At 61.3% G+C, this 453,419-nt stretch carries 419 protein-coding genes, 1 other RNA gene and 4 pseudogenes (2 of these 424 cut by a window edge); 192 read left to right on the top strand and 232 right to left on the bottom strand.

What is annotated here, in order from left to right; translation table 11 throughout:
• The 7 genes and pseudogenes from FQ668_RS24715 to pilM all read right to left on the bottom strand — a co-directional run.
• Window positions 1–1,298, bottom strand: partial view of an SPOR domain-containing protein gene (locus FQ668_RS24715; RefSeq protein WP_019439128.1) — the 5' portion only. The gene continues 292 nt to the left of window position 1, outside the view; 1,298 of the gene's 1,590 nt are visible here — the first part of the coding sequence; it begins with the start codon at window positions 1,296–1,298; the stop codon falls past the left edge of the window.
• A 15-nt stretch (window positions 1,299–1,313) separates the two neighbouring features.
• Window positions 1,314–2,411, bottom strand: coding sequence for a 3-dehydroquinate synthase (gene aroB / locus FQ668_RS24720; RefSeq protein ID WP_041166613.1), 1,098 nt, complete (start codon window positions 2,409–2,411; stop codon window positions 1,314–1,316).
• 96 nt (window positions 2,412–2,507) lie between these two features.
• Complete coding sequence (aroK, locus tag FQ668_RS24725) at window positions 2,508–3,026, bottom strand: shikimate kinase AroK (protein WP_010955625.1); 519 nt, start codon at window positions 3,024–3,026, stop codon at window positions 2,508–2,510.
• A 4-nt stretch (window positions 3,027–3,030) separates the two neighbouring features.
• A complete protein-coding gene (locus tag FQ668_RS24730) occupies window positions 3,031–4,293 on the bottom strand; it encodes a type IV pilus secretin PilQ (RefSeq protein ID WP_080999542.1) in 1,263 nt (420 codons plus the stop codon).
• Window positions 4,217–5,218: a pilus assembly protein PilP gene (locus FQ668_RS24735; RefSeq protein WP_053867804.1), complete on the bottom strand. Its 1,002-nt coding sequence runs from the start codon at window positions 5,216–5,218 to the stop codon at window positions 4,217–4,219. Before FQ668_RS24735 ends, FQ668_RS24730 begins: the two co-directional genes overlap by 77 nt.
• Before the next feature lie 11 nt (window positions 5,219–5,229).
• Window positions 5,230–5,766 carry a PilN domain-containing protein gene (locus tag FQ668_RS24740; protein WP_010955628.1) on the bottom strand — a complete coding sequence of 179 codons (537 nt, stop codon included), beginning with the start codon at window positions 5,764–5,766 and terminating at the stop codon, window positions 5,230–5,232.
• Window positions 5,763–6,644 (bottom strand): annotated as a pseudogene (gene pilM / locus FQ668_RS24745) (type IV pilus biogenesis protein PilM). The gene FQ668_RS24740 and the pseudogene pilM overlap by 4 nt, the downstream one beginning before the upstream one ends.
• Before the next feature lie 203 nt (window positions 6,645–6,847).
• Between pilM and FQ668_RS24750 the strand changes: the two are divergent.
• A complete protein-coding gene (locus tag FQ668_RS24750; protein ID WP_019439132.1) occupies window positions 6,848–9,301 on the top strand; it encodes a penicillin-binding protein 1A in 2,454 nt (817 codons plus the stop codon).
• Window positions 9,302–9,481: 180 nt separating this feature from the next.
• Here FQ668_RS24750 and FQ668_RS24755 read toward each other — a convergent pair whose 3' ends face one another.
• From FQ668_RS24755 to rpmE, 3 genes are all read right to left on the bottom strand, one after another.
• On the bottom strand, window positions 9,482–10,750 hold the full coding sequence (locus tag FQ668_RS24755) for a malic enzyme-like NAD(P)-binding protein (RefSeq protein WP_003249133.1): 1,269 nt from the start codon (window positions 10,748–10,750) through the stop codon (window positions 9,482–9,484).
• 177 nt (window positions 10,751–10,927) lie between these two features.
• Window positions 10,928–11,749 (bottom strand): thermonuclease family protein, encoded by an 822-nt coding sequence (locus FQ668_RS24760; RefSeq protein WP_014592714.1) that lies wholly within the window; start codon window positions 11,747–11,749, stop codon window positions 10,928–10,930.
• Window positions 11,750–11,751: 2 nt separating this feature from the next.
• Window positions 11,752–11,967: a 50S ribosomal protein L31 gene (gene rpmE / locus FQ668_RS24765; RefSeq protein ID WP_003249127.1), complete on the bottom strand. Its 216-nt coding sequence runs from the start codon at window positions 11,965–11,967 to the stop codon at window positions 11,752–11,754.
• 167 nt (window positions 11,968–12,134) lie between these two features.
• On the opposite strand from rpmE, the gene FQ668_RS24770 reads away from it, so the two are divergent.
• The 3 genes from FQ668_RS24770 (at window position 12,135) to FQ668_RS24780 (ending at window position 16,978) form a co-directional block, all read left to right on the top strand.
• Window positions 12,135–14,354 carry a primosomal protein N' gene (locus tag FQ668_RS24770; RefSeq protein WP_014592715.1) on the top strand — a complete coding sequence of 740 codons (2,220 nt, stop codon included), beginning with the start codon at window positions 12,135–12,137 and terminating at the stop codon, window positions 14,352–14,354.
• Between the two features lie 187 nt (window positions 14,355–14,541).
• On the top strand, window positions 14,542–16,278 hold the full coding sequence (gene argS, locus FQ668_RS24775; RefSeq protein ID WP_019439134.1) for an arginine--tRNA ligase: 1,737 nt from the start codon (window positions 14,542–14,544) through the stop codon (window positions 16,276–16,278).
• Window position 16,279: 1 nt separating this feature from the next.
• Window positions 16,280–16,978 carry an SPOR domain-containing protein gene (locus FQ668_RS24780; RefSeq protein ID WP_014592717.1) on the top strand — a complete coding sequence of 233 codons (699 nt, stop codon included), beginning with the start codon at window positions 16,280–16,282 and terminating at the stop codon, window positions 16,976–16,978.
• Window positions 16,979–17,068: 90 nt separating this feature from the next.
• Here FQ668_RS24780 and FQ668_RS24785 read toward each other — a convergent pair whose 3' ends face one another.
• Complete coding sequence (locus FQ668_RS24785; RefSeq protein ID WP_014592718.1) at window positions 17,069–17,488, bottom strand: TM2 domain-containing protein; 420 nt, start codon at window positions 17,486–17,488, stop codon at window positions 17,069–17,071.
• Window positions 17,489–17,654: 166 nt separating this feature from the next.
• Between FQ668_RS24785 and FQ668_RS24790 the strand changes: the two genes are divergently transcribed.
• Entirely contained in the window at window positions 17,655–18,278 is a 624-nt protein-coding gene (locus tag FQ668_RS24790) for a C40 family peptidase (protein ID WP_053867807.1), read from the top strand.
• A 116-nt stretch (window positions 18,279–18,394) separates the two neighbouring features.
• Here FQ668_RS24790 and FQ668_RS24795 read toward each other — a convergent pair whose 3' ends face one another.
• A complete protein-coding gene (locus FQ668_RS24795; RefSeq protein ID WP_014592720.1) occupies window positions 18,395–19,393 on the bottom strand; it encodes a type IV pilus twitching motility protein PilT in 999 nt (332 codons plus the stop codon).
• A gap of 65 nt (window positions 19,394–19,458) precedes the next feature.
• On the opposite strand from FQ668_RS24795, the gene FQ668_RS24800 reads away from it, so the two are divergent.
• From FQ668_RS24800 to FQ668_RS24840, 9 genes are all read left to right on the top strand, one after another.
• Window positions 19,459–20,145, top strand: coding sequence for a YggS family pyridoxal phosphate-dependent enzyme (locus FQ668_RS24800; RefSeq protein WP_019439137.1), 687 nt, complete (start codon window positions 19,459–19,461; stop codon window positions 20,143–20,145).
• A 38-nt stretch (window positions 20,146–20,183) separates the two neighbouring features.
• Window positions 20,184–21,002: a pyrroline-5-carboxylate reductase gene (gene proC / locus FQ668_RS24805; protein ID WP_019439138.1), complete on the top strand. Its 819-nt coding sequence runs from the start codon at window positions 20,184–20,186 to the stop codon at window positions 21,000–21,002.
• 10 nt (window positions 21,003–21,012) lie between these two features.
• Window positions 21,013–21,603, top strand: a complete 591-nt coding sequence (locus FQ668_RS24810; protein ID WP_003249110.1) for a YggT family protein — start codon at window positions 21,013–21,015, stop codon at window positions 21,601–21,603.
• Between the two features lie 99 nt (window positions 21,604–21,702).
• On the top strand, window positions 21,703–22,842 hold the full coding sequence (locus FQ668_RS24815; protein ID WP_053867808.1) for a homoserine O-acetyltransferase: 1,140 nt from the start codon (window positions 21,703–21,705) through the stop codon (window positions 22,840–22,842).
• A gap of 7 nt (window positions 22,843–22,849) precedes the next feature.
• The gene (gene metW, locus FQ668_RS24820; protein ID WP_003249106.1) at window positions 22,850–23,470 is read left to right on the top strand and encodes a methionine biosynthesis protein MetW; all 621 of its coding nucleotides are present in this window, start codon (window positions 22,850–22,852) and stop codon (window positions 23,468–23,470) included.
• A gap of 22 nt (window positions 23,471–23,492) precedes the next feature.
• Complete coding sequence (locus tag FQ668_RS24825) at window positions 23,493–23,927, top strand: DUF4426 domain-containing protein (RefSeq protein WP_019439139.1); 435 nt, start codon at window positions 23,493–23,495, stop codon at window positions 23,925–23,927.
• The gene (gene rdgB, locus FQ668_RS24830; protein ID WP_010955642.1) at window positions 23,924–24,520 is read left to right on the top strand and encodes an RdgB/HAM1 family non-canonical purine NTP pyrophosphatase; all 597 of its coding nucleotides are present in this window, start codon (window positions 23,924–23,926) and stop codon (window positions 24,518–24,520) included. Before FQ668_RS24825 ends, rdgB begins: the two co-directional genes overlap by 4 nt.
• Window positions 24,517–25,692, top strand: a complete 1,176-nt coding sequence (hemW, locus tag FQ668_RS24835; RefSeq protein ID WP_019439140.1) for a radical SAM family heme chaperone HemW — start codon at window positions 24,517–24,519, stop codon at window positions 25,690–25,692. Before rdgB ends, hemW begins: the two co-directional genes overlap by 4 nt.
• Window positions 25,693–25,701: 9 nt before the next feature.
• Window positions 25,702–26,028, top strand: coding sequence for a DUF3392 domain-containing protein (locus tag FQ668_RS24840; RefSeq protein ID WP_003249095.1), 327 nt, complete (start codon window positions 25,702–25,704; stop codon window positions 26,026–26,028).
• 908 nt (window positions 26,029–26,936) lie between these two features.
• Here the strand turns inward: FQ668_RS24840 and trmB are convergent.
• The 4 genes from trmB to FQ668_RS24875 form a co-directional block, all read right to left on the bottom strand.
• The gene (gene trmB, locus FQ668_RS24860) at window positions 26,937–27,659 is read right to left on the bottom strand and encodes a tRNA (guanosine(46)-N7)-methyltransferase TrmB (protein WP_014592727.1); all 723 of its coding nucleotides are present in this window, start codon (window positions 27,657–27,659) and stop codon (window positions 26,937–26,939) included.
• Between the two features lie 9 nt (window positions 27,660–27,668).
• Window positions 27,669–28,481 carry a thiazole synthase gene (locus FQ668_RS24865; protein ID WP_003249091.1) on the bottom strand — a complete coding sequence of 271 codons (813 nt, stop codon included), beginning with the start codon at window positions 28,479–28,481 and terminating at the stop codon, window positions 27,669–27,671.
• Window positions 28,482–28,535: 54 nt separating this feature from the next.
• A complete protein-coding gene (gene thiS, locus FQ668_RS24870) occupies window positions 28,536–28,736 on the bottom strand; it encodes a sulfur carrier protein ThiS (RefSeq protein ID WP_003249090.1) in 201 nt (66 codons plus the stop codon).
• A gap of 102 nt (window positions 28,737–28,838) precedes the next feature.
• On the bottom strand, window positions 28,839–29,210 hold the full coding sequence (locus tag FQ668_RS24875) for a DUF423 domain-containing protein (protein WP_014592729.1): 372 nt from the start codon (window positions 29,208–29,210) through the stop codon (window positions 28,839–28,841).
• A gap of 29 nt (window positions 29,211–29,239) precedes the next feature.
• Between FQ668_RS24875 and mtgA the strand changes: the two are divergent.
• Window positions 29,240–29,985, top strand: a pseudogene (gene mtgA, locus FQ668_RS24880) (monofunctional biosynthetic peptidoglycan transglycosylase).
• Between the two features lie 249 nt (window positions 29,986–30,234).
• Here the strand turns inward: mtgA and rpoH are convergent.
• The 4 genes from rpoH to ftsY form a co-directional block, all read right to left on the bottom strand.
• A complete protein-coding gene (rpoH, locus tag FQ668_RS24885; protein ID WP_009684917.1) occupies window positions 30,235–31,089 on the bottom strand; it encodes an RNA polymerase sigma factor RpoH in 855 nt (284 codons plus the stop codon).
• A gap of 111 nt (window positions 31,090–31,200) precedes the next feature.
• The gene (ftsX, locus tag FQ668_RS24890) at window positions 31,201–32,226 is read right to left on the bottom strand and encodes a permease-like cell division protein FtsX (protein WP_014592730.1); all 1,026 of its coding nucleotides are present in this window, start codon (window positions 32,224–32,226) and stop codon (window positions 31,201–31,203) included.
• Complete coding sequence (ftsE, locus tag FQ668_RS24895; protein WP_003249079.1) at window positions 32,223–32,894, bottom strand: cell division ATP-binding protein FtsE; 672 nt, start codon at window positions 32,892–32,894, stop codon at window positions 32,223–32,225. The genes ftsX and ftsE overlap by 4 nt, the downstream gene beginning before the upstream one ends.
• A gap of 2 nt (window positions 32,895–32,896) precedes the next feature.
• Complete coding sequence (gene ftsY, locus FQ668_RS24900; RefSeq protein WP_135199437.1) at window positions 32,897–34,390, bottom strand: signal recognition particle-docking protein FtsY; 1,494 nt, start codon at window positions 34,388–34,390, stop codon at window positions 32,897–32,899.
• A 231-nt stretch (window positions 34,391–34,621) separates the two neighbouring features.
• Between ftsY and FQ668_RS24910 the strand changes: the two genes are divergently transcribed.
• The 6 genes from FQ668_RS24910 (at window position 34,622) to FQ668_RS24935 (ending at window position 41,877) form a co-directional block, all read left to right on the top strand.
• Window positions 34,622–35,977 carry a pitrilysin family protein gene (locus FQ668_RS24910; RefSeq protein WP_004575476.1) on the top strand — a complete coding sequence of 452 codons (1,356 nt, stop codon included), beginning with the start codon at window positions 34,622–34,624 and terminating at the stop codon, window positions 35,975–35,977.
• Window positions 35,970–37,460, top strand: a complete 1,491-nt coding sequence (locus FQ668_RS24915; RefSeq protein ID WP_110159570.1) for a pitrilysin family protein — start codon at window positions 35,970–35,972, stop codon at window positions 37,458–37,460. Before FQ668_RS24910 ends, FQ668_RS24915 begins: the two co-directional genes overlap by 8 nt.
• A complete protein-coding gene (gene rsmD / locus FQ668_RS24920) occupies window positions 37,460–38,062 on the top strand; it encodes a 16S rRNA (guanine(966)-N(2))-methyltransferase RsmD (RefSeq protein ID WP_014592733.1) in 603 nt (200 codons plus the stop codon). Before FQ668_RS24915 ends, rsmD begins: the two co-directional genes overlap by 1 nt.
• A gap of 94 nt (window positions 38,063–38,156) precedes the next feature.
• Entirely contained in the window at window positions 38,157–39,458 is a 1,302-nt protein-coding gene (locus tag FQ668_RS24925) for a pitrilysin family protein (RefSeq protein ID WP_144180709.1), read from the top strand.
• Entirely contained in the window at window positions 39,451–40,824 is a 1,374-nt protein-coding gene (locus tag FQ668_RS24930; RefSeq protein ID WP_014592735.1) for a pitrilysin family protein, read from the top strand. The genes FQ668_RS24925 and FQ668_RS24930 overlap by 8 nt, the downstream gene beginning before the upstream one ends.
• Before the next feature lie 60 nt (window positions 40,825–40,884).
• Window positions 40,885–41,877 carry a hydrolase gene (locus FQ668_RS24935; RefSeq protein WP_014592736.1) on the top strand — a complete coding sequence of 331 codons (993 nt, stop codon included), beginning with the start codon at window positions 40,885–40,887 and terminating at the stop codon, window positions 41,875–41,877.
• 12 nt (window positions 41,878–41,889) lie between these two features.
• Here FQ668_RS24935 and FQ668_RS24940 read toward each other — a convergent pair whose 3' ends face one another.
• Both FQ668_RS24940 and FQ668_RS24945 read right to left on the bottom strand, forming a co-directional pair.
• Entirely contained in the window at window positions 41,890–42,744 is an 855-nt protein-coding gene (locus FQ668_RS24940; protein WP_070384446.1) for a sulfurtransferase, read from the bottom strand.
• Window positions 42,745–42,779: 35 nt separating this feature from the next.
• Window positions 42,780–43,445: a TetR/AcrR family transcriptional regulator gene (locus FQ668_RS24945; RefSeq protein WP_003249070.1), complete on the bottom strand. Its 666-nt coding sequence runs from the start codon at window positions 43,443–43,445 to the stop codon at window positions 42,780–42,782.
• 151 nt (window positions 43,446–43,596) lie between these two features.
• On the opposite strand from FQ668_RS24945, the gene FQ668_RS24950 reads away from it, so the two are divergent.
• The 5 genes from FQ668_RS24950 to FQ668_RS24970 all read left to right on the top strand — a co-directional run bounded on the left by FQ668_RS24950 (window position 43,597) and on the right by FQ668_RS24970 (window position 48,093).
• Window positions 43,597–45,027 (top strand): coniferyl aldehyde dehydrogenase, encoded by a 1,431-nt coding sequence (locus tag FQ668_RS24950; protein ID WP_019436577.1) that lies wholly within the window; start codon window positions 43,597–43,599, stop codon window positions 45,025–45,027.
• A 10-nt stretch (window positions 45,028–45,037) separates the two neighbouring features.
• On the top strand, window positions 45,038–45,523 hold the full coding sequence (locus tag FQ668_RS24955; RefSeq protein ID WP_014592739.1) for a hypothetical protein: 486 nt from the start codon (window positions 45,038–45,040) through the stop codon (window positions 45,521–45,523).
• Between the two features lie 20 nt (window positions 45,524–45,543).
• The gene (locus FQ668_RS24960; protein ID WP_144180712.1) at window positions 45,544–47,142 is read left to right on the top strand and encodes a GMC family oxidoreductase; all 1,599 of its coding nucleotides are present in this window, start codon (window positions 45,544–45,546) and stop codon (window positions 47,140–47,142) included.
• 112 nt (window positions 47,143–47,254) lie between these two features.
• Complete coding sequence (coaD, locus tag FQ668_RS24965; protein ID WP_010955660.1) at window positions 47,255–47,740, top strand: pantetheine-phosphate adenylyltransferase; 486 nt, start codon at window positions 47,255–47,257, stop codon at window positions 47,738–47,740.
• 101 nt (window positions 47,741–47,841) lie between these two features.
• The gene (locus FQ668_RS24970) at window positions 47,842–48,093 is read left to right on the top strand and encodes a YfhL family 4Fe-4S dicluster ferredoxin (RefSeq protein ID WP_003249063.1); all 252 of its coding nucleotides are present in this window, start codon (window positions 47,842–47,844) and stop codon (window positions 48,091–48,093) included.
• Between the two features lie 161 nt (window positions 48,094–48,254).
• Here FQ668_RS24970 and mutM read toward each other — a convergent pair whose 3' ends face one another.
• Window positions 48,255–49,067 carry a bifunctional DNA-formamidopyrimidine glycosylase/DNA-(apurinic or apyrimidinic site) lyase gene (gene mutM / locus FQ668_RS24980; RefSeq protein ID WP_010955661.1) on the bottom strand — a complete coding sequence of 271 codons (813 nt, stop codon included), beginning with the start codon at window positions 49,065–49,067 and terminating at the stop codon, window positions 48,255–48,257.
• A 3-nt stretch (window positions 49,068–49,070) separates the two neighbouring features.
• Window positions 49,071–49,889, bottom strand: a complete 819-nt coding sequence (locus tag FQ668_RS24985) for an HDOD domain-containing protein (RefSeq protein ID WP_178095734.1) — start codon at window positions 49,887–49,889, stop codon at window positions 49,071–49,073.
• Window positions 49,890–50,064: 175 nt separating this feature from the next.
• On the opposite strand from FQ668_RS24985, the gene FQ668_RS24990 reads away from it, so the two are divergent.
• Together FQ668_RS24990 and ilvD are read left to right on the top strand one after the other, a co-directional pair.
• Window positions 50,065–51,261: a class I SAM-dependent rRNA methyltransferase gene (locus tag FQ668_RS24990; RefSeq protein WP_004575470.1), complete on the top strand. Its 1,197-nt coding sequence runs from the start codon at window positions 50,065–50,067 to the stop codon at window positions 51,259–51,261.
• 270 nt (window positions 51,262–51,531) lie between these two features.
• Window positions 51,532–53,373 carry a dihydroxy-acid dehydratase gene (gene ilvD, locus FQ668_RS24995; RefSeq protein WP_003249056.1) on the top strand — a complete coding sequence of 614 codons (1,842 nt, stop codon included), beginning with the start codon at window positions 51,532–51,534 and terminating at the stop codon, window positions 53,371–53,373.
• 70 nt (window positions 53,374–53,443) lie between these two features.
• Here ilvD and FQ668_RS25000 read toward each other — a convergent pair whose 3' ends face one another.
• On the bottom strand, window positions 53,444–54,334 hold the full coding sequence (locus FQ668_RS25000) for a LysR family transcriptional regulator (RefSeq protein WP_019436573.1): 891 nt from the start codon (window positions 54,332–54,334) through the stop codon (window positions 53,444–53,446).
• Between the two features lie 102 nt (window positions 54,335–54,436).
• Between FQ668_RS25000 and FQ668_RS25005 the strand changes: the two genes are divergently transcribed.
• Window positions 54,437–55,105, top strand: coding sequence for an FMN-dependent NADH-azoreductase (locus FQ668_RS25005; RefSeq protein WP_144180714.1), 669 nt, complete (start codon window positions 54,437–54,439; stop codon window positions 55,103–55,105).
• An 8-nt stretch (window positions 55,106–55,113) separates the two neighbouring features.
• On the opposite strand, the gene FQ668_RS25010 is transcribed toward FQ668_RS25005, so the two are convergent.
• The gene (locus FQ668_RS25010) at window positions 55,114–56,169 is read right to left on the bottom strand and encodes a phosphorylcholine phosphatase (protein ID WP_014592742.1); all 1,056 of its coding nucleotides are present in this window, start codon (window positions 56,167–56,169) and stop codon (window positions 55,114–55,116) included.
• A gap of 244 nt (window positions 56,170–56,413) precedes the next feature.
• Here FQ668_RS25010 and FQ668_RS25015 point away from each other — a divergent pair, with 244 nt between their 5' ends.
• Window positions 56,414–57,805 (top strand): L-cystine transporter, encoded by a 1,392-nt coding sequence (locus tag FQ668_RS25015; RefSeq protein WP_014592743.1) that lies wholly within the window; start codon window positions 56,414–56,416, stop codon window positions 57,803–57,805.
• 199 nt (window positions 57,806–58,004) lie between these two features.
• Here the strand turns inward: FQ668_RS25015 and FQ668_RS25020 are convergent, their stop codons facing one another.
• A complete protein-coding gene (locus FQ668_RS25020; RefSeq protein ID WP_019436571.1) occupies window positions 58,005–58,520 on the bottom strand; it encodes a dihydrofolate reductase in 516 nt (171 codons plus the stop codon).
• 54 nt (window positions 58,521–58,574) lie between these two features.
• Between FQ668_RS25020 and FQ668_RS25025 the strand changes: the two genes are divergently transcribed.
• On the top strand, window positions 58,575–59,966 hold the full coding sequence (locus FQ668_RS25025) for a DUF2868 domain-containing protein (protein ID WP_019436570.1): 1,392 nt from the start codon (window positions 58,575–58,577) through the stop codon (window positions 59,964–59,966).
• Window positions 59,959–61,323, top strand: a complete 1,365-nt coding sequence (locus FQ668_RS25030; protein ID WP_014592746.1) for a GTPase/DUF3482 domain-containing protein — start codon at window positions 59,959–59,961, stop codon at window positions 61,321–61,323. Before FQ668_RS25025 ends, FQ668_RS25030 begins: the two co-directional genes overlap by 8 nt.
• 410 nt (window positions 61,324–61,733) lie before the next feature.
• Here the strand turns inward: FQ668_RS25030 and FQ668_RS25035 are convergent, their stop codons facing one another.
• The 5 genes from FQ668_RS25035 to FQ668_RS25060 all read right to left on the bottom strand — a co-directional run bounded on the left by FQ668_RS25035 (window position 61,734) and on the right by FQ668_RS25060 (window position 68,931).
• Window positions 61,734–62,759: a putative 2-aminoethylphosphonate ABC transporter substrate-binding protein gene (locus FQ668_RS25035; RefSeq protein WP_014592747.1), complete on the bottom strand. Its 1,026-nt coding sequence runs from the start codon at window positions 62,757–62,759 to the stop codon at window positions 61,734–61,736.
• An 18-nt stretch (window positions 62,760–62,777) separates the two neighbouring features.
• Window positions 62,778–64,502: a putative 2-aminoethylphosphonate ABC transporter permease subunit gene (locus tag FQ668_RS25040; RefSeq protein ID WP_019439125.1), complete on the bottom strand. Its 1,725-nt coding sequence runs from the start codon at window positions 64,500–64,502 to the stop codon at window positions 62,778–62,780.
• 1 nt (window position 64,503) lies between these two features.
• Window positions 64,504–65,562 (bottom strand): putative 2-aminoethylphosphonate ABC transporter ATP-binding protein, encoded by a 1,059-nt coding sequence (locus FQ668_RS25045; RefSeq protein WP_014592749.1) that lies wholly within the window; start codon window positions 65,560–65,562, stop codon window positions 64,504–64,506.
• Between the two features lie 231 nt (window positions 65,563–65,793).
• The gene (locus FQ668_RS25055) at window positions 65,794–66,663 is read right to left on the bottom strand and encodes a LysR family transcriptional regulator (protein WP_019439124.1); all 870 of its coding nucleotides are present in this window, start codon (window positions 66,661–66,663) and stop codon (window positions 65,794–65,796) included.
• Window positions 66,664–66,672: 9 nt separating this feature from the next.
• Window positions 66,673–68,931, bottom strand: a complete 2,259-nt coding sequence (locus FQ668_RS25060) for a heavy metal translocating P-type ATPase (RefSeq protein WP_144180716.1) — start codon at window positions 68,929–68,931, stop codon at window positions 66,673–66,675.
• 83 nt (window positions 68,932–69,014) lie between these two features.
• On the opposite strand from FQ668_RS25060, the gene cadR reads away from it, so the two are divergent.
• Window positions 69,015–69,458: a cadmium resistance transcriptional regulator CadR gene (gene cadR, locus FQ668_RS25065; protein WP_019439122.1), complete on the top strand. Its 444-nt coding sequence runs from the start codon at window positions 69,015–69,017 to the stop codon at window positions 69,456–69,458.
• A 118-nt stretch (window positions 69,459–69,576) separates the two neighbouring features.
• On the opposite strand, the gene FQ668_RS25070 is transcribed toward cadR, so the two are convergent.
• From FQ668_RS25070 to FQ668_RS25080, 3 genes are read right to left on the bottom strand one after another with little or no spacing between them, the layout of a single operon-like run.
• On the bottom strand, window positions 69,577–70,548 hold the full coding sequence (locus FQ668_RS25070; protein WP_003249029.1) for a thymidylate synthase: 972 nt from the start codon (window positions 70,546–70,548) through the stop codon (window positions 69,577–69,579).
• A 51-nt stretch (window positions 70,549–70,599) separates the two neighbouring features.
• The gene (gene lgt / locus FQ668_RS25075) at window positions 70,600–71,406 is read right to left on the bottom strand and encodes a prolipoprotein diacylglyceryl transferase (protein ID WP_014592753.1); all 807 of its coding nucleotides are present in this window, start codon (window positions 71,404–71,406) and stop codon (window positions 70,600–70,602) included.
• A gap of 16 nt (window positions 71,407–71,422) precedes the next feature.
• The gene (locus FQ668_RS25080) at window positions 71,423–72,205 is read right to left on the bottom strand and encodes a sulfite exporter TauE/SafE family protein (protein WP_014592754.1); all 783 of its coding nucleotides are present in this window, start codon (window positions 72,203–72,205) and stop codon (window positions 71,423–71,425) included.
• 129 nt (window positions 72,206–72,334) lie between these two features.
• Here FQ668_RS25080 and FQ668_RS25085 point away from each other — a divergent pair, with 129 nt between their 5' ends.
• On the top strand, window positions 72,335–73,081 hold the full coding sequence (locus FQ668_RS25085; RefSeq protein WP_019439121.1) for an NRDE family protein: 747 nt from the start codon (window positions 72,335–72,337) through the stop codon (window positions 73,079–73,081).
• A 178-nt stretch (window positions 73,082–73,259) separates the two neighbouring features.
• Here FQ668_RS25085 and ptsP read toward each other — a convergent pair whose 3' ends face one another.
• Window positions 73,260–75,539, bottom strand: coding sequence for a phosphoenolpyruvate--protein phosphotransferase (gene ptsP, locus FQ668_RS25090; protein ID WP_014592756.1), 2,280 nt, complete (start codon window positions 75,537–75,539; stop codon window positions 73,260–73,262).
• A 22-nt stretch (window positions 75,540–75,561) separates the two neighbouring features.
• Window positions 75,562–76,041: an RNA pyrophosphohydrolase gene (locus FQ668_RS25095; RefSeq protein ID WP_003249017.1), complete on the bottom strand. Its 480-nt coding sequence runs from the start codon at window positions 76,039–76,041 to the stop codon at window positions 75,562–75,564.
• A 141-nt stretch (window positions 76,042–76,182) separates the two neighbouring features.
• Between FQ668_RS25095 and FQ668_RS25100 the strand changes: the two genes are divergently transcribed.
• Window positions 76,183–76,839: an HAD family phosphatase gene (locus FQ668_RS25100; protein ID WP_012054017.1), complete on the top strand. Its 657-nt coding sequence runs from the start codon at window positions 76,183–76,185 to the stop codon at window positions 76,837–76,839.
• A gap of 100 nt (window positions 76,840–76,939) precedes the next feature.
• On the opposite strand, the gene FQ668_RS25105 is transcribed toward FQ668_RS25100, so the two are convergent.
• Entirely contained in the window at window positions 76,940–77,365 is a 426-nt protein-coding gene (locus tag FQ668_RS25105; protein ID WP_019439119.1) for a DUF2269 domain-containing protein, read from the bottom strand.
• 147 nt (window positions 77,366–77,512) lie between these two features.
• A complete protein-coding gene (ilvA, locus tag FQ668_RS25110; RefSeq protein WP_144180718.1) occupies window positions 77,513–79,027 on the bottom strand; it encodes a threonine ammonia-lyase, biosynthetic in 1,515 nt (504 codons plus the stop codon).
• 133 nt (window positions 79,028–79,160) lie between these two features.
• Here ilvA and rpiA point away from each other — a divergent pair, with 133 nt between their 5' ends.
• The gene (gene rpiA, locus FQ668_RS25115) at window positions 79,161–79,835 is read left to right on the top strand and encodes a ribose-5-phosphate isomerase RpiA (protein WP_003249004.1); all 675 of its coding nucleotides are present in this window, start codon (window positions 79,161–79,163) and stop codon (window positions 79,833–79,835) included.
• 104 nt (window positions 79,836–79,939) lie between these two features.
• On the opposite strand, the gene FQ668_RS25120 is transcribed toward rpiA, so the two are convergent.
• The 4 genes from FQ668_RS25120 to FQ668_RS25135 all read right to left on the bottom strand — a co-directional run bounded on the left by FQ668_RS25120 (window position 79,940) and on the right by FQ668_RS25135 (window position 84,124).
• Window positions 79,940–80,842, bottom strand: coding sequence for an SdiA-regulated domain-containing protein (locus FQ668_RS25120; RefSeq protein WP_019439117.1), 903 nt, complete (start codon window positions 80,840–80,842; stop codon window positions 79,940–79,942).
• Between the two features lie 90 nt (window positions 80,843–80,932).
• Complete coding sequence (locus FQ668_RS25125; protein WP_014592759.1) at window positions 80,933–81,853, bottom strand: SdiA-regulated domain-containing protein; 921 nt, start codon at window positions 81,851–81,853, stop codon at window positions 80,933–80,935.
• 181 nt (window positions 81,854–82,034) lie between these two features.
• Entirely contained in the window at window positions 82,035–82,700 is a 666-nt protein-coding gene (locus FQ668_RS25130; RefSeq protein WP_010955685.1) for a fumarylacetoacetate hydrolase family protein, read from the bottom strand.
• Window positions 82,701–82,726: 26 nt separating this feature from the next.
• The gene (locus FQ668_RS25135; RefSeq protein ID WP_019439116.1) at window positions 82,727–84,124 is read right to left on the bottom strand and encodes an FAD-binding oxidoreductase; all 1,398 of its coding nucleotides are present in this window, start codon (window positions 84,122–84,124) and stop codon (window positions 82,727–82,729) included.
• A gap of 171 nt (window positions 84,125–84,295) precedes the next feature.
• Between FQ668_RS25135 and serA the strand changes: the two genes are divergently transcribed.
• Complete coding sequence (gene serA / locus FQ668_RS25140; protein WP_014592761.1) at window positions 84,296–85,525, top strand: phosphoglycerate dehydrogenase; 1,230 nt, start codon at window positions 84,296–84,298, stop codon at window positions 85,523–85,525.
• A gap of 46 nt (window positions 85,526–85,571) precedes the next feature.
• On the opposite strand, the gene FQ668_RS25145 is transcribed toward serA, so the two are convergent.
• Window positions 85,572–86,048: a DUF4399 domain-containing protein gene (locus FQ668_RS25145; protein ID WP_014592762.1), complete on the bottom strand. Its 477-nt coding sequence runs from the start codon at window positions 86,046–86,048 to the stop codon at window positions 85,572–85,574.
• Between the two features lie 223 nt (window positions 86,049–86,271).
• On the opposite strand from FQ668_RS25145, the gene FQ668_RS25150 reads away from it, so the two are divergent.
• A complete protein-coding gene (locus tag FQ668_RS25150) occupies window positions 86,272–86,757 on the top strand; it encodes a transporter substrate-binding domain-containing protein (protein ID WP_014592763.1) in 486 nt (161 codons plus the stop codon).
• A 114-nt stretch (window positions 86,758–86,871) separates the two neighbouring features.
• Here FQ668_RS25150 and FQ668_RS25160 read toward each other — a convergent pair whose 3' ends face one another.
• The gene (locus tag FQ668_RS25160) at window positions 86,872–87,375 is read right to left on the bottom strand and encodes a DUF523 domain-containing protein (RefSeq protein ID WP_019439115.1); all 504 of its coding nucleotides are present in this window, start codon (window positions 87,373–87,375) and stop codon (window positions 86,872–86,874) included.
• Window positions 87,362–87,994, bottom strand: coding sequence for a 2OG-Fe(II) oxygenase (locus tag FQ668_RS25165; RefSeq protein WP_014592765.1), 633 nt, complete (start codon window positions 87,992–87,994; stop codon window positions 87,362–87,364). The genes FQ668_RS25160 and FQ668_RS25165 overlap by 14 nt, the downstream gene beginning before the upstream one ends.
• Window positions 87,995–88,107: 113 nt before the next feature.
• Between FQ668_RS25165 and FQ668_RS25170 the strand changes: the two genes are divergently transcribed.
• Window positions 88,108–88,860: a DUF2059 domain-containing protein gene (locus FQ668_RS25170; RefSeq protein ID WP_014592766.1), complete on the top strand. Its 753-nt coding sequence runs from the start codon at window positions 88,108–88,110 to the stop codon at window positions 88,858–88,860.
• Here the strand turns inward: FQ668_RS25170 and FQ668_RS25175 are convergent, their stop codons facing one another.
• Window positions 88,861–89,787 carry an alpha/beta hydrolase gene (locus tag FQ668_RS25175; protein WP_014592767.1) on the bottom strand — a complete coding sequence of 309 codons (927 nt, stop codon included), beginning with the start codon at window positions 89,785–89,787 and terminating at the stop codon, window positions 88,861–88,863.
• A gap of 279 nt (window positions 89,788–90,066) precedes the next feature.
• On the opposite strand from FQ668_RS25175, the gene FQ668_RS25180 reads away from it, so the two are divergent.
• The 4 genes from FQ668_RS25180 to FQ668_RS25190 all read left to right on the top strand — a co-directional run bounded on the left by FQ668_RS25180 (window position 90,067) and on the right by FQ668_RS25190 (window position 93,191).
• Window positions 90,067–90,630 (top strand): DUF6436 domain-containing protein, encoded by a 564-nt coding sequence (locus FQ668_RS25180; protein WP_014592768.1) that lies wholly within the window; start codon window positions 90,067–90,069, stop codon window positions 90,628–90,630.
• A gap of 85 nt (window positions 90,631–90,715) precedes the next feature.
• Complete coding sequence (locus tag FQ668_RS29085) at window positions 90,716–91,555, top strand: hypothetical protein (RefSeq protein ID WP_019439113.1); 840 nt, start codon at window positions 90,716–90,718, stop codon at window positions 91,553–91,555.
• A 74-nt stretch (window positions 91,556–91,629) separates the two neighbouring features.
• On the top strand, window positions 91,630–92,919 hold the full coding sequence (locus FQ668_RS29090) for an S-type pyocin domain-containing protein (protein ID WP_230678097.1): 1,290 nt from the start codon (window positions 91,630–91,632) through the stop codon (window positions 92,917–92,919).
• Window positions 92,916–93,191, top strand: a complete 276-nt coding sequence (locus FQ668_RS25190) for a bacteriocin immunity protein (RefSeq protein WP_014592770.1) — start codon at window positions 92,916–92,918, stop codon at window positions 93,189–93,191. Before FQ668_RS29090 ends, FQ668_RS25190 begins: the two co-directional genes overlap by 4 nt.
• Window positions 93,192–93,228: 37 nt before the next feature.
• Here FQ668_RS25190 and FQ668_RS25195 read toward each other — a convergent pair whose 3' ends face one another.
• The gene (locus FQ668_RS25195; protein WP_019439110.1) at window positions 93,229–93,780 is read right to left on the bottom strand and encodes a sugar O-acetyltransferase; all 552 of its coding nucleotides are present in this window, start codon (window positions 93,778–93,780) and stop codon (window positions 93,229–93,231) included.
• A gap of 86 nt (window positions 93,781–93,866) precedes the next feature.
• Between FQ668_RS25195 and FQ668_RS25200 the strand changes: the two genes are divergently transcribed.
• Entirely contained in the window at window positions 93,867–96,233 is a 2,367-nt protein-coding gene (locus FQ668_RS25200) for a penicillin acylase family protein (RefSeq protein ID WP_019439109.1), read from the top strand.
• A 209-nt stretch (window positions 96,234–96,442) separates the two neighbouring features.
• Here FQ668_RS25200 and FQ668_RS25205 read toward each other — a convergent pair whose 3' ends face one another.
• The 11 genes from FQ668_RS25205 to FQ668_RS25260 all read right to left on the bottom strand — a co-directional run bounded on the left by FQ668_RS25205 (window position 96,443) and on the right by FQ668_RS25260 (window position 108,653).
• Window positions 96,443–97,228, bottom strand: a complete 786-nt coding sequence (locus FQ668_RS25205) for a MetQ/NlpA family ABC transporter substrate-binding protein (protein WP_019439108.1) — start codon at window positions 97,226–97,228, stop codon at window positions 96,443–96,445.
• Window positions 97,229–97,403: 175 nt separating this feature from the next.
• Window positions 97,404–98,234 carry a sigma 54-interacting transcriptional regulator gene (locus tag FQ668_RS25210; protein ID WP_010955696.1) on the bottom strand — a complete coding sequence of 277 codons (831 nt, stop codon included), beginning with the start codon at window positions 98,232–98,234 and terminating at the stop codon, window positions 97,404–97,406.
• Window positions 98,235–98,298: 64 nt separating this feature from the next.
• On the bottom strand, window positions 98,299–98,880 hold the full coding sequence (locus FQ668_RS25215) for an alpha/beta hydrolase (RefSeq protein WP_014592774.1): 582 nt from the start codon (window positions 98,878–98,880) through the stop codon (window positions 98,299–98,301).
• Window positions 98,881–99,090: 210 nt separating this feature from the next.
• Window positions 99,091–100,080: a sulfate/molybdate ABC transporter ATP-binding protein gene (locus FQ668_RS25220; RefSeq protein ID WP_003248965.1), complete on the bottom strand. Its 990-nt coding sequence runs from the start codon at window positions 100,078–100,080 to the stop codon at window positions 99,091–99,093.
• A gap of 3 nt (window positions 100,081–100,083) precedes the next feature.
• A complete protein-coding gene (gene cysW, locus FQ668_RS25225) occupies window positions 100,084–100,956 on the bottom strand; it encodes a sulfate ABC transporter permease subunit CysW (RefSeq protein WP_010955698.1) in 873 nt (290 codons plus the stop codon).
• A gap of 11 nt (window positions 100,957–100,967) precedes the next feature.
• Window positions 100,968–101,786: a sulfate ABC transporter permease subunit CysT gene (gene cysT / locus FQ668_RS25230; protein WP_003248961.1), complete on the bottom strand. Its 819-nt coding sequence runs from the start codon at window positions 101,784–101,786 to the stop codon at window positions 100,968–100,970.
• A 185-nt stretch (window positions 101,787–101,971) separates the two neighbouring features.
• Window positions 101,972–102,979: a sulfate ABC transporter substrate-binding protein gene (locus tag FQ668_RS25240; protein ID WP_019439107.1), complete on the bottom strand. Its 1,008-nt coding sequence runs from the start codon at window positions 102,977–102,979 to the stop codon at window positions 101,972–101,974.
• Window positions 102,980–103,030: 51 nt separating this feature from the next.
• Window positions 103,031–103,213, bottom strand: coding sequence for a sulfur starvation response protein OscA (gene oscA, locus FQ668_RS25245; RefSeq protein ID WP_003248957.1), 183 nt, complete (start codon window positions 103,211–103,213; stop codon window positions 103,031–103,033).
• A gap of 237 nt (window positions 103,214–103,450) precedes the next feature.
• The gene (locus tag FQ668_RS25250) at window positions 103,451–106,504 is read right to left on the bottom strand and encodes an efflux RND transporter permease subunit (RefSeq protein ID WP_019437286.1); all 3,054 of its coding nucleotides are present in this window, start codon (window positions 106,502–106,504) and stop codon (window positions 103,451–103,453) included.
• Complete coding sequence (locus FQ668_RS25255) at window positions 106,501–107,568, bottom strand: efflux RND transporter periplasmic adaptor subunit (RefSeq protein ID WP_019437287.1); 1,068 nt, start codon at window positions 107,566–107,568, stop codon at window positions 106,501–106,503. Before FQ668_RS25255 ends, FQ668_RS25250 begins: the two co-directional genes overlap by 4 nt.
• Window positions 107,565–108,653 (bottom strand): efflux RND transporter periplasmic adaptor subunit, encoded by a 1,089-nt coding sequence (locus FQ668_RS25260; protein WP_019437288.1) that lies wholly within the window; start codon window positions 108,651–108,653, stop codon window positions 107,565–107,567. The genes FQ668_RS25255 and FQ668_RS25260 overlap by 4 nt, the downstream gene beginning before the upstream one ends.
• Before the next feature lie 317 nt (window positions 108,654–108,970).
• Between FQ668_RS25260 and FQ668_RS25265 the strand changes: the two genes are divergently transcribed.
• The gene (locus tag FQ668_RS25265) at window positions 108,971–109,735 is read left to right on the top strand and encodes an RHS repeat-associated core domain-containing protein (protein WP_080590213.1); all 765 of its coding nucleotides are present in this window, start codon (window positions 108,971–108,973) and stop codon (window positions 109,733–109,735) included.
• A gap of 303 nt (window positions 109,736–110,038) precedes the next feature.
• Window positions 110,039–110,494, top strand: a complete 456-nt coding sequence (locus tag FQ668_RS25270) for a transposase (protein WP_019437290.1) — start codon at window positions 110,039–110,041, stop codon at window positions 110,492–110,494.
• A gap of 235 nt (window positions 110,495–110,729) precedes the next feature.
• Here the strand turns inward: FQ668_RS25270 and FQ668_RS25275 are convergent, their stop codons facing one another.
• The 7 genes from FQ668_RS25275 to FQ668_RS25305 form a co-directional block, all read right to left on the bottom strand.
• The gene (locus tag FQ668_RS25275; protein ID WP_014592779.1) at window positions 110,730–111,623 is read right to left on the bottom strand and encodes an ABC transporter permease subunit; all 894 of its coding nucleotides are present in this window, start codon (window positions 111,621–111,623) and stop codon (window positions 110,730–110,732) included.
• Window positions 111,620–112,540 carry an ABC transporter permease subunit gene (locus FQ668_RS25280; RefSeq protein ID WP_003253736.1) on the bottom strand — a complete coding sequence of 307 codons (921 nt, stop codon included), beginning with the start codon at window positions 112,538–112,540 and terminating at the stop codon, window positions 111,620–111,622. The genes FQ668_RS25275 and FQ668_RS25280 overlap by 4 nt, the downstream gene beginning before the upstream one ends.
• On the bottom strand, window positions 112,537–113,679 hold the full coding sequence (potA, locus tag FQ668_RS25285; protein WP_010955706.1) for a polyamine ABC transporter ATP-binding protein: 1,143 nt from the start codon (window positions 113,677–113,679) through the stop codon (window positions 112,537–112,539). Before potA ends, FQ668_RS25280 begins: the two co-directional genes overlap by 4 nt.
• 70 nt (window positions 113,680–113,749) lie before the next feature.
• Window positions 113,750–114,844 (bottom strand): polyamine ABC transporter substrate-binding protein, encoded by a 1,095-nt coding sequence (locus FQ668_RS25290; protein WP_010955707.1) that lies wholly within the window; start codon window positions 114,842–114,844, stop codon window positions 113,750–113,752.
• Between the two features lie 156 nt (window positions 114,845–115,000).
• Complete coding sequence (locus FQ668_RS25295; RefSeq protein ID WP_014592782.1) at window positions 115,001–116,098, bottom strand: polyamine ABC transporter substrate-binding protein; 1,098 nt, start codon at window positions 116,096–116,098, stop codon at window positions 115,001–115,003.
• Window positions 116,099–116,266: 168 nt separating this feature from the next.
• Complete coding sequence (locus FQ668_RS25300) at window positions 116,267–117,628, bottom strand: aspartate aminotransferase family protein (RefSeq protein WP_019437291.1); 1,362 nt, start codon at window positions 117,626–117,628, stop codon at window positions 116,267–116,269.
• A gap of 48 nt (window positions 117,629–117,676) precedes the next feature.
• Window positions 117,677–119,035, bottom strand: coding sequence for a glutamine synthetase family protein (locus tag FQ668_RS25305; protein WP_003253727.1), 1,359 nt, complete (start codon window positions 119,033–119,035; stop codon window positions 117,677–117,679).
• 574 nt (window positions 119,036–119,609) lie between these two features.
• Here FQ668_RS25305 and FQ668_RS25315 point away from each other — a divergent pair.
• On the top strand, window positions 119,610–120,986 hold the full coding sequence (locus tag FQ668_RS25315; RefSeq protein ID WP_014592784.1) for a glutamine synthetase family protein: 1,377 nt from the start codon (window positions 119,610–119,612) through the stop codon (window positions 120,984–120,986).
• A gap of 152 nt (window positions 120,987–121,138) precedes the next feature.
• Here FQ668_RS25315 and argA read toward each other — a convergent pair whose 3' ends face one another.
• Together argA and argE are read right to left on the bottom strand one after the other, a co-directional pair.
• A complete protein-coding gene (gene argA, locus FQ668_RS25320; RefSeq protein ID WP_003253723.1) occupies window positions 121,139–122,437 on the bottom strand; it encodes an amino-acid N-acetyltransferase in 1,299 nt (432 codons plus the stop codon).
• Window positions 122,438–122,561: 124 nt separating this feature from the next.
• Window positions 122,562–123,704, bottom strand: coding sequence for an acetylornithine deacetylase (gene argE, locus FQ668_RS25325; RefSeq protein ID WP_014592785.1), 1,143 nt, complete (start codon window positions 123,702–123,704; stop codon window positions 122,562–122,564).
• A 116-nt stretch (window positions 123,705–123,820) separates the two neighbouring features.
• On the opposite strand from argE, the gene FQ668_RS25330 reads away from it, so the two are divergent.
• Complete coding sequence (locus FQ668_RS25330) at window positions 123,821–125,188, top strand: inorganic triphosphatase (protein WP_003253720.1); 1,368 nt, start codon at window positions 123,821–123,823, stop codon at window positions 125,186–125,188.
• A 130-nt stretch (window positions 125,189–125,318) separates the two neighbouring features.
• On the opposite strand, the gene FQ668_RS25335 is transcribed toward FQ668_RS25330, so the two are convergent.
• Window positions 125,319–125,789, bottom strand: a complete 471-nt coding sequence (locus FQ668_RS25335; protein WP_014592787.1) for an Lrp/AsnC family transcriptional regulator — start codon at window positions 125,787–125,789, stop codon at window positions 125,319–125,321.
• Between the two features lie 126 nt (window positions 125,790–125,915).
• Between FQ668_RS25335 and FQ668_RS25340 the strand changes: the two genes are divergently transcribed.
• The 3 genes from FQ668_RS25340 (at window position 125,916) to FQ668_RS25350 (ending at window position 128,483) form a co-directional block, all read left to right on the top strand.
• Window positions 125,916–126,221, top strand: coding sequence for a hypothetical protein (locus tag FQ668_RS25340; RefSeq protein WP_003253715.1), 306 nt, complete (start codon window positions 125,916–125,918; stop codon window positions 126,219–126,221).
• A gap of 185 nt (window positions 126,222–126,406) precedes the next feature.
• Window positions 126,407–128,080: a GspE/PulE family protein gene (locus tag FQ668_RS25345; RefSeq protein WP_019437292.1), complete on the top strand. Its 1,674-nt coding sequence runs from the start codon at window positions 126,407–126,409 to the stop codon at window positions 128,078–128,080.
• An 88-nt stretch (window positions 128,081–128,168) separates the two neighbouring features.
• A complete protein-coding gene (locus tag FQ668_RS25350; protein ID WP_004575834.1) occupies window positions 128,169–128,483 on the top strand; it encodes a DUF2388 domain-containing protein in 315 nt (104 codons plus the stop codon).
• 64 nt (window positions 128,484–128,547) lie between these two features.
• Here the strand turns inward: FQ668_RS25350 and gcvP are convergent, their stop codons facing one another.
• The 10 genes from gcvP to FQ668_RS25400 form a co-directional block, all read right to left on the bottom strand.
• A complete protein-coding gene (gene gcvP / locus FQ668_RS25355) occupies window positions 128,548–131,421 on the bottom strand; it encodes an aminomethyl-transferring glycine dehydrogenase (protein ID WP_019437293.1) in 2,874 nt (957 codons plus the stop codon).
• A 196-nt stretch (window positions 131,422–131,617) separates the two neighbouring features.
• Window positions 131,618–132,001 (bottom strand): glycine cleavage system protein GcvH, encoded by a 384-nt coding sequence (gene gcvH, locus FQ668_RS25360; RefSeq protein ID WP_014592791.1) that lies wholly within the window; start codon window positions 131,999–132,001, stop codon window positions 131,618–131,620.
• Between the two features lie 51 nt (window positions 132,002–132,052).
• Entirely contained in the window at window positions 132,053–133,135 is a 1,083-nt protein-coding gene (gene gcvT, locus FQ668_RS25365) for a glycine cleavage system aminomethyltransferase GcvT (RefSeq protein ID WP_019437294.1), read from the bottom strand.
• A gap of 127 nt (window positions 133,136–133,262) precedes the next feature.
• Window positions 133,263–134,885, bottom strand: coding sequence for an iron ABC transporter permease (locus FQ668_RS25370; RefSeq protein ID WP_019437295.1), 1,623 nt, complete (start codon window positions 134,883–134,885; stop codon window positions 133,263–133,265).
• 162 nt (window positions 134,886–135,047) lie between these two features.
• Window positions 135,048–136,049 carry an extracellular solute-binding protein gene (locus tag FQ668_RS25375; RefSeq protein ID WP_019437296.1) on the bottom strand — a complete coding sequence of 334 codons (1,002 nt, stop codon included), beginning with the start codon at window positions 136,047–136,049 and terminating at the stop codon, window positions 135,048–135,050.
• Between the two features lie 189 nt (window positions 136,050–136,238).
• The gene (locus tag FQ668_RS25380; RefSeq protein ID WP_162912022.1) at window positions 136,239–137,456 is read right to left on the bottom strand and encodes a 2-octaprenyl-3-methyl-6-methoxy-1,4-benzoquinol hydroxylase; all 1,218 of its coding nucleotides are present in this window, start codon (window positions 137,454–137,456) and stop codon (window positions 136,239–136,241) included.
• Window positions 137,457–137,465: 9 nt separating this feature from the next.
• Window positions 137,466–137,948, bottom strand: coding sequence for a DUF4442 domain-containing protein (locus tag FQ668_RS25385; RefSeq protein WP_010955722.1), 483 nt, complete (start codon window positions 137,946–137,948; stop codon window positions 137,466–137,468).
• On the bottom strand, window positions 137,945–139,144 hold the full coding sequence (ubiH, locus tag FQ668_RS25390; protein ID WP_014592796.1) for a 2-octaprenyl-6-methoxyphenyl hydroxylase: 1,200 nt from the start codon (window positions 139,142–139,144) through the stop codon (window positions 137,945–137,947). Before ubiH ends, FQ668_RS25385 begins: the two co-directional genes overlap by 4 nt.
• A complete protein-coding gene (gene pepP / locus FQ668_RS25395) occupies window positions 139,141–140,475 on the bottom strand; it encodes a Xaa-Pro aminopeptidase (RefSeq protein WP_003253692.1) in 1,335 nt (444 codons plus the stop codon). Before pepP ends, ubiH begins: the two co-directional genes overlap by 4 nt.
• 21 nt (window positions 140,476–140,496) lie before the next feature.
• Entirely contained in the window at window positions 140,497–141,051 is a 555-nt protein-coding gene (locus FQ668_RS25400; RefSeq protein WP_014592797.1) for a YecA family protein, read from the bottom strand.
• A gap of 181 nt (window positions 141,052–141,232) precedes the next feature.
• Between FQ668_RS25400 and FQ668_RS25405 the strand changes: the two genes are divergently transcribed.
• The 4 genes from FQ668_RS25405 (at window position 141,233) to FQ668_RS25420 (ending at window position 142,661) form a co-directional block, all read left to right on the top strand.
• Window positions 141,233–141,415: a TIGR02449 family protein gene (locus FQ668_RS25405; RefSeq protein WP_029886233.1), complete on the top strand. Its 183-nt coding sequence runs from the start codon at window positions 141,233–141,235 to the stop codon at window positions 141,413–141,415.
• A complete protein-coding gene (locus FQ668_RS25410; protein WP_010955726.1) occupies window positions 141,412–141,732 on the top strand; it encodes a cell division protein ZapA in 321 nt (106 codons plus the stop codon). Before FQ668_RS25405 ends, FQ668_RS25410 begins: the two co-directional genes overlap by 4 nt.
• Window positions 141,733–141,749: 17 nt before the next feature.
• Window positions 141,750–141,929, top strand: a non-coding RNA gene (gene ssrS / locus FQ668_RS25415) — 6S RNA.
• 123 nt (window positions 141,930–142,052) lie between these two features.
• Window positions 142,053–142,661: a 5-formyltetrahydrofolate cyclo-ligase gene (locus FQ668_RS25420; protein WP_010955727.1), complete on the top strand. Its 609-nt coding sequence runs from the start codon at window positions 142,053–142,055 to the stop codon at window positions 142,659–142,661.
• Window positions 142,662–142,684: 23 nt separating this feature from the next.
• Here the strand turns inward: FQ668_RS25420 and FQ668_RS28635 are convergent, their stop codons facing one another.
• The gene (locus FQ668_RS28635) at window positions 142,685–142,837 is read right to left on the bottom strand and encodes a hypothetical protein (protein WP_003253683.1); all 153 of its coding nucleotides are present in this window, start codon (window positions 142,835–142,837) and stop codon (window positions 142,685–142,687) included.
• A 178-nt stretch (window positions 142,838–143,015) separates the two neighbouring features.
• Between FQ668_RS28635 and FQ668_RS25425 the strand changes: the two genes are divergently transcribed.
• From FQ668_RS25425 to FQ668_RS25440, 4 genes are all read left to right on the top strand, one after another.
• On the top strand, window positions 143,016–143,465 hold the full coding sequence (locus FQ668_RS25425; RefSeq protein WP_010955729.1) for an EVE domain-containing protein: 450 nt from the start codon (window positions 143,016–143,018) through the stop codon (window positions 143,463–143,465).
• A gap of 95 nt (window positions 143,466–143,560) precedes the next feature.
• Window positions 143,561–144,520, top strand: coding sequence for an HlyD family secretion protein (locus FQ668_RS25430; RefSeq protein ID WP_019436789.1), 960 nt, complete (start codon window positions 143,561–143,563; stop codon window positions 144,518–144,520).
• Window positions 144,517–147,237, top strand: coding sequence for a ribosome-associated ATPase/putative transporter RbbA (gene rbbA, locus FQ668_RS25435; RefSeq protein WP_014592800.1), 2,721 nt, complete (start codon window positions 144,517–144,519; stop codon window positions 147,235–147,237). The genes FQ668_RS25430 and rbbA overlap by 4 nt, the downstream gene beginning before the upstream one ends.
• 1 nt (window position 147,238) lies before the next feature.
• Window positions 147,239–148,351: an ABC transporter permease gene (locus FQ668_RS25440; RefSeq protein ID WP_053867777.1), complete on the top strand. Its 1,113-nt coding sequence runs from the start codon at window positions 147,239–147,241 to the stop codon at window positions 148,349–148,351.
• A gap of 483 nt (window positions 148,352–148,834) precedes the next feature.
• Here the strand turns inward: FQ668_RS25440 and FQ668_RS25450 are convergent, their stop codons facing one another.
• The gene (locus tag FQ668_RS25450; protein WP_014592802.1) at window positions 148,835–149,239 is read right to left on the bottom strand and encodes a flagellar basal body-associated protein FliL; all 405 of its coding nucleotides are present in this window, start codon (window positions 149,237–149,239) and stop codon (window positions 148,835–148,837) included.
• Between the two features lie 157 nt (window positions 149,240–149,396).
• Between FQ668_RS25450 and FQ668_RS25455 the strand changes: the two genes are divergently transcribed.
• Complete coding sequence (locus FQ668_RS25455) at window positions 149,397–150,374, top strand: NADPH:quinone oxidoreductase family protein (RefSeq protein ID WP_053867776.1); 978 nt, start codon at window positions 149,397–149,399, stop codon at window positions 150,372–150,374.
• Between the two features lie 165 nt (window positions 150,375–150,539).
• Here the strand turns inward: FQ668_RS25455 and FQ668_RS25460 are convergent, their stop codons facing one another.
• From FQ668_RS25460 to trxA, 5 genes are all read right to left on the bottom strand, one after another.
• Window positions 150,540–151,190 carry a gamma-glutamylcyclotransferase gene (locus FQ668_RS25460; RefSeq protein ID WP_012054059.1) on the bottom strand — a complete coding sequence of 217 codons (651 nt, stop codon included), beginning with the start codon at window positions 151,188–151,190 and terminating at the stop codon, window positions 150,540–150,542.
• A gap of 246 nt (window positions 151,191–151,436) precedes the next feature.
• A complete protein-coding gene (locus FQ668_RS25465; RefSeq protein WP_014592804.1) occupies window positions 151,437–152,405 on the bottom strand; it encodes a CDP-6-deoxy-delta-3,4-glucoseen reductase in 969 nt (322 codons plus the stop codon).
• Window positions 152,405–153,871: a 4-hydroxy-3-polyprenylbenzoate decarboxylase gene (ubiD, locus tag FQ668_RS25470; RefSeq protein WP_053867775.1), complete on the bottom strand. Its 1,467-nt coding sequence runs from the start codon at window positions 153,869–153,871 to the stop codon at window positions 152,405–152,407. Before ubiD ends, FQ668_RS25465 begins: the two co-directional genes overlap by 1 nt.
• Window positions 153,872–154,078: 207 nt before the next feature.
• Window positions 154,079–155,338: a transcription termination factor Rho gene (gene rho, locus FQ668_RS25475; protein ID WP_003253661.1), complete on the bottom strand. Its 1,260-nt coding sequence runs from the start codon at window positions 155,336–155,338 to the stop codon at window positions 154,079–154,081.
• Between the two features lie 227 nt (window positions 155,339–155,565).
• The gene (gene trxA, locus FQ668_RS25480; protein ID WP_003253660.1) at window positions 155,566–155,895 is read right to left on the bottom strand and encodes a thioredoxin TrxA; all 330 of its coding nucleotides are present in this window, start codon (window positions 155,893–155,895) and stop codon (window positions 155,566–155,568) included.
• A gap of 253 nt (window positions 155,896–156,148) precedes the next feature.
• Here trxA and ppx point away from each other — a divergent pair, with 253 nt between their 5' ends.
• Complete coding sequence (gene ppx, locus FQ668_RS25485; RefSeq protein ID WP_019437344.1) at window positions 156,149–157,651, top strand: exopolyphosphatase; 1,503 nt, start codon at window positions 156,149–156,151, stop codon at window positions 157,649–157,651.
• Here ppx and ppk1 read toward each other — a convergent pair.
• Entirely contained in the window at window positions 157,638–159,881 is a 2,244-nt protein-coding gene (gene ppk1 / locus FQ668_RS25490) for a polyphosphate kinase 1 (protein WP_053867774.1), read from the bottom strand. The genes ppx and ppk1 overlap by 14 nt on opposite strands.
• Before the next feature lie 213 nt (window positions 159,882–160,094).
• On the opposite strand from ppk1, the gene FQ668_RS25495 reads away from it, so the two are divergent.
• A complete protein-coding gene (locus tag FQ668_RS25495; RefSeq protein ID WP_178095729.1) occupies window positions 160,095–160,739 on the top strand; it encodes a DedA family protein in 645 nt (214 codons plus the stop codon).
• Between the two features lie 501 nt (window positions 160,740–161,240).
• Here FQ668_RS25495 and FQ668_RS29095 read toward each other — a convergent pair.
• Window positions 161,241–161,867, bottom strand: a pseudogene (locus FQ668_RS29095) (sterol desaturase family protein); the annotation flags it as partial.
• A gap of 112 nt (window positions 161,868–161,979) precedes the next feature.
• On the opposite strand from FQ668_RS29095, the gene elbB reads away from it, so the two are divergent.
• Window positions 161,980–162,639, top strand: a complete 660-nt coding sequence (elbB, locus tag FQ668_RS25505; RefSeq protein ID WP_017148021.1) for an isoprenoid biosynthesis glyoxalase ElbB — start codon at window positions 161,980–161,982, stop codon at window positions 162,637–162,639.
• Between the two features lie 204 nt (window positions 162,640–162,843).
• On the opposite strand, the gene FQ668_RS25510 is transcribed toward elbB, so the two are convergent.
• Window positions 162,844–163,296 carry a YaiI/YqxD family protein gene (locus tag FQ668_RS25510; protein WP_014592810.1) on the bottom strand — a complete coding sequence of 151 codons (453 nt, stop codon included), beginning with the start codon at window positions 163,294–163,296 and terminating at the stop codon, window positions 162,844–162,846.
• Window positions 163,297–163,462: 166 nt separating this feature from the next.
• Here FQ668_RS25510 and FQ668_RS25515 point away from each other — a divergent pair, with 166 nt between their 5' ends.
• A complete protein-coding gene (locus FQ668_RS25515) occupies window positions 163,463–166,318 on the top strand; it encodes a class I adenylate cyclase (protein ID WP_019437348.1) in 2,856 nt (951 codons plus the stop codon).
• Between the two features lie 69 nt (window positions 166,319–166,387).
• On the opposite strand, the gene rnk is transcribed toward FQ668_RS25515, so the two are convergent.
• The 3 genes from rnk to cyaY form a co-directional block, all read right to left on the bottom strand.
• A complete protein-coding gene (rnk, locus tag FQ668_RS25520) occupies window positions 166,388–166,798 on the bottom strand; it encodes a nucleoside diphosphate kinase regulator (RefSeq protein WP_003253652.1) in 411 nt (136 codons plus the stop codon).
• Window positions 166,799–166,944: 146 nt separating this feature from the next.
• Entirely contained in the window at window positions 166,945–167,169 is a 225-nt protein-coding gene (locus FQ668_RS25525; protein ID WP_003253651.1) for a DUF1289 domain-containing protein, read from the bottom strand.
• A 1-nt stretch (window position 167,170) separates the two neighbouring features.
• Window positions 167,171–167,503: an iron donor protein CyaY gene (gene cyaY, locus FQ668_RS25530; protein ID WP_014592812.1), complete on the bottom strand. Its 333-nt coding sequence runs from the start codon at window positions 167,501–167,503 to the stop codon at window positions 167,171–167,173.
• A gap of 239 nt (window positions 167,504–167,742) precedes the next feature.
• On the opposite strand from cyaY, the gene FQ668_RS25535 reads away from it, so the two are divergent.
• From FQ668_RS25535 to FQ668_RS25560, 6 genes are read left to right on the top strand one after another with little or no spacing between them, the layout of a single operon-like run.
• Complete coding sequence (locus FQ668_RS25535; RefSeq protein ID WP_014592813.1) at window positions 167,743–167,961, top strand: lipoprotein; 219 nt, start codon at window positions 167,743–167,745, stop codon at window positions 167,959–167,961.
• A 9-nt stretch (window positions 167,962–167,970) separates the two neighbouring features.
• Window positions 167,971–169,218, top strand: coding sequence for a diaminopimelate decarboxylase (gene lysA / locus FQ668_RS25540; protein WP_003253648.1), 1,248 nt, complete (start codon window positions 167,971–167,973; stop codon window positions 169,216–169,218).
• A gap of 4 nt (window positions 169,219–169,222) precedes the next feature.
• The gene (gene dapF, locus FQ668_RS25545) at window positions 169,223–170,053 is read left to right on the top strand and encodes a diaminopimelate epimerase (protein WP_014592814.1); all 831 of its coding nucleotides are present in this window, start codon (window positions 169,223–169,225) and stop codon (window positions 170,051–170,053) included.
• A 13-nt stretch (window positions 170,054–170,066) separates the two neighbouring features.
• On the top strand, window positions 170,067–170,777 hold the full coding sequence (locus FQ668_RS25550; protein ID WP_014592815.1) for a DUF484 family protein: 711 nt from the start codon (window positions 170,067–170,069) through the stop codon (window positions 170,775–170,777).
• Window positions 170,777–171,676 (top strand): tyrosine recombinase XerC, encoded by a 900-nt coding sequence (gene xerC / locus FQ668_RS25555; protein WP_014592816.1) that lies wholly within the window; start codon window positions 170,777–170,779, stop codon window positions 171,674–171,676. Before FQ668_RS25550 ends, xerC begins: the two co-directional genes overlap by 1 nt.
• The gene (locus FQ668_RS25560) at window positions 171,673–172,368 is read left to right on the top strand and encodes an HAD family hydrolase (protein ID WP_003253644.1); all 696 of its coding nucleotides are present in this window, start codon (window positions 171,673–171,675) and stop codon (window positions 172,366–172,368) included. The genes xerC and FQ668_RS25560 overlap by 4 nt, the downstream gene beginning before the upstream one ends.
• Window positions 172,369–172,536: 168 nt before the next feature.
• Here the strand turns inward: FQ668_RS25560 and sutA are convergent, their stop codons facing one another.
• The 3 genes from sutA to glnK form a co-directional block, all read right to left on the bottom strand.
• Entirely contained in the window at window positions 172,537–172,866 is a 330-nt protein-coding gene (gene sutA, locus FQ668_RS25565) for a transcriptional regulator SutA (protein ID WP_003253643.1), read from the bottom strand.
• A gap of 429 nt (window positions 172,867–173,295) precedes the next feature.
• Window positions 173,296–174,627: an ammonium transporter gene (locus tag FQ668_RS25570; protein ID WP_010955751.1), complete on the bottom strand. Its 1,332-nt coding sequence runs from the start codon at window positions 174,625–174,627 to the stop codon at window positions 173,296–173,298.
• A gap of 47 nt (window positions 174,628–174,674) precedes the next feature.
• Window positions 174,675–175,013 (bottom strand): P-II family nitrogen regulator, encoded by a 339-nt coding sequence (glnK, locus tag FQ668_RS25575; protein WP_002555808.1) that lies wholly within the window; start codon window positions 175,011–175,013, stop codon window positions 174,675–174,677.
• Window positions 175,014–175,548: 535 nt separating this feature from the next.
• On the opposite strand from glnK, the gene FQ668_RS25585 reads away from it, so the two are divergent.
• Both FQ668_RS25585 and FQ668_RS25590 read left to right on the top strand, forming a co-directional pair.
• A complete protein-coding gene (locus tag FQ668_RS25585) occupies window positions 175,549–175,815 on the top strand; it encodes an accessory factor UbiK family protein (RefSeq protein ID WP_026031854.1) in 267 nt (88 codons plus the stop codon).
• Window positions 175,816–176,169, top strand: coding sequence for a gamma-glutamylcyclotransferase family protein (locus tag FQ668_RS25590; protein ID WP_019437349.1), 354 nt, complete (start codon window positions 175,816–175,818; stop codon window positions 176,167–176,169).
• On the opposite strand, the gene FQ668_RS25595 is transcribed toward FQ668_RS25590, so the two are convergent.
• Window positions 176,123–178,192 (bottom strand): DUF4034 domain-containing protein, encoded by a 2,070-nt coding sequence (locus tag FQ668_RS25595; protein WP_080999536.1) that lies wholly within the window; start codon window positions 178,190–178,192, stop codon window positions 176,123–176,125. The genes FQ668_RS25590 and FQ668_RS25595 overlap by 47 nt on opposite strands.
• Window positions 178,193–178,454: 262 nt before the next feature.
• Between FQ668_RS25595 and FQ668_RS25600 the strand changes: the two genes are divergently transcribed.
• Entirely contained in the window at window positions 178,455–179,945 is a 1,491-nt protein-coding gene (locus FQ668_RS25600) for a YifB family Mg chelatase-like AAA ATPase (protein ID WP_026031856.1), read from the top strand.
• A gap of 68 nt (window positions 179,946–180,013) precedes the next feature.
• Here FQ668_RS25600 and FQ668_RS25605 read toward each other — a convergent pair whose 3' ends face one another.
• Entirely contained in the window at window positions 180,014–180,382 is a 369-nt protein-coding gene (locus FQ668_RS25605; protein WP_031307593.1) for a response regulator transcription factor, read from the bottom strand.
• Window positions 180,379–181,371: a response regulator gene (locus FQ668_RS25610; protein ID WP_053867759.1), complete on the bottom strand. Its 993-nt coding sequence runs from the start codon at window positions 181,369–181,371 to the stop codon at window positions 180,379–180,381. Before FQ668_RS25610 ends, FQ668_RS25605 begins: the two co-directional genes overlap by 4 nt.
• 239 nt (window positions 181,372–181,610) lie before the next feature.
• Between FQ668_RS25610 and FQ668_RS25615 the strand changes: the two genes are divergently transcribed.
• Window positions 181,611–186,659, top strand: coding sequence for an ATP-binding sensor histidine kinase (locus FQ668_RS25615; RefSeq protein ID WP_144180720.1), 5,049 nt, complete (start codon window positions 181,611–181,613; stop codon window positions 186,657–186,659).
• A gap of 54 nt (window positions 186,660–186,713) precedes the next feature.
• On the opposite strand, the gene ycaC (FQ668_RS25620) is transcribed toward FQ668_RS25615, so the two are convergent.
• Complete coding sequence (gene ycaC, locus FQ668_RS25620; protein WP_003253573.1) at window positions 186,714–187,340, bottom strand: isochorismate family cysteine hydrolase YcaC; 627 nt, start codon at window positions 187,338–187,340, stop codon at window positions 186,714–186,716.
• Between the two features lie 72 nt (window positions 187,341–187,412).
• Entirely contained in the window at window positions 187,413–187,775 is a 363-nt protein-coding gene (locus FQ668_RS25625; protein ID WP_012054076.1) for an AraC family transcriptional regulator, read from the bottom strand.
• 180 nt (window positions 187,776–187,955) lie between these two features.
• On the opposite strand from FQ668_RS25625, the gene FQ668_RS25630 reads away from it, so the two are divergent.
• The 3 genes from FQ668_RS25630 to FQ668_RS25650 all read left to right on the top strand — a co-directional run bounded on the left by FQ668_RS25630 (window position 187,956) and on the right by FQ668_RS25650 (window position 191,914).
• Window positions 187,956–188,942, top strand: a complete 987-nt coding sequence (locus tag FQ668_RS25630; protein WP_014592824.1) for a GlxA family transcriptional regulator — start codon at window positions 187,956–187,958, stop codon at window positions 188,940–188,942.
• A gap of 198 nt (window positions 188,943–189,140) precedes the next feature.
• Entirely contained in the window at window positions 189,141–190,928 is a 1,788-nt protein-coding gene (locus FQ668_RS25635; RefSeq protein ID WP_014592825.1) for a monovalent cation:proton antiporter-2 (CPA2) family protein, read from the top strand.
• Between the two features lie 692 nt (window positions 190,929–191,620).
• Window positions 191,621–191,914: a hypothetical protein gene (locus tag FQ668_RS25650; protein WP_019437354.1), complete on the top strand. Its 294-nt coding sequence runs from the start codon at window positions 191,621–191,623 to the stop codon at window positions 191,912–191,914.
• A gap of 348 nt (window positions 191,915–192,262) precedes the next feature.
• Here the strand turns inward: FQ668_RS25650 and ycaC (FQ668_RS25655) are convergent, their stop codons facing one another.
• Window positions 192,263–192,892, bottom strand: a complete 630-nt coding sequence (gene ycaC / locus FQ668_RS25655; RefSeq protein WP_014592827.1) for an isochorismate family cysteine hydrolase YcaC — start codon at window positions 192,890–192,892, stop codon at window positions 192,263–192,265.
• A 230-nt stretch (window positions 192,893–193,122) separates the two neighbouring features.
• On the opposite strand from ycaC (FQ668_RS25655), the gene FQ668_RS25660 reads away from it, so the two are divergent.
• The 3 genes from FQ668_RS25660 (at window position 193,123) to FQ668_RS25670 (ending at window position 197,104) form a co-directional block, all read left to right on the top strand.
• Window positions 193,123–194,034 (top strand): LysR substrate-binding domain-containing protein, encoded by a 912-nt coding sequence (locus FQ668_RS25660; RefSeq protein WP_010955764.1) that lies wholly within the window; start codon window positions 193,123–193,125, stop codon window positions 194,032–194,034.
• A 207-nt stretch (window positions 194,035–194,241) separates the two neighbouring features.
• Window positions 194,242–195,504: an OprD family porin gene (locus FQ668_RS25665; RefSeq protein WP_053867757.1), complete on the top strand. Its 1,263-nt coding sequence runs from the start codon at window positions 194,242–194,244 to the stop codon at window positions 195,502–195,504.
• Between the two features lies 1 nt (window position 195,505).
• Window positions 195,506–197,104, top strand: coding sequence for an MFS transporter (locus FQ668_RS25670; protein WP_014592829.1), 1,599 nt, complete (start codon window positions 195,506–195,508; stop codon window positions 197,102–197,104).
• Window positions 197,105–197,272: 168 nt separating this feature from the next.
• Here FQ668_RS25670 and FQ668_RS25675 read toward each other — a convergent pair whose 3' ends face one another.
• From FQ668_RS25675 to ycaC (FQ668_RS25690), 4 genes are all read right to left on the bottom strand, one after another.
• The gene (locus tag FQ668_RS25675; protein WP_041167113.1) at window positions 197,273–199,114 is read right to left on the bottom strand and encodes an amidohydrolase; all 1,842 of its coding nucleotides are present in this window, start codon (window positions 199,112–199,114) and stop codon (window positions 197,273–197,275) included.
• 340 nt (window positions 199,115–199,454) lie between these two features.
• The gene (locus FQ668_RS25680; protein WP_053867756.1) at window positions 199,455–200,273 is read right to left on the bottom strand and encodes an alpha/beta fold hydrolase; all 819 of its coding nucleotides are present in this window, start codon (window positions 200,271–200,273) and stop codon (window positions 199,455–199,457) included.
• A 40-nt stretch (window positions 200,274–200,313) separates the two neighbouring features.
• Window positions 200,314–200,622: a hypothetical protein gene (locus FQ668_RS25685; protein WP_014592831.1), complete on the bottom strand. Its 309-nt coding sequence runs from the start codon at window positions 200,620–200,622 to the stop codon at window positions 200,314–200,316.
• Between the two features lie 117 nt (window positions 200,623–200,739).
• Window positions 200,740–201,369, bottom strand: coding sequence for an isochorismate family cysteine hydrolase YcaC (gene ycaC, locus FQ668_RS25690; RefSeq protein WP_014592832.1), 630 nt, complete (start codon window positions 201,367–201,369; stop codon window positions 200,740–200,742).
• Window positions 201,370–201,690: 321 nt separating this feature from the next.
• Between ycaC (FQ668_RS25690) and FQ668_RS25695 the strand changes: the two genes are divergently transcribed.
• Window positions 201,691–203,118, top strand: coding sequence for a mechanosensitive ion channel family protein (locus FQ668_RS25695; protein WP_019437041.1), 1,428 nt, complete (start codon window positions 201,691–201,693; stop codon window positions 203,116–203,118).
• 108 nt (window positions 203,119–203,226) lie between these two features.
• On the opposite strand, the gene FQ668_RS25700 is transcribed toward FQ668_RS25695, so the two are convergent.
• Window positions 203,227–204,513, bottom strand: a complete 1,287-nt coding sequence (locus tag FQ668_RS25700; protein ID WP_019437042.1) for an FAD-binding oxidoreductase — start codon at window positions 204,511–204,513, stop codon at window positions 203,227–203,229.
• A 157-nt stretch (window positions 204,514–204,670) separates the two neighbouring features.
• Complete coding sequence (locus tag FQ668_RS25705) at window positions 204,671–206,161, bottom strand: aldehyde dehydrogenase family protein (RefSeq protein ID WP_003253547.1); 1,491 nt, start codon at window positions 206,159–206,161, stop codon at window positions 204,671–204,673.
• Window positions 206,162–206,296: 135 nt separating this feature from the next.
• On the opposite strand from FQ668_RS25705, the gene FQ668_RS25710 reads away from it, so the two are divergent.
• Window positions 206,297–207,187, top strand: a complete 891-nt coding sequence (locus FQ668_RS25710; RefSeq protein ID WP_019436537.1) for a LysR family transcriptional regulator — start codon at window positions 206,297–206,299, stop codon at window positions 207,185–207,187.
• A gap of 203 nt (window positions 207,188–207,390) precedes the next feature.
• Window positions 207,391–208,785: a VOC family protein gene (locus FQ668_RS25715; RefSeq protein ID WP_019436536.1), complete on the top strand. Its 1,395-nt coding sequence runs from the start codon at window positions 207,391–207,393 to the stop codon at window positions 208,783–208,785.
• A 52-nt stretch (window positions 208,786–208,837) separates the two neighbouring features.
• Here the strand turns inward: FQ668_RS25715 and FQ668_RS25720 are convergent, their stop codons facing one another.
• Window positions 208,838–209,764 (bottom strand): LysR substrate-binding domain-containing protein, encoded by a 927-nt coding sequence (locus FQ668_RS25720; RefSeq protein ID WP_019436535.1) that lies wholly within the window; start codon window positions 209,762–209,764, stop codon window positions 208,838–208,840.
• Between the two features lie 157 nt (window positions 209,765–209,921).
• Here FQ668_RS25720 and FQ668_RS25725 point away from each other — a divergent pair, with 157 nt between their 5' ends.
• Window positions 209,922–211,310 carry a NorM family multidrug efflux MATE transporter gene (locus FQ668_RS25725; protein WP_014592837.1) on the top strand — a complete coding sequence of 463 codons (1,389 nt, stop codon included), beginning with the start codon at window positions 209,922–209,924 and terminating at the stop codon, window positions 211,308–211,310.
• Between the two features lie 184 nt (window positions 211,311–211,494).
• Here FQ668_RS25725 and FQ668_RS25730 read toward each other — a convergent pair whose 3' ends face one another.
• Window positions 211,495–213,162 carry a bifunctional diguanylate cyclase/phosphodiesterase gene (locus FQ668_RS25730; protein ID WP_014592838.1) on the bottom strand — a complete coding sequence of 556 codons (1,668 nt, stop codon included), beginning with the start codon at window positions 213,160–213,162 and terminating at the stop codon, window positions 211,495–211,497.
• A gap of 295 nt (window positions 213,163–213,457) precedes the next feature.
• Between FQ668_RS25730 and rep the strand changes: the two genes are divergently transcribed.
• Both rep and FQ668_RS25740 read left to right on the top strand, forming a co-directional pair.
• Window positions 213,458–215,467, top strand: coding sequence for a DNA helicase Rep (gene rep, locus FQ668_RS25735; protein ID WP_003253537.1), 2,010 nt, complete (start codon window positions 213,458–213,460; stop codon window positions 215,465–215,467).
• 111 nt (window positions 215,468–215,578) lie between these two features.
• Entirely contained in the window at window positions 215,579–216,151 is a 573-nt protein-coding gene (locus FQ668_RS25740) for a xanthine phosphoribosyltransferase (protein WP_003253535.1), read from the top strand.
• Between the two features lie 109 nt (window positions 216,152–216,260).
• On the opposite strand, the gene FQ668_RS25745 is transcribed toward FQ668_RS25740, so the two are convergent.
• From FQ668_RS25745 to dadA, 5 genes are all read right to left on the bottom strand, one after another.
• Window positions 216,261–218,120 (bottom strand): acetyl-CoA hydrolase/transferase C-terminal domain-containing protein, encoded by a 1,860-nt coding sequence (locus FQ668_RS25745; protein ID WP_019436935.1) that lies wholly within the window; start codon window positions 218,118–218,120, stop codon window positions 216,261–216,263.
• A gap of 225 nt (window positions 218,121–218,345) precedes the next feature.
• The gene (locus tag FQ668_RS25750) at window positions 218,346–218,750 is read right to left on the bottom strand and encodes a cytochrome c5 family protein (RefSeq protein ID WP_033724653.1); all 405 of its coding nucleotides are present in this window, start codon (window positions 218,748–218,750) and stop codon (window positions 218,346–218,348) included.
• 154 nt (window positions 218,751–218,904) lie between these two features.
• The gene (locus FQ668_RS25755; protein ID WP_003253526.1) at window positions 218,905–219,453 is read right to left on the bottom strand and encodes a cupin domain-containing protein; all 549 of its coding nucleotides are present in this window, start codon (window positions 219,451–219,453) and stop codon (window positions 218,905–218,907) included.
• Window positions 219,454–219,560: 107 nt separating this feature from the next.
• Window positions 219,561–220,634 (bottom strand): alanine racemase, encoded by a 1,074-nt coding sequence (gene alr, locus FQ668_RS25760; protein WP_019436933.1) that lies wholly within the window; start codon window positions 220,632–220,634, stop codon window positions 219,561–219,563.
• A gap of 127 nt (window positions 220,635–220,761) precedes the next feature.
• Entirely contained in the window at window positions 220,762–222,066 is a 1,305-nt protein-coding gene (gene dadA / locus FQ668_RS25765; protein ID WP_014592842.1) for a D-amino acid dehydrogenase, read from the bottom strand.
• Window positions 222,067–222,222: 156 nt separating this feature from the next.
• On the opposite strand from dadA, the gene FQ668_RS25770 reads away from it, so the two are divergent.
• Complete coding sequence (locus FQ668_RS25770; protein ID WP_003253520.1) at window positions 222,223–222,711, top strand: Lrp/AsnC ligand binding domain-containing protein; 489 nt, start codon at window positions 222,223–222,225, stop codon at window positions 222,709–222,711.
• A 2-nt stretch (window positions 222,712–222,713) separates the two neighbouring features.
• Here FQ668_RS25770 and FQ668_RS25775 read toward each other — a convergent pair whose 3' ends face one another.
• On the bottom strand, window positions 222,714–223,067 hold the full coding sequence (locus FQ668_RS25775) for a YkgJ family cysteine cluster protein (RefSeq protein ID WP_012054091.1): 354 nt from the start codon (window positions 223,065–223,067) through the stop codon (window positions 222,714–222,716).
• 143 nt (window positions 223,068–223,210) lie between these two features.
• On the opposite strand from FQ668_RS25775, the gene FQ668_RS25780 reads away from it, so the two are divergent.
• Entirely contained in the window at window positions 223,211–224,503 is a 1,293-nt protein-coding gene (locus FQ668_RS25780; protein WP_019436932.1) for an FAD-binding oxidoreductase, read from the top strand.
• Between the two features lie 200 nt (window positions 224,504–224,703).
• Here the strand turns inward: FQ668_RS25780 and FQ668_RS25785 are convergent, their stop codons facing one another.
• Window positions 224,704–224,934 (bottom strand): DUF1127 domain-containing protein, encoded by a 231-nt coding sequence (locus tag FQ668_RS25785; protein WP_003253515.1) that lies wholly within the window; start codon window positions 224,932–224,934, stop codon window positions 224,704–224,706.
• A gap of 178 nt (window positions 224,935–225,112) precedes the next feature.
• On the opposite strand from FQ668_RS25785, the gene FQ668_RS25790 reads away from it, so the two are divergent.
• On the top strand, window positions 225,113–226,543 hold the full coding sequence (locus FQ668_RS25790; protein ID WP_162470263.1) for a PLP-dependent aminotransferase family protein: 1,431 nt from the start codon (window positions 225,113–225,115) through the stop codon (window positions 226,541–226,543).
• A 60-nt stretch (window positions 226,544–226,603) separates the two neighbouring features.
• Window positions 226,604–228,157 (top strand): phospholipase D family protein, encoded by a 1,554-nt coding sequence (locus FQ668_RS25795; RefSeq protein ID WP_014592845.1) that lies wholly within the window; start codon window positions 226,604–226,606, stop codon window positions 228,155–228,157.
• Window positions 228,158–228,191: 34 nt separating this feature from the next.
• On the opposite strand, the gene FQ668_RS25800 is transcribed toward FQ668_RS25795, so the two are convergent.
• Window positions 228,192–229,331: an MFS transporter gene (locus tag FQ668_RS25800; protein WP_003253511.1), complete on the bottom strand. Its 1,140-nt coding sequence runs from the start codon at window positions 229,329–229,331 to the stop codon at window positions 228,192–228,194.
• A gap of 110 nt (window positions 229,332–229,441) precedes the next feature.
• Entirely contained in the window at window positions 229,442–230,935 is a 1,494-nt protein-coding gene (locus tag FQ668_RS25805) for an aldehyde dehydrogenase (protein ID WP_010955785.1), read from the bottom strand.
• A gap of 196 nt (window positions 230,936–231,131) precedes the next feature.
• Between FQ668_RS25805 and FQ668_RS25810 the strand changes: the two genes are divergently transcribed.
• Window positions 231,132–231,491, top strand: coding sequence for a cupin domain-containing protein (locus tag FQ668_RS25810; protein ID WP_003258971.1), 360 nt, complete (start codon window positions 231,132–231,134; stop codon window positions 231,489–231,491).
• Window positions 231,492–231,574: 83 nt separating this feature from the next.
• On the top strand, window positions 231,575–231,778 hold the full coding sequence (locus FQ668_RS25815) for a hypothetical protein (protein ID WP_003253508.1): 204 nt from the start codon (window positions 231,575–231,577) through the stop codon (window positions 231,776–231,778).
• A 67-nt stretch (window positions 231,779–231,845) separates the two neighbouring features.
• Here FQ668_RS25815 and rpmG read toward each other — a convergent pair whose 3' ends face one another.
• Both rpmG and rpmB read right to left on the bottom strand, forming a co-directional pair.
• Complete coding sequence (gene rpmG / locus FQ668_RS25820) at window positions 231,846–232,001, bottom strand: 50S ribosomal protein L33 (RefSeq protein WP_003253507.1); 156 nt, start codon at window positions 231,999–232,001, stop codon at window positions 231,846–231,848.
• Between the two features lie 11 nt (window positions 232,002–232,012).
• Window positions 232,013–232,249 carry a 50S ribosomal protein L28 gene (gene rpmB / locus FQ668_RS25825; RefSeq protein WP_003253504.1) on the bottom strand — a complete coding sequence of 79 codons (237 nt, stop codon included), beginning with the start codon at window positions 232,247–232,249 and terminating at the stop codon, window positions 232,013–232,015.
• 361 nt (window positions 232,250–232,610) lie between these two features.
• Between rpmB and FQ668_RS25830 the strand changes: the two genes are divergently transcribed.
• Window positions 232,611–234,200: an ABC transporter substrate-binding protein gene (locus FQ668_RS25830; RefSeq protein ID WP_019436931.1), complete on the top strand. Its 1,590-nt coding sequence runs from the start codon at window positions 232,611–232,613 to the stop codon at window positions 234,198–234,200.
• 133 nt (window positions 234,201–234,333) lie between these two features.
• On the opposite strand, the gene radC is transcribed toward FQ668_RS25830, so the two are convergent.
• Window positions 234,334–235,014 carry a DNA repair protein RadC gene (gene radC / locus FQ668_RS25835; protein WP_010955789.1) on the bottom strand — a complete coding sequence of 227 codons (681 nt, stop codon included), beginning with the start codon at window positions 235,012–235,014 and terminating at the stop codon, window positions 234,334–234,336.
• Between the two features lie 126 nt (window positions 235,015–235,140).
• Between radC and coaBC the strand changes: the two genes are divergently transcribed.
• The 4 genes from coaBC (at window position 235,141) to argB (ending at window position 239,261) form a co-directional block, all read left to right on the top strand.
• Complete coding sequence (coaBC, locus tag FQ668_RS25840; RefSeq protein WP_003253409.1) at window positions 235,141–236,352, top strand: bifunctional phosphopantothenoylcysteine decarboxylase/phosphopantothenate--cysteine ligase CoaBC; 1,212 nt, start codon at window positions 235,141–235,143, stop codon at window positions 236,350–236,352.
• A 5-nt stretch (window positions 236,353–236,357) separates the two neighbouring features.
• Window positions 236,358–236,813, top strand: a complete 456-nt coding sequence (gene dut / locus FQ668_RS25845; RefSeq protein ID WP_019436930.1) for a dUTP diphosphatase — start codon at window positions 236,358–236,360, stop codon at window positions 236,811–236,813.
• Window positions 236,814–236,924: 111 nt separating this feature from the next.
• Window positions 236,925–238,325, top strand: coding sequence for a phosphomannomutase/phosphoglucomutase (locus FQ668_RS25850; protein ID WP_014592851.1), 1,401 nt, complete (start codon window positions 236,925–236,927; stop codon window positions 238,323–238,325).
• A 30-nt stretch (window positions 238,326–238,355) separates the two neighbouring features.
• Window positions 238,356–239,261: an acetylglutamate kinase gene (gene argB, locus FQ668_RS25855; protein ID WP_004575216.1), complete on the top strand. Its 906-nt coding sequence runs from the start codon at window positions 238,356–238,358 to the stop codon at window positions 239,259–239,261.
• Window positions 239,262–239,443: 182 nt separating this feature from the next.
• Here the strand turns inward: argB and pyrE are convergent, their stop codons facing one another.
• Entirely contained in the window at window positions 239,444–240,085 is a 642-nt protein-coding gene (gene pyrE, locus FQ668_RS25860; protein ID WP_003253405.1) for an orotate phosphoribosyltransferase, read from the bottom strand.
• 80 nt (window positions 240,086–240,165) lie between these two features.
• Between pyrE and FQ668_RS25865 the strand changes: the two genes are divergently transcribed.
• The gene (locus FQ668_RS25865) at window positions 240,166–240,945 is read left to right on the top strand and encodes an exodeoxyribonuclease III (protein ID WP_003253401.1); all 780 of its coding nucleotides are present in this window, start codon (window positions 240,166–240,168) and stop codon (window positions 240,943–240,945) included.
• A gap of 33 nt (window positions 240,946–240,978) precedes the next feature.
• Here FQ668_RS25865 and FQ668_RS25870 read toward each other — a convergent pair whose 3' ends face one another.
• Together FQ668_RS25870 and rph are read right to left on the bottom strand one after the other, a co-directional pair.
• Window positions 240,979–241,347, bottom strand: a complete 369-nt coding sequence (locus FQ668_RS25870; protein WP_003253399.1) for a DUF4870 domain-containing protein — start codon at window positions 241,345–241,347, stop codon at window positions 240,979–240,981.
• 23 nt (window positions 241,348–241,370) lie between these two features.
• Window positions 241,371–242,093 (bottom strand): ribonuclease PH, encoded by a 723-nt coding sequence (gene rph, locus FQ668_RS25875; RefSeq protein WP_014592853.1) that lies wholly within the window; start codon window positions 242,091–242,093, stop codon window positions 241,371–241,373.
• Between the two features lie 226 nt (window positions 242,094–242,319).
• Between rph and FQ668_RS25880 the strand changes: the two genes are divergently transcribed.
• Both FQ668_RS25880 and gmk read left to right on the top strand, forming a co-directional pair.
• A complete protein-coding gene (locus FQ668_RS25880; RefSeq protein WP_010955794.1) occupies window positions 242,320–243,183 on the top strand; it encodes a YicC/YloC family endoribonuclease in 864 nt (287 codons plus the stop codon).
• A 13-nt stretch (window positions 243,184–243,196) separates the two neighbouring features.
• Window positions 243,197–243,817: a guanylate kinase gene (gene gmk, locus FQ668_RS25885; RefSeq protein WP_010955795.1), complete on the top strand. Its 621-nt coding sequence runs from the start codon at window positions 243,197–243,199 to the stop codon at window positions 243,815–243,817.
• Between the two features lie 130 nt (window positions 243,818–243,947).
• Here gmk and FQ668_RS25890 read toward each other — a convergent pair whose 3' ends face one another.
• From FQ668_RS25890 to FQ668_RS25900, 3 genes are all read right to left on the bottom strand, one after another.
• Window positions 243,948–245,489, bottom strand: coding sequence for an APC family permease (locus FQ668_RS25890; RefSeq protein WP_014592854.1), 1,542 nt, complete (start codon window positions 245,487–245,489; stop codon window positions 243,948–243,950).
• Window positions 245,490–245,608: 119 nt separating this feature from the next.
• Window positions 245,609–246,376: a gamma-glutamyl-gamma-aminobutyrate hydrolase family protein gene (locus tag FQ668_RS25895; protein WP_012054103.1), complete on the bottom strand. Its 768-nt coding sequence runs from the start codon at window positions 246,374–246,376 to the stop codon at window positions 245,609–245,611.
• Between the two features lie 4 nt (window positions 246,377–246,380).
• Window positions 246,381–247,763, bottom strand: coding sequence for a glutamine synthetase family protein (locus FQ668_RS25900; protein ID WP_003253387.1), 1,383 nt, complete (start codon window positions 247,761–247,763; stop codon window positions 246,381–246,383).
• Window positions 247,764–247,968: 205 nt separating this feature from the next.
• Between FQ668_RS25900 and FQ668_RS25905 the strand changes: the two genes are divergently transcribed.
• From FQ668_RS25905 to FQ668_RS25925, 5 genes are all read left to right on the top strand, one after another.
• The gene (locus tag FQ668_RS25905) at window positions 247,969–248,841 is read left to right on the top strand and encodes a LysR family transcriptional regulator (protein WP_003253385.1); all 873 of its coding nucleotides are present in this window, start codon (window positions 247,969–247,971) and stop codon (window positions 248,839–248,841) included.
• A 240-nt stretch (window positions 248,842–249,081) separates the two neighbouring features.
• Entirely contained in the window at window positions 249,082–249,345 is a 264-nt protein-coding gene (rpoZ, locus tag FQ668_RS25910) for a DNA-directed RNA polymerase subunit omega (RefSeq protein WP_003253383.1), read from the top strand.
• Window positions 249,346–249,404: 59 nt separating this feature from the next.
• Entirely contained in the window at window positions 249,405–251,513 is a 2,109-nt protein-coding gene (gene spoT, locus FQ668_RS25915; protein ID WP_019439069.1) for a bifunctional GTP diphosphokinase/guanosine-3',5'-bis pyrophosphate 3'-pyrophosphohydrolase, read from the top strand.
• A 23-nt stretch (window positions 251,514–251,536) separates the two neighbouring features.
• Entirely contained in the window at window positions 251,537–251,917 is a 381-nt protein-coding gene (locus tag FQ668_RS25920; RefSeq protein ID WP_009684531.1) for a RidA family protein, read from the top strand.
• 56 nt (window positions 251,918–251,973) lie between these two features.
• Window positions 251,974–252,705 carry a hypothetical protein gene (locus tag FQ668_RS25925; protein ID WP_014592858.1) on the top strand — a complete coding sequence of 244 codons (732 nt, stop codon included), beginning with the start codon at window positions 251,974–251,976 and terminating at the stop codon, window positions 252,703–252,705.
• A 169-nt stretch (window positions 252,706–252,874) separates the two neighbouring features.
• Here FQ668_RS25925 and FQ668_RS25935 read toward each other — a convergent pair whose 3' ends face one another.
• Complete coding sequence (locus FQ668_RS25935; RefSeq protein WP_019439068.1) at window positions 252,875–253,732, bottom strand: SDR family oxidoreductase; 858 nt, start codon at window positions 253,730–253,732, stop codon at window positions 252,875–252,877.
• 190 nt (window positions 253,733–253,922) lie between these two features.
• Here FQ668_RS25935 and exbB point away from each other — a divergent pair, with 190 nt between their 5' ends.
• The 6 genes from exbB to FQ668_RS25965 all read left to right on the top strand — a co-directional run bounded on the left by exbB (window position 253,923) and on the right by FQ668_RS25965 (window position 260,641).
• The gene (gene exbB, locus FQ668_RS25940) at window positions 253,923–254,897 is read left to right on the top strand and encodes a tonB-system energizer ExbB (protein ID WP_014592860.1); all 975 of its coding nucleotides are present in this window, start codon (window positions 253,923–253,925) and stop codon (window positions 254,895–254,897) included.
• A 3-nt stretch (window positions 254,898–254,900) separates the two neighbouring features.
• Complete coding sequence (gene exbD, locus FQ668_RS25945; RefSeq protein WP_003253367.1) at window positions 254,901–255,329, top strand: TonB system transport protein ExbD; 429 nt, start codon at window positions 254,901–254,903, stop codon at window positions 255,327–255,329.
• Window positions 255,326–256,057, top strand: coding sequence for an energy transducer TonB (locus tag FQ668_RS25950; protein ID WP_010955804.1), 732 nt, complete (start codon window positions 255,326–255,328; stop codon window positions 256,055–256,057). The genes exbD and FQ668_RS25950 overlap by 4 nt, the downstream gene beginning before the upstream one ends.
• Window positions 256,058–256,151: 94 nt before the next feature.
• The gene (locus tag FQ668_RS25955; RefSeq protein ID WP_003253362.1) at window positions 256,152–257,078 is read left to right on the top strand and encodes a hydrogen peroxide-inducible genes activator; all 927 of its coding nucleotides are present in this window, start codon (window positions 256,152–256,154) and stop codon (window positions 257,076–257,078) included.
• A gap of 3 nt (window positions 257,079–257,081) precedes the next feature.
• The gene (gene recG, locus FQ668_RS25960) at window positions 257,082–259,160 is read left to right on the top strand and encodes an ATP-dependent DNA helicase RecG (RefSeq protein WP_014592862.1); all 2,079 of its coding nucleotides are present in this window, start codon (window positions 257,082–257,084) and stop codon (window positions 259,158–259,160) included.
• A 77-nt stretch (window positions 259,161–259,237) separates the two neighbouring features.
• Window positions 259,238–260,641 (top strand): aminoacyl-tRNA deacylase and HDOD domain-containing protein, encoded by a 1,404-nt coding sequence (locus FQ668_RS25965; RefSeq protein ID WP_014592863.1) that lies wholly within the window; start codon window positions 259,238–259,240, stop codon window positions 260,639–260,641.
• 129 nt (window positions 260,642–260,770) lie between these two features.
• Here the strand turns inward: FQ668_RS25965 and FQ668_RS25970 are convergent, their stop codons facing one another.
• The 4 genes from FQ668_RS25970 to FQ668_RS25985 form a co-directional block, all read right to left on the bottom strand.
• On the bottom strand, window positions 260,771–261,145 hold the full coding sequence (locus tag FQ668_RS25970) for a helicase (RefSeq protein ID WP_010955807.1): 375 nt from the start codon (window positions 261,143–261,145) through the stop codon (window positions 260,771–260,773).
• A 148-nt stretch (window positions 261,146–261,293) separates the two neighbouring features.
• Window positions 261,294–261,593: an HU family DNA-binding protein gene (locus FQ668_RS25975; RefSeq protein ID WP_003253355.1), complete on the bottom strand. Its 300-nt coding sequence runs from the start codon at window positions 261,591–261,593 to the stop codon at window positions 261,294–261,296.
• A gap of 187 nt (window positions 261,594–261,780) precedes the next feature.
• Window positions 261,781–262,929, bottom strand: coding sequence for an NAD(P)/FAD-dependent oxidoreductase (locus FQ668_RS25980; RefSeq protein ID WP_019439067.1), 1,149 nt, complete (start codon window positions 262,927–262,929; stop codon window positions 261,781–261,783).
• Window positions 262,930–262,945: 16 nt separating this feature from the next.
• On the bottom strand, window positions 262,946–263,113 hold the full coding sequence (locus FQ668_RS25985) for a rubredoxin (RefSeq protein WP_003253349.1): 168 nt from the start codon (window positions 263,111–263,113) through the stop codon (window positions 262,946–262,948).
• Window positions 263,114–263,338: 225 nt separating this feature from the next.
• Between FQ668_RS25985 and FQ668_RS25990 the strand changes: the two genes are divergently transcribed.
• Complete coding sequence (locus tag FQ668_RS25990; protein WP_012054112.1) at window positions 263,339–263,896, top strand: chorismate lyase; 558 nt, start codon at window positions 263,339–263,341, stop codon at window positions 263,894–263,896.
• Window positions 263,896–264,786, top strand: a complete 891-nt coding sequence (gene ubiA, locus FQ668_RS25995; RefSeq protein ID WP_014592865.1) for a 4-hydroxybenzoate octaprenyltransferase — start codon at window positions 263,896–263,898, stop codon at window positions 264,784–264,786. The genes FQ668_RS25990 and ubiA overlap by 1 nt, the downstream gene beginning before the upstream one ends.
• Window positions 264,787–264,819: 33 nt before the next feature.
• On the opposite strand, the gene FQ668_RS26000 is transcribed toward ubiA, so the two are convergent.
• Window positions 264,820–265,191 carry a hypothetical protein gene (locus FQ668_RS26000; RefSeq protein WP_019439066.1) on the bottom strand — a complete coding sequence of 124 codons (372 nt, stop codon included), beginning with the start codon at window positions 265,189–265,191 and terminating at the stop codon, window positions 264,820–264,822.
• A 173-nt stretch (window positions 265,192–265,364) separates the two neighbouring features.
• Here FQ668_RS26000 and phoB point away from each other — a divergent pair, with 173 nt between their 5' ends.
• The 3 genes from phoB to FQ668_RS26015 all read left to right on the top strand — a co-directional run bounded on the left by phoB (window position 265,365) and on the right by FQ668_RS26015 (window position 268,924).
• The gene (gene phoB / locus FQ668_RS26005; RefSeq protein WP_003253341.1) at window positions 265,365–266,054 is read left to right on the top strand and encodes a phosphate regulon transcriptional regulator PhoB; all 690 of its coding nucleotides are present in this window, start codon (window positions 265,365–265,367) and stop codon (window positions 266,052–266,054) included.
• A 48-nt stretch (window positions 266,055–266,102) separates the two neighbouring features.
• Window positions 266,103–267,410 carry a phosphate regulon sensor histidine kinase PhoR gene (gene phoR / locus FQ668_RS26010; protein ID WP_014592867.1) on the top strand — a complete coding sequence of 436 codons (1,308 nt, stop codon included), beginning with the start codon at window positions 266,103–266,105 and terminating at the stop codon, window positions 267,408–267,410.
• Window positions 267,411–267,583: 173 nt separating this feature from the next.
• Window positions 267,584–268,924 (top strand): hemolysin family protein, encoded by a 1,341-nt coding sequence (locus FQ668_RS26015; protein ID WP_014592868.1) that lies wholly within the window; start codon window positions 267,584–267,586, stop codon window positions 268,922–268,924.
• A 12-nt stretch (window positions 268,925–268,936) separates the two neighbouring features.
• Here FQ668_RS26015 and FQ668_RS26020 read toward each other — a convergent pair whose 3' ends face one another.
• The 8 genes from FQ668_RS26020 to FQ668_RS26055 form a co-directional block, all read right to left on the bottom strand.
• Window positions 268,937–269,833, bottom strand: a complete 897-nt coding sequence (locus tag FQ668_RS26020) for a peptidoglycan DD-metalloendopeptidase family protein (RefSeq protein ID WP_014592869.1) — start codon at window positions 269,831–269,833, stop codon at window positions 268,937–268,939.
• 146 nt (window positions 269,834–269,979) lie between these two features.
• Window positions 269,980–270,870, bottom strand: a complete 891-nt coding sequence (locus FQ668_RS26025) for a response regulator (protein WP_014592870.1) — start codon at window positions 270,868–270,870, stop codon at window positions 269,980–269,982.
• Window positions 270,871–271,033: 163 nt separating this feature from the next.
• Window positions 271,034–271,804: a phosphate signaling complex protein PhoU gene (gene phoU, locus FQ668_RS26030; RefSeq protein ID WP_003253329.1), complete on the bottom strand. Its 771-nt coding sequence runs from the start codon at window positions 271,802–271,804 to the stop codon at window positions 271,034–271,036.
• A gap of 101 nt (window positions 271,805–271,905) precedes the next feature.
• Entirely contained in the window at window positions 271,906–272,739 is an 834-nt protein-coding gene (gene pstB / locus FQ668_RS26035) for a phosphate ABC transporter ATP-binding protein PstB (RefSeq protein ID WP_014592871.1), read from the bottom strand.
• A gap of 72 nt (window positions 272,740–272,811) precedes the next feature.
• Window positions 272,812–274,428: a phosphate ABC transporter permease PstA gene (pstA, locus tag FQ668_RS26040; protein WP_172833553.1), complete on the bottom strand. Its 1,617-nt coding sequence runs from the start codon at window positions 274,426–274,428 to the stop codon at window positions 272,812–272,814.
• 71 nt (window positions 274,429–274,499) lie between these two features.
• On the bottom strand, window positions 274,500–276,788 hold the full coding sequence (locus FQ668_RS26045; protein ID WP_019439064.1) for an ABC transporter permease subunit: 2,289 nt from the start codon (window positions 276,786–276,788) through the stop codon (window positions 274,500–274,502).
• A 134-nt stretch (window positions 276,789–276,922) separates the two neighbouring features.
• On the bottom strand, window positions 276,923–277,924 hold the full coding sequence (locus FQ668_RS26050) for a phosphate ABC transporter substrate-binding protein PstS (protein WP_019439063.1): 1,002 nt from the start codon (window positions 277,922–277,924) through the stop codon (window positions 276,923–276,925).
• A 237-nt stretch (window positions 277,925–278,161) separates the two neighbouring features.
• The gene (locus tag FQ668_RS26055; RefSeq protein WP_014592874.1) at window positions 278,162–279,451 is read right to left on the bottom strand and encodes an MFS transporter; all 1,290 of its coding nucleotides are present in this window, start codon (window positions 279,449–279,451) and stop codon (window positions 278,162–278,164) included.
• Between the two features lie 361 nt (window positions 279,452–279,812).
• Between FQ668_RS26055 and FQ668_RS26060 the strand changes: the two genes are divergently transcribed.
• Both FQ668_RS26060 and FQ668_RS26065 read left to right on the top strand, forming a co-directional pair.
• Window positions 279,813–280,211, top strand: coding sequence for an acyl-CoA thioesterase (locus FQ668_RS26060; protein WP_019439062.1), 399 nt, complete (start codon window positions 279,813–279,815; stop codon window positions 280,209–280,211).
• 71 nt (window positions 280,212–280,282) lie between these two features.
• Window positions 280,283–281,179: a D-hexose-6-phosphate mutarotase gene (locus tag FQ668_RS26065; RefSeq protein ID WP_014592875.1), complete on the top strand. Its 897-nt coding sequence runs from the start codon at window positions 280,283–280,285 to the stop codon at window positions 281,177–281,179.
• Window positions 281,180–281,302: 123 nt separating this feature from the next.
• Here FQ668_RS26065 and FQ668_RS26070 read toward each other — a convergent pair whose 3' ends face one another.
• The 4 genes from FQ668_RS26070 to purE all read right to left on the bottom strand — a co-directional run bounded on the left by FQ668_RS26070 (window position 281,303) and on the right by purE (window position 283,823).
• Window positions 281,303–281,872 (bottom strand): DUF3299 domain-containing protein, encoded by a 570-nt coding sequence (locus tag FQ668_RS26070; RefSeq protein ID WP_019437621.1) that lies wholly within the window; start codon window positions 281,870–281,872, stop codon window positions 281,303–281,305.
• Window positions 281,873–281,884: 12 nt separating this feature from the next.
• The gene (locus FQ668_RS26075) at window positions 281,885–282,130 is read right to left on the bottom strand and encodes a GlsB/YeaQ/YmgE family stress response membrane protein (protein WP_012054121.1); all 246 of its coding nucleotides are present in this window, start codon (window positions 282,128–282,130) and stop codon (window positions 281,885–281,887) included.
• Window positions 282,131–282,238: 108 nt separating this feature from the next.
• Window positions 282,239–283,321 carry a 5-(carboxyamino)imidazole ribonucleotide synthase gene (locus FQ668_RS26080; RefSeq protein WP_014589158.1) on the bottom strand — a complete coding sequence of 361 codons (1,083 nt, stop codon included), beginning with the start codon at window positions 283,319–283,321 and terminating at the stop codon, window positions 282,239–282,241.
• Window positions 283,322–283,331: 10 nt separating this feature from the next.
• On the bottom strand, window positions 283,332–283,823 hold the full coding sequence (purE, locus tag FQ668_RS26085; protein WP_003253304.1) for a 5-(carboxyamino)imidazole ribonucleotide mutase: 492 nt from the start codon (window positions 283,821–283,823) through the stop codon (window positions 283,332–283,334).
• Window positions 283,824–284,092: 269 nt separating this feature from the next.
• On the opposite strand from purE, the gene FQ668_RS26090 reads away from it, so the two are divergent.
• Window positions 284,093–284,719, top strand: a complete 627-nt coding sequence (locus tag FQ668_RS26090; protein ID WP_019437622.1) for a hypothetical protein — start codon at window positions 284,093–284,095, stop codon at window positions 284,717–284,719.
• Here the strand turns inward: FQ668_RS26090 and FQ668_RS26095 are convergent.
• Entirely contained in the window at window positions 284,711–285,628 is a 918-nt protein-coding gene (locus tag FQ668_RS26095; RefSeq protein WP_167665908.1) for a LysR substrate-binding domain-containing protein, read from the bottom strand. The genes FQ668_RS26090 and FQ668_RS26095 overlap by 9 nt on opposite strands.
• A 182-nt stretch (window positions 285,629–285,810) precedes the next feature.
• Here FQ668_RS26095 and aspA point away from each other — a divergent pair, with 182 nt between their 5' ends.
• The 4 genes from aspA (at window position 285,811) to FQ668_RS26115 (ending at window position 290,901) form a co-directional block, all read left to right on the top strand.
• Window positions 285,811–287,235 (top strand): aspartate ammonia-lyase, encoded by a 1,425-nt coding sequence (gene aspA, locus FQ668_RS26100; protein WP_003253297.1) that lies wholly within the window; start codon window positions 285,811–285,813, stop codon window positions 287,233–287,235.
• 230 nt (window positions 287,236–287,465) lie between these two features.
• Window positions 287,466–288,458: an AraC family transcriptional regulator gene (locus tag FQ668_RS26105; RefSeq protein ID WP_019437624.1), complete on the top strand. Its 993-nt coding sequence runs from the start codon at window positions 287,466–287,468 to the stop codon at window positions 288,456–288,458.
• A gap of 296 nt (window positions 288,459–288,754) precedes the next feature.
• Window positions 288,755–289,795 (top strand): histone deacetylase family protein, encoded by a 1,041-nt coding sequence (locus FQ668_RS26110; RefSeq protein WP_019437625.1) that lies wholly within the window; start codon window positions 288,755–288,757, stop codon window positions 289,793–289,795.
• 2 nt (window positions 289,796–289,797) lie between these two features.
• Entirely contained in the window at window positions 289,798–290,901 is a 1,104-nt protein-coding gene (locus FQ668_RS26115) for a polyamine ABC transporter substrate-binding protein (RefSeq protein ID WP_019437626.1), read from the top strand.
• A gap of 31 nt (window positions 290,902–290,932) precedes the next feature.
• Here the strand turns inward: FQ668_RS26115 and FQ668_RS26120 are convergent, their stop codons facing one another.
• Window positions 290,933–292,462 carry a PLP-dependent aminotransferase family protein gene (locus FQ668_RS26120; protein WP_014589163.1) on the bottom strand — a complete coding sequence of 510 codons (1,530 nt, stop codon included), beginning with the start codon at window positions 292,460–292,462 and terminating at the stop codon, window positions 290,933–290,935.
• 89 nt (window positions 292,463–292,551) lie between these two features.
• Between FQ668_RS26120 and FQ668_RS26125 the strand changes: the two genes are divergently transcribed.
• From FQ668_RS26125 to FQ668_RS26135, 3 genes are read left to right on the top strand one after another with little or no spacing between them, the layout of a single operon-like run.
• The gene (locus tag FQ668_RS26125; protein WP_014589164.1) at window positions 292,552–293,181 is read left to right on the top strand and encodes an FMN-binding negative transcriptional regulator; all 630 of its coding nucleotides are present in this window, start codon (window positions 292,552–292,554) and stop codon (window positions 293,179–293,181) included.
• An 11-nt stretch (window positions 293,182–293,192) separates the two neighbouring features.
• Window positions 293,193–293,639 carry a GNAT family N-acetyltransferase gene (locus FQ668_RS26130; protein ID WP_003253286.1) on the top strand — a complete coding sequence of 149 codons (447 nt, stop codon included), beginning with the start codon at window positions 293,193–293,195 and terminating at the stop codon, window positions 293,637–293,639.
• Between the two features lie 7 nt (window positions 293,640–293,646).
• Entirely contained in the window at window positions 293,647–294,318 is a 672-nt protein-coding gene (locus tag FQ668_RS26135; protein ID WP_014589165.1) for a GNAT family N-acetyltransferase, read from the top strand.
• Between the two features lie 120 nt (window positions 294,319–294,438).
• On the opposite strand, the gene oadA is transcribed toward FQ668_RS26135, so the two are convergent.
• Window positions 294,439–296,247 (bottom strand): sodium-extruding oxaloacetate decarboxylase subunit alpha, encoded by a 1,809-nt coding sequence (gene oadA, locus FQ668_RS26140; protein WP_003253282.1) that lies wholly within the window; start codon window positions 296,245–296,247, stop codon window positions 294,439–294,441.
• 11 nt (window positions 296,248–296,258) lie between these two features.
• Window positions 296,259–297,674: an acetyl-CoA carboxylase biotin carboxylase subunit gene (locus FQ668_RS26145; protein ID WP_003253279.1), complete on the bottom strand. Its 1,416-nt coding sequence runs from the start codon at window positions 297,672–297,674 to the stop codon at window positions 296,259–296,261.
• Window positions 297,675–297,863: 189 nt separating this feature from the next.
• Between FQ668_RS26145 and FQ668_RS26150 the strand changes: the two genes are divergently transcribed.
• On the top strand, window positions 297,864–298,826 hold the full coding sequence (locus FQ668_RS26150; protein ID WP_010955834.1) for a LysR family transcriptional regulator: 963 nt from the start codon (window positions 297,864–297,866) through the stop codon (window positions 298,824–298,826).
• Here the strand turns inward: FQ668_RS26150 and FQ668_RS26155 are convergent.
• Both FQ668_RS26155 and hexR read right to left on the bottom strand, forming a co-directional pair.
• On the bottom strand, window positions 298,768–298,986 hold the full coding sequence (locus FQ668_RS26155; RefSeq protein WP_061405728.1) for a PA3496 family putative envelope integrity protein: 219 nt from the start codon (window positions 298,984–298,986) through the stop codon (window positions 298,768–298,770). The two genes, FQ668_RS26150 and FQ668_RS26155, sit on opposite strands and share 59 nt — an antisense overlap.
• 209 nt (window positions 298,987–299,195) lie before the next feature.
• Window positions 299,196–300,062: a transcriptional regulator HexR gene (hexR, locus tag FQ668_RS26160; RefSeq protein ID WP_003253273.1), complete on the bottom strand. Its 867-nt coding sequence runs from the start codon at window positions 300,060–300,062 to the stop codon at window positions 299,196–299,198.
• A 103-nt stretch (window positions 300,063–300,165) separates the two neighbouring features.
• Here hexR and zwf point away from each other — a divergent pair, with 103 nt between their 5' ends.
• The 4 genes from zwf to FQ668_RS26180 all read left to right on the top strand — a co-directional run bounded on the left by zwf (window position 300,166) and on the right by FQ668_RS26180 (window position 305,516).
• Window positions 300,166–301,608, top strand: a complete 1,443-nt coding sequence (gene zwf / locus FQ668_RS26165; RefSeq protein ID WP_003253271.1) for a glucose-6-phosphate dehydrogenase — start codon at window positions 300,166–300,168, stop codon at window positions 301,606–301,608.
• A gap of 214 nt (window positions 301,609–301,822) precedes the next feature.
• A complete protein-coding gene (uvrD, locus tag FQ668_RS26170; RefSeq protein WP_004575197.1) occupies window positions 301,823–304,009 on the top strand; it encodes a DNA helicase II in 2,187 nt (728 codons plus the stop codon).
• A 131-nt stretch (window positions 304,010–304,140) separates the two neighbouring features.
• On the top strand, window positions 304,141–304,995 hold the full coding sequence (locus tag FQ668_RS26175) for a Tim44 domain-containing protein (protein ID WP_014589167.1): 855 nt from the start codon (window positions 304,141–304,143) through the stop codon (window positions 304,993–304,995).
• 113 nt (window positions 304,996–305,108) lie between these two features.
• Complete coding sequence (locus tag FQ668_RS26180) at window positions 305,109–305,516, top strand: SMI1/KNR4 family protein (RefSeq protein WP_003253266.1); 408 nt, start codon at window positions 305,109–305,111, stop codon at window positions 305,514–305,516.
• Window positions 305,517–305,673: 157 nt separating this feature from the next.
• On the opposite strand, the gene FQ668_RS26185 is transcribed toward FQ668_RS26180, so the two are convergent.
• Window positions 305,674–307,434 (bottom strand): cation:proton antiporter, encoded by a 1,761-nt coding sequence (locus tag FQ668_RS26185; RefSeq protein WP_014589168.1) that lies wholly within the window; start codon window positions 307,432–307,434, stop codon window positions 305,674–305,676.
• Window positions 307,435–307,773: 339 nt separating this feature from the next.
• On the opposite strand from FQ668_RS26185, the gene FQ668_RS26190 reads away from it, so the two are divergent.
• On the top strand, window positions 307,774–308,259 hold the full coding sequence (locus tag FQ668_RS26190; protein WP_003253263.1) for an acyl-CoA thioesterase: 486 nt from the start codon (window positions 307,774–307,776) through the stop codon (window positions 308,257–308,259).
• On the opposite strand, the gene pdxY is transcribed toward FQ668_RS26190, so the two are convergent.
• Entirely contained in the window at window positions 308,256–309,128 is an 873-nt protein-coding gene (gene pdxY / locus FQ668_RS26195; RefSeq protein WP_019437628.1) for a pyridoxal kinase PdxY, read from the bottom strand. The two genes, FQ668_RS26190 and pdxY, sit on opposite strands and share 4 nt — an antisense overlap.
• Before the next feature lie 120 nt (window positions 309,129–309,248).
• Here pdxY and FQ668_RS26200 point away from each other — a divergent pair, with 120 nt between their 5' ends.
• Window positions 309,249–309,641, top strand: coding sequence for a DUF3301 domain-containing protein (locus tag FQ668_RS26200; RefSeq protein ID WP_003253259.1), 393 nt, complete (start codon window positions 309,249–309,251; stop codon window positions 309,639–309,641).
• Here FQ668_RS26200 and FQ668_RS26205 read toward each other — a convergent pair whose 3' ends face one another.
• Genes FQ668_RS26205 through zigA form a run of 3 tightly spaced genes read right to left on the bottom strand, consistent with a single transcriptional unit; the run spans window position 309,642 to window position 312,485 of the window.
• Window positions 309,642–310,613: a GTP-binding protein gene (locus FQ668_RS26205; RefSeq protein ID WP_019437629.1), complete on the bottom strand. Its 972-nt coding sequence runs from the start codon at window positions 310,611–310,613 to the stop codon at window positions 309,642–309,644.
• 40 nt (window positions 310,614–310,653) lie between these two features.
• A complete protein-coding gene (locus FQ668_RS26210) occupies window positions 310,654–311,280 on the bottom strand; it encodes a DUF1826 domain-containing protein (RefSeq protein ID WP_014589171.1) in 627 nt (208 codons plus the stop codon).
• Entirely contained in the window at window positions 311,277–312,485 is a 1,209-nt protein-coding gene (zigA, locus tag FQ668_RS26215; RefSeq protein WP_076402387.1) for a zinc metallochaperone GTPase ZigA, read from the bottom strand. The genes FQ668_RS26210 and zigA overlap by 4 nt, the downstream gene beginning before the upstream one ends.
• Window positions 312,486–312,598: 113 nt before the next feature.
• On the opposite strand from zigA, the gene FQ668_RS26220 reads away from it, so the two are divergent.
• A complete protein-coding gene (locus tag FQ668_RS26220) occupies window positions 312,599–312,979 on the top strand; it encodes a hypothetical protein (RefSeq protein WP_019437631.1) in 381 nt (126 codons plus the stop codon).
• 268 nt (window positions 312,980–313,247) lie between these two features.
• Here FQ668_RS26220 and FQ668_RS26225 read toward each other — a convergent pair whose 3' ends face one another.
• Window positions 313,248–313,775 (bottom strand): DUF3617 domain-containing protein, encoded by a 528-nt coding sequence (locus FQ668_RS26225; RefSeq protein ID WP_003253248.1) that lies wholly within the window; start codon window positions 313,773–313,775, stop codon window positions 313,248–313,250.
• 132 nt (window positions 313,776–313,907) lie between these two features.
• Here FQ668_RS26225 and cls point away from each other — a divergent pair, with 132 nt between their 5' ends.
• Window positions 313,908–315,347 (top strand): cardiolipin synthase, encoded by a 1,440-nt coding sequence (gene cls, locus FQ668_RS26230; protein ID WP_019437632.1) that lies wholly within the window; start codon window positions 313,908–313,910, stop codon window positions 315,345–315,347.
• A gap of 82 nt (window positions 315,348–315,429) precedes the next feature.
• Here the strand turns inward: cls and cfaB are convergent, their stop codons facing one another.
• Window positions 315,430–316,614 (bottom strand): C17 cyclopropane fatty acid synthase CfaB, encoded by a 1,185-nt coding sequence (gene cfaB, locus FQ668_RS26235; RefSeq protein ID WP_014589176.1) that lies wholly within the window; start codon window positions 316,612–316,614, stop codon window positions 315,430–315,432.
• A gap of 207 nt (window positions 316,615–316,821) precedes the next feature.
• Between cfaB and lpdA the strand changes: the two genes are divergently transcribed.
• Window positions 316,822–318,222, top strand: coding sequence for a dihydrolipoyl dehydrogenase (gene lpdA, locus FQ668_RS26240; RefSeq protein ID WP_019437633.1), 1,401 nt, complete (start codon window positions 316,822–316,824; stop codon window positions 318,220–318,222).
• Window positions 318,223–318,292: 70 nt separating this feature from the next.
• Here the strand turns inward: lpdA and FQ668_RS26245 are convergent, their stop codons facing one another.
• From FQ668_RS26245 to FQ668_RS26260, 4 genes are all read right to left on the bottom strand, one after another.
• Window positions 318,293–319,300 (bottom strand): transketolase family protein, encoded by a 1,008-nt coding sequence (locus FQ668_RS26245; protein ID WP_019437634.1) that lies wholly within the window; start codon window positions 319,298–319,300, stop codon window positions 318,293–318,295.
• Window positions 319,297–320,145: a transketolase gene (locus FQ668_RS26250; RefSeq protein ID WP_014589179.1), complete on the bottom strand. Its 849-nt coding sequence runs from the start codon at window positions 320,143–320,145 to the stop codon at window positions 319,297–319,299. Before FQ668_RS26250 ends, FQ668_RS26245 begins: the two co-directional genes overlap by 4 nt.
• Window positions 320,146–320,163: 18 nt before the next feature.
• On the bottom strand, window positions 320,164–321,465 hold the full coding sequence (locus tag FQ668_RS26255) for an MFS transporter (RefSeq protein ID WP_014589180.1): 1,302 nt from the start codon (window positions 321,463–321,465) through the stop codon (window positions 320,164–320,166).
• A gap of 67 nt (window positions 321,466–321,532) precedes the next feature.
• Window positions 321,533–322,282 carry an SDR family NAD(P)-dependent oxidoreductase gene (locus tag FQ668_RS26260; protein ID WP_019437635.1) on the bottom strand — a complete coding sequence of 250 codons (750 nt, stop codon included), beginning with the start codon at window positions 322,280–322,282 and terminating at the stop codon, window positions 321,533–321,535.
• 195 nt (window positions 322,283–322,477) lie between these two features.
• Here FQ668_RS26260 and FQ668_RS26265 point away from each other — a divergent pair, with 195 nt between their 5' ends.
• Window positions 322,478–323,395: a LysR substrate-binding domain-containing protein gene (locus tag FQ668_RS26265; RefSeq protein WP_019437636.1), complete on the top strand. Its 918-nt coding sequence runs from the start codon at window positions 322,478–322,480 to the stop codon at window positions 323,393–323,395.
• A gap of 193 nt (window positions 323,396–323,588) precedes the next feature.
• On the opposite strand, the gene glmS is transcribed toward FQ668_RS26265, so the two are convergent.
• The 21 genes from glmS to rpmH form a co-directional block, all read right to left on the bottom strand.
• Window positions 323,589–325,424 carry a glutamine--fructose-6-phosphate transaminase (isomerizing) gene (glmS, locus tag FQ668_RS26270; protein ID WP_053867753.1) on the bottom strand — a complete coding sequence of 612 codons (1,836 nt, stop codon included), beginning with the start codon at window positions 325,422–325,424 and terminating at the stop codon, window positions 323,589–323,591.
• A 3-nt stretch (window positions 325,425–325,427) separates the two neighbouring features.
• Window positions 325,428–326,204: a DeoR/GlpR family DNA-binding transcription regulator gene (locus FQ668_RS26275; RefSeq protein ID WP_019436529.1), complete on the bottom strand. Its 777-nt coding sequence runs from the start codon at window positions 326,202–326,204 to the stop codon at window positions 325,428–325,430.
• Window positions 326,205–326,400: 196 nt separating this feature from the next.
• A complete protein-coding gene (glmU, locus tag FQ668_RS26280; RefSeq protein ID WP_119713164.1) occupies window positions 326,401–327,768 on the bottom strand; it encodes a bifunctional UDP-N-acetylglucosamine diphosphorylase/glucosamine-1-phosphate N-acetyltransferase GlmU in 1,368 nt (455 codons plus the stop codon).
• A 118-nt stretch (window positions 327,769–327,886) separates the two neighbouring features.
• Window positions 327,887–328,306 (bottom strand): F0F1 ATP synthase subunit epsilon, encoded by a 420-nt coding sequence (locus FQ668_RS26285; protein ID WP_016489909.1) that lies wholly within the window; start codon window positions 328,304–328,306, stop codon window positions 327,887–327,889.
• Window positions 328,307–328,349: 43 nt separating this feature from the next.
• Window positions 328,350–329,726 carry a F0F1 ATP synthase subunit beta gene (gene atpD, locus FQ668_RS26290; protein WP_003253197.1) on the bottom strand — a complete coding sequence of 459 codons (1,377 nt, stop codon included), beginning with the start codon at window positions 329,724–329,726 and terminating at the stop codon, window positions 328,350–328,352.
• A 27-nt stretch (window positions 329,727–329,753) separates the two neighbouring features.
• Window positions 329,754–330,614: a F0F1 ATP synthase subunit gamma gene (gene atpG / locus FQ668_RS26295; protein ID WP_003253195.1), complete on the bottom strand. Its 861-nt coding sequence runs from the start codon at window positions 330,612–330,614 to the stop codon at window positions 329,754–329,756.
• 48 nt (window positions 330,615–330,662) lie between these two features.
• Entirely contained in the window at window positions 330,663–332,207 is a 1,545-nt protein-coding gene (gene atpA, locus FQ668_RS26300; RefSeq protein WP_144180722.1) for a F0F1 ATP synthase subunit alpha, read from the bottom strand.
• Between the two features lie 21 nt (window positions 332,208–332,228).
• Window positions 332,229–332,765, bottom strand: coding sequence for a F0F1 ATP synthase subunit delta (locus FQ668_RS26305; protein ID WP_003253191.1), 537 nt, complete (start codon window positions 332,763–332,765; stop codon window positions 332,229–332,231).
• A 12-nt stretch (window positions 332,766–332,777) separates the two neighbouring features.
• A complete protein-coding gene (locus FQ668_RS26310) occupies window positions 332,778–333,248 on the bottom strand; it encodes a F0F1 ATP synthase subunit B (RefSeq protein WP_010955888.1) in 471 nt (156 codons plus the stop codon).
• A gap of 56 nt (window positions 333,249–333,304) precedes the next feature.
• On the bottom strand, window positions 333,305–333,562 hold the full coding sequence (gene atpE / locus FQ668_RS26315) for a F0F1 ATP synthase subunit C (RefSeq protein WP_003097235.1): 258 nt from the start codon (window positions 333,560–333,562) through the stop codon (window positions 333,305–333,307).
• Window positions 333,563–333,706: 144 nt separating this feature from the next.
• Window positions 333,707–334,576, bottom strand: coding sequence for a F0F1 ATP synthase subunit A (gene atpB / locus FQ668_RS26320; protein WP_010955889.1), 870 nt, complete (start codon window positions 334,574–334,576; stop codon window positions 333,707–333,709).
• Window positions 334,577–334,592: 16 nt separating this feature from the next.
• Window positions 334,593–335,000 (bottom strand): F0F1 ATP synthase subunit I, encoded by a 408-nt coding sequence (locus FQ668_RS26325; RefSeq protein ID WP_010955890.1) that lies wholly within the window; start codon window positions 334,998–335,000, stop codon window positions 334,593–334,595.
• A 149-nt stretch (window positions 335,001–335,149) separates the two neighbouring features.
• Complete coding sequence (locus tag FQ668_RS26330) at window positions 335,150–336,022, bottom strand: ParB/RepB/Spo0J family partition protein (protein WP_003253185.1); 873 nt, start codon at window positions 336,020–336,022, stop codon at window positions 335,150–335,152.
• Window positions 336,023–336,031: 9 nt separating this feature from the next.
• Complete coding sequence (locus FQ668_RS26335; RefSeq protein ID WP_003253182.1) at window positions 336,032–336,823, bottom strand: ParA family protein; 792 nt, start codon at window positions 336,821–336,823, stop codon at window positions 336,032–336,034.
• Window positions 336,824–336,841: 18 nt separating this feature from the next.
• On the bottom strand, window positions 336,842–337,492 hold the full coding sequence (gene rsmG, locus FQ668_RS26340; RefSeq protein ID WP_020192710.1) for a 16S rRNA (guanine(527)-N(7))-methyltransferase RsmG: 651 nt from the start codon (window positions 337,490–337,492) through the stop codon (window positions 336,842–336,844).
• Window positions 337,489–339,381 (bottom strand): tRNA uridine-5-carboxymethylaminomethyl(34) synthesis enzyme MnmG, encoded by a 1,893-nt coding sequence (mnmG, locus tag FQ668_RS26345; RefSeq protein ID WP_014589199.1) that lies wholly within the window; start codon window positions 339,379–339,381, stop codon window positions 337,489–337,491. The genes rsmG and mnmG overlap by 4 nt, the downstream gene beginning before the upstream one ends.
• 631 nt (window positions 339,382–340,012) lie before the next feature.
• A complete protein-coding gene (mnmE, locus tag FQ668_RS26350; RefSeq protein WP_010951424.1) occupies window positions 340,013–341,383 on the bottom strand; it encodes a tRNA uridine-5-carboxymethylaminomethyl(34) synthesis GTPase MnmE in 1,371 nt (456 codons plus the stop codon).
• Window positions 341,384–341,471: 88 nt separating this feature from the next.
• Window positions 341,472–343,154 carry a membrane protein insertase YidC gene (gene yidC, locus FQ668_RS26355; RefSeq protein ID WP_053867751.1) on the bottom strand — a complete coding sequence of 561 codons (1,683 nt, stop codon included), beginning with the start codon at window positions 343,152–343,154 and terminating at the stop codon, window positions 341,472–341,474.
• Between the two features lie 2 nt (window positions 343,155–343,156).
• Window positions 343,157–343,402 carry a membrane protein insertion efficiency factor YidD gene (gene yidD, locus FQ668_RS26360; RefSeq protein ID WP_003253169.1) on the bottom strand — a complete coding sequence of 82 codons (246 nt, stop codon included), beginning with the start codon at window positions 343,400–343,402 and terminating at the stop codon, window positions 343,157–343,159.
• A complete protein-coding gene (gene rnpA, locus FQ668_RS26365; protein ID WP_003253166.1) occupies window positions 343,395–343,799 on the bottom strand; it encodes a ribonuclease P protein component in 405 nt (134 codons plus the stop codon). The genes yidD and rnpA overlap by 8 nt, the downstream gene beginning before the upstream one ends.
• 13 nt (window positions 343,800–343,812) lie before the next feature.
• Entirely contained in the window at window positions 343,813–343,947 is a 135-nt protein-coding gene (gene rpmH, locus FQ668_RS26370) for a 50S ribosomal protein L34 (RefSeq protein WP_003253163.1), read from the bottom strand.
• A gap of 595 nt (window positions 343,948–344,542) precedes the next feature.
• On the opposite strand from rpmH, the gene dnaA reads away from it, so the two are divergent.
• The 10 genes from dnaA (at window position 344,543) to FQ668_RS26420 (ending at window position 358,233) form a co-directional block, all read left to right on the top strand.
• Window positions 344,543–346,063, top strand: coding sequence for a chromosomal replication initiator protein DnaA (gene dnaA, locus FQ668_RS26375; protein ID WP_010951427.1), 1,521 nt, complete (start codon window positions 344,543–344,545; stop codon window positions 346,061–346,063).
• 40 nt (window positions 346,064–346,103) lie between these two features.
• Entirely contained in the window at window positions 346,104–347,207 is a 1,104-nt protein-coding gene (gene dnaN / locus FQ668_RS26380) for a DNA polymerase III subunit beta (protein WP_003253156.1), read from the top strand.
• Between the two features lie 15 nt (window positions 347,208–347,222).
• On the top strand, window positions 347,223–348,326 hold the full coding sequence (gene recF, locus FQ668_RS26385; RefSeq protein ID WP_014589201.1) for a DNA replication/repair protein RecF: 1,104 nt from the start codon (window positions 347,223–347,225) through the stop codon (window positions 348,324–348,326).
• A gap of 4 nt (window positions 348,327–348,330) precedes the next feature.
• Window positions 348,331–350,751: a DNA topoisomerase (ATP-hydrolyzing) subunit B gene (gene gyrB, locus FQ668_RS26390; RefSeq protein ID WP_003253152.1), complete on the top strand. Its 2,421-nt coding sequence runs from the start codon at window positions 348,331–348,333 to the stop codon at window positions 350,749–350,751.
• Between the two features lie 836 nt (window positions 350,752–351,587).
• On the top strand, window positions 351,588–352,226 hold the full coding sequence (locus FQ668_RS26395; RefSeq protein ID WP_011953077.1) for a TnsA endonuclease N-terminal domain-containing protein: 639 nt from the start codon (window positions 351,588–351,590) through the stop codon (window positions 352,224–352,226).
• Window positions 352,207–354,165, top strand: a complete 1,959-nt coding sequence (locus tag FQ668_RS26400; RefSeq protein WP_011953078.1) for a DDE-type integrase/transposase/recombinase — start codon at window positions 352,207–352,209, stop codon at window positions 354,163–354,165. Before FQ668_RS26395 ends, FQ668_RS26400 begins: the two co-directional genes overlap by 20 nt.
• Entirely contained in the window at window positions 354,162–355,121 is a 960-nt protein-coding gene (locus FQ668_RS26405) for a TniB family NTP-binding protein (protein ID WP_010951429.1), read from the top strand. Before FQ668_RS26400 ends, FQ668_RS26405 begins: the two co-directional genes overlap by 4 nt.
• Before the next feature lie 75 nt (window positions 355,122–355,196).
• The gene (locus tag FQ668_RS26410) at window positions 355,197–357,113 is read left to right on the top strand and encodes a TniQ family protein (RefSeq protein WP_010951430.1); all 1,917 of its coding nucleotides are present in this window, start codon (window positions 355,197–355,199) and stop codon (window positions 357,111–357,113) included.
• Between the two features lie 56 nt (window positions 357,114–357,169).
• Window positions 357,170–357,529, top strand: a complete 360-nt coding sequence (locus tag FQ668_RS26415; protein ID WP_010951431.1) for a histone-like nucleoid-structuring protein, MvaT/MvaU family — start codon at window positions 357,170–357,172, stop codon at window positions 357,527–357,529.
• Between the two features lie 371 nt (window positions 357,530–357,900).
• Complete coding sequence (locus tag FQ668_RS26420) at window positions 357,901–358,233, top strand: DUF2790 domain-containing protein (RefSeq protein ID WP_011953079.1); 333 nt, start codon at window positions 357,901–357,903, stop codon at window positions 358,231–358,233.
• 97 nt (window positions 358,234–358,330) lie between these two features.
• Here FQ668_RS26420 and FQ668_RS26425 read toward each other — a convergent pair whose 3' ends face one another.
• The 6 genes from FQ668_RS26425 to FQ668_RS26450 form a co-directional block, all read right to left on the bottom strand.
• Window positions 358,331–358,786, bottom strand: a complete 456-nt coding sequence (locus tag FQ668_RS26425; RefSeq protein ID WP_011953080.1) for a DUF411 domain-containing protein — start codon at window positions 358,784–358,786, stop codon at window positions 358,331–358,333.
• A complete protein-coding gene (locus FQ668_RS26430; protein WP_011953081.1) occupies window positions 358,776–359,555 on the bottom strand; it encodes a cytochrome c in 780 nt (259 codons plus the stop codon). The genes FQ668_RS26425 and FQ668_RS26430 overlap by 11 nt, the downstream gene beginning before the upstream one ends.
• Before the next feature lie 9 nt (window positions 359,556–359,564).
• On the bottom strand, window positions 359,565–360,680 hold the full coding sequence (locus FQ668_RS26435) for a copper resistance protein B (protein WP_011953082.1): 1,116 nt from the start codon (window positions 360,678–360,680) through the stop codon (window positions 359,565–359,567).
• Window positions 360,670–360,993: a hypothetical protein gene (locus FQ668_RS26440; protein WP_012269845.1), complete on the bottom strand. Its 324-nt coding sequence runs from the start codon at window positions 360,991–360,993 to the stop codon at window positions 360,670–360,672. Before FQ668_RS26440 ends, FQ668_RS26435 begins: the two co-directional genes overlap by 11 nt.
• A gap of 14 nt (window positions 360,994–361,007) precedes the next feature.
• Window positions 361,008–363,062: a copper resistance system multicopper oxidase gene (locus tag FQ668_RS26445; RefSeq protein WP_144180737.1), complete on the bottom strand. Its 2,055-nt coding sequence runs from the start codon at window positions 363,060–363,062 to the stop codon at window positions 361,008–361,010.
• A 182-nt stretch (window positions 363,063–363,244) separates the two neighbouring features.
• Window positions 363,245–363,451, bottom strand: a complete 207-nt coding sequence (locus FQ668_RS26450; protein WP_011953085.1) for a co-regulatory protein PtrA N-terminal domain-containing protein — start codon at window positions 363,449–363,451, stop codon at window positions 363,245–363,247.
• Window positions 363,452–363,617: 166 nt separating this feature from the next.
• Between FQ668_RS26450 and FQ668_RS26455 the strand changes: the two genes are divergently transcribed.
• From FQ668_RS26455 to FQ668_RS26470, 3 genes and pseudogenes are all read left to right on the top strand, one after another.
• Window positions 363,618–364,295: a heavy metal response regulator transcription factor gene (locus tag FQ668_RS26455; protein ID WP_011953086.1), complete on the top strand. Its 678-nt coding sequence runs from the start codon at window positions 363,618–363,620 to the stop codon at window positions 364,293–364,295.
• Entirely contained in the window at window positions 364,295–365,701 is a 1,407-nt protein-coding gene (locus FQ668_RS26460) for a heavy metal sensor histidine kinase (protein WP_011953087.1), read from the top strand. The genes FQ668_RS26455 and FQ668_RS26460 overlap by 1 nt, the downstream gene beginning before the upstream one ends.
• A gap of 470 nt (window positions 365,702–366,171) precedes the next feature.
• Window positions 366,172–366,921, top strand: a pseudogene (locus FQ668_RS26470) (TolC family protein); the annotation flags it as partial.
• Between the two features lie 194 nt (window positions 366,922–367,115).
• On the opposite strand, the gene istB reads toward FQ668_RS26470, so the two are convergent.
• On the bottom strand, window positions 367,116–367,919 hold the full coding sequence (istB, locus tag FQ668_RS26475) for an IS21-like element ISPst3 family helper ATPase IstB (RefSeq protein WP_029309271.1): 804 nt from the start codon (window positions 367,917–367,919) through the stop codon (window positions 367,116–367,118).
• Window positions 367,912–369,411, bottom strand: coding sequence for an IS21 family transposase (gene istA, locus FQ668_RS26480; protein ID WP_144180739.1), 1,500 nt, complete (start codon window positions 369,409–369,411; stop codon window positions 367,912–367,914). Before istA ends, istB begins: the two co-directional genes overlap by 8 nt.
• Window positions 369,412–369,709: 298 nt before the next feature.
• Between istA and FQ668_RS26490 the strand changes: the two genes are divergently transcribed.
• Together FQ668_RS26490 and FQ668_RS26495 are read left to right on the top strand one after the other, a co-directional pair.
• Entirely contained in the window at window positions 369,710–369,919 is a 210-nt protein-coding gene (locus FQ668_RS26490; RefSeq protein WP_015268418.1) for a hypothetical protein, read from the top strand.
• A gap of 14 nt (window positions 369,920–369,933) precedes the next feature.
• The gene (locus FQ668_RS26495) at window positions 369,934–370,140 is read left to right on the top strand and encodes a hypothetical protein (protein WP_011953104.1); all 207 of its coding nucleotides are present in this window, start codon (window positions 369,934–369,936) and stop codon (window positions 370,138–370,140) included.
• A gap of 143 nt (window positions 370,141–370,283) precedes the next feature.
• On the opposite strand, the gene FQ668_RS29105 is transcribed toward FQ668_RS26495, so the two are convergent.
• Together FQ668_RS29105 and FQ668_RS26500 are read right to left on the bottom strand one after the other, a co-directional pair.
• A complete protein-coding gene (locus FQ668_RS29105; protein ID WP_003253468.1) occupies window positions 370,284–370,412 on the bottom strand; it encodes a hypothetical protein in 129 nt (42 codons plus the stop codon).
• Window positions 370,413–370,534: 122 nt separating this feature from the next.
• Window positions 370,535–372,232 (bottom strand): phosphoethanolamine transferase, encoded by a 1,698-nt coding sequence (locus tag FQ668_RS26500; RefSeq protein ID WP_003298414.1) that lies wholly within the window; start codon window positions 372,230–372,232, stop codon window positions 370,535–370,537.
• A 490-nt stretch (window positions 372,233–372,722) separates the two neighbouring features.
• Here FQ668_RS26500 and FQ668_RS26505 point away from each other — a divergent pair, with 490 nt between their 5' ends.
• The 3 genes from FQ668_RS26505 (at window position 372,723) to FQ668_RS26515 (ending at window position 374,529) form a co-directional block, all read left to right on the top strand.
• Window positions 372,723–373,061 (top strand): zinc ribbon domain-containing protein, encoded by a 339-nt coding sequence (locus FQ668_RS26505; RefSeq protein ID WP_071890582.1) that lies wholly within the window; start codon window positions 372,723–372,725, stop codon window positions 373,059–373,061.
• A gap of 54 nt (window positions 373,062–373,115) precedes the next feature.
• Window positions 373,116–374,021 (top strand): cation diffusion facilitator family transporter, encoded by a 906-nt coding sequence (locus FQ668_RS26510; RefSeq protein WP_010951438.1) that lies wholly within the window; start codon window positions 373,116–373,118, stop codon window positions 374,019–374,021.
• A gap of 157 nt (window positions 374,022–374,178) precedes the next feature.
• Entirely contained in the window at window positions 374,179–374,529 is a 351-nt protein-coding gene (locus FQ668_RS26515) for a DUF3147 family protein (RefSeq protein WP_011953105.1), read from the top strand.
• Between the two features lie 32 nt (window positions 374,530–374,561).
• Here the strand turns inward: FQ668_RS26515 and FQ668_RS26520 are convergent, their stop codons facing one another.
• The gene (locus FQ668_RS26520) at window positions 374,562–374,888 is read right to left on the bottom strand and encodes a DUF2790 domain-containing protein (RefSeq protein WP_023049367.1); all 327 of its coding nucleotides are present in this window, start codon (window positions 374,886–374,888) and stop codon (window positions 374,562–374,564) included.
• A 689-nt stretch (window positions 374,889–375,577) separates the two neighbouring features.
• On the opposite strand from FQ668_RS26520, the gene FQ668_RS26525 reads away from it, so the two are divergent.
• Both FQ668_RS26525 and FQ668_RS26530 read left to right on the top strand, forming a co-directional pair.
• Window positions 375,578–376,252, top strand: a complete 675-nt coding sequence (locus FQ668_RS26525) for a heavy metal response regulator transcription factor (RefSeq protein WP_003253457.1) — start codon at window positions 375,578–375,580, stop codon at window positions 376,250–376,252.
• On the top strand, window positions 376,249–377,667 hold the full coding sequence (locus tag FQ668_RS26530) for a heavy metal sensor histidine kinase (protein WP_011953107.1): 1,419 nt from the start codon (window positions 376,249–376,251) through the stop codon (window positions 377,665–377,667). The genes FQ668_RS26525 and FQ668_RS26530 overlap by 4 nt, the downstream gene beginning before the upstream one ends.
• Window positions 377,668–377,724: 57 nt before the next feature.
• Here FQ668_RS26530 and FQ668_RS26535 read toward each other — a convergent pair whose 3' ends face one another.
• Window positions 377,725–378,312: a hypothetical protein gene (locus FQ668_RS26535; protein WP_010951442.1), complete on the bottom strand. Its 588-nt coding sequence runs from the start codon at window positions 378,310–378,312 to the stop codon at window positions 377,725–377,727.
• A gap of 266 nt (window positions 378,313–378,578) precedes the next feature.
• Here FQ668_RS26535 and FQ668_RS26540 point away from each other — a divergent pair, with 266 nt between their 5' ends.
• Window positions 378,579–378,800 carry a hypothetical protein gene (locus FQ668_RS26540; RefSeq protein ID WP_010951443.1) on the top strand — a complete coding sequence of 74 codons (222 nt, stop codon included), beginning with the start codon at window positions 378,579–378,581 and terminating at the stop codon, window positions 378,798–378,800.
• 82 nt (window positions 378,801–378,882) lie between these two features.
• Here the strand turns inward: FQ668_RS26540 and FQ668_RS26545 are convergent, their stop codons facing one another.
• From FQ668_RS26545 to FQ668_RS26555, 3 genes are read right to left on the bottom strand one after another with little or no spacing between them, the layout of a single operon-like run.
• Window positions 378,883–380,337: a phospholipid carrier-dependent glycosyltransferase gene (locus FQ668_RS26545; protein ID WP_010951444.1), complete on the bottom strand. Its 1,455-nt coding sequence runs from the start codon at window positions 380,335–380,337 to the stop codon at window positions 378,883–378,885.
• The gene (locus FQ668_RS26550; RefSeq protein WP_010951445.1) at window positions 380,331–381,314 is read right to left on the bottom strand and encodes a glycosyltransferase family 2 protein; all 984 of its coding nucleotides are present in this window, start codon (window positions 381,312–381,314) and stop codon (window positions 380,331–380,333) included. The genes FQ668_RS26545 and FQ668_RS26550 overlap by 7 nt, the downstream gene beginning before the upstream one ends.
• Window positions 381,280–381,699 carry a GtrA family protein gene (locus FQ668_RS26555; protein ID WP_010951446.1) on the bottom strand — a complete coding sequence of 140 codons (420 nt, stop codon included), beginning with the start codon at window positions 381,697–381,699 and terminating at the stop codon, window positions 381,280–381,282. Before FQ668_RS26555 ends, FQ668_RS26550 begins: the two co-directional genes overlap by 35 nt.
• A gap of 257 nt (window positions 381,700–381,956) precedes the next feature.
• Between FQ668_RS26555 and FQ668_RS26560 the strand changes: the two genes are divergently transcribed.
• The 4 genes from FQ668_RS26560 (at window position 381,957) to FQ668_RS26575 (ending at window position 386,119) form a co-directional block, all read left to right on the top strand.
• Window positions 381,957–382,925, top strand: a complete 969-nt coding sequence (locus FQ668_RS26560; RefSeq protein ID WP_011953108.1) for a LysR family transcriptional regulator — start codon at window positions 381,957–381,959, stop codon at window positions 382,923–382,925.
• A gap of 210 nt (window positions 382,926–383,135) precedes the next feature.
• Entirely contained in the window at window positions 383,136–384,443 is a 1,308-nt protein-coding gene (locus FQ668_RS26565) for an OprO/OprP family phosphate-selective porin (RefSeq protein WP_009395904.1), read from the top strand.
• A gap of 298 nt (window positions 384,444–384,741) precedes the next feature.
• The gene (locus FQ668_RS26570; RefSeq protein ID WP_011953109.1) at window positions 384,742–385,767 is read left to right on the top strand and encodes a hypothetical protein; all 1,026 of its coding nucleotides are present in this window, start codon (window positions 384,742–384,744) and stop codon (window positions 385,765–385,767) included.
• Window positions 385,768–385,894: 127 nt separating this feature from the next.
• Window positions 385,895–386,119 (top strand): hypothetical protein, encoded by a 225-nt coding sequence (locus tag FQ668_RS26575; RefSeq protein ID WP_010951451.1) that lies wholly within the window; start codon window positions 385,895–385,897, stop codon window positions 386,117–386,119.
• Between the two features lie 92 nt (window positions 386,120–386,211).
• Here the strand turns inward: FQ668_RS26575 and FQ668_RS26580 are convergent, their stop codons facing one another.
• From FQ668_RS26580 to FQ668_RS26600, 5 genes are all read right to left on the bottom strand, one after another.
• Complete coding sequence (locus FQ668_RS26580; protein ID WP_010951452.1) at window positions 386,212–388,209, bottom strand: heavy metal translocating P-type ATPase; 1,998 nt, start codon at window positions 388,207–388,209, stop codon at window positions 386,212–386,214.
• Between the two features lie 202 nt (window positions 388,210–388,411).
• Window positions 388,412–388,735 (bottom strand): DUF2790 domain-containing protein, encoded by a 324-nt coding sequence (locus FQ668_RS26585; RefSeq protein ID WP_003253432.1) that lies wholly within the window; start codon window positions 388,733–388,735, stop codon window positions 388,412–388,414.
• A gap of 162 nt (window positions 388,736–388,897) precedes the next feature.
• Window positions 388,898–392,059, bottom strand: a complete 3,162-nt coding sequence (locus FQ668_RS26590; protein WP_010951454.1) for a CusA/CzcA family heavy metal efflux RND transporter — start codon at window positions 392,057–392,059, stop codon at window positions 388,898–388,900.
• Between the two features lie 24 nt (window positions 392,060–392,083).
• Window positions 392,084–393,334, bottom strand: a complete 1,251-nt coding sequence (locus FQ668_RS26595) for an efflux RND transporter periplasmic adaptor subunit (RefSeq protein ID WP_010951455.1) — start codon at window positions 393,332–393,334, stop codon at window positions 392,084–392,086.
• Window positions 393,335–393,402: 68 nt separating this feature from the next.
• Window positions 393,403–394,674 carry a TolC family protein gene (locus FQ668_RS26600; protein WP_010951456.1) on the bottom strand — a complete coding sequence of 424 codons (1,272 nt, stop codon included), beginning with the start codon at window positions 394,672–394,674 and terminating at the stop codon, window positions 393,403–393,405.
• 403 nt (window positions 394,675–395,077) lie between these two features.
• On the opposite strand from FQ668_RS26600, the gene FQ668_RS26605 reads away from it, so the two are divergent.
• The 3 genes from FQ668_RS26605 to FQ668_RS26615 all read left to right on the top strand — a co-directional run bounded on the left by FQ668_RS26605 (window position 395,078) and on the right by FQ668_RS26615 (window position 398,025).
• Entirely contained in the window at window positions 395,078–396,421 is a 1,344-nt protein-coding gene (locus FQ668_RS26605) for an OprD family porin (RefSeq protein WP_003253422.1), read from the top strand.
• 488 nt (window positions 396,422–396,909) lie between these two features.
• A complete protein-coding gene (locus tag FQ668_RS26610; RefSeq protein ID WP_003253420.1) occupies window positions 396,910–397,584 on the top strand; it encodes a heavy metal response regulator transcription factor in 675 nt (224 codons plus the stop codon).
• A 117-nt stretch (window positions 397,585–397,701) separates the two neighbouring features.
• Window positions 397,702–398,025 (top strand): hypothetical protein, encoded by a 324-nt coding sequence (locus tag FQ668_RS26615; protein WP_010951457.1) that lies wholly within the window; start codon window positions 397,702–397,704, stop codon window positions 398,023–398,025.
• Between the two features lie 101 nt (window positions 398,026–398,126).
• Here the strand turns inward: FQ668_RS26615 and FQ668_RS26620 are convergent, their stop codons facing one another.
• The 5 genes from FQ668_RS26620 to FQ668_RS26640 form a co-directional block, all read right to left on the bottom strand.
• The gene (locus tag FQ668_RS26620; protein WP_012269855.1) at window positions 398,127–398,654 is read right to left on the bottom strand and encodes a hypothetical protein; all 528 of its coding nucleotides are present in this window, start codon (window positions 398,652–398,654) and stop codon (window positions 398,127–398,129) included.
• 189 nt (window positions 398,655–398,843) lie between these two features.
• Entirely contained in the window at window positions 398,844–400,241 is a 1,398-nt protein-coding gene (locus tag FQ668_RS26625) for a hypothetical protein (protein WP_230491487.1), read from the bottom strand.
• Between the two features lie 81 nt (window positions 400,242–400,322).
• A complete protein-coding gene (locus FQ668_RS26630; RefSeq protein WP_012269857.1) occupies window positions 400,323–400,724 on the bottom strand; it encodes a hypothetical protein in 402 nt (133 codons plus the stop codon).
• A gap of 738 nt (window positions 400,725–401,462) precedes the next feature.
• Window positions 401,463–401,870: an RcnB family protein gene (locus tag FQ668_RS26635; protein WP_144180724.1), complete on the bottom strand. Its 408-nt coding sequence runs from the start codon at window positions 401,868–401,870 to the stop codon at window positions 401,463–401,465.
• A 130-nt stretch (window positions 401,871–402,000) separates the two neighbouring features.
• Window positions 402,001–403,293, bottom strand: a complete 1,293-nt coding sequence (locus tag FQ668_RS26640; RefSeq protein ID WP_053867750.1) for a sigma-54-dependent Fis family transcriptional regulator — start codon at window positions 403,291–403,293, stop codon at window positions 402,001–402,003.
• A 222-nt stretch (window positions 403,294–403,515) separates the two neighbouring features.
• Between FQ668_RS26640 and FQ668_RS26645 the strand changes: the two genes are divergently transcribed.
• Genes FQ668_RS26645 through FQ668_RS26655 form a run of 3 tightly spaced genes read left to right on the top strand, consistent with a single transcriptional unit; the run spans window position 403,516 to window position 406,524 of the window.
• Complete coding sequence (locus FQ668_RS26645; protein WP_010951461.1) at window positions 403,516–404,400, top strand: MBL fold metallo-hydrolase; 885 nt, start codon at window positions 403,516–403,518, stop codon at window positions 404,398–404,400.
• Between the two features lie 40 nt (window positions 404,401–404,440).
• Window positions 404,441–405,709 carry an FAD/NAD(P)-binding oxidoreductase gene (locus tag FQ668_RS26650; protein WP_014589205.1) on the top strand — a complete coding sequence of 423 codons (1,269 nt, stop codon included), beginning with the start codon at window positions 404,441–404,443 and terminating at the stop codon, window positions 405,707–405,709.
• Window positions 405,706–406,524: a sulfite exporter TauE/SafE family protein gene (locus tag FQ668_RS26655; protein ID WP_014589206.1), complete on the top strand. Its 819-nt coding sequence runs from the start codon at window positions 405,706–405,708 to the stop codon at window positions 406,522–406,524. The genes FQ668_RS26650 and FQ668_RS26655 overlap by 4 nt, the downstream gene beginning before the upstream one ends.
• On the opposite strand, the gene FQ668_RS26660 is transcribed toward FQ668_RS26655, so the two are convergent.
• Window positions 406,513–407,400 (bottom strand): LysR family transcriptional regulator, encoded by an 888-nt coding sequence (locus FQ668_RS26660; protein ID WP_053867749.1) that lies wholly within the window; start codon window positions 407,398–407,400, stop codon window positions 406,513–406,515. The two genes, FQ668_RS26655 and FQ668_RS26660, sit on opposite strands and share 12 nt — an antisense overlap.
• Before the next feature lie 234 nt (window positions 407,401–407,634).
• Between FQ668_RS26660 and FQ668_RS26665 the strand changes: the two genes are divergently transcribed.
• Both FQ668_RS26665 and FQ668_RS26670 read left to right on the top strand, forming a co-directional pair.
• The gene (locus FQ668_RS26665) at window positions 407,635–409,281 is read left to right on the top strand and encodes a GMC family oxidoreductase (protein WP_053867748.1); all 1,647 of its coding nucleotides are present in this window, start codon (window positions 407,635–407,637) and stop codon (window positions 409,279–409,281) included.
• A gap of 97 nt (window positions 409,282–409,378) precedes the next feature.
• Window positions 409,379–410,998 (top strand): MFS transporter, encoded by a 1,620-nt coding sequence (locus FQ668_RS26670; protein WP_053867747.1) that lies wholly within the window; start codon window positions 409,379–409,381, stop codon window positions 410,996–410,998.
• A gap of 174 nt (window positions 410,999–411,172) precedes the next feature.
• On the opposite strand, the gene FQ668_RS26675 is transcribed toward FQ668_RS26670, so the two are convergent.
• Genes FQ668_RS26675 through glyQ form a run of 4 tightly spaced genes read right to left on the bottom strand, consistent with a single transcriptional unit; the run spans window position 411,173 to window position 415,534 of the window.
• Window positions 411,173–411,958, bottom strand: a complete 786-nt coding sequence (locus tag FQ668_RS26675; protein ID WP_019438060.1) for a 1-acyl-sn-glycerol-3-phosphate acyltransferase — start codon at window positions 411,956–411,958, stop codon at window positions 411,173–411,175.
• A 46-nt stretch (window positions 411,959–412,004) separates the two neighbouring features.
• Window positions 412,005–412,532: a D-glycero-beta-D-manno-heptose 1,7-bisphosphate 7-phosphatase gene (gene gmhB, locus FQ668_RS26680; RefSeq protein ID WP_003253129.1), complete on the bottom strand. Its 528-nt coding sequence runs from the start codon at window positions 412,530–412,532 to the stop codon at window positions 412,005–412,007.
• A 3-nt stretch (window positions 412,533–412,535) separates the two neighbouring features.
• Window positions 412,536–414,590 (bottom strand): glycine--tRNA ligase subunit beta, encoded by a 2,055-nt coding sequence (gene glyS / locus FQ668_RS26685; RefSeq protein WP_014589212.1) that lies wholly within the window; start codon window positions 414,588–414,590, stop codon window positions 412,536–412,538.
• Window positions 414,587–415,534, bottom strand: a complete 948-nt coding sequence (gene glyQ, locus FQ668_RS26690) for a glycine--tRNA ligase subunit alpha (protein ID WP_003253126.1) — start codon at window positions 415,532–415,534, stop codon at window positions 414,587–414,589. Before glyQ ends, glyS begins: the two co-directional genes overlap by 4 nt.
• Before the next feature lie 83 nt (window positions 415,535–415,617).
• Here glyQ and FQ668_RS26695 point away from each other — a divergent pair, with 83 nt between their 5' ends.
• Together FQ668_RS26695 and FQ668_RS26700 are read left to right on the top strand one after the other, a co-directional pair.
• Entirely contained in the window at window positions 415,618–416,169 is a 552-nt protein-coding gene (locus FQ668_RS26695) for a DNA-3-methyladenine glycosylase I (protein WP_019438059.1), read from the top strand.
• 41 nt (window positions 416,170–416,210) lie between these two features.
• Window positions 416,211–417,098 (top strand): lysophospholipid acyltransferase, encoded by an 888-nt coding sequence (locus tag FQ668_RS26700; RefSeq protein WP_003253121.1) that lies wholly within the window; start codon window positions 416,211–416,213, stop codon window positions 417,096–417,098.
• Window positions 417,099–417,196: 98 nt separating this feature from the next.
• Here FQ668_RS26700 and FQ668_RS26705 read toward each other — a convergent pair whose 3' ends face one another.
• The 5 genes from FQ668_RS26705 to def are packed head-to-tail and all read right to left on the bottom strand — an operon-like array spanning window position 417,197 to window position 421,726.
• Window positions 417,197–417,511, bottom strand: a complete 315-nt coding sequence (locus FQ668_RS26705) for a tetratricopeptide repeat protein (protein ID WP_014589214.1) — start codon at window positions 417,509–417,511, stop codon at window positions 417,197–417,199.
• 11 nt (window positions 417,512–417,522) lie between these two features.
• Window positions 417,523–418,896 (bottom strand): Trk system potassium transporter TrkA, encoded by a 1,374-nt coding sequence (gene trkA / locus FQ668_RS26710; protein WP_003253117.1) that lies wholly within the window; start codon window positions 418,894–418,896, stop codon window positions 417,523–417,525.
• Window positions 418,897–418,919: 23 nt separating this feature from the next.
• A complete protein-coding gene (gene rsmB / locus FQ668_RS26715) occupies window positions 418,920–420,230 on the bottom strand; it encodes a 16S rRNA (cytosine(967)-C(5))-methyltransferase RsmB (protein WP_003253115.1) in 1,311 nt (436 codons plus the stop codon).
• Window positions 420,227–421,159: a methionyl-tRNA formyltransferase gene (gene fmt, locus FQ668_RS26720; protein ID WP_014589216.1), complete on the bottom strand. Its 933-nt coding sequence runs from the start codon at window positions 421,157–421,159 to the stop codon at window positions 420,227–420,229. The genes rsmB and fmt overlap by 4 nt, the downstream gene beginning before the upstream one ends.
• Window positions 421,160–421,219: 60 nt before the next feature.
• Window positions 421,220–421,726 carry a peptide deformylase gene (gene def, locus FQ668_RS26725; RefSeq protein ID WP_003253111.1) on the bottom strand — a complete coding sequence of 169 codons (507 nt, stop codon included), beginning with the start codon at window positions 421,724–421,726 and terminating at the stop codon, window positions 421,220–421,222.
• A gap of 206 nt (window positions 421,727–421,932) precedes the next feature.
• On the opposite strand from def, the gene dprA reads away from it, so the two are divergent.
• The 3 genes from dprA (at window position 421,933) to FQ668_RS26745 (ending at window position 424,395) form a co-directional block, all read left to right on the top strand.
• Window positions 421,933–423,030 (top strand): DNA-processing protein DprA, encoded by a 1,098-nt coding sequence (gene dprA / locus FQ668_RS26730; RefSeq protein ID WP_053867746.1) that lies wholly within the window; start codon window positions 421,933–421,935, stop codon window positions 423,028–423,030.
• Window positions 423,031–423,072: 42 nt separating this feature from the next.
• Window positions 423,073–423,630: an L-threonylcarbamoyladenylate synthase gene (locus tag FQ668_RS26735; RefSeq protein WP_014589218.1), complete on the top strand. Its 558-nt coding sequence runs from the start codon at window positions 423,073–423,075 to the stop codon at window positions 423,628–423,630.
• A 447-nt stretch (window positions 423,631–424,077) separates the two neighbouring features.
• Entirely contained in the window at window positions 424,078–424,395 is a 318-nt protein-coding gene (locus FQ668_RS26745; protein WP_014589219.1) for a hypothetical protein, read from the top strand.
• Between the two features lie 127 nt (window positions 424,396–424,522).
• Here the strand turns inward: FQ668_RS26745 and FQ668_RS26750 are convergent, their stop codons facing one another.
• On the bottom strand, window positions 424,523–425,500 hold the full coding sequence (locus FQ668_RS26750) for an NADPH:quinone reductase (protein ID WP_014589220.1): 978 nt from the start codon (window positions 425,498–425,500) through the stop codon (window positions 424,523–424,525).
• Window positions 425,501–425,634: 134 nt separating this feature from the next.
• On the opposite strand from FQ668_RS26750, the gene hemF reads away from it, so the two are divergent.
• Together hemF and aroE are read left to right on the top strand one after the other, a co-directional pair.
• Window positions 425,635–426,546: an oxygen-dependent coproporphyrinogen oxidase gene (hemF, locus tag FQ668_RS26755; RefSeq protein ID WP_014589221.1), complete on the top strand. Its 912-nt coding sequence runs from the start codon at window positions 425,635–425,637 to the stop codon at window positions 426,544–426,546.
• Between the two features lie 24 nt (window positions 426,547–426,570).
• The gene (aroE, locus tag FQ668_RS26760; protein ID WP_014589222.1) at window positions 426,571–427,395 is read left to right on the top strand and encodes a shikimate dehydrogenase; all 825 of its coding nucleotides are present in this window, start codon (window positions 426,571–426,573) and stop codon (window positions 427,393–427,395) included.
• A gap of 38 nt (window positions 427,396–427,433) precedes the next feature.
• On the opposite strand, the gene FQ668_RS26765 is transcribed toward aroE, so the two are convergent.
• The 3 genes from FQ668_RS26765 to betC all read right to left on the bottom strand — a co-directional run bounded on the left by FQ668_RS26765 (window position 427,434) and on the right by betC (window position 431,599).
• Window positions 427,434–428,999: a SulP family inorganic anion transporter gene (locus FQ668_RS26765; protein WP_014589223.1), complete on the bottom strand. Its 1,566-nt coding sequence runs from the start codon at window positions 428,997–428,999 to the stop codon at window positions 427,434–427,436.
• Between the two features lie 144 nt (window positions 429,000–429,143).
• Window positions 429,144–430,067 carry a choline ABC transporter substrate-binding protein gene (gene choX, locus FQ668_RS26775; protein ID WP_019436835.1) on the bottom strand — a complete coding sequence of 308 codons (924 nt, stop codon included), beginning with the start codon at window positions 430,065–430,067 and terminating at the stop codon, window positions 429,144–429,146.
• Between the two features lie 14 nt (window positions 430,068–430,081).
• The gene (betC, locus tag FQ668_RS26780; protein WP_019436836.1) at window positions 430,082–431,599 is read right to left on the bottom strand and encodes a choline-sulfatase; all 1,518 of its coding nucleotides are present in this window, start codon (window positions 431,597–431,599) and stop codon (window positions 430,082–430,084) included.
• Window positions 431,600–431,707: 108 nt separating this feature from the next.
• On the opposite strand from betC, the gene FQ668_RS26785 reads away from it, so the two are divergent.
• Entirely contained in the window at window positions 431,708–432,607 is a 900-nt protein-coding gene (locus tag FQ668_RS26785) for a LysR family transcriptional regulator (protein ID WP_014589226.1), read from the top strand.
• Between the two features lie 111 nt (window positions 432,608–432,718).
• On the opposite strand, the gene FQ668_RS26790 is transcribed toward FQ668_RS26785, so the two are convergent.
• On the bottom strand, window positions 432,719–433,336 hold the full coding sequence (locus tag FQ668_RS26790) for an NAD(P)-dependent oxidoreductase (RefSeq protein ID WP_014589227.1): 618 nt from the start codon (window positions 433,334–433,336) through the stop codon (window positions 432,719–432,721).
• Window positions 433,337–433,388: 52 nt separating this feature from the next.
• On the opposite strand from FQ668_RS26790, the gene FQ668_RS26795 reads away from it, so the two are divergent.
• The gene (locus tag FQ668_RS26795; protein ID WP_014589228.1) at window positions 433,389–433,721 is read left to right on the top strand and encodes a DOPA 4,5-dioxygenase family protein; all 333 of its coding nucleotides are present in this window, start codon (window positions 433,389–433,391) and stop codon (window positions 433,719–433,721) included.
• 119 nt (window positions 433,722–433,840) lie between these two features.
• Here FQ668_RS26795 and trpA read toward each other — a convergent pair whose 3' ends face one another.
• A complete protein-coding gene (trpA, locus tag FQ668_RS26800) occupies window positions 433,841–434,650 on the bottom strand; it encodes a tryptophan synthase subunit alpha (protein WP_144180726.1) in 810 nt (269 codons plus the stop codon).
• Window positions 434,647–435,864: a tryptophan synthase subunit beta gene (gene trpB, locus FQ668_RS26805; RefSeq protein ID WP_004575268.1), complete on the bottom strand. Its 1,218-nt coding sequence runs from the start codon at window positions 435,862–435,864 to the stop codon at window positions 434,647–434,649. The genes trpA and trpB overlap by 4 nt, the downstream gene beginning before the upstream one ends.
• 110 nt (window positions 435,865–435,974) lie before the next feature.
• On the opposite strand from trpB, the gene FQ668_RS26810 reads away from it, so the two are divergent.
• Complete coding sequence (locus FQ668_RS26810; protein WP_014589230.1) at window positions 435,975–436,871, top strand: LysR family transcriptional regulator; 897 nt, start codon at window positions 435,975–435,977, stop codon at window positions 436,869–436,871.
• On the opposite strand, the gene FQ668_RS26815 is transcribed toward FQ668_RS26810, so the two are convergent.
• A complete protein-coding gene (locus tag FQ668_RS26815) occupies window positions 436,868–437,191 on the bottom strand; it encodes a YqjD family protein (RefSeq protein ID WP_014589231.1) in 324 nt (107 codons plus the stop codon). The two genes, FQ668_RS26810 and FQ668_RS26815, sit on opposite strands and share 4 nt — an antisense overlap.
• Window positions 437,192–437,341: 150 nt before the next feature.
• Here FQ668_RS26815 and FQ668_RS26820 point away from each other — a divergent pair, with 150 nt between their 5' ends.
• Both FQ668_RS26820 and FQ668_RS26825 read left to right on the top strand, forming a co-directional pair.
• Window positions 437,342–437,557, top strand: coding sequence for a dodecin (locus FQ668_RS26820; RefSeq protein ID WP_003253076.1), 216 nt, complete (start codon window positions 437,342–437,344; stop codon window positions 437,555–437,557).
• Window positions 437,558–437,657: 100 nt separating this feature from the next.
• The gene (locus FQ668_RS26825) at window positions 437,658–437,879 is read left to right on the top strand and encodes a DUF1161 domain-containing protein (protein ID WP_144180728.1); all 222 of its coding nucleotides are present in this window, start codon (window positions 437,658–437,660) and stop codon (window positions 437,877–437,879) included.
• A gap of 72 nt (window positions 437,880–437,951) precedes the next feature.
• Here FQ668_RS26825 and FQ668_RS26830 read toward each other — a convergent pair whose 3' ends face one another.
• Window positions 437,952–438,956 carry an LLM class flavin-dependent oxidoreductase gene (locus tag FQ668_RS26830; protein ID WP_014589232.1) on the bottom strand — a complete coding sequence of 335 codons (1,005 nt, stop codon included), beginning with the start codon at window positions 438,954–438,956 and terminating at the stop codon, window positions 437,952–437,954.
• 152 nt (window positions 438,957–439,108) lie between these two features.
• On the opposite strand from FQ668_RS26830, the gene FQ668_RS26835 reads away from it, so the two are divergent.
• Together FQ668_RS26835 and FQ668_RS26840 are read left to right on the top strand one after the other, a co-directional pair.
• A complete protein-coding gene (locus tag FQ668_RS26835; protein WP_003253070.1) occupies window positions 439,109–439,534 on the top strand; it encodes an OsmC family protein in 426 nt (141 codons plus the stop codon).
• A 75-nt stretch (window positions 439,535–439,609) separates the two neighbouring features.
• Entirely contained in the window at window positions 439,610–439,843 is a 234-nt protein-coding gene (locus tag FQ668_RS26840; RefSeq protein WP_003253067.1) for a DUF1161 domain-containing protein, read from the top strand.
• Window positions 439,844–439,878: 35 nt separating this feature from the next.
• Here FQ668_RS26840 and FQ668_RS26845 read toward each other — a convergent pair whose 3' ends face one another.
• Both FQ668_RS26845 and FQ668_RS26850 read right to left on the bottom strand, forming a co-directional pair.
• The gene (locus FQ668_RS26845; RefSeq protein WP_010951495.1) at window positions 439,879–440,292 is read right to left on the bottom strand and encodes a lipoprotein; all 414 of its coding nucleotides are present in this window, start codon (window positions 440,290–440,292) and stop codon (window positions 439,879–439,881) included.
• A 55-nt stretch (window positions 440,293–440,347) separates the two neighbouring features.
• Complete coding sequence (locus tag FQ668_RS26850) at window positions 440,348–440,761, bottom strand: hypothetical protein (RefSeq protein WP_003253063.1); 414 nt, start codon at window positions 440,759–440,761, stop codon at window positions 440,348–440,350.
• 85 nt (window positions 440,762–440,846) lie between these two features.
• Here FQ668_RS26850 and FQ668_RS26855 point away from each other — a divergent pair, with 85 nt between their 5' ends.
• Window positions 440,847–441,920, top strand: coding sequence for an aminopeptidase (locus tag FQ668_RS26855; RefSeq protein WP_019436838.1), 1,074 nt, complete (start codon window positions 440,847–440,849; stop codon window positions 441,918–441,920).
• Between the two features lie 109 nt (window positions 441,921–442,029).
• Here the strand turns inward: FQ668_RS26855 and FQ668_RS26860 are convergent, their stop codons facing one another.
• Complete coding sequence (locus tag FQ668_RS26860) at window positions 442,030–442,680, bottom strand: HAD family hydrolase (protein ID WP_014589235.1); 651 nt, start codon at window positions 442,678–442,680, stop codon at window positions 442,030–442,032.
• Window positions 442,681–442,800: 120 nt separating this feature from the next.
• Window positions 442,801–443,349, bottom strand: coding sequence for a gamma carbonic anhydrase family protein (locus FQ668_RS26865; protein ID WP_014589236.1), 549 nt, complete (start codon window positions 443,347–443,349; stop codon window positions 442,801–442,803).
• Between the two features lie 66 nt (window positions 443,350–443,415).
• Between FQ668_RS26865 and prlC the strand changes: the two genes are divergently transcribed.
• The 6 genes from prlC (at window position 443,416) to FQ668_RS26895 (ending at window position 451,776) form a co-directional block, all read left to right on the top strand.
• Complete coding sequence (gene prlC / locus FQ668_RS26870) at window positions 443,416–445,503, top strand: oligopeptidase A (RefSeq protein ID WP_019436839.1); 2,088 nt, start codon at window positions 443,416–443,418, stop codon at window positions 445,501–445,503.
• The gene (locus FQ668_RS26875; protein ID WP_010951500.1) at window positions 445,500–445,781 is read left to right on the top strand and encodes a YheV family putative zinc ribbon protein; all 282 of its coding nucleotides are present in this window, start codon (window positions 445,500–445,502) and stop codon (window positions 445,779–445,781) included. The genes prlC and FQ668_RS26875 overlap by 4 nt, the downstream gene beginning before the upstream one ends.
• Window positions 445,782–445,904: 123 nt before the next feature.
• Window positions 445,905–447,899 carry a M3 family metallopeptidase gene (locus FQ668_RS26880; protein ID WP_019436840.1) on the top strand — a complete coding sequence of 665 codons (1,995 nt, stop codon included), beginning with the start codon at window positions 445,905–445,907 and terminating at the stop codon, window positions 447,897–447,899.
• Between the two features lie 70 nt (window positions 447,900–447,969).
• A complete protein-coding gene (locus FQ668_RS26885; protein WP_019436841.1) occupies window positions 447,970–449,028 on the top strand; it encodes a PA0069 family radical SAM protein in 1,059 nt (352 codons plus the stop codon).
• Between the two features lie 303 nt (window positions 449,029–449,331).
• Window positions 449,332–450,051 (top strand): carbonic anhydrase, encoded by a 720-nt coding sequence (locus FQ668_RS26890; RefSeq protein WP_003253046.1) that lies wholly within the window; start codon window positions 449,332–449,334, stop codon window positions 450,049–450,051.
• A 192-nt stretch (window positions 450,052–450,243) separates the two neighbouring features.
• On the top strand, window positions 450,244–451,776 hold the full coding sequence (locus FQ668_RS26895) for a SulP family inorganic anion transporter (protein ID WP_014589240.1): 1,533 nt from the start codon (window positions 450,244–450,246) through the stop codon (window positions 451,774–451,776).
• Between the two features lie 283 nt (window positions 451,777–452,059).
• On the opposite strand, the gene FQ668_RS26900 is transcribed toward FQ668_RS26895, so the two are convergent.
• Window positions 452,060–452,701 (bottom strand): hypothetical protein, encoded by a 642-nt coding sequence (locus FQ668_RS26900; protein ID WP_003253042.1) that lies wholly within the window; start codon window positions 452,699–452,701, stop codon window positions 452,060–452,062.
• 369 nt (window positions 452,702–453,070) lie between these two features.
• On the opposite strand from FQ668_RS26900, the gene coxB reads away from it, so the two are divergent.
• Window positions 453,071–453,419 carry the beginning of a cytochrome c oxidase subunit II gene (gene coxB, locus FQ668_RS26905; RefSeq protein WP_019436842.1) on the top strand. 779 nt of this gene lie beyond the right edge of the window, so only the first 349 of its 1,128 coding nucleotides appear in the window; the start codon lies at window positions 453,071–453,073; the stop codon falls past the right edge of the window.

Raw genomic sequence — 453,419 nt, forward strand, 5'->3', positions numbered from 1 at the left:
GCGCCAGCGGCGGCTGGTTTTTCGGCAGCTTTGGCAGCCGGCTTGGCCACGGCGACCTGGGTCGGCGCCGGTGCTGGCTTGGCCGGCGCAACCGGCTTGGCGGGCTGGGTTGCAACAGGCTTCGGTGCAGGCGCAACCGACTGCACGGGCTGGGCAGGCGCAGGCGCCGGGCCAGCCGGCACACCTTGGGGCGGCGCGATGGTAGTTACGGTCGGTGGCGGGTTGCCAGGCTGCAGCGCGGTGTCGACAGCCGGGCCTCCCTCTTCACCCTCGCCCATGCCTGCGGCCTGGGCCAGCGGCTCGCGCATCACCGGCTGCGACTGGCCAACCAATGGCAGCGGCATTGGCTGGGACGAGCCAGAGAACTCGATGGCAGCACCCTGCTTGCCGTCACCCAGCGGCAACTGGGCCTGGGCGGCCGGCGCTTCGGCAGGGGCCTTGTCGCCTTTCTTGGGCATCAATACCGCGGCCGCAACGGCAACCACGACCACAGCGGACAGCGCGAGCACATGTTTTTTAGGCATCTTGAACCCCATGGTTGGTCGCTTGGCCGTCGAGCGGCTGGCGATCATGGCTTCGATCAAAGTGTCACGGGCGACCTGATTGATGTTGCCAGGCCAGCCGTCGGAGTTTTCATGGATATCGGCGATCTGTTCACGGCTGAACACCTCGATGCCCCGACCAGCCCCTTCCAGGCGCTGTTCCAGGTACTCGCGGGTTTCTTCTTCACTGTAGGGGGCAAGCTCGATGATGTGGAAACGTTCTTCCTCGACATTGAGCTCATCCAGCCCGGCAATCAGCGATGGCTCACCGAACAGAAACACGTGCGGACGCCCTTCAGGTACTCCCGCCGCCAATTCCAGCAACGCTTGGAGTGCCGACTCGTCGAGTTGTTCCGCATCGTCCACCAGCAAATACACTTCCTGCCCGGTCAGTGCCAGCTGCACCACTTTCGACAGGATCGCCTGCACCTCGGGCTGGGCCACACCCAGCTCCTGCGCAACCTGCGCGAGCATACTGGAGGCATCGCTGGCGCTGCGGGCCGACACCACCACACTTTGCACAGTCTGCTTGTTGGTGCTGGCCACCAGGGCCTGGCGCAGTAGCGACTTGCCGCTGCCCAACGGGCCGCTGACCACCAGCATCAACTGGCTATAGCGCGCCAGGTGGTGCAGTTGGCCAAGCACCGGTTTGCGCTGGGCCGGGAAGAACTTGAAGCCAGGTACGCGGGGCGCGAACGGATCATGGCTCAACTGGTAATGGTCGAGAAAGGCCTCATCGGCATGCAAACTTGTCATTGCGCTGTCACAACCTCAAAGCTGGGCCACGATCGCGCGGTAATCCGCCGACAGCGTGGCCTGAAGAATCTCTTTCGAATAGTCGTCGGTCACCACGGCCTCGCCCATCTGGCGCAGCAGCACCAGACGCAAACGACCGTCGAGCACCTTCTTGTCGACCGCCATGTGCTCCATGAAATGCGCCGGGGTCATTTCCTGTGGTGGCACCACCGGCAAACCTGCGTCCTGCAACAGGCGGATTCCACGATCACGCTCAGCCTGGTCGATCCAGCCAAGGCGCATGGACATTTCCAGGGCCATCACTGTGCCCGCCGCGACAGCCTCGCCGTGCAGCCACACGCCATAGCCCATATGGGTTTCGATAGCATGCCCGAAGGTATGCCCCAGGTTCAGCGTGGCCCGTACGCCCGACTCGCGCTCGTCAGCACCCACCACTGCGGCCTTGGCCGCGCAAGAGCGGCGGATGGCCTCGGTCAGTGCTGCCGAATCGAGGGCACGCAGTGCCTGCATATTGTCTTCGAGCCAGGCGAGGAACGGCTTGTCGCAAATCAGGCCGTACTTGATCACTTCGGCCAGGCCTGCAGACAGCTCTCGCGCTGGCAGGGTCTTGAGGCTGGTGGTATCGATCAGCACCGCATTGGGCTGATAGAACGCACCGACCATGTTCTTGCCCAGCGGATGATTGATGCCGGTCTTGCCCCCCACGGAAGAGTCGACCTGGGACAACAGGGTAGTCGGCACCTGGATGAAGTCGACGCCGCGCTGGTAGCAGGCAGCTGCGAAACCAGCCATGTCACCAATCACGCCACCACCCAGAGCGACCACAGTAGTACGACGATCATGGCGGGCTGTCAGCAGGCCATCGAAGATCAGCTGCAATGTTTCCCAGTTCTTGTGGGCTTCACCATCGGGCAACACCACTGGCAGTACCGAGTAGGCACCGAGGGTCTTGCTCAGGCGTTCGAGATACAGCGGCGCTACGGTCTCGTTGGAAACGATGGCAACCTGCCGACCCGCAATGTGCGGCGCCAGCAGCTCAGGCTGGTCCAGCAGGCCTTCGCCAATGTAGATCGGGTAGCTACGCTCGCCCAGGTCGACCTTTAGTGTCTGCATGTATCCCCACAATGTACTTGGGCGCGGCGCCATCCGGCGACCTGCGCGGTAACGTTGAGCCTCGCCTCGGCGCTGGAGGCCGAGAATAGTCCCGGGTTAACGGGGCGGCAACTGCTGCAAGCGCTCGAGAATATCGATCACCACCATGCGTGGTGGCCGCTCGTCGGTTTCAACAACCAGGTCGGCGATCTCGCGGTAGAGCGGGTCGCGGGTTTCCAGCAAGGTGCGCAAGGTCGCCTCGGGATTGGCCGTGCGCAGCAGCGGGCGATTGCGGTCGCGCGCGGTGCGACCGACTTGCTGCTCGACCGAAGCATGCAGGTAGATCACCCGGCCACCCTGATGCAACGCCTGTCGGTTGGCTTCGCGCATCACCGCGCCACCGCCGGTAGCCAGGACCACACCGTCGAGCGCGCACAGCTCGGCGATCATCGCTTGCTCGCGATCACGGAAACCCGGCTCGCCTTCCTTGTCGAAAATCCACGGGATGTTTGCGCCGCATCGCAGTTCGATTTCCTTGTCGGAATCCTTGAACAGCAGGCGCAGCTCTTTGGCCAACAGGCGTCCGATGGTGCTTTTACCAGCGCCCATGGGCCCCACAAGTATCAAATTTCGCACAGAATCAACGACTCACAGCAATCGCCTGGTCACTCATGATACGCGGAGTCAGGAAGACCAGCAGCTCGGATTTTTTCTCTTGTAATGCATCGCGTCGAAACAGCCGCCCAACATACGGCAGATCGCCGAAAAATGGCACCTTGTCGACCACATTGTTTTGCGAAGTCGAGTAGACGCCACCGATCACGATCGTTTCGCCGTCAGCCACGCGCACCTTGGCATTGACCTCGTTCTTGCGGATCGGCGGTACGTTGTTCAAGGCATTGACGTAATCCGGCTCGTCCTTGGTCACCCTGACGGTCATGATCACCTTGTTGTCCGGGGTGATCTGTGGCGTTACTTCCAGCGACAGCGAGGCTTCGCGAAACGATACCGAGGTAGCGCCGCTTTGGCTCGTTTCCTGGTAAGGCACCTCGGTACCCTTGAGTATCCTCGCCGTTTCCTTGTCGGCCGTGACCACCTTGGGCTGCGAAATGATCTCGCCGTTGCCGCTTTTTTCCATGGCACTGAGCTCCAGGTCCAGCAACACGTCACCGCGCAACAAACCCAGGCCGATACTGCTGCCGGCACGCTCCAGACCGAGGTCGACGAACAGCTCCTTGCCGGGCCGCAGTTTCTCGCCGTACAGCGGCCCACCCCAGCGTACCCCCAGGCTTTTCTCATAATCGACGTTGGCTTCGACGATACGCGCCTCGATCGCTACCTGACGCACCGGCACATCCAACTGCGCCACCAGCTGGCGCATCTCGGCCAGGCGGTCAGCGGGCAGATACACCACCAACGTATTGGTGCGCTCATCGACACTCAAGCTAGCCGGAGGGATGCCGTCACCCTCCAGGCCCGCCAGCAGCAACTGCGCAAGATCGGCGGCCTTGGCGTGGTGAATGGGCAGCAGCTCTCGACGCAATGGCTGCAGGTGCGCCTCCAGCGCCTGACTCACCCGGGCGTCTGCCGATTGCGCGGCAAACTCGGCTGCAGGTGCCACCAACAGCACATTGCCCTCCTGGCGCCGGGACAGGCCCTTGCTGCGCAGCACCAGGTCAAGCGCCTGATCCCACGGCACGTCCTGCAAACGCAAAGTGACACTGCCTTTTACTGCATCACTGGCGACCAGGTTGACGCCAGCGTAGTCAGCCAGCACCTGCAGCACCGCACGCACCTCAACATCCTGGAAGTTCAGCGACAGGGGTTCACCCTGGTAAGGCGTCGCCGAAGCCAGCGGTATCGACAGCAGGGTTGCCAACAGGTAGTTCATCCACGTTTTCATTCGGGTCCGAGGCCTCCTTGCCCAGGCGCTTGGTGAGGGTGATGAACGCCGTGCGCTCGTGCCATACCCCCGCCATGAACAGCCGTTCACGCACTTCGACCTGATGTTGGTCTACATGCATCACTACCCCCTGATCACGCCCTACCCGGTCGCCCGGGCGTACGCGATAGAGCTTGCCAGCCGCCATCAGCAGTGCCTCGTGTGCCGCCCCGCGCGCCAGGCTGCCGACCATTTCCAGCTGCGCCAACGGCACGCCGACCAGCCCGGCGCTGGCTGCTCGCGCCGCAGCGGGCGCAAACGGGTCCACTTCAGGCGCAGCCATTGCGGCCCTTGCCGGCAGGTGCGCCAGTATTGCAGGTGCCTTCATGGGCGTAGCCGCGTGATAGGCATCAACCCGCAACTGCAGGCGCAACAGTCCAGGCTGGCGATCAACGTTTGCCAGGCTCATGTCACCGCTGCGCAGAATCCGCGCCTGCCCTAACCAGTCGTCCAGCCACAGCCGCAAGGCCGGATAACGCCCCACCACTTGCACCACCAGCGGTACCTTGCTGAATCCGGCCTGTTGCTCACCCTCCTCTACATCGAGGCGTTCGACAAGCAAGCCATGTGCATGCCCCGACACTGCCAGCCGTTCAAGCAGGTCGCTCATGCTCTCCCCGGCGGCCAGATACCAGTGCGCCTCTTGCAACCGCTGCTCGGCAATCAACACTAAAGCCTTCAGCCGCTCCAGTTCGGCCAACTGCACTGCATTGGCTGCCTGCAGCTGGTTCAACTCGACATGCCTGGCATCCTCCCGCGCCTGCTGTTGTAACAGGGCAGGCAGGCGCATCGCGCAGCCCAGGCTAAACAGCACCACAGCTACCAGCGCTGGCGCCAACCGTCGGAAGCGGCCTGAGCCCTCGACCATCGCCAGCCAAGCGAGCATCTGCGCTGTACTCACGACCAGAACGCCGCAACGCGAGCGGTGAGCAGAAACTCATCGCCGTCCGGCAGGCTCTTGATGCGCTTGAGCTCCAGATCGAGCAAAACGTTCGAGCGGTTCAAGTCGCGCATGAACTGCGCCACCACAGCACCGGAGGCAGCCAACCCTGTCACCTGCAAGCGGCCACTATCAAGGCTCAGGCCGATTAGCTGCACACCTTCAGGCAGCGCTCCTTCAAGGTCGGCGAAGACACCGGCCAATACACCCTGATGGGCGCGCAGGCCCTCCAGGGCCACCGCACGGGCAAGTAGGGCTTCATGCTGTGCACGCACTTCGGCCAGTGGCTGCAACTGCTCATCCTGTATATCAAGGGTCGCTTGGCGCTGGGTATTGGCCAGCACCTGCTGCTGCCCGCGTTGGCGGGCCAGCTGATCGACCAGCATCACGGCGCACAAAGCCAATAGTGCGCCAGCAATCAACTGGCCTCGAAAACGCCGCAGCGCCGCCTGACGCTGCCGTTCGCGCCAGGGCAGAAGGTTCAGCCGCATCATGGGCGCAGCCCTCCCAAGGCCAAGGCGCAGGCCAGGAGCATCGCCCCATCAACATGTTCCAGCCCTGCCAGCCCAGGCAGGTAGGTACACGGCACATTCAGCCGGCTGCCAAGGGCTTGTAGCCAGCCCGAATTGATCGATAAGCTGCTGGCAACCCACAACCCCGCAGGCAGGCTCTGCCCGACCAGTAAAGCCTAGAGACGCTCTGGCCATTGTCCGTTCATGTCCGGGCCAGTCGACTGCAGCTCACAGCGCTGGTAAGCCCTGCCCGGCTGCCAGTCATGAAGGGTTACGCTGCGGGTTTCGACACGCAGCAGTGCTGCTCCCTCAAGGCCACCCTGTGGCAACATGCGGCGCAAGGCAATGTTGTCGACCTCGACGGCTTCCAACTGCAAGCCTGCCTCCTCGACGACGGCTTCGAGTGACGCCAGCGCACTCTGCCGACAGGCAGCAACCATTACCTCGGAGCAACCCGGCTGGTCATGGGAAGCCCCCATGACCTGAAAATCCAAGGCCAGGTCTTCCAGCGGAAACGGAAACAGCCGCTCTGCATCGGCAAGCAGCTGTGCCTCCAACTGCGCCCCACCCTGCTCCACCGGCATATGGCACAACTTGCAGATAACCTGACTGGCCGGCAGTGCCAGCGCTACCCGGCGTTGCCTGAGGCCGCTGCGCCGGTAAGCCCGCTGCAGCGCAGCCACCACCACCCCAGGCGCCTCAGCCCAGTCATCGGCCAGCGGCGCCTGAAACAGCTCTTGTGCCGACCCCATCACACGACAGCGTCGATTGCGCTGCTGCAGTTGCATTATCCGAACGGCGTCGGGCGTAATTTCCACCCCCACGAGTGAACCGGCATCCTTGCCGAAGCGTCCAAACATCGCGACTCCTTTGCTGTCTGTTGCAGCTGCCAAGCGCAGCCACCTGTCGCAACCCCGCGGCAACACTGGGCCAGGGCTACCCATCGAGTCGACGAGTAGCCTGGCCGGTCACCCGGAAAGGCGAAAAATGCTTATAATGCCCAGCGTTTTTTGGTCCACCGGACCTGCGTGCAATCCACTCCCAACCTGGACACCGAAAAGCCTTGATACGTCTGCTGAAGTTCTTCTGGTGGTCTTCCGTCGCAGTCATCTGCGCGCTCGTACTCGGTGTGAGCGGTGCGTTTCTGTATCTTAGTCCCAGCCTGCCCTCGGTCGAGTCCCTCAGAAGCATCCAGTTGCAGATCCCCCTCAGGGTGTACAGCAGCGATGGCAAGCTGATTGCCGAATTCGGCGAAATGCGCCGCTCGCCGATCCGCTTCGCGGAAATTCCCCCACAATTCATTCAGGCGCTGCTGTCAGCAGAGGACGACAATTTCCTCAACCACTACGGTGTCGACCCCAGCAGCCTGATGCGCGCAGCAACCCAGCTGGTGAAAACCGGTCATATCCAGACCGGCGGCAGCACCATCACCATGCAGGTGGCGAAGAACTTCTTTCTCACCAGCGAGCGCAGCTTCTCACGCAAGACCAACGAGATCCTGCTGGCCCTGCAGATCGAGCGTGAGCTGACCAAGGACGAAATCCTCGAGCTGTACGTGAACAAGATCTACCTGGGCAACCGGGCCTACGGTATCGATGCAGCTGCGCAGGTGTACTACGGCAAGTCCATCCGTGACGTGAGCCTGGCGCAGATGGCGATGATCGCCGGCCTGCCCAAGGCACCGTCGCGCTTCAACCCGCTGGCCAACCCGGTGCGCGCCAAAGAGCGCCGCGACTGGATCCTCGGGCGCATGTACAAGCTGGGCAAGATCGACCAGGCCAGCTACGAGGCCGCTCTGGCCGAGCCGCTCAACGCCAGCTATCACGTGCCGACGCCTGAGGTGAATGCCCCGTACATTGCCGAAATGGCCCGCGCGGAAATGGTCGGCCGCTACGGCAGCGACGCCTACACCGAAGGCTTCCGCGTCACGACCACCGTGCCTAGCGACATGCAGGAAATGGCCAACAAGGCCGTCCTCAAGGGCCTCTCCGATTACGATGAGCGCCACGGCTACCGTGGCCCTGAAGCACGCTTCCCGGGCCGCACCCAGGCAGCGTGGCTGCAGGAGCTGGGCAAGCAACGCACCCTTGGCGGCCTGGAGCCAGCCATTGTCACCCAGGTGGAACACACCGGCCTCAAGGTGCTGACCCGTGACGGCCAAGAGGCGCAGGTTGCCTGGGACACCATGAAATGGGCGCGCCCGTTCATCAACAACAACGCCCAGGGCCGTTCGCCGCAGTCGCCGGCCGACGTGGCCCAGGTCGGTGACCTGGTGCGCCTGCAACGCCTTGACGATGGCACATTGAAGTTCAGCCAGGTGCCCGTTGCGCAGAGCGCCCTGGTCACCCTCGACCCGAACAGCGGCGCCATCCGCGCCCTGGTCGGCGGTTTCTCGTTCGAGCAGAGCAACTACAACCGCGCCGTGCAGGCCAAGCGCCAACCGGGCTCAAGTTTCAAACCATTCATCTACAGCGCCGCGCTGGACAGCGGCTACACCGCTTCCAGCCTGGTCAACGATGCGCCGATCGTGTTCGTTGACGAGTCAGTGGATAAAGTGTGGCGACCGAAGAACGATACCAACACCTTCCTCGGCCCTATCCGCATGCGTGAGGCGCTGTACAAGTCACGTAACCTGGTGTCGATCCGCCTGCTGCAAGCCATGGGCGTGGACCGCACCATCGACTACATCGCCAAGTTCGGCTTCAACAAACAGGACCTGCCGCGCAACCTGTCGCTGGCCCTGGGCACCGCCACCCTGACCCCGATGGAAATCGCCACCGGCTGGAGCACCTTTGCCAACGGTGGGTACAAGATCACCCCGTACCTGATCGACCGCATCGAGAGCCGCAGCGGCGAGACACTGTTCACCGCCAACCCGGCCCGCGTACCGCAAGGTGCCGAAGACCAGGCGGGCCTGGCCGCACCCGAGCAGCCAATCAGCACTGCGGCCATGCCAGGCGAGGCACCTTCTGCCTTCAGCCAGGTGGCCGCGGCATCGCAAGCGCCGGCAGTGGCTGAACAAATCATCGACGGGCGTACCACCTACATTCTCACCAGCATGCTGCAGGACGTGATCAAGCGCGGCACCGGCCGCCGGGCGCTGGCCTTGGGCCGCACCGACCTGGCGGGCAAGACGGGTACGACCAACGAATCCAAGGACGCCTGGTTCTCCGGTTACAACGCCGATTACGTAACGACCGTTTGGGTCGGCTTCGATCAGCCGGAAACCCTCGGCCGCCGCGAATATGGTGGGACCGCGGCACTGCCGATCTGGATAAGTTTCATGGGCGCAGCGCTCAAGGACAAGCCTGCGCATGCCCCGGCAGAGCCGGAAGGCATTCTCAGCTTGCGCGTCGACCCGGTCAGTGGGCGCGCAGCATCGCCGAGCACACCAAATGCCTACTTCGAGCTGTTCAAAGCCGAAGACTCGCCGCCGTCGGTGAACGAACTGGGCAATGGCGCGGTACCGGGCAGCCCGCTGCCAGCCGATGAAGCGACACCGATGGACCTGTTTTAAGGCAGGGCGCCTGACTCAGGTTTTGCGTGGGCGCGTGAATCGAGCGCCGCGCGGGCGGCGCTCGATCTGATAGGCGCCACAAGCGCCCTGACGAACACCTTGCAGCCCTGACACATTCCCAAGCCCCAACAAAAAGCCCCGGCTCATGCGAGCCGGGGCTTTTTATGTCGCTTGTGGCAATCAGCCGTTGAACACTTCATCCACGCTGGTCAGCGGGTAGTGCTTCGGATAAGGCAGGGTAGCCACGCCGGATTCGATGGCAGCCTTGGCCACAGCATCGGAAACGACGGTGATCAAGCGTGCATCCAGCGGCTTCGGAATGATGTACTCACGGCCGAACTCCAGGCCTTCAACACCATAGGCTTCGCAAACTTCCTTAGGCACTGGCAGCTTGGCCAGGTCTTTCAGGGCGATAGCGGCAGCGATCTTCATTTCTTCGTTGATACGCTTGGCGCGAACGTCCAGAGCACCACGGAAGATGAACGGGAAGCCCAGTACGTTGTTGACCTGGTTCGGGTAGTCGGAACGACCAGTAGCCATGATCACGTCGTTGCGAGTGGCATGCGCCAGCTCTGGCGAGATTTCCGGGTCCGGGTTCGAGCAAGCGAACACGATCGGGTTGGCAGCCATCGACTTCAGGCCTTCCGGGCTCAGCAGGTTCGGGCCAGACAGACCTACGAATACGTCGGCACCGTCAAGGGCGTCGGCCAGGGTGCGCTTGTCGGTCGCGTGGGCGAACTGCGCCTTGTACTGGTTCAGGTCGTCACGGCCAGCGTGGATCACGCCACTACGGTCGATCATGAAGATGTTCTCGACCTTCGCACCCATGCTTACCAGCAGCTTCATGCAGGAAATGGCAGCAGCGCCGGCGCCCAGGCAGACGATCTTGGCGTCTTCCAGTTTCTTGCCAGCGATTTCCAGGGCGTTGATCATGCCGGCGGCAGTCACGATGGCAGTACCGTGCTGGTCATCGTGGAACACCGGGATGTCGCACTGTTCGATCAGGGTACGTTCGATCTCAAAGCACTCAGGAGCCTTGATGTCTTCAAGGTTGATGCCACCGAAGGTGATCGAAATGCGGCGAACGGTGTCGATGAACGCTTGCGGGCTTTCCGATTCGACTTCGATGTCGAACACATCGATACCGGCGAAACGCTTGAACAGAACACCCTTGCCTTCCATGACCGGCTTGGAAGCCAGTGGGCCGAGGTCACCCAGACCGAGGATGGCAGTGCCATCGGAAATCACCGCAACCAGGTTGCCTTTGCCGGTGTATTTGTAAGCCAGCTCTGGATCACGGCCAATTTCGCGCACCGGCTCTGCAACACCTGGGCTGTAGGCCAGGGCGAGGTCACGGGCGGTGGCAGTGGGCTTGGAGAGTTCAACGCTCAGTTTCCCCGGACGAGGTTGAGCGTGATATTCGAGAGCGGCGGTTTTCAGGTCTGACATGGTGGGCATTCCGCTATTTACTGTTCTGACGGACCGCCGAGGATACGCAAAGAGCCGAGGAGCCACAAGACTGGCCGGTCACTTGTGTCAAGGCCTTTAGCCTACGACTTTACGCTACAACCCACGGGGCATACGAGCAACAGTGTGTACAATCTAGTAGCGAAATGTCTACATCTTTTAGCCTGAAATGCGCTCCAACATGCTCGGGTCGGTCAATGGCAACACCCAGCGTCGCTGCCCGGGCTTGAGGCCACCCCTGCGGGAACGATCCAGCACCCAGCCGCGCGCTTCGACTTGGCGTCCCTTGAGGTTATCGAAGAAGCTGGCGGGGAAGTTGCGCTGCAGACGAGCGGGAACCTGCAGCACCAGGGTACTGCCCAGTGGCAGCCAGACCCCACCACGATTTCGCTCGATACCTTCGATACGACCACGCACAACAGCGAAACCTGACTGCCTGACATTGCCTGCAGCCACTACGGGCGAATGCCGCCACAGGCCAACGCCAGCCTGGCGCGCAGCTTGTTCGGCACGCTGCTGGCAACCGCTGAGACGTACATTAGGGGCAATAGCCACGCGGTAGCCCAAGCCCTCGCTAAGCAATTGCGCTTCCAGATTGTCGCCATTGCGGCTGTAGATGTGCGCCAGTGTGCGACCGTACTTGTCTTTACCTTCAATACCAGGCACCAGCCCGACGCGATCATCATTGGCCTTGACCAAGGCCTGCAATCGCCGCCTGGCAGCTTCGGCATAGGGCTCACTGGTACGTCCCTTGCGACCCATTTCCGGGGCATTGATACCGATCAGCCGCACACTGCGGCCATCGACCAGACGCAAAGTGTCGCCATCAACCACCTGTCGTACCGCTACCCATTGGGGCTTATCCGGCAGTGGGCAGAACGCCAGGACCGGGAAATGCCAGATAACGCCCACAAAAAAGGCGCCCACAAGGGACGCCTTCTTCAGCAACAATGCGAAACCCGAAGGATTCGCCATGCGCATGATTACTTCTTGGCACCGAACATGCCGAAGCGATCGGCGAACTTCTGTACGCGACCACCGGTGTCCAGAACTTTCTGCTTACCGGTGTAGAACGGGTGGCACAGGTTGCAAACGTCGATCGACAGGACGTTGCCCAGGGTCGAACGAGTTTCGAACTTGTTACCGCAGCTGCAGGTGACTGCAACTACTTCGTAGTTCGGGTGGATACCTTCTTTCATGGTCACTTCCTCGAGCTGCGTGCCGCCACCCAACACCAATTGTTGAATACCGCACGTAATTAGGCGGCGAATAATACCAGAGCACACCGTCAGCGCAAGATGTCGCTTGCACCGACCGTCGTCTGCTAGGCTCGCCAGTCCTTGTAACGCCCTCCGAGACTTTCCGCGTGTCCGACGTCATCCTGCGCCTTGCCCTGCCCTCTCCGCTGCGGCGCCTGTTCGACTACAAGGCGCCGGCGAGCATGGCGCGCCTGACCTTGACCCCTGGCATGCGCATCCGCGTGCCCTTTGGCCGCCGCGAAATGATCGGCGTGCTGATAGAAGTGTGCACGCAGAGCGAAGTGCCCGCCGACAAACTGAAGCCTGCCAGCGCCCTGCTCGACCCGGTGTCCCCCATCCCCGCATCGCTGTTCAAGCTGTGCCTGTGGACCGCCCAGTACTACCAGCACAGCCTGGGCGATACCCTGAGCTGGGCGCTGCCCACGCTACTGCGCCAGGGCGAAGCCGCCGAAATGCGCCAGGAACGCTTCTGGCACATAGCCCCTGGCGCCCGCCTGGAAGACCCGCGCATCGCCCGCGCGCCGCGCCAGCGCGACGCACTCAAGACCCTGGCTCAGCACCCGCACGGCGTGGCCCACAGCCTGCTGGCCAAACTCAACCTGAACAAGGACAGCCTCGACCTGCTGCTGGCCAAGGACCTGGTACAGATCGAGACGCGCCGCCACTTGCCGGCACTACGTCATGAGCACTGGCTGGCACAGCCGGAACTGCCGCTCAACGAAGAGCAACGCGAAGCCTTCGACGCCGTGTGCGAGGGTTTTGGCGGTTTCGGCGCGTTCTTGCTGGCCGGCGTCACCGGCAGTGGCAAGACCGAGGTCTACCTGCAACTGATCCGCGAAACCCTGGAAGCCGGCAAGCAGGCGCTGGTGCTGATCCCGGAGATCAACCTCGGCCCGCAAACCCTGGCCCGCTTCGAGCAACGCTTCAACGCGCGCATTGCCTTGCTGCACTCTGCGGTGAACGACCGCGAACGCCTGGATGCCTGGCTGGCGGCACGGGACGGCGAGGCCGATATCATCATCGGCACCCGCTCGGCATTGTTCACGCCGATGAAAAACCCCGGCCTGATCATCATCGACGAAGAGCACGACGGCTCCTATAAACAGCAGGAAGGCCTGCGGTACCACGCCCGCGACCTGGCGCTGGTCCGCGCTCACCAGGAGAACATCCCGATCCTGCTCGGCTCCGCCACACCGTCGCTGGAAACCCTGCATAACGCCCTGACCGGCCGCTACCGCCTGCTGCGTATGAACCAACGCGCCGGAGGGGCACGCCCGCCGCGCATGCTGCGCCTTGATGTGAAGAGCCTGCCACTGGACAGCGGCATCAGCGGCCCGCTGCAGCAGGCTATCCGACAGACCCTGGAGGCTGGCCAACAAGTGCTGGTGTTCCTCAACCGCCGCGGCTTTGCCCCAACCTTGCTGTGCCACGATTGCGGCTGGTTGTCCGAATGCCCACGCTGCGATGCGCGCATGACCGTGCACCAGCGCTCCGGCGTGCTGCGCTGCCACCACTGTGGCTATGACGAACGCCTGCCGCACCAGTGCCCGCAATGCAACCACGTCGACCTGCGCCCGGTCGGTGCCGGTACCGAGCGCGCCGAAGAGCGCCTGAAGGTGCTGTTCCCGGATTACCCGATCCTGCGCGTGGACCGCGACAGCACGGCGCGCAAGGACGCCATGCACAACCTGTTCAGCACTATCCAGCGCGGCCAGCCGAGCATCCTCGTCGGCACCCAGATGCTCGCCAAGGGCCACCACTTCCCGCGGGTGACCCTGGTGGCCATCCTTGATGCCGATGGCGGGCTGTTTTCCGGCGACTTCCGCGCCAGCGAACGCATGGCACAACTTATCGTACAGGTGGCCGGGCGGGCCGGGCGGGCCGAAGAGCCCGGCAAGGTCATCATTCAGACCCATCTGGCCGACCACCCACTGCTGGTCCAGCTAACCGAGCAAGGCTACTTCGCCTTCGCCGAACAGGCCCTGGACGAACGCCGAGCCGCCGGGCTGCCGCCCTACTCGCATCTGGCCTTGCTGCGTGCCGAAGCACACAAGCCGGGGCAGGCCGAAGGTTTCCTCGACGAAGCCTGTGCCGCCGCCGAGCGCCTGGTGGCCGAACAGCACCTGCCGGGCATCGAACTGCTGGGCCCGGTACCGGCGCCCATGGAGCGCCGCGCCGGACGATTCCGCGCACAATTGTTGATACAGGCCAATACCCGGGCGCCGTTGCATCGACTGATCAGCGCCTGGTTGCTAGTGTTGGAACAGTTGCCGAGCGGGCGCCAGGTGCGCTGGTCGCTGGATGTCGACCCGGTAGACCTGTATTGATCTACAAGCTGCGAGTGACCAGCCGTAAGCAAGCGCCGGGCGGGTGCGATGCCGCTTTTTCTTGCCGCTTGTGGCCCCCAGCTTGCCGCCCAAAGGTTGGCAACCTGCTCCCGGCAACGGATAATGCCCAGTTTTTCCACCTGCGCATCCAGGCGCTCACCGCGCTTGCGGTCGAAAAGAGATCCCCATGAAAGACACCATTCGCCAGCTGATCCAGCAAGCCCTCACCCAACTCGTCACCGACGGTGTGCTGCCTGAAGGGCTGTCGCCGGCGATCCAGGTGGAAAACGCCCGGGACAAGACCCACGGCGACTTCGCCAGCAACATCGCCATGATGCTGGCCAAGCCGGCCGGCATGAAGCCGCGCGACCTCGCCGAAAAACTGATCAACGCCCTGCCGGCCAGCGCCGACATCAGCAAGGTGGAGATTGCAGGCCCCGGCTTCCTTAACTTCTTCCAGAACACCGACGCCCTGGCCAACCGCCTGGATGCCGCCCTGGCCGACGCCCACCTGGGTGCACGCAAAGCCGGCCCGGCGCAAAAGGTGGTGATCGACATGTCGGCACCCAACCTGGCCAAGGAAATGCACGTCGGCCACCTGCGCTCGACCATCATCGGCGACAGCGTTGCGCGCGTGCTGGAGTTCCTGGGCGACAACGTCATCCGCCAGAACCACGTCGGCGACTGGGGTACCCAGTTCGGCATGCTGATGGCCTACCTGCAGGAAAACCCGATCACCAGCGACGAGCTGTCGGACCTGGAAAACTTCTACCGCGCGGCGAAGAAACGCTTCGATGAATCGGAGGAGTTCGCCACTCGCGCCCGCGGCCTGGTGGTCAAGCTGCAAGCCGGTGACCCCGAGTGCCTGGCCCTTTGGACACGCTTCAAGGACATCTCGCTGTCACACTGCCAGAAGACCTACGAGCTGCTCAACGTCAAGCTGACCATGGCCGACGTGATGGGCGAAAGTGCCTACAACGACGACTTGGCCAACGTGGTGGCCGACCTCAAGGCCAAGGGCCTGCTGGTCGAAGACCAGGGCGCCCAATGCGTGTTCCTCGACGAGTTCAAGAACAGCGAAGGCGACCCCCTGCCGGTAATCGTGCAGAAGGCTGACGGCGGCTATCTGTACGCCACCACCGACCTGGCTGCCGTGCGTTACCGCAGCAACGTGTTGAAGGCTGACCGCGCTCTTTACTTTGTCGACCAGCGCCAGGCCCTGCACTTCAATCAGGTGTTCGAAGTGGCCCGCCGCGCTGGCTTCGTCGGCCACCCGATGCAAATGGAGCACATGGGCTTCGGCACCATGAACGGCGCCGACGGCCGCCCGTTCAAGACCCGTGACGGCGGCACCGTGAAGCTGATCGACCTGCTCACCGAGGCCAAGGAGCGCGCCTACGCGCTGGTCAAGGAAAAGAACCCGAGCCTGGCAGACGACGAACTGCGCCACATCGGCGAGGTGGTGGGCATTGGCGCGGTGAAATACGCCGACCTGTCCAAGCACCGCACCAGCGACTACAGCTTCAACTTCGAGCTGATGCTCAACTTCGAAGGCAACACCGCGCCTTACCTGCTGTACGCTTACACCCGCGTAGCCGGCGTGTTCCGCAAGCTGGGCAAAGGCTTTGACGAAGTCGACGGCAAAATCGTGCTGCAAGCTGCCCACGAGCAGGACTTGGCCGCGCGCCTGGCGCAGTTTGGCGAAATCCTCAACAACGTCGCCGAAAAAGGCACGCCGCACGTGCTGTGCAGCTACCTGTACGACTTGGCCGGCCTGTTCTCCAGCTTCTACGAGAACTGCCCGATCCTCGCCGCCGAAACCCCTTCGCAGCAGCAGAGCCGGCTGCGCCTGGCCGCCCTGACTGGCCGCACCCTCAAACAAGGTCTGGAACTGCTCGGCCTGGAAACCCTGGAGCGCATGTAAGTTGGCTGCCAAGAAAAAACCTGCCCCGAAACGCGGCGCCAGCCGCCAGACGGCACCGGCCAAACAGCCGATCCCCGGCTGGGTATGGCTGGCGGTCGGCCTGACCGTAGGCGCGTTCATCGTGTTCCTGATGAAGCTCGAACCCGGTGGCGATGACATCAAGCGCACCAAGCCCGAGCAGGAGAAGCCGGCGAAAGCGGCCGAAGCCGGCAAGCCCGCGCAAGCTACTGCGCAACAGCCGGTGAAGCCGAAGTATGACTTCTACACCCTGCTGCCGGAGTCTGAGGTGATCGTGCCGCCGGAAGCCGTACCGGAGAAAACCCCACCGGTGCCGGCCCAGCCGGTAACCCCGGTGACACCAGCAGAAGCGGCGAAAATCGACACGGCAAGGGCCCAGGCAGCGTTGCTCGGCCAGACCCCGCCACCGCCACCACCCGTGATCAAGCCGGCGGCGACCACGCAGTACTTCCTTCAGGCCGGCTCGTTCCGCAAGCAGGCCGATGCCGACAAGGTACGGGCACAGATCATCCTGCTGGGTCAGTCTGTGAAAGTGGAGTCAGGCACGGTCAAGGAAGAAACCTGGTACCGCGTGCTGGTCGGGCCGTTCAGCAACCGCGAGCAGTTGACCGGGGCACAGAAGCAGCTGGCTGGGGCCGGGTTCAGCAACCTGTTGCTGCAACAGCGGCAGACCCGTCAGTAACGAAGAAGGCCTTGCCGCAGCGGTGCGACAAGGCCTTCTTTACATGGACAGCATTACCCGTTAAGGGGCTGTAAAGCAGCCCCACTACCGTCAACCCCGCCCCGCATTCCTTTCGGACACCTGGCTGTTCAGCGTCCAGAAGTCATACAGCACCCCCACCAGGAACAATCCGCCGGTAAAGAAGTAGATGATCGCGGTGATCCACTTGCCCTGATACAGCCGGTGCAGGCCAAACACCCCCAGGAAGGTCAGCAGAATCCAGGCGATGTTGTAGTCGATACGCCCCGATTGAAACCTCAGGTCGGCTTCACGGTCCATGGACGGGATCAGGAACAGGTCGATCAACCAACCAATGCCCAGCAAGCCCAAGGTGAAGAACCAGATGGTCCCGGTAATCGGCCTGCCGTAATAGAAACGATGGGAACCGGTGAAGCCGAAAATCCACAGCAGGTAGCCAATGGTTTTGCTGTGGGTGTCGTGAAAGGGCGCCCCCTGTTGATAACTGTTCATTCATAGCCCCTGTGGGTTATCCGAAAATTTTCTAAGAAAAAATGTGACTTTCTCGTCGCAAGCCGACATACGGCACCTGGGCAATCGACCAACGGATCAATAACTGATCAAAAAGCTGTTATAAAGTTGCGCGCCCAACACATAACTATTCATAAGAGCTTCATCTATGCCGCCTTTGATCAAGACATGGCTGACCCTCTGCCTATTATTGCCCCTGGCCGCCCACGCCACCAATCGTGAGCAACGTCTTCCCAATGGTTTCACCGGCTACACGACCAACGCCTCGGTGAAACGCGCACCAGTCAAACAGACTGCGCTACGCGCCCGCCCAAGCAATACCGCCATCAGCCGCGGTGCGAATGTCGCCGCCATGTCGCCAAAGCAAAGCAGCGATGTGCTCAGCCGTGCGGTAAATGTGCTCGGTACTCCTTATGTTTGGGGCGGCAGCAGCCCGAAAAAAGGCTTTGACTGCAGCGGGCTGGTCAAATACGCCTTCAACGACGTCGCCGACGTCGACCTGCCGCGCACCTCCAATGCCATGGCCCAGGGCCACGGAGTGAAGGTGGCCAAGGGTGACCTGAAGCCTGGCGACCTGATCTTCTTCAACATCAAGAGCCGTCGGGTCAATCACGTAGCCATCTACCTGGGTAACGACCGCTTCATCCACGCTCCACGCCGTGGCAAGCGGGTGAGTATCGACACCTTGAGCAAGCCTTACTGGCAGAAGCACTACGTGGTGGCCAAGCGGGTGCTGCCGAAAGAGCAGCAGCTGAGTCTGGCCAAGCGTTAATCTGATCGGCGCTATCCGGTACCGGCCCCTTCGCGCACGCCCGCTCCCACAGGTACCGCGTCGCTCTCGCGGGCAGCGTGGCAGCGGGCGCGCCCGCGAAAGGGCCTTTGCAGGTACTACAAGCCTTTGATCAGCCCTCGCTCCCTCAGCCTCCGCAACGCCCCCTCCATCGTCCGCATCCCCTCCGCTGCCCCGCCCTGCATCACCGAAGACAACTGCGCCAACCGCCCCTCCCGAACCAGGTTACGCACCGCCGGCGTCGCCACCAGCACTTCCCGCGCAGCCACCCGCCCACCCCCCACGCGCCTGACCAGCACCTGCGTGACCACCAGGCGCAGCGACTCGGCCAGCATCGCCCGCACCAACGGCTTTTCCTCGGCAGCAAAAACCTCCACCAACCTGTCGATGCAGCTGGTCGCCGAACGCGCGTGCACGGTTGCCAGCACCAGGTGCCCGGTTTCGGCCGCGCGCAGGGCCAGGCGAATGGTTTCCAGGTCGCGCAACTCGCCGATCATGATCACGTCCGGGTCCTGGCGCAGCGCACTGCGCAGCCCCTGAGCAAAGCCGCGACTATGGCGCCCCATCTCACGCTGGTTGACCAGGCTGCGCTGGCTGGCATGGATGACTTCGACAGGGTCCTCCAGGGTAATGATGTGCAGTGCCCGCTCGCGGTTCAGCTGGTCGAGCAGCGTTGCCAGGGTACTGGACTTGCCACTGCCGGTCGGCCCGCCCACGAGGATCAAACCATCTCGGCATTGCGCAACAGATTGAAACACATCCACAAGGTCCAGCTCACTCACCGTCGCAATGCGCCCCGGAATCAACCGAAAGGTAACCGACGGGCCATTCAACTGGCGAAACAGGTTCAGCCGAAAGCGCCCAAGCGCCGGCAATTCCAGCGCAAGGTCCATTTCATCGTCTTGGGCCCACTGCCGGCGCTGGTCGTCATCCAGCACGCTCGCCATGCCCTCGATCAAGGCCCCCTGGCTCAAGGGCGGCAAGCCCATACGCTGCAACTCGCCATCCAGGCGCAGCATCGGAATCTGGCCCGTCGCCAGGTGCAGGTCTGAAGCCCCCGCATCCACAGCTCGGGCCAACAGGTCGGTCACATCCATGAGACTCCCCAAAGGCCTTCAAGCAGGTAGAATGCCGCAGACCCTACAGCTGCCGGCATCGATCCATGTCCACCCTAGCAGACAACCTTTCCGCGATTTCCGCCCGTATCGCCAGTGCTGCCCAGGCAGTCGGGCGTGATCCGGCCAGCGTCCAGTTGCTGGCCGTGAGCAAGACCAAGCCCGCCAGCGCTATCCGCGAGATCCATGCCGCCGGTGTGCACGACTTCGGGGAGAATTACCTACAGGAAGCACTGACAAAGCAGCAGGCCCTCAGCGACTTGCCCTTGATCTGGCACTTCATCGGCCCCATTCAGTCGAACAAGACCAAAGCCATCGCCGAGCATTTCGACTGGGTGCATTCCGTGGACCGCCTGAAAATTGCCCAACGTCTGTCGGAACAACGCCCTGCCGGGCTGGCGCCGCTGAACATCTGCCTGCAGGTGAACGTCAGCGGCGAAGACAGTAAATCCGGCTGCACCCCGGCCGACCTACCCGCGTTGGCCAAAGCCGTAGCCGCACTGCCCAACCTGCGCCTGCGCGGGCTGATGGCAATCCCGGAACCCACCGAAGACCGCGCCACCCAGGAGGCCGCCTTCGCCAGCCTGCGCAAGTTGCAGGAAGGCCTGGGGTTTGGCCTGGACACCCTGTCCATGGGCATGAGCCACGACCTGGAAGCGGCCATCGCCCAGGGCGCGACGTGGGTACGAATTGGCACGGCCCTGTTCGGAGCCCGCGACTACGGCAACACCTGATTCCATGCTTCACTCACTCTTTTCCACAAGGACCTGACATGAGCAAGACACGTATTGCCTTTATCGGCGCCGGCAACATGGCCGCCAGCCTGATCGGTGGTCTGCGTGCCCAGGGCCTGGACGCCTCGCAGATCCGCGCCAGCGACCCGGGCGCCGAGACCCGCAGTCGCATCCAGGCCGAGCACGGCATTGAAGCCTTCGAGGACAACGCCCAGGCCATCGATGGCGCTGACGTCATCGTGCTGGCGGTCAAGCCACAAGTCATGAAAACCGTATGTCAGGCACTGCAACCCAACCTGCAGGATGGCCAACTGATCGTTTCAATCGCCGCCGGCATCACGTGCGCCAGCCTGCAAAGCTGGGTGGGCGCTCGCCCGGTGGTGCGCTGCATGCCCAACACCCCGGCATTGCTGCGCCAAGGCGTAAGCGGCCTGTACGCCACCGCTGAAGTGTCCGGCGAACAGCGTCAGCAGGCCGAACAACTGCTGTCGGCCGTGGGCACCGCCCTGTGGCTGGAGCAGGAACAGCAATTGGACGCCGTGACAGCTGTGTCCGGCAGTGGCCCGGCGTACTTCTTCCTGCTGATCGAGGCCATGACCGCAGCAGGCGAAAAACTCGGCCTGCCACGTGAAACGGCCTCCCAACTGACCTTGCAGACGGCCCTGGGCGCCGCACACATGGCAGTTGCAAGCGATGTCGATGCCGCCGAACTGCGCCGCCGCGTCACTTCGCCCGCCGGCACCACGGAAGCGGCGATCAAGTCGTTCCAGGCCAGCGGCTTCGAAGCCATCGTCGAGCAGGCGCTGCAGGCTGCAGCCACGCGCTCTGCCGAGCTGGCCGAACAACTGGGCAAATAAGGAGCCTTAGATGAATGCACTGTCAGGCGCCGCGATTTTCGTGGTGCAAACCCTGGTCAGCCTTTACCTGGTAATCGTCCTGCTGCGCTTCGTGCTGCAACTGGTCAAGGCCAACTTCTACAACCCGCTGTGCCAGTTCGCCGTTCGTGCCACCCAACCGCTGCTCAAGCCGATCCGCCGGATCATCCCTAGCGTTGGCGGGCTGGATACCTCGTCGCTACTGCTGGCGGTGGTCATCCAGGCCTTGCTGATGGGCTTCGTGCTGATGGTCACCTACGGTACCTTCGGCGACGTCCTGCACCTGCTGATGTGGGCGATCATCGGCATCACCTCGCTGTTCCTGAAGATTTTCTGGGTGGCGATGATCGTCATGGTGATCGTTTCCTGGGTTGCACCCAACAGCCACAACCCGGCGGCCGAACTGGCCTACCAGATCAGCGAGCCAGTGCTGGCGCCGTTCCGCCGCCTGGTGCCAAATCTCGGTGGCATGGACATCTCGCCGATCTTCGCCTTCCTTGCGATCCAGGTGGTCCAGTCGTTTGTCATGCCCCCGCTGGCCGCCTACGCTGGCATGCCTCAAGAGCTGTGGCGAATGATCTGAGGCTCGCCAGAGCCAGCGTACCCCCAGTCGCAAGCCTTTGCTTGCCGCTGGGGGTAGCGCTCTTTAGACTTACGCCTCCGTCAAGCGTGAGCAGGGTCGATGTCAACTGTCTTTCCCGAAGATTCCGTCGGTCTGGTAGTACCGCAAACCGCCCGGTTCGATGAACCGCTGGCACTGGCCTGTGGCCGTTCACTGGCCAGTTACGAACTGGTCTACGAGACCTATGGCACCCTGAACGCCAGCGCGAGCAACGCCGTGCTGATCTGCCATGCCCTGTCCGGCCACCACCATGCCGCTGGCTACCATGCCGCCACCGACCGCAAGCCGGGCTGGTGGGACAGCTGCATCGGCCCCGGCAAGCCGATCGATACCAACCGCTTCTTCGTGGTCAGCCTGAACAACCTCGGCGGCTGCAACGGCAGCACCGGCCCCAGCAGCGTCAACCCTGCCACCGGCAAACCGTATGGCGCCGACTTCCCTGTACTGACCGTAGAGGACTGGGTACACAGCCAGGTGCGCCTGGGCGAGCGCCTGGGCATCCAGCAATGGGCCGCTGTCGTCGGCGGCAGCCTTGGCGGCATGCAGGCACTGCAATGGACCATCAGCTACCCCGAGCGTGTGCGTCATTGCGTCGACATTGCCTCGGCGCCCAAGCTGTCGGCGCAGAACATCGCCTTCAACGAGGTGGCGCGCCAGGCCATTCTCACCGACCCTGAGTTCCATGGCGGCTCGTTCCAGGACCAGGGCGTGATCCCCAAGCGCGGCCTGATGCTGGCACGCATGGTCGGCCACATTACCTATCTGTCCGATGATTCGATGGGTGAAAAATTCGGCCGAGAGCTGAAAAGCGACAAGCTCAACTACGACTTCCACAGCGTCGAGTTCCAGGTCGAAAGCTACCTGCGCTATCAGGGCGAGGAGTTTTCCGGCCGTTTCGACGCCAACACCTACCTGCTGATGACCAAGGCACTGGACTATTTCGACCCGGCCGCCACGCACGGTGGTGATCTGGCCGCCACCCTGGCCCACGTCAAGGCAGACTACTGCATCATGTCGTTCACCACCGACTGGCGCTTCTCTCCGGCCCGTTCGCGCGAGATCGTCGATGCGCTGATGGCCGCGCGCAAGAACGTCTGCTACCTGGAGATCGATTCGCCCTACGGGCACGATGCCTTCCTGATCCCCACACCTCGCTACATGCAGAGTTTCTCGAACTACATGAACCGCATTGCCATCTGAGGACAGCATGAGAGCCGATCTGGAAATCATCCACGACTGGATCCCCGCCGGCAGCCGGGTACTCGACCTGGGCTGCGGTAGCGGCGAACTGCTGGCCTCGCTGCGTGACCGCAAACAGGTCACCGGCTATGGCCTGGAAATCGACGCCGACAATATCGCCGCCTGCGTGGCCAAGGGCGTCAACGTCATCGAACAAGACCTGGACAAAGGCCTGGGCAACTTCGCCAGCAACAGCTTCGACGTGGTGATCATGACCCAAGCCCTGCAGGCCGTGGAATACCCCGACCGCATCCTCGACGAAATGCTGCGAGTGGGCCGTCAGTGCATCATCACCTTCCCCAACTTCGGCCACTGGCGCTGCCGCTGGTACCTGGCGACCAAAGGCCGCATGCCGGTATCGGACTTCATGCCGTATACCTGGTACAACACGCCGAACATCCACTTCTGCACCTTCGCCGACTTCGAAGAACTTGTGCATGAACGCCGAGCCAAGGTACTCGACCGCCTGGCGGTCGACCACTTGCACCGCAACGGGTGGGGTGGCCGGCTATGGCCTAATCTTCTAGGTGAGATCGGCATCTACCGCGTCAGCAGTCCGGGCCTGCAAGAGCACCAGCTCGCGGTCTGACGCCCACCGGAGGAATCGCCCCATGCGTCGCCTAGCCCTGTTCCTGATCAGCCTGTGCCTGGCCCTGCCAGTACTGGCTGCCGATGCCGCACGCCCCGAGCGCAAGGAGGTATTTGGCGACGTGACGGTGCACTACAGCGCATTCACCTCGAGCATGCTCACACCCGAGGTGGCCGCGGCCACCGGCCTGGTTCGCAGCAAGAACCAGGGCGTGCTCAACATTACCGTCCTCAAGGCCAGCAAACCTGCCACGGCGGTGATCAGCGGCACGATCAAGGACCTGACCGGGCGCAGCAGCCCGCTGTCGTTCAAGCAGATTACCGAACAGGGCGCGGTGTACTACATCGCCCAGTTCAAGATCGACCAGCCAGAAACCGTCACCTTCGACCTCAACATCGAAACCGGCGGCATCAGCAACTCTCTCCGCTTCAACCAGGAAGTGTTCCCAGGCGAATGATGAATTTCCAGCAACTCGTATTGGCCAGCCACAACGCCGGCAAACTCAAGGAACTCCAGGCCATGCTCGGCCATTCCGTGCAGCTGCACTCGATTGGTGAGTTCAGCCAGGTGGAGCCGGAAGAAACCGGCCTGTCGTTCGTCGAGAACGCCATCCTCAAGGCGCGCAATGCCGCCCGCATTTCCGGCCTGCCGGCCTTGGCCGATGACTCTGGCCTGGCGGTGGACTTCCTCGGCGGCGCGCCGGGCATCTACTCGGCGCGCTATGCCGATGGCAAAGGTGACGCGGCAAACAACGCCAAGCTGCTCGAGGCCTTGAAAGACGTGCCTGAAGCTGAGCGCAGTGCACAGTTCGTCTGCGTTCTGGCGCTGGTGCGCCACGCCGACGACCCGTTGCCGATCCTGTGCGAAGGCCTGTGGCACGGGCGCATCCTGTTCGAGGCCAGCGGCGACCAGGGCTTTGGCTACGACCCGCTGTTCTGGGTACCGGAGCGCAACTGCTCCAGCGCCGATCTAGCCCCAGCAGACAAGAACCAGCTCAGCCACCGCGCCCGTGCCATGGCCCTGCTGCGCAAACGTCTGGGCCTGGCATGATCGAAATGCTGTCGCCCCCCGGCGCGGCAGGCTTTAGCAGCCTGCCGCCGCTGGCGCTGTACATCCACATTCCGTGGTGCGTACGCAAATGCCCTTATTGCGACTTCAACTCCCACGCTGCCGGGCCTGAGCTACCGGAAGATGCCTACGTCACAGCCCTGCTCGACGACCTCGACCAGGAACTGGCTGCCGTACAAGGCCGCCCGATCAGCTCGATCTTCTTCGGTGGCGGTACGCCAAGCCTGTTCAGTGCCAGCGCCCTTGGCCGTCTACTGCGTGGCGTAGAGCAACGTATTCCGTTTGCGCCAGACATCGAAATTACCCTGGAAGCCAACCCGGGCACCTTCGAGCAGGACAAGTTCAAGGCCTACCGGCAGACCGGCATCAATCGTCTTTCTATCGGTGTGCAGAGCTTCCAGCCAGCCAAGCTGGAGGCACTGGGGCGCATCCACAATGGCGACGAAGCGGTTCGAGCCGCCGGCATGGCGCGCGCGGCCGGTTTCGACAATTTCAACATGGACCTGATGCACGGCCTGCCCGACCAGTCGCTGGACGACGCGCTGGGTGACCTGCGCCAGGCCATCGATCTGGGGCCGACCCACCTGTCGTGGTATCAGCTGACCGTGGAACCGAACACGGTGTTCTGGAACCAGCCGCCAGAGCTGCCCGAAGACGACATCCTCTGGGATATTCAGGAAGCCGGCCAAGCGCTGATGGCCGAGCACGGCTACCGCCAGTACGAGGTATCGGCCTACGCCCAGGCAGGCCGCGCCGCCCAGCACAACCTCAACTACTGGCGCTTCGGCGACTTCATCGGCATTGGTGCCGGCGCCCACGGCAAGCTCACCTTCGCCGACGGGCGCATTCTGCGTACCTGGAAGACCCGCCTGCCCAAGGACTACCTGAACCTGGCCAAGCCGTTCAGGGCCGGCGAGAAGCTGCTGCCAGTCGATGAACTGCCGTTCGAGTTCCTGATGAACGCCCTGCGCCTGACCGATGGCGTGGAAGCCGAACTGTTCACCCAGCGCACCGGCTTACCACTGTCACAGCTGCAGGAAGCACGCCGTGCCGCCGAACAAAAAGGCCTTTTGCAGGTCGAACCGGATCGACTGGTGGCCACCCCAAGGGGCCAGTTGTTCCTCAATGACCTGCTGCAGTATTTCTTGACCTAAGGATGACCCATGGATCTGGTACTTGATCTGCTCGCGACGGTTTCCCGCTGGAGCCGCAGCAACCTGTCGGAGATTTCACTGGCCTTGGTAGGCTGCCTGCTGGTGCTGTTCGGCACCGATGTCAAAGCCTGGGCCGAGCAACGCCTGGGCGGCCTCGCCGGCGCCCTGCGCGTGCCGTTCATGGCGCTGATGGTGATGATCGGCAGCGGTGCTGCGCTGATCTATGCCACGCCATGGGTGGTGAAAGGCCTGAGCCAGTTCAACAACTATGCGCTGGCACCTGTGTTGCTGGTGGTGCTGGTGTTGATTGGCGTGGTGGCGGATCGCCGCGGCTGAGCTAATGGCCCCTGGGTCAACTGTCTTGCTCAACATTTGAAAGACCTGCGCAGCCGCCTGTAGGAGCGGGTTTACCCGCGAAGAGGCCGGCCCTGCTGGCCAATTTCCACCCGCCCTTCACCGTTGCCGCCGCCACCGTATTCGCGGGTAAACCCGCTCCTACACAGATTGGTGATGGACACACATCGGTGGTTGGACACAGCCCNGAAAGACCTGCGCAGCCGCCTGTAGGAGCGGGTTTACCCGCGAAGAGGCCGGCCCTGCTGGCCAATTTCCACCCGCCCTTCACCGTTGCCGCCGCCACCGTATTCGCGGGTAAACCCGCTCCTACACAGATTGGTGATGGACACACATCGGTGGTTGGACACAGCCCACTGTAGGAGCGGGTTTACCCGCGAAAGGGCCGGCCCTGCTGGCCAATTTCCACCAGCCATTCACTGTTGCTGCCGCCACCGTATTCGCGGGTAAACCCGCTCCTACACAGATTGGTGGTGGACACACATCGGTGGTTGGACACAGCCCACTGTAGGAGCGGGTTTACCCGCGAAAGGGCCGGCCCTGCTGGCCAGTTTCCACCCGCCATGCACTGTTGCTGCCGCCACCGTATTCGCGGGTAAACCCGCTCCTACACAGATTGGTGGTGGACACATCTCGGGGGTTGGACACAGACCGCTGTAGGAGCGGGTTCACCCGCGAATGGGCCGGCCCTGATGGCCAATCTCCACCCGCCGCTCACCATCGCAGCCGCCCGCGAACACCGGCAAAGCCGGTGCCATCCACCGCGTTGGTTTCTTCGCGGGCATGCCCTAGGTGTTGTGTATTACCGAAAAAAAACCGCCCTTCTCAAGGCGGTTATTTTCGCCTGCATTCCTGCAGGCATCAGCACATCGAAAAGCCGTATCAGCCGCTCAATCCGTCTTCTCGAACTTCAGGTCCCACACCCCATGTCCCAGCCGCTCACCGCGGCGTTCGAACTTGGTGATCGGGCGCTCTTCGGGGCGCGGCACATAGGTGCCGTCTGCCGCACGGTTGCGATAGCCAGGAGCTGCGCTCATCACTTCCAGCATGTACTCGGCATACGGCTCCCAATCGGTGGCCATGTGGAACACACCACCGGGCTTGAGCTTGCGACGTACCAGCTCGGCGAACTCCAGCTGGACAATGCGGCGCTTGTGATGACGCGCCTTGTGCCAAGGGTCTGGGAAGAACAGCATCAACCGATCGAGACTGTTATCCGCCACGCAGCGGTTCAGCACTTCGATGGCATCGCAGTCATACACCCGCAGGTTTTTCAGCCCCTGGGTCAGCACGCCATTGAGCAGCGCGCCAACACCCGGGCGGTGCACTTCCACACCGATGAAGTCCTGCTCAGGGGCGGCGGCCGCCATTTCCAACAGGGAATGGCCCATGCCGAAACCGATCTCCAAGGTGCGCGGGGCCGAACGGCCGAACACCTGGTCGTAGTCCACCGGGCTGTCAGCCAGTGGCAGGATGTACAGCGGGCCGCCTTGATCCAGGCCGCGTTGCTGGCCTTCGGTCATGCGCCCGGCACGCATCACGAAGCTCTTGATGCGGCGGTGTGGGCGGGCTTCGCCGTCGGGGGTGATCGGCGTATCGTGCGATTCAGTCATCAGTTGCTCTTACTTGATCAGACCATCCAGCGGCGAGGAGGCGCTGGCATAGAGTTTCTTCGGCATACGACCGGCCAGGTAGGCCATGCGACCCGCAACAATGGCGTGCTTCATGGCCTCAGCCATCAGCACCGGCTGCTGGGCGTGGGCGATGGCCGAGTTCATCAGCACTGCCTCACAGCCCATTTCCATGGCGATGGTGGCGTCGGATGCGGTACCCACGCCAGCATCGACCAGCACCGGCACCTTGGATTCTTCCAGGATGATCTGCAGGTTGTAGGGGTTGCAGATACCCAGGCCGGTACCAATCAGGCCAGCCAGCGGCATGACCGCGATGCAGCCGACTTCGGCCAGCTGACGGGCGATGATCGGGTCGTCGCTGGTGTAGACCATGACGTCGAAACCTTCCTTGACCAGCACTTCGGCTGCCTTGAGGGTTTCGATCACGTTGGGGAACAGGGTTTTCTGGTCGGCCAGCACTTCCAGCTTCACCAGCGTCCGGGACTCGTGCGATTTGCGCCCATCGAGCAGTTCGCGGGCCAGACGGCAAGTGCGTACCGCTTCCACCGCGTCAAAGCAGCCTGCAGTGTTCGGCAGGATGGTGTACTTGTCGGGCGACAGTACGTCGAGCAGGTTCGGCTCGCCCGCATTCTGGCCAAGGTTGGTGCGGCGCACAGCGACAGTGACGATTTCGGCACCCGAGGCCTCGGTGGCCAGGCGGGTTTCTTCCATGTCACGGTACTTGCCGGTACCGACCAGCAGGCGCGACTGGAAAGTACGCCCGGCCAGGGTGAAGGGCTTGTCGCTACGAACGTTGCTCATCGTTGTTCCTCGGGAAAAGGTTGCAGGGCTTGCTTGTGAACCGCCGGGCTGCTGTCAGCCGCCACCGATGGCGTGGACCACTTCGACCTGGTCGCCGTCATTCAGCAGCGTGCTGTCGTGCTGGCTGCGCGGCACGATATCCAGGTTCAGTTCCACTGCAACACGGCGCCCGGTCAGTTCCAGGCGCGCCAGCAGGGCTGCAACGCTTTCGCCGGCAGGCAGTTCGTAAGGTTCACCGTTCAATTTAATGCGCATGCGCACGGCCACCATTGTTCTTTGGGGCCAGCATTCTAGCGCCGAACCGCCCTGCAACCCAAGGGCGGTGCGCGCCATTAGTCGTGATTGTGGACCACTCGGTCAGCCCAGCCGCCAGGCTGCCAGGCCCAGGCACAGCCAGCCGACAAGGAAGCACAAGCCGCCAATCGGGGTGATGATGCCAAGCTTGCCAAGGCCACTGAGGGTCAGCAGGTACAGGCTGCCGGAGAACAGCACGATGCCCAACGCAAACAGGCCGCCAGCCCACCCGACCAGGCGCCCGGGCAGGTGCGCCGAGAGCACCGCAACGCCGAGAATGGCCAAGGCATGGACCAGTTGGTAAGTCACGCCGGTGTGGAAGATCGCCAGGTAGTCAGCCGTCAGCCGGTTTTTCAGGCCATGAGCGGCGAAGGCGCCCAGGGCGACACCGGTAAAGCCGAAAAAGGCGGCAAGCATCAGGAAGCTGCGAAGCATGGGACGACTCCTTGTATCGGGTCTGTATAATGGCCCCTTCCACCCTTAGGGCCAAGCCATCGACATGCTGTCAACGCTTATCCGTCGCCTCTCCCGCGCCCTGCTCTGGTTCGTTGCCGGCAGCATCGTGCTGGTGCTGGTGTTCCGCTGGGTACCACCGCCCGGCACGGCGCTGATGGTCGAGCGCACGGTACAGTCTTGGGTGAATGGTGAACCGATCGACCTGCAGCGCGACTGGGAGCCATGGGAGAACATCTCCGATGAGCTCAAGGTTGCAGTCATTGCTGGCGAGGACCAGAAGTTCGCCAACCACTGGGGCTTCGACCTCCCGGCCATTCAGGCGGCGCTGGCCCACAACGAGCGCGGTGGCAACATTCGCGGCGCCAGCACCCTGACCCAACAAGTGGCCAAGAACCTGTTTCTGTGGTCAGGCCGCAGCTGGTTTCGCAAGGGGCTGGAGGCCTGGTTCACCGCACTGATTGAGCTGTTTTGGTCGAAAGAGCGGATTCTCGAGGTCTATTTGAACAGCGCCGAGTGGGGCAAGGGCGTGTTTGGTGCCCAGGCAGCGGCGCGTTATCACTTTGGTGTCGACGCCAGCAGGCTCAGCCGCCAGCAGGCGGCGCAGCTGGCTGCGGTGCTGCCTAGCCCCATCAAATGGAGTGCCAGCCGACCGAGTGCCTACGTGGCCAGCCGGGCCGGCTGGATTCGCCGGCAGATGAGCCAGTTGGGTGGGCCCAGCTACCTGATGCAGCTGGACTCCTCCAGAAAGCTTTGAATGCAGGCCCGGCCCTTTCGCGGGTAAACCCGCTCCTACGGGCAACCGCGTGCCCGGCCTCCTCGCGGGCAAACCCGCGCCTACGGGCAACCGCATCCCCGGCCTCCTCGCGGGCAAACCCGCGCCTACGGGCAACCGCATCCCCTGTAGGAGCGGGTTTACCCGCGAATTGGCCGGCAAAGCCAGCACAAATAAAAAAGCCGCTCACCCCATCAGGGCCAGCGGCTTTTCCTTACAACCCAGACTCGATCAGGCAGCGATCAGTGCCTTGACCTTGTTCATCGCATTCTTCTCCAGCTGGCGAATACGCTCAGCCGATACGCTGTACTTGTCTGCCAGTTCATGCAGCGTGGCCTTCTCCTCCGCCAGCCAACGCTGGTAGAGAATGTCGCGGCTACGCTCGTCCAGGCCCTGCAGCGCTTCGTGCAGGTTGCTGGTGGAGTTGTCACTCCAGTCGGCATCCTCCAGTTGCACCGCCGGATCGTAACGGTGGTCTTCCAGGTAATGCGCAGGCGACTGGAAGGCGCTGTCGTCGTCAGCTTCCGCTGCCGGGTCGAAGGCCATGTCCTGGCCGCTGAGGCGGCTTTCCATCTCGCGCACTTCGCGCGGCTCGACGCCAAGGCTTTCCGCCACGCGATGCACTTCGTCGTTGTTCAGCCACGCCAGGCGCTTCTTCTGACTACGCAGGTTGAAGAACAGCTTGCGCTGAGCCTTGGTGGTAGCCACTTTGACGATGCGCCAGTTGCGCAGAATGAACTCGTGGATCTCTGCCTTGATCCAGTGCACGGCGAACGACACCAGGCGCACACCCATTTCAGGGTTGAAGCGCTTGACGGCCTTCATCAGGCCGACATTGCCTTCCTGGATCAGGTCAGCCTGGGCCAACCCGTAGCCGGCATAACTACGGGCGATATGTACAACGAAACGCAGGTGGGCCATCACCATCTGACGAGCGGCCTCGACATCCTGCTGATAATAGAGACGCTCGCCCAGATCACGCTCCTGCTCGACCGTCAGCAGCGGGATGCTGTTGACCGTGTGCACATAGGCTTCCAGGTTTGCACCGGGTACCAGGGCATAGGCAGGTTGCAACGATGTGGTCATTCAAGAACCTCCGACTTACAAAACTCGCACCTTGTGGGCGCTGCCAACATTGACCTGGAACGACGGTACAAGTTCCGCAGTGAAGAAAATGTCAATGCTGGCACGTAAAAACTATCGCGGCGCCAGCTCGTTCAAGTGGCGGGCGACTGCAATCCATGCACCGATATACCCCAACAACACTGCTCCGATCAAGAGCGACAGACCATCGGAAGCCGGAACGCCGCCCAGGGCGAAGTCACTGCCATACAGCCCGGAAAGCCCTACCACCGCCTCGTTCAGCCAGTTCAGGCCAAACGCCAGGATGCCCCACGCCAGCAGGCCTGCACCCAGGCCATACAGGGCGCCCATGTACAGGAACGGCCGGCGCACGTAGGCGTCGGTGCCGCCGACCAGCTTGATCACTTCGATCTCGATACGACGGTTTTCAATGTGTAGACGAATTGTGTTACCGATTACTAACAGCAGGGCAGAAATCAGCATCACGGCCAGGCCGAAGACGAAGCGGTCACCCAGCTTGAGGATGGCTGCCAGGCGCTCGACCCAGACCAGGTCCAGTTGCGCCACGTCCACCCGCGGCAACTCCGCCAGGCGCTGACGCAAGGCGTCCAGGGCCGGCTTGTCGACCTCGGTCGGGGTTACCACCACCACACCCGGCAGTGGGTTGTCTGGCAGTTCGCGCAAGGCCTCGCCCAGGCCGGACTGCTGCTGGAACTCCTCCAGGGCCTGCTCGCGGCTGACATACTGGGCGTCCGCCACGCCAGGCATGCCCTTGATCTCGTCGCGCAGCGCTTCGCCATCGCGGCTGCCGGCATCAAGCTTGAGGTACAGCGAAATCTGCGCAGCGCGCTGCCACGAACCGCCAAGCTGCTCGACGTTCTTCAGCAACAAGGACAGGCCCATCGGCATGCTCAGCGCCACGGCCATGACCAGGCAAGTGAAGAAGCTGCCGATCGGCTGCTTGCCCAGGCGGCGCAGGCTGTCGGCCAAGCTGGCACGGTGGCTTTCCAGCCAGGCATGCAGCAGGGTGCTGAAGTCCGGGCCATCATCGTCTTCACCGCGTTTTTTCTTCGCAGGTTGCGGATCGGCCGGTTTCGGTGCAACCCGCTCGGAAACCTTCGGCGTACGTGTTGTGTTCATTGCCCGGCCTCCCCATCGCCGATCAAGCGGCCGCGTTGCAAGGTCAGCATGCGATGGCGCATGCGCGCGATCAGCGCCAGGTCGTGGCTGGCGATCAATACCGTCGTGCCCAGGCGGTTGATGTCCTCGAACACACCCATGATCTCTGCAGCCAGGCGCGGGTCGAGGTTACCGGTGGGCTCGTCAGCCAGCAGCAGAGCCGGCTGGTGAACGATGGCGCGGGCGATACCCACCCGCTGCTGCTGCCCGGTGGACAGGTCAGCCGGGAACAGCTCGCCTTTGTCGGACAGCGATACACGCTCCAAGGCCGAGTCCACGCGCTTGGCGATCTCGACCTTGGACAGGCCGAGAATCTGCAGCGGCAAAGCAATGTTGTTGAACACCGTGCGGTCGAACAACAGCTGGTGGTTCTGGAACACCACGCCGATCTGCCGGCGCAGGAACGGGATTTGCGCATTGCTGATCTGGCCCAGGTCCTGCCCTGCCAGCATCAGCTTGCCGCTGGTCGGGCGCTCCATGGCCAGCAACAGGCGCAGCAAGGTGCTCTTGCCAGCGCCCGAGTGGCCGGTGACGAACAGGAATTCGCCCCGGCGCGCCCGGAAACTCAGCTCATGCAAACCCACATGACCGTTGGGATAGCGCTTGGCAACCTGCTCGAATCGGATCATGGTCAATCTCGCTCGGCGAACAGAGCCTTGACGAACGGCTCGGCTTCGAAGGTACGCAGGTCGTCGATGCCTTCACCGACGCCGATGAAACGGATCGGGATGTTGAACTGCTTGGCCAGGGCGAAGATCACCCCGCCCTTGGCAGTGCCGTCCAGCTTGGTCAGGGCCAGGCCGGTCAGCTCGACGCTCTGGTTGAAGTACTTGGCCTGACTGATGGCGTTCTGGCCGGTGCCGGCGTCAAGCACCAGCAGCACCTCGTGCGGCGCCTCAGCGTCGAGCTTGCCGATGACCCGGCGGACCTTCTTCAGCTCTTCCATCAGGTTGTCTTTGGTGTGCAGGCGGCCGGCAGTGTCGGCGATCAGCACGTCGACGCCACGGGCCTTGGCGGCCTGCACGGCATCGAAGATTACCGAAGCAGAGTCGGCACCCGTGTGCTGGGCGATCACCGGAATCTGGTTACGCTCACCCCACACCTGCAACTGCTCGACCGCGGCTGCGCGGAAGGTATCACCGGCAGCCAGCATGACCTTCTTGCCTTCCAGTTGCAGCTTTTTCGCCAGCTTGCCAATGGTGGTGGTCTTGCCGGCGCCGTTCACGCCAACCACAAGGATCACATAGGGTTTGTTCTGGGCCTGTACGTTCAGCGGCTGCTCGACCGGGCGCAGCAGCGCAGCCAGTTCTTCCTGCAACGATTTGTACAGGGCATCGGCATCGGCCAACTGCTTGCGCGCGACCTTCTGGGTCAGGTTCTGGACAATGGCCGAGGTAGCTTCCACACCCACGTCGGCAGTCAGCAGGCGCGTCTCGATTTCGTCGAGCAGGTCGTCGTCGATGACCTTCTTGCCGAGGAACAGGCTGGCCATGCCCTCGCCGATGCTGGCACTGGTCTTGGACAGGCCTTGCTTGAGGCGCGCGAAGAAGCCGGGCTTGGCCTGTTCGACGGGTGCCGCAACAGGCGCCGCCGGGGCTGGTACCGCGCGTTCCGGGATTGCGGGCGGTGCTTTCGGCTCCAGGTCCGGCACCAGGGCCACGGGCTCTTCGGCAACCGGCAGCACCAGGTTGCTGACCGGCGTGGCGGCCTCTACAGGGGCAGACTCGACAGGGGCCGCCTGCAAGGGCATGGACGCAACCGGCTGCGGTGCAGGTGCCACCAGCGGCTGGGATGCGACCGGCTCTGGCTCAGGAGCCTGCAACGGCTGGGACGCAACCGGCTCAGGAACGGGGGCCTCGACTACCGCGGGCCGGGGGGGTGCGGCGACCGGCTGCGGCTCAGCCAGCTGTGGGGCCGCAGGGGCCTGAACGGGTTCGGGGGCCTGTGGCGCTTCGGCGGCAGACCCCTCGACCGGAGCGGCTGCAGACTGCTCGACAGCGGGGGGTTCATGCGCTGGCACGCCCGCTCCCGCAGGTGGCTGCGGCTTCTTGCGAAACCAGCTGAACAGGCCTTTCTTCTCACCAGCCTCGGCCGGCGCTTTTTTGTCGTCGTTGGAACCAAACATGGAAGACGGCTATCTCAGGGTAGCGATAGGCCAGCTATGGCCAATCGGGAATTCTCTCTACGCAGAACAGACTATCTTGAAGCCGGCTGGTTCATGCGCAACGTTTTGACTTAGTGTCCTGTGGGCCAGAACGGCGACAGGCATGGTCGCCAGGCAACCGGATCAGTATCCTAGCACCTCCTGGCCCGCCGACGCTAAACCCAGCGGGCCGCCGAACAGGTTAAACACCGTATGAACGCTCTAGCCCGCCGCGCCGCTGGCCTGTTGCTCGGCACGCTCTGCCTGCCGCTCGCGGCCTTTGCCGCCGATGTGCAACCCACCCACGAATTCATCCTCGACAATGGCCTGAAGGTCGTTGTCCGCGAAGACCATCGCGCCCCGGTGGTGGTCTCGCAGATCTGGTACAAGGTCGGCTCCAGCTACGAGACCCCGGGCCAGACCGGCTTGTCCCATGCGCTGGAACACATGATGTTCAAGGGCAGCGCCAAGGTCGGCCCCGGCGAGGCCTCGCGCATTCTGCGTGACCTCGGCGCCGATGAAAACGCCTTCACCAGCGACGACTACACCGCCTATTACCAAGTGCTGGCCCGCGACCGCCTGCCGGTAGCCCTGGAACTGGAGGCCGACCGCCTTGCCAGCCTGCGCCTGCCTGCCGACGAGTTCAGCCGCGAAATCGAGGTCATCAAGGAAGAACGCCGCCTGCGCACCGACGACCAGCCCAATGCCAAGGCATTCGAGCTGTTCCGCGCCATGGCCTACCCGGCCAGCGGCTACCACACGCCGACCATTGGCTGGATGGCCGACCTGGAGCGCATGAAGGTCGAGGAACTGCGCCATTGGTACGAGTCCTGGTACGCCCCCAACAACGCCACTCTGGTGGTGGTCGGTGATGTCACCGCCGACGAGGTCAAGGGCCTGGCGCAGAAGTATTTCGGTAATATACCCAAACGCGCCGTACCGCCAGCCAAGCTGCCTCTGGAACTGGCCGAACCAGGTTGGCGCCAGTTGACCCTGCACGTACGAACCCAGCTGCCAAGCCTGATCTACGGCTTCAACGTGCCCGGCCTGCCCACCGCCAAGGACCCTCGGACGGTGCACGCCCTGCGCCTGATTTCGGCACTGCTCGACGGCGGCTACAGCGCCCGCATGCCGGCCCGCCTGGAGCGTGGCCAGGAACTGGTGGCCGGCGCGTCGTCCAGCTACAACGCCTTCACCCGCGGCGACAGCCTGTTCCTGATCTCGGCGACACCGAATGTGCAGAAGCAGAAAACCCTCGCCGACGTCGAGAAGGGCATCTGGCAGCTGCTTGAAGAACTCAAGAGCACACCGCCCAGCGCCGAAGAGCTGGAACGCGTACGCGCCCAGGTCATCGCCGGCCTGGTCTACGACCGCGACTCCATCAGCAGCCAGGCCACTACCATCGGCCAGCTGGAAACCGTCGGCCTGTCATGGAAGCTGATCGACAGCGAACTGGACGAGCTCAAGCGCGTCACCCCGCAGGACATCCAGAACGCCGCGCGCACCTACTTCACCCGCGAACGCCTGAGCGTTGCCCATGTACTGCCCGAGGAGTCCGCCCATGAGTGATCGCCGCGCACCACGCCCAACCCTGCTGGCCACGGGCATTCGTGCCCTGGCGCTGGCGGCAGTGCTGGCCGCTCCGGCCATGGCCGATAACGCTGCCAAGGCCGACAGCAGCGCGGCCCGCCCGGCCAACACCTTGCAGTCGCTGGCCGAACTGAATGGCAAGGCCCCCAGCCGGCGTCAGTTGAACATTCAGCACTGGAACACCGCCGAAGGTGCCCGGGTGCTGTTCGTCGAGGCCCGCGAACTGCCCATGTTCGACCTGCGTGTCACCTTCGCCGCCGGCAGCAGCCAGGACGGCGGCACGCCAGGCCTGGCCGCTCTGACCAACGCCATGCTCAACGAGGGCGTGGCCGGCAAGGACGTCACCGCCATCGCCGAAGGCTTCGAAGGCCTGGGCGCAGACTTTGGCAACGGTTCCTACCGCGACATGGCCGTCGCATCGCTGCGCAGCCTCAGTACCAAGGACAAGCGCGAACCGGCCCTCAAACTGTTTACAGAGGTGGCGGGCAAGCCTACATTCCCCGAGGATGCCCTCAAGCGCATCAAGAACCAGATGCTGGCTGGCTTCGAATATGAGAAGCAAAACCCCGGCAAGATCGCCGGCAAGGCCCTTTTCGGCAAGCTCTATGGCGACCACCCCTACGCCCACCCAAGCGACGGCACCGCAGAGAGCATTTCGGGCATTAGCCTCGCCCAACTGCGCGCGTTCCACGCGAAGGCCTATACCGGCGGCAATGCGGTAATCGCCCTGGTCGGCGACCTCAGCCGTTCAGAGGCCGAAGCCATCGCCGCACAGGTGTCTGCCGGCCTGCCCAAGGGCCCTGCGCTGGCCGCACCGGCCCAACCCGCAGACGCCAAGGCCGGCCTGACCCACATCGACTTCCCGTCCAAGCAGACCCACCTGATGCTGGCCGAACTGGGGATCGACCGCCAGGACCCGGACTGGCCAGCCCTGTCGCTGGGCAACCAGATCCTTGGTGGTGGCGCCTTCGGTACCCGGCTGATGAGCGAGGTGCGAGAGAAGCGTGGCCTGACCTACGGCGTTTACTCGGTATTCAGCCCGATGCAGGTACGCGGCCCGTTCATGATCAACCTGCAAACCCGTGCCGAGCTCAGCGAAGGTACGCTCAAGCTGGTGCAAGGCATTCTCGCCGACTACCTGAAGACGGGCCCTACCCAACAGGAACTGGACGATGCCAAGCGCGAGCTGGCCGGCAGCTTCCCGCTGTCCAATGCCAGTAATGCCAGCATCGTCGGCCAACTGGGCGCAATCGGCTTCTACAACTTGCCGCTGACCTGGCTAGAGGACTTCATGCAACAGTCCCAGGCCCTTACCGTCGAACAGGTCAAGGCAGCCATGAACAAACACCTGTCAGCCGATAAACTGGTGATCGTCACCGTTGGCCCGAAAGTGCCACAAAAACCGCTGCCAGCACCCACTGACAAGCCCTCCGAGCAACCGCTCGGGGTACCGGAGCACTAATGCCAAGATCCACCCCTCCCGCCCGCCCGCAGGCGGGCCCAAGCAAGGGCCAGGGCCACCTGCGCATCATCGCCGGCGAGTGGCGCAGCCGCCGCCTGGCGGTGCCGGAAGGCGAAGGCCTGCGGCCAACGCCTGACCGCGTACGGGAAACCGTATTCAACTGGCTGGCACCCTACATCGAGGGCGCCCGCGTGCTGGACGCCTTCACCGGCAGCGGTGCCTTGGTGCTCGAAGCCCTGTCCCGTGGGGCCGAGGATGCCGTGGCGCTGGACAGCAACCCTGCGGCCATCGCCAACCTGAAGAACAACCTCGAAATCCTGCGCTGTCCTCGCGGGCAAATTCTGCAAACCGACGCCCTGCGCTACTTGCAAGCCCCGGCCAAGCAGCAGTTCGATGTCGTGTTCCTCGACCCGCCGTTCCACCAGGACCTGCTGGCCAACACCTGCAACATGCTGGAGCAGCATCAGTGGTTGAGCGAGCAGGCATGGGTCTACACAGAAAGCGAAGCGGCACCCTCGACCTTGCAGCTGCCAGGCAACTGGCGCCTGCACCGTGAAAAAAAGACTGGCCAGGTGCACTACGCACTTTGGCAGCGGGCCTGACCACATAACCCGGGGCTGGCGTATTTAGTTACCGCCAACCGGCCTGGGGCATGGCTGAAGCTTCTCCTTCTATTCTTGCAGGAGCGCGTCAACCATGCCCCGAAACCCTTCCCCGCCTGCGCCCACCAGCGCAGTAAGCGCTTTTACACTGGCCAATGGCTTGCGTGTGTACCTTCGTGAAGACAGGCGCGCGCCACTGGTCAGTGCGCAACTGTGGTATCACGTCGGCTCCAGCTACGAGCCTGAAGGCCACACCGGCCTTTCTCACGCACTGGAGCATCTGCTGTTCGAAGGCAGCAGCAAGTTGGCCGGCGGCCAGTACTCCGCGCTCATGGCCCGCCTTGGTGGCAATCCGAATGCATTCACTGCCCAAGAAGCCACGGTCTTCCCGCTTACATTACCCAGCAATCGCCTGGAGATCGCGTTGGAAGCCATGGCCGACGTGATGGCAAGCGCTACCCTCGACAGCGCACCCTTCGCTCGCGAACTGGCAGTGGTCATGGCCGAGCGACGTGAGAATATCGATAACACCCCTCTCGCGCTGGCCCTGGAGCATCACCAGCTACTGGCCTATGGCAACAGCCGCTACGGCACGCCAGTGATCGGTCACAAAGCGGACCTTGGCCACATGACGCTGGCTGCAGCACGTACCTGGTACCAAAGCTGGTATCACCCTAACAACGCCACGCTTGCGGTAGCCGGCGACATTGCCTTGCCACAACTGCAAACCCTGGTAACCCGGCACTTTTCAGCGATCCCCGCCAATCGCCTGCCGCTGCGACAAACCCACAAAGCCCCGCCAGGTCTTTTACGGCGCTACCAGACCCTGCGCTTGCAAGGCCTGTACACGGGCGTGATCCTCAGTTTCAACCTCCCCAGCCAATGTACCGCCAAGTCTGATGAGCAAGCTTATGCACTGAGGCTGCTACCCGACATCCTGGCCGACGGCCAAGCCAGCACCTTGCAACGCAGGTTGGTGTTGGAGGAACCGCTACTGCGGGGGATCCGGTCAGATTATGAGCCTTGGCAACGGGGCGACAGCCTGCTGACCCTCTACACGTTCTGCAGCCCACACGTTACGCCAGAAGAAGCAGCCGAAAGGCTGATGCTGGAAATCAATGCGTTCCGCCACTCCGCCCCCTCCAAAGAAGGCCTTCAACGCGCCAAAGCGCGGCTGCTGGCCAGGCGACTGTTCGAAATGGACGATATCGGCAAACAGGCAGAAACCATTGGCAAGCAGGCCAGCTGCGGCCTGGACCCCGTGACGCTGGACGATGAACGGCAGGCCATCAACGCCGTGACAGCCGAACAAGTTGGCCAGGCTGCCCTGGACTTCCTCACCGAAGACCGAGCCGCTATCACTTTCATGCACACCAAGGAGAGCGCTGATGAGTGACACTATTGCGCAGCCCCAGCATACGGCCGATGGCGATAATATTTTTGGCGGCCTGATCTCGGCCCAGGGGCTGGACCTGAACCAGCTCACGCCCCATCAGACACATGTGCAAGCCTGGACAACAGCAACAGGCGCAGGTGTGAAGTTCGTCGAAGCACGTGGGTTACCTATCGTCGATGTGGTATTGCGGTTCAAGGCCGGCACAAGCCAAGCCCCCCTGCAATCCGGCCTGGCAGCCCTGACGCTGCATATGCTCGACGAAGGCAGCCAGCTTTACACCGCCGCCCAGCAAGCCGAGCGCATGGAGCGACTGGGCGTGATCATGGACAAACAGGTCCGCCTGGAGCACGCGACATTGAGCCTGCGCAGCCTGAGCAGCAAGGCTTTGCTTGATCCTGCCTTGGCGCTTTTCATCGATCTTGCCGCACGCCCTGCCTTTCCAGCCCTTGCATTGGAGACGGTAAAGCGCCAGCTGTTGCAGTCCAATGCATCACGAGAACGGCGCCCCGACATCAGGGCCCGGAGCGAAGTTTTCCGCCATTTGTTCAAGGGGCACCCCTACGGCAACCCTTGGGGTAGCACAGCCGAGGGTATGGCAACTGTCACCCCTGAGGACTTGCGGGCATTCCACCAGCGTGCTTATTCCGCCAGCAACCTGGAAATGGTGTTGGTCGGGGACCTCTCCCTTGCTGATGCACAAGACATTGCCCAGCAAATAAGCCAGGCCCTGCCCCAAGGCTGGTCCGCCGTAAAGCTGCCTGCCGTGCCGGCAGCAGCCAGTGCAACTGTGAACATCGAGCAGGATGGTGCCAGCAGTGCATTGGTGTTGGCAGTGCCCATGAACGTACCCGCCAATGACCCGGAGTATCCAGCGCTGGTGTTGGCTAGCGAGGTATTGGGGGCAGACCTCGAATCCCGCCTGATGGTGGAAATGCGCCAACGCCGTGGGCTGACCTACGGTATCTACAGTCGAGTGTCGCCCATGAGTGCCGGTGGCCTGTTGACCATCTCGTGGGAAATCGCCCCTGCGTACGTGCAAGGCTCGCAGGCTTTGGTAGAGGAGCTGCTGCGCGACTTCATCGACCAAGGCCCGACCCAGGCCGAGCTGGACCTGGCGCGCAATCGTCTGGCCGGGCAACAGCTACGCGGGATAGCGCAAAACAAGAGCCTGGCAGCGTTGCTCGCGCAGATCACCCATCAAAACCAGCCCGCGGACTATTTGAACACCTACATCGAGCGCATCGGCAGGCTGACCCCAGCGGACCTTCGCGCTGTCATGCAGCGCCGGCTCGACCTGGACCAGAAGGTGCTGGTCAGTGTCGGCCCTCAAGCCGAGCAGCAAGCGTTGCCGGCCCTCTACCAATAGCGCAGGTACTGTGGCGCTGTTTCATGGCACTCTAGGCAGGCACAACATGAGTCGCCCAGCATGCCCACTACCAGCGCCACGTTCCACCCAGCCTTCGGCCTGTCCAACCCCCATCTGCAAACGCTGTGGGGGCCATTGTGGCGCAAGCTGCCGGACCTGCCACGTAGCCGCGAACGCTTGTGGCTGGCCGACGGTGACTTCATCGACCTGGACTGGCACGGCCCGCACCAGCCGAATGTGCCATTGGTGCTGGTGCTGCACGGGCTGACCGGTTCGTCCCATTCGCCGTACGTCAAAGGCCTGCAGCAAAGTTTGCACGCACGCGGTTGGGCCAGTGTGGCAGCGAACTGGCGCGGCTGCTCGGGCGAGCCCAATCTCCTGCCCCGCAGCTACCATTCCGGCGCCAGCGAGGACCTGGCCGAAATTGTCAGCCACCTGCGCGCCCAGCGCCCACTGGCGCCGCTGTACGCGGTGGGTTACTCGCTGGGGGGGAACGTTCTGCTGAAATACCTGGGCGAGAGCGGGGTCGCCAGCCAGCTGGAGGCGGCGGTCGCAGTATCGGTGCCGTTTCGCCTGGACCACTGTGCCGACCGTATTGGCCGAGGTTTCTCCAAGGTTTACCAAGCGCACTTCATGCGCGAAATGCTGGCGTATGTACAGCTCAAGCAGCAGCACTTTCACGCCAACGGCCAACATGACCGGCTGGCGACGCTGCAGCGCTTGGGGCCACTGACCAAGTTGCGCACATTCTGGGACTTCGACGGTAGGGTTACCGCCCCCCTGAACGGGTTTCGCGACGTGCACGACTACTATCGTCGCTCATCGAGCCATTTCTTCTTGGGCCAGAATCGCACGCCGACGCTGATCATCCATTCCAGCGATGACCCGTTCGTGTCCTGCCACAGCTTGCCCACAGCCCGTGAACTGGCATCGCAAACCCGCTTCGAACTGCATAGCCGTGGCGGGCATGTGGGCTTTGTGGACGGCAGTCTGCGCAATCCGGGGTATTACCTGGAGCGCCGGATTCCGCAGTGGCTGGTCGAGGGTACCTAGCCCGAGCTGGATCTATTCGCCCGTAGCCACGCCGTGCGCGGGATTGTTGATCCACTCACTCCACGACCCGGCATACAGCTTGCCTAGCGGGTAGCCTGCCAGCGCCAAGGCAAACAGGTTATGGCAAGCCGTCACCCCGGATCCGCAGTAAGACACCAACTGCTCCGGCGCCCGCCCGGCAAGCATTTCGGCAAAGCGCTGCCTGAGTTGGTCCGAAGGCAAGAAGCGCCCATCAGCGCCTAAGTTGTCGGTAAACGCTGCGCACTGGGCACCGGGAATATGCCCCGCCACCGGGTCGATCGGCTCCACTTCACCGCGAAAACGTGGCAAGGCACGCGCATCGATCAAAGTCAGGTCTGTGCTACCAAGGCGCTTGCCCAGATGGTCGGCATCGATCAGCAGCTTCGCGTCAGGTTCACCACTGAAAGTGCCCTCACGTTTGGGCGGTGGGTCCAGGCTCAACGGCAGGTGCGCCGCGTGCCAAGCCTTCAGGCCACCGTCGAGAATCGCCACACCGCTGCGCTTGCCCAGCCAGACCAGTAGCCACCAGGCGCGGGCGGCAAAGGCGCCGGGGCCGTCGTCGTACAGCACCACCTCGCTGTCGTTGTTCAGGCCCCACTCTCGCAGGCGCTCGACCAGCTGCTGCGGATCGGGCAATGGGTGGCGCCCGGTGCGCCCCTTGCTCACCGGCCCGCTGAGATCCCGGTCCAGGTCGGCAAAATGCGCCCCCTCAATATGCCCCTGGGCATAGCTGCGCTGGCCATAGTCCACATCCTCGAGGGCAAAGCGGCAGTCGAGGATCACCAACTTGGGCGAGCCCAGACGCTCGGCCAACTGCTGCGGGGTGATCAATTGCGCAAGGGACATGACAATCTCCTGATCTATGGCACAAGAGCCCTGGGCTAGTGCTCCAGAGCCTGGTTGAACGGTACATGGAATTCCTGACACAGCGCGTCCACGGCAGGACGGGCATTGTCGGTGACGAAACCGAGCTCCAGCACCAGCACCTGATAGACGCCGCGCTTGAAGGCTTCTTCACCCAAGTGCGCGGAATGTTCACGCGTGGTGCTAAGAAAACGTACCCATGATGTCAGCACGATCCAGGCATTGATGGTCAGCGATTCGATCTGCGCCGGCACCATGGCCAGGATCCCTGCCTCGACGAAGCCGCGGTAGATCGCCTGGCCCTGGCGCAGGCAGCGTTCGGAAAAACGCCGGTAACGGGCGGCCAGTTCGGCGTCGCTGTCCAGCAGATGCTCCAGGTCACGGTGCAGGAAGCGGTAGTTCCACATAGCCGCCAGCAAGGCCTTGAGGTAGAAGCGTTTGTCTTCCACGGTTGCCGCGCGGCCCTGCGGCGGGCGCAGAAAGCTGTCCACCAGCGCTTCGTACTGGCTGAACAACAGGGCAATGATCGCCTGCTTGTTGGGGAAGTGGTAATACAGGTTGCCGGGCGAGATTTCCATGTGCGCGGCAATGTGGTTGGTACTGACGCTGCGTTCGCCCTGCTGGTTGAACAGCTCCAGGCTGTTCTGCACGATGCGCTCTCGGGTCTTCATGCGCGGGGCCATGCTCAGCTCCCAGTCTGCAGGCTTTCATCAAAGGTTTATCTTACGGCGTATTACAGATGGAATGCACCGTTGAGCGGCATGGAAAAATTCGCACCATGGTACAAATTAGAGTATAGGCTCTAGGCAACCCCGGCCCGGACTCGACACCACCATGAACTCGCCCAGTGCCTTGCCCCCTGTGCAATTCGACCTCGACCTCGCGACGACGTTCGCGGCCCAGCGCCTGGCCTTTGCCGGTAACCCGCTGCCACCAGCGGCGCAGCGGCGGCAGTGGCTGAAAAGCCTGCGTGAAGCCTTGCTGAGCAGCCAGGCAGAACTGATCGAAGCCATCAGCCAGGATTTTACCGGGCGCAGCGCGGACGAGACCTTGCTGGCCGAACTGCTACCGTCGGTGCAAGGCCTGCGCCACGCCGAAAAGCACTTGCAACGCTGGATGCGCACACGCCGACGCCGCGTCGGCCTGGCGTTCCAGCCGGCCAGCGCACAGGTGCGCTATCAACCCTTGGGCGTGGTCGGCATCATCGTGCCGTGGAACTACCCGTTGTTCCTCGCCATCGGCCCGTTGACCTGCGCCCTGGCCGCCGGCAACCGGGTCATGCTCAAGCTTAGCGAGGCCACGCCCGCGACTGGCCTGGCCCTGCAGCAACTGCTCGAGCGTGTGTTCCCCACAGACCTGGTCAACGTTGTGCTCGGTGAGGTCGAGGTGGGCCAGGCCTTCGCCCGCCTGCCCTTCGACCACCTGCTGTTCACCGGTGCCACCAGCGTGGGCCGCCAGGTGATGCAGGCTGCCGCACACAACCTGACCCCGGTCACCCTGGAGCTGGGTGGCAAATCCCCCGCTATTGTTTCTGACGACGTGCCGCTGGACAGCGCCGCCGAGCGCATCGCCTTCGGCAAGACCCTCAACGCCGGCCAGACCTGCGTCGCCCCCGACTACGTACTGGTGCCACGCGAACGGCTGCCCGCCTTCAGCGACGCCTACCAGCGCGCCGTGCACCGACTGTACCCGCGCATCGCCCACAACCCCGACTACACCGCCATCATCAACCCGCGCCAGTTGCAGCGCTTGCAGCACCTGCTGGATGATGCCCGCGCCAAAGGCGCGCAAGTACTCGACTTGTACCCAGGCGAAGCCCCTCAGGGCCGGCGCCTGCCGCCACACTTGCTGCTGGACGTAAACGACAGCATGCAGGTGATGCAAGACGAAATCTTCGGCCCACTATTGCCGTTAGTGCCTTATGACAGCCTCGACCAGGCCTTGGCCTACATCAATCAGCGCCCACGCCCACTGGCGCTGTACTTCTTTGGCTATGACCGCCACACCCAGGAGCATGTGCTGCGTCACACCCACTCCGGCGGTGTGTGCCTGAACGACACCTTGCTGCATGTTGCCCAGGATGATCTGCCCTTCGGCGGCATCGGGCCTTCAGGCATGGGCCACTACCATGGTCATGACGGTTTCCTCACCTTCAGCAAGGCCAAGGCGGTACTTGCCAAGCAACGCTTCAACGCCGCACGGCTGATCTACCCGCCTTATGGCAAAGCCTTGCAACGCCTGGTCTACAAATTATTCATCCGCTGAGGGCCGCGCCATGCACCGCCGCGACCTGCTGCGCTTCAGCCTCGGCGCCAGTGCTTTTCTGGCGGGTGCCAGCCTGGTGGGGTGCAGCGTGCAAACCGCCGCAACCGGCTATCAGGTACTTCGTGACGACGACCTGCCCCTGCTGCGTGCGCTGATCCCGGTGGTCCTGGCCGGTACACAGGCCACCGATGCGCCGGTGTTGCGCAGCCTCGACAACAAGCTGGCGGCGTTGTCGCCGGAAATGCTCAAGCTCACCCGGCAATTGTTCGACGTGCTCAGCCTGCCGCTGACTCGCGGCCCGCTGACCGGCGTCTGGGGCAGCTGGGGCCAAGCTGGCGCCACGCAGGTCACGGCGTTCCTGCAACGCTGGCAGGACAGCTCGCTGAACCTGCTACGCATGGGGCACGCCTCGTTGCTGCAACTGCTGCAAATGGCCTGGTACGAACGCCCCGAATCCTGGGCAGACTGCGGTTACCCGGGCCCACCGAAAATCTGAAAACAACAAGAGCATCGCCAATGCCTGTCCCCGACCCGTTTCGCCAAGGCCTCGAACGCGGCTGGATCACCCACGACGCCTCTCGCCTGGAGCACGACCTGTTTCTGGAGGCCGACATTGCCGTGATCGGCAGTGGTGCCGGCGGCGCCACCAGTGCGCAGATGCTCAGCGCTGCCGGTTTCAAGGTACTGCTGATCGAAGAAGGCCCCCTGAAGACCAGCAGCGATTTCCACCTGCTGGAGAGCGAAGCCTACGCCAGCCTTTACCAGGAAGGGCTGGGGCGCATGAGCAAGGATGGCGCCATTACCATCCTGCAGGGCCGCGCCGTGGGCGGCACCACGCTGGTGAACTGGACCTCGAGCTTTCGTACTCCACCGCAAACCCTGGCGCACTGGGCCTCGGTCCATGGCGTGAACGGTTTGGGCGAGGATGAACTGCGCCCCTGGTTCGAGCGCATGGAGCAGGAACTGGGCATCAGCCCTTGGGCCTTGCCGCCGAATGCCAACAACGATGTGCTGCGCCGGGGCTGCGAACAGCTGGGTTACCGCTGGGGGGTGATCCCGCGCAATGTGCGCGGCTGCTGGAACCTGGGCTACTGCGGCATGGGCTGCCCTGTGAATGCCAAGCAATCGATGCTGGTGACCCGTATACCTGCCACCCTCGAGCAAGGCGGCGAACTGCTGTACCTGGCGCGGGCCGAGCGCTTCACCCACAACGGCGAACGCATTCAGAGCCTGACATGCCAGGCCCTGGACGCCCAGGGCATACACCCTACCGGCAGGCAGGTCGGCGTGCGGGCACGCCATTACCTCCTGGCCGGTGGCGGTATCAACAGCCCGGCCCTGCTGCTGCGCTCTGCCGCGCCCGACCCGTATGGTCGCTTGGGCAAGCGAACCTTCCTGCACCTGGTCAACTTCAGTGCGGCACGCTTCAGCGAGCGTATCGACCCCTACCATGGCGCCCCGCAATCGATCTACAGCGATCACTTTCAGTGGCAAGGCGGCGTAGACGGCCCGGCTGGCTACAAGCTGGAAGTACCGCCGCTGCATCCGGCCCTGGCCAGCACCCTGCTGGGCGGGCTCGGCCACGAAAGTGCCCAGCGCATGGCCGAGCTGCCCCATACCCATGTGATGCTGGCACTGCTACGCGATGGTTTTCACCCCGAAAGCCAGGGCGGGACCGTGGAACTGCGCGGCGATGGTTCACCCGTGCTCGATTACCCGGTCACCGACTACCTGCGGGATGGCCTGCGGCGCGCCTACCGCAGCATGGCGCAAATACAGTTCGCTGCTGGCGCCACCCAGGTAACCCCGGTGCACAGCGACGCCAGCGCCGCCTCTAGCCTGGAACAGGCCCTGACCATGATCGACAAACTGCGTCTGGAGCCCTTCCGCACGCGCTTGGGCAGCGCCCATGTAATGGGCGGCTGTGCCCTCGGCGAAGACCCGCGCCACGCGGTGTGCGACAGCCTGGGCCGCCATCACCAGCTGGAAAACCTGTCGATTCACGACGGTTCACTGTTCCCCACCAGCATCGGCGCCAACCCGCAATTGTCGGTGTATGCCATCAGCGCCAGGCTCAGCGAAGCACTGGTCAGCCGCCTGGCACACAGCGCATGACAACGAACATGGCCCCTGTCTATAGTGCCATCAGTCGGCCGCATGACTTGGCCGGGGCGCCGTCGCTGCGCTACCATCCGACTCCCCAACGCACTCCAGCCAGGATGACGCGATGAACCGAGTGTTGTACCCGGGTACTTTCGACCCCATTACCAAAGGCCATGGCGATCTGGTCGAGCGCGCTTCGCGGCTATTCGACCACGTGATCATCGCGGTGGCGGCCAGCCCCAAGAAAAACCCTTTGTTCCCCCTGGAACAACGGGTTGAGCTCGCCCGTGAGGTCACCAAGCACCTGCCCAATGTCGAAGTCATCGGCTTCTCTTCCCTGTTGGCGCATTTCGCCAAGGAACAGGGCGCCAACGTCTTCCTGCGTGGCCTGCGTGCGGTGTCCGACTTCGAGTACGAGTTCCAGCTGGCGAACATGAACCGGCAACTGGCCCCCGATGTCGAGAGCCTGTTCCTGACGCCGTCGGAGCGTTATTCGTTCATTTCCTCGACCCTGGTCCGGGAGATTGCTGCGCTGGGCGGTGATATCAGCAAGTTCGTCCACCCGGTGGTGGCCGACGCACTGACTGAACGCTTCAAGAAGCAAGCCTGACGCCTGATTGTCGCGCCCGCGTGCACTGCGGGCGCGAATGCGGCACAATTGTGCCCATTGCGTTGAACATGCCCGGGCTGTGAGCCCCGGCCGGAGTCCCCATGTCCCTGATCATCACCGACGATTGCATCAATTGCGACGTCTGCGAACCCGAGTGCCCGAACGAGGCTATCTCCCAAGGCGAAGAGATCTACGTGATCGACCCTAACCTGTGCACCCAGTGCGTAGGCCATTACGACGAGCCGCAGTGCCAGCAGGTGTGCCCGGTCGACTGCATCCCGCTGGATGAAGCGCACCCGGAAACCGAAGAACAGCTGATGGCCAAGTATCGCCGGATCACTGGCAAGGGCTGATCACTGCCCTTCGCTGCACGCTCCCTGTGGGAGCGGGCATGCCCGCGAACACCGGCGCAGCCGGTGCCATTCATCGCGTCGCCTGCTTCGCGGGCTTGCCCGCTCCCACAGTTACCGCGCCAACGTTCAGGTTTTGCTTCAACAGGTTTGCAGCGAACGTTTTATCGTTGGCAGCGCGGGCAGTACACGCTCGCCCTCTGCCCCAGCTTCACTTCGCGCAACTCAGTGCCGCATACCTTGCACGGCTGCCCGCCACGCCCGTACACAAACAGTTCCTGCTGGAAGTACCCTGGCTGCCCATCGCCACCGATGAAGTCACGCAAGGTGGTACCACCCTGCTCGATCGCCGCCGCCAGCACCCGTTTGATCTCGATCGCCAGTTTCAAGTAGCGCGCCCGGGAAATCCCGCCCGCCTCCCGGCGTGGGTCGATACCGGCGGCAAACAGCGCCTCGGTGGCGTAGATGTTGCCCACCCCTACCACCACCGCGTTGTCCATGATGAACGGCTTGACCGCCATCGACCGCCCGCGGGACAGCTGGAACAGCCGTTCACCATCGAACAGGTCGGTCAGCGGCTCAGGCCCCAGGCGCAGCAGTAGCTCATGGTTCAGAGGATCCAGGCTCCACAGCATGGCACCAAAGCGGCGTGGGTCGGTGTAGCGCAGCATCAGCCCGGACTCCAGCTCGATGTCGACATGCTCATGCTTGGCCGCCGGCAAGCCCAGCTCGACCAGCCGCAGGTTGCCCGACATGCCCAAATGGCTGATCAGCGTCCCCACTTCGGCATTGATCAACAGGTACTTGGCGCGTCGCTCCACGCTGACGATGCGCTGCCCTGACAGGCGCACATCAAGGTCTTCCGGAATCGGCCAGCGCAGGCGTCGGTCGCGTACCACTACACGGCTGACGCGCTGGCCTTCCAGGTGTGGCGCAATACCGCGCCGGGTGGTTTCTACTTCTGGCAATTCCGGCATGTGTCAGTGTCCGCCCAACTCGCGAATATTCTGCTTGAGGTTTTCGAAATCGTATTCCGACAAGCCAATGTAATCGAGCACCAAAGGGCCGACCGCATTCCATTCGTGGTCCACCGACTGGTTGCCCAGCACCCGGTAGGACGCGCAGATATGCTCGGCCATCTTCAGCACCGCCAGCAGGTTTTTCAGCTGGCTCTGGGTATTGCGCGAGGTATCGTCGCGGAACACGGCCAAGGCATTGTGGTGGTTGGCGATGGCCGCAGTGAGGTGCTCGGGCAAGCGCCAGGATTTGGCTGTGAAGTAGCCGACCACTGAATGGTTGGTGTTGAACGTGCGGTTTTCGGTATCGACCACGCGTGTTTCTTCGTCGGCCTTGGCGTATGCCTCTTCCAGCACGTCCATGTAATCGGGGAAGCGCTTGAGCATCAACGGCACGCCACAGTCATGGAAGAGGCCAAGGGTATAGGCCTCGTCCGCCGCCTGTATGCCGGTACGCTTGGCCAGTGTCAGGCAGGTCATCGCGACGTCCTGGGCGGTATCCCAGAAGCGGTTGAGGGTAACGATGGTCTCGTCACTCATCTCGCCCTTGATCGACTGGGCGTTGATCAGGTTGATGATCGAACGGCTCCCCAGCAGGTTCACCGCACGCTGGATCGAACCGATCTTGTTCGACAAGCCGAAGTGCGGAGAGTTGACCAGCTTGAGCAAGGCACCAGAGAGGCCCGGGTCCTGGGAAATCAGCTTGGCGATGGTTTCCAGGTCTGGGTCAGGCATGTACTGCTCGAACTGCAGATCGACCATGATCTGCGGTTGAGGCGGGATGGTGATGCCTTGCAAGGCTTGCTGGATCTGTTCGGCGCTGAGTTCTTGGGACATACGTGCACACTCGTTTAGGACGCGGCATTTTAACCCTCTAAGCGCTCCCAGTTACCACACCTCTAAAGGCGAAAGCACAGCAGACACGCTATAATCCCGCTCTTTTTCCCGGAGCGACGTCATGTCCCTGCCCAGCCTTCGCCTCAAAGCCAATGCCGACCGCCGCCTGCGCGCCGGCCACCTGTGGGTCTACAGCAACGAAGTCGATGTCAGCGCGACCCCTTTGCAAGGCTTCCAGGCGGGTCAGCAGGCCATTCTCGAGGCAGCCAACGGCAAGCCGCTGGGCATCGTCGCACTGAGCCCGAACAACCTGATCTGCGCCCGCCTGCTGTCACGCGACATCAAGCTGCCGCTGGACAAGTCGCTGCTGGTACACCGCCTGAACGTCGCCCTGTCGCTGCGCGAGCGCCTGTTCGACCAGCCGTGCTACCGCCTGGTCTACGGTGACTCCGACCTGCTCCCTGGCCTGGTGGTCGACCGCTTCTTCGATATCCTCGTGGTGCAGCTGGCCTCGGCCACCATGGAAGCGCACAAGGATGATGTGATCGCCGCACTGGTGCAGGTGCTCAAGCCCAGCGGCATCCTGTTCAAGAACGATTCGGCCGCGCGCGACGCCGAAGGCCTGCAGCGCTATGTCGAGACCGTCTACGGCGAAGTGCCGGACTGGGTGCCGCTGGAAGAGAACGGCGTCAAGTTCGAAGCCCCGGTGCGCGAAGGCCAGAAGACGGGCTGGTTCTACGACCACCGCATGAACCGCGCCCGCCTGGCACCGTACGTGAAGGGCAAGCGTGTACTCGACCTGTTCAGCTACATCGGTGGCTGGGGCGTGCAGGCCGGTGCCTTCGGCGCCAGCGAAGTGTTTTGCGTCGATGCCTCGGGCTTTGCCCTGGACGGCGTGGAGCGTAACGCTGCACTGAACGGCATCAGCGAGAAGCTGACCTGCATCGAAGGCGACGTGTTCGAAGCCCTGCGCGAGCTCAAGGCGGCCGAAGAACGCTTCGACGTGATCATTGCCGACCCACCTGCCTTCATCAAGCGCAAGAAGGACCTGAAAAACGGCGAAGCGGCCTACCGCCGCCTGAACGAACAGGCCATGCGCATGTTGAACAAAGACGGCATCCTCGTCAGCGCCTCGTGCTCGATGCACCTGCCCGAGGACGACCTGAACAACATCCTGCTGACCAGTGCCCGCCACCTGGACCGCAACATGCAGCTGCTTGAGCGAGGCGGTCAGGGCCCGGATCACCCGGTACACCCGGCCATCGCCGAAACCCGCTACATCAAAAGCATCACCTGCCGGTTACTGCCAAACAGCTGATATCTGCCAAAAAGGGCCGCCCAGCGGCCCTTTCCTGCCGCAATCCCCCCGCCAACCATCCACATCTGCATTCCCTCACCGCGCCAGCGGTGTAGAATCGGCCTATTCATCGCCAGTCATCCCCGGCGGGTTTATGAGCTCTGGTCAAGCACGCGGCGATCCCGCGCAGTCTTGGCCCCATCCGTGCCAGTGGCAACCGGCCTGCGGCGCAAAGGACAAGAGAAGCTCACTCCCCTATTTGTGACCTGATTAAGCCGCCAGGAGTGTTTCATGCCTGATTATCGTTCCAAGACTTCCACCCAAGGCCGCAACATGGCCGGCGCCCGTGCCCTGTGGCGCGCCACCGGGATGAAGGACGAAGACTTCAAGAAACCGATCATCGCCATCGCCAACTCGTTCACCCAGTTCGTCCCGGGCCATGTGCACCTGAAGGACCTGGGCCAGCTGGTGGCCCGCGAAATCGAACGCGCCGGTGGCGTGGCCAAGGAATTCAACACCATCGCGGTCGATGACGGCATCGCCATGGGCCACGACGGCATGCTGTACTCGCTGCCAAGCCGCGAAATCATTGCCGACGCCGTGGAATACATGGTCAATGCGCACTGCGCCGACGCTATCGTCTGTATCTCCAACTGCGACAAGATCACCCCCGGCATGCTGATGGCCGCCCTGCGCCTGAACATCCCGGTGATCTTCGTTTCCGGCGGCCCGATGGAAGCCGGCAAGACCAAGCTGGCCAGCCACGGCCTGGACCTGGTCGATGCCATGGTCATCGCGGCCGACTCCACGGCCTCCGACGAGAAAGTCGCCGAATACGAGCGCAGCGCCTGCCCGACCTGCGGTTCGTGCTCCGGCATGTTCACCGCCAACTCGATGAACTGCCTGACCGAAGCCCTGGGCCTGGCCCTGCCGGGCAACGGTTCGACCCTGGCCACCCACTCCGACCGCGAGCAGCTGTTCCTCACGGCCGGCCGCACCATCGTCGAGCTATGCAAGCGCTACTACGGCGAGAATGACGAGTCGGTACTGCCTCGCAGCATCGCCAACTTCAAAGCGTTCGAAAACGCCATGATGCTGGACATCGCCATGGGCGGTTCGACCAACACCATCCTGCACCTGCTGGCCGCAGCACAGGAAGGCGAAGTGGCGTTCGACCTGCGCGACATCGACCGCCTGTCACGCAAAGTGCCGCAGCTGTGCAAAGTGGCGCCGAACATCCAGAAGTACCACATGGAAGACGTCCACCGCGCCGGCGGCATCTTCAGCATCCTCGGTTCGCTGGCCCGTGGCGGCCTGCTGCACACCGACCTGCCGACCGTGCACAGCCGCAGCATGGAAGAAGCCATCGCCAAATGGGACATCACCCAGACCGATGACGAAGCCGTGCACACCTTCTTCAAGGCTGGCCCTGCCGGTATCCCGACCCAGACCGCATTCAGCCAGTCGACCCGTTGGGAAACCCTCGACGACGACCGTGAAAACGGCTGTATCCGCAGCTTTGAACACGCCTACTCGCAAGAGGGCGGCCTGGCCGTGCTGTACGGCAACATCGCACTGGATGGCTGCGTGGTCAAAACCGCCGGTGTCGACGAATCGATCCACGTGTTCGAGGGCACCGCGAAGATCTTCGAAAGCCAGGACAGCGCCGTGCGCGGCATCCTCGCCGACGAGGTGAAAGCCGGCGACATCGTGATCATCCGCTACGAAGGCCCGAAAGGCGGCCCGGGCATGCAAGAAATGCTCTACCCGACCTCGTACCTCAAGTCCAAAGGCCTGGGCAAGGCCTGCGCCCTGCTCACCGACGGTCGCTTCTCGGGCGGTACCTCGGGCCTGTCGATCGGCCACGCCTCGCCAGAGGCCGCGGCGGGCGGCGCCATAGGCCTGGTGCGCGACGGCGACAAGGTACTGATCGACATCCCTAACCGCTCGATCAACCTGCTGGTCAGCGATGAAGAGCTGGCGGAACGCCGTGTCGAGCAGGACAAGAAGGGCTGGAAGCCAGCCGAGGTCCGTCCACGCAAGGTGACCACGGCGCTCAAGGCCTATGCCCTGCTGGCCACCAGTGCCGACAAGGGTGCGGTGCGTAACAAGGCAATGCTCGAAGGGCTGTAAGGGCTTTTCTGGCATTGGCACAACCGGCGTCTCGTACGCCGGTTTTTTTTGCCTGTGGATAAAGGCCGGATCAAAGCTCTCCCTTCGCGACACATTGGCGTAATTGCGCCAGCAGCAGGGCAGCCGAGCGCTTCGGTGTCGCCGCCGACGTCAGCACGAACTGCGCTTGAGGCAAGGCTGGCAACGTCGACACCTCCACCAGGCCGGCAGCCAGAGCAGACGATCGCGTGACAGGCGTTACCCCAAGCCCGCCACTTACGGCGGTCATCAGCCCGCCGACACTTGGGCTCTGGCAAACGATGCGCCATTGCCGCCCGGCGCGTACCAAGGCCTCGATAGCTGCGGCCCGATAAGGGCATTGATCAGAAAATACCGCCAAGGGCACAGGCGTGGTGACCTCATCGCTGCCCAGCGCAATCGGCCCTCTCGCCCACACCAATGGCTCGGACCAAAGCACCTCGCCCCGTTCTTCATCGCTGCAGCGGCTGCCCAATACGATATCCAGCCCACCCGAGTGGACGAGCGAGAGCAACTCCCCAGTCAGGCCGACGGTCAGGGACACCTCTGCATCGGGATGTGCCACCGAAAAACGACGCATGCAGTCGATGATCGGGGCTTTCACCATTTCCTCGCTCAACCCCACGTACACCGTGCCTGACACCCGCCGCCCTGCTCCAAGGCTTGCGCGGGCATCATCGTGCAACGCCAGGATGGTGCGGGCATAGCCTGCCAACCGAGCGCCTGCGGGTGTCAGGCTGACCGAACGGGTCGTACGCTCCAGCAATTTTTGTCCAGCTTCGCGTTCAAGCCGCCGAATATGAGCGCTGATCGCCGACTGCGTAAGGTGCAGCCTGTGCGCAGCGCGGGTGAAACCACCGGTGTCGGCAACGGCAATCAAGCTCCGCAAAAGCACAGTATCGAACACAGACTCATCACCTATCTCACTCAATCTCCCGAGCATACGTCATTTCTATAATGAATCGCCCTGAATCAGACTGTGCGCCGAACGCCTGGGCGGTGAAGCGTCAGGCAAGGCTCATCAACACTACCTGGGAGAAGCCCCGTGGTTGAACGTATCTTGTATGTCTGCGCCTCACCCAGAGGAGAGCGGTCCGTTTCCGCTCAGATTACCGACGCATTCCTGGCGGCATTGGCCGAGCGCAAAGCGGTGGAAATCGACCACCTGAATCCTTGGGAATGCGACCTGCCTGAAGTAGATGGCGCCTTGCTCGCGGCGAAGTACGCAGGGCTTGGCGATGCCCCGCTGTCAACCGCACAGGCCGCTGCATGGGATCGGATCAAGACCCTCGCTCAACGGTTCCACCGGGCGGATACCTTGGTGTTCAGCGTACCGCTGTGGAATTTCGGCATTCCGTACAAGCTCAAGCACCTGATCGACGCAATTTCGCACAAAGACGTGCTGTTCACCTTCGATGAACACGGGTTGAACGGCATGCTTGGCGGGCGTCGAGCGGTTGCCATCTACACCCGTGGTTTGGGGTACGGGCCCACCTCACAGACACCCGACCAGTTTTTTGGCCTGGAAAAAACCTTCATCGACACATGGTTTCGCTTCGTTGGGATTAACCAGGCGCACAGTGTAGTGGTCGAACAGACCCTAGGCCCTGAGGGCGCCAGGATCCGTGAACGTGCCATTGAACAAGTGACCCTGTTGGCGCAAAACATTGACCAGAAAGCCGCCCAGCCCCTCATTGTGGGCCGCGATGGTTGATATTCCCGTTACTGAATCTGCTCCGGCGTGACAATCACCCAGTTCTTGTCCGCCGTCACCGGCAACCCTTCCTTGGCCTGCGCCGCCGCATTTTTGGCAATCATCCCGTTGAGCTGGTCCATGTACTTGGCCTTGCGGTTTATCCACAGGTGGATACCGCCTTTGCCCACATCCACCCCGTGGAACTGCATGTAGCCATCGCTGGTCGGCGTGTCGCCGCCCACCAGCACCGGTTTCTTCCATTCGTCGATGTAGGTAAGGATCGCCGCCTGCTTGCCCGCCATCCAGGTGGCCGGGGTCCACAGGTAAGGGGTCAGCTCCAGGCCCTCGTTAGCCTTGGCATCGTAGTGCCCGGCGCTGATCTGCTTGCGCGCAGTGGTCAGCTGTCCGCTGGCGCGGTCCTTGAGCAGCAGGCTCACGCCAATCACGTTCTGGGGCTTCACGTTGTAACCATACTTGGGGTCCGAGGCGACCATGCGTACCAGCTCTTCGGAGGCCGCCGAAATCACATAGACGTCGATGCCGTTCTCCATCAGCTTGTTGTACAGCTCGGCCTGGCCCTTGAAGACCTTGGGCGGCTGAACCTCGATGGCCTTGACCTGGTCGCCTTCGTAATAGGTGCTGGGGATCGGCTTGGTCGAAGCCATCAGCTCATCCACCTGCACCTTCAGCTCCTGCAAGGTAAAGCCGGAGAACACCTGGGCTACCCACGGGTAGCAGACCATGTCATCGATCTCACACAGCCGGTAGTAGTAACTGAACAGGCTTTCCTTGTGCTCGGCAGTGTCCTTGAACGGCATCAGCTTCAACGAAGGGTCGAGCTTGTCGCGGCTTAGCAGGCCCTTGTTTTCCATGAACGGAAGCAAGGCTTCTTCCAGGTCATAGCGGTAACTGGTGTTGTCCATGTCGAACACCGCGTAGTTACCCTTGTTGGCATTGGCGGCGATCATGCTGTCGAGCTGTTTGGCCGCGTCAGCAGGCCAGTGTTTGAGCTCCGTGGCGAAGGTTTCGATACTGAACAGCAGGGACAGGCCAATGGCGGCGGCTTTCGCAGCGACTTTCATGTACGAATCTCCTGAAATGACCCAGAAACGCTAGTGCAACAATTCCTACTGCAAGCCCCCGATAACGACCTCCAGGCAGCCGAAAACGCCTTGTTCATTGCAATCTGCGACATCCCGTTATTCCATAAACGACTATGTAAATTCCATTTGGGTATAAATTCGTTTGTTTTCAGGCTGTTAGCATTTCCGTTCGCAATCGCTCACAGAGGCGATGCCACTTATGCTTTTTTCTGCTGGAGCTTCAATGAACCTGCCGCTGTCACTCAACCTGCTGGCGTTCCTGGCCCTGTTGCTGGGTCTGGCACAAACCCGCCGCACCGACTGGAGCCTGGCCAAGAAGGTACTGCTTGGCCTGGTGCTGGGCGTGGTCTTCGGCCTTGTGCTGCACACGATCTATGGCGCTGGCCACCCCGTGCTCAAGGCAACCATCGCCTGGCTCGATCTGGTCGGCAACGGCTATGTCGGCCTGCTGCAGATGATCGTCATGCCGCTGATCTTCGCCTCGATTCTCAGTGCCGTGGCACGTTTGCACACTGCCTCTTCGCTGGGCCGCATCAGCGTGCTGAGCATTGGCACCCTGCTGCTGACCACGGCCATTGCCGCCCTGATCGGCATTGTGTTGACCAACCTGTTCGGCCTCAGCGCCGAGGGCCTGGTGGCCGGCGTCCAGGAAAGCGCACGCATGCAGGTTATCCACAGTGACTACGCGGGCAAGGTTGCCGACCTCAACATCCCGCAACTGCTGCTGTCGTTCATCCCCAGCAACCCGGTAGGCGACCTGGCGCGGGCCAAGCCGACCTCAATCATCAGCGTGGTGATCTTTGCGGTGTTCCTCGGTCTGGCCGCGCTGCAGCTGATCAAGGACGACGCCGAGAAGGGCGAGCGCGCCCTGTCCGCCATCGATACCCTGCAGGCCTGGGTGATGCGCCTGGTGCGGGTCGTGATGAAGCTGACCCCCTATGGCGTGCTGGCGTTGATGACAAAAGTAGTGGCCAGCTCCAACACGGAGGACATCCTCAAGCTGGGCAGCTTCGTGGTGGTGTCGTACCTGGGCCTGGGGTTGATGTTCGTGGTGCATGGCATCATCCTCGCCGCCACCGGTGTGAGCCCGCTGCGCTTCTTCCGCAAGGTGTGGCCGGTGCTGACCTTCGCCTTCACCAGCCGTTCCAGCGCCGCCAGCATTCCGCTGAACATCGAGGCACAAACCCGACGTCTGGGCGTGCCGCAATCGATCGCCAGCTTCAGCGCATCGTTCGGCACCACCATTGGCCAGAACGGCTGCGCCGGGCTCTATCCTGCCATGCTGGCGGTGATGGTCGCGCCAGCGGTAGGCATCGACACCTTCGACCCGCTGTGGATCGCCACCCTGGTGGCCATCGTCACGCTGAGCTCTGCAGGGGTTGCCGGCGTGGGCGGCGGTGCCACCTTTGCCGCGCTGATCGTGCTGCCAGCCATGGGCTTGCCGGTGGAACTGGTGGCGTTGCTGATTTCGGTGGAGCCGCTGATCGACATGGGCCGTACGGCGTTGAACGTGAACGGTTCGATGACGGCGGGCGTTGTCACCAGCCAGCTGTTGAAAGAGACTGACAAGGAAGTGCTGGCCGGTGATGAACATGCCGAGCTGAGCCACACCTGACAGATCGCCGGGGCGCATTGCGCCCCTTTCGCGACAAGGCCGCTCGTGTCTTGCTCAAAACCTAAACCCCCTGCGGTCCCGTGTAGGAGCGGGTTCACCCGCGAAGGGCTGCAAAGCAGCCCCAACAATCTCTGCCCCCCTGCGGCCCCCGTAGGAGCGGGTTCACCCGCGAAGGGCTGCAGAGCAGCCCCCAACAATCTCAACCCTTATCCCAAACCTCGAAGTGATACACCGGCTTACCTTCCTCAGCCTGTACCTCGCTAGAAGTCAGCCTCCACTGCCCTTCATCAAACGCCGGGAACCACGCATCCCCCTCTGGCGCCAACTCAACCCGCGTCAGGTACATGCGACTGACCAGCCCCTTCTCCAGCGCCTGCCCATACAGCTGCGCGCCACCAATCAGCATCAGCTCACCGACGCCCTGCCCGCGCGCCCACTGCTCGGCCCGCACCAACGCCTCTTCAAGCGAGGCGAACACCTCGGCACCCGCCAGTTCAAGCCCCGGCTGGCGGCTGACCACGATGTTCAGCCGCCCAGGCAGCGGCCGCCCCAGCGAGTCCCAGGTCTTGCGCCCCATGATGATCGGCTTGCCCAGGGTGGTGGCCTTGAAGTATTTGAAGTCCCCCGGCAAATGCCAGGGCATGGAGTTGTCGATGCCGATCACGCGGTTCTCGGCATAAGCCGCGATCAGGCTGAGGGGGAGTGATGTATTCATGCCGGCGAGGATAGCACCGGGCGTGTGGGTTATGCTTCTGCCTTGACCTGTGCAATGGAAGACCTTGTGACTGCACCCACGCCACTGGACAAGCGCTGGCTCACCGAAGCGGTACGCCTGCGCGAAGAACATGCCGGCCCGCTGGAAGACCAGGAAGCGAACCGCCACGCCCGCCAGCTAGGTGGCGACCTGGCCACGCGCATCGAAACACGTGCGCTGTTCCTGGCCGAGCGCGATGACATGACCGGCGCCCTGCGCCATTGGAAGCAGGGCGCGCGTCTGGCGCTGCTCGCCCTGCTGCTGCTGGCCGTGCTCAGTGGCGCAGGCCTGGGGCTGGCCGCCCTCGGTGACGGGCAGCGCCCGGTGAATGTGTTCTGGGCGCTGGGCAGCCTGCTCGGGCTGAACCTGCTGATGCTGCTGGGCTGGGCCATGGGTTTTGCCCTGAGCGGCGAGCATGGCGCAGGGTTGGGCCGCTTGTGGCTATGGCTAAGCGAACGCTTTGCCCGCGATGCCAAGGCCGCGCACCTGGCGCCAGCGCTGCTGGTGCTGCTGCAACGTCAACGCCTCAACCGGTGGCTGCTCGGCCTGTTGGTACACGGTCTGTGGCTGCTGGCGATGTTCACCGCGCTGGGCATGCTGCTGGCCTTGCTGGCGACCCGACGCTATGGCTTTGTCTGGGAAACCACCTTGCTCGCCGCCGAGCCGTTCATTCACCTGACCCAAGCACTGGGCGCCCTGCCCTCGTTGCTAGGCTTCGCCGTGCCCGACGAAGCCATGATCCGCGCCAGCGGCGACAGCCTGCCGGCCCTGGACATGGCACGCCAGGCCTGGGCCAGCTGGCTGCTCGGCGTGGTACTGGTATACGGCCTGCTGCCCCGCCTGCTGCTGGCCGGGCTATGCCTGTGGCGCTGGCGCCAGGGCCGTGAACGCCTGACGCTGGACCTGGGCCTGCCCGGCTACGCGCAACTGCGCGAGGCACTGATGCCGCGCAGCGAGCGCATCGGCGTGCAGGATGCTGCCCCGCAAGCCTTGCCACAGTTTGCCGCCGGGCAGCTGGAAAGCGGCAGCAGCGGTGCCCTGCTGGTCGGCCTGGAGCTGGACGACCAGCGCCCCTGGCCACCCGCCCTGCCCAAAAGCGTGACCGATGCCGGCGTACTCGACAGCCGCGAATCACGCAACCGGCTGTTGGAGCAGCTCAGCCGCTTCCCGCCGGCACGCCTGGCCATCGCCTGCGACCCACGCCGTTCGCCTGACCGCGGCAGCCTGGCGCTGCTCGCCGAACTGGCGCGCAATGCCGGCGCAACCCGTATCTGGCTGCTGCAGGCTGCACCGGGCCAGCCCCTCGATGCCGAGCGCCTGGGCGATTGGCACGAAGCTCTTGACCGCCTTGGCCTGCAACATGCCGACACCTCACCGCTGACCTGGCTGGAGCATGGCCATGACTGAGCCACTGAAACTGGCCGTGGTCGGCCATACCAATGTTGGCAAAACCTCGCTACTGCGCACCCTGACCCGCGACGTCGGTTTTGGCGAAGTGTCCCACCGCCCCAGCACCACCCGCCATGTGGAAGGTGCGCGGCTGTCTGTGGACGGTGAACCCTTGCTGGAGCTGTACGACACGCCCGGCCTGGAAGATGCCATCGCCCTGCTCGACTACCTTGAACGTCTGGAACGCCCGGGCGAGCGCCTGGACGGCCCGGCCCGCCTGGAGCGCTTTCTGCAGGGCAGCGAAGCGCGCCAACGCTTCGAACAGGAGGCCAAGGTATTGCGCCAACTGCTGGCCAGTAATGCCGGGCTGTATGTGATCGATGCGCGCGAGCCGGTGCTTGCCAAGTACCGCGACGAACTGGAAGTACTGGCCAACTGCGGCAAGCCGTTGCTGCCGGTGCTCAACTTCGTCGCCAGCAGCCAGCACCGCGAGCCTGAATGGCGTGAAGCCCTTGCCCGGCTTGGGCTTCACGCATTGGTGCGGTTCGACAGCGTGGCCCCGCCAGAGGATGGCGAGCGCCGTTTGTACGAAAGCCTGGCGCTGCTGCTGGAAAACGCCCGCCCGGCGCTGCAACGGCTGATCGACGACCAGCAGGCACAGCGTTTGGCACGCCGGCACAGCGGCAAGCGCCTGATTGCCGAGCTGCTGCTCGATTGCGCTGCATGCCGGCGCAGTGTCGAGGCCGAACCAGCGGCAGAAGCTCGGGCCATTGAGGCGCTGCGCCAGGACATACGCCAACGAGAACAACGCTGCGTCGAAGCCCTGCTCAAGCTGTATGCCTTCCGCCGTGAGGACGCCCACGCCAGCGACCTGCCATTGCTGGACGGCCGCTGGGGCGATGATTTGTTCAATCCAGAGACGTTGAAACTGTTGGGCGTGCGCCTGGGCAGCGGCGTGGCGGCGGGGGCGGCAGCGGGGGCCGGGGTCGATTTGCTGGTTGGTGGCCTTACCCTCGGCGCGGCGGCGCTGGCCGGGGCGATTGCCGGCGGTGCGCTGCAGACGGCGCGCAACTATGGCTCACGGTTGATGGGCAAGCTCAAGGGCAAGCGCGAGCTGACCGTGGACGACACGGTATTGCGTCTGCTGGCCTTGCGTCAGCAGCAGTTGATGGTGGCGCTGGATAACCGCGGGCATGCGGCGCAGGACAGCATCAGGCTGGGTGAGCTGGATGAAAAGGCCTGGCGCGAGGGCAAGTTGCCGGAGGCGCTGGTCAAGGCGCGGGCGCACCCGCAATGGTCCACCCTGAATCCCGGGGCGAAGCTGAATCAGGCTGAGCGGCAGGAACAGCTGGAGGCGCTGGTTTCACAGATTTGAGCCAGCAGGCCCGGCCCTTTCGCGGGTGAACCCGCTCCTACAACGGCCTGTGCCCCCCCCGATGTGTGTCCACCACCGTGGTAGGAACGGGTTTACCCGCGAATACGGTGGCGGCGGCAACGGTGAACGGCTGGTGGAGATTGGCCAGCAGGGCCGGCCTCTTCGCGGGTAAACCCGCTCCTACACGGCGGCCTGTGTCCAGCCCCCGATGTGTGTCCACCACCAATCTGTGTAGGAGCGGGTTTACCCGCGAATACGGTGGCGGCGGCAACGGTGAACGGCGGGTGGAGATTGGCCAGCAGGACCGGCCCTTTCGCGGGTGAACCCGCTCCTACGACGGGCTGTATTCCACTGTCCCCGTGTAGGAGCGGGTTTACCCGCGAAGAGGCCAGCCCTGCAACAGTGAAGCGTTACTGCTGGGCCACCTTCTCCGACTTGCCGTCATAGCGCTTGCGCCATTCGGCCAGAATCTGGTCGCGGTTTTTCGAGGCCCAGGCAAAGTCGTTCTTGATCAACCGCTGCTCATAATCCGCCGGTAGCTCGGTCTGCGGCTTGGCGATGCCCGGCGCGGCCAGTACGGCGAAGTTTTCCTTGTACAGTTCCATGGCCGCCGGGCTGGCGGAGAAATCGGCCAGGCGCTTGGCTGCATCCGCCTTGGGCGAGCCTTTGATCACTGCGGTTGCCTCGATCTCCCAGCCCAAGCCCTCCTTTGGCAGCACGATGTCCAGCGGCGCGCCTTGGCGCTTGAGCTGAACGGCCGGGTATTCGAACGAAATACCGATCGGAAACTCGCCCGCCGCCGCCAGCTTGCACGGTTTGGAGCCGGAATGAACGTACTGGCCGATGTTCTGGTGCAGCGCATCCATGTAGGCCCAGCCCTGCGGCTCGCCAAAGGTCTGCAACCAGGCACTGACATCCAGGAAGCCGGTGCCGGACGAGGCCGGGTTGGGCATGACGATCTTGCCTTTGTACTCAGGCTTGGTCAGGTCCTGCCAGCTCACCGGTTTGCTCAGGCCCTGTTTCTCGGCCTCGATGGTGTTGAAGCAAATGGTGGCGGCCCACACGTCCATGCCGACCCAGGCTGGCGGGTTGGCGGCGTCGCGATAATTGCCGGAGATCTTGCCCAGGTCCTTTGGCGCATAGGCTTCGAGCATGCCGTTCTGGTCGAGGATGGCCAGACTCGATGCCGCCAGCCCCCACACAGCGTCGGCTTGCGGGCGCTCTTTCTCCGCCAGCAGCTTGGCGGTGATGATACCGGTGGAATCACGCACCCACTTGATCTCGATATCCGGGTTGGCTTTCTCGAAGGCCTGCTTGTAGGTTTTCAGTTGCTCGGCTTCCAGGGCGGTGTAGACCGTCAGTTGGGTATCGGCGGCCGAAGCCTGCAGGCTGAACACGGCGGAAACGGCAACGGCAAGTGCAAGGTGCTTGTGCATGGGTAGGTTCCTTACAGGTCAGACGGTCGCGGCGCGTTGGCGCCAGGCTTGGGAGCGGCGCAGCAGGCCGCGCGAGGCTGCAGCCAGCAACAGTGAAGCGCCGGCACTGGTCAGCAGGATCAAGGTGGACATGGCGGCGGCACCGCCAACGTTGCCGGCGTCGTCCATGTTCAGCACGGCAACGGCAGCCAGGATGGTGTCGGGGCTGTACAGAAAGATCGCTGCCGACACGGTGGTCATCGCCGATACGAACAGGTAGCGGATGATGTCCAGCAGTGCCGGCAGGCAGATCGGCACGGTCACCCGCACGAAGTGCCTGTACAACGGCGCCTTCAGCGACAGCGCGGCGGCCTCGAACTCGCCGTCGAGTTGGCGCAGGGCAGTGGTCGCGGTCATCTGCGCGGTGGTCAGGTAATGGGCAATGGTGCACACCACCAGCAACCCCATGCCGCCGTACAGCACATGCAGCGGGTTGCCGTTCAGGTTGAAGAAGAATACGTAGCCCAGGCCCAGTACCAGGCCCGGCACGGCCATGGGGATGAAGCTGAGCAGGCGCAGCGCATGGTTGAGCAGACGTTGGCCTTGGGTCTTCTCCATAAGGTAAGCACCGGTGAAGATCACGATGCTGCCGATCAGCGCGGTGCCAATGGCCATGGTCACGCTATTGCGGTAGGCCAGCCAGCCGCCACCGGCAGTGTCTTCGAACATGTAGTGGCGCAGCGACAACGACAGGTTGTAGGGCCAGAAAGTGACCAGCGAGGAGTACACCGCCATACCGATCACCACCAGCAACGCCGCGCACACCAGCAGCACAATGGTCAGGAAGCAGGCATCGCGGCCGCGTGACGGCTTGGGTTCGAACACCTGGGCACGGCCGCCCATGGCCTCGCCCTGGCGTCTACGCAGCCAGGCGTCGACGGTAAAGCTGAACAGGGCCGGCAACAGCAGCACCATGCCGATCAGCGCGCCACGGCCGAACTGTTGCTGGCCCACCACCGCCTTGTAGGCTTCCAGCGCCAGCACTTGATAGTCGCCCCCCACCACGACCGGTACACCGAAGTCTGTGATAGTCAGCGTAAATACCAGGCAAAACGCCGCGAACACCGCCTGGCGCGAGGCCGGCCAGGTGATGCTGGTGAACGCACGCCACGAGCCTGCCCCCATACTGTGGGCCGCATCGAAGAGGCGAGCATCGGCCAGTGACAGTGCCGACAGCAGAATCATCAGCGCATGCGGGAAGGTATAGATGGCCTCGCCCAGCACGATGCCCCAGAAACCGTAGATATTGTCGCTGAACAACCCGCGCAGCAGGCCCTGGTTGCCAAACAGGTAGACCAGGGCGATGGCCGGCAGCATCGACGGCGCCAGTAACGGCAGCAGCGAAATCCCCCGCCACAGGCCCTTGACCGGGATCAGCGTGCGTTGCAGGGCATAAGCGAACAGATAGGCCAGTGGTACCACAATGGCCGCGACGGTGAAGGCCACCGACAGACTGTTGCCCAGCAACCAGTGGAAGTTGTCGCTGGCGAACAGCTCACGGGCCGCCAGCAGGCCACCACCCTGGCCCGCTTCACCGCTGAAACCACGCCAGAAGATCGCCAGCAACGGCATCAGCACGGCCAGCACCAACAGGATCAGCAGCAGGCTCTTGCCACCGACGACGAACAGCCGGTCACCCAGGGCGAAGCCAGCACGCGGCGCGGCCTTGGCCTGGCTCAATGGCAGGGACATTGGCGCGGCCATCTCAGGCAAACACCTGCAGGCTCTGCGGCGGCAACGCCACCCAGATGTCCTGCGAACCCAGGCGCGGCATGGCCTCGGGGGCCAGCTCGGCCAGCAGGGCATGGCCTGGCAGGGCCTTGAGTTCAAAGCTCATGCGGCAGCGGTTACCGAGGAAGGTGATTTCGCGGACCATGGCCGGGAACAGGTTTTCTTCGTGTACCACCGGGTTGACCGTGATCGCCTCCGGGCGGCAGAACAGCCGGCCACTGCTGGCCTGGGCTGAACCCGGCGCCAGGCGCATGTTCATGTCGCCGACCTGGGCATGGCTGTCGCTGCTGCGCTGGAACGGCAGCCAGTTGCCCTGGCCGACGAACTCGGCCACGAACGGCGTGGCCGGGTGGTCGTATATTTCCTGCGGGGTGGCGTACTGCTCGACTTGGCCGTTGTTCATCACCGCGATGCGGTCGGCCATCAACATGGCCTCGTCCTGGTTGTGGGTAACCATCAACGTGGTGATGCCCAGTTGGCGCTGCAGCTGACGCAGTTCGGTGCACAAGTGCTCGCGCACCCGGGCGTCCAGCGCCGACATCGGTTCATCGAGCAGCAGCAGCGATGGCGACGGTGCCAGCGCGCGGGCCAGGGCCACACGTTGCTGCTGGCCACCGGAGAGCTGGCCTGGGTACTTCTTCTCGCTACCCGACAGGCCTACCAGTTCGAGCATTTCGGCCACCCGCTGGCGGGCCTGCTCCCGACCACTGCCCGACAGGCCATAGGCGATATTGGCTTCGACGGTAAGGTTGGGAAACAGCGCGTAGGACTGGAACAGGATGCCGTAGTCCCGCGCCTGGGGGGATAGATCGGAGATATCGCGTTCGCCGATGTACAGCGTACCGCGATCCTGGCGCTCCAGGCCGGCAATGCAACGCAGCAGCGTGGTCTTGCCACAGCCGGATGGGCCGAGCAGGCACACCAGTTCGCCCGCAGCGATGTCCAGCGAGACATCGTTGAGCGCCGTAAAGGCACCGAAGCACTTGTGGATGTTGCGCACTTTAATCTGTGCGCCGGGGGTGGTGTGGTTCATGGCATGGCCTCATCGAAGAGATGGGGCCATGCTAGGCAGGCTGTGCGAAGGTTCTGTGGCTTAAAGGCAAAAGCCGATGATAGTGGTATAGGTAGATTTAGTAGTGGCCTGTACCGGCCTCTTCGCGGGTAAACCCGTTCCTACAACGGCATGCATGTTCGCGGAAAATACAGGCACGCGGGTACGCTGAAATGTAGGAGCGGGTTTACCCGCGAAGAAGCCAGCAGAAATCTAGAACTGCGAACCGGCCACTTCCTGCGCCACCCCCAGGAATGCCGCCGGCAACCTGGCCTGGCGCCGTTCCTTCAGGCAATACAGGTACTCGTGCATCACCGGCGCATTTTCCAGCGCCAGCACCCGGAGTTCGGGATTGTGCGGCACCTCATGGCGGGCAATCACGCTGATGCCGATATTGCGCAGCACCGCTTCGCGGATCGACTCGCGGCTACCGATTTCCATCATGGCGCTGGCCTTGACCCCGGCCTCCTGCATCATCTGCTCGGTCAGCTTGCGTGTGGTCGAGCCCTTCTCGCGCATCAGCAGGCAATGCCCCGACACCACCTCGATCGACACCGTCTGGCGATGGGCCAGCGGGTGGTTGCGGTGCACCGCCACCACCAAAGGATCAGTACCCAGTATCCGCCGCACCAACCGTGCGTCCTCCACCCATTGCGACGACGCGGCAATGTCCACCCGGTAATCCTCGAGCATTTCCAGCACTTGCTGCGAGTTGCCGATCTCCACCGCCACTTCAACCCGCGGCAAACGTTCGCGATAGATCTTGACCAGGTCGAGAATGTAGTAAGGCGCAGTGGCCGCAATGCGCAGGCTGCCCTGGGCCTGACCACTGTTGCGCAGCTCGAACTCGATGTCGGCTTCCTGCTGCAGCAGCGCCTTGACCATCGGCAGCAGGCGTAAGCCCTCCTCGCTCAACACCAGGCGCCGCCCGCCGCGGTAGAACAGCTCCACGGCGTACTGGCCTTCCAGGCTGCGGATCTGCGTGGTCACCGTGGGCTGGCTGAGGCCAAGCTTCTTCGCCGCCTGGGTAATGCTGCCCAGACGGGCCACCATGTAGAAGGCCTTCAGCTCGGAACTCAGCATGTACGTCCTCTATTTGCGCAAAAGGCGCAAGCCGTTGAACACCACCAGCAAGCTCACGCCCATGTCAGCGAACACCGCCATCCACATCGTGGCCATGCCGGCGAAGGTGATCGCCAGAAATATCGCCTTGATGCCCAACGCCAGCACGATGTTCTGCATAAGGATCGCCGCACTTTGGCGCGACAGCCTGACGAAGGCCGGGATTTTGCGCAAGTCATCATCCATCAGCGCCACATCGGCCGTCTCGATGGCGGTGTCGGTGCCGGCAGCAGCCATGGCAAAACCGATTTCGGCGCGGGCCAGCGCCGGGGCGTCGTTGATGCCGTCACCGACCATGCCCACCCGATGGCCTTGGGCGTACAACGTCTCAATGGTTCTCAGCTTGTCGGCCGGCAACAGGTTGCCCTCGGCGCGGTCGATCCCCACCACGGCGGCAATGGCCTGCGCAGTATGCGGATTGTCACCGGTCAGCATGACAGTCTTGATACCCAGCTGATGCAATTCGGCAATCGCCTGACGGCTGCTGTCCTTGACCGTGTCGGCCACAGCGAACAGTGCCAGTGGCCCGGAGCGGTCAAGCAGCAGGACCACGGTCTTGCCCTGGCGCTCCAGCGCATCCAGTTGGGCCTCCAGCGCTGGTGAACACAGCCCCAGCTCCTCGACCAGGCGATGGTTGCCCAAGTGGTAGACCTCACCGGCGATGACACCACGCACGCCACGCCCGGCCAGCGCAACGAAGTCACTGACCTCGCTCAAGGCCAGGCCTTGCTGCTTGCCGAACTCGGCAATAGCGCGGGACACCGGGTGGTCCGAACGCTCGCCCAGGCTGGCCGCCAAGGCTTGTGCGCGGTCTTCGAACAGCGGCGTCAGCACCTTGGCGTCGGTCTGCACCGGCTTGCCATGGGTGATGGTGCCGGTCTTGTCCAGGGCCAGGAAATCCAGGTGGCGGCCACCCTCCAGATACACGCCACCCTTGATCAGGATGCCTTTGCGCGCAGCGGCGGCCAGGCCACTGACGATGGTCACCGGGGTCGAGATCACCAGCGCGCATGGGCAGGCCACCACCAGCAGCACCAAGGCGCGGTAAATCCAATCGAACCAGGCGCCAGCCATGAACAGCGGTGGTATCAGCGCCACGGCCAGGGCAATGGCGAACACCACCGGGGTGTAGATACGTGAGAAACGGTCGACGAAGCGTTGGGTAGGCGCCCGCGCGCCCTGCGCTTCCTCCACGGCCTTGATGATCCGCGCCAGGGTCGACTGCCCGGCAGCGGCGGTGACGCGAAACTCCAGCGCCCCCGCCTGGTTGATGGTGCCAGCGAACAGCTTGTCGCCCACCCCCTTCTCCACAGGCAGGCTTTCGCCGGTAATCGGTGCCTGATCGACGCTGGATTGCCCGCTGGTCACTTCACCGTCCAGGCCGATACGCTCACCGGGGCGCACCCGCACCAGTGCGCCGACGGCCACCTCACGCACGTCCAGCTCGCGCCACTGGCCATCGGCCTGCTGTACGGTGGCCATGTCCGGGGTCAGTTGCATCAACCCGCCAATGGCATTGCGCGCACGGTCCAGCGAACGCGCTTCGATCAGTTCGGCAACGGTGAACAGCACCATCACCATAGCCGCTTCCGGCCACTGGCCGATCAGTACCGCACCCGTCACAGCGATACTCATCAGCGCATTGATGTTGAGGTTACGGTTTTTCAGGGCAATCCAGCCCTTCTTGTAGGTACCCAGGCCGCAACCGAGGATCGCTGCCAGTGCCAGGCCCGCCACCATCCATTCCGGGGCGAGTGCAGCAAAGTGCACGATTTCGGCGGCGATTGCGGCAACACCCGACAATGCCAGTGGCCACCAGCGGGCCTTGGCCGGTTGTGGCACGCTGACGCTGCCGTCGTCCTGGGCGGCAATCGGCTCGGCCTTCATGCCCAGGCTGTCGATAGCCCGCTCGATATCGGCGGTGCCGTCCAAGGTGTGGCGCACGCCAAGTACGCGGTTGATCAGGTTGAATTCCAGCTGTTCGATACCGGCCAGCTTGCTCAGTTTGTCCTGAATCAGGGTCTGCTCGGTGGGGCAGTCCATGGCATCGATGCGGAAACGACTGAGTTGTGCCTGGGCACTGGCCGTTTCGCTCAGTTGCACCAGCGGCGGCACGGCTTTGGCGCCGCAGCAGGTGTGAGCGTGGGCAGCATGGCCATGGTCGTCATCGCCATGATCGTGATCGTGATCGTGCGGATGCTTGTGTTCGTGGCTGACAGGCTGGTTCATGGGGTCATCCTTAAATTGAGCCTGTTGCCAAGTGAACACCCTGTAGCCACTATAGGGTCAAGCCACTTGCTGGAGATTTCGTGATGAAGATCGGAGAACTGGCCAAAGCCACCGACTGCGCGGTGGAAACCATCCGCTACTACGAGCGTGAAAACCTGCTGCCAGAGCCGGCGCGCAGCGAGGGCAACTACCGGCTGTACACCCAGGCCCATGTGGAGCGGCTGACCTTCATCCGCAACTGCCGCACGCTGGACATGACCCTGGACGAAATTCGCAGCCTGCTACGCCTGCGCGACAGCCCCGCCGACGCGTGCGGCAGCGTCAATGCGCTGATCGACGAGCATATCGAGCATGTTCAGGCGCGGATCGATGGCTTGGTGGCATTGCAGGAGCAACTGGTGGAGCTGCGGCGGCGCTGCAACGCGCAGGGGAGTGAATGCGCGATCTTGCAGCAACTGGAGACAAACGGGGCGGTATCGGTGCCGGATACCGAGCATTCGCATGTGGGGAGAAGTCACGGGCATTGAGCCAAAAGCTTCGCGGGTGAACCCGCTCCCACAGGGACCGCGCACGACTTAGGCCTGTGCAGTACCCTGTAGGAGCGGGTTCACCCGCGAAGAGGCCAGTTCAAACAATGAAGATCTATCAGACCGCCATCGGCGCTGTCATCGGCGCATGGTGCTCATAGCCCTCCAGCCAGAAATCACTCGGCTCGATCTTCTCCAGCCACTCCGGCTCGTATTTGCCAGTCTCGGCAAACGACGGCACACGGTCGCTGATGACCAGCTTCGGCGCCTCCAGCGGCTCGCGCTTGAGCTGCTCGTTGAGCATGTCCAGGTGATTTTCATACACATGGGCATCACCGATGAAGTAGGTGAACCAGCGCGGTGTATAGCCGGTCAGGCGGCCGAACAGCGACAGCAGCGCCGCGCCTTCGGTCAGGTTGAACGGCGTGCCCAGCCCCAGGTCGTTGGAGCGGATGTAGAGGGTCAGGGAAATTTCCCTGGTCTCGACATTCGGGTGGAACTGGTACAGCAAGTGACACGGTGGCAGTGCCATTTCGTCCAGTTGCGCGCAGTTCCAGCCGTGGAACAGGATGCGGCGGCTACCCGGGTCGTTGGCGATGGTGTCCAGGCACTGACGCACCTGGTCGATCGCCTTGTACAGGATGACGAACGCGACGCCGTCCTCTTCGTCCTGGGCTATACGGCGGAAGCCGGCTTGCTCGGCCATTTCGATGGCCGCCGGGTTGCTCAGCGGGATGCGCTTGTAGCCCGGCCACTGGCGCCATTGCACGCCATAGATCTCGCCCAGGTCGTCATGGCCCTGACGGAACGGGTTGGCCAGCCACTGGGCGTTTTCGTTGGCGTTCTGGTCCCAGACCTTGCAGCCAAGCTCACGGAACTCACCGGCGTTCTTCACGCCACGCAGGAAACCAACCATTTCACCGATCGCCGACTTGAACGCCAGCTTGCGCGTGGTAATGGCCGGAAAGCCCTTCTGCAGGTCGAAACGCAGCATTGCGCCCGGCAGGCTGATGGTGCGGATGCCGGTGCGGTTTCCCTGCAACGTGCCGTTATCAATGACGTCGCGGACCAGGTCCAGATACTGTTTCATGGCTTACCTGTAGCAAAAACGGCAGGGGGATCGCCCCTGCCGTGGGATTAATCAGGCGGGTTTCGCCGTGGGCTTGCGATTATAAGCCCACCAGATCAGACCGAGGCCAGCCAGGATCATCGGCACACAGAGAATCTGACCCATGGTCAGCCAGCCCCAGGCGATGTAACCCAGCTGGGCATCCGGCACCCGCACGAATTCGACGATGAAGCGGAAGATACCGTAGAACAGCGCGAACATGCCTGACACCGCCATGGTCGGCCGTGGCTTGCGCGAGAACAGCCACAGGATGACGAACAGCGCCACGCCCTCAAGGGCGAACTGGTAGAGCTGCGACGGGTGGCGCGGCAACTGGGCCGGGTCGCTGAACGGCGGGAAGATCATCGCCCATGGCACGTCGGTGGGTTTGCCCCACAGCTCGGCGTTGATGAAGTTGCCGATACGCCCGGCACCCAGGCCGATCGGGACCAGTGGGGCGACGAAGTCCATCAGCTCGAAGAACGACTTGTTGTTGCGCTTGCCGAACCACAAGGCCGCCAGCATCACGCCGATGAAGCCGCCGTGGAACGACATACCGCCCTTCCAAACCTCGAAGATCAGCGTCGGGTTGGCCAGGTAGGCGTGCAGGTCGTAGAACAGCACATAGCCCAGGCGACCGCCGACAATCACCCCCATCGACAGCCAGAACACCAGGTCGGAAAGTTTCTCGCGGTTCCAGGTGGGGTCGAAACGGTTCAGACGGCGCGAGGCCAGCAGCCAGGCACCGCCGATGCCGATCAGGTACATCAGGCCGTACCAATGGATTTTCAGCGGCCCGATGGCCAGGGCCACGGGGTCTATCTGCGGGTAAGGCAGCATGGAACTTCCTCTCGATTCAAATCAAAAAGCTGAGGCCAACACAGAACAGCAGGGCTGCGAACAGGCGTTTCAACAAACGGGGCGACAGCTTGTGCGCCAGGCGCGCGCCGAAGCGGGCGAAGAACATGCTGGTCACGGCAATGCCGACCAACGCGGGCAGGTACACGTAACCCAGGCTGTGGGGCGGCAGGTGCGCCTCGTGCCAACCCAGCAGCATGAAGCTAAGGGCACTGGCTACAGCAATCGGCAGGCCACAGGCCGATGACGTGGCCACTGCCTGCTGCATGGGCAGGCTACGCCAGGTGAGGAACGGCACCGTCAGTGAACCACCGCCAATGCCGAAAATGGCCGAGGCCCAGCCAATCACGCCACCTGCACCGATCAGCCCAGGTTTGCCGGGGACGCCACGGCTGGCCTTGGGTTTGAGGTCAAGGGCCATCTGCGCGGCGATGACCAGGGCGAACACACCGATGATCTTTTGCAGCAGTGGGCCCTGGATCAGAGAAGCGGTCTTGGCACCGACACCGGCCCCCAGGAGGATGCCGAAGGTCATCCAGACGAAGATCGGCCATTGCACCGCGCGCTTGCGGTGGTGCTCCCGCACGGCGTTGATCGAGGTGAAGACGATGGTGGCCAGTGACGTGCCTACGGCCAGGTGGGTCAGGACCGAAGCGTCAAAACCCTGCAGGGTAAAGCTGAACACCAGCACCGGCACGATGATGATGCCGCCGCCCACGCCGAACAGCCCGGCCAGCACACCGGCACAGGCGCCCAACAACAGATAGAGCACGAATTCCATTCGGCATCCCCTAGAAATCAATCCGGCATGGTAACGGAAGCCGGGCTCGGGGCTCTAGTGAACTCTGTGTCAGGATGGATCCGCATCGTTCCTGTGGGTACAGTGACCAAAAAACACAGAGGCCAACCTATGTGCCTGATCGTATTTGCCTGGCGGCCGGGGCACGCCCTGCCGCTGATCGTGGCGGCCAACCGCGACGAATTCTATGCCCGCCCCACGCAGCCCCTGGCGGCCTGGGAGGATGCACCTGGGGTGCATGCCGGGCGCGACCTGGAGGCAGGCGGTACCTGGCTGGGCGTAGGCCCACAGGGGCGCTTTGCCGCGTTGACCAACATCCGCGACCCGGGCCAGGCGCCGGGGCCTCGCTCGCGGGGTGAGCTGGTGGCGGCGTTTCTGCAAGGCGAGCTAGGGGTCGAGGCTTACCTGGACCAGGTGGCCAGCCGTAGCGGGCAGTACTCGGGGTTCAACTTGCTGGTGGGTGATGGGCAGCGACTGGGTTATCTGCATGCCCGTGAGGCCGCGCCGCGTCTGCTGAAGGCTGGGGTTTACGGGCTTTCGAACGCCGGGCTGGATACACCGTGGCCGAAGCTGGTGAAGGCACGTGACGGGCTGGAAAACCTGCTGGACACGCCGGAGCCGCACAGGCTGCTGGCTTTACTCGCGGATAACGAACCCGCGGCTGATGGTGATCTACCAGAGACAGGCGTGGGGTTAGCGACCGAAAAGTTGCTGTCGAGCGTATTCATCGCCAGCCAGAATTACGGGACCCGGGCGAGCACAGTGCTGATTGTGGATGATCAGGGGCGAAGGCGGCTGGTTGAGCGCAGTTTCGGACCTTTTGGCGGGCATTTGGGGGAAATTGAGTTGTTGGTCTGAGCATTTGGTGTTGTCTGTTCGGGCCTCTTCGCGGGTAAACCCGCTCCTACACCGATCCATGTACACCGATCCATTTACACCGATCCATGTACACCGATCCATTTACACCGATCCACGTACGCCGATCCATGTAGGAGCGGGTTCACCCGCGAAGAGGCCGGCACAGGCAGCATCACCCTCACAGGGTTTTATTAGCCCCAGGCCCAATCATCCGCGCCAACCCAAGGTTCTTCAGGGCCAGTTGCAGCGAGCTGTGGATAACCTGCGGGTTGTCATGACTCAAGGCCTCGGCCAGCAGTTCCTTGGCCTTGCCCATATTGATCTGGCGCAGCATCCACTTCACCTTCGGCAGGTTGGTGGCGTTCATCGACAGGCTGTCGAAGCCCATAGCCATCAACAGGACCGCCGCCGCCGGGTCACCGGCCATCTCGCCGCAGATGCTCACCGGCTTGCCTTCGCCATGGGCGTCGCGCACCACCGTGTTCAACGCCTGCAATACCGCCGGGTGCAGGTAATCGTACAGGTCGGCGACCCGCGGGTTGTTGCGGTCCACCGCCAGCAGGTACTGGGTCAGGTCGTTGGAGCCTACCGACAGGAAGTCCACCTGCCGCGCCAGCTCCTTGGTCTGGTACACCGCCGCCGGAATTTCCACCATCACACCCACTGGCGGCATCGGTACGTCGGTACCTTCGTCACGCACTTCACCCCAGGCGCGGTGGATCAGGTGCAGCGCCTCTTCCAGTTCGTGAATGCCGGAAATCATCGGCAGCAGGATGCGCAGGTTGTTCAGTCCCTCGCTGGCCTTGAGCATGGCGCGGGTCTGTACCAGGAAGATTTCCGGGTGGTCGAGGGTGACGCGGATGCCGCGCCAGCCGAGGAACGGGTTTTCTTCCTTGATGGGGAAGTACGACAGTGACTTGTCACCACCGATGTCGAGGGTACGCATGGTTACCGGCAGCGGGTGGAAGGCCGCCAGCTGCTCACGGTAGATGGCCAGCTGCTCTTTCTCACTGGGGAAGCGCTGGTTGATCATGAACGGCACTTCAGTGCGGTACAGGCCTACCCCTTCGGCACCGCGCTGCTGGGCACGGGCCACGTCAGCGAGCAGGCCGGTGTTGACCCACAGGGGCATGCGATGACCGTCGGGGGTGACGCACGGAAGTTCGCGCAGTGCATCCAGCCCTTGGGCCAGCTGGCGTTCCTCCTCGACCACTTCGCTGTACTGCTTGCGCAGCACTTCACTGGGGTTGGTGAACACCTCGCCCTTGTAGCCGTCGACGATCAGTTCAATACCGTCGACCTTGGAGTATGGCAGGTCGACCAGGCCCATCACCGTGGGGATACCCATGGCCCGCGCGAGAATGGCGACGTGGGAGTTGCCCGAGCCGAGTACCGAGACCAGGCCGACCAGCTTGCCTTCCGGCACTTCACCGAGCATGGCCGGTGTCAGTTCCTCACTGACCAGGATGGTGTTGTCGGCATACACCAGCGACTGCGAGCGCGCTTCCTGCAGGTAGGCCAAAAGGCGGCGCCCCAGGTCCTTGACGTCGGAGGCACGCTCACGCAGGTAGTCGTCGTCCATCAGCTCGAAGCGGTTGACGTGCTCACCAACCACCTGGCGCAGGGCGCCCTGGGCCCACTGGCCGGTCTTGATGACCTCGGTCACCTCACCGCCCAGGGCTGCGTCTTCAAGCATCATCAGATAGACATCGAACAGCGCACGCTCTTCCGGGCGCAGCTGGGTGGCCAGTTTGGCCGACAGCTTGCGCATGTCGTCGCGCACACCTTCCAGGGCGTTCTGGAACAACTTGAGTTCGGCGTCGATGTCATCGACGGTCTTGTCCGGGACCACTTCCAGGTCGGCCGGCGGCAACATCACCACCGCACGCCCCACCGCGGCACCAGGCGAACCTGGCACACCCACGAAGCGCGCTTCCTGAATACCTTTGCCCTGACGGCCCAGGCCACGGATCGAGCCGGTAGCCTCGGCGTGGGCGATAACCCCGGCAAGCTGGGCGCTCATGGTGACCAGGAAGGCTTCCTCGCCCTCGTCGAACTGGCGGCGCTCCTTTTGCTGGATGACCAGTACCCCGACCACACGGCGGTGGTGGATGATCGGCGCACCCAGGAAGGAGGCGAATTTCTCTTCGCCGGTTTCGGCAAAGTAGCGGTAACGCGGGTGGTCGGCGGCGTTTTCCAGGTTCAGCGGCTCTTCCCGGGTACCGACCAGGCCAACCAGGCCTTCGTTGGGGGCCATGCTGACCTTGCCGATGGAGCGCTTGTTCAGGCCTTCGGTAGCCATCAGCACGAAGCGGTTGGTTTCCGGGTCGAGCAGGTAGACCGAGCAGACCTGGCTGCCCATGGCTTCCTTGACGCGCAAGACAATGATCCCCAACGCCGACTTGAGATCTTTGGCGGAGTTTACTTCCTGGACGATCTTGCGCAGCGTATTGAGCATGGCTCGGGGTCGAACTCCGTCGTCAGTCGCGCGTCAACAGACGCGGTGCTAGCTCTTTCAGGGCGCGCCGGTACACCTCGCGCTTGAATGTCACAACCTGGCCCAGCGGATACCAATAGCTCACCCAGCGCCAGCCGTCGAATTCCGGCTTGCCGGTCAGGTCCATCCGCACCCGTTGTTCGTTGCTCACCAGGCGCAGCAGGAACCACTTCTGCTTCTGGCCGATGCACAGCGGCTGGCTGTGGGTACGTACCAATCGCTGGGGTAAACGATAACGCAACCAGCCACGGGTGCAGGCAAGAATTTCCACATCGTCGCGTTCAAGGCCAACTTCTTCGTTCAGCTCGCGGTACAGGGCATCTTCCGGCGTCTCGTCAGGGTTGATACCACCCTGGGGGAATTGCCAGGCATCCTGGTTGATCCGTCGAGCCCATAGCACCTGCCCGGCATCATTCGTGAGAATGATCCCGACATTGGGGCGAAAACCATCCGGGTCGATCACGGCAGCAACCTCGCAAACGCATGTCAACGCATTGTTCCACAAAGCTTGCGAGCGCAGCAACGCGCCCGCCAAGCTTATGTGCAGCTGCGTGAAAACTACGTATTCTGCGGGCCTACCCTGTGGCTGATGCGAGTGACCGCGATGCGCCTGGCTTTATTCGACCTGGACAATACCCTCCTCGGTGGCGACAGCGACCATGCCTGGGGTGACTATCTTTGCGAGCGCGGCATTCTCGACCCGGTCGCCTACAAGCAACGCAACGACAGCTTCTACCAGGATTACCTCAACGGCACCCTGGACCTGCAGGCCTACCTGGCCTTTTCCATGGAAATCCTGGCGGCAACACCCATGCCCCAGCTCGACGAATGGCACCGCGACTTCATGCGCGACTGCATCGAGCCCATCGTCCTGCCCAAGGCCCTCGCCTTGCTGCAGCAGCACCGCGAGGCGGGTGACCAACTGGTGATCATCACCGCCACCAACCGCTTCGTCACCGCACCGATCGCTCGGCGCCTGGGGGTGCGGGTGTTGCTGGCAACCGAATGCGAGGTGCGCGACGGCCGCTACACCGGGCGTAGTACTGATATACCGTGTTTCCGTGAAGGCAAAGTGACGCGGCTGGAGCGCTGGATGCTGGAGAACGGCTTTGATCTTGAGGACAGCTACTTCTATAGCGACTCGATGAATGACCTGCCGTTGTTGCAGCGGGTGACGCATGCAGTGGCAGTGGACCCGGCCCCGGACCTGCGGGCCGAGGCGGATAAGCGTGGGTGGCCGGTGATCTCGCTGCGGGATTGAAGCTTCCTGTGCCGCCTTTTCGCGCCCCTACAAGGACCGCGCCGCCCGTTGTAGGAGCGGGTTCACCCGCGAATAGGCCGGCACAATCAGCACAAGGCTGTCAGACCGGCTTGGCCCCCATCAGCCCGGCAATGGACAGGAAGCAAACCCCACTGAATACCGCCAGCGCCAGGGTAAACCGCAACCCTACCACCTCGGCCTTGCGCAGCCGGTTCAGCCGCACCAGCAGCCACCACACGGCAAACGCGCCAAATGTATAGATGACACTGGATGCCAACACCCAGGTCTGCCCCAGTGGCCAGCCCACCAGGTGTACCAGCCACCAGCCGGTGAGCGGCATGCTCACCAGGCACAGCCCCATCACCAGCCAGACGAACACCAACGGCCGGCGCAGCAGCTTGGCGTAGGCTTCGGCATCGCCCTGACGGCGGGCGCGCCAGGTCCAGATCGCCAGGCCCAGGGCGCCCAGAAGCAGCAGCGCGGTGGCGATGATGTGCAGGGTCTTGAGCGTGGTCAGGTGTTCCATGTCTCGGTCGTCCTTAAACGGGCATTTTGCGGTCGCTTCTTCGCGGGCTTACCCGCTCCTGCCAAGGTATCTCAGGCCTTTAGGCCTGCGCAGTACCTGTGGGAGCGGGCAAGCCCGCGAAAGGGCCATCAGCCCTAGCTTAGCCGCTCAGCCCAGGAACAGTTTGTAGGCCGGGTTTTCGGTCTCGTCCCAGTACGGGTAACCGATCTTGGCCAGCGCTGCCGGCACCAGGTGACGTTCGTCCTCTGGCACCTGCAGCCCCGCCACCACGCGCCCGTCAGCCGCGCCATGGTTGCGGTAGTGGAACATCGAGATGTTCCAGCGCCCGCCCAGCTTGTTGAGGAAGTTGAACAGCGCCCCTGGCCGCTCGGGGAATTCGAAGCGCAGCACCATTTCATCGCTGGCACCGGCCGAGTGGCCGCCGACCATATGACGAATATGCAGCTTGGCCAGTTCGTTGTCGGTCAGATCGGTAACCGGGAAGCCCTGCTCGGTCAGTTGCTGCACCAGCGCAGCGCGCGGGTCGTTTTCCGGGTGGGTCTGCACCCCAACGAAGATATGCGCTTCGTCAGAGGTGTGCTTGCGGTAGTTGAACTCGGTGATCTGACGTTTGCCGATAGCCTCGCAGAAGGCCTTGAAGCTACCCGGGCGCTCAGGGATGGTCACGGCGATGATCGCTTCGCGCTTCTCACCCAGCTCGGCACGCTCGGCCACATGGCGCAGGCGATCGAAATTGACGTTGGCACCGGAGTCGATGGCCACCAGGGTCTGGCCGCTGACGCCGTATAGCTCGACGTACTTCTTGATGCCCGCCACCCGCAGAGCGCCAGCAGGCTCGGTGATCGAGCGGGTATCGTCGTAGATATCCTTGATTGCTGCGCAGATTTCATCGGTACTGACAGTGACGACTTCGTCCACATGGTGGCGGCAGATATCGAAGGTGTGCTGGCCAATCTGCGCCACCGCCACGCCATCGGCGAACAGCCCGACCTGCGGCAGCACCACACGCTCACCGGCAGCCATGGCCGCCTGCAGGCAGTTGGAATCGTCCGGCTCGACACCGATCACCTTGATTTCCGGGCGCAGGTACTTCACGTAGGCAGCAATGCCGGCGATCAGGCCGCCACCGCCCACCGGCACGAAGATCGCATCCAGCCGGCCAGGGTGTTGGCGCAGGATTTCCATGGCGACGGTGCCCTGCCCGGCGATGGTGTGCGGATCGTCGTAAGGGTGAACGTAGACGAGGCCCTTTTCCTCGACCAGTTTCAGCGAATAGGCCAGTGCCTCAGGGAACGAGTCGCCATGCAGCACCACCTTGCCGCCGCGCGAGCGCACGCCTTCGACCTTGATCTCCGGGGTGGTCTTGGGCATCACGATGGTGGCCTTGATGCCCATTTCACGCGCGGCCAGGGCCAGGCCTTGGGCGTGGTTGCCGGCAGAGGCGGTCACCACCCCGCGGGCCAGTTCTTCCGGGCTCAGCTGGGCCAGCTTGTTATACGCGCCGCGGATCTTGAACGAGAATACTGGCTGCAGGTCTTCGCGCTTGAGCAGAATTTGGTTGCCCAGGCGCTTGCTCAGCTGCCCGGCGCTCTGCAACGGGGTTTCGACGGCAACGTCATAGACGCGCGAGGTGAGGATCTTCTTGACGTACTGTTCGAGCATCGGGAAAGCATCACTGGGCCGCGGGACGAGGGCTGGGAGTCTACCCCAGCGCTACGTCGGGCGACCACAGCAAAGCCGTGCGAGCCGTTATACTAGGCATCTTTGAAACCGCCCTGCCCCTTCCGGAGCCCGCATGACCCAGGACCAACTCAAACAGGCCGTCGCCCAGGCCGCTGTCGACTTCATTCTGCCCAAGCTGGATGAAAAGAGCGTCGTAGGCGTCGGTACCGGTTCGACCGCCAACTTCTTCATCGATGCCCTGGCTCAACACAAGACCGCGTTCGACGGCGCAGTCGCCAGCTCCGAAGCTACCGCCCAGCGCCTGAAGGGCCATGGCATCCCGGTCTACGAACTGAACAGCGTCAGCGAGCTTGAGTTTTACGTGGACGGTGCTGACGAGAGCGACGCACACCTGCACCTGATCAAGGGCGGCGGCGCAGCCCTGACCCGCGAAAAAATCGTCGCGGCCGTGGCCAAGACCTTCATCTGCATCGCCGACGGCAGCAAGCTGGTGCCGGTACTGGGGGCCTTCCCGCTGCCGGTCGAAGTGATCCCCATGGCCCGCAGCCACGTGGCGCGTCAGCTGGTGAAGCTGGGTGGCGACCCGGTGTACCGAGAAGGCGTGGTCACCGACAACGGCAACGTGATCCTGGATGTGTACAACCTGCAGATCACCAACCCGGTGGAGCTGGAAGCGCAGATCAACGCCATCGTCGGCGTGGTGACCAACGGCCTGTTCGCGGCGCGGCCGGCGGATCTGCTGCTGCTGGGTACCGCTGAAGGCGTTAAGAGCCTCAAGGCCGAGTAAAACCCTTCGCGGGTAAACCCGCTCCTACAAGGTACCCCACCGGCCTGGAACCGTGGCGATCCCTGTAGGAGCGGGTTTACCCGCGAATAGGCCCTGACAGGCGATCAATCAACCGGCTGCTTGAACACATAGAACAGGTTCGGCTCACTGACCAGGTAAATGGTCCCCGCGTCATCCATCGCAATCCCCTCCGCCTGCGGCACCGTCGCCTGCAACCCCTGGAAGCCCTTGCGCAACGACAAGGTACTCAGCGGCTGGCCCTGTACATCCAGCTCCAGCACCAACCGCGACTCGTCCGACAACGCCAGCAAATGCCCACTGCGTTCATCGAACTGCAAGCTCGACAAATCCCGCACAAACAACCGTGAATCGCGCTTGCGGTCCTGTACCACATGCACGGCGTAGGGCTTTTCCGGATTGTCATGCGGGAAGCCATGCACCTCATAGATAAGCATCGGGTCACGCTCTTTCGCCACGAACAGGCGCTTGCCCGCCGAATCGTAGGCCAAGCCCTCGAAGCCTTTGTTGCCATTGAGACCAATACCCAATGTCAGCTGTTCGGCATCACCGGCATCAAGAAACATCGTGTCGTTTTCCAGCCGTACGCGAATCAGCCGTTGCTGACGCTCGTCGGTGATCACATAGCTGTTTGGCCCAACGTACTCCACAGCCTCCGGGTCGCCGAAGCCAGTCAGCGGCACACGGCGCAGGATACGGCCATCCAGCGACAGCTCGATCAGCTCCGAACGGGCGTTGGTGACCGTGAAGAGGCTTTTGCGGTCGGGGTCGTAGGTCAGCGCCGAGATGTCATCATCCAGCCCTTCGATCGGTTGCGCCTCCAGCACCACCCGGTAGCGATCCAGGCCAATGCTGCGCTCAACAGGCTGCCACCAGGTCTTGAGATTGAACCAGCCACGCTCGAACAGGCGAAACTCCTGCCCGGCCCAGCCAAGCAGGAGCAGACCAAGGGCAGCCAGAACAAGGAACAGGCGAACAAAACGACGCATAGGGACAGACTCGACACAAGGATGGCGAATCTAATCATGAATGGCTGAAGCAAAGCTTAATGCAAGCGTCAGGCAATTCTGATGATGCTGTCAGTTCTTTTTGAATCGATAGAAAAGCGCCGGCTCGCTGACCATGTACAAGGTGCCCTTGTCGTCCATGGCCACCCCTTCAGCCCGCGGAATGGTGCCTTCAAGCCCGTTGAAGCCGCCCAGCAGCGTCATGAAGCTGACTTGCTGGCCCTGCTCGTCCAGCTCCAGCAGCATGTTGGAGTCGGCCGAAAGCACCAGCAAGTGGCCAGTACGCGGGTCGACACCCAGCGCAGACAGGTTGCGCAAGTCGAGTTCATCGCTAGGCAACGGCTGCTTCTCACCCTTGAGCGGGCTGCGGCCATCGGTGTTCCAGGTGTACAGCTTGGGCGGGCGCTCCTCGCCAATGATCAGGCGCTGGCGCAGCGGGTCCCAGGCGATGGCCTCGAAGCCCTTGTTGCTCTTGGCCGAAGGGCCCAGGTCGTGGCTCGGGAAGTCGTCGTGATTCAGTGCAGTGGTCTGCGCGTCCACCTTGACCACGGTCAGATCGTGCAGGCGCTCGTCGGTGATGGCCAGGTTGCCGTCTTCGAGCACCGCGACGCCTTCGGGGTTGTTCCAGCCGTTGAGCGGGATCTTGCGCAGTACATCGCCCTCCAGGCTCAGCTCGACCAGGAACGGGTTCTTGCCCATGACCGCGAACAGGGTGCGGGTTTGCGGGTTGAAGGCCACATCCGAGGCTTCATCATCGTCCATGCCCGGCAGCGGCTTGGCGTCGATGTCCACCTGGTAATCCGGCAGCCACACGCTATCGCTGCGCGCGGTGGTGCTTTCGAAGCTTTCTTTTACCCACAGTGCACCGCGGTCATCCCAGTGCATGGCCACGGCCACGCCATAGCCGATCACCGCCGCCACTGCCAGGCCGAAGGGCCAGCGCAGGTAGAAGCGACGCTTGGGGGTTACCGGGGCGCTGGAGGGGAATGGCATGCGGTGATCCTGGGGAAATGGGCGTAGGTGCGCGCATTATCCGGATTAGGTGTGAAAAATCGGTAAACAGGGCCGGCCTCTTCGCCGGTAAACCCGCGCCCAAGGTGCTGCACAGTATTCAAGGCCTGTGCAATCCCTGCAGGAACGCGTCTACCCGCAAAGAAGGCGACGCGGTTTCGAGTTAAAGCACCCGGCTTTCGAAGCGGCTCACACCCGGCAGTTCCAGCACCAGTTCGTCACCGACATTGAACGGCCCAACACCCGCCGGGGTACCGGTGAGGATCACATCCCCCGCTTGTAGCGAGAAATGCGCTGCCATGTACTGAATCATCGGCACGATCGGGTTCAGCATCATCGCGCTGTTACCATCCTGGCGCACTTCGCCGTTCACGGTCAGGCGCACCGGGATGTCTGTCACGTCCTCGAAGCTGGCGGCCGAGACGAACGGTGGCAGCACGCAAGCGCCGTCAAAGCACTTGGCCAGCTCCCAGGGCAGGCCCTTTTCCTTCAGTTTGGCCTGCACGTCGCGCAGGGTCAGGTCCAGCGCCGGTGCGTAACCGGAAATGGCGTCCAGCACCTCTTCCTCGCTCGGGTGGGTCGACAGCGGCTTGCCCAGCAGCACGGCAATTTCAACCTCATAGTGCACCGACCCACGCTCGGCCGGGATCTTGAAGCCACCTTCGGCCGGCACCACGCAGCTGCCTGGCTTGATGAACAGCAGCGGCTCGGTGGGGATCGGGTTGTCCAGTTCCTTGGCATGCTCGGCATAGTTACGGCCGATGCACACCACCTTGCCCAAGGGGAAGTGAATGCGCGTGCCGTCTACGTACTGGTGCTGGTAACTCATGGCCGACTCCTTCTGGATACTGCTTTTTATTCAGGTGCGAAGATCTTACCCGGATTCATGATGCCGTTAGGGTCGAACACGGCCTTTATTGCCTTCATGCAGGCGATTTCTTCGGGGGAGCGGCTGTAGCCCAGGTAGTCACGCTTGGTCATGCCCACGCCATGCTCGGCAGAAATCGACCCGTTGTAACGCTCGACGATCTCGAACACCCACTTGTTGACCTTGGCACACGAAGCGAAGAAGTCGTCCTTGCTCATATGCTCAGGCTTGAGGATGTTCAGGTGCAGGTTGCCGTCACCAATATGGCCGTACCACACCACTTCATAGTCCGGGTAATGCGCTGAGACGATGGCGTCGATGTCGCGCAGGAACGCAGGCACTTTCGAGACGGTGACGGAAATGTCGTTCTTGTACGGTGTCCAGTGCGAGATGGTTTCCGACAGGTACTCGCGCAGCTTCCACAGGTTTTTCAGCTGGGTTTCGCTCTGGCTCATCACCCCATCCAGCACCCAACCCTGCTCGACGCAATGCTCGAAGGTAGCCAATGCTTCGTTGGCCACGTCTTCAGTGCTGGCCTCGAACTCCAGCAGCGCATAGAACGGGCAATCCGTCGCGAAGGGCGCAGGCACATCGCCGCGGGCGAGGATCTTGGCCAACCCCTTGTCGGAGAAGAACTCGAAAGCGGTCAGGTCCAGTTTGCCCTGGAAGGCGTGCAGCACCGGCATGATCGAGTCGAAGTCCGGTGTGCCCAGCACCATGGCGGTGAGGTTGCGCGGTGCGCGGTCCAGGCGCATGGTGGCCTCGACAACGAAGCCCAACGTGCCCTCGGCACCGATGAACAGCTGGCGCAGGTCGTAGCCGGTGGCGTTCTTGATCAGGTCTTTGTTCAGCTCCAGCAACTCGCCCTTGCCGGTGATCACTTTCAGTCCGGCCACCCAATTGCGGGTCATACCGTAACGAATCACCTTGATCCCGCCGGCATTGGTACCGATATTGCCGCCAATCTGGCTGGAACCGCTGGAAGCGAAGTCCACCGGGTAATAAAGGCCTTGCTCTTCGGCGTAGGTTTGCAGCTGGCGGGTGACGACCCCTGGCTGGCAAACCACAGTACGGTCGAAAGCATTGAAGCCAAGGATCTGGTTCATGTAGTCGAAGGCGACGACAACCTCGCCATTGGCCGCCACGGCGCCGGCAGAAAGCCCGGTGCGCCCGCCAGAGGGCACCAGCGCCACCTTGTGCGCATTGGCCCAGTGCACAATGGCTTGCACCTGTTCTACCGTTTTGGGAAAGACGATGGCGCTGGGCGCAGGCGGGTAATGCTTGGTCCAGTCCTTGCCATACGCTTCGAGGGAAACCGGGTCAGTCAGGACCTTGCCAGGGTCGACAAGGGTCATCAGTTCTTCAATAACAGCGGGATGGGTCATCGCTGGAACTCTCGACTTATTCATGGTCACCCTGAGCACTCTTCACCTGTCGGGATAAGCTCAGATTGTGTCGCGTATGCTAGCATAGCCCTCCCGCTGTTCATGCTAAGGCTGCCCTCGCGCCTGGCATCACCCCTCGCCAATTTATCTCCGGGATACAGGTTTACGCAGATGAGCAAGACTTCTCTCGACAAGAGCAAGATCCGGTTCCTTCTTCTTGAAGGTGTGCACCAGAACGCGGTCGATACCCTCAAGGCCGCCGGCTACACCAACATCGAATACCTCACTGGTTCGTTGCCGGAAGCCGAGCTGAAGGAAAAGATCGCCGATGCCCACTTCATCGGCATCCGTTCGCGTACCCAGCTCACCGAAGAGATCTTCGACTGCGCCAAGAAACTGGTCGCTGTTGGCTGCTTCTGCATCGGTACCAACCAGGTTGACCTGGAAGCTGCCCGCGAGCGCGGTATCGCCGTGTTCAACGCGCCATACTCCAACACCCGCTCGGTCGCCGAGCTGGTACTGGCCGAAGCCATCCTGCTGCTGCGCGGCATCCCTGAGAAGAACGCCTCCTGCCACCGTGGCGGCTGGATCAAGAGCGCGGCCAACTCGTTCGAAATCCGCGGCAAGAAACTGGGCATCGTCGGCTACGGCTCGATTGGTACCCAGCTTTCGGTACTGGCTGAGAACATGGGCATGCAGGTGTACTTCTTCGACCCGCTGACCAAGCTGCCACTGGGCAACGCCGTGCAGGTCACCAGCCTGAACGAGCTGCTGGGCCTGGCTGACATCGTCTCGCTGCACGTGCCTGAGCTGCCATCCACCCAGTGGATGATCGGCGAGAAGGAAATCCGCTCGATGAAGAAGGGCGCGATCCTGATCAACGCCGCCCGTGGCACCGTGGTCGAGCTGGACCACCTGGCCGCTGCCATCAAGGACAAGCACCTGATCGGCGCCGCCATCGACGTGTTCCCGGTCGAGCCACGCTCCAACGACGAAGAGTTCGAAAGCCCGCTGCGCGGCCTCGACAACGTGATCCTGACGCCGCACATTGGTGGTTCCACCGCCGAAGCCCAGGCCAACATCGGCCTGGAAGTGGCCGAGAAACTGGTCAAGTACAGCGACAACGGTACTTCGGTGTCCTCGGTCAACTTCCCGGAAGTGGCCCTGCCAGCACACCCAGGCAAACACCGTCTGCTGCACATTCACGAAAACATCCCGGGCGTGCTCAGCGAGATCAACAAGGTCTTCGCTGAGAACGGTATCAACATCTCCGGTCAGTTCCTGCAGACCAACGAGAAAGTCGGTTACGTGGTAATCGACGTTGACGCCGAGTACTCGGACCTGGCGCAGGAAAAACTGCAACAGGTCAAAGGCACCATCCGTTCGCGCGTCCTGTTCTAAGGTCGCTGGCGGTATGAAAAAGGGAGGCCCTGGTGGCCTCCCTTTTTTATTTCACTTCAACCGTGATCTTCTTCGACTCGACGCTAGGCTTGAACGGCACATGATACTGGTCACCCAGAATCAGTTGCAGGGTGTGCTTGCCCGGGGTCAGGGTAATGCTGGTTTCGGTCTGTGCCTTGCCGAAGTGCAGTACTTGCGGCCCCGCCGGCAGTGCGACGCCGGCCTCTGGCATCAGGCTGGTAGGCAGCGGCATGTCAGCAACCGGCTCTTTGTCGACATCCACCAGCAGGTGGTGGTGCCCGGTGTGAGGGGTTTGATCGCCCGCAGGCTTGAGGCCCATACCCTCGATACCGAACTTGACGGTGAAGGTCTTGTCGACCGTGGCACCATCGGCGGGGGAAACGATGAAGACCTTCGCCTCCTTGGGCGGCTCCTGGCTCTTCAGGGCGTCTGCAGCACTGGCGAACACCGACGCCCCCATCAGCAGACCGGCAACGGCAGCACGCGAAAATAGGCTGTTCATTCACTTCTCCTGTGGTTCACTTATTGACCGCAGCCTGTCATCCAAAAGCGGCGGTAGTTCACCTTAGTTGAAATAACCGCCAAGGTGTTCACATTGCCTGACAGAAATATTTCCGTCAGGGTTAAACAATGCCGAGGCTTGAAGGTCATAGGCTGCGCTCGATCACGGCGAGGAAGAAAGCCGTGGCGATCGATTTCAAACTGCTAAAAGAAAAGGGGCATACATGCGTTCGACCATAGGGGTACTGCTGGCAGTACTGATCAGTCCATTGGCTCAGGCGGAGCTGATCGACGAAATCGCCGACCGGGGCGAACTGCGCATTGCCGTACAGGCCGAGAACTCGCCATACGCCTTCAAACAAGACGACCACCTGACAGGTTTCGACATCGAATTTGGCCAGGCCCTGGCCAAGGAACTGGACTTGCGCGCCGAGTTCGTCGAGGCCCCGGCGACCGAAGTGCTGGCGGGTGTCGAGAGTGGCAAGTACGACATCGCATTCGCTCCGTCGAGTGAATCGCTCACAGGCGACGGCCCGCTCGATGTGAGCCTGCCGATTGGCGAGAAGAAGCTGGTGATCCCGTTTCAGAAGGACAACCCGGCTTTTGAAAGTGCCGTAAACAATGCGTTGCAGCGTTTGAAAGACAGTGGCCGGACTGCCGAGCTTGAGCAGAAGTGGTTCAAGGGTGTGCAGGAGACTGCTGCGCAGTGAGGTCTTCTTTGCAACCTGTACCGGCCTCTTCGCGGGTAAACCCGCTCCTACAGGCCTTGGGTACAGTGCGGTCCCTGTAGGAGCGGGTTCACCCGCGAAAGGGCCGGTACAGGTTCAAACAGATATATCAGCCAAAGCCCGCTGCGCCTGGTCCAGTTCCAGCTCGCTGAACACCTGCACCCCCGCCCGCCGCAGCAGCGCCGTGGTTACCCCTTCCCCCGCCACTTTCACACCACTGAAGGTGCCGTCATAGGTCAACCGGTTGCCACACGAAGGGCTGCCAGACTTCAGCACCGCCACGCGGATGCCATGCCGGCGCACCAGCTCCAGCGCCAGCCGCGCCCCGGCCAGAAACTCGGCACTGACATCTTCGCCCGTCACTGTCAGCACCTGCGTGTCGCCATCGAGCACTGCGCTACCCTGCCCGCCCGGTATCTCCGCTGGCGGCCGCGGTGTCGGCAAGCCGCCTGCTACCTCGGGGCACAACGGCACCACGCGCCCTTCGGCCTGCCACTGCTGCAACAAATCGGGATGGCCGCTGGCCCGGCCGTCATAGCGAACTGGCTGCCCCAACAGGCAGGCGCTCACCAGCACCTTGGGCCTATCAGAACGGGTCATTGCCACGCCGCCTGAACCAGCCGGTCAATGACAGCCGCTCACGCCCGGCCGGCAGTACTTCGTGAGGCACTTCGCCCGACAGGAATACCACCAGGCAACCGGCCACTGGCTCGACATCGTGCTCGACACCGTTGGCCAGGAACATGCGCAACTGGCCACCGTCATGCGGTTGCCAGCCTTCATTGAGGTAAAGCACCGCCGAGACCATGCGCCGGTCATCGTCGCGGAAGCGGTCCAGGTGCCGGCGATAGAACGCCCCCGATGGATACAGGGCAAAGTGGCATTCAAAGTCTTCCAGGCCCAGGAAAAGGCCTTGGTTGATTGCCAGGCGCAGCTGATCCATGGCCGCCAGGTACTGGTCGCAGGCCTCGGCCTGCCCCGGGTCGACCCACTGGATCTGGTCACCGCGAATGGTTTCGCGCACCTCCTGGGCAGCTCCCCGCCCAACCCCTGCGGGGTTGAGTTCGCCTTCGGCATCACGGCGCCGGCACTCGGCTGCAAGTGCGCGCACCAGGTCGGCAGGCAGAAATTGCGCCTGCTGGGACCAGCCATGGGTGGCCAGATCGTCGACGACGGCCGCAAGCATCGGGTGTTCAGGGGATATGTGCATGGCGCGCATCATATCCATTCGCCCTGTCGCCGCACAGCGCCACTTGGCCGAGAAACACGCGGATATCTCGACAAACCGGCGCCGGGCCAAGGACAATAGCCACCTGCCGACAGGAGTCCTGAATGCGCCGTCTGTTTTCCCTGATTCTGCTGATGATCTGCACCATGCCTGTCTGGGCAGACAACCTGAATCAACTGTACAAGGCTGCCGGCTGGCCCGACCAGCGCGCCCACTTCAACGATGCCCTGACCGCTGCCCAGGAGCGCTACCGCAACAGTTTGCCACCCGCCGTGTACCAGGCGCTGGTCAACAACAGCAACCAGCGCTTCCAGGCCCAGGCGGTGGACCGTCGCGCCCAGGCAAAGCTGCGCGCCACCCTGGCCGACCCGGCACCAGCCCTGGCCTTCTTCCAGTCGCCGCTGGGGCGCAAAGTGGTGGCGGCCGAGCTCAAGGCCACCCGCAAGGACGAACTGGCCAAGAACGCCAAAGGCCTGCCCAAGATCCAGGCCAGCGACGATCGTCTGCTGATCATCGGCCACCTGGCCCAAGCCCTGCCTGCGCGGGAAGCCGGCGCCGAAGTCAGCCTTGCCATTGCCGGTGTAGCCGCCGACAGCCTCAGCTCGATGATCCCCGGCCTGTTCAGCGGCGGCCAGGCCCAGAGCCTGCTGGATGGCCAGCGCCAGCGGTTGATGGGGCAGATTGGCGAAGACCTGAACAACACCCTGTTGTACGTCTACCGCGACCTGTCCGATGCCGAGCTGGAAGCGTTCGCCACCTTTGCCGAGTCGCCCGAGGGCAAGGCTTACTACCAGGCGGCCCTGGCCGCTGTACGTGCCGGCCTGGCGGTTGGCCAGAGCACCAACGACCTGAAGTGATCAGCCCAGGCGCTGGTCGATGAAGTCGAAGTAGCGCTGGCGGATGCCCGGCAACTCGTTGGCCAGGTGGTGACGGGCTTCGGGCAGCATCAGGATCTGTGGCTCGGCAAACTTGGCCTTGAGCACTTCGAGGTTGTGGGGCCAGTCCACCGTGCCATCCGCCTCCCCCTGCACGATCAATGGCCGACGCGCACTACGCGGCGCAGCCTCGATGCGTTTGACCCAGGCAATCAGTGCGCCCACCCAGGCCGTTGGCAGGCGACGCGGTTGCAGCGGGTCGGCCTCCAGGAACGGCAGGAAGGCCGGGTCGTTGGTGTTCTCACTGAAGCGCCGTTCGATGCCATTGACGAAGTGGCGCAGCACGCAATAACTGAACTTCGACCAACGCCAGGAACTTGGCCGCACCAGCGGGGCCAGCAGGATGACCTGGCCATCGACGGGGCTGCGTGCGCCCTGGTGCAGCAGATGGTCCACGGCAATCGCCCCCCCCGTGCTCTGCCCACAAAGATGCCACGGGTGCGGCAGTTGCAGCGTGTGCGCCTGTTCGAACAAGGCCTCCAGCACCTGCTGGTACACCGCAAAGTCATTGATGCTGGCCCGCTCGCCGCTGGACAGGCCGTGGCCGGGCAGGTCGCAACTGATCACCGCAAAACCTTGCTTGAGTGCCCACGCAATCACATGCTGGTAGAGGCCCATGTGGTCGTAATAGCCGTGCAGCAGGAACAACGTCGCGCTGGGCTGGTCGGGTAGCCAGGCCTGCCCGACCAGGTCGAACCCCGCCGCCTGGAAGCCGCCCAGCCAGCTGTGTGCCGGCAGGTCCAGGCCATAGAAGCGCTGGTAGTCCTGCGCTTGTGCCGACAGTGGCTGGCGAGTGGTGAACGGCGCCAGGCTTGTGCGCAGGCGGTCGGGGTGAAAGGCAGGGGGCATCGGGTACATCCACATTGATGCAAGTATTGATCTGGAATCTTCAGCTCTGGCCGGCGCCATGGCAAGCTTGCTCACCTCGAACAACCAGCATCGAACTAATTGTGGGAGCGGCCTTGTGTCGCGAAAGGGCCGCAAAGCGGCCCCAGCGATCTATGCATGATGCCGAGACCTGGGGCCGCTGCGCGGCCCTTTCGCGACGCAAGGCCGCTCCCACGGGGATCGCGCCAGCTTTTAGAAATTGAGCAAGACAGTTGCTTCCACAAGGGCCACCGACTCTTCATGAATAGCCGAATCATCAAACCGCTGTGCACGGTCATCGCCTTGTTGGTCGGCGCCGTAATCCTCTGGCAGGCCTACAGCGCCTTTCAGGCTCGCTACCTGCGCCCGTTCGACAACCAGGCCACGCTGTTCGACGGCAGCCAGTTACAGCTACCTGCCGAGCTGGCCGGTACTGGCCCGATCCGCGTGGTGCATTTCTGGGACCCGGCCTGCCCATGCAACGTCGGCAACCAACAGCACCTGGGCGACCTTATCAGCCAGTTTGCAGGCCACGACGTTACCTTCCACGTGCTGCAAAAGCCCGGCAGCCACGGCCAGCTACCGGCCAATATCGGCAGCTTGCAACCCATCACCCACCTGCCCGGCAGCGAGCACCTGCCTGCCTCTCCGGCCGTGGCCATCTGGGACCGGCAAGGCAACCTGGCCTACTTCGGCCCCTACAGCGAAGGTGCGGTGTGCAACGCCAGCAACAGTTTCGTGGAGCCTATCATCAAGGCCTTGCTTGAAGGCCGTCCGGTGCAGGCAACCAATACCTTGGCAATAGGGTGCTACTGCCCTTGGTAGATAGTGGGTACCCCATAGATATCTACAGCTTCGACCCATGGGAGGATTTTTACCGTAGCGACATACAGATCAATGGAGAAACTGTATGTCACCACAAGGCTTCACCGAGCTGCCCGATAGCCATGTCCACGGCACGCGCCCGATCTTCGTCCCTGGCGTTTTCTGGGGCCACAACCGCATACCTTATCAGCTGGTATCCAGCTTCCGTCCAGGCAGCCTCGTCATCGATCTGATTCCACAGATCGAAAACGACAAGCGGCAGGTCAAGCAAGCCCATGAGCAGCGCCAGGCCGCACTTGACCAGGATCTCGACCAGGCCATTCTCGCTCAAGCCGGCTCGCTGGCCGGCCTGAGCGAAGTCCAGGCAATCGAGCGAAGAATCGCGGCGATCAGCCAGCTTCAGACGCAGCTTGGGCCACGCCTGGAAGCTGCCCGCCAACAAGCCAACAGCTTCTATGGCAAAGCCCCGGAGCATCGCTCCTTTCAGGAGTTCCTGGCTGTCACCCGCGCCCCCAACGGGCCAGCAGATCCACGCACCGCGTGGCTCGCATCCTACCGGGCCGCGTTCGAGGCCAAGTTGCTAGAGCAGCAAAGCAGCGAGTTGATACAGCGCCAGCATCGACTTCGAAGTGCGTTGTCCGCAGCCAGATTAAAAGAAAGTAACAACCGGAAGATCGATCAAACGCTCTATCAGACCGAGCAAGCACTGGTCCGCATCCTTGCTGCCAGCCATGAGTTCCAAATAGCGCGCAGTGCACTGCAGGACTTGCTCACTGCCTTCACCCGCCACCTGCATGAGGACATTGCCGAGGAAGCGGCACTGGAGCACAGCCGCGAACTGGTACAGAAACCTCCGGCCTGCTCAGGGCGCGAGCGCGGCTGGTGCAGGCCTACTCTACCTGGGGCAGGCTTCATAGCCTGTTAGAGGTCGAAGCTCACCGCATCGATTTCGCCCTGCGAGTCATAGCAGTTGGCACCTCTGCAGATCGACGGCCAGAGTTGCTCGCCCTGCAAGCTCAGGTGCAAGCTCAAGCAGCCGAGCATGCAAGTACGTCATCTACCGATGCAACGACTGCCAGGCAGCTGCGAGACCAGGCGGACATCGCCCTGCAAGCGGCTTTCGACGAGCAGGCAGTACTCGCGGCGCTCTCGGGTCACACACCCAGCAATACCCCGATTACCTTCAACGCCTGGACTGCAAGCACTCGCCACCCGGTGATATTGAGTTCCTCGCGCGGTGGCACGGCCGAATTCGAACTGATCTGGGAGAGCCTCGCCGAGTCAATTGGCAAGACTGCACAGCGCCTGCTGACGGGCGCTGCACTGACGGCCATTCGGTATGCGTCACTGATGCTCTACGCCACGCGCCTGGGCGATGGCGAGCGCATGGGCGTCACCGTCCCGCTGGCCATGATGACGCCCGGTGCGGACCTGACCCTGGAGGCAAACCGCAAGGTCGGCCAGAACCTTGAGCTGCCGCTGCGGATGAACGCCGTCCCGCAAGGCAACCAGACCGAGCTGTACCTGGCAGCCACTGATGGCAGCGGCGTGCTGCGTGACGTACGTGTGCGCCAGGCTCAGTGGGATGCCACTCACGGCGCCTATCGCTTTACCGCGGAAGGCCCGGGTGGTGCCACGCTGCTTTGGCACCCCGCAACGCCGCCCTCGACCTTGGGCCAGTACGACGACGAGAGGGGCACCTACATCCCGGGCGCGACCATTGTCGAGGACCTGCAGACGCACCTGCCGGGCAACATCATCGCTCCTCCGGAACCGGATATCCGCACATTCCCCGGGTTGCCCGACCTGCACATTGATGACTACGTCATCGTCTTCCCGGCAGACTCGGGACTGGCGCCGATCTATGTGATGCTGCGCAACCCACGGAATTTGCCGGGGGTTGCCAGTGGAAACGGTCAACTCACACAGGACAAATTCCTGGAGGATGCATTCTCACAGCATGGGGCGGCGCCTATTCCTTCGCGCATTGCGCAGAGACTCACAGGACGGCGATTTACCAGCTTTGATAAGCTTCGGGAGGCATTGTGGATTGAAGTAGCCGCAGACCCGGAGCTTAGGCAGTACTTCACATTAAGTAACCGGCTCAGAATGGCCGAAGGTATCGCGCCCCGTGTTCCCGCCCAAGAGCGCGTGGGAAAACGAGCGACATTCGAGCTGCACCATGTTGAAGAGATAGCCAAAGGCGGCGCTGTCTATGACTTGGACAATATTGTTGTAATGACACCCCGCCGACATATCGACCACCACAACAAGAGGGGAAGCGAATGATCAGCAAGAATCATATCGAAGACTTCACAGAGAGCGAGTTTCTGGCCTTTGTAGGCGAATTTTTTGAAAATCGCTCAGGCTTGAAGGGGGCAGCCCTTGGACAACACTTGGACGACTTGGCACTCAAATTTGAAGAAATCATCGAGAATCCCCTAGGATCTGATCTCATTTACTATCCAGGTGATGATGCCGATGACTCTCCCCAAGGCGTCGTCAACCGCGTAAAAGCCTGGCGCGCCGCCAACGGCAAACCCGGCTTCAAACCCGCCTGACCTAAGCCCTGCGGCCAACACCGCAGGGCTTTTCATATCACCCTCGCACCCGCGCCGGGTTACCCACCACCGTCGCGCCCGCGGGCACATCCCGGGTCACCACACTGCCGGCGCCGACGATGGCATTATCACCGATGGTCACCCCCGGCAGGATAATCGCCGCGCCACCAATCCACACGTTGTTGCCGATGGTCACCGGCCGCCCGCTCTCCAGCCCGCTGCGCCGCACTTCAGGATCGAGCGGATGGTCGGCGGTATAGATCTGCACGTTGGGACCGATCTGGCAGTCGTCGCCGATACGCACCGGCACCACGTCGAGGATCACGCAGTTGAAGTTCATAAAAGTATTACGACCAACGCTGATGTTGTAGCCGTAGTCGCAATAGAACGGCGGGCGAATCACCGCGCCTTCGCCAACCTGGCCAAAGTGCTCCACAAGCAGCCCGTGGCGTGCGTCGTTGAGCAGTTCGACACTGTTGTTGTAGCGGTGCATCCAGTGCTTGTTGGCGATCTGCTCGGCCTGCAGTTCAGGGCAGCCAGCGTGGTAGAGCTGGCCAGTGAGCATTTTGTGTTTTTCGCTGAGGGACATGGAAACTCCTTCCTGGGGCTATGCTCTGTTCGCGAATCCGCCGATGATCGGACCACATTTTTCGTTTGAATGCACAAGGAGTCTGAATGAAGCGCAGCCTGACCCTGCTGGCGGTGGTAGTCACCGTGGCCGCTGGCGCCTCCGGGTACTGGTACGTTCAGGGCAAGCTGCCGCAGCGCGAGGGCGAAGTCGCCGTTACCGGCCTGCAAGCGCCGGTCAGCGTGCGCTACGACGCACGCGGCGTGCCTCACCTGCAGGCACAGAGCGAGCCGGACCTTTACCGCGCACTGGGCTACGTGCATGCCCAGGACCGATTGTTCCAGATGGAGATCATGCGCCGCCTGGCCCGTGGCGAGCTGGCCGAAGTGCTCGGCGACAAGCTGCTGCCCACCGACACCCTGTTCCGTAGCCTGCGCATACGCGAGCAGGCCGCGCTGATGGCCAAGCGGCAGGATCCGCAGGCGCCGGCATGGCAGGCCCTGCAAGCCTACCTCGACGGGGTCAACAGTTGGCAGGCCAGCCACCCCAAGCCCACGGAATTCGACCTGCTCGGCATCACCCCGCGACCGTTCACCGCCGAGGACACGCTGAGCATCGCCGGCTACCTGGCCTACAGTTTTGCCGCCGCGTTCCGCACCGAGCCTGCTCTGACCTACATCCGCGACCAGCTAGGGCCTGACTACCTGAAAATATTCGACCTTGGCTGGCAACCCGAGGGCGCTCTGGGCACGCCACTGGCCGCTGCCGACTGGCAAAGCCTGGAAACACTTGCGCGCTTAAGCGATGAGGCGCTGGGCGATGCCGGCATCCCGCAGTTCGAAGGCAGCAACGCCTGGGCGGTCGCGGGTAGCCGCACCCGCAGCGGCAAACCCTTGCTGGCCGGCGACCCGCACATCAGTTTTGCCGTACCCGCCGTCTGGTACGAGGCCGAACTTTCGGCGCCCGGCTTCAACCTGTATGGCTACTTCCAGGCGCTGAACCCGTTCGCAATGCTGGGGCACAACCGTGACTTCGGCTGGAGCCTGACCATGTTCCAGAACGACGACGTCGACCTGATCGCAGAAAAGACCAACCCTGCCAACGCTGACCAGGTCATGGTCGATGGCCAGTGGCGCACACTGGAAAAGACCGAGCAGCAGATTGCAATCAAAGGCGAGCAACCGGTCACCATCAACCTGCGCCGCTCACCCCACGGGCCAATCGTCAACGAAGTCCTCGGCGCCACGGCAGGGGCCACACCGATTGCCATGTGGTGGGCGTTCCTCGAAACCGAGAACCCGATCCTCGAAGGCTTCTACCAGCTCAATCGCGCCGACACCCTGGGCAAGATGCGCGAAGCGGCTGCCAAGGTGCAGGCGCCGGGGCTGAACTTCGTCTGGGCCAATGCCCGTGGCGATATCGGCTGGTGGGCGGCGGCGAAACTGCCGATTCGCCCGGACGGTGTGAACCCGGCGTTCATCCTCGACGGCGCCAGCAGCCAGGCCGACAAACCCGGCTTTTACCCCTTCAGCGTCAACCCGCAACAGGAGAATCCGGCCAGCGGTTATATCGTCTCGGCCAACTACCAGCCACCCGCAGTGGTGCCGATACCCGGCTACTACAACCTCGCCGACCGCGGCCGCCAGCTTGATCGCCAGCTGGCCAACCCGGAGGTGAAATGGGACATGCAGAACAGCCAGGCACTGCAACTCGATACGGCCAGCGATTACGGCCCGCGCACCTTGGCACCGCTGCTAGCGACGTTGCGTCAGATCGCCCAGGGTGACGAGGAAAAGGAACTGGTCGAGCAGCTGGCTGCCTGGCGCGGCGACTATCCACTGGACTCAACCAGCGCCACGCTGTTCAACCAGTTCCTTTACGAGCTGGCCTATGCCGCGTTGCATGACGAATTGGGCGATACCTGGTTCCCGGTGCTGATCAGCACCCGTGCCATCGATGCCGCGCTGCCGCGCCTTGCCGCCGATGCCGAGTCGCCCTGGTGGAACACCCGCGGCGCCAACCAGCGCACTGACCGCAGCTCGATCGTGCGCGAAGCCTGGCAGAAGAGCCTTGGCCACTTGCGCGACACCCTCGGCAAGGACCCAGCCAGCTGGCAATGGGGCAAGGCCCATACCCTGACCCACAACCATCCGCTTGGGGTGAAAAAGCCGCTGAACCTGCTGTTCAACGTTGGGCCGTTTGCCGCACCGGGTACTCATGAAGTACCGAACAACCTTTCGGCGAAGATCGGCCCGGCGCCATGGCCGGTGACGTACGGGCCGTCGACGCGGCGGCTGATCGACTTTGTCGATGCCGGGCAGGCGCTGACCAGCAACCCGGTTGGGCAGAGTGGCGTGCCGTATGACCGCCATTACGCGGACCAGGCCCAAGGGTATGTGCAGGGGCAGTATCAGAAGGCACAGATGGGGGTAATACCGGCGCAGAGTACCTTGCGATTGGTGCCAGGGCCGTAAGGGGCTGCCTTGCTCAAAACCCAAAAGTTTGCGCGAGCACTGTGGGGCTTTAGCCGCGAACACCGGCGCAGCCGGTGCCATGCACCGCGTTGGATTCTTCGCGGGTAAACCCGCTCCCACAGGGATCGCGCCAGCTTTCAGAGATCCCAGCAATGAAAACGCCGACACAAAGGTGTCGGCGTTGGGTCATGCAAGGTGAAGCAAGCGCATCAGAACGCCGGCAGCACCGCACCCTGGTACTTCTTGGCAATGAATTCCTTCACTTCAGGGCTGGTCAGGGCCTTGGCCAGTTTCTGGATGGCCTCACTGTCCTTGTTGTCCGGGCGGGCCACCAGGAAGTTCACGTAGGGCGAGTCGGCACCTTCGATCACCAGTGCATCTTTAGCCGGGTTCAGGCCAGCTTCCAGGGCATAGTTGGTGTTGATCATGTCCAGGTCGACCTGGTCCAGCACACGGGGCAGCATGGCCGACTCAAGCTCGCGGAACTTAAGCTTCTTCGGGTTCTCGGCGATGTCCTTGGGGGTGGCCAGGGCATTCTTTGGGTCTTTCAGGGTAATCAGGCCGGCCTTCTGCAGCAGCAGCAGCGCGCGGCCGCTGTTGCTGCCCTCGTTAGGGATGGCAACGGTTGCGCCTTCTTTCAGCTCGCTCAGGGCCTTGACCTTCTTCGAGTAGCCACCGAAGGGCTCTACGTGCACACCCACCACGGTTTCCAGGTGGGTGCCCTTACCTTCGTTGAAGTTCTGCAGGTACGGCAGGGTCTGGAAGTAGTTGGCGTCCAGACGCTTCTGGTCCACCTGCACGTTCGGCTGCACGTAATCGGTGAAGACCTTGATCTGAAGGTCCACGCCTTCTTTTGCCAGGGTCGGCTTGATCAATTCGAGAATTTCGGCGTGCGGTACCGGGGTAGCGGCAACCACCAGTTTCTCGGCAGCAGCGGCCAGGCCGGAGAACGACAGGGCAGCAGCCAGGGCAGTGGTCAGCAGGGTCTTCTTCATGGTGGTCCTTGTTCTGAATCTGGGCCATCGACGATGGCGAATCGGGTGCCCAACCGGTTCATCAGTGGGCGTGAGGCGGACGATACCCAGATTTTTTATTCCGCAACAATATCTTTTACTTAGTTGCTTATTCCAAAAACAGAATGGCATCAGCCTCTTTACCCAAGAGCGATGTCTAACGCGCGGGGTCAGGCAGGTCGAGGTCTTCTGGCAGGATCTCTTCGCCGTCATTGACCAGCAAGGCAAAGTGGATGACGTTCTCCAGTTCGCGGGTATTGCCGGGCCAGAAATGCCCCTCCAGAACCCGCTGCGCCGCCTCGCTCACCAAGGGCACAGGCCGCTGCAGGCGCACGCTGTAGATGCCCGCGAAGTACTCGGCCAGCGGCAGGATATCGCCCGGCCGCTCGCGCAGCGGCGGCAGCTCCAGCGCCCCCTCGCGCAAATACTGGTACAGGCGCTCGTTGAAGCGCCCTGCACGCACCACACGGGCCAGGTCGATGCTGGTGGCGGCTACCAGACGCACATCCACCGGCTGGGGCTGCTGCGCGCCCACCCGAGTGACCTCGCGGTTTTCCAGGGCCGCCAGCAGCTTGCCCTGGATCGCCAGTGGCAAGTCGGCAATCTCGTCCAGGTACAAGGTGCCGCCGCTGGCCGAACCGAACCAGCCGGCGCGGCTGCTGGCCGTACCGCCATGGCTGCCGGCGCTATAGCCAAACAGCTCGGCATCGGCGTAGGTGGGGCTGATGGCCGCGCAGTTGACGGACACGAACAACCCTCCACGGTCGCTGGTACGGTGGATCTGCCGGGCCAGCAGCTCCTTGCCGGTGCCGGTTTCGCCACGGATCAGCACCGGCAAAGGTTGTGGCGCCAGGCGCTCAAGGTCCTCGCGCAGCTGCTGCGAGCGCGGGTCGATGAACACCAGCGCCTTGGCACGAATGCTAAGCGGGCTCTTGTCCAGCTCGGGGAAGGTCAGCAGCGGCTGGCCGAACGGGTTTTGAAACGTCATGACGAACTCCCGCCCCAGGCCCGTAATGGCCAGGCGTCAGGCAAAGGGTGAACAGTAAGGGCGATCAGGCGCGGCGCAGTGCGCGCTGCTCGATCCGGCTCTGCAAGCGATACAGGTAGGCGAAGCCTTGTTCCCAGCGCTCATGCCCGGACTTGACGTTGATGTGCCCGGCATTGCTCAGCAAACCCGCTTCGGCGCCCCATGCCTGGGCCAGGTACAGCGCCCGTGGCACGTTCACGGCCGGGTCGTTGTCCGAGCTGACGACCTGGCTAGGGAATGGCAGCACCTCGGTAGGGATCGGCGCAAAGTTGCGCAGCACGGGTGCGCAAGTGGGCCGTTCGACATCTGCCGGCGCCACCAGCAGTGCACCACGCACCTGCCGCAGCAAGGCCGGGCTAGCCTGCGCTGCCCAATGGGCGACAGTGATGCAACCGAGGCTGTGGGCAATCAGGATCACCGGCGAGCGCTCGGCGGCAATCGCCTGCTCCAGCGCGTGCACCCAGTCCTGCCGCTGCGGGGTGAGCCAGTCTCGCTGTTCGACCCGTGCACTGTTGGGCAGGGTGCGCTGCCAGTGACTCTGCCAATGGTTGTCTGGCGATCCTTGCCAACCCGGCACAATCAGGTAGCGAATCGACTCATTGCGCATGGGGACGCCTCCAGTAAGTTTGCGTGCTTGGAGACAAGTATAGGGAGGGCGAAATATTCGTAAAGGAATAAGAAGATATTTATTAATATCCATAGGGAATAACAAGTACGCTACCGCCACACGCTTGTAAAAGGCTGTAAAGCTGCCCTGTCAAACGTTCAGGCAAGAAAAACCCGGGACCATGCCCGGGCTCTCTTTTCCTTGTGCGACTCAGATATCCGCCACCTTCTGCCAAACCTTCGGTCGGAAGAACAACGTCTCTCCCCGCGCCAACCCGGTCAGGCTGTCATGGTCTTTCACCACCTCGGCCTCGATCAGCTCGCTCTGCCCTTCCACCTTCAAGGTCACCCGCGTGGTCGCGCCCAACGGCCGAATGTCGCGCACCTCGGCCGCATGGTGCCCTTCGGTCTCGTGCCGCGACAGCGACACCTCGTGCGGGCGAAACAGCACGTGATGCCCTTCGCTCAAGGCCAGGCGGTTGGAGTCACCAAGGAAGTGGTAGACGAAATCGTTGGCCGGCTGATCGTACACCTCACCCGGCGAGCCGATCTGCTCGATCACGCCCTTGTTCATCACCACGATGCGGTCGGCTACTTCCATGGCTTCTTCCTGGTCGTGGGTAACGAACACCGACGTCAGGTTGATATCCTCGTGCAGCCGCGCCAGCCAGCGACGCAGCTCCTTGCGCACCTTGGCATCCAGCGCACCGAATGGCTCGTCCAGCAGCAGCACCTTCGGCTCCACCGCCAGGGCGCGGGCCAGGGCGATACGCTGACGCTGGCCACCGGAAAGCTGCTCTGGGTAGCGGTCGGACAGCCAGTCCAGTTGCACCATGTTCAGCAGCTCATGCACCTTCTCGGCAATCTTGCTCTCGCTCGGGCGCTCGCCCTTGGGCTTCATGCGCAGGCCGAAGGCAACGTTGTCGAACACGCTCATGTGGCGGAATAGCGCGTAGTGCTGGAACACGAACCCGACATTACGGTCACGCACATCATGGCCGGAAACGTCCTCGCCATGGAACACGATGTTGCCCTGGTCCGGGGTTTCCAGGCCGGCAATGATGCGCAGCAGGGTGGTCTTGCCGCAGCCGGACGGGCCGAGCAAAGCCACCAGCTCGCCGCTGTTGATGTCCAGGTTGATAGCGTTCAGGGCCTGGAAGCTGTTGAAGCGCTTGCTGACGTTACGAACTTCGATCGACATGAATCATTCCTCCGCGGCGCTGTGGCGCAGGCGGTTAATACGGTTCTCGCTCCACTGCTTGAGCAGCAGGATGAAGAGCGCCAGGATCAGCAACAGGCTGGCCACGCTGAAGGCCGCGACGTGGTTGTACTCGTTGTAGAGGATCTCCACATGCAGCGGCAAGGTGTTGGTCACGCCACGGATGTGGCCCGACACCACCGACACCGCGCCGAACTCGCCCATGGCCCGCGCGGTACACAGCACCACGCCGTAAATCAGGCCCCATTTGATGTTCGGCAGGGTCACGTGCCAGAACATCTGCCAGCCGTTGGCACCGAGCAGCCGTGCAGCCTCCTCCTCTTGCGTGCCTTGCTCCTGCATCAGCGGGATCAGCTCACGGGCCACGAACGGCACGGTAACGAAAATGGTCGCCAGGACAATGCCCGGCAGGGCGAACACGATCTGGATATCGTGGTCCTGCAGCCACGGCCCGAGCAGGCCTTGCGCGCCAAACATCAGCACGTAGACCAGGCCGGCGATCACGGGGGACACCGAGAACGGCAGGTCGATCAGGGTGACCAGGATGCTCTTGCCACGGAAGGTGTACTTGCTGACGCACCAGGCGGCGCTTACGCCAAATACCAGGTTGAGCGGCACCGAGATAACCACGGCGAGCAGGGTCAGCTTCAGCGCCGACAACGCATCGGGTTCGAATATCGCCTCGAAGAAGGTGCCAAAACCGTTCTTCAGCGCCTGCGATACCACGATCACCAGCGGCAGCAGCAGGAACAGGGCGAACACCAGCCAGCCAAGGCCGATCAGGATACGCCGTGACGTGGCGCTGCCACGGCGGGCGGCGTTGGCTGCGGCACTTGCACTCAGGGATGAACTGGACATGCCGGCCTCCTTCAAGGGGTTTCGATGCGGCGCTGCAGCAGGTTGATCAGCAGCAGCAGGATGAAGGAAACCACCAGCATCAACACGCCGATGGCGGTCGCGCCGGTGTAGTCGTACTGGTCGAGCTTGACCATGATCAGCAGCGGCAGGATCTCGGTCTTCATCGGCATGTTGCCGGCAATGAAGATCACCGAACCATACTCGCCCACGCCACGGGCGAAGGCCAGGGCAAAGCCGGTGAGCCATGCCGGCAGCAGGGCCGGCGCCAGGATGTGGCGGAACACCTGCAGTGGCTTGGCGCCCAGGCAGGCTGCGGCCTCCTCCACTTCGCGCGGGATGTCGGCCAGTACCGGCTGCACCGTGCGCACCACGAACGGCAGGGTCACGAAGGTCAGTGCCAGGGTGATGCCCAGCGGGGTGTAGGCGATCTTGAAGCCCAGGTCGGTGGCGAACTGGCCGACCCAGCCCTGCGGCGCGTACAGGGCAGTCAGGGCGATACCGGCAACCGCGGTGGGCAAGGCGAACGGCAGGTCGATCATCGCATCGATGATCTTGCGCCCGGGGAAGGTGTAACGCACCAGCACCCAGGCCAGCAGGGTACCGATCACACCGTTGATGATGGCGGCGAACAGGGCGGTGCCGAAGCTCAGCTTGAGCGCAGCGATCACCCGCGGCGCACTGATGATGGTCCAGAACTGCTCGAAGGTCAGCTGCGAGGCATGGATGAACATGGCCGCCAGCGGTATCAGCACGATCAGGCTGAGGTACACCAAGGTGTAGCCCAGCGTCAGCCCGAAGCCGGGTATGACGGGGGAGATACGACGCGACATAAATATCCCTGGTTGAACGCACTCAGCCCGGAAACAATCCCGGGCCGGTGCAAGCTTTTGAATCCTGGGGCTGCTTGGCAGCCCATTCGCGACACAAGGCCGCTCCCACAGGGGATCATGGTTCCTTGTGGGAGCGGCCTTGTGCCGCGAATGGCCCGCAACGCGGCCCCGATTTCCTTTGGCCCTTACTGTGCCTGATAGATCTGGTCGAACACACCGCCATCATTGAAGAATTTCGGTTGTGCAGTCTTCCACCCACCAAAGTCCTTGTCGATGGTCACCAGGTCCAGTTTCGGGAACTGCTTGCCAAACTCCGCAGCGACTTTCTCGTCACGCGGGCGGTAGAAGTTCTCGGCGGCAATCTTCTGCCCGGCCGGGCTGTACAGGTGCTTGAGGTATTCGGTGGCAATCTCGGTATTGCCCTTCTTCTCGGCGTTCTTGTCGACCACGGCCACTGGCGGCTCGGCCAGGATCGACAGCGACGGCACGACGATGTCGAACTTGTCGGCACCACCGTCTTCCTTCAGGGCCAGGAAGGCTTCGTTTTCCCAGGCCAGCAACACGTCGCCCTGGCCATTGTTGACGAAGGTGATGGTCGAACCACGGGCGCCGGTATCCAGCACCGGTACATGCTTGAACAGCTCCTGCACATAGGCCTTGGCCTTCTCTTCGCTACCGCCGGCCTTCAGGCCGTACGCCCACGCTGCGAGGAAGTTCCAGCGTGCACCGCCGGAGGTTTTCGGGTTCGGAGTGATGACCGACACGTCCTTCTTGATCAGGTCGCCCCAGTCCTTGATGCCTTTCGGGTTGCCCTTGCGCACCAGGAACACGATGGTCGAGGTGTACGGGGTGCTGGCGTCAGGCAGGCGGGTCTGCCAGTTCTCGGGCAGGTTCTTGCCAAGCTTGGCCACTTCGTCGATGTCACCGGCCAGGGCCAGGGTCACCACGTCGGCGCGCAGGCCGTCGATCACCGCACGGGCCTGCTTGCCCGACCCCCCATGGGATTGCTGGATTTTCACCTTGTCACCCGGGTGGGCCTGTTGCCAGTGTTTGATGAACTCGGCGTTGTACTGCTGGTACAGCTCACGGGTCGGGTCGTAGGACACGTTGAGCAGTTCGTAGTCCTTGGCGATGGCGGAACCGGCAAAAACAGCACTGGCCAGGGCGGCGAGCGCATAACGGCGGATGGACATGGTGAAGCTCCCGATTGGCATTTTTTCTAGTTTTGGATGTTGTGGCGCCGATCAGCCGGGCTTGTTGCCGGGCTGTTGCAGGCGGAACTTCTCCTTGCGCTCGATCTGTACCACCTGAGCGTTGTGCACGGTGATCTCCACCGCACCGAACCGCAGGTCGCGCAAGGCGCTCTGGATTTCACGCAAGATGGTGGCTTCGTCCTGACCGTCGATGCTACGCAGAGATGCACTCATGCTCGTTCTCCTTGGAGTGAGGGCGCCGGGCAGAGGTTTGAAGGGGGTTTGCGCCTGGCTTGAGGGCAATAGTAGTGAGGCGGGATTATTCTTAAAAATACTGTTTAAGAATTTTTATATAACCTTTTTTTAAAAGCACACGCCCCCTTGTAGGAGCGGGTTTACCCGCGAATACGGTGGTCGATGCACCATCGCACTCGCGGGTAAACCCGCTCCTACAAGGGGCCATACAGGCCTTCAGGAGTGTTTCTGCGGCTCGCGGATCTTGTACCAGGCCACGTACAGCGCCGGCAGGAACAGCAGCGTCAGCAAGGTCGCCACGATGATCCCGCCAATCATGGCGTAGGCCATGGGGCCCCAGAACACCTCGCGTGCAATCGGGATCATGCCCAGGCTCGCCGCCGCCGCAGTCAGCAGGATCGGCCGGCGCCGGTGGTTGGTAGCCTCCACCACCGCATCCCACGGCGACAAGCCCTGGGCTTCGAACTCGTCTATCTGGGTCACCAGAATCACCGAGTTACGAATGATGATGCCCGCCAGCGCGAGGATGCCGAGGATCGCCACGAAGCCCATCGGCGTACCCGTAGGCACCAGCGCCAGCACCACGCCGATCAGCCCCAGCGGCGCCACGCTGACCACCAGAAACAGCTTCTGCACGCTGTGCAGCTGGATCATCAGGAAGGTCGCCATCAGGAACAGCATCAGCGGGATAACCTTGCGGATCGGCCCTTGTGCCTTGGCACTCTCCTCCACCGTACCGCCGGTAGCCACTTCGAAGCCTACCGGCAACTTGCTGGCGAATTCGTCGATATTCGGCTTCAGCTGGGCCACCAGGTCCGTGGGCTGGATCTCGCCATTGACCGAGGCCTTGATGGTGATGGTCGGCTTGCGGTCGCGGCGCCACACCAGCGGCTGTTCCAGTTCGTAGCGCACGGTGGCGAACGACAGCAGTGGGATCGACGTGCCGTTAGGGGTAAGAATTTGCAGGTTCTGCAGGGTATCAGGTGAGCCACGCTCGCTGTCTTCGGCGCGCGCGACCACATCGACCAGATAGATGTTGTCGTTGACCTGGGTGATCTGCACGCCACTGACGATGCTGTTCATCACATTGGCAACATCTTCGGACGACAGCCCCAGCTGGCGTGCCTTGTCCTGGGCAATTTCCACGCGCAGCACCTTACCCGGCTCGTTCCAGTCGTAGATCATCTCGCCGATGTTCTCGTTCTGGTCGAGCAAGGTGGCCAGCTCGATGGCGTGTTTGCGTACCTCGTCGATGTTGGCACCGCTGACCCGATACTGAATCGGCCGGCCCACAGGCGGGCCCATCTCCAGCGATTGCACGTTGGTGCCGACGCCGACGAACTCTTCGTGCAGGATCTTCTGCAGGCGGTCCATCATGGCCTGACGCTCTTCGAAGCCCTTGCTGACAATCACCAACTGCGCGTAGTAAGGGTTCTGCAACTGCTGATCGAGAGGCAGGTAGAAGCGGATCGCGCCCTGGCCGATGTAGGTACTCCAGTGCACCAGGTCCGGATCGTCCTTGATCCGTGCCTCGAAGCGGTCGACCACCTTGCGCGTCTCCTCGATCGAGGCGTTCTGCGGCAGGTTGAGGTCGACGAGAATTTCCGGGCGGTCCGAGGACGGGAAAAACTGGTTCTGCACAAAACGCATGCAGAAGATCGACAGGGCAAACAGCACCACGGTGCCGATGATGGTCAACCAGCGGTTGCGCATGCACCACAGCAACCCGCCTTCAAATGCCCGCCCGACCCGGCCAGGCTCAGCCTCGTGAGCCTTGAGCTTGTCGCCTTTGAGAATATGCACGCCAAGCACCGGCGCGAAGAACACAGCCACCACCCACGACACGATCAGGGCCACGGCAATCACCGCGAACAGGGTGAAGGTGTATTCACCCGCAGAGCTGGCGTTGAGGCCGATAGGCACGAACCCGGCCACGGTCACCAAGGTGCCGGTAAGCATGGGGAAGGCTGTGGAGGTGTAGGCGAACGTCGCCGCCTGCTCCTTGCTTTCACCCATTTCCAGCCGCGTGACCATCACCTCCACGGTAATCATCGCATCGTCCACCAGCAGGCCAAGTGCAATGATCAGCGCACCCAGCGAAATCCGCTGCATGGTGATGCCGCTGTACTCCATGAACACGAACACCATGGCCAGCACCAGCGGGATCGAGCAGGCCACCACCAGTCCGGCGCGCACGCCAAGACTGACGAAACTCACGGCCAGCACGATCACCACCGCCTCGAACAACGCGCTGGTGAAACCGCCGACCGCCTCCTTGACCACCACCGCCTGGTCGGAAACGGTGTGTACTCCGACACCTACCGGTAAGTCCTGGACCACCTGGTCCATGCGCTTTTTCAACGCCGCACCGAACACCTGGATATTGCCGCCGGCCTTCATGCCGATGGCGAGGCCAATGGCTGTCTGGCCGTTGTAACGGAACATTGGCGAAGGCGGGTCGACGTAGCCGCGCTCGATGTCGGCGATATCGGCCAGGCGGAAGAAGCGGTCGTTGATCCTCAAGTTGACGGTTTGCAGGTCTTTTTCCGAGGCAAACTGCCCGGACGTACGCACCGAGATGCGCTCCGGGCCGGCCTCGATCATGCCGGCCGGCGTCACCGCGTTCTGCGCTTGAAGTGCCTGCATCACCTGGCGCTGGTCAATGCCCAGGGCAGCCAGCTTGCGGGTGGAGAAGTTCAGGTACAGCACTTCGTCCTGGGTGCCGACCAGCTCGATCTTGCCGATGTTGGGTACATCGCGGACCTCGGCCCGTGCCTGTTCCACGTAGTCCCGCAGTTGGCGCAGCGTCAGGCCGTCGGCGGTAAAGGCATAGATCGAGCCGAATACATCACCGAATTCGTCGTTGAAGCCCGGCCCCTGGATACCGGCGGGAAATTCGCCACGAATGTCCTGGATCTTCTTGCGCACCTGGTACCAGATATCCGGGATGTCCTTGGCCTTGGTGGTGTCGCGCAGGTACACGTAGACCGTGGATTCACCGGGGCGGGTATAGCTTTTGGTGTAGTCGAGGGAGTCGAGTTCTTCGAGCTTCTTCTCGATGCGGTCGGTAACCTGGTACAGGGTTTCGTCCTGGGTCGCACCGGGCCAGCGGGTTTGGATGACCATGGTCTTGATGGTGAACGACGGGTCTTCCTCGCGGCCCAGGTTGAAGTAGGAAAAAATCCCCATCAACAGGCTAACGAACATCAGGTACCAGACGAACGATTGATGCTTGAGTGCCCAGTCGGACAGGTTGAAGCTTCCTTTCATTGCGCATCCTCGTCGAAGGTGACCTTCTGGCCAGGCTTGAGGCTGTTGACGCCGGCGGTGACCACGCGCTCACCGGGCTGCACACCAGAGCTCAGCACGATGCTGTCAGCGGTGCGGTCGATCAGCGCCACGTCACGGGTGGCCACGGTCTTGTTCTGCGTATCGATCACCCACACCTGGGTCTTGCCGTCGCGCTCGAGCAAGGCACTCAAGGGCAGTTCGCTGCGCGGGGACACTGCCGAGCTAAGGGTCACACTGATTGCGGTGCCGAGATGGAAGGCCGCCGGTGTGCTGGCCAGGGTCAGGCGAGCGCGGCGGGTACGGGTGGTGGCATCGGCCTGGGGCTCCAGCTCGCGCAGGCTGGCCGTGGTGTTGATGGTCGGGTCCAGTTGCGAGGCAACGGTGAAGGTCAGGCCTTTGCTCAACTGCTCGGCCAGGCCGATCGGCAGGTCGATTACCGCTTCCTTCACGTCCGGCCGGGCCAGGGTCACCACGGCTTGCCCGGCGGTAACGGTTTGCCCGGCTTCGGCCTGCCACGCGGTAATCACGGCAGCGTGGTCGGTACGCAGGGTGCTGTAGTCGAGCTGGTCACGGGCCTGGCTGACGGCAGAGCGCGCCTGCTCCAGTGCCGCGCTGGTGGTTTTCAGGTTGGTCTGGGCGATATCCAGCTGTGCCTGAGCGCCTACCCCACGGTCATACAACTGCTGCTGGCGACGGGCATCGGCCTGGGCGTTGATCCACTGTGCCTGCACCTTGGCCAGATCGCCTTCGGCGGCGCGCAGCTGGTTCTGCTGGTCGGTCGGGTCCAGGGTGGCCAAGGTGTCGCCCGGTTTGACCTGGGCGCCCACGTCCAGCCAGCGCCGGGCAATGCGCCCGGAAACCCGAAAGCCCAAGGTGCTCTCGAAGCGCGCCTGGATACTGCCGGCGAAGCGGCCCAGCTGCGACTGCACCTGAGGTTCGACCTTGACCGACAGCACTGGCCGGATCGGCTCTGGTGCCTCTTCCTCGCTACTGCAACCGACCAGCAGCACACCGGCCGACAGCATCAGCAGCAGACGCTTCATAGCTCACCCCCTGGGGCCTTGGCGTCGACCTTCTGCACCTGCATGCCGGGGTGCAGCAACTGGCCACCGTTGACCACCACGGTCTCGCCGCCTTTCAGGCCGCTGGCGACCACGATCTTGCCGGTGAGGTAACGGCGGATTTCGACTTTGCGCAGTTCCACCTTGTCGCCCTCGCCCACCACCCATACAGCAGGCTCATGCAAGGCCTTGGTCAGCGCCGACCATGGCAGCTCGACACTGGGCCGGCCCTGGGCGTTGGTGGTGGCAGTAACCGGTGCCCCCAATTGCATCCCGGGCGGCACGTCCTTGAGCCCCACCTTGACCTGCACGGTGCCGCTTTGCGCCGACACGGTGGGGGTGATTTCACGTACGAAGCCATGGGCCTGGACCTTGGGATCGTCCAGCAGGCTCACGACTACCCCGGCATCGCTGGGCGGTGCCACCAGCAGCGACTCGTAGACGTTGAACACGGCATCGCGGTCGCCATCGACGGCCAGGCTGAAGATCGGCATGGTCGCCTGAACCACCTGGCCAACCTCGGCCTGGCGCTCGGTGACTACCCCGGCGGCCTCGGAGACCAGTGCGGTGTAGCTGAGTTGCTCGCTGGCATTGGCCAGTTGCGCCTGGGCGGCCTTGAGTGCGCTCTGGTTGCTGCGCAGCGCGGCTTCGGCAGCATCGTATTCGCTCTGGCTGGTGTAGCCCTTGGGCAGCAGTTTTTGCTGGCGCACGAAGGCCGCGCTGGTCTGGGTGACCCGCGCCTGCGCGGCAAATACCTCGGCCTTGGCCGAGTCGACATTGTTCTGCAGGTCTTTCGGGTCGAGCCGGGCGAGCACCTGGTTGGCCTTGACGTGATCACCCACGTCGACGCTACGCGAAATGATCTTGCCGCCGACGCGGAATGACAAATCGGTCTGCACCCGCGCCTGCACGTCACCGGTCAAAGTGACCCTGGCAGCGAAATCGGTGGGTTGTACCTGCTGCACACCCACCCGAGGCAGTGTCTCGGGGACCTCTTCCTTGCTACAGCCGGTGAGCATGTACAACAGCCCCAGGCAGACGACCGACAGCGGACGCATCAACGCCATGCTGGCTCCTTGCTTGTGCACAAATGATTTGTGGGATGCGACTGTGAGCGTAGTTCAGGGTTCGATAAACATCACTGGCGGGGATCATCCCGACATTTTCACAGCCGGTGCGAACCTCGCACAAATGAATCGTGGGATGCGAGGGAAAGCGTAGATCAGTGTTCATTGAACGTCATTGACCTGCATGCTTTTAGCTGCATCCAAGCAGCAGGAAAAGCGCAGCTAACTCACAAAAGCACTCGCTGAGACCTGATATTTCTAATAGTTGCCAAACGGCCAGAAAAGTAGATAGTCAACCTGGAAAGGAGGACCTAAAAATGGCGAAGCTAAGCAACACCAATCGAAACCATACATTTACCCCCTACGGGCACTCAAAGACGCCCTGTAACCCTACCAACTCTTTACAGTTTCACGGCGAACTTCTACACAGCACAGTGGGCTTATACTTTCTTGGTCTTGGCGCCCGAACATACAACCCCAGAATTTTTCGTTTCCACTCCAGCGATAGCTTGAGTCCTTTTTCGCTTGGCGGTATAAACTCATATACCTATTGCTTTAATGACCCCATAAACCTATCCGACCCAACAGGCCGCTCACCCCTACTACCCCGCTCCAAGACAATAACAATCGATACAAACTGGACATTGAAATCCAGGCCTGATTATGTACAAAAACAGTTTCGCTGGGGAAACTCGAGCGCTAAAATTTTCAATTCAGATGAGAGCCCTGCTACGCTATCAGCTACGCCAGCATCCAAACAACAACTCCATGAATCTTCAGATAGCATACCACCCTCACGACGAGCTCCCGAATTCATTAACGTAGCCCCTCAAGCAATCGCTAGGCTTCCTGACAGCACTCGCATTTATTTAAAAAGTTATATTCGCACTGCAAATCAGCACAATGACTTCAAAGCTCAGAACGTTCGGCACCTTCCTCCAGATTCGCCAATAGTGAAGGATTTCATTCAAAATTTCGGTGAAGCCAGGCGCCTACGCACTGCCTTGAAAGAAATCGTCCATTCCACTCTCGATGAATTTGAACATGAATTGCTGTCTGCCGTTCTTCGCGTCAGGCTGTGAAGCGTACTCAAAGATAGCCCTGCGGCTAAAGGAAAGTAGTATCTCGTCGCCAGTACTCGCAACGCAGCGACGTGAGTTCATGAAAGTCGTACACCTTCAGGGCCTCTTCGCGGGCACGCCCGCTCCCACAGAGAGAGCGCACTATTTGAGACTTGCGCGGTACCTGTGTGAGCGGGCGAGTCCACGAAGAGGCCTCCACAGCCATGTATCAGTATCTGCCATATCCAGAAACCATCAGTCATCTGCCATCCCCGCTCCAACCGCTACCTTTCACAGGGAGGTTCACATTCAAGGAAGATCAAAATGCCGTTAGCCGAATCCCACCGACTGCGCCGTGGGCGCTTCTCCGAGCCCGGCAGGCTCTACATGCTGACCACCATCACGCATCAACGCAAACCACTGTTCCGCGACTTCCACCATGCCCGTCTGGTGGTCAAACACCTTCGGCTCTCAGATGACATTCAGGACTGCCAATCGTTGGCCTGGGTAGTGATGCCGGACCATCTGCATTGGCTAATTGAGCTGAAAGAAGTGACATTGGGAACGTTGATGCGCAAGTTCAAATCACGCACAGCGATTGCCTTGCGCAAGGCCGGTGTCGGGCACAAGCCGATATGGCAATCGGGTTACCAGGACCATGCGCTGCGGCGGGAAGAGTGTGTGGTTCATGTAGCCCGGTACATTGTTGCCAATCCCTTGAGGGCCGGATTGGTCAGAAGTATCAGGGACTATCCACATTGGGATGCGGTATGGCTTTGAATCGGTGCAGGAGCCTTCGCGGGCATGCCCGCTCCCACAGGGCTCACCACAACCCTGAAAGCTATGACACCCCTACCCCACACGGCTCACCACAACCCTGAAAGCTCTGATACCCCTACCCCACAGAGCTCAGCACAACCCTGAAGATCGTGATGCACCTACCCCACAGGGCTCAGCACAACCCTGAAGGCTGTGAGGTCCCTGTGGGAGCGGGCGTGCCCGCGAAAGGGCCCGGTCAGGCCGACGCAGCCACCTGCGACGGGCGCTTGACCTGCGGCTGCGAAGCGTTGGCTGCAGCACCCTCTTCGATCGCCTGCTGAATCGCCTTGCGACGACGCTCTTCGGCCTGGCGGCTGAAGTACCAGACGAAGAAGGTCACCAGCGATACCGACAGCAAGATCAGGCTGGCCACGGCGTTGATCTCAGGCTTCACGCCCAGACGAACCGCCGAGAACACTTCCATCGGCAAGGTGGTCGAGCCAGGCCCGGAGACGAAGCTGGCCAATACCAGGTCGTCCAGCGACAGGGCGAACGACATCATGCCGCCCGCCGCCAGCGATGGCGCGATCATCGGGATGGTGATCAGGAAGAACACCTTCCACGGCTTGGCACCCAGGTCCATCGCCGCTTCCTCGATCGACAGGTCCAGCTCACGCAGGCGTGCCGACACCACCACCGCCACATACGCCGCACAGAACGTTGTATGGGCGATCCAGATGGTGACGATACCCCGCTCCTGCGGCCAGCCGATCATCTGCGCCATGGCCACGAACAGCAGCAACAGCGACAGACCGGTGATCACTTCGGGCATCACCAGCGGCGCTGTGACCAGGCCACCAAACAGCGTGCGGCCCTTGAAGCGGGTGACGCGGGTCAGCACGAAGGCCGCCAGGGTACCCAGCGCCACCGCTGCCACCGCCGTGTAGCAAGCGATTTCCAGCGAGCGCATCACCGACCCCATCAGCTGGGAGTTGTCGAGCAGGCCGACGTACCATTTGATCGACCAGCCGCCCCACACCGTCACCAGCTTGGAGGCGTTGAACGAGTAGATCACCAGGATCAGCATCGGCAGGTAGATGAACAGCAAGCCGAGCACCAGCATCAGCTTGGAGAAACTGAAGCGTTTCATGCGCGGCCCTCCATCTCTTTGGCCTGGCTACGGTTGAACAGCAGGATCGGCACGATCAGGATCGCCAGCATCACCACCGCCAGGGCGGATGCCACCGGCCAGTCACGGTTGTTGAAGAACTCCTGCCACAGCACTTTACCGATCATCAGGGTTTCCGGGCCGCCGAGCAGTTCCGGGATCACGAACTCGCCCACCACGGGGATGAACACCAGCATGCAGCCGGCGATGATGCCGTTTTTCGACAACGGTACCGTGATCTTCCAGAAGCTGTTGAAGGTGCTCGAACCCAGGTCGGAGGCAGCTTCGAGCAGGCTCGGATCATGCTTCACCAGGTTGGCGAACAGCGGCAGGATCATGAACGGCAGGTACGAATAGACCACGCCGATATACACCGCCAGGTTGGTGTTGAGGATCTGCAACGGCTGGTCGATCAACCCGGTCCACAGGAGGAAACCGTTGAGCAGGCCGTTGTTGCTGAGGATACCCATCCAGGCATAGACGCGGATCAGGATCGCGGTCCAGGTTGGCATCATGATCAGCAACAGCAGGACCGTCTGGGTCTCCTTCTTGGCGTTGGCAATGGCGTAGGCCATCGGGAAGCCGATCAGCAGGCACAGCAGGGTGCTGAAGAACGCCATCTTCAACGAACCCAGGTAGGCCGAGAGGTACAGCTCATCCTCGGTCAACAGCCCGTAGTTGGCCAGGTTGAGGACCAGCTGGATCTTGTCTTCGACGTAGGTGTAGATCTCGGTATACGGCGGGATTGCCACGTCAGCTTCGGCAAAACTGATCTTCAGGACGATGAAGAACGGCAGCATGAAGAACAGGAACAGCCAGATGAACGGCACGCCGATCACCAGGTGCCGCCCCTCCGGGACCAGACGCTGGAAGGCTCGCTTGAGCTTGCGCAGTTTCATGACCGCAGTACCACGCCGCTGTCGTCTTCCCACCATACGTACACTTCATCGCCCCAGGTAGGACGGGTACCTTGGCGCTCGGCGTTGGCGACGAACGACTGGACGACCTTGCCGCTCGGCAGCTCCACATAGAACACCGAGTGGCCGCCCAGGTAGGCGATGTCGTGGATCTTGCCGCGCGACCAGTTGTGCTCGCAGGTTGGCTGCTGGGTGGTGACCAGCATCTTTTCCGGGCGCAGGGCGTAGGTGATGTGCTTGTCTTCCACCGAGGTGGTGATGCCGTGGCCCACGTAGATCTTGCGCTCCAGCTCCGGGCTGGCAATGATCGCGTAGCCTTCGGCGTCGTCGACCACGTCACCTTCGAACAGGTTGACGTTACCGATGAACTCGCACACCAGGCGGCTGGTAGGTGTCTCGTAGATGTCCACTGGCGAGCCGATCTGGGCGATCCAGCCCAGGTGCATGATGGCGATGCGCTGGGCCATGGTCATGGCCTCTTCCTGGTCGTGGGTCACCATCACGCAGGTTACACCCACGCGCTCGATGATCTCGACCAGCTCCAACTGCATCTGCGAACGCAGTTTCTTGTCCAGTGCACCCATCGGCTCGTCGAGCAGCAGCAGTTTGGGGCGCTTGGCCAGCGAGCGGGCCAACGCCACACGCTGACGCTGGCCGCCCGACAACTGGTGCGGCTTGCGCTTGGCGTACTGGGTCATGTGCACCAGCTTGAGCATCTCGGCCACGCGGGCATCGATCTCTGCCTTGGGCATCTTGTCCTGCTGCAGGCCGAAGGCGATGTTCTGCGCCACGGTCATGTGCGGGAACAGTGCGTAGGACTGGAACATCATGTTGATCGGCCGCTCGTAGGGCGGCATGTCGGTGATGTCGACGCCATCAAGGAAGATCCGCCCTTCGGACGGGCGCTCGAAGCCGGCCAGCATGCGCAGCAAGGTGGACTTGCCAGAACCGGAGCCGCCCAGCAGGGCGAAGATCTCGCCCTTGCGGATTTCCAGGGACACATCGTCCACGGCTACCGTTTCGTCGAACTTTTTCGTGACCCGGTCGATCTTGACCAGCACCTGCTTGGGTTGCTGGCCACCCTCGAGGGCTTTTTTATAGGCACCGGAGGCAACTGCCATGAGTGAAACTCCCAACAAGATTTTTGTGCCCGCGTGGCCTGTTCTACTGTGCCGTCGCGGGTCTGGATTTTTACTTGCCCGACTTGACCTTGGTCCAGCTGCGGGTCATCAGCCGTTGCACCTTGGGTGGCAACTCTGAGTTCACGAACATCTTGTCCAGCACTTCCTGCGGTGGGTAAACCGCGGCGTCAGTCCTTACGGCCTGGTCCATCAGGGCGCCAGCCTTGGGGTTCGGGTTGGCGTAACCGACGTAATCACTGACCTGGGCGATAACCTCAGGTTTCAGCAAATAGTTGATGAAGGCATGCGCCTCTTTGACGTTCTTGGCGTCCTTGGGGATCGCCAGCACGTCGAACCAGAGGTTGCCGCCTTCCTTGGGAATGGCGTAGGCCAGGTTCACACCCTTCTTCGCTTCTTCAGCGCGGGCCTTGGCCTGGAACACATCACCCGAGAAACCTGCCGCGACGCAGATGTCGCCATTGGCCAGGTCGGTGATGTACTTGGACGAGTGGAAGTAGGTCACGTACGGGCGCACCGCCAGCAGCTTCTGCTCGGCCTTGGCGTAATCCTTGGGGTCGGTGCTGTTGGGGTTGAGGCCCATGTAGTTGAGCACCGCTGGCAGCATTTCGTCCGCCGAGTCGAGGAAAGCCACACCGCACTTGGAGAGCTTCTTCATGTTTTCGGGTTCGAACAGCACGGCCCAGGAGTCGATGGTGTCCACGCCCAGCGCGGCCTTGACCTTGTCGACGTTGTAACCGATGCCGTTGGTACCCCACAGGTAAGGCACCGCGTACTGGTTGCCCGGGTCGTTCTTTTCCAGGCGCTTCATCAACGCCGGGTCGAGGTTGGAATAGTTGGGCAGCAGGTTCTTGTCGAGCTTCTGGAAGGCGCCCGCCTTGATCTGCTTGCCGAGGAAATGGTTGGACGGCACCACCACGTCATAGCCGGTGTTGCCGGCCAGTAGCTTGCCTTCCAGGGTTTCGTTGGAGTCGAACACGTCTTGCACAGGCTTGATGCCCGTAGCTTTCTCGAAATCCGCGAGTGTGGTCGGGCCGATGTAGTCGGACCAGTTATAGAAGTGCACCGTCGGCGCCGCTTGGACGCTGCATGCCAGCGTCAGGCCCGCGCCGGCCATCAAGGCCTTGCGGAATACAGAAATAGACAAGTGGGGGTCCTCACAATCAGTGCCTGGGTAGCGACAATGCTGCCGCACACGCAAAACCGGCGCGCAACTTAACTTCGCAGCTTCGATGCCGCAATCATCAATTACCTTTCAATGGCTCTGGGCCGAAAAACGCGGCCCAGAGCTGTCGCATCGGGCTTACTTGCCCGACTTGATCTTCGTCCAGCTGCGGGTGATCACTCGCTGCACAGAAGCGTCAGGCGCAGCGATCGCGTACAGCTGCTTCTTCACTTCGGCAGGCGGGTAGATGCTTGGGTCGCTGGTGATGTCTTTGTCCACGAACGGGGTGGCAGCAGCGTTACCGTTCGGGAAGCGCACGGCGTTGGTGATTTCAGCCATGATTTCCGGCTGCATCAGGAAGTTCATGAACTGGTAGGCAGCGTCTTTATGTTCGGCATCTTTCGGGATGGCGACCATGTCGTAGAAAGTACCGGCACCTTCCTTCGGAATGACGTAGTCCACTTTGACCTTGTCGCCCGCTTCATGGGCACGGGCCTTGGACTGCTCCAGGTCACCCGAGTAACCGACGGCTACACAGATGTTGCCGTTGGCCATGTCGCCAATGTACTTGGACGAGTGGAAGTAGGTGATCGAAGGACGGATCTTGAGGAACAGGTCCTCGGCGGCCTTCAGGTCTTCTTTCTTGGTGCTGTCGGTCGGCTTGCCGAGGTAGTGCAGCGCAGCCGGGAGCATTTCGGTCGGGGCGTCGAGGAAGCTCACGCCGCAGCTCTTGAGCTTGGCGATGTTCTCAGGCTTGAACACCACGTCCCACGAATCGATCTTGTCCACGCCCAGCGCAGCCTTGACCTTCTCCGGGTTGTAGCCAATGCCGATCGAGCCCCACATATAAGGGAAGGCATGCTTGTTGTCCTTGTCGCTGGCATCGCCAACGGCCTTGAGCAGGTCGGGGTCGAGGTTCTTCCAGTTTGGCAGCTTGGAACGGTCCAGCTCTTCGTACACGCCCGCCTTGATCTGCTTGGCCAGGAAATTGTTCGAAGGCACGACGATGTCATAGCCCGACTTGCCTGCCAGCAGCTTGGCTTCCAGGGTTTCGTTGCTGTCGAAGACGTCGTACTTGACCTTGATCCCCGTCTGCTTTTCGAACTTGGCGATGGTGTCCGGAGCGATGTAGTCCGACCAGTTATAGACGTTCAACACTTTGTCTTCAGCCTGAACAGCGGAGGCCATGGCACCCATCAGGGCGGCGGCCAGCAACGTCTTGCCCATTTTATTCATGCGTAATGCTCCAGAATTTTTATTTAGCAACTGTCCAGCAGCCAGAACCCACGGTGCAGAGCGCGCGGCGACTGAAACAGTCGCTAGTCTGGCAAGTTACAAGGCCCTGTATCAAGGAAAGCAGGGCCATGTAACGACTTAATGTCACAACGCTAGCCTAGCAAACGCTTATCGAATCGCCTCAAGGGTCAGGTCCAGGCACTTGCGCGCCTTTTCCACCAGTTCGTCGATCTCCGCATGGCTGATTACCAGCGGCGGCGCGATGATCATGGTGTCACCCACCGCACGCATGATCAGGCCGTTCTCGAAGCAGAAGGTGCGACAGATCATGCCAACGCCCTTGCCCTCGTAACGGCTGCGGGTGGCCTTGTCCTTGACCAGCTCGATCGCACCCAGCATGCCCAGGCCGCGCACTTCACCCACCAGTGGATGGTCTTGCAGCTCGCGCAAACGCTTTTGCAAATACGGTGCCGCTTCCGTGCGCGCCTTCTCGACAATTTTCTCGTCACGCAGAATGCGCAGGTTTTCCAGGCCCACCGCGGCCGCCACCGGGTGGCCGGAGTAGGTGAAACCGTGGTTGAAGTCGCCGCCTTCGCTGATCACCTTGGCCACGGTGTCACGCACGATCACACCGCCCATGGGGATGTAACCGGAGGTCAGGCCTTTCGCGATGGTCATCAGGTCGGGCTTGAGGTCGTAGTAATCAGAGCCAAACCACTCGCCGGTACGGCCGAAGCCGCAGATCACCTCGTCGGCGACGAACAGAATGTCGTACCTGGCGAGGATCTCCTTCACCTTCGGCCAGTAGGTTTCCGGCGGGATGATCACACCGCCAGCGCCCTGGATCGGCTCGGCGATGAAGGCAGCGACGTTGTCCTCGCCGACTTCAAGGATCTTCTTCTCCAACTGCTCGGCGGCCCAGACACCGAATTCGTCAGGGGTCATGTCGCCACCCTCGCCGAACCAGTACGGCTGAGGGATGTGGACGATGCCCGGGATCGGCAGGCCACCCTGCTCGTGCATGCCGCTCATGCCGCCCAGGCATGCACCGGCGAAGGTGGAGCCGTGGTAACCGTTGATGCGGCCGATGATGGTCTGCTTGTGCGGTTTTCCCTTCAGCGCCCAGTAGTGACGCACCATGCGCAGTACAGTGTCGTTGCCTTCGGAGCCGGAGCCGGTGAAGAACACATGGGTCATACCTTTCGGCGCCACGTCGGTGATCGCCTTGGCCAGCTCGAGCGCAGGCGGGTGAGCGGTCTGGAAGAACAGGTTGTAGTACGGCAGCTCACGCATCTGTTTCTCTGCCGCCTGCACCAGCTCCTCACGGCCGTAGCCGACCGCCACGCACCACAGACCGGCCATGCCGTCGAGGATCTTGTGCCCCTCGCTATCCCACAAATGCACACCCTGGGCCTTGGTGATGATGCGCGGCCCCTTCTCCTTCAGCTGCTTGTAGTCACTGAAAGGTGCGAGGTGATGCTCCCCGCTCAGGGTTTGCCATTCACGGGTTTGCGGGTTGTTGACGCTCATGTGCTTCTCCGTTATTGGACCGCCGCGCTTCTGCGGCACCAGGGTTGATCAGACAGCGAACAGCAGGAACTCACGCTCCCAGGAACTGATGACGCGCTTGAAGTTTTCATGCTCGGCGCGCTTGGTAGCGACATACCCGGTGATGAATTTCTTGCCCAGGTACTGCACCAGCGCACGGCTGTTTTCCATGCGCTCCAAGGCGTCTTCGATGGTCAGGGGCAGGCGCAGGTTGCGGCGTTCGTAACCACGGCCCTGCACTGGCGCGCTGGCCTCAATGCCTTCGACCATGCCGATGTAGCCACACAGCAGGCTGGCGGCGATGGCCAGGTATGGGTTGGCGTCGGCGCCCGGCAGGCGGTTTTCGACGCGCCGGCTTTGTGGGCCGGCATCCGGTACACGCAGGCCGACGGTGCGGTTTTCTTCGCCCCACTCCACGTTTACCGGCGCCGAGGTGTCGGGCAGGAAGCGGCGGAACGAGTTGACGTTGGGCGCGAACAGCGGCAGCGCCTCGGGGATGAACTTCTGCAGGCCGCCAATGTGGTTGAGGAACAGCTCACTCATGCTGCCGTCTTCATTGCTGAAGATGTTCTTGCCGGTGGCCACGTCGACCACACTCTGGTGCAGGTGCATGGCACTGCCCGGCTCGCCGGTCATCGGTTTGGCCATGAAGGTGGCAGCCACGTTGTGTTTGAGCGCCGCCTCGCGCATGGTGCGCTTGAACACCAGGATCTGGTCGGCCAGGTGCAGGGCGTCGCCGTGACGGAAGTTGATTTCCATCTGCGCCGTGCCGTCTTCGTGGATCAGCGTGTCGAGGTCCAGTTGCTGCAGCTCGCACCAGTCGTAGACGTCTTCGAAAAGCGGGTCGAATTCGTTGGCAGCTTCGATCGAGAACGACTGACGGCCGGTTTCCGGGCGACCGGAACGGCCTACCGGGGGCTGCAGCGGGAAGTCCGGGTCTTCGCTGCGCTTGGTCAGGTAGAACTCCATCTCCGGTGCGACGATCGGCTGCCAGCCCTTGTCAGCATATAGCTTGAGCACTTTCTTCAGCACGTTGCGCGGCGACAGTTCGACCGGGTTGCCCTTCTTGTCGTAGGTGTCGTGGATGACTTGTGCGGTCGGCTCGATGGCCCACGGCACGAGGAACACGGCGTTCTCGTCAGGGCGGCAGATCATGTCGATGTCTGCAGGGTCGAGCAGTTCGTAATAGATGTCGTCGTCGACGTAATCGCCGGTCACGGTCTGCAGCAGCACGCTCTCGGGCAGCCGCATGCCTTTTTCAGCGATGAATTTGTTGGTTGGCGAAATCTTGCCGCGCGTGATGCCGGTCAGGTCGCTGATCATGCATTCGACTTCGGTGATCTTGTGCTCTTTCAACCAATCGGTGAGCTGGTCGAGGTTGTTACTCATAAATACCTCAGGAGGTAAGGTGGTCCGCGACTTGATTCTGGATGGAGTCGATTGCTAAAGCAAAAACCCACGCGCAGAGCCACAGTGGATACACTGAAATCAGCTGTGTCCGTAATGAGTTCAAAAGGCAGGAAGGCGAAGCGAAAGGCGGCAAGCCGCTGCGAGGACCGGTCCGGGAACGCGAAACGTCAATTATTGCGGCCAGGGCGACCACGCCATAGACGAAGCTTGCAAAAACGACGGATGTACCCGATGGCACTGCGCAGGCAATGCTTTCAGGTCGCGGCAAGCGGACCATGTGACCCTCGTATTATTGTGTTCTGGGTTGAAACCGAGCTTAGCCTTGTTCATTTTTTTACACAACACCTCCGTAAAAAATAAAACACGGCGCACCGGAGATAGCCCTTTACGCGGGAAATAGCGGATAATGGATTGCCCCGATATGCAGCAAATCTGCCGTAGATGTGCCATTTCAGGGCATCATGGGGTTGGCTTGACATCAGTATCTCTTTTCGATTGACTGGTCTTGCAAGCCCCCCTTGATTGATATTTTTAACAACAAAGGTGTTGCATCATGTCGGTACCCCCGCGTGCCGTTCAGCTTAACGAAGCGAACGCGTTCCTTAAGGAACATCCTGAGGTTCTCTACGTTGACCTTCTGATTGCAGATATGAATGGTGTGGTGCGTGGCAAGCGCATAGAGCGCACCAGCCTCCACAAGGTTTACGAGAAAGGCATCAACCTGCCGGCCTCCCTCTTTGCCCTGGACATCAACGGTTCCACCGTCGAAAGCACCGGGCTGGGCCTGGACATCGGCGATGCTGACCGCATCTGCTATCCAATCCCCGACACGCTCTGTAATGAGCCGTGGCAAAAACGCCCTACCGCCCAGCTGCTGATGACCATGCACGAGCTGGAAGGCGAGCCGTTCTTCGCCGACCCGCGTGAAGTGCTGCGCCAAGTGGTGAGCAAGTTCACCGATATGGGCCTGACCATCTGCGCCGCATTCGAGCTGGAGTTCTACCTGATCGATCAGGAGAACGTGAATGGCCGCCCGCAGCCGCCGCGCTCGCCAATTTCGGGCAAACGCCCACAGTCAACCCAGGTGTACCTGATCGACGACCTCGACGAGTATGCCGACTGCCTGCAGGACATCCTCGAAGGCGCGAAAGAACAAGGCATCCCGGCCGACGCCATCGTCAAGGAAAGCGCCCCGGCGCAATTCGAAGTCAACCTGCACCACGTGGCGGACCCGCTCAAGGCCTGCGACTACGCGGTACTGCTCAAGCGGTTGATCAAGAACATCGCCTACGACCATGAAATGGACACCACCTTCATGGCCAAGCCCTACCCGGGCCAGGCAGGCAACGGCCTGCACGTGCACATTTCCGTGCTGGACAAAGATGGCAACAACATCTTCACCAGCGAGGATCCCGAGCAGAACGCCGCGCTACGTCACGCTGTCGGCGGTGTGCTCGAGACCCTGCCCGCGTCCATGGCATTCCTTTGCCCGAACGTCAACTCTTACCGCCGCTTTGGCGCGCAGTTCTACGTGCCGAACGCGCCAAGCTGGGGCCTGGACAACCGCACCGTAGCGCTGCGCGTACCGACCGGCTCGGCCGATGCAGTGCGCATCGAGCACCGCGTCGCCGGTGCCGACGCCAACCCGTACCTGATGATGGCTGCTGTACTGGCTGGCGTGCACCATGGCCTGACCAACAAGATCGAGCCAGGCGCGCCGATCGAAGGCAACTCGTACGAGCAGCTGGAGCAGAGCCTGCCGAACAACCTGCGCGATGCCCTGCGCGAGCTGGACGACAGCGAGATCCTCAACAAGTACATCGATCCGAAGTACATCGACATCTTTGTCGCGTGCAAGGAAAGCGAGCTGGAAGAGTTCGAGCACTCGATCTCCGACCTCGAGTACAACTGGTACCTGCATACCGTGTAAACGAAAACGCCGCCCCTCAAGGGCGGCGTTTTTGTTTAAGACCGGTGTCGCCCTCTTCGCGGGCTCGCCCGCTCCCACAGGGTAATTTCGAGGGCTGAAGCCTGTGGCTTACCTGTGGGAGCGGGCGTGCCCGCGAAGAGGGCGGCCCAGGCTTACAGGGGCTTCTCGAAAATCTTCGAATTGCGCTGGTAGTTGTACAGCGAAGCCCGCGCCGCCGGCAGGCGCTCCACACCACTCGGCGCAAAGCCGCGCTCGCGGAACCAGTGCGCAGTGCGCGTAGTCAGCACGAACAAAGTACTCAAGCCCATCTGCCGTGCCCGACTCTCGATGCGTTCCAGCAGCTCATCGCCACGCCCGCCATGGCGGTACTCCGGGTTCACCGCCAGGCAAGCCAGCTCCCCGGCTTCGGAATCGGCAATCGGGTACAGCGCCGCACAGGCGATGATCATGCCCTCGCGCTCGACCACGCTGAACTGCTCGATCTCTCGCTCCAGCACTTCGCGCGAACGGCGCACCAGGATGCCCTGCTCTTCCAGCGGGCTGATCAACTCCAGCAGGCCACCGACGTCCTCAATGGTCGCCTCGCGCACCACTTCGAACTGCTCCTGCGACACCAGCGTACCGCCACCGCCCCGGGTGAACAGCTCGGTGAGCAGCGCGCCGTCCTCGGCATAGCTGACGATATGGCTGCGCGCCACACCGCCTTTGCAAGCCTCGGCCGCAGCATCCAGCAGTTCGCCTTGGTAATCGCTGCCTAGACGCTGCAAATGCGGAGCAACCTGCTGCGGGCGCAGTTCACGCACCAGCCTACCGTCAGCGTCCAACAGGCCCGGCTCGGCGCCGAACAGCAGCAACTTGTCGGCGCCCAGTTCGATGGCCGCACGGGTAGCCACGTCTTCGCAGGCCAGGTTGAAGATTTCCCCGGTAGGCGAGTAGCCCAAGGGCGACAACAGCACGATGGAGCGCTCGTCGAGGAGGCGGCTGATGCCCTTGCGGTCGACCCGCCGCACTTCGCCAGTGTGGTGGTAGTCCACGCCTTCGAGCACGCCGATCGGCCGCGCGGTGACCAGGTTGCCGGAGGCCACGCGCAGGCGCGAGCCCTGCATCGGCGAAGCGGCGATGTCCATCGACAGCCGCGCTTCAATGGCCAGGCGCAGGGCGCCGACGGCATCGATCACGCAATCCAGGGTAGCCGCATCAGTAATACGCATGCCCCGGTGATAGTGCGGGGTCAGGCCGCGATCGGCCAGCCGGCTTTCGATCTGCGGGCGCGAGCCATGCACCAGCACCAGCCGCACGCCCAGACTGTGCAGCAGCACCAGGTCGTGGACGATGTTGCCGAAATTAGGGTGTTCCACCCCATCGCCAGGGAGCATGACCACGAAGGTGCAGTCGCGATGGGCATTGATATAGGGGGATGCATGACGCAGCCAGTTGACGTAATCGGGCATGACAGGGCCTGTGGATAAGTGGACGGAGAACGGCGATGCAGGGGGCGTTCAGGATCATCGTCGGAACAGGCTTGCGGTCACGCGCGGTCTCCTCTAGGCAGGAACGAATCAGTTCGATTGACGTTTAGTGCAGGCAATAGTGCCGGATCAGGTCACGCAATAGACGCACGGTAGGCTCGATTCGTGACATTTCAAGGTATTCGCCGGGCTGGTGGGCGCAGGCGATGTCGCCAGGGCCCAGCACGATGGTCTGGCAGCCCAGTTGCTGAAGATAAGGTGCTTCGGTGCCGAACGCCACCGCTTCAGCGCGATGGCCGGTCAGGCGCTCCGCGACCTGTACCAGTTCGACATCGGCAGCCTGCTCGAACGGCGGCACCTCCGGGAACAGCGGCGCATAGTCGATGCGCACCTCATGGCGCTCGGCCACGGGTACCAGCTTTTCGCGAATGGCCGCGCGCAGCTGGTCCACGTCCATGCCCGGCAGCGGCCGCAGGTCGAACTCCAGGGCGCACTGGCCGCAGATACGGTTGGGGTTGTCGCCGCCATGGATGCAGCCGAAGTTCATGGTCGGGGTCGGCACGGTGAATTGCGGGTTGCTATAGGTTTGTTGCCACTGCTGGCGCAGGCCCATCAGCTCGCCCATGACCGCATGCATGGCCTCCATGGCGCTGCGGCCCAGGCTTGGGTCCGACGAATGGCCGCTGCGACCGAGGATGTCGATACGGTCCATGAGGATGCCCTTGTGCATGCGGATCGGCCGCAGCCCGGTAGGCTCACCGATTATCGCTGCACGGCCCAGTGGCTGGCCGGCCTCGGCCAGGGCACGGGCGCCGGACATGGAGCTTTCCTCGTCGCAGGTGGCAAGGATCAGCAGCGGCTCCTTGAAGTCGTGCTCCAGCAGGGGGATGACCGCTTCGATGACCAGGGCAAAGAAGCCCTTCATGTCGCAGCTGCCCAGGCCGACCCAACGGCCATCGGTCTCGGTCAGCTTCAGCGGGTCGCTGGCCCACAGTTGCTCGTCATAGGGCACGGTATCGCTGTGCCCGGCCAGCACCAGCCCTCCCGGGCCGGTGCCACGACTGGCCAGCAGGTTGAACTTGCCGGGAGTGACCTGCTGGATATCGCACTTGAAACCCAGGTCGCTCAGCCAACCGGCCAGCAGGTCGATAACCTGGCGGTTGGACTGGTCCAGCGCAGGTTGGGTACAGCTGACCGAAGGCGCGGCGATCAAGGCGGCAAACTGGTCTTTCAGCGTCGGCAACGGCATGCCCGTACTCCTCGGAAACGTTGCCCATCATAGGACTATCCGCTGTCTGGAATAAACCGTTGAGGGCTGACTGCTGTAGACTCTCTGCCAACCACGCCCCCTCTTTCGAGTCTGTGATGCACAAAGAAACCGAACTGAAGCTCCGCGCCAGCCGCGAGACCCTTGCCGCACTGCGCGAGCACCCTCTGCTGAAAAAGCGCAACAAGTCCGGCTGGCAGACCCGTGAACTGCTCAACCAGTACTTCGACACCCCCGAGCGTGAGCTGTCCGCCGCCCGTGTCGCCCTGCGCCTGCGCCGCGATGGCGACGCTGTCATCCAAACCCTCAAGTGCCGCGGCCAGAGCGTGGCTGGCCTGTCCGAGCGCAACGAGTACGAATGGAACCTGGACAAGGTCAAGCTCGACCTGAAGAAGCTGGACGCCACCTGCTGGCCCGAGCAACTGGCCAACCTGGACAAGAAAACCATCAAGCCGCTGTTCACCACCGACTTCAGCCGTGAATACGCTGAAATCGCCTGGGGCCGTGGCAAGAGCAAGGTGGTGATCGAGGCCGCGCTGGACCAAGGCTTCGTGATCGCCGGCAAGCGCAAGGAAGAGATCTGCGAGCTGGAACTGGAACTGCGTGAAGGTGAACCGCAAGCCCTGCTGGAACTGGCCGCAGAACTGGCCGCCAGCCTGCCACTGATGCCGTGCGACATCAGCAAGGCTGAGCGCGGTTACCGCCTGCTGGAACCGGACAGCTACGAGCTGGACCTGCCGCATACCGCGCTGGAAGCCGAAATGGCCTTGGACGACGCCTATGCCGCCCTCGCCTGGCAACTGCTGGGCAGCAGCCAGCGCCTGGCCGAGCAGTACCGCCACAACGGCCACTGGCGCCTGCTCCAGGACTGGGTCGAGTGCCTGAGCGAGCTGCGCGCACTCACCGCCAGCCTGGGCCAGGCGGCACCGCGCGCCACCACCCGCGACCTGCGCGCCAGCCTTGATGCCTTGCTTGAAGACTGGCGCCCGCTGGTTCAGGCCGGCAACGATGACGAAGACATCCGTCGCGCCGCGCCCGAGCAGTTTGCCGAAGAACTGGAAGACGTACGCTGGGGCCAGTTCTCGCTGGAAACCTCACGCTGGCTGATGGCCCGGACCTGGACCGCAGAGCGCAAGGGCCGCGGCGAACGCCAGGGCAAGGCGCAACTGGCCAGCTGGCTGGGGCACCTGCTGGGCGAGGAAGGCCGCGCGCTGAAGCTGCCGCTGTACACCCAGCGCCCGGAAGACCTGGCCGAGCAGCTGCCACGTATCGAGCAGCTTCTGGCCTGGCTGCACCACGCCCGCCAGGTGCTGGAAGCGCCGCAGATGGACCGCTTGTACGGCGACCTGAAAAAGCTGCACGAGCTGGCCGAGCAGCCCATCAGCGATGAAGTGCTGGAAGCGCGTATCGAACAGGCTCGAGCGGTGGACCAGAGCCGCGGCTGGAAGCACCTGCTCAAGGCGTGATACCGCGTCGCCTGCTTCGCGGGTAAACCCGCTCCTACAAAGGTTCGCGTCAGGCGTGAGGCCGGTGTAGGCGCGGGTTTACCCGCGAATGGCCTCACCGGTGTAGGAGCGGGTTTACCCGCGAATATCCTTAACGCGATAGCGGCAGGCTAGTGGTGGACTTGATCTCGGAAAGCGCCACAATCGAGTTCACCTCCTGAATCCCCGGCACGTTCGACAATTTTTCGAAGAAGAACCGCTCGTAGGCCTCGATGTCCGACGTGACGATTCGCAGCAGAAAGTCCACGGCCCCCATCAGCACATAACACTCCAGCACCTCAGGGAACCCGCGGATCGCCTCGGTGAACTCGGTAAAGTTGGAGCGCCCATGGGCGTTCAGTTTCACTTCGGCGAAAATCTGCGTGTTCAGGCCGACCTTCTTGCGGTCCAGCAAGGTCACCTGCCCACGAATCACCCCCTCTTCCTTCAAGCGCTGAATGCGCCGCCAGCACGGCGATTGCGACAGCCCGACGCGCTCGGCGATCTGTGCACTGGACAGCGAAGCGTCCTCCTGCAGCAGCTCGAGGATGCGACGGTCGTAGGTGTCCAGCTCGCTGTGCATTATTTATGCTCCATCTTAGATATTTTTGGATAAAAGAATTCACAAATAGGGCGAAATCCCCCAATCATAGCGAAAAAATACCGCCAGCAACGTGCAAGAATTTCTCCCTCATTTGCGGAGACCAGCATGAACGCACAGCCCCGTACCGACGCCTGGGCCGCCACCAACGCCCACAGCACCGTGCACTATCGCCTGCAGGCCGAGGCCGAGCCCGATAGCCTGTGCCGGGTGCTCAACCTGTTCGCCTTGCAGTTCCTGACCCCGCATAGCGTGCAGGTCAGCCAGCAGGATGACTGGCTGGATATCGAAATTGGCATTGGCGGGTTGAGCTGGCACCGGGCCGAGGTCATTGCACAGAAGCTGCGTAACCTGGTGTGTGTGGGTGAGGTGAGCCTGACCAACTTGCAGCGAGTGGCGTTGGCAGTGGTCTGAACCACCCTCTCTGCCGGGCCGGTACCGCATGGCACTCAAGGCCCGTGCGATCCCTGTAGGAGCGGGTTCACCCGCGAAGCGTCCGGGACAGGCGCAGCAAAATCCCGAAACCTTTCACCTCCGATAGCCACCCGCCGCCCGGCTAGCCTTGATCAACACTACCCGATCAGGCACGGACGCCAACCATGCACACCCCCGACAACCTGGCACTCGACCTCAAGCGCGTGCTCCAGGCCCTGCTCGCTGACCAGCACCTGCACGCCAGCGATACCCTGCAAGTACTCGAACACGCCGCCGCCCACCCCGCTAGCCACCCGCTGGAACACATCGCCGCCTGCAGCCTGGAAAGCCGCCAGCACCCCGGCCAGCCCCTGGACCTGGAGCACCTTTGCCAGTGGCTGGCCGACAAGGTCGGCCAACCCTACCTGCGCATCGACCCCATGCAACTCGACCTGCCCCAGGTCACCGGCCTGATCTCCCCAGCCTTCGCCCAGCGCCACGGCATCCTCATCGTCGCGGCTGATGCCTGCAGCGTCACCGTCGCCAGCGCCCAGCCTTTCCAGGATGACTGGCAGGCCGACCTGGCCCGCAGCCTCGGCCGGTCGATCCGTCGCGTACTGGCCAGCCCGCAGCAGATCCGTCAGTCAGCGCAGTCGTTCCACCGCCTGGCCCAGTCGGTAAAAGGCGCGCAATACCAGCAGTCGGCCAGCCTGGGGGAACTTGAGCAATTGCTTGAGCTGGGCAAACGCCAGGCCGAGGCCAGCGCAGACGACGCGCATATCGTGCATATCGTCGACTGGCTGTTGCAGTACGCCATCGAGCAACGCGCCAGTGATATCCACCTGGAACCACGCCGCGAACAGGGCCAGCTGCGCTACCGTATCGATGGCCTGCTGCACACCGTCTATGCCTTCCCCGCCGGGGTCACCCTGGCCCTCGTCAGCCGCCTGAAACACCTGGGCCGCATGGACGTTGCCGAGAAGCGCCGGCCGCAGGACGGCCGGCTGCAAAGCCGCCTACCCGGGGGTGGCGAAGTGGAGCTGCGGCTTTCGACCCTGCCCACCCCGTTTGGCGAGAAACTGGTGCTGCGCCTGTTCGACCCGCAACAGTTGCAAGAGGGCTTCGACCGCCTTGGCCTGCACGGCCAGCAACTGGCCCAATGGCAGCGCCTGCTTCGTCAGCGCCAAGGCATCATCCTGGTCACCGGCCCCACCGGCTCCGGTAAAACCAGCACGCTGTACACCAGCCTCAAACTGCTGGCCACCCCACAGGTCAACCTGTGCACCATCGAAGACCCGATCGAGCGCCTGGAGCCAGCCTTCAACCAGCTGCAGGTACAGCCCACGCTGGACCTGGGGTTTGCCAACGCGGTCAGGGCCATGCTGCGCCAAGATCCCGATATCATCATGATCGGCGAAATCCGCGACCGCGAAACCGCTCTGGTGGCGGTGCAGGCAGCGCTGACCGGGCACCTGGTGCTATCGACCCTGCATACCAACGACGCCTGCGCAGCAATCACCCGTTTGCAAGAGCTGGGTGTGGCCGACTACCTGATCAAGGCGACGCTTATCGGGGTGATGGCCCAGCGCCTGGTGCGAACCGTCTGCACCGACTGCCAGGCAGGTTCATCAGCCACCTGCCGAGCCTGCCGCGGCACCGGTTTTCAGGGGCGCACGGGATTATTCGAACTGCTCGAGCCCAGCGATACCTTGCGCGCATTGATCGGCCCTGATGCCGACCTGACCTGTTTGCGGCGCCAGGCGCTGGCCGATGGCCTGGTTGACCTGCGCCATTGCGGCGAGGCCAAAGTAGCCGCTGGGCAGACCCGTGCCGAGGAAGTGCTGCGCGTCTGCAACTGACGAAAAGTCCTTTGTATTCAAGGAACTTGCCTTGTCCGAAAAGATCCAAGCGCGCATCTTCAACCATCACCCTTCGAGGTGTTTCAACATGCGTCTCAAAACCGCCATTGCCGCCGCTACCTTGCTTTCGCTGCCTATTGGCTCGGCCATGGCCGATACCTTCTGGCGTAACGTGATGACTTCCGGTGCTACCACGGCATCGAGCTACCTGACCTCGCGGGATCACAAGCTGGTAGTGGCCGCGCAGGATGACGCCAGCAGCTTCGTCGCCAGCGAAGGCGCGATCCGCGGGCCGTTCCTGGAAGCGGCCATGCGCGAGGCACGGGCAGAGAACCCAGGGATGCAGGCTTCCGACATGGAGTTGGCCAATGCCATCCTGGCCAAAAATGCAGTAGCCGAGTAACCGCGTCGCCTGCTTCGCGGGTAAACCCGCTCTACAGGCACCCGCGAAGCATCCAACACCAACCTTAGCGATAAGCCTCCACCGGCACACACGCACAGAACAGGTTCCTGTCCCCATACACGTTGTCTACCCGGTTCACCGCCGGCCAGTATTTGTGCTGGCGCACGTGAGCACTGGGGGCCACCGCCTGCTCCAGGCTATACGGCCTGTCCCATACCCCCAACACATCAGCCAAGGTATGCGGTGCATGTTTCAGCGGGTTGTTCTCCGCTGGCCAGTTGTCCTGCTGTACTTCGTCAATTTCCGCCCGTATCGCCAGCATCGCCTCGACGAACCGGTCCAGCTCGGCCTTCGATTCACTCTCGGTCGGCTCCACCATCAACGTACCCGGCACCGGGAACGACATGGTCGGTGCGTGGAAGCCATAGTCCATCAGGCGCTTGGCCACGTCCTCTTCGCTGATGCCTGTCAGTGCCTTCAACGGCCGCAGGTCGAGGATGCATTCATGCGCCACGCGCTGGTTGCGCCCACGGTAGAGCACCGGGAACGCCGCGCCCAACTGGCTGGCCAGGTAGTTGGCCGAAAGGATAGCCACCTCGCTGGCGTCGGCCAGCTGCGGGCCCATCATGGCGATGTACATCCAGCTGATCGGCAAGATGCTTGCGCTGCCCCAGGGCGCGGCGCTGACCGCGCTGTTGTTCGGGTCCAACCCAGGCACCGGCACTACCGGATGGCTGGCGACGAACGGCTTGAGGTGCGCGCGGATACCGATCGGCCCCATACCCGGGCCGCCACCGCCGTGGGGAATGCAGAATGTCTTGTGCAGGTTCATGTGTGAAACATCGGCCCCAATGTCTGCGGGGCGCGCCAGGCCCACCTGGGCATTGAGGTTGGCACCGTCCATGTAAACCTGGCCGCCGTGCTGGTGCACCACATCGCAGATTTCGCGTATCCCCTCCTCGTACACACCGTGGGTCGAGGGGTAGGTAATCATCAGGCACGACAGACGCTCCCCGGCCGCGCGTGCCTTGGCTTTGAGGTCAGCCAGGTCGACGTTGCCATCGTTGTCGCAATCAACGATCACCACTTCCATGCCGGCCATCTGTGCCGATGCCGGGTTGGTGCCGTGGGCCGACGACGGGATCAGGCACAACGTGCGCATCGGCTGGTGGCGGCTGCAGTGATAGCGCGTAATGGCCATCAGGCCGGCGTATTCACCCTGAGCACCGGAGTTGGGCTGCATGCAGATCGCATCGAAGCCGGTGATCGCGCACAGCCAGCTTTCCAGTTCGTCGATCATCGCCTTGTAGCCTGCCGCCTGGGCCGCCGGGGCGAACGGGTGCAGCTGGGCAAAACCGGGCCAGGTGATGGGGATCATCTCACTGGTGGCGTTGAGTTTCATGGTGCACGAGCCCAGCGGGATCATCGACTGATTCAGCGCCAGGTCCTTGTTCTCTAGCTGCTTGAGGTAGCGCAGCATCTCTGTTTCGCTGTGATGCAGGTTGAACACCGGGTGGCCGAGGAATGACGTGCGTCGCACCAGGCTGGCGGGTATGCCTTCAGGCAGGGCCAACTGGTCGAGGGCGGTGATTTCCAGGCCATGATCCACCCCCAGGAAGATGTCGAGCAGGCGCAGCACCGTCTGTTCGTTGCAGGTTTCGTCCAGGCTCACGCCCAGGTGCCCGCGACCGAGGATGCGCAAATTGATGTGCGCGGCCTCGGCGCTTTCAATGATGGCCGCCTGGGCACCGCCAACATTCAGGGTAAGGGTGTCGAAGAAGTGCTGATTGAGGCGTTTGATGCCTTTGGCCTCAAGGCCGGCAGCCAGGATGAAGGTCAGCCGGTGCACACGCTGAGCGATGCGTTGCAGGCCTTCCGGGCCGTGGTACACCGCGTAGAAGCCAGCAATGTTGGCCAGCAGCACCTGGGCCGTGCAGATGTTGGAGTTGGCCTTTTCGCGGCGAATATGCTGCTCGCGGGTCTGCAGGGCCATCCGTAACGCGGTGTTGCCACGGGCATCGCGCGACACGCCGATGATGCGCCCCGGCATGGCCCGCTTGTAGTCGTCGCGACAGGCGAAATAGGCCGCGTGAGGCCCGCCGTAGCCCATCGGCACACCAAAGCGCTGGGTCGAGCCCAGCACCACATCGGCGCCCAGCTCTCCGGGCGGTGCCAGCACCACCAGGCTCAGCAGGTCAGCGGCTACGCAGGCCAAGGCCTGCTGGCTGTGCAACTGGTCAATCAGCGGGCGCAAATCGCGCACTTCGCCGTGGGTGTCGGGGTACTGCAGCAAAGCGCCGAACACCGAGTGTTTGGCAAGGTTATCCACAGAATCGACGATCAGCTCGAAGCCGAAGCCTTCGGCGCGGGTCTTGAGTACCGATAGGGTCTGCGGATGGCAGTGCTCGTCGGCAAAGAAGGCGTTGCTCTTGTTGCGTGCCACCCGCTTGGCCAGGGCCATGGCTTCGGCGGCAGCGGTGGCTTCATCGAGCAGCGAGGCATTGGCCAGAGGCAGGCCGGTGAGGTCGATGACCATTTGCTGGAAGTTCAGCAGCGCCTCCAGCCGGCCTTGGGCAATTTCGGGTTGATAGGGCGTGTAGGCGGTATACCAACCGGGGTTTTCCAGCACGTTGCGCAGGATGACCGTGGGGGTGATGGTGCCGTGGTAGCCCATGCCGATGAGACTGGTCCAAACCTGGTTCTGTTCGGCATAACCGGCGAGCTTGGCCAGGGCGGCTTGCTCGTCCAGTGCCGCTGGGAGGTCGAGGGGGCGATTGAGGCGGATGTCTGGCGGAACGGTCTGCTCGATCAGCTCCTTGCGGCTGGCGATACCCAGCGCGTTGAGCATGGCCTGCTGCTCTGTGGCATCGGGGCCCAGGTGGCGACGCAGAAATGGGTTGAGCTCTTGCAGTTGATGCAGGGATGGCGACTGGGACATGACGACGCTCTCTTCCTAGACCAGGTCTCATGGAGACTTACAAGTCTAGGAAGGGATTGCCGATTGTGCGGGGAAACTTGTTTGCAGGCCCGGCCTCTTCGCGGCTAAAGCCGCTCCTACAGGGGCTGCACCCGTCTCGAGTGCAGCGCTGCACCTGTGTAGGAGCGGCTTTAGCCGCGAAGCAAGCGACGCGGTCTTACTCGCCAATCAGCGCCTGGTAACCAGCCGCATCCAGCAAGTTGTCCAGCTCGGCCGGGTTGCTTGGCTTCAATTTGAAGATCCACGAATCGTAAGGCTCTTCGTTGAGCAGTTCCGGGTTCTCAGCCAACTCTTCGTTGACCGCAATCACTTCGCCACCGACCGGGGCGTAGATGTCCGAAGCGGCCTTGACCGACTCAACTACACCCGCAGGGTCGCCAGCGCCAAACACTTTGCCGACTTCCGCCAGTTCGACGAACACCACATCACCCAAGGCTTGCTGGGCGTGATCGCTGATACCCACGGTCACACTGCCGTCGGCTTCCAGGCGAGCCCACTCATGGCTTTCGGCAAAACGCAGTTCGGCGGGGATATTGCTCATGTCTTGAATTCCTCGATTGGCTCAGCGGTACGCCCGCCGGTTATAAATTGTTCAGATCAGGATCTTGCCGTGGCGCACGAAGGTCGGTTTGACCACCCGCACCGGGTACCACTTGCCGCGAATTTCCACCTCGGCCCGATCACCGGTAGCCATAGGCACGCGCGCCAACGCAATGGACTTGCTCAGCGTAGGCGAGAAACTACCACTGGTGATCTCCCCTTCGCCAATGCCGGCTACACGCACGACCTGATGGGCGCGCAGTACACCACGCTCTTCCAGCACCAGACCCACCAGTTTTTCCTGCACGCCGTGCTCGATTTCCGCAAGCAGGCCGACACGGCCGATGAAGTTGCGCTCGGCCGGTTCCCAGGCGATGCTCCAGCCCAGGTTGGAGGTGAGCGGGGTGTGGTTTTCGTCGATGTCCTGGCCGTACAGGTTCATGCCGGCTTCCAGGCGCAGGGTATCGCGGGCGCCCAGGCCGCTTGGGGCGATACCGGCGCCGACCAGGTCATTGAAGAAGGCCACCGCCTGATCGCCCGGGAAAATGATCTCCAGGCCGTCCTCGCCGGTATAACCGGTGCGGGCAATGAACCAGTCGCCATCGGCAACGCCCTCGAACGGGCGTAGTTCGCGGATGAGTGCAGCGCGCGCGGGGCTGAGCAGGGCCGCGACCTTTTCGCGGGCCCGCGGCCCCTGGATGGCAAGGATGGCCAAATCAGGGCGAACCTGGAAGTCCACGGAAAAACCGGCACGCTGCGATTGCAGCCAATCGAGCACCTTGGCACGGGTGGCGGCGTTGGTGACCAGGCGATATCCGGTTTCAGTGCGGTAGACGATCAGATCATCGATCACCCCGCCCTGTTCGTTCAGCAGTGGGCTATACAGCGCCTTGCCGGTGTCGTCGAGGCGGGCCACGTCGTTGGCCAGCAAGTGCTGCAGCCAAACAGTGGCATCATTGCCGCCAACATCGATCACGGTCATATGGGAGACATCGAAGACGCCGCAATCGCTGCGCACCTGGTGGTGCTCCTCGACCTGCGAGCCATAGTGCAGGGGCATGTCCCAGCCACCGAAATCGACCGTCTTGGCGCCTAACGCCAGGTGCAGGTCATACAAAAGCGTGCGCTGTCCCATGGGTTTCTCCTTCCGGGCGTGGCGAAGCGGCGGCGGTCGATGACGTTGGGTCGTCAGCTTTTCTTGTTACTCACACCCGCCGCGCGAATGCCGCGCATTGTAGCCGCAAGGTCGCAAACTGACATCCTCAGTGACTGTGACCGGGTCGACGTGCCGAACGGCGAATCAGGCCGATGACCGGCAGCAGCCCCACCAATACCAAGGTCAGTGCCGGCAGCGAGGCTCGCGCCCACTCGCCTTCGCTGGTCATCTCAAACACCCGCACGGCGAGGGTGTCCCAGCCGAACGGCCGCATCAGCAAGGTGGCGGGCATTTCCTTGAGCACATCGACGAATACCAGCAGCGCGGCGCTAAGTGCCCCCGGCACCAGCAGCGGTAGATACACCGTGAAAAACAATCTTGTGCCGCCAACACCCAGGCTGCGCGAGGCTTCAGGGAGTGACGGGCGGATGCGCTCCAGGCTGCTCTCCAGCGGCCCGTAGGCCACCGCGATGAAGCGCACCAGGTAGGCCAGCAGCAACGCCGAGAGGCTACCTAGCAGCAGCGGCTTGCCGGCGCCACCCAGCCAGCTGGACAACGGGATGACCAGGTGGTTGTCGAGGTAACTGAAGGCCAGCATGATCGATACCGCCAACACCGAACCGGGCAGGGCATACCCCAGATTGGCCAGGCCAACCCCGGCGCGGATACCGCCCGTCGGTGCCTGGCGCCGGGCAAAGGCCAGCAGCAGCGCCACACATACCGTGACCAGCGCCGCCATGCTGCCCAGGTACAGGGTGTGCAGCACCAGGCCGACATAACGCTCATCCAGGTCATGCCGACCGCGTTGCCAGAACCACACCAGCAACTGCAACAGCGGGATGACGAAAGCGCAGGCGAACACCAGCAGGCACCAGCCACTGGCCAACAGTGCCTTGAGACCACGCAGGTGATAAAGCGCCTGCGCGCGCGGCCGTTCGTTGCCGCTCCGACTGGCACCGCGGGCGCGGCGCTCGCCGTACAGCACCAGCATCACCGCCAGCAGCAGCAGGCTGGCCAGCTGGGCCGCACTGGACAAGCTGAAAAAGCCGTACCAGGTCTTGTAGATGGCTGTGGTGAAGGTGTCGAAGTTGAATACGGCCACTGCACCGAAGTCAGCCAGGGTTTCCATCAGCGCCAGGGCGATACCGGCACCGATCGCCGGCCGAGCCATGGGTAAGGCCACCCGCCAGAAAGCCTGCAGGGGCGATAACCCAAGTACCCGCGCCGCCTCCATCAGGCCCTTGCCCTGAGCCAGGAAAGCCGTGCGCGCCAACAAGTAGACATAGGGATAGAAGACCAGCACCAGGACGGTGATTACCCCACCGGTGGAACGCACCCGAGGCAGGCGCATTGGCCCAAACACCTCGCGCAGGGCGCTTTGCACCGGGCCGGCAAAGTCCAGCAGGCCGACGAAGACAAACGCCAGCACGTAGGCCGGGATGGCGAACGGTAACATCAGCGCCCAGTCCAGCCAGCGTCGACCGGGGAAGTCGCAGAGGCTGGTAAGCCAGGCCAGGCTGACGCCCAGCACGGTCACACCAATGCCCACGCCCACCACCAGGGTCAGGGTATTGCCGAGCAGGCGCCCCATCTGGGTGTCGAGCAGGTGGGACCAGATCTGCAGGTCGATGGATTGCCAGGACAACAGCAGCACGCTCAGGGGCAGCAGCACCAAGGCGGCGATCAGGGAGACCGGGAGGTACCAGCGGCGTTGGGGGGTGTGGGGCAAATTGAATGTCTCTGTGGCTGATTTGCGACCGCTTTGCGGTCGTTCGCGGGTAAACCCGCTCCTACAGGGACCGCGCAGCCTTCAAAGGCAGTGCAGATCCTGTAGGAGCGGGTTTACCCGCGAAAGGGCCCTAACGGGCCCAAAGAGGATAAAGCCTGGCGCTTAGTTGTAGCCAGCCCGATCCATCAGGCGAATGGCTTCAGCCTGGCGCTTGCCGGCAATTTCCACCGGAATGCTATCGGCCTTGAAGCTGCCCCACGCCGCCACTTCCTCCGATGGTTTCACCTTCGGGTTGGCCGGGAACTCCTGGTTGATATCAGCAAAAAGCTTTTGCGCTTCTTCGCCGGTCATCCATTCCACCAGTTTCTTCGCGGCTTCCGGGTGTGGCGCATGCTTGGTCAGGCCGATGCCCGACAGGTTCACGTGCACGCCACGGTCACCCTGATTGGGCCAGAAGATCTTCACCGGCAGGTTCGGGTTCTGCTTGTGCAGACGGCCGTAGTAGTAGGTGTTGACCACGCCCACATCACACTGCCCGGCCTCGATGGCCTGGATCACCGCGTTGTCGTCGGAGAACACATCGGTGGACAGGTTGTTGACCCACCCTTTGACGATTTTCTCGGTCTTGGCCTCACCGTGGGTTTCGATCAGGGTGGCGGTCAGCGACTGGTTGTACACCTTCTTGGCCGTGCGCAGGCACAGACGGCCTTCCCACTGTTTGTCAGCCAGGGCTTCGTAGGTGCTCAACTCCTCGGGTTTGACCCGCTCGGTGGAGTAGATGATGGTGCGGGCGCGCAGGCTCAGGCCGGTCCAGTCATGGGACGAGGCGCGGTACTGCGCCGGGATGTTCTGGTCGATGACGTCGGACTCGATCGGCTGCAGAATGCCCATCTGCTCGGCCTGCCACAGGTTGCCTGCATCGACGGTCAGCAGCAGGTCGGCCACACCATTGTCGCCCTCGGCCTTGATGCGCTGCATCAGCGGGGCTTCCTTGTCGGTGATGAACTTGATCTTGACCCCGGTCTTGGCGGTATAGGCATCGAACACCGGCTTGATCAGCTCGTCGATGCGCGAGGAGTACACCACCACTTCGTCCGCTGCCTGGGCAGTGCCGCCGAACAGGGTCAGGGCCAAGGCGGCCAGTAGGGGCTTGCGTGGCAACATTTTAAGCACTCCTCGATCATATGAGAGGTGCGAATGGTAGTGAATCCCATTTTCTGGCTCACCTATCTAGGCGTTACCGGATGTTGCAAAGGACTGCTACGCAGCCGATCACGACACAAGGCCACAGGTTGGTTGCGCTGTGGGAGCGGCCTTGTGTCGCGAAAGGGCCGCAGAGCGGCCCCGCCACTCTCAAGCCTTGGCCAGATCTGGCAGGTCACCACTCAAACCCAACGCCTGGCGCACAAATAGCGCCTTGGCCTCCGGCATTTGCTCAACCAGTTTCAACCCGCTGTTGCGCAACCAGCGCAACGGCAGCGGATCAGCCTGGAACAATCTCTCGAAGCCCTCCATCGCCGCCATCAACGCCAGGTTGTGTGGCATGCGCCGGCGCTCGTAACGGCTCAGCACCTTCACATCGGCCAGTCTCTCGCCGCGCTCGCAAGCATTGACCAGCACCTCAGCCAGCACCGCCGCGTCGAGAAAGCCCAGGTTCACACCCTGCCCGGCCAGCGGGTGAATGGTGTGTGCAGCATCACCGATCAAGGCCAGGCCTTCATCTACGTAGCGCTTGGCGTGACGCTGGCGCAGCGGCACGCACACCCGTGGGTCGGCCTGCAGCACCTCCCCCAGACGCCCTTCGAAGGCCCGCTCCAGGGCCTGCAGGAAGGCCGCTTCATCCATCGCCATCAGCTGCTCGGCATGCTCCGGGGTGGTCGACCAGACGATCGAGCACCAGTCCTGCTGACCATCGCGGGTCAACGGCAGGAACGCCAGCGGACCTTCGTCAGTGAAGCGCTGCCAGGCCGTGGCCTGGTGCCCGGCGCTGCAACGCACGCTGGTGACAATGGCATGGTGCAGGTAATCCCATTCGCGGGTTTCGCAGCCGGCCAGACGCCGCACCGCCGAATTGGCACCGTCGGCAGCGATCACCAACGGTGCCCGCAGTTGCCGGCCATCCGCCAGGGTCAGCAGCCACTCATCGCCGGAGCGACGTAATTGCTCCAGCCGCGCATTGGCCAGCAGGCCGATGTCGCTGTCGTGCAGGCGCTCCAGCAGGCCGTCCTGCACCACCCGGTTCTCGACGATATGGCCGAGCACCTGGGCATGCACACTGGCCGCCGAGAAGTGAATCTGACCGGTGCCGCTGCCATCCCACACATGCATGTCGGAATACGGCGTGGCGCGCCGCTGGGCAATGCCGTCCCAGGCGCCGAGGCGCTCGAGGATGCGCTGGCTGGCCGCCGATAGCGCGCTGACACGCGGTTCGAACGGAGCCTGGGCATCGAAGGGTACGACCGTCAGCGGGCCACCATCGAGCAACAGAATTTGCAGGCCACTGTGGCGCAACGCCAAGGCCAGGGCGCTGCCGACCATACCGGCACCGACAATCAACAGATCTGCGCGCATTTCCATGCCTTACGCCTGCCTCGCTTGCGGCTTGAGCCGCACGTATAGGGTTTTATCGACCCGCGCCACCAACTCGCCGGCGCCATCGCGGATATCGACCTGCAAACGCGGCAGGCATTTCTTGCCGGTGGCGGCCTGCTGGCGGATTTCGTCCAGCAGCGCATCATCGACGTGGAATTCGGCATAAACCGGGCCTTTGCCCGGCGAGATGAAATCGATGCTGGCGGCCTTGTCCCAGACGATGTAGTCGCGCCCCAGCTGCTCGATCAGCAACAGCATGTAGAACGGGTCGACCATGGCATACAGGCTGCCACCGAACTGGGTACCGACGTAATTGCGGTTCCAGCGAGTCAGTTTCATCGCCACCTTGACACTACGCAGGTCCGGGCTGATGTGCTGCACACGGATACCGGCACCCAGGTACGGTGGGTAGAGGTTCAGCATCCAGCGCAGCATGCGCGCCCGACGCGCCAGTTTACGCGGGTTGCTCATGCCTGGCCCCGCGGATCAGGGCGGGTGCCCAGGCCCATCGCCTGGCGTGCGAACCAGCTTTTTGCCGGTGGCAACAGGTCGAGCCCGAGCAGGCCAAGGTTGCGCCCGGCCGTCAGCAACGGCTGATTGCTGCCGAAGAGGCGGGTGACCTGGTCGGAGAAGCCGATGGTCATCGCCTGGTCCAGGCGCTGGCGCTGGTGATAGGCCTGCAACGTGGTCAGATCGCCAGGCTGCTGTGGCCCCGCCAGCAGCGCTTCGGCCAGGGCCTGCACATCACGCAACGACAGATTGAAACCCTGGCCCGCGATGGGGTGCAGGCTGTGTGCTGCGTTGCCCAGCACCACCAGGTGCGGCCGCACCTGCTCCTGGGCCTCGATCAAGGACAGCGGGTAGAGGTGCCGTGCGCCCACCTGGCGCAGCGCGCCCAGGCGGTATCCGAACACACCCTGCAGTTCGCGCAGGAAGCTGCGCTCGTCGATGTCGGCCAGACGCCGCGCATCCATGCCCTGGCGGGTCCACACCAGTGCGCAGCGGTTTTCCGGCAACGGCAGCAAGGCCATGGGGCCCTCTTCGGTGAAGCGCTCGAAAGCCTGGCCGCCGTGGGCCTCACCCGGGGTAATGTTGGCGATCAACGCGCTCTGCTGGTACGGCGTGTGGCGCACATGGATACCCAACTGCTCACGCAGGCCAGAGCGGCCACCATCGGCCAGTACCGCCAGGTCACATTCCAGCTGGGTGTCATCGTTCAGCCGCAGGCGATAACCGCGCTCGATGGCCTGCATCGAGGTCACTTCGGCCGGGCAGCGCCAGCTCACCACCTCGCTGTCCAGCCCTTGCCACAGGCACTGGCCGAGCCAGGCGTTTTCCACCACGTAACCCAGCGCCGGTACGCCCTCTTCCAGGGCATCCAGGCGGGTGGCGCCAAAGCGACCACGGTCGGACACGTGAATCTGGCGAATAGGCTCGGCGCGGCGACCGATGGCCTGCCACAGGCCCAGTTGCTGATAAATCTGCTGGGTGCCGAAGGACAATGCCGACGAGCGCGCATCGTAGCTGGGCTGGTAGCTGTCGCCGGGGGCGAACGGCTCGATCAGCAGGATCTTCCAGCCGCGCGCCTTGGCGCCGGCCTGCAGGGCCAAAGCCAGGCTTGCGCCAACCAGGCCACCGCCGATGATCGCCAGGTTTACCCGGCTCATGCCACGGCCTTGCGGGCAGCCTGCATCAGCGCCTCGATCTCGGCGACCGTACGCGGCACGCCCGAAGTCAGGATTTCACAACCTTGCCTGGTCACTACCACGTCGTCCTCGATCCTTACCCCAATGCCGCGCCACTTTTTGGCCACAGCCTGATTGTCGGCGCCAATGTAGATACCCGGCTCCACGGTCAGCGCCATGCCAGGTTCCAGTACCCGCCACTCGCCGCCCACCTTGTACTCGCCCACGTCGTGCACATCCATGCCCAGCCAGTGCCCGGCGCGGTGCATGTAGAAGGCGCGATACGCTTCGCTGTCGATCAGCGCCTGCACATCACCTTCGAGCAAGCCCAGCTCCACCAGGCCCGCGGTGATGACCCGCACGGTCGCCTCATGGGCGTGGTTCCAGTGCTTGCCGGGGGCTATTTCGGCAAACGCCGCCGCCTGAGCCTTGAGCACCAGCTCGTAGATGGCCTTCTGCTCTGGCGAAAACCGCCCACTGACCGGGAAGGTGCGGGTGATGTCGCTGGCATAGCAGTCGATTTCGCAGCCGGCGTCGATCAGCACCAGGTCGCCATCCTTGAGCGGCGCATCGTTCTGTTGATAGTGCAGGATGCAGCCATTGCGCCCGGCCGCAACGATCGAGCCGTAGGCCGGCATCTTCGCCCCGCCCTTGCGGAATTCGTAGTCCAGCTCGGCTTCCAGGCTGTACTCGTGCAGCCCGGCGCGGCAGGCCTGCATGGCCCGCACATGGGCCCGCGCAGAAATGTCTGCAGCAGCACGCATCACCTTCACTTCCGCCGCCGATTTATACAGGCGCATATCGTGCAGCAGATGATCCAGCGCAACGAACTCGTTCGGTGGCTGGGCGCCCAGGCGTGCCTTGGAGCGGATCACGTTGATCCAGTCCATCAGACGGCGGTCGAACTCCGGGTTGCTGCCCATGGCGCTGTAGACCCGCTCGCGGCCTTCGATCAGGCCAGGCAGGATCTCGTCGATATCCGTGATGGGGAAGGCATCGTCAGCGCCGAAATCGCGCACCGCCCCTTCCTGGCCGGCCCGCAGGCCGTCCCACAGCTCGCGCTCGGGGTTGCGTTCACGGCAGAACAGCACGTACTCGCCATGCTCACGCCCTGGAATCAAAGCAATCACCGCCTCGGGCTCCGGGAAGCCGCTGAGGTACTGGAAGTCGCTGTCCTGGCGGTACACGTGCTCGACGTCGCGGTTGCGGATGGCAACCGCAGCGGCGGGCAGAATGGCGATGCTGTTGGGGACCATCTGCGCCATCAGCGCCTTGCGCCGACGGGCATACTCGGCCTTGGGAATGTGGCTCATGGGCAGACTACCCTTGGTTGATCAGTGCAGCGAGGGCTTGGGCGCGGGTGCGGCCGGCTTGGCCAGCTCGGAGAACAGCAGCAGGGGCGCCACGCGCAGGTATTCCATGACTTCCATGTAGTCGCTCTCACCGTCCTCGGACTCTTCGAGCGCTTCCTGGACCTGCGAAATGGCCACCAGGTCCTGCAGCACTTCCTTGGCCTCGTCGGACAAGTCCTTACCGCCAGCGTTCAGGCCGAAACCGGTCACGAAGCCTTGGCACCACTGGCCCAGCGCGGTGGCGCGGTCGCTCAGTGCAGCATCATCGGAAGGCAGCAGCAGGACAATCGCCATGTCGTCGCTGGTCAGCTCACCCTTGACCATTTCCTGCAAGCCGACCAAGGCATTGCGGACACTGTCACCAGGCTCGATTTCCAGCAGTTGGGCGGCATCGGCCAACCAGGCATCGGCATCGAAGCCGGCGCCGGCGCAGCTGCGGCCAATCAGCAGGCCGTGCAGTTCGGCCGGGGTGACAGGATGGCCATTGCTCGAGAGCAGCATGGCGAAAGCGTTGTAGGGCGATTGAGTATTGGGCATGGGCAGCTAGGCGCCAGACGGCGCAATGTCTAGAATGAAGACCTTGTATCCTAGCACCGGCAGGCGCGCCAAGACCATCGGCACTGGCCGTTGCCGCCCAGGGAGAGGCATCATCGCCAGGTGAGTCAACGACGGAGCGAATCGAGTGCAACCCACGCAAGAGAACGACCTGCAGGCACTGATGAGCCGATTCGAGTTGCTGATCGAACGCGTCGAGCAACTAAAACGGCAAAATGCACTCCTAGTAGCTCAGGAAAAATCCTGGCGCGAAGAGCGCGCCCACCTCATCGAAAAGAACGAGATCGCCAAGCGCAAAGTCGAGTCGATGATTTTACGCCTCAAGGCTCTGGAGCAAGACTCATGAGTTCAAGCAATAGCGTCACCGTGCAGATCCTCGACAAGGAATACTCGATCATCTGCCCGCCGGAAGAGCGCAACAACCTGGTCAGCGCTGCGCGCTACCTGGACGGCAAGATGCGCGAAATTCGCAGCAGCGGCAAGGTGATCGGTGCCGACCGCATCGCGGTCATGGCAGCGTTGAACATTACCCACGAAATGCTGCACCGCCAGGAAGACCGCAACGACGCGCCAGTCACCGGCACGAACCGCGAACAGGTGCGCGACCTGCTGGATCGGGTAGATAAGGCTTTGTCCGACGACACGGATACCAAAATCGGCTGAGATTGGTATACTGGCGCCACTCCCTGGGGGATGCGCCAGTCGGTTATGTCCCTGAGCCGATACGCACAACCACGGGGGTTGCACGCTGGGGCCGGTGTGCATGTCCGCCCGACGGAAAGCCTTAACGCCCCCTGCAATCTCCACCTTGAACTTTCGGGTTCAAGGGCTACACCGATAGCGGTCTTATCGGGGAGCCTGAATTTTCTTGCCCGCCCACCGGCGGGCAATTCGTTTTGGTCGACTTTATTCAAGCTTTGTACGACGATTCACCCGCAGGCACTGTTCGTACTAAAGCCAGCACATCTGGGATCGCCCGTGCCATGACCGAAAACGTGCCGCTCACCCGCCCCCAGCTACGTCGCCTGCTTCGCAATGCCCGCCGCGCCCTTACCCCTGCCCAGCAACGCCAGGCCACCCTCGGCCTGTACCGCCAGCTGGCGCAACACCCCTTGTTCCGCCGCGCCCGCCACATTGCCCTGTACCTCCCCAACGACGGTGAAATCGACCCTCGCCTGCTGATGCGCGAAGCCCAGCGTCGCGGCAAGTGCATCTACCTGCCGGTACTGCACGCCTGGCCGCGCACGCGCATGGTGTTCCAGCGTTTTGAGCAGGGTGAGAAGCTCAAGCCCAACCGCTTTCGTATTCCAGAGCCGATTATCGATCGCAAACGCCAGCGGCCGATCTGGGCGCTGGACCTGATTCTGCTACCGCTGGTCGGGTTTGACGAAGTGGGCGGCCGCTTGGGTATGGGCGGTGGCTTCTATGATCGCAGCCTGGCCTACCAGGCGCGTCGGCAAACCTGGAAAAAACCATTGCTGCTGGGGCTGGCGCATGAATGCCAGAAGGTCGAGCGGCTGGCGCAGGCCAGTTGGGATGTTCCGCTGCAGGGCACGGTCTCGGACCGTGGCTGGTACCTGGCGCCACGTTGAGCGGCGCCAGCGGGGGGGGGGTATCAACGTTGTGGCTGGCTGGCGTCGACCGGCATCTGATAGGCGTTGTCCAGCTTGCGCTCCCAGAAGCCTTGCGCATAACCGGTAGTGACCACACCCAGGCCAAAAATGAACACCAGGATCCACAGCAGATCCGGCTTTTTACGTTGATTCATCGAAGATTGCCCCCCAGGCAAACTGTTCAGTACTCGGCGATATTCTGGGTACCGCCGGCGCACGCGCTTTAAACGGGGCGCATTTTCCGACAACATGCGTCCGCACGCAAACCTTGACGCCAACCGGCTGTCGGTTTCGTGCAACAGGTTATTTCAAACCTTTTCAGGAGCAGCATTCATGGCTTACTGGCTGATGAAATCCGAGCCCGACGAGCTCTCCATCGAAGCCCTTGCACGCTTGGGTGAAGCGCGCTGGGACGGCGTGCGCAACTATCAGGCGCGTAATTTTCTGCGGGCCATGAGCGTGGGTGACGAATTCTTCTTCTACCACTCCAGCTGCCCGCAACCCGGCATCGCCGGCATTGCCAGAATCACCCGCGCAGCCTACCCCGACCCGACCGCGCTGGACCCTGAAAGCCATTATCACGACGCCAAGGCCACGACCGACAAGAACCCGTGGAGCGCGGTGGATGTGGCCCACGTACAAACTTTCCCAAGGGTGCTGGAACTGGGGCGACTGAAACAGCAGGCCGGTCTGGTCGAGTTGCCGCTGGTGCAGAAAGGCAGCCGCCTGTCGGTCATGCCGGTAACGCCCGAGCAATGGGCGGTGATTGTCGCATTGCGCTGAATAGGCAGCTAAGGTCAAGGGCTTGACCGATATCAACACGCCACACATGGCCGCCAGGCATGATGTACCGTGCATGACCGCAAGGATGCTGAACGATGAACCGATATGCCCCTAGAATCTTCGCCACTGCACTGATCGCACTGCTCGCTGCAGCCGGCGGGCTGGGGTACTGGAAGTCGCTCCACGACCAGTTGCCCGAAGGCCTGAGCATGGGCAACGGCCGCCTTGAAGCCACCGAAGTGCAGATCGCCAGCAAGATCCCCGGTCGCCTGGCCGAAGTACTGGTCGATGAAGGCGACAACGTGACCCGTGGCCAGCTACTGGCGCGCATCGACACCCGCACCATGGAAGCCCAGCGCAGCCAGGCCGAAGCCGAAGTGCTGCGCGCCCGGGAAAACTACGCCGCCGCCCAGGCCAGCGTGCAACTGCGCCAGAGTGAACTGCTGTTGGCCAGCCAGGAGCTCAAGCGCGTACGCGAAATCTTCCAGCGCAAGTTCGCCAGCCAGCAGTTGCTCGACCAACAGCAGGCGCGCTTTGACACGGCAAACGCAGCAGTAGTGGCTGCCCGCGCCCAACTGGCAGCGATCAAGGCCGCCATTGGCGCCGCCGAAGCTCAAGTGGCGCAGCTCACCAGTGAAATCGACGACAGCAGCCTGCGTGCGCCCATCAACGGCATCATCCAGCTGCGCCTGGCCGAACCCGGTGAAGTGCTGGGTGCCGGCGGTCGTGTGCTGATGCTGATCGACCCCAGCGACCAGTACATGAACCTGTACCTGCCGGCGTCCACCAGCGGCCGACTGACCGTAGGCGACCAGGCGCGCATCGTGCTCGACGCCCTGCCCGAGCGCGCGCTGCCGGCCAAGGTGGCCTTTGTCGCAGCCAAGGCCCAGTTCACCCCTAAACAGGTGGAAACCCGCGACGAACGGCAAAAGCTGGTGTTCCGGGTCAAACTGCGCCTGAGCGACCCGGGCGCCGTGCCGCAAGCCAAACCAGGCATGCCAGGCGCCGGCTATGTACGCACGGCTGAGGTGGACTGGCCGGCCAACCTGCAATGAACGCCCCGGCACTGCTGGCCGAAGGCATCAGCCACCGTTACGGCGATCTGATAGCCCTCCACCCACTAGGCTTCAGCCTCCCTGTGGGTACCCGCTGCGCGCTGATCGGCCCTGACGGGGCTGGCAAATCGACCCTGCTGGGGCTGATCGCCGGCGTGAAACGCCTACAGCAGGGAGAGCTGCAGGTGCTGGGCGGCTCGATCCGCCAACGCCGCCATCGCACGGCGCTCTACCCCAAAGTGGCGTTCATGCCGCAGGGGCTGGGCAACAACCTGTACCCGGAACTGTCGATCAGCGAGAACATCCGCTTTTTCGCCACCCTGTTCGGGCTGGGCCGCCGCGAGAGTGAGCAGCGCATGGCCAATCTGTTGCAGGCCACCGACCTGCAGCGCTTTGCCCAGCGCCCGGCCGGCAAGCTGTCGGGTGGCATGAAGCAGAAGCTGGGCCTTTGCTGCGCGCTGATCCACGAGCCAGACCTGCTTATCCTGGACGAGCCGACCACCGGCGTCGACCCACTGTCGCGGCGGCGCTTCTGGGAGCTGGTTGAACAGGTTCGCGCACAACGCCCGCAACTGACCCTGCTGGTGGCTACCGCCTACATGGAAGAAGCCGAACAGTTCGAGCATTGCCTGATGCTCGATGGCGGCCGGCTGCTGGCCGCCGGCCCTAGCCACGAACTGGCTGCAGTCACCCCGAGCGGCAAACTGGATGACGCCTTTACCCATTACCAGGGCGCGGGCAAGGCGCAGCATCAACCACTGGCAATCCCGCCGCGCCAAGCCACGGACGGCCCGGTCGCCATCGAGGCACACGACCTGACCCTGCGTTTTGGCGACTTCACAGCGGTGAACAAGGTCAGTTTCGCCATTGGTCGCGGGGAGATCTTCGGCTTCCTGGGGTCCAACGGTTGCGGCAAGACCACCACCATGAAAGTGCTTACCGGCCTGATGCCGGCCAGCGAGGGCAGCGCCAGCCTGCTGGGTCGCCCGGTGGACGCCAGCGACCTGGCCACACGCAAGCGGGTCGGCTTCATGTCGCAGAGTTTCTCTCTGTATGGCGAGCTCAGCACCCGGCAGAACCTGGCCCTGCATGCCCGCCTGTTCGACTTGCCCAAAGCCGAGAGCGCCCAGCGCATCGATGAGCTGATCGAGCGCTTCGACCTTGCAGCTATCGCCGACCAACCGTCTGGCGCCCTGCCCCTTGGTTTGCGCCAGCGCCTGTCGCTGGCAGTGGCGGTTCTACATCGTCCGGAAGTGTTGATCCTCGACGAACCGACCTCCGGCGTCGACCCGGCCGCCCGCGACGACTTCTGGCGCCTGCTGGTAGAGCTGTCCCGCGAGCAGGGCGTGACCATTTTCCTCTCCACCCACTTCATGAACGAAGCCCAGCGCTGCGATCGTATTTCCCTGATGCACGCCGGGCGGGTGCTGGCCTGCGACACGCCCGATGCCCTGCAGCACCAGTACCAGGGCGACACACTGGAGGACGCGTTCGTCCGCTGCCTGGAACAGGCCCAGGAACTGGCGCCAACCGCCACCGACAGCAGTGTGCTGGAACAGGCGTCCACCCCCACCCTACCGCTACGCCAGGGCTTCAGCCTGCGCCGCCTGCTGGCAGTGGCCGGCCGTGAGGGCAAGGAGCTGCTGCGCGACAAGGTGCGCCTGGCCTTCGCCTTACTGGGTGCAGTGTTCATGATGGTGATCTTCGGCTACGGCATTTCACTGGATGTGGAAAACCTCGCCTTTGCCGTGCACGATCAGGACCAGAGCCCGCAAAGTCGTGCCTACCTCGAAGCCTTCCGTGGCTCACGCTACTTTGCCGAACAGGCGCCGATCCGCGACAGCAGCGAGCTGCACCAGCGCCTGCAACGCTCGGAAATCAAACTGGCACTGGAGATTCCGCCCGGCTTTGGCCGCGACCTGTACGCAGGGCGCCAGCCGGTGGTGGCTGCCTGGCTCGACGGTGGCATGCCGTTCCGCGCAGAAACCAGCCGCAACTACGTGGAAGCCGTGCACCAGGCCAACCTGGAGCAACTGGCAAAGGTCAGCCCACAACCGCAGCCACGCCAGGACCCGGTGCGCCTGGAAACGCGTTTCCGCTACAACCAGGATGTGGTCAGCGTGAACGCCATCGGACCGGGCGTGATGGCACTGATACTGGCCTTCATTCCGGCCATGCTCACGGCACTGGGCATCGTGCGCGAGAAGGAGCTCGGCTCCATCACCAACTTCTACGCCACCCCCCTCACCCGCCTGGAATTCCTGCTTGGCAAGCAGATGCCTTACCTGGCTGTGAGCCTGGTCAACCTGGCGCTGCTGGTGGCGATGAACCGCTGGCTGTTCGCCGTACCGCTCAAGGGCAGCGTACTGGCTTTGGCATGTGGCGGTGTGGCCTACCTGCTGGCAACCACCAGCCTGGGCCTGCTGATTTCGGCATTCACCCGCACCCAGATCGCCGCCATTCTCGGCACCATGATCATTACCAGCCTGCCGACCATCCAGTTTTCCGGGCTGATCGTGCCACGCTCGTCGCTGGACGGCGCAGCAGCGGTGATGGGCCAGTTGTTCCCGGCGGGCTACTTCCTCGACATCGCAGTCGGCACCTTCACCAAGGCGTTAGGCCTGCGCGAATTGTGGCCGCAGTGCCTGATTCTGCTGAGCTTCTTTGCCGCGTTCACCGGCCTGAGCCTGGCAATGCTGAAAAAGCAGGAGGCCTGACATGTCGCGCCTGAACCACACCCTGCGCGTGGGCCTGAAAGAACTGACCAGCCTGCGCCATGACAGCGTCCTGCTGCTGTTCCTGCTATATGCCTTCAGCGTGGCGATCTACATGCCGGCAGCCGGCTCGGTGATCGGCGTACACAACGCCAGCGTGGCGGTGGTGGATGAAGACCATAGCCTGCTCTCGCGCAAGCTCAGCGAAGCCCTGCAACCGCCCGAGTTCCAGCCAGCCGTGCCGCTGCCCCCGGACCGCCTGGACCAGGCCATGGACAGCGGCCAGTACACCTTCGTCATCAACGTACCGGTGAACTTCCAGAGCGACCTGCTGGCCGGGCGCTCGCCGGAGCTGCAGATCAACGTCGATGCCACGGCCATGAGCCAAGCGTTCATGGGCGCCGGCTACATCGGCCGCATCTTCGAGCGTGAGCTGCTCGACTACAGCCAACGTGGCAACGTGCAAAGCCCGGTGCTGATCAACCCCAAGGCGCTGTTCAACCCCAACCTGGAGGGGGGCTGGTTTCTGGCTGTGATCCAGATCGTCAACAACATCACCATCCTGGCGATCATCCTCACTGGCACCGCGCTGCTGCGTGAGCGTGAGCACGGCACCCTCGACCACCTGTTGGTGCTGCCGCTGACCGCGCTGGAGATCATGCTGGCCAAGATCGGCAGCAACGCGCTGGTGGTGGTGATCTGCACCTGGATTTCGTTGGTGGTAGTCGTCAAAGGTGCACTGGGCGTGCCGCTGTCTGGCTCGATGGGGCTGTTCCTGGCCGTGACCGCGCTGTACCTGTTCGCCAGTACATCGCTGGGTATTTTCCTCGCCACCCTGGCGCGCTCGACGCCGCAGTTCGGCCTGCTGGCGATCCCGGTGATCATCCCGATGCTGTTGCTGTCCGGCGGCAGCACACCTCTGGACAGTATGCCGCAGTGGCTGCAGTGGGTGATGCAAGGGTCACCCTCAACGCACTTTGTCAGCCTGAGTGCCGCAATCCTGTTCCGGGATGCCGGGTGGGCGGTGGTATGGCCGGATATCCTGGCGCTGGGCCTGATCGGCCTGGTGTTCTTCAGCGTGGCGCTGGTACGGTTTCGTCGGAGCCTGGCGTCTTGAAGGCATGCGCGAGCGTCCGCCGAAAATTGGAAAACTGGCACAAAGACAAAGGGCGCCTTTCGGCGCCCTACTCACAGACAGGTCGACTTGTCATCGCCATATACCTGCCCGGCTCTGTAATTGCTGGTCGAACCAGGATCCTCAGAGTCTTACAAGCCCCTTGCGGGAACAGGCTGATTATCACGCATCGAGCGTAACATTGACAACAGACCGCTCTGTTGCTGGATGTGTGAAACCCAGCGTAAAGCCAACTGCAGCCCTCACGGCGGCGAAATGCTCTGGCCGCATTTTAAAGGTCATGTATTCCCGACCACTTCCTTGCCGCGATTTGACCCGACATCTGTCCAATCTGGAGGTAGCCACCGTGTAGATCATGTCGCACTTGGCCCAGCATGGCTTACAGGAAAGACAGAAGGGTCCTACACACGGGGTAAGCCTGGATTCAATCCGACTTACCAGTGATGGACCTCACACTGTTTCAGGTCACTGCACAATCAGGTTGTTGAACAGCAAGTCTTCAACGATCGGCTTGCCCTCTTCCGCCTCCAGCACCTGCTGCACCTGTTTCAGCGCCTCTTGGCGAAGATGCTCCTTGGCCTCGACGTTGCTCATGCTGTCCACCGTCTGCTGGGTGAACAGTGCCACCAGCTGGTTACGGATCAGCGGTTCGTGGTGCTTCACCGTCTTGGCCGCTTCGTCGCCCGTCACGCGCAGGGCCACGTCAGCCTTGTACACGCGCAGCCGCGGGCTGCCGTCGAGCGCATAGTTGCCAACGAAGGGCGGGCTCAGACTGATGTAGGCGACCTTGGGCACCCCTTCCTTGGCTTCCTCGGCCATGGCCGCAGCCGGCAGCAGCAGCGCCAGCACCATCATGATCCACGCTTTCACGAATTCGCTCCTCAATACAGTTGGCGCCAGCTTACCCAGCACACCGCTCAAACCCAAGCCCGGGCTTATGCCGGCCCATCAGGGCGGGCCATGCTCGTTGACCTGCCAAGCGGCCCTCCTACACTTATCGGCCACTACCCGCAAAGGAATAGCCCCGATGAAAGCTGTGTTGTGCAAAACCCTGGGTCCGGCGCGTAACCTGGTGCTGGAAGAAGTGGCCAGCCCACTGCCGAAGAAGAACGAGATCCTGCTGGACGTGCAGGCTGCCGGGGTCAACTTTCCCGACACCTTGATCATCGAAGGCAAGTACCAGTTCCAGCCACCGCTGCCGTTCTCTCCAGGTGGCGAGGCAGCGGGCGTGGTGGCCGCCGTCGGCGAAAAGGCCGGCGCGTTCAAGGTAGGTGACCGGGTCATGGCGCTCACCGGCTGGGGTGCGTTCGCCGAGCAAGTGGCGGTGCCGTTCTATAACGTTCTGCCGATCCCGGTAAGCATGGACTTCACCACCGCTGCGGCCTTCGGCATGACCTACGGTACCTCGATGCACGCCCTGCGCCAGCGTGGCCAGTTGCAAGCCGGCGAGACCCTGCTGGTACTGGGCGCTTCCGGCGGGGTGGGCCTGGCGGCGGTGGAGATCGGCAAGGCCATGGGCGCGCGGGTGATCGCGGCGGCCAGCAGTGCCGAGAAACTGGCCGTGGCCAAGGCTGCCGGGGCGGATGAGCTGATCGACTACAGCCAGGCCAACCTGCGCGAAGAAATCAAACGCCTGACCGGCGGCCAGGGCGTGGACGTGATCTATGACCCGGTCGGTGGCGAGCTGTTCGAACAAGCGGTGCGCGGGCTGGCCTGGAATGGCAGGCTCTTGGTGGTGGGTTTTGCCAGCGGCAGCATTCCACAACTGGCGGCCAACCTGGTGCTGCTCAAGGGCGCGGCGGTACTGGGCGTGTTCTGGGGGGCATTTGCCCAGCGCCAGCCGGAGGACAACGCAGCCAACTTCCACCAGCTGTTTGCCTGGCATGCCGAGGGCAAGTTGAAGCCGCTGGTGTCGCAGACTTATCCACTGGCAGAAGCCGGGGCTGCTATCGAGAAGCTGGGGCAACGGCAGGCTGTGGGTAAGTTGGTGGTGCTGGCCAGGTAAGGCAGTACGGGCCTCTGCGCGGTCGCCTGTAGGAGCGGGTTTACCCGCGAAAGGGGCGGGCCTGCCGGCCAATTCCACCCGCCGTTCACCGTTGTCGCCAACACCGTATTCGCGGGTAAACCCGCTCCTACAGGGTTTACCCGCGAAGAGGCCGGAACAGGTTGCTCAGACTTCGCGCAGATTGTGGCAACGCCTGAATCGCGCTTCCAGGTTGCGATCGGGCATCTGGTGACTGCGCAGTGCATTCAAGGTCTGCTCGACATAGTCCCGCGTGGTGCCATAACGCCCCTTGGCACTGGCCAGGATCTGGCTGAGCAAGGTATCCGGCAAGTTGCCGGCATAGCACGGCAGATGCCGCTCCAGTACAAAGCCCAAGGCCTGCACCTTGCTACCATCGCCCAGGCGGCAGTTGAGCCAGTGCGGCCGGTAGGCCGGATAGGGCATCTCGCGTTGCCACAAGGCCATCAGTGAGTCGTCAAGGTTGCGTTCATCCAGCCGGTAGGCAAAGCCGCTGCAGGAACCACCGCGGTCCAGGCCAAACACCAGGCCGGGCGTTTCCGGGGTACCGCGATGTTCATGCGACCACAGGTACAAGCCACGGTGATAGCCATGTACCCGCGCGCGCTGGCGCTCCACCGAATTGCACTCCGGGCGCCAGATCAACGAGCCATAGGCAAACAGCCACACCGGCCCGCCCTGGTGCCTGGACATGGTTGTTTTCATGGAGCTGAACAACTGTTCGCGAGTATGTTGCTGACCGAAATCGAGTGCCGGAGGGTATGAAACTTCCCAAGACATACTTTCAAGTGCCGACATAAGCTGCCGCCATTATTCCTGTGAACTACGGATGTAGCGAGATTCGATTACGCTGCGGCCCCAGGCCGCTGTACCAAGGGCGCTTGCAGTAACCATAGGCCAGAATTGCAGGAATACTCAAGCCTTTGAGCACGCGTTTCATACGCGGCTCCGACGATTGGGAAGTACTGTTTCAGCAGCGGTGAAAGTTATTGGCCAAGGCGGTAACAATTACCGCCTTATACCGACACTTTCAAACTTCGGTTATTAACCGCGCGGCGCGTAGGCAAACACATCGGCACGCATGCGGTGCGCATCCATACCGGCTTCGACCAGGGCGTCGAGCGTGGCATAGATCATGTTCGGTGAGCCGCTGGCATACACATGCACGCTATTGAGGTCGGCAATGTCTTCGCAGACCGCTTCATGCAGCATGCCGCAGCGACCTTCCCAGCCGCACAGGTCGCTGACCACTTGATGCAGGAACAGGTTAGGCAGGCGCTGCCATTCGTCCCAGTGTTCGATCTGATAGAAATCCTCCGGCCGGCGCACCCCCCAGTACAGGTGTACCGGGTGCTTGAAGCCCTGAGCCCGGCAGTGCTCGACCAGGCTGTGCATCTGGCCCATGCCGGTGCCAGCGGCAATCAGCACCAGCGGCCCGTCAGGCAGCTCGGCCAGATGGGTGTCGCCAAACGGCATTTCGATGCGCGCCAGGCCATTTCGCCTGAGCTGGTCGATCAGTTGCACCGCACTGGGCTCACGCGCCAGCACATGCAGCTCCAGTTCACGCCCGGCATGTGGCGCGGACGCCAGCGAGAAGGCTGCCTGCTTGCCGCCCTCACGTTCGATCATCAGGTATTGCCCCGCGTGGTAGCGCAGAGGCTTGCCGGCAGGCGCACGCAGGCGCACCCGCCAGACGTCGCCGCCGACGTCGACGCACTCACTGACGCTGCACGCCAGCTTGCGCACTGGCAGTTCGCCCAAGGCAAGCACACCGTCCCAGAGCAACACGCAGTCCTCCAGCGGTTCGGCAATGCAGGTGAACAACTCGCCATGGTCGCGGACTTCGCCATCCTGGCGAACCCGCCCTTCAACCAACAACGCGGCGCAAACATGGCAATTGCCATTGCGGCAGCTGTTTGGGCAGTCATAGCCCAGCCGCCGTGCTCCATCCAGGATCCTTTCCCCGGGTTCAAGCGCCAGCACCGCCCCGGACGGCTGCAACGTTACCTGCATCAATCTATTCCCAACTGATCCCACAGCTCATCGATACGGCGGGTGACGGCCTCATCCTTGACGATGACCCGGCCCCATTCGCGTGTAGTCTCGCCCGGCCACTTGTGAGTAGCGTCCAGGCCCATCTTCGAACCCAGCCCCGACACCGGTGACGCAAAGTCCAGGTAGTCGATCGGAGTGTTGTCAATCATTACCGTATCACGCTTGGGGTCCATGCGCGTGGTAATGGCCCAGATCACATCGTTCCAGTCACGAGCGTTGATATCGTCATCGGTGACAATAACGAACTTGGTGTACATGAACTGTCGCAGGAACGACCACACACCCAGCATTACGCGCTTGGCGTGGCCGGGGTACTGTTTCTTCATGGTCACCACCGCCATGCGGTACGAGCAGCCTTCCGGCGGCAGGTAGAAGTCGGTGATTTCCGGGAACTGCTTCTGCAGGATCGGCACGAAGACTTCGTTCAGCGCCACGCCGAGAATGGCCGGCTCATCTGGCGGCCGGCCGGTGTAGGTGCTGTGGTAGATCGGTTTTTGCCGGTGGGTGATGCGCTCGACAGTGAACACCGGGAAACTGTCCACTTCGTTGTAGTAGCCCGTGTGATCGCCGTACGGGCCTTCCGGGGCCATTTCGCCCGGGTGGATCACCCCTTCCAGAATGATCTCGGCGGTTGCCGGTACCTGCAGGTTGCTGCCACGGCACTTGACCAGCTCGGTGCGATTGCCCCGCAGCAGGCCGGCGAAGGCGTACTCGGAGAGGGTGTCCGGGACCGGGGTCACGGCGCCGAGAATGGTCGCCGGGTCAGCGCCCAGGGCCACGGCGACCGGAAACGGCTGGCCGGGGTTCTTCTCGCACCACTCTCGGTAGTCGAGGGCGCCGCCACGGTGGCTGAGCCAGCGCATGATCACCTTGTTGCGGCCGATCACCTGCTGGCGGTAGATGCCCAGGTTCTGGCGGTCCTTGTTCGGGCCCCGGGTCACTGTGAGGCCCCAGGTAATCAGCGGCGCCACGTCGCCAGGCCAGCAGTGCTGAATCGGCAGCGTGCCAAGGTCGACATCGTCACCCTCGACCAACACTTCCTGGCACACCGCGTCCTTGACCACTTTTGGCGCCATCGACACGACCTTCTTGAAGATCGGCAGCTTCGACCAGGCGTCCTTCAGGCCCTTGGGCGGCTCGGGCTCCTTGAGGAAGGCCAGTAGCTTGCCGATTTCCCGTAGTTCGCTGACCGACTCGGCGCCCATGCCCATGGCCACCCGCTCCGGGGTACCGAACAGGTTGCCCAGCACGGGGATATCGAAGCCGGTGGGCTTTTCGAACAGCAATGCCGGGCCCTTGGCGCGCAGGGTGCGGTCGCAGACCTCGGTCATTTCCAGGACGGGGGAGATCGGTACCTGGATGCGCTTGAGCTCGCCGCGCTGTTCCAGGCCACGGATGAAGTCGCGCAAGTCGCGATACTGCATGCAGGAGCCTCGTGTTGGCCGTATCGGTCGGGGTGCAGAGTGTAGCGCCGTTCGGGCCTTGTTTGGGGGTGAAAATGCATTGGGGCCGCTATGCATCCCTTCGCGGGCAAGCCCGCTCCTACAAGGGCCGCAATGACCTGTGCAGGAGCGGGCTTGCCCGCGAAGGGCCGCAAGGCGGCCCCAATCAATCCAGCCTGAAACGCTCGCTTACTTGCGCTTCATCGACAGGAAGAACTCATCGTTGGTCTTGGTCTGCTTGAGCTTGTCGACCAGGAACTCGATGGCAGCGATTTCGTCCATCGGGTGCAGCAGCTTGCGCAGAATCCACATACGCTGCAGCTCGTCGTCAGCGGTCAGCAACTCTTCGCGGCGGGTGCCGGAGCGGTTGATGTTGATGGCCGGGAACACACGCTTCTCAGCAATGCGGCGGTCCAACGGCAGCTCCATGTTGCCGGTGCCCTTGAACTCTTCGTAGATCACTTCGTCCATCTTCGAGCCGGTTTCAACCAGCGCAGTGGCGATAATGGTCAGCGAACCGCCTTCCTCGATGTTACGCGCAGCACCGAAGAAGCGCTTGGGCTTCTCGAGGGCGTGGGCGTCGACACCACCGGTCAGCACCTTGCCGGAGCTCGGGATCACGGTGTTGTAGGCACGTGCCAGTCGAGTGATCGAGTCCAGCAGGATAACCACATCTTTCTTGTGCTCGACCAGGCGCTTGGCCTTCTCGATCACCATCTCGGCAACCTGCACGTGGCGGGTTGGCGGCTCGTCGAAGGTGGAAGCAACCACTTCGCCACGCACGGTGCGCTGCATTTCGGTCACTTCTTCCGGGCGCTCGTCGATCAGCAGGACGATCAGGTGGCACTCGGGGTTGTTGCGGGTAATATTGGCCGCAATGTTCTGCAGCATGATCGTCTTACCGGCTTTCGGCGGGGCAACGATCAGGCCGCGCTGGCCTTTGCCGATCGGGGCGCAAAGGTCGATGACGCGACCGGTCAAGTCTTCGGTGGAGCCGTTACCGGCCTCCATCTTCAGGCGCTTGTTCGGGAACAGCGGCGTCAGGTTTTCGAACAGGATCTTGTTCTTCGCGTTTTCCGGGCGGTCGAAGTTGATGGTATCGACCTTCAGCAGGGCGAAGTAACGCTCCCCTTCCTTCGGTGGGCGGATCTTGCCGACGATGGTGTCGCCGGTACGCAGGTTGAAACGGCGGATCTGGCTGGGCGAGACATAGATGTCGTCTGGGCCGGCCAGGTAGGACGCATCAGCCGAACGCAGGAAACCGAAACCATCCTGGAGAATCTCCAGCACGCCGTCACCCGAGATCTCTTCGCCGCTTTTCGCATGCTTCTTCAGCAGGGCGAAAATCACGTCCTGTTTGCGCGAACGGGCCATGTTTTCGATGCCCATCTGTTCGGCCATTTCCAAAAGATCGGTAATCGGCTTTTGCTTGAGTTCAGTCAGGTTCATAAGGGGAATGACGTAATCATGTAAGAAGGGAGAATTAAGCTTCTGGCTTAATGAGGCCGCGCCGCTGGATGGCGACAGGATCGCGTACTGATTCGAATTAGGGATGCTTCGGCGACGGCATGTAGAGGGCACTGGAAAAGCAGTGCGAGGCCGAATGTAACACTTGCTTTTTTCTGCGTCTAGTGCTCTGAAAAAGAAAAGCCCCGCATTTGCGGGGCCTATTCACATCACAGGTGGGCGTCGAGGAATGCGGCCAGCTGCGATTTGGACAGTGCACCAACCTTGGTGGCTTCGACGTTGCCGTTCTTGAACAGCATCAGCGTCGGGATACCACGCACACCGTGCTTGGCCGGGGTTTCCTGGTTCTCGTCGATGTTCAGCTTGGCGACGGTCAGTTTGCCCTCGTAGGTGGAAGCGATGTCGTCCAGAACCGGAGCGATCATCTTGCATGGACCGCACCATTCAGCCCAGTAGTCGACCAGTACCGCGCCTTCGGCCTTCAGGACATCGGCTTCGAAGGAGGCGTCGGTGACATGTTTGATCAGATCGCTGCTCATGGATATCTCCAGGGTCGTAAGCAAAAAACGTGGCCCATGATAGCCGCACCTACGCCGGACAGGAAGCCACGGACGATTGAGTGTAACTATAGTTGCGCAAGACGCCGCGAATCGAAACTGTCATATGGCCGTCATAGAATCGAATGGCACATTGCCTTGCATCAAGGCCAGTACAACGGCTGAGTGTCACGCGTTGGCGATAGCCTGCTATCGTGGCACGATTGCCAGGTTAACGACCGAGAACAACCAGATCATGCCGCATACCATCGCGAAGAACCTGTCCCTGATCGCCGCCATCGACCTTGGCTCCAACAGTTTTCACATGGTCGTGGCCAAGGCCCACCATACCGAAATCCGCATCCTTGAGCGGCTCGGCGAGAAGGTTCAACTGGCCGCAGGCATCGACGAAGAGCGCATGCTCAGTGAAGAGGCAATGGAAAGAGGCCTGGATTGCCTCAAGCGCTTTTCCCAGCTGATCAACGGCATGCCGGCAGGCTCCGTGCGCATCGTCGGCACCAACGCCTTGCGCGAAGCGCGCAACCGTAACGAATTCATCCAGCGCGCCGAAGCCATCCTCGGCCACCCGGTGGAGGTCATCTCCGGCCGTGAAGAGGCGCGCCTGATCTACCTGGGCGTGTCGCACACCCTGGCCGACACACCCGGCAAGCGCCTGGTGGCCGACATCGGCGGCGGCAGTACCGAATTCATCATTGGCCAGCGCTTCGAGCCGCTGCTGCGCGAAAGCCTGCAGATGGGTTGCGTGAGCTTTACCCAGCGCTATTTCCGCGACGGCAAGATCACCCCGGCCCGCTATGCCCAGGCCTACACTGCCGCGCGCCTGGAACTGATGAGCATCGAAAATGCCCTGCACCGCCTGACCTGGGATGAGGCCATCGGCTCATCCGGCACCATTCGCGCCATCGGCGCGGCCATCAAGGCCGGCGGCCTGGGCAATGGCGAGGTCAACGCCGAAGGCCTGGCCTGGGTCAAACGCAAGCTGTTCAAGCTGGGCGAAGTCGACAAGATCGACTTCGACGGCGTCAAGCCGGACCGCCGCACTATCTTCCCGGCGGGCTTGGCGATTCTCGAAGCCATCTTCGATGCCCTTGAATTGCACCGTATGGATCACTGCGACGGCGCCCTGCGCGAAGGTGTGCTGTTCGATCTGCTCGGCCGTCACCACCACGAAGATGTGCGCGAACGCACCCTGAACTCGCTGATGGAGCGCTATCACGTGGACCAGGGCCAGGCTGCGCGCGTCGAGCGCAAGGCGTTGCACGCATTCGACCAGGTGGCCGATGCCTGGGACCTGAAAGACGGAAACTGGCGCGATCTACTGGGCTGGGCCGCTAAAGTTCACGAAATCGGGCTGGACATTGCCCATTATCACTACCACAAGCACGGCGCCTATCTGATCGAGCACTCGGACCTGGCAGGCTTTTCCCGGGAAGATCAGCAGATGATGGCCCTGCTGGTGCGTGGCCACCGCCGCAACATTCCCAAGGACCGTTACGCCGAACTGGGTGATGAAGGGGTCAAGCTGCTGCGCCTGTGCGTGTTGCTGCGCTTCGCCATCCTGTTCCACCACATCCGCGGCACCCAGCAGATGCCAACGGTAGAACTGCACGGCGGGGACAACAGCCTGGATGTAGCCTTCCCTGAAGGTTGGCTGGAGCAGAATCAGCTGACCCAGGCTGACTTCGCCAACGAGGCGGAGTGGCTGGCCCGGGTCGGCTTCGTCCTCAGCGTACGTTGAGGACCGGGTTGCTCAGGCGCTCCAGCAGGGTCGCCTGAACGCTGCGCGGGTTCTGGTTGCCGGTCGGGGTGCTGCGCACGTAGCGCCCGTCGGGCTGCAAGGTCCAGGCGTGGGTATTGTCGGTCAGGTAGCCTTCCAGCTCCTTCTTCACCCGCAGCAACAGTTTCTTGCCTTCCACCGGGAAGCAGGTCTCGACACGCTTGTCGAGGTTGCGCTCCATCCAGTCGGCGCTAGACAGGTAGATCTGCTCTTCGCCGCCATTGAGGAAGTAGAACACCCGCGTGTGCTCGAGGAAGCGGCCAATGATCGAGCGCACCTGGATGTTGTGCGAAACCCCCGGAATGCCCGGGCGCAGGCAGCACATGCCACGCACCACCAAGTCGATTTTCACGCCCGACTGGCTGGCCTTGTACAGCGCCTTGATGACTTTGGCGTCGGTCAGCGAGTTGAACTTGGCGATGATGTGCGCCGGCTTGCCTTCGAGGGCAAACTGGGTTTCCCGCGCGATCATGTCGAGCATGCCCTTTTTCAGGGTGAACGGCGCATGCAGCAGCTTCTTCATGCGCAGGGTCTTGCCCATGCCGATCAGCTGGCTGAACAGCTTGCCGACGTCTTCGGTGAGCGCATCGTCAGAAGTCAGCAGGCTGTAGTCGGTGTACAGGCGGGCGTTGCCGGCGTGGTAGTTACCGGTACCCAGGTGCGCGTAACGCACGATCTCGCCCTGCTCGCGGCGCAGAATCAGCATCATCTTGGCGTGGGTCTTGAAGCCAACCACACCGTAGATCACTACCGCACCAGCCGCTTGCAGGCGGCTGGCCATCTGCAGGTTGGACTCTTCGTCAAAACGCGCACGCAACTCGATCACCGCAGTGACCTCCTTGCCGTTACGCGCCGCGTCCACCAGGGCGTCGACGATTTCCGAGTTAGCCCCCGAGCGGTACAGGGTCTGGCGCACGGCGAGCACGTGCGGGTCCTTGGCGGCCTGGCGCAACAGGTCGACCACTGGCGTGAAAGACTCGAACGGGTGCATCAGCAGGATGTCCTGCTTGCTGATCACACTGAAAATGTTGTCAGCGTTCGCCAGCAGCTTGGGGATCGCCGGGGTGAACGGCGTGTATTGCAGTTCCGGGTGGCTGTCCAGGCCGGTGATGCTGAACAGGCGGGTGAGGTTGACCGGGCCATTGACCTGGTACAGCTCGCTTTCGCTGAGGCTGAACTGCTTCAACAGGTAGTCCGACAGGTGTTTCGGGCAGGTGTCGGCCACCTCCAGGCGCACGGCGTCACCGTAGCGGCGCGAGAACAGCTCGCCGCGCAGCGCGCGGGCCAGGTCGTCGACCTCTTCAGAGTCCAGCGCCAGGTCGGCGTTGCGCGTCAGACGGAACTGATAGCAGCCCTTCACCTTCATGCCCTGGAACAGGTCGTCGGCATGCGCGTGGATCATCGACGACAGGAACACGTAGTTTGCACCCGGGCCGCCCACCTCTTCCGGCACGCGAATAACCCGCGGCAACAGGCGTGGTGCCGGGATGATCGCCAGACCCGAGTCGCGACCGAAGGCGTCCACCCCCTCGAGCTCGACTATGAAGTTGAGGCTCTTGTTCACCAGCAGCGGGAACGGGTGAGTCGGGTCGAGGCCAATCGGGGTAATGATCGGGGCAATTTCGTCGCGGAAGTAGCGGCGTACCCAGGTCTTGAGCTTGGGTGTCCAGTAGCGGCGGCGGATGAAGCGGATCTGGTGCTTTTCCAGCTCAGGCAGCAGCACGTCGTTGAGGATCGCATACTGACGATCCACCTCGATGTGCACCAGTTCGCTGATGCGCGCCAGCGCCTGGTGCGGCTGCAGGCCATCGGCGCCGGCCTGTTCACGGGCGAAGTTGATCTGCTTCTTCAGGCCGGCGACGCGAATCTCAAAGAACTCGTCGAGGTTGCTGGAGAAGATCAACAGGAACTTGAGGCGTTCCAGCAGCGGGTAGTTCTCGTCCAGTGCCTGCTCCAGCACCCGGATATTGAACTGCAGTTGCGAGAGTTCGCGATGAATGTACAGGCTGCTGTCGTCCAGGCCAGGGACGGCGATGGCCGGGGACGGCGCGGGCACCGGAGCCACAGGTTCGACCACCTGTTCCGCTACAGGCTCGGCCACCGGAGGCAGGTCTGGCGGGGTCTGTAGCATCTCTTCTGGAAGCTCCTGAGCATCCTTGATCGCGACAGGGCTTAGCACTTCATTATTCATCTGGCGTTCCTGAGGACGTTAACGCCCTATCATCTATTGAGCGGCAAGATAAGCGCTCATTATGACGCCCGTGTTACACACATCGGCAAGCCGTGGCAAGTGGCCTCTGGCATTGTCTGCGCTGGAAATGTTCACGTCGAGACACATTTGGACACTTTCACGAACGCGCGCGAAGGGGTAGGCTGCGCGTTCATTTCGCCAGCACCTCAGAAAATGCTTCAACAATTCCTGCAGGATTTCGGCTACTTCGCCCTTTTTCTAGGCACCTTCTTTGAAGGCGAGACCATTCTGGTGCTTGCGGGATTCCTTGCGTTCCGCGGTTACATGGATATCAATCTGGTATGCCTGGTGGCCTTCTTCGGTAGCTACGCGGGCGACCAGTTGTGGTACTTCATGGGCCGACGCCACGGGCGCAGGATCCTGGCGCGCAAGCCGCGCTGGCAGGCAATGGGTGACCGGGCGCTGGACCACATCCGCCGCCACCCCGATATCTGGGTGCTGAGCTTCCGCTTTGTCTATGGTTTGCGCACGGTCATGCCGGTGGCCATCGGCCTGTCGGGTTACCCGCCACGCCGTTACCTGCTGTTGAACGGGATAGGCGCGGGCGTCTGGGCAGTGGCCCTGGGCGCCGCCGCCTACCACTTCGGCGCCATCCTCGAAGGCTTGCTGGGCAACGTCAAGCGTTACGAGCTATGGGTGCTTGGCGGCCTGGTGGCGCTGGGCGGCCTGCTGTGGCTGCGCCGGCGCTTCCGTACTCTGCGCGCAGAGCGCAGGGCGGCGAGCCAGGCCCAGCCCCCAAAGGCTGAGCAGGCTGTAGGCCACGAGCAGAAGCCAGGCCAGCGGCGCGACCACCGCTAAGCCCAAGGCGCCGGCCAGGTATAATGCCGGCGCATTCAGACACAACCGCGCCAACTCCAGGCGTGCAGACCAGGGCCGGTTCTCCAGCAACGCGCCCAGCACGAACAAACCAAACGCCATCAGTGACCAGCCGAGCACCAGCGCGGCGACCGACACGCGGTCGGCCACGTCCATCAGGTAGCTGCCCAAGGCCACATAAACCACGAACTGCGCCGCCACATAGGCTTGTTGCCCGCGCCCCAGGGCAATCTCGAACTTGCGAAACAGCGCCAGGTCCTGCTTGGCCTGTGGGTAGCGTGCGGCCACATCGGCCGGGCGCCAGCCGGTAGGCATGAACCAGATACGCAGCTTGTCCCACAGGCTGGTGGTGCGCCGGGCGTCATGCCAGAGCTGGGCATAGAACTGCAGGTTGGCCCATAGCGGGTTCCAGCTGGCCAGCGGTGTGGTCACCCCGAACACCACCGGTTCGGCCGGGTCCTCCTCCTTGAAAGTGCCGAACAGACGGTCCCAGAGAATGAACACACCACCGTAATTGCGATCCAAGTAAGCAGGGTTTTGCGCATGGTGGACGCGATGATTGGACGGCGTGATCAACACCCACTCCAGCCAGCCAAGCTTGGGAATATGCCGGGTATGTACCCAGAACTGATACAGCAGGTTGAGCGAGGCCACGGTAATGAACACCAGTGGCGGCACGCCCAGCAGCGCCAGCGGCAGGTAGAACAGCCACGAGAAGATGAACCCGCTACTGGTCTGGCGCAGCGCCGTGGTGAGGTTGTACTCCTCGCTCTGGTGATGCACCGAGTGCGCAGCCCACAGCACGTTGCGCTCATGCCCCAGGCGGTGCAGCCAGTAGTAACAGAAGTCGTACAGGACGAAGGCCAGCAACCAGACCCACCCTGCCTGCGCCGGCAATTGCAGCAGCGCCAGGTGCTCGAAGACCAGGGCATAGGTGACCAGCCCTACGCCTTTGGTCAGCAGGCCGGTACTGGTCGACAGTGCGCCGGTACTCAGGCTGTTGATCGAGTCGGCCAGGGTGAAATTGCGCTGGCCGCGCACGCGGTCGGCGACCAGCTCTACGGCTATCAGCACAAAAAAGAACGGTACGGCCAGCAGTATCAGGTCCATGGGCGCGACCTCAGGCGTTATCCACCAAGATTAGGCCGCCCCCACAGGAATCCCTATGGCGACATCTGCCAAACTAGAGGACATTTAGCGCCTCGACACTGGAGTAATGAGCATGACAAAAAAAGTAGCGGTGATTCTTTCCGGCTGTGGCGTGTATGACGGCGCCGAAATCCACGAAAGCGTGATCACGCTGCTGCGCCTCGACCAGCGCGGTGCGCAGGTGCAGTGCTTCGCGCCGAACATCGCACAGATGCATGTAATCAACCATCTGACCGGCGAAGAAATGCCCGAATCGCGCAATGTGCTGGTGGAGTCGGCGCGCATCGCCCGCGGCGAGGTCAAGGATATCCGTGAGGCCAAGGCCGAAGACTTCGATGCGCTGATCGTGCCGGGTGGTTTCGGGGCAGCAAAAAACCTCTCCAACTTTGCCGTGGAAGGCGCCAATTGCAGCGTGAACCCAGACGTGCTGGCTTTGGCCGAAGCCTTCGCCGACGCCTGCAAACCCGTTGGCCTGATCTGCATCTCGCCGGCGCTGGCGGCGAAGATCTATGGGCCGGGCGTGGTCTGCACCATCGGGAGCGATGCCGGCACTGCGGCGGCTGTCGAAAAGATGGGTGGCACCCATGAAGAATGCGATGTACACGACATTGTCGAAGACACCCAGCGCAAGCTCGTGACTACCCCGGCGTACATGGAGGCCAAGTCGATCAGCGAGGCGGCGGGCGGGATCTACAAGCTGGTGGACCGAGTGCTGGAGCTGACGCACGAGTAAGTTACTGCGTTAGCTTCTTCGCGGGCATGCCCGCTCCCACAGGTCCAGCGCAGGCTTCAAGGCCACGCGGTACCTGTGGGGCAACTGTCTTGCTCAAATCTGAAAAGCCTGCGCGATCACCTGTAGGAGCGGGTTTACCCGCGAACACCGGCAGAGCCGGTGCCATCCACCGCGCCAGGCTGGGCTGTCGCCTACAGGAATCTGTCAGCCTTTCGAGAGCCGGGCAATGATCCGGTCCAGTGCATTGGCAAACGCCTGTTTCTCACGTTCGCCATAGGCCGCCTGCCCGCCCCCCACCTGGCCCTGCTCACGCAGCTCGGTGAACAGGTTGCGCGCCGCCAGGCGGTCGCCCATGTTGCGCTCGTCGAACTCACGCCCACGCGGGTCCAGCGCGGCCACGCCCTTTTTCACCAGGCGGTCGGCCAGCGGCACGTCACTGCAGATCACCAGCTCGCCCGGCACGGCGTGCTCCACAATGTAATCGTCGGCCGCATCCATGCCGCTCGGCACCACGATCAGGCGCACGATCGCGAACGCTGGCTTGGCCACCGCCTGCCCCGCCACCATCACCACCTCAAACTTGCGCTTGAGGGCGAACTTGACGATCAGATCCTTGGCTGCCTTGGGGCAGGCGTCGGCATCGATCCATACACGCATTGGACACTCTCTACATGAACTCACTGCGCCCATCATGCCTGAAGCGCAGCGAAAGCTGGAGCAGCCGAGCGCTGGAAAAATGGCGCCAAAATTTCAATTACCGCTTATCCGACCCCGCCACTCAGGCTAAACTCGCCACAGCTTCAATGGCCTGCCCGAGCGCGCAATGAACCACCCTCACGAAATCCGCCCTGACCTGGACGAAGGCATCGACCGCAAGGTCCTGGCGACATTGCGTGCGCGCTTCCTGCATCTGAACCAGGGCCGACTGCAGCGGGCAAAGGAAGGCCTGTCAACGCGCCAGCAACAGGTACTGTCATTGCTACCGCTGCTGTTTCACGTGAACCACCCGCTATTGCCGGGTTACGTCTCCGGCAGCACCCCCGCGGGCGTATCGGCTTACGAGCCAAGCGCCGAACTGGTGGCAGATGCCCAACGCCTGGCCCGCTCGTTCACTTACAAGGCCCAGCTTGGCAACCCGCCACGCCCGATCCACGGCCTGTTCCTGATGGGCAGCCTGGGCTCGCTGGCGCAGGCCGAGCACAGCGACATGGACCTGTGGGTGTGCCATGCACCCGGCTTGCCCGAACAGCTGCTGGGTGAGCTGCGCCGCAAGTGCCAGCTGCTGGAGGCCTGGGCGGCAAGCCTGGGCGCCGAAGCACACTTTTTCCTGATCGACACACAGGGCTTCGCCCAGGGTCAGCGCGATGGCCAGCTGGGCTCCGACGACTGCGGCACCACCCAGCATTACCTGCTGCTTGACGAGTTCTACCGCACCACCCTGTGGCTGGCCGGGCGCACGCCGCTGTGGTGGCTGGTACCGGTGTACGAGGAGCACAACTATTACAGCTACACCCAGACCTTGCTGTCCAAGCGCTTCATCCGCAGCCAGGAAGCCCTTGACCTCGGCAACCTGGCGCACATTCCGCCCGGTGAGTTCGTCGGCGCGGGCCTGTGGCAATTGTTCAAAGGCATCGACTCGCCCTACAAATCGCTGCTCAAACTGCTGCTGACCGAAGCCTACGCCAGCGAACACCCTGCGGTGCGCTGCCTGAGCCTGGACTACAAGCAGGCAGTGTTTGCCAACCAGCTCGACCTCGACGAGCTGGACCCCTACGTGATGGTCTACCGGCGCATCGAACGTTACCTGCTGCAACGCGGCGAAACCGCGCGCCTGGAGCTGGTAAGACGCAGCCTGTACCTGAAGGTGAACAAGAAGCTCAGCGACCAGGGCCGCAGCCATGGCTGGCAACGCCGGCTGCTGCAGCGCCTGGCCGACGAGTGGGGCTGGGACCAGCGCCAGTTGGCCCTGCTGGACAGCCGCAGCCAATGGAAAGTGCAGCAGGTCGCCGTCGAGCGGCGTGAGCTGGTGGCCGAGCTTAACCTCAGTTATCGCTTCCTCAGCCAGTTCGCCCGCACCCAGAACGCCAGCAGCCGCGCCGACCAGCGCGATCTCAATGTGCTGGGCCGGCGCCTGTACGCCGCCTTCGAGCGCCGCGCCGGCAAGGTCGAAGTGATTAACCCCGGCATCGCCCCTGACCTCGCCGAAGACACCCTGACGCTGGTCCAGGCACCCAACCGCAAGGAGCCGGGCAGCTACCACTGGGAGCTGTACAGCGGCAACCTGAGCACCCATGAGGTAGAGCACTTCAGCCCGATGAAGCGCTGCCGTGAGCTACTCGAACTGCTGACCTGGGCCCATCGCAACGGGGTGATCGACAGCAGTACCCGCATGGCACTGCATCCAGGGGCCAGCGACCTCGGGGAGTTCGAGCTGTTCAACCTGCTGGGCTGTCTGCGGCAAAGTATCCCCCTGCCCTTGCCGACCGTCAGCGAAGTGCGCCTTTTGCAGCCCAGCGTTGCCGATGAAGTGTTGTTGCTGGTCAACGTCGGCGTCGACCCGCTGCGCCACCACCGCGACCTGAACGTGCTGATGACCACAGAGCGCACCGACGCGTTGAGCTACGCTGGCGTGCGCGAAAACCTGGTGCTGACCCTGGACCAGGTCACCGTCAACAGCTGGAACGAGGTGCTGGTCCAGCGCTATGACGGCGAACACGCGCTGGTGCGCTGCCTGCGCGACTTCCTCAACAGCCCGGCGCAGCGCGGCCACCGGCCACGGGTGCGGGTACGCTGCTTCTGCCAAAGCCGCGCCCAGCCTATCGGCCAGCGCGTAGAGGAAATTTTCGACACAGTGCAGCTGCTGCGGGACCAAGGGCTCCACCACCGCTACCTGCTACAAGTGGCCCAACACACCCATGTGCTGGAGCTTTTGCCCGAGCATGTCAGCCTGACGACCCTGGCCGAGCATGAGGCGCTACTGGCCTACCTGGGCGAAGAACGCAGCGCCTACAGCCCGCTGTACCTGGATGCCAATGCCCTGCAGGATCACGACCTGCGCCTGGTGCTGGAGCAAGGCCGGCCAGCCTGTATTCAGGTGTTCTACCGCCTGCAGGGCGGCTGGGCCGACGTGTATGTGCTGGATGAATACAACGCATTGTGGCAACAACGCCTGCCGCTGCATGACGAAGCGCATCTGCTGTTGCCACTGCAACGCTTTCTGCGCTCGGTGGTGATGCGCCGCGATGCACGCCTGCCCCTCGATAGCCTGCGGCCCGCCTCGCTGGATATCCACTTCGCGCAACTGTTGCCCACCGGCCCAGGCAAGGCACGCAGCATCGAGGCGCGCCTGGCCCCGGCCGAGGGCAGTGACCAGCCTTACTATGAGGTACAGGCGATTATCCAGGCCGGTGTGGCGGGTGTGGCGCATGTGACGCTGTACTGCGACCAGCAGGAGTTTTCCGAACTGGAACATGGTGAGCAGCTGTATGCGGTGGTGGCCCGGCAGATTATCGGTCAGCGCCGTGGCGCAGAGCAGTACCGGTGCTATATCACCGACCTGGATTTGTCCGAGCTGTTGGATGACCGGCTTGGGGCAACGCAGATCTACCTGAGCTACAAGCGGGTGCTGGAGCAGGCTTTGAATGAGGGGCTGGAACAGGTTTTGGCGCAGGGCGCCTGAACTCGCAGCACAAGACCACTGTGGAACAGCCTTGTGCTGCAATCGTGCCGCGAAGCGGCCCCCTGGCCCTTACAGGTCGTAATCGCCCGCTGCTTCCGGCTGGTACTCCACTTCCAGCAGCTTCAGCTTGAGGGTCTTGCCCCCCGGTGCCGGCCAGTCGATCTGCTCGCCCACCGACAGCCCCAGCAAGGCGCAGCCAATCGGCGCCAGGATCGAGACCTTGCCTTCCGGCCCGGCATCCTTGGGGTACACCAGTGTCAGGTGGTAGTCCTTGCCGCTGGCTTCCTCACGGCAGTGCACCCGCGAGTTCATGGTCACCACGCCTGCCGGCACTTCCTCGTGACCGACCACCTGCTCGGCGCGGTCAAGCTCGTCCTGCAGGGCGAGCACACCCGGCGTACTCTCGTCGAGGCTGTCGATCAGACGCTCCAGACGTTGTACGTCCAATCGGGTGAGGATGAGGGAAGGCTTGGTGCTCATGATCCAGTCAGACTCCTTTGAACAGGCAGTTTTCAATGTGCAAATAAAGCAAAACCCCGCCCAAGGGCGGGGTTTGAGAAGGCTTTGGCGTCACCGACGCAGAACCCGACACTACCACAGCCGGGCAAATACTCAAGCCCCTGCGCTCAGTGTGCCTTAGCCTGCTCGCGCAAGACCTGGGCCTCGCGGCAGATCTGCCGGCGCCGTTCGTCATCGGCCGAGCGCCATTCGCGAATGTGCTCGACATGCCGATGGCAACCGGTGCACACCCGCTGTTCGTCCAGCCGGCATACGCTGATGCACGGTGACGGCACTGCAGGGCTGACGTTGCTGTAAAGCGGCTTGGGCGGCCGGGCCTGGGCGCTACTCATGTCAGATTTCGTCGAAGTCCAGCTTCTCGCCGGCCCGCTCCCAGACGATACGCTCGAGCATTTCACCCAGCAACTCTTCGCTCTTTTCGCACACCCACTTGCCACTGTCTTCATCGTAATCGAAGTGGAAACCACCGGAGCGGTCGGCAAGCCACAGCTGGCGCAGTGGCTCCTGACGGCTGAAGATCAGCTGGGCGCCACCCTCGAACTTGACGGTCAGGACACCGCCGGAGTTCTCCATGTCCAGGTCCAGGCCGCTCTCGTCGAACAGATCTTCCAGGGCCTGTTGGGTCGCGTCGACCAGATCATGGAAACGCGCTTCACTCAAACTCATTGCAGGAACCTCGAAATTGGCTGCGTTACAGGCAAGCCGGGCAAGATACGGGCGCTTGCCGCCGAATGCAAAGGTTTAGCCGGTGCGTTCACCGGCCTCTTCGCCGGCAAGCCCGCTCCTACGGGGGGCTGCGCAGAGGCTAAGCATAGCCCGCCCGGCGGACCGGTCCTTGCATAGGCAAGCCGCCGGTCGCTCGGTATACTCGGGCGCAATACTGCATTTTTCTAAGGATTTCACCCATGAAGCGCCTGATTTCCTCCTTCGCGGCGCTGGTCGCTGTTGCCTGCCTCGTTTCGGCCTGTGGCCAGAAAGGCCCGCTGTATCTGCCTGAAGATGGCGATAACGGCAAAGCGCACACGTCGCACCAGCACCAGCAAAAAGCCAAGCCGGCCCCGGCACAAGAACAGCAGCCCGAGCTGCAGTCCGAGTCCGAGCCCGAGCAGTCGCCAGCGCAGTAAGGAAACCAGATGAACGCTTTCAACTACCGCGACGGTGAGCTGTTCGCGGAAGGCGTGGCCCTGTCGGCCATTGCTGAACGTTACGGCACCCCCACCTATGTGTACTCGCGCGCCCACATCGAGGCCCAGTACCGTAGCTACGCAGACGCCCTGCAAGGCACCGAGCACCTGGTGTGCTTCGCGGTCAAGGCCAACTCCAACCTTGGCGTGCTGAACGTGCTGGCGCGCCTGGGCGCAGGCTTCGACATTGTTTCCGGTGGTGAACTGGAGCGTGTGCTGGCCGCTGGCGGGCGTGCCGACCGCGTGGTGTTCTCCGGCGTCGGCAAAACCCGTGAAGACATGCGCCGCGCCCTGGAAGTTGGCGTGCACTGCTTCAACGTCGAATCCACCGACGAGCTGGAGCGCCTGCAAGTGGTCGCCGCCGAAATGGGCAAGGTTGCCCCGGTGTCGCTGCGGGTCAACCCGGACGTCGATGCCGGTACCCACCCGTACATCTCCACCGGCCTTAAAGAAAACAAGTTCGGCATCGCCATTGCCGATGCCGAGGCCATCTACGTACGCGCCGCACAGCTACCGAACCTGGAAGTGGTCGGTGTCGACTGCCACATCGGCTCGCAGCTGACCACCGTCGAGCCATTCCTCGACGCCCTCGACCGCCTGCTGGTGCTGGTCGACCGCCTGGCCGAGTGCGGCATACACCTGCGCCACCTGGACCTGGGTGGCGGTGTCGGCGTGCGCTACCGCGACGAACAGCCACCACAGGTGGCCGACTACATCAAGGCCATCCGCGAGCGCGTGGGCGAGCGCGACCTGGCCCTGGTGTTCGAACCAGGTCGCTACATCGTCGCCAACGCTGGCGTGCTGCTGACCCGCGTGGAATACCTCAAGCACACCGAACACAAGGACTTCGCCATCATCGATGCAGCGATGAACGACCTGATCCGCCCGGCCCTGTACCAGGCCTGGATGGGTGTCAGTGCGGTCAAGCCACGTGCAGGCGAAGGCCGTGCCTATGACCTGGTCGGCCCTATCTGCGAGACTGGCGACTTCCTCGGCAAGGACCGCGTCCTCAACCTGGCCGAAGGTGACCTGCTGGCCGTAGAGTCCGCGGGCGCCTATGGTTTTGTCATGAGTTCCAACTACAACACCCGTGGCCGTTGCGCTGAAATCCTGGTCGACGGCGACCAGGCGTTCGAAGTACGCCGCCGCGAGACCGTCGCCGAACTGTATGCTGGCGAAAGCCTGCTGCCGGAGTAAGCCCATGCTGCTGCGTTTTACCAAGATGCATGGGCTGGGCAACGACTTCATGGTCCTGGACCTGGTCAGTCAGCACGCGCACATCCAGCCCAAGCACGCCAAGCAATGGGGTGACCGCCATACCGGTGTCGGCTTCGACCAGTTGCTGATCGTCGAGGCGCCGAACAACCCGGAAGTGGACTTCCGCTACCGCATCTTCAACGCCGACGGCTCCGAGGTCGAGCAATGCGGCAACGGTGCGCGCTGCTTTGCCCGCTTCGTGCTGGACAAGCGCCTGACCGCGAAAAAGCGCATCCGCGTGGAAACCAAGAGCGGCATCATCGTGCTGGACGTGCAGAACGACGGCCAGGTGAGTGTCGACATGGGCCCACCCCGCTTCATCCCTGCCGAAATCCCCTTCGTTGCTGACGCGCAGGCGCTGAGCTACCCACTGGAGGTCGACGGCCAGCTGCATTCCATAGCCGCCGTGTCCATGGGTAACCCGCACGCCGTGCTGCGTGTCGACGACGTGCATACTGCCCCCGTGCACGAGCTGGGCCCGAAGATCGAAAACCACCCACGCTTCCCACAGCGGGTGAATGCCGGCTTCATTCAAGTCATCGACCGCCACCGCGCCAACCTGCGCGTGTGGGAACGCGGCGCCGGCGAAACCCAGGCTTGCGGCACCGGCGCCTGCGCCGCGGCCGTGGCGGCGATCAGCCAGGGCTGGATGGACTCCCCGGTGTCCCTCGACCTGCCCGGTGGCCGCCTGCACATCGAATGGGCCGGCCCCGGCAAGCCCGTGATGATGACTGGCCCGGCCGTACGCGTCTATGAAGGACAGGTTCGTCTCTAAACGAGTAACCGCCATGACCGATCAGCCCAAGGTTGTACCCAAGCAGTCCGCCGAGCTCGATGCCGAAGCGGTGGTCGCCTACCTGCGCGCCCACCCCACCTTCTTCGCCGAGCACGACGAGCTGCTGATCGAACAGCACATCCCGCACCAGCGAGGAGACAGCGTGTCGCTGGTGGAACGCCAGCTCAAGCTGCTGCGTGACCGCAATATCGAAATGCGCCATCGCCTGTCGCAACTGATGGACGTGGCCCGCGACAATGACCGGCTGTTCGACAAGACTCGCCGGCTGATCCTTGACCTGCTCGATGCCGGCAGCCTGGAAGAAGTGGTAATGGCGGTTGAAGACAGCCTGCGCCAAGAGTTCCAGGTGCCCTTCGTCAGCCTGATCCTGTTCGGCGACAACGTCGCGCCGGTCGGGCGCTGGGTCAGCAATGCCGAGGCGCAGCAAGCCATCGGTGCCCTGCTGGGCGGTGGCAAGACCGTCAGTGGCAACCTGCGCGAGCACGAGCTGGCGTTCCTGTTCGGTGAAGAACAGCGCCGGGAAGTAGGCTCCAGCGCCGTGGCAGCTCTTGAGTACCAAGGGCTGCATGGGGTTCTGGCCATTGGCAGCCGCGACCCGCAACACTACAAGAGCAGCGTCGGCACCCTTTTCCTCGGTTATATCGCCGAGGTACTCGGCCGCGTTGTGCCACGCGTTACCCAGACCCTGCGCCCGGTACGCTGATGAAACGCCAGCTGGAGGCTTATTGCGCACACCTGCGCAATGAGCGCCAGGTGTCGGAGCACACCTCGCAGGGCTACCGTCGCGACCTGGAAAAAGTCATCGCATACTGCGAAGAACACGGCATTGCCGATTGGCAGGCGCTGCAAATCCAGCAGCTGCGCCAGCTGATCGCCCGCTTGCACCACCATGGCCAGTCTCCGCGCAGCCTGGCACGCCTGCTGTCGGCAGTGCGCGGCCTGTACCGCTATCTCAACCGCGAAGGCCTGTGCCAGCACGATCCGGCCACCGGCCTGAGCGCGCCCAAAGGTGAGCGGCGGCTGCCCAAAGTACTGGATACCGACCGCGCACTGCAGCTGCTCGATGGTGGCGTCGACGACGACTTCATCGCCCGGCGTGACCAGGCGATCCTCGAACTGTTCTATTCCTCGGGCCTACGCCTATCGGAACTGACCAACCTCGATCTTGATCACCTCGACCTCGCCGCCGGCCTGGTGCAGGTACTGGGCAAGGGTGGAAAAGCCCGCGTACTGCCGGTGGGTCGCAAGGCTCGCGAGGCGTTGCAGGCCTGGTACCGTTTGCGCGGCATCGGCAACCCACGCGACCGTGCAGTGTTCATTACCCGCCAGGGCAATCGCATCAGCCCCCGGGCAGTGAGGCTGCGGGTAAAGGTTGCCGGTGAGCGTGAGCTGGGCCAACACCTGCACCCGCACATGCTTCGCCATTCCTTCGCCAGCCATGTGCTGGAATCATCCCAGGACCTGCGCGCGGTGCAGGAGATGCTCGGCCACGCCGACATCAGCACGACGCAAATCTACACCCACCTGGACTTCCAGCACCTGGCCGCGGTGTACGACAGCGCCCACCCTCGGGCCAAACGCAGCAAAGGCACAGACTCATGAGCATCAAGCTGATCACCTTCGACCTCGACGATACCCTGTGGGACACCGCGCCGGTGATTGCCACCGCGGAAGTCGTGCTGCGCGACTGGCTCGAAGCCAACGCACCAACCCTCGGCAGCGTGCCGGTGGAACACCTGTTCGCCATCCGCGAGCGTCTGGTGCAAGCAGAGCCCGGCCTCAAGCACCGCATCAGCGCCCTGCGCAGGCGCGTGCTGTTCCATGCCCTGGAAGAGGTAGGCTACAGCGAGCAGCACGCACAGGCGCTGGCCAACGAAGGCTTCGAAGTGTTCCTGCATGCGCGCCACCAGGTGGAGATCTTCCCAGAGGTACAACCGGTGCTTGAGATCTTGCGCCATCAATACATCCTGGGCGTGGTCACCAACGGCAATGCCGACGTCAGCCGGCTGGGGCTGGCCGATTACTTCCGTTTTGCCCTGTGCGCCGAGGACCTGGGCATTGGCAAGCCAGACCCGGCGCCGTTCCTCGAAGCGCTACGCCGTGGCGAGGTGGACGCGGGTGCGGCGGTGCACATCGGCGATCACCCTGGCGATGACATTGCCGGTGCTCAGCGCGCCGGTTTGCGCGCGGTGTGGTTCAACCCGCAGGGCAAGGCCTGGGCTGGCGATCAGGCGCCGGACGCCGAGATCCAGCGCCTGTCGCAACTGCCCGACGTGCTTGCGCGCTGGCGCTGACGAGGGCCGCTTTGCGGCCCATTCGCGGGCACGCCCCCGCGCAGGCCCTGGCCCCTGTGGTGAACCTGTGGAAGCGGGCATGCCCGCGAAGAGGCCGGCGCAGGCAACACAAAACCCACAGGCATAAAAAAGCCCGCAGCGACGGCGGGCTTTTTTGCGATCAGCCACTCAGATAGGGCGGCTGCCGTACTTGTTGTCCGGCTTCTTGGGCGGGTCAGCGACCACGTTGGCCTCGACTTCCTGCACCTTGCCACCACGAGAAAGGAATTCTTCCATCGCCTTGGCCAGTGCATCACGCTCTTTCTGCTTGGCTTCCATGCTAGGCATCTCGTCTACCGAGACTGCTGCCTTGGATTTGCCCTTGGCAACGGGTGCCGGGCTGCTGTCGTCATCGCCAGCGTCTTCCACGCCGTCGTCAGCCGCCCCTTCAAGGACCTCATCACCCTCGTCTTCGTCGCCTACTTCGAGGTCATCATTTTCCAGATCGTCGTCGCTCATGTTCTACCTCATGACTTGCGAAAAGCAGGTTGGTTATAGACCAGTGCAGCCGTAGACCGGCAACCACCAGTGAAAATTCAACTGGCCGTGGGTTAGGCCACTGCCCTTGGGTCGGCACTCGTGATGGGAGGCGGCACCCAGCAGGCCCTGCTCCTGGCAGGACCTGACAAATCCATTAGCCCCTGCTGGCCACACGCTATTGGCAAGCCTAGCAAAGGCTGGCGAAGTGTGTGGACTACTCGTCAAACACCCTTCGGCGCGCATTCTAGCGCGCCCGTGGAAAAAGCAAAGCACCATAAACGCCCTGTGGCTTGTAAGTTTTTTACCTACGTCACGAACGTGTCGAATAAACCGTTTGCCGTGCGGGAAATGCTGAAAAACTGGCAAAAAAATGCCCGGCAAGCCGGGCAAATTTTTACCGCGCCGCAGTTACAGGTTGTAGCCGCGTTCGTTGTGCTGAGCCAGGTCGAGGCCGACCGACTCTTCTTCTTCGTTGACCCGCAGGCCCATCACCACATCCAACACCTTGAGAATCACGTAGGTGACGATGGCGGTGTAGACCACGGTGAAAATCACACCTTTGGCCTGGATCCAGACTTGCATGCCGATGTCGGTGACGGTACCGAAGCCGCCCAGCGCCGGGGCCGCGAATACACCCGTCAGGATGGCGCCGATGATGCCGCCAACACCGTGCACGCCGAAGGCATCCAGCGAATCGTCATAGCCGAGTTTGCGCTTGAGCGTGGTGGCGCAGAAGTAGCAGAGCACACCCGAAACCAGGCCGATGATCAGCGCGCCAATCGGCCCGACGGTGCCCGCAGCCGGGGTGATGGCGACCAGGCCAGCAACCACGCCCGAAGCGATGCCCAGAGCACTTGGCTTACCGTGACCGACCCACTCGGCGAACATCCAGCCCAGGGCGGCGGCGGCGGTAGCGATCTGAGTGACCAGCATGGCCATGCCGGCAGTACCGTTGGCGGCAGCAGCAGAGCCTGCGTTGAAACCGAACCAGCCGATCCACAGCATCGCTGCACCCATCAGGGTATAGCCGAGGTTGTGCGGGGCCATCGGCGTGGTCGGGTAGCCCTTGCGCTTGCCCAGTACCAGGCAGCAGACCAGGCCTGCGATACCGGCGTTGATGTGCACCACGGTGCCGCCAGCGAAGTCCAGTACGCCCCAGTCCCACATCAGGGCACCGTCACCGCTCCACACCATGTGGGCGATCGGCGCATATACCAGGGTGAACCAGATACCCATGAATACGAGCATCGCCGAGAACTTCATGCGCTCGGCAAAGGCACCGACGATCAACGCCGGGGTGATGATGGCGAACGTCATCTGGAAGGTGATGAACACCGCTTCAGGGAACAGCGCGGTGGCCGAGGTCAGGCTGTCAGGCGTGACACCGCTGAGGAAGGCCTTGGAGAAGCCGCCAACGAAGGAGTTGAAGTTGAGCACGCCCTTTTCCATACCGGCAGTATCGAAGGCCATGCTGTAGCCGTAGACGACCCAGAGAATGCTCATCAGCCCGGTGATTGCAAAGCATTGCATCATCACCGACAGCACGTTCTTGGATCGCACCATGCCGCCATAGAACAGGGCCAGGCCCGGAATGGTCATGAACAGCACCAGCGCCGTTGCGGTCAGCATCCAGGCGGTGTCGCCGGAATTAAGCGCTGGGGCAGCTTCCTCTGCCAGGGCAAGCCCAGGCATTACGAGGGACAATAGGGCTCCTAGCCCTGCGATCTTACGCAGAGTCATGTTGTTTTCTCCTGGGGCGTTGGGTTTGGTGAGGCTTTTTTTGCTGCTTAGATCGCGTCGGTATCGGTTTCGCCGGTACGGATGCGGATCGCCTGCTCCAGATTCACCACGAAAATCTTGCCGTCACCGATCTTGCCGGTGTTGGCTGCCTTGGTGATGGCTTCGATTACCCGATCAAGGTCTTTGTCATCGATGGCGACATCGATCTTCACCTTGGGCAGGAAATCGACCACATATTCAGCACCGCGATACAGCTCGGTGTGGCCCTTCTGCCGACCGAAACCTTTGACTTCGGTGACGGTGATGCCCTGCACGCCGATTTCCGACAACGACTCGCGCACGTCGTCCAGCTTGAACGGCTTGATGATGGCTGTGACTAGCTTCATGAAACTCTCTCCCGATTTGGTGGACTTGCCCCAGGAAAACAAACCCGTCTCAAGTCTAAGCGCAGCGGTTGGCTTTGTAACGCGTCGTCGGCATCCGGCTCCGCGTGCGCACTGCCTGGTCACAAGGAACTGCTTCAGTGCATGGCTCGTACAGGTCTTTGCAGAAACCTTGCCAGTTCCGACAAAGCGCCGAAAAACAGAGCGTTATGTGATTTGGTCGGGATTGGCCAGTCGCCAGCATGGAAAACATGCACAATTTCGGTGCGCAGCAGCGGGGCAGGTTGCGCGAAAAATGTGCAACGGATTACAAACCGCAGATCATTCTTTTGGGAGCAACTGTCTTGCTCAATTTCTAAAAGTTGGCGCGATCGCTGTGGGAGCGGGCTTGCCCGCGAACACGGGCGAAGCCCGTGGCATCCACCGCGGTGTCTTCTTCGCGGGTAAACCCGCTCCTACGAAGGCCAATGTGCACTCAGGCGCCAGGTTTGCGCGTGCTACACTGGCGGCCATTTTCTCAGTTTCAGTGGACAGCCCCATGCTCCCGCCCAAAGCCCTTCTCGATGCCCTGAGCGAACAGGCCTCGCGCCTGTTCAGCAGCGATGCCGCCCAGCCCCGTGCGGAACTGGAAAGCCAGTTCAAAGTGTTGATGCAAGGCACCTTCAGCAAGCTGGACCTGGTCAGCCGCGATGAATTCGACAGCCAGATGGTCGTACTGGCGCGCACCCGCGCACGCCTCGAAGCCTTGGAAAAACAGGTAGCCGAGCTGGAAGCCCGGCTGAACCCAACTTCACAGGATGAATGAATGCAGCCCTCCAGCGCATACCCGGTACTGTTGTTTTCCTACGGCACCTTGCAGGATAAAGCCGTGCAACTGGCCAACTTTGGCCGTGAGCTGAACGGCCAGGCCGACCGTATGCCGGGCTACCGCATGGACTGGGTCGAGATCACCGACCCAGGCGTACTGGCGACCAGCGGCAAGTCCCATCACCCCATCGTTTCCCCCAGCAGCCAGGCCAACGACAGCGTCGCCGGCATGGTCTTTCAGATCAGCGAAGACGAACTGGCAGCGGCGGACCTCTATGAAGTTGCCGACTACAAGCGCGTCGCTGTCACCCTTGCATCGGGCCTGACAGCCTGGGTTTACGTGCGCGCCTGAGCCCGTCCGCTGCAGGTTGAACTTGCAACGACTCGGCGTGGGTAAAGGTCTGTTTCGGTGGTAGCTCACTCGCATGCAGTGTGCCGCGGAACAACGCCGCCCCGCACTGAGTAAACAGCGTCTTCACCCGGTTGTGCGAATTGAGGACCTGGGCCTGGATATCACCAATGGCCGTATCCCTCGGCTGCAAGCTGGCCGCTCGGTTGACCCATTGGATGGCGGCAAAGCGGCTTTGCTTGCGGGTGCCACGCCCCTGCATCCAGGCCAGCCCCAGTTCGGCGCTGGCACGCCCTGCAAGCCACGGGTCCGGGTGCTCGACCAGGCTCAGCAGGTAAGCAACCGCCTCACTTCGCTCCTGCGCCTCACCAAACCGGCGTAACAAAATCCCCAGGTGCAACCGCGCACACGCATTGGTCTGCCCGTTGCCCAGCGCGTCGACAAGCAGGCGCCTGACCGCCAGCATGGCACTGCGCTCGTTCAAATCCTCATCGCCGTCCATGCGCAGGCAGGCCAGGTTGTATTTGGCCTGCCTGCTGCCCGCCTCCACCGCACGCTGCAGCCAGTACCCGGCTGCCTCGTCATCCAGGTAATGCGCCGGGGTGTTGGCCAGGCCGCCATGGTGCAGCTCGTACAAGGCCAGGGCAGCACCCGGCAGGTTCAGTTCGGCGCAGCGTTCATACAGGTAGCAGGCCACTTCATGCCGGTTGGCTGCCCACAGCAGCCGTGCCACTTCAAGCACTTCGAACCCCGGTGCCTGGCCCGCGCACTGGCGATTCACCGCCCGTTGCAACCATAGCCTTGCCTGCTCGGCCGAGCGTGGCAGCGCCCACAGCCCGAAACGGTGCCCGGCCGCGCGTAATGCACAGGCAGCAGCATGTGAACGGCCGTCACACAGGCGCTCAATGGCGCTGTGTAACAGTTGCCTCTCATCTGCCATGCCATCGCGCAGTACCAGCTCGACCAAACAGCGAAACGGCACGCCCATGGCGCGGATGGCGCCAAGATCGGCATTGCACGCCAAGCTCGCGGCAAAATCGCGCATAGCGCCAGCATGGTCGCCCAATGCCCTGCTGTGCAGCGCCCCCCGCCATGCCAGAACGACAGCACGTTCCCTGGGCCTCAACGGGCGTTGTGACCAGTCTTCGAACACGTGCTGCCAGTCGGCGACAGCCTGCACCTTGTCAGCCTGTGGCAGCATCAGCCGGCCTTCGACGGCCATCCAGTGCAGCGCATTACGCAAGCGCTCGTCCCAGGTTGCGCACAACGGGCCATTGACCAACAGCTCGAACGCATCGAGGCTGCCGCCCCAGCGGGGCAGCAGGTACACAGCAAGGGCCTGGATCGCTTCGAAGCAACCGGAGCGGGCGATCAGCGCATGGCGCAGCCAGTAATAGCGAGGGTCCTCGTTTTCATGGTCGACCCGCTTGCCCAGGTAGCGCGGCAGCGACTGTGGCAGCTCGGCCAAGGGCAACAGACCATGCCTCACCAGCAACGGCGCTGCAGCTTCCTGTACCTCTACATCGGCATGGGCACTGGGCCTGAAGCGTGCAGGCTCCCCCTGAAACAGTTGCAGCAACCAACCAGGCTCATGGAACTGCGCACTGATGCGCAGCATGCCAATGGCCGCTGCCACGGGGTGCGCAGAGCGGTCCATCGCACGCAACAGGTGCGCGGTGGCGGATTCACAAATTTGCGCGACAGCCAGCAAGCGTGCAGCGTTGCGTTGGCCATCAACCTGCACCTGGCAGGCCCGGTGGAAGCAGTGCATACCCATTACCACCTGTGGGTGGTAAGCCCTGGGGCACGCGTCGATCCAGGCTCTGAGCACTTGGCTCAGGGCCCTGTCACTCTGGTTTTCCTGGTCGAGCAGCATGTGCCCTTCAATGGCCGCCAGGTAGGCCGGGAACTCGCCGGGCGGGGCCTGACGCCACTGAGCCTCGAGCCTGTCGAAAAAGCGGTTGAGTTCAACGAATGCACTGGCCTGCACCAGTTCGCGCATTACCTGGTGCGTGCGGGTGAGCATTTGCACGGTGCAATACCTCAAGTCCATTTGAAAGAAGACGCAGTGCCATCCCATGGCAACTGCGGTTGCCCAACAACACTAAGTCATACCTGACGACTGCGCAAAACCTATTGGATCCATTTTTGCCGAAGCGCATGAAAACGCAGGGAAAACCCCTGCCCTGAAAAACCACGACGCACACTTGTTGCGCCTGCCATGGCAGCACTGGCTATTCTTTGCCCAGCCGCAGGAAGCGGCATTTTCCAGCAACAACGGAGTGTTCATGTCCCTAGCCCTCGTCCACAGCCGCGCCCAGGTAGGCGTGCAGGCACCGGCGGTCAGCGTCGAAACGCACCTGGCCAACGGCCTGCCTCATCTCACCCTGGTCGGCCTGCCGGAAACCACGGTCAAGGAAAGCAAGGACCGGGTGCGCAGCGCCATCGTCAACTCCGGGCTGAAGTACCCGCAGCGGCGCATTACCCAGAACCTCGCCCCCGCCGACCTGCCCAAGGATGGCGGCCGATATGACCTGGCCATCGCCCTGGGCATCCTCGCCGCCGACGGCCAGGTGCCGATTGCCACCCTGACCGATATGGAATGCCTGGGCGAACTGGCGCTGTCGGGGAAATTGCGCCCGGTGCAGGGCGTGCTGCCTGCGGCACTGGCGGCACGCGAAGCAGGCCGGGCGCTGGTGGTACCACGGGAAAATGCCGAGGAAGCCAGCCTGGCCGGCGGGTTGGTGGTGTATGCGGTGGGCCACCTGCTGGAGTTGGTCGCCCACCTGAACGGCCAGGTGCCGCTGCCGCCCTACGCAGCCAACGGCCTGATCCTGCAGCAACGCCCCTACCCGGACCTGAGCGAGGTGCAGGGCCAACTGGCAGCCAAACGAGCCTTGCTGCTGGCTGCTGCCGGGGCGCACAACCTGCTGTTCACCGGGCCGCCCGGCACCGGCAAGACCTTGCTCGCCAGCCGCCTGCCCGGGCTGCTGCCACCGCTGGACGAGCACGAGGCGCTGGAAGTGGCGGCAATCCAGTCGGTCAGCGGGAAAGCGCCGCTGAACAGCTGGCCACAGCGACCCTTTCGCCACCCCCATCACTCTGCGTCCGGCCCGGCGCTGGTCGGTGGCAGCAGCCGGCCGCAACCTGGTGAAATCACACTCGCCCATCACGGCGTGTTGTTTCTCGACGAGCTTCCGGAGTTTGAGCGGCGCGTACTGGAAGTGCTTCGCGAGCCACTGGAGTCAGGTGAAATCGTGATTGCCCGTGCCCGCGACAAAGTGCGTTTCCCCGCGCGCTTCCAGCTGGTGGCAGCGATGAACCCCTGCCCTTGCGGCTACCTGGGCGACCCCACTGGCCGCTGCCGCTGCAGCACCGAGCAGATCGCGCGCTATCGCAACAAGCTGTCCGGGCCACTGCTGGACCGCATCGACCTGCACCTGACCGTGGCTCGCGAGAGCACTACATTGAACAACCAGCCTTGCGGTGAAAGCAGTGCCGATGTCGCCGTCAGGGTGGCTGAAGCGCGGGAGCTGCAGCACAGGCGACAAGGCTGTGCGAATGCATTTCTCGACCTTGAAGGTTTAAGGCATCACTGTGGGTTGTTAGCGGCGGACCAAGTCTGGCTGGAAGGGGCCTGCGAGCGGCTGACCTTGTCGCTACGGGCGGCGCACCGGTTGTTGAAGGTGGCACGGACACTGGCGGACCTGGAGGGATGCGAGACGATTGGCCGGGCGCACCTGGCCGAGGCCCTGCAGTACCGACCGGGGAGCAGTTAGATTGCCAGGGTTGTGATGCCCCCCTGTAGGAGCGGGTTCACCCGCGAAGAGGCCAGCACAGCCATACCTCACAGACCGCCAGCCAAAGCCTCTTCAACCACCCTCAGCAGCACCTCTTCAGAAAACGGCTTGCCCAGGCAGGCCAGTGCCCCAAGGCCCATCGCTGCCCGTACCGAGCCATCATCCCAATGTGCCGACATGCAGATCACCGGCAAGCGCCACCCCCGCTGTGCCAGCTCACGCTGTACCTCCAGCCCGCTCATCCCCGGCATTTTCAGGTCCAGCAACACACAGCCCGCCTCGCCCGCCAGTGGCGAGGCCAGGAATGCGTGCCCGGCGGAAAACGACAAGGTCTCGAACCCCGCCGAGCGCAGCAGGTTGGCCAGGCTTTTGCGCACCGAGGCATCGTCGTCGACGATGCACACCCCTCTGCTCATGCGCCGCCCAGGCTCGCAGACCGCGCTCCGAGGAGGTTGTGCATGGCCGCAAGCTCCAGCAGCGAGCGGGACTGCATCTTGTTCATGATGTTCTTCTTGTGCACCTTGGTCGTCACCTCGCTGGTGCCGATCTGCCTGGCGATCTGCTTGTGCGACAAGCCGCCTGCCACCAGCGAGAAGACCTGGCGCTCACGCTGAGTCAGGCGCTGGTACTTCTCCTCGACCTGCCGCGCCTGCAGCCACTTGCGGCCTTCGGCCACGGCCCGGGCGCGCACTGTCTGCAGCAGGGTCAGCAACTGGTCTTCATCGAACGGCTTGGTCAGAAACTCCACCGCGCCGGCGCGCATGGCCTGGACGGTCATCGGGATGGTGCCGAAACCAGTCATGAACACGATCGGCCAGGGCAGCGCCAGCCGGCACAGCGCATCCTGTACCTCCAGGCCACTTGTGCCAGGCAAGTGCATGTCCAGCAGCAGGCAGGCACAGGGGGTTTCCAGGCGGGCCTCGAACAGCGCCTCGGCACTGGCAAACAAGTGGTGCGGAATGTCCTGCGAGCGCAACAACCGGCCCAACGCGGTGCGCACCGACGGGTCGTCATCCACCACCAGCACCGGCACATTCACGCGCTCATCGAGCGGCTCGACAGTCTCGGCCAGGCAGCGCAGCAACGACCTGCCCAATGCCTCACCAGGCTCCTCGAGGCTGATCTGCGCGGCCAGGCGATAGCCCCGGCGCGGCACGGTCTGGATCAGGCCACGGTCGCCAAAGGCCTTGCGCAGCAAGGACACCTGCACCTGCAAGTTATTGTCCTCGACCACCGTGCCGGACCACACCTGGCTGAACAACTCGTCCTTGCCGACCACGCGGCCCTTGGCCCTGATCAGCGTGGCCAGCACGTCGAAAGCACGCCCACCCAACAGGATCGGCTTGCCATCGACAAAGACTTCGCGCCGCTCCAGCGACACCTGGGCATTGCCTATTCGGATCATGGCTTCCTCGCGCGGGGACGGGCGTTTTCGCTGCCCTGGGCAGCCTAGGCCAGCGTGGGCGTTCAGACAATTATCCCGAGGGATAGGTTGGCCAAAGGACTATACAAAAGCCCGCCAGCCCCAAGGGGACGATAACGGACAACAGCGTGCCCGTTCCTGCCAAGCAGGCTGTAACCCGCAGCCATGCTGGGCCCGCTGCGTATACTCGCGCCTCAGGATGTCGCTAGCGGGGGTGCTTTATGCTCGATGAACGCCTTGCCCACAGGCCCATCGATTACGACCAGTCAATCGACGAGGGCTGGCTGAAGCGGTGCGAGATCAGCGCGCTGGGCCCGGAAGGTGAACTCAGCTATTTCCGCCTGCGCGACCCAGCCACAAATCAGGCCTGGATCGCCGTGCGCGCGCCGCTCGAGGCCCCTTCCGCCTGTCAGCGCCTGGAACGTGACTACCGCCTGCAACTGGACCCACAGTGGGCGGTGATCCCCTCGGCGTTTGTGCGCTCGGCCGAAGGCCCGTTGCTGGTGTACCCGGCCGGGCGCTCAGTCGCCGACCTGATCGCTGAAGGCCCTGCGGCGCTGGAGCCGTTTCTCGACATCGCGGTGAACGCTGCCCATGCGTTGGCGCAAGCGCACGAACACAATGTGCTGCACGGTACATTGCAGCCCGAGCATGTGTACCTGCGCGCCCACCAGCGGGTGCGCCTGGGCTTCTTTCGCGCCGACCCGGCAGAGCGGATCAGCGAACAGGGCACCCCGCTCGGCAACTGGGCCTACCTGGCGCCGGAGCAGGTTTGCCCACACGGAAGCAGCAGCGATCGACGCAGTGACATCTATGCCCTGGGTGCAATCCTCTACCAGTTACTGGTAGGCGAACTGCCGCTGGCCGGGCGCGACACCCAGCACTGGCGACAGCTGCATGCGGGTGTGCAGCCGCGGGCGGCCAGCGAAGTGGACAGCAAGGTGCCGCCCCCCCTCAGCCTGGTCCTGGCAAAGGCCTTGGCCAAAGAGCCGGACGCCCGCTACCAGAGCGCGCGCGCCCTTGCAGTGGACTTGGCTCACTGCCAGCGGCAGTGGGCCGCCCACAAATCCATGGCACCCCTCACCCCAGGCTGCGCCGACTCGGTAGCGCACGGCCACGCGCGCCTGTTTGGCCGCAGCGCCGAGCAAAAGGCTATCACCCTGCTGCTCAAGGCCCTGCATCGCGACAGCAAACCACAAGCTCTGATCATCAACGGCGCTGCTGGCATGGGCAAATCGAGCCTGGTCGAAGCGGCTCTCAAGGACAACGCCGAAGGTTACTGGGCCGTCGGCAAGTGCAACAGCCACACCCAAGCAGTGCCCTACACGCCCTGGATCGAAGTACTCGGTGCCCTGACTACCCAGTTGCTGGCCAAGAACAGTCAGGACCTCGTCACCCTGCGCCGCGAAATCCAGCGCCGTATCAAAGGTCATGGTCGTCTGCTCGGCAAGCTGGCCCCGGACCTGCAACTTATTCTCGGCCCTCTGCCCCAATTACCCGCCAAGCCCACGCGCCTTGTGTTGCAGAAGGAACTGCACGCGATCATTGAATTCCTGCAGGTTTTCAGCCGACCTGGCCAACCGCTGGTGCTGTTCTTCGACGACCTGCAATGGGCCGACGACGCCACCCGGCACCTGTTGGCCCAACTGCTGGCTGAAGCGCCGGCCAACCTGCTGCTGATTTTCACCCGGTGCAACGATACGCCCACCACCAGCGCACCGCTGGCCATACCCGCAGCGGTGCGCAGCACCACGCTGAACCTGCGGCCGCTGGCCGTTGGAGCGGTGGCCGAGCTGATTGGCGAGCGCTTCCATGTTGCCCCCGAGGCCGCATTTCAACTGGCCGAACGGGTGCATGGCAAGACGGCGGGCAACCCGTTTTTCATCAACCAGATCCTCAGGGCCATGGTCGAAGACCAGCTGTTCATCTTCGACACCCAGGCCATGCGCTGGTCATGGTGCCTGCAGGCCGTGGCCCGGCACTGCTACTCCGACAATGTCGCCGACCTGATGGTCCACCGCCTGGAGCGCCTGCCGGCACCGCAACGCGACCTTTTGCGGGTAGTCAGCGCGGCGGGCAGCCACTGCGATGAACACCTGCTTCGGCTAGTGCTCGCCCAACCGCCAGGCGAACCCTTGAAAGCCTTGATTGGCGCCGGCTTCCTGCAACCGGGCCAGAACGGCCTGGGCTTTACTCATGACCGGGTGATGGAGGCCGCTTATGCACTCACGCCCGAGCACCAGCGCGCCTCGCTGCATGCACGTATCGCCCTGGCCATGCGCCGGGCTTGGCCAGGCCACATGCACGAGGTGCTGTTCGAGCTCGCCAGCCAGCTACAACGCGCCACCCCATGCGGGTTTGCAGCGGATGACTGCGAAGCGTTCCTGCGGCTTTTACGCGAAGCCGCATCACGCGCACGCGACGCCGGCACCTTCGAGCAGGCCGCTGGCTACCTGCACACCGCCGAGCAGTTGCTGCAGCACAGCGCCACGCTGGGAAGCCGCGCCACGCATGGCTTTGCCATCGCCTGCATGGCGACGGAGTGCGACATGCAACTGTCACGAACGCTCGCGGCCGAGGCCCGCCTCACTGAATGCCGCCAGCGTGCTCGCTCGGTGTTGGACCAGGCACGGGCGTGCCGGCTGCAGGCACTGCTGTACACCTTGCGCGGTGACTATCAGGCGGCCATCGACAGCGCCCTGGCCGGCCTGGACTTACTGGGTATCAGCCCGGTGCGGGGCCTCGACTGGCAACAGGTCAAGGCCAGTCATGCCCATGTGCAGGCGTTGATCGAACAGAAGGACCGGCATTGCCTGGAGTCACTGCCGCGCACCGACTCGGAGGAAGTGACGGTTGCCATCAGCCTGCTGGCCACTCTGTCATCATCATTCTTCGTGAAGGACGACATCAGCTTCCTGCACCTGGCCAAGCTCATGGAGTTGTCGCTACTGCACGGCGTTGCCCCTGGCAGCACCTACGGCATGGCCTGGTACGGCGTGATGATTGCCGAGCGTTTTGGCGCTTACCATGATGGCCATGCCTGTTGCCTGGCCGCGCTCAAGCTGATCGAACGGCACGGTTTCGACGCTGATCTGACCAGCGCGCTGCTGGCCCTGGACCAGGTCAGCGCCTGGACCTCGCCCATGGAATTCGCCCGACGTACCGCGCTGGACGCGGTCGACTCGGCGCGCCTGAGCGGTGACCTGGCGATGAGCTGCTATGCCTGCAACCACCTGGTTTCAGATTCGCTGTTCATGGGCCGCTACCTGCCGGACGTGGTCGAGGAAGTGGCGCAAGGCCTGGCCACTGTGCGTCGCCACGGCTACGGCGATATCGAGCAGATCCTGCTGGCCCAGCAAGCGTTCGTCGCCAACCTGAGCGGCACGCCCTGCCCCGCCCCGGCCACCGCCTCGAAGTCGCCCACCACGCGGTTCTTCCAACACCTGTTCGCCGCCATGTGCGCCTTCTACATGGGCAATATCCCGAAGGCCATGCGCGACCTGGCATTGGCCGGCGACAATACCTGGGCCGCACCCGCGCACATCAACCTGGCCGACTATCACCTGTTCCGCGGCCTGGCCCTGGGCAGCCCCGAGGCCCACGGCAGCCTTGCCGACAAGCTGCGCGAGCTGCAGGCCCTGTGCGAGCGCTTCAGCCGCTGGGCCGGCTTCAACCCGGCCACCTTCCGCAGCAAGCAGTTGCTGATCGAGGGCGTCATCGCCAAGCTCGAAGGCGACGGCCTGGCCGCGATCCGCTGCTTCGACCAGGCGCAAATCGCCGCCACCGCTGCCGGCTTCATCCACGAGCAGGCGCTGGCCCATGAACAGCTGGCTGAGGTGTGCATCCCCAGCGGCCTGATCTCGGGCGCCAACCTGCACCTACGCATTGCCCGCGACTGCTTCCACATCTGGGGCGCGACCGGCAAGGTGCACCAGCTAGAGACGTTGCATCCGTTTTTGCGCACCCAGCCGATTCAGGAGACCTATCGCGCCACCCACCAGGCCAGGCTGGACCTCGAAGCCGGCATCGAAGCCGCGCGGGCGCTGTCCGAGGAAGTGCTGCTCGAAGGCCTGATCGAAACCCTGATGGGCCACCTGACCCAGCACTCCGGTGCCGACCATGGCGCGCTGCTAATTGTGAGCGGCGCCGAATTCCAGATGGCCGCCCTGGCCTACATCGACGATGCCGGGCTGCACGTGAGCATGGACAACTGCCAGAAGTTCATGACCCAGGCACCGTTGTCGGTCATCAACACCACCATGCGCACCCGCAAACCGCTGGTGCTCAACGATGCCCTCAGTGAGTGCCCGGAGGCCTTCCGCCAACAGCTGCAGGCGCGCAACGCCCGCTCGGTGCTGTGCCTGCCGCTGGTTATCCAGGGCGTGCTGATCGGCCTGGTGTACCTGGAAAACCGCCTCGTGCCGAACCTGTTCGGCAGTCAGCGCCTGGCCATGCTGGAAATCCTCGCCTCGCAGGCAGCCGTGTCGCTACAAACGGCCAAGTTCTACACGCGCCTGGCCGAGGAAAACCAGATCCGCACCCAGATGGAGGCTGAGTTGCGCCGCTCGCGTGCGGAACTGGCGCGCAGTGCGCACTTGCAGGCGATGAATGAGCTGTCAGCGTCCATCGCCCACGAGATCAGCCAGCCGCTCCTGGGCATCGCCTCCAATGCCGCGGCCAGCCTGCGCTGGCTGAAACGCGCCAAACCCGACCTGGAAGAAGCGATTGCCGGCCTGGAAGACATCCGCAACGACAGCGAACGGGCCGGCAACATCGTGCGGGCGCTGCGGTCCCTGGCCAAGCAGTCACCCATGCAACTCAAGGCGGTGAAGCTGGACGAGTTGATCCGCGAGGTGGTGCGCCTGACCTCGGCCGACGCCGCCAAGGGCAAGGTGGATGTGCAGACACGGTTGAAGGCCGGGGTGTGCGTGACAGCCGACCCGGTGCAGTTGCAGCAGTTGGTGTTCAACCTGATTACCAATGCCCTGGAAGCGTTGGCGGGGTATCGCTGTGACGGGGTGCTGAAGATTACGTCGGCGGTAGTCGAGGACGAGGTGGAGATCTGCGTGGACGACAACGGGCCGGGGATCGCGGCGGACGAGCGTGAGCGCGTATTCGATGCGTTTCATTCCACCAAGACCGGTGGCATGGGGATGGGCTTGGCGATCTGCAGTTCGGTCGCTCAGGCCCACGGCGGGCAGCTGCAGGCGCTGGTGTCGCAGTTGGGTGGATGCCGGATTCGTTTCAGTCTGCCTGTGAGTCACGCATAGCCTGTGCCGGCCTCTTCGCGGTTTTACCCGCGAAGAGGCCTATTCAGGTTTACATCAACGGGAGGCCAGCGCTGCGTAGCTGTTCATCAGGTTGCGATAGTTGGGGATACGCTGCGACAGCAGGTTACCCAGCCCTTCGATGTCGTTGCGCCAGTCGCGGTGCAGTTCGCAGGCCACCGAGAACCAGTTCATCATCTGTGCACCCGCCTGGGTCATGCGTACCCAAGCTGCTTGCTGCACGGTTTCGTTGAAGGTGCCCGAGGCATCGGTCACCACGAACACTTCAAAACCTTCCGCCAGCGCCGACAGGGTCGGGAAGGCCACGCACACATCGGTCACCACACCGGCGATGATCAGTTGCTTGCGGCCCGTGGCCTTGATTGCCTTGACGAAGTCTTCGTTGTCCCAGGCGTTGATCTGGCCGGGACGGGCAATGTACGGCGCATCCGGGAACATCTCTTTCAGCTCAGGCACCAGCGGGCCATTCGGGCCTTGCTCGAAGCTGGTGGTGAGGATGGTCGGCAGGCCAAAGAACTTGGCCAGGTCGCCCAGGGCCAGCACGTTGTTCTTGAATTCGTTGGGCGAAAAATCCTGCACCAGCGAGATCAGACCGGTCTGGTGGTCGACCAGCAGCACCACGGCGTCGTCTTTGTTCAGGCGCTTGTAATCGGGTTGGCTCATGGGGTGACTCCTTGGGTTGGGATAACGGGCCGGCACTGTCCGCAGGGGGTTATACCGGTGGATAGCTTCGGCTTAAGAAAGTACCTGCGCCTGCCGCCAGGCCTTGGGTGGCTGGCCGACCAGGCGGCTGAAAGCGCGGGTGAAATGGGCCTGGTCACAAAAGCCGCATTCCAGGCTCACGTGGGTGATAGGCGCCTCGGTGGCAAGCAAGCGCTTGGCCTTTTCCATGCGCGCCAGCAGGCGCCAGGCCTGCGGCGAAAGGCCGGTGTTGACTTTGAAGGCGCGGGAAAAATGGCTGCGGGTAAGGTTGCATACCGCGGCGATCTCGATGATCGACAACGGGCTATGCAACATCAGCTCCTTGGCCCGGCGCAGCCGCGCGGGCGTGAGTGCGCCGGGGGTTTGCAGCGGCGCTTCGGGCGTCCCAGGGTACATGGCGACTCTCCTGTTCAATACGGAAAGTCTCGCCCCCGGCACATGACGAAGTCCTGAGCCAAACCTGAATTGTTGTTAATTGTGTGCTGCTGGCCCTGGGCGTTTTGCCGATACCTTAAGATGCGTTTCGTATTCAGCTTCTGGCCGCTACCCGCGGCCGGCATTCAAGGCGAAAGAGGTATGCAGGAAAAACCCGCCCACCGCACCGTGGCCATGGTGCTGTTCAATGATGTGCTACTGCTGGATGTCACCGGTCCCATGGATGCATTCGCCATCGCCAACCGGTTCTTGCCTGCAGCACGGCAATATCGGCTGCTGACCTTGGCCGAGGGGCAAGCAGTGGTACGCGGCTCATGCGGCCTGAAGGTAGTGGCCGACCGGCGCCTGGAAGACTTGCCGGAGGCCGTCGACCTGTTGCTGGTGCCGGGCGGCCCTGGGGCCTATGACATCGCCCTGCCAGGGATCGAGCGCTGGCTGCCCAAGGCCGTGCGCCAGGCAAAGCGCTTCGGTGCCATCTGCACCGGGGTGTTCCTGCTGGGGCGGGCCGGGTTACTGAATGGCTATCGCTGCACCACCCACTGGAACTACGTGGAGCGCCTGGCACAGGCGTTTCCCGAAGCCAAGGTGGAGACCGAGCAGATTTACGTGATGGACCGCTGCCTGATCACCTCGGGCGGTATCACTGCAGGGATCGACCTGGCACTGGCGGTGGTCGCCGAGGACCATGGCAAGGCGCTGGCCCTGGAAGTAGCCAAGGTACTGCTGGTTGCCCGCCACCGTCAGGGCGGGCAGACACCCTACGGGCCGCTGCTGGCTGCGGTACCGCGCGATGACTCGCCGATTGCCCGGGTGCAAGCTTATATCGTCGATCACATCGAGCAGGCGTTCACCGTGCAGAAAATGGCCGAACTGGTGGCCATGAGCGGGCGTAACTTTGCCCGGACGTTTCTGCGCGAGGTGGGCATTACGCCGCTGCAGTACCTGCAGAATGCGCGCATCGATCGTGCACGCAAGCTGCTCGAATGCGGTGACCTGCCGATGAAGGTGGTGGCGGCGCAGTGCGGGTTTGGCAGTGACCGACACATGCGCAAGGTATTCTTTGAGCGAATTGGCATGACGCCGGCGCAGTATCGGGCACAGTTTGGTGGCGGTGAACAGTCGGATTAGCGCTGCCTTCTTCGCGGGCGCGCCCGCACCCACAGAGATAGCACAGGCCTTGAGCCCAGGTAAGCGCCGGCACCGATTGTCACCCTGAACAGGACAATGTTTCTTCCCGTGAGATGATTGTCTGACGCCACCCTACCCCTCAGAATTGGCCGTCAAACTGTTCGAACGCTGCCCCGGCAGCTCATGGAGTAAGAGCCAATGCCACACGAAGGCAGCCTTCTACAAACCGCGGTGATCTTCCTGCTTGCCGCCGTCCTCGCCGTCCCCCTGGCCAAGCGCCTGCAACTGGGTGCCGTGCTCGGCTACCTGCTCGCCGGTGTGGTCATCGGCCCGCAAGCACTTGGCCTGATCCGCGACACAGAAAGCGTGGCGCACATTTCCGAACTGGGCGTGGTCTTGCTGCTGTTCATCATCGGGCTGGAACTGTCGCCCAAACGCTTGTGGCTGATGCGCAAGTCGGTGTTTGGTGTCGGCACTGCCCAAGTGGTGCTGACCGGCGCAGTAATCGGCGCCATCGCCCTGTTCGGCTTCAGCCAGACGCTACCAGCAGCCATCGTGCTCGGTCTGGGCCTGGCGCTTTCGTCCACCGCCCTTGGCCTGCAGAGCCTGGCCGAGAGCAAGCAGCTCAATGCACCGCACGGCCGTCTGGCGTTCGCCATCCTGTTGTTCCAGGATATCGCCGCGATTCCGCTGATCGCCTTGGTACCGCTGCTGGCCGCCACTGGCCCGGACACCAGCCAAGGCGACAGCCTGCAACACGGCCTGAAGGTATTCGCCAGCATCGCCGTGGTGATCATCGGCGGTCGCTACCTGTTGCGCCCGGTGTTCCGCACCGTGGCTCGCACCGGCCTGCCGGAAGTGTCTACTGCCACCGCACTGCTGGTGGTGATCGGCACCGCCTGGCTGATGGAAGAAGCGGGTATCTCCATGGCCCTTGGCGCTTTCCTCGCCGGCCTGCTGCTGGCCGACTCGGAATACCGTCACGAGCTTGAGTCGCAGATCGAACCCTTCAAGGGCTTGCTGTTGGGGCTGTTCTTCATCAGCGTGGGCATGGGCGCCAACCTGCACCTGTTACTGGAAATGCCGCTGGTGGTGCTGGGCCTGACCCTGTTGCTGGTGGCCGTGAAACTGCTGTTGCTGATAGGCGTCGGCCGTTTGGTAGGTGGCCTGAACAGCGCCAGCGCCCTGCGCCTGGGCATGGTGTTGGCGGCCGGTGGCGAATTCGCCTTCGTGGTGTTCAAGCTGGGCAAGGACCAAGGCCTGTTCGATACCCAGACCTACGACCTGCTGCTGATGACCATTACCCTGTCGATGGCCATCACCCCGCTGCTGATGCTGGGTTGCGCCCGCGCCCTCAAACGCCCGCAACCGGCGCGTGAAGTGCCCGAGCAATACAAACAGATCCAGACGGATACACCGCGGGTGGTGATCGTCGGCATGGGCCGCATGGGCCAGATCGTCGCGCGCATCCTGCGGGCGCAGAAGATCCCGTTCGTTGCCCTGGAAACCTCGGTGGACACCATCGAGATGACCCGCATGTTCGAACAGGTACCAGTGTTCTACGGCGACCCGCTGCGCCCGGAGGTGTTGCACGCCGCCAAGGTGGGTGAAGCGGAGTATTTCATCATCACCATTGATGACCCTGAAGCCGCCATTCATACCGCCGCACGGGTGAAGCGCCTGTACCCACACCTGAAGGTGCTGGCCCGGGCGCGCAACCGCCAGCATGTGCACAAACTGGCGGATGTGGGCGCGGAGCCGATTCGCGAGACGTTCTACTCCAGCCTGGAAATGACCCGCCGGGCACTGGTGGGGTTGGGCCTGAGCGATGAACAGGCGGCGGACCGCATTGCACGGTTTACCCAGCATGACGAAGAGGTGCTGGAGGCCCAGGGGCAAGTGCGTGATGACCGGGCCAAGGTGATGCAGACGGCCAAGGAGGCGCGGGTGGAGCTGGAGCGGTTGTTTGATTCGGATGCGGACTGAGGCCTTTTGGCGCATGCCTTGAGGGTTGTAGTGCCTGTGAGATCGGGCGCCGCCCGCGCGGCGCTTCGCGGGTAAACCCGCTCCTACGTTTGTTTCGGGCCAGTTATTCCTGTGGGACGCGCACGCGAGCCCCCCTGGCGCACGCCTCGATATCGCGTCGTACAAACAAGGCAGTCGCGCGCGCCTGGCACAGGAGGGACTGGCCAGAAACAAACGTAGGAGCGGGTTTACCCGCGAAGCGCCGCGCGGGCGGCGCTCGATCTCATGGGCGCCCAAAAACTATCGCCAGGCACCTGGAAGCCATCCTGCAATTTCCTGACGTTCACCTCGCCGCCATTACGCGAACACACAAAAGCCATCACAAAATCGTCTAATTCTCAGCTGGGTCCTACTTCCCCGCGAACCATTTCCTACGTTCACGCCAATCCCAAGGAATTATCCTACACACCGTGTCGACGCCCGTCTGATTGTCCAGGGAAGGCCTGCTCTCTAGGCTGACCGGGTCGCTGTCGGTTCAGCGATCGGGTGTGGAAACCCGGCAGGTAATCGGAATGGCAGTTGTCATGGCAGCTGCACGCGGGAGGCCGAATGGCCTGCCGGGGTTCCGATAGCCCGGCTTTCCACCCCGCGTGCAGCCGCCACCCTTCGCGTGGAAACGGATGGTGCCGGCCAACCTCTATCGGAGTTTGGCTATGAAAAAGATTGTCCCCGATCCACCCCTCCCCAACACCACACAACGCTCTTTCAGCCGCTGCGATGCCGGCCATCCCCCATTGTTCACCGTAAACCCCGGCGTTTCCGCCCACGATGCCCTGGTGCATGTCGCCCAATACCTGCGCGGTGCCTACGACTGTGGCTACAAAGCCTTGGAGCATCTGGATGACACAGGCAAGAGCCTGTTCTGGAGCAACCTGAACGCACTCGAAATGGCAGAAGGGTTGGTTGAGGCATTGCTGGATGGGATTGAGTCACAGCCCATGAACTGAGTCGCCTGTATCGGCCTCTTCGCGGGTGAACCCGCTCCCACAGAGTCCTCGTCGACACGGGTGTCAGTACCAACCACAGAAAAGGGCCACTGTTTCCAGTGGCCCATCAGATGCTCGATATTCATATGCACACCTCAAGCCGGGGTGTGGAGGTCTCACCCTACACTGATGATTCAGCCATCGATGGGGTTCCTGATCCAGTTACTGCCGCTGAATGACAACTGGCTTCGCGCTCGGGTGAAACGCTAACAATGCCGCCAATACAGGTCAACGACTGGAACAAAGCGCAACAAAAAAACCGGCTCCCTACAGAGAGAGCCGGCCTTTGTGCGCGTTGCTGATGGTTGATTACTTACCCGCAGTCAGCGCGTTATAGCTGGTCATCAGATTGCGATAATCCGGAATGTGGTTGGAGCAAAGTGCAGCCAGCCCTTCGACATCGTTGCGCCAGTCGCGGTGCAGCTCGCAGGCCACGCCGAACCAGGTCATCAGTTGGGCACCCGCCTGGCTCATGCGGTCATGCGCGGCATCACGGGTCATCTCATTGAAGGTGCCGGAAGCATCGGTCACCACGAACACCTCAAATTCTTCCTCCAAGGCCGCCAGCGCCGGGAACGCCACGCAAACCTCGGTCACAACACCTGCAATGATCAGCTGCTTCTTGCCGGTCGCCTTCACCGCCTTGACGAAGTCCTCGTTGTCCCAGGCGTTGATCTGGCCAGGGCGGGCAATGTACGGCGCGTCCGGGAACAGGGCTTTCAGTTCCGGCACCAGCGGGCCGTTGGGGCCTTGCTCGAAGCTGGTGGTGAGAATGGTCGGCAGGTTGAAGAACTTGGCCAGGTCAGCCAGCGCCAGCACGTTGTTCTTGAACTTGTCCGGCTCGATATCGCGCACCAGCGACAGCAGGCCAGCCTGGTGGTCGACCAGCAGTACGGCAGCGTCGTCTTTGTTCAGGCGGTTGTAGGTGAATTTGCTCATGGTCTGTGCTCCTAAGGGTTATGAATTTTTCAGCAATCCGGGGTGTTTCGCGTTGATGGGCACAGATTAAAATCATCACCTTTGCGGCGGTAGTTATCAGAATCTGGCTTTAGCGTTCTGATTTATGAACGATGGATTTGTAGGGGGCTGTGCCGGCCCTCTTCGCGGCTAAAGCCGCTCCTACAAGCGAAGAGGCCGGTACAGGCAACCAAATACCCGGAGACCGATCATTGGAAGACCTCAACTCCCTCTACTACTTCACCCAGGTCGTCGAACATGGCGGCTTCGCCCCGGCCGGGCGGGCGCTGGACATGCCCAAGTCGAAGCTCAGCCGGCGAATCGCCGACCTTGAAGACCGCCTGGGTGTGCGGCTGTTGAACCGCACAAGCCGTCACTGCTCGCTGACCGAAATCGGCCAGGCCTATTACAACCGCTGCCTGGCCATGCGCGTGGAGGCCGAGGGCGCGGCGGAAATCATCGAGCGCAACCGCAGCGAACCGCGCGGCCTGGTGCGCATCAGTTGCCCGACCACCCTGCTCAACTCCTGGGTCGGGCCGATGCTGACCCGCTACATGCTCAAGTACCCGCAGGTGGAGCTGTTCATCGAAAGTACCAACCGCCGTGTCGACCTGTTGCACGAGGGCTTCGACATCGCCCTGCGGGTGCGCTTTCCGCCACTGGAGAACACTGACATGGTGATGAAGGTGCTGAGCAACAGCACCCAGTGCCTGGTCGGCCAGCCTCAATACCTGGCGCAACTGCCCAAAGGGTTTGACCCACAGCTGCTGGGCACACTACCCAGCGTGCATTGGGGCAGTGCCCAGCGCGAGTACCAGTGGGAACTGTTCCAGGGTGAAGACAACAGCCGCAGCATCGTCATCCCGCATACACCACGCATGGTGACTGATGACCTGTTTGCCTTGCGCCACTTCGTGGTAGCCGGAGTGGGGATCGCACACTTGCCGCGGGTGGCGGTGCGTGAGGACCTGGCGGCGGGACGTCTGGTTGAGCTGATTCCGGACTGGCACCCGCGTTGCGGCATCGTGCATGCGATCTTCCCATCGCGACGTGGGTTGCTGCCTTCGGTGCGAGCGCTGATCGATCATCTGGCTGAGGAGTTCGCCATCAGCGACATGGCGTGAGTGCCCGGCTGGCTGAGCCGGCCTCTTCGCGGGCATGCCCGCTCCCGCAGGTATTGCACAAGGCTCGGGGCCGGTGGTGGCCCTGTAGGAGCGGCTTTAGCCGCGAAAGGGCCAGTACAGGTAATGCAAATACCCACCCAGCACACCCTTACAAGACCTTCGGTCTACTCTTCTTCCACACTCCCGGATCATCCCCCGGAGCCCCTCATGATCCGCGCCACACACGGACCAGGCCGCGTCCTGCTCGCCACCCTCGCCCTCTGGCCGGCGCTGAGCCACGCCGAAGCGCCCGGCTGGTCGCTGCTCAGCCGCAACTATTTTCTGCACAGTGACTTCCGCTCGCCCTCCGGCAGTGGCCAGAACTACCGCCAGGAATGGGCCCAAGGCTTCATCGGCGAGGTGCGTTCCGGCTTCACCGAAGGCACTGTCGGCGTCGGCATCGATGCACATGGCTTTCTTGGCCTCAAGCTCGATGGCGGCCGCGGCCATAGCGGCACCGGCCTGCTGCCACGCGACAGCGATGGCCGCGCCGAGTCCGAGTACTCCAGCGCCGGTGCCGCGCTCAAAATGCAGTTAGGCAACACCCAACTGCGCTATGGCGAGATGATGGTGGAAACACCGGTGTTCGACACCGGAGACAAACGCCTGCACCCGGAATACGCCACCGGCTGGTGGGTGGAAAACACCGACCAGCCCGACTGGCGCCTGCAGGCCGGGCGTTTTACTGCCTTCAACAACCAGGACAACAGCTCCACCCACGACGATTTCAGCGGCTACGGCGCGACCACCCACAACCGGGCCATCAGCCTGGCCGGTGCCACCTTCGCGCCCAACGGGCCGTTCGGCGCCGCACTGTATGCCGGACAGCTGGAAAACACCTGGCGCCAGACCTATCTCAACCTGAACCTGGCCGAGGGCAACTGGCGCCTGGACGGCAACCTGTACAAAACCCACGACACCGGCAACGCCAGCGCCGGGGCGATCGACACCCTCGCCTATAGCCTGCTGGCCAAGTACAGCTTCGGCGCCCAGGCGCTGAGCCTGGCCTACCAGAAGGTCGAGGGCGACACCCCGTTCGACTTCGTCGGCGGCGACTCCATCTACCTGGCCAACGCGATCAAGTACGCCGACTTCAACGGCCCTGGCGAGCACTCGTGGCAACTGCGCTATGACCTGAACTTCGCCACCCTCGGCGCACCTGGCCTGAGCCTGATGGGCCGCTATGTCAGCGGCCGCGGCATCGACGGCAGCCATGCGCCTGCGGGCGGCGCCTATGTGAACCAGTACGGCGACGGCGGCAAGCACTGGGAGCGCGACATCGACCTGAAATACGTGGTGCAGTCGGGGGCTGCCAGGGACCTGAGCCTGTCGCTCTCCCACGTCAGTCACCGCGCCAACCAGGCCCAGGCGGGCGATGATATCGACCGCATCTACCTGATCATCGAATACCCACTCAAAGGCAGCTTCTGACATGAGCACATCCCCTTCAGGTGCCTGGAGCCCGTTGCGTAACACCACCTTCCGCATGCTGTGGATCGCCACCATCGCCTCCAACATCGGCACCTGGATGCACGAGGTAGGCGCCGGCTGGCTGATGACCACGCTGTCGGCCAGCCCGCTGCACGTGGCGTTGATCCAGGTAGCCGGCTCGCTGCCGATGTTCTTCCTGGCCCTGCCGGCCGGCGCAGCGGCGGACATCGTCGACAAACGCCGCTACCTGTTGCTGGTGCAACTGTGGATGTCTTGCGTAGCGGTTGTGCTGGCGGCCCTGACCTTGCTCGGGATGATGAACGTCACCTTGTTGCTGGTGCTGACCCTGGCACTGGGCATTGGTACAGCGCTGATGATGCCGGCGTGGAGCGCACTGACACCGGAACTGGTGGGCAAGGAGGACCTGGCCAACGCGGTGGCGCTTTCCAGTGTCGGCATCAACGTGTCACGGGCCATCGGCCCGGCACTGGCGGGGGTGGTGGTGAGCATGGTCGGCCCGTGGCTGACCTTTGCTCTGAATGCCATCTCGTTCGCGGGTGTGATCCTGGTGTTGTACCTGTGGAAGCGTGAGGTGAAGGAACCACTGCTGCCGGCCGAACGCTTCGTTGGCGCCATGCGCACTGGGCTGCGCTTTGCCCGCAGCGCCAAGCCTTTGCAGGCCGTGATGCTGCGCGCGTTGGCGTTCTTTTTCTGCGCCAGCGCCGGCACTTCGCTGCTGCCACTGATCGTGCGTGGCGAGATGCACGGCACTGCAGCTGACTTCGGCCTGCTGCTGGCGGCCATCGGTATTGGCGCAGTGGCGGGTGCCACCTTGCTGCCGCGTCTGCGTGAGCGCATCAGCCGTGACCGCCTGGTGTTACTGGCCAGCCTGCTGTATGCCCTGTTCCTGCTGGCCCTGGCGCTGGTGCGCAACTTTTATGCGCTGCTGCCCGCGATGCTGCTCAGCGGCGCGGCGTGGATCGCGGTGCTGTCCAACCTGCAAGTGGCTGCGCAGACTTCGGTGCCAGCCTGGGTAAGGGCGCGGGCTTTGTCGGTATACATTCTGATTTTCTTCGGTGCCATGGCCTGTGGCGGCCTGCTGTGGGGCACGCTGGCCAGCCATGCAACGCTCACCTTCAGCCTGCTGGTGGCCGCAGGCGGCCTGGCGCTGGGTACCTTGCTGACCTGCAAGGTGGCGCTGCCGGAAACCGAGGCAGAGGAGCTGACGCCGTCGCTGCATTGGCCGGTGCCGGTATTGAGCGATGACATGGACAAGGAAGTCGGACCGGTGATGGTCACCGTCGAGTACCACATCGCCCCCACCAAGGCCGAGGCCTTCCAGCAAGCGGCACGGGAGCTGGAAGCGATGCGCAAGCGCAATGGCGCATTGTCGTGGGGGTTGATGCGGGACAGTGCTGATCCGGCGTTGTGGCTGGAGTTCTTCTTCGAGGAATCGTGGCTGGAGCATCTGCGGCATCACCACCGGGTGACCCGTGGTGAACTGAAGATCGAGGCGCGGGTCAGGATGCTGCAGACTGATGGGGTTGAAGTGCGGATTCGGCATTTGTTGGCTGGCGGGGAGCATAAGGCTCACCATTGATGCTGGCCTTTGCGGCCCTTTCGCGGGTAAACCCGCCCGTAGGAGCGGGTTTACCCGCGAAAGGACCACAAAGCCCCCCGTAGGAGCGGGTTTACCCGCGAAAGGGCCGGCACTGAAAACACAAAAAAGGGGCCAGTTATTGGCCCCCGTTCTTCACATCAGCTCACCTTAGAAAGCGAAGCACGAACAGCCCAGCGCACCCCAGAAGCCCTGGAAGTCATTGACCGGAACACTCGACTTACGCGCCTTGTCGTGGCTGTGTGCATGCACCCCGCACGGCCCCGAGCACTGGTGCACAGCGGCTGCCAACGATGGCGTACCAACGCGCCAGTGCCCAGGCACCTTGGTCACCGGCGACCACTCTGGCAACACCGGCACCTGCGGAGGGCCAAGCTTGTCGAACTCGCCAGCACCGTACACCACCTTGCCATCAACGATGGTCAGCACCGACTCGATACCCTTGATCGCCTCTTCATCGACACTGAAGAAGTCGAGCGACAACGCTGCCAGGTCAGCCAGCTGGCCCACCTTGATCTGGCCCTTCTTGCCTTGCTCGCTGGAGAACCAGGCGCTGCCCTGGGTGAACAGTTGCAGCGCGGTGTCACGGCTCAGGCCTTCCGGGTACAGCTCCATGCCACCGACCGTCTTGCCGCTGACCAGCCAGTACAGTGAGGTCCATGGGTTGTAGCTGGACACCCGAGTGGCATCGGTACCCGCGCCCACCGGCACGCCCATCTCGAGCATGCGTTTGATCGGCGGGGTCTGCTCGGCGGCCTTGGCGCCGTAGCGGTCGACGAAGTACTCACCCTGGAAGGCCATGCGGTCCTGGATGGCAATACCACCGCCCAGCGCACGCACGCGTTCGATATTCTGCGGGGTGATGGTTTCGGCGTGGTCGAAGAACCAGGGCAGGCCGTTGAATGGGATGTCGCGGTTGACCTTCTCGAACACGTCGAGCATGCGCGTGATCGATTCGTTATAGGTGGCGTGCAGGCGGAATGGCCAGCGCTGCTCGACCAGGTGGCGCACCACCGGCTCCAATTCTTCTTCCATGGTCTGCGGCAGGTCCGGGCGCGGCTCGAGGAAGTCCTCGAAGTCGGCGGCAGAGAACACCAGCATTTCGCCAGCGCCATTGTGGCGCAAGAAGTCGGTACCGCTGTGCAGCTTGACGCTGGAGGTCCACTTCTTGAAGTCGTCCAGTTCTTCCTTGGGCTTCTGGGTGAACAGGTTGTAGGCGATGCGTACGGTCAGCTGATTGTTGTCGGCCAGCTCCTGAATCACGGAGTAGTCGTCAGGGAAGTTCTGGTAGCCGCCACCGGCGTCGATGGCGCTGGTCAGGCCCAGCCGGTTGAGCTCACGCATGAACTGGCGAGTGGAGTTGACCTGATACTCCAGCGGCAACTTAGGCCCCTTGGCCAGCGTGGCGTAGAGGATCATCGCGTTCGGGCGGGCGATCAGCATGCCGGTCGGGTTACCGAACTTGTCGCGCTGGATCTCGCCACCCGGCGGGTTCGGCGTGTCCTTGGTGTAGCCGACGGCCTTGAGCGCAGCGCGGTTGAGCAGCGCGCGGTCGTACAGGTGCAGCAGGAACACCGGGGTGTCGGGTGCGGCCTGGTTGATTTCTTCAAGGGTGGGCATGCGCTTTTCGGCGAACTGGAACTCGTTCCAGCCACCGACCACGCGCACCCACTGCGGGGTAGGCGTGCGCGCAGCCTGGTCCTTGAGCATGCGCAGGGCATCGGCCACTGACGGCACCCCTTCCCAACGCAGCTCGAGGTTGTAGTTCAGACCGCCACGGATCAGGTGCAGGTGCGAGTCATTGAGGCCCGGGATCACCGTGCGCTGCTTGAGGTCGATGATCTGCGAGACGGCACCCTTGTGGGCCATGGCCTCGGCGTCACTGCCCACGGCGATGAAGCGGCCGTCCTTGATGGCGACGGCGGTCGCGGTGGGCTTCTCGCGGTCAACGGTGTGCAGTTTGCCGTTGAACAGAATCAGGTCGGCGGTCATGGAACCTCCTTGCGTGGATGCGTGAGCGGAACCGGCATGGCCGGTAAAAGGTAATGCGGACCAGAGCGCGCCAGCGGCACCGAGCACAGTGCTGGTGGCGAGGAACTGGCGACGGGTCTTGTCGTTGCGATCCTGGGACATGGGCTTCTCCGACTAGGGGCCGGCAGGGGGACTGCGAAGCATGCCGGTTGATGCAAGGCCTGGGCTTGGATGGATGTGCGGTGGGTTGAAGAAGGTTAGCCCTGGTTAAGCTTTTTGCTGCCTGGGCCGGCCTCTTCGCGGGTAAACCCGCTCCTACAACGTCTGTAGGAGCGGGTTCACCCGCGAATGTTTCCCACAATTACCGCTGAAGGAACGCCAGCAAGTCCTCATTCAGCTGCTGCGCATGAGTCACTGCAAACCCGTGCGGCGCCCCGGCATACACCTTCAGCTCGGCGCCGCGAATCAGCTCCGCGGCCTGCTTGCCGGTGGTCTCGAACGGTACGATCTGGTCGTCATCGCCATGGATCACCAATGTCGGCACATCGACCTTGGCCATGTCGGGACGGAAATCGGTCTCCGAGAAGGCCGTTACACAATCCAGGGTGCCCTTGATCGACGCCATCAGCGCAATGTTCAAAGTCTGCGTCTGCACACCCTGGGACACCTGCTGCCCATGGTTCAGGCCGTAGAACGGCGTGGCGAAATCGGCGATGAACTGCGCGCGGTCGGCACGCAGGCCGGCCCGGATGCCCTCGAACACCGACAGGTCGACACCGTCAGGATTATCGTCCCGCTTGCCGAACACTGGCGTCACCGCGCCCAGCAACACCAGCCCGGCCACCCGCTCGCTGCCGTGGCGGGCGATGTAGCGGCTGACATCACCGCCCCCCATCGAGAAGCCCACCAGGGTGACGTCGCGCAGGTCGAGGTGCTCGATCAGCTGGGCAATGTCATCGGCGAAGGTGTTGTAGTCGTAACCGTTCCACGGCTGGCTCGAGCGGCCGAAACCCCGGCGATCGAAGGCGATGGCGCGGTAACCGCGGCTGGCCAGGAACTCCATCTGCGAATCCCACATGTCGGCATCCAGCGGCCAGCCGTGGCTGAACAGCACGGGCTTGCCGCTGCCCCAGTCCTTGAAATAGATCGAAGTGCCATCGCGGGTAACGAACGTGCTCATAGCGGTATCTCCTTGAAAGTGTCGAGATGAAGGCGTCGGCTCAGCCGCGCAGCCAGTTGGCGCAGCGGTGGGTTACCCAAGGCATGATGTAGAACACCACGGGCAGGATGACGAACAGGTTGACGATCAGGTTGCCGGTGATCACGCCGCCCAGCTGCGGAAAGCGCGCAAACAGCGGCGCCAGCAGTTGCGGGATGACCATGGTCATCGGGCAGATCACCAGGTAGGTCAGCAGTGCCTGCTTCCAGCGCGGCGGTTGCGCTGCCGGGGTGCCCGGCGAGCCATCAAGCACCTTGTGTTGCAGGCATACGGTCACCACTTCGCGGTTGTCATGGAGTGCGGTGTTCATCGGCGTTCCTTGGGATGAGCTTGCCCGCATCCACTGTGCAACGGCGGACGGGCGCTGGATTGGATAGGTGTGCTGCCCTGGGCGGGCACCGATTGGCGGTGCCCGCGGCGATTGGGCTTACTTGTTGGCGTTGAAGGCGTTGTAGCTGGTCATCAGGTTGCGGTAGTCCGGGATGTGGTTGGAGCACAGCGCGGCCAGGCCTTCGATGTCGTTGCGCCAGTCGCGGTGCAGCTCGCAGGCCACGCCGAACCAGGTCATCAATTGCGCACCCGCCTGGCTCATGCGGTCGTGGGCGGCGTCGCGGGTCATGGCGTTGAAGGTACCGGAGGCATCAGTGACCACGAACACGTCGAACTCTTCTTCCAAGGCAGACAGGGCCGGGAAAGCTACGCACACTTCAGTCACAACGCCGGCGATGATCAGTTGCTTCTTGCCAGTGGCCTTCACGGCCTTGACGAAGTCTTCGTTGTCCCAGGCGTTGATCTGGCCAGGGCGGGCAATGTACGGGGCGTCCGGGAACAGGGCTTTCAGTTCTGGCACCAGTGGGCCGTTGGGGCCTTGCTCGAAGCTGGTGGTGAGGATGGTCGGCAGGTTGAAGAACTTGGCCAGGTCGGCCAGGGCCAGCACGTTGTTCTTGAACGCGTCCGGCTCGATGTCGCGGACCAGGGACAGCAGGCCAGCCTGGTGATCGACCAGCAGTACGGCGGCGTCGTCTTTGTTCAGGCGGTTGTATTTGAAGTTGGTCATGGGGGTAGCTCCTAAGGGTTTTGATGTTCAGTAAGTTGGGTGTTTCGCGTTGATGGGAGAAGATTAAAACCATCACCTTTGGAGCGGTAGATAGCGGTTTTTGGCTTTAGCGTTCTGTTTTAGGAACGATAGGTTGGCGTTGGTTTTGCTGGCCTCTTCGCGGACTCGCCCGCTCTCACAGGGATCGCACAAGATTCAAAATCAGCGCTTTACCTGTGGGAGCGGGCAAGCCCGCGAAGGGGCCAGCACAGGCTTGCATTGCCTGCCCGGCAAACCTGCTCTATTACTACCCACAGCCCTCCCCTCACCCCCGAGACCACCATGCTGGCGTTCATCCAGTCGTCCCCGTTGTTGCTCGGTTGCGCCCTGATCCTGCTCGACCTCGTGCTTTGGCAACTGATCCCCATTCAGCGTCATGCCTGGCGCATCAGCGCGCGCCTGGTGATCTTCCTGCTGTTCAGCTCAGTGCTGATGGCCGCCGGCATGAGCCCGCTGCAACCACCGCCGTGGCCCGACGATGTCTCGCGCAACCTGATGGCCACGGTATTGGCCATCGGCTGGTGGCTGTTCGGTGCGCGCACGGTAACCGTGGTATTCGGCCTGTTGCTGGTGGCCCGTGGCAGCCATGGCGGGCGCTTGCTGCAGGATGTGCTGGGGGCGTTGATCTTCCTCGCCGCCGTGGTCGCGGCCGCAGGTTATGTGCTGCAACTGCCGGTGAAGGGCCTGCTGGCCACCTCCGGGGTAATGGCCATCGTCATCGGCCTGGCGCTGCAGAGCACACTGGCTGATGTCTTCAGCGGCATCGTGCTGAACACCACGCGGCCCTATCAGATTGGCGACTCAATCTCCATCGACGGCACCGAAGGCAAGGTCCTTGATATCGACTGGCGCGCCACGCGCCTGCTGACCGGTACCGGCAGCCTGGCGGTGATCCCCAACTCGGTAGCGGCCAAGGCGCGGCTGCTCAACCACAGTCGCCCGGCCGATGTGCACGGGGTATCGATCAGCGTGGTGGTCCCGGCCAAGGTGCGACCCAAGCGCGTGTTCGATGCGCTGGAAAAAGCCTTGCAGGGCGTCAGTGCCATCCTTGCAACCCCGAAGCCGAAGGTGACGGTAAAGGCCTCGACACTGGAGTCGGTGGAGTACGAGGCCAGCGGCTTCGTGGCCGATGCGGGCGTCAAGGGCGATGCACGCAACCAGCTGTTCGACCTGGCGCACCGGCACCTGGAGGCCAGCGGGGTGATGTGGAACGTCGACCTGGCCGTACCGCCGCGCAGCCGCCAGCGCGAGGTGCTGGATGAGGTTCGAGTGTTCCGCTCGCTAAGTGACGAAGAGCGCGATGCGTTGAGCCAGCGCATGACTGCAGTCGAGTACCTGGCGGACCAGGTGATCCTGGGGGTGGGCGAGCATTCCGATCATCTGCTGGTGATTGGCAGCGGTGTGGTATCGGCCTCGGTGCGCGACGGAGACAAACTGTTGGAAGCCGGGCGCATGGGGCCGGGTGAGGTGCTGGGGATCGAGGGGATCATCGACGACGAAGATTCGCTGGCCGAATTCCGCACGCTGACCAGTTGCGTGCTGTACCGGATCGACAAGGAACAGGTGAAGAGCTGTTTGCAGCAGCGTGGCGAAGTGCAGACGGCGTTGAGCAAATTGCAGCGGTTCCGGCGGCAGAGCCGGGAGTCGTTGTTGTTGCAGAAGCCGGCCCTGATCAAGAAAGGTGGCTTCCTCAGCTGGCTGCACAAGTAAGCCTGTGCTGGCCTCTTCGCGGGTAAACCCGCTCCTACAGGTTCACCACAGCCCTCTCAGGCGGTGAACAATTTGTAGGAGCGGGTTTACCCGCGAAGAGGCCAGTACTTACAACACAACCCTCAGGCACTGCCCCGCGTGGTACAGCGAGAACCCGGACTCATAGAACGCCGTCCGCAGCGAAGGCGCGCTCACACCGCTCATCGGCGAAAACGGAATCGGCAGGCTGTCCGCCTCGCCCTTGAGCAGGAACTCGGCAAACGCACGCCCGATCACGGTGCCGGTGGTATTACCGCGCCCGTTGTACCCGGTCACCGCCACCAACCCAGGCGCCGGCTCGAACAGGCGCATCAGGTGGTCAGGCGTGAAGTCGATGCAGCCAGTCCAGTGCATTTCCCACTCGACCTTGCCCAGCTCCGGGTAATAGTGGCTCTGGATGCGATCGGCCCAGCTGCGCACGAACCAGGCTGGCTTGTTGTCGACCCGGCCCAGGCTGCCGAGCAGCAGGCGGCCCTGATCATCACGGCGGATGCTGCTGAGCACGGTGCGGGTGTCCCACGAACCTTGTCCATGTGGCAGCACCTTGTCGGCTGCGGTGCCCTGCAGCGGCTTGGAGGCTACCTGATAGTAATAGCCGCGGAAGAACTGCTTCTGCAGGTTGCTCCAGTCGCCTTCGGTGTAGGCGCCGGTGGAAATCACCACTTTTTCGGCGCGCACAGCGCCACGCGCAGTCTTCACCCGCCAGCCATCACCTTCACGCTCCAGGCCTTCGACCGAAGACTGCTGGAAAATCTTGCCGCCCAGGCGCGCCACGGCAGCCGCCAGGCCCTGGGTGTAGCCCATGGGGTTGATGGTGCCGGCACGGCGATCAAGCAGCGCAGCGGAAATCTTGTCGGTACCGCAGTATTCCTGGCACTGGGCACCGGTCAGCAGCTCGACGTCGGCACCTCGGCGGCGCCATTGTTCGTGACGCGCTTCGAGGTCGGCGATACCGGTGGCGTTGTGCGCCATGTGCAGCGTGCCTTTGTGCTGGGCCTGGCAGTCGATGCCAAGGCGCTCGATCATGGCGAACACTTCAGCCGGGGCTTCGCCAAGCACCTTGTTCAGGCGGCTGCCTTGCTTCTGGCCAAGGGTGGCCTCGACGTCGTCGGGGCGGATCCAGGTACCGGCGTTAACCAGGCCGACGTTGCGCCCGGAGCCACCGTGGCCGATCTTCCAGGCCTCCAGCACGATCACCGACTTGCCCTGTTCGAGCAGGTGGATGGCCGCCGACAGGCCGGTAATGCCGCCGCCGATCACACAGACATCGGCCTTGTGCTCACCGGCCAGGGCCTGGGCGGCGACGGTCGGTTTGCTGACGTGTTCCCACAAGCATTGTTGACGCAGTTCGGACATGGCCGGCTCCAGCAATTTGTTCTTGTTGGGGCCGCAGGGCGGCCCTTTCGCGGGTAGACCCGCTCCTACAGGGGTCGGTGTCGCTTGGACGAACCCTGTAGGAGCGGGTCTACCCGCGAACCGGGGGCCAGGCCCCCGGCCATGCAGCATCAATACATCAGTCGAACACGATACCCTGCGCCAGCGGCAGCTCGCGCGAGTAGTTCACGGTGTTGGTCTGGCGACGCATGTAGCCTTTCCAGGCATCCGAGCCCGACTCACGGCCACCGCCGGTTTCCTTCTCGCCGCCAAACGCACCGCCAATCTCGGCGCCGCTGGTACCGATGTTGACGTTGGCGATGCCGCAGTCGCTGCCCGAGGCGCTCTGGAAGCGCTCGGCTTCACGGATGTCGGTGGTGAAAATGCACGACGACAGGCCTTGTGGCACTTCGTTGTTCAGGCGCAGGGCCTCCTCGAAGTCGTCGTAGGCCAGCACGTACAGGATCGGTGCGAAGGTTTCGTGGCGCACCACGTCACTTTGAGCCGGCATTTCAGCAATGGCTGGCGAAACGTAGTAGGCGTTCGGGTACTGGTCGGCCAGCTGACGCTCGCCACCAAATACCTGACCACCTTCGTCGCGGGCCTTGGCCAGTGCACCCTGCATGGCGTCGAACGACTGCTTGTCGATCAGCGGGCCGACCAGGTTGTCTTTACGTGGGTCGCCGATACGCACTTTGCCGTAGGCGGCTTTGACGCGGGCAACCACTTCGTCCTTGATCGAACGATGCACGATCAGGCGGCGCAGGGTGGTGCAACGCTGGCCGGCAGTGCCGACAGCCGAGAACAGGATGCCGCGCACGGCCAGGTCCAGGTCGGCGCTCGGGGCCAGGATCATGGCGTTGTTGCCGCCCAGTTCCAGGATGCTGCGGCCGAAGCGGGCAGCAACGCGTGGGCCGACTTCGCGACCCATGCGGGTGCTGCCGGTGGCGCTGACCAGCGGTACGCGCGGGTCGTCGACCATGGCTTCGCCAGCTTCACGGCCGCCGATCACCAGTTGTGCCAAGCCAGCCGGAGCATCGCCGAAGGCTTTCAGGGCTTTTTCGAACAGCGCCTGGCAGGCCAGGGCGGTCAGCGGAGTCTTCTCGGACGGTTTCCATACCACCGAGTTGCCGGCCACCAGGGCCAGGGCGGTGTTCCAGGCCCACACGGCAACCGGGAAGTTGAAGGCGCTGATCACGCCGACCACACCCAGCGGGTGCCAGGTTTCACGCATGTGGTGGCCCGGGCGCTCGGAAGCGATGGTCAGGCCGTACAGCTGGCGCGACAGGCCAACGGCGAAGTCGCAGATATCGATCATTTCCTGCACTTCACCCAGGCCTTCCTGGGTGATCTTGCCGGCCTCGATCGAGACCAGCTCGCCGAGGTCGGCCTTGTGCTCACGCAGCACTTCGCCGAACAGGCGCACCAGTTCGCCACGGCGCGGAGCCGGCACACTGCGCCAGGCTTCGAAGGCGCTCTGGGCCTGATCGATGCGGGCGATGGTCTCGGCCTTGCCGAGCAGTTTCACCGAGGCGATCTGGCTGCCGTCGATCGGCGTGTGAACAGGGTAGTCGCCCTGGGTGTAAGCCTCGGCGGCAACGCCAAGGCGCTCGAGCAATCCAGCAACCATTTGTGCATCTCCTACATCGGTGATGGGGTGGAAAAATGATGTGGATCAGTATTAATCCGATCACATAGGTACAACAAACGACCTTTATTCCGCATATCATTCCGTCAGGTAATGATTTGAGCCGCAGAGACCGCTATGTCAAAACGCCTGGTACCCTCCATGACCGCCCTGCAGTGCTTTGAAGCTGCAGCCCGCCATCTGAGTTTTACCCGTGCCGCCGAAGAACTGCACCTGACCCAGAGCGCGGTCAGCAAGCAGGTGGCGCAGCTGGAAGACATGCTGCGCCACCACCTGTTCCTGCGCATCCGCCGGCGCTTGCAGCTGACCCCGGCCGGCAGCCTGTACCTGGCGGAGGTCAACAAGATCCTCACCCAGGTGGATATGTCCAGCCGCTATGTGCTCACCTACGGCGAACAGACCGAGATACTGAAAGTAGCCACTCAACCGAGTTTTGGCGTGCGCTGGTTGATCCCGCATCTGAAAGGTTTTGGCAAACGGCACGGCAATATCCACCTGGACATTCGCAACGAGATGGAGCCGTTCGCCCTGCTGCAAGGCTCGGCTGATGTGGTGTTCTTCTATGGCCAGGGCACTTGGCCGGGGGCCACTTGCGTGGAGTTGTTCCGCGAAGAGGTGGTGCCGGTGTGTGCGCCAGAGCTGCTGGCCGGGCGCAAGCTGGCCGGTGCCGAGGAGCTGGCCGAACTGGTGCTGCTGCAAAGCACCTCGCGGCCGGAGGCCTGGCATGAGTGGTTCCTGGAGCAGGACCTGCAGAGCGTCAGCGCCTACCACGGGCCGCGCTTCGATACGTTCTATATGGCGTTGAGCGCAGCACAGGCCGGGTGCGGGGTAGCGCTGGTGCCGCGCTACCTGGCGGCGAAGGAACTGGCCGACGGTAGCCTGGTGGTGCCGTGGAACCATGCGATGCGCAGTGCCGGGGCGCATTACCTGGCGTATGCCGAGCATGCGGCGGAGGTGCCCAAGGTGCGGGCGCTGGTGGAGTGGATCCACGAACAGCTCCAGGCTTGAGGGCCTCTTCGCGGCTAAAGCCGCTCCTACGGGGCCCTGCGCAAGCCCCCAACCTTGCACGGTCCCTGTAGGAGCGGCTTTAGCTGCGAAAGGGCCGTCGAGGTCGATCAAAAAAGGAATGACACACTCACTTTTTTTCGCTTGTGAGCAAAGTGCATTCCCAGCTTTCATGTAAGCGTCCGAACCCAACCAGGAAGCTAGCGATGCCCGCCAACGATTTCGTCAGCCCAGACAGCATCCGCGCGCAGTTCTCTGCCGCCATGTCGCTCATGTACAAACAGGAAGTGCCGCTGTACGGCACGCTGCTGGAGCTGGTGAGCGAAATCAACCAGCAGGTGATGGCCCAGCAACCCGAAGTGGCCGAGGCCCTGCGCTGGACCGGCGAAATCGAGCGCCTGGACCAGGAACGTCACGGCGCCATCCGCGTCGGCACCGCCGAAGAACTGGCCACCATCGCCCGCCTGTTCGCCGTCATGGGCATGCAGCCGGTCGGCTACTATGACCTCAGCTCCGCTGGCGTACCGGTGCATTCCACTGCCTTCCGCGCGGTGCACGAGCAATCGCTGCATGTCAGCCCGTTCCGTGTGTTCACCTCGCTGCTGCGCCTGGAGCTGATCGACAACCCGCAGTTGCGCGAGCTGGCACAGGGCATCCTGGCCAAGCGCCAGATCTTCACATCCCGTGCCCTCGAACTGATCGCCCAGTGTGAGCGCGAGGGTGGCCTTGACGCCGCGGATGCAGAGACGTTCGTGCAGGAAGCGCTGCACACCTTCCGCTGGCACCAGGACGCTACCGTCACGGCCGAGCAATACCAGCAGCTGCACGACCAACACCGCCTGATCGCCGATGTGGTGGCCTTCAAGGGCCCGCACATCAACCACCTGACCCCGCGTACTCTGGATATCGATGCAATCCAGCTCGGCATGCCTGCCAAGGGCATTCCGCCGAAGGCCGTGGTTGAAGGCCCACCCACACGGCGCCACCCGATCCTGCTGCGCCAGACCAGCTTCAAGGCCCTGCAGGAAACGGTCGCCTTCCGCGACCAGCAAGGCCGCGAAGGCAGCCACACCGCGCGCTTTGGCGAAATCGAGCAACGTGGCGCGGCGCTGACGCCGAAAGGTCGCCAGCTTTACGACAAGTTGCTCGACGCTACCCGCGCTGCGCTGGGCGGCGCTCCGGCCGAAGCCAATGCCGAGCGTTACATGGCGCTGCTGCAGGCAAACTTTGCCGAATTCCCGGATGACCTGGCGCAGATGCGCGAACAAGGCCTTGCATATTTCCGCTACTTCGCCACCGAGAAAGGCCTGGCCGCACGCGATCAGGAAGGCCGCCCGACCACTCTGCAAGGCTTGATCGACGCGGGCCACGTGCACTTCGAGGCGCTGGTGTACGAGGACTTCCTGCCAGTGAGTGCGGCGGGGATCTTCCAGTCCAACCTGGGTGACGATGCGCAGGCCGAATACGGCAGCAACGCCAACCGCGAAGCGTTCGAAGCGGCGTTGGGGTTGCAGGTACAGGATGAGCTGGCGCTGTATGCGCAAAGCGAGCGCCGGTCGCTGCAGGCCTGTGCACAGGCATTGAACCTGGGCTCGATGTAAATCTGTACCAGCCTCTTCGCGGGCGAGCCCGCGAAGAGGCTGGTACAGGTGATCAAAGACGCGGCAGGACTTCCACATCCGGCAAATCCATCGCCGCCACCTCGTCTTCCAGAAACGCACTCAAGCGCCGCAAACGCTCGCCACTCGGGCGAGTGCGCGGCCATACCAGATAGTAATCCATGCCGCTGGGCACCGCCGTCGGCCATGGCAGGCTCAAGCGCTTCTGCGCCACATCTTCGGCCACCATCAGCAGGTCGCCCATGGATATCCCGTAGCCCCGCGCCGCGGCAATCATGCCCAGCTCCAGGGTATCGAACACCTGGCCGCCCTTGAGCGACACCTGGTCGCCAAGCCCCATACGCTCCAGCCATTCCCGCCAGTCACGCTTGTCCACCGTGGGGTGCAGCAGTTCGACAGAGGCCAGCCTGCACACATCCCAGGGCTCCTCGTCGAGCAGGTCCGGCGCGCCGACCGGGATCAACAGCTCAGGGAACAGCTTGCGCACCTCCCACTCCGGCGGGAATACCCCGTCGCTGAGCAACACAGCGCAATCGAACGGCTCCTGGTTGAAATCCACATGGTCGACATCCATCCAGGCGCTGGTCAGCTGCACCTCATTGCCCGGCTGCAGATGCCGAAAGCGGCTAAGGCACGCCAGCAACCAGCGCATGGTCAGGGTCGAGGGGGCTTTCATACGCAGTATGTCGTCTTCACCACACAAGGTTTCACAGGCCCGCTCAAACGCCGCGAAACCCTCGCGCACGCCCGGCAGCAGTACCCGCCCCGCTTCGGTAAGTTGCAGGCTGCGGCCACTGCGCACGAACAGGCGGCAAGCAAAATGCTCCTCCAGCGTACGGATATGCCGGCTAATGGCGCTTTGGGTGATAGAAAGCTCTTCGCCTGCACGGGTGAAGGAACTTAGCCGCGCGGCAGCTTCGAATGCGCGCAAGGCATACAGCGGTGGTAGCTGGCGTGGCATGAGACACCTGCAATATGGGCGTGTTAGGCAAATCTCCGAGAACCCTATATACATGAGTTCAACTCATGCCAACTATCGCATTTATCCTTTTGTGCAAAGTTGACCGAAGCCTCAGAATCGCCCTTCGTTGATCACCCCAGAATGAAGGACTGCCCCCATGCACGTCGCGCCCACCACAGAACTCAAGGCTTTGCTGCGCCTGGCCGGGCCGCTGATTGCCTCGCAGTTGGCGCACATGCTGATGGTGCTGACTGACACCCTGATGATGGCCCGCATCAGCCCTCAGGCTTTGGCGGGTGGTGGCCTGGGGGCAGCCAGCTATTCGTTCGTATCGATCTTCTGCCTGGGCGTGATTGCCGCAGTCGGCACGCTGGTGGCCATTCGCAAGGGTGCCAACGACATCGAAGGAGCCACCCGACTGGCGCAGAACGGCCTATGGCTGGCCTGGGCCTTGGCGCTGTTCGCCGCGCTGGTGCTGTGGAATCTTGAACCTGTGCTGCTGCTTTTCGGGCAGAAGCCCGAGAACGTGGCCTCGGCCGCCGAATTTCTCACCCTGCTGCCACTGGCCCTGCCCGGCTATCTGACCTTCATGGCCTTGCGTGGCTTCACCAGCGCGCTGGGCCGCTCGACCCCGGTGATGGTCATCAGTTTGTTCGGCACGGTGCTCAACTACCTGTTCAACGTGGCACTGATCGAAGGCATGTTCGGTTTGCCCAAGCTGGGCCTGATGGGTATCGGCCTGGTCACTGCAGTGGTGTCGATGGGCATGGCCATTGCCTTGGCGTTGTATATCCGCTGGCATCCGGCCTATACCGCCTACCCGCTGCGCAAGGGCCTGTCACGCCCATCACTGGCGGCCCTGCGCGAGCTGTGGCGGCTGGGCCTGCCGATTGGCGGTACCTACATGGTGGAAGTGGGCCTGTTCGCCTTCGCCGCGCTGTGCATGGGCGTGCTGGGCAGCACCGAGCTGGCGGCGCACCAGATTGCCCTGCAGATCGTGTCCACGGCATTCATGGTGCCGACGGGCTTGTCCTATGCGGTGACCATGCGCGTCGGCCTGTACTACGGCGCTGGCAACCTGCTGGCGGCGCGCAGCGCCGGCCGGGTGGGCATCGGGTTCGGGGCCATGATCATGTTTGCCTTCGCCGCCCTGTTCCTGCTGCTGCCCGAAGCGCTGGTAGGGCTGTTCATCGACCGTAATGACCCGGCCTTTGCCGCGATCTTCCAGGTGGCCGTGCAGTTATTGATGGTGGCGGCATGGTTCGAACTGTTCGACGGCATGCAGACGATTGCCATGGGCTCGATCCGTGGCCTGAAAGATGCCAAGACCACCTTCCTGATCGGGTTGGTGTGCTACTGGCTGGTGGGGGCGCCGAGCGCCTGGTTGTTCACCTTTACCCTGGGCGGTGGTGCAGTAGGGATCTGGTGGGGGCTGGCACTGGGGCTGGCGTGTGCGGCGGTGGCGCTGACCTTTGGCTTTGAGTGGCGGATGAAGCGGCTGTTGGGGAAGGCTTGGGCTGCCGGGAAGGCGACGGCTTCAGCCTGACGTGGGGCCTCTTCGCGGGCAAACCCGCTCCTACAGCGGCCTGTGTCCAACCCCCGGTGTGTGTGTCCACCGCAGATCAGTGTGTAGGAGCGGGCTTGCCCGCGAATACGGTGGCGGCGGCAACGGTGAACGTCTGGTGGAGATTGGCCAGCAGGCCCGGCCCCATTCGCGGGTAAACCCGCTCCTACAGGACAGCCTCCAACTGGCGTCCGGGCGCCTGCAGCAAATACGCCATCAATTCCCCTATCGGTAGCGGTTTGCTGACCAGGAAACCCTGCACCTGGTCGCAGCCAAACCCGCGCAGCAACGCCAGTTGCTCTTCACTCTCCACACCCTCGGCCACCACCTCGAGGTTGAGGTTGTGCGCCAGGTTGATCATGGCGTGTACCAGCTTGCGGTTCTCTTCACGCATTTCCATTTCCGCAACAAAGCTGCGGTCCACCTTGAGCAAGGTGATCGGCAGGCTGTTGAGGTGCACGAACGAAGAAAACCCGGTGCCGAAATCATCAAGCGAGAAGCGCACGCCCAGGCGGCCCAGCGCGTCCATGGTCTGGCGCACCACCTCGTTGCGGCGCATCACCGCCGTCTCGGTCAGCTCGAACTCAAGCCAGCGGGCATCCACGCCGTGCTCGAGGATCAGGCGACTCAACGTGGCCAGTAGCTGGCTGTCCTGGAACTGGCGGAAACTCAGGTTGACCGCCATGTGCAGCGGTTCCAGGCCGCGTTCGCACAACGCCTGCATGTCACGCAGGGCACGGGAAATAACCCAATAACCCAAGGGCACGATCAGGCCGCTCTGCTCGGCCAGTGGCACGAACTCGCTGGGCGGCAGCAGCCCGCGCTCGGCATGGCGCCAGCGCACCAGCGCCTCCAGGCCAACAATGCGCCCGTCAGCCAGGTTCAGGCGGGGCTGATAGTGCAGTTCCAGCTCGTCGCGGCGCAGGGCGCGGCGCAACTCGCTTTCCAGGTCGGCAAGGCTGCGGGCATTGCGGTTGATGCGTTCGTTGAACACATGAAAGGTGCAGCCTTGGCTGCCCTTGGCCTGACGCATGGCGATGTGCGCGTGCCACATCAGCGGATCGGCGCCGCTCTGCGCGCGAGCATGTGCAAGGCCCAGGCTGCAGCCCAGCAGCAGGCTTTCGCCGTCGATCCAGTAGGGCTCGGCCAAGGCCTCGACGATGCGTTCGGCAATCCATTCGGCGCGATTGGCATCGCGACGGGTGTCGATAAGCAGGGCGAACTCATCGCTACCCAGACGTGCCAGCTGGTCGCCCGCCTCCAGCTGATGCTTCAGCCGTGCCACCACCTGCAGGATCAACCGGTCACCGCTCTGGTGGCCCAGGGCGTCGTTGACGTGGCGGAAGTTGTCCAGGTCCAGGTGGCCAAGCGCGACACCACGGCCTTCGTTTTCGGCCAGGCGTGCATTAAGCAAAGCCTGGAAGCCCTGGCGGTTGGCGATGCCGGTCAGCGGGTCCTGCTCGGCAAGGCGCTGCAAGGTGGCGACCAGCACCCCGCGCTCTCGCACATGGCGCAGTGAGCGGCGAAGGGTATCGGCGTTGAGCTGGTCGCGCACCAGCCAGTCGCTGACAGCGCTGGGCGCGGCCTCAGGCTCGTGGTCAAGCAGCAGGATGGTCGGCAGCTCGCATCGCCCGGGGGCAGGCTGCAAGCCTGGCGTTGCCAGCACGACGGCCTGGCGATCATGGCTGAACAGACTGTCGACCGCCTCCCAGTTTGGCGCAGTCAATAGCACGGCGCTGCCACCCAGTGCAGGCATGCACGCGTGCAACGAGGCAGCCCATTCCGGCTCATCGGCCAACAGCAGCAAACGCAGAGGTTCGACAGGCGTGGACAAGCGGGCTCCTTAGGGCTTGACGGTGCAACGAGATCTGGCGGGCATGCTACTGCATTCAATGAAAATGATTTTCACTTTTATGCATGTTTTTCGATCGTAGCATTCCGACGTATTTTGTCGTGCATCCTGCGCGAAACGAATCAAACCGGCAAATATGATTTTTTCAGCTACTAGCATTAGTGACACTAATAATTAGACGGACAAAAGTCTGACTCAGACGTCAGACGGTCGCGCCACAACGGCCCCATGCCTGTTAGAATGCGCGGCTATTTTCTGGCGACCCCCGGTTTCTAGCATGTCCCGACTCAATCCCCGGCAGCAGGAAGCCCGTGACTATGTCGGCGGCCCTCTTTTGGTGCTCGCCGGTGCAGGTTCGGGCAAGACCAGCGTGATCACGCGCAAGATTGCCCACCTCATCCAGAACTGCGGCATCCGCGCCCAGTACATCGTGGCGATGACCTTCACCAACAAGGCCGCGCGCGAGATGAAGGAGCGGGTCGCCACCTTGCTGCGCCCGGGGGAAGGCCGTGGCCTCACCGTGTGTACGTTCCACAACCTGGGCCTGAACATCATCCGCAAGGAACACGAGCGCCTGGGCTACAAGCCGGGTTTCTCGATCTTCGACGAGTCCGACATCAAGGCGTTGCTGTCGGACATCATGCAGAAGGAATACTCCGGCGACGACGGCATCGACGAGATCAAGAACATGATCGGTGCCTGGAAGAACGACCTCGTTCTGCCACCAGAGGCCCTGGAAAAGGCGCGCAACCCACGCGAGCAGACCGCCGCCATCGTCTACACCCACTATCAGCGCACGCTCAAGGCGTTCAACGCGGTGGACTTCGACGACCTGATCCTGCAGCCGGTCAAACTGTTCCAGGAGCACCCCGAGGTGCTGGAGCGCTGGCAGAATCGCGTGCGTTATCTGCTGGTGGACGAATACCAGGACACCAACGCCAGCCAGTACCTGCTGGTGAAAATGCTGATCGGCATGCGCAACCAGTTCACCGTGGTGGGCGACGACGACCAGTCGATCTACGCCTGGCGCGGTGCTCGCCCTGAGAACCTGATGCTGCTCAAGGAGGACTACCCCTCCCTGAAGATCGTCATGCTCGAGCAGAACTACCGGTCCACCAGCCGCATCCTGCGCTGCGCCAACGTGTTGATCGCCAACAATCCGCATGCGTTCGAAAAGCAGCTGTGGAGCGAGATGGGCGTGGGCGACGAGATCCGCGTGATCCGCTGCAAGAACGAGGAAGCCGAGGCCGAACGCGTGGCCATGGAAATCCTCACCTTGCACCTGCGCACCAACCGACCGTACAGCGACTTTGCCATCCTTTACCGCGGCAACTACCAGGCCAAGCTGATCGAACTGAAGCTGCAGCACCACCAGGTGCCGTATCGCCTGTCGGGCGGCAACAGTTTCTTCGGCCGCCAGGAGGTCAAGGACCTGATGGCCTACCTGCGCTTGCTGGTGAACCCGGACGACGACAACGCCTATCTGCGGGTAATCAACGTACCGCGCCGGGAAATCGGCTCCACCACCCTGGAAAAGCTCGGCAACTACGCCACCGAGCGCGGCATTTCGATGTACGCCGCCAGCGAGGAACTGGGCCTGGGCGAGCACTTGGACGCCCGCTACACCGAGCGTTTGCAGCGCTTCAAGCATTGGCTGGATGGGGTGCGCCACAAGGTTGCCCTGGAAGACCCGATTGCCGCGCTGCACGAGATGATCCGCGACATCGACTACGAAAACTGGATCCGCCAGCAGACTGCCAGCGACAAGGCTGCAGAGTTCCGGATCAGCAACGTCTGGTTCCTGGTGGAAGCGCTGAAAAACACCCTCGAGAAGGACGAAGAGGGTGACATGACCATCGAAGACGCCATCGGCAAGTTGGTGCTGCGCGACATGCTCGAGCGCCAGCAGGAAGAAGAAGAAAACGCCGAAGGTGTGCAGATGATGACCCTGCATGCCTCCAAGGGCTTGGAATTCCCCTACGTGTTCATCATGGGCATGGAAGAGGAAATCCTCCCGCACCGCTCCAGCATCGAGGCCGACACCATCGAAGAGGAACGCCGTCTGGCCTACGTGGGCATCACCCGCGCGCGCCAGACCCTGGCCTTCACCTTCGCCGCCAAGCGCAAGCAGTACGGTGAAATCATCGATTGCACGCCCAGCCGGTTCCTCGACGAACTGCCTCCGGACGACCTGGCCTGGGAGGGCCTGGACGACGCGCCGGTCGAGGTGAAGGCCGCTCGCGGCAACAACGCCCTGGCCGATATCCGGGCAATGCTCAAACGCTGATCAACCATTACTCTTTAACTTTGCCGCTTTTAGCGGCCACGGTGGTTTGTATGGCCGATTTGAACTCACAGATCGGCCATACGGACCACTATCTACATCGAGGAAATCACAGTGGAAGCACTGCATCAGAAGATTCGCGAAGAAGGCATCGTGCTTTCCGATCAGGTTCTCAAAGTCGACGCGTTTCTCAACCACCAGATCGATCCCGCGCTGATGCAGCTGATCGGTGACGAGTTCGCTCGCCTGTTCGCCGACGCCGGCGTGACCAAGATCGTTACCATCGAAGCCTCGGGCATTGCCCCGGCGGTGATGACCGGTCTGAAACTGGGTGTGCCGGTCATCTTCGCTCGCAAGCACCAGTCGCTGACACTGACCGAGAACCTGCTGACCGCCTCGGTATATTCCTTCACCAAGCAGACCGAGAACACCGTGGCCATCTCGCCGCGTCACCTCAACAGCAGCGACCGCGTGCTGGTGATCGACGACTTCCTGGCCAACGGCAAAGCCTCGCAGGCGCTGATCTCGATCATCAAGCAGGCAGGCGCCACCGTGGCGGGCCTGGGTATCGTGATCGAGAAGTCGTTCCAGGGCGGCCGTGCCGAGCTGGACAGCCAGGGCTACCGCGTTGAATCGCTGGCCCGGGTGAAGTCGCTGGAAGGTGGTGTGGTCAGCTTCATCGAATAAGGCCTCACCGCCCCGGCGTAGGAGCGGGTTTACCCGCGAATGCGATGGCAGATTCAATATCGCATTCGCGGGTAAACCCGCTCCTACAGGCGACAGTGTGCGCAAGCGATTAACTTGTAGCCTGTAAGCCTGCCAGCAGTAGCCGCTGATAAAGCTCCTCTTTAAACCCTTGCGGAACCTCCAGCCCCATCCGCGCCAGATGCCGCTCATACCCTTCCGGCCCCGGTGCATCCAACGCTGCCTTGCCCAGCTCCAACACCTCGCTCAGCTTGAACTTGCTCTTCAACCAGTTCAGCGCCCGCAACAGATCCTGCTCCTCGGCCGTAAAGTCCGTGCCCATCGGATACGCCGGGAACAGCCGCGCATGCTGTGCACTGATCGCCTCCAGGCGTTGCAGGGTATTGTCGGTAAAGCGCGCCTCCAGCTGAAAGTCGTCGGCAAGCTTGCCAGCTTCTTTGGCCTGCTTGATCAGGCCCGGCTGGAACCGCGAATCGCTCACCGCCAACAACCGCGCTATCACTTCGCTGTCAGTCTGCCCACGCAAGTCCGCAATGCCGTACTCGGTCACCACGATATCGCGCAGGTGCCGGGGAATGGTGCAGTGGCCATAAGTCCAGAACAGGTTCGAGGTCACCTCTCCGCCTGCCTCGCGCCAACTGCGCAATAGCAAGATCGAACGCCCGCCCTCCAGCGCATGGCCCTGGGCAACGAAGTTGTACTGCCCGCCCACGCCACTGAGCACGCGGCCGTCTTCAAGCTGGTCGGCCACCCCGGCGCCGAGCAGGGTCATGCCGAACGCGGTGTTGATGAAGCGCGCATCACGACGTTGTCGGCGCTTGAGTGCCTCCTGCCCATATAGCTCGTTGATGAAGCTGATACGGGTCATGGCAAACTGCGCGCGCTGCTCCAGCGGCATCTCGCGCAAGCGCTGGTAGAACGCTTGCGGGCCGAGGAAAAAGCCGCCATGCAGTATTGCGCCCTGCTCGTCCGCCGGGCGTCGTAGCAGCCCTGCTTCAGCCAGCACCAGCAGGCCGTTGACGAACATCTCGCTGCAGCCGTACAAGCCGTGGGCAAAGGTGTCCAGGCCCCCTTCTCGCTCGATCAATGTCTGCCACGGTCCGACATCCAGCGCCTTGAGCACCGCACGGTAACCGGCGTTGTCGCCCTGACGTGCCAGCAATGCCGCAGCAACCGCATCGCCCATGGCACCAATGCCGATCTGCAGCGTACCGCCATCGCGTACCAGGCTGCTGGCGTGCAGGCCGATGCAGTGGTCCTGAATGCCGACCGGCATGTTTGGCGTGGAAAACAGCCGACGTTGCTCGGCTTCGTCGAGCAGCAGGTCGAACGCATCGATAGGCAGCTCGGCATCGCCTGGCATATAGGGCAGTTCGGCATGCACCTGGCCCAGCATGAGGATGGTTTCGCCTGCAGCGCGGCGCTTGGCAATCATCGGCAGCAGGTCGAGGGTGATGTCTGGGTTGCAGGCCAGGCTCAGGTGCACGGGCTTTTCGGGGGTGGCTGCCACCAACTGGGCGATCAGGTTCAGGCCTTTGGCGTTGATATCCCGTGCGGCATGGCTGTAGTTGCTGCTGACGTAGTCCTGTTGGGCCGATTCGCTGTGCAGCAGGCTACCGGGCTGCATGAAGAACTGTTCGACTCGGATGTTCGGCGGCAGGCTGTCGTTGCGCAGGTCTGCGAGGTAACTGAGCTCTTCGTAGTCAGCGAACACTCGCTCGACGAAGGGTTCGAGAAAACGCCGTTGCAGGCCATCGCCCAATGGCGGGCGGCCAAGGGAAAGTGCGGTATAGATGGTCAAGCGCCGTTCGGGCAGCTCGCGTACGCGGGCGTAAAGCGCGTTGACGAAGGCATTGGGTTTCCCCAGACCCAAAGGCAGGCCCATATGGATATGGGTTGGCAGCCGGGACAAGACCTGCTCGACAGCCTGGTCGATGGAGCAGAGGTGCATGGGGCCTCCTGAAACATCCGTGGGTTCAGGGGTTGGACATAGGGCTGAAGTAATTGGTTGCCTGTACCGGCCCTTTCGCGGGCACGCCCGCTTCCACAGGATTAACACAACCTTCAGGTCCTGTGGGTACCTGTGGGAGCGGGCTTGCCCGCGAAGAGGCCGACCCAGGCGACAAAAAAACAAAGCCCGCCATCAACGGCGGGCCTCATGCAGTTCAGCTGTAAATCACAGCCCGGACATTTTCTTGATCGCCTCTTTCAGGTCTTCATCCGAGCAGTCTGCACAGGTGCCCTTTGGCGGCATGGCGTTGATGCCAGTAATGGCCTTGGCCAGAATGCCATCCAGGCCGCCTTGGTGGTCGGCGCGTTCTTTCCACGCGGCGGTGTCACCAATTTTAGGCGCGCCGAGCAAGCCGCTGCCATGGCAGGCATTGCAGTGCTTGGCGATGATTTCATCCGGCGTCTTGGCTCCCCCGCCACCTGCTGCAGCGGCCACTTCCATGCCTTTGCACTCCTGGCCCTGGACGCACACCTGGCCAACCGGCTCCAGGCGTTTGGCAATGTCGTCATTGGTCGCAGCGGTTGCGCTCATTGCCCAGAGGGCGAATACGGCTGCTGGTACGGCCAGCATCTTCTTGATTTGATTCACGCGAACACCCTCATGGTGGCTAATCACGCTCGCGGCCACGGATCGGCGAGCGTTGAAAAGTATAGCGGGAACCCAGAGGCCGTGAAACGACCCCACACAGGAAAGGGGTATTGCCGAATCAATGCACTGCGCTGGATCAAAAGTTTGAAGGCGTCGCCGCACTGATCAGCCGCGCCGGCTGGTCGAAGGGGTTGCGGAAGCGGTGCGGGCGGGTGCTTTCGAAGTAGTAGCTGTCGCCTTCTTCGAGAACGAAAATCTCGTTGCCGACCACCAGCTCCAGGCGGCCTTCAAGCAGGATACCGGTCTCCTCGCCGTCGTGGGTGAGCATCTCGGCACCGGTGTCCGCACCTGGCGGGTACACCTCGGTCAGAAAAGCGATGGCACGGTTGGGGTGCGACTTGCCCACCAGCTTCATGGTCACAGCACCGTCCGAGATATCGATCAGCTCATGGGCCTTGTAGACGATCTGAGTGGGGCTTTGGGGCTCCAGCTCGACCGAAAAGAATTCGACCATGGACATGGGAATGCCGCTCAGCACTTTGCGCAGCGAGCTGATAGAGGGGCTTACGCTGTTCTTCTCGATCATCGAGATGGTGCTGTTGGTCACGCCAGCACGCTTGGCGAGTTCGCGCTGCGACAGGCCCTTGAGCTTGCGGATGGCTTGCAGTCGTTCGCCGACGTCCAAAGCTGGAGCCTCCTGAAACGGTGAAAGGGGGGTGGATGTGAACGATATCATGGCAATGCCGTTCAGTATTTACAACACACCGCCCCCAACCTGTCCGCTTCAGCGTCTCATTCGCCGATGTAGTCCCGTGGTACCCGCTTCAGGTTACAGAAGATCTGGTAGGGAATAGTGCCCGCATGCGCGGCCACTTCACTGGCCAGCACCTGCTTGCCCCAGAATTCGACCGGGCTGCCGACAGTGGCTTGCGGTACGTCGGTGAGGTCGATGCTGAGCATGTCCATCGACACCCGGCCGATCAGCTGGGTGCGCTTGCCAGCGACCAGCACCGGGGTGCCGTTGGGCGCCTGGCGCGGGTAGCCATCGGCATAGCCCATGGCGACCACACCCACGCGGGTCGGCCGAGGGCTGACGAACTTGGCACCATAGCCAACCGGCTCGCCGGCAGGCAGCTCGCGCACGCTGATCACCCGCGATTGCAGGGTCATCACCGGTTGCAGGCGTGCGGCCTCGGCCTGCGCCACTTCGAACGGCGTGGCGCCGTATAGCATCAGGCCTGGGCGCACCCAGTCGCTGGGCGCTTGCGGCCAGCCCAGCACGCCGGGCGAGTTACGCAGGCTGCATTCGGCGGCCAGGCCCAGTCGGGCAGCTTCGAACACAGCGATTTGCTGGGAGGTAGCGTCAGCGTCCAGTTCGTCGGCGCGAGCGAAGTGGCTCATCAACACGATGCGCGAAACCTTGCCGCTGGCCAGCAGTCGCTGGTAGGCATCGTGGTAGTCCTTGGGGTGCAGGCCAACGCGGTGCATGCCACTGTCCAGCTTCAGCCAGACGTTGAGCGGTTTGTGCAGCGGGGTTTTCTCGATGGCTTCCAGTTGCCACAGCGAGTGCACCACGCACCACAGGTCGTGCTCGGCGATCAGCGCCAGTTCGCTGGCTTCGAAAAAACCTTCCAGCAGCAGTACCGGGGCTTTGATACCGGCGGCGCGCAGTTCCAGCGCCTCTTCGATGCAGGCCACGGCAAAGCCGTCGGCTTCGGCCTCCAGGGCCAGGGCGCAGCGCACGGCGCCGTGGCCGTAGGCATCGGCCTTGATCACGGCGAGGGCTTTGGCACCCGTCAGTTCACGGGCCAGACGGTAGTTGTGGCGCAGGGCCTGGAGGTCGATCAGGGCGCGGGCGGGACGCATGGCGGCTGCCTTATGGTGGTTCGGGTTGAAATCGGTGGTGGATTCTTCGCGGGCTTGCCCGCTCCCACAGGTAGTGCACAGCGTTCAAAAGCTGTGGTGTACCTGTGGAATGGGCCGGCACAGGCTATTACTGCTGGTGAACCGGCGCGCTTTGCCCGTGCTTGGCCACTTCCCGGCTGTTGCCATAACGGGAGATATCCAGGCCTTCGGCACTGATCTGCGGCTTCTTGCGCGCAATCAGGTCGGCCAGCAGGCGGCCGGAACCGCACGCCATGGTCCAGCCCAAGGTACCGTGACCGGTGTTCAGGAACAGGTTGCGGAACGCCGTGGCCCCCACGATCGGTGTGCCGTCCGGGGTCGCCGGGCGCAAGCCGGTCCAGAAGCTGGCCTGGCTCAGGTCACCGCCGCGAGGATAAAGGTCGTTGACAATCATCTCCAGCGTTTCGCGCCGACGCGGGTTCAGCGACAGGTCAAAACCAGCGATTTCAGCCATGCCACCAACGCGGATGCGGTTGTCGAAACGGGTGATGGCAACCTTGTAGGTCTCGTCGAGAATGGTCGAAGTCGGGGCCATGTCGCTGTTGGTGATCGGCACGGTCAGCGAATAGCCTTTCAGCGGATACACCGGAGCCTTGATGCCCAGCGGCTTGAGCATCTGTGGCGAGTAGCTGCCCAGCGCCAGCACGTAGCGGTCTGCCGTCTCCAGCTTGCCGTCGATCCACACGCCATTGATGCGGTCACCGGCGAAGTCCAAGCGCTGGATGTCCTGGCCGAAGCGGAACTCCACGCCCAACTTCAACGCCATGTCGGCAAGCTTGGTGGTAAACAGCTGGCAGTCGCCAGTCTGGTCGTTCGGCAGGCGCAGGGCGCCGGCCAGGATATCTTTCACGCCGGCCAGGGCGGGTTCGACGCGGGCAATGCCGTCGCGGTCGAGCAGCTCGTAGGGCACACCGGACTGTTCGAGTACGGCAATGTCCTTGGCCGCAGCATCGACCTGGGCCTGGGTGCGGAACAGCTGGGTGGTGCCCAGGCTGCGGTTTTCGTAGTTGATGCCGGTTTCGGCGCGCAGCTCGTCGAGGCAGTCACGGCTGTACTCGGACAGGCGCACCATGCGCTCCTTGTTCACCGCGTAGCGGCTGGCAGTGCAGTTGCGCAGCATCTGTGCCATCCACAGGTACTGGTCGACATCGCCCGTGAGCTTGATGGCCAGAGGGGCGTGACGCTCCAGCAGCCACTTGATGGCTTTGAGCGGTACACCAGGGGCAGCCCAGGGCGAGGCATAGCCGGGCGAGATCTGGCCGGCGTTGGCAAAGCTGGTTTCCATGGCCACCGCCGGCTGGCGGTCGACCACCGTGACTTCGAAACCTTGCCGGGCCAGGTAATAGGCACTGGCGGTTCCGATTACACCGCTACCAAGTACCAGAACTCGCATCGTTTTATCCCTCACACGCGGCGCGCCGCACACTTTTATTGAAATGGCATGAATGGGCGCAGTATAGGAATTTGAGACCAGTGCAATTCACTATATAAAAGCCTATTATTGGCGAGAATTCTCGGCAAAATCGCCTTTCACGGAGGGGCATCCCCTATGAGAACCCAGCACCAGACCAAGCGTGAACTGGACAAGATCGACCGCAACATCCTGCGTATCCTGCAGAATGACGGGCGTATTTCCTTCACCGAACTGGGCGAGAAAGTTGGGCTGTCCACCACCCCTTGTACCGAGCGGGTTCGCCGCCTGGAGCGCGAGGGCATCATCATGGGCTACAACGCCCGCCTGAACCCGCAACACCTCAAGGGCAGCCTGCTGGTGTTCGTGGAAATCAGCCTGGACTACAAGTCGGGCGATACCTTCGAGGAGTTCCGCCGCGCGGTCTTGAAGTTGCCCCATGTGCTGGAATGCCACCTGGTGTCGGGCGACTTCGACTACCTGGTGAAGGCGCGTATTTCGGAAATGGCCTCGTACCGCAAGCTGCTCGGCGACATCCTGCTGAAACTGCCGCACGTGCGCGAATCGAAGAGCTACATCGTGATGGAAGAGGTGAAGGAGAGCCTCTGCCTGCCGATCCCGGACTGAGGCTACACCAGCACCTGGCGGGTGGTGGCAATGAACTGGTGGACCAACTGTTCAGCGGCGGGGTCGATCATCGGTTCAGGGCCACGACCACGCGGGCAGGCCATGCGCGGGGTGGTACCGAACAGCCGGCAGATCATCGGCCGCTCTTCATACACCGTGCAGCCGTGGGGGCCCAAGTGCACGCAGTCCAGACGCTCCAGAGCAGCGTCCTGCTCGGCTTGGGACTTGCGCGGCAGGCGGGCCATTTCTTCCGCCGAGGTGGTGACCGGGCCGCAGCAGTCGTGGCAGCCGGGCTCGCACTCGAAAGAGGGGATGAGTTCGCGCAGGAAGTGGATCTTGTGGCGGTTGCAGGACATGACGGGATACAAGCTGACAAAGTGATTGGATTATAGGCTTATTTGCGGGTTCACCCGCGAACGAGTATGAAGCCCTCGCTGGTTGCCCGGCCGCGATGGCACAGCTTATCCTCGTCCCCCCTCCATTTTTAAGGGCCGCCCCAATGATCCACAGCGCGCAGCACGCCGCCTCCTATTACGCCGCCAGCAGCGCGCCACACCCCGACCACGCCTTCCTGCAAGGCGAACACAACGCCGACGTGTGCATCATCGGCGGCGGCTACTCGGGCCTGAACACCGCCATCGAGCTGGCAGAGCGTGGTTTCTCGGTCATCCTGCTGGAAGCGCGCAAACTTGGCTGGGGTGCCAGTGGGCGCAATGGCGGTCAACTGATCCGAGGGGTCGGCCATGGTCTGGAGCAGTTCCTCCCGGTCATCGGCGAAGAAGGCGTGCGCACCATGAAACTGATGGGCCTGGAGGCCGTACAGATCGTGCGCGAGCGGGTAGAAAAGCATGCCATCGCCTGCGACCTGGCCTGGGGCTACTGCGACCTGGCCAACAAACCCGCCGAGCTGCTGGGCTTTGCCCAAGACGCCGAGGAGCTGCGCAGCCTGGGCTATGCACATGAGTTGCGGCTGGTCGGCAAGGACGATATCCACAGCGTGGTGGGTGCCGACTGCTATGTGGGGGGGCTGGTCGACATGGGCTCCGGGCATCTGCATCCGCTCAATCTGGCATTGGGTGAAGCCGCCGCAGCCGCCCGCCTGGGCGTGAAATTGTTCGAGCAATCCGAAGTCACCCGCATCGACTACGGCACTGAAGTGCAGGTGCATACTGCCCAAGGCCGGGTACGCGCCAAGACCCTGGTACTGTGCTGCAACGCCTACCACAACGACCTCAATCGCGAGCTGGGCGGCAAGGTGCTGCCGGCCGGCAGCTACATCATCGCCACCGAGCCGCTGGGCGAAGAACGCGCACGCGCCTTGCTGCCGCAGAATATGGCGGTGTGTGACCAGCGCGTGGCGCTGGACTACTACCGCCTGTCCGCCGACCACCGCCTGCTGTTTGGCGGTGCCTGCCACTATTCTGGCCGCGACCCGAAGGACATCGCCGCCTATATGCGGCCGAAGATGCTCAAGGTGTTCCCGCAGCTTGCCGACGTGCGCATCGACTACCAGTGGGGCGGCATGATCGGCATTGGTGCCAATCGCCTGCCGCAGGTTGGCCGCCTGGCCAGCCAGCCGAACGTGTATTACGCCCAGGCCTACTCGGGCCATGGGCTCAACGCCACCCACCTGGCCGCGCGCCTGCTGGGTGAAGCCATCAGTGGCCAGGAAAGCGGGCGCTTCGACCTTTTCAACAAGGTGCCGCACATCACCTTCCCTGGCGGCAAGCACCTGCGCTCGCCACTGCTGGCGCTGGGGATGCTGTGGCATCGCCTCAAAGAGCTGGCCTGAAAGTCCCCATCCTTGTGGCAGCAACTGTCTTGCTTAAAATCTAAAAGCTGACTAGCCCCCTGTGGGAGCGGGCGTGCCCGCGAACACGGGCGAAGCCCGTGCCATCCTCTGCGACGCCTGCTTCGCGGGCATGCCCGCTCCCACAGGGTCGGTGCAAGTTTCAAGTCTGGGGCACAACAGGCCCTCCAGCGACCACCGTGTCAGTCCTTCCAGAAGGGTTTCCGCCCTTCGATCCGGGCCTGCTCCCAGCTCAGCCCGACATCGCGCAACTCGTCATCGGTCAGCTGCAGCAACGCCCTGCGGGTATGCCAGCGATGCAGCATCAGCCCCCAACGCCCCAAACCCTCTGGCGCGTTGAACACCTTGGCCTGCTGCCCGGCTTCCAGTTCCTTGGCCAACAGTTGCAAGCGCACATCGCTCATGCCACCCATCACCGCATCCTCCCGTCCAGTTGTTACCGTGGAGAAAGCATGCGCGTCGGCACCCTCGACAATACAGATCCAATACAGCCTTATTATTCCCATACAGAATTGGCCGCTGGCCGACTGAATGCTGTATTTTCAGCCCAACTGTACCGGTCGCTATGCCAATGCAGCGCAGGAGTATGCCTTGACCCTCTACCTGAATCTCGCCGAAATACTCGGCGCCCGCATCGAGCAGGGCCTCTATCGCCCTGGCCAGCGCCTGCCATCTGTGCGCGCACTGAGTGAGGAACACGGGGTCAGCCTGAGCACCGTGCAGCAGGCCTATCGCATGCTCGAAGACAGCGGCATGGTCTCGCCGCGGCCCAAGTCCGGCTACTTCGTCAGCGACCAACGGCAGTTGCCGGCACTGCCCGCAGTCAGCCGCCCGGCCCAGCGCCCGGTGGACATCTCGCAGTGGGAACAGGTGCTGGAGCTGGTGCGCAGTACGCCGCGCCAGGATGTGGTGCAACTCGGCCGCGGCATGCCCGACATCGACAGCCCTACCCTGAAGCCGCTGCTGCGTAGCCTTGCCCAGTTGAGCCGGCGCCAGGACATGCCTGGCCTGTACTACGACAACATCCACGGTAACCTGGCCCTGCGCGAACAGGTGGCCCGGCTGATGCTCGACTCCGGCTGCCGCCTGGGGCCGGCCGACCTGGTGATCACCACCGGCTGCCATGAGGCGCTGTCATGCAGCATCCGCGCGGTCTGCGAGCCAGGCGACATCGTCGCGGTCGACTCGCCCAGCTTCCACGGCGCCATGCAAACCCTCAAAGGCTTGGGCATGAAAGCGCTGGAAATCCCCACCGACCCAGTCACCGGCATCAGCCTGGAGGCGCTGGAGATGGCCCTGGAGCAGTGGCCGATCAAGCTCATCCAGATCACCCCCAGCTGCAACAACCCGCTGGGCTACATCATGCCCGAGGCACGCAAGAAGGCCTTGCTGAGCCTCGCCCAACGCTATGACGTGGCGATTCTGGAAGACGATGTGTACGGCGACCTGGCCTATACCTACCCACGCCCACGCACCTTGAAGTCGTTCGACGACGATGGCCGCGTGCTGCTCTGCAGTTCGTTCTCCAAAACCCTCGCGCCCGGCCTGCGGATCGGCTGGGTGGCGCCCGGACGCTACCTGGAGCGCGTGCTGCACATGAAATACATCAGCACCGGCAGCACCGCCAGCCAGCCTCAGCTGGCCATCGCTGACTTCATCGCCGCCGGGCACTACCAGCCCCATGTACGGCGCATGCGCAGCCAGTACCAGCGTGGCCGCGACCTGATGGGCGACTGGGTGACCCGCTACTTCCCGGCGGGCACCCGGGTCAGCCGGCCCCAGGGCGGCTTCATGCTGTGGGTGGAATTACCTGAACATCTCGATACGCTTCGGCTGAACCGCGCTTTACTGGAGCAGGGCGTGCAGATTGCCGTAGGCAGCATCTTTTCGGCCTCGGGCAAGTTTCGCCACTGCCTGCGCATGAATTTCGCCGCCAGGCCAACGCCGCAAATCGAAGCCTCCGTGCGCAAGGTTGGTGAAACCGCCCTTCGTCTACTGGATGACGAAAGCGCCGACGCGTAACTTTGCGCCGCCCGTCACGGTCAAACCCCTAAAGCCCTTGCTGCACAGGACGGTCCACCCTTGAGACTCCAGCGAGCCTTGCCTCTGCTGCTGGTGTTGTTGCTCGGCCTTGCCGGTTGCACAAGCATCAGCGCACCCCGCGAAACCAGTCAGGCGTTGCCTGCCCACGAATCGGCCTTTGGCCGCTCGGTGCTGCGCCAGGCCGCGCCCTATGGCGGCCGCTCGGGCTTTCGCCTGCTGCCCAACAGCAACGAGGCATTTCGCGCCCGCGCCGAACTGATACGCAACGCCCAGGCGAGCATCGACCTGCAGTACTACATCGTCCACGACGGCCTCAGTACCCGCGCCCTTGTGCATGAACTGCTGCGCGCCGCCGACCGTGGCGTGCGCGTGCGTATCCTGCTCGACGACACTACCAGCGACGGTCTGGACACCGTCATGGGCACCCTCGATGCCCACCCGAACATCCACATTCGCGTGTTCAACCCACTGCATCTGGGGCGCAGTACCGGCGTTACGCGCGCCGTGGGCCGGCTGTTCAACTTGTCGCGCCAGCACCGACGCATGCACAACAAGCTGTTCCTGGTAGACAACAGCATGGCCATCGTCGGTGGCCGCAACTTGGGCGACGAGTATTTCGATGCCGAGCCCAACCTCAACTTCACCGACATCGACCTGTTGGGCGTGGGCCCGGTAGCGGAGCAGTTGGGGCACAGCTTCGACCAGTACTGGAACAGCGCCCTCAGCCGGCCGATCACCGACTTCCTCTGGCATGACCCGGATGCCAACGACCTGCGGGCCAGCCGCCAGCGCCTGGAAGTGTCGCTGGCCAAAGCCAGGACCCAGCGCAAGGCCCTGTACGACCGCTTGATGGCCTACCAGTCGCAACCGCGCCTGGATGTGTGGCGCAACGAGCTGATCTGGGCTCACGCCCAGGCGCTATGGGATGCGCCCAGCAAGGTGTTGGCCGAAGACGAACCGGACCCGCAATTACTGCTGAGCCAGCAACTGGCACCGGACCTGGCTAACGTGCACCGCGAGTTGGTCCTGGCATCGGCCTACTTTGTACCGGGCGAACCGGGGCTGCTGTACCTGACCGGCCGCGCCGACGCTGGCGTTTCGGTGAAGCTGCTGACCAACTCGCTGGAAGCCACCGACGTGCCAGCAGTGCATGGAGGCTATGCCCCCTATCGTCGTGCCTTGCTTGAGCACGGGGTGCAGCTTTACGAGCTTCGCCGCCAGCCAGGCGACCCCAGCGCGGGGCGATTGAGTTTCCGTGGCAGCTCGGATTCGAGCCTGCACACCAAGGCGATCGTGTTCGACCGGCGCAAGACCTTCATCGGCTCGTTCAACTTCGACCCGCGCTCAGTATTGTGGAACACCGAGGTCGGGGTACTGGTGGACAGCCCGGAGCTGGCCGAATACACCCGCGAGCTGGCCCAGCAGGGTATGGCGCCTGCGCTGAGCTATCAGGTGAAACTGATAGGTAACAAGCTGGTGTGGGCGACCGAGGACAATGGCCAACGGCACGTGCTGACGTCTGAGCCGGGCGGGATCTGGCGGCGCTTCAATGCCTGGATCAGCAAGGCGGTTGGCTTGGAGAAGATGCTATAGCGGCGATTCCGGGGCCTTGCGGCCCCCAAAATCATCAGGCAGAAACCGGCTCAAAGGCTCCGCGCCGCCGGGTCAATACCACCAACCCCGCAGCCCCGGCCGCCATCAGGAACAGCAACGCATGCCCGCTGATCCACTGGCTCCCCGCCCCCGCCAACAACGGCCCGAGCAAACAGCCAATGCCCCACAGCTGGGCCACGTGGGCATTGGCCCGTACCAACTCATCATCGCGGTAGCGCTCACCGATCAGCACCAGCGACAAGGTGAACAAGCCGCCGGCACTGGCGCCGAACAACACCCACAACGGCCAGATAACCGGGGTGTGCAACAGCAGCGGGATCGCCAGGCTGGACACCAGCAGGGTCACCGCACAGCCAGTGAACAGGGTACGTCGCGACATATGGTCGGCCAGCGCGCCGATGGGCAATTGCAGCACCGCATCACCCACCACCACGGTACTAACCATGAACAAGGCGATTTCGGTGCTGAAGCCCTGCTGCAGGCAATACACCGGCAGCAAGGTGAGGATCATCGCCTCGAACGAGGCGAACAGGGCAATGGCCCAGGCAATTACCGGCAAGCGTCGGCAGAAGGCGAACAGGTCGCCAAAGGTGACACTGCAGGCTTCCGTGCTCGGCGCCCCACCACGCCCCAGCAGAACCAGCGGCGCGGCCAGCAGCAGGCCGGTCGCAGCCCAGAAGCCGAAGTCGTCATCAGAGCCGAGGAAACCCAGCACCAACGGCCCGGCCAACTGGCTCAGGGCGTAGCTGCTGCCATACAGCGCCACCAACCGGCCACGCCACTGTTCGACCACCAGTTGGTTGATCCAGCTTTCGCCGAGGATGAACACCACGGTCAGGGACATGCCGATCATCAGCCGCAGCAGCAGCCATAACGGGTAACTAGGCAGCAGCGCGAGCAAGCCAATCGACAGCGCCCCGCCCCACAGGCACAGGCGCATCGCCGAAGGTACGCCAACCCAACCTGCCAGGCGGCTGGCCAGGCTGGCGCCGGCCAGTACGCCCAACGCCGGCATTGCCGCCATCACGCCGATGGCGAAGCTGCCGTAGCCCCAGGCCTCCAGGCGCAGGGATACCAGCGGCATGCTCACGCCAAGCGCCAGCCCGACACTGAGCACCGATGCCAGTACGGCGAAGTAGGTACCCCAACGCATTACAGCCTCCCAGCCAATATTTCCAGGGGCCCATTTGCGGGCAAGCCCGCTCCTGCAACGGTCACTAAGACCTGCAGGAGCGGGCTTGCCCGCGAAAAGGACCTACCGGGTTACAGCTTGATCCAGGTCGCCTTCAGCTCGGTGTACTTCTCCAGTGCGTGCAGCGACTTGTCACGGCCGTTGCCCGACTGTTTGAAGCCACCGAACGGCGCGGTCATGTCGCCACCATCGTACTGGTTGACCCAGACGCTGCCTGCACGCACGGCACGGGCGGTCTTGTGGGCCTTGGAAATGTCCGAGGTCCAGATACCCGCTGCCAGGCCATACGGGGTGTCGTTGGCAATGGCCACGGCTTCTTCGGCGGTATCGAAGGCAATCACCGACAACACCGGGCCGAAGATTTCTTCCTGGGCAATGCGCATGGCGTTAGTCACGCCGTCGAAGATGGTCGGCTCGACGTAGGTGCCGCCGGTCTCTTCCAGGGTGCGCTTGCCGCCGGCCAGCAGCTTGGCGCCGTCCTTGTGGCCAGCCTCGATGTACGACAGCACGGTGTTCATCTGCTGGGTATCGACCAAGGCACCGACAGTGGTCTGCGGGTCCAGCGGGTTGCCTGGTTTCCAGCCCTTCAGGGCCTCTACCACCATCGGCAGGAACTTGTCCTTGATCGAACGCTCGACCAGCAGGCGGGAACCTGCAGTGCACACTTCGCCCTGGTTGAAGGCGATGGCGCTGGCGGCGGCCTCGGCGGCAGCTTGCAGGTCCGGGGCATCGGCAAAGACGATGTTCGGGCTCTTGCCACCGGCTTCCAGCCAGATGCGTTTCATGTTCGATTCGCCCGCGTAAACCATCAGCTGCTTGGCGATCTTGGTCGAACCGGTGAACACCAGGGTGTCCACGTCCATGTGCAGGGCCAGTGCCTTGCCCACGGTGTGGCCATAGCCTGGCAGAACGTTCAGCACGCCAGCCGGGATACCGGCTTCGATCGCCAGTTGGGCGATGCGAATGGCAGTCAGCGGCGATTTTTCGGACGGCTTGAGTACGACCGAGTTACCGGTGGCCAGTGCAGGGCCGAGCTTCCAGCAAGCCATCAGCAGCGGGAAGTTCCAAGGTACGATGGCACCGACCACACCTACCGGCTCGCGGGTAACCAGGCCAAGCTGGTCATGCGGGGTCGGGGCGACTTCGTCGTAGACCTTGTCGATGGCTTCAGCAGTCCAGTGAATGGCTTGGGCCGCACCTGGGATGTCGATGCTGGAGGAGTCGCCGATCGGCTTGCCCATGTCCAGCGTTTCCAACAGCGCCAGCTCTTCAACGTTCTTGCGCAGCAGGTCGGCGAAGCGGATCAACTTGGCCTTGCGCTTGGCAGGGGCCAGCTGCGACCACACGCCGGAGTTGAAGGTGGCACGGGCATTTTCAACAGCGCGGTTGGCATCGGCCAGGTCGCAGCTGGCAACCTTGGCCAGGAAGCGTCCGTCGACCGGGCTCAGGCACTCGAAGGTTTCACCGGATACGGCATCGGTGTATTCGCCGTTGATGAAGGCACGGCCTTCGATCTTCAGTTGCTGGGCACGTTGTTCCCAGTCCGCACGGGTCAGGGTGGTCATACGAAACTCCTCCTCTTGTTTAGGTGCAACGCCGCACTGAGGACTCACAGGCGTTGTCAGAATTCTGGCCGGGCGCCACGCGCACACTGGCAAGCGATACCCTAAACCAGCCGGTGTAAACTATCAATATATTTGACACGAGAGGCTCAAAAGCCTACTGATGTTCATTTTATTAAACAACAACAGGAGCCGAACCATGAGTATTGATAGCATCATCGACTTCGCGCAGGTCATCACCGAAGCCGAACGCTACCGCCCGGCTGCAGAGAAAATTCTCAAGGGCGAGCCGGACCAGGCGGTCTACAACCATTATTCCAGCCCGTGCGGGCAGTTTGCCGCTGGCGTATGGGAAGGTGAGGTGGGCCAGTGGACAGTGAACTACACGGAGCACGAATACTGCGAGATCGTCCAGGGCGTTTCGGTGCTGCGCGACCAGGACGGTGGGGCGAAAACCCTGCGTGCCGGCGATCGGTTCGTCATCCCCGCCGGCTTCAAAGGCACTTGGGAGGTGCTGGAGCCGTGCCGTAAGATCTATGTGATGTTCGAGCAGAAATAACTATGTAGCGCAGGGAGTTTGCAGGCATGCGTGAGGATGACCCTGCCCGTTTCGGGCCATTCAGCCTCACAAGGAAAATCAGCATGACCAACGAAGAAGTTCTGCAAACCCTCGCCCACCTGGTCGGCACCCGCTACGTGCCGGAGCTGAAAGGCACCATCTGCGCCCTCACCGGGCGCACTCGCGTGGTTGGCCCCAACGAGATGTCCACCCGCGACTACGACGCCGAGCGCATCCAGATCAAGGCCGACGCCGACCTGATGATCCAGAGTTTCGCCTTCAACTGACCCTGCTGCAGCCCAAAAAAAACCCGCGTCCTTTCGGATGCGGGTTTTTTTTCAGGTCGCCGATCAATTACTTGATCTTGGCTTCCTTGTACACCACGTGCTTGCGAACAACCGGATCATATTTCTTGATCTCGATTTTGTCCGGGGTGGTGCGCTTGTTCTTGTCGGTGGTGTAGAAGTGGCCGGTACCGGCACTCGAAACCAGACGGATCAATTCACGCATGATGCTCTCCCTTAAACCTTGGCGCCAGCTTTACGGATGTCAACCAGAACGGCGTCGATGCCGCGCTTGTCGATGATACGCATGCCTTTGGCGGAAACGCGCAGACGCACGAAACGCTTCTCGGATTCAACCCAGAAACGGTGGTGCTGCAGGTTCGGCAGGAAACGACGACGGGTTTTGTTGTTTGCGTGGGAAATGTTGTTCCCGGTTACTGGACCCTTACCAGTAACTTGACAGACTCTCGACATGACTCAGCCCTCTAAAACCACATGCCCAACCCGGCATGGGTTGGCCGCTTAATCTCTCAGTCTTTGGCGCCTGGGCGCCGTGATTCTGGAGGCCTTATCGACCGGATCCGCTTATGCGACAGGCCGAGCCCCTAGAAAAGAGCGCTGCTTTATACCAGAAAGACTTGGCTGCAACAACAGTAGATGCACATTACCGCTAGCCAGAACGCGCCGGGCCAGCATAGCGGCAGGCCCCGCCAGTCGTCGACCGCTCGTCGCAAGATTTGCAAAAAAGGGTGTGGTCATTTGCCGGCGGGCGCACTAGGGTAGGCCTTTTACAGACTGCACTGGCAGATGGGCCACTGACAGCCAAGGAGCCACCATGCGTGCCGCCGCACTTTCCTTATTGTTCACCTCCCTGTTCGCCGCCGGCGTTGCCCAGGCCGCTCCGCTGAGCGTTTGCAGCGAGGCCAGCCCCGAAGGCTTCGACGTGGTGCAGTACAATTCGCTCACCACCACCAACGCCACCGCCGACGTGCTGATGAACCGCCTGGTGGAGTTCGATGCGGCGCAAGGCAAGGTGGTGCCGAGCCTGGCGACCAGCTGGACGGTATCGGCCGACGGCCTGGTGTATGACTTCACCCTGCGCGATGACGTCAAGTTTCATAGCACCCCCTACTTCAAGCCAAGCCGCAAGCTGAATGCCGACGACGTGCTGTTCAGCTTCCAGCGCATGCTCTACCCGGCCCATGCCTGGCACAAGACTGCGCCGGGCGGCTACCCGCATGCCCAATCGCTGCAGCTGGGCAGCCTGATCAAGGCGATCGAGGCACCGTCGCCGAACACCGTGCGCTTCACCCTCAGCCACCCGGACGCCACCTTCCTGGCCACCCTGAGCATGGGCTTCGCCTCGATCTACTCCGCCGAATACGCCGACAAGCTGCTCAAGGCCGGCACACCGGAAAAGCTCAACAACCAACCGATCGGCACCGGGCCGTTCGTGTTCCAGCGTTTCCAGAAAGACGCCGTGGTGCGCTACCGCGCCAACCCGGACTACTTCGCCGGCAAGCCGGCGGTCGACCCGCTGATCTTCGCCATCACCACCGATGCCAACGTGCGCCTGCAGAAGCTCAAGCGTGGCGAGTGCCAGGTTGCCCTTTCGCCCAAGCCGTTGGACATTGTCGAAGCGGGCCAGGACGGTAACCTCAAGGCGGCCACCACCCCGGCATTCATGACAGCCTTCGTCGCCATCAACACCCAGCACCCGCCGCTGGACAAAGCGGAAGTGCGCCAGGCGATCAACCTGGCCTTCGACAGGCAAGCCTACCTCAAGGCCGTGTTCGAAGACTCTGCTGTGGCGGCCAACGGCCCCTACCCGCCCAACACCTGGAGCTACGCCAAGGACCTGCCCGGCTACCCGCTGGACCTGAAGAAAGCCAAGGCCCTGCTGGCCAAGGCCGGGCTGGCCGAAGGCTTCAGTACCACCATCTGGACCCGTCCCTCGGGAAGCCTGCTCAATCCCAACCCCAGCCTTGGCGCGCAGATGCTGCAAGCCGACCTGGCGAAGATTGGCGTGAAAGCGGAGATCCGCGTGATCGAGTGGGGCGAACTGATACGCCGCGCCAAGGCCGGCGAGCATGACTTGCTGTTCATGGGCTGGGCGGGCGACAACGGCGACCCGGACAACTTCCTCAGCCCGCAGTTTTCCTGTGCGGCGGTCGAGTCAGGGACCAACTTCGCACGCTTCTGCGACAGCCGCCTCGACCAGCTGATCAGCGCCGGCCGCACCACTAACGACCAGAGCGTGCGCAGCCGGCTGTACCAGCAGGCGCAGACACTGATCCAGCAGCAGGCGCTGTGGGTGCCACTGGCGCACCCGACGGCGGCGACCTTGCTGCGCCAAGGCGTCGAGGGGTACCAGGTGAGCCCGTTCGGGCGGCTGGATTTCAGCAAGGTGACAGTGATCAAGTAAGCCTGTACCGGCCTCTTCGCGGGTAAACCCGCTCCTACAGTGACAGCGCCAGTCTGGCAGTTGACGCTACCCTGTAGGAGCGGGTTCACCCGCGAAAGGGCCGACACTGGCGGCACAAGTTCCATAGGCTTCTTCAGACCACAATCCACCCATGCTCGACCATCGACAACGGCTCCCCATCACCAATGATGATGTGATCCAGCACCCGCACATCGATCAACGCCAACCCCCGCTTCAACGACAGGGTCAAATGCACATCGTCCTGACTCGGTTCACTGATCCCTGAAGGATGGTTGTGGCACAGGATCAATGCCGCAGCGTTGTGCACCAACGCCCGCCGCACCACCTCTCGCGGATAGACACTCGCCCGATCTATCGTGCCCCTGAACAGGATCTCAAATGCCAGTGGCCGGTGCTTGGTATCGAGAAACAGACACCCGAACACCTCGCTGGCCTCATGCCTGAGCATGGCTTTCAAGTAGCGTCGCACCGCTGCCGGGCTGTCCATGGCAGACTCCCGCTCAATCGACGTTGCAAGGTGCCTGCGGCCAATCTCAAGCAGTGCCTGCAGCTGGCTGTACCTTACCGGGCCCAACCCAAGCTCGCCGACGAAGGCCTCGCGGTCGGCCTCCAGCAACCGGCGCAAGCTGCCGAACTTCACCAACAAGCCTCGCGAAAGCTCCACGACATTACACCCACGTACGCCTGAGCCGAGAAAAACGGCCAGCAGCTCCGTATCTGTCAGGCTCCCTGCCCCTCGCTGCAACAACTTCTCCCTAGGCCGTTCTTCCGCCGGCCACTCCCTGATGTTCATTCCACCCCTGCCTTTGCTGCGGCCCATTTCGGCCCTGTGTTAATCTATTTCGCCTCGTACATGCGACGTTCCGCCGCAGGCATTTTCAAACGTCGCCGCCCGCTCTCACTGGAAAAAGGCAAGCCTATGCAGCGGCTGTATCGCAAGCGCATCGTTCTCGGCGTGGGTGGCGGCATTGCCGCCTACAAAAGCGCCGAGCTGATTCGCCGTCTCCTCGAGCACGGCGCGCAGGTGCGCGTCGTCATGACCCGGGGTGGTGCCGAATTCATCACCCCGCTGACCCTGCAGGCGCTGTCGGGCCACCCGGTGCACATGGACCTGCTCGACCCGGCCGCAGAAGCAGCCATGGGCCATATCGAACTGGCCAAGTGGGCGGACCTGGTGTTGATCGCCCCAGCCACCGCCGACCTCATGGCACGCATGGCCCAAGGCATGGCAGACGACCTGCTGACCACGCTGGTGCTGGCCACTGACGCCACCGTCGCCGTGGCGCCGGCGATGAACCAGGCCATGTGGCGTGACCCGGCCACCCAAGCCAACCTCGAGCTGCTCAAGAGCCGTGGCATTCAGGTGTTCGGCCCGGCATCCGGCAGCCAGGCCTGTGGCGACGTCGGTCTGGGGCGCATGCTCGAAGCCACCGACCTGGCCTGGTGCGCCGCGGAAAGCTTCAAGCGCCAGGCACTGACCGGCAAGCACGTGCTGATCACCGCCGGGCCGACCCAGGAAAACATCGACCCGGTGCGCTACATCACCAATCATAGCTCCGGCAAGATGGGCTTCGCCCTGGCCGAAGCGGCCGCCGAAGCAGGGGCTCGGGTGACCCTCGTCACGGGCCCTGTGCACTTGCCAACCCCTGACCGGGTCAGCCGCATCGACGTCGTCAGCGCGCGGGACATGCTCGCGGCCTGTGAAGCGGCCATGCCGTGCGACCTGTTCATTGCCTCGGCAGCGGTTGCGGACTACCGCCCCGAAGTGGTTGCCACACAAAAACTGAAGAAAGATCCTACGACCGGCGACGGCATGCTGCTGCAGATGGTGCGTAATCCCGATATCCTTGCCACCATTGCTGGCCGCGCCGACCGCCCGTTCAGCGTCGGCTTTGCCGCCGAAACCGAGCACCTGCTCGATTACGCCACGCGCAAGCTCAAGGACAAGAACCTCGACCTGATCGTCGCCAATGATGTGGCCAACCCCAGCATCGGCTTCAACAGCGAAGAAAACGCCTTGACCGTGATCGACCGCCAGCAGCACCAGACCCTCTTCGCGCAGACCAGCAAGGGCAAGATCGCCCGGCAACTGGTCGCCTTCATCGCCGAACGGCTCAACCAGGTTCAGTAAGTTACATGCACGCTCTTCAAGCCAAGATCCTCGACCCACGCCTGGGCAGCGAATTCCCGCTACCCGCATACGCCACCCCCGGCTCCGCCGGCCTCGACCTGCGCGCCCTGCTCAAGGAAGACACCATCCTCGAACCGGGCCAGACCGTTCTGATTCCTACCGGCCTGTCGATCTACATCGGCGACCCGAGCCTGGCGGCAGTCATCCTGCCGCGCTCGGGCCTGGGCCATAAGCACGGCATCGTGCTGGGCAACCTGGTCGGCCTGATCGATTCGGACTACCAGGGCGAACTGATGGTGTCGTGCTGGAACCGCGGCAACACACCGTTCACCATCGCGGTTGGCGAGCGCATCGCCCAGCTGGTGCTGGTACCGGTGGTGCAGGCTCACTTCGACATCGTCGAAGCGTTCGACGAAAGCCAGCGTGGCGCTGGCGGCTTTGGTCACTCCGGCAGCCACTGAGCCAGCAAATGACCGTTCAGGCCAAGGATGGCGAACTCTCTGGCGAAACCACCGTCCAAGCGTTCAGTTTGCGCCTGCCCAGAAAGCCTTTGACTAATGGAGCTTCCAGAGATGAACGACATGGCCCACCTGGTCCCCGCCGCATTGCCCGACAGCATTTTCCGCGCATATGACATACGCGGCGTGGTCGGCAAGACCCTTCACGCCGAAACCGCCTACTGGATCGGCCGCGCCATCGGCGCGCAAAGCCTGGCCCAGGGCGAACCGCAGGTTTCGGTAGGGCGCGATGGCCGCCTGTCGGGCCCGATGCTGGTGGAACAGCTGATCAAAGGCCTGGTCGATTCGGGCTGCCACGTCAGCGACGTCGGCCTGGTGCCTACCCCGGCGCTGTATTACGCAGCCAACGTGCTGGCCGGCAAGTCCGGTGTGATGCTGACCGGCAGCCACAACCCGTCGGACTACAACGGCTTCAAGATCGTCATCGCCGGCGACACCTTGGCCAACGAACAGATCCAGGCCCTGCTGACCCGCCTGAAAACCAACGACCTGACCCTGGCCCAAGGCCGCGTGGAAAAGGTCGATATCCTCGGCCGCTACTTCCAGCAGATCGTCGGCGACGTGAAGCTGGCGAAAAAACTCAAGGTGGTGGTGGACTGCGGCAACGGCGCCGCTGGCGTGGTTGCACCGCAACTGATCGAAGCCCTGGGCTGCGAAGTGATCCCGCTGTTCTGCGAGGTCGACGGCAACTTCCCCAACCACCACCCGGACCCGGGCAAGCCGGAAAACCTCGAGGACCTGATCGCCAAGGTCAAGGAAACCGGTGCCGATATCGGCCTGGCCTTCGACGGTGACGGCGACCGCGTCGGCGTAGTGACCAACACCGGCAGCATCGTCTACCCCGACCGCCTGCTGATGCTGTTTGCCCAGGACGTGCTGTCGCGCAACCCGGGCGCCGAGATCATCTTCGACGTCAAATGCACCCGCCGCCTGACCCCATTGATCGAACAGCACGGTGGCCGCGCCTTGATGTGGAAAACCGGCCATTCGCTGATCAAGAAAAAGATGAAGCAGACCGGTTCGCTGCTGGCAGGCGAGATGAGCGGTCACATCTTCATCAAGGAACGCTGGTACGGTTTTGACGACGGCATCTATAGCGCCGCGCGCCTGCTGGAGATCCTCAGCAAGACCGAGCAGAGCGCCGAAAACCTGTTTGCCGCCTTCCCGAACGATATTTCCACGCCGGAAATCAATATTGATGTGACCGACGAGGGTAAATTCAGCATCATTGATGCACTGCAACGCGACGCCGACTGGGGCGAAGCCAACCTGACCACCATCGACGGTGTGCGGGTCGACTACGCCAACGGCTGGGGCCTGGTACGCGCCTCCAACACCACCCCGGTGCTGGTGCTGCGTTTCGAGGCCGACAGCGACGCCGAATTGCAACGTATCAAGGATGTTTTCCGCACCCAGTTGCTGCGGGTAGAGCCTGAGCTGCAACTGCCGTTCTGACCGACTATCTGTTCCTTACAGGAGCCCTGCATGACCCTCGATCGCGATGCCGCTTCCCATGTAGCCGAGGTTTTGTCCGAAGCACTGCCTTACATCCGCCGCTTTGTCGGCAAGACCCTGGTGATCAAGTACGGCGGCAACGCGATGGAGAGCGAGGAGCTCAAGACGGGCTTCGCCCGTGACATCGTGCTGATGAAGGCTGTGGGCATCAACCCGGTGGTAGTCCACGGCGGTGGCCCGCAGATCGGTGACCTGCTCAAGCGCCTGTCGATCGAAAGCCACTTCATCGACGGCATGCGCGTCACCGATTCGGCGACCATGGACGTTGTGGAGATGGTGCTGGGCGGCCAGGTCAACAAGGACATCGTCAACCTGATCAACCGCCACGGCGGCAGCGCCATCGGCCTGACCGGCAAGGACGCGGAGCTGATTCGCGCCCGCAAGCTGACTGTCAGCCGCCAGACGCCTGAGATGACCACTCCGGAAATCATCGACATCGGTCACGTTGGTGAAGTGGTGAGCGTGAACACCGACCTGTTGAACATGCTGGTGAAGGGCGACTTCATCCCGGTCATCGCGCCAATCGGCGTGGGCGCCAACGGTGAGTCGTACAACATCAACGCCGACCTGGTGGCGGGCAAGGTGGCCGAGGCGCTGAAGGCCGAGAAGCTGATGCTGCTGACCAACATCGCCGGCCTGATGGACAAGCAGGGCCAGGTCCTGACCGGCCTGACCACCGAGCAGGTCAACGAACTGATCGCTGACGGCACTATTTATGGTGGCATGCTGCCGAAGATCAAGTGCGCGCTGGATGCGGTGCAGGGCGGTGTCAACAGCTCGCACATCATCGATGGCCGCGTGCCGAATGCAGTGCTGCTGGAGATCTTCACCGACAGCGGCGTGGGCACCCTCATTACCAACCGCAAGCCGCGCTGATTGATCGGTTAGCCTGCACTGGCCTCTTCGCGGGTAAACCCGCTCCTACAAAGGGAATCGCCGACCTCGAGTCTGGCGCTGCTCCATGTAGGAGCGGGTTTACCCGCGAAAGGGCCAGATCAGGCGGCACAAAAAAAGGCGACCTTCTGAAGAAGGTCGCCTTTTTCATTCCTGGGCCAGGATCAGATCCCGTACTGCGCCCGGTAGGCCTCGACGGCCGGCAGATGCTGCTTCAGCTGCGGATCATCGGCCAGGAACTCCAGCACCTGGGTCAGCGAAACAATGCTGACCACCGGGATACCGAAGTCGCGTTCCACTTCCTGGATCGCCGACAGTTCGCCATTGCCGCGCTCTTCACGGTTCAGCGCGATCAGTACACCAGCGGCCTTGGCCTGCTGGGCGTTGATGATCTGCATGACCTCACGAATGGCGGTACCGGCAGTAATCACGTCGTCGATGATCAGCACGTCACCGGCCAGCGGCGCGCCGACCAGGCTGCCACCTTCACCATGGTCCTTGGCTTCCTTGCGGTTGAAGCACCATGGCACGTCCAGCTGATGCTGGTCGGCAAGGGCCACGGCGGTAGTCGCCGCCAAAGGGATACCCTTGTAGGCCGGGCCGAACAGCACATCGAACGGGATCTTGCTGTCGACGATGGCGGCGGCGTAGCAACGCCCTAGCTCAGCCAGTGCGGAGCCGGTGTTGAACAAGCCGGCATTGAAGAAATACGGGCTGGTACGCCCCGATTTCAGGGTGAATTCACCGAAACGCAGTACCCCGCGATCGATGGCAAAACGGATAAAGTCGCGCTGATACGGCTGCATGAATAGTCCCGGACACCACGGATTTAGCTAAATGGGTTGAGCTCGGGTATCATACACGCACGAGATTTATGGGGCCATTTATGCGGATCATCAGTGTGAACGTAAATGGCATTCAGGCTGCGGCCGAGCGTGGTTTGCTCAGCTGGCTGCAAGCCCAGAATGCCGACGTCATCTGCCTTCAGGATACCCGCGCCTCGGCCTTTGAACTCGACGACCCAGCTTTCCAGCTCGATGGCTATTTCCTTTATGCCTGCGACGCGGAGGTGCCTGCCCAAGGTGGTGTGGCCCTTTACTCGCGCATGCAGCCCAAGGCAGTCATCACCGGCCTGGGCTTCGAGACAGCCGACCGCTACGGGCGTTACCTGCAAGCAGATTTCGACAAAGTCAGTATTGCCAGCCTGCTGCTGCCTTCGGGCATGAACGGCGACGAAGACTTGAACCAGAAATTCAAGTTGATGGACGACTTCGCCAAGTACCTGGACAAGCAGCGCCGCAAGCGTCGCGAATACATCTATTGCGGCTCGTTCTACGTGGCGCAGCAGAAGCTCGACATCAAGAATTGGCGTGACAGCCAGCAGTCGCCGGGCTTCCTGGCGCCAGAACGCGCCTGGATGGATGCGATCACTGGTGAGATGGGGTATGTCGATGCCTTGCGCGAAGTCAGCCGTGAAGGCGACCAGTACAGCTGGTGGCCGGACAATGAGCAGGCCGAGATGCTCAACCTGGGGTACCGGTTCGACTACCAGATCCTGACCCCGGGCCTGCGCCGCTTCGTGCGCAACGCTCGCCTGCCGCGTCAGCCACGCTTCTCCCAGCATGCGCCGCTGATCGTCGACTACGACTGGACGCTGACCATCTAAAAGGCCATTGGGGCTGCGTTGCAGCCCTAATGGTTATTTGATCGGCCGCCAGATCATCGGGTAGCGATAAGGCTTGCCCTCATTCGCCCGCACCGCCGCAATGATGATCAATATCATCACTGCCACCGTGAGCATGGCAAACAGCACCAGCCCGATAAACACGAACATCAGCAGGAAGCAGATGAACCCGGCAATGGTCACGCTGATTTGAAAGTTCAGCGCCTCTTTGCCCTGGGCGTCGATAAAAGGGTCTTGCTCGCGCTTGAGGTGCCAGAGCACCAGCGGGCCCAGCAGGTGCCCGAGCGGCACTACCAAGCCCAACAGCGCGGAGAGGTGGCAGAACATCGCCCATTGCCGGATTTCGGCATTGGGCGGGGTGATCGACAGGTTCGAATCGCTCATGCCCCGCACCTCCTAGGCTGGCTTCAGTCAGCCAGTGCTGCCTGCTGCAGCTCGAAAATCTCGTTAATGCCCTTCTGCGCCAAAGCGAGCATGGCGTTGAAATCTTCCGGCTGGAACGGTGCGCCTTCGGCAGTACCCTGCACTTCGATGAAACCACCAGCGCTGGTCATGACCACATTCAGGTCGGTTTCGGCTGCGGAGTCTTCCAGGTAGTCCAGGTCGAGCACCGCTTCGCCCTGGTACATGCCTACCGACACGGCAGCGATCATGTGCTTGAGCGGGTTGCCGCCCTTGAGGCCGCCGCGCTTCTTGATGACTGCCAAAGCGTCGCACAAGGCAACCATGGCGCCGGTGATGGACGCGGTACGGGTACCGCCATCGGCCTGGATCACGTCGCAATCGACGTACAGGGTGATGTCACCGAGCTTGCTCATGTCCAGCGCGGCGCGCAGCGAACGGCCGATCAGGCGCTGGATTTCCAGAGTGCGGCCACCCTGCTTGCCACGGCTGGCTTCGCGCTGGTTACGTTCGCCGGTGGAGCGCGGCAGCATGCCATACTCGGCGGTCAGCCAGCCTTGGCCCTGGCCTTTGAGGAAGCGCGGTACACCGTTTTCAACGCTGACCGTGCAGATGACTTTGGTGTCACCGAACTCGACCAGTACCGACCCTTCGGCGTGCTTGGTGTAGTTGCGGGTGATGCGGATCGAGCGGAGCTGATCGGCAACGCGACCACTTGGACGTTTCATCTGGGATACCTGTACTGGGACTTTGAATCTGCCGAGCATTATAGAGCCCGCAGCCCGGGGAAGACATGCCTATTGTCGCGCCCGGCACAGCCCGTCGCCTTTTCCTACCGCAGTACCCCCCGTCGGTAACATAGACGGATTGGGCGCCACGGCGACACTGCGCTACAATCCTGCGCCTTGCAGCCGAGAGGCTCCCACCGTTCATTCATTACGCGAGGTACTCCCCATGGTGCACAGCATGACCGCTTTTGCTCGTGTCGAGCGCGCCGGTAGCCAAGGCACCCTGGTCTGGGAACTGCGTTCGGTCAACCACCGTTACCTGGAGCCGCACCTGCGCCTGCCCGAGGCCCTGCGCGACCTCGAAGGCGGCGTACGTGAAGGCCTGCGCCAGGGCCTGTCACGCGGCAAGGTGGAATGCACCTTGCGCCTCAACGAAGACAGCAATGGCAAACCGCTGAAAGTGGACCATGAGCGCGCCGCGCAACTGGTTGCCGCCGCCGAGGAAGTGGCTGGCCTGATCAAGCAGCCGGCCCCCCTGAACCCGCTGGAAGTGCTGTCATGGCCAGGCGTGCTGGTGGCCGACACCAGCGACCCCCAGGCACTGAACGCCGAAGCCATGGCGCTGTTCGACGAAGCGCTGGCCGAACTCAAGGCCGGGCGCCAGCGCGAAGGCCAGGAACTGGCCCGGCTGATCAACGAACGCCTGGACAACATGGCCAGCGAAGTCACTACCCTGCGCGCCCTGGTGCCGCAGATGCTGGCGGCGCAGCGGCAGAAGATTCTCGACCGCTTCGGCGACATGCAAGCCGAACTGGACCCACAGCGCCTGGAGCAGGAGATGGTACTGCTGGCCCAGAAAAGCGACGTGGCAGAGGAACTCGACCGCCTCAGCACTCACGTCACCGAAGTGCGCCGCGTGCTCAAGGGTGGCGGCGCCGCTGGCCGGCGCCTGGACTTCCTGATGCAGGAACTCAACCGCGAGGCCAACACCCTCGGCTCCAAGGCCTTCGACCCACGCAGCACGCAAGCGGCGGTCAACCTGAAGGTATTGATCGAACAGATGCGTGAACAAGTACAGAACATCGAGTAAGGCCACCCCGACCATGAACCACAGCAGCGGCACCCTCTACATCGTTTCGGCCCCCTCGGGTGCCGGCAAGACCAGCCTGGTCACCGCCCTGACCAAAGACGACCAGCAGATCCGCGTCTCGGTCTCGCACACCACCCGCGCCATGCGCCCGGGCGAACAGCATGGGGTGAACTATCACTTCGTCGTCCACGAGGAATTCAAGGCGCTGATCGCGCAAGGTGACTTTCTGGAGCATGCCGAAGTGTTCGGCAACTTCTACGGCACTTCACGCAGCGCGCTGCAGCAGACCCTGGACCAGGGCTACGACCTGATTCTGGAAATCGACTGGCAAGGTGCCCAGCAAGTGCGCAAGCTGATGCCACAGGCGCTGTCGGTGTTCATCCTGCCTCCAAGCCAGGAGGCGCTTCGCCACCGCCTGGACGGACGCGGGCAGGACAGCGAAGAGATCATTGCCGGGCGCATGAAGGAAGCGGTCAGCGAGATGGTGCACTACGACGAGTATGACTACGTAATCATCAATGATGATTTCGACACGGCGCTGGCAGACTTGAAAGCAGTGTTCCGCTCGAATCGGCTGCTGCTGAAGAAGCAGCAGCAGCGTCATGCGGCATTGCTCAAGCAAATGATCGGCTGAAGATCGATGGGGCTGCATTGCAGCCCTTCGCGGGCACGCCCGCTCCCCGGGTTAATCACTGCCTTGAGGCTTGTGCCGCACCTGTGGGAGCGGGCGTGCCCGCGAAGGGCCGCAGGGCGGCCCCAATGGTTTAGTCCTGCAGCGGCAAGGTAGCCTGCTGACGCAGGGTAGCCCCGAGGAAGTACGCCGGCGCACGCATGCGCGACAGCATCATCAGGCCGATGCCAAGCACCGAAATGATCGCAGCAATCACGAACACCAGCCCCAGCCCGCCCACATGCGAGCCGCTGCCGAAGTCCGGCGAAGCACTGTCGATGGCGGTGCGCACGAAGATCACCGACAAGATGACACCCCCCACCAGCGGGCACAGGCCGCGCATGATGAAGTGGCGCAGGCTGTCGAACAGGCTGCCGCGGAAATACCAGACGCAGGCAAACGCGGTCAGCGAATAGTAGAAGCAGATCATCATGCCCAATGCCGTGATGGTATCTGCCAGCACGTTCTCGCTCAGCGTACGCATGGTCACGTAGAACAGGCCTGCGGCCAGGCCGGCGCAAATGGTGGCGTAGCGCGGCGTTTGCGAGCGCGGGCAGACGCTGGCGAATTTCTGCGGTACCGCACCGTAATAACCCATGGCCAACAGGGTGCGCGCCGGCGCCACGAAGGTGGACTGCAGCGAGGCCGCCGTACTGGCCAGCACGGCGATGGACATCAGGATCGCCAGCGGCCCCATGACCGGGCCGGCCAGGTGGGCAAAGACGTTCTCCTGGATGCGCGGGTTGTTCAGGCCCAGACCCGTTTCGCTGATACCGGCAAACTGCAGGGTGGCGATGGCGGTGAACAGGTACAGGCCCAGGATCAACATCACGGTCCATGTAGCGGCCTTGCCCGGCACCTCTTCGCTGCCCACCGACTCTTCACTGACGGTCAGGCATGTGTCCCAGCCCCAAAAGATGAAGATCGACAATGACAGGCCAGCGGCAAAGGCCGAGAACGACTCGACACCGAACGGGTTGAACCAGGCGAAATCGAACGCCAGCGGCGGCGGCGCGGTGGTGCCGCCGAAAGCGGCGAAAGCAAAGCCGATCAACACCAGCAACTGCAGGGCCACCAAGCCGTACTGCACAGTCATTGTGGTGGCGATACCCCTACAGCAGATCCACACTGCCAAGCCAATGAACACGCAACAGGTAACGATGTTGATCAACAGGTTGTCGGCCAACGCTGCCAGCTCATGCTTGCCGGTGATCTGGCCAAGGAACAGGTAGAAGAAGTCCACCGCCACACCTGCCAGGTTCGACAGCACGATCGTGGTGGCAACCACCAGTCCCCAGCCGCCGATCCAGCCGATCATCGGGCCGAATGCACGCGCCGACCAGGTAAACGAAGTACCGCTGTCCGGCTCCGCCGAGTTCAGCTCGCGATAGCCCAGGGCCACCAGCAGCATCGGCAAGAAGCCCACGATGAACACGGCCGGCAGGTGGGCGCCCACCTCACGCACGGTAGGGCCAAGGGCCCCGGTCAGGGTATAGACCGGGGCGATGGTGGAAATGCCCAGCACCACGCTGGCCAGCAGCCCCAATCGGCCCTTGGCCAGGCCTTTGCTGCGCTGAGTGTTGCCCGCGTCGGCCGCCACATCGGGTGGGCGGCCGGCTTCTGTGTAATTGCTCATGAGTATTTGCCGTAAATTTTGGAATTGTTTTAACAAGCCTTGGGTACAAGGCTCGCTTTCACTCATTGAAAGCTTGCTATCGGGGACGAGTCATCCGAGACCTTCGGCTGACGTCAGAATCATTCCTGCCGTGAGCCCTCCCGTGCTGCGTAGGCATTGCAGGCCTCGCGAAACGCCTGAAACAGACGCAGCGAGACCGGGTTTTCGTTGAAGCGCCACTCCGGGTGCCACTGCACCCCAAGCACAAAGCCCGGCGCCGCAGGCATGGACACCGCCTCGATCAGGCCATCCGGGGCCCGTGCCTCGACGCGCAGGCCCGGGGCCAGACGGTCGATGCCCTGGCTGTGCAACGAATTGACCTCGAACTGCGCCGCCAGGCCCAGGCGCTCGAACAACCCGCCAGGCTCGATACTGACCGAGTGGCGAGGGCTGTATTGCACCTCCAGGGGGGCATCCTCGGGTTCGCGGTGGTCAAGGTAGCCAGGCAGCTCCTGCACACGCTGGTGCAGGCTGCCGCCAAGGGCCACGTTCAGCTCCTGGTAGCCTCGGCAGATGCAGAATACGGGCACACCGACGGCAATGGCTGCCTGCAGCAGCGGCAGGGTCAGGCGATCACGCGCCAGATCATGCCGGGTACCCGCCACACTGGGGGCGCCATTGTAATGATGCGGCTCGATATTTGAAGGCGAGCCGGTAAAAACAATGCCGTGCAGGCGTGCCAGCAGCGCTTGCGTGTCGCTGCCGCCATCACGGGCCGGCAAGATCAGTGGCAAGCCGGCAAAGCCGGCTGCCTCGACATACTTGTCGCCGACCGTGTGCGAGGAGTTCTTCCCTACCTGCTGACGGCAGGCGCTGACACCGATCAAAGGGACCGCATTTGCGCTCATGGGCTTACACCGTGTGCAGGTACCAGTTGTACTCGAGGTCGGAAATCGACACTTCGAACTCGGCCAGTTCGCTTTCCTTGCAGGCCACGAAGATATCGATGTAGTCCGGGCTGATGTATTGGTTGAGGACTTCGCTGTCATCCAGCGCGCGCAGGGCATCGCGCAGGTTGTTCGGCAGGCTTTGCTCCAGCTGCTCGTAGGAGTTGCCTTCGATCGGCGCCTCGGGCTCGACCTTGTTGGTCAGGCCATGGTGAACGCCGGCAAGGATCGCCGCGAGCATCAGGTACGGGTTGGCATCGGCGCCGGCTACACGGTGCTCAAGGCGCACATTGTCGCTGCTGTCGGTGGGCACGCGTACGGCCACGGTGCGGTTGTCCAGGCCCCAGCTCGGCGCATTGGGCACGTAGAACTGCGCACCGAAGCGGCGGTAGGAGTTGATGTTGGGGCACAGGAAGGCCATCGACGCCGGCATGGTTTCCAGCACGCCACCGATGGCGTGGCGCAGCGTGTCGCTCTGCAGCGGATCGTCACTGGCGAAGATGTTCTTGCCGGTTTTCTTGTCCAGCAATGAAATGTGCACATGCAGGCCGTTGCCTGCCTGGCCCGGGTAGGGCTTGGCCATGAAGGTGGTGTCCATTTCATGGTCGTAGGCGACGTTCTTGATCAGGCGCTTGAGCAGGATCGCATAGTCGCAGGCCTTCAGCGGATCCGCCACGTGGTGCAAGTTGACCTCGAACTGCGCCGGGGCGCTTTCCTTGACGATGGCGTCGGCAGGCAGGCCCTGTTCCTTGGCTGCTTCGAGCATGTCCTGCAAGCAGTCGGCGTACTCGTCGAGGTCGTCGATCAGGTACACCTGGGTCGACTGCGGGCGCTTGCCGGAGATCGGCGAGCGCGGCGGCTGCGGGCGGCCGTTGAGGTTGTCCTGATCGATCAGGTAGAACTCCAGTTCGAACGCGGCGCAAATATCCAGGCCCAGGTCGTCGAACTTGCTCACCACCTGGCGCAGCACTTCACGCGGGTCGGCGAAGAACGGCTGGCCATCCAGCTCGTGCATGGTCATCAGCAGCTGGGCGGTGGGGCGCTTTTGCCACGGCTCGTCCGACAGCGTGCCGGGGATCGGGAAACAGATGCGGTCGGCGTCGCCGATGTCCAGGCCAAGGCCGGTGCTTTCGACAGTGGAACCGTTGATATCAAGGGCGAACAGCGATGCGGGCAGGTTGATGCCCTTCTCGTACACCTTGTGCAGGCTGGCCCGCTCGATGCGCTTGCCACGTACCACGCCATTCATGTCGGAGATCAGCAGGTCTACGTACTGCGTGTCCGGATGGGCCTGGAGGAAGTCATTCATCTCGCTGGAAGAACTGGCGCACGGGGTTACCGACGTCATGGTGTACATCCTTTGATGTGCTGCGGCGATGTGGGGATACGGCTGGCGCCTCACGGGCGACGATGGTTGCAGCTGTTGTTGTTTTCACTTTCCCATCGTGGGGACTGGTTACCCGACCGGGCGCATTGATTCCGGGGGGCCGTTTCACTATAAAATGGCCCAGACGCAACAGACATTGGCAATTTGGCAAGCAGAGCGTGCATCAATGCAATATCAGATAACCCACGCAGACCTCTCTCTGGTCCTGGCACTGGAACGTGGCCGCTCGCTGGCCAAAGCCGCCGAACTGCTCAAAGTCGACGTTTCGACCGTGTTCCGCTCGATCCGCCGATTGGAGTCGGCGCTGGGCACCGCCTTGTTCGTCAAGAGCCGAAAGGGCTATCTGCCGACTGACACCGCCCAGGCCTTGGCCGAGCAGGCCGAACGCGCCGAGCAGGCGCTGGAAGCGGCGCGCATTGCCATGACCAGCGGCGAGCAAGTGGTCAGCGGCACGGTGCGCCTGACCTGCACAGAGGCGGTGATGCACAGCCTGTTGCTGCCGGCGCTGGCCGAGTTCATGTCCAACTACCCGGCTTTGTCGCTGGAGATGGGCACCTCCAATACCTTCGCCAACCTCAGCCGGCGCGACGCCGACATCGCCCTGCGCCTGACCAACACACCTCCGGAGCACCTGGTGGGCCGCAACCTGGGTTCGACCTCCTATGTGGTCTGCGGCCAGCCACAGTGGCGAGAGCGCCTGAGCGAGTCCCCCGCCAGCGTGCCGTGGATCGCACCAGACGACTCGATGCAGGACCACCCTACGGTGGTCTGGCGCAACCAGCAACACCCGGGCCTGAGCCCGCGCTACCAGTGCAGCAGCATGTCGACCATCGCCCAGTTGGTAATGGCCGGCCTGGGCGTGGCAGCGCTCCCGGACTATATGGTGCATGCGCTGCCCGGGGTGGATGCACTCAGCGGCCCCCTGCCCGGCTGCGACACTCAGCTGTGGTTGCTGACCCGGCCGGATTGCCGGGCGTTGCGCTCGGTGCAGACCTTGTTCGAAGAGCTGACCCCGCGGTTGCGTGACGCGATGCTCTGAGGTTATCGTCAGGCTCATGCACTGAGGGTGTCTGTTCCGGCCCTTTCGCGGGTAAACCCGCCGCTACAAGCTACGCGACCCCTGTAGGAGCGGGTTCACCCGCGAAGAAGGCATCGCAGGGTTTGCAGCTACCGCCCGGCAAAACAGCGCTTCCCTATTGGCTGGTGAATTTTTATACTATCGAGTCCGCCTGCCCATTAATGGGCTGCACGCCCACCGCAATTGCTACTGAGGAAGACCATGGCCCGCGTAACTGTTGAAGACTGCCTGGAACACGTGGATAACCGCTTTGAGCTGGTCATGCTCTCGACCAAGCGCGCTCGCCAGCTGGCGACCGGCGGCAAAGAGCCACGCGTTGCGTGGGAAAACGACAAGCCAACCGTTGTTGCCCTGCGTGAAATTGCCGAAGGCATCGTCACCAACGAGTTCATCGCCGCTGAAGAGATCGTCACCGAGGATCCGGTGTTCGCCGCGTTCGAGGACGAGAACAACGAGGCTGTCTGATTGATGCCAGGTCGACGTCGTACGGCGCAAGGCCCTCTTCCTCGGCAGGAGGTGAACCCATGCCGGGTATAGAAGCCTTGGCCGAACGGCTTTCGACCTATCTTGGCCCCGAACAGGTCAACCTGGTCCGGCGCGCCTATTTCTACGCCGAACAGGCCCACGATGGGCAACGCCGCCGCAGCGGCGAGCCCTACGTGACCCACCCGCTGGCCGTGGCCAGCATCCTCGCCGACATGCACATGGACCATCAAAGCCTGATGGCGGCCATGCTGCACGATGTGATCGAAGACACCGGCATCGCCAAGGAAGCCCTCAGCCAGCAGTTTGGCGAGACCGTGGCCGAACTGGTCGATGGGGTCAGCAAGCTGACCCAGATGAATTTCGAGACCAAGGCCGAGGCGCAGGCGGAAAACTTCCAGAAGATGGCCATGGCCATGGCCCGCGATATCCGCGTGATCCTGGTCAAGCTGGCCGACCGCCTGCACAACATGCGCACCCTGGAAGTGCTGTCTGGCGAAAAACGCCGGCGCATCGCCAAGGAAACCCTCGAAATCTACGCCCCCATCGCCAACCGCCTGGGGATGCACACCGTGCGCGTGGAGTTCGAAGACCTTGGTTTCAAGGCCATGCACCCGATGCGCTCGTCGCTGATTCATCGTGCAGTGAAGAGCGCGCGCGGCAACCGCAAAGAGATCGTCGCCAAGATCGAGCACTCGCTGGCCAACTGCCTGGCCGCCGACGGCATCGAGGGCGAGGTCAGCGGTCGGCAGAAACACCTCTATGGCATCTACAAGAAGATGCGCGGCAAGCGCCGTGCCTTCAACGAGATCATGGACGTGTATGCCTTCCGCATCATCGTCGACAAGGTTGACACCTGTTACCGCGTGCTCGGCGCCGTACACAACCTGTACAAGCCGCTGCCCGGACGCTTCAAGGATTACATCGCGATCCCCAAGGCCAACGGCTACCAGTCGCTGCACACTACCCTGTTCGGCATGCACGGCGTGCCCATCGAAATCCAGATCCGCACCCGCGAAATGGAAGAGATGGCCAACAACGGCATCGCCGCGCACTGGCTATACAAGTCAAACGACGACGAGCAGCCCAAGGGCAGCCACGCGCGTGCCCGCCAGTGGGTCAAGGGTATCCTCGAACTGCAGCAACGTGCCGGCAACTCCCTGGAATTCATCGAGAGCGTGAAGATCGACCTGTTCCCGGACGAGGTCTACGTGTTCACGCCCAAAGGCCGGATCATGGAGTTGCCCAAAGGCTCCACGGCCGTCGACTTCGCCTACGCGGTGCACACCGACGTCGGCAACAGTTGCATCGCGTGCCGCATCAACCGCCGCCTGGCGCCGCTGTCCGAACCGCTACAAAGCGGCTCGACAGTGGAAATCGTCAGCGCCCCGGGCGCTCGGCCAAACCCGGCCTGGCTCAACTTTGTGGTCTCGGGCAAGGCACGCACGAATATCCGCCATGCGCTCAAGCAACAGCGCCGCTCGGAGTCCATCAGCCTGGGCGAGCGCCTGCTGAACAAGGTACTCACTGGCTTCGACAGCAGCCTGGAGAAAATCCCCCAGGACCGCATCCAGTCTATTCTCGCCGAGTACCGCCTGGAGCTGATAGAAGACCTGCTCGAAGACATCGGCCTGGGCAACCGCATGGCCTACGTGGTCGCGCGCCGCCTGCTGTCGGCCGAAGGCGAACAGCTGCCGGCGCCAGAAGGCCCGCTGGCGATCCGCGGCACCGAAGGCCTGGTGCTCAGCTACGCCAAGTGCTGCACGCCGATCCCGGGTGACCCGATTGTCGGCCACCTGTCGGCCGGCAAGGGCATGGTCGTGCACCTGGAGAACTGCCGCAACATCAGTGAAATCCGCCACAACCCCGAAAAGTGCGTGCAACTCTCCTGGGCCAAGGACATCACTGGCGAGTTCAATGTCGAACTGCGTGTCGAACTGGAACACCAGCGCGGGCTGATCGCCCTGCTGGCCAGCAGCGTCAACGCCGCCGACGGCAACATTGAGAAGATCAGCATGGACGAACGCGACGGCCGTATCAGCGTGGTCCAACTGGTGGTCAGCGTGCACGACCGCGTGCACCTGGCGCGTGTGATCAAGAAGCTGCGTACCCTGACCGGTGTGGTCCGCATCACCCGCATGCGTACGTAGTCCGCCAACCGCAAGGAGTCATCATGAGCAAAACCGTCATCAACAGCGACAAGGCCCCTGCCGCCATCGGCACCTACTCGCAGGCGATCAAGGCCGGCAACACCGTGTACATGTCGGGCCAGATCCCTCTGGACCCGAAGACCATGGAACTGGTCGAAGGCTTCGAAGCCCAGACCGTGCAGGTGTTCGAGAACCTCAAGGCCGTGGCTGAAGCTGCTGGCGGTTCGTTCAAGGACATCGTGAAACTGAACATCTTCCTCACCGACCTGAGCCACTTCGCCAAGGTAAACGAGGTGATGGGCCGCTACTTCGAACAGCCCTACCCGGCCCGCGCCGCCATCGGCGTTGCCGCACTGCCGAAAGGCGCCCAGGTCGAAATGGACGCCATCCTGGTCATCGAATGATGCCCTGGTGACGGGCCCTGCCCGTCACCCTCCTTCCTCTGCAAGGTTACCCCGTCATGCGTCAAGCACTGCCCTTCGCGCTGGCAGCCCTGCTACTGGGCGGCTGCACCAGCCACAAACCCGAAGATTTCAACGGTATCTGGATCAACCAGGAAGCCATCACTGCGGCGGTCAAAGCCGGCAGCCTGCGCCAGGCGCTTAATGAGCACGGCCCAGTGTTCGAGTGGAAACTCGACGTGGCCAATCAGCAAGCTAGCTACAGCAATGGTTTTGAGGCCGCCGACGGCCAGCTGAGCGCCAATGAAAAGCAATGGCAGGCCCGTTTCCAAGGCGGCCAGACCGAGCAGCTTTCGCTCGATGGCGACGAGCTGCTGGCCGTCGACCAGAACGGCACCAAGCAAACCTTCGTGCGCGCCAAGACACCGGCGGCAGCCAATGCACCACTGGGCAGCAGCTTCGAGAAGGCGCTTTACCAGGCCTACCTGGGTGGTAACTGGAAGATCGTCGACGGCCAAGGCAAAGGTGCCAGTGTACGCTTCAGCGATACCGGCAACGTCACCGGCCTACCGGGGCCGGACCGCTTCGCCCTGTGTCTGGCAGGTGATTGCGCGACCATGGGTGGCAACAATGACAGCCTGTGGCTGGAGCGCAACCAGCGTGGTGCACCGTTCATCATCAAGCGCGATGGTGACAAGCTGGAGATTTTCCAGGCAGTGAACCGTGCACAGCCGGATGAAATGCCGGAGCTGGCAGCGGGCAAACGTCAGTGGGCGCTGGAGCGCAGCTGAGATGATGCGCGGTCCATGTAGGAGCGGGTTTACCCGCGAAGAAGACACCGCGGTGGATGGCACGGGCTTCGCCCGTCTTCGCGGGTAAGCCCGCTCCCACAGGGATTGCGCCAGCTTTTAGAAATTGAGCAAGACAGTTGCTCCTACAAGGCATCGCGCCAGTTGCCAGCTAGGCTTTTCCTGCCAGGATCGCGGCGTAGCCTTCCTTGTAGCTCGGATACTCAGGCGCCCAGCCCAGCGCCCGCGCACGGGCATTGCTGCAACGCTTGCTGCCAGTACGCCGCACCCGCTGCTCATCGGACCATTCGGTAACCCCCATGTACGCCCGTAGCCAGGCCACTACATCGGCCAGCGGCGCCGGGTCGTCATCGACGCCAATGTAGCAGTCGTCCAGAGCCTTGCCATCAGCATCGGCCTGCAGCAGAAACGCCAGCAGGCTGGCGGCATCTTCGGCATGAATGCGGTTGCCATACAGCGGTGGCTCCTCGGCAACGCGGTAACCTTGACGCACCTGGCTCAGTAACCACTCGCGCCCTGGGCCATAGATACCGGTTAGGCGGACCACGCTCGCCGGGATGCCGCTGGCCAGTGCCAACCGTTCAGCCTCCAGCATCACCCGTCCGGAATAGCCTTCGGGCTCGGTGGCAGCGCCCTCAGCTATCCACTCGCCGTCCTTCTGCGCATACACGCTGCTGCTGGAGACGAACAACAGCCGGCGCGGGCGTTGGCCACGCTCGGCCAACCAGGCCAACACATGGCGCAAACCATCGACATAGGCTGCCTCATAACCCGCCTCATCGTGTTGGCTGGCTGCCACGCAGTACACCAGGTAATCCAGCGCGCCCTGTGGCCAGGCCTGCGGCATCGACGGTTCGGCCAAGTCTGCGGCAACCGGCTGAACCCCAGCGGGCAGCTGATCGACAGAACGGCGCAGGCCGCTCACCTGCCAGCCTTTAGCCAACATCTGCTTGGCCAGGCGCCCACCCACATCACCACAACCCACCACCATCACGGAAAGGTCTGACATCTCTAAACTCCCTAGACCAATTGATCAGCCTGGCCACGCTACACGATGGGCGGCTAGACCATAGGCGAAAAAAGCTACAATATTACTTTTGTTAACAAGAATTACTTGCAATAATGACCGCCAAATTGTTCTCGGCCTACATCGAGGCCTTGGAGAACGCTCACTTTTTTCTTCATCAGGTCCGGCCAGCATGACACGTACTCAACCTTCCGCTTCGCCAACCCCGTCGCGCGCCTGGCGCGCCATCGCCGCGCTGACACTCAGCCTGGTGCTGGCCCCGGTGGCCATGGCCGATGAGCCAACCACCAACGCCGCCACACCTGCCGCTGCTACTGCCCCGGCCGCACCCGCTGCTGCCCCGGTCGATGCGCCGGCGCCTGGTGCCACTGCCACCAACTCGGCAGATACACCGGCCGCAGCAGACCCAAGCGTTCAAGCCCTGGTCGAAGACACCTCGCTGGGCATGGCCCATGACCTGTCACCATGGGGCATGTACAAGAACGCCGACATCGTGGTGAAGATCGTCATGATCGGCCTGGCCATCGCCTCCATCATCACTTGGACCATCTGGATTGCCAAAGGCTTCGAGCTGATGGGCGCCAAGCGTCGCCTGCGGGGTGAAATCGCCCAGCTGAAGAAGTCCACCACCCTGAAAGAAGCCAGCGAGGTTTCCAACAAGGAAGGCACCCTGGCCCATACCCTGGTCCACGATGCCCTCGAAGAAATGCGTCTTTCGGCTAACGCTCGCGAAAAAGAAGGCATCAAGGAGCGCGTCAGCTTCCGTCTGGAGCGCCTGGTGCATGCCAGCGGCCGTACCATGAGCAGCGGCACCGGCGTGCTCGCAACCATCGGCTCCACTGCGCCGTTCGTTGGCCTGTTCGGTACCGTATGGGGCATCATGAACAGCTTCATCGGCATCGCCAAGACCCAGACCACCAACCTGGCCGTCGTTGCCCCAGGTATCGCCGAAGCGCTGCTGGCCACTGCCCTGGGCCTGGTCGCGGCAATCCCGGCCGTGGTCATCTATAACGTCTTCGCCCGCTCCATTGCCGGTTACAAGGCGCAGGTGTCCGACGCCTCCGCCCAGGTACTGCTGCTGGTCAGCCGTGATCTGGACCACCAGGGTAGCGAGCGCGCCGCCCCGCACATGGTGAAAGTGGGGTAAGCCATGGGCCTGCATCTCAACGAAGGTGGCGACGACCTCGCCGAAAACCACGAAATCAACGTTACGCCGTTCATCGACGTGATGCTGGTGCTGCTGATCATCTTCATGGTCGCCGCCCCCTTGGCCACGGTCGACATCAAGGTCGACCTGCCGGCCTCAACCGCCAAACCGGCGCCAAGGCCAGAGAAACCGGTGTTCGTCAGCGTCAAGGCCGACCAGAAGCTGTATGTCGGCGACGATCAGGTTGCTGCACCCGACCAGCTTGGCCCGATGCTCGACGCCAAGACCAAGGGTGACAAGGAAACCACCATCTTCTTCCAGGCTGACAAAGGCGTGGATTACGGCGACCTGATGGAAGTGATGAACAACATGCGCGCGGCCGGCTACCTGAAAGTCGGTCTGGTAGGTCTCGAGACGGCAGCCAAGAAATGATGAAAACGCGCTCTAACATGGCGCGCTACGGTGGCAGCCTGGCGATCGTGCTGGGCGTGCACGTGGTCGCCGTGCTGCTGACGCTCAACTGGTCGGTGCCACAGGCCATCGAACTGCCCCCGGCAGCGATGATGGTCGAACTGGCACCGTTGCCGGAGCCTGCGCCACCACCACCCCCAAAGGCAGCTCCGCAGCCACCGGCCCCGGTCGAGGAACCACCGTTGCCGAAGCTGGCAGAAGCGCCCAAGCCCAAGATCGCCATCCCCAAGCCGCCCAAGCCGAAGGCCAAGCCCCAGCCGCCCAAGCCCGAGAAAAAGCCTGAGCCGCCGAAGGAAGCACCGCCCACCGAGCAAACGGTGGACGCACCGCCCAGCAACTCGCCACCGCAGAAGTCTGCGGCACCGGCACCGAGCATTGCGTCCAACAGCAACGCCTTGCCAACCTGGCAGAGCGACCTGCTGCGCCACCTTGCCAAGTACAAGCGTTACCCGGAAGACGCGCGCCGTCGCGGCCTGCAAGGCATGAACCGCTTGCGCTTCGTGGTCGACGCCGAAGGCAAGGTCGTGTCGTACTCCATGGCCGGCGGCTCAGGCAGTGCCGCACTGGACCGGGCGACCCTGGAAATGATCCGTCGGGCCGGCACGGTACCCAAGCCGCCACCCGAGTTGCTGAACAATGGCACGATTGAAGTCGTGGCACCGTTCGTCTACTCACTGGACCGCCGTTAAGACTTTTGTTTCTGTCACAATTCGGCAAGTCTGATAACGTGCGTCTATCGATTGCAGCCGCTATGCTGGGCCCGCAACTTCATGGACGCACGTTATGACCCTTACAGAATTACGCTACATCGTCACACTCGCCCAGGAACAGCACTTCGGCCATGCCGCCGAGCGCTGTCACGTGAGCCAACCCACCCTGTCGGTCGGTGTGAAGAAGCTCGAGGACGAGCTTGGCGTTCTGATCTTCGAGCGCAGCAAAAGCGCAGTACGCCTGACCCCGGTCGGCGAAAACATTGTCGCCCAAGCGCAGAAGGTACTGGAGCAGGCCCAGGGCATTCGCGAGCTGGCCCAGGCCGGCAAGAATCAGCTGACCGCTCCGCTCAAGGTCGGCGCTATCTACACCGTCGGCCCTTACCTGTTCCCGCACCTGATCCCGCAGCTGCACCGCGTGGCGCCGCAAATGCCGCTGTACATCGAAGAAAACTTCACCCACGTACTGCGCGAAAAGCTGCGCAACGGCGAACTGGACGCGGTGATCATCGCCCTGCCGTTCAACGAAGCCGACGTGCTGACGCTACCGCTATACGACGAACCGTTCTGCGCCCTGATGCCTGCCGACCACCCATGGACGGCGAAAAAGACCATCGACACCGCCATGCTCAATGACAAGAGCCTGTTGCTGCTTGGTGAGGGCCACTGCTTCCGTGACCAGGTACTGGAAGCCTGCCCTACCCTGAACAAGGGGGGTGAAGGCTCAAGGCACACCACGGTCGAGTCCAGCTCGCTGGAAACCATCCGTCACATGGTGGCTTCCGGCCTTGGCGTATCGATCCTGCCGCTGTCGGCAGTGCACAGCCATCACTATGCCCCCGGCGTCATCGAAGTGCGCCCGTTGACGGCACCGGCACCGTTCCGCACGGTAGCCATCGCCTGGCGCGCCAGCTTCCCGCGGCCAAAGGCCATCGAGATCCTCGCCGATTCGATCCGCCTGTGCTCGGTCGCCAAGAACCCTGCGGAACAACCGGCCTGAGTCATGAGTGAGCTGTCGAAGGTCCCGGTCACAGTACTGAAAGGTGTGGGCGAGGCGATGGCGGAGAAACTCGCCAAGGTCGGGCTGGAAAACCTGCAGGACATGTTGTTCCACCTGCCCCTGCGCTACCAGGACCGTACGCGCGTGGTGCCAATCGGCCAGCTGCGTCCCGGCCAGGATGCGGTTATCGAGGGCGTGGTCAGTGGTGCCGATGTGACCATGGGCAAGCGCCGCAGCCTGGTGGTGCGCCTGGGCGACGGCAGCGGTGTGCTGACATTGCGCTTCTACCACTTCAGCAACGCGCAGAAGGAGGGCCTGAAGCGGGGCACCCACCTGCGCTGCTACGGAGAAGCCCGCCCCGGCGCTTCGGGCCTGGAAATCTACCACCCGGAGTACCGTGCGCTGAACGGCAACGAGCCACCACCGCCGGTGGAGCAGACCCTGACGCCAATTTATCCGTCCACCGAGGGCCTTACCCAGCAACGCCTGCGCCTGTTGTGCCAGCAGAGCCTTGCGCTGCTTGGCCCGCGTAGCCTGCCCGACTGGCTGCCTGACGAACTTGCCCGGGACTACCAGCTGGCACCCTTGGACGAAGCCATCCGCTACCTGCACAACCCGCCGGCCGACGCTGACCTCGACGAGCTCGCCGAAGGCCAGCACTGGGCTCAACACCGCCTGGCCTTCGAAGAGTTGCTGACCCATCAGCTGTCGCAGCAACGCCTGCGCGAAAGCCTGCGCAGCCTGCGTGCGCCGGTACTGCCCAGGGCCACGCGCCTGCAGGCGCAATACCTGGCTAACCTGGGCTTCCAGCCGACCGGCGCGCAGCAGCGGGTAGCCAACGAAATTGCCTACGACCTTAGCCAGCACGAACCGATGATGCGCCTGGTGCAGGGCGACGTGGGTGCCGGCAAGACCGTGGTCGCTGCACTGGCGGCTTTGCAGGCGCTGGAGGCGGGCTACCAAGTGGCATTGATGGCACCCACCGAGATCCTCGCCGAGCAGCACTACATTACCTTCAAGCGCTGGCTGGAACCGCTGGGCATTGAAGTCGCCTGGCTAGCCGGCAAACTCAAGGGCAAGGCCCGGGCCGCCTCCCTGGAGCAGATCGCCAACGGCGCACCTATGGTGGTCGGCACCCACGCGCTGTTCCAGGAAGAGGTAAGGTTCAAGCACCTGGCCCTTGCGATCATCGACGAACAGCACAGGTTCGGCGTGCAGCAGCGCCTGGCCCTGCGCAAGAAGGGCGTGGCCGGCGAGCTGTGCCCGCACCAGCTGATCATGACCGCCACGCCTATTCCACGCACCCTGGCCATGAGCGCCTACGCCGACCTGGACACCTCGGTGCTCGACGAATTGCCGCCAGGGCGTACGCCGGTGAACACCGTGCTGGTGGCCGACAGCCGCCGCTTCGAAGTGGTCGAGCGGGTACGCGCCGCCTGCGCCGAGGGGCGCCAGGCCTATTGGGTATGCACGCTGATCGAAGAGTCCGAAGAACTCACCTGCCAGGCCGCCGAAAGCACCTATGAGGAGCTTGGCAGTGCGCTGGGTGAACTGAAGGTGGGGTTGATCCATGGGCGCATGAAACCGGCAGAAAAAGCCGAGATCATGGCCGAGTTCAAGGCTGGCAACCTGCAGCTTCTGGTCGCCACCACGGTCATCGAGGTGGGCGTGGACGTGCCCAACGCCAGCCTGATGATCATCGAGAACCCCGAGCGCCTGGGCCTTGCACAGTTGCACCAGCTGCGCGGCAGGGTTGGCCGGGGCAGCGCCGTGAGCCATTGCGTGCTGCTGTACCACCCGCCGCTGTCGCAGATCGGCCGCGAGCGCTTGGGGATCATGCGCGAGACCAACGACGGCTTCATCATCGCCGAGAAAGACCTTGAACTGCGTGGCCCGGGCGAGATGCTCGGCACCCGCCAGACCGGCCTACTGCAATTCAAGGTCGCCGACCTGATGCGCGACGCCGACCTGCTGCCGGCCGTGCGCGACGCGGCCCAGGCCCTGGTATCACGCTGGCCGGAACACGTCAGCCCGCTGCTGGACCGCTGGCTGCGGCACGGCCAACAATATGGCCAAGTGTGACGCCAGTCCCAGAATGGATCCAGATTTGCTCGCAGGCTGGTTATACTTCGCGTTTAAAGAAACAGTGGATACGGACCATGACTGAAGTTGCCCTGGACACCGCAACCCCACACGCCCCCTCCGTCATCAGGCTGCTGCTCGACAAGCTCGGCGTGCCCTACCGCCAGGTGGTCGAACACTCGCACCTGCCTGCGGCTTCGCGGGTGCAGGCTGTCCTTCTCGACGACGAGGTCGGCGCCCTCATGGTGCTGTTCCCGCAGAACCACCTGCTGGACCTCAACCGCCTGGCCGAGCTGACCGGGCGCAAGCTGACCGCCGTGTCGGTGCCGCGCCTGAAGCAGATGCTCGACAAGCACCACCTCAAGGCCCTGCCGGGCATCCCGGCGCTGACCAGCTCGCCATGTCAGTACGAAAAGAGCCTGCTCGACGCTGAAACTGTCTTTATCCAGTCAGGCGAAGCCGGCCTGTTGCTGGAAATCGAACGCGCGCACTTCAAGCGCATGCTGGCCAAGGCCAGCGCCAGCAGCTTCGGCCAGCAAGTCGAAGCGATCAGCCCCAATCTCGACCGCCCCGATGACGACACCCGGGAAATCACCGATGCGGTCCAGGCCTTCACTGCCCGACGCATTCAGAAACGCCTGGAAGAAACCATCGAAATTCCACCGCTCGCCGACACCGCGCAGAAGATCATCAAGCTGCGGGTAGATCCCAACGCCAGCATCGACGACATCACCGGCGTGGTCGAAACCGACCCGGCGCTGGCGGCACAGGTGGTGAGCTGGGCTGCATCGCCCTACTATGGTTCGCCGGGCAAGATCCGCTCGGTGGAAGACGCCATCGTGCGTGTGCTGGGTTTCGACCTGGTGATCAACCTGGCCCTGGGCCTGGCACTGGGCAAGACCTTGAGCCTACCCAAAGACCAACCGCAGCAGGCCACGCCCTACTGGCAACAATCGATCTACACCGCCGCGATCATCGAAGGCCTGACCCGCGCCATGCCTCGTGCAGAACGCCCCGAGGCCGGGCTGACCTACCTGGCCGGGCTACTGCACAACTTCGGCTACCTGCTGCTCGCGCACGTGTTCCCGCCGCATTTCTCGCTGATTTGCCGCCACCTTGAGGTCAACCCGCATTTGAACCACACCTATGTGGAGCAACACTTGCTGGGCATCAGCCGCGAACAGATCGGTGCCTGGCTGATGAAGCTGTGGGACATGCCAGAAGAGCTGTCGACTGCCTTGCGCTTTCAGCACGATCCGGCCTACGACGGCGAATATTTCGCGTTCCCCAACTTGGTGTGCCTGGCCACCCGCCTGCTGCGCTCGCGAGGTATAGGCTCAGGGCCACAGGAAGAGATTCCTGACGAGCTGTTGGAACGCCTGAGCATTACCCGGGACAAGGCTGAGGATGTGGTGAACAAGGTGCTCGAAGCCGAGAACCTGTTGCGTGAGCTGGCTTCGCAGTTCCACGCACCGCATTAAGCATTAACACATAGCCTGTGGGAGCGGGCATGCCCGCGAACACCGGCTAAGCCGGTGCCATGCACCGCGTCGCTTGTCTCGCGGGCACGCCCGATCCCACAGGTAAAGCATCGGCATCCCCGTTGGGCTTCAGCCTTTCTTCTTCGGTTTCAGGTATTTCATCAACCCCTGGAACCACATCACCAGCGCCGGGTTGCCCTTGATCTGGATGTGCTTGTCCTGAATCCCTTGCATGAACGCCAGCTGCTTGTTACCCGCCTGCATGGTGGCGAAGCCATAGGCGGCGTCCTTGAAGGCAATGGCGAATGCCGGCTGTGGGTGCGCGCCGCCCTTGCTGCTGATGCGTTCGTTGTTGACGATGAAGTGCCGGGCAACCTTGCCGTCCAGGGTCTGCATCTGGAACACCAGGTCCTTGCCCTTGAGCTGCTGCTGGAATGCGGGGTTATTACGGCTGGCCCTGGCCATCAACAGCCCCATGGCCCAGAGAAGAAAGCGGAACTTCATCAACGCGCCTCGAATGAAAAGTGACTAAGGCGCGCAGTTTATCCTTTTCCAGAACTATTTATGCAAGTTCGAAACATTTTACCTGCAGAAAGCACAACGGGCGCCTTGGGGCGCCCGCTTGGCCGACACTGGGGTTGTCAGGGAGCGATCACTTGCCTTTCTTGGCTGGCTTGGCGGGGGCGTTAACGCTGTCACGCAGGTTCTTGCCAGGCTTGAAGGCTACGGTATTGCTGGCCTTGATCTTGACCGGTTCCCCAGTTTGCGGGTTCTTGCCGGTACGCGCGCCGCGATGACGTTTTTCGAAGGTGCCGAAACCGACCAGGGTCACGGTGTCCTTGTCCAGGGCACCGGTGATGCTGTCGAGAATCGCGTTCAAAACCTGATTGGCCTTTTCCTTGGTCAGATCAGCCTTATCGGCGATGACGGCGGCGAGTTCTGGTTTGCGCATAGTGAAGCCTCTTTGACGGAATTCTTGTTGTTATGCCGTGCTGCCTCTGGGAGCAGCGCTCAAGGCACCGCAGGCTCTAATCTGCGGCAGACGGGAGTGAGAATGGCACGAGCTCAGGGGCCGCGCCAGTATCTGGGCGGCCATTGTGCAGGCAACAACAGGATAAATCCGACAGAACGCGCGCTATTTACGCCATAACCGGTGGCAACTGACGATTCAGCGCCAGCTTCTCCATCACCGCCGCTCCGGTCAGGGCGTAGCCCAGCAGCTTGCCGTCGGCATCAAGGCAGAGCACCTTGAGGTCAGAGCCCTGCCCCTCTACCTGCCAGATGCCTTCGCAACCCTGTGGCGCTGGCGAAACCACCACCGGACAGGCCGGGGTTTTCACGGTGATAGGCATCGGTCCGTAGGAAACTGCCGTCGGCTTACCGGCCAGGGTTTGCGCCAGCGCCCGGGCACAGCTCATCAGCGGCATCACGTACAGCAGGTTGATGCCATCGACTTCGGCACAGTCGCCAAGGGCGAAGATGTTGGCGTGTGAAGTACGTAGCTCGCGGTCTACGCTTACGCCGCGGTTGGTCTGCAGGCCGGCCGCGGCAGCCAGGTCGGTACGTGGGCGCAGGCCGATGGCCGAAACCACCAGGTCGCAGGCGATCACGCTGCCGTCCGACAGGTGCGCCTCCAGGCCTTGGGTCACCTGCTGCAGGCGGGTCAGCACCGGCCCCAAGTGAAAGCGTACTCCCAGCCCCTCCAGCCCACCCTGTACAGCCGCCGCAGCGGCCGGGTGCAGCAGGGTCGGCATGACCTGTTCGCACGGCGCCACAACGTCGACCTTGAAACCGCCCAGGCTCATGTCATTTGCGAATTCGCAGCCGATCAGGCCGGCGCCGAGGATCAGGACACGCTGCTTGCCCGCGGCGGCAGCACGGAAGCGCGCGTAGTCCTCCAGATCGTTGATCGGGAATACCAGATGGCTGCCATCACCCTCGATCGGCACTTGCACGGTCTGCGCCCCCCAGGCCAGCACCAGGTCGCGGTATTCCACGGCTTCTTCGCCGATCCACAGCCGCTTGTGGCCCGGGTCGATGCCGCTGATGCGGGTATGGGTACGGATCTCGGCGTTCAACTGCTCTGCCATGGCGCCCGGCTCTGCCATGCACAGGCCGTCGGCGTCCTTCTGCTTCGCAAAGCCCATGGAAAGCATCGGCTTGGAGTACGAACGACCATCGTCGGCGGTGATCAGCAACAGCGGCGCCTGCGCATCGAGCTTGCGAAATTCACGAGCCAGGTTGTAGCCCGCAAGGCCGGTACCGATGATTACCACAGGAGACGTCATGTCGTGCTTTCCTCGATTAACCGATGGAGATCATTTCAAAATCGCTTTTGCCGACACCGCAGTCGGGGCACAGCCAGTCTTCAGGCACATCCTCCCAACGGGTGCCGGGGGCGATGCCGTCGTCGGGCCAGCCTTCGGCTTCGTCGTAGATCAGGCCACAGACAATACATTGCCACTTTTTCATCAGGTCTATTTCCTCGGTTCAGGCTGGGGCTTGTGTTGCTGCTGATGGCCTCTTCGCGGGCAAGCCCGCTCCTACAGTGACCGCGCAGGCCTGGCGGGCTTGCCCGCGAACAGGGCCAGCTTGCAATGCGTGGAGGCTTTGTAGCGGCCCTGCCGGCAGTATGCAAGCAGTTGGGGCAATCATGCTAAGCTCGCCGCCTCTCTGGCTGTAACAAAGCATACCGACGTGTCGTACGAATCCCCGCAAGCAGCCGCTGTCGCGTGGCTGCCGTATTCACAGCTGGCGACCGACATCGACCAGCCCACCCTTGACTGGCTGTTCGACGAGGGCTCGCTGACCCGCCGCCTGACCCGTCTGTCCATCGATCACTTTTCCGTCACCCCGTTGTTCGAGGGCTGGCAGCCGTTGCGCGATGACGAATGCCAAGCGCTGGGCATCGCTGCTGGCGCCGAAGGCTGGGTGCGCGAAGTGTACCTGCGCGGCCATGGCCAACCTTGGGTGTTCGCCCGCAGCGTGGCCAGCCGCAGCGCCCTGGAACGTGGCGGTCTGGACCTGGAATCCTTGGGCAGCCGCTCGCTGGGCGAGCTGCTGTTCTGCGACCAGGCGTTCATCCGTCATCCGCTCGAAGTGTGTACTTACCCACAGGCTTGGCTGCCGTCCGAAGCTGCACATGCGGCGCTTTGGGGCCGCCGCTCGCGCTTCGAGCGCAACGGCCTGGACCTGCTGGTGGCAGAAGTGTTTCTGCCGGCATTGTGGCAAGCGGCCAAGGAGGAAAACCGCTGATGTACCTGCAACTGCTCAAGTCGCTCAACCGCCTGCATCCACGGGCCTGGGACTTCGTCCAGCTCAGCCGCATGGACCGGCCGATAGGCATCTACCTGCTGTTGTGGCCGACCCTGTCGGCAGTGTGGATTGCTGGCAATGGGTCACCCACCCTGGCCAACGTGCTCATCTTCGGCCTTGGTGTGGTGCTGATGCGCGCGGCCGGCTGCTGCATCAACGACTTTGCCGACCGCAAGGTTGACGGCCACGTCAAGCGGACCGCAGACCGCCCCTTGGCCAGCGGCCGGGTGAAGCCACGCGAGGCGCTGACACTGTTCGCGATTCTGGTCGGCGTGAGTTTCCTGCTGGTGCTGTGCACCAACAGCCGCACCGTCTGGCTGTCGTTCGGGGCGGTGGCCTTGGCGTTCTGCTACCCGTTCATGAAGCGCTACACCTACTACCCGCAGGTGGTGCTGGGGGCGGCGTATTCGTGGGGCATTCCCATGGCTTTCACAGCCGCTGGCGGTGAATTGCCGGCCGGCGCCTGGCTGCTGTACATCGCCAACCTGCTGTGGACGGTAGGCTACGACACCTACTACGCCATGGTCGACCGCGATGACGACCTGAAGATTGGCGTGAAGTCCACAGCGATCCTGTTCGGCGACGCTGATCGCAGCATCATCCTGACCCTGCAGTTGCTGTCGCTGGGCTGCCTGTTGCTGGCCGGTAGCCGCTTCGACCTGGGTGGCTGGTTCCACCTTGGGTTGCTGGGTGCGGCGGCTTGCTTTGCCTGGGAATACTGGTCAACGCGCAAGCTGGACCGGGAATCGTGCTTCAAGGCATTTCTGCACAACCACTGGGCAGGGATGCTGGTATTTATCGGAGTTGTGCTGGATTACGCGTTGCGCTGAGTAGTTTGGGGCCGCACAGCGGCCCCGGCTACCTCAAGGCTTGGCAACGTGCCAGACGTCTTTCATGCCGTCACCGGTCATGTCACCGGCCTTCTTGTCCTTGATGAAGGTATACAGCGGCTTGCCGTCGTAAGCCCACTGCATCGAACCGTCGTCACGCGTTACATGGGTCCATTTATCCTTCGGTGCTTCGTCTTCCTTCTTGACCATCAACGGTGGCCAGTTCTTGGCGCACTCGCCATTGCACATCGACTTGCCAACCGCATCCTTGTCAAAGGTGTACAGGGTCATGCCGGCATGATCGACCCACATGCCATCCTTCTCCATGGCATGGTGGGCCAACGCCACCCCCGGGAGCGCCAACGCAGTGAAAAGGGCCATCCAGCTCAGCGTATGTCGTGTCATTGGATTCACCATTGTTGCGGGGGGAAATGAGTTCGGGTTGCCATCAAAGCGGCCCTCTGTAGCCTAGTTCAGTCACGGAATGTCGCCAGAACGGCCAACACCCTGTCACACAGCTGCAATAATTCCGTTATCTAATGCGGGCCAAGACACCGAATCCAGGAGAGGTTTTGAGCATGGTAGGCAGGAACATTCTGATCGTCGACGACGAAGCGCCCATTCGCGAGATGATCGCCGTTGCCCTGGAAATGGCCGGCTATGACTGCCTGGAAGCGGAAAACTCCCAACAGGCCCACGCGATCATCGTCGACCGCAAACCGGACCTGATCCTGCTCGACTGGATGCTGCCGGGCACCTCCGGCATCGAGCTGGCCCGCCGCCTGAAGCGCGACGAGCTGACCGGTGATATTCCGATCATCATGCTCACCGCCAAGGGTGAAGAAGACAACAAGATCCAGGGCCTGGAAGTGGGCGCCGACGACTACATCACCAAACCGTTCTCGCCGCGTGAACTGGTAGCGCGACTGAAAGCCGTGCTGCGCCGCACTGGCCCGAGCGACAGCGAGGCGCCAATCGAGGTCGGCGGCCTGCTGCTCGACCCGATCAGCCACCGTGTGACCATCGACGGCAAGCCGGCCGAGATGGGCCCTACCGAATACCGCCTGCTGCAGTTTTTCATGACCCACCAGGAGCGCGCCTATACCCGCGGCCAACTGCTGGATCAGGTGTGGGGCGGCAACGTCTATGTCGAGGAACGTACCGTCGACGTGCACATCCGTCGCCTGCGCAAGGCGCTGGGTGAAGCTTACGAGAATCTGGTACAAACCGTCCGGGGCACTGGCTACCGTTTCTCGACCAAGAGCTGATCGAGTTCCCGAGCGCCAAGCTGCACGTCGTTGTACAAGGACCGTCAATTGAACCAGAACTGGCACGCAACCCTGATTCGCCATCTGCTGTTGCTGCTTACCGTCTGCCTGATCGGCGGGCTGGTCAGCGGCTACTACGGCTGGAGCCTGGCCATTGGCCTGGCGCTCTATCTGGGCTGGACCCTCAAGCAACTGCTGCGCTTGCACGACTGGCTGCGCAATCACCAACCCGACGAAGCACCGCCCGATGGCTACGGCCTGTGGGGCGAGGTATTCGATAGCATCTACCACCTGCAACGCCGCGACCAGCGCGTACGGGGCCGCCTGCAGGCAGTGATCGACCGGGTGCAGGAGTCCACCGCTGCTCTGCGTGACGCGGTGATCATGCTCGACAGCGACGGCAACCTGGAATGGTGGAACCGCGCCGCCGAGACCCTGCTGGGCTTCAAGACCCCACAGGACGGCGGCCAGCAAGTGACGAATCTGGTGCGCCACCCGCTCTTCAAAGAGTACTTCGAGGCAGAAAACTACCTCGAGCCGCTGGAAATCCCTTCGCCGATCAATGACCGCATGCGTGTGCAGTTGCACATCACCCGCTACGGCAATAATGAACACCTGATGCTAGTGCGCGATGTCACTCGCATTCACCAGCTGGAACAGATGCGCAAGGACTTCGTCGCCAACGTGTCCCACGAGCTGCGCACGCCGCTGACGGTAATCACCGGCTACCTGGAAACCCTGCTGGACAACGTCGAGGACGTGAACCCCCGGTGGAGCCGCGCCCTGCAGCAGATGAGCCAGCAAGGCTCGCGCATGCAAACCCTGCTCAACGATTTGTTGCTGCTGGCCAAACTGGAAGCCACCGATTACCCATCGGACAACCAGCCGGTGGCAGTCGATGCCCTGCTCGCCGCCATCAAGAACGACGCCCAGGCCCTTTCCGGGCCGCGCAACCAGCGCATCAGCCTGGAAGCTGCGCCTGGCGTCAAGCTGAAGGGCAGCGAGTCAGAACTGCGCAGTGCCTTTTCCAATCTGGTGTTCAATGCGGTCAAGTACACCCAGGACGAAGGCAACATCCGCATCCGCTGGTGGGCCGATGCCCAGGGCGCACACCTGTCGGTGCAGGACTCGGGGGTGGGCATCGATGCCAAGCACTTGCCACGCCTGACCGAGCGGTTCTACCGGGTAGACTCCAGCCGTGCATCGAATACCGGCGGTACCGGGCTGGGGCTGGCAATCGTCAAGCATGTGCTGATGCGCCACCGCGGCAAGCTGGAAATCAGCAGTGTACCGGGGCATGGCAGCACCTTTACCTGTCACTTTCCGCCAGCACAATTGGCCAACGAAAAGGCTTGAGATTGGGGCTGCGGCGCAGCCCTTCGCGGGCATGCCGGCTGCCACTGGGCCCGCAATGAGTCGCCTGCCCTTTGCTTTTACAGCCCCAGCCGCTACATTGGATCCCCTGTGCCAGCAAAAGCTGGCACTTTTTTTCTCCCTATCTCAAAGACGGACCCCGTAAAAACTCCATCATGGACCCTTCCTCTGGTATTAGCCTCACCTCGCTATTCGCCGACTTCGGCATGATCATCTTTGCCTTACTGCTGGTGCTGCTCAACGGCTTCTTCGTTGCCGCAGAGTTCGCCATGGTCAAACTGCGCGCCACCCGCGTAGAGGCCATCGCCGAAAAGCACGGCTGGCGTGGCAACATCCTGCGCAAGGTTCACAACCAGCTCGACGCCTACCTGTCGGCCTGCCAGTTGGGCATCACCCTCGCCTCGCTGGGCCTGGGCTGGGTGGGTGAGCCCGCCTTCGCCCACCTGCTGGAACCATTGCTGGCCTATTTCGGTGTGGACAGCGCCGAGCTGGTCAAGGCGATCTCGTTCTTCGTCGCCTTCTTCGTCATCTCGTACCTGCACATCGTGGTCGGCGAGCTGGCCCCCAAGTCCTGGGCTATCCGCAAGCCAGAGCTGCTGTCGCTATGGACCGCCGTGCCGCTTTACCTGTTCTACTGGGCGATGTACCCGGCCATCTACCTGCTCAATGCCAGCGCCAATACCATCCTGCGCATTGCCGGCCAGGGCGAGCCTGGCCCGCACCATGAGCACCACTACAGCCGCGAAGAACTCAAGCTGATCCTGCACTCCAGCCGTGGTCAGGACCCAAGCGACCAAGGCATGCGCGTGCTGGCATCGGCCGTGGAAATGGGCGAGCTGGAAGTGGTCGACTGGGCCAACTCGCGTGAGGACATGATCAGCATCGACGCCCATGCGCCTCTGAAGCAGATCCTGGCCCTGGTGCGCCGCCACAAGTTCAGCCGCTACCCGGTGTACGACGCCGAGCGCGAAGAATTCACCGGCCTGCTGCACATCAAGGACCTGCTGCTGGAGCTGGCTGAGCTGGAGCACTTGCCAGAGACCATTGACCTGGAGGACCTTGCCCGGCCACTCGAACGCGTGTCGCGGCACATGCCGCTGGCCCAGTTGCTGGAGCAGTTCCGTAAGGGCGGCGCGCACTTCGTGCTGGTAGAGGAAGCCGATGGCAAGGTGATCGGCTACCTGACCATGGAAGACGTGCTGGAAGTGCTGGTGGGCGACATCCAGGACGAGCACCGCAAGACCGAGCGTGGCATTCTCGCCTACCAGCCGGGCAAGTTGCTGGTGCGCGGCGACACCCCACTGTTCAAGGTCGAACGCCTGCTGGGTATAGACCTTGACCACATCGAGGCCGAAACCCTGGCGGGGTTGATCTACGAGACGCTCAAGCGCGTGCCGGAAGAGGAGGAAGTGCTGGAGGTCGAAGGGTTGCGAATCATCATCAAGAAGATGAAAGGGCCCAAGATCGTACTGGCCAAGGTGCTGAAGCTGGATTGATGGCCCAATCGGTCAGGGGTTGCCGGCAGTGAAGTCCGGCATCCCGCTGATCGGCCTGTCGAAGCGGTAAGGTATCGATTCCAGCGCCAACCCCACATTGCGCTGCACCACAAAATGCAGGTGCGGCCCAGTGCTGTTGCCGGTATTGCCCGACTTGGCCAGCATCTGGCCCTGCCGTACCCGTTGCCCCTCCGCCACCACCACCGAACCACGCATCAGGTGAAGGTATACGCCCATGGTGCCATCCGGGTGCAAAAGCCTGACAAAGTTACCCGAGGGGTCGGGGCCGCGCCCGCTCTGGCTGTTCTGCGTCTTCACCACCACCCCTTCCCGCGCGGCGATGATGGGCGTGCCCTCGGGCATGGCGATATCCATGGCATAGCGCCCTTTGGGTCCAAAATGGCTGACGCGGCCATTGGGGCCCTGAGTGACGCGGAACGGCCCGCCAATCCACGGGAACGCATAGCGGAAGCCCTGGGGCCGTTTGCCCGGGTCACCCATGGCCTGCAGCAGGGTCGAACGGTAGTTCAGCAGCAGCCCGGGCCGCCCCCTGAGCACACTGAGCATCTGCGTGGTGCGCGGCGGCAGCAGCCGGCGCACGATACGCGGGGCATCGCCGCCTTGTGCGTTGACCAGGTTGTCCAGCCGCAACTCTACCTCTACCGGCACATGCAGCTCGTTTCGTGCCGAAAAGCTCACGCCACCGTCGAAGGTTTTCGCGTTCAGCAGTACCTGGCCTTCGAGCGTTTCGACCATGGGCTCGAGCAACCCCAAGGGCTTGGCGCCGGGGCCAGGGCGATCGGAATAGGAGATGACACCGGAATCGTCGGTGATCTTGTAGAGTGTCACGCCCTGGCTCGACGCTGAGGCCATGAGCAATGCACAGAACAGCAGCAGGCGCGCGGGCATGATAGTGGCTTTTTGACAGTGATGATCTGTCGAAGCCTAGCAGCGGGTTTTACGGTAGGTATTGCAGTTGGTCGGATGGGGCAACTCGGGCTTGGGCAGAAGCAGCCTTGTGCTGCTCCTGCCCAAAGCATGGCGCGGGGCCGGGGTCAGGCACCGGGGGTGAAGTGCTTCTGCGCTGTGCCGCGGGCAATCAACCGAGACAAGTAGTCGAGCTTCTGGGCATCCTGGTCGACAAACTTGAACGTCAACTGCAACCAGTCACTGTCAGGTTTTGGCTCCAGCGCCGCGACAGCATGCAGGTAGCCGTTCAGGCGAGCGACTTCGGCACTTTCGCCCTGCTCCAGGTCCAGCACCGCACCTTCCAGCACCTGTGGTAGCGCTTCGTTGCGGCGTACCACCAGCAGTGCCTCTTTCAGGCTCAACGCCTTGATCACGCATGGCTGCATGCCACTGGCCAGGCGCAGCTGGCCTTGGCCACGGCCGCTCGGCGCGGGGGCGGCAGGTGCGGGCGCCGCGACCAAAGGCTTGACCGGTGCCGGTGTCGGCGCCGCCACCTTGACCGCTTCAGGCTTGCCCGCAGTCAGCGCGTTCAACGAATCGTTGGCAAACGCCGGGTTGGCTCGCGCCGGGCCGATGGCCATCAGGCTGTCGAGCTTACCGATCTTGGTCAGGGCTTTTTTTACCTTGGTCAGCAGTTGCTCGTTGGTGAACGGCTTGCCTACAAAATCGGAAACACCCGCCTGGATCGCCTGAATGACATTTTCCTTGTCGCCACGGCTGGTCACCATGATGAACTGCAGGTTCTTCAGTGCAGGCTGCTGACGGCACCAGGTCAGCAATTCCAAGCCAGACATTTCCGGCATTTCCCAGTCGCACAGGACCAGGTCGAACGCTTCTTTGCCGAGCATGGCCATGGCCTTGCGACCGTTGATCGCGTCGTCGATGGCCATACCCGGGAAGGCATTACGCAGACACTTGCGGACCAGATCACGGATAAACGGGGCGTCATCCACGACCAGCACATTCACTTTACTCATCGATACTCCTTATGAATCCCGACTAGCCTACTGCCAAATGATGGCCATTTGCTACAACCTGGTCACGCCGGGACTTCTTCACATCGTTCGCGGGTGCCTGCCGGCTCTCGACCGCAAACGAAAACGCCCGGCCAAGGCCGGGCGTCGATGCTCGGGAGCAACCTTACTTATCGTCAGATTCACCCGGAACATTAGCCTTTTCGCCGTTGGCGACAGCAGTACCCTGCACTTCTGCCGTCATGCGCTTGAGGCCCATGTGGCGCACGTCGGTGCCGCGCACCAGGTAGATCACCAGTTCGGAGATGTTGCGCGCATGGTCGCCAATACGCTCCAGCGAGCGCAGCACCCAGATCACGCTCAGCACCCGCGAGATAGAGCGCGGGTCTTCCATCATGTAGGTCACCAGCTCACGCAGCGCGGTCTTGTATTCGCGGTCGATGGTCTTGTCGTACTGGGCCACCGACAGCGCCAGGTCGGCGTCGAAGCGGGCAAAGGCGTCCAGCGCATCCCGGACCATGTTGCGCACCTGGTCGCCAATGTGGCGCACCTCGACATAACCACGCGGCGACTCGCCCTCTTCGCACAGCTGGATGGCGCGGCGGGCGATCTTGGTCGACTCGTCACCGATGCGTTCCAGGTCGATCACCGACTTGGAAATGCTGATGATCAGGCGCAGGTCCGAGGCCGCTGGCTGGCGGCGGGCGAGGATGCGCAAGCACTCCTCGTCGATATTGCGCTCCATCTGGTTGATCTGCTCGTCAACCTCGCGCACCTGCTGGGCCAGACCAGAGTCGGCTTCGATCAGCGCGGTAACCGCGTCGTTGACCTGCTTTTCCACCAACCCGCCCATGGCCAGCAGGTGGCTGCGCACCTCTTCGAGCTCGGCGTTGAACTGCTGGGAAATGTGATGGGTAAGGCTTTCTTTGTTGATCATCGTTTTGTCCTTTGGTAGCGCGGCCCTGTAGGAGCGGGTTCACCCGCGAACACCGGCAACGCCGGTGCCAGACACCGAGGTGCCTGTTTCGCGAGCGGCGCTTAGCCGTAGCGACCGGTGATGTAGTCTTCCGTCTGCTTCTTCGCCGGGTTGGTGAACAGGGTATCGGTATCACCGAATTCGACCAGTTTGCCCATGTACATGAACGCGGTGTAATCCGAAACACGCGCCGCTTGCTGCATGTTGTGGGTCACGATGACGATGGTGTACTTGGATTTCAATTCATAGATCAGTTCTTCGACCTTCAAGGTCGAGATCGGGTCCAGCGCCGAGCACGGTTCGTCAAGCAGCAGCACCTCCGGCTCCACGGCAATGGTGCGGGCGATGACCAGACGCTGCTGCTGGCCACCGGACAGGCCCAGCGCCGACTCGTGCAGGCGGTCCTTTACCTCTTCCCACAAGGCCGCGCCCTTCAACGCCCACTCGACGGCTTCATCAAGCACGCGCTTCTTGTTGATGCCCTGGATGCGCAGGCCGTAGACCACGTTCTCGTAGATGGTCTTGGGGAACGGGTTCGGCTTCTGGAACACCATGCCCACACGCCGGCGCAGTTCGGCAACGTCTTCGCCCTTGCGGTAGATGTTGTTGCCGTACAGGTTGATGGCACCTTCCACACGGCAACCGTCAACCAGGTCGTTCATCCGGTTGAAAGTGCGCAGCAGGGTCGACTTGCCGCAGCCGGATGGGCCGATGAAGGCGGTCACACGCTGCTTCGGGATGTTCATCTGCACGTCGAACAGCGCTTGCTTGTCGCCATAGAACAGGCTCAGGCCCGGCACTTCGATGGCCACGGTTTCTTCAGCCATCCGCAGGCTCTGCTTGTTGCGGCCCAGGGCAGACATGTCGATGCCATGGGTGTGGGAATCTTGCTGCATGGTCAACTCCATACGCTATCAAGTCGTTTCAAAGGGCCGCCCGGCTTACGGGCGGCACGCTTGCAATCAGGGTCAGCCGTCCAGCGCCTTGTACTTCTCGCGCAGGTGGTTGCGAATCCACACGGCAGAGAGGTTGAGGGTCGCGATCACCAGCACCAGCAGCAGCGCAGTGGCATAAACCAGCGGCCGCGCAGCTTCGACGTTCGGGCTCTGGAAGCCGACGTCATAGATGTGGAAGCCCAGGTGCATGATCTTCTGGTCCAGGTGCAGGTACGGGTAGTTTCCATCCACCGGCAGCGACGGCGCCAGCTTCACCACACCTACCAGCATCAGCGGCGCCACTTCGCCGGCGGCACGAGCCACGGCGAGGATCATGCCGGTCATCATGGCCGGGCTGGCCATGGGCAGGACGATTTTCCACAGGGTCTCGGCCTTGGTTGCACCCAACGCCAGCGAGCCTTCACGCACGGTGCGCGGGATTCGCGCCAGGCCTTCTTCGGTGGCCACGATCACCACCGGTACCGCCAGCAATGCCAGGGTCAGCGATGCCCACAGCAGGCCCGGGGTACCCAGGGTCGGTGCCGGCAGCGCTTCGGGGAAGAACAGGCGGTCGATCGAGCCGCCCAGCACATAGACGAAGAAGCCCAGACCGAACACACCGTAGACGATCGCAGGAACACCGGCCAGGTTGTTCACCGCAATACGGATAAGCCGGGTGACCGGGCCCTGCCTGGCGTATTCACGCAAGTACACGGCAGCCAGCACGCCAAACGGGGTAACGATCACGGCCATGATCAGGGTCATCATCACGGTACCGAAGATGGCCGGGAAGATACCGCCCTCGGTGTTGGCTTCACGCGGGTCGTCGCTGAGGAACTCCCAGACCTTGCCGAAGTAGGTGCCCAACTTGGTGAACGCCGACATGCCGTTCGGCTGAACGGCATGCACCACCTTGCTCAGGTTGATTTCCACTTCACGGCCGTTGCCATCCCGGGCCACCAGGCTGTCGCGGGAGAAAGCCTGGTGCAGGCCTGTCAGGCGGTCTTCGATAGCCTTGTAGCGGCTGTTCAGTTCGGCACGGTCGGCGTCCATGTCGGCTTGGGCGGCGGCGTCCAGCTTGCCGTCCAGCTCCAGCTTGCGCGCTTGCAGGCGCAGGCGCTCAAGGCCATGGTTGATGGCACCGATGTCCTTTTTCTCCAGCTGCTGCAGCTCGCTGTTGAGCTGGTTGGCACGCTTGAGGCGGGCCTGCAGTTCGTTCCAGGCAGCGGGGCCTTCGGCAACCACGCGGCCTTGTTCCTTGACGCTGACCAGGTAGCCATAGAAGTTGCCCCACTCGCGGCGCTCGAGGGCCATCAGGTCAGCCGGGCGCTGTTCGTCGACCAGCCAGTCGCCGACCACCCAGGTAAAGTCGCTGCCATTGAGGTCGCGGTTACCCACCTTGATCAGCTCGCGGGTCATGAACTCCGGGCCTTGGTCAGGCACTGGCAGGCCAGCCCCCTTCAGACGAGCACGGGGTACTTCCTCCTTCTGCACCACTTCGCCAATGACGACGTGATGGGCCTGGCCTGGCACCTTGTAGGTGGCCTGGACAAGATCGGCTGGCCAGAAGTGGCCCAGGCCGCGCACGGCGATCACCGCCAGCAGGCCGACGGTCATGATCACGGCCATGGCCACCGCACCGCCGCTCATCCAGACGCCTGGGGCGCCGCTCTTGAACCAGCCTTTGAGGGAATCCTTTTTCACGGATCGCTACCTTTCTATCAAAGCGACGAGTATTTCTTGCGCAGACGCTGGCGAATCAGCTCGGCCAAGGTATTCATGATGAAGGTGAACATCAGCAGCACCAGGGCGGCCAGAAACAGCACGCGATAGTGGCTGCCACCGACTTCCGATTCCGGCATTTCCACAGCCACGTTGGCTGCCAGGGTGCGCATGCCCTCGAACAGGTTCATCTCCATCACCGGCGTGTTGCCGGTAGCCATCAGCACGATCATGGTCTCGCCTACCGCACGGCCCATGCCGATCATCAACGCCGAGAAGATGCCCGGGCTGGCGGTGAGGATGACCACGCGGGTCAGGGTCTGCCAAGGTGTCGCCCCCAGTGCCAGCGAGCCCAGGGTCAGACTGCGCGGCACACTGAACACGGCATCTTCGGCAATCGAGTAGATGTTCGGGATGACCGCGAAGCCCATGGCGATACCGACTACCAGGGCGTTGCGCTGGTCGTAGGTGATACCTAAATCGTTGGTGATCCACAGGCGCATGTCGCCGTCGAAGAACCAGCTTTCCAGGTGCGGGCTCATGGTCAGGGCGAACCAGCCGGTGAACAGGATGACCGGAATCAGGATCGCCGCTTCCCAACCATCCGGTACACGCAGGCGGATCGACTCCGGCAGCCGGCTCCAGAAGAAGCCGGCCAGCAGGATACCGATCGGCATCAGCAGGAACAGGCTGAACACACCGGGCAGGTGGCCCTCCAGGTACGGGGCCAGGAACAGGCCGGCGAAGAAGCCGAGGATCACCGTCGGCATCGCTTCCATCAGCTCGATCACCGGCTTGACCTTGCGGCGCATGCGCGGGGCCATGAAGTAGGCGGTGTAGATGGCTGCGGCAATGGCCAGCGGGGCGGCCAGGATCATGGCGTAGAACGCGGCCTTCAGGGTTCCGAAGGTCAGCGGCGACAGGCTCAGTTTGGGCTCGAAGTCAGTGTTCGACGCGGTCGATTGCCAGACGTATTTCGGCTCGTCGTAGTTCTCGTACCACACCTTGCCCCACAGCGCGCTGAACGAAATTTCCGGGTGCGGGTTGCGCAGGCTCAACGGCAACAACTTGCCGCCTTCTTCGATGATGATGCGGTTGGCGCGTGGAGACAGGGCCAGCGTGCCAGGGCCTTCGGCAGCCGGCTCTACCAGCAGGGTTCGGTGTGCAGTGCTGTGGAATACGCCCAGTTTGCCTTCGGCGTCCAGGGCGATGAAGCCCTTGCGGCGCTCTTCGGCGTCGATCTGCACGATCGGCGCATTGCCCATCTGGAAGGTACGAATTTGCTTGAAGCGCGATTCGCCATCCGGGTCACGGGCCATGAACCACTGGGCCAGCCCACCCTTGGAATCACCGATGATCAGCGAAATGCCGCCAACCAGCTGGGCCGTGGCAGTAATTTCGGTGTCGGCGCTATCAGACAACTTGTAACGGCCGTTGAGGCTCTTGTCGCGCAGGCTGAACACGTCGGCCGTGGCGCGGCCGTTGATCACGTACAGCCAATGCTGGCGCGGGTCGATGAAGATATTCTTCACCGTCTCGGTCATTTGCGGCAGTTCGATGCGGTTCTGCTCGGTGGTGACCTCTTCGGTCATCATGTTTTCCGTGCGGGTCAGCTCGACCACCTGCAGGTGAGCACCGGTAGAGCCGGCCAGCAGCAGGGTGTCGCCATTGACGTTGACGCTGACGTGGTCCAGCGCACGCCCCTGCTCGTCGAGCACGAACGATTGCTCGCCGTACGGGTAGTCGATGCCAGGGGTGATGGTTTTCTTGTTGTCCGGGTAAGTGATCTTGTAGGTGTGCTGGAAAACCAGCGCCTGACCATTGGACAGGCCCAGCACCACCAGCGCGCTGCCCGGCTGGTCAGTACTGATGGACGTGACCTGGGTGTCTGCCGGCACGGGTAGCTCGACACGCTTGAGTTCGTTACCGGTCTTGGTATCGAAGAACAATGCCTGGCCCTTGTCCGAAACACGCATCCCCACCTGATTCTGCTCTTCAAGCGCGATCATCAGTGGCTTACCGGCATCCTGCTGCAGCCAGGTCGGCTCCAGAGCTTTCTTGCTGGTCAGCTCGGCGCCCTGGAACAGTGGCAACACCACATAAGCCAGGTAGAAGAAGATCAACGTGATTGCCGCCAATACGGCAAGCCCGCCTACCAGCACATACCAGCGGGTCAGGCGGTCCTTGAGCGCGCGCATGCGGCGCTTGCGTTGCAACTCGGGCGTATTGAAATCAATGCGCACGGGCTGGGAGTTTTGGGTCATGTTGGAATTGGCCAGATCATTCATGCGCACACCCTAGCGGTCCCGTGTGACAAAAACATTACAAAGTGGTGACGCGCGAAAGCCCGCCGCACAGGGAACCTGGCTTCGGACTGGAATTTCGTGGAAGAGGCCGGGCAGTGGCGCCGGCCCCTTCTTAATTACTTACTTTTTGCAACGTTACCGACGTGCGACAGGCCCAGGTCAGCCAGGGTCTTGTCGACGACTTTGGCCGGCAGCGGGATGTAGCCATCCTTCACCACCACCTGCTGGCCCGCTTGCGACAGCACCAGCTTGACGAACTCGGCTTCCAGCGGGGCCAGAGGCTTGTTCGGCGCCTTGTTGACGTAGACGTACAGGAAGCGCGACAGCGGGTAGGTGCCATTCAGGGCGTTGGCTTCGTTGTCTTCAACAAACTCGCCGCCGTCTTTCTTGGCCAGGGGTACGGTCTTGACGCTGGCGGTCTTGTAACCAATTCCCGAGTAGCCGATGCCGTTCAGCGAGGAGCTGATCGACTGCACGACCGAAGCCGAGCCAGGCTGTTCGTTGACGTTAGGCTTGAAGTCGCCTTTGCACAGGGCTTCTTCCTTGAAGTAGCCGTAGGTGCCCGATACCGAGTTGCGGCCGAACAGCTGGATTGGCTTGTTGGCCAGGTCGCCGGTCACACCGATGTCACCCCAGGTCTTGATCTCAGCCTTGCCACCGCACAGGCGAGTGGAGGAGAAGATGGCGTCAACCTGAGCCATGGTCAGGCCCTTGATCGGGTTGTCCTTGTGCACGAACACAGCCAGGGCGTCGACGGCGACCGGGATGGCGGTCGGCTTGTAGCCGTACTTCTGCTCGAAGGCTTGCAGTTCGACGTCCTTCATCTTGCGGCTCATCGGGCCGAGGTTGGCGGTGCCTTCGGTCAGCGCGGGTGGCGCGGTAGAGGAGCCGGCAGCCTGGATCTGGATGTTTACGTTCGGATATTCCTTCTTGTAGGCCTCGGCCCACAGAGTCATGAGGTTCGCGAGGGTGTCGGAACCAACGCTGGAGAGGTTGCCCGAAACACCAGTGGTCTTGGTGTAGGTCGGGATCGCAGGATCGACAGCGGCTACCGCGTTGGCGGTTGCAACGCCAGCGGCGGCAAAGGTAAGGGCCGCCATCAAACGCTTCAGTTTCATGCCTTGCTCCTAGCAGGAATATTGGGGTGTTGGATGGAACGGGCCCAAGTATCGGCAGGCCGCATGAATACGATATGACTTCATTGTGACAATTGGATGAAAGGCCATCACTGGAAGCAGGTCTGGCCTCTTCACGGCTAAAGCCGCTCCTACGGGTTTGGTATCGGCCTTGAGGCCTGTGCAAACCCCCTGTAGGAGCGGCTTTAGCCGCGAAGAGGCCAGTAGCCGTAGCGCAGATCAGCGCTTGTTGGCGAGCAGGTACAGGCCCACGGCCAGACCAACGGCGCACAGGCCTGCCACGTAGTAGGCAGGCGCCATCGGGCTCACCTTCAGCAGTGCGGTCACCACCATCGGCGTCAGCCCGCCAAAGATGGCGTAGGCCACGTTGTACGAGAACGACAACCCGCTGAAACGCACCACCGCCGGGAACGCCTTGACCATGACATAAGGCACTGCGCCAATCACGCCCACGCACAGGCCGGTCACGGCATACAGCGGGAACAGCAACTCGGGACGGGTCGGCAGGCTGTGGTAGAAGACCCAGGAGCTGGCCAGCAAAAGCAGGCTGCCGATCACGAATACCCGGCCCGCACCATAGCGGTCGGCCAGGCTGCCGGCTCCAATACAGCCGAAGCTGAGCAACACGATGGCCAGGCTGTTGGCCTTGAGCGAGTCGGTCGGGCTGATGTGGTAAATGCTCTGCAGCAGTGCCGGGGTCATCAGGATGACCACCACGATGCCGGCCGAAAGCATCCAGGTCAGCAGCATCGACAGGATGATCGGACCACGATGGTCACGCAGCACAGCGCGCAGAGGCAACTCCTCGGCCAGTGCCTTGCGTTGCTGCATTTCGGCGAACACCGGGGTTTCGTGCAGCCAGCGGCGCAGGTACACCGAGAACAGGCCGAACACACCGCCAAGCAGGAACGGGATACGCCAGGCGTAGTCAGCCACCTCTTCCGCGCTGTACACGCTGTTGATCAAGGTCGCTACCAGCGAGCCCAGCAGAATGCCGGCGGTCAGGCCGGCGGTCAGGGTGCCGCAGGCATAGCCTGTGTTGCGAGCCGGCACGTGTTCAGAGACGAACACCCATGCGCCCGGTACTTCGCCGCCGATTGCCGCGCCCTGGATCACGCGCATCAGCAACAGCAGGATCGGTGCCCACATGCCGATCTGCGCATACGTCGGCAGCAGGCCCATGATCAGGGTCGGCAGGGCCATCATGAAGATGCTCAGGGTGAACATCTTCTTGCGCCCGAGCAAGTCGCCAAAGTGGGCCATGATGATGCCGCCCAGCGGCCGCGCCAGGTAGCCGGCGGCGAAGATGCCGAACGTTTGCATCAACCGCAGCCACTCAGGCATGTCGGCCGGGAAGAACAACTTGCCCACCACCGTGGCGAAGAATACGAAGATGATGAAATCGTAGAATTCCAGCGCACCGCCCAGGGCGGACAGTGAGAGGGTCTTGTAGTCGCTGCGGGTCAGCGGCCGCGAGGGCTGCTCGATACTGCTGGGCACGGAAGTCATCGCTCGTTGTTCTCTTTGTAGGGCATGCAGGCCGCTTGGCGCGCGGCTTCTGGATTGGAGACAGGCGAAGATAGCAAATTGCCGAGCTACGCCGAAAGCGATACAAAATCCACACAGATATTCGTGAATGCGCGGTCGTCGCTGGCCGTTATGCCCTATATACTGGCAATTCGTAGGATTATGTTGCTCCTAACGTGGGATGTTGTGCGAAAACGCCGGTCACTATTGTCAGGCGGTTTCGCAGAGTTTCCCTACGGCCGCCCAGTGAAACGAAATCGGCGTAGTATGTTTCAAGCTGAATCGTTTACCCGGCCTTTGCGCCACACCAACGAAAAGCGTCACGGGTCAGAGGCCCCATCGCATGATTGAGCTCGAACAAGAAGATCCAATCCCGCAAGGCGACCTGGCCTTGCAAATCACCGCATTGCCGCGAGAAACCAACGGGTTTGGCGATATTTTCGGCGGTTGGCTGGTTGCGCAGATGGACCTGGCAGGCACGGCCATGGCCAGCCGTGTCGCCGGCGGCCGCGTAGCCACCGTCGCCATCGACCGCATGGCCTTCCTGGTACCCGTCGCGGTCGGCGCACAGCTGTCTTTCTATACCCAGACCCTGGAAATCGGCCGCAGCTCGATCCAGATGATGGTCGAGGTGTGGAGCGACGACCCGCTGTCCAGCGAATGGCGCAAGGTCACCGAAGCGGTATTCGTCTTCGTCGCCATTGACAGCAGTGGTCGTACCCGCTCGGTGCCTCGTCGCTGAGCCACGCTGGCGGTAAACTCATTGCATCTGCCCGGGTCCAAGGCCCACTGGCAATCAATGAGAAGAACGCAATGGCTACCTTTCAGGTCGTAACCGAGCAACATGGCGAACTCAACTGCTGGCGTATCAGCAGTGACCGTGCCGAACTCCTGATCGCCCAGCAGGGCGCACAGGTCCTCAGCTACCAGCAGGTAGGCGAACCGCCGCTGCTGTGGCTGAGCGACCAGGCCATCTTCCGCCAGGGCAAGTCGGTACGCGCCGGGGTACCGGTGTGCTGGCCATGGTTTGGCAACCTGCAGCGCAACCCTCAGGCCGTCCAGGCCATGTACCAGGAAACACCGGCGCCTGCCCACGGGCTTGCGCGCACGCGTGACTGGCAATTGCTGGGTATCGAGGAAGTGGGCGAGACCCTGCGGATCGAGTTCGAACTGCCTGAAGCGCAGGGCGACCTGCCCGGTTGGCCCCATGATGTCGAGCTGAAACTGGTGGTGGAGATGGGCGCAGAGCTGAAACTGAGCCTGACCAGCCGCAACATGGGCAATACCCCCGTGACCATCAGCCAGGCCCTGCATAGCTACTTCGCGGTCAGCGATGTGCGCCAGGCGCGGGTCGAGGGTGTCGACGGGCTGGGTTATATCGAAACCCTGGCGGGCTGGGAACAGCGCCAGCAGCAGGGGGCACTGACGTTTGCCGGGGAGACGGACCGGATCTACCTGGACACCCCACAGACCCTCAGCATCGTCGACCCGCATTGGAATCGGCGGATTACCTTGACCAGCAGCGGCTCGCGCTCGGCGGTGATCTGGAACCCGTGGACCGAGCGGGCCAAGGAGCTGGCGGACATGGCTGATGATGGCTGGCAAAGAATGCTGTGCATCGAGACGGCGAATGTTTGGGATGACCTGGTGGAGTTGAAGCCTGGGGCGAGTCATTCGCTGGGCGTCCAGATCGGTTGTGAAAATATCTGAGCCCTGCTCTTTTTTTACCGGCCTCTTCGCGGGCTTGCCCGCTCCCACAGGTTCTCCACAAGCCTCGAAAATTGTGGGTTACCTGTGGGAGCGGGCAAGCCCGCGAAGAGGCCGGGGCAATTATCAAAGGTCTGCATCCTCCACCACCCTCACCTTCCCCGCATCCAGCGCATAGGCCGCGTCGGCCAGGTCATTGCTGACCTTCTCCACCTTCAGCTTGCCGCTGACCCACAGCGGTGTGTAGATGTCGTCGATCTTCAACCCTTTCGGGTAACGCACAAGCACCAGCTGGTTCGGCGGCGGTGGCGGCACATGGATGCACGCCCCCGGGTACGGCACCAGGAAGAACAACGTACTGTTGCCCTTGGCGTCACTCTCCAGCGGCACAGGGTAGCCACCTAGGCGGATGTCCTTGCCATTCATGGCCGCAACGGTCTTGGTCGAGTACATCACCGCAGGCAGGCCCTTGCTCTGCTTGAGGCCGCCCTTGGCGGTAAAGGTGCCCATGGCTTCCGGTGAGTTGTGGTCGATTTCAGGCATTTGTTCCAGCGCCTTCTGGTCCGACCTGGGCATCAGCTCCAGCCAGTCGGTTTCGGGCAGTTCGGCATGGGCCAGGGTACTGGCCAACAGCAATGGGACAAGGAAAAAGGCACGCATGAAAATGCTCGGCAACTCGAATGAATTGCCGAGCATTCTAACCAGTAATCAGCGTTTCTTGATGAATCCGTAGATCACCAGCAGCACCACGGCACCGATCAGCGCGCCAAGGAAGCCTGCCGCTTGCCCAGCCTGGTATATACCCAGTGCCTGGCCGCCATAGGTAGCCAACAAGGAGCCGGCAATACCCAGCAGGATGGTCATGATCCAGCCCATGCTGTCATCGCCCGGCTTGATGAAGCGGGCCAGCAGGCCGACGATGAGGCCGATGAAGATGGTTCCAATGATACCCATGGCAATCCCTCTGCAGTGAAAATGGAACAAGCCAAAGCCTAGACGGGCTTCGGCCTGTTGCCATGTTCAGAGGGCATGCCGCTTGCAGAAGTTCGATTTGAACCCCGATCAGTTGCTGATCAGCGCCTCTACTTCGGCAATCTTGCGCTCGAGGGTGGCCATGTCATGGCAGCGCAGGGTGGCGTGTCCTACCTTGCGGCCAACCTTGAAGGCCTTGCCGTAGTGGTGCAGGTGGCAGTCCCCGATGGCGACAACCTTGTCCACGGCCGGCACTTCACCGATGAAGTTGAGCATCGCGCTCTCGCCCACCTTGGCGGTCGAGCCAAGTGGCAGGCCGGCCACGGCACGCAGATGGTTCTCGAACTGGCTGCACTCGGCGCCTTCGATGGTCCAGTGCCCGGAGTTGTGCACGCGCGGGGCGATTTCGTTGGCCTTCAAGCCACCATCAACTTCGAAGAACTCGAAGGCCATCACGCCAACGTAATCCAGCTTCTGCAACACGCGGCCGACGTAATCTTCGGCCAGAGCCTGCAGCGGGTGTGCCTGACTGGCCACCGACAAGCGCAGGATGCCGCTCTCGTGGGTATTGTGCACCAGCGGGTAGAAGCGGGTTTCGCCATCGCGGCCACGCACAGCCACCAGCGACACTTCGCCAGTGAACGGCACGAAGCCTTCCAGCAGGCATGGCACGCTGCCCAGCTCGGCGAAGGTACCCACCACGTCTTCTGGCGTGCGCAGCACCTTCTGGCCCTTGCCGTCGTAACCCAGGGTGCGGGTTTTCAGCACGGCCGGCAGGCCGATGCTGGCCACTGCGGCGTCCAGATCGGCCTGCGAGAGGATGTCGGCGAAGGCCGGGGTGGGGATGCCCAGGTCGCGGAACATGCTCTTTTCGAACAGGCGGTCACGGGCGATGCGCAGCGATTCGGCGCTGGGGTATACCGGCACGAACTGCGAGAGGAAGGCCACAGTCTCGGCCGGGACGCTTTCGAACTCGAAGGTGACCAGGTCGACTTCGTCGGCCAGCTGACGCAGGTGGTCCTGATCGCCGTAGTCGGCACGCAGGTGCTCGCCCAGGGGCGCAGCGCAGGCGTCCGGTGCCGGGTCGAGGAAGGCGAAGTTCATGCCCAGCGGGGTACCCGCCAGGGCCAGCATGCGGCCCAGCTGGCCGCCACCGATTACACCGATCTTCATGGGTTGAGCCTCAAGCCTGGCGCGGGTCTGGGTTGTCCAGCACGGTGTCGGTCTGTTCCGTGCGGAACTGCTTCAACGCCGCGTGGTACTGCGGGTACTTGGCGCCCAGAATGCTGGCCGACAACAGGGCAGCGTTGACCGCACCGGCACGGCCGATGGCCAGGGTGGCAACCGGCACACCGGCTGGCATCTGCACGATCGACAGCAGCGAATCGACGCCCGACAGCATCGACGACTGCACCGGAACGCCCAGCACCGGCAGGTGGGTCTTGGCGGCGCACATGCCTGGCAGGTGGGCTGCGCCACCGGCACCGGCGATGATCACCTCGATGCCACGGCCCTCAGCCTCCTCGGCATACTGGAACAGCAGATCCGGGGTGCGGTGGGCGGAAACCACCTTCACTTCGTAGGGAATGCCGAGTTTTTCCAGCATATCGGCGGTGTGGCTAAGGGTGGACCAATCGGACTTGGAGCCCATGATCACGCCAACCAGTGCACTCATCGTCGAGCCTCTCCTGCAAGCGCCTTCTGGCGCGCTAAAAGCAACAAGCCACGCAGGTGGGCCGGCGTGGCTTGTCATACGGATTCTGAATCGACCAGGTCGGCCGAAGGCGCGGGATTGTAACGTATTTAAAGGCTGGCCGCCCACCCCTACAAGCACATGCCGGATCAAAGGGCAAGCTGTCTCGTGGGACAACTTTTTCCTGCTGCCTCGGGGTCGACGAGTGCTGCACGCTCGCAGCCCTTCCTCGAGCACTTTGGTGTGGCTACATGAAAACTCCATGCTTCTTCGCACTTTCGTTTGGCCTGGTACTCAGCGCGCAATTGCCTAGTGCTTCGGCAGCCCACGCGCTCACCGTCACCGTCTATGTGCACGACGACCTGGCCGATATGCATGACGGGCAATTGAACGAAGACTACTTCCAGCATTGGCTGAACGAAATGCGCCGTTTCAGCCAACATCCCATCGAAGTGATATTTCAACGCAATGTAAAACACATAACCGATATTGCTTATGCAGGAATGCCGTCCGAAAAGCTCCTGGACGCTTTCAGCCAGCAGGTGTATGCACAAAAGCGACACCGACTCTACTCTCTCATGGATAAACATCTCCTGCTCACCGGCAACAGCTACGATCACAGCGGCCTGAACTACAACGCCGGCATGGCCTATTTCAAGCAGAAAACGGCCATTGCCTCTGTGGCCGCATACGGTGCTGCAGCTCATGAGATTGGCCATCTGCTAGGCGCCACGCATGAAGACGCCGAACTGAAGTTCAATGGCTGGGTGTGTGAAACGTACACGCACCCCCGTGTACCGGCACGATCCAACTGCTACCGCTACAGCGACAGGAATCGTGCAAATATCACTGATTACCTGAAGGACAATTCAAAGTGACGCTTCACCTTGTGCGCCAGACGACTCCAGCTTGCGCCATAGCAAGCGGACGTTAGCCTTACGCACCAAAGCACAGCGGTACAGGCGGATTTCCAGCGGCACATGCCATTGGCTACCGCCGCAGATCGCCAGTTCACCGCGTTCGAGCTCGCCACGCATGGACAAACGCGGCACCCAAGCGATGCCCATCCCTTCCAGGGCCATGCTCTTGAGGCTGTCGGCCATGGCGGTTTCATAGACGGTGGTATACCGCAGGTTGCGCTGGCGCAGCAGTAAGTTGACCGAGCGGCCGAGGAATGCGCCGGCGGTGTAGGCTAGCAACGGCACACTGCCCTCGCCCTCCAGGTCGAACAATGGCTTGCCATCGACATCCACAGCGCACACCGGCAGCATTTCAGTGGTGCCCATGTGCAGCGACGGGAAGATCTCGGCATCCATCTGCAAGGCCGCGTCCGGGTCGTAGAACGCCAGCATCAGGTCGCAGCCGCCTTCGCGCAGTGCATGTACGGCATCTCCGACGTTAGTCGCAACCAGGCGGGTGGCGATGTTCAAACCGTCGTTGCGCAGCTGGGCCACCCAACGGGGGAAGAAACCCGACGCCAAGGAGTGTGCCGCAGCTACCTGCACCACTTCGCCCTGCCCGCCTTCCAAGTGATGCAAATGGCGGAGAATTTCGCTCAACTGGTCGACAACAGTACGTGCTGTGACGAGAAATAGCTGACCCGCCTCGGTCAGCTCGATGGGTGTGCGAGAGCGGTTCACCAGTTGCAGGCCCAACGCCGCCTCAAGGCTGCGAATGCGCCGGCTGAAGGCCGGTTGGGTCACGAAACGCCGCTCTGCGGCCTGGGAAAAACTGCGGGTAGCGGCCAGAGCACTGAAGTCTTCCAGCCATTTGCTTTCAAGGTTCACGAAGCACATCTCCCGGCGCGCACCAAAATGGAACACGCTCGAATATCAATTGGCGTCACATGAAACACTATGCCGTTTGTGCATAGGTTAGCGTGCAATAGCATTGGCCGCAAAAACACCTTCAGGCCTAGGATTGGCGCCATTCCGGCATGTGCCGGGTCAAAATCGAGATGATATACATCATGTCCTCTGCTGCATCGTTCCGCGTCGAAAAAGACTTGTTGGGTACCCTTGAAGTTCCTGCAGATGCCTACTACGGCATCCAGACCCTGCGCGCTGCCAACAACTTCCACCTCTCCGGTGTTCCGCTGTCGCACTACCCCAAGCTTGTCGTGGCCCTGGCCATGGTCAAGCAGGCCGCTGCCGACGCCAACCGTGAGCTGGGTCACCTGAGCGATGCCAAGCACGCTGCCATTTCCGCAGCCTGCGCCCGCCTGATCAAAGGCGATTTCCACGACCAGTTCGTGGTTGACATGATCCAGGGCGGCGCTGGTACTTCTACCAACATGAACGCCAACGAAGTCATTGCCAACGTTGCGCTGGAGGCCATGGGCCACCAGAAGGGTGAGTACAAGTACCTGCACCCTAACAACGACGTGAACATGGCGCAGTCGACCAACGACGCCTACCCGACCGCAATCCGCCTGGGCCTGTTGCTGGGTCACGACGCGCTGCTGGCCAGCCTTGATAGCCTGATCCAGGCCTTCGCTGCCAAGGGTAAAGAATTCGACCACGTACTGAAGATGGGCCGTACCCAGCTGCAGGACGCCGTACCGATGACCCTGGGCCAGGAATTCCGCGCCTTCGCCACCACCATGACCGAAGACCTGCAGCGCCTGCGCTCGCTGGCTCCGGAACTGCTGACCGAAATCAACCTGGGCGGTACCGCCATCGGTACTGGCATCAACGCCGACCCTGGCTACCAGGCCTTGGCCGTACAGCGCCTGGCCACCATCAGCGGCCACCCGCTGGTACCGGCTGCCGACCTGATCGAAGCCACCTCCGACATGGGCGCATTCGTGCTGTTCTCCGGCATGCTCAAGCGCACCGCGGTCAAGCTGTCGAAGATCTGCAACGACCTGCGCCTGCTGTCCAGCGGCCCGCGTACCGGCATCAACGAGATCAACCTGCCAGCGCGTCAGCCAGGCAGCTCGATCATGCCAGGCAAGGTCAACCCGGTCATTCCAGAAGCTGTGAACCAGGTGGCCTTCGCCATCATGGGCAACGACCTGGCCCTGACCGTCGCCGCTGAAGGTGGCCAGCTGCAGCTGAACGTGATGGAGCCGCTGATCGCCTACAAGATCTTCGACTCGATCCGCCTGCTGCAACGCGCCATGGACATGCTGCGCGAGCACTGCATCGTCGGCATCACCGCCAACGAACAGCGCTGCCGTGAACTGGTCGAGCACTCGATCGGCCTGGTTACCGCACTGAACCCGTACATCGGCTACGAAAACGCCACCCGTATCGCCCGCGTTGCCCTGGAAAGCGGCCGCGGCGTACTGGAACTGGTGCGTGAAGAGAAGCTGCTGGACGACGCGATGCTCGACGACATCCTGCGTCCGGAAAACATGATCGCTCCACGTCTGGTTCCGCTGAAGGCGTAATCAGGCCGCTGTAAACAGTCTCACCAGGTCGAGGGACTAGACACCTCTCAACCTTTCCAAGGCCCGAGCGCTTGCTTCGGGCCTTTTTTTTTGCCTGAAGGTTTTGGAGGCCGCTTCGCAGGCCTTTGCGACACTCGGCGCGCCTGCAGGGTATGTGGTTTGCCTGCAGCCTCGGATATCGGCACACAACTTGCTCCATAATGCGTCCCAGCCCAACGGGATTACCCAGCATGCTGCACAGCCACCTGACCACCCTCAACGCAGTTTCGCTGATCCTCAACGTCTTCCAGGCAGACGGTTGCGAGGCGTCGGCGTTGCTGGCCGGCAGCGGCATTGGCCCGGCAGACCTGGGGCATGCCGATGCGCGCATCACCACCCAGCAGGAGCTGCAGGTTTGCGCCAATGCTGTGGCCCGGCGCAAGGACATTGGCCTGGAACTGGGCCAGCGCATGCGCGTGTCGTGCTACGGCATGCTCGGTTACGCGCTGCTCTCCAGTGCCACTTTGGGTGACGCCCTACGCCTGGCGCTGCAGTATCCGGCACTGCTGGGAACAGTCTTCAAGCTGCGCTTGCTCGACGACGGCCAACGTGTCTGGTTCAGCGCCAGCGATTACCAGGACAGCCCGGCGCTGAGCGCTTTCAACGCCGAGTTCTGCCTGGTGTCGCTGAAAGTCATCTGTGACGACCTGCTTGGCCGGCCGTTGCCGCTGCTTGGCGCACGCTTCGAACACCCTCGCCCTGGTTACCACGCGCTCTATGCCAGAGCGTTTCAATGCCCGATCGGTTTCGCCGCCGAGGACAATGCCTTTGCCTTCGAACGGCGATGGCTGGATATGCCGCTGCCGCTGGCCGACCCGATTACTCACAAAGCCATGAGCGAGCGCTGCCGGCGCCTGAACCTTGAATTCACAGGTCGCCAGGCATGGCTGGGACGGATTCGCCAGCTGCTGGCGCAGCAACTGGATGCAGCCCCCGGGCTGGAAGGACTTGCGCGGCAGATGAATTGCTCTTCGCGCACCCTGCGCCGGCATTTGCAGGCGCTGGGCAGCAGTTATCAACAGCTGCTGGACGAGCTGAGGTTCGAGCGGGCCAAGCAGTTGCTGGCCGATGAACAGATGCCGATCTACCGGATTGCAGAGACTTTGGGTTTCAGTGAGACGGCCAGTTTTCGGCATGCCTTCCAGCGCTGGAGTGGCGTGGCGCCCAGCCATTTTCGTGGTTGACCTGTTCTGGCCTCTTCGCGGGTAAACCCGCTCCTACAGGGGCGTCACAACCCCTGACGCCTTGGTGGACATTGTAGGAGCGGGTTCACCCGCGAAAGGGCCGGGCCTGCCGGCTAATGTCCAAAGGCCGTTCACCGTAGCCGCCGCTGCCTTACCCGCGACGAGGCTGGGATAGGTCACCACCCATCCGGCCAAAGACCTTGGCCATATCGATCCCCTTTTGGCCGTTTGCGTCGTTCTCCCCTGCTGATCAGCCCATGACAATGGACCCACGCCAGTCCCACCGGAGAACAACAATGCTGACGATCTATTCCGATGACCACCGCCTGCACCACGGCCGCTGCGAGCTGATCGATGGCAAGCTGATGCCCTGTTTCGAAATGCCTTCGCGCGCCGACCATGTGCTCGACCAGGTGAAAAAACGCAACCTCGGCGACATCCAGGGCCCGACCGACTTCGGCCGTGCGCCGCTGTTGCGCGTCCACAGCGCCGATTACCTGGATTTCTTCGAAGGCGCCTGGGCGCGCTGGGCTGCACTGGGCCACGAGGGTGACCTGCTGCCCTTCACCTGGCCGGCCCGCACACTGCGCCAGGTCAAGCCGACCGGCCTGCATGGCGAACTGGGTTACTACAGTTTCGACGCCGGCGCGCCCATCACCGCGGGTACCTGGCAGGCTGCCTACAGTGCTGCGCAAGTTGCCCTTACCGCCCAGGCAGCGATTCAGCAAGGCGCCCATGCCGCGTTCGCCCTGTGCCGTCCGCCAGGGCACCACGCTGCCGGCGAAGTGATGGGTGGCTACTGCTATCTGAATAACGCCGCCATCGCTGCCCAGGCCTTCCTTGACCAAGGCCGACGCAAGGTCGCCATCCTTGACGTCGACTACCACCACGGCAACGGTACGCAGGACATCTTCTACAGCCGCGACGACGTGTTCTTCGCCTCGATCCATGGCGACCCACAGGACGAATTCCCGTTCTTCCTCGGCTATGCCGATGAAACCGGCGAAGGCGCAGGCCAGGGCTACAACATCAACTACCCCTTGCCCGCCGGTAGCGACTGGGCCGCCTGGAGCGCAGCCCTGGAGGATGCCTGCAAGCGCATCGCCAGCTATGACGCCGACGTGCTGGTCATCTCCCTGGGTGTGGACACCTTCAAGGACGACCCCATCTCGCAGTTCAAGCTGGACAGCCCGGACTACCTGGAAATGGGCAAGCGCATCGGCCAACTCGGCAAGCCGACCCTGTTCGTGATGGAAGGCGGCTACGCTGTGGAAGAAATCGGCATCAACGCGGTCAATGTGCTGGAAGGCTTCCAGCGCGCCCAGCCAGGAGCCTGATAATGGTCCGACTCAAACGTCTGCTCGCCCCTTTCATCGCTGCCACCCTGTTCGCAGGCGCCCTGCATGCGCAAGCCGAGCAGCGCACCCTGCGTGTATATAACTGGTTCGATTACATCACCCCGCAGACCTTGACTGCCTTCCAGAAGGACAGCGGCGTGAAGCTGGTGTACGACATCTTCGACACCAACGAGGCGCTGGAAGCCAAGCTGCTGACCGGCAACTCCGGCTATGACGTGGTGGTACCGTCCAACGTGTTCCTCGCCAAGCAGATCGAAGCAGGGGTGTTCCAGCCGCTGGATCGCAGCAAGCTGCCGAACTGGCAACACCTGGACCCGGCACTGATGAAGCTGATCGAAGCTAACGACCCGGGCAACAAGTTTGCCGTGCCGTATATGTACGGCACCGTGCTGATCGGCTTCAACCCGGGCAAGGTCAAGGCTGCACTCGGCGACAACGCGCCGGTGGACAGCTGGGACCTGATCTTCAAGGAAGAGAACATCGCCAAGCTCAAGCAGTGCGGCGTGGCCCTGCTCGACTCGCCGTCGGAGATTCTACCGCTGGCCCTGCAGTACCTGGGCTTGCCGCCGAACAGCGACAAACCGGCTGACTACAAGAAGGCCGAGGAGCTGATGCTGAAGATTCGCCCGCATATCACCTACTTCCACTCCTCGAAGTACATGGCAGACATCGCCAATGGCGACATCTGTGTGGCAGTGGGCTACAGCGGCAGCTTCTCGCAAGCAGCCAACCGCGCCCGTGAGGCAAACAACGGCGTGATGGTGGACATGCGCCTGCCCAAGGAAGGCGCGCCGATCTGGTTCGACATGCTGGCGATTCCAAAGGGCGCAGCAAACCCGGAGGATGCGCATACGTTCATCAATTACCTGCTGCGGCCAGAGGTGATTGCGCCGATCAGCGATTTCGTGGGGTATCCGAACCCGAACAAGGATGCGACCGACAAGGTGAATCCGACGATTCGCAACAACCCCAACCTGTATCCGACGGCAGAGGCGATGGCCAAGCTGTATACCCTCAAGCCTTTGACGCGAGATGCCGAACGGGCCAGGACCCGCGCCTGGACGCGGATAAAGTCCGGTACCTGATGTTGAACCGGGGGCTGCTTTGCAGCCTCCTTCATTTTCTCCAGACTTTGCGTAGTTTCATCAAGGCCTCGGCTATCTCGCCCTCCGGCACTGCCGCAAAGCCCAGCACCAGCCCTGCCCGCTTATCCACAGGCACCTCGCAGTCCGCCAACCAGAAATTGCTCAGTGGTGTCACTTCCACCCCCACCGCCTCAGCCTTGGCCACCAACTCCTGCTCCCGAGCAAAGTTATCCACATCGACCTTCACATGCAGCCCAGCCGCCACTTCCGGCATTGCGCCCAACCCCGGAATATCCACAGGCCAACCGGCCTTGAGCACATCGCGCCGCTTCAATGCCGCCTTGCGCATACGGCGGATATGCCGCTGAAAATGGCCACGGGCCATGAACTCGGCCATCACGCACTGGCTGCTGACCTCCGAATGCCGCACCGCCAACGCTTTGCCTTGGCTGAAAGCCTGCACCAGCTTCGACGGAAGCACCAGGTAGCCCAGGCGTAACGCCGGGAAGGCGATCTTGCCGAAGGTGCCGACATACAGCACCCGCCCGTGCCGGTCGAGCGCTGCCAGCGGGGCCAGCGGTGCACCGCTGTAGCGATACTCGCCGTCGTAGTCGTCCTCGATGATCCAGCCGTCACTGCGTTCAGCCCAGGCCAGCAATGCCAGGCGACGTGCAAGGCTCATGGTCACCCCGGTCGGGTATTGGTGCGCAGGCGTAACATAAGTCAGTCGGCAATCCGTCAATTGTTCCAGCCGGCTGCAATCCAGCCCGTCTTCATTCACAGGCACGCCAAACACCCGACCGCCCGCGAGCGTGAAGGCATGAGCGGCCGCCCGATAGCCTGGGTTTTCCACAGCCACACCGTCGCCCGGTTGCAACAGCAACTGTGCACAAAGGCTGATGGCCTGCTGCGCACCGCTTGTGATCACAATTTGTTCAGCCGTACAGCTCAGCCCCCGCGAGCGGCGTAGATAGGCCGCTATCAGATCGCGCAAAGCCGGCTCGCCAGCGGGGTCACCATAGCCCAGTTGCGCAGGCGACGGGTTGCGCCAGAAACCCGCCTGTAGCTTGGCCCAGACGTCAAACGGGAACAGGTCGAATGCTGGAATACCAACGCGAAAAGCACGCGGCGCACCGATTCTGGGCGGTGGCAAATGGTTATTTTTCAGGCGCTGCAGAGGCGCGCTGAAAAGCCTCCCGCTGGATAAATCCTCAGTATTTTCTTCACGAAATGTGGATAAACCTGTTGATAAGCCCAGGGATAACCCTGTGGATACTTGTGTGGACAGTTTTGGCAGCCGGCTAACGTAGGTGCCATCACCGACCCGGCTTTCGATGAAGCCCTCGGCATACAGTTGATCGTACGCGCGCACCACGCTGTTGCGTGAAAGCGCCAACATGGCAGCCAGGTCGCGCGTAGCCGGCAGGCGAGTACCACTGCTCAGGCGCCCATCCAGTACCCGCGCTCGCAACGCCTGATATAGCTGCTGGCTAAGCCCGCGGCTGCGATCCAGGGCGATCCCGGCAGGGTCGAAAGGCAGGATGAGGGGTGACTCGCGCATGATATTGGACCTATGAAAACAGGCATTAATGGATCTTACCCAGAACCAATAGCCTGCCTAGGATGGAACCATTCGACAAGGATCCCGCCATGTACAACAGTAAGCCGCACCAGGAACACGACCTCACCCGCTTGCACCAGCACATGCTAGACACCCGCCTGGCCATTCTGGTCAGCCAGGGCGAACAGGGCCTTCTGGCCACGCACCTGCCGGTGCTGGTCGATACCGCCGAGGGCGATTTCGGCACTGTGTATGCCCACCTGGCCCGGGCCAACCGCCAATGGGAAGACCTGCAGCACGGCGGCGAAGCACTGTTGGTATTCCCCGGCGCCGATGCCTATGTCAGCCCCGGCTATTACCCAAGCAAGGCCGAAAACCCCAAGGTGGTGCCGACCTGGAACTACCTGGCGGTGCACGCTTATGGCCCGGCCGAAGTTATCCATGAGGCCGAGCCGCTACTGTCTATCGTAAGCCGCCTGACCGACCGCCACGAACAGGGTCGCAACGAACCATGGAAAGTCACCGACGCCCCTGCCGACTACATCGAGGGCATGCTCCGCGCCATCGTCGGCATCCGCCTGCCCATCGCGCGCCTGCAAGGTGCACGCAAGCTCAGCCAGAACCGCTCCAGGCAGGACATCGATGGCGTGCGCGAAGGTCTGAGCGCCAGCCCCGATCAACGGGACAACCAACTCGCGGCGCACATGCGCCAACTCTGAAGGAATAGCCCATGCCCAACCTTACCCTGCGCCCTGTCACGGCCCAAGATCACGCGGCCTGGCACGCCCTGTGGCAGGCCTACTTGCACTTCTACGAGACCGAGCTGGCCGATGCCGTCAGCCTGAGCACCTGGCAACGCCTGCTCGACCCCAGCGAGCCAACCCATTCGGCACTGGCCTGGGTCGACGGCAAGGCGGTGGGGATGGTCAACTTCATCTACCATCGTTCCAACTGGAGCATCGAGAATTCCTGCTACCTGCAGGACCTGTATGTGGACAGCACGCAACGTGGCCTGGGCATTGGTCGACAGTTGATCGAGCACGTCTACACCACTGCCAAGGCCGACAACTGCATCAAGGTGCACTGGCTGACCCACGAAACCAACGCCACAGCCATCAGCCTGTACCAGCAGGTTGCCGAGCGCTCGGGCTTCATCCAATTCCGCAAAGGCTTGTAGGCCGCACATGACAGACGCATTGAACTGGAAACCCGCCGCCCCCCCCAAGGCCGAGCCCATTGAAGGCCGCTTCATCCGCCTGGAGAAGCTCGATCCCGGTCGCCATGGCGAAGACCTCTGGGAGGCACTGCAGGGCCCGGCCTCCGATCCGGTGCTGTGGGACTACCTGCCCTACGGCCCGTTCGCCGAACGCGCCGCCTTCGACCGCTGGCTGGAAGGCAACGCTGCTGGCCGCGACCCGCTTTTCTACACCGTCATCGACCGCGCCAGCGGCCAGGCCCAAGGCATCCTCAGCCTGATGTCGATCGTGCCTGAACACGGCCGGATCGAGATCGGCCACATTGCCTTCGGCGCCGCCATGCAGCGTACGCCCAAGGGTACCGAGGCGGTGTACCTGCTGGGCAAGCTGGGCTTCGCGCTGGGTAATCGACGGCTGGAGTGGAAGTGCAATAATGCCAACGCCCGCTCCAAACGTGCGGCAGAGCGATTCGGCTTCGTCTACGAAGGGGTGTTCCGCAAGCACCTGGTGGTGAAGGACCATAACCGCGATACGGCGTGGTATTCGATTACCGATGATGAATGGCCGGCGGTGGCTGCCGGGTTTGAGCGGTGGTTGAGTGAAGAGAACCAGCAGCCGGGTGGCCAGGTGGAAAGCCTTGAGATGTGCCGCAAAGGTTAAGCGGTGTGCTGAATCAGGTCTCCTACAAGGGATGCGCGTTGTGAGGTGCGGGTGAGTCCGGCACAAAAAAGGGGAGCATCCGCTCCCCAGAGGTTAACCACTTGTAGATGAGGGCTTAAATCAGCCCTCGATCTCGATCAGGATCTCACCCGGCGTCACGCGATCGCCCTTGGCCACATGGATGGCCACGACCTTACCGGCGATGGCCGCCTGCACTTCGGTTTCCATCTTCATGGCTTCGGTGATCAATACCGCCTGGCCGGCCTTGACCATGTCACCTTCCTTGACCAACACATCAACGATGTTCCCTGGCATGGTGGTGCTCACGTGGCCAGGGTCGGTCGCTTGCTTGCGCTTGCTGCCGCCACCGCTGACGAACTCGTTGAGTGGCTCGAATACCACTTCCTCCGGCATGCCGTCGATCGACAGATAGAAGTGACGCTTGCCTTCGGCCTTAACGCCCACACCGGTGATATCGACGCGGTAGGTTTCGCCGTGTACGTCGATGACGAACTCGGTCGGCACGCCTTCACCGCCAGGTGCAGCCACGGCACCGGCTTCCGGAATCGGCAGCAGAACTTCAGGCGTCAAGGTGCCAGCTTCGCGTTCTTCGAGGAACTTGCGGCCAATGTCCGGGAACATGGCGAAGGTCAGCACGTCTTCTTCGCAACGGGCCAGGGCACCGATGTCGCTACGCAACTTGGCCATTTCCGGCTTCAGCAGGTCAGCCGGGCGCACATCGATCACTTCTTCACTGCCGATAGCCTGGCGACGCAGTTGCTCGTTGACCACACCCGGGGCCTTGCCATAGCCACCTTGCAGGTACAGCTTCACCTCATTGGTGATGGTCTTGTAGCGCTCACCCGCCAGCACGTTGAAGAAGGCCTGGGTGCCGACGATCTGCGAGGTCGGGGTAACCAGCGGCGGGAAGCCGAGGTCTTCACGCACACGCGGGATCTCGGCCAGCACTTCGTTCATGCGGTTGAGGGCGCCCTGCTCCTTGAGCTGGTTGGCCAGGTTGGAAATCATGCCGCCCGGTACCTGGTTGACCTGCACCCGGGTGTCTACCGCGGTGAACTCGCTTTCGAACTGGTGGTACTTCTTGCGCACGGCGTAGAAGTACAAGCCGATCTCCTGCAGAAGCTCCAGGTCCAGGCCGGTGTCGAACTCGCTGCCCTTGAGTGCAGCAACCATCGACTCGGTACCCGGATGGCTGGTGCCCCAGGCGAAGCTGGAGATGGCGGTGTCGATGTGGTCCGCGCCATTTTCCACAGCCTTGAGCTGGCACATGGCTGCCAGGCCGGCGGTATCGTGGGAGTGAATGAACACCGGCAGCGACTGTTCTGCCTTCAGCGCCTTGACCAGCTCGCCAGTGGCGAACGGGGTCAGCAGGCCGGCCATGTCCTTGATCGCCACCGAGTCGCAACCCATGGCTTCCATCTGCTTGGCCTGGTTCACGAAGGCTTCGATGGTGTGTACCGGGCTGGTGGTGTAAGCGATGGTGCCCTGGGCGTGCTTGCCGGCGGCCTTGACCGCTTCGATGGCCACGCGCAGGTTACGCACGTCGTTCATGGCGTCGAAAATGCGGAACACATCGATGCCGTTGACCGCCGCCTTGGCGACGAAGGCCTTGACCACGTCGTCGCTGTAGTGGCGGTAGCCCAACAGGTTCTGGCCGCGCAGCAGCATTTGCAGGCGGGTATTTGGCAGCGCTGCGCGCAGCTTGCGCAGGCGCTCCCACGGGTCTTCCTTGAGGAAGCGCACGCAGGCGTCGAAGGTGGCACCACCCCAGACTTCCAGCGACCAGTAGCCAACCTTGTCGAGCTTGTCGCAGATCGGCAGCATGTCTTCGGTACGCATGCGGGTAGCCAGCAGGGACTGGTGAGCGTCGCGCAGGATCGTGTCGGTTACGTGAATTTTCTTGGACATTATAGGGTTCCTCACAGGCCTGCGTGGGCGGCAATGGCGGCGGCGATGGCCAGGGCCAGCTCTTCGGGTTTGCGCTTGATCGAGTAGTTGGTCAATTCAGGGTGGCTTTCGACAAAGCTGGTATTGAACTGGCCGCTACGGAATTCCGGATTGCGCAGGATTTCCTGGTAGTACGCGGCGGTGGTCTTCACCCCTTGCACGCGCATGTCGTCCAGGGCCCGCAGGCCGCGGTCCATGGCTTCTTCCCAGGTCAACGCCCACACCACCAGTTTCAGGCACATGGAGTCGTAGAACGGTGGAATGGTATAGCCGGTGTAGATCGCCGTGTCGGTGCGCACGCCCGGGCCGCCGGGGGCGTAGTAACGGGTGATCTTGCCGAAGCTGGGCAGGAAGTTGTTTTTCGGATCTTCAGCATTGATACGGAACTGCAAGGCGTAGCCGCGGTGCTGAATGTCTTCCTGCTTGACCGACAGTGGCAGCCCCGAGGCGATGCGGATCTGCTCACGAACGATGTCGATACCGGTGATTTCCTCGGTAATGGTGTGTTCCACCTGCACCCGGGTGTTCATTTCCATGAAGTACACTTCGCCATCGGCGAGCAGGAACTCCACGGTACCGGCGTTCTCGTAATTCACCGCTTTGGCCGCACGCACCGCCAGGTCGCCGATGTAGGCGCGCTGCTCAGGAGTGAGCTGTGGGCTCGGGGCAATTTCGATTAGCTTCTGGTTACGACGCTGGATAGAGCAGTCGCGCTCGAACAGGTGCACTACGTTACCGAAGCTGTCACCGAGAATTTGCGCCTCGATGTGCTTCGGGTTGACGATGCATTTCTCCAGGAACACTTCGGCCGAACCGAATGCCTTGGTCGCCTCGGAAATGACCCGCGGGAAGTTCTGTTCCAGTTCTTCGCGGCTATTGCAACGGCGAATACCGCGGCCGCCACCACCGGAGGTGGCCTTGAGCATCACCGGATAACCGATGCGGTCACCTTCGCTCAGGGCTTCATGAATATCGGCAACGTTGCCTTCGGTGCCCGGGGTTACCGGCACACCGGCGGCGATCATGGTGCGGCGCGCTTCGGTCTTGTCGCCCATACGGCGAATCACGTCGGCGGCCGGGCCAATGAACTTGATCCCGCGCTCGGCGCAAATTTCTGCCAGTTCAGCGTTTTCCGAAAGGAAACCATAGCCCGGGTGCAGGGCATCACAGCCGGTTTCCACAGCCAGGTTCACCAGCTTGCGCGGGTTCAGATAACCGGCCAGCGGCTCGGCACCGATGCTGTGTGCTTCGTCAGCGCGCTTGACGTGCAAGGCATGCCGGTCGGCGTCGGAAAAGATCGCTACCGAGCGAATGCCCATCTCGGCGCAAGCACGCACGATCCGAACTGCGATTTCACCTCGGTTGGCGATCAGGATTTTTTTTATCACTGGAGTCTTCCCAAAGCCGTAGGAACAGTCGAGCCGGTTCTACCGGTCGGCGCGTGACCAGACGTTGCTGGCCAGTCGCGTATTCACCCTAGCGCTGTAGGTCGATAAACAAAAATCAATATTTGTTAGATGCTGTATTAGCAAAAGCTTATAGTTGGGTAACAAGGTGTTGCCGAAGAGCTGATTAAAATGCGTAAGTCCTTGATGCGTATGACATTGCGTCAACTCCAGATCTTTAACGAGGTGTGCGATTTGCGGTCGTACAGCCGTGCTGCGGAGGAGATGGCGTTGACGCAACCCGCCGTTAGTCTACAGATCCGCCAGCTTGAAGAGCTGATCGGCCAGCCATTGTTCGAGTACGTCGGCAAGAAGCTCTACCTGACCGAGGCGGCCGAGGCCTTGCAGCGCGCCAGCCACGATATCTTCGGGCGCCTGGAAAGCCTGGACATGCAGCTGTCGGACATGCAGGGCTCACTGCAGGGTCAGTTGAAACTGGCGATCGAGTCCAGTGCCAAGTACTTCGTGCCACACCTGTTCGCCGCCTTCAAGCAGCGTCACCCGGAAGTCAACCTGACCCTGACGGTAGTCAACCGTGCCCAAGCCATCCGCCGCCTTTCCGATAACCGCGACGACCTGATCATCATGTCGATGGTGCCGCAAGACATGGGCCTGGAGTTTCTGCCGTTCCTCAACAACCCGATCGTTGCGGTTGCGCCGCCACAGCACCCGCTGTGCAAGCTGGAGCAGTTGCGCATGCAGGACTTGGAGCCTCATACCCTGCTGGTCCGCGAGCAAGGTTCGGGAACACGCAAGGCGTGCGAAGAGTACTTCAAGGATAAGCGTGTGCATTTCGCCCAAACGCTTGAAGTAGCCTCGGCCGACGCCCAGCGCGAATGCGTGATCGCCGGGCTGGGGATCGCCCTGTTGACCCGTCACGCAGTCAACCTGGAGCTGGCTACCGGGATGCTGAAGGAATTACCGGTCGAGGAGCTACCGCTGTACCGTAGCTGGTGCGTGGTGCAGGCAAAGGCCAAGCGGCAGTCGCCGGTGGCCTTGGCGTTTCTTGCATTCATACGCGGCGAACGTGCTCTTATCAGCGCGCTTGTTGAACGTTTTTCGGGGAAGTTGCCGCCGACGACTGCCATACCGTGAGTGCTTGCAGCTCGGGGTAGTCCGCCAGGTCGCGGAGCAGTTGACGTTGGTCGCAATAGCTCTCGATCGCGCGGCGGTATTCCATACGACGCTGATCTTTTTCCTGCTGCTTGCGAGCCTTGGCGTTGGGTTGGTACGTACCGTCGAAGTCACGAGCCATTGCCTGTCTCCCAGATAGTATGCGGGAGTTTCAGACTGACCTTGATGGTTTACCGTTTGGCGGTGGAATGGTGACAGAATCGTGAATTTTCACTGCCTGTGCCGGCCTGTTCGGGGGCTTGCCCGCTCCCCAGGAATTGCACCGATCTACAGAGGTGCACAGTACCTCTGGGAGCGGGCAAGCCCGCGAAGAGGCCAGTACAGTTGAATTCAGTCGTCTGTAGCCTTGATCGATTTGGGCGACAGACGCAAGCTGCGCAGGCTGCGTTTCACGCTCTTCAGGTGGTTGACCAGGCTAGGCCCGCGCGCCATGGCAACGCCCATCGCCAGCACGTCGATCACCACCAGGTGGGCAATACGCGAGGTCAGTGGGGTGTAGATCTCGGTGTCTTCATGCACGTCGATCGCCAGGTTGACCGTCGATAGCTCGGCCAGCGGCGTCTGGCTGGGGCACAGGGTAATCAGGTTTGCGCCGCTCTCACGCACCAGGTTGGCAGTGATCAGCAGGTCCTTGGAACGGCCCGACTGGGAAATACACACAGCCACATCGCCCGGCTTCAGGGTAACGGCCGACATCGCTTGCATGTGCGGGTCGGAATACGCTGCCGCGCTGAGCAGCAGGCGGAAGAACTTGTGCTGGGCATCGGCGGCAACCGCACCGGACGCGCCAAAGCCGTAGAACTCTACCCGCTGCGCCTGGGCCATGGCGCTCACGGCTTGTTGCAGCGCCTGCGGATCAAGGTGCTCGCGCACTTCCATCAGGGTGTGCAGGGTGGTGTCGAAGATCTTCAGGCTGTAGTCAGCGACCGAATCGTCTTCGTGGATGGCGAACTGCCCGAAGCTGGCCCCGGCAGCCAGGCTTTGCGCCAGTTTCAGCTTCAGGTCCTGGAAGCCCGAGCAGCCAATGGCCCGGCAGAAACGCACGATGGTCGGCTCACTGATACCCACGCTGTGCGCCAAATCGGCCATGGAGCTGTGCATGACGGCAGCCGGGTCGAGCAGCACGTGGTCGGCCACTTTCAGTTCCGATTTGCGCAGCAGGTGGCGCGATTGGGCGATATGTTGCAACAGATTCACAGGCGGGACTCGGTTATGATCGGCTTGCCGGGTTGTAGCTTTCTTGTAGTTATACTACATGGACGCCAACCCGCCCAGTTAAACGAACGTGGAGAGTGGTGGTTTGACTATTCCTTGCGACATTCTGGTCTTCGGCGGCACCGGTGATCTTGCCCTGCACAAATTGCTTCCGGCGCTCTACCACCTGTTTCGCGAGGCCCGTCTGAACCCTGCCGTGCGGGTCATCGCACTGGCCAGACGCAACCTGCCACGCATCGACTATCTCAAGCTCGCCGAACGCCATTGTCGGGCGCAGATTGCCCGCAGCGACTTCGACGAAGAGGTATGGCAGCGGTTTTCCGCACGGGTCGACTACTTCCCGATGGATGCTTCACAGAGCGCCGATTTTGGCCGCCTGGCACGCTACCTGGGTGAACCCGGCGGGCTGACGCGCATCTTCTACCTGGCCACCGCCCCCAACCTGTTCGTGCCAATTGCCAACCACCTGCGCATTGCCGGGCTGGCCGACACCGAAGCGCGCATCGTGCTGGAAAAACCGATCGGTCATTCGCTGGAATCGGCCACAGCCATCAATGAAGCGATTGGCACGGTGTTCGAAGAAAGACAGGTGTTCCGCATCGACCACTACCTGGGCAAGGAAACCGTGCAGAACCTGATGGCCCTGCGTTTTGCCAATGCCCTGCTGGAGCCGGTGTGGCGCAACAACCAGGTCGACCATGTCCAGATCAGCGTTTGCGAGACACTGGGCGTAGAAAACCGCGGTGCCTACTATGATCGCGCCGGGGCTATTCGCGACATGCTGCAGAACCACCTGCTGCAACTGCTGTGCCTGGTGGCCATGGAGCCACCCGCGCAATTCGAGGCAGAGGCGGTACGCGACGAAAAGGTGAAAATCCTGCGCGCCCTCAAGCCGATCACCGGCCAGGATGTGCAGGACAAGACGGTACGTGGCCAATATGGTGCCGGGCGTATCGGCGGCCAGGAAGTGCCGGCCTACTACTTTGAAAAGGACGTCGACAACGACAGCGATACCGAAACTTTCGTTGCCATCGAGGCGCATATCGACAACTGGCGCTGGGCGGGCGTGCCTTTCTATCTGCGCACCGGCAAACGCATGGCGCGGCGCGCTTCGCAGATCGTCATCCAGTTCAAGCCAGTGCCTCACGAACTGTTCAGCGGCGGCCAGGTCAACCAGTTGCTGATACAGCTGCAACCGGACGAACGCATCAGCCTGCGCATGATGACCAAGAGCCCAGGCAAGGGCATGCGCCTGGAACCCGTGGACCTGGACCTTAATCTGGCCCAGGTGTTCAGCCAGACTCGCCGCTGGGAAGCCTACGAGCGCCTGCTGCTGGATGTGCTCGAAGGTGATTCGACACTGTTCATGCGCCGCGATGAAGTGGAAGCAGCCTGGGCTTGGGTAGATCCAATCATCAAGGGCTGTGAAGAGCACTTCCAGGCGCCCCGCCCCTACCCGGCTGGCAGTTTCGGGCCCGAACAAGCCAACAGCCTGCTCGCCAGGCATGGCAGGCATTGGCATGGCTGAATGACCTGCGCGATGGCGCGACCCTTAATCTGAAACAGCAGCAGATGAAGTTCGAAGGTGCGAAATCCATAACGTGAAGGCCATCGCCTGACCATGCCTCAGCCAGCTTGCGCAGGCCGTGACCTGGCCCCGGACCGATGAGCGGGATGCCGCCAGGTGAATATTCATACAGTAGATATTTGCCCCTTACCCGGCATCGCCCTAGAATGGCCCGATGCGCACAGACGACCTCTCTCTCCTGCTGAATTCCCTCAACGATGCCCAACGCCAGGCCGTAGCGGCCACGCTCGGGCGTCAACTGGTGCTTGCCGGCGCCGGTTCCGGTAAAACCCGCGTGCTGGTACACCGCATCGCCTGGCTGATCCAGGTCGAGCAGGCGTCGCCGCACTCGATCCTGTCGGTGACGTTCACCAACAAGGCCGCAGCAGAAATGCGCCAGCGGATCGAGCAACTGCTGGGCATCAACCCGGCAGGCATGTGGGTCGGCACCTTCCACGGCCTGGCCCATCGCCTGTTGCGGGCCCACTGGCAGGAAGCGCGGCTGGTGCAGAACTTCCAGATCCTCGACAGCGACGACCAGCAGCGCCTGATCAAGCGGGTCATGCGCGAGTTGGGCCTGGACGAGCAGAAGTGGCCGGCACGCCAGGCCCAGTGGTTCATCAACGGGCAGAAAGACGAAGGCCTGCGCCCGCAGCATATCCAGGCGGGGGGCGACCTGTTCCTGGCGACCATGCGCGAGGTCTATACGGCCTACGAGCAGGCTTGCGAGCGCGCCGGTGTCATCGATTTCTCCGAGCTGCTGCTTCGCGCCCTGGACCTGTGGCGTGACCACCCGGGCCTGCTGGAGCACTATCAGCGACGCTTCCGCCACGTGCTGGTGGACGAGTTCCAGGATACCAACGCCGTGCAGTACGCCTGGTTGCGCCTGCTGGCACGCGGTGGCGACAGCCTGATGGCGGTAGGCGATGACGACCAGTCGATCTACGGCTGGCGCGGCGCCAAGATCGAAAACATTCACCAGTACACCGCCGACTTCCCCGACGCCGAAATGATCCGGCTGGAGCAGAACTACCGCTCCACCGGCGGCATCCTCAAGGCGGCCAACGCGCTGATCGCCAACAACAGCGGGCGCCTGGGCAAGGAACTGTGGACCGACATGGGCGAAGGCGAACCACTGACCCTGTACGCGGCCTACAACGAGCACGACGAAGCGCGCTATGTCGTGGAAACCATCGAGAGCCTGGTCAAGCAGGGCAATGCGCGCAACGAGATCGCCATCCTGTACCGTTCCAACGCCCAGTCGCGCGTGCTGGAAGAGGCCCTGCTACGCGAGCGCATCCCCTACCGCATCTATGGCGGCCAGCGCTTCTTCGAGCGCGCCGAAATCAAGAATGCCATGGCTTACCTGCGCCTGATCGAAGGGCGTGGCAACGATGCCGCTCTGGAGCGGGTGATCAACGTGCCGCCGCGCGGTATTGGCGAAAAAACCGTCGAAGCCATCCGCGAGCACGCCCGTCACAGCCAGCTGTCCATGTGGGAGGCCATGTGCCAGCTGCTCGCCGCCAAGGCCCTCAAAGGCCGCGCCGCCAGTGCCCTGGGGGCCTTTATCGAGCTGATCGAGGGGCTGGCCGCCAAAGTTGTGGACATGCCGCTGCATACCATGACCCAGACCACCATCGAACAGTCCGGCCTGATCACCTATCACCAGGAAGAAAAGGGTGAAAAGGGCCAGGCACGGGTAGAAAACCTTGAGGAACTGGTCAGTGCGGCACGCAACTTCGAGTCCACCGACGAAGACGCCGACCTTTCCCCGCTCTCGGCCTTCCTTGGCCATGCCTCACTCGAAGCTGGCGATACACAGGCTGATGAGCATGAAGACAGCATCCAGCTGATGACCCTGCACAGCGCCAAAGGCCTTGAGTTCCCATATGTGTTCCTGGTGGGCATGGAAGAAGGCTTGTTCCCGCACAAGATGAGCCTGGAAGAACCCGGCCGCCTGGAAGAGGAGCGACGCCTGGCCTATGTAGGCATCACCCGCGCCATGCGCCAGCTGGTCATGACCTACGCCGAAACACGCCGCCTTTATGGCAGCGAGACTTACAACAAGGTTTCGCGTTTCGTGCGTGAAATTCCGGCAGGCCTGGTTCAGGAAGTACGCCTGTCCAACAGCGTCAGCCGCCCGTTCGGCGGGGCCAAGACGGCCACCAACAGCAACCTGTTCGCCAATGCCAGCATTCCGCAGACCGCGTTCAACCTTGGCCAGCGTGTGCAGCATGCGGTATTCGGCGAAGGTGTGATCCTCAACTTCGAGGGTTCTGGCGCTCAGGCGCGGGTGCAGGTGAATTTTGCCGAAGGTAGCAAATGGCTGATGCTGGGGTATGCCAAGCTCGAGGCTGTCTAAAGCGCACAAGGGTCTGGCCTGCCAACTTTGTAACATCAGGCAAAAGCTCGAAACACTATGTCGCTGGTCATGTGCCCGGGAACCTGTGCACCATGACGCGCGTGCAATCCACAACAGGGGATATCCCACTTATGCAACGTTTTCTTAGCATCGCACTGGCGCTCTGCGTCGGCCTGACGCTGAGCCTGGACGCCAGCGCCAAGCGTTTCGGCGGCGGCAAGAGCTCGGGCTCCGCGCCTATCCACCAGACCCGCCAGGCTACGCCAACCACGCCTGCTGCCGCGCCGACCGCACCTGGCCGTGCACCGGCTGCTGCCAGCGGTGCTTCGCGCTGGTTGGGCCCACTGGCCGGCCTCGCCGCCGGTGGCCTGCTGGCTTCCATGTTCATGGGCGACGGTTTCGAAGGCTTCCAGATCATGGACTTCCTGATCGTGGCGCTCATCGCCTTCCTCGTGTTCCGCTTCATTGCCGCGCGACGTCGCCAGCAGCAGCCACAAATGGCCATGCCAGGCCATGCGCCGATGCAGCGTGAGGCTCACGCGCAGCCTGCGCAGCCGTCGATTTTCGGTGGTTCGGCCGCACCTGCTGCCACAGCCGCACCGGTGATCAACGCGCCGGCCTGGTTCAACGAGCAGAGCTTCCTGGCGGCAGCCCGTAACCACTTCCAGTCGCTGCAGCAGCACTGGGATGCCAATGAAATGGACAAGATCAGCGAGTTCGTTACCCCGCAAATGCTTGAGTTCCTCAAGCGTGAGCGTGCTGAGCTGGGTGATGGCTTCCAGTCTACCTACATCGATAACCTGGAAGTGCAACTGGACGGTGTCGATGACCGCGCCGACCGCACCGACGCTACCCTGACCTTCCGTGGCGTGTCGAAGAATTCGCGCTTCGACCAGGGCGAAGTGTTCAGCGAAAGCTGGCACATGGTTCGCGCCCAAGGCGAGAACCAGCCTTGGCTGGTAGCCGGTATCCGTCAAAACGGCTAACCGCTGCGTGCTAAACAGAGAACCCCGGGCTTGCCCGGGGTTTTTGCTTTTGCCAAAGTGGGCTACTAGGGTATAAGGCGCAGCGTTGTCATCTAGGTTAGAGGAAGTGAACCGTGGAAGAAGTGATCGAACAACTCCGTGAAGCGAATGAGCCGGTACCGGTGCCCCTGGAGCTTCCCGACGAAGACCAGCTGGTAGAGATCGAAGAACAGCTGTTCATCAATATTCCATTCGTGTTCAAAGAGTTTCTGCTGACCGTAAGTGATGTGGTTTATGGCTCTCTTGAGCCTGTTACTGTCACTGATCCGCAGTCGCACACCTACCTGCCAGATGTAGCCTCCAACGCCTGGGATGCCGGCGTACCGCGTGACCTGATTCCGCTGTGCCAGGACGGCGACAATTACTATTGCGTCGAAGAGGACGGCACCGTGGTGCTGTGGGATGCCGAAGAGGAAATTGTCGGCGAAGACAGTTGGGAATCTGTGTGGCACTGGGCGCGAGATGTTTGGCTGGAGAGCTGATCGCTTGCACCTATAAAGAAGCTCGCGAGCTGAGTCAGTAACAATGACATCTGAGCGCCTCAAGGTCGTTAAAATCGCCAGGCCTTCTGCGCCTGGCGACATCGCTATAGCCCCATATCTTCGGGCGGACGGGATACCTTGCCCAGGGCCTACCCCCTCAGTGCGAGTTCTCGCGACTGTTCTCCAGCGTCTCCAGCAACGCGATCTGCATGCGCGTGTGCACGCGGATGAACCAGCGCCACAACAACGCCACCACCACCGCAGCTACCACGGCAATCACCAGCAGCAATTCGCTGGTGGGCAGAATGCTGGCGGACAATGCCGACAGCAGCAGGAAAATCACCAACAGCGACAACAGCGGGATCACTTCGGCGATCACACGGCGCACGCGCTGGGTATGTCGCCCGGCCATTTCCGGCTTCACGCCCATCTCTGCCAGCAGCATCGAGAGTGCTTTTAGCTTGCGGTACGCGGCGATCAGGAATGGCAGTGACAGCAACAACGCTGCCCCCCAAATGACGGCCTTCTGCTGGCTGACATCGCTGACCCACTCGCTGAGCCAATTGCCGATACGCCCTGCAAAATAACCGCCACTGAAGAAGATGGCGATCACCAGCGCCAGGTTCACCCCCACCTGCAACAGGATGCGCCGGATCATCGCCGCCAGCATGGCACTCTCGCCCTGCGGCTGGATGTTGCGTAACCACTCGCCATACAACGACAACACGCGTGCGAGGCGGGCGGGCACCACATTGCCCAGTTTCTGCGACAACGGGTCAGCCGCGCGGATCAGATAGGGCGTCAGCAACGTAGTGATTGCCGATACCGCCACCGCCACCGGGTAAAGGAAGTCGCTGGTCACCTGCAGGGTCATGCCCAGCGCGGCAATGATGAAGGAGAACTCGCCAATCTGCGAAAGCCCCATGCCTACGCGCAAAGACGTCCGCCCGTCATTGCCGGCAATGAACGCCCCCATGCCGCAAGACAGCATTTTGCCCAGCACCACCGCCAGGGTGATGACAACGATAGGCCAGGCATAGTCGATCAGTACCTGAGGGTCGATCATCAGGCCGATGGCGACGAAGAAGATGGCACTGAACAGGTCGCGTACAGGCTCGATCAGGCGTTCGATCTTCAGCAACTGGCGAGATTCGGCCATGATCGCGCCAATCAGGAAAGCGCCTAGCACCATGCTGTACTCCAGCTTCACAACCAGCAGGCAGAAGCCGAAACACAGGCCCAGAACAGTGATCAGCAACATTTCGTTGCTTTCGAACTTGGCGACATAGGCCAGTAACCGCGGCACCAGCAAAATACCGATGACCAAGGCGACGATCATGAACAGCGACAGCTTGCCGACAGTGGAGAACACTTCGCCTGAGCTGACCGTGCCGCTGACCGCAATGCCCGACAGCAGGGCAATGATTCCGATACCCAGAATGTCCTCGACGATCAGCACGCCGAAGATCAGCTGGGCAAAGCGCTCGTTCTTCATCTTCAAGTCGTTGAGCGCCTTGACGATGATGGTGGTGGAGGAAATGGCCAGGATGGCGCCCAGGAACAGTGAATCCATGGTGCTCCAGCCAAACCAGCGGCCAATCTCGAAGCCGATCCAGATCATCAGGACGATTTCCAGGAACGCTGCGATGAACGCCGTGGCACCGACCTTGAACAGCTTGCGCAAGCTGAACTCGAGCCCCAGACAGAACATGAGGAATATCACGCCCAGTTCAGCGAGGATCTTGATGGTTTCTTCGTCATGAATAAGGCCGAACGGGGGAGTATGTGGGCCAATGATGAAGCCGGCGACAATGTAGCCCAGCACCACCGGCTGCTTTAGGCGGTGAAAAAGAATGGTGACGACGCCAGCGATCAGCATGATGACTGCCAGGTCCTGGATGAAGCTGATGGCATGCATGGCGTGATACTCCTTATCTCGTCTTTTTTGGGATGCCTGGTCAGACCGCTCCTGCCGAGGCAAACCTAAGCGAGCAGCAAGTACATACTGCATTGAATGCAGCAACGCCCATGTTGCATGGGCGTACTCAGGTTAACATCGCACCCCGCCGCTAAAAGTCGGTGCAATATGCAGAAACAGATCGGCTGGAAAAGCGCTCGTGATGGCATGATCAGCGTGACGACAGCGCGCCGGCCAACGTCCCGTATCAGCAAGGCAAATTCAAAGAGGGGAACAGAAGTGTCAGCAGATAACGCCCTCCATTCGCCCGATTCAGCGCAACCTCACCGTGAGCACACTATGGAACCTGGAAACGCCCAGCTGAGCATGACCGTCCTGATGACCCCGGACATGGCCAACTTTTCTGGCAACGTACATGGCGGCACCCTGCTCAAGTACCTCGACGAAGTGGCTTATGCATGCGCCAGCCGTTACGCCGGCAGTTATGTGGTGACCCTGTCGGTCGACCAGGTGATCTTCCGTGAACCCGTGCACGTGGGTGAACTGGTGACCTTCCTTGCGTCGGTCAACTACACCGGCAACACTTCGATGGAAGTTGGCATCAAAGTCGTGACCGAGAACATTCGCGAGCGCTCGGTGCGCCATTCCAACAGCTGCTTCTTCACCATGGTCGCGGTCGACGACAACCGCCGCCCGGTGCCGGTGCCACCACGCCAGCCGCACAGCAGCGAAGAAAAGCGCCGCTTCCTGCAGGGCCAGCAGCGCCGGCAGATCCGCCAGGAGCTGGAAAAGCGCTACCAGGACCTGAAAACCGACGCCATTTAAAGCGCGAGCAACTGCGCTTCGAAGCGCACCCGTGGGTGCGCAATACGGTCCTGGGCCCGTACCAGCTGCAATTCGTAGCTGGCGCAGGCCTGGGTTTCCAGCAGCACTTCATGCACTGCCGCAGCCGTGAATTCGAATGCCTGCACCCAGCTGTCGCCAAGCAGCACACGCGCCAGGAACAGGCCTGAGGTCAGGTCACCCACCCCCACCGGCTGACGCGGAAACGCCAACAGTGGGCGGCGCAAGTGCCAGCTTTGCTCGGCGGTCACCAGCAACATTTCGAACTGTTCTTCGGCCCGCCCGGGGTACGCCAGATGCTTGACCAGTACAACCTGCGGACCACGCTCCAGCAGGCTGCGCGCCATGTTCACGCAATCCTCCAGCGACTGGGCGCGGCGCCCACAGAAGCTGTCCAGCTCCAACTGGTTGGGGCACAGGATGTCCGCTGTGGCTGCAGCCTCGTCAAGCAGGAACTCACTGACTTCGGGCGGCACGATGCAGCCCTTTTCCGGGTGCCCCATGACCGGGTCGCACAGGTATAACGCTTTTGGGTTTACCGCCTTGATCCGCTCGACACCGGCCAGGATCGCTCGCCCTTGTTCGGCACTGCCCAGATAGCCGGAAAGCACTGCATCGCAGTGGCCCAGCTCGCCGATGTTGGAAATGCCTTCCACCAACGCAGGAATTTGCGCTGGGGCAAGCACTTCACCCGCCCACTGGCCATACTGTGTGTGATTGGAGAACTGCACGGTATTGAGGGGCCAGGCATTGACCCCGATACGCTGCATGGGGAATACCGCGGCGCTGTTGCCGGCGTGGCCGAACACCACGTGGGACTGAATGGCGAGCAGGTGCGGGGTACGTTTCATGCGGGAGGTTTCCAAAGCTGTTTCTAGGATTGTGCGCAGCGCAGTATGAACTCGATTGCTACCTGTACGACAGGCCAGGAACGCAGTTAAGCTGGATCTACCTGTTTGGAGCATATGCAAATGTTGACCCTGGAGAACCTCTTCGTCCTGATGCTGGTAGCCACGGCAGGCGCCTGGTTGTGGCACAACCATGGGTTGCGTGAAAAGGCCCTGGAACGGGTCAAACAGCATTGCGCCAAACTCGACCTGGAGTTGCTTGACGATGCCGTAGCGCTCAAGCGCATCGCCTTTGTCCGGGATGCCAATGGCCGCAAGCGCCTGGCACGCGTCTATGCCTTCGAATTCACCGTCACGGGTGAGCAACGTCACCCCGGCACCGCAACCCAGTTCGGCGCCCACAGCGTGCAGATTGAACTGGCGCCCTACCCGTTCGAAATCAAGACCCCACCGCGCGCTGACAACGTCATAGAGATGCAGCAATGGCGCCAGGAGCACAACCGCTGGCGCAACTGATCAACTGACGCGACATTCATCCAACCCGGCTTGCAATGCGGGTTGCGGTTGCGGCTGATCGAAAATCAGCTCGATACGCGTGTCCTTGCGCCAGTCGCTGGGCTGCCAAGCGGGCATATCCCCATTCAGCCCATTGAATAACCACCAGCCCTCCATGCTGTGGATAACTCCTTTGGCCCGTCGCCATGGCCAAGCACACAAGAAAGCCTTTAGCCGCTGTGGATAAAACTGTTGGCCAGGATGCCACCGCCAGCCAATACTCCATCCGCCCTCCCCCTGCTGGACAAGGCAAATGGGTAGACTGGGGTCAGCCCACAGTGCTGCTGGAGCGATTCCAGGATTGTCGACAATCCTGTTTTTCAAGAATGGGCTGTCAACAATCTGTGGCGATACAGTCGGGAGGCCGGACAAAGGCAACTGCCCCTGCACGGTCCACATGATTCTCTTTTCTTTAAATTGATTACTTATCAACAACTTATGTATTTCATCCACAGCCTCTGACTTATTGAAAACCACGCTTTCAGAGGCGTTGAAAGCCTGCTGTTGAGCCTCTGGAAGTGGCTCGTTTCGAGCCATGGCCTGGGCATCCAAAACCATCAGGAGTGGCTGAATTGTCAGCACTCCAACCCAAGGCGCTTGTTGCAACTGAGCCAGCAGCTGCAACGGATGGCCCAGGCCGGAAGGTTCGATAAACAGCCGGTCAGGCCGCGATTTGCGTAGCAGTCTTCCCAGGCCCACCTGGAACGGCATGCCATTGACGCAGCACAGGCAGCCGCCTGCGACCTCGCCGATGGCGATGCCGTCTTCGTCACGGCTGAGTATGGCTGCATCCAGGCCGACAAGGCCGAACTCGTTGATCAATACCGCCCAGCGCTCGTTGGCGGGGCGCTGGGCCAGCAAGTGACGGATCAAAGTGGTCTTGCCAGCACCCAGCGGGCCAGCAATTACATGGGTGGGAATGTTCTGCAACATGGCGTGGCTTCAGGCGGCGGTGATGCCCCACTATGCGCTGTCAGGCCAGCCAGTCAAGGCTGAGCAGCAAACGCCCCTGCTGTGCCGAAGGCGACCGATGAACCAGGCCTGCACCTTCATTACCCTGCCATTTTTCACCTTTGAGTATCGCCACCTCACCGGCTTGCAGCTGTTGGATGTTATCCACAGACGGCTGAGCTGTGTGTAACTCACCACGACCGCTAACCCGCTCTTGCAACCATTCGCTACCTGGGCCGACATAGGTGGTGAGCAGGCGCAACGGTACGTTATCCACATGGAAGCGCGGACACATCGGACTGTCCAGAACGCGCAAGCGCAAACCTACACGTCGTGCGCCAACCAGACAGGTATAAGCCGCCACTAACCAGGTCACATCAGCAACGAAAGCTTCATATCCATGCAGATCCGCCGCTTCACGCAGCAGATCTGGCAATACCGGCTTCTGTTCCTCGTCCACATCAATTACCCGCTGATCAGCCAAGGGCTGGCCAAGGCTGAGCACCAATGCGGCAAAGTCCTCCAGTTGTGCCGGCAAGCGCCGCCGCCATACGGCCAGGTTCACGCCATCCTGCAGCACTTCGGCCAGCACCTGAGGCGTCTCGCCAAACACTTGAAAGATATCCACAGGTCGGTGCGCCAGGTTCATGCTGCCGCTTCCTCATGCCATGGGCCAAATGGGTCAGGTAAACGCAACCAGCCCATGTGTCCCAAGCCCATTTCTTGATCCGTCAACAGGCATGCATCAAGGGCTGTGGATAATTTTTCGACGTCGATATTCTGCCCAATAAACACCAATTCCTGCCGGCAGTCACCGGTCTCAGCGGTCCAGTGTTTCAAGATCGCGTTCGTGTTATCCACATCTTGTGGCCACTGCTCGCGTGGCACGAAGCGCCACCAGCGGCCAGCCAGACCATGGCGCATCATGCCGCCCGCTTGCGACCAGCTGCCAGCTTCCTGATATTTGCTGGCCAACCAGAAAAACCCTTTGGAACGCAGCAGCCTTCCGTTTTCCCAGTTCTTGTGGATAAAGTCGTAAAAGCGCTGTGGATGAAGCGGGCGTCGGGCCTGCCAGGTCATGGCCGCGATACCGTACTCTTCTGTTTCTGGTACATGTTCACCGCGCAGCTCCTGCAGCCAGCCTGGTGCCTGGGCGGCCTGATCGAAGTCGAACAGTCCGGTGTCGAGAATACGTGCCAACGGCACTTGGCCCATGACCATGGGTACGATCTGCGCTCGGGCATTGAGGCTGCGCAAAATGGCGATGAGTTCTTCGCGCTCATGTTGGCTGATCAGGTCGATCTTGCTCAGCAGCAGCACATCTGCGAACTCGACCTGCTCGATCAGCAAATCACTGATCGACCGCTCGTCTTCTTCGCCCAACGTTTCACCACGGCTGGCCAGGCTGTCTGCTGCTTGATAGTCGCGCAGGAAGTTCAAGCCATCGACCACGGTGACCATGGTGTCCAGTCGCGCCATATCGGACAGACTGCGACCCAGCTCGTCACGGAAAGTGAAGGTCTCAGCCACTGGCAGTGGCTCAGAGATACCGGTGGATTCGATCAATAAATAATCGAAACGTCCCTCTTCGGCCAGCCGTGCAACCTCCTCAAGCAGGTCTTCGCGCAACGTGCAGCAAATGCAGCCGTTGCTCATCTCGACCAGTTTCTCTTCAGCGCGGTTGAGGCTGACATTGCGCTGCACCTCACTGGCATCGATGTTGATTTCACTCATATCGTTGACGATTACCGCCACCCGCAGGTTGTCGCGGTTGCGCAGCACATGGTTGAGCAGCGTGCTCTTGCCGGCGCCCAAAAAGCCGGACAGCACGGTGACGGGAAGACGATTGGACATGGCGAACCCCTTCAGGCAGACGCATTCGAAACGATGCATTGCACAATGTTATAAAGTAACAATACAATTTCGCCAAGTGGTTCTCGACGGACGAGTGCTCACAGGGGATGAAAATGAATCTGCCACGCGTCATGGCATTGCTGGTGCTCACCATGCCTGCCTCGCTATTAGCCATGCCGCAAAACAGTGCATTGGCCCTTTGTACGCGAAGCGCGACGCTGCTCGCTTGCCAAGACGGCAAAGGCAACTACTACAGCGTGCGCACCGAAGGCAGCACGTTCTACCTTCGCGGCTATGACTTCAGCAGCCGCCGACTATGGGCACAAACCAACAGCCGCTATGGCACGTTGACTTTTTTTTCCGGCCTGGCCAGCAATGGTGAGGCCTGGGTGGGATACAGCCGCCGAGTAGGCTGGACCACCTTGAACCGCGTATCGAGTTCCAGCGGGGAGCGCTTCAAGCTGCATTGCAGTTTGATCGAGGGCTGCCGTTGATGCCTCCTTTGTTTTGAAGGTTTTTCCTCTGCTGCCTATTTGCACATCAGCTTCGAGCGCTTGCTGAAAACGCCTGCCTTGATCAGCCGTTCTCAGGACGAAAAGCTATGCCGTAACCGCGTCGAGGCAATGGTTGAAAATGAAATGTTCCACGTGGAACTATTCGTTTCCCTACCGACTTCTGGAACTGGCCATGCTCGGCTGCTCTAACGGCAACAGAGACTGCATGCCCACGACGCGGTTGCCGCCATCCAGTGGCAATGGGACTTCAGCTGCGCGGTTTGACCGTCCCGCAGTCATTGCCTAGCCACACCGCACGCGTGTTCATGCTGCCTTGCTGCTGCACACCCGAAGCGTTGAACGTGCCACTGACCTGGGTGGTGAATTCCCGATCACTGAGAAATGTAGCCTGGCCACTACCCTGTGCCTTCGGGCAGCTGAACTGGAATTTCCACACGTTACCGGTACGGTCGGTAATCTTCTGAGTGCAGCCCGATTTCGGGTCCTGCAGCGGAATGTCATTCGTTGCCACCTGTTCTGGTGTCAGGCACGAACGCACACCCTTGCCACCTACACTTACCCCTTGTTTGGCCAATACCCCTTCCATCATTGCGCGCTGCTCTGGCGGCAGGTTCTTCAACTGGCCAAGCATGAATTCCATGTCGGGTAGAGGCTTGCCATCGACCTGCATGTTGCTGGTGGTCAGCTCCCACAACCCCGGTTGCAGCATCTGGGCTTGCACCAGCGGACTGCTCATGCCTAGGGCCAACGCCAACAGTGGCAGACGAATCTTCATGGACGAACGCTCCTGGAAAAAAGCCGGTCAAACGGGCCGGACTGAGCCTTAGACGCCAAATCCGTCTGCGGGTTGCAGGCGGACCGGGAACGTGTTCTGTTACCTCAAGTGTACTCGGCAAGCAGGATGCATATGGATTACCACAGCGCCTACTTCTTTGGTTACCTACTCGGCCTGATCCATCTGCTGGGTATTGTCGCCGCACTGCATGCGCTGTTCACCGTGCGAACAGCTCAGGGCGCCATTGCGTGGGCGATGCCCTTGCTCTTCATCCCCTACCTCACCTTGATCCCCTACCTGATCTTCGGCGCCCGCTCGTTCTATGCCTACATCAAGGCTCGGCGCCAGGCCAACCAGGAAATGCACGTGGCCATGGCCAACCTCAACTGGCGGCCCTGGGTTGAAGAAGCCCTTACCGCCCGCGAGTCCGAAAGCTACACAGCCTTGCGCGCCATGCCCAAGCTGGGTCGCATGCCATGCCTGGCAAATAACCAGGTGAAACTGCTGATCAATGGCAAGGCCACCTTCGATGCCATCTTCGCAGCCATCGAAAAAGCACGCGATGTGGTACTGGTGCAATTCTTCATTATTCATGACGACACCCTAGGCAAGGCACTGCAGCAACTCTTGCTACGCAAAGCCGCCGAAGGCGTGCAGGTGTTCGTGCTGTACGACCGTGTCGGCAGCCACGCCTTGCCGGCCAGCTACAGCCAGATGCTGCGTGACGGCGGCGTGCAGATCCATGCATTCGCCACCCGTCGCGGCTGGTTCAACCGCTTCCAGGTGAACTTTCGCAACCATCGCAAGATTGTGGTGGTGGATGGCTTGCTCGGCTTCATCGGCGGTCACAATGTGGGCGACGAGTACCTGGGTGAACATCCACAGCTTTCCCCCTGGCGTGACACCCACGTACAGATCAGCGGGCCGGTACTGGCCTGCCTGCAAGAGTCGTTCGCCGAGGACTGGTATTGGGCCACGCGCCAGCTACCGCCGCTGATCCTGCCCGATACGTACCCGGATAACGGCGTGCTGTGTCAGGCCTTGGCCAGCGGCCCGGCAGACCCACAAGAAACCTGTTCGCTGTTCTTCCTTGAGGCGATTCATTCGGCCACCCGCAGGGTGTGGATCACGAGCCCCTACTTCATCCCTGACGAGGCCGTATTCGCCGCCTTGCGGCTGGCGGTACTACGAGGAGTCGATGTGCGGGTGCTGATCCCGTCACGGCCGGACCACCGCATCGTCTACGCCGCCTCCAGCCTGTTTGCCTTCGAAGCGGTGCGCGCGGGGGTACGGATGTTCCGTTACCAACCCGGGTTTCTGCATCAGAAGGTGGTGCTGGTGGATGATGACGTCAGCGCGATTGGGAGTGCCAACCTGGACAACCGCTCGTTCCGCCTGAACTTCGAGATTACCCTGCTGACAGTCGATCGCGGCTTCGCCGACCAAGTCGAGCACATGCTCCAGGAAGACTTCGAACACGCGCGGGAAATTACTGCAGAAGACACCGAAGATACCCATCGACTGCAGCAATTGGGGATGCGGATTGCGCGGCTGATATCGCCGATTCTTTAGGGTGAGCACACCCGTTGAAAGCGGCCTTTCGCGATAAAGGCCACTCCTCCAAAGCCACATCGGGGCTGTGACACTCGCGATTTCAGCGATACAGGTCTTCCCGCGTCCAGGGCAGGTCATGATGCCCGTCGGCGTATGGCTTCACTGCCAATATCTGGTGCAGGTTGATCCAGCCCTTCTGAAAGGCGTAGGCACACCCGGCCAAGTACAAACGCCAGATCCGCAGGGTCTTCTCAGGCACCAGCGCTGCAGCCTTGTGCAACTGGTTCTCCAGGTTCTCGCTCCAGTGGTGCAAGGTTTTGGCGTAGTGCAGGCGCAGGCTCTCCACGTCCACTACCTCAAGCCCGGCTTCACAGATACTGGCGCTGATCATCGACAGGTGCGGCAGTTCGCCGTGGGGGAATACATAGCGATCGATGAACTCACCGGCCCCGCGCCCGACTGGTCGGCCATCGACGTGCTTGGCAGTGATGCCGTGGTTCATCACCACTCCCCCTTCCCTCACCGCCCCGAACAGCTTCTGGCAGTACAGCGCCAGGTTGGCATGCCCGACATGCTCGAACATACCCACGCTGACAACCTTGTCGAAGCGACCATCCTGAGGCAGATCGCGGTAATCGAGAATCTGCAGGTCAACCTTGTCGGCAAGCCCTTCCGCTTGCACACGCTTGCGGCCGAGCTTCAATTGCTCCTTGCTCAGGGTAATGCCGAACACCTTGGCGCCATATTCACGGGCAGCGAACCGCGCCAGCCCGCCCCAGCCACAGCCAACATCGAGCAGGTAGTCACCGGCATCCAGACGCAGCTTGCGGCACAGGTGGTCAAACTTGTCCTGCTGCGCCTGGTCGAGCGTATTGTCCGGCTCACGGAAGTAGGCGCAAGAATAGGCCATGTCCTGGTCCAGCCAAAGCTGGTAGAACGCGTTAGACACGTCATAGTGGTAGGAGATTGCCTTGGCGTCAGTGCTCTTGTCATGAGACACACGTGGCGGCGGCGTTTCATCCTCATCCGCCAGCAGCGCTTCGCTCAGCTCGTCGCACACGCGGATGGCCTCACCGATATCGCCTTCCAGCTCCAGCTTGCCTTCGACGAATGCGGTGCCTAGCTGGTCCATGCTTGGGTGGGTCAACTGGCTGATCAGCTGCGGCTCCTTCACCAGAATGGTGACCTGAGGGCTAGGTCCAAGATCAAACTGGTTACCGTCCCACAGCTTCAGCCTCAGCGGCAGATGCAAGCTCTGCAATGCAGGTGGAAGTTGAGCAAGCATGAATCACCCCTCCTGTCCGTAATTGGCCACGACGCCTAATATTTCGAACGTCACCGGATCAGAGTAGTTCATCTGTAGGATGTTTCCTCTAAGCAAGACCTTGGTCTAGAACCAACTGATCTTATCCATGCAGCAGATTGTATACAATCTTTCCGTCTCAGCTTAACCTTGTGCCCTCTCGCGCTTCTACATCCTGGAGTTGAACCCATGAAATCCTATGACGTGGTGATCATCGGCGGTGGCCCTGGCGGCTACAACGCAGCCATCCGTGCTGGCCAGTTGGGCCTGAGCGTTGCCTGCGTGGAAGGCCGCTCGACCTTGGGCGGCACCTGCCTGAACGTTGGCTGCATGCCATCCAAGGCGCTGCTGCATGCTTCGGAGCTTTACGAAGCTGCCAGCGGTGACGAGTTCGCCCACCTCGGTATCGAAGTAAAGCCCACCCTCAACCTCGCCCAGATGATGAAACAGAAGGATGAGAGCGTGACAGGCCTGACCAAGGGCATCGAATACCTGTTTCGCAAGAACAAGGTCGAGTGGATCAAAGGCTGGGGCCGCCTGGAGGGCATCGGCAAGGTCGTGGTCAAGGCCGAAGACGGTAGCGAAACCGCGTTGCAGGCCAAGGACATCGTCATTGCCACCGGCTCTGAGCCCACCCCTCTGCCAGGTGTGACCGTCGACAACCAGCGCATCATTGACTCGACCGGCGCGCTGTCGCTGCCGCAAGTGCCCAAGCACCTGGTCGTCATCGGTGCTGGCGTAATCGGTCTTGAGCTGGGTTCGGTCTGGCGCCGCCTGGGTAGCCAGGTCACTGTCATCGAATACCTGGACCGCATCTGCCCAGGCACTGACACGGAAACGGCCAAGACCCTGCAGAAGGCGCTCGCCAAGCAAGGCATGGTGTTCAAGCTGGGCAGCAAAGTGACTCAGGCTACCGCAGGTGCCGATGGCGTCAGCCTGACGCTGGAGCCTGCCGCAGGGGGTACCGCAGAATCGCTGCAAGCCGATTACGTGTTGGTGGCTATTGGCCGCCGCCCTTATACCAAAGGGCTGAACCTGGAAAGCGTGGGCCTGGAAGCCGACAAGCGCGGCATGCTCGGCAACGAGCACCACCGTACCTCAGTGCCGGGTGTCTGGGTGATTGGCGACGTCACTTCGGGCCCAATGCTGGCGCACAAGGCGGAAGACGAAGCGGTGGCCTGTATCGAACGCATCGCCGGCAAGCCCCACGAGGTCAACTACAACCTCATCCCTGGCGTGATCTATACCCGCCCGGAGATGGCCACCGTGGGCAAGACTGAAGAGCAGCTCAAGGCCGAAGGGCGTGCCTACAAGGTTGGCAAGTTTCCCTTCACCGCCAACAGCCGTGCCAAGATCAATCACGAGACCGAAGGCTTCGCCAAGGTCATCGCCGATGCCGAAACCGATGAAGTACTAGGTGTGCACCTGGTGGGCCCAAGCGTCAGCGAGATGATTGGTGAGTTCTGCGTGGCTATGGAGTTCTCGGCCTCGGCAGAAGATATCGCCCTCACCTGCCACCCGCACCCGACGCGCTCCGAGGCCCTGCGCCAGGCGGCGATGAATGTGGATGGCATGGCCATGCAAATCTGACGAGCCCCATTCGCTGCGTCGGGGATAGAGCCGCCTTTAATTCCGGCTGGCTCTATCTCCAGGTATCAAGTCACAGCCAAGCCTTGATCTGCGCGCTCACTGCGTCGGTGGAGATACCGTAGCGGTCATGCAGCGTCGGCAGAGCGCCGGCATCGAGGAAGGCATCGGGCAAGGCGATCTGGCGGAATGTCGGCGTTACTCCGTTGCGCAGCAGCAGGCCCGCCACCGCCTCGCCGAGGCCGCCGATGATCGAATGGTTTTCGGCGGTGACCACCAGCCGTCCAGACTTTCGTGCCTCAGCCAGAATCGTCTGTTCGTCCAGTGGCTTGATGGTGGGTACGTGTAGTACTGCCACATCGACGCCATCCTTCTGCAACTGCGCTGCGGCCTCTAGCGAGCGCATGGTCATCAGACCGGTGGAGATGATCAGCACGTCCTTTCCGGTGCGCAGGGTCTTGGCCTTGCCGATCTCGAACTTGTAGCCATATTCGTCCAATACCAGCGGCACGTTGCCGCGCAGCAGGCGCATGTACACCGGTCCCTGATGGGCGGCGATGGCGGGCACCGCCTGCTCGATCTCCAGAGCGTCGCATGGGTCGACGATCATCAGGTTCGGCATGGCGCGGAAGATAGCCAGATCATCCGTTGCCTGGTGGCTGGGGCCGTAACCGGTGGTCAAGCCCGGCAACCCGCAGACGATCTTGACGTTGAGGTTCTCCTCGGCGATGGCCATGCAGATAAAATCATAGGCCCTACGCGAAGCGAATACCGCGTACGTGGTGGCGAACGGCACGCAGCCTTCGCGTGCCATGCCAGCGGCTGCACTCATCAGCAATTGCTCGGCCATGCCCATCTGATAGAAACGTTCCGGGTGCGCCTTCGCGAAAATGTGCAGGTCGGTGTACTTGGACAGGTCCGCCGACAGGCCGACGATGTCCGAACGCTGTTCGGCCAGTGCCGCCAACGCATGACCGAACGGCGCTGAGCGGGTGGCCTGGCCCTCGGCAGCGATCGAAGCGATCATGGCCGAGGTTGTCAGGCGCTTCTTGCCGGTTTCGGTGGTGTTTACGCGGCTCATACGATTCTCCCGACCTGAAGGTTTTGCAATGCCAGATCCCACTCGTTTTCATCGACGCGGATGAAGTGGGTTTTTTCACGTGACTCGAGAAAGTCCACACCCTTGCCCATCTTGGTATCGCAGATGATGACCCGCGGCTGTGCACCTTGATGGTTGCGTGCGGCGTCGAACGCGGCGACCAGGGCCCCGATGTCGTTGCCGTCCACGCGCTGGGTAAACCAGCCAAACGCCTGCCAACGATCAACGATGGGCTCGAATGCCAGCACTTCGCTGGAGTAGCCGTCGGCTTGCTGGTTGTTGACGTCGATGATTGCGATGAGGTTGTTCAGTTTCCAATGAGAAGCCGACATCGCGGCTTCCCAGGTTGATCCTTCGTTCAATTCGCCGTCCGAGAGCAGGTTGTAGACAAACGAATCCGATTTCTTGCGTTTCAGGCCCAGGCAGGCGCCGACCGCTATGCCCAAGCCGTGGCCGAGCGACCCCCCGGTTATTTCCATGCCCGGCGTGTAGGCGGCCATGCCCGACATCGGCAGGCGGCTGTCGTCCGAACCATAGGTTTCCAGTTCCTCCAGGGGGATCACGCCGGCTTCGATCAGCGCTGCATACAGGGCGATGGCGTAGTGACCGATGGACAGGTAAAAGCGGTCGCGTTGCTCCCATTCGGGGTTGTGGGGCTGATAGCGCAGCGCATGGAAGTACGACACGGCCAGCAAGTCAGCGGCGCCGAGGGCCTGGCCGACATAACCCTGGCCCTGGACCTGCCCCATGCGCAGGGCATGGCGGCGAATGTTGTACGCGCGTTCGGCGAGCGCCGAGAGCGAAGTGTCGGGTGCGTTGACAGTCATGGTGACTACTCCAGCGAGTTAACGATTGACCGATGCGGCGGGAATGCGCAGGACCAGCGTGGCCCCCGCGAGCAGCACTGCGGTGATCAGGTACATGCCGATGGCACTGGAACCGGTGGAAGTGGTGATCCAGCCGATCAGGTAAGGCGAGCAGAACCCGGCAAGGTTGGCGAAACTGTTGATACCAGCGATACCTGCTGCGGCTGACACGCCGCCGAGCAGCGTAGTGGGCAGCATCCAGAACAGTGAGGAAGCCGAGAGCACGCCAGCTGCTGCAAGGCACAGGCTGAGTACCGACAGCAGCAGGTTGCCGCCCAGCAGTGCCGCCAGCGTCAGGCCGATGGCGCCTGCGATCATCGGGACAACCAGATGCCAGCGACGTTCGCGATGCTTGTCGCCACTACGGCCCATCAGCAGCATGGCGACGATGGCGCACATGTAAGGCAGGCTGGTCAGCATGCCGATATGCAGTGGGTCCGATACCCCGGCATTGCGGATCAGGGTCGGCAGCCAGAAGGTAATCGCGTACTGGCCCATGACTACACAGAAGTAGATGCAGGCCAGCAGCCATAGGCGGCGATCGCGGATGAATTCCCGAGGTGAGGCATGAGTGACCTTGTGGGCGTTGTCCTCAGCGAGCTCCTTGGTAACCAGTTCCTTTTCTTCATCGGTCAGCCAGGTGGCCTGATGCACGCCATCTTTGAGATAGGTCAGTACCAACAACCCGACGATGACGGTTGGAATTGCCTCGATGACGAACATCCATTGCCAGCCCGCCCAGCCATGAAAACCTGCGAACTGATTCATGATCCAACCTGACAGTGGGCCGCCAATCATCCCCGACAATGGAATCGCGACGAACCAAAGCACGGTCATCTTTGCGCGACGGTAGGACGGGAACCAGTAGGTCAGGTACAACAACAGGCCAGGAGCCAGACCCGCTTCAGCGATGCCAAGCAGAAAACGCAGGGCATAAAACTGCCAGGCGGTTTCAACGAAGGCAAAGAGGGCGGAAATGATCCCCCAGGAAATCATGATCCGGGCGATCCAGCGGCGTGCGCCGACCCTGTGCAGGATCAGATTGCTGGGCACTTCGCAGAGAAAGTAGCCAATGAAGAACATGCCGGCGCCCAGGCCGTAAACGGCCTCGCTTAGGGCCAGGTCGCTCATCATCTGCAACTTGGCGAAGCCCACGTTTACCCGGTCCAGATAGGCACACAGGTAGCACAGCATCAGGAACGGCATCAGTCGCCAGGCAGTCTTGCGGTATGCGTTGGAGCGCACGGCCGAAACCGCGTCCAATGACAGGGTGGTAATCATGATGGTCTGATCTCTTGTTTTTATCGATTCAGAACAGCGTCAGCCGCACGGGCTGACGCAATGTGCATCAGTGAATGAGCATGCCGCCGTTTACATCCAGGGTGATTCCGGTCAGGTAGGTCGACAGATCGCTGGCCAGGAACAAAGCGGCGTTAGCGACGTCTTGCGCTTCGCCCAGACGGCCCAGTGGAATACCGTCGATGATTGCGTGGCGACGATCGTCCTGCATCAAACCGCCAGTGATGTCCGTGTGAATCAGACCCGGGGCGATGGCGTTCACGCGCACGTTATCCGGCCCCAGCTCTCGTGCCATGGCCTTGGCCAGGCCCAGTACCCCCGCTTTCGCTGCGCTGTAGTGCGGGCCACCGAAGATGCCGCCGCCACGCTGTGCCGATACCGAGGACATGCAGACAATGCTGCCCGAACGCTGCTCGCGCATCAGGGGAATGACGGCCTGAGACATCAGCAGAGTGCCGCGCAGGCTGACGTCGAGCACCTTGTCGTAGTCGCTGTGCTTGATGTCCAGGGTCTTGAGGGGTTGGGTGATGCCAGCGTTGTTGACCAGCACGTCGATGCGGCCAAAGTGCTCGATGATCTGCGCAACGGCCTGGTTTACCTGCGCCTGATCGGCGACGTTGGCCGCTAGGCCGAGATGTCCTTCGCCAAGAGCCGCTGCGGCATCGCGGGCAGCGGCTTCATCCAGATCGAGGATCACCACGCGGGCACCTTGAGCAGCGAATGTGGCCGCAGTTGCCCGGCCGATCCCGCGTGCCGATGCGGCGCCAGTGATGATTGCGACTTTGCCTTGAAGAAGCATGGGTGTGACCTCTGATTGTTTTTATAAGGTCGATTCAGCGGAATCGATGGGCCTACTTTGGTCTCGGCCCAGGCCCTGAGCAATAACGCAAAAATCATTGGATGCTGAAAAAAATTCAGCACTCGTCACCCTGATTGCTAAATGATTGAATGAAGGTCCCCAATAAAAATATGCGCTGCGAGCGAAGTGACTGATATGCGATCTGTTGACGATACCGCGCCGGCCCTTCCACCCCTGAGAGCGATTCAGGCCTTTGAGCAAACTGCTCGCTTCGGTAATGTTGCCCGCGCGGCGGAAGTGCTAGACCTCACCCCTTCGGCTGTCAGCCATCAATTGGCCAAGCTCGAAGCACTGATTGGTCGACAACTGTTCTTTCGCGCGGCGCGTGGCGTCAGCCTGACCCCCGTTGGCGAGCAGTATCTGAAAGACGTTTCCGGCATTCTGCACAGTCTTTCCGTCGCCACGGAACGGGCCAGCAGCGACGTCAGCCTCGATTGCCTGCGTTTGCATTCCTCACCGAGTTTCGGCCTGCTGTGGCTAATGCCAAGGCTGGAGGCATTTCGGATGGCGCACCCGGATATCCAGATCAACTTGTCGTGCTCCTATGAATCTCTGCATTTCAGTCGCGACAAGATTGACGTAGACATTCGCCATGGCGAACCCAATTGGCCTAGCTACGAGGTGCGCACCTTAGGCAATGAGGCATTTGCCGTGCTGGCCTCACCGAAACTGCTGGCCCGGCATAGGATCGACGACGCGTCGGATCTACTGCGTCGGGACTTGATTCTCTCCGAGGCCACATTGTTGAAATGGCCGGCCTGGTTCGCTCGACACGGACTCGCCCGCCCGGAAAAGCCCTACGCGTTGAGTTTCGATCGTTCCTACATGTCCCTGGAGGCCGCCAGTCACGGGCTGGGTTTTGCACTCGAAAGCACGTTATTAGCGCAGAAGTACCTTGCGTCCGGAACACTGGTGGAAGTCGTGCCACACATCTTCAGCGCGCCTGTGGCGGCCCATCATCTGGTGTTTCCGAAAGCCCATTCAGGGTTCGAAAGGGTCAGGCGTTTCTTGGCGTGGATGGAGAGAGAGCTCGGGCATGGCTTCGTGTTTTAAGCATGCTGATGATCGCGTGTATGTTGTCGTCATTGCCCAAAAGCCAGCGTCGAACGAGTGAGGCAACTTCAAGGAGCAGGAACATTGCAGGCGGCGGCGCGGTGGACTCACCGCCTCCTGCGACAGTTTTAATTATCCTGCGTCAGTTTTAATTTTCTAAATCCACAAGTTGTGATCAACACCTGACTATCCGCTACTCGACAGTCACCGACTTGGCCAGATTACGAGGCTGGTCAACGTCGGTCCCCTTGAGCACGGCCACGTAATAAGACAGCAACTGCAGCGGAATGGTGTACAGGATTGGCGCCAAGGCATCGGCAATGTGCGGCACCTTGATCACGTGGGTGCCTTCGCCATTGGTCATGCCCGCGTGCTCGTCGGCGAACACTACCAGCTCGCCACCACGGGCACGCACTTCCTGCAGGTTGGACTTCAGCTTCTCCAGCAGTTCGTTGTTCGGTGCAACGGTAACCACCGGCATGTCGTTGTCCACCAGAGCCAGCGGGCCGTGCTTCAACTCGCCTGCAGGGTACGCTTCTGCGTGGATGTAGGAGATTTCCTTAAGCTTGAGAGCACCTTCCATCGCCACTGGGTACTGCGCACCGCGGCCGAGGAACAGGGTATGGTGCTTGTCGGCGAACAGCTCGGCAATTTTCTCGACGGTGGCATCCATGGCCAGGGCTTCGCCCAGGCGGGTTGGCAGTCGACGCAGCTCTTCAACCAGCTCAGCTTCGACACCGGCTTCCAGCGTACCGCGCACCTGGCCAAGGGCCAGGGTCAGCAGCATCAGCGAAACCAGTTGGGTGGTGAACGCTTTGGTCGAAGCCACACCGATTTCAGGACCGGCCAAGGTCAGCAGGGTCAAGTCCGACTCGCGTACCAGCGAGCTGATACCCACGTTGCAGATCGCCAGGCTGCCAAGGAAACCCAACTCCTTGGCGTTGCGCAGTGCGGCCAGGGTATCGGCGGTTTCGCCAGACTGCGAGATGGAGACGAACAGAGTATCCGGCTGCACCACCACCTTGCGGTAACGGAACTCGCTGGCCACTTCTACCTGGCAAGGGATGCCGGCCAGGCTTTCCAGCCAGTAACGCGCAACCATACCGGCGTGGTAGCTGGTGCCACAGGCAACGATCTGCACGTTGCGCACCTTGGCAAACAGGTCGGCAGCTTGCGGGCCAAAGGCCTGGACCAGCACGTTGTCCTTGCCCAGGCGGCCTTCAAGCGTGCGCTGAACAACGCTTGGCTGCTCGTGAATTTCCTTGAGCATGAAGTGACGGTAAGCGCCCTTGTCGGCAGCCTCGGCACCTTCGTGATATTGCACGGTTTCGCGCTGGACCTTGTTGCCCTGCTGGTCCCAGATAGAGACCTGATCACGGCGGATTTCAGCGATGTCGCCTTCTTCCAGGTACATGAAGCGGTCAGTAACCTGACGCAGCGCCAGCTGGTCGGACGCCAGGAAGTTCTCGCCAAGGCCCAGGCCGATAACCAGCGGGCTACCACTGCGTGCGGCCACCAGGCGGTCCGGCTGCTTGGCACTGATCAGCGCCAGGCCGTAAGCGCCGTGCAGGCGCTTCACCGCTGCCTTAAGGGCGTCGGTCAGGTTTGGAAGGCTCTTCAGGGTGTGGTGGATCAGGTGGACGATGACTTCGGTATCGGTCTGCGAAGTGAAGACATAGCCCAGCCCCTTCAGCTCTTCGCGCAGCTCCTCGTGGTTCTCGATGATGCCGTTGTGCACCACGGCCACGTCATTGCCCGAGAAGTGCGGGTGGGCGTTGCCTTCAGTCGGCGCGCCGTGGGTAGCCCAGCGGGTGTGGGCAATACCCAGCTGGCCTGCCAATGGGTCATCAGCAACAGCAACCTCCAGCTCGCTGACCTTGCCAATGCGCCGGCGGCGCTGCAGTTCACCGTTCTGGGTGAGCACAGCCAAACCGGCGCTGTCGTAACCGCGGTATTCAAGACGCTTGAGGCCTTCGATCAGGATGGCTGTGATATTACGCTCGGCGATAGCACCAACGATTCCACACATGTTTTATTGCTCCTGGCTGATCGCGGCGCAGATCAGGTTGACGCCGCGGGCTTGAATTTGTTCGCGCGCTGCTGCTGGCAGGCGTTCATCTGTAATAAGGGTGTGCACACTGCTCCAGGGCAGCTCGAGGTTAGGGATCTTGCGCCCCACCTTGTCCGACTCGACCATCACGATCACTTCACGGGCAACTTCCGCCATGACCCGGCTCAGCCCAAGCAACTCGTTGAAGGTAGTGGTACCCCGGCCGAGGTCGATGCCGTCGGCACCGATGAATAATTGGTCGAAATCGTAGGAGCGCAGTACCTGCTCCGCGACCTGGCCCTGGAACGATTCGGAATGCGGGTCCCAGGTGCCACCGGTCATCAGCAGCACCGGCTCATGTTCGAGGTCGCAGATCGCACGGGCCACATTGAGCGAATTGGTCATCACCACCAGGCCTGGCTGGCGCCCCAGTTCGGGGATCATTGCCGCCGTGGTGCTGCCGCTGTCGATGATAATGCGTGCATGTTCGCGGATACGCCCCACAGCAGCACGCGCAATGGCCTTTTTATAGGAAGAGACGGGTTGTGCCGGTTCACCGAGCAACTCTTGCGGCACCGGCACCGCCCCGCCATAGCGGCGTAACAGCAAGCCGTTGGTTTCCAAGGCGGCGAGGTCTTTGCGAATGGTCACTTCCGAGGTGGCGAAACGCTTGGCCAACGCGTCCACACTTACCTCACCCTGCTCGCTGAGCAAAGCCAGAATATTGTGTCGCCGTTGTGGTGTGTTTCGTTTCGACATGTGCGTTTAAGTTTCGATTCGAAAGTTAATGGTTGCAATCAAAACCTAAGACGAGCGATTCGTCAAGCTGTCGCTGACCTGTGGATTGTTTGCCTCTGCTTTGACGCGGTCCTTTTGGCGCGGCAGCGCCAATCGCCAATAAAAAAGCCGACTTATTCACATAAGTCGGCTTTCGATCGAAACGGCTGTGAATAACTCAGCTCTTCTTGATCTTCTCAGGGCGCTTCCAACCCGAAATGTTGCGCTGGCGCGCACGGGCTACAGCCAGGTCACCCGCGTCTACAGCCTGGGTGATGGTCGAGCCAGCTGCGGTGGTAGCGCCGGCCTTGATTTCCACAGGCGCCACCAGCGAGTTGTTCGATCCAATGAACACGTCTTCACCCATCACGGTCTTGAACTTGTTGGCGCCATCGTAGTTGCAGGTGATGGTGCCGGCACCGATATTGGTGCGCGCACCGATTTCAGCATCACCCAGGTAGGTCAGGTGACCAGCCTTGGCCCCTTCACCCAGGTGGGTGTTTTTCAGTTCGACGAAGTTACCCACATGGGCCTTGGCGTCCAGTACACTGCCCGGGCGCAGTCGGGCGAACGGGCCTGCATCGCTGCCCTCGCCCATCACGGCACCTTCGAGGTGGCTGTTGGCCTTCACCACCGCGCCTTTGCGCAGGGTAGTGTTCTTGATCACGCAGTTAGGGCCGATCTGCACATCGTCTTCGATGACCACCTTGCCTTCGAGAATCACGTTGATGTCGATCAGCACGTCACGACCAACGCTTACTTCACCACGAACATCGAAGCGTGCCGGATCACGCAGGGTAACCCCCTGAGCCATCAGACGGCGGCCTTCACGCAACTGGTAGTGACGCTCCAGCTCGGAGAGCTGGCGGCGGTCGTTGGCGCCCTGCACTTCCATAGCGTCGTGTGGCTGTTCAGTTGCCACCACCAAGCCATCGGCCACTGCCATGGCGATTACGTCAGTCAGGTAGTACTCGCCCTGGGCGTTGTTGTTCGACAGGCGGCCCATCCAGTCGGCGAGGCGCGCGGCCGGCAGCGCCAGAATTCCGGTGTTGCCTTCGTTGATCGCTTTTTGCGCGTCGTTGGCGTCCTTGTGCTCAACGATGGCAGTTACCTTGCCCTGCTCGTCACGCACGATCCGGCCATAGCCGGTCGGATCATCGAGGGTGACTGTCAGCAGTCCCAGCTGCTGATCGTTGGCCTTCGCCAACAGACGCTGCAAGGTCTCCACTTCGATCAACGGCACGTCGCCGTACAACACCAGCACGGTGTCAGCGGTCAGCGCTGGCAGTGCCTGGGCAACAGCATGACCGGTACCCAGCTGTTTATCCTGCATGACGAAATTCAGGTCGTCAGCAGCCAGCCGCTCGCGGACCAGCTCGGCGCCATGGCCAATGACCACATGAATACCTTGCGGCTGAAGTTGGCGCGCGCTGTGGATAACATGGCCGAGCATGGAATTGCCAGCCACCGGGTGCAACACTTTGGGCAGCGCCGAGCGCATGCGGGTGCCTTGGCCGGCGGCGAGAATAACGATATCGAGTGACATTACTGGCTACCAATCCTGGGCGGTCAGTGAAAGACCGGGGGAGAAAACAGAAAAAGAAAAAGGGTAGCCGAGGCTACCCTTTTACTCAATCGCAACAGAAGTTATCAGCCGTAGCCGATTACTTGCCTTTGCGCATTTGCTGGACGGTACGCAGCTGGGCTGCGGCCTCGGCCAGACGTGCGGCGGCGGCACCGTAGTCGAAGTCCGCGCCTTTCAGATTCAGGGCGTTCTCGGCAGCCTTGAGGGCCTCCTGAGCCTGAGCTTCATCCAGGTCTGCAGCACGTTGCACGGTATCGGCAAGCACCTTGACCATGTTCGGCTGAACCTCGAGGAAACCACCAGAGATGTAGAACACCTCTTGTGCGCCACCCTGCTTGGTCAGCGTGATCGGACCAGGCTTGAGATTGGTGATCAGCGGCGCATGGCCTGGAGCGATACCAAGATCACCCAGGTTACCGTGCGCAACTACCATCTCGACCAGGCCGGAGAAGATCTCTCCTTCCGCGCTGACGATATCGCAATGGACTGTCATAGCCATCTGCTTGCCTCAACCTGATAGCGCCCCTTGCGGGGCGCAGGAATTACAGTTTCTTGGCTTTCTCGATCGCTTCGTCGATGCTGCCGACCATGTAGAACGCTTGTTCTGGCAGGTGGTCGTAGTCACCTTTGAGGATGCCGCTGAAGCCAGCGATGGTGTCTTTCAGGGAAACGTACTTACCTGGCGAACCGGTGAAGACTTCTGCCACGAAGAACGGCTGCGACAGGAAGCGCTGGATCTTACGAGCGCGGGCTACCAGTTGCTTGTCGGCTTCGGACAGTTCGTCCATACCCAGGATCGCAATGATGTCCTTCAGCTCTTTATAGCGCTGCAGAACATACTGAACGCCACGAGCGGTCTCGTAGTGCTCGTTGCCGATCACGTTCGGGTCCAGCTGGCGCGAGGTCGAGTCCAGTGGGTCGACCGCTGGGTAGATACCCAGGGAGGCGATGTCACGGGACAGAACGACGGTGGCGTCCAAGTGGGCGAAGGTGGTCGCTGGCGACGGGTCGGTCAAGTCGTCCGCAGGTACGTATACGGCCTGTACGGAGGTGATCGAACCTTCCTTGGTGGAGGTGATGCGCTCTTGCAGAACGCCCATCTCTTCAGCCAGGGTCGGCTGGTAACCTACCGCCGAAGGCATACGGCCCAGCAGTGCGGATACTTCGGTACCGGCCAGGGTGTAACGATAGATGTTGTCGACGAACAGCAGAACGTCGTTACCTTCGTCACGGAACTTCTCGGCCATGGTCAGGCCGGTCAGCGCTACACGCAGACGGTTTCCTGGTGGCTCGTTCATCTGACCGTAGACCAGCGCTACCTTGTCGAGAACGTTGGAGTCCTTCATCTCGTGGTAGAAGTCGTTACCCTCACGAGTACGCTCACCCACACCAGCGAACACGGAGTAACCGCTGTGTTCCATGGCGATGTTACGGATCAGTTCCATCATGTTTACGGTCTTGCCGACACCGGCACCACCGAACAGACCAACTTTACCACCCTTGGCGAACGGGCAAACCAGGTCGATAACCTTGATGCCGGTTTCCAGCAGGTCGTTGCCGCCTGCCTGGTCAGCGAACGAAGGCGCTGGCTGGTGGATACCGCGACGCTCTTCTTCGCCGATCGGGCCGGCTTCGTCGATCGGGTTGCCCAGTACGTCCATGATACGGCCCAGGGTGGCCTTACCAACTGGAACGGAAATGGCAGCGCCGGTGTCGACGACATCCAGACCGCGCTTCAGGCCTTCGGTCGAGCCCATCGCAATGGTACGAACCACGCCGTCGCCCAGCTGCTGCTGAACTTCCAGGGTGGTTTCCGCGCCTTGTACTTTAAGCGCGTTGTATACACTCGGCACGACGTCACGTGGGAATTCCACGTCGATGACGGCGCCGATGATTTGAACGATACGTCCGCTACTCATAGCTGGATCCTCTGAATATGTGAACCGTTAAACCGCGGCAGCGCCGCCGACGATTTCCGAGATCTCCTGGGTGATCGCAGCCTGACGCGCCTTGTTGTAGATCAACTGAAGCTCTTTGATCAAATCACCGGCGTTGTCTGTGGCGTTCTTCATGGCGATCATCCGGGCCGCTTGTTCAGCAGCGTTGTTCTCGACCACCGCCTGGTATACCTGCGACTCCACGTAGCGCACCATCAAGCCGTCCAGCAGCTCTTTTGCGTCGGGTTCGTACAGGTAGTCCCAGTGATGCTTGAGATCCTGATCCGGGGTTGCCACCAACGGTACCAATTGCTCGACCGTCGGCTTCTGGGTCATGGTATTGATGAACTTGTTCGAAACCACCGAGAGGCGATCGATACGGCCGTCCAGGTAGGCGTCCAGCATCACTTTGACGGAGCCGATCAGATCGTTGATCGATGGCTCTTCGCCCAAGTGGCTGATCGCTGCTACGACGTTGCCGCCAAAGATGCGGAAGAAAGTCGCACCCTTGCTGCCGATCACGCACAGGTCGATTTCCACGCCCTGTTCGCGGTTTGCGCTCATGTCCTTGACCAGGGCCTTGAACAGGTTGGTGTTCAAGCCACCGCACAGACCACGGTCACTGCTCACCACGATATAACCGGCGCGCTTTACAGGGCGCTCGATCATGAACGGGTGGCGGTATTCCGGGTTGGCGTTGGCCAGATGACCGATCACCTGGCGGATACGTTCCGCGTAAGGACGGCTAGCAGCCATGCGCATTTGTGCCTTGCGCATCTTGCTGACCGCCACTTTCTCCATGGCGCTGGTAATTTTTTGCGTGCTTTTGATGCTCGCAATCTTACTGCGAATCTCTTTTGCGCCTGCCATGTATCACCTATCAGGTTAGCAAGCGGGGGCCTGAGCCCCCGCTGCGGCTTACCAGGTCTGGGTGGCCTTGAACTTCTCGATACCGGCTTTCAGGCCTGCGTCGATTTCGTCGTTGAACTCACCCTTCACGTTGATCTTCGCCATCAGTTCAGCGTGATCACGGTTGAAGAAGGCGATCAGAGCTTGCTCGAAGCTGCCGATCTTGGAGACTTCTACGTCGATCAGGAAGCCACGCTCAGCGGCGTACAGCGACAGAGCCATGTCCGCGATGGACATCGGCGCGTACTGCTTCTGCTTCATCAGCTCGGTAACGCGCTGACCATGCTCCAGCTGCTTGCGGGTCGCTTCGTCCAGATCGGACGCGAACTGGGCGAATGCAGCCAGTTCACGGTACTGAGCCAGAGCGGTACGAATACCACCGGACAGCTTCTTGATGATCTTGGTCTGAGCGGCACCACCTACGCGGGATACCGAAACACCGGCGTTCACTGCAGGGCGGATGCCCGAGTTGAACATGGCCGATTCCAGGAAGATCTGACCGTCGGTGATGGAAATCACGTTGGTCGGAACGAACGCAGAAACGTCGCCAGCCTGGGTTTCGATGATCGGCAGAGCGGTCAGGGAACCAGTTTTGCCAGTAACAGCACCGTTGGTGAACTTCTCGACGTACTCTTCCGAAACGCGCGATGCACGCTCCAGCAGACGGGAGTGGAGATAGAACACGTCGCCTGGGTATGCTTCGCGTCCTGGTGGACGGCGCAGCAGCAGGGAGATCTGGCGGTAGGCAACGGCCTGCTTGGACAGGTCATCGTAAACGATCAGTGCGTCTTCACCGCGGTCGCGGAAGAACTCGCCCATGGTGCAACCGGCGTATGGCGCCAGGAATTGCAGTGCGGCGGATTCCGAAGCACTGGCAACAACCACGATGGTGTTGGCCAGGGCGCCGGTTTCTTCCAGCTTGCGAACGATGTTGGCAACGGTGGAACGCTTCTGGCCGACAGCAACATAAACACAGAAAATACCGGAGTCTTTCTGGTTGATGATGGCGTCGATGGCCATGGCGGTCTTGCCGATCTGACGGTCGCCAATGATCAGCTCACGCTGGCCACGGCCGACAGGGATCATGGCGTCGACGGATTTGTAACCAGTCTGTACAGGCTGGTCTACCGACTTACGCCAGATCACGCCTGGAGCCACTTTCTCGACTGCGTCGGTCTGGGTGTTACCCAGAGGACCTTTGCCGTCGATCGGGTTACCCAGTGCGTCAACGACGCGACCCAGCAGTTCCTTACCAACCGGAACTTCCAGAATGCGGCCGGTGCACTTGGCGCTCATGCCTTCGGCGAGGGTGTCATAGGCACCCAGGATCACTGCACCTACGGAGTCTTGCTCCAGGTTCAGGGCCATGCCGTATACGCTGCCAGGGAACTCGATCATTTCGCCGTACATGACGTCGGCCAGACCGTGGATCCGCACGATACCGTCGGATACCGAAACGACGGTACCTTCGTTACGGGCTTGGGAGCTCACATCGAGGTTATCGATGCGGCCCTTGATGATTTCACTAATTTCGGAAGGATTGAGTTGCTGCATTGCTCTGCTGCCCCTTCAAACTCAAGATTTCAATGCTTCGGCCAGTTTCGCGATTTTGCCGCGAACAGAGCCATCGATTACCAGGTCACCGGCGCGGATGACGACGCCGCCAATCAGGCTGGCATCCTCCGACGCGTGCAGGCGCACTTCCTGGCCTAACCGTGCACTGAGAACCTTGGCGAGTTTGTCTTGCTGTTCTTGGTTCAACGCGAAGGCACTGGTGACTTCCACGTCCACGGATTTCTCTTGCTCGGCCTTGTACAGGTCGAACAGGGCGGCAATCTCCGGCAGAAGCAGGAGACGGTCGTTTTCCGCGGCAACATGAATGAAATTCTGTGCCTGTGCATTGAACTTGTCACCGCACACGTCAATGAACGTGGCGGCCTTTTCTGCGCTCGTCAGTCGCGGGGCCTTGAGCAGGCGCTGCATGGTGTCGTCTTGCGACACCGCAGCAGCCAGGCCGAGCATGGCTGACCAATTGGCCAGTTGCTGATGGGCCTGGGCATGCTCAAAGGCAGCCTTAGCGTAAGGTCGGGCCAACGTGGTCAGTTCTGCCATGATCGCCCTCGCTTAAATTTCAGCGGCCAGTTTGTTAACCAGCTCCGCATGCGCGTTTTGATCGATTGTGGCGCCAAGGATCTTTTCAGCACCACCAACGGCCAGAGCACCCACTTGGGCACGCAGGGCGTCTTTAGCGCTGTTCAGTTCCTGTTCGATCTCGGCCAGAGCCTGAGCCTTCACACGGTCAGCTTCGACGCGAGCCTGTTCACGGGCTTCGTCGACAAGCTGAGCAGCGCGTTTCTTGCTTTGCTCGATGATTTCGGCTGCCTGTGCTTTAGCTTCACGCAGTTGCTGACCCGCTTTCTCTTGGGCCAGCTCCAGGTCGCGAGCTGCGCGGTTGGCAGCGTCCAAGCCGTCGGCAATCTTCTTTTGGCGCTCTTGCAGGGCAGTGATGACCGGAGGCCATACATACTTCATGCAGAAGAGTACAAAAATCAGGAAAGCAACGGATTGGCCAATCAGGGTTGCATTAATGTTCACGCCAACACCTCGCTCGGTCTTAATTCATACAGCCATCAACTCGTGGTGACGAGTGATTAGCCGGCGATCTGACCAACGAACGGATTCGCGAAGGTGAAGAACAGAGCGATACCAACACCGATCATGGTTACGGCGTCGAGCAGACCGGCAACGATGAACATTTTGACCTGCAGCATCGGAACCATTTCTGGCTGACGAGCAGCGCCTTCCAGGAATTTGCCACCCAGCAGGCCGAAACCAATGGCGGTACCCAGAGCACCCAGGCCGATCAGCAGAGCAACAGCGATAGCGGTCAGACCAACTACAGTTTCCATCTTTCCTCCCGACTTTTACGTCGTATTGGTTAGGTTTTTAGTTTGAAGCGGTAAAACAAATCGTTTGGTACAGCATGCCCTTGCGGACTTTTTAAGCCCTTCCCCCATACAGGCAGGGAAGGCTATCAGACACGCCAGGCGGTCTTAATGGTTATCTTCGTGAGCCATCGACAGGTAGACGATGGTCAGCATCATGAAGATGAAAGCTTGCAGGGTGATGATCAGGATGTGGAACACAGCCCACGCCCATTGCAGCACCACACCCAGACCGCTGAGCCACAGCAGGCCGGAGCCGAACATTACAGCGATCAGGATGAACACCAGCTCGCCAGCATACATGTTGCCGAACAGACGCAGTGCCAGCGAGATCGGCTTGGCGATCAGGGTGACGAATTCCAGCAGGAAGTTGACTGGAATCAGCAGGATTTGCACGAAGATATTCTTGCTGCCAAACGGGTGCAGGGTCAGCTCACCGATGAAGCCGCCCAGTCCCTTGACCTTGATGCTGTAGAAGATGATCAGGGCGAAGACGCAGAAGGCCATGGCCAGGGTCGCGTTCGGGTCGGTGGTCGACACGGCGCGGAACGGAATGTGCGGGTCACCGGAAATCAGGATGGCCAGCTGAGGAATCCAGTCGACCGGTATCAGGTCGACGGCGTTCATCAGGAATACCCAGACGAAAATGGTCAGCGCCAGTGGAGCGATTACCGGGCTACGGCCGTGGAAGGAGTCCTTCACGCTGCCGTTGACGAAGTCGACCATCACCTCAACGAAGTTCTGCAGACCGCCAGGTTGGCCGGAAGTCGCCTTCTTGGCCGCCATGCGGAAGATCAACAGGAAGATCAGACCCAGCGCGACGGACCAACCCAGGGTGTCCAGGTGGAACGCCCAGAAGCCCATTGCCTTGGCTTCTGCAGCCGAATGGGCGAAGCCCCAGCTGCCGTCTGGTAGTTGACCGTAGGTCAGGTTCTGCAAGTGGTGCTGGATATAGCCCGAAGCGGTTTCTGCTGCCATGGTTGCCTCAAACGCCCTAAGGTCTCGAAAGTCTTTTATTCATCAGCAGGGGCGCGAACCAGCTGACCAAAAGGGTCAACACGAAGACGCCGAATACTGCTAGCGGCGCCAGTGGCTTCACTCCTGCAAAGGTCAGTGCAAAAAGCACTGCCGTCAAAATCATCTTGCCTGCCTCGCCAGCGTAAAACGACTTGACGATAGCTTGTGCCGCCCGAGCCCCGCTGAAGCGAAAAGCCTTCCAGGCGAAATACACATTGGGCAGCCAGGCAATCAAACCTCCGCAAAGGCCTGAATATCCACTGACCGACCCTTTCCACTGCCACAACACCAAGGTTGCCAGCAGCAGTACGACAAATTGAGCCAGCAGTACCGGAAAAACCGCCCAGCGATGGAAAGGCAGGCGGTTTGGCGTGCGTATTTCCATCACAACTGCTCCTCGGAAGTCGACCAACAAGTCAGCTATGACTTGGCATAATTTGTGCCGACAAAATGCGCGCAGAGTATAGGGGTGGATTAACCCCTATTCAACTCTTCGGTAGTGATTTCCGACTTCGCGCTACAACAGGAATTGTTTCAGCGGATGTGAGCGAGCACGCCTTGCAACTCGTCAAGCGAGTTGTAGCGAATAACCAACTGGCCTTTGCCCTTGTTGCCATGACGGATCTGCACAGCCGAGCCCAGGCGCTCTGCGAGCCGCTGTTCAAGGCGTGCGATATCCGGATCAGGTTTGCTCGGTTCGACCGGATCAGGCTTGTCGCTGAGCCACTGACGGACCAGTGCCTCGGTTTGGCGCACGGTGAGGCCACGTGCGACAACATGACGCGCCCCCTCCTCCTGACGATTTTCATCCAGGCCGAGCAATGCACGGGCGTGCCCCATCTCCAGATCACCGTGGGCGAGCATGGTCTTGATCGCATCGGGCAAGGTAATGAGGCGCAGCAGGTTGGCCACAGTCACCCGCGACTTGCCCACAGCGTCAGCCACCTGCTGCTGGGTGAGCTCGAATTCCTGTTGCAGGCGCTGCAGGGCCATGGCCTCTTCCAGTGGGTTGAGGTCTTCGCGCTGGATGTTCTCGATCAATGCCATGGCGATGGCGGCTTCGTCGGGCACTTCGCGGACCATGGCCGGGATCGTGTCCAGGCCGGCCTGCTGGGTAGCGCGCCAACGGCGCTCACCGGCGATGATCTCGTATCGGTTGTCGCCAATCGGGCGTACTACGATCGGTTGCATCACACCATGGTTGCGAATCGAGTGCGCAAGCTCTTCCAGCGCCTCCGGGTCCATGTCTCGGCGAGGCTGATACTTGCCGCGCTGGACCAGCTCGACCGGCAGGTGTTGCAGTTCTTTCTGGTCGATCTTTACAGCCTGCTCTTCGAGCGCGCTGACGGAAGGACCACTGAGCAGTGCATCCAACCCACGTCCGAGACCCCGTTTCTTGACGGCCATACGGATTCCTTAAGTTGTTTGTGCAGTGCGTGATGGACGGCGTTGACGGCGTACCAGTTCTCCAGCCAGGGCCAGGTACGCCAGTGCGCCCCGCGATTGCTTGTCGTAAGCAAGGGCTGGCATGCCGAAGCTGGGGGCCTCGGCCAAGCGAATGTTGCGCGGAATGACCGTGTCGTACAGCTGAGGGCCAAAGTGCTCCTTCAACTGCGCCGAAACATCGTTGTTAAGGCTCAGGCGCGGATCGTACATGGTCCGCAGCAGGCCCTCGATCTTCAACTCAGGGTTCAACCGCGCGGCGATACGCTTGATGTTATCCACAAGGTCGCTGAGACCTTCCAGTGCGTAGTACTCACACTGCATGGGGATAATCACGCCATCGGAAGCGACCAGAGCATTCAGCGTGAGCATCGACAGCGACGGCGGGCAGTCGATGAGGATGTAGTCGTAGTTATCGCGAATAGGCGCCAGGGCGTTGCGCAGACGGCTCTCCTTGACCTGCATTTCCAGCAGCACCACCTCAGCGGCGGTCAGGTCACGGTTGGCAGGCAGCAACTGGAAGCCTCCGTGCTCGGAATAGTGCATAGCCTGGGCCAAGTCGCACTCCCCGATCAGCAGGTCGTAGACCGAATGCTCGAGCTCGTGTTTGTCCACACCGCTGCCCATGGTGGCGTTGCCCTGCGGATCGAGGTCGATCAGCAGGACACGACGCTTGGTCGCAGCCAGCGAGGCGGCGAGATTGATACAGGTGGTTGTCTTGCCCACACCACCTTTCTGGTTCGCGATTGCGAATACCTTAGCCATTGTTGCGAGTGTTCCCAGTCATGCCTTGCGGCGCAGTATCAGCAGATGGCGCTGGCCCTGGCAACCCGGAACGGTCAGGGCCTGTTCGCTTTCCACTGTGAAGTCTGCGGGCAATGCTACCAGTTCATCGGCAGGATGCAGCCCCTTCATTGCAAGCCATTGCGTCCCGGTGTCGCCCAAGTGGCGGGTCCAGTTGGTGAAGTTCTCCATGCTGCTGAAGGCGCGGGAGATGATTCCGTCGAACGGTTGTGCCGGCTGGAAGGCCTCGACCCGGCTGTGGATAACCGTGAGGTTGTCCAGCCTGAGTTCCATTTTCACCTGTGTCAGGAAACGGGTTTTCTTGCCATTGGCGTCCAGCACGGTGACGCGCTTGTGTGGATGCAGAATAGCCAGCGGGATGCCGGGCATGCCACCGCCGCTGCCAACATCCAGCCAGTTATCACGGTCGTTGTGGATAAAAGACATGACGCTAAGGCTGTCGAGCAGGTGACGAGAAACCATCTCGTCCGGGTCGCGCACAGCAGTCAGGTTGTAGGCTTTGTTCCATTTGATCAACAGAGCCAGGTAGCCAAGCAGCTTCTCGTGCTGCTCGGCAGTCAGCTCGACACCAAGCTGGCGCGCACCTGTGGACAACTCTTCAGCGTGTTGAGGGGTGACCAGGGAACTCAAGCGCTTTGCTCCAATTCGCGGCCAGCGCCGCGTTTTTTCAAGTGAATCAGCAACAGGGAAATCGCCGCCGGGGTCACACCCGGGATACGTGAAGCCTGGCCCAGCGTCTCTGGACGGGTCTGGCTCAGCTTGCCCTGTATCTCCTTGGACAGGCCGGAAATCGTCGTGTAGTCGATATCCACAGGCAGGCGTGTGTCTTCGCTGGCGCGCAGTCGGGCAATTTCATCCTGCTGGCGGTCGATGTAGCCGGCGTACTTGGTGCGGATCTCGACCTGCTCGGCAACCTGTGGATCGATCGCTTCACCGCCAGTCGCTTCGATCAGGCCGGCGTAGTCGATTTCGGGGCGCGCCAGCAGGTTGAGCAGGCTGTACTCGTGGCTCAGCGGAGTGCCGAATTTATCCACAATGGCCTGGCCTTGCTCGGTATTCGGCCGAACCCAGGTCGATTTCAGGCGCTGTTCCTCACGCTCGATACCGTCGCGCTTGGCGCAGAACGCGGCCCAGCGCTGGTCATCGATCAGGCCCAGTTCACGGCCCTTTTCGGTCAGTCGCAGGTCGGCGTTGTCTTCGCGCAGTATCAGCCGGTACTCGGCACGCGAGGTAAACATGCGGTACGGCTCCTGGGTACCCAAGGTAATCAGGTCGTCCACAAGTACGCCGATGTATGCCTCGTCGCGGCGCGGGCACCAGCTGTCACGGCCCTGCGCCCGCAGTGCGGCGTTAGTCCCGGCCAGCAGGCCCTGGGCGCCGGCTTCTTCGTACCCGGTGGTGCCGTTGATCTGCCCGGCGAAAAACAGGCCGCCGATGACTTTCGTCTCGAGGCTGTACTTGAGGTCGCGGGGATCGAAGTAGTCGTACTCGATGGCGTAGCCGGGGCGCACGATGTGGGCGTTTTCCATGCCACGGATGGAACGCACGAGCTCCAACTGCACGTCGAACGGCAGCGAAGTGGAAATACCGTTGGGGTACAACTCATGGGTGTTCAAGCCTTCCGGCTCGATGAACACCTGGTGGCTTTCCTTGTCGGCGAAGCGGTGGATCTTGTCTTCGATCGACGGACAGTAGCGCGGACCGACACCTTCGATCACGCCCGAGTACATCGGTGAACGGTCGAGGTTCGACGCAATGATCTCGTGGGTGCGCGCATTGGTGTGGGTAATCCAGCAGCTCACCTGACGCGGGTGCATTTCGGCATTGCCCATGAACGACATCACCGGGATCGGCGTATCGCCTGGCTGTTCGGTCATTACCGAGAAGTCCACCGAGCGGCCGTCAATGCGTGGCGGGGTACCGGTTTTCAGGCGGCCGACGCGCAGCGGCAGTTCACGCATGCGGTGGGCCAGGGCAATCGAAGGTGGATCACCGGCGCGACCACCGGAATGGTTTTGCAGACCAATGTGGATAAGGCCGCCGAGGAAGGTACCGGTAGTCAGCACCACCGATTCGGCAAAGAAACGCAGGCCCATCTGGGTCACCACGCCTTTGACCTGGTCCTGCTCGACGATCAGGTCGTCGCAGGACTGCTGGAATATCCACAGGTTTGGCTGGTTTTCCAGGATTTCACGTACCACTGCCTTGTAGATGGCGCGGTCGGCTTGTGCACGGGTGGCACGTACGGCCGGGCCCTTGCGGTTGTTCAGAACGCGGAACTGGATGCCGCTCTTGTCGGTGGCCAGCGCCATGGCGCCGCCGAGCGCATCGATCTCTTTGACCAGATGGCTTTTGCCAATACCGCCGATGGCGGGGTTGCAGCTCATGTGACCGAGGGTTTCCACGTTATGGGTCAGCAGCAGGGTCTTCACACCCATGCGTGCAGACGCAAGCGCAGCCTCGGTACCGGCATGGCCGCCGCCGATGACGATCACGTCAAAACGGGAAGGGAAATCCACCACGCACCTCGTGCCTGTTTTTGCGAATAGAGAAGGTAAGCGGACAAGTATAGGGACTTCACCCCCAGTAAAGAAACCGTCTGAGCAAATTTTGACCAGTCTGTGGATGAGTGGCAAACAACAGAAATCAGAGAGAAGAAATTTAAAAAGCTTTGTTTTTATGTTTATTCTTATGCACAGCGACTTCTGTGGATAAAGTCCTGTATCCCAATAATGGCGCTATGTAGAGAGAAATTAAACCCTGTGTCTGGAGTGCCATGAGGGCTCTGGATAACGTCATTTAGCCTGTGGATTAAATGCTTCTTTACCCACAGGTGGGTTTTTCCTCAGAAAAAAAGCCCGCTTATCAACTGAGCTGAAGGCAACTTTTCCACAGGGCTCCTGAGCACAGTTTTTAAGCCGAGCATGGAAAATTCATCGCGCTGGCGGCCAGACATGGTCAGGTTGGAGCGGTCGAGCCCGCGAAAGGGTCGGTACATCCACAGAGATCTGGTGCTTGTAAGGGCTTCTCGCGGGCCCGCCCGCTCCCACAGGTGCTTGGGTCATCGGCCTGTATTCATCTTCTGCAACGAATTTCAGGCAAAAAAAGCCGCCCCCTAAGGAGCGGCGCTTGGCCTTGCCTGGCTGTGGATTACTTGCCGATGCAGAAGCTGGAGAAAATCCGCCCAAGCAGGTCATCCGAGCTGAATGCTCCTGTGATCTCCCCCAGCGCATGCTGTGCCTGGCGTAAGTCCTCAGCCAGAAGCTCTCCCGCGCCCGCCAAGGTCAATTGAGCACGGCCGTGCTCCAGGTGCTCGCTGGCCTGGCGCAAAGCATCCAGATGGCGCCTGCGGGCGCTGAAGCCACTCTCCGCAGTCTGCTCGTAACCCATACAGCCCTTCAGATGGTCGCGGAGCAGCTGCAGCCCTGTATCGTCGCCCTTGGCGCTCAGGGTAATGGTCACATGGCCGTCATCGCACTGTTCCAGCGCTACCCGCTCACCACTCAGGTCGGCCTTGTTGCGAATCAGCGTGACCTTGGCCGGGTCCGGCCGCTGAGCGAGAAACTCCGGCCACAAAGCGAACGGGTCGCTGGCCTCGGGCGCAGTGGAGTCGACTACCAGCAGCACGCGGTCTGCCTCGCCAATGGCCTTCAGGGCGCGTTCCACACCGATCTTTTCCACATGGTCATCGGTATCGCGCAAGCCGGCAGTATCGACAACGTGCAGCGGCATGCCGTCGATGTGGATATGTTCGCGCAGGATATCCCGCGTAGTGCCGGCGATGTCAGTGACGATGGCAGCTTCCCGACCGGCCAGCTGGTTCAGCAAGCTCGATTTACCGGCATTCGGCCGGCCGGCAATGACTACCGTCATGCCGTCACGCAGCAAGGCGCCCTGCCCGGCCTCGCGCTGCACAGTGGATAACTCGCTACGCACGGCATCAAGCATCGACAGCACGTGGCCATCGGCGAGGAAGTCGATCTCTTCCTCAGGAAAATCGATCGCCGCCTCGACGTAAATACGCAGGGCAATCAACGCCTCGGTGAGGCTGTGCACACGCCTGGAGAATTCCCCTTGCAGCGAGCGCAGGGCGTTGCGCGCTGCCTGGCTGGAACTGGCCTCGATCAGGTCGGCGATGGCTTCAGCCTGCGCCAGGTCGAGCTTGTCGTTGAGGAAGGCGCGCTCGCTGAACTCGCCCGGGCGGGCCAGACGACAGCCGACTTGTACACAGCGCTGCAGCAGCATGTCCAAGACCACGGGGCCACCGTGTCCCTGCAGTTCAAGCACGTCCTCGCCAGTGAACGAATTAGGCCCAGGAAAGAACAGAGCAATCCCTTCGTCCAGCACCAGCCCTTCATCGTCGCGAAACGGACCGTAATGGGCATGCCGCGGGGTCAGGGTGCGGCCAGTGATCAACAGGCCGGCCTTGGCAGCCAAGGGGCCGGACAACCTGACAATTCCCACACCGCCCCGGCCCTGGGCCGTGGCGATGGCGGCGATGGTTTCACGCACAGTGTTCATGCTCGAAAGCCTCTACGACAAAAACGACAGATAGCAAAAACGCCCCACTAGGGGGCGTTTTTTATTCACAGGCTAGCGTATTAGCCCGTCAAGCAGCAGCTTTTTTGGTAGCTGCTTCGATACGGCGAGTGATGTACCACTGCTGCGAAATCGACAGGCAGTTGTTCACAACCCAGTACAGCACCAGACCGGCAGGGAACCACAGGAAGAAGAAGGTGAAGATGATTGGCATCATTTTCATTACCTTGGCTTGCATCGGATCCGGCGGAGTCGGGTTCAGGCGCTGCTGGATGAACATGGTGGCGCCCATGATGATCGGCAGGATGAAGAACGGATCCTTGATCGACAGGTCGGTAATCCACAGGATCCATGGGGCCTGGCGCATTTCCACGCTTTCCAGCAATACCCAGTACAGGGCCAGGAATACCGGCATCTGCACCAGGATCGGCAGGCAGCCGCCCAGTGGGTTGATCTTCTCTTTCTTGTAAAGCTCCATCATCGCCTGGGACATCTTCTGGCGATCGTCACCGAAGCGTTCCTTGAGTGCAGCGAGCTTAGGTGCAACGGCACGCATACGCGCCATGGAGCGGTAGCTGGCAGCCGACAGTGGGAAGAACAGGCCTTTGATCAACATGGTCAGCACGATGATCGACCAGCCCCAGTTACCCAGCAGGCTGTGGATATGTTGCAGCAGCCAGAAGATCGGCTGGGCGATGAACCACAGGAAGCCGTAGTCGACGGTCAATTCCAGGCCTGGGGACAACTCTTTCAGCTTGGACTGGATCTTCGGGCCGGCGTACAGCAGGGCACTGGTTTCGACCTTGCCGCCAGCCGGTACGCTGATAACCGGGCCGGTGTAGCCGATGATGTAGTTGCCCTGGCTATCCTTGCGGGTCTGGACAACGTTGTTGTCCGACTTGGCCGGAATCCAGGCGGTCACGAAGTAGTGCTGCAGCCAGGCAACCCAGCCGCCGGACACATTTTCTTTCAAACTACCTTTGTCGATGTCCTTCATCGAGACCTTTTTGTAAGGCTCAGAAGCTGTCCACAGGGCAGCACCCAGGTAGGTAGCGGTGCCGGTGGCAGTACTGGAGGACGGATCGCCGCTGGCATCACGCTTGAGCTGGGCAAACATGTTGCCGTTCCAGGCCTGGCCGCTCTGGTTGTCGATCAGGTAGCTGACATTCAGGTCGTACTCACCGCGCTTGAAGCTGAAACGCTTGATGTAGTTGACACCGTTGTCACTGAACTTCAGGTCTACCACCAGTTGTTCCTGGCCATCGGCCAGCTGGTAGCTCTTCTGCTCGGCGGCATACAGGGGCCGGCCGCTGCCGCGGGCATCCGGGCCGTCGGTGCCGGTCAGACCGCTTTGTGCCAAGTAAACACGCTCACCACCGTTGTCGAACAACTGGAATGGAATGTTCGGGTGGTCTTGACGGCGTGGGTACTTCGGCAGGTTCAGCTGGACGATGTCACCACCGACCGGATCGATAGCCAGTTCCAGAACGTCGGTCTTGACTCGGATCAGGTCCTTGCTGAGTGCGACCGGTGCCAGTTCGGCAGGGCTCGATTCGGCGTTGGCGCTCGGTACATCGGCGCTGGCACCGTTGTTACCGGCCGGCACGCCATCGGGCAAGCCCGGAGCAACAGTGCTGGCAGCAGTATTCTGAGTCGGCAGGGCAGCCTGGCCGTAGTCATCGTTCCACTTCAGGACCATGACGTAGGACACGACTGCCAGCGCGGCGATCAGGATCGTGCGTTTAATATCCATGATTACTCGGCTATCGAAGAAGTTCGGGAGGAAGGAGCGGGTGGAACGGGGTCGAAACCGCCGTCATTCCACGGATGACAACGCCCCAGGCGACGAACGGCCAGCCACCCACCACGCCAGATGCCATGGTTTTCGATGGCTTCATATGCGTAACAGGAGCAACTGGGGAAAAACCGACAGTGGTTGGCCATCAGAGGACTAATGGCGTAACGGTAAAACTGGATCGGAACGAGTGCCAGTTTACGCATCTTGGCTGTCTACCCCTGCGGAATTGGCGGTGACTGCTGGTGTTGGCCGGCTGCGCGCCAGGCGTTTCCAGAGCTTGCCAAAGTGTTGGTGCAATTCCGGGTTTTCTATCTCACCCAATCCCTTGCGCGCGACGATCACGATGTCCAGGCCGGCAAGCAATTGCTGGTTCAGACGAAAGGAATCGCGCATCAAGCGCTTGAGGCGGTTGCGTTGAACGGCGAGCTTGACACTCTTCTTGCCGATTACCAAGCCAAGGCGTGGGTGATCGAGGCCGTTCTCGCGAGCAAGGATCAGCAGGTTTTTCCCTGGAACCTTGCCGGTTGGGGAGTCGAAGACCGCTTTGAAATGCCGGGGTGTAAGCAGTCGCTTTTCCCGACTGAAGTCCTGACTCACCACCTGTGCCGAAAAATCAAATGGCCAGACGCTTACGGCCTTTGGCACGACGACGCGACAGAACAGCACGGCCGTTCTTGGTAGCCATACGGGCACGGAAACCGTGGGTGCGGGCGCGCTTGATGGTGCTTGGTTGGAAAGTACGTTTCATGGCGTGTTACCTGGTTTGTCGACGACGGGCCGGGATGGCCCCCTTTTTAAGAGACCGGCGATTCTAGAGAAAGCAAGCCCATAGGTCAATTTCCAACCAGTCTTTCCATATAGAGCATGTGATGGACGGTGCCTGTTGATCAGTGCCCAAGGGGTGCTTGATCGGACACACGGATCGGGGACAACATGAAAAAAAAGAAGAGACATATAAAAAGCTTTTTTGAAGAACTTATAACTCTTAAGTGGATAACCTTCTGTGGATAACCTGCGCCGGCCCATGAATTACGGGGTGTACAGAGTTTTACAACTTTGTTCTGATCCCGTGCTGCGCTTGTTCCCATCGTGAGCGAAAGCTGTGGATGAAAACACCAGTTATCCACAGTAGATTTATCAACAGGCTAAGGGGTGGGGTTGTGCATAGCCCTCATGGTCGTTTATCCACAGGGCTTATTCACAGAGGCGAAAAGCCGTTTTGGTCGATAAATGGCTGTTTTGTCGTGGTTCCTAACGTGTCCACATGTGGATAACTGAACGCTCGACCGGTACAATGGCGGTTTGTTTTTGCCTCATCCGGCTTTCAAACTCAGGGGATATCCGTGTCAGTGGAACTTTGGCAGCAGTGCGTGGAGCTTCTGCGCGATGAACTGCCTGCCCAGCAATTCAACACCTGGATCCGTCCGCTACAGGTCGAAGCCGAAGGCGACGAGTTGCGCGTCTATGCGCCTAACCGTTTCGTTCTCGATTGGGTCAATGAAAAGTACCTGGGTCGCTTGCTCGAGCTGTTGGGTGAGAACGGTAGCGGCATTGCACCAGCCCTTTCCTTATTAATAGGTAGCCGTCGCAGCTCGGCCCCAAGGGCTGCGCCCAACGCGCCAGTCAGCGCTGCCGTTGCGGCTTCGCTGGCGCAGACTCAGGCACACAAGACGGCCCCGGCAGCAGCGGTTGAACCCGTTGCCGTGGCTGCAGCCGAGCCTGTACTGGTCGAGACGTCTTCGCGTGACAGCTTTGATGCCATGGCCGAGCCCGCTGCGGCGCCGCCCAGTGGTGGTGGCCGGGCTGAACAGCGCACCGTGCAGGTTGAAGGTGCGCTCAAGCACACCAGTTACCTGAACCGGACCTTTACCTTTGACACCTTCGTCGAAGGTAAGTCGAACCAGCTCGCCCGCGCGGCTGCCTGGCAGGTTGCAGACAACCCTAAGCATGGCTACAACCCACTGTTCCTTTATGGCGGTGTGGGTTTGGGTAAAACTCACCTTATGCATGCTGTGGGTAACCATCTGCTGAAGAAGAATCCGAACGCCAAGGTGGTGTACCTGCATTCGGAGCGTTTCGTCGCGGACATGGTCAAAGCGCTGCAACTCAATGCCATCAACGAATTCAAGCGCTTCTACCGCTCGGTGGACGCGTTGTTGATCGACGATATCCAGTTCTTCGCTCGCAAAGAGCGCTCACAGGAAGAGTTTTTCCACACCTTCAACGCCTTGCTTGAGGGCGGCCAGCAGGTAATCCTTACCTCTGACCGCTATCCCAAGGAAATCGAAGGCCTGGAAGAGCGTCTGAAGTCGCGCTTTGGTTGGGGCCTGACGGTGGCTGTCGAGCCACCAGAGCTGGAGACCCGCGTAGCGATCCTGATGAAGAAGGCCGACCAGGCCAAAGTCGAGCTCCCGCATGACGCAGCCTTTTTCATCGCTCAGCGCATCCGGTCCAACGTCCGTGAGCTGGAAGGTGCACTGAAGCGGGTTATCGCTCACTCGCACTTCATGGGGCGTGACATCACCATCGAGCTGATTCGTGAATCGCTCAAGGATCTGTTGGCGCTGCAAGACAAACTGGTCAGTGTGGATAACATTCAGCGTACCGTCGCTGAGTACTACAAGATCAAGATCTCCGATCTGTTGTCCAAGCGTCGTTCGCGTTCTGTCGCGCGCCCGCGTCAGGTAGCCATGGCCCTGTCCAAGGAGTTGACCAACCACAGTCTGCCGGAAATCGGCGACATGTTCGGTGGTCGCGACCATACGACCGTGCTGCACGCCTGCCGCAAAATCAATGAACTGAAGGAATCCGACGCGGACATCCGCGAGGACTACAAGAACCTGCTGCGGACGCTGACGACCTGATGGCCGTCTGCGCAGCTAATTGAAGGCAAGGGACTAGACCATGCATTTCACCATTCAACGCGAAGCCCTGTTGAAACCCCTGCAACTGGTCGCCGGTGTCGTCGAGCGCCGTCAGACCTTGCCGGTCCTGTCCAACGTATTGCTGGTCGTACAAGGCCAGCAACTGTCGTTGACCGGTACCGACCTGGAAGTCGAGCTGGTAGGCCGCGTGCAACTGGAAGAGCCGGCCGAGCCTGGCGAGATCACTGTTCCGGCGCGCAAGCTGATGGACATCTGCAAAAGCCTGCCTAACGACGCCCTGATCGATATCAAGGTCGATGAGCAGAAATTGTTGGTAAAGGCCGGCCGCAGCCGCTTCACCCTGTCGACCCTGCCTGCCAATGACTTCCCGACTGTGGAAGAAGGCCCGGGTTCGCTGACCTGCAACCTGGAGCAGAGCAAGCTGCGCCGCCTGATCGAGCGAACCAGCTTCGCCATGGCCCAACAGGATGTGCGCTATTACCTCAACGGCATGCTGCTTGAGGTTTCCCGCAACACGTTGCGCGCCGTATCCACCGATGGTCACCGCCTGGCGCTTTGCTCGATGAGTGCGCCGATCGAGCAGGAGGATCGACACCAGGTTATCGTGCCGCGTAAAGGTATCCTGGAGTTGGCGCGCCTGCTGACCGATCCTGAAGGTATGGTCAGCATCGTGCTGGGCCAGCATCACATCCGCGCCACTACTGGCGAGTTCACCTTTACCTCCAAGCTGGTGGACGGCAAATTCCCTGACTACGAGCGCGTACTGCCCAAAGGCGGTGACAAGCTGGTCGTTGGAGACCGCCAGGCGCTGCGTGAAGCTTTCAGCCGTACTGCGATTCTTTCCAACGAGAAGTACCGCGGTATTCGCCTGCAGCTGGCAGCCGGTCAACTGAAGATCCAGGCTAACAACCCCGAGCAGGAAGAAGCTGAAGAAGAAATCAGCGTGGACTACGAAGGTAGCTCGCTGGAGATTGGTTTCAACGTCAGCTACTTGCTAGACGTGCTGGGCGTGATGACTACTGAGCAAGTTCGTCTGATTTTGTCCGATTCAAACAGCAGTGCGCTGCTGCAGGAAGCTGGCAATGACGATTCTTCCTACGTTGTCATGCCGATGCGACTGTAAGCTGTAGCAGGCCAAATGTCCCTTCGACGTATCATGGTCACCGCGGTGCGCAACTTGCACCCGGTGACACTCCTACCCTCCCCCCGCATCAACATCCTTTACGGCGCCAACGGCAGCGGCAAGACCAGCGTGCTAGAAGCCGTGCATTTGCTCGGGCTGGCCCGTTCATTTCGCAGCACTCGCCTGAATCCGGTTATTCAGTACGAACAGGCTGCCTGTACTGTGTTCGGTGAGGTTCAGCTGACGGAGGGTGGTACGAGCAACCTGGGTGTGTCCCGCGAGCGGCAAGGGGAGTTTACTATTCGCATTGATGGGCAGAATGCGCGCAGCGCCGCGCAATTGGCTGAGTTACTGCCGCTTCAGCTCATCAACCCAGACAGTTTCCGGCTGCTGGAAGGTGCCCCAAAAATACGCCGCCAGTTTCTGGACTGGGGAGTGTTCCACGTGGAACCTCGTTTTCTGCCAGCCTGGCAACGCCTTCAGAAGGCGCTGCGGCAGCGGAACTCATGGTTGCGTCATGGTACACTTGACCCAGCTTCGCAAGCCGCCTGGGACCGGGAATTGTGCCTGGCTAGCGCGGAAATAGATGAATACCGTCGCAACTACATCAAGGCCTTGAAGCCCGTCTTCGAGCGAACCCTGAGCGAACTGGTCGAGCTGGACGGGTTGACCCTGAGCTACTACCGAGGTTGGGACAAGGACCGGGAACTGCAAGAAGTACTCGCCTCCTCCCTCCTTCGCGATCAGCAGATGGGCCATACCCAAGCCGGTCCGCAGCGTGCTGATCTGCGTTTGCGGTTGGCTGGCAACAACGCAGCCGACATCTTGTCGCGTGGTCAGCAAAAGTTGGTGGTATGCGCATTGCGCATTGCCCAAGGCCACCTCGTTAGTCAGGCTCGCCGCGGTCACTGTATTTATCTCGTGGATGACTTGCCGTCCGAACTGGATGACCAGCATCGCCGCGCACTATGCCGCTTGCTTGAAGAATTACACTGCCAGGTGTTCATCACCTGTGTAGATCACGAATTACTGAGGGAAGGCTGGCAGACGGAAACGCCAGTTGCTTTGTTCCACGTGGAACAAGGCCGTATCACCCAGACCCACGACCATCGGGAGTGAAGGCATGAGCGAAAATCAAACGTACGACTCCTCCAGCATCAAAGTGCTGAAAGGTTTGGATGCCGTACGCAAGCGTCCCGGCATGTACATTGGCGACACCGATGATGGTAGTGGCCTGCACCACATGGTCTTCGAAGTGGTCGACAACTCGATCGACGAAGCCCTCGCCGGTCACTGCGATGACATCACTGTCATCATCCACCCGGACGAATCTATCAGTGTGCGCGACAACGGTCGCGGCATTCCGGTCGATGTGCATAAGGAAGAAGGCGTTTCCGCAGCCGAGGTCATCATGACTGTGCTGCACGCCGGCGGTAAGTTCGACGACAACTCCTACAAAGTATCTGGCGGTCTGCACGGTGTCGGTGTGTCGGTTGTGAACGCCCTGTCCGAGAAGCTGGTTCTGACCGTTCGCCGTAGCGGCAAGATCTGGGAACAGACTTACGTTCACGGTGTTCCACAAGCGCCCATGGCGGTTGTCGGTGACAGTGAAACCACGGGTACCCACATCCACTTCAAGCCATCGGCTGAAACCTTCAAGAACATTCACTTCAGCTGGGACATCCTGGCCAAGCGCATCCGCGAGCTGTCGTTCCTCAACTCGGGCGTTGGCATTCTGCTGAAGGATGAGCGCAGCGGTAAGGAAGAGTTCTTCAAGTACGAAGGCGGTCTGCGTGCGTTCGTCGAGTACTTGAACACCAACAAGACGCCGGTCAACTCCCAGGTGTTCCACTTCAACGTTCAGCGTGACGATGGTGTGGGTGTTGAAGTCGCCCTGCAATGGAACGACAGCTTCAACGAAAACCTGCTGTGCTTTACCAACAATATTCCGCAGCGTGATGGCGGTACCCACCTGGTGGGTTTCCGTTCCTCGCTGACCCGTAGCCTTAACAGCTACATCGAGCAGGAAGGCCTGGCCAAGAAGAACAAGGTGGCAACCACTGGCGACGACGCCCGTGAAGGCCTGACCGCAATCATCTCGGTTAAGGTACCGGACCCGAAGTTCAGCTCGCAGACCAAGGACAAGCTGGTCTCCTCGGAGGTGAAAACCGCCGTGGAGCAAGAGATGAACAAGTACTTCGCCGATTTCCTCCTGGAAAACCCGAACGAGGCGAAGGCCGTCGTTGGCAAGATGATCGACGCGGCTCGCGCTCGTGAAGCTGCACGTAAAGCTCGTGAGATGACCCGCCGTAAAGGTGCGCTGGATATCGCGGGTCTGCCGGGCAAACTGGCGGACTGCCAAGAGAAGGATCCTGCTCTCTCCGAACTGTACCTGGTGGAGGGTGACTCTGCGGGTGGCTCGGCCAAGCAAGGTCGTAACCGTCGTACCCAGGCGATCTTGCCGCTGAAGGGTAAAATCCTCAACGTCGAGAAAGCGCGCTTCGACAAGATGATTTCGTCCCAGGAAGTGGGCACGCTGATCACTGCGCTGGGCTGTGGTATCGGCCGTGAAGAGTACAACATCGACAAACTGCGTTATCACAACATCATCATCATGACCGATGCTGACGTTGACGGTTCGCACATCCGTACGCTGCTGCTGACCTTCTTCTTCCGTCAGCTGCCGGAGCTGGTCGAGCGTGGCTACATCTATATTGCCCAGCCGCCGCTGTACAAGGTGAAACGAGGCAAGCAGGAGCAGTACATCAAGGACGATGAGGCCATGGAAGAGTACATGACCCAATCGGCGCTGGAAGATGCCAGCCTGCACCTGGACGAATCGGCACCTGCAGTTTCCGGTGTGCAGCTGGAAGCGTTGGTGAATGAGTTCCGCAGTGTCATGAAGACTCTCAAGCGCCTGTCGCGCTTGTACCCGGAAGAGCTGACTGAGCACTTCGTCTACCTGCCTGAGGTGACCCTGGAGCAGTTGGGTGACCACGCAGTGATGCAGGCCTGGCTGGCCCAGTTCCAGGCGCGTCTGAACTCCAGCCAGAAGTCTGGCCTGGCTTACAACGCCAGCCTGCGTGAAGACAAAGAGCGCAACGTGTGGCTGCCTGAAGTGGAAATTACCTCCCACGGTCTGGCCAGCTACATCACGTTCAACCGCGATTTCTTCGGCAGCAATGACTACCGTACCGTAGTCAACATTGGTGCCAAGCTTTCGAGCCTGTTGGGTGAAGGTGCGTACGTGCAGCGCGGTGAACGCCGCAAGGCAATCGTCGAGTTCAAAGAGGGCCTGGATTGGCTGATGAACGAGACCACCAAGCGCCATACGATTCAGCGATACAAAGGGCTGGGTGAGATGAACCCGGACCAGCTGTGGGAAACCACCATGGACCCGACCGTTCGCCGTATGCTCAAGGTCACTATCGAAGATGCCATCGCCGCTGACCAGATCTTCAACACCCTGATGGGTGATGCGGTCGAGCCGCGTCGTGACTTCATCGAAAGTAACGCGCTGTCGGTGTCGAACCTGGACTTCTGATCAGGTGTAGGTTCACAGAAAAGCTGCACGCTTTCACAAATAGATGACCGGCCGGGCTTCAACCATGGCCCCTGTCGGTCACCATCAAGCCCGCCTTCGCGGGCTTTTTTTTGCCTGGAATTCCTGCCGGGGCGCCCTACTCCGCTCATTGGAAAATGATGCAGATGGGGGGATTTGAGGAAGTGATTTGATGGGGCGCTGGAAGTGCTGAGAGGGTCGGCGGGCGGATCTGAGCAGCAGAGAGATTGAGAGGACTTTAAAACTAATATTTGAACACCTTAATAGTTAATTAAGCGTACGTGTTAAGTATTAATTTGAACAATTTAGTATGGAAATGGAATTTGGTGGAAGTTGCCATTTTGGATTTTTTGTAGATTTCGAAGGGATGTTGGAATAAGATCTATGACCAACTTTTCCGCTTTGCACTGAAGATTTTCAGCCAAATCAGCTGTTTGAAGCGAGAGCTTCAGACCTGATCCAAATTGCTCCAGCGATCACGAAGTGGCCGTTTAGAAATAAAGAGAGCAAGCCGATTGCTTTAGATTCTGATCAGTCATGAGAGTCATGACCAATGAGAGAAAAGGAGACCTGAAAATGTAGAAAAACGCGATCAATCCCGAGAGGACTGACCGCGCTTAGCGAAGCAGACTTGCGTCCTCAGAACCCGCAATGTCTGCTTTTTCGAAGCGACTGTCAATCCTCTCCCATTTTTTCGACCTTAGCGAGGTTACTCGACGGCACAGTGTTGCCTGTCGAAAGGCCTCACTTCGCCCGCCCTGCGCCTTGATTTTTTGGCGCAGCGTCGGCGCTCGTTTCGAGATTTTCGGAGGTGTTTCATGACAGTACGAAAGGTGGTCACGCGGCGGTCCAACCATTACCGCGGCTACTTCCCATCGCTCAAAAATAAAAAGCCTGTGCCCTGGGAGTCCCAGCTCGAAGGCGCTCTTTTTCGGCTTCTTGAGCTGTCTCCTGCGGTCATCGGCTACGTCCCGCAGCCCAGTGAGGAACGTGTTCCATCGCTCCAGGGCTACTTCAAATATTACCCAGACGTACAGGTTTTCCTCGCGGATGGGCGCGAGTGGTGGTTTGAAGTGAAGCCTCACGACCGACTGAAGATTGCCAGCGTCAGGCAGCGACTGGATGCCGCTGAGCGCTACTTCAACGCCACTGCCCGTAACTTTTCGGTGATCACTGAAAAGTTAATTGAAGCTGAACCCCTGGCTACCAATCTTAGAAGGCTGATGTATCACCGGCGCGGTCCAGAGCTTTCGCATCAGGCGTTGGAGGAGGTAATGGCGACCTTCAACGAATGGCCGCCTATGACCGTTGCAGATCTGCTCTACGTGGTTGGTGAGGGGAAAGCCTGGCGCTTGTTAGGCCTTGGGGTGGTGGGCATTGACCTTGATAGGTCAATTGACACTGACTCCCCGGTCTTCCTGCAAGGGGGGCACCGTCATGCAAACCTTTTCCCTTAGGGTGAAATTGGTCGTCATCGTTCGTGGCGTACTGATGGTGCTTGAGAAGAGGCTTATTGACCGGAAGCTGCTCTTTTTCGATGAGCTTGGTGAGCCCACGAAGCTATCCGAGAAGGAGTTCTATGAGGCCTACGAGAAGCGCGAGATCGAGATCTCCGCTGATCAGCCATACCTTGGGAGGGTTCCGTATGTGCGGAACGTCCCTCCAGATATTTCATGCTTCCCCAAAAAACATGGAGATGAGGCATTGCGTCGACGCAAGTATCTGGACGACCTAACTAAGCGCGGTAAATACAAGCTACCGGGTGACGAAGACATGATCAAGAAGCTTAGAGATATCGCCAAAAAGATTGGGGATGCGTGCGCACCCTCGGTTTCCACTATTCGACGTTGGGCAGCCAAATACATTGGCCAGAACGTAGTAAAGCTTATCCCTCAGCATGCCAAAAAGGGTCGGGCTGCCGCGATACAGGGAGAGCTCGAAGTTATTCTTGAAGGGGTGATTAATAAAACCTACCTGCAGGATACGATTCCAGCGGTCAGCGTGGTCGTTTCAGAATTCGAGGATCAGATAAAAGAGAGGAACAAAAGTCGTTTGCCTTCGGATCAGCTCAAGATCCCAAGCGGAATGACTGTCCGAAGGTACATCGCCAAGCTGGATCCGTACCTTGTGGATAAGGAGAGGCTCGGAAAACACGCAGCAGACAAGAAGCACCGTGTTGCGGCGGGTGTCCTACGTGTCCATGAGATTTTGGAACGTTGGGAAATTGATCACACCTTGTTGGACGTCCAGCTTGTGGATGAAACCTCGGGGCTGTGCATTGGGCGCCCCTATCTGACGATCGTCCTCGACCGCTTCTCTCGAATGGTGATGGGATATTTGCTCCACCTGTCGGCGCCAAATACGGAAACCGTGCTTCGTGTGATCGAACGCTCAATCCGTCCAAAAGCCGAATTGCTGAAGCGCTTTCCGAAAGTGAGAAATGAATGGTGGGCACGTGGGCTGCCGGCTCGAATAGTCCCAGACAACGCAGCGGAATTTCACGCGGGCGATCTCATCATGGGATTCAACGAGTTGGGTATCGAGATCATGTATCCCGCTTCAAGGGCCCCTCAAAGGAAAGGTGCCGTCGAACGCTTTTTCAGCACACAGAACCTGGGGCTTATCCACAACCTCCCGGGTACCACCTTCTCGAATATCCAGCAGCGTGGCGATTACGACTCGGAGAAGAATGCATGTTTCACGCTCCCTCAATTGGAGGCGGTGGTAGTGAAATGGATCGTCGATGGTTACCACCAGACTCCTCATCGGGGGCTGGACAACAGAACACCGGCTCAAGTCTGGGGGACTAGCGAGGCGAACCATGTCATCAGCCTTCCCGTCGACCTGGACTCGTTGGAGTGCATTCTGGCCAAGCGGGCCTCGGTGAAGGTTCACCATTACGGCATCGAGGTTGCCAAAGTGGGCTACCACTCTACGGAACTTGCTGAGCTCCGTATGCGTTTGGCAGACGGAGAAAAGGTAAACGTCCGCTATCGAGACGAAGCCGGGCACGTTTGGGTTCACGACCGCTTCAGAAACTTGTTCTTCAAAGTGCCCGCCAAAGATGAGCGAATGGCCGGTAAGAGCAGGGAGGTGTGGAAGGCTGCCGAGAAAGCGCTGCGAGAAAAATATAATGAGCAGCCTAGCTTCGAGGCTACGCACAGGTGCTACCAGGAAATTATGGAAGATGCAGACGAGGCCCGCCGTTCGCAGACGCTCAGAAAACGACGCGCAGCTGCCATAGCGAAAATCGACAAGGAGGGTCGAGTGACCGAAAGCACGCCTCCACCCAAGGTACTCGCTGAAGTGGAATGGACCGGTGACTCTATTCCTAACATTCCGCCAGCAGCCTTCAAGGTCTCGGTTCGTCGCCCTGCTGGGAGTTCTAAGCCATGAACGCCATCAATCTGTACGAATGCTACGAGCATGGTGAATACAGCTTTACGCTCCGCGATCGTTTTATTCACAGCCCTCAAGTCGAGCGAGCGTTGACGCGACTAGGCGATATCCACGGCGATAGTCGGCGTACCAGAGCAAGTAAAGGGTTGCTGATCCAAGGTCCAAGCGGAGTGGGCAAGAGCACATTGGTCAAGGAGTACATTCGGTCATTGGAGGAATTGGAGAGCCATGACCCACAGAAGCGGACAGTTCTGTTCGTCGAGATGCCTTCGTCTCCAACCAAAAAGAACCTGGCAGCAGCCATTTTGGCAGAGCTGAAGGATCCCTTCGCAGAGGCACGAGGACATTCGGCAGAGGTTAAATTTGCGCGAGTAGTCCTGCTGCTGAAGAACCTTGGCGTGGAGATGTTGGTCCTCGATGAGGCGCAGCACCTGGTCGATTATCGTCGTAATGGTGCGTATGAGGCAGCAGACTGGATCAAGAGTCTGATGAATGAAACCAGTATCGCGTTTGTTCTGATTGGGCTGAAGCGCACCGAAAATCTCCTGCTAGCAAACGAGCAACTGCGACGCAGGTTTTCGGCCACGGTGGCATACGATCGCTTCACCTTCTCCGCTAATACGTCTCTTCATTTCGTGATGTTGTTGCAGGCAATCGAGGGCGAACTGCCTGTTCAAACCATCAGTTTTGTAGAGCCAGCGATGATTAAACGCTTCTACCTGGCTTCCTATGGATTGATCGACTACCTCATCAAGATTGTGGACAGGGCTGTTTGGCTGGTTCAAGTCCAGGACCTTGTCGGGATTGAACTTCCTGTGCTGGCCCAGGCTTTTGAAGACGAGGTTTGGAGCTACGCCACCGAGGATCGAAACCCCTTCAGTGCGAGCTTCAATTTCCAGCCTCTGTTCGGGAAGCGGGAGCCGTTTGAGACGTTCGAAGAGAGCAGTACCTGACGGCCAAGGGCCGGGCTTATCGGCCCGGCTCTACTCCCCTGATTTTTATGTCTTCGATTTCATGGATGTGTAGGAATGTTTGGTCTTTTAATCAACCCACGACCACACCAAGACGAAAGTCTTTTGGGGTACCTGCAGCGCCTGGCGAAAGCCAACGGATTACCCAGAAAGGAACTGCTCACCGCCTTTGCACGAGCCGACGAGACCGATGTTGCGGACTGGCTGCAGATGATGGAAGGACCACTGAGCTGGCCTGCGGTATCTGCTGAGTTTCGTGATCCAAGGCCCAAGGGGGTCAAGTTATGGACGACTCATCACGCTCGTTACTGTCCGATCTGTTTGGGCGAAGCCGGTTATTGGAGAGAAAGCTGGGGCTTGACCCTGGTTACGACGTGTTCTGTCCACGGCACTGAACTCCACGGGCGGTGCCCCAACTGTCTGAAGGAAACCGATCCAAGCGCAATGAGTGCGAATAGTTGCCAAGCGTGTGGCACCTCATTGAGTGGGACCAATTTTGAGATCGCGCCGGCGAGTGATACGGCCGCCTGGCTCACCTCTGGCTTTGAAGATAGGTTTTACGCCGACTCGTTGCCAGCTGACGCGGGATTGGCGGCCCTCACCTACGAACAGTTTCACGAGTTGTCATCGCGTCTCGCTGTCAGAAGTTTGCCTACGGAAAGAACCCAGCCGCTGAAGGTTGCTGATTCGGGTTCGCTAGAGATATCGCGGCTTATGGCAAACGCGGCGGGCGTGGTTCTCATGAACTGGCCTCTCGCATTCAGAGAACTGCTGAGTGGCCTCAAGGCAGTCCATTCCGATAACGAACATTGGACGCTCAGCAGATCGTTCGGCCCGATATACCACGACATCCACCGTGATCTGGATGACTCTTGTTTTGACTTTCTTCGTCGAGAGTTCGAATCATTTCTGCAGCATGCGTGGGAAGCACCGTTAGCGAAGCGAAATCGCAATTTGAGTGAGGAGACGATTGAGAGACATCGTTGGGTGTCGTTCGATTCTGCTGCTGAAGCTTGTGGTCTCGGGGTATCAGTCATAAAACGCCTTCATCAGGAGGGACAAATCGCCTATCGGGAGAAGGTCCATGAAGATCGAGTCTTTACGGTCGTGGACCTGGATCATTTGAAGGCAATCTCGCAGCATCTCCAGGGCGTGGCTGATATGAAAGAAACCTCGACTTTGCTAAGCCTCTGTCGCAATCGGGTTAGGCAGCTGCTAGCTGGTGGTACCCTCCAGTTCTTTGGTGGAGAACCGCGCCCAGGCGAAAGGTGGCTGATTGACTGCCGCTCGATCAACGAATTGATTGATGAGAAGCTGCCTACCAGCTCTGACCAGAGCCTGGTGTCGATCAACTACTTGGCCAAGCATTCTCTGCCCAAGGGGGGTGGGTTGGTCGAGTTGGTTCAGGCAATACGTGCAGGTGAACTTCGCGCTTACGGCCCAGCTGAGAATGGCTCGGTTGCGGTAGGGGCGTGGTTACTCAAGCCGCAAGATTTTGCAGCGTGGCAACAAGCCCGAGCTGAGAACAAGAGTCCGGTCTTTCCCGGCCTGTCGGTAGTCAAGGCTGCTGCGCTGTTAGGCGTCAAAGAACAATGCGCATACGCGTTCGTTCGACTGGGTCTGCTATGGAGCACTGCTGTCGAACGAGGCCGGCGTACGCAATTGATGGTTAAGCCTCAAGCCATCGACAGATTCAGGCGTGGCTATATCTTGGGACCGGAGATTGCGGTGTATTTGGGGAAGTCGACCAGGGAGGCGTTCAAGCACCTTTGGGAGGCCAGGTTTCGCCCCGTTGCGGGGCCATCCATTCCAAACGCGGCTTGCCGGCAGTACGTTTGGGTAAGAAGCAAAAAGCTGATCGATTACCTCGCAAGTGAAGCCGCCCAGATCGACGATCCTGAAGCCATCACGTTTTTATCCACACCGATCGCTCAGCCTCGTGATTGCCGATTCAGGCATGTGGGATCAAGATAGTTAGCACGCTTTCTTTCTTGATTGCTAAAATCATCGAACCCATTTTGGAGAATCTTATGTCCCGTCTCGCTGAATTCCGCCTGCTCGAACAACAGCTCGCAGCCCAACTGGCGGAGCTGGAAGCGCTGAAAAATGACTCTGCCCTGAAGCAGGAAATGGAATTTGAAACGAAGCTGCGCAGTTTGCTCAACGAGTATGGCTACGGCCTGCGCCAAGTGGTGCTGATCCTCGATCCGCAAGCGGTGGCTTCCACTGATATGGCCCCAAAAACCTCTCGGAAACCACGCGAAGTGAAGGTCTACAAGAATCCACACAGCGGAGAGGTTGTTGAGACCAAGGGTGGTAATCAGCGTACGCTTAAGGCCTGGAAAAACGAGTATGGCGCTGAGGTAGTCGAGTCTTGGCTCGCCAATTGATTGCACTGCAGGCGGCTTCTGGCACGAGATGAATCGTGGTGCGCCCCGAATGCAAATTCCCATTCTGGGGCGTGACGAAATTTTCTGCGGGTGGTGGATTTAGAGAATTAAAACTGTCGCTAGAGGGTCCCGTCTTTCGCGGCCTGCAGCCATTTGGAGAGGAAACGCAAAACTGTCGCAATCACCCAAAACGCCGGTTCAGACTGATTCGCTAGAGAATTAAAACTGTCGCAGCCTGAAACGACGCGGCTTTCACGTGTATTCAGAGCCATCATTATCGATAGCCTGCTTACAAACATGTAATTCCTGGATCACGTGGATGACAGCTCCCAGTCGGTAAGCTTCACTCATGTCTTCATGGAGTAACAGAAATGAACACCGCTAAAAGCATTGCCGCCCTCATGCTCGTAATCGCCTCCTCATCCGCTTTAGCTGAAGGAGGATCTGATCGCTTACACGGAAAGATGATTCAGGCAAATGAGCAAGCAATGCGTGCCTACGCCGCTGCCAATGGAAAAAAACCACCTGAAGTGATCCATTATCGCTACGGAATGAAACTGGATGTGGCGAGAGTTATCAGTATGACTTCGCTCAAAGGTAGCTGCGACGTGATGCCGACACAGATGAATTACGAGGACTCAACAGGTGAGTTGAAAATCCTCGAATATCGCTCTGCTGGAATTAACTGTAGAGGTCAAAACTGACCGAAGGGACAGGGTAAGTCTTGGAGTAAGCTGACCACGACCAGCGCTGCAGCTGGTCGGCTGGCCGGCAGAAGCCCTTCCCCCGGGGCATCTTGCATTACGTGTCAGGATAACTGGCAACTACTTGATCGTCCCCACTCTTGGTGAGGCCGATGACTTGATAGGCGTGTTTCATGCCATCAACCTCCATACCTGGTGAGCCAGCGGGCATGCCAGGTACCGCGACGCCTGCCAGGTCGTTGCGCTTTATGAGCTCCTGCACCTGGGCTGCGGGGACGTGACCTTCCACAAACTTGCCATCGATAACCGCGGTGTGACACGAAGCCAGCCTCGGAGCTACTCCTAGCTCTTGCTTCACCGCCCTCATGTCCGTTTCAACGTGGTCGACGACCTTGAAGCCGTTTGCCTCCAAGTGCGCTATCCATTTCTTACAGCAACCGCAATTAGCGTCCCGGTGCACATCGATAGTCAGGGGCTCCGCAGCAAAGGCGGCTGAGGCGATTAGAAGTGACGCTGCGGTACTTAAACCGAGGAAGCGGCGCTTACTTGTCATGAGTGTGCTCCTTCCCGTCTTTGTGCACATGGGTTTTGGGAGTAGAACCTGTGTGGTGGTCCGAGTGCGCCTCGCCGGACTCGTGTTCACCGTGGTGCTCCGCTACTGATGAAGACTCCGAATGCGAACTGCCATGATCATGACTTTCCTCAGCCACGCCGTTTGCTGCGGAATCATCATGATTTCCATGACCTGATTTCGCACCACCGTGTTGGCCTTCATGGTTATGCATATCGCTTTCGCCACCGCCATGTTGGTGACCACCACTGGAAGCGACCATCATCTGGTACTGCTCAGCATTGAGTTGCGGTAGCTGGTCCAGGAACGCGACGATTCCCCAGATGTACTGGTCGTCCATGCTCTTACCCCAGGCTGGCATGCCTGTCGCTTTGATACCGTGCTTGATGGTCCAAAACGCAGCAGCAGGGTCACCGCTTACACCTATCTCGGTGAGGTTTGGTGGGGATGGGTATAGGGCTTGGCTGAGTTCAGTTTTCTCCACCCCTGGCGCGAGGTGGCAACCGATACACATGGCGTTGTAGTTGCCTGCCCCTGCTTGGATGAGAGCAGGATCTTTAAGGTTTGGCACCTCAATGTCGCTTGCTCGGACTTCAATCGAGCGATCCCGCGCCATGGCCAAAAACGCATGCACAGCGGGGAAGTGTGGGTCGTCCGCACCAACGTTCACGAGACCGAAGTAAGCAGCACCTAGCACTGCTGCGCTAGTAACAGCACCTGCCGCCACCAGCGTTGTAATTGTTTTTTTCATGTTGAGTTCTCAAAACCACATCCGAATACCGGCCACAAAACGAGCTTCGTCCACGTCCCCGCCTTCATCCCGAATGAAATCGGCGGTTTTGCCGTAGGAACGGCTCCAGGTGACACCTATGTATGGCGCGAACTGGCGAACAATCTCGTACCGTAACCGCAGCCCGACTTCGGTGTTTGCCAGGCCAGAGCCGACGCCGCGTTCCGGGTCGTTCTTGCCATAAAAGTTGGCCTCAGCGGTTGGCTGAAGAATTAAACGATTGGTTAGCAAGATGTCGTACTCGCCCTCCAGACGGGCAGCGGTTTGACCGTTCTCGCCGATAAAGGCGGTGGCTTCAGCTTCGAAGTCATACAGGGCCAGGCCCTGAATACCGAACGCAGCCCAGGTCTGCGGATCCTCCGGTTTGAAATCCTGCCGGACGCCGGCGACAACATCCCACCACGGGCTTACCGAGCGGCCATAGAGGAGCTGCAGCTCAGCATCTTCAGTCACACCATTGGTTCGTTCACCTTCCGAGCGAATCCAGAGCCTATTGATATCGCCGCCCACCCAGCCGGATGCATCCCAAGCAAGCGTGCTACCTTCATCGGCATCTTGGTATTCCAGTTGGTCTAGCAAGAAAAAGCTGTTGAACCCGCTGTCATCCATTTTGTGCCCGTCAAGCGGGGGGAAGGCAGCCTGCCGGTCGGCATCAGTCAGCACCGGGATTGGCGTACGGCTGGTCGGGGTCGGCGAATCAGCGTTCCCGTTTCCCATCGTGGAATGACCCATCGCGCCATGATCCATGCCTTCCATGGACCCGTGATCCATGCCTTTCATGCTTCCATGGTCCATCTTGCTGTGGTCCATCGAGGCGGGTTTCGCTTTGGGCTGGCCATGGCCCATTTTGCTGTGATCAACGGGTGCAGGTTGCGTGGGTTGCTTGCTCGCGCCCATCTGGCTGTGGTCCATGCCCGGCATCGCAGCCTGTGATGAGGCGTGGTCCATCTGCATGGCACCGTGGCCCATTGCCGAGTGGTCCATTCCGGAATGATCCATTTCAGCGGCGAAGCTGGGCGAAACGCCCAGCACACCTAAAGAAACGGCGAATGCCAGCAGCGATGGTCGTGCAACGCTATTGGCCATTTTTCCCTGCCTTAGCTTTGTCGCTGCCATGCGATTCCATCATTTTGCTGTGATCCATTCCTTCCATGGAACCATGATCCATGCCCTCCATAGAGCCATGATCCATGCCTTTCATGGAGCCGTGATCCATGCCTTCATGGTTCATGCCCTGGGCTTGCTTGCTCTTCGAGCCGTTCGATTGCGCCGCGTTGGACGACTTTTGAGAGTGCTGATCATGGTTGTCACTGGACCAGGAAGACGGGGCGTACACCGCGAGCAGGCCAACCATCGCGGCAGAGAGGAAAAAGGCGCTTCGTTTCATTGGTTTGCTCATCTCGTATCTCCAGTTCATTCGTCCACGCGGACTTCTCGGAACATGCCCATCTCCATGTGGTACATGAGGTGACAGTGATAGGCCCAGCGCCCGAGTGCATCTGCGGTTACGCGATAGCTTCGTTTCGAGCCAGGCGGCATATCGATCGTGTGTTTTCGCACCATGAAATTGCCGTCCTCATCCTCCAGGTCACTCCACATGCCGTGCAGATGGATGGGGTGAGTCATCATGGTGTCGTTGACCAAGGTAATACGCAGGCGCTCGCCGTACTTGAGCCGCAGCGGCTCTGCGTCAGAAAACTTGATCCCATCGAAGGACCAAGCGAACTTTTCCATATGCCCGGTAAGGTGCAGTTCGATTGTCCGGCCAGGTTCCCGGCCGTCAGGGTCGATGAAGGTGCTACGCAAATCCGAATACGTGAGAACCCGACGCCCGTTATCGCGAAGCCCGATCCCCGGATCGCTCAGCTTTGGCGTAGGGGTCATGGTCTGCATATCGACCAGAGGGTTGTTTGTTTCGGAGGCGGGATGGTTCTGCATGGCACCGCTGGCGGCCATATTGCTTTGGTCCATACCGGTCATGTTGCCGTGGTCCATGCCAGCCATCTTGCTATGGTCCATACCGGCCATGCTGCCGTGGTCCATGCCAGCCATCTTGCTATGGTCCATACCGGCCATGCTGCCGTGGTCCATGCCAGCCATCTTGCTATGGTCCATACCGGCCATGCTGCCGTGGTCCATGCCAGCCATCTTGCTATGGTCCATACCGGCCATGCTGCCGTGGTCCATGCCAGCCATCTTGCTATGGTCCATACCGGCCATGCTGCCGTGGTCCATGCCAGCCATCTTGCTATGGTCCATACCGGCCATGCTGCCGTGGTCCATGCCAGCCATCTTGCTGTGGTCCATACCGGCCATGCTGCCGTGATCCATGCCACCCATGCTGCCGTGGTCCATCCCCATATCACTCATGGAGATGAGAGGCCTTGGATCTACAGCCGGCACCGGTGCCTGCAGGCCCTCACGGACAGCCAAGGTACCCCTTGAATAGCCGGTGCGATCCATGGATTGAGCAAAGATGGTGTAAGCCTGCTCGTTTTCAGGCTCGACAATGACATCGTAGGTTTCAGCAACGGCAATCCGGAATTCATCGATCGACACTGGCTTAACGTACTGACCGTCGGCTGCGACAACCGTCATTTTCAAGCCGGGGATCCGCACGTCGAAATAGGTCATCGCCGAGCCATTGATAAAGCGAAGCCGGATTTTCTCCCCTGGCTTGAAGATTCCCGTCCAGTTCCCATTTGGCGCCTGGCCGTTCATGAGGTAGGTGTAGGTGTGCCCGCTCACGTCAGCGAGATCGGTTGGGCTCATCTTCATCTCGGCCCACATCTTTCGATCGGCCACAGCAGCAGACCAACCTTTCTCGCTCACGTCGTCGACGAAGTCGCCAACGGTGCGCTTGTGGAAGTTGTAATAGTCCGACTGTTTTTTGAGCTTGGACATAACCCGCGCCGGGTCTTCGTCGGTCCAATCACTCAGCATGACGACATAGTCACGATCGTAGGTGAAAGGCTCTGGATCCTTGGCATCAATCACCAGCGCACCGTAAACACCGACCTGCTCCTGGAAGCCCGAATGGCTGTGGTACCAGTAGGTGCCGTTCTGGTGGACCTTGAACTTGTACTCGTACATGCCGTCGGGAGCGATGCCATGGAAGCTTAGACCCGGCACGCCGTCCATATTCGCCGGCAGGATGATGCCGTGCCAGTGGATGGACGTGTCCTGCTTCAAGCGGTTGCGAACCCGTAGCGTGACCGTGTCGCCTTCGCGCCAACGGAGTATTGGTCCTGGCAGCGAACCGTTGATGGCCATCGCCGTTCGAGCTGCCCCGGTAATGTTCACCGGGAGCTCCCCGATGTACAGGTCAAAATCGGTGCCGGTCAGTACGTTAGGCTGGCCAGGGCTGGTTACGGCCCAGACCGGCGCGCGCCACATGCCCAGCCCACCCAGTAGTCCGGTAGCAGCCAGGCCTTTGACGAATGAACGTCTCGTGGTTTTGCTTTGCATGCCGTTGCGTCCAATCAGGTAGATCGCTGATATCCAGACTGCGGGATCCGCAGCCATCTGGTTTCAATTGAGCTCCCCCAAGCCTCGTAGACTTTCGCCAAAGCACAAGGATTGCGGGAGGCAATACCCCGAAAGCTGACATAGTTCAGATTCCGGGGTGATTACATTTCTGTAAGCTAAGCTCAGCAGCTCTCGTGGCCGGGGTGCTTTTGGCTTTGGGCGGTAACAGGAGCCTCTGCTTTTTTCTCCTGAGCAACCTGGTAAGCCTGCATGGAAGATGCACGTGCAGCTTCCATCCTGGCGAAGGTGCGATCCGCGCCGCCTTCAGCCAGGGCGAGGCTCGCCATGCCGAAGGTGACTACCATCACAATCGCTTTGATCATGTTCATTTGCGTTTCCTCTAAGGGTCAGTTTCGCCTGATTGGCGCCGTTCACAGTGCTCAAGCTAGCTACCCGGCACTGTCAGCAAGCTGAGCCCGACATTACTTTTCCGTCAGCTTCTGGTTGGGTGCCTTTTTTGCTGCACACTGAAGGGCATCCAAGGGGGCGCAGCAGATGAAATTACTCGTAGCCGAAGATGAGCCAAAAATCGGGGCCTACCTGCAGCAAGGGCTGACGGAGGCAGGCTTTACCGTCGATCGTGTGGTCACAGGGACCGACGCGCTGCAATACGCTTTGAGCGAGGCGTATGACCTGCTGATTCTTGATGTAATGATGCCGGGGCTAGACGGCTGGGAGGTGCTGCGGATGGTACGTGCGGCAGGGAAAGAGGTCCCAGTCTTGTTTTTGACGGCCCGTGATGGCGTGGACGATCGCGTGAAAGGGTTAGAACTCGGGGCTGACGATTACCTGGTCAAACCCTTTGCATTCTCGGAACTGCTAGCGCGTGTGCGCACTTTGCTGCGAAGAGGCAGCAGTGGCTATGCTCAGACCACTATGAAGATGGCTGACCTGGAGGTAGACCTGCTTAAGCGCCGGGCCACCCGAAATGGCAAGCGGATCGACCTCACAGCCAAGGAGTTCTCCTTACTGGAACTACTCATGCGCCGACGCGGCGAGGTACTGCCGAAGTCCCTGATCGCATCGCAGGTGTGGGATATGAACTTCGACAGCGACACTAACGTGATCGAGGTTGCTGTTCGTAGGTTGCGGGCCAAGATTGATGACGATTTCGCCCCCAAGCTCATACATACAGTTCGTGGCATGGGCTATCTGATGGATGTTCCCGAGTAATGCGCGCCCAATCGTCGCTCGTTAAACGCCTTACCCTCATGTTCATGTTCGCGGTCATCGCCGTATTGGTCGTTGCCGGCGTGAGCTTCTACATGCTCAGTCAGCACCATTTCCAGATGCTGGATGAGCAAGCCCTGGCCGAGAAACTCGAATCCACCCGGCACATCCTTTCACTTTCAGCAGCACGTGATGAACTTGAGGATCAGGAGCCTCAACTGCGTGCTTTGTTGGGGGCTCATCAGGACCTTTCTGCGGAGATTCTTGATGCTGACGGTACTGTCCTGTTCTCGGACTCCAAGGCATCCCGCATCCCTGAGCGCTTTAAGCAGGCCTCTTCTGGCGCCGTTTGGGACTGGCAAATCGACTCGCGGAACTTCCGGGGGATTACCTCTCAACTGGCTATAGCGCAGGCGCAGGCGCCGGTAACAGTCATGTTGATGCTGGATGTCACCAGCCATGCCCACTTTTTCAAGACGCTGCAATGGTGGTTCGGCATTGGCTTGGTCATCAGCGCTCTGGTTAGTGCAGGATTGGGGTGGATCGTGGCCAAGAGCGGTCTTCGGCCGGTTGGGCAGATCACCAAGGTGGCGACATCCATGTCTGCCCGGTCCCTTCGCGAGCGAATTCCATTGGAGCCCGTGCCGCTTGAATTGCAGGAGCTGATCCTCTCCTTCAACGGAATGCTTGCACGCCTGGAAGACGCGTTCGTCCGGCTATCAAACTTCTCAGCCGACATCGCACATGAGCTGCGGACTCCGGTAAGTAATCTTCTGACGCATACCGAAGTCGTTCTGACCAAAAAACGCGACCTCGATGCCTACGAAGACAACCTCTACTCCAATCTTGAAGACCTCAAGCGCATGTCGCGCATGATCGATGACATGCTGTTCCTGGCAAAAGCTGATAACGGCTTGATCATCCCCGAGCAGGTTGATATCGATCTGGTCGGGCTAGTGTCCAGACTGATTGAGTACTACCAGCTTGCAGCCGAAGACCGAAGCATTCGGCTTGCCCTTCAAGGCGAAGGTACGATCCGTGGTGACCGGCTAATGATTGACCGGGCGGTTTCCAACATTCTATCCAACGCTTTGCGCTATACCCCCGAAGGCCACGATATCGCCGTCCGGATTGTCGAGGCGGCTGATCAAGTGAACCTGTCCGTCCAGAACAATGGGGCCACGATTGATCCGGAACATATCAACAAAATCTTCGACCGGTTCTATCGCGCTGACCCTGCAAGGCGGGAAGGAAGCCCAAGCAACGCCGGCTTGGGTCTGGCCATAACGCGTTCGATCATCGAGGCTCATGGTGGGCGAATTTGGTGTACCTCCGCTGACGGCGTGACGAGTTTTCACATCGCTCTGCCGCACGCCAAACAATCCACTTCCAAGCCTCAAACGGCTTAATGCTCATTTCATGCGTGTAACCTATACTCGGCCATCATGAACCGGCTCCTACGACTGTTCACCATCCTGCTTCTAATCGCATCGCTTCCTCTCAACGGCATGGCGGGAGTCGACTCAGCCATTGAACCATGCCCCATGCAAACCATGGGGATGGAGATGATGGCGGGGATGGATCACGATTGTTGCCAGGATACTGATCCAGGATCAGCTGCCGACCACTCCAAAGCCTGCAAAGTGGGCCAGGAGTGTAGAACCGCGAGCACAGTTCAGGTCGAAATAATTAACCCCACGCTCACCTATTCTGCGCCTAGGCCAGTAGATACCTATGCGGTGAGCCTCGTAAACAGGGCGCCTCCTGACCCTTGGCGGCCACCCCGCGCCTGATTACCTCTTAAATTCACCCCATCGTCCTGTTTTGCAGCCGGATGATGGCATGCGCTTGCGCGCTGATTTTTTGAGGAATCATTTCCATGACTCCCCCACGTTACCGATTAGGGATGGCATGTCTGGCCGCTCTGATCAGCCTGTTGTCGACGTTACCGGCTCAGGCTACACCGTTGTCTCTGGAGGAAGCGCTTCAACTTGCCGAACGCAATGCCCCCATCCTCCAGGCCAGGCAAGAGCAAATGACGGCCGCTCGACACGCTGTGATCCCAGCAGGCGAGCTGCCTGATCCACGTCTCAACCTAGGAGTGCAGAACCTTCCTGTTGACGGCAGTGATCGTTGGAGCATGAACCGCGATTTCATGACGATGCAGGTTGTCGGCCTCTCCCAGGAAGTACCAAACCGGGACAAGCGGGAGGCACGAGTTGAGACGGCACGAGCGAGCGTTGAGCGAGCCGATGCAGAGGCGGTGTTCGAGCGCTTAAAAGTGCGTGCTGCCACAGCCCAAGCTTGGGTCGCGGCGTACACCGTTCAACGGAAACTGCAGCAGTTTGAGGACTTCTACAAAGAAAACCGTCTGTTGGCCGCAGCAATCCGCGCACGCCTGGCCGGCGGTACCGGCGCGACGGCCGACGCACTTGCTCCTGACCAGGAAGCTGCGCAACTCGATGAGCAAAAAGATGTTCTGCTCACACAGGCCGCTCAGGCACGGGCTGCACTCAAGCGATGGATTGGAGAGGATGCTGATCCGCAAGCTCAAGCATTTCCGCGCTGGCCAGTGAGCGCGCCGGACTATCTACACGCTATACATGCACATCCAGAATTGGCGACCTACTGTTGGCGCTGATGGAAAATTGACCCACCCTGCCGATTGAAATTTGACCCAGGGCGGATTGCTGATTTTGTTACCAGCAACTGTGGATAAGTCTACCAGCGCAGCTGCTGTTGCCCCCACTCCTTCGCTAGCCCAGTTCAGTTGTTTAAGACCTGCCACACGCAGCCATGTAGCAGGCCGTCGTCGCCATGAAATCAGAACGGCTCATCGTCCTCCGGTTCCTGGCTGCCCTTACGCTTTCGCTCCCGTGATTTGATCTTGGCCTGGGCCGCCAAGCTACTGTGTTGCAGGCGATAGGACTCGTTACCGGTTTCGACGATGTGGCAGTGGTGGGTCAGCCGATCCAGCAGGGCGGTGGTCATCTTGGCGTCGCCGAACACGCTCGACCATTCGGCGAAGCTCAGGTTGGTGGTGATCACCACGCTGGTGTGTTCGTACAGCTTGGACAGCAGGTGAAACAGCAACGCACCGCCAGCCTGGCTGAACGGCAGATAACCCAGTTCGTCGAGGATGACCAGATCCATGCGCAGCAGTGCCTGGGCGATCCGCCCGGCTTTGCCGTCGTGTTTTTCGCGCTCCAGCAGATTGACCAGATCGACCGTGGAGTAGAAGCGCACGCGCTTACCGTGCCGGGTGATGCCGGACACGGCCAGCGCGGTGGCTAGGTGGGTTTTACCGGTGCCTGGCCCACCGATCAGCACCACGTTCTGCGCGGTGTCGGTAAAGCTCAGGTTGGCCAGCTCGCTGATCAAGCGAGCGTCGGCGCTGGAGGCGCTGAAGTCGAAGCCGGCCAGATCGCGGTGCATCGGCAGCTTGGCCATGTTCATCTGGTGGCTAACCGAGCGCATGGCGCGATCTGTGTGCTCTTGTTCCAGCAGGTGTTCGAGCAGCCACTTGGACGAGGCTGTGTTCGACTCACCCTGTGCAGTTAACTCCGCCCAGGCCGTGGCCATGCCGTGCAGGCGCAGCTCCTTGAGTTCCGCCATCAAATCACGCATGACCGACCTCCTCGGCCTGGCCACGCAGGCGGTCGTAGCGCGCCGTGTTAGCGACGGGGGCTTCCTTGAGCGACAAGTGGGTTTCGACGCTGGGTGGTGGTTCGGATGCTGTCAGCCGTGCCACGACATTGAGGATGTGTTCGGCGCTCAGGCTGCCGCTCTCCAGTACCAGCTCAACGGCTACCAGCACGGCATCGAGTCCGGCGACCGGTACGGCAGCCAGGACTTGCGCCATGATCCGGTCACCGCCGGCATGACGCCCCAGGCCGTGCTTAAGCTGACGCAGCGGCACCGGCAGATCAGCAAAGGGCGCTCCGTTGCGCAGCGCGCCGGGCTTGCGCTCAATCAGCGGGATGTAGTGCTGCCAGTCGTAGCTGACCTGGTCGCGATCCAGCAAGCGCGCATGGCTGGCTATCAGCGCATCATCGGCCACCACCTCGATGCGGGTCGGATACAAACGGCTGCTGACCCACTTACCCGCGTACTCACACGGCACCGAGTAGCGGTTGCGCCCGACGCTGACCAGGCAGGTGCTGGAGACCCGCGCAGGCCGCTCGACGTAACCGTCGAATGGCGCTGGCACAGGCATCAGTTCAGCGCGCTCCAACTCCAGCACTTCGGCCACACTCAGCCCGCTGTATTGAGGGTGCGTCAGCTCGTTCCAAAGCGCGCGGCAGCGCTGGCCCAGCCAGGCATTGAGTTCCTCGAAGGAGTGAAACTGGCAGTCCTGGGCGTCTAGCCAGATACGCCTGCGGCTGTCTTGCACGTTCTTTTCAACGATGCCCTTTTCCCAACCAGCGGCGACGTTGCAGAAGTCCGGATCGAACAGGTAATGCGCGCACATCACCGCAAAGCGCGCATTCACCGCCCGGCCTTTGCCCTTATTGACCCTGTCGACGGCGGTCTTCATGTTGTCGTAGATGCCCCGGCGCGGCACGCCGCCCAAGGAGCCGAACGAGCGTGTATGGGCGTCAAATAACATCTCATGGCCCTCGCTCGGATACGCCACAAGCCAGAACGCACGGCTGGCACACAGCTTCAGATGTGCCACCTGCATACGCCGGTAAATGCCGCCGACCAGCAAGCCTTCCTCGCTCCAGTCAAACTGAAACGCCTCGCCAAGAGCAAAGGTCAGCGGCACAAAGGCCTGCGACGCCTTGCCCTGTCCCCCTCGCCAGGCACGGATAAACGCGGTGAGCTGGCTGTAGCCACCGTCATAACCTTCGGCTTTGATTTGCGCCAACAGCGCCTTGGCACTGCGCCGCTGTTGCTTGGGCCGCAGCGAATCGGCTTTTAGCGCCTGCTCCAGCGTGGCGTGAAAAGGGCTGAGTTTGTTGAAGATCGCGCGGCGTTGGTAGACCGGCGGCTTGGCCTCAGGTGCTCTGACCCACTTGCGAATCGTGTTGCGCGCCAACCCGGTGCGCTTGGCTATCTCATGCAGCGACAGCTTGTCGCGGAAATACATCCGGCGGATTTTGCCCATCATTTCCATACTGATCACCCTGTGTTCTCCTGCTCAAAAATTGAGCAGAAGCAGTTGAACACCTGGGTCAGTTTTCAGTCGGCAGAACAGCCTCTACTGGGTCAGTTTTCGGTCAGCGGCAACACACAGTGGTTTACAGTGAAAAAAGTGGTTTACAACGTAGCTATGACACGCGCCCTGGCCACTCCCCAGGCCAGCGCGCTCCTCATTGGTTCGTTCAGCCGGACGTCGAACACCTGTGCTGCTCGGGGCCTTGCCACGCCGCGGTGTCCTATAATTCATCTTCAGCTGAATGGAGCAAAATGTTGTGAAGCGCACATTCATTGGAATGGTCGAGGCTGGTGAGCCACTGATGAGGCAAGCGCTTGAAGCTATCCGACAGGCCCACGAAGCGGAGGCTGCTGGATTGCCAGACCTTGAGGTACAGCGTCTTCACCTATTGGCAGATTCGCTCTATCAGGCGGTCATTGATTTTCAGCTCCTCAAAGCAGGTAAACCACCGTCGACTATCCAGTGAGGACCTGCCGCTACATGACGAAAAAGATACCAGCTCTTCTCCCCGACCACCCCATGTATACCGACGCAGTGGATGCGATGAAGCAATACCACGAGGCGCAGGCTTCTGGCTCATCTGCCGAAGAGGTTGAGCGCCTGCGTCAAATCGCAGAATCACAATTTCGGGCTGTCAGCGAGTATCAGCTCAACGCTCTGGGATATCAGTCTCGTCGTCCGCACTGAAGGGATAACCGATCCGGAGGTAGCTTCAGAATCCATCAAGCCAAGCGGAAGACTCACGACGCGGTCCGATTGATCAGCGAGACGGTCGGGAGGGTTTGCACACAGCCCCAAAAAAAAAGCAGCTCCCGAGAGCTGCTTTTTTCTTACTCCCCCTTTTTGTGCTTGTGGGGTTTCAGGTCCGGATGGTCCTTCTGCTTTTCAGGGGTGACTCGCTGCCTTTTGTCCGGAGTGCCATCTTCATTGGTGCGCTTTGGGCCTGGCTTGATGCTCATGCAAAACTTCCTTTTCCGCTTGGGTTGTTGAATGCAGCTATGTAATTAGTCCAGCTTCTCTCAGCTGTCAAAGCAGGCTGGTGCAGAACCGCCTGGCCGATGATCCGGTCTACATCGAACATTCAGAGGCCAGAATAAGAGCCTCCGACAAAGGGCTTACAAGGGGCAGTGAAATCCAGCGCTGAGCGATACGAAGACGTCTGGACGTTCATCATGCCGAGCACGGTGTGGAACAGGTTGTCGTGGCTCAGCGGTGACGTGGTTTGAGCTTTCAAACAACCCACGTTGACCTTTTCGCTCTTCGCGAGCGAGTCAGACATCCAAAGTACCAACGGCACCTTTGTTTGCTCGTCAGGAGCCATCGCGTAAGGCAGCCCGTGTAGATAGAGCCCACCCTCCCCCAGCGATTCGCCGTGGTCCGAAACGTACATCAGCGCAGTGTCGAACTTGGTGTTGGCCGCCAGGATATCGATGAGATTTGCAGTCACATAATCGGTGTAGAGGATTGAGTTGTCGTAGGCATTGACCACCTCCTCCTGCTTACATTTGTCGAGCTCGTTGGTCTCGCACACCGGTGCGAATTTCTTGAATTGCGAGGGGTAGCGCTTGTAGTAGGCCGGGCCGTGACTGCCTTTGTAGTGGAGCACCAGGACAGCATCGCCTTCCTGGCGCTTGATGAAGTCTTGCATCTCCGTGAGCAGCACCCCGTCCTTACACTCCTCGCTGGTGCACAGTTGGGAATCCGCGTGAGAGGCAGCCTTGTGGTTGGGAACCCTGTCGCAGACCCCTTTGCACCCCGAGTTGTTGTCAGTCCACATGACACTGATGCCAGCGCGTTGAAGCACGTCGAGCAGCCCTTCTCGGCTCTTGGCCAAGCCATCTTTGTACTGGGCCTTACCCACGTCCAGGAACATGCATGGCAGCGAGACCGCGGTAGCGGTACCGCAGGAGCTCACGTTCGTGAAGCTAATGACATTTCGCTTTTCTAGTTCCGGATTCGTTTCACGGGAGTAGCCGTTGAGGGAGAAGTTGGCGGAGCGAGCGGTCTCTCCTACTGCCAGTACCAGCAGCCTGGGTTTACGAGCCGCACCCTGTCGATTAACTACCGCATCAGTACCAATGGCCGTCAGCGTTTTAGGTGAGGCCAGCTGACGCTTCAGGTACCCATGGCCAGCCGCAAACAAGTTGGTAGGTACCAGAATCAGCCGGATCTCCCGATTGTTGCGCAGCAAGGAGGCATACGACTGGTACTGACTCAACGCGATGCCAGATAAGGTCAACAGAGCGAGCGACAGAGCAATGAACCTGCTGACCAAAGCTTTGGCCCAAGGCTTGCGCCGGAGGGGAACCCGGGCAATCAGGTAGACGGGCAACACCCCAACCATTGCGACCCAAAGACCGAGCTTCCAATTCAGCAGCTCGGTTGCCTCAGCGACGTCGGTCTCCACAACGTTGGTGAACATTGTGTAATCGATCACGATGCCGTAGGCATTCATGAAGTAACTCGCAAAAGACGCGCTGATCAGTACCAGGCACAGTATGGGTTTGGCCAGCCGCCCCCATGACAGCAAGCTCAGAACGGTAAACACCCATGCGAATACTATGACTGGGAGGCTAGCCGCTAGCTGCCAGTTCACTTCATCGGTTTTGAATACCAGCTTCCAGAGCACGTTCCAGAGCTCAGCGTTCGCGAATAGCAGTAACCAAAAAGTCACCAGGCCGATTAGCAAATTAGTACTGATGCCTTTCTGCCGCGCATTGCGAATAGCAAAGATCCATTTGCTTAACAGGGTGTGAACAATGGATTTGGAAGGTGTCATTATCAAACTCTGGAAGCTGCTTATCCATGGCGGTAGCTATGGAGTTAGCGGGAGCTACAAGGCAAACCGTCGACAGATGCTGAGCGATTGCGCAATGTGCGGAGCGTCAGAGGCCTTAGGCCCCTAGGCGTTGGGGACGCTTAGTATGTGTGAGGCATAGGGATAAAAAGAGAAATGAATCTCGCTGAGCGCATTATTTCCGGGACCTGATAACGACACGATGACCTCGGGATTACAATGCTGACAGAAATCCAATTACTGCTGTTTTGATTGTCATTGATCACGCTATGATCAAAATTAGGGGGATACTACCCACCAAAAGCAATGCTCCGCTCAGCTAGATAAATTTAATTTCACAAACAAAACGGTTTCGTTTTGTCGTAGGCTAATTTTGAACTTTCAATTCAACTTACAAGTCTTTCTCGCGAGCAGAATATTATTTTCAACTTTTGCTCGTTAATATGTCACCCATCAATGAGGGGCGAATACCATGAGCTTTTTCAAAAACATCCTGGGCGGGCACCATGGCCGTGGAAACCACGGTGGAGGCAAGCACCACAGCGGGGGACATGGGGCCGAGCAATATGATCGCCATGGCCGGCAGCAGGGCTGCGACGGCGGTAATCAGGTGTATGACGGCGGGCGCCCTCCCACTCCTGCCCCCATCAAAGATCTGCAGGGCTGCAGGCAGTGCCGGACGGCCAACGATCCGTCAGCACGCTTTTGTCTAAACTGCGGAACACCGCTATCGAGTGGTTGCACCGCCTGCGGCTCGCTGCTGAGTGCAGGAGCAAGATTTTGCAGTCACTGTGGCCAAGCGACGCTCTAAGGCTAGGTAGACAGGAAGGCCAACGAGACCACAACCCTGCGCAAGGAGAAATACGTGGGTTCAAATCATGACCATGGCAGCGCTGCAGTACGCGAGGGGCATCAGAAGAAGCTAATCATGGCGCTCGGCTTGACTGGCAGCTTCATGATTGCAGAAGTGATCGGTGCGTGGATTACCGGCAGCCTGGCGCTGCTGTCGGACGCATCTCACATGTTCACAGATACTGCCGCCTTGGCGATCTCACTGATTGCACTTCAGATAGCCAAGCGGCCGGCGGATCAGAAAAGAACCTTCGGCTATGCGCGCCTGGAAATTCTGGCTTCGACGTTCAACGCCGTGCTGCTCTTCCTGGTGGCGATGTACATCTTGTATGAGGCCTACCAGCGCTTCTTCATGCCGGCGGAGATCGCTACCGGAGCGATGATGTGGATCGCAATCGCCGGCCTGATCATCAACCTAATTTCGATGCGCCTTCTGGCATCTGCGAGCAACGAAAGCCTCAACGTCAAAGGAGCCTACCTCGAAGTTTGGAGCGACATGCTCGGCTCGCTTGGCGTAATCATCGCGGCACTTATCATCCGCTTCACCGGCTGGACCTGGGTCGACACGATTGTCGCTGTGGCGATCGGCCTTTGGGTTCTGCCGCGGACGTGGCAGTTGCTTCGCGAAAGCCTGGGGATCCTCATGGAGGGTGTCCCGAGGGGGCTCGACGTTACGGCAATCGAGGCCACCATCCTCGGAGTAGATGGCGTGACGGACGTTCATGACTTGCACGTGTGGGCTGTCAGCAGTGGCAGTAACGTGATGACGTCGCACGTAGTGGTTCGGGATTCTGCAGATGGGGATGCTGTGTTGGCGGCCGTCGTGGATGCTGTCAGCGATGCATTCGAAATCCATCACTGCACCATCCAGATCGAGCGGGCAGCTTTCCACGAGAGCGTTCCCTCACCCTCGCACTGACCGATCGGTAAACACCATGCAAACACATCACCCTCCTGGCTGAGGGTGATGTTGCAAAAAAAATGCGGTGAGGGATGCCGTAAACGGCAGGAGCGCTTCAAGGGGGTTGGTGAATGGCTTCGCCTGCCCTCGTCAACAACCTCCAGAAGGCTCAGCGATGGCCTGGATCATCACGAAGTACCTACTCACTGCCGGTATAGTGATTCTCGTGTCAGAGCTGGCGAAACGCAGCGACAAGCTGGGCGGCTTGGTCGCCGCCCTACCCTTGGTCACGGTCGTGACGTTGGTCTGGCTCTATTTAGAGAACCAGAGCATGGAGAAGATCTCCAACCATGCTTGGTACACGTTCTGGTACGTGCTTCCGACCCTACCGATGTTTATTGCTTTTCCATTGCTGCTACCTAAGCTCGGCTTTTGGCCGACACTGATCAGCAGCATCCTCATCACAATGGCCAGCTTCGGAGGCTTCGCCATACTGCTGCGCCGGTTCGGCATTGAGCTTCTATGATCCGGTGGCCGCAGGGATCATCTTGATGAGTCTTAACGGCTATTAACACACTCGCCCTTCACCAGGTAGCGAACCATGTGCAGTTCGCCTTTCGAGTCTTCGTAGGTCATCATGCTTCTTACATTACCGCAGTACCGCACACTGGGTGATACATACACCAACTTATCAACGTCCAGGTCCATGCCATAGGCGTAGTCTTCTAGTTGAGGCATGGGCTTTTTTACGCGTTGAGCATAATCCGCTGTAGCCTCTCTAGCAGTACGCTCGATGCGTTTATTGATCTCCATACCGCTTTGGGCATTGGCTGTTAGTGATGTAAAGAGCAAAAACACGGCGATCGCTGATACAGTAGTGTTCATAAGAAGTCCCTTAATAAAAAAGCGCCCGTAGGGGGGCGCTAAAATTCACCTACCAAAGGAGCGTATGGTTTACAGGTGAATGCACTGGCGCGAACAACTGCTCGGTGCTCTTGCCAAGCTGCTTTGAAATGAGACAATTTCCAAAGCAGCGATGCCTCTTCCGCTGCCCTTAAACTAGCAAAGGAGGCTAACACCAAGATGATCGGGCAATTACAATTTGGACATGTAATAGATTGTAAGATAATTATTCGAGAGAATATCGAGCCGCCACGTGAACTAATTTGCAGAAAGGCGCTGCGGTTTGCGGCCGTGCATGGGGTCTGCCTGCGTGGCGCCCTCGATCCAAGGCCAGTACCAGTCCTTGCAAGCTAACGACCGAAATGCTGCCTGTCCTGGCCGATTCCACCTGCCAGGCGAATCTGTCATACACCGCCGCAGGCCCCAGAATCCGCTATGCTTAGGGGTGGAGCCTGCATGACTGTCAGAAATCTTGCGGCTACATTACAAATTTGTAGGATTTCGCCGCGGCCAGCTTCTTCGCGTTAAGATTCAAGCGTCCTCAGGTGACCCGGCGTATGGACAGAGGTAGCGACTACCACATGCCATACCCTCAGCCAAACTTTCGAACAGCCTGCAACCATAATCTTGGCGGATTAGGCCAACTCCTTCCTCACACCTTGAGATAAGTTATGCGCGTTCTAGTTGTGGAAGACGAAATTAAAACTGCCGAATATCTTCAGCAGGGCCTATCCGAAAGCGGGTATGTCGTAGATATCGTGCACAACGGTGTAGATGCTCTGCACTTGTTCAACACTAATGTCTATTCGTTGGTCCTCCTGGACGTGAACCTCCCGGGTATCGACGGCTGGGACCTGCTGGAAACCATCCGTAAGACCAGCCGGGTCCGCATCATCATGCTGACCGCCCGCGGACGCATCAATGACAAGCTCAAGGGCTTGGACGGCGGCGCGGATGACTACCTTGTGAAGCCATTCGAATTCCCTGAGCTGCTTGCTCGCATCCGTTCGCTGCAACGCCGTGGTGATGAGTTAGTCGAGAAGAGCTCGCTGAAAATTGCCGATCTGGAACTCGACTCCGTCCGCCATCGCGTCTTCCGCGGTGGCACACGCATCGATCTCACCACCAAGGAATTTGCGCTTCTGCACCTGCTCATGAGCCGAACGGGCGAAGCGCTGACTCGCTCTCAGATCATCTCGTTGGTCTGGGATATGAATTTCGATTGCGACACCAATGTCATCGATGTAGCCATCCGGCGCTTGCGCTCGAAGATCGATGACCCGTTTGAAACCAAGCTCATTCACACGCTTCGTGGCGTTGGGTACGTTTTTGAGGAACGCGCATGAGGCCATTCAGCCTGGCTGCAAAGCTGGGGTTAAAAGTTGGGTTGATGAGCGCAGCGTTGCTGCTTCTGTTCGCCACCTTTGGCTATCTGATGGTAGGCAAGGCTCTGGAAAGAAATGCCAGAGCAGACCTGGAAGTAAAGATGGCGGGGATGGCTCACAACCTGTCCACCATCCCGGACATCTCCGGCGTCAACGCGGATGCGCATCAGCTTGTCGATTTGGTCATGGGCCACAACAACCTGTATGTGAGCATATTCGATACCTCACAGAATCAGACTCCCCTGCTCTCGATTGGCTCGAAACAGGTCAATCTGGAGGTGCACAAGTTTCAGCCGGCGGCCCAGCCCAAAGAGCACGAATGGCGTGATACGCAGGACCGTCCTCTGCTGAGTGCTTCTCGAATCATGCGTTTGGGCGATGGAACAGAGGTCAGCGTCTATATGACCATGGACCAGTCATCCAGTGAGGCGCTGCTCGATGCGTTGCTGACCTGGGCCTTGATGATGTCCCCCGTCATCCTCGCACTGATCTTGGCCATTGGCTGGTGGACTGTGCGCAGAGGCCTGCTACCACTGACCAAGTTCCTCAAGATCGCCTCGAAAATCTCAACCGAGAGCCTCGACCATCGCCTTCCAACTGATGGGATGCCGGCAGAACTCAAAATGCTCGCCGACGGCATCAACATCATGCTGGCTCGCCTGGATGATGGGGTTCAGCAGCTCTCGCAGTTTTCTGACGACCTTGCTCACGAACTTCGAGCACCGCTTTCCAACCTGATGGGCAAGGCCCAGGTTGCCTTGACCAGAGAACGATCGCTTTCCGAGTACCGGGAGGTTCTGGAGTCGTGCACAGAAGAGCTGGACCGCATGAGCCGCATGGTTTCCGACATGCTGTTCTTGGCCCAGGTCAGTCATCCAGCATCAATGGTGGAGTTCGAATCCGTCTCCTTGGTCGACGAGGTTCAGCGAGTGTGCGAGCTCTTCAGCATTTCAGCAGAAGAAGGCGAGATTCAGCTGCAGATCTCCGGCAGTGATGACGTGGTGCGCGGGAATCGCCTGATGGTTCAACGTGCCGTCTCGAATCTGGTCTCGAACGCGATCCGTTACTGCCCTCGCGGCCGCACGGTCTACGTTAAGGTGCAGCATAGTGCGAGCGGTACGACGTTGAGTGTCGGCAACCCCGGCCGTGGTATTGCCAAGGAACACCACGCGCACTTGTTTGAGCGGTTCTACCGTGTGGACAAGAGCCGAGCACGGAGCGAAGGCGGTACCGGTCTTGGCTTGGCCATTGTGCAGTCGATCATGAGTCTGCACCAGGGATCGGCGAGCGTGGAGGTGACCGAAGAAAACTTCACCTGGTTCCACCTTCACTTTCCGGAAGCCCAGCAAATGCAGCCGGCAATGACCGCCGCTTAAATTGCGCAGACACGATTAGGCCCGTCAATCGACGGGCCTTTTGTTTGCCTCAATGCATCAGTGCCGAAGGACCACAGGGTCCATGGGCGACCGCAGAATCACCGACTTAATAATCTTCTGTTCGTCAGGATTGGCGTTTTTCCACAGGTGTGAGAAGTACTGAGCATTCACTTTCTCTTGAGCACTTACGCTGCCGGCGGCATCGATCAGGCGCATGGTCGAGTAGACACAGATCAGCGCCAGAATGAAGAACGCCGTGGCGACCACCATCACATAACGCTTGGCCAGCACCGGTGCCCGCTTGAGCTCCTGGATAGAGGCGTCCGCCGCCTTTGTCGCTGCTGTAAGCTCCGAGATCAGTGGCTGGATGGCGGTGTCGACTCCGCGGCATGCAGCTGAATACGCTGATGCAGCGGCGCGCAAGGCAACCTCCTCCGCGTTCGACCAAGCCTTCTCCGCCTTTCGCACCTCCTCCTGAATCTGCCGGCCGACAGCGTCCACCTGCTCCACCAGTTCGTTCGACCTCTCCAGAACAGCGCTGGAGGTGCGCGTCTGCGAGGTCAGCTCATCGAGCTGGACAGTGAGTTTTTCAGTGCAGCGGCGAAAGTCACCGATAGCAACTGCCCAGGGCTCTATGTCATTCATGGCTATCTCCTAGGGCGGCCAACAACGCCGCGCTGAATTAACGCGCTAGATATCAAAATTGTAATTTAAGAGAAAATTCGAAGTCGCCCTCGACAGTGCCGAGATAGACATGATCCTTCCAGATTTGAAGATTTAACGCATCCTATCTGCAGCCAAAATTACGGAATTGTAATTATTGACTCACCTTGTCGTTAGCTTCGCGTTCCTAAACTACAAACCAACAAAGGCCGCTAATCAGGTTGGCCTAGTATGAACCGAGGTTCACAATGAAATTTGTCAAATCTATCGCTATTGGCAGCCTGCTGCTGGGTCTCATGGGTACCGCTTACGCTGAAGGCGGCTTCGAGCGAACGAAACAGTTCAACGAGAACTTCCGAACCGAACAGGCTCGCCTATGGAGCGATGACTCTTCGGACCAGAACAAACAACAAGTCGCTCAAGAGCAAAAGAAAGAAAGCAAGGATGGTAAGGAACAAGCCGACAATTAATCGGCGGTTAAATAGGACTTCAAATGACGAAAGAAATCGACAAAAAAGCCAGGGTAAAACCTGGCTTTTTTGTGCTTGGAATTTAGCCTTCGTTCTTGCGAGGCGTTTCCGCATTGCTTTCTCCGGCCAGACCCTCGGCACCTTGTGCGGGGCGTTTCCAATGGCACAGCAGGAGCTGGCTGGCGTTCGCTTCGGTGATCGATGTGCAAGCTAGATCAGCGGGCAGACCATCCTTGCTGTCTCGCAAGCGCCTGGACAGATAGAACGAGCCATCCCGCGGCCACTTGGCAGGATCCTTGATGTTCTCGGACTTCCCGCTGCTGTAAAACTCCGACGAGTATGAGCGGCGGCCAGGATAGATCAGGGGAGCGGAATGAGCAGACTGCACATTGAGCCAGGCTTGAACCACATCCCGCTGATTCTGAGGGCGCTCCTCTAGTACCCCGGCGTAGATGATGCCCGCACCGATGATTGGCAACACCAATGCGCTCGCAGCGGCAGCCCAGGTGGTCTTCGGGCCAACTTCGCTGACCCGTGCAGACAGCAGCAATGCCCACGCTGGCAGCGCGGGTAGCAGGTAGGTCCACAGAATGTTGCCTGCAAATGTGAAGAAGACCGGTGTCGCCAAGGCCCACAGCCAGAGGTAGGCTTTGAAGCGCTGCATCGATCCACGCTTGCGGATCAACAGTGGTAGAAACAAGGCCCATGGCAGTAGCGACAATCCGAGCTGGATCCAGATGCTGCCGTACGGCTTGGCATGAGCACTACCATAGAGGTCCCCTGCCCAGTTACTGACGACGTAGCGGCTCCAGTGCTCACCAACGAAGAAGTACTCCATGAAGCCGGGCGTTTTCATCTCGGCCGCGACATACCATGGCACGGATATACCGAACATGAGTACAAGGCCGCTAATCCAGGGAAGCCTCAGTACCCGTCCCCATTCCTTGTAGATAACGAACCAGGCGAATGCCGGCGCCCCCATAAGCACCAGGGTCAGCGGCCCTTTGGCAAGCAAGCCCAGCCCGAGACCTGCGAACATCAGGTAGGCATCCGCCTTGCTGGCGCACTTCATCCAACGCCAGAAACCGTAGCTGGCCAGCAGAATCGAGAACGACAAAACAGGGTCAGTCAGCACAACACCGCTGGAGACCAGGCCAAGTGTGGTGCTGGAAAAAATAATGGCAGCCCAGATGCCGGCGTTACGAGAAATCTGCTGCGTGCCGAGTTTGATGATGATGAAACAGCTTGCCAGGTGGAGTAGCCACGCTGGGAAGCGCGCAGCGAACTCGTTAACGCCGAAGACCGTCATGCTCGCGGCCTGGGTCCAGAAGGACAACGGAGGCTTGCCCCAGAACGGTACCCCGTAGTCGAACATGGGCGTGATCCAGTCATTCAACTCGACCATCTTGCGAGCCATTTCAGCGTAACGGGCCTCAGATGTGTCCATCAGCGGGTAGATGCCCAGCCCCACCAAACGCAATAGCAAAATCGAACCCAGGACCCACCACAGCGTCCTCTCGTTCTTCAGGTTCAGCATTTCTTACCCTCGATCGAAGCCATCGAAGGGTGGAGTGACACGGGATCTGCCTTGTTGCTGTGCTTCAGGAAATAGAGAGGCCGGCGCTTCACTTCCGCGAGTGTCACGCCCAGGTACTCCCCCACCATGGCGACACCGACGCACATGAATGAAGCCATTCCGACGATCAGGTGATGGATGTCGAAACTGCCTGCCACAAGCGACGCAAGCATGTAGCAGATGCTGGAGACGAAAAGACCGAAACTGATGAGGCTGAAAATGCGCAGTGGTTTGCGAGAGAAGCTGACGATGCTCTCGATGGCCAGATTGAACAGGCCAGCTGCATTCCATTTGGTGCTCCCGGCATGGCGAACAGTGCGATTGTAGGGCAGTTCGATGGTACGAAAGCCTACCCAGCCGATCATGCCTTTGAGAATCCTGGAGCGTTCATCCAGGGCCCGCAGGGCTGCCAGCGGCGCAGGCCCAATCAATCGGAAATCGCTGACATCGGCCGGCATGTCCACCTTCTCCACCAGGCGCTGCATGACCCAGTAGTAAGCCCGGGCACTCATGCGCTTGAACCACGAATCACCGATTCTCAGGTTGCGCTGCATGTTCACCACGTCGTAGCCGCGTTGCCAGTAGTCCACCATGGCCGCGATGAGCTCTGGTGGATCCTGCAGGTCGACATCAATGAAGATCAGCGCACTGCCACGGGCATGGTCTATCCCGGCGCTCAGTGCAGCCTCTTTGCCGAAGTTGCGACTCAGGGACAGGCAACGTACAGATGACCCATCCTGATAGTGGCGAAGAATGTCGGCCGTCCGGTCATTACTGCCGTCGTCGACATAGAGGATTTCGCAGGAGACGGGTAAGCGCTTCACCACGCGGGTGATTCGCTGGTGGAACTCGGGGATGGTTTCCTCTTCCTGGAAGCAAGGGACCACGATGGTTAACAAGGGATCAGGGCGCTCGGGAAAGCGATGTAATGTCTGCATGATTGAATGTCCAAAAACGATGTGCAATGAATCCAAGTGCAGTGAGGCTTAAGGTCACTACGACTTGGGAGATGAGCGGTGACAGATTCGACTTGATGAGGAACCACATACCCACGCCATTGCCGAAGTTTGTGGTTAACGCGACCAGTGCAAACCTGACAGGCTGAAACTTACGAGAGCCATCTGCCACAAAACAGAGCGCCCTATTTCCAATGAAGCTCGCGATTGCGCCAACCATGCCGCCACAGATACTGGCCAGTAACGGAGTAACGAATTCTGTCGTAACCAGCAATAGGAACACCGCATAATGGACTCCCGTTGCTATGAAGCCGATCCCCAGATAACGAATCAGTAAGGTAGTAAGAGGTGGGGTTTGATTTTCCATGCCCAAAGCCTATGGAGGCAAAGGTGAAAAAATAGTGAACTAAATGTAAATGCGTAATTAGCCGAATCTATATATGGTAAGTAACAAGTCGGCGCACTAGGCTAGCACGCTACAATATCAGAGGGATTGCCTGAAAATTACGCTTTCGAAATAAAAGCCTTCCGATAACGCATGCATGACCCGTGGATTACAATGTTGACAAGATAAGGAAACACCGGGTGGCATTGAGATAGATTCCCCGAATTAAGGGGGACCTAATGGTTACACAAAATGAAACATATACAAGCAGCGTTGTTCCTTACAGCCCTGACATATTGGATGATTTGCCAATTGATGATCAGCTGGCCGTAGAGTTTTTCGCAACAGCACGTTGTGCCAGTTTCAAACAGGCTGCCCGAGGGCTCAATGTGCCAGTGGTAGGCCTGCGGAAACGCTTGGAGAAACTGGAAGAGCACATTGGTGCTCCCGTGTTTGTCTACAAACACAACAAGCTTGCCCTGACCCGCACAGGCGAGAGGGTCAGCCATTACCTGTGCCAGCTCTTCGGCCCAGACGGCCTTGGCAAGTCCGGTGAAAAGGAAGTCCCCAGGCTTACCATCGCGATCACAGAGCCAGTGCTGAACGACATCGTAAACCGCGATCTAGTCGCCTACGTGCGTGATCATGCCGAAATGCAGCTGGAAATCCATTCAGAATGCACAACGCAGATGCTTTCTGAGTGTGAAGTCGATGTGGGTATCGCTTTGGTGAGCCCAGATGATAAAGGCGCGCTTGATCGCCATCCTACGTATAGGTTTGAAAGGCTTGGCCGGATTGGGCACGCCCTGTTCATTTCCAGCCGCTATTCAAGAAGCGTCACCCTTCCAGTGGAGAGCTTGGATTTGCACAACTTCATGCTCGTTGTCCCTTGGGATGAAGAGATCTTGGCGGGCTCACGAAAGTGGGCATCGATAATGGCTGAGCATCAGGGCGGTACCACTCGGGTCAAGAGCTACAACCTATCACGAGGCCTTGTCGTTGGCGGTGCGTGTATTGGAGTGCTGCCCGACTACAGCCGAAAACTGGAGAGAAATATCCTACCCGTGCCGGGTTTCCTGGACGACCTGGAGGAGAAAGATGTCTATCTTGTTATCAAAACGAAGCTTGTCCGCAATCCGCAGGTTTTGGAAATTCGAAGATTGATCAAGAAGAGCTTCTTTGATAAGAAGGACTGGCTTGTTCGGTAACAGTTTTGTTAGGTTTCAAACTCCTCCGTTAACACTACAGAAACACAACTGTCATATTCGCTTGCAACCTAGTCAGAGTGCTTAGAACAAAGGCATCTTGTTACAGCGGGTGACAACCGTGGCCTGCTCCCATCTGCAAGATAAATTTAGGCCGGCGCAGGGCGAAATATAACGTCGGTAGCTAAGCACTTAACATACGAGAGGCAAGCAATGATCCGTTCTTCGAACATGCGGGAAAAGCTGTTGGCTGCCGCAATAATAGGCACATTTTCCTCGCAAGCATTCTCCGGAACAGTAACCACTGACGGAGCTGACATCGTTCTGAAGACCAAGGGCGGTCTTGAAGTATCGACTTCTGACAAGGAATTCAGTTTCAAACTGGGCGGCCGAGTTCAGGCCGACTACGGCCGTTTCGATGGTGTCTTCACCAAGAATGGCGATACCGCTGACGCAGGCTACTTCCGTCGCGCCTACCTTGAGCTCGGTGGCGTGCTGTACCGCGACTGGAAGTATCAGCTCAACTACGACCTTTCCCGCAACACGGGCAACGACTCCGACGGCTACTTCGACGAAGCCAGCCTGACCTACACGGGTTTCAAGCCGGTGCAACTGCGCTTTGGCCGTTTCTACACCGACTTCGGTCTTGAGAAAGCCACCAGTTCGAAGTGGACCACCGCCATGGAGCGGAACCTCTCGTACGACCTGGCGGACTGGATCAACGACAACGCCGGCATGGGTGTTCAAGCCACCAGCACCATCGCTGACATGGCTTATGTTTCCGGTAGCGTTTTCAGCGAAACCAATAACAACTCGGATGGCGACAGCACCAAGCGCTACAACGTACGTGGCGTGTTCGCACCGCTGCACAGTGATGGCAACGTCCTGCACGTCGGTGCTCAGTACGCTTACCGCGACCTCAAAAACAGTGCGGTCGATACCCGGATTCGTTCGCGTCTGGGCGTCCGCGGTGTAGATACCAATGGCGGCGGCGATGCCGGCACCAACGGCAACCGCATGCTGTTTGGCGGTGCTGCTGCACAAGATGGCCTGTGGAAGGACGACTCGGTCTGGGGTCTCGAAGGTGCCTGGGCCACCGGCCCGTTCTCGGTTCAAGCGGAATACCTTCGCCGCAAGCTGAAAGCTGACCAGGCCAACAACGACATGAAGGCCTCCGGTTACTACGCCCAGATGGCTTACACCCTGACCGGCGAGCCGCGTATCTACAAGCTCGATGGTGCCAAGTTCGACACTATCAAACCAGAGAACAAGGAACTGGGGGCCTGGGAAGTCTTCTACCGCTTTGACGATATCAAGGTCGAAGACGGCAACCTGGTCACCGCGGCGGACCAATCGAACGAGCGCAAGGCCAAGAGCCACACGGTGGGTGTGAACTGGTACGTCAACGAGGCGGTGAAAGTCAGTGCCAACTACATCAACGTGCGCACCGACAACAACGAGAACACCGTGGGCGACGACAGCGGCAATGCCATCGTGACCCGCCTGCAATACGTCTTCTGATCCCTCTCATCAGTCTGACGTGAGAAAGCCGGAAGCGCTCAACGTGCTTCCGGCTTTCCTGTTTCTGGAGGTGATCAAGCATGGAGCGCCCTCCTCCTACCTGCTTTCGCTTACCGATGACCGCTCTTGCCAAAGCTCGGCGAATCTGATGTGATTGCCGCGTCGGGCTTTGCATGGTGGCCGTGCAAGCAAATCAAACCTGACTCCTATTCATGATTGAACCTGATTCGACGTCCAGCTTCGCGTCTAACGGCCCTACAAGCGCAGCTACCCCAACGTCGCTCATTAGGGGATAGTCATGTCTGCAAAAAAGCTGCTTCAACCTCTCGCTGCTCAGCTGCACGCCTCGTTCTCGGCTTCTGGCCGCCCGTACTCTCATCTGCACCTCCACCAGCTGTTCCACGCGGCCATCGGCTCCGTTGCACCGCAAGTTGCCATCCAAGACAAGCTGCCAATTCAGGTCTGTCGTGACAACGAGACACGGCAGTACAACCTCTACGCGGCGGTCGAGCGGGCGAAAACGTGCTTAGGATTGACCGATCTTCAAGCAGTCGGTGTGGCTGAAGAAGTCATTGAGGTGCTACGAACTGCGGGAATCGGCGTGAACCAGGTTCGCCTGCTCCTTGACCCCTCCTTCAGCTCGAAGACTCGCAAAAAGGCCTTCAAGGCTCTCTGCAAGAACCTGGATCTGAACGAGCTAGGCGATCGCTTCGTCCCCAAGACTGCCACGTTGGCCATCGCTGCTGGTATTGCGCCGCCTCCCAAAATGTCGTGGAAGGATCGCTTCGCCCTGGCTGCAAATTCCCCCATGCGGGGGCCAAGCGAGCTCATCAGCATGGTCAACCGGGATGAGTGTTATCTGTGGGTATTCCCACCGACTGACCATCATGCGACGGCTCCAGCGACGCATGACCGTTTCTTTGGTGAAAAGACCCACCCGAGCGCAGAAATGGGCATGGGGTTCAGCATCATCGATTCCGGCTGGACCCGCCCCAAGTACCCGCTATCCAGGCAGTCACAAGAGACCTTCATCCAGTATTCGCTTTCTGCGCCGATGTGGTCCTGGCGCGCACAAAGTGACACCTGGCGCCTGGGAAACATCCTGCGTTCAAGAATCCTTGACGGGGCTCCTTGGCATAACGAGCCTCTGAGTGACGTGCTTCCGAGCGGCCTTAAATCCCTGCCCCGGATCTATGGGTGCGAAACCTGCCGAACGCTGTTCATTGAGAATCACAGCGACTACCCGGATGTACCCACTCAGTGCCAATGCGGTGAGGCGAGCAGCACGGGTGACCAAAACGAGTCATCTGCTCTCAATAGCTGATTTTCCTTACGGTGGCGGGCTGAGCCCCCCGTTAGGGATTGGCTATGGGAGCGGGATTCGCTCACCCCAAACCTGAAGGCGCCGCCACCTAACCGAGCGATATGAGCTGAATGCTCGCGGAGTAGATATGCAAAAGAGTAAAAACAAACAGGACACCCTGGCGGCGATCAATGCGCTTGTCGAGATTGCGTATGATCAGGGATTTGCGGACGGACACGGAGTCGGCAATCAAGTCGGTTTCGTAGCCGGTGTCATGAGCCTCAAAGCTGCATTGGCCTGCGGCTTACGGCATGGCTCACCTGAGTGCGGAAAGGCCCTTGAAAGCCTCAAGCGCATCGGGATCGACGAGTGAGAGAAAAGTACGGGTCGTGCGCTGATCGCGCACGACCCGTACTTCTACTTCAGGTCATTTCCCTGCTTAGCTTCATGATTGAAGCTCAGGGATCAGGTGCTTCTGCGGTAGGCCAACAGGCGCAAGGCGTTGAAGACGACCAACAGTGTGGAGCCCTCATGGATCGCAACAGCGGCACCAATGCTCAAGCCCATGATGGTGGACGGAACCAGGATGGCCACAATCCCCAAGCTGACGAACAGATTCTGGTGGATGATCGATCGCGTGTGACGGCTCAGCCCCACCGCAAATGGGAGTTGCCTGATGTCGTCAGCCATAAGCGCGATATCAGCCGTTTCCAGGGCAACATCAGATCCAGCAGCCCCCATTGCGATACCAACGCTCGAACTGGCCATGGCAGGGGCATCATTGACGCCGTCACCCACCATGGCCACCTTGGCGCTAAGGCGCAGGTTTTTGATGGCCTTGACCTTGTCTTCCGGCATCAGGTCTCCCCACGCTTCATCTAAGCCAACTTGTTTGGCTACAGCCTCTGCAACGCGGTTGTGGTCTCCAGAAATCATGACCATGCGTTCGATGCCCATCTCTCTAAGCTTCTGGAGTGCCTCTTTGGCCCCCTCCCGGGGTGTGTCCAATAGCCCGATAGCGCCCAGATCCTTGTCAGCACGCCGTACCACCATGGTGGTACGGCCTGACTGACGTAGACGCTCCGCAGCCTCCAGGGCTGCCTTGCTGAGTGCGGGAATACCATTGGTACCGAACATCTCGACCTTGCCAATCCAGACGAACTGCCCATCAAGCTCAGCACGCACGCCGCGGCCAATCATGTTGCTCATGTTCTTGGCTTGGAATCGGCGCCGTGTGCCAATCATCTCTTCACCGTCACGCACAATTGCCGCAGCCAGCGGATGGTCGCTCATCGACTCCACAGCGATGGCGACGTTTAGCAGATCCTCGATCTGCGTGCCGCCTATGGGTATTACATCGGTGATACGTGGGCGCCCTTCGGTCAGGGTACCGGTCTTGTCGAATGCCATGGCATTCAATGATCCAAGCTCTTCAAGTGGCGCACCGCCCTTGATCAGCACGCCACCTCGGGCTGCCCTGGCGATGCCAGAGAGAATGGCGCTTGGTGTAGCGATCGCGAGCGCGCAGGGGCTGGCTGCAACCAGTACGGCCATCGCCCGGTAGAACGAGTCACGGAACGGCTCGTCAAGGAAAATGCCGGCAAATAGCAGCCCGACTACCAGCAGTAAAACCAACGGGACGAATATGCGTTGGAAGCGGTCCGTGAATCGCTGGGTCGGTGACTTCCTGACTTCGGCTTCACTGACCATCTTGATGACCCGCGCCAAGGTACTCTCCGTAGAGCGCCGTGTTACCTCAACCTCGATGAGCGTTTCGCCATTGATGGTACCGGCGAAGACTTTCGAGGCTGCATCCACTGCATCTGGCTTGCTGCGTGCGAGTTCGGCATCAGGAACAGGTTGCTTGTCCACGGGGACGCTCTCACCGGTTACTGGCGCCTGGTTGATACTTGAGGAGCCTACGACTACAAAACCATCGGCCGGCAGGCGGTCATTGGGGCGCACGATGACAACGTCACCGGGAACCAGCAGCTCCACGGGCATCTCCACCGTGCCATTTGCTCTGCGTACGATCGCGGTGGCTGGTGCGAGCTTGGACAGTGCCTCAATCGCTTTCTTGGCCCGCCCCATCGCGTAGCTTTCAAGGGAATGCCCCAGACTGAACAGGAACAGCAGCAGAGCCCCCTCCGCCCAGGCGCCGATGCTCGCGGCACCGACTGCGGCGAGAAGCATCAGCGAGTCGATCTCGAAGCGTTTCTGACGGATGTTGGTAACCGCTTCCTTAGTGGTGAACCATCCACCGAACACGTAGGCCGACACGTACAGAATCAGAGGCAGACGATCAATCAGGCCAAGTTTTCCTGCGAGAGCTCCGGCACCCAGGAGAGCACCACAGATCAGCGCGAAAATCAGCTCTGTGTTCATTCCAAAAATGCCGCCATGCTCATGGCTATGACCTTCATGCCCGGCTTGGTCATCAGGGCGTTCAAGCAAACTCTTCATAACTCGTCCCTTCTGGGGTCAAGGCTTCCAATTGCCCTCTGCAGTTGGGGAGCCGTCTCTGTTGGTTGGCTAAGATCTATTGCACGGTTTGCCCGAGCCCAGGCGTTAACATTTCGAAGCTATGGGGTATCGGGCGTAATAAAAAATGCCAGGCACTGCCTGGCATTTATGAATTCTCTAATTGTTCTGTTCAAATCGTTTACTACTTGTTGTTGATGCATTGCGAATACATCGAGTAACGAACAGTCTTGAGCGTGCCCTGGGAGTCCTCGAAGGTCATCAACCGTGGATAGACCTGGCAGGTACGGGGGTCCTGCGACTGACGTACGAATTTCGCAACGTCTATCTTCATGCCATATTTGTAATCCTGAATCTCTGGCATTGGCTTGCCATTTTTCTCCGCGTACTTGGCCACTGCGGTCTGGTGTTCCTTGGTGTATTGAAGCTGCTTGCTCTCGGAGAAAGTGTTGGCCTGCGAAGCCACCGAGAAAACAACAAGTGCAGCAGCGATAATTAGCTTTTTCATAAAACCCTCTCAATTTCAAAACTTCTCGGGCGTAACCTTAGCAATGCATAGGCATCACCGGCATGACGAGAAACTTACAATTTTGAAAGGTAAGTGCATCTACTTCACTTTAAACAAAAAAGCCCACAACACGTGTTGTGGGCTTCTCTTTAGCGGAGGCTGTTAGCTAACCACTTCGGCCTCGTCGCCGTCTTCATCCTTGCGGTGTGCCCAGTGATACAGGGCAGGCAGTACCAGCAAGGTCAGTGCGGTGGAGGACAGGATCCCGCCAATCACCACCGTCGCCAATGGCCGCTGAACTTCGGCACCGGTGCCGGTGGCCAAAGCCATCGGGATGAAGCCCAGGGACGCTACCAAGGCTGTCATCAGAACAGGTCGCAGACGGGTCAATGCACCTTCATCGACTGCCTGTCTGAGCGTTCGTCCCTCCTCCCTTAGCCCGCGGATGAAGGCAATCATCACCAGGCCGTTCAGTACTGCAACGCCGGACAGTGCAATGAAGCCGACACCTGCCGAGATCGACAGTGGGATGTCCCGCAGCCACAACGCCACAACACCACCGGTGAGTGCGAATGGAATACCGGTGAAGACCAGCATGCCGTCCTTCAGGTTGTTGAACATCAGGAACAACAAGGTCATGACCAGCAGCAAGGCGACTGGAACAACGATCTGCAGGCGTTTGGCAGCCGACTGCAGCTGCTCGAACTGGCCCCCCCAAGTCGTCCAGTAGCCCGCAGGGATTTGCACCTTCTTGTCCAGCGATGCGGTCGCCTCCTCAACGAAGGACCCCAGATCGCGGCCTCGAACGTTGGCGCTGACGATAACCAGACGTTTGCCGTTCTCGCGGCTGATTTGGTTCGGGCCCAGTTGCAGGTCCAGATTGGCGACCTGGGACAGCGGGATGAAGCCGATCTGATTGGCACCCTGTGCCGCATTGGCAGGTACCGGGATCAGCAAGCTGGACATACCCGCTACGTCGGTGCGAACGGTCTCTGGTAGGCGTACTACCATGTCGAACCGACGGTCGCCCTCATACAGCGTGCCGGCCTGACGGCCACCCACGGCGATAGCGATCGAGTTCTGAACATCCGCGATGTTCAGGCCGTAGCGTGCTGCTTTTTCGCGGTCAATGTTGATGGTCAGCACCGGCAGGCCGGATGTCTGCTCAACTTTCACTTCCGATGAGCCCGGGACCGCTTTGAGCGCTGCCGCGATCTTGTTGGCGGTGTTGTTGAGCACGTCCATGTCATCGCCGAAGACTTTCACAGCGACGTCACTACGCACGCCCGAAATCAGCTCGTTGAAACGCAGTTGGATTGGCTGCGACAACTCGTAGTTGCTTCCTGGAACACCCGCTGCGGCCTTCTGCACTTCAGCAATCAGCTCATCACGAGGCTTCTTCGGGTTAGGCCACTGATCCTGAGGCTTGAGCATGATGTAGGCGTCAGAGGCGTTCGGCGGCATCGGGTCAGATGCAATTTCTGCGGTACCCGAGCGTGCGAACATCCGCTCAACTTCAGGCACCTGCGCAATCACCGCTTTCTCCAGACGCTGCTGCATCTCGACAGATTGAGTGAGGCTCGTTCCAGGCACACGCATGGCCTGCATCGCAAAGTCACCCTCACTGAGGCTTGGGATGAACTCGCTACCCATACGACTTGCCAGCAAACCACTGAGCACGACCAAGGCTACTGCGGCCGAGAAAGCGATGTTCCGATGTCCCAGCACCCATTGCAGAACCGGTTCATAGCGCAGTCGAGCTGTGCGCATGACCACGCCTTCCTCTTCCTTCACCTTGCCAGTGACGAACATGGCAATAGCTGCAGGAACAAAGGTAACGGACAGGACCATTGCACCCAGCAGCGCCATCACAACGGTGAAGGCCATCGGGTGGAACATTTTGCCTTCGACGCCGGTGAGGGCGAAGATCGGCAGGTACACCACCATGATGATCAGCTGACCGAAGATCAGCGGCCGGCGAGCTTCTCGCGCCGCGGCAAAGACCTCGTGGAAGCGTTCGGTTTTGGTGAGCATGCGGCCATGCTTATGTTGCGCATGAGCCAGTCGACGGATCGCGTTTTCTACAATAACCACGGCACCGTCGACGATGATGCCGAAGTCGAGTGCCCCCAAACTCATTAAGTTGGCACTGACCTTGTTGTTGAACATGCCTGTGAAGGTGAACAGCATGGACAGCGGAATCACCATCGCGGTGATCAGAGCCGCACGGATGTTGCCGAGGAACAGGAACAGAATGGCGATAACCAGGATCGCGCCTTCCACCAGGTTCTTCTTCACCGTCGCGATGGCTTTTTCAACCAGGTTGGTACGGTCGTAAACAGTCACAGCCACCACGCCCTTTGGCAGGGTGCGGTTGATGTCCGCCAATTTGGCGGCGACAGCTTGAGATACGGTGCGGCTGTTTTCACCAATCAGCATGAACACGGTACCGAGCACGACTTCGCGGCCGTTCTCAGTAGCAGCACCTGTACGGAGCTCTTTACCGATGCTGACGTCAGCAACGCTGCTGATGCGAATCGGTGCACCATCCACACTGGTGATCACGATGTTGGCGATGTCTTCGATATTGCCTACCTGACCCGGTGCACGGATGAGCAACTGTTCACCATTACGCTCGATGTAGCCGGCACCGACGTTGGCGTTGTTACTTTCCAACGCTGCGACCAGGTCATTGAGTGTCAGCTTGTAGGTAGCCAGGCGCTTTGGATCCGGCGCAACCAGGAACTGCTTGGCATAACCGCCGATGGTATTGATCTCGGCCACACCCGGGACGTTACGCAGCTGAGGCTTGATGATCCAGTCCTGGATCACGCGCAGGTCGGTCGGGGTGTACGGCGTACCGTCCTCTTTGACCGCGCCATCTTCGGCTTCAACAGTCCACAGGAAGATCTCGCCGAGGCCGGTAGATACCGGACCCATGACGGCCTCTACACCTTCTGGCAGCTGTTCCTTCGCAACCTGCAGCCGCTCGTTGATCAACTGGCGGGCAAAGAAGATGTCAGTGCCATCCTTGAAGATCACGGTGACCTGAGACAGGCCAGAGCGAGACAGGGAACGGGTCTGCTGAAGGCCCGGGAGACCGGCCATGGCCGTTTCAACTGGAAACGTGATCCGTTGTTCGGTTTCCAAGGGCGAGTAACCAGGCGCTGCAGTGTTGATCTGCACCTGGACGTTGGTGATATCGGGTACCGCATCGATGGGCAGCTTTTGATAGCTGTAGATACCGATACCCGCCATGATCAGAACGGCGATCATTACTACGATGCGCTGCTCGATGGCGAATCTGATGATACGTTCAAACATGAGAAATCATCCTGTCAGTTCGCATCAGTGACCGTGTTCGGCAGAAGCTTTGCCGAGCTCGGACTTGAGTGTGAAGCTGCCACTGGTTGCTACCTGGGCGCCGGCTTCAATACCGTCGATGATTTCCACGTACCCATTGTCGCGGCGACCCAGTTTTACCGGGCGGGTGTCAAAGCCATCTGGGGTGCGTACGAATACCGAAGGTTTGTCTTCAACGGTCTGCACAGCGTGCTCAGGGACCGCTACGGCAACTCGATCGGTCTGGGAGGTGACCGCAATGTTTACGAACAGGCCTGGACGCCAGGCGCCGTTGGGGTTGGTCAAGGTGACGCGGACAGTAGCTGCACGGTTTTGCTCGCCCAGCAGGCTGCCGACATAACCCACCTTCCCTTCGACCTCGACGTTCATGTCAGGCGAAGAGACTTTCACTGCACGGCCAGTCGTGACCTTGCCCAGATCTGTCGGCGGAACTGCGAAGGTCGCCCAGACCTGATTCAGGTCGGAAAGGATGAAGGCGTTGGTCGCCTCGCTGACGACTTCGCCGACGGTCAGGTGTTTCTCCACTACCACGGCGTCGAAGGGAGCGCGGAGCTCGTAACGATTACCGCCAACGGAGTTAACCGAGGCACCGATTGCGCCGACCTTCTGCTTGGCGTTGGCCAAGGAGATCTCCGCTTCTTGCAGCGCTTGGCGTGCTTGGAGGTAGTCTTGCTCTGCAGAGATCTTGTCCTGCCACAGTTGCTTCTCACGTTCGAAGGTCACACGCGCCAGTTCGACGCGACGCTGTGCGGCCTGTTGTTCGCTGCGCAGGTCAGAGATCTGCTGGCTGGCGATTACCGCGAGGACTTGCCCTTTCTTGACCGTCTCGCCCAGGTTGGCCTGGACAGCCTCAACAACGCCAGGAACACGAGGAACCACGTGGGCAGTACGATCTTCGTCGAAGCGAATTTCGCCAGGGAAGCTCACGACGGTACCGAGGTCACGAGGCGCTGCAGCTTCCAGGGCAACACCAGCGGCCTTGATCTGTTCAGCGCTGAGCGTCAGCTTGCCCTCTTCTTCACCGCCCTCTTCGCTGTGGCCTTCTTCACCATGGCCCTCATCACCTTCCTCTTTGGCGGCAGATGCGGCTTTCTTTTCGTCGCCATGGCCATCGTTAGCGCCATGCTCGGCAGTACTGGCGGCCTGCTGTCCGGAACTGTTGTTCCAGGCAAGGCTGCCAAATCCGAGGGCTGCCACAGCGGCTACCGCGAGGGCGATCTTGCGTTTGTTATCCATTGCTACTCCTGCTGATCGTAGGCACCGGCTTGTTCAAGGCTGTGTGCCGAAGAAAATGTTTGGCCCGTTCAGCGAGTGCCGGCGGTTGAGCCGACTTCGCCATAAACCCTTTCCACCTGCGCACGCGCATTGGTCGCCGCTGCCAACGATTCGAGGTATTGGCCACGAGCGACGATCAAGGTGCGCTGGGCATCCAGCACTTCGATGAAACCGAATTTGCCCATCTCGAAGCCGCGGGTTGCGGTCTCTACGGCTTGTTGGGCTGAAGGCAGAATGGTCTTGTCGTAGGACTCGACCTCCTGCATGGCGGTGGACCATTGGTTCAACGCGGTTTGGGTTTCGGTGCGCAGGCGCAGCTCAACAGCATTGCGCTGGTCCCGGGCCTGATCTGCACGACGAGAAGCGGAAAGAATGTTGCCCTGGTTACGATCGAACAGCGGCAAAGGCATAGACAGGCCCACAGTGTTGACCCGCTCGCGCACAGAGCGGTCGTACTGGCTACCTACACTGACAGTAAGGTTCGGGATACGCTGAGCTTTCTCTGAGCCGAGCGAGGCATCGCTCTTGTCTATCTGCACCACGGCCTGACGCATTTCTGCTGTTTGGTCGAGCTTAGCCAGCAGATCTTCAGTGCGAGGTGGCAAGCCCGGGGAGAGGGTTGGCGATTCGAGTCGATCAAACACGGTGACTGAGCTCCCGGTAATTTGAGCGAGCTGTTGGTAAGCGGTCGCTTTTTCCGTTTCTGCACGTCGAACTTGCAGCTGGGCTTCGGCCAGTTGCACTTGAGCGCGGGTCGCCTCCACTGGGGACGACTTACCTGCGCGAACACGGCCATCGACGATGCGAAGACCGCGCTCAGTCAGTTCGAGAGATTGCTTGGCCAGGTCGAGACCTGTCTGGGCCCGCAACGCGGCGTAAAAGGCTTGGACGACATCTGCACGCAGGCCGTTAACGCGACGGTCTAACTCAAGCTGTGCGGCGGTCTGCCCGTATGTGGCGACGTCAACACGAGCCCCCCGCTTACCGCCCAGCTCAAGGGTCTGGCTGAGAGAGACAGTCGTCTGGCTGGTGTTACGACGGGTGTCTTCCACGTCATACGAGATTGTGGGGTTGGGGATAAGCCCGGCCTGCTTGCGAGCACCATCAGCGATCCCAATTTCTTGCCTGGCCGCGGCCAGGTCTGGGTTGGCATCCATGGCCGTCGAAAGCGCCTGGGGCAAGCTGATGCTTTGGGCAAGGGCTGCAGGCGCCATCAACCCAGAGATGACTGCACAGAGTGCAGCGATCTTCCAGGGCGAGACGGGGGTCTTGGGTAAGACATTGCGGTTATACCGGGGCACTTTGATGGTCCTCGTGCACAAACTTCGATAAAGCTTGGCGAGAACGCCGAAACAGCTGCCAAGCCCCACTTGATTAGGTGATGGCACTCTAATGAGCGGTAGCTATCAGAGGGGTGGCTAGAAAATTACAATTCCGTAAGAATGTCCTGTAATGCCCGAAAATACTGGGAAACCAAACCCGACACGATGATTTCGTTACAAGCAACGGAGATGGCAAACACGCGGTGCGAAGGCCCGAACAACAGGTAGATGACGAAATTGTAATTTTCCTATCACCCCCCCGTTATCTTCGGCCTGCAAATATGAGCTCGCGCTACGCTAGGCGCGCCGCCTGGTCAGAACAATTAACGACACCCGCGCCGGTAAACATAATAAAAACTGCCGTGAATCAAAGGAGCATCGGATGAAAATCAAAGTACCACTGTATTTGGCGGCAGTTTCTGCGCTGTCTGGAAGCTATGCTATTTCGGCACAGGCAGAAGACAAGCCAGAAGGCTTCATTGAAGGCAGCAGCCTTACAGTGCTGAACCGTAACTTCTACTTCAACCGTGATAACCGCGACAGCACTGCCCCCACTTATAACAGTGGCAAGGGCAACACCAACGGCTACTCCGAAGCCTGGGCGCACGCGATCATCAGCAAATTCAACTCTGGGTTTACCCAGGGAACCGTTGGCTTTGGCGTTGATGCCTTCGCCATGATCGGCCTCAAGCTCGACACCGGTGATGGGCGCAACGGCGGCCGTAGCTCCTTCGACGTGCTACCCGTTGATAACAAGGGCGAAGCTCGCGACGAATACACCAAGGTCGGCGGCGCAGCCAAAGTCCGCTTGTTCGATACCATCGTGAAAGTAGGTGATGTTTTCCCATCGACTCCGGTCGTTGCATCCGGCGACTCTCGCCTGCTGCCAGAAAGCTTCCGCGGCGTGACCGTTGAGAACACCAGCATCCAAGGCCTCACCCTGCAGGGTGGTCGTCTGCATGCGATGAGCCAGCCGGTCTCAAGCAACCTGAACGACAACTTCGTGACGTTCTACGGCGGCCCGGTCAACTCGCCATGGATCGGTTACGGTGGCGGTGACTACTCGATCAACGACAACTGGACTGTGAGCGTCTACGCCAGCCAGCTGAAAGACGTCTGGAATCAGTACTACGCCGGCACCAGCGTGGTTTACCCGCTGAGCGACGATCTGGCGCTGATCGGTGGCTTCAACTACTACAAAGCCGTAGATGAAGGTAAGAAGCGCCTGGGTGAATTCGACAACAACATCTGGAGTGCCAAGGTCGGCGTGCGTTACGGTGCCCATACCCTAGCCCTGTCGCACCAGCGCAACAACGGCGACGACGATTTTGACTACCTGCGTCAGTCGGACTCGATTTTCGTCGACAACTCCATCCAGTACAGCGACTTCAACTCGCCGAAAGAGCGTTCCTGGATGCTGCGCTATGACCTGAACTTCACCAGCTACGGCATTCCAGGCCTGACGTTCATGACCCGCTACGCCAGAGGCTCGGGCGCGGATTACTCGAACGCTAACCAGTTCTACATGCGCACTGATGACAACGGCAACCCGCTCGACAATCAGAAGCGTTGGGAGCGTGACGTCGAAGTCAAATACGTTGTCCAAACCGGTCCAGCAAAAGATCTGTCCTTCCGGTTGCGCCAGGCAACCACACGTGCCACTGCATTCGAATCGGATCTGGATGAAACCCGTGTGATCATTGAGTACCCGCTTTCGATTCTGTAATTCGCTAACTGGACCAGTTATTCATTAACTGGTCCTATTAGTAAAACGAGCATTACGAATTCACCTTGAGTGGCTTAAGTGCTCCTTTGGTAAAAGGTGGATATTTGGCGCCCATTGGGCGCCTTTTTTTGCCTAAAATTCAAGTAGGCGTTCGATTGTACGCATCGCATGCCGGTGAAGTTCATGACTACACCAATGACCAGTCTCTTCAATGTGAGCGACCTCGCCGTCATCTGAGCGGAACGAAGCCAGCACAAAGAAGAAAATAACCCAATACTTCATAAGGTCAAATCACCTGCTGGAGAGAGGGCCCGCAACTGTCAAACCCAAACCGCGACAAGATATACCGCCAGACTATCAACTGTATTACCTAGAAATTACAAATCCGTCATTTGAGCCCCGGCACGCTCATTTTGATTTACCATCCCTTTCAATAATGCCGGCGCGCGTGCGCGGTTAATTGCTCAGTGATATCGAGACAAAATCCCATGCGAATTCTGGTAATTGAGGATGAAGTAAAAACTGCGGAGTATGTGCGTCAAGGTCTGACGGAATGTGGCTATGTCGTAGATTGCGTCCACACCGGGTCAGATGGATTATTCTTGGCTAAGCAGCACGAATATGAGCTGATTATCCTGGATATAAATCTGCCAGAGATGGACGGTTGGCAGGTCCTTGAGTTGTTGCGTCGTAAAAACTGCCCTTCCCGTATCATGATGCTGACGGCGAGAAGCCGGCTGGCGGATAAGGTCCGGGGGCTGGAGAACGGAGCAGATGACTACCTGATCAAGCCATTTGAGTTCCCTGAGCTGCTGGCCCGGGTTCGCGCCTTGATGCGCAGGTCAGATCACCCTGCATCCGTAGAGGTCATTCGCGTCGCTGACCTGGAGCTTGATCAGAGCCGGCACAGGGCATTCAGGGACGGTCAGCGCATTGACCTGACCACGAAAGAATTCGCGTTACTGCATTACCTGATGCGTAATACCGGTGTGGTGCTGAGCCGCACCCAAATTATTTCGCAGGTTTGGGATATGAATTTTGACTGCGACACAAACGTTGTAGAGGTGTCGATTCGAAGACTCAGAGCCAAGATAGATGACCCTTTCGAGACCAAACTGATACATACGCTTCGGGGCGTAGGGTATGTGCTTGAAAAACGATAGTTGCCAAGCTCTCTAGTACCGAAAATCCGCTACATGCTCCCGTCGCTTGCGAACTTGAGGTTTCTGTTTACGATCCGCGGCGCTGATTCCTCACTCAACAAATGAGGTAGGCTGTACATGAGGTATAGCATTGATTATCAGCAGGTTTCGCAAGGACAATCCGATGCCAGCATTGATGCCTGTCCAGCTGACATTGTCTTCAACAGCGACCATGGCCTAGCTCTTATCCCGTGCGTTGGCGATGTTATCAACCTCCCCTCTACGGCGGTCAAAGAAGGGGTTTGCGGCATCGTTAGATCAAGGATTTTCAATTATCTCAGAGGTCCTGAAGAGCTGTACTGTCACGTCAATATTCTCGTTGAGGAGGCGGACATCAATTTCGAAAGTCTCATCTCGGAATACATGCGCAATCAGTCACGTGCTCGCTCGCCTTCTTCATAAAGTCGAAGGCGGGCCAGTCCATTAATGGTTGTGTATGGGTGAGGGTTCAGCAGAGCGAGCGCCTACTGAGCACCAGAGATGAATAGTCACAGCCTAGTGGTTTAACGCGGTACTGCTGGTGTACGCAGGGCCGGACTCATTGTTTTTTGAATGGCGCATTGCAGCACATAGAAATATAAAACCCCGGAAGCAAATACGATTGCGGACAGATAAGCAAACTCAGAGTCTAAAACCCCGGAAACCATATACAATTTAATCGTGATAGAACCCATAATAATTCCGGTACAGTACATGACGCCTGTGAACTGATTGCCCAAAAAACTCAGTATGCCGCTGAAGGCATTGTTCGCACTCAACAGCATTGCTTTCAGTATCGTCCAGCCGAGAACTGGCAGAAAAGCCTTGATCATGAAGGCGAATAACATCGACGATGCAAACAGTTTTATCGGGGTTTCTGCCCACGGCTTGATGGTGCCGTCTACTTCAACGCCGGTATACAAGATGATATTCAGAATAATCGCCATAAGGGTGCATATGCCGAGGCGTATCATTTCCCGCTTAAGCGGGGCCATCATTATCACTGCGTGAATCTTGTTTCCAAAGTATCGTTTTAGTCCTTGGATCGACATTTTTCTTCCTATGCTCTCGGGTATGACGCTGTTGTAGCGTTGTATGACGGTCATGCTTTTACCCGAAGAGAGGTGACGCTTCAACGGTCCTGAATTGCGCAGGGGATCTCATGTCCTTCCCCTGGCTGGGTAGCTTGCTGAGAAATTCTCATCTACCTGCGTGGCAACGATGCGGCCACCCCGCCGCCGTCAGAGCTCTGGAGGACTGGCTGCTGTCAGCAACTCATCGAGTGACGGAACCTTAGCGTTTGCACTGAGGACGAGTGTTCTGGATCGGAGTATGGATACATCAAAGAAAGATTCGCACTCGACTCTTCCGTTTACTTCTCTCCAGTGGGTGACTTCTGGTATCAACTCATTAGGCACCGGGTATAGTGCCATAGGGTTATGGAATACCTCCACTTCAGCAGACCACGGCTCGTAGCCATATTGCGGCCAGAGCTGACCGTAGTCGCTGGACGCTACATCCAACAGAAATGGGATACCTCGTGATGCTCCCGGAGAACGGTCGAAAAACTCACCAAACCGCAAGTATCGGTACCCGTCTAGATGAGCTCCACCTGAGATCGGCACTCGGCTGAGCTTTGGCACTGTGCAGGCATTGGTGAAAATGACCGCTGAAAGATGGGCATTTTCCATTAGCGTAAATAGGCCGTTGGGGCGCCCTGATAGCAGAGATGTCTCTTCCTCCACAGTTATCAGGTGCGTACCACGATGCGCAGATGAGTGAACTGCAAAGCCATAGAGATAGCTGATGAGCGACTCCCTGCTCCACAGCATTGAACTGGGCGCATGGAAATCGGCTAAGGCCAGAATGAGCGGCTTACCCTCCACGTGCGGTAGGGATTCGTAACGCTTGTCCAATTTGTTTTGGATGGTCCTCGCAAACCTTTCTGCAGCCGCTCCTAAGAAACGCTCATGTCGGTCAGCGGGTGGGGGGACCGGCGAGGCGCCAAAATGCTCATACCGCTCTTCCGGGTTGGCTGTCACTGCTTCAACCCAGGCCTCATCTCCCAGCCTATTCTCGATGTGAAAATCGGGTGATTCTTTAGGCTGGGTGACCAAGAGTCCCTGTTCACGAAAAATCGCTAATAGGTGGGCTTCCCAGAGGCGGGTGTGAAAATTCTCAGTCTGGCAATCGGGAACCCAATTTCTGTCTGGGGATGGCAGTGCGAGATACAGTTGATTCAGCGCCCACGCCCCAATACGGCGGCTTGGATCAAATAGTGATTTGAACACCACGCTTGGTGTGCGCTTACCCATTCTGCTTAGAGGAGCACGTCGTCGTTCACCTGAAGGGAGTGGAAGCGGATGGGCTTGGGTATAGAGAAAATGGCTGATTGAGGCGCGGGCTTCAGACTCGCCAGTGGTGCGCTCACTATGGCTGAGGAGCACCCACACGCTATCGACACGACGCCGCAAGGTGACAATTCCGAAGCTGCCGGCATGGATATTTCGGGTTAGAGCGGCACAAGAAATTCCGTCCTCACTAAGCCATGCCCCTACTGGCGGGCTGTCCCCAAACCCCAACCCTCGTGGAAGCGACAAAGCGATTAGATCGAACATCGGCGCAGCAATTTCTTTCATTCGCTGATCTCGGCAGCCGTCAAAATGCATTCCATCAATGCCTCGGAGCGTGCCCGCCGGCGATGGCATCGGTGGAGGTACCTATTGAAGAAGGGGGCCTTGTTCCACCAGGACATCTCGGTTGGTGAAGATGGTCTCAATGGTTGCAGCCTCGGCAGCCACATGAGTCTTTCGCGTGATCTCTTCAAGGGCCAGTTCGAGCCGGTAGTCTTGGAAATACTCGTACAGCTTTTCAGAGCTCTCGGATATCTCCTCCCCACCATTCTTCGCGAACAAGATGTGGATGATCGCTGCGAGTGGGAGAGAGATGTCGAGATCCTTCTCTTCTGCATCTGAATCCGAGTTCAAACCGTCGAAATACCTCTCCAGATGACTCTGGAGCTCCTCAAGCCAGAACTGAGATAGGTTGCTTGGAAGGGAGCTTTCAGGCCCGGTCAGAAGGACTTCATCTCTGAATAGAGCCAGCAGATTGGGGTTTGCCATGGAGGACCTCACGATTAGATTTGAGAGCAACTGGTCAGCATAGTCCACCTCAAGATGACCACCTCCTTGACGCCCATCCTGGTGCTCCTGAGCATCAGACGAGTGAATCGCCCCGAAACCTGTAGATACAAAATGACCGCTTCTCGCCGTTAGCTGCCTTTCTTGAAGGACAGCTTTGGGTCGATAGCGGCCTTCGTGGAGGTTGGTGTCTACGGGGTCGGTTTAGTCAATCTGAATCTCCGGTTTCACCTCCGTGAGGCCGGCCATCGTCATGCATCAGATCTTGATTGACACGCGTGCCGCTTTGGATAGCCTTGCAATTGAGGGCTGCAACTGCGCATTTGTCGGGCCTGGGTACCAGCATGAGCCCCCCGCAATTTTGGCAGCAGAGGAAGCTGGTTCCTCTGAAGTAGTGACGGCGGGCATTGCCAGTCGGATTCTGAACCCAAGGTCGCCAGACTAGGAGCTAAAGGATCGCTGCGACTACTCCTCATCCCTCACCGAAAAGTCACGCGTCGGTCGTAAACGGCCCTTTCCAGGCCAATCAACTTTTGTGATTGGTGAGTAGGGATTTCTCGGCTTTTCTGTGAAAAGCACCCCTTCATTTCACAAAAAAAATGGCGAAGATTCCAATTTCACGGGGTCTGGCCTATCACCTATTTTGTGAACCTACATCAGGTGTAATGCGCCACACACTAAGAAGCCCGCTGATGCGGGCTTTTTAGTGCCTGCAAACAATCAGTAGCCGGCCAGAATGTTCACGATCACACCGCTGGCAATGGCCACCAGCACATAGTCGCCATTCACATACAGCCAACGATGATCACGAGGTGGCGCATACAGGTGGCGCGCTTGCCAGTCAGTTACCCAGTAACGATCACCACGGTAATGTGGATCAACGGCATGACCACGCTGCCACTGCTTATGAGGTATCGGCATGCCTTGTTGTGGGCGGAAGTTTGGATCACGGTAAGCAGGTCCGCGGCCATTGTCATGTCGGCCCTGGTGCTGTGGTTGACCATGTGGCGGGTTGCCTTGGTGCGATGGGCCGCCATCATGCCGATCAGGCGGGCCCGGTTGCGCGAAGCTTGCCAGCGGTATGCTGAGCATGAGCGCGGCGCAGATCACGGTTAGGGCTTTCTTCATTTGATGCGGTCCTCTGCCTGTTAATCGCCTGGCAAGTATTGATTGCCAGTTTCGGTTAACTGATCAGACCACGATTTTTCCCTTTCAATGTCAGGGCGCAGGTAAAGGTCCGGTAAAGTCTGGCGTTCTTTCAGTTCAGCCCGAGCGCTTTCAAGCGGCGATACAGCGTGCGTTCACTCATGCCAAGATGACTGGCCAGTTCACTGCGCGAGCCTTTGAACAGCTCCAGCGCCTGCGCCAGCTCACCCAAGTCATTGCGACGGCCGCTTCCTTTAGGCGCGCCAGTCAGCCCAGTGTCTTCCGGTAAATGCTCCGGCCTGATCACACCGTCGTCGGCAAACAAACGCGCGCGTTCCAGAATGTTGCGCAGCTCGCGGATATTGCCCGGAAACGGATGCAATGCAAGTTGCTGCAAGGCGTCTTCACTCAGCCTGGGCGTCGGCTGGCCCACCATGCGCTGCAGCAGGCTTTGTGCGAGCAGCGGCAGATCCTCCACCCGTTCGCGCAATGCAGGCAGACGAATCGGGAAGCCACTGATGCGGTAATACAGGTCTTCACGGAAGGAGCCATCCGCGACCATTTGTTTAAGTGGTTTATGGGTGGCCGATATCAGGCGGAAATCCGAATGCACAGTGCGCAGGCTGCCCACAGGACGGAAACTGCCGGACTCTATCAGGCGCAGCAGCTTCACCTGCATCGCCAGCGGCACTTCACCGATTTCGTCGAGGAACAGGGTGCCGCCATGGGCTGCCTCGGCCAAGCCGGTCTTGCGCTGATTCGCCCCGGTGAACGCACCCTTCTCATAGCCGAACAGTTCACTCTCGAACAACGACTCGGTCAGACCGGTGCAGTCCACCACCACCAGTGGGCCGTTGGCCCTGGGGCTGCCCATGTGCACTGCACGGGCGAACAGCTCCTTGCCGGTCCCCGACTCCCCCTGCAACAACACCGGGATCTGCGCCGGTGCCGCACGCTGCAGGCTGGCCAGCGCGGCCTTGAAGGTTGGCGCGCGGCCGACCAACCCTTGCTCCTGAGGCTGCGCCGAGGCGAGGGTAATGGTGGTGAGGCGTTCGACAAAGGCCACTACCTTGCCCTGTTCATCCAGGATCGGCCGCAACTCGACATCCACATGCTCCGGGCCGCGTGGTGTGTGATGAATGTGCAATACCCGTTCCGGTACCTTGCTGTCCCACGCCTTGCGCATCGGGCAATGTTCGCCAGCCTGGTCGCACGGCACAGCGTAGTGATGCGAAACCCTGTGGCACTTCTCGCCCAGTGGGGCCTGATCATGCCGCCCAAACTGACGGCGATAGGCCGCATTGGCGGCGAGGATGTTGTAGTCGGTGTCCAACACGATGGTCGGGAGGGCATCGTGCTCGAGGTAGGAAACCAGAGCTAGGATGAGGGGATGGGCTTCAGGCATGACGGCACCGTATGGATGACCGACGCAGGGTAACAAGGACTGCCAAACACTGCCATTGGCTGTCAGTCGACTGCCATCTGGGCTGCCAGTTTTGACGGCAGCAGTCTGCAACTGGACGGTTTTACTGGCCAGTGAGTGGCAAAAAGCCTGGCATGCATCTTGATAAAGCTCCTGTCACTGCCTACGCCTGTACAAGGCGGGGCGGATAAATTGGAGAACGTGATGATCATCGGCAACAACCTTCACGTGGACGCCTTCTACGACGAGGCGACCTCGACCATCAGCTACCTGGTCATGGACCGTGAAACCCGACAATGCGCATTGATCGACAGCGTGCTGGATTACGACCCCAAGTCCGGGCGCACCTGCAGCGCTTCGGCTGATCGCCTGATCGAGCGTGTGAACGAGCTGAATGCCAGTGTGCGCTGGGTGCTGGAAACCCATGTACACGCCGACCACCTTTCAGCCGCTGCCTACCTGAAGGAAAAGCTGGGCGGCCATACCGCAATTGGCGCGCACATTACCCAGGTGCAGAAAGTGTTTGGCGCCTTGTTCAACGCTGAGCCCGGCTTCGCCCGTGATGGCAGCCAGTTCGATGTGCTGCTCGAAGACGAGGAAGGTTTCCGTATTGGCAACCTGCAGGCCCGTGCGTTGCACACGCCTGGGCACACACCCGCGTGCATGAGTTTCATGATCGAAGATGCTGGCGAGATCGCGGTGTTCGTTGGAGACACCTTGTTCATGCCCGACTATGGCACCGCCCGCTGCGACTTCCCCGGGGCCGATGCCCGCACCTTGTATCGCTCAATCCGTCGCCTGCTGGCTTTCCCCGATCAGACGCGGTTGTTCATGTGCCACGACTACCTGCCAGGTGGCCGTGACATGCAGTACGTCACAACTGTCGCCGAGCAGCGCGCCCACAACATTCACATCCACCAGGGTATCGATGAGGACAGCTTCGTTGCCATGCGCGAAGCCCGCGACAAGACGCTCGAAATGCCTGTGCTGATCCTGCCTTCGGTGCAGGTGAACATGCGTAGCGGCCAGCTACCCCCTCCGGAGGCGAACGGCGTGAGCTATCTGAAGATCCCGCTGAACAAGCTGTAACCGCCCTGCCCCCATAATCAGATTTCCAGGATTTGCCGCCATGCCTGCCTTGTTGTCCCCTGCCAATACCGACCACCACAAGGTGGTCATCGTCGGTGCCGGTGCCGCCGGGATCGCCACTGCTTCCAGCCTGACCAGCCGCGACCCATCGTTGGACGTCGCCTTGATCGACCCTGCCGAAGTGCACTACTACCAACCCGGCTGGACCATGGTCGGTGCCGGTGTGTTCAAGGCACCAAGCACTGCCCGCACCATGGCGTCGACCATTCCTCGCGGTGTGCGCTGGGTCAAGGCGCGGGTAAAGGGATTCGACCCATTGGCCCAGTTGGTCATCCTCGATGATGGTCGCGCCATCAGCTATGAACAGCTGATCGTCTGCCCCGGCCTCAAGCTGGACTGGGCGGCCATCGATGGGCTCAGCGAGACCCTCGGCCGCAACGGTGTCACCTCCAACTATCGCTACGACCTGGCGCCCTATACCTGGGAACTGGTGCAAAAGCTCAAGCAAGGACGCGCGTTGTTCAGCCAGCCGCCCATGCCGATCAAGTGCGCCGGTGCACCACAGAAGGCGCTGTACCTGTCTTGCGACCACTGGCTGCGCCATGGCCATTTGGGGGCGGTGAAAGCCAGCTTCTACAATGCGGGTGCCGTACTGTTCGGTGTCGCGGATTACGTGCCCGCGCTGATGAAGTACATCGAGAAATACGCCGTCGACCTCAACTTCTCCCACAGGTTGGTTGCCGTAGACGGCCCGGGAAAGCGCGCTACATTCTTGCGTACCCTGCCCGATGGCAGCAGCGAAACGCGCATCGAGGCCTTCGACATGCTGCACGTGGTACCGCCACAGGTGGCGCCAGACTTCATTCGCGAAAGCCCCTTGGCTGATAGCTCCGGCTGGGTTGACGTCGATCCGCATACCCTGCGCCATCGCAAATACACCAACGTTCATGCCCTGGGTGACGTGGCTAACACCAGCAATGCCAAGACCGCCGCTGCGGCGCGCAAGCAGGCACCGGTGGTCGCCAACAATGTGCTGGTGGCGCTGGGCAGGCTGGCGACCCTGGCTCAGTACGACGGCTATGGCTCGTGCCCGCTTACCGTCGAGCGCGGCAAGATTGTCCTGGCCGAGTTCACCTATGGCGGCAAGCTGGCACCGAGCTTCCCTAACTGGTTACTGGATGGCCGCAAGCCGACACGCCTGGCCTGGTTGCTCAAGGCACAGGCGCTGCCACCGTTGTACTGGCAAGGCATGCTCAAGGGGCGCGAGTGGTTGGCACGCCCGCAGCTGGTAGCCGAGGGTGGGCAGTGATCGAGCATCAACTGTTAGGGGCGGGCCTGGGCGCAATCATCGGCGCGGTGCTGGCGCTGACCGGCGCAGGCGGTGGCATTCTCGCAGTACCCTTGCTGGTGTTCGGCCTGGGGCTATCGATGGTCGAAGCGGCACCGGTGGGCCTGTTGGCTGTAGGTTTGGCTGCAGCGGTTGGTGCGGTGCTGGGCTTGCGCCAAGGTCTGGTGCGTTATAGGGCTGCGCTGTTCATTGCGTTGGTTGGTGTGGCAGCAGCGCCTTTCGGGCTGATGCTGGCGCACCGCCTGCCGAATGCACCGTTGCAGGTGGTATTCGCCGGCGTGCTGGTTTATGCCTGCCTGCGCATCTGGCGCAAGGCGGCCAAAGAACTGCGTGGCGAAGCCAATGACGCTCATCGCTTTATCGAGCCGTGCGTGCTGAACCCGTTGCAGGGGCGTTTGCGCTGGACCCTGCCCTGCGCGCGCGCACTGGCATTCACGGGTGCCTTGTCCGGGTTGTTGTCCGGCTTGCTGGGCGTGGGTGGGGGCTTCGTTATCATCCCGGCCCTGAACCGCTACACCAACCTGCGCATGGCCAGTATCGTCTCCACCTCGCTGGCAGTGATTGCCCTGGTCTCTACCGGCAGTGTGGTCAGCGCCAGCCTTGCGGGCGTCATGCACTGGCAGGTTGGCGCCCCGTTTGCCGTCGGCGCGGTGCTCGGCCTGCTGCTGGCGCGGCCCTTGGCAGCCAGGTTGGCCGGGCCGCGTCTGCAGCAAATGTTTGCCGTGGCAGGTTGGGCCGCAGCCCTGTTGTTGGCCGGCAAGGCACTACTCGGCTAGCAACTCGCTTTGTTCGGCCGCGCATAACGCCAGCAGGTAGTCCCACACCACCCGCAGGCGCACAGACTTGTGCAGCTCGCGGCGGGTGCAGATCCAGTAGCTGCGCTGGATGGTTTCTCCCGGCAGCACACGCACCAGTGTCGGGTCGTGGCGGGCCATGTAGTTGGGCAGCACGGCGATGCCCAGCCCGGCGCGGGCGGCGGCTTGCTGGGCAATCACGCTGGTGCTGCGAAAGACCACGTTGGGTGCTCGGCAGAAACTGTTGAGAAACAGCAGTTCCTGGCTGAACAGCAAATCGTCAACGTAGCCGATCCAGCTGTGCCGGGCCAGGTCTTCTCGGTGATGCAATGGCGGCGCACGGTCCAGATAGTCCTGGCTGGCGTACAGCGCCAGGCGGTAGTCGGTGAGTTTGCGGGTGATCAGCAGATCGGCGTTGGGTCGCTCCAGATGGATGCTGATTTCTGCCTCGCGGTTGAGGATGCTGACGAAACGCGGGACCGCAACCAGTTCCACCTCCAGGCCGGGGTAGCGCTCGAACAACGCGTTCATGCGTGGGGTGAAGAACATGATGCCGATGCCTTCGGTTACCCCAAGGCGAATCTTGCCCAGCGGGGTGATGGCCTGGGTGATTTCCTCCTGTGCCAGCAGGGCGACGTTCTCCATGGCTTCGGCATGCTTGAGCAGGGCTTGGCCCGAGGGGGTCAGCTCGTACCCCTGGGCATGTTGCACGAACAGCGCGGTCCCCAGGCTCTGCTCGATGCTCTCGATATGCCGGGCCACGGTGCTGTGGGTAGTGTTCAGGCGCTTGGCGGCGGTCAGCAGGCGGCCGCTGCGCTGCAACTCGAGGAAAAAACGCAGATCATTCCAGTCGAACATGCTTGTCCCTTATGGCAGTTCGTTCCGGCCTCTTCACGGGCATGCCCCACAGGTGTGGTCAACACCCTGAAGTTAACGTGATCCCTGAGGTGCGGGCGAGCCCGCGAAGAGGTCGGTACAGGCTTGCCACTGTGCTAAAACGCACAGCGGCTGCGCGAAATCTCGTGTTTCATCCACGAAATTACTCACTAAGATGGATCGGGACAAGAATAAAAAACAGGCGCGAGGTTGCACATGCCATCAGCCGATTCTGTCTTCGACTACGTGGTCGTAGGGGCCGGTCCTGCCGGATGCCTGCTGGCCAATCGTTTGTCCGCCGACCCTTCCTGCCGCGTGCTGCTGCTGGAGGCGGGTGGCCGTGACAATTATCCCTGGATCCATATCCCCGTCGGTTACCTCTACTGCATCGGCAATCCGCGCACAGACTGGTGCTTCAAGACCGAGGCACAGCCTGGGCTCGGCGGTCGCGCTTTGGGTTATCCAAGGGGCAAGGTGCTAGGTGGCTGTTCGTCGATCAACGGCATGATCTACATGCGGGGCCAAGCCGCCGACTATGACCATTGGGCCGCGCAAGGCAACGACGGCTGGGCGTGGAAAGATGTGTTACCGCTGTTCAAGGCCAGCGAAAACCACTTTGCCGGCGCCAGCGAGTACCACGGCGCGGAGGGCGAATGGCGGGTCGAGCGCCAACGCTACAGCTGGCCGATCCTTGATGCTTTCCGTGATGCCGCCGAGCAGAGCGGTATTGGCAAGGTCGACGATTTCAACACCGGCGACAACCAGGGTTGTGGATATTTTCAGGTCAACCAGCGCAGTGGTGTGCGCTGGAACGCTTCCAAAGCTTTCCTGCGGCCGATCAAGGATCGCGCCAACCTCACTGTGCTGACCGGCGTGCAGGTTGATCAGGTACTGCTCGACAACACCCGCGCAAGGGCGGTGAAGGCGCTCTGGCAAGGGGCTTGGCATGAGTTTGCGGCGCGCCGCGAGATCATCCTCTGTGCTGGGGCGGTTGGTTCACCGGGCATCCTCCAGCGCTCCGGCATCGGCCCGCGTCAGTTGCTGGAAAGCTTGGGCATTGGTGTTCGCCACGATATGCCTGGCGTTGGTGGCAACTTGCAGGACCACCTGCAACTGCGCCTGATCTACCAGATCCGCAACACCCGTACCTTGAACCAGATGGCCAACAGCCTGTGGGGCAAGATGGGCATGGGCCTGCGTTACCTCTACGACCGTAGCGGGCCGCTGGCCATGGCGCCGAGCCAGTTAGGCGCGTTCGTGCGTTCAAGCCCCGAACAGGCCACCGCCAACCTTCAGTATCACGTGCAGCCGCTGTCACTGGAACGCTTCGGTGAGCCGTTGCATCAGTTCCCGGCCTTTACGGCCTCGGTGTGCAACCTGCGCCCGGCCAGCCGTGGGCGCATCGACATCTGCAGCACCGACATGAATAGCACGCCGCTGATCGACCCCAATTACCTCAGTGCTCCGCAGGACTTGCGGGTTGCTGCCGATGCCATTCGCCTTACCCGGCGCATCGTCCAGGCCCCTGCCCTCGCCGCTTTCGAGCCCAAGGAATATTTGCCGGGCCCGGCGCTGCAAAGCGAGGAAGAACTGTTCGAGGCCGCTGGCAAGATCGGCACCACCATCTTCCACCCGGTCGGTACCTGTCGCATGGGCAACGGTGCCATGGACGTTGTGGATAACCAGCTGCGCGTGCATGGCATCCCCGGACTTCGCGTGGCTGATGCTTCGATCATGCCGCAGATAACTTCCGGCAATACGTGTTCCCCCACCCTGATGATCGCCGAAAAGGCGGCGCAACTGATCCTCAAAGGAGCTGCTACCCAGACCTACCTGAACGAAGACGCGTTACCGACGCCCTGACCCGGGTGCGTGCAGTACCGGCGGCTTGCGGTCAGAAGTCGCCGACAGTGGAACAACAAGAATAATCACTGTGGCCTAAGGGCCGAGGACAGCAACGATGTCGGATTACATCCAAGAGCAGGGTGCGGCGGCCAGCAGCTCCAGCCGCCGTGAAGAACGCAAGATCATTTTCGCGTCATCCCTCGGGACGGTTTTCGAGTGGTATGACTTTTTTCTCTATGGTGCGCTGGCAGCGGTCATCAGCAAGCAGTTCTTCGCTGGCGTGAACGATACCACCGCTTTCATCTTCGCCCTGATGGCCTTTGCTGCGGGCTTTCTGGTGCGGCCGTTTGGCGCGCTGGTGTTCGGCCGCCTGGGTGACATGATCGGGCGCAAGTACACCTTCCTGGTTACCATCGTGTTGATGGGCCTGTCCACTTTCGCTGTGGGGTTGTTGCCCACCTACGCCAGCATCGGCATCGCCGCACCGATCATCCTGGTGATCCTGCGCATGCTTCAGGGGCTGGCGCTGGGCGGTGAGTATGGCGGTGCAGCTACTTACGTGGCCGAGCATGCGCCGCCCGGCAAGCGTGGCTTACACACTGGTTTCATCCAGTCCACCGCAACGCTGGGCCTGTTGTTGTCGCTCTTGGTGGTGCTGGGTAGCCGGTATGTCAGTGGCGACCAGTTCGAAACCTGGGGCTGGCGCTTGCCGTTCCTGCTGTCGATCGTGCTGCTGGCGATCTCCACCTGGATTCGCATGAGCATGCACGAGTCGCCGGCCTTTGTGAAAATGAAGGCTCAGGGCAAGGTCAGCAAGTCGCCCATCCGTGAGTCATTCACCTCCTGGCCAAACCTGAAAGTGGTGCTTACCGCCCTGTTCAGCATCAACGCGGGGCAGGCTGTGACCTTCTACACGGCGCAGTTCTACGTTCTGTTCTTCATGACCCAGATGCTGAAAATGGACTCGGCTCAGGCCAACACCCTGCTCATCATCAGCGTTGTGATTGGCGCGCCGTTCTTCGTGTTCTTCGGCTGGTTGTCCGACCGTATCGGCCGCAAGCCGATCCTGATGTTCGGCCTGTTGCTGGCCACGGTACTGTACTTCCCACTGTTCAAGGCGCTGAGCCACTACGCCAACCCGCAGATCGACGCTGCCAGCCGTCAGGCGCCGATTGTGGTCACCGCCGACCCGCAAGGCTGCACATTCCAGTTCGACCCAGTGGGCAAGGCTCGTTTTGACAGCCCGTGCGACAAGGTCAAGACCTTCCTGGTCAAGCAGGGCCTGCCGTACAGCTCGGTAAGCGTGGCCGGCAGTGAAGTGGTGGTGAACATCGGTGACAAGACCATCAACGGCTTTGACGAAACCGCCATGCGTGCTGCAATCGAGCAGGCTGGTTACCCGGCCAAGGCGGACCCTGCGCAGGTCAACCAGGTAATGGTGGTGGTACTGATCGTGGCGATGATCCTGATCGCGACCATGACCTATGGTCCGTTGGCGGCGGTGATGGTCGAGCTGTTCCCGACCCGCATCCGCTACACCTCGATGTCGCTGCCCTACCACATTGGCAATGGCTGGTTTGGTGGTTTCCTGCCTACCGTATCGTTTGCGCTGGTGGTCTATACCGGGGATATCTTCTACGGGCTGTGGTACCCGGTGCTGGTGACCGGGATCAGTCTGGTGGTTGGGATCTTCTGTCTGAGAGAAACCAAGGATGTAGATATCGACAAAGTCTGATGTCCACATGCCATAAAAAAACCGGCTGTAAAAGCCGGTTTTTTTATACCTCAAAAAAACTTATGCACGATTTTCAGAAAAAATTCATACAAAGAAATAACTAGAAAATTCATACACTTAGCTATCAATTCAAGCATTTAATCCAAAAACTGCACACAAGTTATCCACAGAAGGTCAAGCCATCTGCTCCTGAGGTTTTTCCGCAGCTGGCGGCAGCGATCCCATGGCCCGCTGGGTCGCTTCGTTCCAAGCTGCAGCGCGGTCGTTGAGTTCGGCGATGGCACGTGGCCCAGTGCCGTTGGCGTACATCGGCTCACCAATTACCACTTCGATTGTACCGGCGCGCTTGCCCCAACCCGTCTTGGGCCAGAACTTGCCAGCGTTGTGGGCAATCGGCAGCACCGGCAGCCCGGCATTCACGGCCAGGGCGGTACCGCCGCGGGAGAACTTGCCGAGGGTGCCGAACGGTACACGGGTGCCTTCTGGGAAAATCAGCACCCACGTCTTCTGCTTGAGCAGTTCGTCACCCTTGCTCGCCACCTGGCGCAACGCTTCCTTGGGGTTGTCGCGGTTGATCGCGATGGGCCGCAGCATGGCCATGGCCCAGCCGAAGAACGGTACATACAGCAGCTCGCGCTTGAGCACCTGGCTAAGCGGCGAGAAGTACTGGGACAGGAAGAAGGTTTCCCAGGTGCTCTGGTGATTGGACAAAATCACGCAAGGCTCAGCTGGCACGTTCTCGGCGCCAGTGATCTTGTAGTCGATGCCCAAGATGGTGCGCACCAGAAACAGCGCGCAGCGGCACCAGTACACATTGATGAACTTGTAGCGCTTGGGGAACGACAGGAACGGCGCGACGAAGAAGCTCAGCGAGCACCACAGCAGCGAACTGGTGCCCAGCAGCAGGTAAAAAAGAAAGATTCTGATCGCCTGCAGGATCGACATAGTGGCTTGTACCATTGCGGGGCATGCCCGCCTGAGAAAAATGCGCCAGAAGGCGCACTGTTTAAATTAGTTCTCTGGCGATAGCTGCCAGATCGTCGAAAATCAGTGTAGTTTCCGGGACGCCTTTTTCCAGGGTCCGCTCGCCCTTGCCGGTCTTCACCAGCACGGGTTGTGCACCGACGGCCAGGGCGGCCTCCAGGTCACCTTTGCTGTCGCCGACGAACCAGACGCCTTCAAGGCCGATCTGGTAATGCTCGGCGATCGCCCGCAGCATGCCGGGCTTGGGCTTGCGGCAATCGCACCCCTCGTCCGGCCCATGCGGGCAATACACGATGTGGCCCACCTCGCCGCCCTGCTCGGCCACCAGCGCGCGCAGGCGCGCGTGCATGGCCTCAAGGGTTGCCAGCGGGTAGTAGCCACGGGCAATGCCGGACTGGTTGGTGGCCACGGCCACCGTCCAGCCCGCCTTGCTCAACTGCGCGATCGCATCGACCGAACCTGGGATCGGCACCCATTCTTCCAGCGTCTTGATGTACGCATCGGAGTCGTAGTTGATCACCCCGTCACGGTCGAGAATCAGCAGTTTCAAGGCTTACCCCAGCAGCGAAATGTCAGCCACGCCCAGGAACAGGCCGCGCAGGCGGCTGAGCAGGGCATAACGGTTGGCACGTACCTTGGCGTCTTCGGCGTTGACCATGACCGCCTCGAAGAAGGCATCGACCGGGTCACGCAGGGCCGCCAGGCGGGCCAGCGATTCGCTGTACTGACGTGCCGCAGCCATCGGTTGCACGGCCTGGTCGGCCTGCTGGATGGCCGAGTACAGGGAGAACTCGTTGGCATTGTCGAAGTACTTCGGCTCGACCTGCTCGGCGATGGCACCTTCGGCCTTGCTCAGCAGGTTCGACACGCGCTTGTTCACCGCGGCCAGGGCCTCGGCTTCCGGCAGTTTGCGGAACGCCTGCACGGCTTGTACGCGCTGGTCGAAGTCCAGGGCGGAGCCTGGCTGCAGTGCGCGTACCGACAGGTACGTGGCGACGTCGATACCTTCGTCTTCGTAACGCGCGCGCAGGCGGTCGAAAATGAACTCCAGTACTTGTTCGGCCAGGCCGGGGGCCTTGACCTTGGCGCCGAACTGCTTGACCGCAAACTCGACCGCACCGGTCAGGTCCAGGTCCAGTTGCTTCTCGATCAGGATACGCAGCACGCCCAGAGCAGCACGGCGCAGGGCGTACGGGTCCTTGCTGCCGGTAGGCAGCATGCCGATGCCAAAGATGCCCACCAGGGTGTCGAGCTTGTCGGCGATGGCCACGGCAGCACCGGTCAGGGTCTGCGGCAGCTCGGCGCCTGCACCGCGCGGCATGTACTGCTCGTTCAGGGCCAGGGCTACGTCTTCCGGCTCACCGTCGTTGAGCGCGTAGTAGTAACCGGCAACACCCTGCATTTCAGGGAATTCGCCGACCATCTCGGTGGCCAGGTCGCACTTCGACAGCAGGCCGGCACGGCCAGCGCGCTGGGCGTCGCCGCCGATCAGCGGAGCAATGAAGGCGGCCAGCCTGGAAACACGTTCAGCCTTGTCGTACACGGTGCCGAGCTGAGCCTGGAACACCACGTTCTTGAGACGTTCGTTGAAGGTTTCCAGTGGCTGCTTCTTGTCCTGCTTGAAGAAGAACTCGGCGTCGGTCAGGCGCGGGCGCACGACTTTTTCGTTGCCTTGCACGATCTGCTTCGGGTCGCGGCTTTCGACGTTGGCCACGGTAATGAAGCGCGGCAGCAGCTTGCCTTCGTTGTCCAGCAGGCAGAAGTACTTCTGGTTGTCCTGCATGGTGGTGATCAGGGCTTCTTGCGGTACCTCGAGGAAACGCTCCTCGAACGAGCACACCAGCGGCACCGGCCACTCGACCAGTGCGGTCACTTCGTCCAGCAGCGCCGGTGGCACGATGGCCGTGCCTTCCTGCTGCATGGCCAGCTCTGCGGTACGCTTGCTGATCAGCTCGCGGCGCTCGGCGAAGTCGGCCAGGACGTAGGCCTTGCGCAGGTCTTCGACGTAGTTGGCCGGGGTGGTGATGAGCACGTTTTCCGGATGGTGGAAGCGGTGGCCACGGGATTCACGCCCGGCCTTCTGCGACAGGATGGTGCAGTCGACCACCTGATCGCCCAGCAGCATCACCAGCCATTGGGTCGGGCGTACGAACTCTTCACGGCTGGCCGCCCAGCGCATGCGCTTGGGAATCGGCAGGTCGTTCAGCGAATCTTCGACGATGGTCGGCAGCAGCCCAACGGTAGCCTTGCCCGGGATGTGCTGGGAGAAGCGCAGCTTGGGGCCGCTCTGGTCGATCTCGGCCAGTTCCACACCGCACTTCTTGGCGAAGCCCAGCGCAGCCTGGGTCGGCTCGCCTTCGGCGTTGAAGGCAGCCTGCAGGGGCGGGCCGTCGATGTTGATGCTGCGGTCAGGCTGCTGCACGTCCAGCTGGCGAATCAGCACGGCCAGACGACGCGGCGCGGCGTACACCTGCTTGCCGGTGTAATTCAGGCCAGCAGCCTGCAGGCCTTTTTCGATACCGGCCAGGAAGGCGTCGCCAAGGCTGGCGAGGGCCTTGGGTGGCAGCTCTTCGGTGCCCAGTTCTACCAGGAAATCTTGAGCACTCATTGTGCAGCCTCCAGCTTAGCCAACACTTCGTCACGCAGTTCAGGGGTGGCCATCGGGAAGCCCAGGCGTGCGCGGGCTTGCAGATAGCTTTGCGCCACGTCCCGGGCCAGGGTACGTACACGCAGGATGTAACGCTGGCGCTCGGTTACCGAGATGGCGCGGCGGGCGTCCAGCAGGTTGAAGGTGTGCGAGGCCTTCAGGACCATTTCATAGGTCGGCAGCGGCAGCTCCAGCTTGATCAGGCGGTTGGCTTCGCTTTCGTAGAAATCGAACAGTTCGAACAGTTTGTCGACGTTGGCATGTTCAAAGTTGTAGGTCGACTGCTCCACCTCGTTCTGGTGGAACACGTCGCCATAGGTGACCTTGCCGAACGGGCCGTCGGCCCACACCAGGTCGTACACCGAATCGACGCCCTGGATGTACATGGCCAGGCGCTCCAGGCCGTAGGTGATTTCACCGGTGACCGGGTAGCACTCGATGCCGCCGACTTGTTGGAAGTAGGTGAACTGGGTGACTTCCATGCCGTTGAGCCAGATTTCCCAGCCCAGACCCCAGGCGCCGAGGGTCGGCGATTCCCAGTTGTCTTCGACGAAACGAATGTCGTGCACCAGCGGATCCAGACCGATGGCTTTCAGCGAGCCGAGGTACAGCTCCTGGAAGTTGGCCGGGTTCGGTTTGAGCACCACCTGGAACTGGTAGTAGTGCTGCAGGCGGTTGGGGTTTTCGCCATACCGCCCGTCGGCAGGACGACGGCTAGGCTGCACATAGGCGGCGTTCCAGGTTTCTGGACCCACGGCGCGCAGGAATGTAGCGGTGTGGAAAGTGCCGGCGCCTACTTCCATATCGTAGGGCTGAAGTACCACACAACCTTGAGCTGCCCAGTAGTTCTGCAGGGCGAGGATCAGGTCTTGGAAGGTACGCACGGCTGGCGTAGGCTGGCTCACGAAATTCACCTGTATCTGGGGATGCGGATGTAAAGAGCGGGAGTATAACCTGATTCGCCTCGCCCTCTACTCATTGGAGCCTTATGCCACGCTGCTTTTGGTGTACCGACGATCCGTTGTACCAGGCCTACCACGACCAGGAATGGGGAATGCCACAGCGCGACCCGGCGTTGCTCTTCGAGATGCTTTTGCTCGAAGGGTTCCAGGCGGGGCTTTCGTGGATTACCGTTTTGCGCAAACGCGAGCGTTATCGTCAGGTGATGTACGGCTTCGACCCGGTAAAGCTGGCGGCCATGAGCGACGAACGCATCGAAGAATTGATGCAGGATGCAGGCATCATCCGCAATCGCCTCAAGCTCAAGGCTGCACGGCGCAATGCCCAGGCCTGGCTGGCTGTGGATAACCCTGCCGAATGGCTGTGGTCGTTCATCGGCGGCTCGCCGAAGATCAACCACTTCAAGCAGCGCAGCGATGTGCCGGCGGTCACCGATGAAGCCAAGGCAATGAGCAAGGCCCTGCAGAAAGCTGGCTTCACGTTCGTCGGTCCGACCATCTGCTACGCCTTCATGCAGGCCACCGGCATGGTCATGGACCACACCACCGACTGCGATCGCTACGCCGCCTTGTTGCGCTGAGGGGTTACAATGCGCGCCTTGCTGAAATAAGGAATTCGCCTGTGGAAAAGTTCAAGGGCGCCCTGATGGTCGGGGTGCTGCGCCTGTTTGCCAAGCTGCCCTGGGGCGCTGTGCAGCGTGTCGGCGCCGGTATTGGCTGGCTGATGTGGAAAATCCCCAACAGTTCGCGCAACGTGGTACGGATCAACCTGGCCAAATGCTTCCCGGAGATGGACCCGGTTGCCCGTGAGCAACTGGTGGGCCAGGCGCTGCGGGATATCGGTAAATCCTTTGTCGAAAGTGCCTGTGCCTGGATCTGGCCGCCGCAACGCTCGCTGGAGCTGGTCAAGGAAGTGCATGGCCTGGAAGTGCTGGAGCAGGCCCTGGCCTCGGGTAAAGGCGTGGTCGGCATCACCAGCCACCTGGGCAACTGGGAAGTGCTGAACCACTTCTACTGCAACCAGTGCAAACCGATCATCTTCTACCGCCCGCCGAAGCTGAAGGCGGTGGATGACCTGCTGCGCGAGCAGCGCGTGCAGATGGGCAATCGCGTGGCACCGTCGACCAAGGAAGGCATCCTCAGCGTGATCAAGGAAGTGCGCCGTGGTGGCCAGGTGGGTATTCCTGCCGACCCGGAGCCGGCGGAATCGGCGGGCGTGTTCGTGCCGTTCCTCGGCACCCAGGCGCTGACCAGCAAGTTCGTGCCGAACATGCTGGCCGGTGGCAAGGCGGTGGGTGTGTTCCTGCATGCGCTGCGGTTGCCGGATGGCTCGGGCTTCAAGGTGTTCCTCGAAGCTGCGCCGGAAGAGATGTACAGCACCGATGTGAATGTGTCGGCGGCGGCGATGAGCAAAGTGGTCGAGCGTTATGTACGCGAGTACCCGAGCCAGTACATGTGGAGCATGAAGCGCTTCAAGAAGCGCCCGGCTGGTGAGCCGCGCTGGTATTAAGCCATTCATCGCCCTCTGGTAGGAGCGGGTTTACCCGCGAATGCGATGTTGGATTCACCGACGCATTCGCGGGTAAACCCGCTCCTACAGGGGCCGCGTCAACCCGCTGCTTTGTTGAGCTTCTTCAGGAATACGGTCATCTCTTTCTCGGCTTGCTTGTCGCCATGGGCCTGCGCCGCCACGATCCCGTCTTCCCACGCCTTGCGCGCCGCCGCCAGGTCACCCTGCAACTGATAGGCCTTGCCCAGAAGCTTCCACGCTGCCGAGTATTTCGGATCCTGCTCTACACAGCGCGCCAGGTGTACCGCCGCTTCAGCGCCGTTGCCTTCATCCAGCCAAGCCTTGCCCAGACCAAACCTCAGCAGTGGGTTATCCACACCCTTGGCCAGCATCTTCTCCAGCGACTCGCGCATGCCCTCTTCTCCTAGAAGAAACTCAAGCCGACGTGGAATAGCTTCTCCACATCACGAATGTGCTTTTTATCCACAACGAACAGGATTACATGGTCACCCGATTCGATCACGGTGTCGTCGTGGGCAATCATCACCTCTTCGTCACGGATGATCGCGCCGATGGTGGTTCCCGGTGGCAGGGCAATGTTCTCGATCGCCTTGCCGACCACCTTGCTCGACTTCGAATCGCCATGTGCCACCGCCTCGATCGCTTCGGCCGCACCGCGGCGCAGCGAGTGCACGCTGACAATGTCGCCCCGGCGCACGTGCGCCAGCAGGGTGCCGATGGTGGCGAGCTGCGGGCTGATGGCAATGTCGATATCGCCGCCCTGCACCAGGTCGACATAAGCCGGGTTGTTGATGATGGTCATCACCTTGCCTGCGCCCAGGCGCTTGGCCAGCAAGGACGACATGATGTTGGCTTCGTCATCGTTGGTCAGGGCCAGGAAAATATCGGCGTCGGCGATGTTCTCTTCGAGCATCAGGTCTTTGTCCGAGGCGCTGCCCTGCAGCACCACAGTGCTTTCGAGGGTATCGGAGAGGTGCCGGCAACGCGCCGGGCTCATCTCGATGATCTTCACCTGATATCGGCTTTCGATGGCCTCCGCCAGGCGCTCGCCGATCTGCCCGCCGCCGGCGATGACAATGCGTTTATTGGTTTCGTCGATGCGGCGCAGTTCGCCCATCACGGCGCGGATATCCTTCTTCGCGGCAATGAAGAACACCTCGTCGTCGGCTTCGATCACCGTGTCGCCACGCGGGGTGATCGGCCGATCACGGCGGAAGATGGCCGCCACGCGGGTGTCGACGTTGGGCATATGCGCACGGATCTGGCGCAATTGCTGGCCGACCAGCGGGCCGCCATAGTAGGCCTTCACTGCCACGAGCTGGGCCTTGCCCTCGGCGAAATCGATCACCTGCAGCGAGCCTGGGTGTTCGATCAGGCGCTTGATGTAATTGGTCACCACCTGCTCGGGGCTGATCAGAACGTCGACCGGGATATGGTCGTTGTCGAACAGCTCTTCGCGGGTCAGGTAGGACGATTCGCGCACCCGTGCAATCTTGGTCGGGGTATGGAACAGCGAATAGGCCACCTGGCAGGCAACCATGTTGGTCTCGTCACTGTTGGTTACTGCCACCAGCATGTCGGCGTCGTCGGCACCGGCCTGACGCAGTACCGTCGGCAGTGAGCCACGGCCCTGGACGGTGCGGATGTCCAGGCGGTCGCCGAGGTCGCGCAGGCGGTCGCCGTCGGTGTCGACCACGGTAATGTCGTTGGCTTCGCTGGCCAGGTGTTCAGCCAGCGTACCGCCTACCTGCCCTGCGCCGAGGATGATGATCTTCATGCGCTACTCCCTATCCTTTGTTCTTATCCGCGCGAGGCGGCGATCTTGATCAGCTTGGCATAGTAGAAACCGTCGTGGCCGCCTTCCTGGGCCAGCAACTGACGGCCGTGGGGCTGGCGCAGGCCGGCTTCGGTCGCCAGGTCCAGCTCACGGGCGCCCGGGGTGCGGGCGAGGAAGGCTTTGATCACTTCAGTGTTTTCGGTTGGCAAGCTGGAGCAGGTGGCGTATAGCAGCATGCCGCCCACTTCCAAGGTCGGCCACAGGGCATCGAGCAACTCGCCTTGCAGCGTGGCCAAAGCCGGGATGTCATCGGCTTGGCGGGTCAGCTTGATGTCCGGGTGGCGGCGAATCACGCCGGTGGCCGAGCACGGCGCGTCGAGCAGAATGCGCTGGAATGGCTTGCCGTCCCACCAGCTGGCAGTGTCGCGGGCATCGCAGGCGATCAGCTCGGCGTCCAGCTGCAGGCGGTCGAGGTTTTCTCGCACGCGGGTCAGGCGCTTGGCTTCGAGGTCGATGGCCACCATGTGGGCCAGGCCAGCCTCGGCCTCCAGCAGGTGGCAGGTTTTGCCGCCCGGTGCGCAGCAAGCATCGAGCACGCGTTGGCCGGGGGCCAGTTCCAGCAGGTCGGCAGATAGCTGCGCAGCTTCGTCCTGCACGCTCACCCAGCCTTCGGCGAAGCCTGGCAGGCCGCGCACGTCGCAGGCTTCGGCCAGCACGATGCCATCCCGGCTGTACTGGCATGCGCTGGCGCCAATGCCGGCTTCGGCCAGCAGTGCCAGGTAGGCATCGCGGCTATGGTGACGGCGGTTGACCCGCAGAATCATCGGAGGGTGGGCATTGTTGGCGGCGCAGATGGCTTCCCACTGCTCTGGCCAGAAGGCTTTCAGCGCCTTCTGCAGCCAGCGCGGGTGGGCGGTACGCACCACCGGGTCGCGCTCCATGCCGGCGAGCAGTTCCTCGCCTTCGCGCTGGGCACGGCGCAGTACGGCATTGAGCAGGCCCTTGGCCCACGGCTTCTTCAGTTTGTCGGCACAGCCCACGGTCTCGCCGATGGCGGCATGTGCCGGAATGCGGGTGTAGAACAGCTGGTACAGGCCGACCAGCAGCAGCGCCTGAACATCGGCATCGGCTGCCTTGAAGGGCTTTTGCAGCAGCTGTGCGGCCAGCAGGTCGAGGCGTGGCTGCCAACGTGCGGTGCCGAACGCCAGGTCCTGGGTCAGGCCGCGGTCGCGTTCATCTACCTTGTCCAGTTGCGCCGGCAGCGAGCTGTTCAGCGAAGCCTTGCCGCTGAGCACAGCGGCCAGCGCACGGGCGGCGGCGAGGCGTGGGTTCATTGGCCCAGCACCTTGCCAGCGGCGAACTTCTCGCGGCGGCTGTTGAACAGGTCACTGAAGCTCAATGCCTTGCCGCCAGGCAGTTGCAGGCGGGTCAGGCTCAGGGCTTGGTCACCGCAAGCAACTACGAGGCCGTCCTTGCTGGCGGAAAGTATCTCGCCTGGGGCGCCTTGGCCTGTGGACAGGTTGGCGGCCAGCACCTTGACGCTTTCACCATCCAGAGTGCTGTGACACACCGGCCATGGGTTGAAGGCGCGGATCAGGCGTTCCAGCTCGACAGCCGGGCGGGTCCAGTCGATACGCGCTTCGTCCTTGTTCAGTTTGTGCGCGTAGGTGGCCAGGGCATCGTCCTGTATTTCGCCTTGCAGCGAACCGTCAGCCAGGCCGGCGATGGCCCGAACGACTGCGGGCGGGCCCATTTTGGCCAGGCGATCGTGCAAGGTGCCGCCGGTGTCGTCGGCGCTGATCGGGGTGACTACCTTGAGCAGCATCGGGCCGGTGTCCAGACCTGCTTCCATGCGCATGACGGTCACGCCGCTTTCGGCGTCGCCAGCTTCCACGGCGCGCTGGATCGGCGCGGCACCGCGCCAGCGTGGCAGCAGGGAGGCGTGGCTGTTGATGCAGCCCAGGCTCGGGATATCCAGCACCACTTGCGGCAGGATCAGGCCGTAGGCGACCACTACCATCAGGTCTGGTTTCAGTGCGGCCAGTTCGGCCTGGGCATCGGCGTTGCGCAGGGTCTGCGGCTGGAACACCGGGATGTCATGGGCCACGGCCAGTGCCTTGACCGCACTTGGCATCAGCTTCTGGCCACGGCCGGCCGGGCGGTCGGGCTGGGTGTAGACGGCCACGATCTCGTAGGGGCTGTCGAGCAGGGCCTTGAGGTGTTCGGCGGCAAACTCTGGAGTGCCTGCAAAGACGATGCGCATGGAGTTCTCGCTTCAAAAAAGAAAAAGGCTTGCCGGAGCAAGCCTTCAGGAAGGTGGGGATCAGGCTTGCTGGCGGTGCTGCTTTTCCAGCTTCTTCTTGATCCGGTCGCGCTTGAGCTGCGACAGGTAGTCGACGAACAGCTTGCCGTTGAGGTGATCGAATTCGTGCTGGACGCACACCGCCAGCAGGCCTTCGCATTCCAGTTCGAACGGCTTGCCGTCGCGGTCCTGGGCCTTGACCCGGACACGCAGCGGGCGGTCGACGTTCTCGTAGAAGCCCGGTACCGACAGGCAGCCTTCCTGGTACTGGCCCATGTCATGGGTCAGCTCTTCGACCGACGGGTTGATGAAGACGCGCGGTTCGCTGCGGTCTTCGCTGAGGTCCATGACCACAACCTGTTTGTGCACGTTCACCTGGGTAGCGGCCAGGCCGATGCCAGGGGCTTCGTACATGGTTTCAAACATGTCGTCGATCAGCTGACGCAGGGCGTCGTCGAACTCCGTCACCGGTTTGGCGAGGGTGCGCAGGCGCGGGTCCGGGAATTCGAGAATGTTCAAGATGGCCATAAGGTCAGGCAGTCACTGTGCGTTCGGTTGAAAACTGAGCACACATAATAAAGGGAAACGGGGATTTCGGCACCTGGCAAGCTCGTCTAGGGTGACTATGGGCTTGATAGCCCCCAATCAATGGACAGCTTTTCAAAGTGTTACTCACAGAGTTATCCACAGTTTGTACCACGTAAATGGCCCTGTTTCGATCAAGGATGATCTCAATGCCCAGTCACCATTCGTCGCCCTGCCCGCCTGCCGAACTGGAGGCACGCTTACGCCTGCATCGCCTCCCTGAGGCTGGACTGCGACGCTTTCGAACGTTGCTCGAAGCCTTCGGCAGTGCCTCCTCCGCGCTCAGTGCTCCCGCTTCGGCCTGGCGAGCGTTGGGCATTCCCCAAGCCACCATCGATGCCCGGCGCAGTGCCGAGGTACGCGATGGCGCACTGGCCGCAAGGGCTTGGCTGGAGCGCCCTGGCCAGCATTTGCTGATGTGGGACGGCCCAGGCTACCCAGCCTTGCTGGCAGAAATCGACGATGCCCCACCCCTGCTTTTTGTCGCTGGCGAACCTGCCTTGCTCGATCGTCCTCAGTTGGCCATCGTGGGCAGCAGACGTGCCACACCTCCGGCGCTCGACACCGCCCGGGCATTTTCCCGCTACCTCGCGCAGGCCGGTTTCACCATTACCAGCGGGCTGGCGGTAGGTGTCGACGGTGCCGCTCATCGGGCCGCGTTGCAGGCTGGCGGCGGCACGATTGCCGTGCTCGGTACGGGGTTGCAAAAACTTTATCCACAGCGCCATCGGGACCTTGCGCAGGCGATGATCGACAACGGCAGCGCGCTGGTTTCCGAGTATCCCCTGGATGCCGGGCCGCTGCCCGGCAACTTCCCCCGGCGCAACCGCATCATCAGTGGGCTGTCGCTCGGTGTGCTGGTGGTCGAGGCGAGCCTCGCCAGCGGCTCGCTGATCACGGCGCGTCTGGCGGCGGAACAAGGCCGCGAGGTGTACGCCATTCCGGGCTCCATTCATCACCCAGGGGCCAAGGGCTGTCACCAGCTGATTCGTGATGGGGCGCTGCTGGTGGAAACGGTGGAGCAGATCCTGGAAAGCTTGCAGGGTTGGCAGAACCTGCCGCCTGCGGTTATGGACAGATTCGACCACCCCCTGCTCGCCCTTCTGCATGCCGCACCCCAGACCAGTGAAAGCCTGGCCCACTGCAGCGAGCAGCCGCTGGCCGACGTGCTGGCGCAGTTGACCGAGCTGGAGCTGGAAGGCCGGGTCAGCAATGAAGCCGGGCGTTGGTTTGCCCGCGCGGGCTAAGTACACTGCGCACAAGCAAGGTATTCAGGCGGAGAAACAGCAATGGTGAGCAGTTTTCGTGTGCAACAAGCCGCACGTGAGATCCGGGCGGGCGCGGTGATCGCCTACCCGACGGAAGCGGTCTGGGGCCTGGGCTGCGACCCATGGAACGAGGACGCGGTGTATCGCCTGCTGGCGCTGAAGTCGCGCCCTGTGGATAAAGGGCTGATTCTGGTCGCTGACAATATCCGTCAGTTCGACTTCCTGTTCGAGGACTTCCCCGAGGACTGGATCGACCGTATGGGCAGCACCTGGCCGGGGCCGAACACCTGGCTGGTGCCGCACCAGGACCTGTTGCCCGAGTGGGTGACTGGGCAGCATGACACGGTGGCGCTGCGGGTCAGTGATCACCCGGTGGTGCGTGAACTGTGCGCGCTGGTGGGGCCGCTGATTTCCACCTCGTGCAACCCCGGCGGGCGCCCGGCGGCGAAGACCCGGTTGCGGGTGGAGCAATACTTCCACGGCCAGTTGGACCTGGTGCTTGGCGGCGCGCTGGGGGGGCGGAAAAACCCGAGTGTGATTCGCGACCTGGCAACCGGCGAAGTCGTTCGCCCGGGTTGATACCTATCCACAGGCCTGGCTCGGGACTCGGGCCCCTGTGGGAGCGGGCGCGCCCGCGAAGAATACAACCCGGTGCCTGGCACGGGCTTCGCCCGTGTTCGCGGGCATGCCCGCTCCCACAGGTTCGGGCCTAGCCACCGGAGATTTTTCTGATTTTGTCTCGAATGGTTGTCCGGTTTGAGGATTGGGAAATATCCTACGACCCGCGTCTCCTTCCATCACCTTCTAAGTGGGAACCTCTGCCTCTAGGCTCTATCCGTCGCCGAATAACTTGGCGATCGGGTGTGGTAGCCCGGATGCATTTTTTCCATGACAGTCTATGGTGGCTGTGCGTGGGAGGCTTTCGAGCCTGCCTGGATTGGAAAATGCCCGGGTCTACCACCTCGCGTACAGTCGCCACCCATTCACGTGGTAGTGAAGGTTGGCGGCCTTGAGGAGCATTTTCCAATGATGAAGAAAATAGTCCCCGATCCACCTCTCCAATGCACCTCCACCCGCCCCTTCGGCCGCTGCGATGCCGGCCACGATCCACTCTTCACCGTCAACCCAAACATTTCTGCCGAGGACGCTCTGGTCCACGTAGCCCTGTACCTGCGCAGCGCTTACGAAACCGGCTACAAAGCTTTGGACTACATGCGTGAAGAAGGCCGTGGCATGTTCTGGTCGAACCTGCATGCGATTGAAATGGCAGAGGGTGTGATCGAGGCGATACTCGATGGCATCGAGTCGACTCCACCGCCGACAAACCGACCCTCACAGGCATAGCGAAGCTATCGAGGCCGACGCAGTACCTGTGGGAGCGGGCTTGCCCGCGAACACCGGCAAAGCCGGTGCCATCCATCGCGGTGGCTTCTTCGCGGGTAAACCCGCTCCTACAGGGAATGTGTGTGGCTCAGGGGATTAGTACAGTCGATCCTACAGTCCGCCGCGCCGACAGCTCTGCCTGCGCCTTGGCCGCCTCGCTCAGTGGATACCGCTGCTGGATATCCACAACCAGCTTCCCGCTCGCAATCATCGCAAACAGGTCATCGGCCATGGCCTGGGTGTTCTCGGCATTGTTGGCATAGGTGGCCAAGGTCGGCCGGGTGACATACAGCGAGCCCTTCTGCGCCAGGATCCCCAGGTTCACCCCGCTCACCGCACCGGAAGCGTTGCCAAAGCTCACCATCAACCCACGCGGGCGCAGGCAGTCCAGCGAGGTCAGCCAGGTGTCGGCACCCACGCCGTCATACACCACCGGGCATTTCTTGCCGTCGGTCAGCTCCAGTACGCGCTTGACCACATCTTCACGGCTGTAGTCGATGGTCGCCCAAGCCCCCAGCGCCTTGGCCCGCTCTGCCTTCTCGGCAGAGCTCACGGTGCCGATCAGCTTGGCGCCCAGGGCCTTGGCCCACTGGCAAGCCAGCGACCCTACACCACCGGCTGCGGCATGGAACAGGATCACATCACCCGCCTTCACCTCATAGGTCTGCTTCAACAGGTACTGTACGGTCAAACCCTTGAGCATCACCGCTGCCGCCTGCTCGAAGCTGATGGTGTCCGGCAGCTTGACCAGGTTGGCTTCCGGTAGCGTATGCACCTCGCTGTAGGCGCCCAGCGGGCCGCCGGCATGTGCCACACGGTCTCCTACCTTCAGCCGGGACACGCCTTCGCCCACGGCCTCTACCACACCTGCCGCTTCGGTACCCAGGCCAGAAGGCAGGGACGGCGGCGCATACAGCCCGCTTCGGAAGTAGGTATCGATGAAGTTCAGGCCGATCGCATGGTTACGCACACGCACCTGCTGTGGCCCAGGCGGGGTGGGTTCGAATTCCACAAACTGCAGCACTTCCGGGCCGCCATGCTGGCTGAACTGGATACGCTTGGCCATCTCGCACTCCTGTAGTCGGGATCGGGAAAGGCCTTCTATCGGACGCCTTTGCTTGGTCGTCGTCAACTGCGGCGCGCGCGCTGGCGGTGGTATGCTACGCGGCGAATTCTTCCCTGCCCGTTCCTGGTGACCCGATGACTAGCCGCACCGAGGCCGTGAAAGCCTACCTGCTCGACCTGCAAGACCGCATCTGCTCTGCCCTCGAAACAGAAGACGGCGGTGCCCGCTTCGTCGAGGACGCCTGGGTGCGCGAAGCCGGTGGCGGGGGCCGCACGCGGGTTATCGGTGAGGGCAAAGTGATCGAAAAAGGCGGGGTCAACTTCTCCCACGTGTTTGGTAGCGGCCTGCCGCCGTCGGCCAGTGCCCACCGTCCCGAACTGGCAGGCCGTGGCTTCGAAGCCTTGGGCGTGTCGCTGGTGATACACCCGCACAACCCGCATGTGCCCACTTCCCACGCCAACGTTCGCTTCTTCATCGCCGAGAAGGAAGGTGAAGAGGCCGTATGGTGGTTTGGCGGCGGCTTTGACCTGACGCCATACTATGGCAACGAAGAAGACTGCATTCATTGGCACCGGGTGGCCGAGCAGGCCTGCGCGCCGTTTGGCGCTGACGTATACCCACGCTATAAAGCCTGGTGTGATCGCTATTTCCACCTCAAGCACCGTGGTGAGCCACGTGGTATCGGCGGCTTGTTCTTCGATGACCTGAACGAGTGGGACTTCGACACTTGCTTCGCCTTCATCCGCGCCATTGGCGATGCCTTCGTCGACGCCTACCTGCCAATCGTCCAGCGCCGCAAGAACACGCCCTACACCCCGCAGCAGCGCGAGTTCCAGGAATACCGCCGTGGCCGGTACGTGGAGTTCAACCTGGTCTATGACCGCGGCACCCTGTTTGGCCTGCAGTCCGGTGGCCGCACCGAATCCATCCTCATGTCGCTGCCACCGCAGGTGCGTTGGGGTTATGACTGGAAGGCCGAGCCCGGCAGTGAAGAAGCGCGCCTGACAGAGTACTTCCTGCAAGACCGCGACTGGCTCGGCCAGTAGCCTGTGGATAAACAAGGAGCCGTCATGGACCAGTACGTCGTTTTTGGTAACCCCATCGGCCACAGCAAGTCGCCGCTGATCCACCGCCTGTTCGCCGAGCAGACCGGTCAGGACCTGGAATATGCCACGCTGCTGGCGCCGTTGGACGAGTTCAGCGACTGCGCGCGCGGCTTCTTCAAGCAGGGCAGTGGCGGTAATGTCACCGTGCCGTTCAAGGAAGAGGCCTATCGCCTGTGCGACAGCCTGACCCCGCGTGCCCAGCGCGCTGGCGCAGTGAACACGCTGAGCAAGCTGGCTGATGGCACCCTGCAGGGCGACAACACCGATGGTGCTGGCCTGGTGCGCGACCTGACGGTGAATGCCGGGGTCGAGCTGGCTGGCAAGCGCATTCTCATCCTCGGTGCCGGTGGCGCCGTGCGCGGCGTGCTGGAGCCTATCCTGGCGCACAAGCCGCAGTCGCTGGTGGTTGCCAACCGTACCGTGGAGAAGGCCGAGCAACTGGCCCGCGAGTTCGATGAACTGGGGCCGGTGGTGGCCAGCGGGTTTGCCTGGTTGCAGGAACCTGTGGATGTAATCATCAACGCCACCTCGGCGAGCCTGGCAGGGGAATTGCCGCCGATTGCCGACAGCCTGGTCGAGGCGGGTCGTACGGTTTGCTACGACATGATGTATGGCAAAGAGCCGACGCCGTTTTGCCAGTGGGCTACCAAGCTGGGGGCTGCCAAGGTACTGGATGGGTTGGGGATGCTGGCTGAGCAGGCGGCTGAGGCCTTCTTTATCTGGCGTGGCGTGAGGCCGGATACGGCGCCGGTGTTGGCTGAACTACGCCGGCAACTCGCTCGGGGCTGAGATGGCCGGGGCTGCAAAGCAGCCCCAGAATCCCAACCTCATTCCTCAAACCGGATCGGGCACAACTCCACCCCTTCCAGCTTCTGCAATTCCTCGATCACTTGGGGCCTGGCCCGGTGCAGTGTCAAGCTCCCGCCCAAGCGCCGCAACCGCCGCGCCTCGCGGTGCAACATGTCCACACCCGAGTAATCGATGAAATTCACCTGCCGGGCATCGATCACTACATGCGGCCCTTGGCAGCGCTGCAAGCGCACTTGCAGGTAATGGGCCGCACCAAAGAAAATCGACCCACCTACCCGCAATACATCCGCGTCCCCTTCACGGCTTTGTTGGATCCGTGGTCGTGAGGTGCGCTTCAGATAGAAGAACAGCGAAGCCAGCACTCCGGCATAAATGGCCGTCTGCAGCTCCAGTAGCAATGTTGCTGCAGTCGTCAGCGCCATCACCAGAAACTCCGAGCGGCTGACCCGGAACAATGCACGGATCCCTCGGTGGTCCACCAACCCCCAGCAGATCAGCAGAATGCTGCCGGCCATGGCCGGTATCGGCAGGTGCGCGATCAGGCCGGCACCGCTAACCGCGAACAACGCCACCCACAGCGCCGAAAACACCCCGGCCATGGGCGAGCGGGCGCCCGCCTCGTAGCTCAGGCCCGAGCGGGTGAAGGAACCGGCAGACAGGTATCCAGAGAAAAATGCACCGGCAATGTTCGACAGGCCCTGTGCGCGTATTTCCTGGTCCGGGTTGATCAGTTGTTCTGAACGTGCCGATAACGAGCGGGCAATCGACAGGCTGGTGACCAACCCCAGCATGCCTACCGCCACGGCGCTGGGCAGCAGATGCAGCATCAGCTCCACGTCCAGCAAAGGCAGCGGGCTGAAAGGCGGGAGTTGCCCGGTGAACGCTGCCACCCGCGGCACATGGCCAAAGAAGCCCGGCAACAGCCAGGCCAGCAAGCTGACCAGGATCAGGCTTATCAACAGGCTCGGCCAGCGTGGGCGCCAGAGTTTGAAGGCCACGCCGATCACTACGGTGGCCAGGCCCAGCAGCAGGGAAGGCAGGTCGACCTCGCCTGCATGGCTGGCCAGGTCCTGCACGGTTTTCAGCGCTGTGGACTGGCTGGGCAGGGCCATGCCCAGCAGGTTGGGTAGCTGGCCCAAGGCAATGACGATGGCGGCACCCAGCGTGAAGCCGAGCACCACGGAATGGGAGACGAAGTTGACCAGCGCGCCGAAGCGCAAAAGCCCGAGCAGCAGCTGGAAAATGCCGCCGAGGAAGGTCAGCAGCAACACCAGCGTGATGTAGTCAGCGCTGCCGGCCACGGCCAGCGGGCTGATGCTGGCGTAGAGCACGATGGAAATGGCAGCGGTCGGGCCGCAGATCAGGTACCAGGATGAACCCCACAGGCAGGCGATCAGTACCGGCACGATGGCGGCGTAAAGCCCGTATTCGGCGGGCAGGCCGGCGATCAGGGCGTAGGCGATGGATTGCGGCAGGGCGAGGATGGCGCCGCTCAGGCCTACCAGCAGGTCCTGGCGCAGGCTGCGGCCCGATTGGCGGGGAAGCCAGGTGAGGAAGGGCAGCAGTAAAGAGAGGCGATGCATGGGTTATCCACAATCCTTAAGGGGTCGCCAAGCCCTGTGGGAGCGGGCATGCCCGCGAAAAAGCCAACGCGTTGCTTGGCACCGGCTTTGCCGGTGTTCGCGGGCGCGCCCGCTCCCACAGGGTTGGTGTGTTGCTTTGTGAGATTACAGTTTGGCTTTGACGGCCTCCAGGGCATCCCCATCGGCCTTGGTGGTAACCCCGGCCAACCACTCGTCCAACCGTTCAGGATGCGCTTTCACCCAGGCCTTGGCCGCTTCATCGAAGCTGATCTTCTTGTCTACCACCTCTGCCATGATGCTGTTTTCCATGTCCAGTGTGAACTTGAGGTTACCCAGCAGCTTCGCCGCATTCGGGCAGGCTTGTGGATAACCCTTGCGGGTCAGCGTGTATACCTCGCCCTTGCTGCCGAACCATTTTTCCCCACCGGTCAGGTAATGCATTTTCAGTTTCACGTTCATCGGGTGCGGGGTCCAGCCAAGGAAGGTGATGAATTGCTGCTTCTTCACCGCCCGGTCGACCTGGGCCAGCATCGCCTGCTCGCTGGACTCAACCAGCTTCCACTGGCCGAGGTTGAATTCATTCTTGTCGATGATTGCCTTGAGCGACAGGTTGGCCGGGGCGCCGGAGCCGATTCCGTACAGTTTTTTGTCGAACTGCCCGGCGTGTTTCTGAAGGTCAGCGAAGTCCTTCACCCCGGCATTCCACACATAGTCGGGCACTGCGAGGGTGAATTCGGTTCCCTCCAGGTTGCGCGACAGCTGCTGCACATCGCCGTTGGCGATGAACTTGTCATGGAAGCCTTGATGTGCGGGCATCCAGTTGCCGAGGAAGGCGTCGACCTGGCCGTCCTTGAGGCCACCGTAGATGATCGGTACGGCCAGGCTGTCGATCTTCACCTGGTAACCCAGGCTTTCCAGTAACAGACGGGCCACGGCATTGGTCGAGGCAATATCACTCCAGCCGGGGTCGGCCATTTTCACGGTACTGCATTGCGCATCGCTGTCTGCGGCGTGGGCCGTGGTGGTGCTCAGGGCCAGGACGAACACGGCGGCGGAGAACTTGTGCATGGCGGCCTCTCTTCTCAATCCAGGGGGGCGGGCTGTGGATAACGTGCCTTGCGCTCGAGGTCATCGAGATCGATGTGGTTGCGCATGTACTGTTGGCTGGCGTCCACCAGTGGTTGGTGATCCCAGCTTTTCAGCTTGCCGATGGCCAGCGCTTCGGCCACCAGTCGGCGGCGGCGCTGGCTGGCCAGCACCTGCTGGCGCAGGCTGGGGATGTCCCAGCGCTGTTGCGCTTCATCGACAAATGCCTGCAGCAGCACCTGGTGGTCCGGGCTGTCGGTGAGGTTCTCCCGCTCGTGCGGGTCGCGGCTCAGGTCATAGAGTAGGCATGGGTCGTCTTCGCTGTACACGAACTTGTAGGGCCCGCGACGGATCATCATCAGCGGGCCGACGGTGCCTTCGGCCATATACTCGCCGATCACCTCGTCGTGACCGCCCTGCCCTTGCAGGTGGCCCAGCAGTGAGCGGCCGTCCAGCTGCAGGTCTTTATCCACAGCGCCGCCAGCCAGTTCGACCAAGGTTGGCAACAGGTCGCAGGTCGACACCGAGGCAGTGACCCGGCCCGCTGCGAAGCGCTTCGGCGCATGGATCAGCAGCGGCACCCGCGCCGACATTTCGAACCAGTGCATTTTGTACCAGAGGCCACGCTCGCCAAGCATGTCGCCGTGGTCGCCGGAAAACACGATCAGTGTGTCATCGGCCAGGTTGCATTCCTCCAGGGTCTGCAGCAATTGGCCGATGTTGTCATCGATATAGCTGCACGCGCCGAAGTAGGCGCGGCGGGCGTCGCGGACCTTATCCACAGGCAGTGGCTTGTTCCACAGGTCGTAGACCTTCAGCAGGCGCTGCGAATGCGGGTCGAGTGCTGCCTGGCCGAACTCGGCACGGGGCATGGGGATATCCACACCTTCGTAGCGGTCCCAGTAGCGTTTGGCAATGGTGTAGGGGTCGTGCGGGTGCGTCATCGAAACGGTCAGGCAAAATGGCCGGCCATCGTTTTCGCGCACATGGTCGTACAGGTACTGGCGCGCCTTGAACACTACCTCCTCGTCGAAATCCAGCTGATTGGTGCGCACGCACGGACCGGCCTGCAGCACCGAGGACATGTTGTGGTACCAGCTTGGACGCACATCGGGTTCGTCCCAGTTCACCGCCCAACCGTAGTCGGCCGGGTAGATGTCGCTGGTCAGGCGTTCTTCATAGCCGTGCAACTGGTCCGGGCCGCAGAAGTGCATCTTGCCCGACAGCGCGGTGCGGTAGCCCAGGCGACGCAGGTAATGGGCGTAGGTCGGCACATCGGCAGGGAAGTCGGCCGCGTTGTCGTAGGCGCCAATGCGGCTGGGCAACTGACCGCTGACCAGGGTGAAGCGTGATGGCGCGCACAGTGGGCTGTTGCAGTAGGCCGAGTCGAACACCACGGCTTGCTCGGCCAGGCGGCCGAGGTGCGGCATCTTGATGGGCGAAGGGCCGTAGATCGGCAGCAAGGGCGCGGCCATCTGGTCGGCCATGATGAACAGGATATTCGGACGCGTCATGGTGGCTCCCATCGTTGAGGGTTATGCGAACTGCTTGCCTACCAAGATGCGACTGTGGATAACATGGGTAAAGCCCATGGCGGGCAATGACTGGGATTAGCCAAGCTTATGTTTGAGCACCTTGCCGGGTTGTCGCTGGATACCTTGCGCGTATTCGAGGCTGCTGCGCGCCTGCGTGGCTTTACCGCTGCGGCGCTGGAGTTGGGTACCACGCAGCCGGCAGTGAGCCAGCAGGTGAAGCGCCTGGAGGCACAGTTGGGCACGCGCCTGTTTGACCGCATTTACCGGGGCATCGAGCTGACCGAGGCTGGCCAGGTGCTGTTCGAACAGGTGCATCAGGGGCTGCAGGCCATGGATGACGGTATTGCCCAGTCCGGCGGGCGCGGCCAGCGAGAAGTGCTGCAGGTCGCCACCGACTTTGCCTTTGCGGCGTTCTGGCTGATGCCAAGGCTGCAGCGCTTTCATGAGGCTTATCCACAGGTGGATGTGAGCCTGGTGACGGGTGAGCGCAGCCAGGGCATGTTGCGCCCGGACATCGATGTGGCGGTGCTGTTTGGCGATGGACGCTTTCACCAAGGAGAAAGCCGCTGGCTATTCGATGAGGAAGTGTTCCCGGTGTGCAGCCCGCATCTGATTCATGGCAAAGCCTTGTCAGCTGTGGCTTTGCAACGATTGCCGCTGCTGCATTTGAAGGGCGAGCAGGCCAGCCGCTGGTTTGACTGGGCGGGGGTATTTCGTGGGTTTGGTGTGGACAGCCCACCGCCGGCGGGGCAGCTGAGGTTTGATAACTATACCTTGCTGATTCAAGCAGCGATTGCCGGGCAAGGGGTGGCGATTGGTTGGGCGCACCTGGTGGATGGATTGGTGGAGCAAGGGTTGCTGTGTCGGCCGCTGGAGGGGAGTTTGCGCTCGGAACGCGGCTATTACGCAGTTTTGCCACCGCGCAAGCGGCGGGGAGCGTTGATCGAGCGGTTCGTGGATTGGTTGGAGCAGGAGCGCAGCCTTTGAGATTTTGGGGCCCATCGCGACACAAGGCCGCTCCCAGAAAGACACTGCACACGCCGGCCCATGTGGGAGCGGCCTTGCGTCGCGATGGGCTGCGCAGCAGCTCCCGGCAATCTAGACCACGAAGTTCAGGTGCTCGCCCCGGTGCAAGTCCAGCTCCAGCATGTCCACCATCCCCGCTGCTATCCTGGCCAAGCGCCGCAACGGCTCAGCCAGCCCAGGCTCCAGCGTGCCTTCGGTACTGCGAAAATGCTCCATGCTCAACCCGGCCAGTTCCTGCGGTGCATTGATCAGCGTCCAGTGCAAGGCACTGCGCTGCAACCCATCAACCACCTGGGCCACGCATTCCCGTTCCACCTCGCTGTACTTGCCCGGCTCATCCAGCACATCGAAATCGCCCACAAGCAGCAGCCGGCGTATAGTCGTACGCGCAAGCCCCGCCACCAGCGCCTCGCTCAAGCGTGCCTGCCCCGGCAGGTCACCCGGCGCCAGCGCTGGTAACAGGGCGATCACCGCGGAGCCGCCCGCTGCGCCCTGCTCCGCCTGGTGGGCATCACCCAGCCCCCCTATCTTGAAGTGCAGGCCCGGGCGCGGCGAATGGCGGTTGAGGTCGTCGACCACGGCGGTGACTTCGTGCTGGCGCGACAGCAGCTCGACCATCAGGGCATTGCCCAGGCTGCTTTCAGGCCCGAACAGGACCAGTTTGAACACTGGGGTTTCGGCGTTTTTCACTGCATCACTCCCGTTGCAGGTGGTGATGGTTGGACCGCAATCAGGAGTTATCGTGCAGAGGATCAAGGGTTACCACGCCCACGTTTATTACGACGCAGCCACCATGGAGCAGGCCCGCGAACTGTGCGAGGAGGCCGCGCGGCTGTTCCCCGTGACCATGGGGCGCATGCATCAGAAACCGGTTGGGCCGCATCCGGACTGGAGTTGCCAGCTGGCGTTCGGGCCCGAGGTGGTGGGGGTGGTTTTGCCTTGGCTGGCGCTGTACCGCAAGGGCCTGGTGGTATTCATGCACCCGGAAACCGGGGATGAACTGGCAGACCACCGGGATCATGCCATCTGGATGGGAGCCGTGCGGCCATTGAATCTGGCGGTTTTTGGGGGCTAGGCGGGGTAGCCTGTGCCAGCCTATTCGCGGGTGAACCCGCTCCTACAACGATATCGCAGAGCCAGAGGGTGGCGCTGGCCCCGTAGGAGCGGGTTTACCCGCGAAGCAGACGACGCGGTTTAACGGCGTGCGCCACGCACCCCTTCAGCCAATGCCGAGCACAGGCTCAATACATCGCTCACCGCCTGATCGGCGCTTTTGGCTGGGGCGATCTTGTCGACCAGTGCCGAGCCAACCACCACACCATCCGCCAAGCGGGCAATGTTCGCAGCCTGTTCCGGCGTGCGAATGCCGAAGCCAACGCTGATCGGCAGATCGGTATGCCGGCGCAGGCGGGCAATGGCTTCGGTCACATGCTCGGTGGTCGCCGAACCGGCACCGGTCACACCAGCCACCGACACGTAGTAGACGAACCCGGAGCTGCGCTCCAGCACGCGTGGCAGGCGCGCGTCGTCGGTGGTCGGGGTGGTCAGGCGGATGAAGTCGATGCCTGCGGCCTGGGCCGGGGTAGCCAGTTCGGCATCGTGCTCTGGCGGAAGGTCGACGATGATCAGGCCATCGACGCCCGCTTCCTTGGCTTGAGCCACGAACGTGTCCACGCCAAAGCGGTGGATAGGGTTGTAGTAACCCATCAGCACGATCGGCGTGGTCTGGTTATCCACACGGAATTCGCGAACCATCTGCAGGGTCTTGGCCAAGGTCTGGCCAGCTTCAAGGGCGCGCAGGGTGGCCAGCTGGATGGCCACGCCATCGGCCATCGGGTCGGTGAACGGCATGCCCAGCTCGATCACGTCGGCACCAGCAGCCGGCAGGCCCTTGAGGATCTGCAACGAGGCGTCGTAGCCCGGGTCGCCAGCTGTTACGAAGGTGACCAGTGCCGAGCGGCCTTCGGCCTTCAGCTCGGCGAAGCGTTGTTCAAGACGGCTCATGCGTGTTTCTCCTGGGCGGCCATGTGGTTCATGACGGTTTGCATGTCTTTGTCGCCGCGGCCCGACAGGCACACGACCATCAGGTGGTCCTTGGGCAGCTTCGGTGCGCGCTTGATCGCTTCGGCCAAGGCGTGGGAGCTTTCCAGGGCTGGGATGATGCCTTCCAGTCGGCACGTTGCGTGGAACGCATCCAATGCTTCGTCGTCGGTGATGCTGACGTACTCGACGCGCTTCACCTCATGCAGATAGGCGTGCTCCGGGCCGATGCCCGGGTAGTCCAGGCCTGCGGAAATCGAGTGGGCATCGGTGATCTGGCCGTCTTGGTCCTGCAACAGGTATGTGCGGTTGCCGTGCAACACGCCCGGTACGCCACCGTTCAGGCTGGCGGCATGTTTGTCGGTGTGTACGCCGTGGCCACCGGCTTCAACGCCGATGATCTGCACGCTCGGCTCTTCGAGGAATTCATGGAACAGGCCCATGGCATTGGAGCCGCCGCCGACGCAGGCAACCAGGCTGTCTGGCAGACGGCCTTCCTTCTCTTGCAACTGGGCACGGGTTTCTTTGCCGATGATCGACTGGAAGTCACGGACCATGGCGGGGTACGGGTGTGGGCCAGCCACGGTGCCGATCAGGTAGAAGGTGTCTTCGACGTTGGTAACCCAGTCACGCAGGGCTTCGTTCATGGCGTCTTTCAGGGTGCCGGTGCCGGCGGTAACCGGCACGATCTCGGCGCCCAGCAGCTTCATGCGGAACACGTTGGCCTGCTGGCGCTCGATGTCGGTGGCGCCCATGTAGATCACGCAAGGCAGCCCGAAGCGCGCGGCGACAGTGGCGGTGGCGACACCGTGCATGCCGGCGCCTGTTTCGGCGATCAGGCGCTTTTTGCCCATGCGCTTGGCCAGCAGCACCTGGCCGATGCAGTTGTTCACCTTGTGCGCGCCGGTATGGTTGAGCTCTTCACGCTTGAAGAAAATCTTCGCCCCGCCGCAATGCTCGGTCAGGCGCTCGGCGAAGTACAGCGGGTTGGGGCGGCCGATGTAGTCGCGCTGAAAGTAAGCCAGCTCTTCAAGGAACTTGGGGTCTGCCTTGGCCGCTTCGTATTCGCGGGCCAGGTCCAGCACCAGTGGCATCAGGGTTTCGGCCACGTAGCGGCCGCCGAACGAGCCGAACAGGCCATTGGCATCGGGGCCGGGGCGGTATTGGGACTGGGTCATGGGGCGCTCCAAGGCGTAGTGAATGAGTGATGGGCTTTACTCTAACCACGGCAAGCTCGGCTGAAAACCGATAAGATTGCGTAAACTTGTCAGAAAAACTCACAGGTAAAATGGCCCACGACCTCCCTCCCCTCAATGCCCTGCGCGCCTTCGAGGCTGCAGCCAGGCTGAACAGTGTCAGCCAGGCGGCGGAAGCGCTGCACGTCACTCACGGCGCTGTCAGCCGGCAGATCAAGGTGCTTGAGGAGCATCTGGGCGTAGCCCTGTTCGTCAAGGACGGGCGTGGCATCAAACTCACAGATGCCGGTATGCGTCTGCGCGATGCCAGCGGTGAGGCCTTCGACCGGCTGCGCAGCGTGTGTTCCGAGCTCAGCCGTGATGTGAGCGAGGCGCCATTCGTGCTGGGCTGCTCGGGCAGCCTGCTGGCGCGATGGTTTATCCCGCGGCTGGGGCGGTTGCAGGCGGATTTGCCTGAGCTGCGCTTGCACCTGTCGGCGGGTGAGGGCGACCTTGACCCGCGGCGGCCTGGGCTGGATGCGTTGCTGGTGTATGCCGAGCCACCGTGGCCAGCGGACATGCAGGTGCATGTGCTGGCCGAGGAATGCATCGGGCCGGTGCTCAGCCCGCATTTCGCAGGCTTCCAGCGCTTGCAGGGCGCGCCCGCCAAGGCACTGCTGGGCGAAGCCTTGCTGCACACCACTTCACGCCCACAAGCCTGGCCGACCTGGGCGGTGCAACAGGGCCTGGACCCGGCGGCCATTCACTATGGCCAGGCCTTCGAGCACTTGTATTACCTGTTGGAGGCTGCCGTGGCCGGATTGGGCGTGGCGATAGCACCGCAGCCGCTGGTCGCCGATGACCTGCGGGCGGGCCGTTTGAGTGCGCCTTGGGGCTTTTCACCTACCCAGGCGGCGCTGGCATTGTGGGTGCCACGGCGCGCCGCAGACGGGCGCGCCGAGCAGTTGGCGCAGTGGTTACGGGCGGAACTTGCGCGGCAGAGCGCTTAGTTTCGCTTGCATATCAGGTAGGCCGCCAGCAGGCCCAGCGCACCAATGGCCACACCGGCGGTGGTGTATGGGTGTTCCTGAGCGTAGTCCCGGGTGGCTTTGCCGGTCTGGCGGGTACGCTGCTTCACTTCCTCGTACGCATCGCTCAGTAGGCTGCGCGAATGACGCAGTGCGCTTTCAGCGTTGCTGCGGATTGCCTTCACCGACTTCTGGGACTCTTCCGACGCATCATGCTTGAGGTTTTCCAAGCTTTTCAGAAGGCTCTCGATCTCCGCTTCCATGCTTTCCAGGGACGTTTTACGCAGCGAGTTGCGGTGCATGTTGACTCTCCTTTGCAGTATGGGCTGTAAGGATTGCGACCCTTGGGCTGCGTGAAAGTGCGATCGAACTTTCGCAGACAGTGACCGCTCGCAGGTAAACCAGGCCTGCGCTGCTAGGCTGAATCTCACTGTCACCCATGGAGAGCACTCATGACTGATCATCACACCTACAAGAAAATCGAACTGGTCGGGTCTTCGCCCACCAGTATCGAAGAGGCGATCAACAATGCTTTGGCCGAAGCCGGTAAAAGCATCAAGCACCTGGAATGGTTCGAAGTGGTCGATACCCGCGGCCATATCCGCGACAACAAAGCGGCGCACTTCCAGGTCACGCTGAAGGTCGGCTTCCGTATCGCCAATAGCTGAAACAACGTCGGGTTGTATGATCCCGGCGTGATGAGGTATTCAGAAAAGGGGCGCCTTGGTGGGGCCCCTTCTGATTTCATCTGCACAAGGAACGCGAGTGATGAACAAACTGATTCTGGCGCTGGGCCTGATGACCCTGGCCAGTGGTGCGCTGGCAGCGGGCAAACCGTGCGAGGAGCTGAAGGCGGAAATTGCGGCCAAGCTGGATGCCAAGGGCGTCACTGGCTACAAGCTGGAGATCGTCAAGAAAGGCGACCCGGCGGGCAAGGTCATTGGTAGCTGTGAGGCCGGGACCAAGGAGATTGTTTACCGCCGCGGCTGATGCGTTTGCCCTTTCGCGGACTTGCCCGCTTCCACAGTCAACCTATGGGAGCGGGCGAGCCCGCGACGAGGGTCACTCGGTCTTGAGGGCCTGCGCCATCAGCTCATATGACCGAATGCGGTCCGCATGCTCATACAGGTCACAGGTAAAGATCAGCTCATCTGCACCCGTCTGTTCCAGCAGCACTTCTACCTTGGCCTTTACCTTCTGCGGGCTGCCGATCATGGCCAGCCCCAGGAAGCTGCCCACCGTCTCTCGCTCATGGGGCAACCACAGCCCCTCCATGCTTTCCACGGGTGGCTTCTGCATCAGGCTCTGTCCACGAATCAGCGCCAGGATGCGCTGGTAGACCGAGGTGGCCAGGTATTCGGCCTTCTCGTCGGTCTGCGCCACCACCATGGGAATGCCCAGCATCACATACGGCTTGTCCAGCGTGGTCGAGGGCTTGAAATGGTTGCGATACACGCGAATGGCTTCGTGCATGTAGCGTGGCGCGAAATGCGAGGCGAAGGCGTAGGGCATGCCGCGCATGCCAGCCAGCTGGGCACTGAACAGGCTGGATCCCAGCAACCACATCGGCACGTCGGTGTCGTACCCCGGTACGGCGATCACTTTTTGATCATCAGTGCGTGGCCCGAGGTAGCGCGAAAGCTCCTCGACATCGTCCGGGAAGTCGTCCGGGCCGCCAGCGCGGTCGCGTCGCAGGGCATAGGCCGTCATCTGGTCCGAACCCGGTGCACGGCCCAGGCCAAGGTCGATACGCCCCGGATACAGGCTGGCCAAGGTGCCGAACTGCTCGGCGATCACCAGTGGCGCATGGTTGGGCAGCATCACCCCGCCAGAGCCCACGCGAATACGTGAGGTGCCACCGGCCAGGTAGCCGATCAGCACCGATGTCGCCGAACTGGCGATGCCGTCCATGTTGTGGTGCTCGGCCACCCAGAAGCGGTTATAGCCAAAGCGCTCGACATGTTGCGCCAGGTCCAGCGAGTTGCGCAGCGATTGCGCGGGGCCAGCGTCGGCGCGTACGGGCACCAGGTCCAGGGTGGAAATCTTCAGGTCACGCAGCTGCGTCATGGAGCCTCCGCAAAAGTGATTGGCCAGAGGCCTTTTTGACTCTGTATGGGCGCGTTCGTTGGATTCAATGCCTGCAAGCATATTGCGCTGAACTTGCGGCAGGCGGCAGGCCTCTGAACCCTAGGTAAGCAACCCAGTGACCAGGAGGCATCATGAAAAAGACAGCATCGGCGATCTGGCAAGGTGGCCTGAAGGATGGAAAAGGTCTGCTTTCTACCGAAAGCGGCGCACTCAAGCAGAACCCTTATGGCTTCAACACACGTTTCGAGGGCACGCCCGGCACCAACCCGGAGGAGCTGATTGGCGCGGCCCATGCTGGTTGTTTCTCGATGGCGCTATCCATGATGCTCGGCGAGGCGGGGCTTACCGCAGAGCGGATCGACACCGCTGCAGAGGTGACGCTCGACAAGCAAGCTGACGGTTTTGCCATTACCGCTGTGCATCTGGTGCTCAGGGCCAAGGTACCTGGGGCCAGCGAGGCTCAATTCCTGGAGATTGCCAACAAGGCGAAGGAAGGCTGCCCGGTGTCCAAGGTTTTGAATGCGAAGATCAGCCTGGATGCGGCGTTGGTGGGCTGAAACGGTGCAATGGTGGTGGTTTGCTGTAGTCTAAAGAACGTCGGCAGCGCCACTGCCCTTTCCAGGAGCCGTTCCATGATTCGCGTAGCTATCGCTGTGTTGGCTTCCCTTGTCGCCACGTCTGCGCTGGCGGCCGTCAAGCCATGCGAAGAGCTGAAAACCGAGATCGAGGCCAAGATCCAGGCCCAAGGGGTTTCGTCCTATACGCTGGAGATCGTGCCCAACAGCGAGGTCAAGGACCAGAACATGGTCGTCGGGACCTGCGATGGCGGGACGAAGAAGATCATTTATCAGAAGAACGATCGATAAGCATCAGGGCCCGGGGCTGCGAAGCAGCCCCACATTCACGGGATGCAGAACACTTCGCTAGGCTCGTTCACCACCACCTTGCGGTTGGCGTCATACAGCAGCACCTGCGGCTCCATCACCGGCGCCCGCGCTTCCAGGCGATAGCGCTCGCCGGCCTTGAAGTTGTCAAAGCGGACGGTCAGGTAGCAGGTTCGGTCCCTGGGTTGTGACATGAGGCCGCCCGAGTAGATTTCATAATCGAAGCGCACCACCAGTTCATGCTTGCCCGGTGTCACCTGAAAGTAACGGCCATCGTCCAGGCGCTTGCCGTCGAGGCGGTCGGCCATGATCACCCGACCGGGGGTCATGGTGTATAGATCGACCCAGGCCTGCTTGGGGTCGACGGGCGGCAAGGGGCTGGCGCAAGCCCCCAGTGTACTGAGGGCGATCAGCATCATGGGCTGGCGCATGGCAAAACTCCCACTTGCGATTTACAAGTAACAAGCATAGCGCCGTTTGTGCGGTTCAGGTGCGCTGACAACCCGCCGGCAGCCCTTGACCCAGCAGTTTTTGCTGGTGGTCGTAGAGTTTTATCCAAGGGCGAAAGCCAATGCTGCCGGCTTGCAGCTGATAACGCTGCCCGGCGCTGAAGTCCTTGAAGGTCAGCTTGACCTGGCAATCGCGCCACAATGGCTCCTCGACGGGGCCGATATTGCTGGGGTTAACCGGAAACTGATAGCGCACGGTCAGTTCGTGGCTGCCGGGTTGAACCTCGAAATAGCGGCTGTCAGCCCAGTCACGCTCATCTACCTGCACGGCGTCCAGCGACGTATTGTCGTAGCGGGTGAGGTCGATCCAGGCCTGGTTCGGGTCTGGGTCTGGCAATGTTGAACAGGCAGAGATCAACAACAGTGATCCGGCGACCAATAATGCGCGCATGGCGAAACTCCCCCTTGGCGAGATAGTCTTGGAGCGAAATGGTCTTGAGCGAGTCAGACAGTCCCGGATGCTTCGACTTTTTCTTATGCAGCGCTCAGGCCTTGGGGCACTCGACCGCATTTTCACCCGTTTGGTTCCGCTGGTTGCGGCGCTCCTGCTGAACGGTTGCAGCAATGTCGCCTACTACGGGCAGCTGGCCCAGGGCCAGTGGCAGTTGCTGCGGGCACGGCAGCCTGTAGAGCAGGTATTGGCCGACCCTGCTACCCCTGCCCCCTTGCGCGCGCACCTGCAACAGGCCGAACAGGCGCGGGCGTTTGCCAGCCAGCAATTGAAACTGCCAGACAACCGCAGCTACCGGGTATACGCCGACCTTGGCCGCCGCTACGTGGTGTGGAATGTGTTCGCCACGCCCGAGTTGTCGTTGCAACCGGTAACGCACTGCTTTCCGATTGCCGGGTGCGTGGCGTACCGCGGCTACTACCAGCAAGGCGCGGCGCGAGGCGCTGCGGCGTTGATGCGTCAGGATGGCCTGGATGTGTACGTGGGCGGCGTGGAAGCTTATTCGACCCTGGGTTGGTTCGATGACCCGATTTTGTCGTCGATGGTGGGCTGGGGCGATGAGCGCCTGGCTACGTTGATCTTTCATGAATTGGCCCACCAGCGCTTCTATGTGCAGGACGATACCGAGTTCAATGAGTCGTTTGCCTCGTTCGTCGAGCAGGAAGGCACGCGGCAATGGCGTGCGGCGCGCGGGCTGGCGGCGGTTGGCGGGGATCAGGGAAAGCAGCGCGACCAATTTATCCGCCTGGTGTTGGCCAGCCGTGAGCGATTGCAGGCGATTTATGCGGGGCCGTTGGATGATGCACACAAGCGTCGGGCCAAGCAGGCCGTGTTTGAGCGTTTGAGGCGTGAATACCGGCAGGTGCGTGATGGCCAGTGGGGTGGTGACAAGCGCTATGACGCCTGGATGTATGGGCCGATGAATAATGCCAAGTTGTTGCCGTTCGGGCTATATGACCAGTGGGTGCCGGCGTTTGCGGCGCTGTTTCGTGAGGTGGGGGGAGATTGGGTTCGGTTCTACGAGCGGGTCGCGCATTTGGGGCGGTTGCCGATTGAAGAAAGGAAAGCGGCGCTGCAGCGTCTGATGGTTAGCCTTTGAGATTTTGGGGCCGCTTTGCGGCCCATCGCGACACAAGGCCGCTCCCACAAAGGCCCTGCGCACGCCGCTCGAGGTGGGAGGGCCGGCTGCAAAGCAGCTCTGCTGGCGCTCAAGCCTTGCTAAAAGCCTGATGCAAATCGGCTACCGTGGCGAAGTGGAAAGCGGGTTCTTCTGCCATCAGCTCTTCCCGGCTGCCAAACCCGTATCCCACCGCGACAGCCTGCAGCCCGTTGCTGCGTGCGCCGATCAGGTCATGCTTGCGGTCCCCGATCATCAGGGTTTGCGCCGGGTCCAGCCCTTCTTCATCCAGCAAATGGCGAATCAGCTCGACCTTGTTGGTGCGCGTGCCGTCCAGTTCACTGCCGTAGATCACCTTGAAGTGATGATCGAAGGCGAAATGCCGGGCGATTTCGCGGGCGAACTCCCACGGTTTTGAGGTGGCAATGTACAGCGTGCGGCCCTGACCGTTCAGGGCCTCAAGCAACTCTGGCACACCTTCGAACACGAGGTTCTCGTATAGACCGGTCACGCGGAAGCGCTCCCGGTAGAAGTTCACCGCATCCCAGGCCTTGGCTTCGTCGAAGCTGTAGAACTGCATGAAAGCCTGCAGCAGGGGTGGGCCGATGAAGTGTTCGAGGCGGGCCAGGTCCGGTTCGTCGATGCCCAGCTTGGCCAGGGCGTACTGGATCGAGCGAGTGATGCCCAGGCGTGGGTCGGTCAGGGTGCCGTCGAGGTCGAAGAGGATGTTTTGCTGGTGCATGTACAGGGTTCCACTTGAGTGCTGCGTGGCCTTATTCGCGGGCATGCCCGCTCCCACAGGTACAGCGCAGGCCTTGAAGGGGCACTCAACCTGCGGGGGCGTGCATGCCCGCGAATGCGGTCATTCAGGTTGATCGTAGCCTTCGGCCAGGTGCTGGTCCTTGAGCTTCACGTAGTTGCCGGCGCTGTAGGAGAAAAATGCGCGCTCCTTGTCGTTCAGCAGCCGGGCCTGTTTCACCGGGCTGCCCATGTACAGGTAGCCACTGACCAGGCGTTTGCCCGGCGGCACCAGGCTGCCGGCGCCAATGATTACTTCGTCCTCGACGATGGCACCATCCATGATGGTGCTGCCCATACCCACCAGGATACGGTTGCCCAGGGTGCAGCCATGCAGCATCACCTTGTGCCCGATGGTCACTTCGTCGCCGATGATCAGCGGGAAACCGTCCGTGTTGAAAGGCCCGGCGTGGGTAATGTGCAGCACGCTGCCGTCTTGCACGCTGGTGCGCGCGCCAATACGGATGCGGTGCATGTCGCCGCGCACCACGGTCAACGGCCAGACCGAACTGTCTTCACCGATCTCCACGTCGCCCAGCACCACCGCCGAACGGTCGACGAAGGCCCTGGGCCCAACTTTCGGAGTGTGTTGCTGGAAGCTGCGAATGGCCATGATAGCGTCTCTCATCTGTGCCGATAGGCAGGCTGCCTGCTGCGGTCGGCGTCGATTGTAATTAAGATGGGGCAGTGTTTCTTCTGCCAAGGTATCCAAACCGTGACTGCGAACAACCCGCTTCTGCAATCCCACGATCTGCCGCCCTTCTCGCAAATTCGTGCCGAACACGTGTTGCCGGCGATCGAAGCGATCCTGGCCGACAACCGTAAAGCCATTGCCGAGATCCTTGAAAAGCAGGGCAAGAACCCTACATGGGCCGGCCTGGTGCTGGCCATGGACGAACTGAACGACCGCCTGGGCGCCGCCTGGAGCCCGGTCAGCCACCTCAATGCGGTGTGCAACAGCGCCGAGCTGCGCGAGGCTTACGAGTCTTGCCTGCCAGCCCTGAGTGCCTACTCTACCGAACTGGGCCAGAACCGCGCGCTGTTCGAAGCCTACCAGGCGCTGATCGACAGCCCTGAGGCTGCCGGCTTCGACGTGGCGCAAAAGACTATCCTCGAGCACGCCCTGCGTGACTTCCGCCTGTCGGGTATCGACCTTCCGGCGGACAAGCAGCAGCGTTACGCCGAAGTGCAGAGCAAGCTCAGCGAGCTGGGCAGCCGTTTCTCCAATCAGCTGCTTGACGCCACCCAGGCCTGGACCAAGCATGTTACCGACGAAGCTGCGCTGGCCGGCCTGACCGATTCGGCCAAGGCGCAGATGGCCGCTGCCGCCCAGGCCAAGGGCCTGGACGGCTGGCTGATCACCCTCGAGTTCCCCAGCTACTACGCGGTGATGACCTACGCCAGCGACCGCGCCCTGCGCGAAGAGCTATACGCCGCCTACTGCACCCGCGCCTCCGACCAGGGCCCGAATGCCGGCCAGTTCGACAATGGCCCGGTGATGCGCGAAATCCTCGACCTGCGCCAGGAGCTGGCCGAACTGCTGGGCTACAAGAACTACGCAGAGCTGAGCCTGGCCACCAAGATGGCCGAGTCCAGCGACCAGGTGCTGAGCTTCCTGCGTGACCTGGCCAAGCGTTCCAAGCCGTTCGCCGCCCAGGACCTGCAACAGCTCAAGGCCTACGCTGCCGAACAAGGCTGCCCCGAGCTGGCCAGCTGGGACGCCGGCTACTTTGGCGAGAAGCTGCGCGAGCAGCGCTACAGCGTGTCGCAGGAAGCCCTGCGCGCCTACTTCCCGATCGACAAGGTGCTGGGCGGCCTGTTCAGCATCGTGCAGCGCCTGTACGGCATCGAAATCGCCGAGCTCAAGGGCTTCGACAGCTGGCACCCGGACGTACGCCTGTTCGAGATCAAGGAAAATGGTCAGCACGTTGGCCGTTTCTTCTTCGACCTGTACGCCCGCGCCAACAAGCGTGGTGGCGCCTGGATGGACGGCGCCCGTGACCGTCGCCGCACTGCCGGCGGCCAGCTGCAGAGCCCGGTGGCCAACCTGGTGTGCAACTTCACCCCGGCCGCGCCCGGCAAGCCCGCATTGCTGACCCATGATGAAGTCACCACCCTGTTCCACGAGTTCGGTCACGGCCTGCACCACATGCTGACCCGCATCGAGCATGCCGGCGTGTCCGGCATCAACGGCGTGGCCTGGGATGCGGTCGAGCTGCCAAGCCAGTTCATGGAAAACTGGTGCTGGGAGCCGGAAGGCCTGGCATTGATTTCTGGTCACTACGAAACCGGCGCCGCCCTGCCCCAGGACCTGCTGGACAAGATGCTGGCCGCGAAAAACTTCCAGTCGGGCATGATGATGGTGCGCCAGCTGGAGTTCTCGCTGTTCGATTTCGAGCTGCATGCGAGCCATGGCGACGGCCGCAGCGTATTGCAGGTGCTCGAAGGTGTGCGTGACGAGGTGTCGGTCATGCGCCCGCCGGCTTACAACCGCTTCCCCAACAGCTTTGCGCACATTTTCGCGGGCGGTTACGCGGCGGGCTACTACAGCTACAAGTGGGCCGAAGTGCTGTCGGCTGACGCCTTCTCGCGCTTCGAGGAAGAAGGCGTGCTGAACGCCGAGACCGGCCGCGCCTTCCGCGAGGCGATCCTGGCCCGTGGTGGTTCGCGCGAGCCGATGGAGCTGTTCGTCGACTTCCGTGGCCGTGAGCCTTCCATCGATGCATTGCTGCGCCACAGTGGTCTCACCGAGGACGCTGCAGCATGAGTGAGGTAGCTGTGAACAAGACCAAGAAGCGCTTCATTGCCGGTGCCGTGTGCCCGGCGTGCAGCGAGCCGGACAAGCTGATGATGTGGAACGAAGACGGCGTACCGCACCGCGAGTGTGTGGCTTGCGGCTTTACCGACACCCTCAACGAGCAGGGCTTGTCGGTGCCGAAGGAACTGGGCACCCGGGTCAACCACCTGGCGCCGAAAGCCGCGCCGGCCAAGGTGCAAACCGTGCAGTTCTTCCCGAATCCGAAGCTGAAAAAACCGGCTGAATAAAGCTGTCGTGCCGCCCGGGTGCAATGCCCGGGCAGGCCTGTACAGGTGTTAGATAGTCAGGCCACCTGGCGCACGTTGGCCCTGCAAGCTCTCCTGCTCCTACTACGAGCAAGGTGACGCGCCATGGACAACCCACTTCTGCAAAATAGCCATATCCCCGTTGATTACTCTTCAATCACCCTTGAGAACATGCAGGCGGCGTTCGATCACGTGCTGCTGGCACACGAGAAAGGGGTCGAACGCATCATCATTGATCAGCGGGCCATGCCCACCTGGGATGACATGGTGCTGGCCGTAGATGGGCTGGATAGCCGGCTGCTGGCAGTGCTGTATGGCGCCTCACCACTGGTCGGCCGGAACATGGACTGGGCCAACGCCATCACCGATGTCTACGGTAGAGCGACGGCACGCTTCGAACAGAAATTCGCCAACAGTGGGCTGCATGATTTGTATGAGCGCTTGGCCAAGAGTGACATCGGCAAGCAACTGGACGCCGGGAAGCGCGCCACCTTGCGTTGGCACCTGGACAAGTTCGTCGCTAGCGGGGCGTTACTCGACACCGCAGGCAAAGCGCGTCTGGCAGACCTTCAGGCGCAGATTGGCACTGCACGCAAGGCGTTTCGCAGCAACATCTACCGGCCAGGCCTGAGTATCACCGATGAAGCCGAGCTGAGCGGCATCCCACAGCGGGTACGCGACGAACTGGCTGCACGAGCAAAAGAAGCAGGTAAGCAGGGGTGGTTGATTGCCTGTGACACGGTGACTACTAGTGAGGTGCTCAAGCATGCTGACAGCCGACAGCTCCGTGAGCGTGTGTACCGGGCTTTTCACGCCCGTGGCGTCAGCCATGATCCGCAACAGGACAACCGCTCGCATCTGCAGCGACTGGCGCAATTGCTTGAGGAGAAGGCCCTGCTGCTCGGTTTTCCCAGCCATCTGGAGCAGAGCTTGCAGGTAAAGAGTGCGGGTTCGGTAGCGCATGTGTGCGGCTTTCTCCACGATCTGGCCGATCATGTGCGACCCGCCATGTTGCAGTGGCGTTCGCAGGTGGAGGGCCGTGCTGCCGAGCAGGGCTTGGGGAAACCCCAACCCTGGGATTTCGAGTACCTGCAGCGTGCTTCGCGCAGTGAGTTTCCTACCGCAGCGCTGCGCGATTACTTCCCGCTGAATACCGTTGTCAGTGCGTTGCAGCAATTGGCGCAGAAGCTGTTTGGTGTAGTGCTGCAGCCCAAAGCGCTGGCTGCCTGGGATGACAGCGTGCAGCCGTTCGAGGTGTGGCAGGACAGTGCTTTCATTGGTTTTTTGTATCTGGATGCCGTGCAGCACGCAGGCAAGCAGCCAGACGCGGTGTTCACCACCTACGTAAGGAATCGCCGGGTCGATGCAGAGGGTATCTACCACGCAGCCTCGGTGGTAGTTTTCAGTGATGTGCCGCAAGCGCCGCCCGGTTTCCAGCCGTTGCTCGACCACCTGTCATTGCGCAAGCTTTTCCATGAATTCGGCCATGCCCTGCACCACTTGCTGGTGCGTACGACGAACCACGTCATGTCCAACGTGACCGAGCTGGGCACCGATGGTGTGGAGTTGTTCGGCAAGCTGTTCGAGCGTTGGGTCTGGGATGCGGACTACCTGGTGGCGATCTCGGCGCACGCGCGCGATGGCAGCCAATTAACCCGCAAGCAGGCCGATAAGTGCCTGCAGCAGCTGCGGCAGCAGGGCGTAGAGGAAATCGCGCGTCATCTGAGCCTGGCGCTGTTCGACATGGACCTGCATGCCACTCCAAACGATGGCAGGTCCTTTGAACAGCGGTTGGGTAATGCCCGCGAGCGTTGTGGCTACTGGCCGCTCGCTGATTTCGAACATCCGGCGCACGCCTTCGACCATCTTGTGGACGGCTACGATGCTGGTTACTACGCCTACTTGTGGTCGGATGTGCATGCCTTCGATCTGTTCACCCGCTTCGAGGCCGAGGGCCTGTTGAACCGGGCCACGGGACGGGCACTGCAGGAAGCGCTGTTCGCCCCAGGGGCATCGCGTCCGTTGCGCGAAGGCATCGAGGCGTTCCTTGGTCGGCAATCGAACCAGGCAGCGTATCTCCGCTGGCATGGCCTGAAGTAGTCAGACCAGAGGTGCTGGTAAGATCCCGGTATGCACGATACTGTATATGAATACAGTATCCGGGTGAGCCATGATTCCTCCAGCACCGCAAAAGGGCCGTGGCACGGCGCACAACCCACACAACCGCTTTGCCCCTGGTCGTTCGGTGGCGGAGGACGACGGCTGGTACCAGGAAGTGCCGCAAACCCAGGGCACCGAGGTGCGGATCGAGACAGCCAAGTCGGTGATTAGCCGCAACACCTCCCCCGACCTGCCCTTCGATCGCTCCATCAACCCTTACCGTGGCTGCGAGCATGGTTGCATCTACTGCTATGCCCGCCCCTCACATGCCTACTGGGACCTTTCTCCTGGCCTGGATTTCGAGACCAAGCTGATCGCCAAGACCAACGCCGCCGAGGTGCTGGCACAGCAGTTGAGCAAACCGGGCTACGTGTGCGCGCCAATCAATCTGGGCTCCAACACTGACCCGTACCAGCCTATCGAGCGGGAACAGCTACTGACCCGGCGCTTGCTTGAAGTGTTACTGCGTTTTCGTCACCCGGTGACCATCGTCACCAAGGGTTCGCTGGTGCTGCGCGACCTCGACCTGCTGGCCGAGATGGCCCGCCAGCGCCTGGCACGGGTGATGATCAGCCTGACCACGCTGGACGATGACCTCAAACGGGTGCTCGAACCCCGAGCGGCCTCACCCGGTGCGAGGTTGAGGGCCATCCGGGTATTGCGTGAAGCGGGCGTACCGGTGGGTGTTTTGTGTTCGCCGATGATTCCGATGATCAACGACAGTGAGCTGGAACGCCTGTTGGAGGCTGCCAAGGAGGCCGGTGCGCAAAGTGCGGCGTACATGATGCTGCGGCTGCCGCTGGAGGTGGCGCCGTTGTTTGAGCAGTGGTTGCAGGATCATTACCCGCAGCGGGCAGCGCATGTGTTGAGCCTGATCCGCCAGAGCCGTGGTGGCGAGCTGTATGACAGCCGGTTCGGTGTGCGCATGCGTGGTGAAGGGGTGTTTGCCGAGTTGCTGGCGCAGCGCTTTGCCAGGGCAATGAAACGGTTGGACTTCGAAGGGCGAGATGCGCAGGCGCTGGATTGCTCGGCGTTCTGCCCGCCGGGTGGGCAGATGGCGCTGTTCTGACATGCACCCGCCCCACCAAGGGCTGCGCATTGCTCACAACACAACTAATAACAACCAATAATTGCGCTAATACATATTGGCAGCTGATGTTTTTTTGCTATTATCCAGTTCCCGCCTTTTTCATCTGGAACGCCCGTTCTAGAGCCTTCGAATTAAGTTTCAGTTAAGTTTTCCCCGCTAGCGTAGGTAACAAGTCCACACCGACTGTGATCTATGGCCCGTGCGTGTCATCTAAAACCCTGCATAGCCTGAATCTTTCACCGGTAAAATGGATTTACCTACACACCGTCAAGAGGATGAATCATGCCCGTCAAGGACCCATCCAAGGTCGTACCGCAGGTCCCCGCGGAAAGCGCCGATGCTGCCCTCAAGCACATCGTCGACGGCTTCCTGCGCTTTCACCATGATGTTTTCCCCGATCAGCAAGAGCTGTTCAAGAAGCTCGCCACCGCGCAAACACCACGCGCCATGTTCATCACCTGTGCCGATTCGCGCATCGTTCCCGAGCTGATCACCCAGAGCTCGCCAGGCGACCTGTTCGTGACCCGTAACGTGGGTAACGTGGTACCGCCTTATGGCCAGATGAACGGCGGTGTTTCCAGCGCCATCGAGTACGCCGTAATGGCGCTTAAAGTTCACCACATCATCATCTGTGGCCACTCCGACTGTGGCGCCATGCGTGCGGTACTCAATCCGCAGTCGCTGACCAAGATGCCTACCGTTGGCGCCTGGTTGCGCCACGCTGAAGTGGCCCGCACCGTGGTCGAGAACAACTGCTCCTGCGGCAGCGAACACGAGACGATGCAAGTGCTGACCAAAGAGAACGTCATCGCCCAGTTGCATCACTTGCGCACCCATCCTTCGGTGGCTTCGCGCCTGGCGGCCGGTGAGCTGTTCATTCATGGTTGGGTGTACGACATCGAGACCAGCAAGATCGAAGCCTACGACGCCGCCAGCGACAGCTTCCTGCCCTTGGCCGCGGGTGAACCCGTTCCCTGCGCCACTCCGAGAGGCCGCTACTAAGCGACCCGTCCGCTGCTAGAACCTTGATAGCCGGCTGCACCCTGCAGGGGTGTGGCACGGCATTCGGCTGCCTTGAATTCCCTGACTGCCCTGCCGGCGTGCTCGCTGGCGGCCCGCGCCTGCGCGATTGTCAGGGGCAAACGTGCCCACGGCCAGGGGAATGGCCGTGCGACTAGAGAAAGGAGAAACACGGTGAACATTACACAGTTGAAAGCGGCCCTGCCGCGTGAGTTGCTGGCGTCGGTGGTGGTCTTCCTGGTGGCCCTGCCGTTGTGCATGGGCATTGCGATCGCTTCTGGCATGCCGCCGGCAAAAGGCCTGATTACTGGGATTATCGGCGGCATTGTCGTCGGTTTCCTTGCTGGGTCGCCGCTACAGGTCAGCGGCCCCGCTGCCGGTCTGGCGGTACTGGTGTTCGAGCTGGTACGCCAGCACGGCATGGCCATGCTCGGGCCAATCCTGTTGCTGGCTGGCCTGTTGCAGTTGCTGGCCGGTCGCCTGCGCCTGGGCTGCTGGTTCCGCGTGACCGCGCCGGCGGTGGTTTACGGCATGCTCGCCGGGATTGGCGTGTTGATCGTGCTTTCGCAGGTGCATGTGATGTTCGACACCGCGCCGCAACCGTCGGGCCTGCAGAACCTGCTGGAGTTCCCGGCAACGTTGTCGGCTGCCCTGCCCCAGGAGAGCACCGGCGCCGGCTGGATGGCCGGTGCGCTGGGCCTGGGGACCATCGCCATCATGTGGGGCTGGGAGCGCTTGCGGCCGCAGCGGCTGCGTTTCGTGCCGGGTGCATTACTCGGCGTGGCCAGCATGACTGCCATCAGCCTGTGGCTGGCCTTGCCGGTGAACCGCGTGCAAGTCCCGGCAGACCTGTCCGAGGCCATCGACTGGCTTAGTCCGGCGGACCTGATGCAGCTGGCCGACCCTGCCCTGCTGGTCGCCGCCTTTGCCCTGGCGTTCATTGCCAGCGCCGAAACCTTGCTGTCGGCTGCAGCAGTAGACCGTATGCACAGCGGCCAGCGTTCGGACTTCGACCGCGAACTGTCGGCCCAGGGCATTGGCAACATGCTGTGCGGGGTGCTGGGTGCCCTGCCGATGACCGGAGTAATTGTGCGCAGCTCGGCCAACGTCCAGGCGGGGGCGCAAACCCGGGCCTCGGCAATCTTCCATGGCTTGTGGTTGCTGGCCTTCGTGGTGGCGCTGAGCAGCGTGCTGCAGCAGATCCCGGTGGCGAGCCTGGCGGGGGTGCTGGTGTTTACCGGGGTCAAACTGGTCGACTTCAAGGCGTTTCGCGGGCTGGGCCGTTATGGGCGCATGCCGATGTTCACCTATGCGGCGACTGCGCTGGCGATCATCTTTACCGACCTGCTGACCGGTGTGCTGCTGGGCTTTGCCCTGACCTTGCTGAAGCTGGCGTTCAAGGCGGCGCGGTTGAAGATCAACCTGGTGAGCCTGGACAAGGATGGGCACATGGAACTGCGTCTCAGTGGCGCGGCGACCTTCCTGAAGGTGCCGGCGCTGACCCAGGTGCTGGATACCGTACCGCCGGGCACCACGCTGCATGTGCCGCTGGGGAACCTGAGTTATATCGACCACTCGTGCCTTGAATTGCTGGAGGACTGGAGCCGCAGCAATTCTGCCAATGGGTCACGGTTGCTGATAGAGCAGCGGCGCCTGAAGCGTCGGATCGAGGGGCGGTTGCGGACTACAGCGGGGGTTGGGGCGTAGGAGTGGGTTTACCCGCGAATACGGTAGTGGCGGCAACGGTGAACGGCGGGTGGAGATTGGCCAGCAGGGCCGGCCCTTTCGCGGGTAAACCCGCTCCTACGACGGGCTGTGGCGAACCACCGATGCGTGTGTGTAGGAGCGGGTTTACCCGCGAATACGGTAGCGGCGGCAACGGTGAACGGCGGGTGGAGATTGGCCAGCAGGGCCGGCCCTTTCGCGGGTGAACCCGCTCCTACGACGGCCTGCGCCGAACCACCGATGCACCTACGCCGTGACAGGTAGATCAGGCCGGCTGACCCAGCTCGACACCCAGTTGACGCGACAGGCACGGCCAGCGCTTCCACGCCTCGCCAGTTGCCGGGCTGCTCAGCTTCTCTCGATAAGCCTCCACCGATTCAACGGCAAAGCTCTCATCATTGAGCATTTCGTCGACCGAGTGGTGCACCACCTCATCCAGCTGGTTGGCAAAGCTTTCGCCAATCAACTGGTGGGCAATCAGGTTGGCGACCGTGGTGTCGACCGGGATCAACGGCTGCTGGAAGTGGCGGATGTACAAGTCATTCACCTCTTCCACCAGGCGGTGCGCCAGGTACGCTTCATCCAGAAGGCAGTCCAGGCCTACATGCCCTTGCATCACGCTGGGCGGCTGCAGGAAGTAGGCTTCGGCGATTTTCAGTACAGGTTTGATCTGCGATTCGATCCCGGCTTCGCGGGCGACCTCGTGGGCGGCCTCCAGCAATTCCGGAACCTGATCGATGTAGGCGCTGACGAAGCGCGCCAAAGTACCCTGGGCGTCCTGCTCAGGCAGTTGGATCGAGGGGTGCAGGTGGGGCAGTTGCAGCTCGAGACGCTGTTTCAATTGGCCGGTCTGGCCTTCATGTTGATGGGCTTGGCTTACCTGCTCGCGTACAGCAGCGATGTTCATGACAACTCCAGGGACATTACGTTTCAAACGGAAGACACTAAATTAGCTCGGTATACAGAATACCTAAGACGTATTTGTTATAAGCTTCGCAAACGTGTGCGCTATCAGGCATATCGGCGTGCCATTATTGCGCCATGACCTGTCAAGCGCGCGGTTTTCCGGCCATTCGGCCATTTCATGAAGTTCATTTCACAGGCTTCATTGCGTGCCATTGGTCGCTGTCTATACTCCCGTTGAACGTGATTCGTTGATGAGGCCCGACTGCTTTTAGCAGGGGCTCGGTCGTCGAAGCCATGCAGTCTTGACCGCCGTTCCCTCTTGCCGCAGGCCATGCCTCCGGGACAACAAGAATTAGAAGGGGAACCCGCAATGATGCGACATCCACATGTCTGGATGGGCCTCCTGTTGTGGTCGGTTTTTGGCCAGGCAAACGCCGCCTGGACCGTGAACATGCACCCAGGGGCGACGGAAGTCTCCAACGCCGTCTTCGACCTGCACATGACCATCTTCTGGATCTGCGTGATCATTGGCATCGTGGTGTTTGGCGCGATGTTCTGGTCGATGGTCATCCACCGCCGCTCCACTGGCCAGCAGGCCGCTCATTTCCATGAGCACACGTGGGTGGAAATTCTCTGGACGGTGGTGCCCTTCCTGATTCTGGTGGTGATGGCCATTCCGGCTACCAAGACCCTGATCGACATCTATGACGCCAGCGAGT

Source organism: Pseudomonas sp. Kh14, assembly GCF_900291005.1.
In the GTDB taxonomy this organism is placed as follows: domain Bacteria; phylum Pseudomonadota; class Gammaproteobacteria; order Pseudomonadales; family Pseudomonadaceae; genus Aquipseudomonas; species Aquipseudomonas alloputida.

What these genes read in the sequence shown, in the direction of transcription:
- coaD (WP_010955660.1), top strand. Translation starts at nt 47,255, where the DNA reads ATGAACCGAGTGTTGTACCCGGGTACTTTCGACCCCATTACCAAAGGC.
- FQ668_RS26125 (WP_014589164.1), top strand. Translation starts at nt 292,552, where the DNA reads ATGTACAACAGTAAGCCGCACCAGGAACACGACCTCACCCGCTTGCAC.
- FQ668_RS24925 (WP_144180709.1), top strand. Translation starts at nt 38,157, where the DNA reads ATGCCCCGAAACCCTTCCCCGCCTGCGCCCACCAGCGCAGTAAGCGCT.
- FQ668_RS26065 (WP_014592875.1), top strand. Translation starts at nt 280,283, where the DNA reads ATGGCTACCTTTCAGGTCGTAACCGAGCAACATGGCGAACTCAACTGC.
- FQ668_RS26080 (WP_014589158.1), bottom strand. Translation starts at nt 283,321, where the DNA reads ATGAAGATCGGTGTAATCGGTGGCGGCCAGCTGGGCCGCATGCTGGCC.
- FQ668_RS26435 (WP_011953082.1), bottom strand. Translation starts at nt 360,680, where the DNA reads ATGGCCAATAGCGTTGCACGACCATCGCTGCTGGCATTCGCCGTTTCT.
- FQ668_RS26305 (WP_003253191.1), bottom strand. Translation starts at nt 332,765, where the DNA reads ATGGCAGAACTGACCACGTTGGCCCGACCTTACGCTAAGGCTGCCTTT.
- FQ668_RS25220 (WP_003248965.1), bottom strand. Translation starts at nt 100,080, where the DNA reads ATGTCGATCGAAGTTCGTAACGTCAGCAAGCGCTTCAACAGCTTCCAG.
- FQ668_RS25880 (WP_010955794.1), top strand. Translation starts at nt 242,320, where the DNA reads ATGGTGCACAGCATGACCGCTTTTGCTCGTGTCGAGCGCGCCGGTAGC.
- FQ668_RS25440 (WP_053867777.1), top strand. Translation starts at nt 147,239, where the DNA reads ATGTCGCGCCTGAACCACACCCTGCGCGTGGGCCTGAAAGAACTGACC.
- FQ668_RS26815 (WP_014589231.1), bottom strand. Translation starts at nt 437,191, where the DNA reads ATGCACCGCAACTCGCTGCGTAAAACGTCCCTGGAAAGCATGGAAGCG.
- FQ668_RS26595 (WP_010951455.1), bottom strand. Translation starts at nt 393,334, where the DNA reads ATGGATAACAAACGCAAGATCGCCCTCGCGGTAGCCGCTGTGGCAGCC.
- FQ668_RS24840 (WP_003249095.1), top strand. Translation starts at nt 25,702, where the DNA reads ATGGATCTGGTACTTGATCTGCTCGCGACGGTTTCCCGCTGGAGCCGC.
- ubiD (WP_053867775.1), bottom strand. Translation starts at nt 153,871, where the DNA reads ATGCAGTATCGCGACTTGCGCGACTTCATCCGTGGCCTGGAACAGCGC.
- rpmG (WP_003253507.1), bottom strand. Translation starts at nt 232,001, where the DNA reads ATGCGTGAATTGATCCGTCTGGTTTCGAGTGCCGGTACCGGCCACTTC.
- FQ668_RS26150 (WP_010955834.1), top strand. Translation starts at nt 297,864, where the DNA reads ATGCGTAAGTCCTTGATGCGTATGACATTGCGTCAACTCCAGATCTTT.
- FQ668_RS25715 (WP_019436536.1), top strand. Translation starts at nt 207,391, where the DNA reads ATGCCCGCCAACGATTTCGTCAGCCCAGACAGCATCCGCGCGCAGTTC.
- FQ668_RS26430 (WP_011953081.1), bottom strand. Translation starts at nt 359,555, where the DNA reads ATGAAAAAAACAATTACAACGCTGGTGGCGGCAGGTGCTGTTACTAGC.
- FQ668_RS24960 (WP_144180712.1), top strand. Translation starts at nt 45,544, where the DNA reads ATGCCTGTCCCCGACCCGTTTCGCCAAGGCCTCGAACGCGGCTGGATC.
- FQ668_RS25025 (WP_019436570.1), top strand. Translation starts at nt 58,575, where the DNA reads ATGGAAGACCTTGTGACTGCACCCACGCCACTGGACAAGCGCTGGCTC.
- ilvD (WP_003249056.1), top strand. Translation starts at nt 51,532, where the DNA reads ATGCCTGATTATCGTTCCAAGACTTCCACCCAAGGCCGCAACATGGCC.
- ubiH (WP_014592796.1), bottom strand. Translation starts at nt 139,144, where the DNA reads ATGAGCCGGGTAAACCTGGCGATCATCGGCGGTGGCCTGGTTGGCGCA.
- yidD (WP_003253169.1), bottom strand. Translation starts at nt 343,402, where the DNA reads ATGCGTAAACTGGCACTCGTTCCGATCCAGTTTTACCGTTACGCCATT.
- FQ668_RS26070 (WP_019437621.1), bottom strand. Translation starts at nt 281,872, where the DNA reads ATGCTCGGCAATTCATTCGAGTTGCCGAGCATTTTCATGCGTGCCTTT.
- dnaN (WP_003253156.1), top strand. Translation starts at nt 346,104, where the DNA reads ATGCATTTCACCATTCAACGCGAAGCCCTGTTGAAACCCCTGCAACTG.
- FQ668_RS26880 (WP_019436840.1), top strand. Translation starts at nt 445,905, where the DNA reads ATGGACAACCCACTTCTGCAAAATAGCCATATCCCCGTTGATTACTCT.
- FQ668_RS25160 (WP_019439115.1), bottom strand. Translation starts at nt 87,375, where the DNA reads ATGACCCGTTCTGATAGGCCCAAGGTGCTGGTGAGCGCCTGCCTGTTG.
- FQ668_RS26810 (WP_014589230.1), top strand. Translation starts at nt 435,975, where the DNA reads ATGGCCCACGACCTCCCTCCCCTCAATGCCCTGCGCGCCTTCGAGGCT.
- FQ668_RS25055 (WP_019439124.1), bottom strand. Translation starts at nt 66,663, where the DNA reads ATGCTGAGTTCCGAGCTGAAGGCCTTCTACATGGTGGCCCGTCTGGGC.
- FQ668_RS26610 (WP_003253420.1), top strand. Translation starts at nt 396,910, where the DNA reads ATGCGAATTCTGGTAATTGAGGATGAAGTAAAAACTGCGGAGTATGTG.
- FQ668_RS26635 (WP_144180724.1), bottom strand. Translation starts at nt 401,870, where the DNA reads ATGAAGAAAGCCCTAACCGTGATCTGCGCCGCGCTCATGCTCAGCATA.
- istB (WP_029309271.1), bottom strand. Translation starts at nt 367,919, where the DNA reads ATGCGTGATTTGATGGCGGAACTCAAGGAGCTGCGCCTGCACGGCATG.
- atpB (WP_010955889.1), bottom strand. Translation starts at nt 334,576, where the DNA reads ATGGCAGCAGAAACCGCTTCGGGCTATATCCAGCACCACTTGCAGAAC.
- FQ668_RS26885 (WP_019436841.1), top strand. Translation starts at nt 447,970, where the DNA reads ATGATTCCTCCAGCACCGCAAAAGGGCCGTGGCACGGCGCACAACCCA.
- FQ668_RS25400 (WP_014592797.1), bottom strand. Translation starts at nt 141,051, where the DNA reads ATGCCCAATACTCAATCGCCCTACAACGCTTTCGCCATGCTGCTCTCG.
- FQ668_RS26200 (WP_003253259.1), top strand. Translation starts at nt 309,249, where the DNA reads ATGTTGACCCTGGAGAACCTCTTCGTCCTGATGCTGGTAGCCACGGCA.
- FQ668_RS25120 (WP_019439117.1), bottom strand. Translation starts at nt 80,842, where the DNA reads ATGCGTCGTTTTGTTCGCCTGTTCCTTGTTCTGGCTGCCCTTGGTCTG.
- FQ668_RS24875 (WP_014592729.1), bottom strand. Translation starts at nt 29,210, where the DNA reads ATGCTTCGCAGCTTCCTGATGCTTGCCGCCTTTTTCGGCTTTACCGGT.
- ppk1 (WP_053867774.1), bottom strand. Translation starts at nt 159,881, where the DNA reads ATGAATAATGAAGTGCTAAGCCCTGTCGCGATCAAGGATGCTCAGGAG.
- atpD (WP_003253197.1), bottom strand. Translation starts at nt 329,726, where the DNA reads ATGAGTAGCGGACGTATCGTTCAAATCATCGGCGCCGTCATCGACGTG.
- FQ668_RS26425 (WP_011953080.1), bottom strand. Translation starts at nt 358,786, where the DNA reads ATGACAAGTAAGCGCCGCTTCCTCGGTTTAAGTACCGCAGCGTCACTT.
- FQ668_RS26495 (WP_011953104.1), top strand. Translation starts at nt 369,934, where the DNA reads ATGACGAAAAAGATACCAGCTCTTCTCCCCGACCACCCCATGTATACC.
- FQ668_RS25665 (WP_053867757.1), top strand. Translation starts at nt 194,242, where the DNA reads ATGATCCGCGCCACACACGGACCAGGCCGCGTCCTGCTCGCCACCCTC.
- FQ668_RS25815 (WP_003253508.1), top strand. Translation starts at nt 231,575, where the DNA reads ATGACCAACGAAGAAGTTCTGCAAACCCTCGCCCACCTGGTCGGCACC.
- FQ668_RS25515 (WP_019437348.1), top strand. Translation starts at nt 163,463, where the DNA reads ATGAACCACCCTCACGAAATCCGCCCTGACCTGGACGAAGGCATCGAC.
- FQ668_RS25460 (WP_012054059.1), bottom strand. Translation starts at nt 151,190, where the DNA reads ATGTCGGCACTTGAAAGTATGTCTTGGGAAGTTTCATACCCTCCGGCA.
- thiS (WP_003249090.1), bottom strand. Translation starts at nt 28,736, where the DNA reads ATGCGCATTAAATTGAACGGTGAACCTTACGAACTGCCTGCCGGCGAA.
- FQ668_RS26665 (WP_053867748.1), top strand. Translation starts at nt 407,635, where the DNA reads ATGCCATCAGCCGATTCTGTCTTCGACTACGTGGTCGTAGGGGCCGGT.
- uvrD (WP_004575197.1), top strand. Translation starts at nt 301,823, where the DNA reads ATGCGCACAGACGACCTCTCTCTCCTGCTGAATTCCCTCAACGATGCC.
- prlC (WP_019436839.1), top strand. Translation starts at nt 443,416, where the DNA reads ATGGGGCAGTGTTTCTTCTGCCAAGGTATCCAAACCGTGACTGCGAAC.
- FQ668_RS24910 (WP_004575476.1), top strand. Translation starts at nt 34,622, where the DNA reads ATGAACGCTCTAGCCCGCCGCGCCGCTGGCCTGTTGCTCGGCACGCTC.
- rpmB (WP_003253504.1), bottom strand. Translation starts at nt 232,249, where the DNA reads ATGTCGAGAGTCTGTCAAGTTACTGGTAAGGGTCCAGTAACCGGGAAC.
- FQ668_RS25570 (WP_010955751.1), bottom strand. Translation starts at nt 174,627, where the DNA reads ATGACTCTGCGTAAGATCGCAGGGCTAGGAGCCCTATTGTCCCTCGTA.
- FQ668_RS26175 (WP_014589167.1), top strand. Translation starts at nt 304,141, where the DNA reads ATGCAACGTTTTCTTAGCATCGCACTGGCGCTCTGCGTCGGCCTGACG.
- trkA (WP_003253117.1), bottom strand. Translation starts at nt 418,896, where the DNA reads ATGAAGATCATCATCCTCGGCGCAGGGCAGGTAGGCGGTACGCTGGCT.
- FQ668_RS24760 (WP_014592714.1), bottom strand. Translation starts at nt 11,749, where the DNA reads ATGCGCATGGCGAATCCTTCGGGTTTCGCATTGTTGCTGAAGAAGGCG.
- FQ668_RS26115 (WP_019437626.1), top strand. Translation starts at nt 289,798, where the DNA reads ATGGTCCGACTCAAACGTCTGCTCGCCCCTTTCATCGCTGCCACCCTG.
- FQ668_RS25175 (WP_014592767.1), bottom strand. Translation starts at nt 89,787, where the DNA reads ATGCCCCCTGCCTTTCACCCCGACCGCCTGCGCACAAGCCTGGCGCCG.
- oscA (WP_003248957.1), bottom strand. Translation starts at nt 103,213, where the DNA reads ATGAGTGCATCTCTGCGTAGCATCGACGGTCAGGACGAAGCCACCATC.
- FQ668_RS25180 (WP_014592768.1), top strand. Translation starts at nt 90,067, where the DNA reads ATGAATAGCCGAATCATCAAACCGCTGTGCACGGTCATCGCCTTGTTG.
- FQ668_RS25610 (WP_053867759.1), bottom strand. Translation starts at nt 181,371, where the DNA reads ATGATCCGAATAGGCAATGCCCAGGTGTCGCTGGAGCGGCGCGAAGTC.
- FQ668_RS24825 (WP_019439139.1), top strand. Translation starts at nt 23,493, where the DNA reads ATGCGTCGCCTAGCCCTGTTCCTGATCAGCCTGTGCCTGGCCCTGCCA.
- FQ668_RS25260 (WP_019437288.1), bottom strand. Translation starts at nt 108,653, where the DNA reads ATGGCGTTGATGCGTCCGCTGTCGGTCGTCTGCCTGGGGCTGTTGTAC.
- rpoH (WP_009684917.1), bottom strand. Translation starts at nt 31,089, where the DNA reads ATGACCACATCGTTGCAACCTGCCTATGCCCTGGTACCCGGTGCAAAC.
- FQ668_RS26570 (WP_011953109.1), top strand. Translation starts at nt 384,742, where the DNA reads ATGTCTGCAAAAAAGCTGCTTCAACCTCTCGCTGCTCAGCTGCACGCC.
- FQ668_RS25675 (WP_041167113.1), bottom strand. Translation starts at nt 199,114, where the DNA reads ATGACCGCCGACCTGATTCTGTTCAACGGCAAACTGCACACCGTTGAC.
- FQ668_RS26050 (WP_019439063.1), bottom strand. Translation starts at nt 277,924, where the DNA reads ATGAAACTGAAGCGTTTGATGGCGGCCCTTACCTTTGCCGCCGCTGGC.
- FQ668_RS25970 (WP_010955807.1), bottom strand. Translation starts at nt 261,145, where the DNA reads ATGAAGTTCCGCTTTCTTCTCTGGGCCATGGGGCTGTTGATGGCCAGG.
- zigA (WP_076402387.1), bottom strand. Translation starts at nt 312,485, where the DNA reads ATGTCCAATCGTCTTCCCGTCACCGTGCTGTCCGGCTTTTTGGGCGCC.
- FQ668_RS26405 (WP_010951429.1), top strand. Translation starts at nt 354,162, where the DNA reads ATGAACGCCATCAATCTGTACGAATGCTACGAGCATGGTGAATACAGC.
- FQ668_RS26190 (WP_003253263.1), top strand. Translation starts at nt 307,774, where the DNA reads ATGGAACCTGGAAACGCCCAGCTGAGCATGACCGTCCTGATGACCCCG.
- FQ668_RS26325 (WP_010955890.1), bottom strand. Translation starts at nt 335,000, where the DNA reads ATGGAAATACGCACGCCAAACCGCCTGCCTTTCCATCGCTGGGCGGTT.
- FQ668_RS26825 (WP_144180728.1), top strand. Translation starts at nt 437,658, where the DNA reads ATGAACAAACTGATTCTGGCGCTGGGCCTGATGACCCTGGCCAGTGGT.
- FQ668_RS25585 (WP_026031854.1), top strand. Translation starts at nt 175,549, where the DNA reads ATGCTCCCGCCCAAAGCCCTTCTCGATGCCCTGAGCGAACAGGCCTCG.
- FQ668_RS25165 (WP_014592765.1), bottom strand. Translation starts at nt 87,994, where the DNA reads ATGCGCGCCATGCACATATCCCCTGAACACCCGATGCTTGCGGCCGTC.
- def (WP_003253111.1), bottom strand. Translation starts at nt 421,726, where the DNA reads ATGGCCATCTTGAACATTCTCGAATTCCCGGACCCGCGCCTGCGCACC.
- FQ668_RS25495 (WP_178095729.1), top strand. Translation starts at nt 160,095, where the DNA reads ATGCTTCAACAATTCCTGCAGGATTTCGGCTACTTCGCCCTTTTTCTA.
- FQ668_RS25810 (WP_003258971.1), top strand. Translation starts at nt 231,132, where the DNA reads ATGAGTATTGATAGCATCATCGACTTCGCGCAGGTCATCACCGAAGCC.
- radC (WP_010955789.1), bottom strand. Translation starts at nt 235,014, where the DNA reads ATGAACATCAGGGAGTGGCCGGCGGAAGAACGGCCTAGGGAGAAGTTG.
- FQ668_RS25385 (WP_010955722.1), bottom strand. Translation starts at nt 137,948, where the DNA reads ATGAGCAACCCGCGTAAACTGGCGCGTCGGGCGCGCATGCTGCGCTGG.
- FQ668_RS26445 (WP_144180737.1), bottom strand. Translation starts at nt 363,062, where the DNA reads ATGCAAAGCAAAACCACGAGACGTTCATTCGTCAAAGGCCTGGCTGCT.
- FQ668_RS25750 (WP_033724653.1), bottom strand. Translation starts at nt 218,750, where the DNA reads ATGCTGGCCGTACCAGCAGCCGTATTCGCCCTCTGGGCAATGAGCGCA.
- aspA (WP_003253297.1), top strand. Translation starts at nt 285,811, where the DNA reads ATGTCCTCTGCTGCATCGTTCCGCGTCGAAAAAGACTTGTTGGGTACC.
- FQ668_RS25600 (WP_026031856.1), top strand. Translation starts at nt 178,455, where the DNA reads ATGTCCCTAGCCCTCGTCCACAGCCGCGCCCAGGTAGGCGTGCAGGCA.
- ubiA (WP_014592865.1), top strand. Translation starts at nt 263,896, where the DNA reads ATGTACCTGCAACTGCTCAAGTCGCTCAACCGCCTGCATCCACGGGCC.
- rdgB (WP_010955642.1), top strand. Translation starts at nt 23,924, where the DNA reads ATGATGAATTTCCAGCAACTCGTATTGGCCAGCCACAACGCCGGCAAA.
- FQ668_RS24935 (WP_014592736.1), top strand. Translation starts at nt 40,885, where the DNA reads ATGCCCACTACCAGCGCCACGTTCCACCCAGCCTTCGGCCTGTCCAAC.
- FQ668_RS25300 (WP_019437291.1), bottom strand. Translation starts at nt 117,628, where the DNA reads ATGAGCGTCAACAACCCGCAAACCCGTGAATGGCAAACCCTGAGCGGG.
- lpdA (WP_019437633.1), top strand. Translation starts at nt 316,822, where the DNA reads ATGAAATCCTATGACGTGGTGATCATCGGCGGTGGCCCTGGCGGCTAC.
- FQ668_RS26420 (WP_011953079.1), top strand. Translation starts at nt 357,901, where the DNA reads ATGAACACCGCTAAAAGCATTGCCGCCCTCATGCTCGTAATCGCCTCC.
- FQ668_RS26455 (WP_011953086.1), top strand. Translation starts at nt 363,618, where the DNA reads ATGAAATTACTCGTAGCCGAAGATGAGCCAAAAATCGGGGCCTACCTG.
- FQ668_RS26260 (WP_019437635.1), bottom strand. Translation starts at nt 322,282, where the DNA reads ATGCTTCTTCAAGGCAAAGTCGCAATCATCACTGGCGCCGCATCGGCA.
- pdxY (WP_019437628.1), bottom strand. Translation starts at nt 309,128, where the DNA reads ATGAAACGTACCCCGCACCTGCTCGCCATTCAGTCCCACGTGGTGTTC.
- FQ668_RS26105 (WP_019437624.1), top strand. Translation starts at nt 287,466, where the DNA reads ATGCTGCACAGCCACCTGACCACCCTCAACGCAGTTTCGCTGATCCTC.
- FQ668_RS26550 (WP_010951445.1), bottom strand. Translation starts at nt 381,314, where the DNA reads ATGCAGACATTACATCGCTTTCCCGAGCGCCCTGATCCCTTGTTAACC.
- potA (WP_010955706.1), bottom strand. Translation starts at nt 113,679, where the DNA reads ATGGCAGTTGCCTCCGGTGCCTATAAAAAAGCCCTCGAGGGTGGCCAG.
- FQ668_RS29085 (WP_019439113.1), top strand. Translation starts at nt 90,716, where the DNA reads ATGTCACCACAAGGCTTCACCGAGCTGCCCGATAGCCATGTCCACGGC.
- FQ668_RS25935 (WP_019439068.1), bottom strand. Translation starts at nt 253,732, where the DNA reads ATGTCAGACCTTTCCGTGATGGTGGTGGGTTGTGGTGATGTGGGTGGG.
- FQ668_RS26525 (WP_003253457.1), top strand. Translation starts at nt 375,578, where the DNA reads ATGCGCGTTCTAGTTGTGGAAGACGAAATTAAAACTGCCGAATATCTT.
- glnK (WP_002555808.1), bottom strand. Translation starts at nt 175,013, where the DNA reads ATGAAGCTAGTCACAGCCATCATCAAGCCGTTCAAGCTGGACGACGTG.
- FQ668_RS26650 (WP_014589205.1), top strand. Translation starts at nt 404,441, where the DNA reads ATGCCTGCCTTGTTGTCCCCTGCCAATACCGACCACCACAAGGTGGTC.
- FQ668_RS25420 (WP_010955727.1), top strand. Translation starts at nt 142,053, where the DNA reads ATGACCGAAAACGTGCCGCTCACCCGCCCCCAGCTACGTCGCCTGCTT.
- FQ668_RS24735 (WP_053867804.1), bottom strand. Translation starts at nt 5,218, where the DNA reads ATGCTCGCTTGGCTGGCGATGGTCGAGGGCTCAGGCCGCTTCCGACGG.
- hemW (WP_019439140.1), top strand. Translation starts at nt 24,517, where the DNA reads ATGATCGAAATGCTGTCGCCCCCCGGCGCGGCAGGCTTTAGCAGCCTG.
- FQ668_RS26220 (WP_019437631.1), top strand. Translation starts at nt 312,599, where the DNA reads ATGAATCTGCCACGCGTCATGGCATTGCTGGTGCTCACCATGCCTGCC.
- FQ668_RS25145 (WP_014592762.1), bottom strand. Translation starts at nt 86,048, where the DNA reads ATGAACAGCCTATTTTCGCGTGCTGCCGTTGCCGGTCTGCTGATGGGG.
- FQ668_RS26415 (WP_010951431.1), top strand. Translation starts at nt 357,170, where the DNA reads ATGTCCCGTCTCGCTGAATTCCGCCTGCTCGAACAACAGCTCGCAGCC.
- cyaY (WP_014592812.1), bottom strand. Translation starts at nt 167,503, where the DNA reads ATGAGTTTGAGTGAAGCGCGTTTCCATGATCTGGTCGACGCGACCCAA.
- FQ668_RS25350 (WP_004575834.1), top strand. Translation starts at nt 128,169, where the DNA reads ATGCGTCTCAAAACCGCCATTGCCGCCGCTACCTTGCTTTCGCTGCCT.
- FQ668_RS25315 (WP_014592784.1), top strand. Translation starts at nt 119,610, where the DNA reads ATGTCGGTACCCCCGCGTGCCGTTCAGCTTAACGAAGCGAACGCGTTC.
- glmS (WP_053867753.1), bottom strand. Translation starts at nt 325,424, where the DNA reads ATGTGTGGAATCGTTGGTGCTATCGCCGAGCGTAATATCACAGCCATC.
- FQ668_RS25430 (WP_019436789.1), top strand. Translation starts at nt 143,561, where the DNA reads ATGAACCGATATGCCCCTAGAATCTTCGCCACTGCACTGATCGCACTG.
- FQ668_RS26275 (WP_019436529.1), bottom strand. Translation starts at nt 326,204, where the DNA reads ATGTCGAAACGAAACACACCACAACGGCGACACAATATTCTGGCTTTG.
- rho (WP_003253661.1), bottom strand. Translation starts at nt 155,338, where the DNA reads ATGAACCTGACTGAACTCAAGCAAAAGCCGATTACCGATCTTTTGGAA.
- FQ668_RS26890 (WP_003253046.1), top strand. Translation starts at nt 449,332, where the DNA reads ATGCCCGTCAAGGACCCATCCAAGGTCGTACCGCAGGTCCCCGCGGAA.
- gcvT (WP_019437294.1), bottom strand. Translation starts at nt 133,135, where the DNA reads ATGGGACAGCGCACGCTTTTGTATGACCTGCACCTGGCGTTAGGCGCC.
- FQ668_RS26580 (WP_010951452.1), bottom strand. Translation starts at nt 388,209, where the DNA reads ATGAAGAGTTTGCTTGAACGCCCTGATGACCAAGCCGGGCATGAAGGT.
- oadA (WP_003253282.1), bottom strand. Translation starts at nt 296,247, where the DNA reads ATGTCCAAGAAAATTCACGTAACCGACACGATCCTGCGCGACGCTCAC.
- FQ668_RS26020 (WP_014592869.1), bottom strand. Translation starts at nt 269,833, where the DNA reads ATGCCCGCGCGCCTGCTGCTGTTCTGTGCATTGCTCATGGCCTCAGCG.
- FQ668_RS26185 (WP_014589168.1), bottom strand. Translation starts at nt 307,434, where the DNA reads ATGCATGCCATCAGCTTCATCCAGGACCTGGCAGTCATCATGCTGATC.
- FQ668_RS26560 (WP_011953108.1), top strand. Translation starts at nt 381,957, where the DNA reads ATGGTTACACAAAATGAAACATATACAAGCAGCGTTGTTCCTTACAGC.
- FQ668_RS25560 (WP_003253644.1), top strand. Translation starts at nt 171,673, where the DNA reads ATGAGCATCAAGCTGATCACCTTCGACCTCGACGATACCCTGTGGGAC.
- pepP (WP_003253692.1), bottom strand. Translation starts at nt 140,475, where the DNA reads ATGAGCCACATTCCCAAGGCCGAGTATGCCCGTCGGCGCAAGGCGCTG.
- FQ668_RS26505 (WP_071890582.1), top strand. Translation starts at nt 372,723, where the DNA reads ATGAGCTTTTTCAAAAACATCCTGGGCGGGCACCATGGCCGTGGAAAC.
- FQ668_RS28635 (WP_003253683.1), bottom strand. Translation starts at nt 142,837, where the DNA reads ATGAATCAACGTAAAAAGCCGGATCTGCTGTGGATCCTGGTGTTCATT.
- FQ668_RS25830 (WP_019436931.1), top strand. Translation starts at nt 232,611, where the DNA reads ATGCGTGCCGCCGCACTTTCCTTATTGTTCACCTCCCTGTTCGCCGCC.
- FQ668_RS25340 (WP_003253715.1), top strand. Translation starts at nt 125,916, where the DNA reads ATGAACGCACAGCCCCGTACCGACGCCTGGGCCGCCACCAACGCCCAC.
- istA (WP_144180739.1), bottom strand. Translation starts at nt 369,411, where the DNA reads ATGGAAATGATGGGCAAAATCCGCCGGATGTATTTCCGCGACAAGCTG.
- FQ668_RS26285 (WP_016489909.1), bottom strand. Translation starts at nt 328,306, where the DNA reads ATGGCTATGACAGTCCATTGCGATATCGTCAGCGCGGAAGGAGAGATC.
- FQ668_RS26845 (WP_010951495.1), bottom strand. Translation starts at nt 440,292, where the DNA reads ATGCGCCAGCCCATGATGCTGATCGCCCTCAGTACACTGGGGGCTTGC.
- pyrE (WP_003253405.1), bottom strand. Translation starts at nt 240,085, where the DNA reads ATGCAGCCGTATCAGCGCGACTTTATCCGTTTTGCCATCGATCGCGGG.
- ycaC (WP_003253573.1), bottom strand. Translation starts at nt 187,340, where the DNA reads ATGAGCCAACCCGATTACAAGCGCCTGAACAAAGACGACGCCGTGGTG.
- FQ668_RS25170 (WP_014592766.1), top strand. Translation starts at nt 88,108, where the DNA reads ATGCGCCGTCTGTTTTCCCTGATTCTGCTGATGATCTGCACCATGCCT.
- FQ668_RS24790 (WP_053867807.1), top strand. Translation starts at nt 17,655, where the DNA reads ATGCCGCCTTTGATCAAGACATGGCTGACCCTCTGCCTATTATTGCCC.
- dadA (WP_014592842.1), bottom strand. Translation starts at nt 222,066, where the DNA reads ATGCGAGTTCTGGTACTTGGTAGCGGTGTAATCGGAACCGCCAGTGCC.
- FQ668_RS26640 (WP_053867750.1), bottom strand. Translation starts at nt 403,293, where the DNA reads ATGCCTGAAGCCCATCCCCTCATCCTAGCTCTGGTTTCCTACCTCGAG.
- FQ668_RS25380 (WP_162912022.1), bottom strand. Translation starts at nt 137,456, where the DNA reads ATGCGCGCAGATCTGTTGATTGTCGGTGCCGGTATGGTCGGCAGCGCC.
- FQ668_RS26535 (WP_010951442.1), bottom strand. Translation starts at nt 378,312, where the DNA reads ATGAATGACATAGAGCCCTGGGCAGTTGCTATCGGTGACTTTCGCCGC.
- argB (WP_004575216.1), top strand. Translation starts at nt 238,356, where the DNA reads ATGACCCTCGATCGCGATGCCGCTTCCCATGTAGCCGAGGTTTTGTCC.
- rpoZ (WP_003253383.1), top strand. Translation starts at nt 249,082, where the DNA reads ATGGCCCGCGTAACTGTTGAAGACTGCCTGGAACACGTGGATAACCGC.
- rpiA (WP_003249004.1), top strand. Translation starts at nt 79,161, where the DNA reads ATGACCCAGGACCAACTCAAACAGGCCGTCGCCCAGGCCGCTGTCGAC.
- FQ668_RS26395 (WP_011953077.1), top strand. Translation starts at nt 351,588, where the DNA reads ATGACAGTACGAAAGGTGGTCACGCGGCGGTCCAACCATTACCGCGGC.
- FQ668_RS26225 (WP_003253248.1), bottom strand. Translation starts at nt 313,775, where the DNA reads ATGAAGATTCGTCTGCCACTGTTGGCGTTGGCCCTAGGCATGAGCAGT.
- FQ668_RS25035 (WP_014592747.1), bottom strand. Translation starts at nt 62,759, where the DNA reads ATGCACAAGCACCTTGCACTTGCCGTTGCCGTTTCCGCCGTGTTCAGC.
- FQ668_RS25650 (WP_019437354.1), top strand. Translation starts at nt 191,621, where the DNA reads ATGAAAAAGATTGTCCCCGATCCACCCCTCCCCAACACCACACAACGC.
- atpG (WP_003253195.1), bottom strand. Translation starts at nt 330,614, where the DNA reads ATGGCAGGCGCAAAAGAGATTCGCAGTAAGATTGCGAGCATCAAAAGC.
- rsmD (WP_014592733.1), top strand. Translation starts at nt 37,460, where the DNA reads ATGCCAAGATCCACCCCTCCCGCCCGCCCGCAGGCGGGCCCAAGCAAG.
- spoT (WP_019439069.1), top strand. Translation starts at nt 249,405, where the DNA reads ATGCCGGGTATAGAAGCCTTGGCCGAACGGCTTTCGACCTATCTTGGC.
- FQ668_RS26440 (WP_012269845.1), bottom strand. Translation starts at nt 360,993, where the DNA reads ATGAGCAAACCAATGAAACGAAGCGCCTTTTTCCTCTCTGCCGCGATG.
- FQ668_RS24915 (WP_110159570.1), top strand. Translation starts at nt 35,970, where the DNA reads ATGAGTGATCGCCGCGCACCACGCCCAACCCTGCTGGCCACGGGCATT.
- FQ668_RS24810 (WP_003249110.1), top strand. Translation starts at nt 21,013, where the DNA reads ATGAATGCACTGTCAGGCGCCGCGATTTTCGTGGTGCAAACCCTGGTC.
- FQ668_RS25215 (WP_014592774.1), bottom strand. Translation starts at nt 98,880, where the DNA reads ATGCGCAATGAGTCGATTCGCTACCTGATTGTGCCGGGTTGGCAAGGA.
- ilvA (WP_144180718.1), bottom strand. Translation starts at nt 79,027, where the DNA reads ATGCTCGAACAGTACGTCAAGAAGATCCTCACCTCGCGCGTCTATGAC.
- FQ668_RS25685 (WP_014592831.1), bottom strand. Translation starts at nt 200,622, where the DNA reads ATGAACACCGCACTCCATGACAACCGCGAAGTGGTGACCGTATGCCTG.
- ftsX (WP_014592730.1), bottom strand. Translation starts at nt 32,226, where the DNA reads ATGAACACAACACGTACGCCGAAGGTTTCCGAGCGGGTTGCACCGAAA.
- FQ668_RS26265 (WP_019437636.1), top strand. Translation starts at nt 322,478, where the DNA reads ATGCGATCTGTTGACGATACCGCGCCGGCCCTTCCACCCCTGAGAGCG.
- FQ668_RS25805 (WP_010955785.1), bottom strand. Translation starts at nt 230,935, where the DNA reads ATGACCACCCTGACCCGTGCGGACTGGGAACAACGTGCCCAGCAACTG.
- FQ668_RS25605 (WP_031307593.1), bottom strand. Translation starts at nt 180,382, where the DNA reads ATGAGCAGAGGGGTGTGCATCGTCGACGACGATGCCTCGGTGCGCAAA.
- proC (WP_019439138.1), top strand. Translation starts at nt 20,184, where the DNA reads ATGAGCAAGACACGTATTGCCTTTATCGGCGCCGGCAACATGGCCGCC.
- FQ668_RS25725 (WP_014592837.1), top strand. Translation starts at nt 209,922, where the DNA reads ATGCACGTCGCGCCCACCACAGAACTCAAGGCTTTGCTGCGCCTGGCC.
- glmU (WP_119713164.1), bottom strand. Translation starts at nt 327,768, where the DNA reads ATGTCACTCGATATCGTTATTCTCGCCGCCGGCCAAGGCACCCGCATG.
- FQ668_RS26520 (WP_023049367.1), bottom strand. Translation starts at nt 374,888, where the DNA reads ATGAACACTACTGTATCAGCGATCGCCGTGTTTTTGCTCTTTACATCA.
- lysA (WP_003253648.1), top strand. Translation starts at nt 167,971, where the DNA reads ATGAACGCTTTCAACTACCGCGACGGTGAGCTGTTCGCGGAAGGCGTG.
- FQ668_RS25200 (WP_019439109.1), top strand. Translation starts at nt 93,867, where the DNA reads ATGAAGCGCAGCCTGACCCTGCTGGCGGTGGTAGTCACCGTGGCCGCT.
- FQ668_RS29105 (WP_003253468.1), bottom strand. Translation starts at nt 370,412, where the DNA reads ATGAGCATCAAGCCAGGCCCAAAGCGCACCAATGAAGATGGCACTCCG.
- pstA (WP_172833553.1), bottom strand. Translation starts at nt 274,428, where the DNA reads ATGAGCGGCGGTGCGGTGGCCATGGCCGTGATCATGACCGTCGGCCTG.
- FQ668_RS25980 (WP_019439067.1), bottom strand. Translation starts at nt 262,929, where the DNA reads ATGACGTCTCCTGTGGTAATCATCGGTACCGGCCTTGCGGGCTACAAC.
- FQ668_RS26120 (WP_014589163.1), bottom strand. Translation starts at nt 292,462, where the DNA reads ATGCGCGAGTCACCCCTCATCCTGCCTTTCGACCCTGCCGGGATCGCC.
- cadR (WP_019439122.1), top strand. Translation starts at nt 69,015, where the DNA reads ATGAAGATCGGAGAACTGGCCAAAGCCACCGACTGCGCGGTGGAAACC.
- recF (WP_014589201.1), top strand. Translation starts at nt 347,223, where the DNA reads ATGTCCCTTCGACGTATCATGGTCACCGCGGTGCGCAACTTGCACCCG.
- FQ668_RS26555 (WP_010951446.1), bottom strand. Translation starts at nt 381,699, where the DNA reads ATGGAAAATCAAACCCCACCTCTTACTACCTTACTGATTCGTTATCTG.
- rbbA (WP_014592800.1), top strand. Translation starts at nt 144,517, where the DNA reads ATGAACGCCCCGGCACTGCTGGCCGAAGGCATCAGCCACCGTTACGGC.
- atpE (WP_003097235.1), bottom strand. Translation starts at nt 333,562, where the DNA reads ATGGAAACTGTAGTTGGTCTGACCGCTATCGCTGTTGCTCTGCTGATC.
- FQ668_RS24740 (WP_010955628.1), bottom strand. Translation starts at nt 5,766, where the DNA reads ATGATGCGGCTGAACCTTCTGCCCTGGCGCGAACGGCAGCGTCAGGCG.
- FQ668_RS26000 (WP_019439066.1), bottom strand. Translation starts at nt 265,191, where the DNA reads ATGACACGACATACGCTGAGCTGGATGGCCCTTTTCACTGCGTTGGCG.
- FQ668_RS26830 (WP_014589232.1), bottom strand. Translation starts at nt 438,956, where the DNA reads ATGACGCAGCTGCGTGACCTGAAGATTTCCACCCTGGACCTGGTGCCC.
- FQ668_RS25015 (WP_014592743.1), top strand. Translation starts at nt 56,414, where the DNA reads ATGAACCTGCCGCTGTCACTCAACCTGCTGGCGTTCCTGGCCCTGTTG.
- FQ668_RS26015 (WP_014592868.1), top strand. Translation starts at nt 267,584, where the DNA reads ATGGACCCTTCCTCTGGTATTAGCCTCACCTCGCTATTCGCCGACTTC.
- argE (WP_014592785.1), bottom strand. Translation starts at nt 123,704, where the DNA reads ATGCCGTTGCCGACGCTGAAAGACCAGTTTGCCGCCTTGATCGCCGCG.
- FQ668_RS24730 (WP_080999542.1), bottom strand. Translation starts at nt 4,293, where the DNA reads ATGAAAACGTGGATGAACTACCTGTTGGCAACCCTGCTGTCGATACCG.
- FQ668_RS24930 (WP_014592735.1), top strand. Translation starts at nt 39,451, where the DNA reads ATGAGTGACACTATTGCGCAGCCCCAGCATACGGCCGATGGCGATAAT.
- FQ668_RS26645 (WP_010951461.1), top strand. Translation starts at nt 403,516, where the DNA reads ATGATCATCGGCAACAACCTTCACGTGGACGCCTTCTACGACGAGGCG.
- FQ668_RS26410 (WP_010951430.1), top strand. Translation starts at nt 355,197, where the DNA reads ATGTTTGGTCTTTTAATCAACCCACGACCACACCAAGACGAAAGTCTT.
- ftsY (WP_135199437.1), bottom strand. Translation starts at nt 34,390, where the DNA reads ATGTTTGGTTCCAACGACGACAAAAAAGCGCCGGCCGAGGCTGGTGAG.
- gmk (WP_010955795.1), top strand. Translation starts at nt 243,197, where the DNA reads ATGAACCACAGCAGCGGCACCCTCTACATCGTTTCGGCCCCCTCGGGT.
- FQ668_RS25150 (WP_014592763.1), top strand. Translation starts at nt 86,272, where the DNA reads ATGCGTTCGACCATAGGGGTACTGCTGGCAGTACTGATCAGTCCATTG.
- FQ668_RS25720 (WP_019436535.1), bottom strand. Translation starts at nt 209,764, where the DNA reads ATGCCACGCCAGCTACCACCGCTGTATGCCTTGCGCGCATTCGAAGCT.
- gyrB (WP_003253152.1), top strand. Translation starts at nt 348,331, where the DNA reads ATGAGCGAAAATCAAACGTACGACTCCTCCAGCATCAAAGTGCTGAAA.
- FQ668_RS25770 (WP_003253520.1), top strand. Translation starts at nt 222,223, where the DNA reads ATGAGAACCCAGCACCAGACCAAGCGTGAACTGGACAAGATCGACCGC.
- FQ668_RS25920 (WP_009684531.1), top strand. Translation starts at nt 251,537, where the DNA reads ATGAGCAAAACCGTCATCAACAGCGACAAGGCCCCTGCCGCCATCGGC.
- FQ668_RS25280 (WP_003253736.1), bottom strand. Translation starts at nt 112,540, where the DNA reads ATGAAACTGCGCAAGCTCAAGCGAGCCTTCCAGCGTCTGGTCCCGGAG.
- FQ668_RS26450 (WP_011953085.1), bottom strand. Translation starts at nt 363,451, where the DNA reads ATGAACATGATCAAAGCGATTGTGATGGTAGTCACCTTCGGCATGGCG.
- FQ668_RS25190 (WP_014592770.1), top strand. Translation starts at nt 92,916, where the DNA reads ATGATCAGCAAGAATCATATCGAAGACTTCACAGAGAGCGAGTTTCTG.
- FQ668_RS25775 (WP_012054091.1), bottom strand. Translation starts at nt 223,067, where the DNA reads ATGTCCTGCAACCGCCACAAGATCCACTTCCTGCGCGAACTCATCCCC.
- FQ668_RS26460 (WP_011953087.1), top strand. Translation starts at nt 364,295, where the DNA reads ATGCGCGCCCAATCGTCGCTCGTTAAACGCCTTACCCTCATGTTCATG.
- phoU (WP_003253329.1), bottom strand. Translation starts at nt 271,804, where the DNA reads ATGATCAACAAAGAAAGCCTTACCCATCACATTTCCCAGCAGTTCAAC.
- cysW (WP_010955698.1), bottom strand. Translation starts at nt 100,956, where the DNA reads ATGTCCAGTTCATCCCTGAGTGCAAGTGCCGCAGCCAACGCCGCCCGC.
- FQ668_RS26060 (WP_019439062.1), top strand. Translation starts at nt 279,813, where the DNA reads ATGATTGAGCTCGAACAAGAAGATCCAATCCCGCAAGGCGACCTGGCC.
- FQ668_RS25635 (WP_014592825.1), top strand. Translation starts at nt 189,141, where the DNA reads ATGCCACACGAAGGCAGCCTTCTACAAACCGCGGTGATCTTCCTGCTT.
- FQ668_RS25925 (WP_014592858.1), top strand. Translation starts at nt 251,974, where the DNA reads ATGCGTCAAGCACTGCCCTTCGCGCTGGCAGCCCTGCTACTGGGCGGC.
- FQ668_RS25330 (WP_003253720.1), top strand. Translation starts at nt 123,821, where the DNA reads ATGCACAAAGAAACCGAACTGAAGCTCCGCGCCAGCCGCGAGACCCTT.
- FQ668_RS26500 (WP_003298414.1), bottom strand. Translation starts at nt 372,232, where the DNA reads ATGACACCTTCCAAATCCATTGTTCACACCCTGTTAAGCAAATGGATC.
- FQ668_RS26335 (WP_003253182.1), bottom strand. Translation starts at nt 336,823, where the DNA reads ATGGCTAAGGTATTCGCAATCGCGAACCAGAAAGGTGGTGTGGGCAAG.
- FQ668_RS26615 (WP_010951457.1), top strand. Translation starts at nt 397,702, where the DNA reads ATGAGGTATAGCATTGATTATCAGCAGGTTTCGCAAGGACAATCCGAT.
- FQ668_RS25465 (WP_014592804.1), bottom strand. Translation starts at nt 152,405, where the DNA reads ATGCAGGTAACGTTGCAGCCGTCCGGGGCGGTGCTGGCGCTTGAACCC.
- FQ668_RS26130 (WP_003253286.1), top strand. Translation starts at nt 293,193, where the DNA reads ATGCCCAACCTTACCCTGCGCCCTGTCACGGCCCAAGATCACGCGGCC.
- FQ668_RS24755 (WP_003249133.1), bottom strand. Translation starts at nt 10,750, where the DNA reads ATGTCAGACCTGAAAACCGCCGCTCTCGAATATCACGCTCAACCTCGT.
- aroE (WP_014589222.1), top strand. Translation starts at nt 426,571, where the DNA reads ATGGACCAGTACGTCGTTTTTGGTAACCCCATCGGCCACAGCAAGTCG.
- FQ668_RS26695 (WP_019438059.1), top strand. Translation starts at nt 415,618, where the DNA reads ATGCCACGCTGCTTTTGGTGTACCGACGATCCGTTGTACCAGGCCTAC.
- purE (WP_003253304.1), bottom strand. Translation starts at nt 283,823, where the DNA reads ATGAGTGCACTGGTTGGCGTGATCATGGGCTCCAAGTCCGATTGGTCC.
- FQ668_RS26090 (WP_019437622.1), top strand. Translation starts at nt 284,093, where the DNA reads ATGAAAACTCCATGCTTCTTCGCACTTTCGTTTGGCCTGGTACTCAGC.
- FQ668_RS25590 (WP_019437349.1), top strand. Translation starts at nt 175,816, where the DNA reads ATGCAGCCCTCCAGCGCATACCCGGTACTGTTGTTTTCCTACGGCACC.
- FQ668_RS26900 (WP_003253042.1), bottom strand. Translation starts at nt 452,701, where the DNA reads ATGAACATCGCTGCTGTACGCGAGCAGGTAAGCCAAGCCCATCAACAT.
- FQ668_RS25405 (WP_029886233.1), top strand. Translation starts at nt 141,233, where the DNA reads ATGAGCCGATTCGAGTTGCTGATCGAACGCGTCGAGCAACTAAAACGG.
- elbB (WP_017148021.1), top strand. Translation starts at nt 161,980, where the DNA reads ATGACAAAAAAAGTAGCGGTGATTCTTTCCGGCTGTGGCGTGTATGAC.
- FQ668_RS25965 (WP_014592863.1), top strand. Translation starts at nt 259,238, where the DNA reads ATGACTGAAGTTGCCCTGGACACCGCAACCCCACACGCCCCCTCCGTC.
- FQ668_RS25045 (WP_014592749.1), bottom strand. Translation starts at nt 65,562, where the DNA reads ATGAACCACACCACCCCCGGCGCACAGATTAAAGTGCGCAACATCCAC.
- FQ668_RS25625 (WP_012054076.1), bottom strand. Translation starts at nt 187,775, where the DNA reads ATGTACCCTGGGACGCCCGAAGCGCCGCTGCAAACCCCCGGCGCACTC.
- FQ668_RS26670 (WP_053867747.1), top strand. Translation starts at nt 409,379, where the DNA reads ATGTCGGATTACATCCAAGAGCAGGGTGCGGCGGCCAGCAGCTCCAGC.
- alr (WP_019436933.1), bottom strand. Translation starts at nt 220,634, where the DNA reads ATGCGTCCCGCCCGCGCCCTGATCGACCTCCAGGCCCTGCGCCACAAC.
- FQ668_RS25375 (WP_019437296.1), bottom strand. Translation starts at nt 136,049, where the DNA reads ATGTTGCCACGCAAGCCCCTACTGGCCGCCTTGGCCCTGACCCTGTTC.
- FQ668_RS25210 (WP_010955696.1), bottom strand. Translation starts at nt 98,234, where the DNA reads ATGACGTTTCAAAACCCGTTCGGCCAGCCGCTGCTGACCTTCCCCGAG.
- sutA (WP_003253643.1), bottom strand. Translation starts at nt 172,866, where the DNA reads ATGAGCGACGACGATCTGGAAAATGATGACCTCGAAGTAGGCGACGAA.
- argS (WP_019439134.1), top strand. Translation starts at nt 14,542, where the DNA reads ATGAAAGACACCATTCGCCAGCTGATCCAGCAAGCCCTCACCCAACTC.
- hemF (WP_014589221.1), top strand. Translation starts at nt 425,635, where the DNA reads ATGACTAGCCGCACCGAGGCCGTGAAAGCCTACCTGCTCGACCTGCAA.
- FQ668_RS25010 (WP_014592742.1), bottom strand. Translation starts at nt 56,169, where the DNA reads ATGAAAGTCGCTGCGAAAGCCGCCGCCATTGGCCTGTCCCTGCTGTTC.
- FQ668_RS25100 (WP_012054017.1), top strand. Translation starts at nt 76,183, where the DNA reads ATGCGCCTGGCTTTATTCGACCTGGACAATACCCTCCTCGGTGGCGAC.
- metW (WP_003249106.1), top strand. Translation starts at nt 22,850, where the DNA reads ATGAGAGCCGATCTGGAAATCATCCACGACTGGATCCCCGCCGGCAGC.
- FQ668_RS25710 (WP_019436537.1), top strand. Translation starts at nt 206,297, where the DNA reads ATGTCAAAACGCCTGGTACCCTCCATGACCGCCCTGCAGTGCTTTGAA.
- FQ668_RS25205 (WP_019439108.1), bottom strand. Translation starts at nt 97,228, where the DNA reads ATGAAGAAGACCCTGCTGACCACTGCCCTGGCTGCTGCCCTGTCGTTC.
- FQ668_RS26855 (WP_019436838.1), top strand. Translation starts at nt 440,847, where the DNA reads ATGCAGCGCTCAGGCCTTGGGGCACTCGACCGCATTTTCACCCGTTTG.
- FQ668_RS26540 (WP_010951443.1), top strand. Translation starts at nt 378,579, where the DNA reads ATGAAATTTGTCAAATCTATCGCTATTGGCAGCCTGCTGCTGGGTCTC.
- FQ668_RS26750 (WP_014589220.1), bottom strand. Translation starts at nt 425,500, where the DNA reads ATGGCCAAGCGTATCCAGTTCAGCCAGCATGGCGGCCCGGAAGTGCTG.
- coaBC (WP_003253409.1), top strand. Translation starts at nt 235,141, where the DNA reads ATGCAGCGGCTGTATCGCAAGCGCATCGTTCTCGGCGTGGGTGGCGGC.
- FQ668_RS25250 (WP_019437286.1), bottom strand. Translation starts at nt 106,504, where the DNA reads ATGAAAGGAAGCTTCAACCTGTCCGACTGGGCACTCAAGCATCAATCG.
- FQ668_RS25425 (WP_010955729.1), top strand. Translation starts at nt 143,016, where the DNA reads ATGGCTTACTGGCTGATGAAATCCGAGCCCGACGAGCTCTCCATCGAA.
- FQ668_RS26210 (WP_014589171.1), bottom strand. Translation starts at nt 311,280, where the DNA reads ATGAACCTGGCGCACCGACCTGTGGATATCTTTCAAGTGTTTGGCGAG.
- FQ668_RS25895 (WP_012054103.1), bottom strand. Translation starts at nt 246,376, where the DNA reads ATGAGCGCAAATGCGGTCCCTTTGATCGGTGTCAGCGCCTGCCGTCAG.
- FQ668_RS25195 (WP_019439110.1), bottom strand. Translation starts at nt 93,780, where the DNA reads ATGTCCCTCAGCGAAAAACACAAAATGCTCACTGGCCAGCTCTACCAC.
- FQ668_RS25105 (WP_019439119.1), bottom strand. Translation starts at nt 77,365, where the DNA reads ATGGAACACCTGACCACGCTCAAGACCCTGCACATCATCGCCACCGCG.
- FQ668_RS26620 (WP_012269855.1), bottom strand. Translation starts at nt 398,654, where the DNA reads ATGTCGATCCAAGGACTAAAACGATACTTTGGAAACAAGATTCACGCA.
- FQ668_RS24795 (WP_014592720.1), bottom strand. Translation starts at nt 19,393, where the DNA reads ATGGATGTGACCGACCTGTTGGCCCGAGCTGTGGATGCGGGGGCTTCA.
- FQ668_RS25615 (WP_144180720.1), top strand. Translation starts at nt 181,611, where the DNA reads ATGCTCGATGAACGCCTTGCCCACAGGCCCATCGATTACGACCAGTCA.
- FQ668_RS24970 (WP_003249063.1), top strand. Translation starts at nt 47,842, where the DNA reads ATGTCCCTGATCATCACCGACGATTGCATCAATTGCGACGTCTGCGAA.
- FQ668_RS26245 (WP_019437634.1), bottom strand. Translation starts at nt 319,300, where the DNA reads ATGAGCCGCGTAAACACCACCGAAACCGGCAAGAAGCGCCTGACAACC.
- FQ668_RS25695 (WP_019437041.1), top strand. Translation starts at nt 201,691, where the DNA reads ATGCTGGCGTTCATCCAGTCGTCCCCGTTGTTGCTCGGTTGCGCCCTG.
- FQ668_RS25125 (WP_014592759.1), bottom strand. Translation starts at nt 81,853, where the DNA reads ATGCCATTCCCCTCCAGCGCCCCGGTAACCCCCAAGCGTCGCTTCTAC.
- FQ668_RS25455 (WP_053867776.1), top strand. Translation starts at nt 149,397, where the DNA reads ATGAAAGCTGTGTTGTGCAAAACCCTGGGTCCGGCGCGTAACCTGGTG.
- FQ668_RS25525 (WP_003253651.1), bottom strand. Translation starts at nt 167,169, where the DNA reads ATGAGTAGCGCCCAGGCCCGGCCGCCCAAGCCGCTTTACAGCAACGTC.
- dut (WP_019436930.1), top strand. Translation starts at nt 236,358, where the DNA reads ATGCACGCTCTTCAAGCCAAGATCCTCGACCCACGCCTGGGCAGCGAA.
- FQ668_RS24865 (WP_003249091.1), bottom strand. Translation starts at nt 28,481, where the DNA reads ATGAGCAACGTTCGTAGCGACAAGCCCTTCACCCTGGCCGGGCGTACT.
- FQ668_RS25070 (WP_003249029.1), bottom strand. Translation starts at nt 70,548, where the DNA reads ATGAAACAGTATCTGGACCTGGTCCGCGACGTCATTGATAACGGCACG.
- FQ668_RS26860 (WP_014589235.1), bottom strand. Translation starts at nt 442,680, where the DNA reads ATGCACCAGCAAAACATCCTCTTCGACCTCGACGGCACCCTGACCGAC.
- gcvH (WP_014592791.1), bottom strand. Translation starts at nt 132,001, where the DNA reads ATGAGCAATATCCCCGCCGAACTGCGTTTTGCCGAAAGCCATGAGTGG.
- cfaB (WP_014589176.1), bottom strand. Translation starts at nt 316,614, where the DNA reads ATGCTTGCTCAACTTCCACCTGCATTGCAGAGCTTGCATCTGCCGCTG.
- FQ668_RS26515 (WP_011953105.1), top strand. Translation starts at nt 374,179, where the DNA reads ATGGCCTGGATCATCACGAAGTACCTACTCACTGCCGGTATAGTGATT.
- FQ668_RS25785 (WP_003253515.1), bottom strand. Translation starts at nt 224,934, where the DNA reads ATGGGTGGCATGAGCGATGTGCGCTTGCAACTGTTGGCCAAGGAACTG.
- FQ668_RS25950 (WP_010955804.1), top strand. Translation starts at nt 255,326, where the DNA reads ATGATGAAAACGCGCTCTAACATGGCGCGCTACGGTGGCAGCCTGGCG.
- cls (WP_019437632.1), top strand. Translation starts at nt 313,908, where the DNA reads ATGGATTACCACAGCGCCTACTTCTTTGGTTACCTACTCGGCCTGATC.
- recG (WP_014592862.1), top strand. Translation starts at nt 257,082, where the DNA reads ATGAGTGAGCTGTCGAAGGTCCCGGTCACAGTACTGAAAGGTGTGGGC.
- FQ668_RS26565 (WP_009395904.1), top strand. Translation starts at nt 383,136, where the DNA reads ATGATCCGTTCTTCGAACATGCGGGAAAAGCTGTTGGCTGCCGCAATA.
- FQ668_RS24785 (WP_014592718.1), bottom strand. Translation starts at nt 17,488, where the DNA reads ATGAACAGTTATCAACAGGGGGCGCCCTTTCACGACACCCACAGCAAA.
- trmB (WP_014592727.1), bottom strand. Translation starts at nt 27,659, where the DNA reads ATGACTGAATCGCACGATACGCCGATCACCCCCGACGGCGAAGCCCGC.
- rpmH (WP_003253163.1), bottom strand. Translation starts at nt 343,947, where the DNA reads ATGAAACGTACTTTCCAACCAAGCACCATCAAGCGCGCCCGCACCCAC.
- FQ668_RS26785 (WP_014589226.1), top strand. Translation starts at nt 431,708, where the DNA reads ATGTTTGAGCACCTTGCCGGGTTGTCGCTGGATACCTTGCGCGTATTC.
- FQ668_RS25275 (WP_014592779.1), bottom strand. Translation starts at nt 111,623, where the DNA reads ATGAAACGCTTCAGTTTCTCCAAGCTGATGCTGGTGCTCGGCTTGCTG.
- FQ668_RS25080 (WP_014592754.1), bottom strand. Translation starts at nt 72,205, where the DNA reads ATGGAATTCGTGCTCTATCTGTTGTTGGGCGCCTGTGCCGGTGTGCTG.
- FQ668_RS26835 (WP_003253070.1), top strand. Translation starts at nt 439,109, where the DNA reads ATGAAAAAGACAGCATCGGCGATCTGGCAAGGTGGCCTGAAGGATGGA.
- FQ668_RS25670 (WP_014592829.1), top strand. Translation starts at nt 195,506, where the DNA reads ATGAGCACATCCCCTTCAGGTGCCTGGAGCCCGTTGCGTAACACCACC.
- FQ668_RS26155 (WP_061405728.1), bottom strand. Translation starts at nt 298,986, where the DNA reads ATGGCTCGTGACTTCGACGGTACGTACCAACCCAACGCCAAGGCTCGC.
- glyS (WP_014589212.1), bottom strand. Translation starts at nt 414,590, where the DNA reads ATGAGTGCTCAAGATTTCCTGGTAGAACTGGGCACCGAAGAGCTGCCA.
- FQ668_RS26055 (WP_014592874.1), bottom strand. Translation starts at nt 279,451, where the DNA reads ATGACTTCCGTGCCCAGCAGTATCGAGCAGCCCTCGCGGCCGCTGACC.
- FQ668_RS25975 (WP_003253355.1), bottom strand. Translation starts at nt 261,593, where the DNA reads ATGCGCAAACCAGAACTCGCCGCCGTCATCGCCGATAAGGCTGATCTG.
- FQ668_RS26585 (WP_003253432.1), bottom strand. Translation starts at nt 388,735, where the DNA reads ATGAAAAAGCTAATTATCGCTGCTGCACTTGTTGTTTTCTCGGTGGCT.
- FQ668_RS26205 (WP_019437629.1), bottom strand. Translation starts at nt 310,613, where the DNA reads ATGTTGCAGAACATTCCCACCCATGTAATTGCTGGCCCGCTGGGTGCT.
- FQ668_RS25270 (WP_019437290.1), top strand. Translation starts at nt 110,039, where the DNA reads ATGCCGTTAGCCGAATCCCACCGACTGCGCCGTGGGCGCTTCTCCGAG.
- choX (WP_019436835.1), bottom strand. Translation starts at nt 430,067, where the DNA reads ATGCACAAGTTCTCCGCCGCCGTGTTCGTCCTGGCCCTGAGCACCACC.
- FQ668_RS26705 (WP_014589214.1), bottom strand. Translation starts at nt 417,511, where the DNA reads ATGCGCGAGTCGCTGGAGAAGATGCTGGCCAAGGGTGTGGATAACCCA.
- FQ668_RS26250 (WP_014589179.1), bottom strand. Translation starts at nt 320,145, where the DNA reads ATGACTGTCAACGCACCCGACACTTCGCTCTCGGCGCTCGCCGAACGC.
- FQ668_RS25130 (WP_010955685.1), bottom strand. Translation starts at nt 82,700, where the DNA reads ATGAGTTACCAGCACCAGTACGTAGACGGCACGCGCATTCACTTCCCC.
- dapF (WP_014592814.1), top strand. Translation starts at nt 169,223, where the DNA reads ATGCTGCTGCGTTTTACCAAGATGCATGGGCTGGGCAACGACTTCATG.
- FQ668_RS26745 (WP_014589219.1), top strand. Translation starts at nt 424,078, where the DNA reads ATGATGAAGAAAATAGTCCCCGATCCACCTCTCCAATGCACCTCCACC.
- FQ668_RS24990 (WP_004575470.1), top strand. Translation starts at nt 50,065, where the DNA reads ATGTCCCTGCCCAGCCTTCGCCTCAAAGCCAATGCCGACCGCCGCCTG.
- FQ668_RS26625 (WP_230491487.1), bottom strand. Translation starts at nt 400,241, where the DNA reads ATGAAAGAAATTGCTGCGCCGATGTTCGATCTAATCGCTTTGTCGCTT.
- FQ668_RS25890 (WP_014592854.1), bottom strand. Translation starts at nt 245,489, where the DNA reads ATGAGCAATTACACAGAAGCCGGCCGCCCACCCGATGTGGCGGCCGAC.
- trxA (WP_003253660.1), bottom strand. Translation starts at nt 155,895, where the DNA reads ATGAGCAGCGATCTGATCAAACATGTCACCGACGCCTCCTTCGAAGCC.
- atpA (WP_144180722.1), bottom strand. Translation starts at nt 332,207, where the DNA reads ATGCAGCAACTCAATCCTTCCGAAATTAGTGAAATCATCAAGGGCCGC.
- FQ668_RS26075 (WP_012054121.1), bottom strand. Translation starts at nt 282,130, where the DNA reads ATGGGTATCATTGGAACCATCTTCATCGGCCTCATCGTCGGCCTGCTG.
- FQ668_RS25295 (WP_014592782.1), bottom strand. Translation starts at nt 116,098, where the DNA reads ATGAATAAAATGGGCAAGACGTTGCTGGCCGCCGCCCTGATGGGTGCC.
- FQ668_RS26660 (WP_053867749.1), bottom strand. Translation starts at nt 407,400, where the DNA reads ATGTTCGACTGGAATGATCTGCGTTTTTTCCTCGAGTTGCAGCGCAGC.
- rpmE (WP_003249127.1), bottom strand. Translation starts at nt 11,967, where the DNA reads ATGAAAGAAGGTATCCACCCGAACTACGAAGTAGTTGCAGTCACCTGC.
- phoB (WP_003253341.1), top strand. Translation starts at nt 265,365, where the DNA reads ATGGTAGGCAGGAACATTCTGATCGTCGACGACGAAGCGCCCATTCGC.
- FQ668_RS26735 (WP_014589218.1), top strand. Translation starts at nt 423,073, where the DNA reads ATGGTGAGCAGTTTTCGTGTGCAACAAGCCGCACGTGAGATCCGGGCG.
- exbB (WP_014592860.1), top strand. Translation starts at nt 253,923, where the DNA reads ATGACACGTACTCAACCTTCCGCTTCGCCAACCCCGTCGCGCGCCTGG.
- ycaC (WP_014592832.1), bottom strand. Translation starts at nt 201,369, where the DNA reads ATGACCAACTTCAAATACAACCGCCTGAACAAAGACGACGCCGCCGTA.
- FQ668_RS25265 (WP_080590213.1), top strand. Translation starts at nt 108,971, where the DNA reads ATGGCGAAGCTAAGCAACACCAATCGAAACCATACATTTACCCCCTAC.
- FQ668_RS25030 (WP_014592746.1), top strand. Translation starts at nt 59,959, where the DNA reads ATGACTGAGCCACTGAAACTGGCCGTGGTCGGCCATACCAATGTTGGC.
- FQ668_RS25550 (WP_014592815.1), top strand. Translation starts at nt 170,067, where the DNA reads ATGACCGATCAGCCCAAGGTTGTACCCAAGCAGTCCGCCGAGCTCGAT.
- rph (WP_014592853.1), bottom strand. Translation starts at nt 242,093, where the DNA reads ATGAAACGTCCAAGTGGTCGCGTTGCCGATCAGCTCCGCTCGATCCGC.
- FQ668_RS25000 (WP_019436573.1), bottom strand. Translation starts at nt 54,334, where the DNA reads ATGCTCGGGAGATTGAGTGAGATAGGTGATGAGTCTGTGTTCGATACT.
- betC (WP_019436836.1), bottom strand. Translation starts at nt 431,599, where the DNA reads ATGACGCGTCCGAATATCCTGTTCATCATGGCCGACCAGATGGCCGCG.
- FQ668_RS25410 (WP_010955726.1), top strand. Translation starts at nt 141,412, where the DNA reads ATGAGTTCAAGCAATAGCGTCACCGTGCAGATCCTCGACAAGGAATAC.
- FQ668_RS25085 (WP_019439121.1), top strand. Translation starts at nt 72,335, where the DNA reads ATGTGCCTGATCGTATTTGCCTGGCGGCCGGGGCACGCCCTGCCGCTG.
- FQ668_RS25745 (WP_019436935.1), bottom strand. Translation starts at nt 218,120, where the DNA reads ATGCACCTCTGCTCCATCGACCAGGCTGTCGAGCAGGTCTTGTCCCGG.
- FQ668_RS26255 (WP_014589180.1), bottom strand. Translation starts at nt 321,465, where the DNA reads ATGATTACCACCCTGTCATTGGACGCGGTTTCGGCCGTGCGCTCCAAC.
- dprA (WP_053867746.1), top strand. Translation starts at nt 421,933, where the DNA reads ATGCCCAGTCACCATTCGTCGCCCTGCCCGCCTGCCGAACTGGAGGCA.
- FQ668_RS26400 (WP_011953078.1), top strand. Translation starts at nt 352,207, where the DNA reads ATGCAAACCTTTTCCCTTAGGGTGAAATTGGTCGTCATCGTTCGTGGC.
- trpB (WP_004575268.1), bottom strand. Translation starts at nt 435,864, where the DNA reads ATGACCCAGTCCCAATACCGCCCCGGCCCCGATGCCAATGGCCTGTTC.
- fmt (WP_014589216.1), bottom strand. Translation starts at nt 421,159, where the DNA reads ATGCGCATCGTCTTTGCAGGCACTCCAGAGTTTGCCGCCGAACACCTC.
- FQ668_RS26820 (WP_003253076.1), top strand. Translation starts at nt 437,342, where the DNA reads ATGACTGATCATCACACCTACAAGAAAATCGAACTGGTCGGGTCTTCG.
- FQ668_RS26865 (WP_014589236.1), bottom strand. Translation starts at nt 443,349, where the DNA reads ATGGCCATTCGCAGCTTCCAGCAACACACTCCGAAAGTTGGGCCCAGG.
- FQ668_RS25780 (WP_019436932.1), top strand. Translation starts at nt 223,211, where the DNA reads ATGATCCACAGCGCGCAGCACGCCGCCTCCTATTACGCCGCCAGCAGC.
- rnk (WP_003253652.1), bottom strand. Translation starts at nt 166,798, where the DNA reads ATGAGCACCAAGCCTTCCCTCATCCTCACCCGATTGGACGTACAACGT.
- exbD (WP_003253367.1), top strand. Translation starts at nt 254,901, where the DNA reads ATGGGCCTGCATCTCAACGAAGGTGGCGACGACCTCGCCGAAAACCAC.
- FQ668_RS24950 (WP_019436577.1), top strand. Translation starts at nt 43,597, where the DNA reads ATGAACTCGCCCAGTGCCTTGCCCCCTGTGCAATTCGACCTCGACCTC.
- FQ668_RS25510 (WP_014592810.1), bottom strand. Translation starts at nt 163,296, where the DNA reads ATGCGTGTATGGATCGATGCCGACGCCTGCCCCAAGGCAGCCAAGGAT.
- gcvP (WP_019437293.1), bottom strand. Translation starts at nt 131,421, where the DNA reads ATGTCCCAGTCGCCATCCCTGCATCAACTGCAAGAGCTCAACCCATTT.
- FQ668_RS25040 (WP_019439125.1), bottom strand. Translation starts at nt 64,502, where the DNA reads ATGGCCGCGCCAATGTCCCTGCCATTGAGCCAGGCCAAGGCCGCGCCG.
- FQ668_RS26575 (WP_010951451.1), top strand. Translation starts at nt 385,895, where the DNA reads ATGCAAAAGAGTAAAAACAAACAGGACACCCTGGCGGCGATCAATGCG.
- FQ668_RS24945 (WP_003249070.1), bottom strand. Translation starts at nt 43,445, where the DNA reads ATGGCCCCGCGCATGAAGACCCGAGAGCGCATCGTGCAGAACAGCCTG.
- FQ668_RS24815 (WP_053867808.1), top strand. Translation starts at nt 21,703, where the DNA reads ATGTCAACTGTCTTTCCCGAAGATTCCGTCGGTCTGGTAGTACCGCAA.
- FQ668_RS25255 (WP_019437287.1), bottom strand. Translation starts at nt 107,568, where the DNA reads ATGAAGCGTCTGCTGCTGATGCTGTCGGCCGGTGTGCTGCTGGTCGGT.
- FQ668_RS25135 (WP_019439116.1), bottom strand. Translation starts at nt 84,124, where the DNA reads ATGACCCATCCCGCTGTTATTGAAGAACTGATGACCCTTGTCGACCCT.
- FQ668_RS26530 (WP_011953107.1), top strand. Translation starts at nt 376,249, where the DNA reads ATGAGGCCATTCAGCCTGGCTGCAAAGCTGGGGTTAAAAGTTGGGTTG.
- FQ668_RS26045 (WP_019439064.1), bottom strand. Translation starts at nt 276,788, where the DNA reads ATGAATGATCTGGCCAATTCCAACATGACCCAAAACTCCCAGCCCGTG.
- FQ668_RS25240 (WP_019439107.1), bottom strand. Translation starts at nt 102,979, where the DNA reads ATGTCCATCCGCCGTTATGCGCTCGCCGCCCTGGCCAGTGCTGTTTTT.
- FQ668_RS26110 (WP_019437625.1), top strand. Translation starts at nt 288,755, where the DNA reads ATGCTGACGATCTATTCCGATGACCACCGCCTGCACCACGGCCGCTGC.
- FQ668_RS26545 (WP_010951444.1), bottom strand. Translation starts at nt 380,337, where the DNA reads ATGCTGAACCTGAAGAACGAGAGGACGCTGTGGTGGGTCCTGGGTTCG.
- FQ668_RS25800 (WP_003253511.1), bottom strand. Translation starts at nt 229,331, where the DNA reads ATGCGTTGGGGTACCTACTTCGCCGTACTGGCATCGGTGCTCAGTGTC.
- FQ668_RS25060 (WP_144180716.1), bottom strand. Translation starts at nt 68,931, where the DNA reads ATGAACCAGCCTGTCAGCCACGAACACAAGCATCCGCACGATCACGAT.
- argA (WP_003253723.1), bottom strand. Translation starts at nt 122,437, where the DNA reads ATGCCCGATTACGTCAACTGGCTGCGTCATGCATCCCCCTATATCAAT.
- ptsP (WP_014592756.1), bottom strand. Translation starts at nt 75,539, where the DNA reads ATGCTCAATACGCTGCGCAAGATCGTCCAGGAAGTAAACTCCGCCAAA.
- FQ668_RS25955 (WP_003253362.1), top strand. Translation starts at nt 256,152, where the DNA reads ATGACCCTTACAGAATTACGCTACATCGTCACACTCGCCCAGGAACAG.
- FQ668_RS25680 (WP_053867756.1), bottom strand. Translation starts at nt 200,273, where the DNA reads ATGAGCACGTTCGTTACCCGCGATGGCACTTCGATCTATTTCAAGGAC.
- FQ668_RS26605 (WP_003253422.1), top strand. Translation starts at nt 395,078, where the DNA reads ATGAAAATCAAAGTACCACTGTATTTGGCGGCAGTTTCTGCGCTGTCT.
- FQ668_RS25865 (WP_003253401.1), top strand. Translation starts at nt 240,166, where the DNA reads ATGCGGATCATCAGTGTGAACGTAAATGGCATTCAGGCTGCGGCCGAG.
- FQ668_RS25700 (WP_019437042.1), bottom strand. Translation starts at nt 204,513, where the DNA reads ATGTCCGAACTGCGTCAACAATGCTTGTGGGAACACGTCAGCAAACCG.
- FQ668_RS26875 (WP_010951500.1), top strand. Translation starts at nt 445,500, where the DNA reads ATGAGTGAGGTAGCTGTGAACAAGACCAAGAAGCGCTTCATTGCCGGT.
- ppx (WP_019437344.1), top strand. Translation starts at nt 156,149, where the DNA reads ATGCCGCATACCATCGCGAAGAACCTGTCCCTGATCGCCGCCATCGAC.
- FQ668_RS25900 (WP_003253387.1), bottom strand. Translation starts at nt 247,763, where the DNA reads ATGACGTCGGTAACCCCGTGCGCCAGTTCTTCCAGCGAGATGAATGAC.
- FQ668_RS26840 (WP_003253067.1), top strand. Translation starts at nt 439,610, where the DNA reads ATGATTCGCGTAGCTATCGCTGTGTTGGCTTCCCTTGTCGCCACGTCT.
- FQ668_RS24940 (WP_070384446.1), bottom strand. Translation starts at nt 42,744, where the DNA reads ATGTCCCTTGCGCAATTGATCACCCCGCAGCAGTTGGCCGAGCGTCTG.
- FQ668_RS26630 (WP_012269857.1), bottom strand. Translation starts at nt 400,724, where the DNA reads ATGGCAAACCCCAATCTGCTGGCTCTATTCAGAGATGAAGTCCTTCTG.
- FQ668_RS25595 (WP_080999536.1), bottom strand. Translation starts at nt 178,192, where the DNA reads ATGCTCACCCGCACGCACCAGGTAATGCGCGAACTGGTGCAGGCCAGT.
- FQ668_RS26765 (WP_014589223.1), bottom strand. Translation starts at nt 428,999, where the DNA reads ATGCATCGCCTCTCTTTACTGCTGCCCTTCCTCACCTGGCTTCCCCGC.
- FQ668_RS25850 (WP_014592851.1), top strand. Translation starts at nt 236,925, where the DNA reads ATGAACGACATGGCCCACCTGGTCCCCGCCGCATTGCCCGACAGCATT.
- rep (WP_003253537.1), top strand. Translation starts at nt 213,458, where the DNA reads ATGTCCCGACTCAATCCCCGGCAGCAGGAAGCCCGTGACTATGTCGGC.
- yidC (WP_053867751.1), bottom strand. Translation starts at nt 343,154, where the DNA reads ATGGATATTAAACGCACGATCCTGATCGCCGCGCTGGCAGTCGTGTCC.
- mutM (WP_010955661.1), bottom strand. Translation starts at nt 49,067, where the DNA reads ATGCCGGAATTGCCAGAAGTAGAAACCACCCGGCGCGGTATTGCGCCA.
- FQ668_RS25905 (WP_003253385.1), top strand. Translation starts at nt 247,969, where the DNA reads ATGCAATATCAGATAACCCACGCAGACCTCTCTCTGGTCCTGGCACTG.
- FQ668_RS25985 (WP_003253349.1), bottom strand. Translation starts at nt 263,113, where the DNA reads ATGAAAAAGTGGCAATGTATTGTCTGTGGCCTGATCTACGACGAAGCC.
- ftsE (WP_003249079.1), bottom strand. Translation starts at nt 32,894, where the DNA reads ATGATCCGATTCGAGCAGGTTGCCAAGCGCTATCCCAACGGTCATGTG.
- ycaC (WP_014592827.1), bottom strand. Translation starts at nt 192,892, where the DNA reads ATGAGCAAATTCACCTACAACCGCCTGAACAAAGACGACGCTGCCGTA.
- FQ668_RS25335 (WP_014592787.1), bottom strand. Translation starts at nt 125,789, where the DNA reads ATGCACAGCGAGCTGGACACCTACGACCGTCGCATCCTCGAGCTGCTG.
- FQ668_RS26850 (WP_003253063.1), bottom strand. Translation starts at nt 440,761, where the DNA reads ATGCGCGCATTATTGGTCGCCGGATCACTGTTGTTGATCTCTGCCTGT.
- mnmE (WP_010951424.1), bottom strand. Translation starts at nt 341,383, where the DNA reads ATGAACACTGTGCGTGAAACCATCGCCGCCATCGCCACGGCCCAGGGC.
- FQ668_RS25705 (WP_003253547.1), bottom strand. Translation starts at nt 206,161, where the DNA reads ATGGTTGCTGGATTGCTCGAGCGCCTTGGCGTTGCCGCCGAGGCTTAC.
- serA (WP_014592761.1), top strand. Translation starts at nt 84,296, where the DNA reads ATGAGCAAGACTTCTCTCGACAAGAGCAAGATCCGGTTCCTTCTTCTT.
- cysT (WP_003248961.1), bottom strand. Translation starts at nt 101,786, where the DNA reads ATGTCGCGTCGTATCTCCCCCGTCATACCCGGCTTCGGGCTGACGCTG.
- FQ668_RS26675 (WP_019438060.1), bottom strand. Translation starts at nt 411,958, where the DNA reads ATGGTACAAGCCACTATGTCGATCCTGCAGGCGATCAGAATCTTTCTT.
- xerC (WP_014592816.1), top strand. Translation starts at nt 170,777, where the DNA reads ATGAAACGCCAGCTGGAGGCTTATTGCGCACACCTGCGCAATGAGCGC.
- FQ668_RS25535 (WP_014592813.1), top strand. Translation starts at nt 167,743, where the DNA reads ATGAAGCGCCTGATTTCCTCCTTCGCGGCGCTGGTCGCTGTTGCCTGC.
- pstB (WP_014592871.1), bottom strand. Translation starts at nt 272,739, where the DNA reads ATGCAGCAAGATTCCCACACCCATGGCATCGACATGTCTGCCCTGGGC.
- FQ668_RS26025 (WP_014592870.1), bottom strand. Translation starts at nt 270,870, where the DNA reads ATGAGTAAAGTGAATGTGCTGGTCGTGGATGACGCCCCGTTTATCCGT.
- FQ668_RS25345 (WP_019437292.1), top strand. Translation starts at nt 126,407, where the DNA reads ATGCACACCCCCGACAACCTGGCACTCGACCTCAAGCGCGTGCTCCAG.
- FQ668_RS24955 (WP_014592739.1), top strand. Translation starts at nt 45,038, where the DNA reads ATGCACCGCCGCGACCTGCTGCGCTTCAGCCTCGGCGCCAGTGCTTTT.
- FQ668_RS25870 (WP_003253399.1), bottom strand. Translation starts at nt 241,347, where the DNA reads ATGAGCGATTCGAACCTGTCGATCACCCCGCCCAATGCCGAAATCCGG.
- trpA (WP_144180726.1), bottom strand. Translation starts at nt 434,650, where the DNA reads ATGAGCCGTCTTGAACAACGCTTCGCCGAGCTGAAGGCCGAAGGCCGC.
- lgt (WP_014592753.1), bottom strand. Translation starts at nt 71,406, where the DNA reads ATGCTGCCTTACCCGCAGATAGACCCCGTGGCCCTGGCCATCGGGCCG.
- FQ668_RS24800 (WP_019439137.1), top strand. Translation starts at nt 19,459, where the DNA reads ATGTCCACCCTAGCAGACAACCTTTCCGCGATTTCCGCCCGTATCGCC.
- aroB (WP_041166613.1), bottom strand. Translation starts at nt 2,411, where the DNA reads ATGCAGACACTAAAGGTCGACCTGGGCGAGCGTAGCTACCCGATCTAC.
- FQ668_RS25630 (WP_014592824.1), top strand. Translation starts at nt 187,956, where the DNA reads ATGCAGGAAAAACCCGCCCACCGCACCGTGGCCATGGTGCTGTTCAAT.
- rsmB (WP_003253115.1), bottom strand. Translation starts at nt 420,230, where the DNA reads ATGAACCCACGCCTCGCCGCCGCCCGTGCGCTGGCCGCTGTGCTCAGC.
- FQ668_RS26135 (WP_014589165.1), top strand. Translation starts at nt 293,647, where the DNA reads ATGACAGACGCATTGAACTGGAAACCCGCCGCCCCCCCCAAGGCCGAG.
- FQ668_RS26590 (WP_010951454.1), bottom strand. Translation starts at nt 392,059, where the DNA reads ATGTTTGAACGTATCATCAGATTCGCCATCGAGCAGCGCATCGTAGTA.
- FQ668_RS25020 (WP_019436571.1), bottom strand. Translation starts at nt 58,520, where the DNA reads ATGAATACATCACTCCCCCTCAGCCTGATCGCGGCTTATGCCGAGAAC.
- FQ668_RS26330 (WP_003253185.1), bottom strand. Translation starts at nt 336,022, where the DNA reads ATGGCCGTCAAGAAACGGGGTCTCGGACGTGGGTTGGATGCACTGCTC.
- FQ668_RS25305 (WP_003253727.1), bottom strand. Translation starts at nt 119,035, where the DNA reads ATGAGTAACAACCTCGACCAGCTCACCGATTGGTTGAAAGAGCACAAG.